The sequence below is a fragment of the Paraburkholderia phenazinium genome, from assembly GCF_900142845.1.
Taxonomy (GTDB): Bacteria; Pseudomonadota; Gammaproteobacteria; order Burkholderiales; family Burkholderiaceae; genus Paraburkholderia; species Paraburkholderia phenazinium_A.
Window position 1 is genome coordinate 1,200,753 of the sequence record NZ_FSRU01000002.1, and the last position, 461,373, is coordinate 1,662,125.

Annotated in this window: 378 protein-coding genes, 8 tRNA genes and 2 pseudogenes (2 of these 388 running past the window's edge); 139 read left to right on the plus strand and 249 right to left on the minus strand. The window is 63.0% G+C overall.

Going from position 1 to position 461,373, the window contains the following annotated elements; genetic code table 11:
- Positions 1-172, minus strand: partial view of a sugar phosphate isomerase/epimerase family protein gene (locus BUS12_RS22480; protein ID WP_074299417.1) — the start only. It extends 599 nt beyond the left edge of the window; the window shows 172 of its 771 coding nt (coding positions 1-172); it begins with the start codon at positions 170-172; its stop codon lies beyond the left edge, outside the window.
- A gap of 160 nt (positions 173-332) precedes the next feature.
- A complete protein-coding gene (locus BUS12_RS22485) occupies positions 333-1,235 on the minus strand; it encodes a LysR family transcriptional regulator (protein WP_074299419.1) in 903 nt (300 codons plus the stop codon).
- A gap of 115 nt (positions 1,236-1,350) precedes the next feature.
- Here BUS12_RS22485 and BUS12_RS22490 point away from each other — a divergent pair, with 115 nt between their 5' ends.
- From BUS12_RS22490 to BUS12_RS22515, 6 genes are all read left to right on the plus strand, one after another.
- Positions 1,351-2,448, plus strand: a complete 1,098-nt coding sequence (locus BUS12_RS22490; RefSeq protein ID WP_074301648.1) for a YeiH family protein — start codon at positions 1,351-1,353, stop codon at positions 2,446-2,448.
- A gap of 217 nt (positions 2,449-2,665) precedes the next feature.
- Entirely contained in the window at positions 2,666-3,403 is a 738-nt protein-coding gene (locus tag BUS12_RS22495; protein WP_074299421.1) for a glutathione S-transferase, read from the plus strand.
- A gap of 100 nt (positions 3,404-3,503) precedes the next feature.
- The gene (locus BUS12_RS22500) at positions 3,504-5,237 is read left to right on the plus strand and encodes a ClcB-like voltage-gated chloride channel protein (RefSeq protein ID WP_074299422.1); all 1,734 of its coding nucleotides are present in this window, start codon (positions 3,504-3,506) and stop codon (positions 5,235-5,237) included.
- A gap of 150 nt (positions 5,238-5,387) precedes the next feature.
- The gene (locus tag BUS12_RS22505) at positions 5,388-6,725 is read left to right on the plus strand and encodes a C45 family autoproteolytic acyltransferase/hydrolase (protein WP_074299424.1); all 1,338 of its coding nucleotides are present in this window, start codon (positions 5,388-5,390) and stop codon (positions 6,723-6,725) included.
- Positions 6,726-7,002: 277 nt separating this feature from the next.
- Positions 7,003-7,254, plus strand: a complete 252-nt coding sequence (locus BUS12_RS22510; RefSeq protein ID WP_074299426.1) for a hypothetical protein — start codon at positions 7,003-7,005, stop codon at positions 7,252-7,254.
- 112 nt (positions 7,255-7,366) lie between these two features.
- Positions 7,367-7,597: a DUF2795 domain-containing protein gene (locus BUS12_RS22515; RefSeq protein WP_074299428.1), complete on the plus strand. Its 231-nt coding sequence runs from the start codon at positions 7,367-7,369 to the stop codon at positions 7,595-7,597.
- A 31-nt stretch (positions 7,598-7,628) separates the two neighbouring features.
- Here BUS12_RS22515 and BUS12_RS22520 read toward each other — a convergent pair whose 3' ends face one another.
- Positions 7,629-8,261 carry a CGNR zinc finger domain-containing protein gene (locus BUS12_RS22520; RefSeq protein WP_074299430.1) on the minus strand — a complete coding sequence of 211 codons (633 nt, stop codon included), beginning with the start codon at positions 8,259-8,261 and terminating at the stop codon, positions 7,629-7,631.
- A 172-nt stretch (positions 8,262-8,433) separates the two neighbouring features.
- Between BUS12_RS22520 and BUS12_RS22525 the strand changes: the two genes are divergently transcribed.
- The 3 genes from BUS12_RS22525 (at position 8,434) to BUS12_RS22535 (ending at position 10,857) form a co-directional block, all read left to right on the plus strand.
- A complete protein-coding gene (locus BUS12_RS22525; protein WP_074299432.1) occupies positions 8,434-9,123 on the plus strand; it encodes an alpha/beta fold hydrolase in 690 nt (229 codons plus the stop codon).
- Positions 9,124-9,147: 24 nt separating this feature from the next.
- Positions 9,148-10,002, plus strand: coding sequence for an alpha/beta fold hydrolase (locus BUS12_RS22530; protein WP_074299434.1), 855 nt, complete (start codon positions 9,148-9,150; stop codon positions 10,000-10,002).
- A gap of 84 nt (positions 10,003-10,086) precedes the next feature.
- Positions 10,087-10,857, plus strand: coding sequence for an SDR family oxidoreductase (locus BUS12_RS22535; RefSeq protein ID WP_074299436.1), 771 nt, complete (start codon positions 10,087-10,089; stop codon positions 10,855-10,857).
- Between the two features lie 100 nt (positions 10,858-10,957).
- On the opposite strand, the gene BUS12_RS22540 is transcribed toward BUS12_RS22535, so the two are convergent.
- Positions 10,958-11,407: a GNAT family N-acetyltransferase gene (locus tag BUS12_RS22540; protein WP_074299438.1), complete on the minus strand. Its 450-nt coding sequence runs from the start codon at positions 11,405-11,407 to the stop codon at positions 10,958-10,960.
- 180 nt (positions 11,408-11,587) lie between these two features.
- Positions 11,588-12,694, minus strand: a complete 1,107-nt coding sequence (locus BUS12_RS22545; RefSeq protein ID WP_074299440.1) for a LysR family transcriptional regulator — start codon at positions 12,692-12,694, stop codon at positions 11,588-11,590.
- Between the two features lie 411 nt (positions 12,695-13,105).
- On the opposite strand from BUS12_RS22545, the gene BUS12_RS22550 reads away from it, so the two are divergent.
- On the plus strand, positions 13,106-13,318 hold the full coding sequence (locus BUS12_RS22550) for a hypothetical protein (RefSeq protein ID WP_074299442.1): 213 nt from the start codon (positions 13,106-13,108) through the stop codon (positions 13,316-13,318).
- Between the two features lie 99 nt (positions 13,319-13,417).
- On the opposite strand, the gene BUS12_RS22555 is transcribed toward BUS12_RS22550, so the two are convergent.
- A complete protein-coding gene (locus tag BUS12_RS22555) occupies positions 13,418-14,041 on the minus strand; it encodes a TetR/AcrR family transcriptional regulator (protein WP_074299444.1) in 624 nt (207 codons plus the stop codon).
- A 263-nt stretch (positions 14,042-14,304) separates the two neighbouring features.
- On the opposite strand from BUS12_RS22555, the gene BUS12_RS22560 reads away from it, so the two are divergent.
- From BUS12_RS22560 to BUS12_RS22595, 10 genes are all read left to right on the plus strand, one after another.
- On the plus strand, positions 14,305-15,402 hold the full coding sequence (locus tag BUS12_RS22560) for an efflux RND transporter periplasmic adaptor subunit (protein ID WP_367117649.1): 1,098 nt from the start codon (positions 14,305-14,307) through the stop codon (positions 15,400-15,402).
- Positions 15,399-18,533, plus strand: coding sequence for an efflux RND transporter permease subunit (locus BUS12_RS22565; protein ID WP_074299448.1), 3,135 nt, complete (start codon positions 15,399-15,401; stop codon positions 18,531-18,533). The genes BUS12_RS22560 and BUS12_RS22565 overlap by 4 nt, the downstream gene beginning before the upstream one ends.
- Positions 18,534-18,535: 2 nt before the next feature.
- A complete protein-coding gene (locus BUS12_RS22570) occupies positions 18,536-20,092 on the plus strand; it encodes an efflux transporter outer membrane subunit (RefSeq protein ID WP_083640572.1) in 1,557 nt (518 codons plus the stop codon).
- 481 nt (positions 20,093-20,573) lie between these two features.
- Complete coding sequence (locus BUS12_RS38320) at positions 20,574-20,915, plus strand: hypothetical protein (RefSeq protein WP_143788431.1); 342 nt, start codon at positions 20,574-20,576, stop codon at positions 20,913-20,915.
- A 90-nt stretch (positions 20,916-21,005) separates the two neighbouring features.
- On the plus strand, positions 21,006-21,305 hold the full coding sequence (locus BUS12_RS38325; RefSeq protein ID WP_143788432.1) for a hypothetical protein: 300 nt from the start codon (positions 21,006-21,008) through the stop codon (positions 21,303-21,305).
- Positions 21,306-21,390: 85 nt separating this feature from the next.
- Positions 21,391-22,146: a hypothetical protein gene (locus BUS12_RS22575; RefSeq protein ID WP_074299450.1), complete on the plus strand. Its 756-nt coding sequence runs from the start codon at positions 21,391-21,393 to the stop codon at positions 22,144-22,146.
- A 255-nt stretch (positions 22,147-22,401) separates the two neighbouring features.
- On the plus strand, positions 22,402-23,088 hold the full coding sequence (locus BUS12_RS22580; protein ID WP_143788433.1) for a hypothetical protein: 687 nt from the start codon (positions 22,402-22,404) through the stop codon (positions 23,086-23,088).
- Positions 23,089-23,180: 92 nt separating this feature from the next.
- Entirely contained in the window at positions 23,181-25,901 is a 2,721-nt protein-coding gene (locus tag BUS12_RS22585; RefSeq protein ID WP_083640574.1) for a calcium-binding protein, read from the plus strand.
- 165 nt (positions 25,902-26,066) lie between these two features.
- On the plus strand, positions 26,067-26,753 hold the full coding sequence (locus BUS12_RS22590) for a calcium-binding protein (protein WP_083640575.1): 687 nt from the start codon (positions 26,067-26,069) through the stop codon (positions 26,751-26,753).
- A 70-nt stretch (positions 26,754-26,823) separates the two neighbouring features.
- Positions 26,824-27,834, plus strand: a complete 1,011-nt coding sequence (locus tag BUS12_RS22595; RefSeq protein ID WP_253190190.1) for an ABC transporter transmembrane domain-containing protein — start codon at positions 26,824-26,826, stop codon at positions 27,832-27,834.
- On the opposite strand, the gene BUS12_RS22600 is transcribed toward BUS12_RS22595, so the two are convergent.
- On the minus strand, positions 27,777-28,655 hold the full coding sequence (locus BUS12_RS22600; protein WP_074299458.1) for a lipid A biosynthesis lauroyl acyltransferase: 879 nt from the start codon (positions 28,653-28,655) through the stop codon (positions 27,777-27,779). The two genes, BUS12_RS22595 and BUS12_RS22600, sit on opposite strands and share 58 nt — an antisense overlap.
- 367 nt (positions 28,656-29,022) lie before the next feature.
- Positions 29,023-31,500, minus strand: a complete 2,478-nt coding sequence (locus BUS12_RS22605; protein WP_074299460.1) for a penicillin-binding protein 1A — start codon at positions 31,498-31,500, stop codon at positions 29,023-29,025.
- Between the two features lie 436 nt (positions 31,501-31,936).
- Between BUS12_RS22605 and BUS12_RS22610 the strand changes: the two genes are divergently transcribed.
- The 3 genes from BUS12_RS22610 (at position 31,937) to BUS12_RS22620 (ending at position 35,035) form a co-directional block, all read left to right on the plus strand.
- Entirely contained in the window at positions 31,937-32,542 is a 606-nt protein-coding gene (locus BUS12_RS22610; RefSeq protein ID WP_074299462.1) for a plasmid mobilization protein, read from the plus strand.
- 522 nt (positions 32,543-33,064) lie between these two features.
- Positions 33,065-33,745: a PspA/IM30 family protein gene (locus BUS12_RS22615; RefSeq protein ID WP_074299464.1), complete on the plus strand. Its 681-nt coding sequence runs from the start codon at positions 33,065-33,067 to the stop codon at positions 33,743-33,745.
- A gap of 117 nt (positions 33,746-33,862) precedes the next feature.
- A complete protein-coding gene (locus BUS12_RS22620; RefSeq protein WP_074299467.1) occupies positions 33,863-35,035 on the plus strand; it encodes a tetratricopeptide repeat protein in 1,173 nt (390 codons plus the stop codon).
- 120 nt (positions 35,036-35,155) lie between these two features.
- On the opposite strand, the gene BUS12_RS22625 is transcribed toward BUS12_RS22620, so the two are convergent.
- Entirely contained in the window at positions 35,156-35,803 is a 648-nt protein-coding gene (locus BUS12_RS22625; protein ID WP_074299469.1) for a TetR family transcriptional regulator, read from the minus strand.
- A 165-nt stretch (positions 35,804-35,968) separates the two neighbouring features.
- Between BUS12_RS22625 and BUS12_RS22630 the strand changes: the two genes are divergently transcribed.
- From BUS12_RS22630 to BUS12_RS22645, 4 genes are all read left to right on the plus strand, one after another.
- On the plus strand, positions 35,969-37,480 hold the full coding sequence (locus BUS12_RS22630) for a flavin-containing monooxygenase (protein ID WP_074299471.1): 1,512 nt from the start codon (positions 35,969-35,971) through the stop codon (positions 37,478-37,480).
- 53 nt (positions 37,481-37,533) lie between these two features.
- Positions 37,534-38,547, plus strand: a complete 1,014-nt coding sequence (locus BUS12_RS22635) for an alpha/beta fold hydrolase (protein WP_074299473.1) — start codon at positions 37,534-37,536, stop codon at positions 38,545-38,547.
- 237 nt (positions 38,548-38,784) lie between these two features.
- Entirely contained in the window at positions 38,785-40,188 is a 1,404-nt protein-coding gene (locus tag BUS12_RS22640) for a methyl-accepting chemotaxis protein (RefSeq protein WP_074299475.1), read from the plus strand.
- Positions 40,189-40,899: 711 nt separating this feature from the next.
- On the plus strand, positions 40,900-42,039 hold the full coding sequence (locus BUS12_RS22645; protein WP_074299477.1) for an IS481 family transposase: 1,140 nt from the start codon (positions 40,900-40,902) through the stop codon (positions 42,037-42,039).
- A gap of 186 nt (positions 42,040-42,225) precedes the next feature.
- Here the strand turns inward: BUS12_RS22645 and BUS12_RS22650 are convergent, their stop codons facing one another.
- From BUS12_RS22650 to BUS12_RS22665, 4 genes are all read right to left on the minus strand, one after another.
- Positions 42,226-43,044 (minus strand): ABC transporter permease subunit, encoded by an 819-nt coding sequence (locus BUS12_RS22650; protein ID WP_074299480.1) that lies wholly within the window; start codon positions 43,042-43,044, stop codon positions 42,226-42,228.
- Complete coding sequence (locus tag BUS12_RS22655) at positions 43,044-43,973, minus strand: ABC transporter permease subunit (RefSeq protein WP_074299482.1); 930 nt, start codon at positions 43,971-43,973, stop codon at positions 43,044-43,046. Before BUS12_RS22655 ends, BUS12_RS22650 begins: the two co-directional genes overlap by 1 nt.
- Positions 43,970-45,136: an ABC transporter ATP-binding protein gene (locus BUS12_RS22660; protein ID WP_074299484.1), complete on the minus strand. Its 1,167-nt coding sequence runs from the start codon at positions 45,134-45,136 to the stop codon at positions 43,970-43,972. The genes BUS12_RS22655 and BUS12_RS22660 overlap by 4 nt, the downstream gene beginning before the upstream one ends.
- 99 nt (positions 45,137-45,235) lie before the next feature.
- Positions 45,236-46,336, minus strand: a complete 1,101-nt coding sequence (locus BUS12_RS22665) for a polyamine ABC transporter substrate-binding protein (protein WP_074299486.1) — start codon at positions 46,334-46,336, stop codon at positions 45,236-45,238.
- Positions 46,337-46,862: 526 nt separating this feature from the next.
- Here BUS12_RS22665 and BUS12_RS22670 point away from each other — a divergent pair.
- Positions 46,863-47,066, plus strand: coding sequence for a DUF1289 domain-containing protein (locus BUS12_RS22670; RefSeq protein ID WP_074299488.1), 204 nt, complete (start codon positions 46,863-46,865; stop codon positions 47,064-47,066).
- A 116-nt stretch (positions 47,067-47,182) separates the two neighbouring features.
- Here BUS12_RS22670 and BUS12_RS22675 read toward each other — a convergent pair whose 3' ends face one another.
- The 7 genes from BUS12_RS22675 to BUS12_RS22705 form a co-directional block, all read right to left on the minus strand.
- Positions 47,183-47,779 (minus strand): OmpW/AlkL family protein, encoded by a 597-nt coding sequence (locus BUS12_RS22675; protein ID WP_074299490.1) that lies wholly within the window; start codon positions 47,777-47,779, stop codon positions 47,183-47,185.
- A gap of 130 nt (positions 47,780-47,909) precedes the next feature.
- Positions 47,910-49,100, minus strand: coding sequence for an NAD(P)H-dependent flavin oxidoreductase (locus tag BUS12_RS22680; protein ID WP_074301650.1), 1,191 nt, complete (start codon positions 49,098-49,100; stop codon positions 47,910-47,912).
- 198 nt (positions 49,101-49,298) lie between these two features.
- The gene (gene cyoD / locus BUS12_RS22685) at positions 49,299-49,631 is read right to left on the minus strand and encodes a cytochrome o ubiquinol oxidase subunit IV (RefSeq protein ID WP_074299492.1); all 333 of its coding nucleotides are present in this window, start codon (positions 49,629-49,631) and stop codon (positions 49,299-49,301) included.
- Positions 49,632-50,240 (minus strand): cytochrome o ubiquinol oxidase subunit III, encoded by a 609-nt coding sequence (cyoC, locus tag BUS12_RS22690; RefSeq protein WP_074299494.1) that lies wholly within the window; start codon positions 50,238-50,240, stop codon positions 49,632-49,634.
- Entirely contained in the window at positions 50,240-52,249 is a 2,010-nt protein-coding gene (gene cyoB, locus BUS12_RS22695; protein WP_074299497.1) for a cytochrome o ubiquinol oxidase subunit I, read from the minus strand. Before cyoB ends, cyoC begins: the two co-directional genes overlap by 1 nt.
- A 3-nt stretch (positions 52,250-52,252) precedes the next feature.
- Positions 52,253-53,146, minus strand: coding sequence for a ubiquinol oxidase subunit II (gene cyoA / locus BUS12_RS22700; protein ID WP_437123888.1), 894 nt, complete (start codon positions 53,144-53,146; stop codon positions 52,253-52,255).
- 329 nt (positions 53,147-53,475) lie between these two features.
- On the minus strand, positions 53,476-55,068 hold the full coding sequence (locus BUS12_RS22705) for an ABC-F family ATPase (protein WP_074301651.1): 1,593 nt from the start codon (positions 55,066-55,068) through the stop codon (positions 53,476-53,478).
- 200 nt (positions 55,069-55,268) lie between these two features.
- On the opposite strand from BUS12_RS22705, the gene BUS12_RS22710 reads away from it, so the two are divergent.
- Entirely contained in the window at positions 55,269-55,475 is a 207-nt protein-coding gene (locus BUS12_RS22710; RefSeq protein ID WP_074301652.1) for a dodecin, read from the plus strand.
- Between the two features lie 94 nt (positions 55,476-55,569).
- Here the strand turns inward: BUS12_RS22710 and BUS12_RS22715 are convergent, their stop codons facing one another.
- The 4 genes from BUS12_RS22715 to BUS12_RS22730 form a co-directional block, all read right to left on the minus strand.
- Positions 55,570-56,664 (minus strand): BMP family ABC transporter substrate-binding protein, encoded by a 1,095-nt coding sequence (locus BUS12_RS22715; protein WP_074299500.1) that lies wholly within the window; start codon positions 56,662-56,664, stop codon positions 55,570-55,572.
- Positions 56,665-56,735: 71 nt separating this feature from the next.
- The gene (locus BUS12_RS22720) at positions 56,736-57,665 is read right to left on the minus strand and encodes an ABC transporter permease (protein WP_074299502.1); all 930 of its coding nucleotides are present in this window, start codon (positions 57,663-57,665) and stop codon (positions 56,736-56,738) included.
- An 18-nt stretch (positions 57,666-57,683) separates the two neighbouring features.
- Positions 57,684-58,802, minus strand: coding sequence for an ABC transporter permease (locus BUS12_RS22725; protein WP_074299504.1), 1,119 nt, complete (start codon positions 58,800-58,802; stop codon positions 57,684-57,686).
- A 101-nt stretch (positions 58,803-58,903) separates the two neighbouring features.
- A complete protein-coding gene (locus tag BUS12_RS22730; protein WP_074299506.1) occupies positions 58,904-60,517 on the minus strand; it encodes an ABC transporter ATP-binding protein in 1,614 nt (537 codons plus the stop codon).
- A gap of 254 nt (positions 60,518-60,771) precedes the next feature.
- On the opposite strand from BUS12_RS22730, the gene BUS12_RS22735 reads away from it, so the two are divergent.
- Entirely contained in the window at positions 60,772-61,704 is a 933-nt protein-coding gene (locus BUS12_RS22735; RefSeq protein ID WP_012433318.1) for a LysR substrate-binding domain-containing protein, read from the plus strand.
- A 57-nt stretch (positions 61,705-61,761) separates the two neighbouring features.
- Here the strand turns inward: BUS12_RS22735 and BUS12_RS22740 are convergent, their stop codons facing one another.
- Positions 61,762-63,180, minus strand: coding sequence for an 8-oxoguanine deaminase (locus BUS12_RS22740; RefSeq protein ID WP_074301653.1), 1,419 nt, complete (start codon positions 63,178-63,180; stop codon positions 61,762-61,764).
- 609 nt (positions 63,181-63,789) lie between these two features.
- Here BUS12_RS22740 and uraH point away from each other — a divergent pair.
- From uraH to BUS12_RS22760, 4 genes are all read left to right on the plus strand, one after another.
- Positions 63,790-64,143, plus strand: a complete 354-nt coding sequence (gene uraH, locus BUS12_RS22745) for a hydroxyisourate hydrolase (protein WP_074299508.1) — start codon at positions 63,790-63,792, stop codon at positions 64,141-64,143.
- 337 nt (positions 64,144-64,480) lie between these two features.
- Positions 64,481-65,674 (plus strand): urate hydroxylase PuuD, encoded by a 1,194-nt coding sequence (locus BUS12_RS22750; protein ID WP_074299510.1) that lies wholly within the window; start codon positions 64,481-64,483, stop codon positions 65,672-65,674.
- Positions 65,675-65,948: 274 nt separating this feature from the next.
- Positions 65,949-66,218, plus strand: a complete 270-nt coding sequence (locus tag BUS12_RS22755) for a helix-turn-helix domain-containing protein (protein WP_074299512.1) — start codon at positions 65,949-65,951, stop codon at positions 66,216-66,218.
- The gene (locus BUS12_RS22760; protein ID WP_074299514.1) at positions 66,215-67,579 is read left to right on the plus strand and encodes a type II toxin-antitoxin system HipA family toxin; all 1,365 of its coding nucleotides are present in this window, start codon (positions 66,215-66,217) and stop codon (positions 67,577-67,579) included. Before BUS12_RS22755 ends, BUS12_RS22760 begins: the two co-directional genes overlap by 4 nt.
- A 94-nt stretch (positions 67,580-67,673) precedes the next feature.
- Here the strand turns inward: BUS12_RS22760 and BUS12_RS22765 are convergent, their stop codons facing one another.
- From BUS12_RS22765 to BUS12_RS22810, 10 genes are all read right to left on the minus strand, one after another.
- Entirely contained in the window at positions 67,674-68,186 is a 513-nt protein-coding gene (locus BUS12_RS22765) for an ureidoglycolate lyase (RefSeq protein ID WP_074299517.1), read from the minus strand.
- Positions 68,186-69,196, minus strand: a complete 1,011-nt coding sequence (gene alc / locus BUS12_RS22770) for an allantoicase (RefSeq protein ID WP_074299519.1) — start codon at positions 69,194-69,196, stop codon at positions 68,186-68,188. Before alc ends, BUS12_RS22765 begins: the two co-directional genes overlap by 1 nt.
- Before the next feature lie 103 nt (positions 69,197-69,299).
- Positions 69,300-69,821 carry a 2-oxo-4-hydroxy-4-carboxy-5-ureidoimidazoline decarboxylase gene (uraD, locus tag BUS12_RS22775; RefSeq protein ID WP_074299521.1) on the minus strand — a complete coding sequence of 174 codons (522 nt, stop codon included), beginning with the start codon at positions 69,819-69,821 and terminating at the stop codon, positions 69,300-69,302.
- On the minus strand, positions 69,818-70,768 hold the full coding sequence (gene puuE, locus BUS12_RS22780) for an allantoinase PuuE (RefSeq protein WP_074299523.1): 951 nt from the start codon (positions 70,766-70,768) through the stop codon (positions 69,818-69,820). The genes uraD and puuE overlap by 4 nt, the downstream gene beginning before the upstream one ends.
- 233 nt (positions 70,769-71,001) lie before the next feature.
- On the minus strand, positions 71,002-71,787 hold the full coding sequence (locus BUS12_RS22785; RefSeq protein ID WP_074299525.1) for an aspartate/glutamate racemase family protein: 786 nt from the start codon (positions 71,785-71,787) through the stop codon (positions 71,002-71,004).
- Positions 71,788-71,810: 23 nt separating this feature from the next.
- A complete protein-coding gene (locus tag BUS12_RS22790) occupies positions 71,811-73,295 on the minus strand; it encodes an NCS1 family nucleobase:cation symporter-1 (RefSeq protein ID WP_074299527.1) in 1,485 nt (494 codons plus the stop codon).
- 346 nt (positions 73,296-73,641) lie between these two features.
- Positions 73,642-74,358 carry a GntR family transcriptional regulator gene (locus BUS12_RS22795; RefSeq protein WP_074299529.1) on the minus strand — a complete coding sequence of 239 codons (717 nt, stop codon included), beginning with the start codon at positions 74,356-74,358 and terminating at the stop codon, positions 73,642-73,644.
- Between the two features lie 312 nt (positions 74,359-74,670).
- Complete coding sequence (gene ldcA / locus BUS12_RS22800) at positions 74,671-75,597, minus strand: muramoyltetrapeptide carboxypeptidase (protein WP_074299531.1); 927 nt, start codon at positions 75,595-75,597, stop codon at positions 74,671-74,673.
- 27 nt (positions 75,598-75,624) lie between these two features.
- Positions 75,625-76,149, minus strand: a complete 525-nt coding sequence (gene tadA, locus BUS12_RS22805) for a tRNA adenosine(34) deaminase TadA (RefSeq protein WP_253190269.1) — start codon at positions 76,147-76,149, stop codon at positions 75,625-75,627.
- 173 nt (positions 76,150-76,322) lie between these two features.
- Entirely contained in the window at positions 76,323-76,736 is a 414-nt protein-coding gene (locus BUS12_RS22810; RefSeq protein WP_074299536.1) for a DnaJ family domain-containing protein, read from the minus strand.
- A gap of 264 nt (positions 76,737-77,000) precedes the next feature.
- On the opposite strand from BUS12_RS22810, the gene BUS12_RS38330 reads away from it, so the two are divergent.
- From BUS12_RS38330 to BUS12_RS22820, 3 genes are all read left to right on the plus strand, one after another.
- Positions 77,001-77,225 carry a hypothetical protein gene (locus tag BUS12_RS38330; RefSeq protein WP_143788434.1) on the plus strand — a complete coding sequence of 75 codons (225 nt, stop codon included), beginning with the start codon at positions 77,001-77,003 and terminating at the stop codon, positions 77,223-77,225.
- Positions 77,226-77,343: 118 nt separating this feature from the next.
- Positions 77,344-78,708: an ATP-grasp domain-containing protein gene (locus tag BUS12_RS22815; RefSeq protein WP_074299538.1), complete on the plus strand. Its 1,365-nt coding sequence runs from the start codon at positions 77,344-77,346 to the stop codon at positions 78,706-78,708.
- On the plus strand, positions 78,709-79,800 hold the full coding sequence (locus BUS12_RS22820) for a phosphoserine transaminase (protein ID WP_074299540.1): 1,092 nt from the start codon (positions 78,709-78,711) through the stop codon (positions 79,798-79,800).
- 13 nt (positions 79,801-79,813) lie between these two features.
- Here BUS12_RS22820 and BUS12_RS22825 read toward each other — a convergent pair whose 3' ends face one another.
- Together BUS12_RS22825 and BUS12_RS22830 are read right to left on the minus strand one after the other, a co-directional pair.
- Positions 79,814-80,272 carry a hypothetical protein gene (locus tag BUS12_RS22825; protein ID WP_074299542.1) on the minus strand — a complete coding sequence of 153 codons (459 nt, stop codon included), beginning with the start codon at positions 80,270-80,272 and terminating at the stop codon, positions 79,814-79,816.
- A gap of 111 nt (positions 80,273-80,383) precedes the next feature.
- Positions 80,384-81,469 (minus strand): nitrilase-related carbon-nitrogen hydrolase, encoded by a 1,086-nt coding sequence (locus BUS12_RS22830; RefSeq protein WP_367117651.1) that lies wholly within the window; start codon positions 81,467-81,469, stop codon positions 80,384-80,386.
- Positions 81,470-81,582: 113 nt separating this feature from the next.
- Between BUS12_RS22830 and BUS12_RS22835 the strand changes: the two genes are divergently transcribed.
- On the plus strand, positions 81,583-82,461 hold the full coding sequence (locus BUS12_RS22835; protein ID WP_074299546.1) for a LysR family transcriptional regulator: 879 nt from the start codon (positions 81,583-81,585) through the stop codon (positions 82,459-82,461).
- A 108-nt stretch (positions 82,462-82,569) separates the two neighbouring features.
- On the opposite strand, the gene BUS12_RS22840 is transcribed toward BUS12_RS22835, so the two are convergent.
- Positions 82,570-83,787: a PepSY-associated TM helix domain-containing protein gene (locus tag BUS12_RS22840; RefSeq protein ID WP_074299548.1), complete on the minus strand. Its 1,218-nt coding sequence runs from the start codon at positions 83,785-83,787 to the stop codon at positions 82,570-82,572.
- 89 nt (positions 83,788-83,876) lie between these two features.
- Positions 83,877-86,054 carry a TonB-dependent siderophore receptor gene (locus BUS12_RS22845; RefSeq protein WP_074301654.1) on the minus strand — a complete coding sequence of 726 codons (2,178 nt, stop codon included), beginning with the start codon at positions 86,052-86,054 and terminating at the stop codon, positions 83,877-83,879.
- 532 nt (positions 86,055-86,586) lie between these two features.
- Between BUS12_RS22845 and BUS12_RS22850 the strand changes: the two genes are divergently transcribed.
- A complete protein-coding gene (locus BUS12_RS22850; protein ID WP_074299550.1) occupies positions 86,587-87,780 on the plus strand; it encodes a GGDEF domain-containing protein in 1,194 nt (397 codons plus the stop codon).
- Between the two features lie 321 nt (positions 87,781-88,101).
- Here the strand turns inward: BUS12_RS22850 and BUS12_RS22855 are convergent, their stop codons facing one another.
- A complete protein-coding gene (locus BUS12_RS22855; protein WP_074299552.1) occupies positions 88,102-89,349 on the minus strand; it encodes a type II toxin-antitoxin system HipA family toxin in 1,248 nt (415 codons plus the stop codon).
- Positions 89,342-89,677 carry a helix-turn-helix domain-containing protein gene (locus BUS12_RS22860; protein ID WP_074299554.1) on the minus strand — a complete coding sequence of 112 codons (336 nt, stop codon included), beginning with the start codon at positions 89,675-89,677 and terminating at the stop codon, positions 89,342-89,344. Before BUS12_RS22860 ends, BUS12_RS22855 begins: the two co-directional genes overlap by 8 nt.
- A 446-nt stretch (positions 89,678-90,123) precedes the next feature.
- On the opposite strand from BUS12_RS22860, the gene BUS12_RS22865 reads away from it, so the two are divergent.
- Positions 90,124-90,441: a hypothetical protein gene (locus BUS12_RS22865; protein WP_074299556.1), complete on the plus strand. Its 318-nt coding sequence runs from the start codon at positions 90,124-90,126 to the stop codon at positions 90,439-90,441.
- Between the two features lie 478 nt (positions 90,442-90,919).
- Here BUS12_RS22865 and BUS12_RS22870 read toward each other — a convergent pair whose 3' ends face one another.
- The 3 genes from BUS12_RS22870 to BUS12_RS22880 form a co-directional block, all read right to left on the minus strand.
- Entirely contained in the window at positions 90,920-92,287 is a 1,368-nt protein-coding gene (locus BUS12_RS22870; RefSeq protein ID WP_074299558.1) for an AbiJ-related protein, read from the minus strand.
- 676 nt (positions 92,288-92,963) lie between these two features.
- The gene (locus BUS12_RS22875) at positions 92,964-96,989 is read right to left on the minus strand and encodes a hypothetical protein (RefSeq protein WP_074299559.1); all 4,026 of its coding nucleotides are present in this window, start codon (positions 96,987-96,989) and stop codon (positions 92,964-92,966) included.
- 685 nt (positions 96,990-97,674) lie between these two features.
- The gene (locus BUS12_RS22880; RefSeq protein WP_074299561.1) at positions 97,675-101,901 is read right to left on the minus strand and encodes an nSTAND3 domain-containing NTPase; all 4,227 of its coding nucleotides are present in this window, start codon (positions 101,899-101,901) and stop codon (positions 97,675-97,677) included.
- Between the two features lie 248 nt (positions 101,902-102,149).
- On the opposite strand from BUS12_RS22880, the gene BUS12_RS22885 reads away from it, so the two are divergent.
- The 8 genes from BUS12_RS22885 (at position 102,150) to BUS12_RS22920 (ending at position 113,018) form a co-directional block, all read left to right on the plus strand.
- Positions 102,150-102,506, plus strand: coding sequence for a sigma factor-like helix-turn-helix DNA-binding protein (locus tag BUS12_RS22885; protein WP_074299563.1), 357 nt, complete (start codon positions 102,150-102,152; stop codon positions 102,504-102,506).
- 48 nt (positions 102,507-102,554) lie between these two features.
- Positions 102,555-102,881, plus strand: a complete 327-nt coding sequence (locus BUS12_RS22890; RefSeq protein WP_074299565.1) for a hypothetical protein — start codon at positions 102,555-102,557, stop codon at positions 102,879-102,881.
- A gap of 313 nt (positions 102,882-103,194) precedes the next feature.
- Positions 103,195-104,391, plus strand: a complete 1,197-nt coding sequence (locus BUS12_RS22895) for an AlbA family DNA-binding domain-containing protein (protein ID WP_074299567.1) — start codon at positions 103,195-103,197, stop codon at positions 104,389-104,391.
- 34 nt (positions 104,392-104,425) lie between these two features.
- A complete protein-coding gene (locus BUS12_RS22900; RefSeq protein WP_216352732.1) occupies positions 104,426-107,587 on the plus strand; it encodes a P-loop NTPase family protein in 3,162 nt (1,053 codons plus the stop codon).
- The gene (locus BUS12_RS38335) at positions 107,544-108,329 is read left to right on the plus strand and encodes a hypothetical protein (RefSeq protein WP_143788436.1); all 786 of its coding nucleotides are present in this window, start codon (positions 107,544-107,546) and stop codon (positions 108,327-108,329) included. The genes BUS12_RS22900 and BUS12_RS38335 overlap by 44 nt, the downstream gene beginning before the upstream one ends.
- A gap of 239 nt (positions 108,330-108,568) precedes the next feature.
- Positions 108,569-110,710 carry an ATP-dependent nuclease gene (locus tag BUS12_RS22910; RefSeq protein WP_074299571.1) on the plus strand — a complete coding sequence of 714 codons (2,142 nt, stop codon included), beginning with the start codon at positions 108,569-108,571 and terminating at the stop codon, positions 110,708-110,710.
- Between the two features lie 2 nt (positions 110,711-110,712).
- Positions 110,713-112,509: a UvrD-helicase domain-containing protein gene (locus tag BUS12_RS22915; protein WP_074299573.1), complete on the plus strand. Its 1,797-nt coding sequence runs from the start codon at positions 110,713-110,715 to the stop codon at positions 112,507-112,509.
- A gap of 140 nt (positions 112,510-112,649) precedes the next feature.
- Positions 112,650-113,018, plus strand: a complete 369-nt coding sequence (locus tag BUS12_RS22920) for a helix-turn-helix transcriptional regulator (RefSeq protein ID WP_253190191.1) — start codon at positions 112,650-112,652, stop codon at positions 113,016-113,018.
- A 19-nt stretch (positions 113,019-113,037) separates the two neighbouring features.
- Here BUS12_RS22920 and BUS12_RS39130 read toward each other — a convergent pair.
- From BUS12_RS39130 to guaB, 7 genes and pseudogenes are all read right to left on the minus strand, one after another.
- A pseudogene (locus BUS12_RS39130) lies at positions 113,038-113,183 on the minus strand (helix-turn-helix transcriptional regulator); the annotation flags it as partial.
- 7 nt (positions 113,184-113,190) lie between these two features.
- Positions 113,191-113,607 (minus strand): helix-turn-helix domain-containing protein, encoded by a 417-nt coding sequence (locus BUS12_RS22925; protein ID WP_074299579.1) that lies wholly within the window; start codon positions 113,605-113,607, stop codon positions 113,191-113,193.
- Position 113,608: 1 nt separating this feature from the next.
- A complete protein-coding gene (locus tag BUS12_RS22930) occupies positions 113,609-113,980 on the minus strand; it encodes a type II toxin-antitoxin system HigB family toxin (RefSeq protein ID WP_253190192.1) in 372 nt (123 codons plus the stop codon).
- Between the two features lie 18 nt (positions 113,981-113,998).
- A complete protein-coding gene (locus tag BUS12_RS22935) occupies positions 113,999-115,255 on the minus strand; it encodes a tyrosine-type recombinase/integrase (protein ID WP_074299581.1) in 1,257 nt (418 codons plus the stop codon).
- A 310-nt stretch (positions 115,256-115,565) separates the two neighbouring features.
- A complete protein-coding gene (gene guaA, locus BUS12_RS22940) occupies positions 115,566-117,149 on the minus strand; it encodes a glutamine-hydrolyzing GMP synthase (protein WP_074299583.1) in 1,584 nt (527 codons plus the stop codon).
- A 200-nt stretch (positions 117,150-117,349) separates the two neighbouring features.
- A complete protein-coding gene (locus tag BUS12_RS22945) occupies positions 117,350-118,051 on the minus strand; it encodes a hypothetical protein (protein ID WP_074299585.1) in 702 nt (233 codons plus the stop codon).
- A gap of 6 nt (positions 118,052-118,057) precedes the next feature.
- Positions 118,058-119,518: an IMP dehydrogenase gene (gene guaB, locus BUS12_RS22950; protein ID WP_074299587.1), complete on the minus strand. Its 1,461-nt coding sequence runs from the start codon at positions 119,516-119,518 to the stop codon at positions 118,058-118,060.
- A gap of 243 nt (positions 119,519-119,761) precedes the next feature.
- Here guaB and BUS12_RS22955 point away from each other — a divergent pair, with 243 nt between their 5' ends.
- Positions 119,762-120,745, plus strand: coding sequence for a DMT family transporter (locus BUS12_RS22955; RefSeq protein WP_074299589.1), 984 nt, complete (start codon positions 119,762-119,764; stop codon positions 120,743-120,745).
- A gap of 10 nt (positions 120,746-120,755) precedes the next feature.
- Here the strand turns inward: BUS12_RS22955 and BUS12_RS22960 are convergent, their stop codons facing one another.
- Together BUS12_RS22960 and BUS12_RS22965 are read right to left on the minus strand one after the other, a co-directional pair.
- Positions 120,756-121,088, minus strand: coding sequence for an RnfH family protein (locus BUS12_RS22960; protein ID WP_074299591.1), 333 nt, complete (start codon positions 121,086-121,088; stop codon positions 120,756-120,758).
- Positions 121,085-121,522, minus strand: a complete 438-nt coding sequence (locus tag BUS12_RS22965) for a type II toxin-antitoxin system RatA family toxin (protein ID WP_074299593.1) — start codon at positions 121,520-121,522, stop codon at positions 121,085-121,087. Before BUS12_RS22965 ends, BUS12_RS22960 begins: the two co-directional genes overlap by 4 nt.
- Before the next feature lie 100 nt (positions 121,523-121,622).
- On the opposite strand from BUS12_RS22965, the gene smpB reads away from it, so the two are divergent.
- On the plus strand, positions 121,623-122,069 hold the full coding sequence (smpB, locus tag BUS12_RS22970; RefSeq protein WP_074299595.1) for an SsrA-binding protein SmpB: 447 nt from the start codon (positions 121,623-121,625) through the stop codon (positions 122,067-122,069).
- Positions 122,070-122,100: 31 nt separating this feature from the next.
- Here smpB and BUS12_RS22975 read toward each other — a convergent pair whose 3' ends face one another.
- The 3 genes from BUS12_RS22975 to ppsA form a co-directional block, all read right to left on the minus strand.
- Positions 122,101-123,033, minus strand: coding sequence for an SPFH domain-containing protein (locus tag BUS12_RS22975; protein WP_074299598.1), 933 nt, complete (start codon positions 123,031-123,033; stop codon positions 122,101-122,103).
- 64 nt (positions 123,034-123,097) lie between these two features.
- Positions 123,098-123,541 carry an NfeD family protein gene (locus BUS12_RS22980; protein ID WP_074299600.1) on the minus strand — a complete coding sequence of 148 codons (444 nt, stop codon included), beginning with the start codon at positions 123,539-123,541 and terminating at the stop codon, positions 123,098-123,100.
- Between the two features lie 221 nt (positions 123,542-123,762).
- A complete protein-coding gene (gene ppsA, locus BUS12_RS22985; protein ID WP_074299602.1) occupies positions 123,763-126,168 on the minus strand; it encodes a phosphoenolpyruvate synthase in 2,406 nt (801 codons plus the stop codon).
- 582 nt (positions 126,169-126,750) lie between these two features.
- Between ppsA and ppsR the strand changes: the two genes are divergently transcribed.
- Positions 126,751-127,566: a posphoenolpyruvate synthetase regulatory kinase/phosphorylase PpsR gene (ppsR, locus tag BUS12_RS22990; protein ID WP_074299603.1), complete on the plus strand. Its 816-nt coding sequence runs from the start codon at positions 126,751-126,753 to the stop codon at positions 127,564-127,566.
- A 60-nt stretch (positions 127,567-127,626) separates the two neighbouring features.
- On the opposite strand, the gene BUS12_RS22995 is transcribed toward ppsR, so the two are convergent.
- The 16 genes from BUS12_RS22995 to rpsB form a co-directional block, all read right to left on the minus strand.
- Positions 127,627-128,412, minus strand: coding sequence for a TrmH family RNA methyltransferase (locus BUS12_RS22995; protein WP_074299605.1), 786 nt, complete (start codon positions 128,410-128,412; stop codon positions 127,627-127,629).
- Positions 128,413-128,467: 55 nt separating this feature from the next.
- Positions 128,468-129,223 (minus strand): ribonuclease HII, encoded by a 756-nt coding sequence (gene rnhB / locus BUS12_RS23000; RefSeq protein ID WP_074299607.1) that lies wholly within the window; start codon positions 129,221-129,223, stop codon positions 128,468-128,470.
- The gene (lpxB, locus tag BUS12_RS23005; RefSeq protein ID WP_074299610.1) at positions 129,220-130,389 is read right to left on the minus strand and encodes a lipid-A-disaccharide synthase; all 1,170 of its coding nucleotides are present in this window, start codon (positions 130,387-130,389) and stop codon (positions 129,220-129,222) included. Before lpxB ends, rnhB begins: the two co-directional genes overlap by 4 nt.
- Before the next feature lie 3 nt (positions 130,390-130,392).
- Complete coding sequence (gene lpxA, locus BUS12_RS23010) at positions 130,393-131,181, minus strand: acyl-ACP--UDP-N-acetylglucosamine O-acyltransferase (protein WP_074299613.1); 789 nt, start codon at positions 131,179-131,181, stop codon at positions 130,393-130,395.
- 142 nt (positions 131,182-131,323) lie between these two features.
- Positions 131,324-131,791, minus strand: a complete 468-nt coding sequence (gene fabZ, locus BUS12_RS23015; protein WP_074299615.1) for a 3-hydroxyacyl-ACP dehydratase FabZ — start codon at positions 131,789-131,791, stop codon at positions 131,324-131,326.
- A gap of 165 nt (positions 131,792-131,956) precedes the next feature.
- Positions 131,957-133,036 carry a UDP-3-O-(3-hydroxymyristoyl)glucosamine N-acyltransferase gene (gene lpxD / locus BUS12_RS23020; protein ID WP_074299617.1) on the minus strand — a complete coding sequence of 360 codons (1,080 nt, stop codon included), beginning with the start codon at positions 133,034-133,036 and terminating at the stop codon, positions 131,957-131,959.
- Between the two features lie 20 nt (positions 133,037-133,056).
- The gene (locus BUS12_RS23025) at positions 133,057-133,641 is read right to left on the minus strand and encodes an OmpH/Skp family outer membrane protein (protein ID WP_429304828.1); all 585 of its coding nucleotides are present in this window, start codon (positions 133,639-133,641) and stop codon (positions 133,057-133,059) included.
- 46 nt (positions 133,642-133,687) lie between these two features.
- On the minus strand, positions 133,688-135,991 hold the full coding sequence (gene bamA / locus BUS12_RS23030) for an outer membrane protein assembly factor BamA (RefSeq protein ID WP_074299621.1): 2,304 nt from the start codon (positions 135,989-135,991) through the stop codon (positions 133,688-133,690).
- Positions 135,992-136,057: 66 nt separating this feature from the next.
- On the minus strand, positions 136,058-137,446 hold the full coding sequence (gene rseP, locus BUS12_RS23035; RefSeq protein ID WP_074299623.1) for an RIP metalloprotease RseP: 1,389 nt from the start codon (positions 137,444-137,446) through the stop codon (positions 136,058-136,060).
- 7 nt (positions 137,447-137,453) lie between these two features.
- A complete protein-coding gene (locus tag BUS12_RS23040) occupies positions 137,454-138,659 on the minus strand; it encodes a 1-deoxy-D-xylulose-5-phosphate reductoisomerase (RefSeq protein WP_074299624.1) in 1,206 nt (401 codons plus the stop codon).
- 10 nt (positions 138,660-138,669) lie between these two features.
- A complete protein-coding gene (locus BUS12_RS23045; RefSeq protein WP_074299626.1) occupies positions 138,670-139,491 on the minus strand; it encodes a phosphatidate cytidylyltransferase in 822 nt (273 codons plus the stop codon).
- Complete coding sequence (locus tag BUS12_RS23050; RefSeq protein ID WP_074299628.1) at positions 139,485-140,267, minus strand: isoprenyl transferase; 783 nt, start codon at positions 140,265-140,267, stop codon at positions 139,485-139,487. Before BUS12_RS23050 ends, BUS12_RS23045 begins: the two co-directional genes overlap by 7 nt.
- A 64-nt stretch (positions 140,268-140,331) precedes the next feature.
- A complete protein-coding gene (gene frr, locus BUS12_RS23055) occupies positions 140,332-140,892 on the minus strand; it encodes a ribosome recycling factor (RefSeq protein ID WP_074299630.1) in 561 nt (186 codons plus the stop codon).
- A gap of 98 nt (positions 140,893-140,990) precedes the next feature.
- A complete protein-coding gene (pyrH, locus tag BUS12_RS23060) occupies positions 140,991-141,704 on the minus strand; it encodes a UMP kinase (protein WP_074264280.1) in 714 nt (237 codons plus the stop codon).
- A 211-nt stretch (positions 141,705-141,915) separates the two neighbouring features.
- Complete coding sequence (tsf, locus tag BUS12_RS23065) at positions 141,916-142,797, minus strand: translation elongation factor Ts (RefSeq protein ID WP_074299632.1); 882 nt, start codon at positions 142,795-142,797, stop codon at positions 141,916-141,918.
- 166 nt (positions 142,798-142,963) lie between these two features.
- Complete coding sequence (rpsB, locus tag BUS12_RS23070) at positions 142,964-143,716, minus strand: 30S ribosomal protein S2 (RefSeq protein ID WP_074299634.1); 753 nt, start codon at positions 143,714-143,716, stop codon at positions 142,964-142,966.
- A 463-nt stretch (positions 143,717-144,179) separates the two neighbouring features.
- Here rpsB and map point away from each other — a divergent pair, with 463 nt between their 5' ends.
- The 4 genes from map to BUS12_RS39820 all read left to right on the plus strand — a co-directional run bounded on the left by map (position 144,180) and on the right by BUS12_RS39820 (position 149,677).
- A complete protein-coding gene (map, locus tag BUS12_RS23075) occupies positions 144,180-144,995 on the plus strand; it encodes a type I methionyl aminopeptidase (protein WP_074299636.1) in 816 nt (271 codons plus the stop codon).
- 29 nt (positions 144,996-145,024) lie between these two features.
- Positions 145,025-147,604 (plus strand): [protein-PII] uridylyltransferase, encoded by a 2,580-nt coding sequence (locus tag BUS12_RS23080; protein ID WP_074299638.1) that lies wholly within the window; start codon positions 145,025-145,027, stop codon positions 147,602-147,604.
- A 136-nt stretch (positions 147,605-147,740) separates the two neighbouring features.
- A complete protein-coding gene (locus BUS12_RS39815) occupies positions 147,741-148,667 on the plus strand; it encodes a hypothetical protein (protein ID WP_367117654.1) in 927 nt (308 codons plus the stop codon).
- Positions 148,664-149,677 carry a pseudouridine synthase gene (locus BUS12_RS39820; protein ID WP_367117655.1) on the plus strand — a complete coding sequence of 338 codons (1,014 nt, stop codon included), beginning with the start codon at positions 148,664-148,666 and terminating at the stop codon, positions 149,675-149,677. The genes BUS12_RS39815 and BUS12_RS39820 overlap by 4 nt, the downstream gene beginning before the upstream one ends.
- Positions 149,678-149,829: 152 nt before the next feature.
- On the opposite strand, the gene def is transcribed toward BUS12_RS39820, so the two are convergent.
- Both def and ligA read right to left on the minus strand, forming a co-directional pair.
- Entirely contained in the window at positions 149,830-150,363 is a 534-nt protein-coding gene (def, locus tag BUS12_RS23090) for a peptide deformylase (RefSeq protein WP_074299642.1), read from the minus strand.
- The gene (gene ligA / locus BUS12_RS23095) at positions 150,360-152,411 is read right to left on the minus strand and encodes an NAD-dependent DNA ligase LigA (protein WP_074299644.1); all 2,052 of its coding nucleotides are present in this window, start codon (positions 152,409-152,411) and stop codon (positions 150,360-150,362) included. Before ligA ends, def begins: the two co-directional genes overlap by 4 nt.
- Positions 152,412-152,639: 228 nt before the next feature.
- Between ligA and BUS12_RS23100 the strand changes: the two genes are divergently transcribed.
- On the plus strand, positions 152,640-153,488 hold the full coding sequence (locus tag BUS12_RS23100) for a hypothetical protein (RefSeq protein ID WP_253190193.1): 849 nt from the start codon (positions 152,640-152,642) through the stop codon (positions 153,486-153,488).
- Positions 153,489-153,665: 177 nt separating this feature from the next.
- On the opposite strand, the gene BUS12_RS23105 is transcribed toward BUS12_RS23100, so the two are convergent.
- From BUS12_RS23105 to BUS12_RS23115, 3 genes are all read right to left on the minus strand, one after another.
- On the minus strand, positions 153,666-154,895 hold the full coding sequence (locus BUS12_RS23105) for a cell division protein ZipA C-terminal FtsZ-binding domain-containing protein (RefSeq protein ID WP_074299646.1): 1,230 nt from the start codon (positions 154,893-154,895) through the stop codon (positions 153,666-153,668).
- A gap of 100 nt (positions 154,896-154,995) precedes the next feature.
- Entirely contained in the window at positions 154,996-158,514 is a 3,519-nt protein-coding gene (gene smc, locus BUS12_RS23110; protein ID WP_074299648.1) for a chromosome segregation protein SMC, read from the minus strand.
- 179 nt (positions 158,515-158,693) lie between these two features.
- Positions 158,694-159,623 (minus strand): DMT family transporter, encoded by a 930-nt coding sequence (locus BUS12_RS23115; protein ID WP_083640729.1) that lies wholly within the window; start codon positions 159,621-159,623, stop codon positions 158,694-158,696.
- 343 nt (positions 159,624-159,966) lie between these two features.
- Here BUS12_RS23115 and dapC point away from each other — a divergent pair, with 343 nt between their 5' ends.
- The 6 genes from dapC to cls all read left to right on the plus strand — a co-directional run bounded on the left by dapC (position 159,967) and on the right by cls (position 166,345).
- A complete protein-coding gene (dapC, locus tag BUS12_RS23120; protein WP_074299650.1) occupies positions 159,967-161,184 on the plus strand; it encodes a succinyldiaminopimelate transaminase in 1,218 nt (405 codons plus the stop codon).
- A 75-nt stretch (positions 161,185-161,259) separates the two neighbouring features.
- The gene (dapD, locus tag BUS12_RS23125) at positions 161,260-162,087 is read left to right on the plus strand and encodes a 2,3,4,5-tetrahydropyridine-2,6-dicarboxylate N-succinyltransferase (RefSeq protein ID WP_074299652.1); all 828 of its coding nucleotides are present in this window, start codon (positions 161,260-161,262) and stop codon (positions 162,085-162,087) included.
- A complete protein-coding gene (locus tag BUS12_RS23130) occupies positions 162,087-162,452 on the plus strand; it encodes an ArsC family reductase (protein WP_074299654.1) in 366 nt (121 codons plus the stop codon). Before dapD (BUS12_RS23125) ends, BUS12_RS23130 begins: the two co-directional genes overlap by 1 nt.
- A gap of 195 nt (positions 162,453-162,647) precedes the next feature.
- The gene (gene dapE, locus BUS12_RS23135) at positions 162,648-163,787 is read left to right on the plus strand and encodes a succinyl-diaminopimelate desuccinylase (protein ID WP_074301657.1); all 1,140 of its coding nucleotides are present in this window, start codon (positions 162,648-162,650) and stop codon (positions 163,785-163,787) included.
- A gap of 27 nt (positions 163,788-163,814) precedes the next feature.
- Positions 163,815-164,699: a 50S ribosomal protein L3 N(5)-glutamine methyltransferase gene (prmB, locus tag BUS12_RS23140; RefSeq protein ID WP_074299655.1), complete on the plus strand. Its 885-nt coding sequence runs from the start codon at positions 163,815-163,817 to the stop codon at positions 164,697-164,699.
- A gap of 206 nt (positions 164,700-164,905) precedes the next feature.
- Positions 164,906-166,345 (plus strand): cardiolipin synthase, encoded by a 1,440-nt coding sequence (gene cls / locus BUS12_RS23145; protein WP_074301658.1) that lies wholly within the window; start codon positions 164,906-164,908, stop codon positions 166,343-166,345.
- Between the two features lie 9 nt (positions 166,346-166,354).
- Here cls and BUS12_RS23150 read toward each other — a convergent pair whose 3' ends face one another.
- Positions 166,355-166,834 (minus strand): glutathione peroxidase, encoded by a 480-nt coding sequence (locus BUS12_RS23150; protein ID WP_074299657.1) that lies wholly within the window; start codon positions 166,832-166,834, stop codon positions 166,355-166,357.
- A 147-nt stretch (positions 166,835-166,981) separates the two neighbouring features.
- Here BUS12_RS23150 and BUS12_RS23155 point away from each other — a divergent pair, with 147 nt between their 5' ends.
- Positions 166,982-168,946 (plus strand): ATP-binding cassette domain-containing protein, encoded by a 1,965-nt coding sequence (locus tag BUS12_RS23155; protein WP_074299659.1) that lies wholly within the window; start codon positions 166,982-166,984, stop codon positions 168,944-168,946.
- A gap of 73 nt (positions 168,947-169,019) precedes the next feature.
- On the plus strand, positions 169,020-170,093 hold the full coding sequence (locus tag BUS12_RS23160; RefSeq protein WP_074299661.1) for a CaiB/BaiF CoA transferase family protein: 1,074 nt from the start codon (positions 169,020-169,022) through the stop codon (positions 170,091-170,093).
- Between the two features lie 9 nt (positions 170,094-170,102).
- On the opposite strand, the gene BUS12_RS23165 is transcribed toward BUS12_RS23160, so the two are convergent.
- The 3 genes from BUS12_RS23165 to alr form a co-directional block, all read right to left on the minus strand.
- On the minus strand, positions 170,103-170,366 hold the full coding sequence (locus BUS12_RS23165; protein ID WP_074299662.1) for a DUF2866 domain-containing protein: 264 nt from the start codon (positions 170,364-170,366) through the stop codon (positions 170,103-170,105).
- 139 nt (positions 170,367-170,505) lie between these two features.
- Positions 170,506-171,882: a DNA repair protein RadA gene (gene radA / locus BUS12_RS23170; protein WP_074299664.1), complete on the minus strand. Its 1,377-nt coding sequence runs from the start codon at positions 171,880-171,882 to the stop codon at positions 170,506-170,508.
- A gap of 98 nt (positions 171,883-171,980) precedes the next feature.
- Positions 171,981-173,051: an alanine racemase gene (alr, locus tag BUS12_RS23175; RefSeq protein WP_074299666.1), complete on the minus strand. Its 1,071-nt coding sequence runs from the start codon at positions 173,049-173,051 to the stop codon at positions 171,981-171,983.
- A 218-nt stretch (positions 173,052-173,269) separates the two neighbouring features.
- Here alr and lplT (BUS12_RS23180) point away from each other — a divergent pair, with 218 nt between their 5' ends.
- The gene (gene lplT / locus BUS12_RS23180; protein WP_074299667.1) at positions 173,270-174,577 is read left to right on the plus strand and encodes a lysophospholipid transporter LplT; all 1,308 of its coding nucleotides are present in this window, start codon (positions 173,270-173,272) and stop codon (positions 174,575-174,577) included.
- 102 nt (positions 174,578-174,679) lie between these two features.
- The gene (thiD, locus tag BUS12_RS23185; RefSeq protein WP_074299669.1) at positions 174,680-175,486 is read left to right on the plus strand and encodes a bifunctional hydroxymethylpyrimidine kinase/phosphomethylpyrimidine kinase; all 807 of its coding nucleotides are present in this window, start codon (positions 174,680-174,682) and stop codon (positions 175,484-175,486) included.
- A gap of 66 nt (positions 175,487-175,552) precedes the next feature.
- Here the strand turns inward: thiD and BUS12_RS23190 are convergent, their stop codons facing one another.
- From BUS12_RS23190 to tsaB, 4 genes are read right to left on the minus strand one after another with little or no spacing between them, the layout of a single operon-like run.
- Positions 175,553-176,530, minus strand: coding sequence for a DUF1853 family protein (locus tag BUS12_RS23190; RefSeq protein ID WP_074299670.1), 978 nt, complete (start codon positions 176,528-176,530; stop codon positions 175,553-175,555).
- Positions 176,530-177,585 carry a uracil-DNA glycosylase gene (locus BUS12_RS23195; RefSeq protein ID WP_074299672.1) on the minus strand — a complete coding sequence of 352 codons (1,056 nt, stop codon included), beginning with the start codon at positions 177,583-177,585 and terminating at the stop codon, positions 176,530-176,532. The genes BUS12_RS23190 and BUS12_RS23195 overlap by 1 nt, the downstream gene beginning before the upstream one ends.
- Positions 177,572-178,066 (minus strand): ribosomal protein S18-alanine N-acetyltransferase, encoded by a 495-nt coding sequence (rimI, locus tag BUS12_RS23200; RefSeq protein WP_074299674.1) that lies wholly within the window; start codon positions 178,064-178,066, stop codon positions 177,572-177,574. The genes BUS12_RS23195 and rimI overlap by 14 nt, the downstream gene beginning before the upstream one ends.
- On the minus strand, positions 178,063-178,932 hold the full coding sequence (gene tsaB, locus BUS12_RS23205) for a tRNA (adenosine(37)-N6)-threonylcarbamoyltransferase complex dimerization subunit type 1 TsaB (RefSeq protein WP_074299677.1): 870 nt from the start codon (positions 178,930-178,932) through the stop codon (positions 178,063-178,065). Before tsaB ends, rimI begins: the two co-directional genes overlap by 4 nt.
- Positions 178,933-179,180: 248 nt before the next feature.
- On the opposite strand from tsaB, the gene BUS12_RS23210 reads away from it, so the two are divergent.
- Complete coding sequence (locus BUS12_RS23210) at positions 179,181-179,450, plus strand: acyl-CoA-binding protein (RefSeq protein WP_074299679.1); 270 nt, start codon at positions 179,181-179,183, stop codon at positions 179,448-179,450.
- A gap of 37 nt (positions 179,451-179,487) precedes the next feature.
- Here the strand turns inward: BUS12_RS23210 and BUS12_RS23215 are convergent, their stop codons facing one another.
- Entirely contained in the window at positions 179,488-179,868 is a 381-nt protein-coding gene (locus tag BUS12_RS23215) for a hypothetical protein (protein WP_074299681.1), read from the minus strand.
- Between BUS12_RS23215 and BUS12_RS23220 the strand changes: the two genes are divergently transcribed.
- Positions 179,867-181,495 carry a DEAD/DEAH box helicase gene (locus BUS12_RS23220; RefSeq protein WP_074299683.1) on the plus strand — a complete coding sequence of 543 codons (1,629 nt, stop codon included), beginning with the start codon at positions 179,867-179,869 and terminating at the stop codon, positions 181,493-181,495. The two genes, BUS12_RS23215 and BUS12_RS23220, sit on opposite strands and share 2 nt — an antisense overlap.
- A 463-nt stretch (positions 181,496-181,958) precedes the next feature.
- Positions 181,959-183,266 carry an isocitrate lyase gene (aceA, locus tag BUS12_RS23225; RefSeq protein WP_074299686.1) on the plus strand — a complete coding sequence of 436 codons (1,308 nt, stop codon included), beginning with the start codon at positions 181,959-181,961 and terminating at the stop codon, positions 183,264-183,266.
- A 364-nt stretch (positions 183,267-183,630) separates the two neighbouring features.
- On the opposite strand, the gene BUS12_RS23230 is transcribed toward aceA, so the two are convergent.
- The gene (locus tag BUS12_RS23230) at positions 183,631-184,065 is read right to left on the minus strand and encodes a universal stress protein (protein ID WP_074301659.1); all 435 of its coding nucleotides are present in this window, start codon (positions 184,063-184,065) and stop codon (positions 183,631-183,633) included.
- Positions 184,066-184,236: 171 nt separating this feature from the next.
- Positions 184,237-185,139: a LysR family transcriptional regulator gene (locus tag BUS12_RS23235; protein WP_074299688.1), complete on the minus strand. Its 903-nt coding sequence runs from the start codon at positions 185,137-185,139 to the stop codon at positions 184,237-184,239.
- A 189-nt stretch (positions 185,140-185,328) separates the two neighbouring features.
- On the opposite strand from BUS12_RS23235, the gene BUS12_RS23240 reads away from it, so the two are divergent.
- Positions 185,329-186,096 (plus strand): haloacid dehalogenase type II, encoded by a 768-nt coding sequence (locus BUS12_RS23240; protein ID WP_074299690.1) that lies wholly within the window; start codon positions 185,329-185,331, stop codon positions 186,094-186,096.
- A 111-nt stretch (positions 186,097-186,207) separates the two neighbouring features.
- Positions 186,208-187,809 carry a malate synthase A gene (gene aceB / locus BUS12_RS23245; protein ID WP_074299692.1) on the plus strand — a complete coding sequence of 534 codons (1,602 nt, stop codon included), beginning with the start codon at positions 186,208-186,210 and terminating at the stop codon, positions 187,807-187,809.
- A gap of 146 nt (positions 187,810-187,955) precedes the next feature.
- On the opposite strand, the gene BUS12_RS23250 is transcribed toward aceB, so the two are convergent.
- Positions 187,956-188,375 (minus strand): gamma-glutamylcyclotransferase family protein, encoded by a 420-nt coding sequence (locus BUS12_RS23250; RefSeq protein WP_074299694.1) that lies wholly within the window; start codon positions 188,373-188,375, stop codon positions 187,956-187,958.
- A 248-nt stretch (positions 188,376-188,623) separates the two neighbouring features.
- Here BUS12_RS23250 and BUS12_RS23255 point away from each other — a divergent pair, with 248 nt between their 5' ends.
- Entirely contained in the window at positions 188,624-189,529 is a 906-nt protein-coding gene (locus BUS12_RS23255; protein ID WP_074299696.1) for an AraC family transcriptional regulator, read from the plus strand.
- A gap of 76 nt (positions 189,530-189,605) precedes the next feature.
- Here the strand turns inward: BUS12_RS23255 and BUS12_RS23260 are convergent, their stop codons facing one another.
- The 6 genes from BUS12_RS23260 to xylA all read right to left on the minus strand — a co-directional run bounded on the left by BUS12_RS23260 (position 189,606) and on the right by xylA (position 197,375).
- Positions 189,606-190,070: a GNAT family N-acetyltransferase gene (locus BUS12_RS23260; RefSeq protein WP_074299698.1), complete on the minus strand. Its 465-nt coding sequence runs from the start codon at positions 190,068-190,070 to the stop codon at positions 189,606-189,608.
- 246 nt (positions 190,071-190,316) lie between these two features.
- A complete protein-coding gene (locus tag BUS12_RS23265) occupies positions 190,317-191,516 on the minus strand; it encodes a sugar ABC transporter permease (RefSeq protein WP_074299700.1) in 1,200 nt (399 codons plus the stop codon).
- Positions 191,513-193,072: a D-xylose ABC transporter ATP-binding protein gene (gene xylG, locus BUS12_RS23270; RefSeq protein WP_074299703.1), complete on the minus strand. Its 1,560-nt coding sequence runs from the start codon at positions 193,070-193,072 to the stop codon at positions 191,513-191,515. The genes BUS12_RS23265 and xylG overlap by 4 nt, the downstream gene beginning before the upstream one ends.
- 78 nt (positions 193,073-193,150) lie before the next feature.
- Positions 193,151-194,179 carry a D-xylose ABC transporter substrate-binding protein gene (xylF, locus tag BUS12_RS23275; protein ID WP_074299705.1) on the minus strand — a complete coding sequence of 343 codons (1,029 nt, stop codon included), beginning with the start codon at positions 194,177-194,179 and terminating at the stop codon, positions 193,151-193,153.
- A 227-nt stretch (positions 194,180-194,406) separates the two neighbouring features.
- Positions 194,407-195,885: a xylulokinase gene (gene xylB, locus BUS12_RS23280; protein WP_074299707.1), complete on the minus strand. Its 1,479-nt coding sequence runs from the start codon at positions 195,883-195,885 to the stop codon at positions 194,407-194,409.
- Between the two features lie 167 nt (positions 195,886-196,052).
- On the minus strand, positions 196,053-197,375 hold the full coding sequence (xylA, locus tag BUS12_RS23285) for a xylose isomerase (protein ID WP_074301660.1): 1,323 nt from the start codon (positions 197,373-197,375) through the stop codon (positions 196,053-196,055).
- Between the two features lie 288 nt (positions 197,376-197,663).
- Here xylA and BUS12_RS23290 point away from each other — a divergent pair, with 288 nt between their 5' ends.
- The 4 genes from BUS12_RS23290 (at position 197,664) to BUS12_RS23305 (ending at position 202,635) form a co-directional block, all read left to right on the plus strand.
- The gene (locus BUS12_RS23290; protein ID WP_074299709.1) at positions 197,664-198,887 is read left to right on the plus strand and encodes a XylR family transcriptional regulator; all 1,224 of its coding nucleotides are present in this window, start codon (positions 197,664-197,666) and stop codon (positions 198,885-198,887) included.
- 64 nt (positions 198,888-198,951) lie between these two features.
- Positions 198,952-200,031 carry an aldose epimerase family protein gene (locus BUS12_RS23295; RefSeq protein WP_074299711.1) on the plus strand — a complete coding sequence of 360 codons (1,080 nt, stop codon included), beginning with the start codon at positions 198,952-198,954 and terminating at the stop codon, positions 200,029-200,031.
- Positions 200,032-200,242: 211 nt separating this feature from the next.
- Positions 200,243-200,698 carry a hypothetical protein gene (locus tag BUS12_RS23300; protein ID WP_074299714.1) on the plus strand — a complete coding sequence of 152 codons (456 nt, stop codon included), beginning with the start codon at positions 200,243-200,245 and terminating at the stop codon, positions 200,696-200,698.
- Positions 200,699-200,913: 215 nt separating this feature from the next.
- Positions 200,914-202,635, plus strand: coding sequence for a fibronectin type III domain-containing protein (locus tag BUS12_RS23305; RefSeq protein ID WP_074301661.1), 1,722 nt, complete (start codon positions 200,914-200,916; stop codon positions 202,633-202,635).
- A 119-nt stretch (positions 202,636-202,754) separates the two neighbouring features.
- Here the strand turns inward: BUS12_RS23305 and BUS12_RS23310 are convergent, their stop codons facing one another.
- From BUS12_RS23310 to gltX, 11 genes are all read right to left on the minus strand, one after another.
- Complete coding sequence (locus tag BUS12_RS23310; protein ID WP_074299716.1) at positions 202,755-203,699, minus strand: AEC family transporter; 945 nt, start codon at positions 203,697-203,699, stop codon at positions 202,755-202,757.
- 128 nt (positions 203,700-203,827) lie between these two features.
- Complete coding sequence (locus tag BUS12_RS23315) at positions 203,828-205,546, minus strand: NAD-dependent malic enzyme (RefSeq protein ID WP_074299718.1); 1,719 nt, start codon at positions 205,544-205,546, stop codon at positions 203,828-203,830.
- Between the two features lie 282 nt (positions 205,547-205,828).
- Positions 205,829-206,983, minus strand: a complete 1,155-nt coding sequence (locus tag BUS12_RS23320; RefSeq protein ID WP_143788437.1) for a GGDEF domain-containing protein — start codon at positions 206,981-206,983, stop codon at positions 205,829-205,831.
- Entirely contained in the window at positions 206,949-207,659 is a 711-nt protein-coding gene (locus BUS12_RS23325) for a hypothetical protein (RefSeq protein ID WP_143788438.1), read from the minus strand. Before BUS12_RS23325 ends, BUS12_RS23320 begins: the two co-directional genes overlap by 35 nt.
- A gap of 235 nt (positions 207,660-207,894) precedes the next feature.
- Positions 207,895-208,620 carry a methyltransferase domain-containing protein gene (locus BUS12_RS23330; protein ID WP_074299723.1) on the minus strand — a complete coding sequence of 242 codons (726 nt, stop codon included), beginning with the start codon at positions 208,618-208,620 and terminating at the stop codon, positions 207,895-207,897.
- A 294-nt stretch (positions 208,621-208,914) separates the two neighbouring features.
- A tRNA-Asp gene (locus BUS12_RS23335) sits at positions 208,915-208,991 on the minus strand.
- Between the two features lie 87 nt (positions 208,992-209,078).
- Positions 209,079-209,154 (minus strand) — tRNA-Glu (locus BUS12_RS23340).
- A gap of 60 nt (positions 209,155-209,214) precedes the next feature.
- Positions 209,215-209,291: transfer RNA gene (locus tag BUS12_RS23345), tRNA-Asp, on the minus strand.
- Positions 209,292-209,381: 90 nt separating this feature from the next.
- Positions 209,382-209,457, minus strand: a tRNA-Glu gene (locus BUS12_RS23350).
- 166 nt (positions 209,458-209,623) lie between these two features.
- A tRNA-Ala gene (locus BUS12_RS23355) sits at positions 209,624-209,699 on the minus strand.
- A 110-nt stretch (positions 209,700-209,809) separates the two neighbouring features.
- A complete protein-coding gene (gene gltX / locus BUS12_RS23360) occupies positions 209,810-211,219 on the minus strand; it encodes a glutamate--tRNA ligase (RefSeq protein WP_074299725.1) in 1,410 nt (469 codons plus the stop codon).
- Between the two features lie 111 nt (positions 211,220-211,330).
- Between gltX and BUS12_RS38900 the strand changes: the two genes are divergently transcribed.
- Both BUS12_RS38900 and BUS12_RS23365 read left to right on the plus strand, forming a co-directional pair.
- Entirely contained in the window at positions 211,331-211,528 is a 198-nt protein-coding gene (locus tag BUS12_RS38900; protein ID WP_171991703.1) for a hypothetical protein, read from the plus strand.
- A gap of 192 nt (positions 211,529-211,720) precedes the next feature.
- The gene (locus BUS12_RS23365) at positions 211,721-212,689 is read left to right on the plus strand and encodes a patatin-like phospholipase family protein (protein ID WP_074301663.1); all 969 of its coding nucleotides are present in this window, start codon (positions 211,721-211,723) and stop codon (positions 212,687-212,689) included.
- Positions 212,690-212,805: 116 nt separating this feature from the next.
- Here the strand turns inward: BUS12_RS23365 and BUS12_RS23370 are convergent, their stop codons facing one another.
- The 5 genes from BUS12_RS23370 to BUS12_RS23390 form a co-directional block, all read right to left on the minus strand.
- A complete protein-coding gene (locus BUS12_RS23370) occupies positions 212,806-213,480 on the minus strand; it encodes a C40 family peptidase (protein ID WP_074299727.1) in 675 nt (224 codons plus the stop codon).
- Between the two features lie 128 nt (positions 213,481-213,608).
- On the minus strand, positions 213,609-215,231 hold the full coding sequence (locus BUS12_RS23375; RefSeq protein WP_074299729.1) for an ABC transporter ATP-binding protein: 1,623 nt from the start codon (positions 215,229-215,231) through the stop codon (positions 213,609-213,611).
- Complete coding sequence (locus BUS12_RS23380) at positions 215,228-216,334, minus strand: ABC transporter permease (protein WP_074299731.1); 1,107 nt, start codon at positions 216,332-216,334, stop codon at positions 215,228-215,230. The genes BUS12_RS23375 and BUS12_RS23380 overlap by 4 nt, the downstream gene beginning before the upstream one ends.
- 1 nt (position 216,335) lies before the next feature.
- Positions 216,336-217,373 (minus strand): microcin C ABC transporter permease YejB, encoded by a 1,038-nt coding sequence (locus BUS12_RS23385; RefSeq protein WP_074299733.1) that lies wholly within the window; start codon positions 217,371-217,373, stop codon positions 216,336-216,338.
- Between the two features lie 73 nt (positions 217,374-217,446).
- Positions 217,447-219,381, minus strand: a complete 1,935-nt coding sequence (locus BUS12_RS23390; protein WP_074299735.1) for an extracellular solute-binding protein — start codon at positions 219,379-219,381, stop codon at positions 217,447-217,449.
- A gap of 111 nt (positions 219,382-219,492) precedes the next feature.
- On the opposite strand from BUS12_RS23390, the gene fabI reads away from it, so the two are divergent.
- On the plus strand, positions 219,493-220,284 hold the full coding sequence (gene fabI, locus BUS12_RS23395) for an enoyl-ACP reductase FabI (RefSeq protein ID WP_074299737.1): 792 nt from the start codon (positions 219,493-219,495) through the stop codon (positions 220,282-220,284).
- A 118-nt stretch (positions 220,285-220,402) separates the two neighbouring features.
- On the opposite strand, the gene BUS12_RS23400 is transcribed toward fabI, so the two are convergent.
- From BUS12_RS23400 to cysS, 7 genes are all read right to left on the minus strand, one after another.
- Entirely contained in the window at positions 220,403-220,747 is a 345-nt protein-coding gene (locus BUS12_RS23400; protein ID WP_074299739.1) for a hypothetical protein, read from the minus strand.
- Between the two features lie 444 nt (positions 220,748-221,191).
- Positions 221,192-221,285 (minus strand) — tRNA-Ser (locus BUS12_RS23405).
- 227 nt (positions 221,286-221,512) lie between these two features.
- Positions 221,513-222,763: an aspartate kinase gene (locus tag BUS12_RS23410; RefSeq protein ID WP_074299741.1), complete on the minus strand. Its 1,251-nt coding sequence runs from the start codon at positions 222,761-222,763 to the stop codon at positions 221,513-221,515.
- Between the two features lie 433 nt (positions 222,764-223,196).
- The gene (tilS, locus tag BUS12_RS23415) at positions 223,197-224,669 is read right to left on the minus strand and encodes a tRNA lysidine(34) synthetase TilS (protein ID WP_074299743.1); all 1,473 of its coding nucleotides are present in this window, start codon (positions 224,667-224,669) and stop codon (positions 223,197-223,199) included.
- Positions 224,670-224,713: 44 nt separating this feature from the next.
- Complete coding sequence (locus BUS12_RS23420; RefSeq protein WP_074299745.1) at positions 224,714-225,685, minus strand: acetyl-CoA carboxylase carboxyltransferase subunit alpha; 972 nt, start codon at positions 225,683-225,685, stop codon at positions 224,714-224,716.
- Positions 225,686-225,892: 207 nt separating this feature from the next.
- The gene (locus BUS12_RS23425) at positions 225,893-226,927 is read right to left on the minus strand and encodes a DNA-3-methyladenine glycosylase family protein (RefSeq protein ID WP_074299747.1); all 1,035 of its coding nucleotides are present in this window, start codon (positions 226,925-226,927) and stop codon (positions 225,893-225,895) included.
- Between the two features lie 47 nt (positions 226,928-226,974).
- On the minus strand, positions 226,975-228,372 hold the full coding sequence (cysS, locus tag BUS12_RS23430) for a cysteine--tRNA ligase (protein ID WP_074299749.1): 1,398 nt from the start codon (positions 228,370-228,372) through the stop codon (positions 226,975-226,977).
- 244 nt (positions 228,373-228,616) lie between these two features.
- On the opposite strand from cysS, the gene BUS12_RS23435 reads away from it, so the two are divergent.
- The 4 genes from BUS12_RS23435 to BUS12_RS23450 all read left to right on the plus strand — a co-directional run bounded on the left by BUS12_RS23435 (position 228,617) and on the right by BUS12_RS23450 (position 231,578).
- Positions 228,617-229,345, plus strand: coding sequence for a tetratricopeptide repeat protein (locus BUS12_RS23435; RefSeq protein WP_074299751.1), 729 nt, complete (start codon positions 228,617-228,619; stop codon positions 229,343-229,345).
- A gap of 42 nt (positions 229,346-229,387) precedes the next feature.
- Positions 229,388-229,969 carry a peptidylprolyl isomerase gene (locus BUS12_RS23440; protein ID WP_074299753.1) on the plus strand — a complete coding sequence of 194 codons (582 nt, stop codon included), beginning with the start codon at positions 229,388-229,390 and terminating at the stop codon, positions 229,967-229,969.
- A gap of 130 nt (positions 229,970-230,099) precedes the next feature.
- Positions 230,100-230,594: a peptidylprolyl isomerase gene (locus BUS12_RS23445; RefSeq protein WP_074264214.1), complete on the plus strand. Its 495-nt coding sequence runs from the start codon at positions 230,100-230,102 to the stop codon at positions 230,592-230,594.
- A 186-nt stretch (positions 230,595-230,780) separates the two neighbouring features.
- On the plus strand, positions 230,781-231,578 hold the full coding sequence (locus BUS12_RS23450) for a UDP-2,3-diacylglucosamine diphosphatase (RefSeq protein WP_074299755.1): 798 nt from the start codon (positions 230,781-230,783) through the stop codon (positions 231,576-231,578).
- 58 nt (positions 231,579-231,636) lie between these two features.
- Here BUS12_RS23450 and cysE read toward each other — a convergent pair whose 3' ends face one another.
- Both cysE and BUS12_RS23460 read right to left on the minus strand, forming a co-directional pair.
- Positions 231,637-232,446, minus strand: coding sequence for a serine O-acetyltransferase (cysE, locus tag BUS12_RS23455; RefSeq protein WP_074299757.1), 810 nt, complete (start codon positions 232,444-232,446; stop codon positions 231,637-231,639).
- Between the two features lie 191 nt (positions 232,447-232,637).
- Entirely contained in the window at positions 232,638-233,504 is an 867-nt protein-coding gene (locus tag BUS12_RS23460) for an RNA methyltransferase (RefSeq protein ID WP_437123889.1), read from the minus strand.
- Between the two features lie 284 nt (positions 233,505-233,788).
- On the opposite strand from BUS12_RS23460, the gene BUS12_RS23465 reads away from it, so the two are divergent.
- Both BUS12_RS23465 and lplT (BUS12_RS23470) read left to right on the plus strand, forming a co-directional pair.
- Positions 233,789-234,592 (plus strand): inositol monophosphatase family protein, encoded by an 804-nt coding sequence (locus BUS12_RS23465; protein ID WP_074299761.1) that lies wholly within the window; start codon positions 233,789-233,791, stop codon positions 234,590-234,592.
- 268 nt (positions 234,593-234,860) lie between these two features.
- Complete coding sequence (lplT, locus tag BUS12_RS23470; RefSeq protein WP_074299763.1) at positions 234,861-236,159, plus strand: lysophospholipid transporter LplT; 1,299 nt, start codon at positions 234,861-234,863, stop codon at positions 236,157-236,159.
- A gap of 123 nt (positions 236,160-236,282) precedes the next feature.
- On the opposite strand, the gene BUS12_RS23475 is transcribed toward lplT (BUS12_RS23470), so the two are convergent.
- A complete protein-coding gene (locus BUS12_RS23475; RefSeq protein ID WP_074299765.1) occupies positions 236,283-237,134 on the minus strand; it encodes a ketopantoate reductase family protein in 852 nt (283 codons plus the stop codon).
- A 65-nt stretch (positions 237,135-237,199) separates the two neighbouring features.
- On the opposite strand from BUS12_RS23475, the gene BUS12_RS23480 reads away from it, so the two are divergent.
- Positions 237,200-238,066: a LysR family transcriptional regulator gene (locus BUS12_RS23480; protein WP_074299768.1), complete on the plus strand. Its 867-nt coding sequence runs from the start codon at positions 237,200-237,202 to the stop codon at positions 238,064-238,066.
- Positions 238,067-238,269: 203 nt separating this feature from the next.
- Here the strand turns inward: BUS12_RS23480 and BUS12_RS23485 are convergent, their stop codons facing one another.
- The 4 genes from BUS12_RS23485 to BUS12_RS23500 form a co-directional block, all read right to left on the minus strand.
- Complete coding sequence (locus BUS12_RS23485; protein WP_074299770.1) at positions 238,270-239,661, minus strand: FAD-binding oxidoreductase; 1,392 nt, start codon at positions 239,659-239,661, stop codon at positions 238,270-238,272.
- Between the two features lie 95 nt (positions 239,662-239,756).
- On the minus strand, positions 239,757-239,969 hold the full coding sequence (locus BUS12_RS23490) for a DUF1059 domain-containing protein (RefSeq protein WP_074299772.1): 213 nt from the start codon (positions 239,967-239,969) through the stop codon (positions 239,757-239,759).
- A gap of 126 nt (positions 239,970-240,095) precedes the next feature.
- Positions 240,096-240,446, minus strand: coding sequence for a transposase (locus BUS12_RS23495; RefSeq protein ID WP_074299774.1), 351 nt, complete (start codon positions 240,444-240,446; stop codon positions 240,096-240,098).
- 140 nt (positions 240,447-240,586) lie between these two features.
- Positions 240,587-240,925: a YciI family protein gene (locus tag BUS12_RS23500; protein WP_074299776.1), complete on the minus strand. Its 339-nt coding sequence runs from the start codon at positions 240,923-240,925 to the stop codon at positions 240,587-240,589.
- A gap of 248 nt (positions 240,926-241,173) precedes the next feature.
- On the opposite strand from BUS12_RS23500, the gene mutS reads away from it, so the two are divergent.
- Positions 241,174-243,858, plus strand: a complete 2,685-nt coding sequence (mutS, locus tag BUS12_RS23505; protein WP_074299778.1) for a DNA mismatch repair protein MutS — start codon at positions 241,174-241,176, stop codon at positions 243,856-243,858.
- A complete protein-coding gene (locus BUS12_RS23510; RefSeq protein ID WP_074301664.1) occupies positions 243,845-245,182 on the plus strand; it encodes a hypothetical protein in 1,338 nt (445 codons plus the stop codon). The genes mutS and BUS12_RS23510 overlap by 14 nt, the downstream gene beginning before the upstream one ends.
- Here the strand turns inward: BUS12_RS23510 and BUS12_RS23515 are convergent.
- A complete protein-coding gene (locus BUS12_RS23515; RefSeq protein ID WP_074299780.1) occupies positions 245,162-245,704 on the minus strand; it encodes an FKBP-type peptidyl-prolyl cis-trans isomerase in 543 nt (180 codons plus the stop codon). The two genes, BUS12_RS23510 and BUS12_RS23515, sit on opposite strands and share 21 nt — an antisense overlap.
- A 32-nt stretch (positions 245,705-245,736) precedes the next feature.
- Here BUS12_RS23515 and BUS12_RS23520 point away from each other — a divergent pair, with 32 nt between their 5' ends.
- Positions 245,737-246,975 (plus strand): cupin domain-containing protein, encoded by a 1,239-nt coding sequence (locus tag BUS12_RS23520; protein WP_074299782.1) that lies wholly within the window; start codon positions 245,737-245,739, stop codon positions 246,973-246,975.
- Positions 246,976-247,207: 232 nt separating this feature from the next.
- Positions 247,208-247,477 carry a hypothetical protein gene (locus BUS12_RS38905; protein WP_074299784.1) on the plus strand — a complete coding sequence of 90 codons (270 nt, stop codon included), beginning with the start codon at positions 247,208-247,210 and terminating at the stop codon, positions 247,475-247,477.
- Positions 247,478-247,748: 271 nt separating this feature from the next.
- On the opposite strand, the gene BUS12_RS23535 is transcribed toward BUS12_RS38905, so the two are convergent.
- The 3 genes from BUS12_RS23535 to BUS12_RS23545 form a co-directional block, all read right to left on the minus strand.
- The gene (locus tag BUS12_RS23535; protein WP_074301665.1) at positions 247,749-250,007 is read right to left on the minus strand and encodes a DNA repair helicase YoaA; all 2,259 of its coding nucleotides are present in this window, start codon (positions 250,005-250,007) and stop codon (positions 247,749-247,751) included.
- A gap of 63 nt (positions 250,008-250,070) precedes the next feature.
- A complete protein-coding gene (locus tag BUS12_RS23540; protein WP_074264202.1) occupies positions 250,071-250,289 on the minus strand; it encodes a DUF465 domain-containing protein in 219 nt (72 codons plus the stop codon).
- Positions 250,290-250,368: 79 nt separating this feature from the next.
- Complete coding sequence (locus BUS12_RS23545) at positions 250,369-251,415, minus strand: hypothetical protein (RefSeq protein WP_074299786.1); 1,047 nt, start codon at positions 251,413-251,415, stop codon at positions 250,369-250,371.
- A gap of 145 nt (positions 251,416-251,560) precedes the next feature.
- Here BUS12_RS23545 and BUS12_RS23550 point away from each other — a divergent pair, with 145 nt between their 5' ends.
- Complete coding sequence (locus BUS12_RS23550) at positions 251,561-253,909, plus strand: Tex family protein (RefSeq protein ID WP_074299787.1); 2,349 nt, start codon at positions 251,561-251,563, stop codon at positions 253,907-253,909.
- A gap of 155 nt (positions 253,910-254,064) precedes the next feature.
- On the opposite strand, the gene BUS12_RS23555 is transcribed toward BUS12_RS23550, so the two are convergent.
- The 17 genes from BUS12_RS23555 to ndk form a co-directional block, all read right to left on the minus strand.
- On the minus strand, positions 254,065-255,951 hold the full coding sequence (locus BUS12_RS23555; RefSeq protein ID WP_074299790.1) for a potassium transporter Kup: 1,887 nt from the start codon (positions 255,949-255,951) through the stop codon (positions 254,065-254,067).
- A 192-nt stretch (positions 255,952-256,143) separates the two neighbouring features.
- Positions 256,144-256,728 (minus strand): phosphoribosyltransferase, encoded by a 585-nt coding sequence (locus BUS12_RS23560; protein WP_074299792.1) that lies wholly within the window; start codon positions 256,726-256,728, stop codon positions 256,144-256,146.
- A gap of 3 nt (positions 256,729-256,731) precedes the next feature.
- On the minus strand, positions 256,732-258,078 hold the full coding sequence (locus BUS12_RS23565; protein WP_074299794.1) for an adenylosuccinate synthase: 1,347 nt from the start codon (positions 258,076-258,078) through the stop codon (positions 256,732-256,734).
- Between the two features lie 166 nt (positions 258,079-258,244).
- Positions 258,245-259,396, minus strand: coding sequence for an ATP phosphoribosyltransferase regulatory subunit (locus BUS12_RS23570; protein WP_074299795.1), 1,152 nt, complete (start codon positions 259,394-259,396; stop codon positions 258,245-258,247).
- A 250-nt stretch (positions 259,397-259,646) separates the two neighbouring features.
- On the minus strand, positions 259,647-259,838 hold the full coding sequence (locus tag BUS12_RS23575) for a DUF2065 domain-containing protein (RefSeq protein WP_074301666.1): 192 nt from the start codon (positions 259,836-259,838) through the stop codon (positions 259,647-259,649).
- Between the two features lie 44 nt (positions 259,839-259,882).
- The gene (gene hflC, locus BUS12_RS23580) at positions 259,883-260,785 is read right to left on the minus strand and encodes a protease modulator HflC (protein ID WP_074299797.1); all 903 of its coding nucleotides are present in this window, start codon (positions 260,783-260,785) and stop codon (positions 259,883-259,885) included.
- Positions 260,786-260,796: 11 nt separating this feature from the next.
- Entirely contained in the window at positions 260,797-262,179 is a 1,383-nt protein-coding gene (hflK, locus tag BUS12_RS23585) for an FtsH protease activity modulator HflK (RefSeq protein ID WP_074299798.1), read from the minus strand.
- 55 nt (positions 262,180-262,234) lie between these two features.
- Positions 262,235-263,440 (minus strand): GTPase HflX, encoded by a 1,206-nt coding sequence (hflX, locus tag BUS12_RS23590; RefSeq protein ID WP_083640584.1) that lies wholly within the window; start codon positions 263,438-263,440, stop codon positions 262,235-262,237.
- 31 nt (positions 263,441-263,471) lie between these two features.
- Entirely contained in the window at positions 263,472-263,708 is a 237-nt protein-coding gene (gene hfq, locus BUS12_RS23595) for an RNA chaperone Hfq (RefSeq protein ID WP_006051315.1), read from the minus strand.
- Positions 263,709-263,850: 142 nt separating this feature from the next.
- Positions 263,851-265,188, minus strand: a complete 1,338-nt coding sequence (gene der, locus BUS12_RS23600) for a ribosome biogenesis GTPase Der (RefSeq protein WP_074301667.1) — start codon at positions 265,186-265,188, stop codon at positions 263,851-263,853.
- 464 nt (positions 265,189-265,652) lie between these two features.
- Positions 265,653-266,798 carry an outer membrane protein assembly factor BamB gene (gene bamB / locus BUS12_RS23605; RefSeq protein WP_074299802.1) on the minus strand — a complete coding sequence of 382 codons (1,146 nt, stop codon included), beginning with the start codon at positions 266,796-266,798 and terminating at the stop codon, positions 265,653-265,655.
- 60 nt (positions 266,799-266,858) lie between these two features.
- On the minus strand, positions 266,859-267,488 hold the full coding sequence (locus BUS12_RS23610) for a tetratricopeptide repeat protein (RefSeq protein WP_074299804.1): 630 nt from the start codon (positions 267,486-267,488) through the stop codon (positions 266,859-266,861).
- A gap of 66 nt (positions 267,489-267,554) precedes the next feature.
- Positions 267,555-268,895, minus strand: a complete 1,341-nt coding sequence (hisS, locus tag BUS12_RS23615; protein WP_074299805.1) for a histidine--tRNA ligase — start codon at positions 268,893-268,895, stop codon at positions 267,555-267,557.
- Between the two features lie 20 nt (positions 268,896-268,915).
- Positions 268,916-270,244, minus strand: a complete 1,329-nt coding sequence (gene ispG / locus BUS12_RS23620) for a flavodoxin-dependent (E)-4-hydroxy-3-methylbut-2-enyl-diphosphate synthase (protein ID WP_074299807.1) — start codon at positions 270,242-270,244, stop codon at positions 268,916-268,918.
- Positions 270,245-270,328: 84 nt separating this feature from the next.
- On the minus strand, positions 270,329-271,483 hold the full coding sequence (locus BUS12_RS23625; RefSeq protein WP_074299809.1) for a helix-turn-helix domain-containing protein: 1,155 nt from the start codon (positions 271,481-271,483) through the stop codon (positions 270,329-270,331).
- Positions 271,484-271,690: 207 nt separating this feature from the next.
- On the minus strand, positions 271,691-272,842 hold the full coding sequence (gene rlmN, locus BUS12_RS23630; RefSeq protein WP_074301668.1) for a dual-specificity RNA methyltransferase RlmN: 1,152 nt from the start codon (positions 272,840-272,842) through the stop codon (positions 271,691-271,693).
- A 111-nt stretch (positions 272,843-272,953) separates the two neighbouring features.
- Positions 272,954-273,379 (minus strand): nucleoside-diphosphate kinase, encoded by a 426-nt coding sequence (ndk, locus tag BUS12_RS23635; RefSeq protein WP_074299811.1) that lies wholly within the window; start codon positions 273,377-273,379, stop codon positions 272,954-272,956.
- Between the two features lie 273 nt (positions 273,380-273,652).
- On the opposite strand from ndk, the gene BUS12_RS23640 reads away from it, so the two are divergent.
- A complete protein-coding gene (locus BUS12_RS23640) occupies positions 273,653-274,351 on the plus strand; it encodes a Bax inhibitor-1/YccA family protein (protein ID WP_074299813.1) in 699 nt (232 codons plus the stop codon).
- Positions 274,352-274,540: 189 nt separating this feature from the next.
- Here BUS12_RS23640 and BUS12_RS23645 read toward each other — a convergent pair whose 3' ends face one another.
- From BUS12_RS23645 to BUS12_RS23690, 10 genes are all read right to left on the minus strand, one after another.
- Positions 274,541-275,314, minus strand: a complete 774-nt coding sequence (locus tag BUS12_RS23645) for an MBL fold metallo-hydrolase (RefSeq protein ID WP_074299815.1) — start codon at positions 275,312-275,314, stop codon at positions 274,541-274,543.
- Positions 275,315-275,322: 8 nt separating this feature from the next.
- Positions 275,323-276,459, minus strand: a complete 1,137-nt coding sequence (gene bamC, locus BUS12_RS23650; protein WP_074299817.1) for an outer membrane protein assembly factor BamC — start codon at positions 276,457-276,459, stop codon at positions 275,323-275,325.
- Between the two features lie 111 nt (positions 276,460-276,570).
- A complete protein-coding gene (gene dapA, locus BUS12_RS23655; protein ID WP_074299819.1) occupies positions 276,571-277,491 on the minus strand; it encodes a 4-hydroxy-tetrahydrodipicolinate synthase in 921 nt (306 codons plus the stop codon).
- A 42-nt stretch (positions 277,492-277,533) separates the two neighbouring features.
- On the minus strand, positions 277,534-278,163 hold the full coding sequence (locus BUS12_RS23660) for a class I SAM-dependent methyltransferase (protein ID WP_074299821.1): 630 nt from the start codon (positions 278,161-278,163) through the stop codon (positions 277,534-277,536).
- A gap of 58 nt (positions 278,164-278,221) precedes the next feature.
- On the minus strand, positions 278,222-279,424 hold the full coding sequence (locus tag BUS12_RS23665; RefSeq protein ID WP_074299823.1) for a tryptophan--tRNA ligase: 1,203 nt from the start codon (positions 279,422-279,424) through the stop codon (positions 278,222-278,224).
- Positions 279,425-279,428: 4 nt separating this feature from the next.
- Entirely contained in the window at positions 279,429-280,094 is a 666-nt protein-coding gene (locus BUS12_RS23670; protein WP_074299825.1) for a site-2 protease family protein, read from the minus strand.
- Positions 280,095-280,180: 86 nt separating this feature from the next.
- Positions 280,181-280,816: an L-threonylcarbamoyladenylate synthase gene (locus tag BUS12_RS23675; protein ID WP_074299827.1), complete on the minus strand. Its 636-nt coding sequence runs from the start codon at positions 280,814-280,816 to the stop codon at positions 280,181-280,183.
- Between the two features lie 118 nt (positions 280,817-280,934).
- Positions 280,935-281,765: a 3',5'-nucleoside bisphosphate phosphatase gene (locus BUS12_RS23680; protein ID WP_074299829.1), complete on the minus strand. Its 831-nt coding sequence runs from the start codon at positions 281,763-281,765 to the stop codon at positions 280,935-280,937.
- A 106-nt stretch (positions 281,766-281,871) separates the two neighbouring features.
- Complete coding sequence (locus BUS12_RS23685; protein WP_074299831.1) at positions 281,872-282,756, minus strand: alpha/beta fold hydrolase; 885 nt, start codon at positions 282,754-282,756, stop codon at positions 281,872-281,874.
- A gap of 153 nt (positions 282,757-282,909) precedes the next feature.
- Positions 282,910-283,806 carry a ferritin-like domain-containing protein gene (locus BUS12_RS23690; RefSeq protein ID WP_083640585.1) on the minus strand — a complete coding sequence of 299 codons (897 nt, stop codon included), beginning with the start codon at positions 283,804-283,806 and terminating at the stop codon, positions 282,910-282,912.
- 205 nt (positions 283,807-284,011) lie between these two features.
- On the opposite strand from BUS12_RS23690, the gene BUS12_RS23695 reads away from it, so the two are divergent.
- The 3 genes from BUS12_RS23695 (at position 284,012) to BUS12_RS23705 (ending at position 286,037) form a co-directional block, all read left to right on the plus strand.
- The gene (locus BUS12_RS23695; RefSeq protein ID WP_074299835.1) at positions 284,012-284,536 is read left to right on the plus strand and encodes a gamma carbonic anhydrase family protein; all 525 of its coding nucleotides are present in this window, start codon (positions 284,012-284,014) and stop codon (positions 284,534-284,536) included.
- A 50-nt stretch (positions 284,537-284,586) separates the two neighbouring features.
- Entirely contained in the window at positions 284,587-285,537 is a 951-nt protein-coding gene (gene hslO / locus BUS12_RS23700; protein WP_074299837.1) for an Hsp33 family molecular chaperone HslO, read from the plus strand.
- Positions 285,538-285,650: 113 nt separating this feature from the next.
- On the plus strand, positions 285,651-286,037 hold the full coding sequence (locus tag BUS12_RS23705; protein WP_074299840.1) for a hypothetical protein: 387 nt from the start codon (positions 285,651-285,653) through the stop codon (positions 286,035-286,037).
- A 41-nt stretch (positions 286,038-286,078) separates the two neighbouring features.
- On the opposite strand, the gene ftsB is transcribed toward BUS12_RS23705, so the two are convergent.
- The 11 genes from ftsB to BUS12_RS23760 form a co-directional block, all read right to left on the minus strand.
- Positions 286,079-286,525, minus strand: coding sequence for a cell division protein FtsB (gene ftsB, locus BUS12_RS23710; protein WP_074299842.1), 447 nt, complete (start codon positions 286,523-286,525; stop codon positions 286,079-286,081).
- 126 nt (positions 286,526-286,651) lie between these two features.
- Positions 286,652-287,935 carry a phosphopyruvate hydratase gene (gene eno, locus BUS12_RS23715; RefSeq protein ID WP_074299844.1) on the minus strand — a complete coding sequence of 428 codons (1,284 nt, stop codon included), beginning with the start codon at positions 287,933-287,935 and terminating at the stop codon, positions 286,652-286,654.
- Between the two features lie 168 nt (positions 287,936-288,103).
- Positions 288,104-288,958: a 3-deoxy-8-phosphooctulonate synthase gene (gene kdsA / locus BUS12_RS23720; RefSeq protein WP_074299846.1), complete on the minus strand. Its 855-nt coding sequence runs from the start codon at positions 288,956-288,958 to the stop codon at positions 288,104-288,106.
- Positions 288,955-290,616, minus strand: coding sequence for a CTP synthase (locus BUS12_RS23725; protein ID WP_074299848.1), 1,662 nt, complete (start codon positions 290,614-290,616; stop codon positions 288,955-288,957). The genes kdsA and BUS12_RS23725 overlap by 4 nt, the downstream gene beginning before the upstream one ends.
- Positions 290,617-291,023: 407 nt before the next feature.
- Positions 291,024-291,827 carry an alpha/beta fold hydrolase gene (locus BUS12_RS23730; RefSeq protein ID WP_074299850.1) on the minus strand — a complete coding sequence of 268 codons (804 nt, stop codon included), beginning with the start codon at positions 291,825-291,827 and terminating at the stop codon, positions 291,024-291,026.
- A gap of 66 nt (positions 291,828-291,893) precedes the next feature.
- Complete coding sequence (locus tag BUS12_RS23735) at positions 291,894-294,665, minus strand: ComEC/Rec2 family competence protein (protein ID WP_074299852.1); 2,772 nt, start codon at positions 294,663-294,665, stop codon at positions 291,894-291,896.
- Between the two features lie 130 nt (positions 294,666-294,795).
- Positions 294,796-295,584, minus strand: coding sequence for a TatD family hydrolase (locus BUS12_RS23740; protein WP_074299854.1), 789 nt, complete (start codon positions 295,582-295,584; stop codon positions 294,796-294,798).
- Between the two features lie 26 nt (positions 295,585-295,610).
- Positions 295,611-296,351: a lipoprotein-releasing ABC transporter ATP-binding protein LolD gene (gene lolD, locus BUS12_RS23745; RefSeq protein ID WP_074299856.1), complete on the minus strand. Its 741-nt coding sequence runs from the start codon at positions 296,349-296,351 to the stop codon at positions 295,611-295,613.
- Positions 296,344-297,600, minus strand: a complete 1,257-nt coding sequence (locus BUS12_RS23750; RefSeq protein WP_074299858.1) for a lipoprotein-releasing ABC transporter permease subunit — start codon at positions 297,598-297,600, stop codon at positions 296,344-296,346. Before BUS12_RS23750 ends, lolD begins: the two co-directional genes overlap by 8 nt.
- 271 nt (positions 297,601-297,871) lie before the next feature.
- A complete protein-coding gene (locus BUS12_RS23755) occupies positions 297,872-298,171 on the minus strand; it encodes an addiction module antidote protein (RefSeq protein ID WP_074299861.1) in 300 nt (99 codons plus the stop codon).
- Positions 298,172-298,174: 3 nt separating this feature from the next.
- Complete coding sequence (locus BUS12_RS23760) at positions 298,175-298,474, minus strand: type II toxin-antitoxin system RelE/ParE family toxin (RefSeq protein ID WP_074301669.1); 300 nt, start codon at positions 298,472-298,474, stop codon at positions 298,175-298,177.
- A 324-nt stretch (positions 298,475-298,798) separates the two neighbouring features.
- On the opposite strand from BUS12_RS23760, the gene BUS12_RS23765 reads away from it, so the two are divergent.
- From BUS12_RS23765 to BUS12_RS23785, 5 genes are all read left to right on the plus strand, one after another.
- Entirely contained in the window at positions 298,799-299,956 is a 1,158-nt protein-coding gene (locus tag BUS12_RS23765; RefSeq protein ID WP_074299862.1) for a regulator, read from the plus strand.
- Positions 299,957-300,031: 75 nt separating this feature from the next.
- Positions 300,032-301,738 (plus strand): single-stranded-DNA-specific exonuclease RecJ, encoded by a 1,707-nt coding sequence (recJ, locus tag BUS12_RS23770; RefSeq protein WP_074299864.1) that lies wholly within the window; start codon positions 300,032-300,034, stop codon positions 301,736-301,738.
- A gap of 149 nt (positions 301,739-301,887) precedes the next feature.
- A protein-coding gene (gene prfB, locus BUS12_RS23775; RefSeq protein ID WP_143788440.1) for a peptide chain release factor 2 occupies positions 301,888-302,992 on the plus strand; the annotation gives its coding sequence in 2 pieces (ribosomal slippage) (positions 301,888-301,968 and positions 301,970-302,992; 1,104 coding nt in all).
- Between the two features lie 140 nt (positions 302,993-303,132).
- A complete protein-coding gene (gene lysS, locus BUS12_RS23780; protein ID WP_074299866.1) occupies positions 303,133-304,659 on the plus strand; it encodes a lysine--tRNA ligase in 1,527 nt (508 codons plus the stop codon).
- Between the two features lie 368 nt (positions 304,660-305,027).
- Positions 305,028-305,771: an outer membrane lipoprotein gene (locus tag BUS12_RS23785; protein WP_074299868.1), complete on the plus strand. Its 744-nt coding sequence runs from the start codon at positions 305,028-305,030 to the stop codon at positions 305,769-305,771.
- A 192-nt stretch (positions 305,772-305,963) separates the two neighbouring features.
- Here the strand turns inward: BUS12_RS23785 and iscX are convergent, their stop codons facing one another.
- From iscX to BUS12_RS23845, 12 genes are all read right to left on the minus strand, one after another.
- Complete coding sequence (gene iscX, locus BUS12_RS23790) at positions 305,964-306,161, minus strand: Fe-S cluster assembly protein IscX (RefSeq protein WP_074299870.1); 198 nt, start codon at positions 306,159-306,161, stop codon at positions 305,964-305,966.
- 15 nt (positions 306,162-306,176) lie between these two features.
- On the minus strand, positions 306,177-306,518 hold the full coding sequence (fdx, locus tag BUS12_RS23795; RefSeq protein WP_074299872.1) for an ISC system 2Fe-2S type ferredoxin: 342 nt from the start codon (positions 306,516-306,518) through the stop codon (positions 306,177-306,179).
- Between the two features lie 182 nt (positions 306,519-306,700).
- A complete protein-coding gene (gene hscA / locus BUS12_RS23800) occupies positions 306,701-308,563 on the minus strand; it encodes a Fe-S protein assembly chaperone HscA (RefSeq protein ID WP_074299874.1) in 1,863 nt (620 codons plus the stop codon).
- Between the two features lie 87 nt (positions 308,564-308,650).
- Entirely contained in the window at positions 308,651-309,178 is a 528-nt protein-coding gene (gene hscB, locus BUS12_RS23805) for a Fe-S protein assembly co-chaperone HscB (protein ID WP_074299876.1), read from the minus strand.
- Between the two features lie 113 nt (positions 309,179-309,291).
- Positions 309,292-309,615 (minus strand): iron-sulfur cluster assembly protein IscA, encoded by a 324-nt coding sequence (gene iscA / locus BUS12_RS23810; RefSeq protein ID WP_074299878.1) that lies wholly within the window; start codon positions 309,613-309,615, stop codon positions 309,292-309,294.
- Positions 309,616-309,634: 19 nt separating this feature from the next.
- Positions 309,635-310,051, minus strand: coding sequence for a Fe-S cluster assembly scaffold IscU (gene iscU, locus BUS12_RS23815; protein WP_074299881.1), 417 nt, complete (start codon positions 310,049-310,051; stop codon positions 309,635-309,637).
- A 74-nt stretch (positions 310,052-310,125) separates the two neighbouring features.
- Positions 310,126-311,349, minus strand: a complete 1,224-nt coding sequence (locus BUS12_RS23820; protein ID WP_074299884.1) for an IscS subfamily cysteine desulfurase — start codon at positions 311,347-311,349, stop codon at positions 310,126-310,128.
- A gap of 64 nt (positions 311,350-311,413) precedes the next feature.
- Positions 311,414-311,944 carry a Fe-S cluster assembly transcriptional regulator IscR gene (gene iscR / locus BUS12_RS23825; protein WP_074299886.1) on the minus strand — a complete coding sequence of 177 codons (531 nt, stop codon included), beginning with the start codon at positions 311,942-311,944 and terminating at the stop codon, positions 311,414-311,416.
- 182 nt (positions 311,945-312,126) lie between these two features.
- Complete coding sequence (locus BUS12_RS23830) at positions 312,127-312,621, minus strand: low molecular weight protein-tyrosine-phosphatase (protein ID WP_074299888.1); 495 nt, start codon at positions 312,619-312,621, stop codon at positions 312,127-312,129.
- Positions 312,622-312,805: 184 nt separating this feature from the next.
- Positions 312,806-313,045 (minus strand): hypothetical protein, encoded by a 240-nt coding sequence (locus BUS12_RS23835; protein WP_074299890.1) that lies wholly within the window; start codon positions 313,043-313,045, stop codon positions 312,806-312,808.
- A 161-nt stretch (positions 313,046-313,206) separates the two neighbouring features.
- Positions 313,207-314,619 carry a lactate utilization protein B gene (locus BUS12_RS23840; protein ID WP_074299892.1) on the minus strand — a complete coding sequence of 471 codons (1,413 nt, stop codon included), beginning with the start codon at positions 314,617-314,619 and terminating at the stop codon, positions 313,207-313,209.
- 103 nt (positions 314,620-314,722) lie between these two features.
- Positions 314,723-315,445, minus strand: coding sequence for a (Fe-S)-binding protein (locus BUS12_RS23845; protein ID WP_074299894.1), 723 nt, complete (start codon positions 315,443-315,445; stop codon positions 314,723-314,725).
- 192 nt (positions 315,446-315,637) lie between these two features.
- On the opposite strand from BUS12_RS23845, the gene BUS12_RS23850 reads away from it, so the two are divergent.
- Positions 315,638-316,444 (plus strand): IclR family transcriptional regulator, encoded by an 807-nt coding sequence (locus BUS12_RS23850; protein ID WP_171991705.1) that lies wholly within the window; start codon positions 315,638-315,640, stop codon positions 316,442-316,444.
- 147 nt (positions 316,445-316,591) lie between these two features.
- On the opposite strand, the gene pbpG is transcribed toward BUS12_RS23850, so the two are convergent.
- Entirely contained in the window at positions 316,592-317,773 is a 1,182-nt protein-coding gene (gene pbpG / locus BUS12_RS23855; RefSeq protein ID WP_074299898.1) for a D-alanyl-D-alanine endopeptidase, read from the minus strand.
- Between the two features lie 793 nt (positions 317,774-318,566).
- Here pbpG and BUS12_RS23860 point away from each other — a divergent pair.
- Positions 318,567-319,139, plus strand: coding sequence for a phasin family protein (locus BUS12_RS23860; protein WP_074299900.1), 573 nt, complete (start codon positions 318,567-318,569; stop codon positions 319,137-319,139).
- Between the two features lie 224 nt (positions 319,140-319,363).
- Here BUS12_RS23860 and lpdA read toward each other — a convergent pair whose 3' ends face one another.
- From lpdA to aceE, 3 genes are all read right to left on the minus strand, one after another.
- Positions 319,364-321,163, minus strand: a complete 1,800-nt coding sequence (gene lpdA, locus BUS12_RS23865) for a dihydrolipoyl dehydrogenase (RefSeq protein ID WP_074299902.1) — start codon at positions 321,161-321,163, stop codon at positions 319,364-319,366.
- Between the two features lie 276 nt (positions 321,164-321,439).
- Positions 321,440-323,116, minus strand: a complete 1,677-nt coding sequence (gene aceF, locus BUS12_RS23870; protein WP_074299904.1) for a dihydrolipoyllysine-residue acetyltransferase — start codon at positions 323,114-323,116, stop codon at positions 321,440-321,442.
- Positions 323,117-323,202: 86 nt separating this feature from the next.
- A complete protein-coding gene (gene aceE, locus BUS12_RS23875; protein ID WP_074299906.1) occupies positions 323,203-325,899 on the minus strand; it encodes a pyruvate dehydrogenase (acetyl-transferring), homodimeric type in 2,697 nt (898 codons plus the stop codon).
- Between the two features lie 275 nt (positions 325,900-326,174).
- On the opposite strand from aceE, the gene fixL reads away from it, so the two are divergent.
- The 3 genes from fixL (at position 326,175) to folD (ending at position 330,678) form a co-directional block, all read left to right on the plus strand.
- On the plus strand, positions 326,175-328,688 hold the full coding sequence (gene fixL / locus BUS12_RS23880; protein ID WP_074299908.1) for an oxygen sensor histidine kinase FixL: 2,514 nt from the start codon (positions 326,175-326,177) through the stop codon (positions 328,686-328,688).
- The gene (gene fixJ / locus BUS12_RS23885) at positions 328,685-329,329 is read left to right on the plus strand and encodes an oxygen response regulator transcription factor FixJ (RefSeq protein WP_074299910.1); all 645 of its coding nucleotides are present in this window, start codon (positions 328,685-328,687) and stop codon (positions 329,327-329,329) included. Before fixL ends, fixJ begins: the two co-directional genes overlap by 4 nt.
- A gap of 491 nt (positions 329,330-329,820) precedes the next feature.
- On the plus strand, positions 329,821-330,678 hold the full coding sequence (folD, locus tag BUS12_RS23890; RefSeq protein WP_074301670.1) for a bifunctional methylenetetrahydrofolate dehydrogenase/methenyltetrahydrofolate cyclohydrolase FolD: 858 nt from the start codon (positions 329,821-329,823) through the stop codon (positions 330,676-330,678).
- Between the two features lie 131 nt (positions 330,679-330,809).
- Here the strand turns inward: folD and BUS12_RS23895 are convergent, their stop codons facing one another.
- Positions 330,810-331,910 carry an acyltransferase family protein gene (locus BUS12_RS23895; protein WP_074299912.1) on the minus strand — a complete coding sequence of 367 codons (1,101 nt, stop codon included), beginning with the start codon at positions 331,908-331,910 and terminating at the stop codon, positions 330,810-330,812.
- Between the two features lie 408 nt (positions 331,911-332,318).
- Between BUS12_RS23895 and BUS12_RS23900 the strand changes: the two genes are divergently transcribed.
- Entirely contained in the window at positions 332,319-334,421 is a 2,103-nt protein-coding gene (locus BUS12_RS23900; RefSeq protein ID WP_074299914.1) for a M3 family metallopeptidase, read from the plus strand.
- A gap of 105 nt (positions 334,422-334,526) precedes the next feature.
- Here BUS12_RS23900 and BUS12_RS23905 read toward each other — a convergent pair whose 3' ends face one another.
- Both BUS12_RS23905 and dinB read right to left on the minus strand, forming a co-directional pair.
- Positions 334,527-335,816, minus strand: a complete 1,290-nt coding sequence (locus BUS12_RS23905) for an amidohydrolase family protein (protein ID WP_074299916.1) — start codon at positions 335,814-335,816, stop codon at positions 334,527-334,529.
- 130 nt (positions 335,817-335,946) lie between these two features.
- Entirely contained in the window at positions 335,947-337,119 is a 1,173-nt protein-coding gene (gene dinB / locus BUS12_RS23910; RefSeq protein WP_253190195.1) for a DNA polymerase IV, read from the minus strand.
- Positions 337,120-337,179: 60 nt separating this feature from the next.
- On the opposite strand from dinB, the gene BUS12_RS23915 reads away from it, so the two are divergent.
- Entirely contained in the window at positions 337,180-337,563 is a 384-nt protein-coding gene (locus BUS12_RS23915) for a hypothetical protein (protein ID WP_074299918.1), read from the plus strand.
- Between the two features lie 209 nt (positions 337,564-337,772).
- Positions 337,773-338,492 carry an aspartate/glutamate racemase family protein gene (locus BUS12_RS23920; protein ID WP_074301672.1) on the plus strand — a complete coding sequence of 240 codons (720 nt, stop codon included), beginning with the start codon at positions 337,773-337,775 and terminating at the stop codon, positions 338,490-338,492.
- Between the two features lie 62 nt (positions 338,493-338,554).
- Here BUS12_RS23920 and BUS12_RS23925 read toward each other — a convergent pair whose 3' ends face one another.
- The 7 genes from BUS12_RS23925 to BUS12_RS37890 form a co-directional block, all read right to left on the minus strand.
- The gene (locus tag BUS12_RS23925) at positions 338,555-339,910 is read right to left on the minus strand and encodes an ABC transporter ATP-binding protein (protein WP_074299920.1); all 1,356 of its coding nucleotides are present in this window, start codon (positions 339,908-339,910) and stop codon (positions 338,555-338,557) included.
- A gap of 12 nt (positions 339,911-339,922) precedes the next feature.
- On the minus strand, positions 339,923-341,677 hold the full coding sequence (locus tag BUS12_RS23930; protein WP_074299922.1) for an ABC transporter permease: 1,755 nt from the start codon (positions 341,675-341,677) through the stop codon (positions 339,923-339,925).
- 209 nt (positions 341,678-341,886) lie between these two features.
- Positions 341,887-342,027 carry a hypothetical protein gene (locus BUS12_RS38910; protein WP_171991707.1) on the minus strand — a complete coding sequence of 47 codons (141 nt, stop codon included), beginning with the start codon at positions 342,025-342,027 and terminating at the stop codon, positions 341,887-341,889.
- Between the two features lie 656 nt (positions 342,028-342,683).
- Positions 342,684-344,582, minus strand: coding sequence for a potassium transporter Kup (locus BUS12_RS23935; protein ID WP_074299924.1), 1,899 nt, complete (start codon positions 344,580-344,582; stop codon positions 342,684-342,686).
- 518 nt (positions 344,583-345,100) lie between these two features.
- Positions 345,101-345,177 (minus strand) — tRNA-Met (locus BUS12_RS23940).
- Positions 345,178-345,246: 69 nt separating this feature from the next.
- Positions 345,247-345,534, minus strand: coding sequence for a hypothetical protein (locus tag BUS12_RS23945; protein ID WP_074299926.1), 288 nt, complete (start codon positions 345,532-345,534; stop codon positions 345,247-345,249).
- Between the two features lie 111 nt (positions 345,535-345,645).
- Complete coding sequence (locus BUS12_RS37890) at positions 345,646-347,487, minus strand: bifunctional diguanylate cyclase/phosphodiesterase (protein ID WP_171991708.1); 1,842 nt, start codon at positions 347,485-347,487, stop codon at positions 345,646-345,648.
- 608 nt (positions 347,488-348,095) lie between these two features.
- On the opposite strand from BUS12_RS37890, the gene BUS12_RS23960 reads away from it, so the two are divergent.
- Positions 348,096-349,811, plus strand: a complete 1,716-nt coding sequence (locus BUS12_RS23960; RefSeq protein WP_074299929.1) for a methyl-accepting chemotaxis protein — start codon at positions 348,096-348,098, stop codon at positions 349,809-349,811.
- A gap of 86 nt (positions 349,812-349,897) precedes the next feature.
- On the plus strand, positions 349,898-351,100 hold the full coding sequence (locus BUS12_RS23965; protein ID WP_074299931.1) for a sensor domain-containing phosphodiesterase: 1,203 nt from the start codon (positions 349,898-349,900) through the stop codon (positions 351,098-351,100).
- A gap of 1,016 nt (positions 351,101-352,116) precedes the next feature.
- Here the strand turns inward: BUS12_RS23965 and BUS12_RS38360 are convergent.
- Positions 352,117-352,395, minus strand: coding sequence for a hypothetical protein (locus BUS12_RS38360; protein ID WP_143788442.1), 279 nt, complete (start codon positions 352,393-352,395; stop codon positions 352,117-352,119).
- A gap of 193 nt (positions 352,396-352,588) precedes the next feature.
- On the opposite strand from BUS12_RS38360, the pseudogene BUS12_RS23975 reads away from it, so the two are divergent.
- Positions 352,589-352,807, plus strand: a pseudogene (locus BUS12_RS23975) (ATP-binding protein); the annotation flags it as partial.
- A 144-nt stretch (positions 352,808-352,951) separates the two neighbouring features.
- The gene (locus tag BUS12_RS23980) at positions 352,952-353,872 is read left to right on the plus strand and encodes a class I SAM-dependent methyltransferase (protein WP_074299935.1); all 921 of its coding nucleotides are present in this window, start codon (positions 352,952-352,954) and stop codon (positions 353,870-353,872) included.
- Positions 353,873-353,900: 28 nt separating this feature from the next.
- On the opposite strand, the gene BUS12_RS23985 is transcribed toward BUS12_RS23980, so the two are convergent.
- Both BUS12_RS23985 and BUS12_RS23990 read right to left on the minus strand, forming a co-directional pair.
- On the minus strand, positions 353,901-354,584 hold the full coding sequence (locus BUS12_RS23985) for a class I SAM-dependent methyltransferase (protein WP_074299937.1): 684 nt from the start codon (positions 354,582-354,584) through the stop codon (positions 353,901-353,903).
- A 111-nt stretch (positions 354,585-354,695) separates the two neighbouring features.
- Positions 354,696-355,670 (minus strand): LysR family transcriptional regulator, encoded by a 975-nt coding sequence (locus BUS12_RS23990; RefSeq protein ID WP_074299939.1) that lies wholly within the window; start codon positions 355,668-355,670, stop codon positions 354,696-354,698.
- Between the two features lie 1,426 nt (positions 355,671-357,096).
- Between BUS12_RS23990 and istA the strand changes: the two genes are divergently transcribed.
- The 9 genes from istA (at position 357,097) to BUS12_RS39825 (ending at position 366,453) form a co-directional block, all read left to right on the plus strand.
- Entirely contained in the window at positions 357,097-358,623 is a 1,527-nt protein-coding gene (gene istA, locus BUS12_RS24005) for an IS21 family transposase (protein WP_074299945.1), read from the plus strand.
- Positions 358,613-359,389, plus strand: a complete 777-nt coding sequence (istB, locus tag BUS12_RS24010; RefSeq protein ID WP_074299947.1) for an IS21-like element helper ATPase IstB — start codon at positions 358,613-358,615, stop codon at positions 359,387-359,389. Before istA ends, istB begins: the two co-directional genes overlap by 11 nt.
- Positions 359,390-359,484: 95 nt before the next feature.
- Positions 359,485-360,177 carry an IS4 family transposase gene (locus BUS12_RS24015; RefSeq protein WP_290439583.1) on the plus strand — a complete coding sequence of 231 codons (693 nt, stop codon included), beginning with the start codon at positions 359,485-359,487 and terminating at the stop codon, positions 360,175-360,177.
- A gap of 206 nt (positions 360,178-360,383) precedes the next feature.
- Positions 360,384-360,593, plus strand: coding sequence for a hypothetical protein (locus BUS12_RS38365; RefSeq protein WP_143788443.1), 210 nt, complete (start codon positions 360,384-360,386; stop codon positions 360,591-360,593).
- A gap of 48 nt (positions 360,594-360,641) precedes the next feature.
- Positions 360,642-363,413: a type VI secretion system Vgr family protein gene (locus tag BUS12_RS24020; protein WP_074299951.1), complete on the plus strand. Its 2,772-nt coding sequence runs from the start codon at positions 360,642-360,644 to the stop codon at positions 363,411-363,413.
- On the plus strand, positions 363,410-364,699 hold the full coding sequence (locus BUS12_RS24025; protein ID WP_253190196.1) for a hypothetical protein: 1,290 nt from the start codon (positions 363,410-363,412) through the stop codon (positions 364,697-364,699). Before BUS12_RS24020 ends, BUS12_RS24025 begins: the two co-directional genes overlap by 4 nt.
- A gap of 26 nt (positions 364,700-364,725) precedes the next feature.
- The gene (locus BUS12_RS39445) at positions 364,726-364,866 is read left to right on the plus strand and encodes a hypothetical protein (RefSeq protein WP_253190197.1); all 141 of its coding nucleotides are present in this window, start codon (positions 364,726-364,728) and stop codon (positions 364,864-364,866) included.
- Positions 364,863-365,933, plus strand: a complete 1,071-nt coding sequence (locus BUS12_RS24030) for an Imm71 family immunity protein (protein WP_083640590.1) — start codon at positions 364,863-364,865, stop codon at positions 365,931-365,933. The genes BUS12_RS39445 and BUS12_RS24030 overlap by 4 nt, the downstream gene beginning before the upstream one ends.
- 253 nt (positions 365,934-366,186) lie before the next feature.
- Positions 366,187-366,453 carry a PAAR domain-containing protein gene (locus tag BUS12_RS39825; RefSeq protein ID WP_074299953.1) on the plus strand — a complete coding sequence of 89 codons (267 nt, stop codon included), beginning with the start codon at positions 366,187-366,189 and terminating at the stop codon, positions 366,451-366,453.
- 52 nt (positions 366,454-366,505) lie between these two features.
- Here the strand turns inward: BUS12_RS39825 and BUS12_RS38915 are convergent.
- From BUS12_RS38915 to BUS12_RS24055, 4 genes are all read right to left on the minus strand, one after another.
- Positions 366,506-366,584: transfer RNA gene (locus BUS12_RS38915), tRNA-OTHER, on the minus strand.
- Positions 366,585-367,429: 845 nt separating this feature from the next.
- Entirely contained in the window at positions 367,430-368,599 is a 1,170-nt protein-coding gene (locus BUS12_RS39450; RefSeq protein ID WP_074299954.1) for an alpha/beta fold hydrolase, read from the minus strand.
- A 71-nt stretch (positions 368,600-368,670) separates the two neighbouring features.
- Positions 368,671-369,276, minus strand: a complete 606-nt coding sequence (locus BUS12_RS24050; protein ID WP_074299955.1) for a hypothetical protein — start codon at positions 369,274-369,276, stop codon at positions 368,671-368,673.
- A 70-nt stretch (positions 369,277-369,346) separates the two neighbouring features.
- Positions 369,347-370,441 carry an NmrA family NAD(P)-binding protein gene (locus tag BUS12_RS24055; protein ID WP_074299956.1) on the minus strand — a complete coding sequence of 365 codons (1,095 nt, stop codon included), beginning with the start codon at positions 370,439-370,441 and terminating at the stop codon, positions 369,347-369,349.
- A 230-nt stretch (positions 370,442-370,671) separates the two neighbouring features.
- Here BUS12_RS24055 and BUS12_RS24060 point away from each other — a divergent pair, with 230 nt between their 5' ends.
- Together BUS12_RS24060 and xth are read left to right on the plus strand one after the other, a co-directional pair.
- Positions 370,672-371,178 (plus strand): winged helix-turn-helix transcriptional regulator, encoded by a 507-nt coding sequence (locus BUS12_RS24060; protein WP_074299957.1) that lies wholly within the window; start codon positions 370,672-370,674, stop codon positions 371,176-371,178.
- Between the two features lie 161 nt (positions 371,179-371,339).
- Entirely contained in the window at positions 371,340-372,116 is a 777-nt protein-coding gene (gene xth, locus BUS12_RS24065) for an exodeoxyribonuclease III (protein ID WP_074299958.1), read from the plus strand.
- A 23-nt stretch (positions 372,117-372,139) separates the two neighbouring features.
- Here the strand turns inward: xth and BUS12_RS24070 are convergent, their stop codons facing one another.
- The 4 genes from BUS12_RS24070 to glnA form a co-directional block, all read right to left on the minus strand.
- Positions 372,140-374,272: a prolyl oligopeptidase family serine peptidase gene (locus BUS12_RS24070; protein WP_074299959.1), complete on the minus strand. Its 2,133-nt coding sequence runs from the start codon at positions 374,270-374,272 to the stop codon at positions 372,140-372,142.
- A 99-nt stretch (positions 374,273-374,371) separates the two neighbouring features.
- Positions 374,372-375,883 (minus strand): nitrogen regulation protein NR(I), encoded by a 1,512-nt coding sequence (ntrC, locus tag BUS12_RS24075; RefSeq protein WP_074299960.1) that lies wholly within the window; start codon positions 375,881-375,883, stop codon positions 374,372-374,374.
- A gap of 34 nt (positions 375,884-375,917) precedes the next feature.
- Positions 375,918-377,060, minus strand: a complete 1,143-nt coding sequence (gene glnL, locus BUS12_RS24080) for a nitrogen regulation protein NR(II) (RefSeq protein ID WP_074299961.1) — start codon at positions 377,058-377,060, stop codon at positions 375,918-375,920.
- 193 nt (positions 377,061-377,253) lie between these two features.
- Positions 377,254-378,669, minus strand: coding sequence for a type I glutamate--ammonia ligase (gene glnA / locus BUS12_RS24085; protein WP_074299962.1), 1,416 nt, complete (start codon positions 378,667-378,669; stop codon positions 377,254-377,256).
- Between the two features lie 457 nt (positions 378,670-379,126).
- Between glnA and BUS12_RS24090 the strand changes: the two genes are divergently transcribed.
- Positions 379,127-379,591 carry a rhodanese-like domain-containing protein gene (locus BUS12_RS24090; RefSeq protein ID WP_074299963.1) on the plus strand — a complete coding sequence of 155 codons (465 nt, stop codon included), beginning with the start codon at positions 379,127-379,129 and terminating at the stop codon, positions 379,589-379,591.
- A gap of 181 nt (positions 379,592-379,772) precedes the next feature.
- Here the strand turns inward: BUS12_RS24090 and BUS12_RS24095 are convergent, their stop codons facing one another.
- The 4 genes from BUS12_RS24095 to BUS12_RS24110 form a co-directional block, all read right to left on the minus strand.
- Positions 379,773-382,724: a GH92 family glycosyl hydrolase gene (locus BUS12_RS24095; RefSeq protein ID WP_074299964.1), complete on the minus strand. Its 2,952-nt coding sequence runs from the start codon at positions 382,722-382,724 to the stop codon at positions 379,773-379,775.
- Between the two features lie 327 nt (positions 382,725-383,051).
- Positions 383,052-383,897 carry a competence/damage-inducible protein A gene (locus tag BUS12_RS24100; RefSeq protein WP_074299965.1) on the minus strand — a complete coding sequence of 282 codons (846 nt, stop codon included), beginning with the start codon at positions 383,895-383,897 and terminating at the stop codon, positions 383,052-383,054.
- Between the two features lie 19 nt (positions 383,898-383,916).
- Entirely contained in the window at positions 383,917-384,750 is an 834-nt protein-coding gene (locus BUS12_RS24105) for an EI24 domain-containing protein (RefSeq protein ID WP_074299966.1), read from the minus strand.
- A gap of 249 nt (positions 384,751-384,999) precedes the next feature.
- Positions 385,000-386,013: a YVTN family beta-propeller repeat protein gene (locus BUS12_RS24110; protein ID WP_074299967.1), complete on the minus strand. Its 1,014-nt coding sequence runs from the start codon at positions 386,011-386,013 to the stop codon at positions 385,000-385,002.
- A 574-nt stretch (positions 386,014-386,587) separates the two neighbouring features.
- Here BUS12_RS24110 and BUS12_RS24115 point away from each other — a divergent pair.
- Entirely contained in the window at positions 386,588-389,287 is a 2,700-nt protein-coding gene (locus BUS12_RS24115; RefSeq protein WP_074299968.1) for a YadA-like family protein, read from the plus strand.
- 129 nt (positions 389,288-389,416) lie between these two features.
- Here BUS12_RS24115 and hrpA read toward each other — a convergent pair whose 3' ends face one another.
- Positions 389,417-393,802 (minus strand): ATP-dependent RNA helicase HrpA, encoded by a 4,386-nt coding sequence (gene hrpA, locus BUS12_RS24120; RefSeq protein ID WP_074299969.1) that lies wholly within the window; start codon positions 393,800-393,802, stop codon positions 389,417-389,419.
- A 23-nt stretch (positions 393,803-393,825) separates the two neighbouring features.
- On the opposite strand from hrpA, the gene argA reads away from it, so the two are divergent.
- The 3 genes from argA to proP all read left to right on the plus strand — a co-directional run bounded on the left by argA (position 393,826) and on the right by proP (position 397,783).
- A complete protein-coding gene (gene argA, locus BUS12_RS24125; protein ID WP_074299970.1) occupies positions 393,826-395,214 on the plus strand; it encodes an amino-acid N-acetyltransferase in 1,389 nt (462 codons plus the stop codon).
- Between the two features lie 100 nt (positions 395,215-395,314).
- Complete coding sequence (locus BUS12_RS24130; protein WP_074299971.1) at positions 395,315-395,590, plus strand: oxidative damage protection protein; 276 nt, start codon at positions 395,315-395,317, stop codon at positions 395,588-395,590.
- A 690-nt stretch (positions 395,591-396,280) separates the two neighbouring features.
- Entirely contained in the window at positions 396,281-397,783 is a 1,503-nt protein-coding gene (proP, locus tag BUS12_RS24135; RefSeq protein ID WP_253190198.1) for a glycine betaine/L-proline transporter ProP, read from the plus strand.
- Positions 397,784-397,867: 84 nt separating this feature from the next.
- Here proP and BUS12_RS24140 read toward each other — a convergent pair whose 3' ends face one another.
- From BUS12_RS24140 to BUS12_RS24175, 8 genes are all read right to left on the minus strand, one after another.
- Complete coding sequence (locus tag BUS12_RS24140; RefSeq protein WP_074299972.1) at positions 397,868-398,365, minus strand: metallophosphoesterase family protein; 498 nt, start codon at positions 398,363-398,365, stop codon at positions 397,868-397,870.
- Positions 398,362-398,697, minus strand: a complete 336-nt coding sequence (locus BUS12_RS24145; protein ID WP_074301676.1) for a cupin domain-containing protein — start codon at positions 398,695-398,697, stop codon at positions 398,362-398,364. The genes BUS12_RS24140 and BUS12_RS24145 overlap by 4 nt, the downstream gene beginning before the upstream one ends.
- A gap of 66 nt (positions 398,698-398,763) precedes the next feature.
- A complete protein-coding gene (locus tag BUS12_RS24150; protein ID WP_074299973.1) occupies positions 398,764-400,158 on the minus strand; it encodes an FAD-containing oxidoreductase in 1,395 nt (464 codons plus the stop codon).
- 77 nt (positions 400,159-400,235) lie between these two features.
- Positions 400,236-400,424, minus strand: a complete 189-nt coding sequence (locus BUS12_RS24155; RefSeq protein ID WP_074299974.1) for a hypothetical protein — start codon at positions 400,422-400,424, stop codon at positions 400,236-400,238.
- 204 nt (positions 400,425-400,628) lie between these two features.
- Positions 400,629-401,243 (minus strand): glutathione S-transferase family protein, encoded by a 615-nt coding sequence (locus tag BUS12_RS24160; RefSeq protein ID WP_074299975.1) that lies wholly within the window; start codon positions 401,241-401,243, stop codon positions 400,629-400,631.
- A gap of 87 nt (positions 401,244-401,330) precedes the next feature.
- Positions 401,331-403,652, minus strand: coding sequence for a putative bifunctional diguanylate cyclase/phosphodiesterase (locus tag BUS12_RS24165; RefSeq protein ID WP_074299976.1), 2,322 nt, complete (start codon positions 403,650-403,652; stop codon positions 401,331-401,333).
- 109 nt (positions 403,653-403,761) lie between these two features.
- Complete coding sequence (gene dapD / locus BUS12_RS24170) at positions 403,762-404,748, minus strand: 2,3,4,5-tetrahydropyridine-2,6-dicarboxylate N-succinyltransferase (protein ID WP_074299977.1); 987 nt, start codon at positions 404,746-404,748, stop codon at positions 403,762-403,764.
- A 35-nt stretch (positions 404,749-404,783) separates the two neighbouring features.
- The gene (locus tag BUS12_RS24175) at positions 404,784-405,494 is read right to left on the minus strand and encodes an SH3 domain-containing protein (protein ID WP_074299978.1); all 711 of its coding nucleotides are present in this window, start codon (positions 405,492-405,494) and stop codon (positions 404,784-404,786) included.
- 234 nt (positions 405,495-405,728) lie between these two features.
- Between BUS12_RS24175 and BUS12_RS24180 the strand changes: the two genes are divergently transcribed.
- On the plus strand, positions 405,729-406,412 hold the full coding sequence (locus BUS12_RS24180) for a lysozyme inhibitor LprI family protein (protein ID WP_074299979.1): 684 nt from the start codon (positions 405,729-405,731) through the stop codon (positions 406,410-406,412).
- A 36-nt stretch (positions 406,413-406,448) separates the two neighbouring features.
- On the opposite strand, the gene BUS12_RS24185 is transcribed toward BUS12_RS24180, so the two are convergent.
- The 11 genes from BUS12_RS24185 to BUS12_RS24235 all read right to left on the minus strand — a co-directional run bounded on the left by BUS12_RS24185 (position 406,449) and on the right by BUS12_RS24235 (position 420,003).
- Positions 406,449-407,942, minus strand: coding sequence for a chemotaxis protein CheW (locus BUS12_RS24185; protein WP_074299980.1), 1,494 nt, complete (start codon positions 407,940-407,942; stop codon positions 406,449-406,451).
- Positions 407,943-407,956: 14 nt separating this feature from the next.
- A complete protein-coding gene (locus BUS12_RS24190) occupies positions 407,957-408,436 on the minus strand; it encodes a chemotaxis protein CheD (RefSeq protein WP_216352733.1) in 480 nt (159 codons plus the stop codon).
- Entirely contained in the window at positions 408,433-409,260 is an 828-nt protein-coding gene (locus BUS12_RS24195; protein ID WP_074299981.1) for a CheR family methyltransferase, read from the minus strand. Before BUS12_RS24195 ends, BUS12_RS24190 begins: the two co-directional genes overlap by 4 nt.
- Positions 409,261-409,273: 13 nt before the next feature.
- On the minus strand, positions 409,274-410,971 hold the full coding sequence (locus tag BUS12_RS24200) for a methyl-accepting chemotaxis protein (protein WP_253190199.1): 1,698 nt from the start codon (positions 410,969-410,971) through the stop codon (positions 409,274-409,276).
- Between the two features lie 355 nt (positions 410,972-411,326).
- Positions 411,327-412,427, minus strand: a complete 1,101-nt coding sequence (locus tag BUS12_RS24205; RefSeq protein WP_074299983.1) for an aminotransferase class I/II-fold pyridoxal phosphate-dependent enzyme — start codon at positions 412,425-412,427, stop codon at positions 411,327-411,329.
- An 83-nt stretch (positions 412,428-412,510) separates the two neighbouring features.
- Entirely contained in the window at positions 412,511-413,275 is a 765-nt protein-coding gene (locus BUS12_RS24210; protein WP_171991709.1) for a helix-turn-helix transcriptional regulator, read from the minus strand.
- A 71-nt stretch (positions 413,276-413,346) separates the two neighbouring features.
- Positions 413,347-414,849, minus strand: a complete 1,503-nt coding sequence (locus tag BUS12_RS24215) for a serine hydrolase domain-containing protein (protein WP_253190200.1) — start codon at positions 414,847-414,849, stop codon at positions 413,347-413,349.
- Between the two features lie 96 nt (positions 414,850-414,945).
- The gene (locus tag BUS12_RS39680) at positions 414,946-416,502 is read right to left on the minus strand and encodes a methyl-accepting chemotaxis protein (RefSeq protein WP_290439577.1); all 1,557 of its coding nucleotides are present in this window, start codon (positions 416,500-416,502) and stop codon (positions 414,946-414,948) included.
- 61 nt (positions 416,503-416,563) lie between these two features.
- On the minus strand, positions 416,564-417,667 hold the full coding sequence (locus BUS12_RS24225) for an ornithine cyclodeaminase (RefSeq protein ID WP_074299987.1): 1,104 nt from the start codon (positions 417,665-417,667) through the stop codon (positions 416,564-416,566).
- Between the two features lie 33 nt (positions 417,668-417,700).
- Entirely contained in the window at positions 417,701-418,819 is a 1,119-nt protein-coding gene (locus BUS12_RS24230) for a succinylglutamate desuccinylase/aspartoacylase family protein (protein WP_074299988.1), read from the minus strand.
- Positions 418,820-419,079: 260 nt separating this feature from the next.
- Complete coding sequence (locus BUS12_RS24235; RefSeq protein WP_074299989.1) at positions 419,080-420,003, minus strand: LysR family transcriptional regulator; 924 nt, start codon at positions 420,001-420,003, stop codon at positions 419,080-419,082.
- Positions 420,004-420,240: 237 nt separating this feature from the next.
- Here BUS12_RS24235 and BUS12_RS24240 point away from each other — a divergent pair, with 237 nt between their 5' ends.
- Positions 420,241-421,440 carry a porin gene (locus BUS12_RS24240; protein ID WP_074299990.1) on the plus strand — a complete coding sequence of 400 codons (1,200 nt, stop codon included), beginning with the start codon at positions 420,241-420,243 and terminating at the stop codon, positions 421,438-421,440.
- Between the two features lie 102 nt (positions 421,441-421,542).
- Here the strand turns inward: BUS12_RS24240 and BUS12_RS24245 are convergent, their stop codons facing one another.
- From BUS12_RS24245 to acnA, 7 genes are all read right to left on the minus strand, one after another.
- A complete protein-coding gene (locus BUS12_RS24245) occupies positions 421,543-423,459 on the minus strand; it encodes a dipeptide ABC transporter ATP-binding protein (RefSeq protein WP_253190201.1) in 1,917 nt (638 codons plus the stop codon).
- Positions 423,456-424,286, minus strand: coding sequence for an ABC transporter permease (locus tag BUS12_RS24250; RefSeq protein ID WP_074299991.1), 831 nt, complete (start codon positions 424,284-424,286; stop codon positions 423,456-423,458). The genes BUS12_RS24245 and BUS12_RS24250 overlap by 4 nt, the downstream gene beginning before the upstream one ends.
- Entirely contained in the window at positions 424,287-425,228 is a 942-nt protein-coding gene (locus BUS12_RS24255) for an ABC transporter permease (RefSeq protein ID WP_074299992.1), read from the minus strand.
- Between the two features lie 8 nt (positions 425,229-425,236).
- Positions 425,237-426,835, minus strand: a complete 1,599-nt coding sequence (locus BUS12_RS24260; RefSeq protein WP_083640593.1) for an ABC transporter substrate-binding protein — start codon at positions 426,833-426,835, stop codon at positions 425,237-425,239.
- A gap of 259 nt (positions 426,836-427,094) precedes the next feature.
- Positions 427,095-427,829 carry an ABC transporter substrate-binding protein gene (locus BUS12_RS24265; RefSeq protein ID WP_074299994.1) on the minus strand — a complete coding sequence of 245 codons (735 nt, stop codon included), beginning with the start codon at positions 427,827-427,829 and terminating at the stop codon, positions 427,095-427,097.
- Positions 427,830-427,879: 50 nt separating this feature from the next.
- Positions 427,880-428,776, minus strand: coding sequence for a GntR family transcriptional regulator (locus BUS12_RS24270; RefSeq protein WP_074299995.1), 897 nt, complete (start codon positions 428,774-428,776; stop codon positions 427,880-427,882).
- A gap of 29 nt (positions 428,777-428,805) precedes the next feature.
- Complete coding sequence (gene acnA, locus BUS12_RS24275) at positions 428,806-431,439, minus strand: aconitate hydratase AcnA (RefSeq protein WP_074299996.1); 2,634 nt, start codon at positions 431,437-431,439, stop codon at positions 428,806-428,808.
- A gap of 393 nt (positions 431,440-431,832) precedes the next feature.
- Here acnA and BUS12_RS24280 point away from each other — a divergent pair, with 393 nt between their 5' ends.
- From BUS12_RS24280 to BUS12_RS24300, 5 genes are all read left to right on the plus strand, one after another.
- The gene (locus BUS12_RS24280) at positions 431,833-432,978 is read left to right on the plus strand and encodes a porin (RefSeq protein WP_074299997.1); all 1,146 of its coding nucleotides are present in this window, start codon (positions 431,833-431,835) and stop codon (positions 432,976-432,978) included.
- 706 nt (positions 432,979-433,684) lie between these two features.
- On the plus strand, positions 433,685-436,876 hold the full coding sequence (locus tag BUS12_RS24285; RefSeq protein ID WP_074299998.1) for an efflux RND transporter permease subunit: 3,192 nt from the start codon (positions 433,685-433,687) through the stop codon (positions 436,874-436,876).
- Positions 436,866-438,053, plus strand: coding sequence for an efflux RND transporter periplasmic adaptor subunit (locus tag BUS12_RS24290; protein ID WP_074299999.1), 1,188 nt, complete (start codon positions 436,866-436,868; stop codon positions 438,051-438,053). Before BUS12_RS24285 ends, BUS12_RS24290 begins: the two co-directional genes overlap by 11 nt.
- Positions 438,046-439,515, plus strand: coding sequence for an efflux transporter outer membrane subunit (locus tag BUS12_RS24295; protein WP_074300000.1), 1,470 nt, complete (start codon positions 438,046-438,048; stop codon positions 439,513-439,515). The genes BUS12_RS24290 and BUS12_RS24295 overlap by 8 nt, the downstream gene beginning before the upstream one ends.
- Positions 439,516-439,877: 362 nt before the next feature.
- A complete protein-coding gene (locus tag BUS12_RS24300; protein ID WP_074300001.1) occupies positions 439,878-442,145 on the plus strand; it encodes a TonB-dependent receptor in 2,268 nt (755 codons plus the stop codon).
- A gap of 114 nt (positions 442,146-442,259) precedes the next feature.
- Here BUS12_RS24300 and BUS12_RS24305 read toward each other — a convergent pair whose 3' ends face one another.
- From BUS12_RS24305 to BUS12_RS24315, 3 genes are all read right to left on the minus strand, one after another.
- Positions 442,260-442,421: a hypothetical protein gene (locus BUS12_RS24305; RefSeq protein ID WP_253190202.1), complete on the minus strand. Its 162-nt coding sequence runs from the start codon at positions 442,419-442,421 to the stop codon at positions 442,260-442,262.
- 214 nt (positions 442,422-442,635) lie between these two features.
- Positions 442,636-443,610, minus strand: coding sequence for a 2-dehydropantoate 2-reductase (locus BUS12_RS24310; RefSeq protein ID WP_074300003.1), 975 nt, complete (start codon positions 443,608-443,610; stop codon positions 442,636-442,638).
- 28 nt (positions 443,611-443,638) lie between these two features.
- Positions 443,639-444,607, minus strand: coding sequence for an AraC family transcriptional regulator (locus BUS12_RS24315; protein ID WP_074300004.1), 969 nt, complete (start codon positions 444,605-444,607; stop codon positions 443,639-443,641).
- Positions 444,608-444,930: 323 nt separating this feature from the next.
- On the opposite strand from BUS12_RS24315, the gene BUS12_RS24320 reads away from it, so the two are divergent.
- Positions 444,931-445,755 carry an alpha/beta fold hydrolase gene (locus BUS12_RS24320; protein ID WP_074300005.1) on the plus strand — a complete coding sequence of 275 codons (825 nt, stop codon included), beginning with the start codon at positions 444,931-444,933 and terminating at the stop codon, positions 445,753-445,755.
- 204 nt (positions 445,756-445,959) lie between these two features.
- On the opposite strand, the gene BUS12_RS24325 is transcribed toward BUS12_RS24320, so the two are convergent.
- The 9 genes from BUS12_RS24325 to BUS12_RS24365 form a co-directional block, all read right to left on the minus strand.
- A complete protein-coding gene (locus tag BUS12_RS24325; RefSeq protein WP_074300006.1) occupies positions 445,960-446,994 on the minus strand; it encodes a class 1 fructose-bisphosphatase in 1,035 nt (344 codons plus the stop codon).
- Positions 446,995-447,136: 142 nt separating this feature from the next.
- Positions 447,137-448,189, minus strand: coding sequence for a class II fructose-bisphosphate aldolase (gene fba, locus BUS12_RS24330; RefSeq protein ID WP_074300007.1), 1,053 nt, complete (start codon positions 448,187-448,189; stop codon positions 447,137-447,139).
- Positions 448,180-450,213: a transketolase gene (gene tkt / locus BUS12_RS24335; protein ID WP_074300008.1), complete on the minus strand. Its 2,034-nt coding sequence runs from the start codon at positions 450,211-450,213 to the stop codon at positions 448,180-448,182. Before tkt ends, fba begins: the two co-directional genes overlap by 10 nt.
- 98 nt (positions 450,214-450,311) lie before the next feature.
- Entirely contained in the window at positions 450,312-450,983 is a 672-nt protein-coding gene (dhaL, locus tag BUS12_RS24340) for a dihydroxyacetone kinase subunit DhaL (RefSeq protein ID WP_074300009.1), read from the minus strand.
- Positions 450,980-451,987 (minus strand): dihydroxyacetone kinase subunit DhaK, encoded by a 1,008-nt coding sequence (locus BUS12_RS24345; protein ID WP_074300010.1) that lies wholly within the window; start codon positions 451,985-451,987, stop codon positions 450,980-450,982. Before BUS12_RS24345 ends, dhaL begins: the two co-directional genes overlap by 4 nt.
- A 26-nt stretch (positions 451,988-452,013) precedes the next feature.
- Positions 452,014-452,784: a GolD/DthD family dehydrogenase gene (locus BUS12_RS24350; protein WP_074300011.1), complete on the minus strand. Its 771-nt coding sequence runs from the start codon at positions 452,782-452,784 to the stop codon at positions 452,014-452,016.
- Between the two features lie 15 nt (positions 452,785-452,799).
- On the minus strand, positions 452,800-453,801 hold the full coding sequence (locus BUS12_RS24355) for a substrate-binding domain-containing protein (protein WP_074300012.1): 1,002 nt from the start codon (positions 453,799-453,801) through the stop codon (positions 452,800-452,802).
- A 44-nt stretch (positions 453,802-453,845) separates the two neighbouring features.
- A complete protein-coding gene (locus BUS12_RS24360) occupies positions 453,846-454,832 on the minus strand; it encodes an ABC transporter permease (protein ID WP_074300013.1) in 987 nt (328 codons plus the stop codon).
- Positions 454,829-456,340: a sugar ABC transporter ATP-binding protein gene (locus tag BUS12_RS24365; protein WP_253190203.1), complete on the minus strand. Its 1,512-nt coding sequence runs from the start codon at positions 456,338-456,340 to the stop codon at positions 454,829-454,831. The genes BUS12_RS24360 and BUS12_RS24365 overlap by 4 nt, the downstream gene beginning before the upstream one ends.
- A 253-nt stretch (positions 456,341-456,593) precedes the next feature.
- Here BUS12_RS24365 and rpiB point away from each other — a divergent pair, with 253 nt between their 5' ends.
- Positions 456,594-457,064, plus strand: coding sequence for a ribose 5-phosphate isomerase B (gene rpiB, locus BUS12_RS24370; protein ID WP_074300014.1), 471 nt, complete (start codon positions 456,594-456,596; stop codon positions 457,062-457,064).
- Positions 457,065-457,151: 87 nt separating this feature from the next.
- Positions 457,152-458,138, plus strand: a complete 987-nt coding sequence (locus tag BUS12_RS24375; protein WP_074300015.1) for a sugar-binding transcriptional regulator — start codon at positions 457,152-457,154, stop codon at positions 458,136-458,138.
- 42 nt (positions 458,139-458,180) lie between these two features.
- Here the strand turns inward: BUS12_RS24375 and BUS12_RS24380 are convergent, their stop codons facing one another.
- Both BUS12_RS24380 and BUS12_RS24385 read right to left on the minus strand, forming a co-directional pair.
- On the minus strand, positions 458,181-459,200 hold the full coding sequence (locus tag BUS12_RS24380) for a zinc-dependent alcohol dehydrogenase family protein (RefSeq protein ID WP_074300016.1): 1,020 nt from the start codon (positions 459,198-459,200) through the stop codon (positions 458,181-458,183).
- Complete coding sequence (locus BUS12_RS24385) at positions 459,200-460,345, minus strand: serine hydrolase domain-containing protein (protein WP_074301680.1); 1,146 nt, start codon at positions 460,343-460,345, stop codon at positions 459,200-459,202. Before BUS12_RS24385 ends, BUS12_RS24380 begins: the two co-directional genes overlap by 1 nt.
- Before the next feature lie 256 nt (positions 460,346-460,601).
- Here BUS12_RS24385 and BUS12_RS24390 point away from each other — a divergent pair, with 256 nt between their 5' ends.
- Positions 460,602-461,373 carry the 5' portion of a LysR family transcriptional regulator gene (locus tag BUS12_RS24390; protein ID WP_074300017.1) on the plus strand. 143 nt of this gene lie beyond the right edge of the window, so only the first 772 of its 915 coding nucleotides appear in the window; its start codon is at positions 460,602-460,604; its stop codon lies beyond the right edge, outside the window.

Below are 461,373 nucleotides of genomic sequence, written 5' to 3' on the forward strand. Positions count from 1 at the left end.
CCAGCGTGCGCAAGGCCGGCAAACCAGCCTGCGCCTCAGACGCAAACAGCTCACGCCGCACCTCGAACGCCGTCGCGCCCGAGCGCGCCACCACCTCCAGCCACGCCTCATGGCCGTCGCGCCGGATGGCGTCCGCACCGAAAGCACTCGCGACGATCACTACTTCGGACATGTCGAAATCACCTTTCGTTGTCCCGCTTCCCGACCAATGGAACCGGTTCCATTTAATTGTTTAAAAAAAGCGCCGACGCGCTTCGATGGCTGGATAATGCGCTTCGAGTAGCCCGCCGCGCCATAGTGGAAATCCCTGAAGCAGCTTTGGCTGCGAGACATCAGTCCGCGTCGCCCGCCGTCAATGCCAGAAACCGCTCGACCACCCGCGACGGCGCGCTCGCATGCGGAATCAGGATCGAGAAACGCCGCGTCAACGGCTCCGGGCTGAGCGAGAACAGGCACAGCGCGCCGCTCTCGTGGCGCATCGACATCGCCGACACGAAGCCGATCCCCATGCCCGCGCGCACCGCCTCCTTCACCCCTTCGACCCCGGCAATCTCGAGCGCGACGCGCATTGGCACGCCGGCGCGCGCGAACGCCCGCTCGACCATCTGACGCACGCCCGACCCGGCCTCGCGCAGCACCAAAGGATGGTCGCCGAGCGCCGCCAGTTCGACCCGGCCGGCCGCCGCGCCCGCCTCCACCGTCTGCGCAAGCGGATGGCTGCGCGGCATGATCGCCACGATCTCATCCTCCCGCCACGGCTGCACGGCCGTATCCGGCGGCAGATCCACGCCCACCGGCCCTTCGACCATCGCGATATCGAGCGAAGCCAGCGCGCCGACGATATCGGCCGTATTGCCGTCCGTCGTATGCAGCGTCACGTCCGGATAGCGACGGTGAAACCCCGCAATCAGGTACGGCAGCAGGTAGCTGGCGGGCGTGGTGCTCGCGCCGACCCGCAGCGTGCCGCTCTCGAGTCCGCGCAGCGCATCGCGGTAGGCGTGGGCCTGCCGCCAGGTGTCGCGCAGTCGCGTCGCATAGCTGGCGAGCTGCTCGCCCGCGGGGGTCAGCCGCACGCCGCGGCCGTCGCGCTGATACAGCGGCTCGCCGAACTCGTCCTGCAACTGGCGCAATTGCCCCGACACCGCCGGTTGCGACAGGTGCAAGGCGACCGCGGCCCGGCTGATGTTGCGATGCTCGGCGACGGCGGCGAAGGTTATAAGCTGATCGGGGGTCATGGGGCACAAATATCGGTTCAGCAGATAGTTTAGGTCATAAATGACGATTTTTCATATCGATATATCTAAATTAGGATTAGCCCATCCCATCAGAACCGCCTTGCAGGCGAAGATCATGTCCACCGCTCAACTTCACGCCGCGCCCCAGCACGCCGTCTCCACCACCCGCGGACAGCTCAACGGCATCCTGTTCGTCGCCCTGTTCGCCGCCGCCGTGACCCGCATCGCAGCCGTGCCCGCTATCGCCGGCCTCGGCCTCAGCCCGTTGATCGTCGGCATCGTCGCCGGTGCGCTGTATGGCAACGCGCTGCGCGACGGCATGCCCGCGAGCTGGGCGGCCGGCGTCAACTTCTCGGCGCGCAAGCTGTTGCGCATCGCCGTGGCGTTCTTCGGCCTGCGCGTCAGCCTGCAGGAAATCGCCCAGGTCGGCTTGCCGGGACTGGCCGAATCGGTGCTGGTGGTGGTCAGCACGCTCGTCATCGGCACCTGGGCCGGCATGAAGCTGATGAAGCTCGATCGCGATACGGCCTTGCTCACCGCCGCCGGCAGTGCGATCTGCGGCGCGGCAGCCGTCCTCGCCTTCGAATCGACGCTGCAATCGAAGCCGCACAAGAGCGCCATGGCGGTCGGCAGCGTGGTGCTGTTCGGCACCCTGTCGATGTTCCTCTACCCGATTCTGTTCAAGGCCGGCTGGCTGCATCTGGATACGATCGGCGCGGGCCTGTTTTTCGGCGGCACGATCCACGAAGTGGCTCAGGTGGTCGGCGCGGCCAGCAACGTCAGCCCGGAGGCGGAGCACATCGCCACCATCGTCAAGATGACGCGCGTGATGCTGCTGGTGCCGGTGCTGCTCGTGATCGGCGTGTGGATCAACCGGCCGGCGCGCGGCGGTGCCGCGGGCTCGCAAAACGGCACGCCAGGCGCCGCCCCGCATACGCCGCGCAAGCTGGCGATTCCCTGGTTCGCGCTCGGCTTCCTCGGTTTCGTGGTGGTGAATTCGCTGCACGTGTTGCCCGAAGCGGCCACGCAAACGCTCAACACGCTCGACACCTTCGCACTGACCATGGCCATGACCGCGCTCGGTATCGAAACCCGCATTTCGCAGATTCGCGAGGCCGGTCCGCGGGCGCTGACCACCGGGCTGATCCTGTATGTGTGGCTGATCGGCGGTGGCTTGGGCATCACCTGGGCGGTGCAGCGCTTGCTGGGTTGATGCGTCCGGGTTGATGCGTCCGGGTTGATGCATGCCGGTTGATCCGCCCGGGCTCACCCGCCCAGCCAGGGACCGCCCCTTGCTGCGAGCCCCGCCGTGTGCGGGGCTTTGCGCATGTCTGTGCACAACGCGACGCGCCCGCACGGCATACTGACCGTGCAGGCAGTCGGGATGGGTCAGCCGGAAGCAGCGAAATCAACCGAAAAAGGATCGATCGATGAGCTATGAACTCTACTATTGGGACGGTTTGCAGGGCCGCGGCGAATTCGTGCGGCTCGCCCTCGAGGAAGCGCGCGCCGACTACATCGAAGTGGCGCGCGGCAATGAAGCCCAGGGCCTCGGCACCGGCGCCATGCTGGCCCTGCTGAACAGCAAGCGCGAAGCCTGCCCGCCGTTCGCGCCACCGTTCCTGCGCGACGGCAATCTGCTGATCTCGCAGACCGCCAACATCCTGTTCTACCTCGGCCCAAAGCTCGGCCTCGCACCCGCCGACGAAGGCCTGCGCTACGTCGCCAACGGTCTGCAACTGACGATCGCCGACGTCGTCACCGAGGTTCACGACACCCATCACCCGCTCGCCTCGGGCCTCTACTACGAGGACCAGAAGGACGCCGCGAAGATCCGCGCCCACGATTTCATCGACAACCGGATCCCCAAATTCATGCACTACTTCGAGCGCGTGATCACGCAGAACTACCAGAGCGACGCGCATCTGGTCGGCGACAAGCTGACCTACGTCGACCTGTCGATGTTCCAGTTGATCGACGGCCTGCACTATGCGTTTCCGCGTGCAACCAGGCACTTCGGCGAGCACTACCCGCTGCTTGCCGCGTTGCACGACGCCGTGGCCGCACGTCCGAACATCGCCGCGTATCTGACTTCAGAGCGGCGCCTGGCCTACAACGAATCAGGGATCTTCCGACACTACCCGGAACTCGACAAGGCTGCCCGGTGAAAACGCCCGCGCTGCGCCTTGCTTGTCTGTCCCACGGGCGCGGCGCAATGCTATTCTTGCGCGCGGTTGCTCTCCATTCCTTACCTACCCTGCTGCCGTCGTGCTTTCATTCCTGCTGAAGCTGCGCACCCGTGCGCAAAAACTGTTTCGACTGTCGGAAGCCCATACGATGCTGGTCTGGTCGGTGGTGGTCGGGGTCGCGGGCGCGCTCGCGACCATCGCCTTCCGCGCGGCCATCTCGCTGCTGCAACTGGCGATCTCCGGCGACTCGGGCAGCTTCGTCGAAATGGCGCGGCGCATGCCGTGGATGGAGCGCATCTGGCTGCCGGCGGCCGGCGGGCTGATCGCCGGCTTCCTGTTGCTGATCGCGCGGCGCCATGCCGACAAGAACACCCACACCGACTACATGGAAGCCGTCGCGATCGGCGACGGCGTCGTGCCGGTGCGGCTGAGTTTCTGGCGCAGCGTGTCGTCGCTGTTCACGATTGCGAGCGGCGGCTCGATCGGCCGCGAAGGTCCGATGGTGCAACTGGCGGCGCTCGCCGCATCGCTGATCGGCCGCTGGGTCCACTTCGACCCGGCGCGCCTGCGTCTGCTGGTGGCGTGCGGCGCGGCCGCCGGGATCACCTCGGCGTATAGCGCGCCGATCGCCGGCGCGTTCTTCGTGACCGAGATCGTGCTCGGCTCGATTGCGATGGAAAGCTTCGGTCCCGTCGTGGTCGCCGCGGTGGTCGCCAACATCACCATGCGCGAATTCACCAGCTACCGGCCGCCTTACGAGATGCCGGCGTTTCCGCCGGTGGCGGGCCTCGAAGTGCTGCTGTTCGTCGCGCTGGGCGTGCTGTGCGGCGCGGCGGCTCCGCAGTTTCTGCGCATGCTGGATGTATCGAAGGCGGGCTTTCGCAAGCTGCCCTTGCCGCTGCCGGTGAGGCTCGCGCTGGGTGGGCTCGTGGTCGGCATTCTGTCGGTGTGGTCGCCCGAGGTGTGGGGCAACGGCTATAGCGTCGTCAACTCCATCCTTCACTCGCCGTGGACGTGGACCGCGCTCGTCTTCGTGCTGGTGTTCAAGCTGGTCGCGACCGCCGCCACTGCCGGCTCGGGCGCCGTGGGCGGGATTTTCACGCCGACGCTATTCGTCGGCGCGGTGGTCGGCTCGCTGTTCGGCCAGGGCATGCATGCGCTGTGGCCGCATGCCACCTCGGCGCCCTACGCGTACGCGATGGTCGGCATGGGCGCCTTCCTTGCCGGCGCCACCCAGGCGCCGTTGATGGCGATCCTGATGATCTTCGAAATGACGCTCAGCTATCAGGTCGTGTTGCCGCTGATGCTGTCGTGCGTGGTGGCGTATTTCGTGGCGCGCGCCATCGGCAAGACCTCGATGTACGAGATCACCCTGCACCGCAATCGCGAGGAACAGGAACGCGTGCGCCTGCGCGCCACCCAGATGCGCGAGCTGATTCGCCCTGCCGAGACCGTGGTGCAGCCGCACGCCACCGTCCAGGAGATGACGCGGGTGTTCCTCGAGTATCCGGTGAAGTACCTCTATGTCGCAGACGAAGCCGGCGCGTTCCTCGGCGTCGTCGCGCTGAAGGACATCACCTCCGACCTGCTGGAAAAGCGCGACACCGCCAGCAAAACCGCCGCCGATTACCTGCAGCCGCACTTCGACGTGCTGACGCCCGACATGTCGCTCGGCGTGGCGCTGCAGCACTTCATGGCTTTCCAGGGCGAGCGGCTGCCGGTGATCGAGAGCGTCGCGCATCCCACCCTCGCCGGGGTCGTCTACAAGACCTCGCTGCTCGACGCCTATTTCCGCATGAACCCCACGCGCTGAGCGGGCTGGGCGCGCTGGGTGCGCCGTACGCGCCGTGGCAAAGCGCGGCACACCTTCTACAATGAATCAGGCAGCAGGCCGCCTTGCGCGGCGCGGTTGAAACGCCGCGACGGGCGCCCCCGACGCCCGCGCCTTCGACCGGGAGCGACGATGAGCGACCCCTCCTTCGATGCGATGCGCCGCGATCAGGCGGGCTGGATTTTCGTGCATATCGAGGGCGAGCCGTACGATCGCGGAGAACAGCACGGCCAGTTGCTCGCGAGCGAAATCCAGAACGCCATCCACACCGCGCGCTACCTCGCCAAATGGGACACCGGCGAAGACTTCGACACCTTCGTCAACGCCGCCGTCAGCCAGTTCGCGCCGCAGCTCGACAGTGAATTCGCCGACGAAATCCAGGGTATCGCCGACGGCGCCAAGCTGCCGTTTGCCGAGGTGCTGGCATGGAACGGTTACATGGATCTGCTGCAAAGCTGGTGGCCGAGCCACGTGGCCGCCCAGCAGCCGCGGCTTGGCGTCAAACCGTGGCGCGGCCGGCGCGGCCACCATTGCAGCGCCTTCATCGCCACGGGCCACGCGACCTGCGACGGCCGCATCGTCATGGCACACAACTCATGGGACCGCTATGCGGCGGGCGATGCGTTCAACGTCGTGTTCGACATCGTGCCGGAATCCGGTCATCGCATCCTGATGCAGGGTCTGCCCGGCTGCATCTCCAGCCTCACCGATTTCTGGCTCACCGCCGCCGGCCTGATGGTGACCGAAACCACCATTTCGAACTTCGCCGGCTACAACCCGGCCGGCGCGCCGGAGTTCTACCGCTCCCGGCGCGCGACGCAGTACGCGAACAGCATCGGCGAATGGTGCGAGATGTTTGCGATGGACAACAACGGCGGCTATGCGAATAGCTGGCTGCTCGGCGACGCGAAAACCGGCGAGATTGCCCGCTACGAACTCGGGCTGCACTATTCCGGCTTCGAGAGCACGAAAGACGGTTTCTACAGCGGCTACAACACCGCGACCGATCTGAAGATCCGCAACCAGGAGTGCGTCGGCGAAGGCGAGGATTACACGGACGTGCGCAAGAACGGCGCACGACGGCTGCGCTTCATGCAGCTCGCGGAGCTGCATCGCGGCAAGATCGACGTCGAGCTGGCGAAAGAGATGATTGCCGACCATCACGACGTCTATCTGAACCGCCGCGACAATCCCTGTTCGCGCACAATCTGCGGCCACCTGGAACTGGACGATGCGCGCTTCGGCGGCTCGGATCAGGGGCCGTTCAACCCGTGGGGCGCCAACGACGGCAAGGTGGCGGACAGCGAGATGGCGCGCGAGATGGCCTTCAGCGCGCGCTGGGGCCATCCGTGCGGCCGGCCGTTCGATGCGCAGGCGTTCATGAAACGTCATCCACAGTGGAACTGGCTCAACGGCTACATGCGCGACCGGCCGTCGTGGCCATGGACGCGCTTTGCGGCGCTGCGTTGAAGTCCGCGCGGTTCGCCCGGCCCCGCCGTCCACGTGGTCGTCCGTGTAGTGGTTCGCAACGCGAAAACTTTTTTTCTGCCATGATGGACCGCAGACGGATTCCCTCTCGCGGCCCCGCTCGGTTTTGTACAGCGGTTGCAAGATTTGCCGTCTAAGATGGAAGAAGTGCAGCGCGCCGCGAGCGCGGCTGCGCGAAGCGCGCGCCTCCCCTGCGGCCGCAGGAATGGCACGGCGCTTGCTGCAGCCTCTGCGCTGCATCAGGAAAGGAGGTCGGGCGATGAAAACCTCGACACTGTTGGCCATGGTGACGCTGTCGGCTTCGTGCTTCGCAGCGCCGGTTCATACCGCACTCGACAGCACCGCCAATCCCGTCGCCGAACGCGCCAACGCCGCGCCGGTTGCACCGGCGGCGCCCGGCGTCGATGTCACGGACGAGAACCGTCCGCAGCAGTGGGAACATATCGCGCTGCCCAAATCGCGGCATCTGGAACGCGGACTCACAGCGCAAAACGAACACCTGCAAACCTGATCCCGGTTGACTCCTGCGGCTTGACTCCCGCAGTTTTACTCCCGCCTCACCCCCGCATGAGCGCATCCGGCCACGCAACCGCATCATCTTCCCCCCATCAAGGAGCGCGTGCATGGCCGGCTCGGCTATCCCTGGCGAAGCAATCAATCTGCAGATCGCCGATCTACTGCAGGAAGTGAAGTTTCCGATCAACAAGGACGGCCTCGTCGACCTCGCCCGCGAGGCCGGCGCCAGCAATGAAGTCCTGGCGATGTTCGACGGCTTGCCCGAGCAGGATTACGCGGACATCGCCGCCATCACGCCGCTGCTCGCCGGCAATTTCGGACCCGGCCTCGGTATCTGAGCGTCGATGCCGGGCTCCCGCCCACGTCGCCTCAGTGCGCTTCCTGTTCCTTGAGCCGTTTGCGGTGCGCCGCGACCTTCGCGCGGTTGCCGCAAATCGCCATGCTGCACCAGCGGCGCGCGTGGCCCCGCGTGTGATCGGCAAACAGCAAGGTGCAGCGGGGACCTTCACAGGCCTTCACCTGGGTGAAATCTTCGTCGCAGACCAGTCTCGCCAGCGCCTCGGCGATGGGCAACAGCAATGACTCCGCCGACTTCCAGCGCCGCTGCGCGCGCAATTCGAATCGCGACACCCCAGCCGTGACATCGGCGACGATTTCTTCATAGCGATCGTCGCGCGCAAGGAGTTCATTCAAGGGCGCGAGCTCACCCACATCCACGGCGGCCAGCGGCCGTCCCTTCCTCGTCCGCACAAATCCCCTGAACCACTCGCGCAGCGCGCGCGCCTGTTGCGCTACGGCGTCGAGCTCAGCCGGCGTGGACTGCGCGCGCAGTGCTGCAAGCGCCGCCGGCGGCACCATGCCGGCCTGCTCCAGCCAGGACAGCAGGCCTTCTCCATCGCCGATCCAGTCGACTTCTTCGTCCACCGGTGTCGCAATCGAGTTGAGGAAATCGAGGCCCGGCGCATCGGCCACGAATATCGCGGGAATCTGACGGTAGTCCATTTTCTTGTGATCAATCTGCCATATCGATGAAGACATCGTAACCACTAAAAATGCTCTTGACAAGTTACACATGGAGTTAGTAACCTTTAAAACATCAACAAAGAGGTTACTTAGTGCGATGCAGTAGATGGCACATGACAGGCAGCAGCCACTATCTTGAAAGGAGCGGGACATGTCGTTTGGCAAGGTGAGCGCCGTGCTGGTCCACGGTGCATGGGCGGACGGATCGAGCTGGAGCAAGGTGATCGAGCGTCTGCAGGAACAAGGGATCAATGCGGTTGCGGCTCCGTTGCCGCTCACCTCGTTGAGCGACGACGTGGCCGCGCTCGACCGCGTACTCGAGCGGATCGAAGGTCCGGTGGTGCTGGCCGGTCATGCCTATGCCGGCGGCGTGATCGGCGCGACCCGGTCGGAACAGGTCGCGGCATTGGTGTACGTCGCCGCGCTCGCTCCCGACGAGGGTGAAACGGTGGGCGAGGTGTTCTACCGCGGCGAAGCGCATCCGCAGGCGCCGCAACTCGCACCGGATGGACATGGCTTCATCTGGCTGCCGCAAGAAGCGTTCGGCCGGGCGTTTGCGCAGGAGGCGACGTCGCAGGAGCTGGCCGTGCTCGCCGCGGTGCAGCGTCCGATTGCGGTGGCGTGCATCGGCGAGGCGGTCGGGCGTCCGCTGTGGAAGGACCGTCCGAGCTGGTACCTCGTCGCGGAGCAGGACCGCATGATCAACCCCGTCACCCAGCATTTCATGGCGGATCGCATGAAGGCGCACGTGCGCTCGCACCCGGTCGACCACACACCGCTCGTGACGGCGCCTGACGTGGTGACGCAGGTCATTGTCGAAGCGCTGCAGTCGGTTGCCTGACCCTATTCCTCTGTGGAGAAAATCATGACTTCGATTACGTATCGCCATGCCGACGTCGACGGCTTCAAGGTGTTCTATCGCGAAGCCGGCCGCCCGGGTGCCCCCAAGCTGCTGCTTCTGCACGGCTTCCCGAGTTCGAGCCATATGTTTCGGGACCTGATTCCAGAGCTGGCCGAGCGTTTCCACATCGTCGCACCGGACCTGCCCGGATTCGGCCAGTCCGACATGCCGAGCCGCGACAGTTTTGCGTACACGTTCGACAACATCGCTCATGTCATCGAGCGTTTCACCGAGGTAATCGGCTTCGATCGCTTTGCGGTCTACGTCTTCGACTACGGTGCGCCAACCGGTTTCCGGCTTGCCGTCAGCCATCCCGAGCGGATCACGGCGATCGTTTCGCAGAACGGCAACGCCTATGAAGAAGGCCTGAGCGACGGCTGGAATCCGATCCGCGCGTACTGGCAAGACGCGTCGCCCGCCAATCGCGAGGCGCTGCGTGCGCTGCTCACGCATGAGACGACCGTGTGGCAGTACACGCACGGTGTGCCCGACGCGGCGTCGGTTTCGCCGGACGGCTACTCGCTCGACGACTTCTATCTGAGCCGCCCGGGTGCGGACGAGGTACAGCTCGACCTGTTCCGCGACTATCGAAACAACGTCGCGCTATACCCCACGTTCCAGCAGTACTTCCGCACCCATCAACCGCCGTTGCTTGCCGTATGGGGGCAGCACGATCCGTTCTTTCTGCCCGCGGGCGCCGAAGCGTTCAAGCGCGACATCCCGGGTGCCGTCGTGCGCTTCTTCGATACCGGTCACTTCGCGCTGGAGACGCACGCTACGGAGATCGCGGCGGCGATTTCGGAGTTTCTTGTTCGCTGAGGTTTCTGCCGGTCGGCATCCACTGGCGGAAGACCGTCATGGTTCATCGAACCACGCTTGATTCACTCATCCAGGAGCAGCAACATGTCCAGCAAAGTCGCAATCGTCACGGGCGCGAGCCAGGGTATCGGTCGGTCGACCGCTATCCGGCTGGCGCGGGATTTTGACTCGATCGTGCTCGTCGCACGTAACCGCGCGAATCTCGAAGAGACGGCCGTCGAAGTGAAAAAGGCCGGCGCACAGACGCTTGTTCTCGACCTCGATCTCTCCGAACCCGAGGCCGCGCAGCAAGTGGTGGACGAGACGCTTGCAACGTTCGGGCGTATCGACGCGTTGCTCAACATTGCAGGCGCCGTGCCGCAGATCGACGTGCTCGAGATGACCGACGAGCAATGGGATCGCGGTCTCGCGCTCAAGCTGCATGGCGCGCGCCGGCTGACGATCGCGGCATGGCCGTCGCTGAAGGAAAGTTCGGGATCGGTGGTGCTGATGTCCGGCAATTCCGCACTGTTTCCAAAGGCGCCGTACGCGGCCGTGGGCACGATCAACGCAGCGATCGTGGCACTCGCCAAAGCCTTCTCGGATCGCGGCATCGCCGACGGCGTGCAGGTCAACAGCGTGCTGCCAGGCCCCGTGATGACCGGCCGGCGACGCTCCTACCTGGAACATTGGGCGCCGCTGCACAACATGAGCGTTGAAGAGGCGACGGCAAAGTTTCCGGTTGAAGCGGGAATCGCGCGTTACGGCACGCCGGAAGAGATTGCCGAGTTGATGGCGTTCGTGGTGTCGCCTGTAGCGCGCTGGATGACGGGCTCGACGTTGCGAATGGATGGCGGCGAAGTGAAATCGGTTTGAGTGGCGAGCGGTTGCGCGGTGCGCAAATCACGGCGCTGGCGTGTCGCCGCGTTGATGGCAGCGGGTTTTGCGCGAGCGCGCGCGCGGGTGGCAACAACGCTCAGGCAGCCCGCGCCCGAGGCTCACGCGTGTAGTAAATGTCCCACTCGCCCTCGCCGGTTTTCACGAAGCCATGGCGCTGATAAAAGCGATTCGAGTCGCTATCGCGCAGCGCCCCCAATCGGACCGGCAATGCCTGCGCGTCGGCATCGGCGAGCACGGCGTCGAGCACCGCGGCGCCTACGCCCTTTCCCTGGTAAGCCGGAACGATATACAGATGATCGAGCTGCAGATGATCCGTCTCGGGCCTGATCAGCACAAAACCGGCCTTTGCGCCGTCGACGAGGATGAAGCGGCAATACGCTGCGTCGAACGACGCGAGGAAACGCTCGCGGGCACGCGTCGGATCGAAGCGGCCAATCCGTTCGAGGCTCTCGCGCATCGCTTCAATACGAATCTGCACCAGCGTTTCGACGTCGTCGCCGGTGGTGTGGGCAAAGGTCACGTTCAACTCGTCATGCTCCCCGGATAGCGTGTGCGGGCGTGCCGCGGAGAGGCGGGATGCGCCTGTACGCACCCCGCCGATCCGCCAGTATCGCCTGACTGCTGCCACACGCTCAAGGTCGTTGAGTCGACCCCGCGAGCCTTCATCTCTCCCTGACGCCGTGATCGCGTTTCGCCACCGCCGGGCTTAAACCGGCGACGCCTGCTCGGTCATGCGCGTCGGCCGGGACGGCTTGCGCGAGGCCGCCGCAGCCGTCGTGCCGCGCGGCAGCGAGGCTTCTTCTTCGCGCTCGTCGAAGTCCAGCGCCGCTGCCTGGGCGTCCGCCACGGCGCGCCTTGCTTGCGCCGTGAGCGACACCGCATCCTGCGAGCCTGCGAACTCGTCCGGCACGTTGCTCGACATCTGGCTGAAATGCTCGACCAGATGATCGATAAAGGTCCGCACCTTGGCCGGCAGATGATGACGGCTCGGATACGCAATGGTCACCTCGACCTGCGGCAGGCGATAACCGCCCAACAGACGCACCAGCCGGCCACGCTCGAGGTCGCGGCCAATCAGGTAGCTCGGCAGGATGGCAACGCCCATGCCGAGCAGCGCGAACTGGCGCAGCATTTCGGTGTTGTTCGCCACGATCGCGTTGGTGGGCCGCATCCGCACGTCGCCGCTGCCGTCGAGGCTCGTGAAGACGCGTTCGTCGCCGCCGTATTCGGACGGCAGCGACAGGCTCGGGTGATCCTGCAACTGTTCGGGCCGGGTCGGCACGCCGTGCTTCTGCAAATAGGCGGGCGTCGCGCACACGGTCATGTGACCGGTGGTCAGGCGCCGCGTGACGATGCTCGCGCTGCGCATCTGCCGCGCGATCAGCACGCCCACATCGAAGCCTTCTTCGACCAGATCGACATGGCGATCCACCAGCGTGACATCGGGGATGACGTTCGGATAACGCTCGGCGTACGACTGCAGCACCGGCGCGAAATTATGCAGGCCGAACACCACAGGCGCGACGATGCGCAAGGTGCCGACGGGTTCGTGATTGCGCGCCACCACCATCTGCTCGACCCCTTCGAGATCGTCGAGGATCGGCCGCACGCGTTCGAGATAAACCCGGCCCGACTCGGTCAGCGACTGGCTGCGGGTCGTCCGGTTGAGCAGACGGGTGCCGAGACGCTCTTCGAGGTCGGCCACGTGACGGGTCACGACGGCGGTAGAGATACCCATCGTGCCGGCAGTACGGGCGAAGCTCCCGAGTTCGGCCACTTTGACGAAAACTCGCATCGACTGCAAATGATTCATGAGGCCACTCCTGCCGCTATTAAAGCCAAGCCAACGAACGCCGACGCAGCGCGTAAACGGAGCGTCGGCGACTACGCAAGCCGATGACTACAAGCGGGTGACATCGCACCTCGACGACGGACCATGTGCGTGAGAACCACGCTGCGAGTCGCTCGCACCAAGGCTTGCCCAACGCGTTCGATTGTATCGATCACTCATGGCCCAACCCTGACCTGAAGATGGCAAAACGGTCAGGTAGGCGATGCAGGTGGAATTAAACGGAGTTGCGCGCTGTTCGGGGCGCGAAGCCAACATGGCGGATTGTTCGTGCAGGACAAAAAATACGCGCCCGGCGGGTGCGATTCGATGCCCAGGCGACTAGGTGAAAACCCTAATCTCCGGTATCATGGAGGGCGAAAGGAAGATATCGCCATGCCACATCGTTTTCAGGTTATTGAAAGAATCGCGTTTTCACTGGTCGTGTTGTCTGCAGTCGCCTGCTCCGCCTTCATCGCCTACGAAACCAGCCCCGACGTCCGCCAGGTCCTGCACGCCGGCAAGACCGCCCTGCAATGGAGCGGCGAGTATTCGCTCATCTGCGCGTCGCCCGTGACGGACGCCTGTGCGAATCTGCCGGTTGATTGAGCGCGAGTTGAGCCGGGGTTGAGCGCGGGCTGAATCGCCCTGATTTGCGCACCGCGCAAGCCTCATTGCTCTGCTTCACTGCCCGCTGCACAACCAGCCTCACAGCCCCGGGTCGCGCCCGAACACCACCCGCGCGAAGAATCCCGCCAGCACCGCCTCCGCGGTATCGCTCGAGACGTTTTGCGGGTCGACCGTGTAGAAGTACTGCACGCCGTCGCACAGTCCCATCAGCCCCAACGCCAGCGTTTCGGCCGGCAGCGGCAACGGCGTGCCTGCGCGCGCTGAAAACTCGCGAATATATTCGCTCAGTTGCTGCAGCTTCTCGTGCATGAACGCGTTGAATTTCAGCCTGAAACGGCCGTCGCGCGCGGCCAGCAGCTTCGCCTCCGCCCACAGCAGGAAGCATTTGTTCTCGCGATGCATATTGCTGTAGTACGTCAGCACGCGCGCCTCCATGGATTCGCGCGTCGCGCCTTCTTCGAAGATGCTATCCAGATCCGCCTGCATTTCCTCATGGTCGCGCCTGAGCAGTTCGAGGAACAGCTCGGGCTTGCTGCGGAAGTTCGAATAGAACGCCCCGCGCGTATAACCGGCCGCCTCGGCGATGTCTTCGACACTCGTGGCGACGAACCCTTTCTTCATAAAAATAGCTTGCGCGGCGTCGAGCAGGCGCAGGCGCGTCTGGTCTTTGCTCTGTTCGCGTGTGAGTCGTTGGCGTTTCATGCAGGCGAGTTTACCACCGGAAAGAATTCAAATACGACTATACACTCAGATACAGGTGTGTATTAGAATGCACAGCATCATTTGAAGCAACAGGGTATTGCTCGCGTCGTTTCAAACGTGCCTTCGCTGGCTAGCCGCTGTGGCTTGCCGTGTTCGTTCGCTGTCTCCTGATTGGGGTAATTGTGAATCGTCCCGGTTGTAGCGCATCATCTGCGATGCGCACGCACTCTCATCCGCATCGCCGTTCCACCCCCACACGCCGCATGGCCTACGCCCTCGCGCTGGCCGGCCTCGTCATGCTGGGCGCATGCCATCAGCAACAGGCGTCAGCGCCTGCGCCGCGTCCGGTGGTCGTCGCCGCCGCACATGCCGACGGCAGCCCGCTGTCGGCCTCGTTGCCGGGCGAAGTAGAAGCGCGTTACTCGACGCCGCTGTCGTTCCGGATTGCCGGCAAGATCATCGAGCGGCACGTCCGGCTCGGCGACACGGTGAAGCTCGGCGAAGTCGTGGCCCGCCTCGACCCGGCGGATGCGCAGAAGAGCGCCGCCAGCGCGCAGGCGCAACTCGACGCCGCGCAGCACAGCCTCGTGTATGCCAGGCAGCAGCTGGATCGCGACCAGGCGCAGGCGCATGAAAACCTGATTTCGGCGGCGCAGCTCGAACAGACCACCAATGCGTATGCCTCGGCACTGGCCCAGCGCGATCAGGCGGCACAACAAGCCGCACTACAGAAGAACCAGTTGCAGTACACCGACCTGCCCGCGGATCACGCCGGCGTGATCACGGCCGAACAGGCGCAGACCGGGCAAAACGTCTCGGCCGGACAAGCGGTCTACAACCTCGCGTGGAGCGGTGACGTCGACGTCGTGGTGGACGTGCCGGAAAGCACGCTCGCCGCGCTCGCTGTCGGTCAGACCGCCAAGGTCACGATGTCGGCGCTGCCCGGCCGCACCTTCAACGCCCGCGTGCGCGAGCTCTCGCCCGCCGCCGATCCGCAAAGCCGCACCTATCGCGCGAACCTCACACTGCTCGAGCCCGGCCCGGATGTACGGCTCGGCATGACGGCGGACGTGGCGCTCACCGCAGGCAACAGCGCTGCGCAGCCCGCCGCGTCGTTCACGCTGCCCGCCACCGCGCTGTTCCACGACGGCACCAACCCGGCCGTATGGGTCGTACACGACGGCGACGACGTACTGGAACTGCGCCGCGTGCAGGTCACACGGTATGACGAACGCACCGTCGCCATCTCCGGCGGCCTGAAGGACGGCGAGCGCGTCGTGCTGCAAGGCGTGCACACGGTGACCGCCGGCGAGAAAGTCCACCCGATCGCCCCCCTGCATCCCGAGGACTTTGCTTCATGAGTACAACTACGCATGAACATGAAGAGGGACGCTTCAACCTGTCCGCGTGGGCGCTGCGTCACCAGGCGCTGGTGGTGTTCCTGATTGCGCTGGCCACGGCCTTCGGGATCCTCGCTTACACGAAGCTCGCCCAATCGGAAGATCCGCCGTTCACGTTCCGCGTGATGGTGATCCGCACCTTCTGGCCCGGCGCCACCGCCCGCCAGGTGCAGGAACAGGTCACCGACCGCATCGGCCGCAAGCTGCAGGAAACGCCGTATATCGACTTCGTGCGCAGCTATTCGCGCCCCGGCGAATCGCTGATGTTCTTCTCGATGAAGGACTCCGCGCCCGTCAAGGACGTGCCGGAAACCTGGTACCAGGTGCGCAAGAAGGTGGGCGACATCGCCACCTCCCTGCCGCAAGGCATCCAGGGACCGTTCTTCAACGACGAGTTCGGCGACGTCTACACCAATATCTACACGCTCGAAGGCGACGGCTTTTCCGCCGCGCAACTGCACGACTACGCGGACGAATTGCGCACGGTGCTGCTGCGCGTGCCGGGCGTCGCCAAGGTCGATTACTTCGGCGACCCCGACCAGCACATCTACATCGAGATCGCCAATACGCAGCTCACGCGTCTGAACGTGTCGCCGCAACAGATTGCGCAGGCCATCAATTCGCAGAACGACGTCTCGCCGGCCGGCACCCTGACTACGCTGGACGACCGCGTGTTCGTGCGCCCGACCGGCCAGTTCAAGGACGTCAACGCGCTCGCCGATACGCTGATCCGCATCAACAACCGTTCGTTTCGCCTTGGCGACATCGCCACCATCAAACGCGGCTATGACGATCCGGTCTCCACGCAGATGCGCTACGGCGGCAAGGCCGTGCTCGGCATCGGCGTGACCATGCAGCCCGGCGGCGACGTGATCCAGCTCGGCAAGGCGCTCGACAAGCAGTCGGCCGTGCTGCGCTCGTATCTGCCGGCCGGCCTCAAGCTCGTCGAAGTCTCGAGCATGCCGGATGCCGTCGCGAAGTCGGTCGACGACTTTCTGGAGGCGGTGGCCGAAGCGATTGCGATCGTACTGGTGGTGAGTCTCGTGTCGCTGGGTGTGCGCACCGGGATGGTGGTCGTGATCTCCATTCCGATCGTGCTCGCGGTCACGGCGCTGTGCATGTACCTGTTCGATATCGGCTTGCACAAGGTCTCGCTCGGCACGCTCGTGCTCGCGCTCGGGCTGCTGGTGGACGATGCGATCATCGCCGTCGAGATGATGTCGGTGAAGCTCGAACAGGGCTGGAACCGCACCCGCGCCGCCGCGTTCGCGTACACCAGCACCGCGTTTCCGATGCTGACCGGCACACTCGTCACCGTATCGGGCTTCCTGCCGATCGCGCTGGCGAAGTCGAGTACCGGCGAATACACCCGCTCCATCTTCGAGGTGTCGGCCATCGCGTTGATCGCGTCGTGGCTCGCCGCCGTGGTGCTGATTCCGCTGCTCGGCTATCACCTGTTGCCGGAACGCAAGCGCCAGGATCATGAAGCGCACGACTACGAACACGACATCTACGACACCCGCTTCTACAAGCGGCTGCGCGGCTGGATCACCTGGTGCATCGAGCGGCGCTTCGTCGTACTGACGATCACCGTCGTGCTGTTCGTGGTCGCGCTGATGGGCTTCACGCTGGTCCCGCAGCAGTTCTTCCCGAGTTCGGACCGTCCGGAGTTGCTGGTCGACGTCAGGTTGCCGGAAGGCGCCTCGTTCGAAGCCACGCTGCGCGAGTCCCAGCGGCTCGAAAAAGCGCTGGTGGGCCGCCCGGAAATCGATCATACGGTGGACTTCGTGGGCCAGGGTGCGCCCCGTTTCTATCTGCCGCTGGACCAGCAATTGCAGCAGCCGAATTTCGCGCAGTTCGTGATCACCGCGAAATCGGTCAAGGACCGCGAGAAGCTCGCGCAATGGCTCGAACCGGAATTGCGCAACCAGTTCCCGGCGATCCGCACGCGCCTGTCGCGCCTCGAAAACGGGCCGCCGGTCGGCTTTCCGGTGCAGTTCCGCGTGAGCGGCGACGACATCGCCACGGTGCGCTCGATCGCCGAACGCGTCGCGGCGACGATGCGTGCCGACCATCGTACGGACAATGTCCAGTTCGACTGGGACGAGCCGGCCGAGCGCTCGGTGCGCTTCGAGATCGACCAGAAGAAGGCGCGCGAGTTGGGCGTCACCTCGGACGACGTGTCGAGCTTCCTCGCCATGACGCTGTCCGGCTACACGGTCACGCAATACCGCGAACGCGACAAGCTGATCAGCGTCGACCTGCGCGCGCCGAAGACGGAACGCGTCGATCCCGGCCAACTCCTCACGCTGGCCATGCCCACGCCGAATGGTCCGGTGCCGCTCGGCACGCTCGGCCATATGCACTACGACCTCGAATACGGCGTGATCTGGGAACGCGACCGCCAACCGACCATCACGGTGCAATCGGACGTGATCGGCAACGCGCAAGGCATCGACGTCACGAATAGCGTCGACAAGGCGCTTGCCCAGATTCGCGCGACGCTGCCGGTGGGCTACCGCATCGAAGTGGGCGGTTCGGTGGAGGAAAGCGGCAAAGGTCAGACGTCGATCAACGCGCAGATGCCGATCATGGTCATTGCCGTGCTGGTACTGCTGATGGTCCAGTTGCAGAGCTTCGCACGCGTGCTGATGGTGGTGCTGACCGCCCCGCTCGGCCTGATCGGGGTGGTGGCCACGCTGCTGCTGTTCGGCCAGCCGTTCGGCTTCGTGGCGATGCTCGGCGTGATTGCGATGTTCGGCATCATCATGCGCAACTCGGTGATTCTGGTCGATCAGATCGAGCAGGACATCGCCGCGGGACACAAACGCTTCGATGCCATCGTCGGCGCCACGGTCCGGCGTTTCCGGCCGATTACGCTAACCGCGGCGGCGGCCGTGCTGGCGCTGATTCCGCTGTTGCGCTCGAACTTCTTCGGGCCGATGGCCACCGCGCTGATGGGCGGCATCACAAGCGCCACGGTGCTCACGCTGTTCTATCTGCCCGCGCTGTACGCGGCCTCGTTCAGGGTGCGCGGCGACGAACGCGAGCCGCCGGCTTCATCGACGCAAGCGTCGCATTCGGGAAATTGATCATGGCTACTTCTGTCTTCAAACGTATCGGACAGGCCCGAGCCCTCGTCGTGGGCAGCGGCGCGCTCGCGCTCGCGGCCTGCTCGTTCGGCCCGAACGGCAATGCGCCGGCGATGCCCCAGCCGGCGCACTACGGCGCCGAGCCGCAGCCCACCGAAACGGTGCCCGCGCAAGGCGTCACCCAGCAGTTCGTGGCGGGCGCCAAACCGGTGCCGGCATGGTGGCGTCTTTACCAGTCCGACGATCTGAATGCGCTCGTCGACGAAGGCCTGCGCAACAGTCCGACGCTGGCGGCAACCGACAAGAGTCTCACCGCCGCGCGCGAGCAGTTGCGCGGACAGATTGGCAGTTCGATGCTACCCACCGTCGATGCCGTAGCCCAACCGGCCCGGCAGCGCGCGCTGGCGGTTCCAGAGCTCGGGCCGAATACGTTCCTGTACAACACGTTCGTCGGCCAGTTGCAGGCGCACTACACGATCGACCTGTTCGGCGCCTCGCGGCTCGCCAATGCCGCGCTCGCTTCGCGCGTCAATGTGCAGGTTTATCAGCTGGAATCGGCGCGGCGCGCGCTGGCGGCGAACATCGTCACCGCGGCGATCACCGCGGCCTCGATGCATGCGCAGATCGACACCACCGAGCGGCTCGTGACGCTGGCGAACGAAGACGCGCGCGATGCGGCCCGGCGTTACGCACTCGGCGCGATCTCGCATGCGGATTTGTTGAACGCGCAACAAAGTGCGGCGTCGGTGTCGGCGAGTTTGCCGGGTCTGAAGCAACAGTGGGCGACGACGCGGCATGCGCTTGCGGTCCTGATCGGGCGCACGCCTGACGCCGCGCCGCCGGATATCGATCTGGCGCAGTTGCAGGTGCCGCAGCGGGTGCCGGTGGTCGTGCCGTCGGAGTTGCTGCGGGCGCGTCCGGATGTTCAGGCCGCCGACGCGGCGCTCAAGGCGGCCGCGGCGGATGTGGGCGTGGCCACGGCGCAGATGTACCCGAGCCTGTCGCTGACGGCGTCGATGGGACAAGGCGGTTTTAGCTGGCCGGTGGCGCTCTCCGGTGCGGGCGCGATCTGGGCGGTGGCGGGTTCGCTGTCACAGCCGATCTTTCATGGCGGCGCGCTGCTCGCGCAACGGCGCGCGGCGCAGGCGACGTATGACGCCACGACCGAGCAGTACAAGCAGACGGTGCTCGCCGCGTTCCAGAACGTCGCCGATACGCTGGCGGCGCTCGAACACGATGCGCAGGCGCTCGATGCTGCGAATGTCGCCGCGCGTGCTGCGCAGGGTATTTCGGATGAGACGGCGGCGCGTTATCGGCTGGGGGCGGTGCCGGTATCGGCGGCGCGCTCGAGCGAGCAACAGTTTCGGAATGCGAAGCTCGATGAGATACGGTATACCGGTGCGCGGTTGACCGATACGGCGGCGTTGTTTCAGGCGATGGGGACGCCGCCGGTTGAGGAGGCAGGCACGGCGGGTGGCAAGGGGGCGGGGGCTCCGGCTGGGGAAGGTGCGCAGCCGCCGGTTTCGAGTTCGCAGTCCCAGGGGGGATCGGCGGGCTGAAGGCTCCGAGTGGTTCATGGGCGCCGCGCGACCTCTACGTGATGGATCACCCGGCGTCCCCTCTAACGACTGTCCCGCGAATCGCGACGAAGACGCCACTCCGAATTTCGAACACCCCTCCCACCAGTCCCATCCCCGCAGGAAAAGTCGTGCCTCGACCAGGCACACGTCCGTAGTCCATCCTCACCTACAGCTTGTTGATCACACGCAATCACCATGATTGGCGCTGTGTCGCAGTCCGCTCATCGACGCCCCCTCCTCCCTTGCCTGCCTAACAAGCGCTGGTACCAATTGACAGCCGCTTTATTCAGCGCTTCTGACCGTTCTCGGTGTCAGTGCAGAAATTTCCGATAGCGCGGCCTCCCATTTTTCCTCGATGATTGCGTATTGAGTTAAAAATAGCCTGAATGAGTGAAATACGCTGCTCCGGCACGTGTTCACCGTTCTGAGACGCGGCCAGTACAGCATCGGAATGACATAAATGAGTTACACAGCGAGATATCTACTCAGCGCTGCTTTGATCTTTTGTTCGTCGTACGTATTTTTTCACGGATGGCATCTGCCAAAGCGTGATGTTGAGAAGGCCACGGCCAGTGATGTCAAGGTATGGACAAATCCATATCCCGTGTCATCGCCTGCTCATAAAGAAGCAAGAGAATTTAATGAGTGGATTCAATCGAATAGCGAGCTGGATCAGCTTTCCAACGGGGCTGACGAACTCGCCAAGCTCGAACTGGCTAGTCAACTCGAAGCAAAGGGTCTAGATCGATTGCCCACTGAGATGTTGGAAAGATATCTCCAGCTCATCAATAAAGTTTTGTGATCTCTGGATAACAAGACTTGCAGTGACGTAGCGAAGGGGGAGATTTCCGGCTCGCAGTTGGCGACGCATACCGCTCGGATCATCGAGACAATGAGTGCCGCCGAAGCAAAAACATGGTTTACGACAAGTCAATCCGCCATCGATGCTCAACTCCGCAATCTACCCATTATTTCTGTCGCGAAGGAAGATGTGCAACTGGCTATTTTAAAACTTGCGGCATCGCTTCCTGACTATCGATCAAAAATTTTTCTCTCCAATCTGGAGAATATCCGAACCGCAAACGACGAGAACAGATGCGCAACAGTGCGAACGGTTTTTTCTCAAACACTTTTATTGCCTGAACCTTATCAAGGTTATTTGGCAAGATCGCTATTTTCATTAAAAATATAAATTATGCCAGAATGACAAAGATCTGCCGCACCTGTACCACCGCTCCGCTATGAAACGTGAGCGCACGACGTAGGAATCGCACAAAATGAAGTTAGCGATAAAATTTTTACTCGGTTCAATTTTTATTTTTATTTTATCTTTCATAATAATATTTTTTCCTGGACGTCATCCGAATCCGAAGAACGCCGTCCAAGACGAAATTGCAAATGATCCCGTATTATCGATGAATCCATACTCGGCATCATCGCCGATATACCGAGAGTTTAATCAATACCGCCAATGGATATTGAATAACAAGAAACTGGCTGCTGCCAGCGATACCGCACGTCCATCAGATCTACTGATGTTATCAGGCCAACTGGCGGCAAAAGGAATGCCCCGTCTATCGACCGACCTGCTGGAACAGCGTTTTTCTTCTGTAAATAAGATATTGCCGTCGCTGAACATCCACACGTGTAGCACGCTTATAAAAGGAGGATTTAGCGCTACGGAATTTACAGCGCAATCTGCTCCGAGGATGAATTCATTCGATGCCGATGAAGCTAAAGCTTGGTTCTCTGTCGGCAAAGCGGCTATCGAGGCACAACTGAATGGGGCACCGATTATCGTGCTATCAACGGAAGATGCAGCACGAGGCGTACTGAAAATTTCCAGATCAATGTACGAACCGCAATCCAAATCTTTCCTTTCCGTGATGGCCAACTTAAAAACGGCGAGCGATGAAGATGCGTGCGAAACGGTACAGATTCTCTATTCCAGAGGGAATTCCCTGCCTGAGCCTTATCGAGGCTATGTGGCGCGGATGCTCCTTACAGGAGACGAAGGGAATGAAAAAATTTAACGAGGAACATTTCGAATCGGGGAACAAGAGTAGGCGACATGAACGGCACGACCAGTTCGACAATTGAAACAATTAATCAATTCACCGATTAGACAAGCAAAAATCTCTGACATGATACGTGGTTACGAGATTATCGAAATAACGAAAATGAATAAATATTTCAATTTTCTATGCATATCTACTTTATTTGCCACTTCCATATTCATATGCTCCCGTGGCTTCCATTTTATATCGAATAATAATATAGAAAATAATATGACCGGCACCGCCAAGGTCAACAAGACCGCAGCCGTGGATATTACGGTCAATGATGCTACAGTTTGGCTAAATCCATTTTCAAAATCTTCCCCTATATACCACGAAGCGGAGCTATTTCATCTTTGGTTATTGGATAACAAAAAATTGGCCAACGAACTTGGTGCGATCGCACCAGGTGATAAATTGCGCTTATCTGGTCAAATGATAAACAAAGGGATGGCCCGGTTACCCACTGTCCTGCTGGAGCAACGACTGGTTTCTGTCAATAAAATACTGGCATCGCTGGATCCACATATGTGCGGCAAGTACATAAAAGGAGAAATGCCAGATTCGGAATTCCAAAGCTACGCCTACCCAGTAATGGAATCGTTCGACTCCACGGAAGCGAAGGCGTGGTTTTTCGTCAACAAATCTGCTCTCGAAGCAGAGCTAGAAAAATCAGCACCGATCGTGCTTTCAACTGAAGAAATGCTGCAAGGTATCAAAAAAATTGCACAATCGATCGATCAGCCGCAATCCCGGGAATTTGTTTCCGGCTTATCCAATTTGAACACGGAGAGTGACGAAGTTGCATGCGCGACGGCTCGCACTCTCTATGTAAAAGGCAGCTCTCTGCCCGAACCTTATCGTGGATACATAGCAAGATTGCTTCTTACCATGGACAACGGACATCAGAAAATCTGAACAACCTTTAGTCCTGGTTTCATGCCAATAAATGCAGATCTTCCTCACGATATTTGAACGCAACCATCATTTTTAAATAAGATAACGATACAATGAAATCCGATTTCATCACCGAACTTCTCGCACCGTTGTTTGATACCAGCGCATCGGTTATTGGCGTGATGGGGACTGCGGCAAGTGGGGATATAAGAGAGACGGTTGTTAATGCTGGGTCGGTAATGGTTAGCGGTGCTGCAACCATCACCGGCAGTAAAACTCTGGGAGCGCTGGGCACAGTCCTTGGTACCAGTAGCGCGGTAGTGAGCGCCGCCAATAATCTTCCCGAACAGATACGTGCAGTGTCCGGTACGCTAGCCGAATACGAAAACGCGACGCGGTCCGGCGACCAGGGGTCAATAAGCTATGCCGGGCTGAAAGTGGCGGAGAGTGTCGCTACCGCGCTAAATACCATTGGATCAGTAATCTCCGGGGTCGCAGATGCCTTGGCCATGTCCGGTGCGATCACATCGGCAGCAGCGGCCCCTGTCGTAAGTCTTGGCATCGCGCTTTCAACTGCGGCGGGACTGCTCGCTCTAGCCGGCACCAATGCGGTCGTGGATGCAGTAAGGAGCGCCGCGAATAGTATCAGCGATCTACTTAACGACATCGCTTCCCAGTCGGGCACTGGATCGCCGGGCACCATCTCCCCCCCTTCCGCCCAAACCGGAGCACCCGGCTCCGGCGGGAAAAGCCCCGAATCAGGCGCAGGCGGCGCCGCGATGGGCAAATACCCAGATGACGGATTGGACTTCACCAGCCCGCTCGTCCTCGACTTGACCGGTTCGGGAATCAACCTGACACCGCTGAACACAAGCGCCCCCTACTTCGACCTCGCCAACGACGGCTTCGCCCGTCAAACAGGCTGGGTCGGTGCCGGCATGGGCTTGCTCTGTTTCGATCCGAACGATCAGAACATCACAAACATTACCCAGCTATTCGGCAATGAAACGACCGATGGCTTCGATATCCTGCGTAAGCTCGACGCCAACCACGACAACGTGATCAACGCATCAGATCCTGCCTTTGCAAGCCTGCGGGTCTGGGTCGATGCCAACGAAAACGGCGCCTCCGATTCGGGCGAACTCCACACCCTTAATCAGCTTGGCATTGTCTCGATCAACCTGAACGCCACTGCGGTGACTGAGACCATCGCGGGCAACAAGATCAGTTCGATCAGCAGTTATACGCTGGCGGACGGCACGACCCGCGAAATCGTCGATGCATGGTTCGCCAATAGCACGATGAACACCAAACCGCTGACGCCTGTCGACGTGACGGCAACTGCAGCGACGCTCCCTCAACTGGCAGGTGCAGGGAAACTGCGTGACCTGCGTTCGGCCATGTCGCTCGATCAAAGTCTGCAGAGTCTGGTGCAGGCCTTCGTTGTGCAACCGGCCGGCACAAGTCCCTCCGCTATCGAATCGGCTGCACAGGCCATTCTCTTCCAGTGGGCAGAGGTGAGTTCAGCGGCCCCCACCTCACGCGGCGGCTCGATTGACGCACGGCAACTCAGCTTCGTAGAACAGTATCTAGGTCGGCCATTCAATTCGACTGGCGATGGCTTGAACCCTGGAATCAGGGCTGCGGCCTACCTGCAACAATGCTGGAACGATCTCTACGACGCGGCGTTGGCGCGCCTCGTCCTGCAGTCCCCTCTTGCCGCTAGCGTCGCCCCCGAATTCAGGTACGACGCCTCCACGGATACCGTCCAGGCGCCCGCGACATTCGCACCAGCCCTGGCCGCAGCCTTCCAGCGCCTCGGCACAATCAGCGCCACAAACCTTGCTTCGTGGGATCTGCTGTTACGCGTCGCGGACGCAGCGCGATTCGACATGGGCATGTCCGACTCCCTGTTCGAGAAATTCGTTGCGGCTGCAACGAACGACACGGTCGCGTCGATTGCGAACGCCATCGTCTCAGGACTGCAGATCAACATGGACGGATTCGGGCACATCCAGGAAACCGGCACCACCATATATCACGACCTCTATGCCGGCCCGGGAGTCAGTGTGCTGATCGGCAGCCACGCTGGCAACGACCCAAGCGTGCAATTGCCGGGTAACGATGTCTTCCATTTCTCTGCCGGCGACGGTGTTGTAGAGATTCGTGAAAGCGATCCGAACTCCAGCGCTCCTGCGAACACACTGAGCTTCGGTCTCGGGATCGCCCCGTCATCGATCAAAGCAAAGGTGCTCAGCAACGGCGACATGGTGCTGACTGATGGCGTCACTGGCGACCAGATTACGCTGACGGGTGAATTGCGTGACAGCGGCGGTGGCGTTCAGTTGGTGCAATTTGCCGATGGCACGACATGGACCAGGCAGCAATTAATCCAGGTCGCCGCGCTATGTGGAACAGCGGGTAATGACACGCTCTATGGGACTGCCGGTGCGGAAGTATTCGATGGCAAAGGCGGCAACGACTATGTCCAGGGTGGGGGTGGTGGCGACACCTTCATCTTCAATGCGGGCTACGGCAAACTGGAAATTTACGAGTCGGACAAGACCAGCAGCCCCTACAACGTGCTTCAGCTTGGCCCTGGAATCAAGAAGGCATCGGTCACAGTGCGGGGGACGAGCAGCGGCAACCTGATACTGACGGACGGTATCGCGGGCGATCAGATCACCCTGGACTCGGCCATGCTCTTTGGCTCAATGGGTGTGCAAGCCGTCCGGTTTTCCGACAACACGGTCTGGACGCGTCAGCAACTGATCCAGATGGCCACTACGGGCACCACGGGCAACGACACGCTCTATGGCACGTCGGCGGCTTAAGTATTCGATGGCAAAGGCGGTAACGATTATGTCTCGGGCGGCGGCGGTGGCGATACGTTCATCTTCAATGCGGGCTACGGCAAACTGGAAATTGCAGAAACAGATTCAGGCACGACACCCCACAACGTGCTGCAACTAGGCGCGGAAATCAGCACATCATCAGTCATGGTAAGGAGTACCAGCAATTCCGGCCTGGTGCTGACGGATGGCATCGCCGGCGACCAGATTACGCTGGACTCGTTTATGAGCGGCAGCAACTGGGGCGTGCAAGCGGTGCAGTTTGCCGACGGCACCATCTGGAACAGGCAGCAACTGCTCCAGATGGCAACCACCGGCACTGCGGGCGACGACAAATTGTATGGAACACCCGGCGCGGACGTATTCGACGGCAAGGGTGGCAACGATTACGTCCAGGGTGGCGGTGGCGGCGATACGTTCATCTTCAATGCGGGCTACGGGAAACTCGAGATTGCTGAGTACGATTCCAGCAGTGCGGCTCATAACCTGCTGCAACTGGGCGCGGGAATCAGCGCGTCATCGGTCACGGTGAAGAGTACAAGCAATTCCGGTCTTGTGCTAACAGACGGCATCGCGGGCGACCAGATCACGCTCGATTCCTTCATGAACGGCAGCGGCTTCGGCGTGCAGACCGTGCAGTTCGCAGATGGCACGGCATGGAACAGGCAGCAAATGCTTCAGATGGCGACCGGCACCGCAGGCCTTGCTGATCGGCAAGTCAACAATCTGATTGCGGGCATGGCATCTTACGGCGCGCAACCGGCGGCCAGTTCGCAGACGTTGGATACGATCCAGCAGCAGCCGAAAGTAACGCTCTCGGCCAGCCTGTACTGACGCGCCCTTCATCCTCTGTTCAGGCATCCGCGGACTTTTAAAGTCGCGGATGCCAAAAACCCAGAATCCCTTGAACACTCCTGAACTCAACCAACCGGCGCCACCGGCACTGGGCCACGCTTCTGATCCAACTTCGCAAGACAACCCTGGGCACGATCCGGCGTTAGCGTGCCTTGTCGTGATCGCGCGGTTTCATGGCATTGCCATCGACGCGGCGCAGTTACGTCATACCGCTGCGCGCGGCAACAAGCGCTTCGACAGTGATGCGCTCGTTCTGAGCGCTCGATCGATCGGTTTGAAGGCGTCGTCCGTACCGCTGCGAATCGACCGGCTTGATCGCACGCCTTTACCCGCGCTTGCATTTGACAGGGATGGTAAACATTTCATTATCGCTCGCTGCGACGGTGAGACAGTCTTCGTTCTCGAAGCGGAGGCCGCCTCTCCTATTGTGATGCCGCTCGACGCGCTGGCCGTCCGCACTACCGGCCGCATGCTGCTATTCACGTCGCGAGCTTCACTGGCAGGCGAACTCGCGAAGTTCGATTTTTCGTGGTTCATTCCTGCGATCATCAAATACCGGCGACTACTGCTCGAAGTGCTGGGCGTGTCGCTGGTCCTGCAGATTTTCGGGTTGATTTCGCCGCTGATGTTTCAGGTGGTGATGGACAAGGTGCTCGTGAACCGCGCCTATAACACGCTTGTTGTTGTAGGCATTGCGCTTTTCGTTAGTTCTACCTTCGAAGTGCTACTCACGGGTCTGCGCAATTTCACGTTCTCGCACACCACCAACCGGATCGACGTGGAACTGGGCGCACGTCTGTTCCGCCATCTGGTGGCGCTGCCGTTGCCCTATTTCGCGGCGCGACGCGTAGGCGATACCGTCGCGCGCGTGCGAGAACTGGAAAACATCCGTAACTTCCTGACGGGTCAGGCGCTAACCGCTGTCATCGATCTCGTGTGGGTCTGCCACAAGCGCAGCGCAGCTTGCTCACACCCATCCAGGCCGCAGCCCCCTCAACTCCCTCAATACACCGCCGGCTCCCCCACCGGCCGGTGCTTGAACCGCTTATGCACCCAGTAGTACTGAGCTGGAATCCGCCGCACCTGCGTCTCCAGAAACTCCGTAATCCGGCGCGCATCCACCGTCGCGTCGTCCGACGGAAAATTGCTTAGTTCTTCGAAGATCGTCAGTTTGTAGCCGCGATAATCCGGCAGCACCTCGGTAACAAACGGCACGACCCGTGCGTTGCCCGCCTTGGCAAGACGCGACACCGAAGTCAGCGTACAGGCCGGCACACCGAAGAACGGCACGAACACCGAGTCGCGCAAGCCGAAATCCATATCCGCCGCCAGCATCACCGGCTTGCCGTCGCGCAGCACGCGCAACGCGCGGCGCACGCTGTCGCTGCGCGGAATCATCTCGGTGCCGAAACGGCCACGCTGACGCTTGGCCATCGCGTCGAACAGCACGTTCGACATCGGTGTGTACAACGAAGCCACCGGGTGGCGCGTCGAATACATCATGCAACCGGCCTCGATCCCCACGAAGTGAAAGCCGACGAAAATCGTCGGCCGCGAGTGGGCCTCCGCCAGGTCGATGGCGCTTTCCACTTCCACGAGGCGCGAGATCGCCCGCGCATTGCCGAACCACTGCGGCCCGCGCTCGACGTAACTGCGAATCACATGGCCGAAGTGCGCGCGTGCGAGGCGTTCGCGCTCCTCGTCGCTCATGTCCGGGAAGCAGAGTTTCAGATTGGTATGGACGACACGGCGGCGCGTGCTGGGAATGCGATAGAGCAGCGCACCGATGCCGATGCCGATGCGCGCGACCACGCCATACGGCAGGCACGCGAAGGCGCGTAGGAGTCCTGTCATGAGGACGATGAGAATTCGGCTTTTCACGAGAAGATCCCGGTTGAGAGCGGTGTGGCAAACACTTCCCCCAAGCAAGCCTGAGCGGCCGGGAAAAGTGACATGCGCGCGCGTCGAAACCGGGTACCGCGCTGCGCCTAGGTAAGAAAGCGGGAGATCTCGCGTTTCAGCAAGACAGGAGTTTACAAATTAGGCTCGAATGGTAAACCGGATTTGCCTTGTCCGGCACACCATCAGGTAGGAGTTACATTACGTCTTATTCACTTGACGCCGGGCCGACGGGCAATTTGTACCGCGCCGCCCTGCATGGCCGCCGCAAACCCCCGTGGCGTATGACGCCGCGAAGCGCGGCGCAGCGTATCCGGGGATCCCGCGGCCCGGATACGCTCGTACGGCATCAGTGCTTGCTGAACATGTCCATGATCTGCTGCTTCTCGCTCGACGACACGTCCGGCGGCGTCATGCCCGCAGGACCCACGCCGCCCACTGCATCGCTCGCACCGGCGAGCGGATTGGCCGAATCGAGGCCGATGCTGGCGACAAAGCCGTTACCCGGCGTCATATCCGTGTAGAACAGCTCGCCGTCGACGCTGGTGACCGTATCGGGCATGGCCGGCTCGGCCTGCGGCACGCCGCGCAGCGCGTGGCCCATGTAGTCCACCCAGATCGGCAGCGCGAGCTGCGCACCGAACTCGCGGCTGCCGAGGCTCTTCGGCTGGTCGTAACCCATCCAGGCCACCGCCACCAGCGACTGCTGGTAGCCGGCGAACCAGCCGTCCTTGGCATCATTCGTCGTACCGGTCTTGCCCTGCAGGTCCGAACGCTTCAGCACGTTGGTGCCCGCGCCCGTCCCCGCCGTTGCCACCGAGTGCAGCAGGCTGTTCATGATGTACGCGTTGCGCGGATCGATCGTGCGCGGCGCATCGCGGCCCGCCGTCAACGGCTGCGCCTTCGAAATCGCGTTGCCGTGCGCGTCGCTCACTTCGGCGATCAGGTAAGGATTGATCCGGTAGCCACCGTTCGCAAACACCGAGTACGCCCCCGCCGATTGCAACGGCGTGACGAGCCCGGCGCCGAGCGCCATTGGCAGATACGGCGGCGTCTTGTCGGCGTCGAAACCGAAACGCTGTGTCACGAAGTCCTGCGCGTACTTCGTGCCGATGAACGACAGGATACGGATCGACACCAGGTTCTTCGACTTCTCCAACGCGAGGCGCATCGGCATCGGACCTTCCGGCTGGTCGTCGTCCTTCGGCTCCCAGGCGTCGCCACCAGGCGAGCTAGGCGGGAAATACAGCGGCGCGTCGTTGATGATCGTCGCCGGTCCGAGGCCCTTGTCGAGCGACGCCGAATAGATAAACGGCTTGAAGCTCGAACCCGGCTGACGCCATGCCTGGGTCACGTGGTTGAACTTGTTCTTGTTGAAGTCGAAGCCGCCGATCAGCGCGCGAATCGCCCCGTCCTGCGGCGTCAGCGACACCAGTGCGCCTTCCACCTGCGGCAATTGCGTGATCTGCCAGTTGCCCTTGTCGTCCGCCACGAGACGCACGATCGAGCCCGGCTTGATGCGCTGCGCCGCCGTGGCGCGCGCGCTCAGGGCGTTGGCCACGAACTTCAGGCCATCGCCGTTGATGGTCGCCTCGGTGCCGTCGAGGAACTGCGCCTGCACTTCCTTCGGGCTTGCCGCGGTGACCACGGCTGCGACGATCTCGCCGTTATCCGGGTGATCGGTCAAGGCGTCGTCGATCGCCTGGTCGCGATCGTCGCCCGGCGGCGGCAGGTCGACATTGCCTTCCGGACCGCGATAGCCGTGGCGGCGCTCGTAGTCCATCACGCCCTTGCGCACCGCGTGGTACGCAGCGTCCTGATCCGCGGAATCGATCGTGGTGATCACGTTCAGACCGCGCGTGTAGGTTTCGTCCTTGTACTGCGCGTACATCATCTGGCGGACCATTTCCGCTACGTACTCGGCATGGACGCTGTATTCGTTGCCGGGGTTCTTGGTGTGAATCTCTTCCTTGACCGCCGCGTCGTACTGGTCCTGCGTGATGTACTTCAGATCGAGCATGCGCTTCAGGATGTATTCCTGACGGATCTTCGCGCGCTTCGGATTGACCACCGGGTTATACGCCGACGGCGCCTTCGGCAGCCCGGCGAGCATCGCACACTCGGCGAGCGAGAGATCTTTCAGATCCTTGCCGAAATACACGCGCGCCGCCGCCGAAAAACCGTACGCGCGCTCGCCCAGATAAATCTGGTTCATGTACAGCTCGAGAATCTGGTCCTTGGTCAGGGCCCGCTCGATCTTGTATGCGAGCAGCATTTCGTAGATCTTGCGCGTGTAGGTCTTCTCGCTGGAAAGGAAGAAGTTGCGCGCCACCTGCATGGTGATCGTACTCGCGCCCTGCGACGCGCCGCCGTGCATCAGGTCGGTCGTGCCGGCGCGCAGGATGCCGACGAAGTCGACCCCGCCGTGCTCGTAGAAGCGGTAGTCCTCGATCGCGAGCACCGCTTTCTTCATCTGGTCCGGAATATCCTGGAAGCGCACCAGGTTGCGCCGCTCTTCGCCGAACTCGCCGATCAGCACGTGATCCGCGGTATAGACGCGCAGCGGCACCTTTGGCCGGTAATCGGTGAGCGCGTCGAGCGACGGCAGTTGCGGCCCCATCACGACGAGCGCATAGCCGAGGATCAGCGCACCGACGACCGCAATGGTCGCCAGCAGGCCGACGAAACTCAGCGCGATGCGCGCGCCGAGCGAACGGCGGCGCGGCTCGTCGCGCGAAGCGTCGTTGCGTCCTGAGTTGCGGTGATAGGGATCCCGGTCTTCACCACCCGGAGAATTTGCGGATTGCGGTCGTTTGATGATTGGCATGACTCGAATAATTGGCGCTTGACTCCACGCCTCTCTGCGGGCGGCTGATACCACCGCGTGGCCTGACGCCCCCGGCTGGCCCCGCGGCGCGCCCGGATAGGGTTCGGCCCAGACCGGTCCCGGCGCAACGTAACAGCGCATTTTAAAGAAATCGCGCCGAGCCCAAGGTGCTTTTTTTGTAAGAATTCCTTGGGAAGACCTCGCCGGCACCCGCCGCCCCCTTGCTGCACCGGCCGCCGCGGGTTATCAACAGAAAATGTTCATAGGCCTGTGGACAAGTCCGCCGGAAACGGTCCAAGCCTTTGATGTCACGGGATTTTCATGCACCGCCCGTTTCGCATCTCGGCAACTCGCCTTATGATGGACTCGTCGCGCGGGGAAAGCGCGGCCGCGCGCAAACTCAGCCGTTCGAAGCCAACAAGTACGCGAGCAGACTATGAACAAGCCCAGCGAACGCATCGTCGTATTCGTGACACCCGCCCAGAAGCGCGCGATTGCCGCCAGCGCAGAAGAACTCGGCATCAGCGTCAGCGAGCTGATGCGGCGCGCGGTGCTGAGTTTCGGCGCGACCAGCGAACAGGTGAAGGCGGCGAGCCTCGTCGACCGGCTGCGCGCGCCGCGCGAACCGGATGCCCTCAATGCGGCGCTGGAACGGGTCGCGCACGGTACGCGCAACGCTCAGGCAGCCCTGCCTGCCGCGCTGAAGAAGGTGCCGCCCAGCACCGTCACGGACGAGGCGGAAGCGGCACACGAATCCCTGCTGCCCGCCGACGTGCTCGCCGCACTGGTGCGCACGCCGGAAGAAGAACAGGCCGTCGCCGACGAACAGGCGGTGGCGCGCGTGGCGGCCGCCAAAGCGGCCACGATCGCGCCTCAAGCGCATGTCCAGCCGCAGGCAGGAAAGCCGCCCGTTGCCGTGCCTGTGGCGCCTGTGGCATCCGTGGCACCCGTTGCTTCGCGCCGCCGGGCACGCATCGAAACCACGCCCGACGAAGACGACCCGCGCAACGATCCGACGGCGGAAGACGGCCGCTTCGCCTGAGCCCCTGCCGATCTCTCACTGATATCTCGCGTCGCGCGTATGCCTCACGGATGCCTTGCTCACGTAGCAACGTGCGCTAGAGACCAGGCTCGTCAGCGAATACTTTCGCGGCTGTAAGGTCACGTCCATTGAGCTCCCCGCGCGCGATGTGGACACACCACTTTGCCCAACCCGCATCCACTTCGACGCATTTCGCTCCGCACGTCGCCAACATTGAAATATTCCGCTGGCGTAGACCCGGAATCGACGTTTGAAACTCGCAGGAAGTGACGCTTTAAGACGGTTTTAAGACATGCCGTGGTGTAATATCCGCCAGCTGCTGAGCCTGCCCGGCTTGCGTTCGACACACCCGCGCCATGCGCTGGCCGAACAATTTGCGAGGCTGCTATTGCAATTGGCGCGCAAGCCCCGACTTCCGCACCGGTTGCCCGCGCAATACCGCGCGTGGCAGCGTAAACTAGTGGTCACCAGTGGTTGAACGCGCCAGGCACTCAGCGCCGATTTCATTCTACGGAGGGTTTCATGTCGCTATTTGACAGCATCTCGCGCACGCTTAAAGGTCTCCTGAACGACGCTGCCGATTCCGTGCAAGATCCGTCGCGCGATTCGCGCCAGATCGTGCGCGAGCTCGATGAAAGCATCGCCAAAGCAGAGAACTCGCTGATCGAGATTCAGGCGCAAGTCGCCACTCAGCAAAGCAAGCGCGACGTTGCCGCCGACAAGGCGAAGAAGTACGAAGACGGCGCGAAGCGCGCGCTGCAATCGGGCGACGAAGCGCTCGCCCGTGAAGCGCTCGGTGCGCAAGCCACCGCGGAAGCGGAGCGCGACGCGCTCGCGAAAGAACTCGCCACACTCGAGCCGTCGGTCGATCAGTTGAAGAGCCAGATCGAAGACATGCGCGGCCGTCGCAACGACCTCAACGCACGGTCGAACATCCTGCAGGCCAAGCAGCAGATCGCCCAGGCCAAAGACGTCGCAGCGACTGCGCTGGGCGGTATCGGCGGGCGCAATCTCTCCGAGGATTTCCAGAAGCTCGAAGACAAGGTGGCATTGTCGAATGCACGCTCGGACGCGCGCCTGAATTCCGCCGACGTGAAAAGCGGCAAGGCGCTCGAAGACAAGCTCGCCGACCTGAATCGCGGCCCGTCGGTCGAAGACCGCCTCGAGGCGCTGAAGAAGCAGTTGAACACGCCGGCGCAGTAAGCCGTCGCGAGGTAGTACACCGGAGGTGACGCAGCGCCGGCGATCCGTGCGGCGCTGCGTGTCACACCGGAGCATCGATTGACATGGAGACGGGCATCAAGCCGCCCGGTCCGACACATGAAAAAATTTCTAGCAGCGCTGTTCGCATCGCTGATGCTGGTGTCCGGCGCGGCCTTCGCCGTGCCGAGCGCCCAGCAGATCGAATCGGCCATGGCTCAGGGCAACTGGCAACAGGCCGACGCCGGCCTGAGCCAGGTGCTGCAGGCGCATCCGGACAACGCACGGGCTCACTACCTGTACGCCCAGGTGCTCGATCGCGAAGGCCGCTCCGGCGACGCCCTGGCGCAGATCCAGCAGGCGAAGACGCTCGACCCGCAAATCCGCTTCACCGACCCGACACGCTTCGCGCAGACCGAAGCGCGCATCCGCCGCGACGCGGAGCGTGGCGGCGTGGCGACGGGCCACACCAGCAATCCGTTCGCGCAACAGAACAGCGGTTCCGTGCAGCAGCAGGCGGCGATGGCGCCGCAAGTCCCCGAGCGGCACGGTCCGTCCGTGGGCATGTGGATCGGCATCATCGTGCTGATCGGCGCGATTGCGCTGGTGCTGCGCTGGACGCTGCGCCGTGCCCGCACGCAGGACGATTCGCGTGCCGACGACGACCGTCGCGTGCAACTCAAGCGCGCCACGGATCTGCTGAACGCAGTGCGCTCGCTGAAGCTCGACGTGAAGCTTTCCACCGCCGTGGGACATGAGGCGTTGGAGAAGGAAGTCGAAGGCACCGAGGACCAGTTGCGCGGCCTTGTCGAAGCCCTGTCGAACAGCAAGAATCCCGTGCCGCCGTATCAGCTCGACGAACTGGAGCAGCGTGTCGCCAGCCTCAAGGCACGTGCCGAGGGCCGCCCCGATCCGTATGCTGCGGGACCGGCCGGCACGGGCGATTCCGCTTACGCACGCGAAGCGGAGCGTTTCGGCAATCCGCCGCAAGCGCCCTACCCGTATCCTCCGCAACAGCAGCCGCAGGTTATCGTGCAGCAAGGCGGTGGCGGTTTTGGCGGCGGCATGGGTGGCCTCCTGACGGGCGTGCTGCTCGGCGAGGCGCTCAATTCGGGCCGCGAGCGCGAAGTGATCGTCGAGGACGACGAAACGCGCCGTCGTGGCGGCAACAATGACAACAACAATGGCGGCGGCCTCGATTTCGGCCAGGGTTCGAATAACTGGGACGACGGCAGCGGCGGTGGCGGTGTCGATATGGGCAACGACGACTCGGGCGGCTGGAGCGATACCTGATCGACCGGGACGCGCTGCGCCGCCCGGCGCCACGCGCTGACGCACCGGATGCACCGTGTGCGAAACACCCTTAAAAACAGGCTCCGTTCCTCACGGAGCCTGTTTGCTTATGAGCGATGCTCACGCGCTCGCGGAAAGCGGCGACTGATGCTGCTCGAGCACCGCCGCCCCGGCGAACAGCCTGACGATAAAGCGCTCGGAGTAATCGATCAGCGCCTCGCGCCGGGCGGCATTGCTGATGTACTCATGCGACAGATGAAACAGTTGCAGCACGATCTGCGTGCAGATTTCATCCACCGTCGCCCGCGCGAGGCCCGGCACCAGACTCAGTTGCATGACGTCGTCGGCCATCTCCGCTGACACTTCGTTCAGATTCGCTCGCACCGCGTCGCGCAGCGCCGGTGAGGTGCCGTGATACTCGGCGAGCGCGCTCAAAAACGCTTCCCGGTTATCCAGCGCAAATGCGAAAAACGCCGCACAGGCACGACGCGGCACGCTATGCGGCTCGTCGTGCGCGGCGAGCCAACGCTCGCGTCGCAGCATCGGCCGCAAGCGCCGGCTCAGCCATTCGACCGCTTCGCGCGCCAGATCGTCGAGCGTGTCGAAATGCCGGTAAAACGTGTTGGGGTTCAGACCGGCTTCGCGCGCCAGTTCGCGCAGACCCAGCGTCGCAAAGCTGCGCCCGCTGGCCGTCAGGCGCAAGGCCGCTTCAATCAGGCGGCGTTTGCCCGGCGCGAGGTCAAGATCGGGATCGGGAGTGGCTTCCATAGGGCTCAAAAACAAGGCGCGCAACGCGCGTGCAACGCCTGCACTGTAAACCATCTTGACGCCAAGTGCACAGTTGTCTACTCTGCGGGTTATGGGAGTAGACAACTGTAGACATCGGTTGATCGCTCATGCCTTTCCCCTTCTTTGACGCGGAGTACCGTACCCATGCCATCGCCCTCGCCTGCTACGCCACGCATTGCCATCGTCGGGAGCGGCTTCGCCGGCATTGGCATGGCGATCCGGCTGAGGCAAATGGGACTGGAGTCGTTTACGATCTACGAGGCCGCGGGCGAGATCGGCGGGACGTGGCGCGACAACACTTATCCCGGTGCCGCCTGCGACGTGCCCTCGCATCTGTATTCGTTTTCCTTCGAACCCAATCCCGGCTGGTCGCGCGCGTACGGGCAACAGGCCGAGATTCTCGCGTACATGAAGCACTGCGTGCGCAAGTACGGGCTCGAGCCGTTCGTGCGCTGCCATACACGCGTGGTGGCGGCCCGCTTCGACGAGGCCCGTCAGGTGTGGCGGCTCGAACTCGAGCATGGCGCAAACGCGGCAGCGGCTTCGTCGACCACGCACGAGAACGAGACGATCGAAGCCGACATCGTGATTGCGGCAAGCGGCCCCTTGTCGCAGCCGGCCATGCCGCAGATCGCCGGTCTCGAACGCTTCACCGGCAAGCTGTTCCACTCGGCGCGCTGGGACCATGACTATCCGCTCGAGGGCAAGCGCGTCGCGGTGATCGGCACCGGCGCCAGCGCCATCCAGTTCGTGCCGCGGATCCAGCCGCGCGTCGCGCAGCTCGATCTGTTCCAGCGTACTGCGCCGTGGATCATGCCGAAACCCGACAAGCCGGTCAGCAAGCGGGCGCAATGGTGGTTCCGGTACCTGCCGTTCACGCAGCGCTTCGTTCGCAGTACGATCTACTGGCAGCTCGAATCGCGTGCCATCGCCTTCGTCGTCAATCCGAAGCTGATGAAGTATCCAATGAAGTTCGGCCTGAGCTATCTGGAACGGCGGGTCAAAGACCCTGAACTGCGCGCCAAACTGACGCCCAACTACCGGCTCGGCTGCAAGCGCGTGCTGCTATCGAGCGAATACTATCCGGCGCTCAGCCAGCCGAACGTGGAGGTGGTCACCACCGCCATCCGCGAAGTCGTCGCCGACGGCGTCGTCACGGAAGATGGCGTGCATCACCCCGCCGACGCGATCATCTGCGGCACCGGCTTTCAGGTCAACGACATCGGCGCGCCGTTCGACGTCACCGGCGTAGGCGGCGCGGATCTCGACGCGCGCTGGCTGCGCGACGGACCCGAGGCGTATCTCGGCACCAGCATTGCCGACTTTCCGAATTTCTTCCTGATGGTGGGTCCGAACACAGGGCTCGGCCACAACTCGATGATCTACATGATCGAGTCGCAGGTGCAATACATCGCCGACTGTTTGCGCGTGCTGCGCCGGCGCGGCGCCCGCACCATGAACCTGCGGCCCGACGTGCAGCACGCCTTCAACGCGCGCCTGCAAGAAGACATGCGGCGCTCGGTGTGGGTGAGCGGCTGCCAGAGCTGGTACCAGACGAAGAGCGGCAAGGTCACCGCCATCTGGCCGGGCTTCACGTTCAGCTTCCGCAAGCGCACCCGCCGGGTGCGTGCGCGCGAGTACCGCTTCGCGCGCTGAGGTTGGCCGCGAGGCAGCGCTGCTTTCGAACTCAAACAACCAGGGAGACAAACATGGCAAGCCTCGAAACCGTTCCATCTGCGCCGGGCGCACCGCTGCCGCCCCGCTCGCTCGCCGCGCGCCTCGGCATCACCAGCGTACCGCGCGAGGCGCTGCGGCAGCGCTATACGCAGCCAGGCTCGAAGTTCGTCAACATCATGGGCAGCGACGTTCACTACGTCGACGAAGGCAGCGGCGAGCTGCTGGTGATGATTCACGGCTTCGCATCGTCGCTGCATACCTGGGACGGCGTCGCGGAAGAACTGGCGCGCAGCTATCGCGTGATCCGCCTCGACCTGCCGCCGTTCGGCGTGACCGGGCCGCTGCACACGCCGTCCGGCGCGATCGAGACCATGAATATGCCTACGTACCGGCGCTTCATCGATACCTTCATGCAGGCGCTCGGCATCCAACGCGCGACGCTGATCGGCAACTCGCTCGGCGGGTTGATCTCATGGGACTACGCGGTACGCCATCGCGATGCGGTCGAGCGGCTGGTGCTGATCGACTCGGCGGGCTTTCCGATGAAGCTGCCGATTTACATTGGCCTCTTCAACAGCGCGATGGTACGCATGAGCGCACCGTGGTGGCTGCCCGAGCCGATCATCCGCAGTGCGGTACGCAATGTCTACGGCGATCCGCGCCGGCTTGCGGCGCCCGTGCTGCGACGCTATATCGAGTTCTTCCACGGCGCGGGTACACGCGCGGCAATCGGCAAGATGGTGCCGACGCTTGATTTCGCCGACCTCGACACCGACGTGCTGAAAACCGTCGACGTGCCATCGCTCGTGTTGTGGGGAGCCAAGGACCGCTGGATTCCGCCCGCGCATGCGGCGGAGTTCGCGCGGCGCATTCCGGGGGCACAGTCCGTCATGTACGAAGGGCTGGGCCACATCCCGATGGAGGAGGATCCCGGGCGCGTGCTGGAGGATTTGCGCGCCTTTCTGTTTCAGCCGCCGCCTCCGAGCAGGCGCAACACATCCCAGAGGAACTTGCAGGCCAGCACGATCAGTTCCCACAACTGGTAGAGCTGCTGCCAGCCGGCAAGGCACGCAAAAGCTTCGATCATAGTCAGTCAGGCGATGGACGGTAGCGGCTTCCCGGCACGCCGGGGGCGGGATCGACGACCCGGTGCCAAGACCCACATCATATCGACCTCGGGATACCCCGTATCAAGTCGCGCGCCGGAATGCCGTCAATACAGCGAGAAGACGCGGCATCCGTCCCGGATGACCGTGCCGAACGGCGCCATCCAGGAGAGACACATGACGCGCTTTAGCTTCCGCCGGGCGTCCCGGACGCCGTCGATCGTCGGCGATATTGCCGCGCAGGCGGGCAAACTGGGCATTGAGATCTGCGATGTGTCGGGCCACGTCGAGGAAGTGGCGGCGCGGGTACAGCGCCAGGCCCAGGTGTGCCGCTCGCTGCGCGACGCCGCGGCGCAGACGATGGCCGGCAACCGCCGGATTGCGACGGCCGCGCGCGAGATGCGCGACGTGACGACCGAAGTGGCGAGCGGAGTCCAGGAGTCGCAGCAGACGCTGGAGGCCTCGCTCGAGGACATCCACGGCCTCGTCGAAGGCGTGACGGTCATCGAGAGCCACATCGGCGCACTGCGGGCGGCGCTGGCGCATGTGAGCCGGGTGTCCGAGGAGATTTCGCTGATTGCGCGCCAGACTCACCTGCTGGCGCTCAATGCGGCGATCGAAGCCGCGCGGGCCGGCGACTCCGGGAAGAGTTTCGCGGTGGTTGCGGCGGAGGTGAAGAACCTGTCGGCGAAGACGGCGCAGGCGACGGGCCAGATCGAGACCACCCTTGCGCAATTGACCCAGCAGACGGAGCAACTCACCAACGAGGGGTCGGTGAATACGGCGCGGGCGCATCGGGTGCGGGAAGGCACGCGCAGGATTGGCGAGGTGGTGCATTCGACGGGGGAAGCGATTACGCAACTCAACGCGGAGGCGGGACAGATTGCGACGTTGACGGGCGAGATCGAGAGCCAGTGCACGGGGTTGGAGGCGCAGGTGCTGGAGATGGCGAGCGGCGTGGAGGATTCGAGCCAGAACTTTGTGCAGGCGAAGGACCGGCTGGGGAATTTGCTGGGGGTATCGGAGACGCTGATCGAGCTGACGGCCGCGACGGGCGTGGAGACGACGGACACGCGGTTTATTGAGGCGGTGCAGCAGACGGCGGCGAAGATCGGCAAGTTGTTTGAGCGGGCGGTCGCGAGTGGCGAGTTGAGTTTGGCGGATCTGTTCGACCAGACGTATGTGCCGATTGGTGGGACGAATCCGCCGCAGTTCATGACGCGGTTTACGGCGTTTACGGATCGGGTGTTGCCTGGGGTGCAGGAGCCTTTGCTGGGGCTTGATCCACGGGTGGCGTTTTGTGCCGCGGTCGATGCGCGGGGGTATTTGCCGACGCATAACAAGAAATTTTCTCAGCCGCAGCGCGATGATCCTGTCTGGAATGCGGCTAATTGCCGGAATCGGCGGGTGTTTGATGATCGGACTGGGCTTGCTGCCGCGACTCATACCAAGCGGTTTTTGTTGCAGACGTATCGGCGCGATATGGGAGGTGGGGAGTTTGTGCTGATGAAGGATGCTTCCGCGCCTGTTTTTGTTGGTGGCAGGCATTGGGGTGGGGTTAGGATGGGGTATAGGGCTTAGCTCGCTTTTTTTTGCCTGCGCGGCGCTTTGGTTGTTCTCTTGGGGTGTTGGCCTTTCCTTGATTTCTTAGTGGTCTATTAGCTTCGCCCCTGTGCGGGGCGGCACTTACTTTCTTTGCCGCCGCAAAGAAAGTAAGCAAAGAAAGCGGGCTCACACCGCCAGCGTTTAGTGAGCCATCTAGGTCTGCTAACGGAAACGGCCCAAGACCAGACCCGCCCTCGCACTTCCCCCGCTCGTGACACAGCGCTCATCCACCCCACTCCGCACTCCGTGCGTCGCGGTCGGGTCTGCCTGGGAAACCCGGCTCACCATGGCACTCGAGATGTGTTCCAAGCCCGCCCACCAAGGAAGCACTAGCCAACGCGGCCTCGATAACGCCCAGCGGACGAGAATCGGCTCACGGGCAGCGGCAAAGAAAAATAGTTAGAATACCTACAGAATTTGCAGAAGGGGGGGGTGTACCCGACGGCGGGGCGCGCAGCGCGACGCTGGAACGGATGATGGCCTTGTCACTAACGTGGGTGGTGCGAGGGCGGGTCTCGTCTTGGGCCGTTTCCGTTAGCAGACCTAGATGGCTCACTACGAGCTAGCGGTGTGAGCCCGCTTTCTTTGCTTACTTTCTTTGCGGCGGTGTACAGACTGGAGACATAGCTGACAGGTGTACGGGGACATGGTTGACACTTTCGGGCAATCGAACGCCCGGACCCATCCATGCCCTGGAACGTAAAAGACACCATGAGTCTCAGACAGGAATTCGTTTGTCTGGCCGCTGTGCAGACAGTGCCTTTCAGCGAGTTGTGCCGGCGCTTCAACATCAGCCGCCAGACCGGCTACAAATGGCTTGAACGCCACAAGACGCAAGGCGAGGACGGTCTGGCCGACCGTTCCCGTCGCCCGCATTGCAGCCCCTCCCGCTCATCGGATCAGGTCGCCCAGGCCGTGATCGCCTTGCGTCAGGCGCACGGCTGGGGTGGGCGCAAGATCGCCCGACGGCTGCAGGACATGGGCTTTGCCGACGTTCCAGCGCCCGCCACGGTAACGGAAATCCTCCGGCGTCATGGTTTGATCGATCCGCGCGAATCCGCGCAGCGCGAGCCCTGGCAGCGCTTCGAGCACGAGCATCCGAATTCACTCTGGCAGATGGACTTCAAGGGCGATTTCCCGACGCTCGAAGGAGGCCGCTGCTATCCGCTCACGGTGCTGGACGATCATTCGCGCTTTAACATCGTGCTGGCCGCCTGCGCACGCACCACCACGCAGGTCGTGCAGGCCGAACTGGACAGGGCATTCCGGTGCTATGGACTACCCGCACGCATCAATGTCGACAACGGTGCGCCGTGGGGCTCTCCCAGCGCGCCGGGACAGGTGACCGAGCTCGCTGTATGGATGATCAGGCTGGGCATACGGGTGAGTTACAGCCGTCCCTATCATCCGCAGACCAACGGCAAGGACGAACGGTTTCACCGCTCGCTGAAGGCCGAGGTGCTGCAGCGCTACACGTTCACCACCCACGCACACGTGCAGCAGGAACTGGAGCGCTGGCGCAGTGTGTACAACACCGAGCGCCCGCATGAAGCCCTTGACCTGGCGACGCCGCTCACGCGTTACCGGCCCAGCCCACGGACGATGCCTGATCATTTGCCGGAGCCGCAATACGGTCCACACGACGAGGTCCTGCGGGTCAACTCAAACGGTCTGGTCCGCTTCCGCGGGGAGGCTGTGCGCCTGTCAATCGCGCTTAAAGGCCTGCCGGTCGCCGCACGTCCGAAACCCGACGAAGACGGCGTTATCGAGTTCTGGTTTGCCCATCATCGCGTTGCAAAACTTGACCTCGGAGGAGCAAAACGCTGACCATGATGTGTCAACGATGTCCTCGTACATGTGTCAACCATGTCTCCAGTCTGTACACGGCGGCAAAGAAAGTAAGTGCTGCCCCGCACAGGGGCGAACCTAATAGACCACTAAGAAATCAAGGAAAGGCCAACACCCCAAGAGAACAACCAAAGCACCGCGCAGGCAAAAAGCCGCAAAAAAAAATCACCCGGCCATAGCCATCTTCTTCCTCTCACTCCGCTGCATAAAATGGTTCCCAACAATGACCCCAACAGTAACAACCCCAATAAACAGCGTAGCCAAAGCATTCATCTCAGGATTCAACCCCAAGCGAACGCGAGAGAACACAACAAGCGGCAAAGTAGTCGACCCAGGCCCAGACAAAAATGCAGAGAGAACGAGATCGTCGATAGACAGAGTAAAGGACAAAAGCCACCCCGCCACAAGAGCCTGCGAAATCAACGGCAACGTAATAAAGAAGAAGACCCGCAACGGAGTAGCCCCAAGATCCAGAGCCGCCTCTTCGAGCGAAGGATGCAGCTCCCGCACCCGCGACTGCACAATAATAGCCACATAAGAAATACACAGCATCACATGCCCGATCCAGATCGTGAACACCCCACGCCCAGCCGGCCATCCAAGCCACTTCGCCATTTCGATAAACAGCAGCAGCAGCGAAATCCCCTGAATCACCTCGGGTATCACCAACGGTGCATTGATCATCCCCGTGTACAAGGTAAACCCGCGAAACCGCCCCATCCGCGCCAGCACAAACCCCGCCCACGTGCCAATAAACACCGACGCAAACGCCGTCATCAAACCAATCCGCAACGACAGCCACGCCGCCGCAATCAACTCGTCATCGTCCAGCAGCGCAGCGTACCAACGCGTCGAGAAATGCGTCCACACCGTCACCAGTTGCGATTCGTTAAACGAATACACCACCAGGCTGACAATCGGAATGTACAAAAACAAAAACCCAATACCCAAGGCAATGATCTGCAACATGCGATTCGGCTTCATCAGCGTCGCTCCTCCAACGCCTTCGCCTGCGCGTACTGGAAGAACGCCATCGGCACCAGCAGCAGCAACACCATCGCACACGTCACAGCAGAAGCCATCGGCCAGTCTGCGTTGTCGAAGAACTCATTCCACATCACCCGGCCAATCATCAGCGTGTTCGCCCCACCCAGCAATTCCGGAATCACATACTCCCCCACCGCCGGAATGAACACCAGCAGACACCCCGCAATAATGCCGTTCCTGGACAGCGGCAAGGTGATCTGCCAGAACGCCTTCCACGGCTTCGCGCCAAGGTCGTAAGCTGCTTCCAGCAACGTGATGTCCATCTTCACAAGGTGCGCATACAGCGGCATCACCAGAAACGGCAGGTACGAATACACCATGCCGATATAAACCGCCGTGTTCGTGTGATACAGCTCGATCGGCGTATGAATCAGCCCAATCGACATCAGAAAATTATTCAGCAATCCGTTATTCTTCAGGATGCCGATCCACGCATACACGCGAATCAGGAACGACGTCCAGAACGGCAGCATCACGGCCATCATCAGAACGTTGCGGGTGGCCGGGTTCGAGCGCGCGATGTAATACGCCATCGGATAACCGAGCAGCAGACATAGCAGCGTCGATACCGCCGCCACCACCACCGAGTTCACATACGTCGCGAAGTACAGGCTGTCGGTCAGCAGGAACGCATAGTGCGACAGGTCGAGCGCGATATGCACCACGCCGTCCTGGAAGCTCGTCAGTTCCGTGTATGGCGGAATGCCGAGCTGCAGGTCCGCAAAGCTGATCTTCACGACCAGCAGGAACGGCACCAGGAAAAACAGCAGCAGCCAGATGAACGGTCCGGCCACCACGGCGGTACGGCCCGTCAGCCCAAAGCGCCGCACGGGCCAGGTCGCGAATGAACTCAGCGCGCTTTTCATGACGTCAGCACCACGCCCGCAGATGCGCTCCAGCGCACATAGACCTCGTCGCCCCAAGTCGGCGGGTCGATCTCCGAAAGCGCCAGACTCGTGACGTTCGCCACCACCGTCTTGCCGCCGTCGAGCTTCACGTGATACAGCGAATAGCCACCCATGTATGCGATATTCGTGACGACGCCCTTGCCCCAGTTGTACGCGCCTTCGGGCGGCTTACGGGTGAGCGCGATGCGCTCGGGCCGCACTGAGATCGTCAACGGCATGCCGAGCGGTCCGGTAATGCCGTGGTTCACGTACAGACGCACCGGCAGATCCGGCGTCTCGACGAAGATGTGATCGGGTTCGTCCTCGACCACGTTGCCGTCGAACAGATTGGTCGACCCGATGAACTCTGCCGAAAACCGGCTATTCGGATACTCGTACACTTCATGCGGCGTGCCGAGCTGGATGATCTCGCCTTCGCTCATCACCGCGAGCCGGCCGGCCATCGTCATCGCCTCTTCCTGATCGTGCGTCACCATGATGCAGGTGACGCCGACCTTGTCGAGAATGTTGACCAGCTCGATCTGCGTGCGCTGACGAATCTGCTTGTCGAGCGCGGACATCGGCTCGTCGAGCAGCAGCAGCTTGGGCCGCTTGATCAGGCTGCGCGCCAGCGCCACGCGCTGCTGCTGGCCGCCCGAAAGCTGATGCGGCTTGCGCCTGGCAAAGCGGCCCATCTGCACGAGGTCCAGCACCGACTGCACGCGGTCTTTCAGTTCGGCCTTCGGCACGCCTTCCTGCTTCAGGCCGAAGGCGACGTTGCCTTCAACCGTCATGTGCGGAAACAGCGCATACGACTGGAACATCATGTTGACGGGCCGGCGATACGGCGGCATCTGCGCAAGGTCCTCGCCGTCGATCAGGATCTTGCCCGAAGTCACACTTTCGAGGCCCGCCAGCATCCGCAAAAGCGTCGACTTGCCGCAGCCCGAACTGCCGAGCAGAGCGAACAGTTCGCCCTTCCTGACCGACAGGTTGACCTGCTTGACCGCGAACGTCTCGCCGAACTTCTTGACGACGTCGACGATCTGCACGAAGTTTTCCGCTGCATCGTTCGCAACGGCATAGCTGCCCTGGGGCGGCGTGCCGGCCCCTGCCAGCGCACCCGACTGGTCACTGCTCATGATTTGCTACTTCACTCCCGCGTTTGACGAACAAAGCCCCCGGTGACCACCGGGGGCTTCATGATGAGGCTTAGCTATGGATCATTGCGGCCGCAGGCTTCAGCGGCCGGACTTGAACTCGGTCCACAGCCGGGTCTGCAGACGCTGGATTTCCGGCGGCAGCGGCTTCAGCAGGAACAGCGTCTTGATGACTTCAGGCGGCGGATAAACCGCCGGATCGTTCGCCACGTCCTTGTCCACATACTTGCGCGCTTCGAGATTCGCGCTCGGGTAGTAGACCTCGTTCGTGATCGCGGCGTGGACCTGCGGCGTCTCGATGTAGTTGATCCACTCGAGCGCGGCTTCCTTGTTCTTGGCGTCCTTCGGAATCGCCATCACGTCGAACCATACCGGCGCGCCGCCCTTCGGCACGTAGTACTCGATCTGGTACGGCTTCTTCGCTTCGACCGCACGATGCTTCGCGATCACCACGTCGCCCGACCAGCCGTACGCGAAGCAGACGTCGCCGCCGACCAGGTCGTTGATGTAACCCGACGAGTTGAACTGCGTGATGTACGGACGGATCTTCTTCATCATCTCGAGCGCGGCGCGGTAGTCGGCCGGGTTCGTGCTCATCGGATCCTTGCCGATGTAGTGCAGCGCAGCCGCAAACATCTGGTCAGGCGCATCGAGCACCGAGACGCCGCACGTCTTCAGCTTCGAAATGTATTCGGGCTTGAACAGAATGTCCCAGTTGTCGAGCGGGACATTCTTGCCGAGGATCTGCTGGACCTTGGTGACGTTGTAACCCAGCCCGGTCGTGCCGTAAGCCCAGGGTACCGTGTACTTGTTGCCCGGATCGGCGCCGGCGACGAGCGCCATCAGCGAGGGGTCGAGGTATTTCAGATTCGGCAGCTTCGATTTGTCGAGCGGGGCGAAAATGCCCGCGGCAATCTGCTTGCCGGCGTAATTGCTGGTCGGCACCACGATGTCATAGCCCGAATTGCCGGTGAGCAATTTAGCCTGCAGCGTGTCGTCGCTGTCGTAGTTGTCGTATTTGACCTGAACACCGGTCTGCTTGGTGAAGTTCGGGATGGTGTCCTTGGCGATGTAGTCGGACCAGTTATACACGTTCAACTGCGTATCTTTTGCGGCCGCCGTCAGCCACGGCGTGGCGCACAGCATAAGCGTCGCCAGTTGGCGCACTACCAGTTTTTTCATCCCGTTCTCCGATCCTGTCGGCCATAGCCGACCGTCCACTCCACGCGCCGCGGCGCATCGCCCGCGACTCCCCTGAAAAACCCGAAAACTACCACTAATTATTGCGCGCTTCAAAAAAAATGCCAGGCTGTCGCACAAAGGGTACAGCGCAATGGCCTTGCTCGACCGCACCAGCTTGACGCGCGGCTACAAAATTGCGCGCAATTTTAGCGGGTTATGGCCGCGTGTCCACCCAGAAAAAAACACCGGGGCTGACGGAAATCGGATTGGCGGTTTTCATTGCGGTTTCGCCGAGTCGTCGCGCATACGCAATCGAAAGCGAGCGGGTGGAAGGTGACGCAACAGCCTTCGAATGGCTTTCAGATTCACGCCGAGTGATTGGCGCGGAGTCGCTTCAGCGGCGGGTCGCACTGAAGCCAATTTGTAAGCAAGCTTTTACAATGCCATCCGTCCGTCTCGTCCGAGGCGAATGCGCCGCATCGGTTAACATAGCGGCACTTTCCTGCGTTCCGTCCCAAGGTTTTGAATGGCTTCGAATCTCCACGCTCTTCCGGACAGCCCGTGCATCGGCGTCTGCTCCACGCTTTTCGATGAAGTCTGCAAGGGCTGCGGACGCACCGCCACCGAGGTCTCGAACTGGGTCTTCCTCACCGACGAGGAAAAGCGCGCGGTGTGGGTACGCATCGAACAGGAAGGCACGGCGATGCGTTTCAAGAACGACAAGCTTTGATTGTCGGACCGGCCGTGCGGTTGCGACTGCGGCCACGACAGCGACAGCGCGAATCGAACGTCGAATAAAAAACGCCGGGTCACCCCGGCGTTCTGCCCTCGCCCCGCGCCCCATTCTCAGAAGCGCATTCCGACGCCGAGTCCCACCACGACCGGATCGATATCCAGCCGGCCCAGCGCCGCGCCACCGAGCGACGCATCCGTTCTCATCCAGATCTTCTTGATGTCCGCGTTGACGAACAGTGACTTCGTCACCTGGACGTCGACGCCCGCCTGCAAGGCCGGCCCGAAGCTGTGGTTGGTAATGGAAATCGGCTGGCCACCGACGTTCAGGCCGTTGTTGTAGAAGTACGTGTAGTTCACGCCCGCGCCGAGGTACGGCCGGATGCGGCCCTGATGGTTGAAGTGATACTGCAGCAACAGCGTGGGCGGCAACACGTTCACGCCGCCGAGGTTGCCGAGGCTCGAGGTCAACTGATGGCGCGACGTGCCAAGAATCAGTTCGACGCCGAGATAGTCGCGAATCATGTAGGTCAGATCCAGCTCCGGCACGATCGCATTGTTGACGCCCACATTGAGCGCCGACAAGGTGTTGCTGGTGGACACATTCGGAATGATGCTGATGGCCCGCAAGCGCACGAGGACGTCGCCCGCGTGGATGCCGCTCATCTCGTCATCGCCCGCCGCACGCGCCTGCGACATGGCGAGACCCATACCCAGCAGGCACGATGCGATCACTGCGGCCTTGAGGCCGTTTCTTGTCTTGTTCTTCACGTGGTTCCCCGGTCGTTGAAAGGTTCCCGTGGATTGTCGAAGGTCCGTGCACTCGCCGGCTTGACCCGCGTCAATCTAGCGAAAACGCCCATCGCCCTGCGACAGGAGGTCGCGTCACCCCGGTCAGCAACAGCTCGATCAGGTCGTGCACGCTGCGAATCGCACTGCCGAACGGCAAGGTCTCGCGGCCGCGGAAAAACAGCCCATTGGCGACATCGCCACGCAGCGCCGCGGCGAGCCGTGTGTCAATGCAGAAATGGCCAAACTTTTCGATGCCGTCGCGCAAGCCGCACACGCTCAGGCATTCGAGCGCGGTGGGACACACGTTCTTTAGCGTGCCGATCTTGTCGCGGATGCGGGTTTCGTTGCGCAGATAGCGCGTGAGCCATGGCGTCTTGACAGCGCGCGCCGGCAGTCCGGTGACGCTGACGAACTCGACGATGTCATCCGGGGTCGCGTCGGCCAGTACACGCTTGAAGTTCGGATGCGCGTCGCCTTCCTCCGTGACGGCGAAAGGCGTGCCGATCTGCACGCCGTTAGCGCCCGCTGTGAGCCAGCCCCGCACGGCGTCGTGGCTATTGATGCCGCCCGCGACGATCAGCGGCACATCCTGACGACTCAGGCCGAGCGAGGCAAAGACCGGCGCCAGTTCCTCGAGGACACGCGCAAAGTCGAAGCGGCCGTCGTTCATATCCGCGAGGTTCGTCACACCGAGGTGGCCGCCGGCATGAGCCGGATGTTCGATGACGATCGCGTCGGGCAAGCGCCCCTTCTTCATCCACTTCTTCAGCACGAGTGCGACGCCGCGGCTGTCGGAGAGAATCGGAATCAAGGCGATATCGTGGCCCTGAGTCATGTCGGGCAAGTCGAGCGGCAAGCCCGCACCCATCACGATCGCATCGGCACCGGTCTCGCAGGCCACGCGCACATAGTCCGCGTGCGCATTGACCGCCTTCATCACGTTGACGGCCAGCATGCCACGGCCTTCGCTCAAGGCGCGGGCCGACTGAATTTCGCGGGCCAGCGCGGTGAGATTGGCGCTTTCGAGCGTCGCGCGGTCCGGATGCGCCCGGCACCGTTCGACCAGATCGGCATGATGGTGACGCAGGTCGATACTGGCGATCGTGCCCAGTGCGCCCTCACGCGCCACGCTGCCGGCCAGCCGGTGCGCCGAAATGCCAACGCCCATGCCGCCCTGAACGATCGGCAACAGTGCGCGGCCGCGAATGATCAGCGGTGCAAAGGAATGAGATGAGAACATGAGGCCCCGGGTCGACGAGATAAAACTGCCATACTCGCCAATGGGGCGGCGCGCGCATTGCGGCAGATCAAACAAAAGGAGCGTGTGCCGGTTCGGGCACACGCTCCTTTGTCCGGGGTCATGGGCGACGCACTATCAGCGGCCGGCGAAGAAGACGCGTGGCGTCCTGTGGTCGCCTCAACCCAACGAGCAGGACGCTTACCGCGACATCATGTTCATGCTGACGTTATGCATGACCCACATCGTGCCGCCGATCAGAACGATCGCGGCCACCGCCGTATAACATAGCGCCATCACGTTCCAGCGCTGACCGGACGACGTATTCAGGTGCAGGAAGAACACCAGATGCACGACGATCTGCACGAACGCCAGCACAGCCAGCACCGCCATGGCTGACTGCGCGGGCAGCATGCCGCCCATCACCAGCCCAAACGCCGCGGCCGTCAGCAACACAGCGAGGACAAAACCGGCGACATAGCCGAACGCGCTGCCGTGCGCCTCTTCTTCATGAAGCGATTGCGTATGAGCCATTTAGAGCACGCTCCCAAGATAGACAAACGTAAACACGCAGATCCACACGATATCCAGAAAGTGCCAGAAGAGACTCAGGCACGCGAGGCGTGTAATCTCGCGCTCCGACATTTCGGGCTTGATCACGATCTGCACGGCCAGTACGACCATCCAGATGAGTCCCACCGTTACATGCAAGCCGTGCGTGCCGACCAGCGTGAAGAACGACGAGAGGAACGCGCTGCGGCTCGGCCCGGCGCCTTCGGCGATCAGGTGCGAAAACTCCTGCATTTCGAACCAGAGAAACGCGAGGCCCAGCACGAACGTAATGGCCAGCCAGCTCAGCACGACGCCCGACTTGCGCTTATGCGCGCCGAGCATGGCAAAGCCGTAGGTGATACTGCTCAGCAGCAGCACGGCCGTCTCCAGCGCGACACCGGGAATGTCGAACAGGTCCTTGCCCGACGGGCCGCCCGCGAACTGATGCGCCATCACGGCGAACACCGCGAATAGCGACGCAAACAGCACGCAGTCGGTCATCAGATAAAGCCAGAAGCCGAACACCGAGTGAGACGGTACGTGTTCGCTGTGCCGCTCGCCTAATGCGGCGATATGAGTGCTGTTTGACATCAGTTGACCTCCGCAGCGGCGAACACGTCGCCCCGTTTCGCTTGACTTGCCCGGCCGTTGTTCTCTTCGATCCGGCGCACCGTTTCGGCGGGGATGAAATAGCCGCTGTTGTCGCCGAAGCTGCGGCCGATCACCGTCGCCATGATGGCGACGAGCGCCGCCACTGCGAGCCATGTGATATGCCAGACCCCGGCAAAACCCACCAACAGGCTAAAGATGCCGATAAAGAAACCTGCGCTGGTGTTCGACGGCATATGAATGTCGCTGTACACCGTCTCCTTGCCGAGGCCTTGCGCCGTTTCCTTCATGTGCGTGAACGCGTCGAGCTCATGCACCACCGGGATGGTCGCGAAGTTGTAGACCGGTGGCGGCGACGACGTGGCCCATTCGAGCGTCCGACCGTCCCACGGGTCGCCGTTGACGTCGCGATACTCGGGCAGTTGACGATTGCGCACGCTGACAATCACCTGCAGCACCTGGCAGACCACGCCAAGCGCGATGAACACCACGCCGCATGCAGCGAAGATCAGCCACGGATGCCATGCCGGGTTGTCATAGTGGTTCAGGCGTCGCGTCATGCCCATGAAGCCGAGCACATAGAGCGGCATGAACGACACGTAAAAGCCGACGAACCAGAGCCAGAATGCGGCCTTGCCGAGTTTCTCGTTCAGCTTGATGCCGAAGACCTTTGGGAACCAGTAGTGAACGCCGGCCAGATACCCGAACACCACACCGCCGATGATGGCGTTATGGAAGTGGGCGATCAGGAACAGGCTGTTATGCAGCACGAAGTCCGCGCCGGGAATCGCCATCATCACGCCGGTCATGCCGCCGATCGTGAACGTGATCATGAAGCCGATCGTCCACAGTACCGGAGTGGTGAATTCGACGCGCCCACGATAGATCGTGAACAGCCAGTTGAATATCTTTACGCCGGTCGGAATGGCGATGACCATGGTCATAATGCCGAAGAACGCATTGACGTCCGCGCCGGAACCCATCGTGAAGAAGTGATGCAGCCAGACGAGGAACGCCAGCACTGTGATCACGCAGGTTGCGTACACCATTGTGCGGTAGCCGAACAGCGGCTTCTTCGCGAACGTGGCGATCACTTCCGAATAGATGCCGAACGCAGGCAGAACCAGAATGTAGACCTCGGGGTGACCCCATGCCCAGATCAGGTTCAGGTACATCATGGCGTTGCCGCCGCCGTCGTTCGTAAAGAAGTGCATGCCGAGGTAGCGGTCGAGGCCGAGCAGCGCGAGCGTCACCGTGAGAATCGGAAACGTCGCCATGATCAGGATGTTCGAGCACAGCGCCGTCCACGTGAACACCGGCATCTTCATCAGCGACATGCCCGGTGCGCGCATCCGGATAATGGTGACGAAGAAGTTGATGGCGGTGATCAGCGTGCCGACGCCCGACAACTGCAGGCTCCAGATGTAGTAGTCGACTCCCACGCCCGGACTGAACTGCAGCTCCGACAGCGGCGGATACGCAAGCCAGCCAACCTGCGCAAATTCACCGATCACGAGCGACAGGTTGATCAGGATCGCGCTGATCGCGGTCATCCAGAACGAGAGCGAGTTCAGGAACGGGAACGCCACGTCGCGTGCGCCGATCTGCAGCGGCACGACGAGGTTGAACAGGCCGACCATCAACGCCATCGCCATGAAGAAGATCATGATGACGCCGTGCGCCGTAAAGATCTGGTCGTAGTGATGCGGCGGCAGATAGCCCGGCGAATGAAAGGCCAGCGCCAGTTGCAGACGCATCATGACCGCATCGGCAAAGCCGCGCAGCAGCATCAGGACGGCCACCACGATGTACATCACGCCGATCTTCTTGTGATCGACGCTGGTGAGCCATTCGCTCCACAGCCATTTCCACTTGCCGAACCAGGTCAGCGCGCCCAGCGCAGCGAGGACGAGCACAGCCATCAAGGCGGCCGCGCCCATGATGATGGGCTGATCGAACGGAATCGCCGAAAGTGTCAGTTTTCCGAACATGTGTTACCCCTTCGTACCGCAATTGCTGTTCTGCAAATCGAGAACATTGCCGTTGTTGTACTTTGCAATGATGTTGTGGAACAGCTTCGGATCGACCGACGAGAAGTAGCGCACCGGCTCCTTCTCGCTCGGCTGCGCCACGGTGTTGTATGCGTTCATGTCGAGCCGGCCGGACGACGCCTTGACCTTGTCCACCCACGCGTTGAACTGCTCGGGGTTGGTGGCGAGCGCGCGGAACTTCATGTCCGAAAAACCCTTGCCGCTGAAGTTGGCCGAGACGCCGGCGTAGTCGCCTGCTTCGTCCGCCACGAGGTGCAACTGCGTTTGCATGCCCGCCATGGCGTAGATCTGGCTACCCAGTTGCGGGATGAAAAACGAGTTCATGACCGAGTCCGACGTGATCAGGAAATTAACAGGCGTCCCCACCGGGAAAGCCAGTTGATTGACCGACGCGATGCCGAGATCCGGGTAAATGAAGAGCCACTTCCAGTCGAGCGCCACCACTTCCACATTGATGGGCTTGACGGCCGACTGGATGGGCTTGTACGGATCGAGCTCGTGCGTGGTCTTCCATGTCAGCACCCCGAGACACAGGATGATGATGGACGGGACCGTCCAGATCACCACTTCGATCGCCGTGGAGTGCGCCCATTTCGGCGCGTACGTCGCGTGACGGTTGCTGGCGCGATAGCGCCAGGCAAACCACAGCGTCATCAGAATGACCGGGACGACGACGATGAGCATCGTGAACGTCGCGGTGCCGATCAGCGACTTCTCGGCTACGCCGATGCTCCCTTTCGGGTCGAGCACGTCGAGCTTGCTACACCCTGAGAGACACGCAGCCAGCACGGCCGCGGCGGGTATCCATACCCTGTTGTTGAGGACTCCCTCGTTCATCATATTTGCCTGCTTTTCATTGAGCTACCCCCGAATCAGCTGCACCTTTGCAACACGCAACCCACGCAGTTAATGCGTACGCCGCCGGATTCTACGAGTGAAGCCTCAGGTGAAATTTGATCCTGGCCAAGGAAAGCGCAGACGATGCGTCATATTTTGTGGACGCGGGAAGACGTCGTGCCAGGCGTTGGAGGGAGGCACTACGGGAAGAAAAGACGAGAGGGAGTTGAAGCGCGATCGAGAATCGCGTTGCTGCAAGATCCGCGTTGCACCCATCGGACAATCCGACGGATACAACGCGGCTACATCATCAAACGGACAACTGCGGCTTACTGCACACCCTGGCTCGCCAGGAAGTCCTCGTAGTTACCGCCGAAGTCATACAGCGTACCATCCGTGCGCACTTCAATAATCCGGTTCGCCAACCCGCTCACAAACTCCCGGTCGTGCGACACGAAGATCAGTGTGCCCTCGTACTTGTCGAGCGCGATCTGCAGCGACTCGATCGATTCCATGTCCATGTGGTTGGTCGGCTCGTCCATCAGCAGCACGTTGTGGCGGCCCAGCATCAGCTTGCCCCAGATCATGCGGCCCTTCTCGCCGCCGGAGAGCACCTTCACCGACTTGCGGATATCGTCCGCATTGAACAGCAGACGGCCCAGCGTGCCGCGCACCATCTGCTCGTCGTCGCCTTCCTGACGGTAGCCGTCAATCCAGTCCATCAACGTGACGTCGTCCGGAAACTCTTCGTACGTGTCCTGCGGCATGTAGCCGACATTCGCGTTCTCCGCCCACTTGACCGTGCCGTGGTCCGTCTTCACGCCGCCTTGCAGCGAACGCAGCAGCGTGGTCTTGCCGGCGCCGTTCTGGCCGATGATGGCGATGCGCTCGCCCGGCTGCACGCTGATGCTGAAGTTGCTGAAAATCGTGCGCTCGTACTTCTTCGTGATGGTGTCGGCCACCACCGCGATGTTGTGCAGCTTCTTCTCGTACTCGAAGCGGATGAACGGGTTCTGCCGCGACGAAGGCTTGAATTCCTCGATCTTGATCTTGTCGATCATCTTCAGACGGCTGGTAGCCTGACGCGCCTTCGACTTGTTGGCCGAGAAGCGGCGCACGAAGTCCTGCAGGTCGGCGACGCGTTCCTTCGCCTTGGCGTTGGCGTTCTGCTGGCGCTCACGCGCTTGCGTGCTGGCCAGCATGTAGTCGTCGTAGTTGCCCGGATAGACCTTCAGCGTGCCGTAGTCCATGTCCGCCATGTGCGTGCAGACCTGGTTCAGGAAGTGTCGATCGTGCGAAATGATGATCATCGTCGAGTTGTACTGGTTGAGCATGTCTTCCAGCCAACGGATCGAGTTGATGTCCAGGTTGTTGGTCGGCTCGTCCAGCAGCAGCACGTCCGGCTTCGAGAACAGCGCCTGCGCAAGCAGCACGCGCAGCTTCCAGCCCGGCGCCACGTTGCTCATCGGGCCGTTGTGGTCTTCGATGGCAATGCCGATGCCGAGCAGCAGTTCGCCGGCACGCGCTTCGGCCGTGTAGCCGTCGTACTCGGCGAACTTCGCTTCGAGTTCGGCGGCGTGCATGTAGTCGTCGTCGGTCGCGTCCGGGTTCGCGTAGATCGCATCGCGCTCGGTCATGGCGTTCCACATTTCAGTGTGACCCATCATCACGACGTCGAGCACGCGCACGTCTTCATACGCGAACTGGTCCTGGCGCAACTTGCCCAGGCGCACGTTCGGTTCGAGCATCACGTTGCCGGAGCTCGGTTCCAGATCGCTGCCCAGAATCTTCATGAAAGTGGATTTGCCGCAGCCATTCGCACCAATCAGGCCATAGCGGTTCCCTCCCCCGAATTTGACCGAGATGTTCTCGAAGAGGGGCTTGGGCCCGAATTGCATGGTGATATTTGCGGTAGACAGCACGGCGCGTCCTTTGAATGAATTTGCGGCGAACAACCTATCATTTTAGCAGGTTATCAAGATGGTAGTCCGCACCTAGGCCGCACCTAGTCGTTTCCTCATCCCGCCATACCAGGCACGCGATGTGCGCCATGACCCGGCAGTGCGCATCGGGCGCGATTGCCTGTACTTTTTTCACTAACCTGAAGAAGAAGGAGGAGAAGATGAAAGACCACGTCTACAAGCAGATCGAGTTGACCGGCTCATCGGCCAAGTCGAGCGACGATGCGATCCGCACCGCGATCGAAAAGGCGTCCAAGACGCTGCGCAATCTGCATTGGTTCGAAGTGACGGAAACGCGGGGCCAGATCGAAGACGACAAGGTCGTGCATTGGCAGGTGACCATCAAGGTCGGTCTGCGGATCGAGTAAGAAAAAAAGCTGCGCCCGCGAGGACGCAGCCCTTAAAAGCAGCGGCTGCTACGCCGCCGCCTGGTCGATCGTTCGGGTTATCCGGCGTCGGCCATCACTTCGGCAATGCGCCGTCCACCCCCTCCACATACCAGTTGATACGCTGCAGTTCCGGATCGGTCAGCGACTTGCCGGCCGGCACCTTCACCTCACCCGCCTGATCCTTGATCGGACCGGTGAACACGTCCCACTTGCCGCCCGCGATCTGCTCGCGCTTCGCCTCGACATCCTTCAGCGCATTGGCCGGAATCGCCGATGTATTCAGGTCGTCCAGGCCGACGGCCTTCTGCGGAATGCCCCACCACACCGGGTCGTTCTTCCACTTGCCGTCCAGCACCTGCTGGATCACCGCGGTGTAATAGACGCCCCAGTTGCCCACCACCGAGCCCAGATGCGCATCAGGACCGAACTTCTTCATGTCCGAATCCCAGCCGAACGCATGCACGTGCTTTTCCGAAGCCGTCGCCAGGGTCGCGCTTGAATCGGTGTTCTGCAGCAGCACGTCGGCGCCCTGGCCGATCAGCGTTTCGGCCGCCTGCTTTTCCTTGCCCGGATCGAACCAGCTGTTGATCCAGATGACCTTGGTGTGGATCTTCGGATTCACCGAGCGCGCGCCGAGCGTGTACGCGTTGATGTTGCGGATCACTTCGGGAATCGGCACCGAAGCGACAAAGCCCAGCGTGTTGGTCTTCGTCACGTAGCCTGCGGCGACGCCGGCGAGATACGCGCCCTGATACATCCGCACGTCATAGGTGCCGAAGTTCGGCGCCTTCTTGTAGCCGGTTGCGTGCAGGAATACCGTGTCCGGGAAGTCCTTCGCGACCTTCAGTTCGAAATCCTGGTAGCCGAAGCTCGAGCCGATGATGATCTTGTTGCCCTTGTTGGCGAGATCGCGGAAGACGCGTTCCGAGTCGGCCGACTCCGGCACGTTCTCGATCCGCGTGATCTTGATCTTGCTGCCGAACTTCGCTTCGGCTTCCTTCGAACCCTGGTCGTGCGCGTAGGTCCAGCCGGCGTCCCCCGGGTTGCCGAGGTAGACAAACGCCACGCCCGGCACATCTGCAGCCTGCGCGGTTTGCGACAGCGTTACGCCAAGGCCGAGCGAAACGGCTCCCAGCGCCGCAGCGGTCAGCAGATTTCTTCTCTTCATGTTTTCTCCTGTCGTGTAATTGATTCGTTCAAACCGTGCGTTGAAACCGTTTAATTAGCGGGCCGAAGCGGCTAACCCGCCGCAAAGAAAGGCTTGCCGAGCGACGCCGGCGCGTTCAGGCGGATCGTATTCGGATTGCGCGAGATCAGCACCAGCACCACGATCGTCGCGACGTACGGCAGCATCGCGAGGAACTGCGTGGGCACCGGCACGCCGATCGCCTGCGCATAGAACTGCAGGCCGGTCACGGCGCCGAACAGCAGCGCGCCGATCAGCAAACGCCCCGGACGCCACGTGGAAAACACCACCAGCGCCAGCGCGATCCAGCCACGGCCCGAGGTGAGCTGTTCCTGCCACAGGTGCAGATTGACGATCGAGTAGTAGCCGCCGGCCAGACCCGCCATGCCGCCGCCGAACGCGACCGCGCCGTAGCGCACGCCGATCACCGGGAAGCCTACCGAGTGCGCCACCTGCGGCGACTCGCCGACCGAGCGCAGCACGAGGCCAGCGCGCGTGCGGTACAGAAACCAGCCCACTACGGCGAACATGATGAACGCGAGGTAGTCGAGCGGCGTCAGACTGAAAAACGCCGGCCCCAGCACGGGGATCTTCGAGAGCAACGGAATAGTCCACACGTCGATCGATGCGCGCACGGCCGCCGACGTATACGGCTTGCCGACATAAGCCGACAAGCCGATGCCGAAGATCGTCAGCGAAAGACCCGTGGCAACCTGATTGGCCAGCATGGTCAACGTGAGGAAGCCGAACAGCAGCGACATGGCGAGCCCGGCCACAATCGATGCCAGCACGCCGAGCCACGGGTCGCCGGTGACCGACGTGACCGCGTAACCGCTGACGGCGCCCATCAGCATCATGCCTTCCACGCCGAGGTTTAGGACCCCCGATTTTTCGGTGACGAGTTCGCCCACGCCTGCAAACATCAGCGGAATGGCGGCGGTGACGGCGCTCGAGGTGAGCGCGCTAGCTTGTTGAATATCCATAAGACCGGTCGGGGAAAATCAGTGGGCTTCATTAGCCACATGAGCGGCCGTGGTACGGCGGCGCACGCGGTAGTTCACAAACAGGTCGGCGCCCAGCAGGCAGAACAGCAACAGCCCCTGGAACACGCCGGAGAGCGCCTGCGGCAACTGCATCGAGGTCTGCACCGCTTCGCCGCCCAGGTACAGCAGCGCCATCAGGAGGCTCGCCAGCACGATACCGAGCGGATGCAGCCGGCCCACGAACACCACGATGATCGCCGTGAAGCCATAACCCGGCGACCAGGTCGCCTGCAACTGGCCGATCGGCCCCGAGATTTCCCCCATGCCGGCCAGACCCGCGAGACCGCCGCTGATCAGCAGCGAAGTCCAGATGGTCTTCTTGTCCGAGAAACCGGCGTAGCGTGCGGCGAGCGGCGCGAGACCACCCACGTTCATGCGAAAGCCCGCAAAGCTCTTGCGCATGAACAGCCAGACGAGCGGAATCGCCACCAGCGTGACGAAGATCGACGCATTCAGACGCGTGCCGCGCAGGAATTTCCAGTGCCAGTCGCCGGAAAACGTGGGGTAAAGCGCGTCGCCGCTGAACATCTCGGAGAGCGGGAAATTCATGCCCTGCGGATCGCGCCACGGACCGCTGACCAGATAGATCAGCAACTGCGCGGCGACGTAGGTGAGCATCAGGCTCGTCAGGATTTCATTGGTGTTGTAGCGGCTCTTCAGAAACGCAGGAATCGCCGCCCACACCATGCCACCGGCGACGCCGGCCAGCATCATGGCAGGCAGAATCCACCAGCCGCTTGCCTGGTCGAAATAGATCGCCACACCGCTCGCGGCAATGCCGCCGAGCAGCATCTGTCCTTCGGCGCCGATGTTCCAGACGTTAGCCCGATAGCCGATGGCGAGGCCAAGTCCGATCAGGCACAACGGCGACGCCTTGAGCAGCAGTTCGGACCAGCCGTTCACATCGGACAGCGGTTCGATAAAGAAGGCATGCATCGCCTCCAGCGGGTCGCGGCCAACCAGGCCGAAAATCAGGAAACCGAGCGCGAGCGTGAGCAGCGCGGCGATCAGCGGGACGGCGAGCTGCATCGTGCGCGAGGGCGCGGTGCGGGCTTCGAGTCGGTACGGAAAGATCATGAGTCTGCGTGGTGCCGTAGGGTTATGCGTGAGCGTGAGATTTCAGGTGTTCCATGGGGGCGATAACAGTGCGTCGTGAGCCATTCGCGGCGTAGGCACGCTCAGACATGCGCCGGTTCTTCAGGCGAAGGCGCCGCGCCCTCTTCCCGGCCGCCGAACAGGCCCGCCATCCATCGGCCGATCTCCTCGGCATTGGTGTCGCCCGTGACGCGCACCGGCGACAGCCGGCCGCGCGCGAGCACCGCGATGCGGTCGCAGATATCGAACAGTTCTTCGAGCTCTTCGGAGATCACCAGAATCGCGACGCCGCGCGCCGACAGATCCAGCAACTGCTGACGAATGAACGCGGCGGCGCCGACGTCGACGCCCCACGTGGGCTGCGCGACCACCAGCACCTTCGGCGCCTGCAGAATCTCGCGTCCGACGATGTACTTCTGCAGATTGCCGCCCGACAGGCTTTGCGCGAGCGCTTCGGTGCCGCCGCAGCGCACGTCGAACGCATCGATGCATTGCTTCGCGAAAGCGCGCATCACGCCGGCCTTGATCCAGCCAGTGTTCACCATCTTCTGCCGATACCCCGTCAGCAGCGCGTTTTCCGCGAGCGTCATGGCGGGCACCGCACCGCGCCCGAGGCGCTCCTCCGGCACGAAGCCGAAGCCGAGCGAGCGGCGTCCACCAGCACTGAGCCGGCCTGCGGGCTTGCCGCAGATCGCGATCGCATCGGCACGCGCGCCGCGCTGCTCGCCGGACAGCGCCGACAGCAGTTCGGCCTGGCCGTTGCCCGACACGCCCGCGATGCCGAATATCTCGCCGGCGTGAACGCTGAACGAGACGTCGTCGAGCGAGGTGCCGAACGGATCGTCGCTGGCCGCCGACAGATGCTTCACATCGAGCAGCACGTCACCCGGCGTATGTTTGCGGCGCGTGTAATCGGGCAGCGAATGGCCGACCATCAATTGCGCGAGCGACGCGTGGGTTTCCTCGCGCGGCTTCACGTGACCGGTCACGCGGCCGCCGCGCATCACCGTGGCGGTGTCGCACAGCTCCTGGATTTCATCGAGCTTATGGCTGATGTAGAGAATGCTGCAGCCTTCGGCAGCGAGGCGCCGCAGCGTTTCGAACAGCTTGCGGACCGCTTGCGGCGTGAGCACCGACGTCGGTTCGTCCATGATCAACAGACGCGGGTTCTGCAGCAGACAGCGCACGATCTCGACGCGCTGCCGCTCGCCCACCGTCAGGCTGTGCACGTGGCGCTGCGGGTCGATGTCGAGGCCGTAATCCGCCGACACCTCGCGGATGCGTTTGGCCAGCGCCTTCAGGTCGAACGGTTCGTCGAGCGCAAGGGCGATGTTCTCGCCCACCGTCAGCGTCTCGAACAGCGAGAAATGCTGGAACACCATGCCGATGCCGAGCTTGCGCGCGGCCGCCGGACTCGCGATCTCCACCGCTTGCCCTTCCCAACGGATCTCGCCGGCGTCCGGGCGCACCGCGCCGTAGATGATCTTCATCAGCGTGCTTTTGCCCGCGCCGTTTTCGCCGAGTACCGCATGGATTTCGCCGGGTGCGACGACCAGCGTCACGTCGTCGTTGGCCCGCACGGCCGGATATTGCTTGGTGATGCCCGCCAGCACGAGGCGCGGCACAGCAGCCGGGATAGCCGGACCGCCCGCAGGCTGCGCGGCGGCATCGCCGTTATAAGAAGAAGAATCGCCCATGAGTTTCCGTAATACGCGTGTGACGGTCTGTTGCAACGAGGCGGCGCGCCCCGGACGAATGCGCCGTTCCTGCCTGTTGGTGAAATGACAATACCTAATTCGACCCTGTCAGTCGAGCCGCCAAAATTCCCCGCAAACCCGCGCCAGAGCGTGCTGTGCGGGTATCCCTCTCTTGACGCATCTTTGTGTTCATATTAAAAGTCATATACCCCAAGGTCCGTTCGATCAGCCAGAACATATATTTCGGAGAAGTCATGAGCCAGCAACGCGAGGCGATCGACACATATTTATTGCGCGTCTTGCACACCCTGTTGATGGAGCGCAGCGTGACGCGCGCGGCCGTCAAACTCAATCAGTCCCAGCCCGCCATTAGCGCGGCGCTGCGGCGTCTGCGCGACATCACCGGCGACCCGCTGCTGGTGCGCGGCAAGTCCGGCATGGTCCCGACCGAATACGGGCTGCGTCTGCTCGAACCGGTGCAAAACGCCCTGCGCGAAATCGAGCGCATCAAGTTTCAGCAGCACAATTTCGACCCGGCCACTTCGATCCGCTGCTACCGGATCGGCTGTCCCGACTATCTGAACGTGCTGTTCGTGCCAACTGTGGTCGAACGCTTCCGTCAGGCGGCGCCCAATGCGACGCTGGAATTTCATTCGCTCGGACCGGCGTTCGACTATGAACTGGCGCTCGAGGACGGCAAGCTCGATATCGTGGTCGGCAACTGGCCGGAGCCGCCCGAGCAGTTGCATCTGTCGAACCTGTTTGTCGACCAGATCGTCTGCCTGATGAGCAACGCGCATCCGTTCGCCAAGCGCGGCGGGTTGACGCTCGACCAGTATCTGAATGCTCCGCATCTTGCGCCTACTCCCTATTCGGTGGGCCAACGCGGCGCGATCGACGTGCACCTCGCGCGCGAGCGCCTGAAGCGTCATGTCGTCGTAACTCTGCCGTACTTCAACCTTGCGCCGTATGTGCTGATCAAGTCGGACCTGATCTTCACGACGACGCGGCTTTTTGCGGACTACTACGCGAAGTTCCTGCCCCTCACCGTGGTGCCCGCGCCGCTGGATTTCCCGCCGATGCAGTACTACCAGCTGTGGCACGAACGGGTTCACTACTCCGATGAAGTGCGGTGGTTGAGAAGCCTGGTCGCCGAGGCGACCAAGACCCTGATCGACAAGCCTTAACGTTCTGCAGGCCCGCGCCACAGGACGCGGGCGTCAGGTTCTGCCCGGCTACGCCTGTCAGGCAGCAGCCTGATACAGCGCTTTCGCCAGACGGTTGTGCTGCTCGATCACCGGGCCCAGTTCAAGCGTCGCCAACTGCCCGTCCTTCACCACCACCTTCCCGCCAATCACGCTATACGACACCTGCGACGGTGCGCAGAACACCAGCGCGGCCACCGGATCGTGCAAGGCGCCGGCAAACAACGGCTGACGCAAGTCGAACGATACGAAATCCGCCGCCATGCCCGGCGCCAGCGCGCCGATATCGTCGCGGTTGAGCACCTTCGCGCCGCCCAGCGTCGCGATCTCCAGCGCCTCGCGGGCGGTCATCGCGTCGGGGCCGAAACCGACCCGCTGCAGCAACAGCGCCTGGCGCACTTCCGCGACCATCTGCGCGCCGTCGTTCGACGCCGAGCCGTCCACGCCGAGTCCCACCGGCACTCCCGCGAGCCGCATCCGCTTCACCGGCGCAATGCCTGAGGCGAGGCGCATGTTCGAACACGGGCAATGCGCGACGCCCGTGCCGGTCCGTGCGAACAACGCGATCCCGGCGTCGTCCAGTTGCACGCAGTGGGCATGCCATACGTCGTGCCCCACCCAGCCCAGGTCCTCCGCATACTCTGCCGGCGTCATGCCGAACTTCTCGCGGCTATAAGCAATATCGTTGACGTTCTCCGCCAGGTGCGTGTGCAGCGATACGCCATATTGACGCGCCAGCACCGCCGATTCGCGCATCAGATCGCGACTCACCGAAAACGGCGAACACGGTGCGACCACCACGCGCAGCATCGCGTAACGTCCCTCGTCGTGATACGTCTCGATCAGGCGCTGCGTGTCCTTCAGAATCTCCGGTTCACGCTCCACCACCGAGTCGGGCGGCAAGCCGCCGTCCTTCTGCCCCACGCTCATGCTGCCGCGGGCGGCATGAAAGCGCATGCCGATCCGGCGCGCGGCCGCAATGCTGTCGTCGAGCCGGCTACCGTTCGGGTAGATATACAGATGGTCGCTCGAGGTCGTGCAGCCCGAGAGCAACAGCTCGGCCATCGCAGTCAGCGTCGAGACTTCGATCATCTCCGGCGTGAGATTCGCCCACACCTTATAAAGGTTCGTCAGCCAGCCGAACAACTCGGCGTCCTGCGCGGCGGGAATTGCCCGCGTCAGGCTTTGATACATGTGATGATGCGTGTTGATCAGGCCCGGTATCACCAGGTGCCCGCGCATGTCCAGCACTTCGTCGGCCGTTTGCGGCAGCTCCGCCGTCGGTCCGACTGCGACGATGCGGTTGTCCTCGATATACAGGCCGCCGTCGCGCAACTCGCGCCGGGCGCCGTCCATCGTGACCAGCACGTCTGCGTGCTTCACCAGCATCGTTTTGCCGCGCTTCCCTGCGCTTGCGCCTGTGTCTGCGCGTGTACCTGCCTGCTGTTCCATCGTCATTCGTTTTTCTCCGCTTTGATTGCCGCCGTTGCGGCGCGCCATCGTGCAGGCTGGCCGCAGCGGCGAGGCTGATGCCGGCTGTGCCGGTACGCCCTACCGTGTGCAAAGTCGTTCGAACGCGATGCGACGGACACGCCACCGCGCCGCCGCGTCCGTTCGAACGCCGTTGGCCCGGTTACCCAGCGTGCTACGCCGTCTTCGGGGTGCGCGGCATTGCTGCTGCGCACAGGCGTAACCTTCGACGGCCAAAATAACGCTGACAACTCACGCCGTTGCGATACCCAACCTCACACAGCCGATATAGTGGGCTTTTTTGGCACCGGTAGGATCGAGACAACCGGTCATAGGGCGCTCACGACCGCGTGACAAGGGTTTGCGCGGAGTGTGCGAAGCATGGCGACGAGTCTTACAGCGGGCTGTCATGTGTCAGCGATTATCTTTCCTATCGCTCGTGCGCGGACGGGAACATCCTTTTTACAATGGCTGCCACGGCGCTCGCTTCAATTCGCCGACGGGTATGTAGCCACTGACGTGGAGCCTCGATCCGCCGCAACGTATTCCGGATCGGGCCGCCGCCGAAACCTCGCATTCACATAAGGAAAATTGCGAATGGGAAAGCTCACTACCCACGTGCTCGACACCGCCAACGGCCGTCCCGGCGCGGGCATCAAGGTCGAACTCTTCGCGCTCTCGGGCGACACGCGCCGCGCGCTGAAAACCACCCTCACCAATGACGACGGCCGCTGCGACCAGCCGCTGCTCGAAGGCGACGCGCTGGTCGCGGGCGAATACGAACTCGTGTTCGGCGCCGGCGACTACTTTGCTTCGATCGGCACCAAGGTCCCCGAGCCGCGCTTCGTCGATCGTGTCGTGCTGCGCTTTGGCGTGGCCGACGCCGGTTCGCACTACCACGTGCCGCTGCTGGTGTCGCCGTGGTCGTACAGCACCTATCGGGGCAGCTAAGGCGTCACTGAGAGGCGACAGAGACGCCACGGCGTACAGGATGGACACCGGGCCGGGCTCACGCCTGACCGACTTCGCCACCGCTGCATTTCGCAGATGCCTGGAGACACCTGCGAAGCGCAGTACAAGGCGAACTGCCCTGCATGAGGCCTATCGCTTTGACCCATCGGGGCGAATCAGGAACCGCAATACGGCGCTGTGCGAACTGAGCGCACCGCGTCCCTTAACAGCAGTTTGTGCGCATGGCGCATGACGGGCCGGATGACCGGATCGTCATTGAACCGGCATCGAGCCGCCGCCCGCCGCGCAAACAACGAATCAGAAGTGGAGGAGTGTCATGGAAGGCTTTATCACTGACTGGCTGAACCTGGCCTTGCGCTGGTTTCACGTCATCGCCGCGATCGCCTGGATCGGCGAATCGTTTTATTTCGTCGCGCTCGACAACAGCCTGAAACCGCCGACGGACCCGAACCAGCGCAGGCGCGGCGTGTTCGGCGAACTGTGGCACGTCCACGGCGGCGGCTTCTACAACATGCAGAAGTACACCGTCGCGCCGCCGGAAATGCCGGATGACCTGCACTGGTCGAAGTGGCCGTCGTACACCACGTGGCTGTCGGGCGCGAGTCTCTTCACGGTGCTGTATCTGTTCTCGCCGAGCACCTACCTGATCGACAAGAACGTGCTGGACATGGGCCCGGTGGTGGCGGTGTTCTCCGCACTTGGCTTTCTCGCCGCCGGCTGGATCGTCTACGACTCGCTGTGCCGCGTGCTGGGCAACAAGGACAAGGTGCTGGGCATCTGCGTGGGCGCTTACGTGCTGATCGCGGCATGGCTCGCGTGCCATATCTTCGCGGGCCGTGCGGCATACCTGATCGTCGGCGCGATGCTTGCAACGATCATGTCGGCCAACGTGTTCTTCGTGATCATTCCGGGCCAGCGCAAGATGGTCGACGCCATGCTGAAGGGCGACACGCCGAACCCGATCTACGGCAAGCGCGGCAAGCAACGCTCGGTGCACAACACGTATTTCACGCTGCCGGTGGTGTTCGCGATGCTGTCGAACCACTACGCGATGACGTACACGAACCAGTACAACTGGCTCGTGCTGGCGATGATCATGATGGCTGGTGCGCTGATCCGTCAGTTCTTCGTGATGCGTCACCGTGGCCAGGTACTGTGGTATCTGCCGCTGGTCGGGATTGCGCTGATGTTCGGCGCCCTCTTCTGGACGATGCCGAAGCCGGTCGTGCCGCAAGCCGAAGCCGCCAATGCGCCGACGCTGAAAATCGGCGACATCGCACCGATCCTGCAGCAACGCTGTGCCGCGTGCCACTCTGCGCATCCTACGTTGATGGGCAGCGCACCGTCGGGGGTGATGTTCGACACACCGGATGAGATCTCGCAGAACGCGCAGCGCCTCTATCAGCAGGCGGTGACGCTGAAGGCGATGCCGCTGGGGAACGTGACGCATATGACGGATGATGAGCGTCAGAAGATTGCGGCATGGTTCCAGGGCGGGGCGTTGAAGTAAGTTACTGGGGTTGGTAGTAGGTGAGTAGCGGGCTTTTCGTGTGAGCGGAAGGCCCGTTTTTCTTTGGGTGCAGCGAGCGTATCAAGCGTCATGTCGAGCGGCGTCCGGGCTCACAGACGATATGCGCTCACTCATAATTGTATCCCTCAGGCTACAAAATTCGCCATTTTACCGAAAAATGTAGCCCGAAGGGCACAATCGTTATATTGTTATTTGTGCCTTCTGGGCTACAATATTGCTTGGTTACCGCAAATATGATGCCCTGGGGCTACAAATGACTACACTCGCCGATGTCTCGGACATGCTAAAGGAAGTGCGTCGCGAAACCAGTCTGTCACAGTATGAACTGGCGCGGCGCGCCGGTGTTGCGCGAACTACCGTCGCACGCATGGAAACACTCGCGAAAAATGACATGAGCGTATCGGTACTCGTGCGTCTGCTCGAAGCGGCAGGCTACGATCTCAAGGTCGTCGCGCATGGTCATGGCCGCACGCTCGAGGATATCCTCGCCGAGCAACGCGCTACGTCGGGTCCCAACCAATGAGGCTCGATGTCCAGGTGCAAGGCAGAAAAGTTGCGACGCTCTTTCGCGAGCGCGACGAATATGTCCTTCAATATGAAGCCGACGCTGCTCCGGGCGATTTCGTCAGCCTGACCATGCCTGTACGCCAGGAAGCATGGCGTTGGCCACGCGACCTGCATCCGTTCTTTCGCCAGAATCTGCCCGAAGGCTATTTGCTGAACCTGATCCGGGAACAATTTGGGCCCTTGCTCGACGGGACCGACTTGTCGCTACTCGCGGTGGTGGGTGCAATGGGAATCGGACGTGTCACCGTGACACCCGAGGGCGTCGCGCCCGGCACCGAGTTGCAGGCCCTGGATATCAAAGATGTCCTTCATGGCGACAACACCGCGGAGCATTTTGCCGCGCTGGTTCGCGATTACGCGCGCGCCGCCATCTCGGGTGCCGTACCGAAGTTCATCGCGCCGCAAAGAAGCTCGACGGAGCGCCCTGCCTTTGATGGTCCGCTTGGCAAACCCACGATTCGGACCAGCCGATACATCGTCAAAGGTTCGGACGAGAATACGCCGTTCCTTGGCTTCAACGAGTTCTATTCGATGCGCGTGCTCGAACGTCTCGGCGTGGCGCCCGTAGCGCGTACACAGATGTCGGACGATGGCCGGGCACTCGTCGTCGAACGCTTCGACGTCAATGCAGAAGGGTTCCCCGTTCATGGGGTCGAAGACATGTGCGGGTTGCTCGGTCTGCCGCCGCATGAAAAATACAACTCGACCACGGAGAAAGTACTCAATGTCGCGAAAGCTTATTTGCTGGATCGGATCAGCATGCGGCAGCAGTTGGAACAATTAGGCTGGCATCTGCTTAGCAACTATGTGGTGCGTAACGCGGATTGCCATACCAAGAACATTGCTCTTTTCTATACGTCCGTCGATGACGTCGCATTCACACCTGTCTACGACATTGTGACCACGCAGGCCTATCCGCGCTTTGCAGTGAATCCTCCTGGACTGGCAGTCGATGGCCGTAAGACATGGGCGGCCGGCAAAGCGCTTGAACGCTTTTTCAATTCCCGCGCCGGCATCGCACCACCCAAATATGCGGCAATGGTGGAGGCCTTATGCGACTCTGCGGTGACGGTCGGCCATGAAGTGATCGAGGCAGCAAAGAACGAGCCGCAATGGCGCGGCGTAGCCAAACAGATGCTGCACGCGTGGAACGATGGCATGGAGTCGCTGCGCACTCCGAAGAAAAGCGTTCAGTTCAAGAACCTCAAACCTGTCATCGCAGCAGCCGGCTTTTCGGCACCGGAGCCCCCGGAGCGTTCACGCGAAATCATCGGACAGTCGCCGTTACTTGCCAAACGCGGCCGCACGAAAAACTGACACTCAATACAAAAACGCCCGAGGCGATTGCCCCAGGCGTTCTGTTCTTCCTGCGACCAACCCAGCCGCATCTCACACGTCATCCGCTACGCCATCAAACCGTCACCGCGCTCAATGCGTCCTCGGTCAACCACAGCGACTCGGCAAGATCCTGCTCGTTAAGATTGAGCCCGTCACCGCCACGATCCACCACGACGAAATCGCTCACATCGCCAAGCGCGATCAGTGGGTGATGCCACACGCCCTTCGCGTAGTTCACGCCCTGCCAGCCGCTCGTCACGAACGCGCGAATCTGCGCAGCATCGAGCTCGCCGGCCGGCGCCACGACGACGAGATACGGCTTGTCGTTCAGCGGCACAAACGCCTGACTGCCGAGCGGATGTCGCTCGAGCATCTTCACCTCGAACGGCAGCACGCGCGGCTGGCCGCGAAACAGGTTCACCAGCGCACGACCGCCCTCGTCCGTCACGTCCACCTTCGCGAGATCGTGATAGCGGATCGTGGTGCCGAGGTTGATCGGAATCTGCTTCGCGCCTTCGAGTTCGATCACGTCGCCGAACAGGGCGAACGCATCCTTCGTCAACGGTTCGATGGCGAGCGTTTTCATTATGCGAGCGTACCCCACAGACGCAGACGCGAGACACCGCCGTCCGGAATGATGTTAAAGCGCACGTGCGTCACCGGCCCGAGCGACGCGAGTTCGCTTTCGAAATAGTGCTGGTTGTCCATCTTCAGTTTCTGTTCACCCAGCAGCACCGGCCAGAACATGGCTTGCGTGATCAGCGAGCTGTCCGTACCGCCCGTCACGTACGCCGCCTGGATCGAGCAACGGTCCGGATAGTTGCCCTTGAAGTGCGCCGTATCCACTTCGATCTTGCGGATCACGCCCGGTTGCGCCAGCGCGACGATCGCCCAGTCGTTACCCGGTTCGCGACGACGGCGCGTTTCCCAGCCGTCGCCCATATTGACACCACGACCCGGCATCAGGATCGTCGACGCAGCGCCGAAGTGCTGGTTGTTCGCGGCGACCAGATACGCGCCGTTTTCCATCGCGGCCAGATCGAACTGCTCGGTGCGGCTCGCGCCGGCCCAGTCCACTTGCGGCTGGCCGTAGACGCGCAGACGCGCAATCCCGCCGTCCGGGTAGATGTTCACGCGCAGGTGCGTGTACGCATTGGCGTCGCTGACTTCGTGATAGTGGTGGCTATTGCCTTGCAGCGTGGTCGACGGAACGATTTCGGTCCACTGGGTCGACTGGTTCGGCACACCGTCCACCACGCGTGCCGCCTCCACCGACGCCGCCGGCGGGAAATTGCCCGTGAAGTGGCTCGTATCGAGGTCGAGACCCTTGATCACGCCCGGACGCGCCAGCTTCACCACGCACCAGTCGTAACCGGTGGTGCGCTTGCGGCGCGTTTCCCAGCCGTCCATCCACTTGCCGTGATCGTCGTATTTGCCCGGAATGAAGACAGCAGGTTCCGGATTCAGCATCCGGTCCTTCGGCGCGAAGAAATCGTCGCTCGCCTCGAGCGCCTGCGCGCCGAGACGCGGGTCCGCCAGGTTCACATAGCGGCGCGTGAAGTCCGGGGCGTTAGGGTCGAGAATCGGGAGTGCCATCGTTGTCTTCCTTCCTGTCTAATAGTGCTAAAAAACGCTTCGGTTCGAGAGTCGCAACGCCGCATGACAAAGCTCGCGCGTGCATGCTGATCCTGACGCGCGGTTACGCGTCGATCAGGTCGTCGAGTCTGAAGCGCGCGATACGGTAGATCTGGTCGAGGCTCGCGCGCAGTTCGTCGGCGCGGCTATTGTTCACGCGCGCTTCGAAGTTGGCGATGATGCCGTGGCGGTCATAGCCACGCACCGCGAGAATGAACGGGAAACCGAATTTCTCGCGATACGCCGCGTTCAGCCCCACCAGCTTGTCGAATTCTTCCTGCGTGCATTGGGACAGGCCCGCACCGCTCTGTTCGCGGGTCGACTCGGCCGTCAGTTCGCCGCGCACGGCAGCCTTGCCCGCGAGCTCCGGGTGGGCATTGATAAGCGCGAGCTGCTTCGTTTCGCCGGCCGTTTCGACTGCGTTCGACATTGTGTGATGCAAGGCGTCGATGCTGGCAAAAGGCCGTTGCCCGGCCGCGAGTTCCGCGACCCACGGCGAATGCTCGAAGATGCCCGACAGCGCTGCGACGAATGCGTCGGTCGAGATGCGGTTCAGTTGGTCCAGAGTGTATTGCATCGCCTTCATGCCGCAGCCCCGCGGTAGTTTTGTTGGTAAGGATGGTGTTCGCGCCAGTGCCGCGCAATGTCGACGCGCCGCGTGACCCACACGCGATCGTGCTGTTCGAGATGGTCGAGGAAGCGCTGCAGCGCGCGGAACCGGCCCGGGCGGCCCAGCAGCCGGCAGTGCATGCCGATTGAAAGCATCTTCGGCGCTTCGTCGCCCTCTTCATAGAGCACGTCGAACGCATCGCGCAGGTATGTGAAGAAGTGATCGGCGGTGTTGAAGCCTTGCGGGCTCGCAAAGCGCATGTCATTGGTATCGAGCGTGTACGGCACGATCAGTTGCGGCGTCTTCGCGCCGCCGCTGACCTCGACATCCATCCAGAACGGCAGGTCGTCGCCGTAGTAATCCGAGTCGTACAGGAAGCCGCCGTATTCGGCGACCAGACGGTGCGTATTGGGACTGTCGCGGCCGGTGTACCAGCCGAGCGGCCGCTCGCCCGTCACGCGTTCGATCGCTTCCATGCCGAGGCGCATGTGCTCGGCCTCTTTCTCCGGCGACACATCCTGATAGTGAATCCAGCGGTACCCGTGGCACGCAATCTCATGCCCCAATTCGACAAAGGCGCGCCCGAGATCGGGATGACGCTCGATCGCCATGCCGACGCCGAATACGGTCAACGGCAAGCCACGTTTTTCGAATTCGCGCAGGATGCGCCAGACACCCGCCCGCGAGCCGTATTCGTAGATCGACTCCATGCTCATGTGGCGCGCCGGATAGGCGGCCGCGCCGACGATCTCGGACAGGAACTGCTCCGAGCCCGGATCGCCATGCAGCACGCAGTTTTCACCGCCCTCTTCGTAATTCAGCACGAATTGCACCGCGACGCGCGCCCGTCCGGGCCAGTTTGCCTGCACCGGGTGGCGGCCGTAGCCGATCAGATCGCGTGGATAGTTCGAGTCGAGTGGCATGGTTTAACGAATGCGTGGTGACAAAACGGGGTGACGGAACTTGAGGAACCAGTGTAGCGAAAACACCCGGGTGCGCCCATACACCCGGGCAGATAGTGCGTGTCAGACGCAATGTATGTGCGCGGCCGGCCCGCACGGGCGTTCGGCCCCGCTCGCGCTAGCGTTTACCCGTCCTTGAGAGGCGTTTTCCGCATTCTCGCTGCTTAGCGAAGGTGCTGCCCGGTGTCCGCGTTTCACATCCGGCCGGCGCGGGAAACGCGGGGCGGCATCGGGTTTGGATTAGCCTCCGTCGGGCTGAAGGCTTCCAGCGCGCCGTCGTAGCGTTTCGCCAGCGGCCGCGCATAGTCGCCGCGCTTGGCGGTGGCAAGGCGCAACGTCACCAGCGCCTCCACCCACTTCACCGCGGCCGTCACTCCTTCGACAACCGGCGCCCCCAGCGCGTCCTCGATCTCCGCACAGAGTTCGGCCATCCCCGCGCAACCGAGCACGATGGCGTCCGACCCGTCCTCTTCCAGCGCGCGGCGGCATTCGTCGAGAATGATGCGGCGCGCGGCGGACCCTGGCTGGTCCAGCTCGAGCACCGCGACATCGGTAGCGCGCACGTTGCGGCAAAAGCGCGTCATGCCGTAGCGCTCGGCAAGGTGCCAGGCCATGCCGCAGGTGCGTGAGAGCGTCGTCACGACCGAAAAGCCTGGCGCCAGCACACTGGCCGCGTGCATCGCCGCTTCGGCAATCCCGATCACGGGCCCACGCGCCAGTTCACGTGCCGCATACAGGCCGGGGTCGCCGAAACACGCAATCACGTAACCGTCGCAGCCTTCGCGCTCGCCCGCTGCGATCTCGGCCAGCAGGCCGGGCGTGGCGAGCGCCTCGTCGTAATAGCCCTCGATCGACGGCGGCCCCATGGACGGACTCACCGCGATCAGTTCGGTCCCAGGTGCGACGACTTCCCGTGCGCAGCGCCCCATCGCCTCCGTCATGCGCACGGTGGTGTTCGGGTTGATCAGTTTGATACGCATCTCGAACTCCTGTTGCAATCGGCTTACCGGATGGTCAAAGCGCGGTAGAACACGGCGCCGAGCGCCGCACCGATGAACCACGAGAAATTGGCCATGCCGTCGAGCGACGGCACCATCACGCAGATCACCGCAATCACCGCAGCGGGCAGCAAGGCGGCGACGGCCTTGTAATTCACACCGTTGCGATACCAGTACGCGCCCGTTTCGGACACGGTGTAGAGATCGTTCAGTACGATCTTCTGACGCTTCACCAGATAAAAATCAACAATCAGGACACCATACAAAGGACCGATGAAACTGCCCAGCACATCGAGCGTGTAGTGAATCACTGCCGGGTTGTTGAACAGGTTCCACGGCGTAATGAAAATCGACGCGACCGCTGCCAGCATCCCGCCCATGCGCCAACTGATGAACCGCGGTGCAACGTTGGAGAAATCGAAGGCCGGCGAAACGAAGTTAGCCACGATATTGATCCCGATCGTCGCAATCGTAAAGGTCAACGCACCGAGAATCACCGCGCTCGGATAGTCGATGCGGCCGACCGTTTCCACCGGGTCGGTGATCAACTGGCCGAACACCGGCAGCGTCGCGGCGGTCGTGACCACGGTCACCAGCGAGAAAGCGAGGAAGTTGACCGGCAAGCCCCAGAAATTGCCTTTCTTCACGCTGCGGAAGCTCTTGCCGTAGCGGGAGAAATCGCCGAAATTCAGCATCGGTCCCGAGAAATACGACACCACCAGCGAGATTGCCGTGATCATCACCGGCACCACTTCGAGCCCGTGATATTTGACGCCGCCCAGGTTGATGCCAATGTTCTGCCAGCCCGCGCGCCACACCATATAGCCCGCAAGGACGAACATCACCACGTACACGGCCGGCCCGGCGAAATCGATAAACTTCTTGATCGTCTCCATGCCGTGCCAGAACACCAGGGCCTGCAGCACCCATAGCAACATGAAGCCGCACCAGCCGACTGTGGAAAGTCCCATGAACCCATGACGATGCACGTCCGCGTAGGGCAGCAGTTGCGGGAAAAATTTCAGCAGCACGATCACCAGTGCACTCGACGCGAGATACGTCTGAATGCCGTACCACGCGACGGCGATCAGGCCGCGAATCACTGCGGGAATGTTCGCACCGAGCACGCCGAACGTCGCACGACACGCGACTGGATACGGCACGCCGTTCTGCTGGCTCGGCTTGGCAATCAGGTTGCACAACAGGTTGACGATGGTAATGCCGACCAGCAACGCAATCAGCACCTGCCAACTGGTGAGACCGAGTGCGAACAGACTGCCGGCGAACACGTAACCGCCCACGCTGTGTACGTCTGACATCCAGAACGCGAAGATGTTGTACGCACTCCAGGTCTGGTGACGCAGCGGCGCGAGGTCTTCGTTATAGAGGCGCTCGCTGTAGCCGGTAGGTATGCCGGGGTCGGTAGCGGGACCTTCATCGTCGAAGGCGGGAATAGCGGGATTACGCGGTGCTGCACTGAACTGAGCCATGGTTCCTCCTTGAGTATGGGGACCGTCGATTGCAAAACGACGGGCAATGCATCCGACACGCACGGCGCCCTTCCCGGCCGGGTTGGACTGCGCGCATCGCGGCTCCGCGGTTGTCTCCGTACTTATATGGACAACTAAGCACTTGTTGTTATCGCTTCGCCACCAGCCGCGGGCTCGCGCCGAAACGTTCTCGCGCTTACGCAGCCCCTTGCAGGCAGCCACGCGCAGATCGTATGGACGAGCTTCGCCACACCGTCTGTTCGCGATGATTCATCAGTTCCTGTTTAGTGCAGCGCGTAGCCGCGCTCTTTTTTGCGCGCGCCATCCAACGCGCGGGCGACTCACATCAGGCTGCCGCGGTCTTTCCCGGCCGTAAGCCGAACACTTCGTGCAGATCCGCTGCGCCGCGGGCCGGCCTGTCGAGCATCTTCAGTTCGACGCTTTGCAAATGGCGCGACATCAGGGCCGCCGCCTCTTTGGCATCGCCGGCGTCGAGCGCGGCGAGAATCGCTTCGTGGTCTTCGAACGAACACGGGCTGCGCCCGAGCGATTCGTACAAAGCCGAAATCAAGGTTGAACGCGCAACCAGTCCATTCAGGCAGTCGCACAACACCGTATTGCCCGTGAGCGAGGCCAGTGCCGTGTGGAACTCGCCGGAGAGGCGGATCCACGCAGAAAAATCGCGCGTTTCGAACGCCTTGCGTTCGCGGCCAATCATGCTGCCCATATTCTTCAGACGACGCGGACCATGTCCAGCGCAGATCCGCTCCACCACCGCCAGCTCGATGATGCGACGCATCTCGAACACTTCGTGCACTTCCTGCAGCGACGGACTCGCGACGAAGGCGCCGCGGTTCGGCTCGAGATCGACGAGCCGGTCGGTCGCGAGAAGCGCGAGCGCCTGGCGGATCGGTCCGCGCTTGACGCCGAATACTTCGCACAACTGTGCTTCCGTGAGCTTGGCCCCAGGCGCGAGCCGATGCTCGAGGATCGCGGCGCGGATGCGCTCGGCGATCGCTTCGGGTTTCGAACCATTTGAGCCGGCTAGGGATGGGGTCGACATGATATGCGTTCCGTTATGATGCCCATCATAGGATGGACACAATGATTGTCAACAATTTCAATATTGAATTTTCGACAATCGTAGACCAAGGCGATAGGTTGAGCCCATCGGGCCCGGCAGATGGCTTGTCCAGCTTGGCCTGGCGTCTGATTCGCGGAAATCGGCCAGCTTTCTGGCGGCGGATTTTGTCAACAAAATCTGCATTTTCCACTTGACGGGATGTCCGTGGGCGCCCCGAAAAATTGACCGTTAGTTGCGTTTTATGCCTGCAAAAAAGCGGGCCATGCCCGCTTCGCCCTGCCCCGTTCCCTGTCAGCCGAGGTGCGGATAACCGGACGCAGTCAGCCTGAAGCCATGCGCATCCGAGACGAGATGCGCGTCCGCGCCGACCGGCAGCGTCACCAGGTTCGGGATGTGCCCGAACTGCAACCCCGTGATCACCGGAATGCGGATCACCGAGCGCACGTGCTCGATCATCGCGTTCAGGTCGTAGCCGTTGTCGTACTCGAAGGGCTTGCCTCCCGAGAAGTCGCCGAGCACCAGCGCCTGCTGCCGCTCGAGAATCCCCGCCAGATGCAGTTGATAGAGCGCCCGTTCGAGGCGGAACGGCTGTTCGTTGACGTCCTCGACAAACAGGATGCCGCCCTCCACCGGCGGCATATAAGGCGTGCCGACCAGCGAGCTCAGCACGGCCAGATTACCGCCCCACAGCATGCCGCTCACGTCCACCGCCTGCGCTTGCGGCACCGTGCCCGTCACCGTCACGCTCGGCGCGGTCAGTGCCGACCAGAAATGCTGCGTCATGGGTTCGCTGAGATTCTCCGCGCCGAAGTCGCCCATCAGCATCGGGCCGGCGAAGGTTTTCAGGCCGGCACGCGCCAGTAGCGCCAACTGGATCGCCGTGAAATCGCTATGGCCGACGAACGCGACCGGCTGGTCCGTCAGCCGCCGTTGCAAGCCTTCATAGTCGAGGCCGTGCAGGATGCGCACCGCGCCATAGCCGCCGCGCACGGCGAGCACGATGTCCGGCAGCTTGCGCGACGGATCGGCCAGCCGGTTCAACTCGGCGGCACGCTCTCCGTCGGTCCCGGCGAAGCGCTGATAGCGACGCTCCGTGGCATTGACGCCCTCGACGCGATGCCCTTGCGCATGCAAGCGATGCAGCGCCCGGTGAATCGCTTCCGCGTCATGCGGGTAACCCGAAGGCGCGACCAGTTCGAAAGTGCGATGGGCGGTCATGATCGGCAGTGGTGGAGGGAATAGCTTTTAGAGTAGCTCAGCAGGCCCAGGTTCGCCCCTGGCAGCATCCCGCGCTTCGCGCACGGCACGCCGCCGGTCTGCGAAGAAAGATTTGAGCGCGGCGGCGCATTCGCTTTCCAGCGCGCCGCCCACCACCGTCGTGTGATGATTGAGTTGCGGATTGGCAAACGCGTCGACCACGCTGCCGCACGCGCCGGTCTTCGGATCGCGGGCGCCGAACACCACCCGGGCGATGCGCGCATGCATGATCGCACCGGCGCACATCAGACAGGGCTCGAGCGTCACGTACAGCTCGCAGCCGGGTAACCGGTAATTTTCGAGGGCCTGTGCCGCCGCGCGCAGCGCGACCATCTCGGCATGGGCAGACGGGTCGTGTGCCCCGATGGGATGATTGAAGCCCTTCGCGATGACCTCGTCGCCGCGAACCAGCACGGCCCCGACCGGCACTTCGCCCGCCGCGCGCGCTTCCTCGGCGGCCGCCTGGGCCAGCTTCATGAAGTGAAGATCGCGCTCCGAGAAGGAGACGGGAATAACCGGGGGGGCGTCAACCGTTACAGCATGGCCAGACGCAGAAGATTCGCCGCCCTCGGCACAGGCGGGAACAGCGTGGGTGGTGTGTGAAGTGACTTCGCTAGCGGCAGGCTCGGGCGCATCGGATGAGGCCTTCGAACCTGCAAGCGCTGCGGGGTTCGCGAGCGGCTCGCTCACTGTGGCCCCGGCTCACCGGCAGATGCGCCGCCGACGCTGCCCGCGGCGCGTTCGGAGAGCCGCTCGGCAATCCGCCGGCAATACTCGCGCGGCAGGACCAGCGGGCCGCCGCGTAGCGATTCGAGCGCCATGTGAAGCGCGAGCATGCTTGCCTGCAGACGGCAACGGGTGGCGCGGTCGCTGACCGCGTTCAGTTCGTCCTGCAGGTCGCGCAGCGCCCGCAGTTGTTCGACGGCGGGTGGCACGAACCCGGCATTCTTCAGGATGCGGTTCGCGACGTGCACTTCCTGAGGAACCTGGACATCGTCCTCCAGTGCAAGCGCGGCGCGCCCTTCCGGCAAATCGTCGAACTCGCCGCGCGCTGCCGCGGCGGCTATACGTTGTTCAACTAACGCATCAAGCAATCTCATCTGCAGTCCACTACGTTGCGGCTCACGCATTCTATCAGGGAGCCAACCGTAAGACTCGGTCAGCAAGCTGACAATCCCCTCTGATTTTCGGATTCTGCGTATTTGAGGGGCGTAAGGTGCTGCGTTAGGGTCGTGTCTCCCGCGGTCGCCTCGCAGGTCGAAACTTGCGATTTGCTTTCGATCGCGACGACCACCCCACCCTTGCTACTCCGTTGAGCCTTCTTTCTTATGCGAGTTAACCTTCTGCCAGAACCATCTGAACCGATGTCCTCATCCGACGCCCCGCTCGCCCTTGCGCGAGCAAGCCAACGCGCCGTCGCGGCCGTCGTACCGGCTTTTCGCGCTCGAAGCGGGTCGTCACTTGTACGCGCGGTACTGGCGGGCGTCGTGCTGTGCGCCGCGCTCTCGGGATGCGGCGTGTTCTGCGGCGGCGCCGGCGGCAGCGGCGGCGCGCTCGCGGCAGGCTGCTCGACGGGCATGCGCTTCTAGCGCCGCCGCGTAAATTTCTGTAACGGGCGCACGAACGGTTGTAATCTGGATCTCGCGCGCGCCCACTATTCTTCGGACGCGCGCTGGCGCATCGCCATGACGCCCATCCCGCAGGAATATGACTCGAGATCCCGATCATTCAGCCGCGCCACCGGCAGAGGCAACGCAAGCTTTTCCGCTCGACCCGGCGCAACATCGCGCGCTCGCCGACGCAAGGCGTGCCGCCAGCGACGAACTCGGCGCCGTCGCTCACCTGATTGCCGCCCACACGCTCGACGCATACGCGAGCTGCTCCGCCGAAGCCAGCGTAGCGAACCTCTGCGACGTCGCCACCGGTTACTTCATGAAAGGCGATCACGACATCGCCGCCAGCTGGTATCAGCTCGTCCTTACGCTCGACCCGAACGTCGCGATTGCCTGCCAGAACCTGGCCGCGATCCACGCAGACGCAGGACGTACTGCAAAAGCGGACGCGTATCGGGAGCGCGCCTATCGCATCCAGCGCGTGTTCGTCGAGCAGGCGCCGGGCCATCTGCGCCGGGTGCTGGTGCTGTGTGCGGCGCGCGCCTCCGGCAACGTGCCGTTCGACGCGCTGCTGCCCGGCGCGATCAACTGCCGGATCAAATACGCCATCGACTACGCCGCCGACTCGGAAGACGCGCAGCTTCCGCCATTCGACCTGGTGTTCAATGCGATCGGCGAGCCGGATGTCGCGGCGCCGCTCGCGCGGCGGCTCGCCCGCTTCGTGGCGCACCTGGGTAGCCACGCCCCTCGCCCGCTGCTCAATCCGCCTGTCGCGATCGAGCGAACCGCGCGCGACCGGATCCCTCAGTTGCTCGGCGATCTGCACGACGTGCAAGTTGCGCACTGCATCCGTGTCGACACCCCGCTTGCCTCGCCCGCCACGCTTGCCGGCTTGCTGGCCGACCGCGGGCTGACCTTGCCGTTATTGGCTCGCCCTGCCGCCACGCACGGCGGCGAAGGACTGGCTCTCTGCGAGAGCGTCGCCGCGCTGGAGACAAGACTGCGCGAGAGCCACGGCCCGCAATACCTGACCGCGTTTCGCGACTACCGCTCGGCGGACGGCCACTACCGCAAGTACCGGATGATTTTCGTCGACCGCGAGCCGTTTCCGTATCATCTGGCCATCTCGCGGCACTGGATGGTCCACTACTTCTCCGCTGAGATGGAAGACCATGCGTGGAAGCTCGATGAAGAGCGGCGCTTCCTGCAGGATCCCGCCGCTGCGTTGGGCGAACGGGCGCTGCGGGCGATCGCCGCTATCGGCCGCCGGCTCGATCTCGATTACGGCGGTATCGACTTCACGGTGCTGCCCGACGGCCAGGTTTTCGTCTTCGAGGCCAACGCGACGATGCTCGCCCATTACGAGCGGCGCTCGGGCGCATTGGCCCACAAGAATCCTTTTGTCCAACATATCGTCGACGCGTTCGAACGGTTGATGAAGCGTCGCACGGCGGCTTGAATGAACGAACCCATGAATTTTTCCGGCGGCCCAGGCGCGTTGCCGGCCTCCGTGTTGCGCGAAACGCGCGACGCCATCGAAGCGCTGCCGGAGACCGGTCTCTCGGTGCTGGGCATGAGCCATCGCTCGGAGTGGTTTCGTAGCGTACTCGATGAAGCCGAGCGCAATCTGCGCGCACTGCTGGGCATCCCCGAGCACTATCACGTGCTGTTCATGCAGGGCGGCAGCAGCCTGCAGTTCTCCATGTTGCCGATGAATTTCCTGCGCGCGAGCCGCCGTCACGCCGAGTACATCGTGTCGGGCTACTGGAGCGCCAAGGCGCCGGTCGAGGCGCGCCTCGAAGGCGACACCCGCGTGATATGGGACGGCCGCGCCGATGGGTATCGACGGTTGCCGGCAGCCGGCGAACTGCCGCTCTCGCCGGAGGCCGCCTACCTGCATTACGTGTCCAACGAAACCGTCGAAGGACTCGAATTCGCCGATACGCCTGGCCTGCCCGGTGTGCCGCTGGTCTGCGACATGTCGTCCAATCTGCTCGCCGCCCCGCTCGACGTGGAACGCTACGCCATGATCTACGCGCACGCGCAGAAGAACCTCGGGCCCGCCGGCGTCACGGTGGTGATCCTGCGCGACGAGTTCGCGCGACGGGCAACGACGGGCTTGCCTACCCTGCTCGACTACCGCACGCATATCGACGCGCGCTCGGTCTACAACACGCCGCCCGTGTTCGCTATCTATGTGCTGATGCTGGTGACGCGCTGGCTGCGTGACGAGATCGGCGGCGTGCAGGCGATGGCTGCGATCAACCAGGCCAAATCCGACGTGCTGTACCGTGCGCTCGATGCCGATCCCGGCTTTTATCGCGTACACGGCGCCACGTCTTGCCGCTCGACGATGAACGTCGCGTTCCGCCTGCCCGATCCGCAAATGGAAACGCGCCTGATGGAGAGCGCCCGGCGGGAAGGTTTTCATGGCCTCGAAGGCCACCGTTCGATCGGCGGCCTGCGCGCTTCGCTGTACAACGCGGTGACGCTGGAGGCCGTCACCGCGCTCGCCGAATGGCTCGGCGAGTTTCGCCGCCGGGAAGCTTAAGCGAGGCGAGTCGTCAATTGGCGTTCACGTGCTGCAGGAACAAGGCGAAGCCGTTCTGCGTCGTCGTGATCTTCTTGACGCACTCGTCGTAGTCCGAGGCCATCGAATGGTCCGGGCCGTACATGCCCTTGCATTGCGCGTACAGGGTGATCGTCGCGCCGCTGCCCTTCGCCACCCGCGCGGCCGAATAGACGGCGTGGCCCGAGCTGCCCGGCACGTCGGATTCGATCGCGAGCGCGTCCGCGCGGATCACCGGCTCTTCCGAATGCTGGGCCACGTAGGTCTTCGTCAGTTGCCAGGCCTGATCGCATTGGGCCTCGTCGCGGCAGCTCACCGTAGCGTTGGTTTGGGCCGCATCGAGACGGCGTTCGGAGTGGGCAAAGTCGTTGTCCTGTTGCGCCTGTTTGTCGGCGGACGACCCACAGGCCGTGAGAGCGAGCGTAGCGAGCGCGACGGCAATAATCGTTTTCACTGGTTGAATGTCCCAAGTCGAATTCGAGGGAGATTATAGACGGGTGCCGGAGCCGGTTGCAGTTGTCCGGACGACGCCGGAGACAGCGCCTCGCATTCGCTCGAGGTGACGCTAGCGTGCCAGCCGGTTGCGCGCGACCTGCGCGAAACTGACGGCGATCGCGCCGCGTGCCGAAATGCCGCGCGGTTCGAAGCTGGCAGCATGGTGCTCCGCCTGACCGAGCGGCGCATACAGATCCGGGCGACGGGCCTTGAGCCATTGATGCCCCGCGCTGCTATCGATCAGGCGTGGGTCGATTCTCGCCGAAACGATGGCGCATGCTTCATCTTTCACGCCGGCACTCTCGGCCACGATACGGCCAGATGGGTCGACGATCATGCCAGTGCCCGAAGCGGGCTCGGCGTTGGCGTTGGCGGTTTCGTTGGCGTTGTCCAGCCCGTCGCTCAGTACGACGAACATACCGTTGTCGGCGGCGCGTGCGGGCAGCGACGCACGCAACCAGCGCGTTGCGCTGTCACCGGGGCGTCCGGCGCGCCCTGTCACGGTACGCGCGCCGTCCGCCGCCGCATCACCATCACCCGCAAATCCGGCCACCACGCCGGCCGCACTATCGCGCTTGTGCCACTGTTCGGCCGACACCGGCTGCATCGCCCGAGCGCCGCCGCGCTGGGTGGCGTAACTGCGATGCGGAGCGACAAGCAGCGTCGCCCCCATGAGCGCCGTCATACGCACGTTCTCAACCAGATAGGCATCGCCACCAATCAGGACTCCAATACGAATGCCCCACACGGTATCGAAAACGGTGAAGCGGTCCCCGCTCACAATACGCCGATGCTCGAATGCATGCAGCTTACGGTGGCAATGCCGGATTCCGCCCGGCATGCATACCACGTAGCTATTGAAGAGTCTTCCATCCGGCGCACGCTCGATCAGGCCCACGCCGGCCGCCACACCCGTGCGCTCGACAGCATCCGCCACCGCGCCGAGCGAAGGCCCATCGAGCGGTTCAGCGAGCGCCTCGAGTTCATCGCGATGCAGCCTCGCGAAGCTGCCATAACCGGCCAGACAGGTCTCCGGAAAAACGACCAGGCCGATCGCCTCGCGAGCGGCCAGCGCCAGCGACTGCGCAACCCGCGCGACGTTTTGCGCGGCCTCGCCGCGACAGGACCGCAGCGGGACGGATGCAACGCGAAGCATGGGAACGGACAAGGATGACATCTCACGGCGTGGTAGACAGGAATGGCTCCATTGGACCGCTCGTCATTCGATAAGTAAAATGAATCTTCCGATACATTCGATTACCTTCTGGAATGGAACTCAAACTCCTGCGCGCCTTTCTCGCTGTCGCTGACCTGCGCCACTTCGGCCACGCGGCCGAGGTGCTGAACGTGAGCCAGCCTGCTCTCAGCAAGCAGATCGTCGCACTGGAAGACAGCCTGGGCGCGCGGCTCTTCGAGCGCGGCCGGCATGGCGCGGAGCTCACCACCTTCGGCTCGGGATTTCTTGCCGACGCACAGGCGCTGGTACGCGATGCGGACGAGATCCATGCGCGGGCACGCGAGGCGAGCAGCGGCAAGCGCGGTTTTTTGCGAGTCGGACTTGGACTGTCGACGCTGACGCTCGCGCCGCAACTGATCGCCGAGTTCCGCCGACGCCATCCGAACGTCAGCGTCACGCTGAACGACCTGTCGTCGGCGGAGCAAAGCAGGCGCTTGCTCGCCGGCAAGCTGGATATCGGGTTCCTGCGTTTGCCGGCGGATGCCGGGCTGGACGCCTTTCCGGTGCTGGACGAAGCACTGGCGCTGGCCGTGCCGCAACACGCGCGCTGGAAACGCGTCCCCGCCAATCTGGACGAATTGAACGAACTGGGGTTTATCGGTCTCGCGCGCGGCCGCGGGCCGGGACTCGCGGCGCAGATAGACCGCTGGTGCAGCGAGCGCGGCTTTATGCCGCGCGTGATCCAGCAGGTCGACGACATCCAGTCGGTCCTCGCTGCCGTCGCGGCAGGGGTCGGCTCGGCGTTTCTCCCCTCGCGCACGCAATATCTGCTGCGCGATGCCCGCGTGCTGCCGTTACGCAATCCCGCCGCGCAATGGCAAGTCGGACTCACATGGCAGCACGGGCGGGATGATGCGGTAGTGATGCGCTTCGTTGAATTCGTGCGGGCAACGGTCAAATACCCGGCATGAGGAAACGCGGCGGGTAACTAACCCGATACGTCAGATGAGTCAGGGCACTCAGGCAAGCGAGATTCACCAAGCAAAACGAACACGCCACGCACACCGGCAAACAAAGGACTACTGAAGCAATGCCGATTTGCCGGTCTTCTGCCGTCGCGCAGCACTGCGCCGCGCCTTTAGCTTCTTGAACCAGATGACAAGACCGGTCGCGCTCAACAGCGCCACCATCACGCCCATGAAGCTGACGAGGATGCGGCCCGGCAGTCCGAAAAGACGTCCCGAATGCAACGGGAATTGCGCCTGCAGGAAAATATCGCCCGCGGTGCCCTGGCCGGGTACCGTGCCGCCGACCTCGCGCCCGGTCCGTTCGTCCCAGTAGGTCCATGCATTGCCAAGACGGCCGTCGGCGTAAAGGCCGCCCGGTTCGAAATAGCCCACCCCATAAAGATGGAGCGAGGCGATTTCGAACGTCGCGCCGGGCTCGGCATTCAGCTTCATCCGGTGTCCCGCAGCGGTTGCCAACTCGACGATACGCTCGCGGCTCAACGTGGCAGTGCCGGCCGGCACAGGCGTCTGCAACTCGGAATTGCTCTCGGGGCCGGGCGTCAGGCGCGAAAACAGCGATACGATGGGACGCACCACGGGGCGCTCCAGGTTCATTGAAATCGACGTCAGCGCAATCACGCACAGCAGGCCCCACACCCACACGCCGCCGGAGCGATGCAGGTCGAACACCACCGTGTAGCCGCCGCGGCGCACGCGAAACGCGAACGACTTGCGCCACGTTTTGAAGCTCGGAAACGCCAGAATCAACGCGATAGCGCTATCGAACAACCAGACGATGGCGACGATACCCAGCAGCCACACACCGGTCGCGATACCGCTACCGGTCGCGGGCAAATAAAGCGTGTAGTGGAATTGATAAAGGAACGGCATCAGGTTGAGCCGCCTGAGCGACAACGCGCCCCAGTCGCGGCGCCCCTGAACGACCCCGGTGCAGGGATCGACTGCGATCTGATTGAAGTCCAGTGCGTAAGGCTTGCCGGTGGCCGGATTGGTTCGGCCCTGCACACGCATTTGCAAGGTTCGGCCCGGCACGACGCCCAGCGGCAGAAAGGTCACCCGCACGCGTGGGTCTGCCGCTTCGATCCGGTTGGCGAGTTCGAGCGGCGAAAGTGCGGGTTCTTTTGAATTCGCGTAGTAGAACTCAGGATTCAACAGCGCGTCCAGTTCCTGATTCCACGCGATGATCGCACCCGTGAGACCGGAGACGAACAGAAAGAGCGCCGTGCCGATACCGAACCAGCGATGCAGTCGAACAAGGATCGATCTCATAGGCATCGCGTCGAATGCATGCGGGCCCCTCGCAGCGGCTGCGATGGGGCCCTCGGGCCCGCGCGTTGCAGAACGCTGGCGGCCCGCATTCAGAACTGCATCGTCGCGCTCGCCACGGCGGTGCGCGTCGGTGAAGGCGAGACGTAATAGCCCCACGCGGTGGTCCAGTAGCGGCGGTTGAACAGATTGTTGATCCCCGCGCGCAGCGTCACGTCCTTGCCGGCGATGCGCGTTTCGTACCTGCCGCTCAGGTCATAGGTCACGTACGACGGCACGAACTGGGTATTGGTCGCGTCCACCGCTTCGTTGCCGACATACTTGCCGCCGAAGGCCAGTGTGAGCGGACGCAGATACGACGGGTTGTACTCGACACGGCCCGTCACTGTGAAGCGCGGCGCGCCGTAGATGCGCTTGCCTTCGATGCTCGGGTCGTCGATATCCACCGCCTTCGTATCGAGCCACATCACGCCGCCTAGCACGCGCCACTCGTTGGTGAGCGCGAGCCAGCCGCTCGCATCGACGCCGGTGTAGCGCCTGGTGCCGTCCTGCACGAACACGTTTTCGGTGTTGGTGTAGTTGTAACCCTGGTCGACTCGGAACAGCGCCAGATTGGCGCCCCACTTCCGGTGATCCGTCTTGAAGCCGACTTCGTACTGCTTGCTGCGCAGCGGCCCGAAGGTGGCGGGGTAATTCAGGTTGGTGTTCGATGCCGAACCGCCCTGCTCCAGCGACTCGACATAGCTCGCATATGCCGTGGAATACGGATCGGTTTTGTACATCAGCGCCACAGTCGGCGTAACCGGATTCGCGCTGTACTGCGAGGACACGGCGCTGCTCGGATCGTAGACGTCCTGGCGGAACTGCGTGTAGCGCAGGCCGAGCAACGCCGAGAAGCGCGAGGTGAACTGCACCGTATCGCTCGCGTACAAAGCGGCCTGGGTGGTGCGCGACTGCCGGTACAGATTCTCGCCAATGCCTACTTCGGCATTCGTGAGCAGGCTGCTGCCATACAGGTTGCCGGTGCCGAGGCTGTAGCCCTCGTTCCAGCCTTCGCTGTTGTCGTACTCGCTGGTCTGCGACTGGAAACCCGCCCCGATCACCACGTCGTGCCTGATGCTGCCGGTATTGAACTGGCCCTGCACCATTGCATCGACGTTCTGATAGAAGTAGCGCGTCAACGCGGCGTACAGCGTGTTCGAATAGTCGCCGGCACTGTCGTTCACGAAGATGAGGCTATCCGAGTTGGTGCGATTTTCCTTGGCGAAGCGGTACTTCAGGCTCACGTGCCAGTTCTTGGAGAGACGATAGTCGAGGCCCGTGCCGAACGATGCCATCTCCGTCTCGTAGTAATTCTGCGGCTGCGTGAGGTCGCGGTTGATCGAGTTCGCGTCGGGGATGCCCAGCCCCGAACCGAACATCAGGCCGAACAGCGTGCCGTTGGTTTTGCGCTTCTGATAGAACGCGTCGGCGCTCCAGGTCAGATCCGGTGTGATGCGGAAGTCGAATGCCAGCGACGCCACCTGGCGGCGCACATGACCGTTGGGCTCCGCGGTATTGCCGTCTTCGTTCACCAGGTTCAGGCGGTAGCCGAAGCGCTCGTCGTTGCCGAAGCGGCCTCCCAGATCGATCTTCTCGCTGAACACGCCAGCCGACTCGTAGCCGACCGAAATGCTCCGGTACGGATCGTCGGTGGGCCGCTTCAGGACGTAGTTGACGATGCCGCCCGGCGAGCCGAAGCCATACATGAAGCCCGACAGCCCTTTGAGCAATTGCACCTGCTCGAACGGCTCGAGCGGAAGATCCGTGTCCCACGAGGGAAAGCTCTGGCCGTCGACCTTGATGCCGTTCAGCGTGTCGACCGGCATGCCGCGCACGGTGAACATCGAGTTTTCGCTGACCCGGTTGCTGCTGCTGACGGAGGCCGCCGGATCGTACTTGAACAGATCGTTGGCCGTCGACGCCATCAGATCTTCCGCTTCTTCGCTCGACACCACGTGGGTCGAAAAAGGCGTGTCGACCTGCTTGCGCGAGCCGAGCGCGCCGGCGCTGACCTTATCGGTTTGCGTGGCCGCGTCGGAGGCCGAGGCGGTCACGCTCACCGCGGGCAACGTGAGCGCATCCGACGCGACGGCTTGCGCCCAGACGGGTGTCGACAACGTGGAGAGCGAGAGACCGGCGCTCGTCAGAAGCGCCGCACTGAGAAGCGAGGGGGCACGGTTCGCGCCACGGACAAACGCCAATCGGCGCACGGTAGACGGGTTCTGCATGTAGTTCTGGTTGAGCGCAGGCGCAAGCAAACGCCCGTGCAGCAAGGTCTGCGCGGGACATGAGCGCTCGTGGCGCGCGGCTGTCAAGTGGTAAGGTCAGTACAGAACGCGAATGATAATGCGAGTAATTCGCATCTGCAACATAATTCTTGCGAAAGGCTTTCTGGGATGGTGATGGACGTCACGCCCTCGCGCGCAAACGCGATGGCCAGATCGCGCTAACTGCCGGTGCGTTGAACCGGCTGTGTGTTGAAAGCATTCCTCATTTGCGTGCAAGCTTTACCAGATTTAATCACTCCGCTTCACAAAATAGAGACGCAAAGTGTTGTCGAGTTACAATGCGCTACTATTTTGCGGACGGCCGGACGCGCTCCAGTGGGTCCACCCAGGGGGATGGCGAAGTCTCTCCACTGCTTTCAAAGCACGGCCTGCACCGCCTTGAACGCCGGGCATCCACCAGATCAGACGCGAGTCTGGCACGCGAACCGTCGGTGCGCTCAATTCGCTGATCGCTTGCCGGAATCGAAAGGAAATGGAAATCCCGCTGACACCCAATCAGATTTTCCAGCTGATTGTGCCTGGTGTTTCTGTCGTCTTCGCGTTCAGCTTCCTTAGCGTCTGGATATACGATAAGACACGGCAGTATCTCGTCCTGCTGTTTGCCTCTTTTATCGCTTACGCGGTCGGTTCGACAATGGAGATTTTTCATTGGCCAGCCGACTGGAAGCTGGGTGCTGTGACAACGGCGTTGCTCTTTGTACTGAGTGCCCTTTCCCTGAACGAGGGCGTCTTACGGCGGCGGGGTCTTCGTTTCCGATGGACGACGCACCTGCTCGTCCTCGCGACCGTCACCGCTGCGATGTATTTCTTCTCCTACGTCAAGCGGGATCTTCTGGTTCGCGTGTACATCCTGAATTTCTGTATTGGTTTTGTCGTGCTGGCTACGGCATTCCGTATCCGCTCGTCGCTCAAGCGTCGGGCGGTTGATCAGGCGCTGTTCTGGGTTCTTCTCGTTTTCGGTCTTAGCTTCTTTGTCAGGACGGTATTGACGGTCGGGCAATCACTGCCCCACAGCCCCACGCAGTTCGGACAGACCGCGTTTTGGGTTGCACTGCAAATGTCGCTTACCCTCTTTGGCGTCGTGCTCGCACTGGTATTGCTGGCCGCAACGGTGTCGGACGTCATTGAACACGTTGTCGCCGAACGGGATCTTGATGCGCTCACCCAAATCCTGAACCGCCGGGCTTTTGAGCTACGGGCGACCCGCCTCGCCGCCGACCGCAAGCACCGCCCACTTTCGATGGTGATATGCGATATAGACCATTTCAAGTCGGTCAACGACCGCTTCGGGCACGCCGCGGGCGATGAGGTCTTGCGCGAATTTAGCCGGATTCTGCGTGCAGTGGTTCGGGCCGACGACATCGTTGGCCGTATTGGTGGCGAGGAATTCGTGATCCTCCTTCCCGGCGCGGACCGCACATTGGCAAAGGGCATTGCCGAACGCTTACGTACCGTTTTGATGTCCACGCGTTTTGCGCAGATATCCTCCACGCTTCACGTCACAGTTAGCGCGGGCGTCGCTCAATGTCAGGACGACGAAACAGTGACCACGTTATTGGCCCGAGCGGATCGACTGCTGTACGCCGCGAAACGCACGGGAAGAAATTGTACGGTGGCCGACGAGGCCGCCGTAGCGCCCGAAGCGTCGACCAGATACCTTGCGTGAGCGCCATAGCCCGGGTCGAACGGGCCATGGCGCGCCATTTCTACCGTCGCCAATACCGTCGAGTGCTCTCACTCCCACTCGATCGTCAACCAACCATTGGAGCCTTGGCTGGACAGCTTTTCCGCTCGATCAAAGGTCGTGAATACCGTTAGCAATACCGAAAAACCTGTCCGGCACTTAACGGCTTTCGCCGGGCCGCATCGGAGAATCCAAGCCCGCTTTGCTTGAAAATTGCGAACACGGAGCGCCGTGGGGCAACTTGTAAACGCGATACCGTCACTGATACCGTCAGGCTCTTTCGAACGCGGTTCTCGATATCGGTCACAACCGCAATGCAGCGGAAAGATCGTCGTGCTCGAAGGCGCTCGCCATGCGTCCGATCTCCGCTCGCCGGCAACCGACTTCCTGAGCAACTGCCTGCCATGTCCGGGTCACATCGGCCACCTCCCGGATCGTGGCCCGAGCCTGTTTCACCGACAAGCCGAAAAACTCCGCCGCATTTTCAAGGAGGCCGACCGAGCACGTTCCCTCGTCGAGATCAATGTTAGTCGTCAGGATACGTGCCTTGATGTCGGTTGGCGTGGGATTGAGGTCATAGGCCGGTGACAATATCCAGCCATCGCGCCCCGTCCACAGAAAACCGTGGTTGCGCAGATGGTCATCCACATTGGAGACCAGGACATTGAAGACCACGCGGCGATACAACTGCGCGGCATCGGCCCGCGCCTTCGCACCGTGCTGTGTCAGCGCGTCAACCAGTTCGGGATAGCTGCCACGTTGGCCGTCTCGCGATCCTGTCATCGACATTGCCGAGAGAAAGGGAATGCGAATGATCCCCGCGCGATCGAAGCGACGCGACAGCAGTACAGCCTTGCCCGCTACCTCGAGCAGTTCGTGATACGGGGTGGGGATACCGGCGCGTTCGGCCAATCGCAGGGCGATTTCCTCCCAGGTCTCGATGCTGTATTCGTCGGTCTCCTTCGGAAATTTCGCAATCGACAAATGGCCGTACTGGTCGATGACCGAGGCCTTGGGACGTGCGCCACCGAGTGACGACCCAGGCGCGAAGATCAGTTGCAAATCCTCATCGGTTTCCTCGTCCCGCAGGATGCGCTCGGTGATTTGAAGCAACCGACCCAATTCGATCAGTGCGGGCACACCAGTAGGCGCGGATGCCTGGAATTCGTCTTCTCCGCTCCAGCGGAATCGCAGCGCGCCGAGGCGCGTTTCATCAGCTACGCCCAGCAGATAATCCAGTTCACCGAGCGTGCGAACGCGCCGTCCTTCCCGTTCGGCTTGTCGACGCTCCGCACGCTGCATGAGGCGGCGTCCCCAGGTATCCGGCGCCGAATCGCCAATCGAACCAAAGATGGGTTGATCAGGCGGCGGCGGGAAGACGCCGCGCGTCAACGCCAGCGCCGGTTCAATCGAAAAGCGCTCGTCGTCGGCCAGCCAGGTCTCGTCATATTCGAACGTAACCGTTTCTTCCCGGCGCGATGCATGGCGTCTGAGCAACCCCACTGGTCGCGGCGTGCCGTCGAGATCGATATACACCTCGACATCAGCCATGATCACTCTTCCCCCTGATACGGGGCAGCCGGACGCGCTGAGGCAACGCCGCGGTTGCCAGTGACTGCCCCACTGTATCCCGAGCGGGGTCAGCAACCTCCAGTAGGCCATCCAGAAGCCCAAGCGCCTGCAGAACTGCCGCATAGATGCCCATGCTCACGCTGGGATCGCCCGCCTCGACGCGCTGCAAGGTCGCTCTCGACGTGAAGGCCCGCTCGGCAATCACAGCCATGGTCAACCGGCGGCGGCGACGCGCGTCGTGAATATCGACGCCCAATTTGCGCAGCGCCCGCCGGACGCCGGCAGAAGGAGCATGAGGGGTTGGCATGTTGCAACCTTCCTGAGTCTCTAATTCCTTTAATGTATCACGAAGATTACATATCGATCAACGATCTTATCTGACTTGATCGCACGACTCGACGCCGTGCTGGTATGGATCGCAGACCACTCCGCTGGTAAATTTCTTTATGACGATGAGCCTCGTACAGTCAACCGGCAGCCTCCCCCCACTGCGATGACGCAGCTACCATAGAAAATCACCATGCCCTCACGCGACCCAATACGGCACAGCATCAACCAACGCCTGAAAGACAGTTCATGGCGCAAATATGCGTTCAACGCATTAGAAATTCTGGACAGCGAGCCTAAACTTTTCATCAACCTTGAGAACGGCAAAAAATCCTGAATGGCAAAACCATATACCGGTTCATCGAGGTGCGAGAGCCGCCTCATAGCGACAAAGACATATCATCCAATCAAGCCGTTCTCGCAGATATGATTAAACACTATGGCGACCGCGGTCTCTACAACATCAAGAACGCCGATTTCTGGGGAGGAAATCAGGGCGCTGACGGTTTCATTGAATTTTTTGAGCCATTTATTGGAAACTTTTCCGGTTGCGCAACTGATTCGACCGAGGAGGTGAAGCAATTCGCTATGACAAACCCCATTCACGGGCGATGCGTGCACTTCCCGTTAGAAATTGGCTATTGCATGCCCGATCAGATCGAGACGCATTTGTCTACCGCCCGCTGCATTGCACGCTTTCCATATGGCTCGCGTTTTATAATATTTATGGAGAATGTGAGTTAACACAGCACATCCTGACCGCATGACGCTCCCGGCGCACCGATCGACACTCCTTTATCCGAAACAGATACGACTTCGGTCACTGTTGACGTATAGCCAGTTTGCGACGCCCCTAAGACCGGAGCGAGACCTCGCCCCCCCCTGGATTAATAACGACCCTCGCCAGTTTTGAATGGCGCGAGTCGTTTGTCACTTACGAAAACTTTTGATTTAAAAAGGGAGAATCCCTATTCCCACTCGATCATCAACGAGACTTGCAAGTCCGCATGGTTAAAGGGATTTGCAGTGATCGACGTGGGCCCTTACCGTCGCTTTTACCGTCAGGAAAACACGCCCTTTTCTGGCGCGGGATTCGGGACGATTTGCGGAGCGCCGACCTATCATCAATCAGCTTCAATCATACCGAATAGGCAGTAAGACTTCAGGCTCTTCTGCACTGTGCTCTCCAAAGAATTGCCGGCGTTAGCGCGAGGCTGGGTTGTCAGCTCGTTGAAACACCATAGCGCTTGAACAGAGCCTCGAAGAAGGCCTTTAAGTCCGCCTTGGCTGCTGGCGCCTGCAGCTCCACGGCCCCAAAGCGAAAGACTTCATATCCCGCTAGCTTGAGTTCGCGATCACCCCGGACCATCTGCGCATAGCGTTGCACGTCGGCACTCCCTGCGCCGTCCGCGTAGTGGTGCTTTCCGTCCACTTCGATGACGACCCGCACACCCTGCGGTAGCAGCAACAGGAAATCCATGCGAAAGCGTAGAAGCGCATCCGGCCCTCGCTCCTTGACCGTGCGTGGATCCCAGTGAAGCCATACTTCCGGCAGCAGTGCGGGCAAGTTCGGTACGGCACTGCGGAACCCCTCGAAGAAGGCGTCGAACAACAAGGCCTGCGGCGGAGAGTTGCGGGGCAAGCTGGCCTTGAGACGCGCGTACAGCGAACGCTTGGCTTGCGTGGCATCAGCGATCTGCTCGGTATCACCCCACCACTGCTGCAGCTCGCTCCAGCGCAGCCCATCGTTACCGATGGGACGGTCATAGACGAGCACCTTGTCGGCATTGGTGACGATCTCGACGTCGTTGTCTAGCGCGTCGCAGAAACGCAGATCGGGCTTGTCGGGTGAGGCGAAGATAAGATTCTTCGGCCGACCTTTGGTCGTCGCGTGCAACAAAACCATCGAGAAGACCGGGTAGCCTCCCTCCGAATCCGTCTCGCGCAGCTCGACGCCGCAATTGCGCAGCGACTCGTTGACGCAAGCGACGAATTGGCGTTGCGCTGCCTCGTCGGGTCGCACGTCGGCCGAGGCCAGCCCCTCAAGAAACAGCGCAAAGCGCCGATCGGAAGCGTCATAGGCGCCCAACTGGTCGAACAGCGTTTCGGCCGGCCAATCCTCTGGATTGCGATGGACGTGCTGCTGGATCTCCGCGCGCAATCCCTCGGGCTTGCCACCCAGCCAGTTCATCCAGTCATCGGCATCCAAGATCCACAACCGCTCCAGAAGGTCGTCGAACCTGTGAGCATCTCCATACAGCTCTTCGCTGTTGAGTCTTCGAGCAACTTCGCGCCGATACCGCTTCGGGATCGGCGGACATCCGCTGTCGCTCCAGAGAATGTCCTGAATCTGGTTGCGTATAGTGGCATTGGGTGGGTGGCGCACCAGCAGCTTGCGGGCCACCGCAGGCAGATCGGCGTCAGTTGTCGCATCGAAGCTGGCGGTTATGCGCTCACGCTTGGAGCCGTCCGTGGCGGGCACGGGCAACCCCAATTCTTCGCAAAGCATTGGCAACATGGTATGCGTGCCGGCGTCTTTTAACCCCGTGATGAGCGGCTCCAACAGCGAGCGAAGTTGCGCGTAGTCCATCGGGTAAGACTCAACCTCGCAGCGTCATGGCGCGCATCAGCGCGTCGATCTTATCGAACGCATCCTGCTGCCTCTGTTCAGGCGTGCGATTGCCCAGCGCGCGTATCTTCGACGGAACGCTCCACACAGGAGAGCCCGTATGCAACGCGGCATTCGCTCAGGGAAGCGCACGATTCATGTGTGCGCACATGACTAGGCTCAGGAACAACGCAACGTGTTTAATTGCACGGATTGCCGAACGGAACGAGCTTTTCTTGTGGTCGTCATGAGTCTTCATAGGCACCTCCTCGGTGAAATCAAGGTTGAAATCCAAACCAGCCTGAACGGTCTTACGAGCCTGGTTTGTGCCCAACACATGAACCGCGAAGTGGGTGCTCCCCAAAGACAGCCTGTCTTCCCTGAGCGAACGCCTGCAATGCAGGCGTTCGCTGCGAAACGCTTTATTCTACATCGCCGCTGGTCGCTACGAAAGCCATACAAGAAGTGCCGGGATGCACCGCCGACGGCGACAGTCCGAGGCTCCCCACCATCCGTAGGCTCAAGTGCCACATATAGTCCGGTTCGCTATAGTCCGACGTCGGCGCGGCCATCGCCAGACGTTGCAAACAACCGCGGTCTTGGATCGACGGAAAAGCTCATGGTCCTTCTTCCTGGCAGTCGTCTTGGCCTGTCCTGCTTACGTCCGCGATAGCTGTCGAGACAGGTCAATAACGAGACCCACGATGTTCGGCACATACGCTGCCGGGATCAGGGCGTCGAGATTCTCGGCCATCTCCCGTGCACTCTGGGGCTTCTGGCCGCCTGGTCCTCTTTTTGTTCTATGGCCAAACCAGAGTACCAGGTACATGCCGACATCTCCGGCCGCCGGACTGCGCATATATCGAGGTTCGAGCTGGTCGCGCCAGGCTGACCAGACCTCCGGATGGCTATCCTTCTTGATTTCGACCGGGGAAATCCTGCGCTCGCTCTGGACGATCACGGTGGTCTGCATATCCGCCCGACGCTCCGCGGCAGAGACGCTTTCCTTTTCAAGCTGCACGTCGCGCAATGCGATGCGATCCCGCAGCAACCCTAACAGGATGTCTCGGCAGGTATTCTCATCCTTCGGTTTCTCCCCCCCGTTTCCATCGGCTTCGTAGAAAAGGTCGAGCCAGTTTGTCTCCTCGAACTGAATCCTGCGTGCGAAATAGATCAGATGGTCGCGCAGGAGCTCCGCCATATCGCGTGAATTCGCGGGCGCTCGGTTTGCCAGCATCAGCGCGACTGCGGCCGGCGATGGCGCGACGAACAGGGCGTTACGGGCGAGCCGCCTCTGCTCAAACATCAACCCGTCAAGACGAATCTGCCACGCGTCCATCGTCGAAAGACCGCGCAGTCGCACAAGTTCGGCACCCGCGACAGGAGCCGGCGACGCCGACAGCAGATTTAGAAGCCGATCGATGGTACCGCTCAGCTGACTGGGAGGTGAACCATTCCACAGTGTCGATGGAGACGAGGGCTGAGTAACGAGCAACGAAATGACTCGCGCGTTGATCGCCGGCCGCGCCCGCAACATGTCAAAAAAGTCACCTTCCTGTCGCTGCACAGACTCTGCGAGAACAAACGGGCCTCTCGGGCTTGCCAGTATGCTCCGCTCCAGCCGCCGAATCTCTTTCTCGGGATCAAGGCCAACGAGCGCGACCCGCACAGATGTTTCTACCTCCAGACTTAGACCGGTACGCTCAAGTATTGACTTCAACAGCGCCGATCGTGCTTCTAGCGAAAGATGTCTCGCTGCTGCCGTTAGCAACACGTTCGTAAAAAAATGGAGTTGCCGCTCATCCGGTGCTGGCCCCATGGCCTCGACAAGCTGAGGCAGCAGATGCCGGACGAACTCAGTTGGCGCCTCGTTCTCGCGGAGAAAATACAGTGGATCAGTCCGTGGCACCGCGCTCGCCTGAGCTCGCCAGCACCGTGAAACGAGATTCGCGATCACGACAGGTTGCAACGCTGCGATAGCCAGGAACCAAACGGGTTTGGGGCCAATCGATTCCAGCATGTGAAAGCCGACCAGACTCTCCATGAGTTCCGTGCTCCACGCCAGATACGCAGACAGGTCGTCCTGAATCGCGAGCTCGGCCGCAAGCAGCGCCGCAGAGCTGACGGTGTAGACCTTGCGCGCCGCAAAGAGATGAAGGATATCGTCAATGCGAGGCAAGCCGAAGTTCGATAGCACCAGCTTCAGGCCACTTACTGCCCGAGCCGCATCCGACTCCGACACAACGAGAAAGTCACGGACGCGCTCGGTGCCCGTGTCGCCCTTGATGTCGTAGAAGAGCCCCCGATAGGCCAGTCCAATGTCCCGCAGTAGACCAGGGTTGCCCTTGCCCTGATAGGCGTCCAGCAGTTGGGGGGCAATGCGCAGTTGCCGCTCTGCACGTTCTCCCGCTTTTCTCTTTTGCTCGTCCCGTTTGCGATGATATTCGCGTCTTTGATATGAATCGAGAGCCCACGCGGTCTGCTCGATTTTCCAGTCGTTCGCCGATGGCCATCGCAAGTCGTTTGCCTTAATCCATTTCTCTAGAGCTTCGAGATCAATGTCGAAATGGCTGGCCATGTTGACAGCAGCATACGTCGCGCTTTGCAGGCAGTATCGTGCGAAGTCCTCTTCATCGGCATCTATCGCTTCGGCCAGAAGCCAAGTGAACCAGTCACGTGGTTTGGGGGCGCGAAAAAAGCATTCGTCAACGTTTCCATAGTGGTACCGCCCGTCCCGTGGATCGGCACGGATTCGCGAGACTTCCTCAAGGAATACCGACCTCAGTACCTCTGGCTGGCGACCAAACCACCCTGCCACCTTCCCGCCAGCGTCGGTTGAGAGCACTGCGCTTCCGTACTTGTCCAGACCGATTGCAAGCCACCTTAGCAGGCGTGTAGAGTCAACGGCGTCGCCGTACTCTAGCACCGCGCGGACCAGGACTTTCTCGGCAAGCTCACGAATGCCCTCATAACGTTGTTGGGGTACGTCCTCATCATCACGCGCCTCTTGCGTGCAGAGTGTGCCCGCAAAAAAGTCGGCGGCCCCGGGGACGTCCTCGCCCGGCAGTCGTCGCATGAAGTGGACGGCCCAGAACATCCTGTACTGACCGATCAGTGATGGCTGTTTCGGAGGCTGACAAAACTCAAGTACCTCCGCGGTCGACATGTGATCTGGATAAAGCCGGTCAAGCAATACACCAATCAGCTCGTCGTAGTTGTCGACGACCCGACCTTGAAGAATGTCCTGGCACAGGGTCTTTGCGGCCGCTGCGCTGAACGTGTTGTCCTTCAGCCACGCGCTCAGGGCGCCAATTCTGACCTTGTCCGGATGCGTATCGTCCCGTCCGACGCGCTCCAGCGTTTCGCCCAGATCCGGGAATGGTTCGCCGTAAAGAATCGCATCCAGGATGCAGTCGAGCAATGCCTCATGGCCAGTGTCTCGCGCATCGCTTTGGAGATATCGAGCAAAAATATCTGACATGTCGTGGGTCCCGAGCGCCGCAAACGGGTGCGCCTCCCAGTTTTCGTTACGAAGCCAGGGAAGTCTTGCCCCCTCGTCGCGCAAGGCGGTCAGGAGCTTCGTTTTTTCACCAATGGAGAAGGAGTAGACATCCCCGTACAGGACGAGCCCCAGAGGATCGCGGGCGATCAGCAGCTCGCGGTCCTGGCGACACCCAAGCGTCATCCAAGCATATAGCCCCCGCAACGGGTCTACTGTCTGGAAATCCGCACCGGATATGACGGCGAGGACGCGCTGAACCGGAAGTCCTTTCTGACTGACCAGCTCGCCAATTGTCTTCCCCGCTAGGTACTCGCCAATTGTCCGGTGGACCGGTCGCCGTAGATCGCCATCGGACACAAACAGTTTCGAATCAAGGGCCATCAGCGCCGTCTGCCGGTCCAGTGGAAACTCTTCGGGGAGGTCATCGATATGAAAGCTGTCTTGCGGAGCAACCCCCTCCGTTCCGATGTAGATAGCCGTGCAATTGGCTACCAGCATCACCGCGAAAAGCTTGCCGGCGCTCGATGCTATCCGGTTGGGCGGAGTGTTGCGCCGGGTTAAGCGCATCTCGAGATGGGTTGCGTTGTGCTCGCGCGCCAGCATCGCGCACGCGGCCGCGTACGTCGCACTCCGGCTGTCGGGCCATTTTCCGTCCCTCACAGCATCCACGAGCAGATTGAGCAGCAAGGGATTGCCGAGAAGCGGAGCGAGTCGTCGTTGCTCAGCCTCCATCAGGAAGGTGGCCGGATTCGCCAGTCGCGTGGGCGTCCATTTCGTCAGCAGCTCTGTGATTTCGAACTCGCTCAGCGGCTCGAGCCAAAGCGTCTCGACCGACCCCGACGGCGACACCCGTACAAGATCTGAAGCACCACCCCGTATCCAGTCGGCTTCACGGCAGGAAAGTCTAAATCTCGGACAACCCGCGCTTTGCAGCACTGCCCTGACTTCGTCCAGAGACGCGAGTGGCGACGTAGAATCCGATCTTCGCTCGTCAAGAGCGTCAATGAAGAGCGTCTTGCCTGCTGCAGACGGTGGCAGACCCAGCGTCACGAAGTCCCGGACCGTAACGTAAAGGGCGTCCTCCCCGTTGGCCAGTGCTTCCGTCTGGAACGCCACCGTTTTTCCAGATCCGGGCTCACCGAGCAGAACGTACGCGTCCAAATCGCGCCAGTCTGACAACATGCGTGTGCCTGCCAGTTGACTGTCTCCCTTAAGGCTCGCAGCCCGCGGGATATGATATTCAGGATGCATTCGGGACTCTCAATATTTTCGGTATTGCAGAATAGTAGTCGCAGCAGCATCTCTGAATCTCACGCGTTGACCACACACGCTCGCTTTCGCGGATGGATTCGGTCTTGTGACAACGTGCAGTGATTTCCCGTTGCCGCTACTGGCTGGGCTCGCAGCGACGGTTTGCAGATGATCCGGTCGATGTCTGCGAACTTCGCACCGACAAGACAACATGCGACTATCCCTGATGTGTTGCCTATAGGAGCCGCATATCTAGACGCATTCATGAGGCGAATCACTGTACGCGTCAAACCACGTTTCTCACTTGGCGAATGCCGTCTCAAAGTGAACGGTGAGAGCGGCGGCGCCATCGATGTTCCCGTACCGTCAGGAGAACCGCGGTTCAATCTGCTATCCAGAAAACGGATACTTCAGAAATTCATCTCGCTGGCACAGCCGGTCTTCGGTGAGGGCCATGCGATGCAATCGCACGCGACGTCTTCAAACTGCGCAATGCCCGCTCGGCCAACGATGTGATCACCGGGTTTCGACTCATCAACTGAGCGTTCCCCCTAGTAGCGGCGGTCTTATGTCGCGCTGCCGATCTGCCTTGGCCGCTCGGGCTTTGGTGTGGTTTTCACTCCATCCCGAACATCTCTGCGAAGGTCATGATCGGCATGGCCTCCTTTCGCTGGAGTTGCCATGGATGGAATTCGTCATTAATTAGGGGGAGGCCGGTTCGCCCAGCCATCATCCACAACAGGGTCGACTCGACATCGTCGCCATCCTGCAGGGACGAAAGCCAGGTGCGACCGCGCGATGAGAGCGGCCAACGGGCGAATTGAGCGTCGTTCGTGGAGACATCGTCGCTGTCGTCGAGGAAGGGATGGTCTGTTGCCAAGAGACCATGTCTGATCGCCAACGCCCGCGCGGCCTCGTGGTCGTCGATCATTGACAGCGCGACTGCCACGCGGGCGTCGGACGTGTTGGCACTACGAAGGGCCTCTAGGGTTCCGGCGTCGCAGTCGGTCGCCAAGTGCGTGCCGAGCGCTAGCAGCAGTGGCGCGGCAAACTGCGGATCGATGTGGTCCGACGCCGCATTGATCACCGTCCACGGCACGAGGTCGTGCTCTAAGGGATGCCGGCTGATCCGATGTACGACGGCCCATCCTGCCGCGTAGCGCACCGGATAAAGGTTCTCCTCCTTGCCCCCAACGACGTGGTAGTCGTGAAGACCGTGTTCGATCGCATCCCATGCGGACGGATGGTCTGGATAAGTTAAGAGATCAAGTAGGTCCGCGTGCAAAACAACATCAATCGCTTCGTCTTTCGCTCTGTTGAGGAAGGCGATGATGTGATCGAGAACTGCCGCCGGCAAGGTGCCGAATCTGCCGAGAGCCTCTGCGGCGGCGCGGGCGACGTGATACTCGGGTTCTTCCCGGTGTTGATGTTCGGGATGCCGGGCGTAGTTTCGACGGTCGTCGAGGAGCGTTAAGAGAGCGTCGACCCCCTCGCTCCAGCCATGTTGACCGATAATCACGGCCAAGGCTGCTCTGACCGGTGCGCTCTTGTCCGTGGTCAGCTTTAGAAGCTCCACCTTTTCAGCCTCATTCGCCTTTGGGGCCAAGGCAGTCGCGGCTATACGGCGGACTTTGTAGTGCGGATGGCTGAGCGCCGTGACGATCGCACTCCGAGCCTCAGGACAGCCGAGTTCAGCCAAGGCTCGGACGGCCGCCTGCGCATCGTCCTCGTCCTCAGATTCTGCCCACTGTTTTGCCAAGGATAGGACATCTTGACCTTCGGCCGCGGAGATCAGAAGCAAAAGACGGGTCAGGCTGCGTGGGCCCTCCACCAGCAGGTCCTGGGCTTGCCTTGGCGGGAGGTCTCGGAAGCACTGCAGAAGAGTGATGTCGTCAGCTCCGAGCGTGCGCGAAAGCGCGAGATGCACTGCAGCCGCGCCATCGGGTGGACTCGCGGCAAGGATGCGCTGCGCGAGCGCGACCTTTTTCTTCCCAAATTCGAGATTGGCAATCTCGGGCGCAAGCAGGGCTGCGCGGACAGGAGACAGCGTCGACAAAAGTTCCAGCAGAATGGTTTGGGCCGACGGCTTGCCAGATTTTTCCTCCCCGTCGCCTTCAAGGAATGACAGAGCCCGGACGGCGGCGTCGATCGCCTTGGGACCACCGCTGGTCAGGGCGTGCGAAACGCGGTCTCGTCCGAACTCCAAGCGCCGGTCTGCTATAACTCCCAACCCTGCGGCCTGAAGACGGTCATCCTCCTCCGCAGCCTCGAAGAACGCATCAAGCTCGGCGGCTGTGACCTTCGGCCAGTTGTAGCGCATTGCCTCGGCCCAGAGAGGCAAGATGATATCCGGCCTAGGATGCTCCACGATCCAACCATGGCCTTGCTGGCTACGTCTTGCCTTGACGTAGCCCTTGGCAAAGTGATTGGCTGAAGGCCCCTCCTCCTCGACGCGCTCCTGGATATGGAGACTCTCGGCGAAATCGAGTTCGCCCTGCCAAGCTCGGTGGCGGTCCACACTCGACTGAGTAAGGGCGGCGTCGACGCTCGCCTGCATTTTTTCGATCTGATCCCACACAGCCTCATACGGCGGCTCAAGGCCCGCCAGAGCGCATTCCGAGATCGCATCGGCGCTCATTACATAGTCGGCCGCTTCGGCCACTGCTTGGCCGGCGGCCAAAAATGCCTCGGTGAAATCCTCTCCGAACGACTTCAGCCAAGGCAGCAGATCATCGCCGTCGTAGTTGGTGGCAGTCCGGGGCAACTGGTGAGCGATGAACCCCTTGAGTATGTGCAGACGGGGATCTGCGGCGATGACGGCCTCGCGGTCGGCCTTGGAGACCTTGGGCGGTCGCCAACCGATAGCGGCAAAGCCATCTTTCTCTTTGGGCGCGCCGTGTTCGAGCCAGTTAACAAGCCAGCCAATCGGCGACTTCGGACTGAGCCGACGATCGGCCGCGCGCCAAGCCCTGCGGAAGGCATTGGCATGGCCGACGGCTTTGGTCAGGCCGTCGCTCAAAAAGCGATCGAAGTTAGTTTCAACGGCCTCGTCGAGTTCGACACCGTCGTTCTCGAGTGCCCTAGCCCCAGTCACCAGGCGCTCAACCACATTTAACCAGTTCAAATCCTGCGCGGCGAGTATGAGGGCTGCCCGTGCGGTAGCGTTCAGTGCGTCCTCGGCCGCCCGAGGCTGCTCACGAGCCAACTGCTCCATAGCTTCGATGACCTTGGCATGAGCGACGTAAGCCCCGTCGCCGTCCTTGGTCAGTTGGGTCTGAGCCAAATGCTCTGCCAAGTCGTCGAGTCCGATCTCGACGCTATCTTCACGATCTACTTCACGACGGAGCCTCACGAGCTCGCTAGGCGGCAGACTACGGGAATAGCGCAGCAATGCCCAGAGTACAACCGCGCCGCGGACACCTCGGTCGCCGAAGCCGCGGATCTGGTCGCGGACCACCTGCTGCCGGCTGTCGCTGAGCGCCCGATCTACCAGTCTATTAATGTCCGCCTCGGCGGGTTTCTGGACGGCAATTAGTTCACGCGCGAAGGCGTTCAGCTCGAACGGAGACCTCAACGTGCGAAGCAGACGCGCTTCGTGCTGGAGCGCGAGATCTTGGCGCCATGCGCCGGCTACGGCCAGAGAGCCATGCAAGATCGCCTGGCGTGCGGCGTCATCATAGGCGTCGTCGTCAATGACCACAGCGCGGTCGGCCCAGACCGGAGGCGGCGATGCGCTGAGGGCCGCGCGATAGATCTCACTTCGAGAGGTGATGACGAACTGCTTGTCGGAAACCCGCTGGTGAATGAGAGCGCTGATCCGTTTGGACCATTCCTCAGCTTCTCTCCTCTTGAGAGCGGACTGGCCCCAAGGGTCCTCCAAGTGGAAGAGCACTCGGCCAGGGGCAGCGAATGCCTCCTCGATCGCCGGCAATCCCGCGCTCTCGCGGACCACTTTGTAAGGTGGAGCGGCGTGACGGCGGTCGAAGGCTAGTTTGTCAGCAGTCAGACTCTTGCCATAGCCCGATGGACCAATCAACAGAACTGCGCCGAACCGAGTCAAGCGCGCCTCTGCGACCGGCAAGTTAGCAGGCGCGACGTAGCGGGCGAGCTGTGGGTTTGCATGTGGCACACCGCCGAAGCCCTCGGCGACCTTCTCGATGTCCGCCTTGCGCAGTGGATCGGGGACCGCGAGAAAGCGATCTTCGACCGCTCGTTTAAGACGATCGACGCAGGCGTCGAGTCCTTGGCTGGGAACGTGCAGTCTTTCCGTAAGAATTTCGTCGATTTGCCGCCGCGTCTCCGAATGCGTCATACCCTCGATCAGGGCGAAACGGCCGGCGAGACTTTGCCGCTGCGGCGCCTTGAGATTGAGGTTCGAGGGAGTGAAGTCGGCATCTGGAATCTGTTCGGGGTACTTGACCCGACCTTTGGCCAGAACGCCGTCGACGCTGGAGTTCGTGATAAAGACGTAGCGTCGGTTGCCGTCAGCTAGCAGCATAGCCTTGGCCCGAGGCCGAGGCTTAGGACCCTTGATCCCTTTGGCTATTTTGTCATTGACCACGCCTGCAAATTCCTTGCTGCTCCAGGCGCCCGCGCCCTTGAACTTGATCTGGACATGCAGTTCGCCGCTGGCGATGATCTTGAGGCTGGAGTCGGCCGTTTCTTGCGACACGGCCAAAAGCGCCTTGATGTCGTCGTGCGAAGCCGGTTCGACCACGACCTGATCCGTGACGGCGCCCCGCGAGAACATCAGCCGCAACGCCACCCAGACCGTTACCAACTTCTGATAGTCATAGCCTTGGTAAGACGGATTGGCCCCGCCTCCGTCATTTTCTATCGTCATAGAAATTTTGGTTCACTCATGAAGATACAACCGGCTGGTCCCGGAGTGTCTTAAATTGGGGCGGAGGTCAGTGGAAATTAGCACTTTCACGCCACGCCCCTCGGCAAGCCGCCCTTCTCCGATCATCTCGCTCCTTCAAGTCTCGGCCCGGCACAAATCCAAGTCACTAGGCCATTGACGTGCGGCAGCGTTTCTACTATATTTTATATTAGAAATAGAACTTCTTGAAAGCGAACATGGCACGACCAATGAAGCCTGTACCGAGTCCTGTGTTGCAAGCCGACGAGGTTCGCCAACAGCTTACGGAACTCGCGCGGCAACTGACCACCGATCCTGAAATCGCTAGGTTCTCTCTGGCGGTCGACAACCGCACGGGAATGGTCTCGGCAAATGTGCAGCACTGGAGCGGACGGATTCAGCACGACGAATGGATTGCGAGAGATCTGCGCCAAAGTCAGCAATCTGACCCTGCCTCGTTGACGATCTGCGAGCGGAACCGTTCGGTTCTGTCGTTGCTGAATCAAGGGATCACTCAGGTGGAAGTGGCAAAACGCATCGGAATCTCTCAGTCTCGAGTTGCGCAAATCAAGAAGTCGTCGATGTAGATCTCATAACGCTACGCTTGTTCAGCGGGCTTATAAAAGGCTCTGAAAATGTCCAAAATCATCAAAGTTGCGAATGCTATCGTTGATGGTGGCTCCGATCTCATCGAAAAAGTTGCCACCCCTGCATCGCGTGCGGGATCAGCAGTTGAGCGAGCCGGCCGGCTGCTGGAGGAAGGTGTCGATGCGGAAGTCGTCGCCTTGCTGATGACAAAAAATAGTGCAACGGGCAAGCAGTACACCGAAGCCAAAGTCCTGGCCTATGGTGACCTCTATCAGGACTCAAAGACCAAGACCCCGTTGACTGCCAAGCAAACCCGCGCACTGATCAAAGATCAGCGCGCCCAAACGGGCGCCGATGCCCCCTTGCCTGCCTGATAGTCGACTTGTGCTTTCAGCAGCGCGACCTGCCAACATGGACGTTGCGCTTGCTCAGGATACTTGTGCGTACCGAGGCAGCCTATTCAGATTGTGCTCCGGGATCACTTCCATTAATAGCCTCGTCCAGATAGCACGGCGGCCGATCCCCCAGTCCCTCAATTTTCTCGGAACAGCCTGCAGCCTGACCAGAAATACGCGCGGATGAATTTCTCCGTCAGCGCCGGAAAAACGAAGGTTAGAATATCAAACGTGCTACCGAAAGTGACGCTTGTACTCTGTCATCGTTACCTCTTATAGGCTAGGACATTCCATGCCACCGCTGGATATTCCGCTCGATAATATAACCGAAGCCGATCTCAGAAACCTTCTCACGATGAAGGTAGGTGAATCGTCCTACCTCGATTACAAGCAGCAAACCTATGGCGATAGCGGCGACAACCGTTCAGAATTCCTTGCAGACGTTTCGTCCTTTGCTAATACCCTAGGTGGCGATATCGTTATCGGCATCGAAGAACAAGACGGAACACCGACAAAGCTTATGCCCTTCGAGGGGGACGCTGACCAAGAAACGAGGCGCCTCGAGCAAATCGCTTTGACTGGCCTCGAACCTCGGATTAATCATTTACGCATTCGCGCAATTCCCATCGCCTCCGGTGGCCATGTTCTAGTTGTTCGGATACCGAGAAGTTTCCTTCCGCCCCACCGAGTCATCGCCCGTGATAGCAACAAATTTTGGGCGCGTGCAGGAACCACCAAATATCAGCCTAACGTCCATCAGCTTCGCCAACTGTTCAATGACGCGCCGCATATGGCCGAGCGAATCCGATCGTTTCAGGCCGACCGGCTGGTCAAGATTGCCGCCGGCGATACGCCGATTCCACTCAACCAGTTAGGCAAGGTGGTAGTTCATGTTATTCCTGTCCCATCATTCGCGGATGGACGGCTAGCCGACATCGTCCAAGCGATCGCAACCGGAACACACGTCCCCTTACCTCCCGACGAAATCGGTGGATCGAACCAGACCGGCGTCAATCTCGATGGGTTCTATAACTATACGAATAGGCACGAGGAAGGCACCCGTCTCGCTTATGCCCAGTTCTTTCGAAACGGCGCGATGGAAGGTGTCGGCGAACTTCGTCATGAACCAGATGGCCAATCGCGCTTCGTCGGTCTCGACTTCACAACTCTCGTCATCAAAGCAGTCCGGCAATATCTCGGGGTATTGAAATCCTACGATACTGGCTTACCAGTCTACGTCTTCCTCTCCTTGTGCAATGCAACTCGAACTGTCTATCGATATTCGCCGGAAGGACTGGGCTGGAGCGAGACCTCCCCAATCGGGCGTGAAATCGTTGCGCTCCCAGAGATCTATCTTGACAACTATGACGTTGATGTCCCTGCAGTTCTACGACCAGTCTTCAATGTACTTTGGAACGCTGTGGGCCTTCACCGATGCGACATGTACGACAGCCAAGGAGAATGGCGCGGAAGCAACGTGAGAAACTGAACGCAGATATATCGCTAATGGCACCAAGAACTCAATGTCAAACACAAATTTGGTTCGCCCCAGCCGCGACGGCGATCAGTTTCATTACCTTTGGGCTGCTCGACGCTGTCTGAAGCTACTCACCACAGATGGAGGTCTGGTCGCGGTGAGCATCGAAGGTCCGTCGCTGGGCGAGCAGCCAGAAGCGGAACCAATCGAAGCTGGTGAGGAACTGATTGACATCGCGGAGTATTTTGACAGCGAGGATATCGACCAAGCGCGGTTGGTGCGTTACATGCAGCTCAAGCACTCGACCCTGCATGCAAATGCCCCCTGGACGGCAAGTGGGTTGGAAAAAACCATTAAGGGTTTCGCGAAGCGGTTTGCCGAACTACAAAAAGCTCACGCTCAGGCCGAATTGGTGAAGAAGCTGGAGTTTTGGTTTGTCACGAATAGACCGATCAGCTCGAATTTTGTCGAAGCCGTGGCCGATGCTGCAGCAAACACAACTCCACGTCATCCAGATGAACTAGCGAAGCTTGAGAAATTTACCGAGCTGGCGGGCGGTAAGCTTGCAGTATTCTGTAAGCTGCTCCACTTCGAAGATCGCCAAGATGGGTACTGGGATCAACGCAACGTCCTGTTCCAGGAAGTTAGCGGCTATTTACCTGATGCGGACGTTGATGCGCCAACGCAACTGAAAGAGCTTGTTACCCGACGGGCTCTTTCCGAAGGTGAACAGAATCCTACGATAACCAAGATCGACGTACTGCGGGCGTTGAAGACTGACGAAAGTCTGCTGTTCCCCGCCAACTGCCTTGTCGGCGATATTAGTAATGCCGTGTCGCGCGAGCAGGGGACCGAAATTATCAATCAAATCGTCGGCGCGACGAGCCCCGTCATCGTCCACGCTTCCGGTGGGGTTGGCAAATCGGTCTTCGCGACACGAATCGGCAAGGGTCTTCCAGATGGTTCAGTCTGTATTCTCTACGACTGCTTTGGCAACGGACAGTACCGAGGCGCGACTGGCTATCGTCATAGACATAAAGATGCACTCGTTCAGATTGCAAACGAATTGGCCGCAAGAGGCCTCTGCCACCCTTTAATCCCTACGATACACGCCGATGCATCAGCGTATGTTCGCGCGTTTGTTTACCGCTTGAACCAAGCAGTGCAAGTCTTGCGTTCATTCGAACCGAACGCGCTTTTATGCGTAGTCGTGGATGCAGCAGATAACGCGCAGATGGCCGCTGAGGAGATAGGTGAGGCGCGTTCGTTCGCACGTGACCTCATTCGCGCAAGCATCCCTAATGGTGTCCGTCTAGTTTTTCTGTGCCGCACACATCGTCAATATCTTCTTGATCCGCCCATTGCGGCACAATCGATCGAGCTGCGCTCGTTTAGTCGCAACGAGACGGCAGCTTTCTTGCGCAAAATATTTCCCGACGCCAACGAGCACGACGTCGATGAATTTCATCTACTAAGCTCGCACAATCCACGAGTGCAGGCACTGGCTTTATCGCAGAAGTTGCCGCTGCAAGAAGTGTTACGACTACTCGGACCCAATCCTACGAGCGTAGAAGACACAATTGCGAATCTGTTGAGTAACGCTATTGCGAAGCTCAAGGATGCCTCAGGTTCGATTGAAAAGGAACGTGTCGAAAAAATCTGTGCAGGCATGGCAGCATTACGCCCATTGATTCCGATACCTATCCTCTCGGCGATATCAGGAGTCGAGCCAGAGGCGATTAAGAGCTTCGCTTACGATATTGGCCGACCGCTCCTCGTGACTGGAGAGACTATTCAGTTCCTAGATGAGCCTGCCGAAACGTGGTTCCGTGACAAATTCAAACCCACGGCGCAAGGATTAGCTGGCTTCATAACCAGCATGAAACCGCTGGCAAGCGGAAGCGCGTATGTCGCCTCCATACTGCCTCAACTGATGCTGGAGGCCGGCCAATTCTCCGATCTGGTTGACTTGGCACTGTCTTCGTCTGCACTCCCAGAAGCAAATGCGCTTGAAAGACGCGATGTCGAATTGCAGCGCCTGCAATTTGCGTTGAAAGCGGGCCTCCGATCGCAGCGCTACCTTGAAGCGACGAAGCTTGCCCTGAAAGCTGGTGGCGAGACGGCGGGTGACGATCGGCAGCGAAAATTGCTCCAAGAAAATACCGACCTTGTATCAGATTTCATCGAGCTTGATCTCATTCAAGACATCATTTCCCGTCGCACTTTTGGTGCCGGGTGGATCGGCTCTCATCACGCATACGAAGCTGCGCTTCTTTCCGGTCGAAAAGAGTTGATGGGCGAGGCACGTAGTCGTTTGCGTATGGCCCACGAATGGCTGCAAAACTGGTCGCGGCTAACACCTGACGAACGTGAAAAAGAGAGCGTCTCTGATCAGGATATCGTTGAACTGACCTTTGCACACTTAAATATTCATGGGCCAGCAAGTGCGATAGAGAATCTAGGACGCTGGAAACCACGTGAAATCTCGTATCGAGTCGGGCGATTGGTAATCCGGCGCCTGATTGATCATGGACGTTGGTCAGATATCGATGAAATCGCGGGTATCGCCGAGAACAATCTTTGCTTGACGCTTGCCATCGTTGTCGAATTACGAGAGGTGCATAAGACCCCTCCTGACCAAGCAACGCAACGAATACTCCGTCAACTCTCGAAAGTCCGTATCAAAGTTAACAGTCGCGGTGGCTGGGACAATGGGGAGGCGGCGCTCGATGCAGTGACAGCTGTTGTTGAAGCTGCATTGAAAAGGGGTTTATGCACGCATAGCGACGCGGCTGCGATACTCGCGCGCTATTTACCCGCCGAGCCACCGCGAGGGCTTGCGTCAAGATTTTCAAAAACTCGCTTTCCGCTGCTACGCGCCTATTGCCTACAGGCCGCGCTCGAAGGAAAGCCGATCGAGCTGATCGATATAGCTCACGCCGAGCTTAAACAAGAGATCGAGAAGAATAACGAGCATGCAACCTCTCGCGATCTTCGAGAGTTTGAGGAAGATATCGGTGCACTGCTTCCATGGCATAAGCTTTGGGCATCAGTCCTACTTGGGCAGGTCAAGAAGAAGGACGTTAAAGATGAGATCGAGAAGACGCATGATGCCTCTGTGAAAGCCGAGCGGAATCGATATCGCGAAGCACCTCACGGACTCGATGGTCGATCTGACCACCCGCGAGGCGCTCAAGAAGCTGGTTGACGAGCTTTCTCAAGGGCTTTGCATCACGTCCTTCCATGACCGTACCGGCTTCGAGTTGCAGATGCTGCGCACAAACCGGCTGGTTGAAGCTGAGGGGCTGGAAGATTTCTTGTGCAGCCCTGTCGAAATGATAGGAATACCGACCATCTCGCTGCCAAGCTTCATCAAGGAACAGGTGGACGAAACCACGTTCAACAAGGCTTTTTTTGATGCGCTGTACGAGCTTCCCTTTTCCATCCAGTTGGATGTGGCCGGCGATGAACCGGGTGAGAAATGGGACAATTCGCGCGGCATTGCCGATCTCAACGATGGCAAGGCACAGCATCAGGCCGAGGTTGTGAATCTCAACACAGGGATTTTCTTGGAGCTGAAGGGTGGCATCGAAGCCTGGTTCATCAATGAAGGCATGGCACTCAATCATCAGGAAATCACCCTGGATGCTTTGAACGCAATGACCCACTGGAAGCAAGCCCCTTCCTCACGCGCATTGCCGACCATGCGCATCCTCAGCTCGCTGTATGGATTGATGCGGTTTGATCCGAATCGTCGGTACAAGAACGGAGATCCTAACGACTTCCTGATAGCGGCATCCGCCCTCCCCGTCGCCCATGCGCTTTTCACGGACAGAAAATTTGCGAATCTCTTGTCCGACAAGAGAATCGGACTGGACAAGTTTTTGGACTGTACCGTGGTGAGCGGCTTCGAGGAAATGGCCCAATACCTCGAAGAACAGGTGCAATGAACGAAGGGGGCCGAAGCCCCTTCGTTCACACGACAATCTGCCCAGCCAGCCGCGCATCGCGCGCGTAGCCCGCGAGCCCGACGGCGGAACGCCAAGACGCGCAAAACGACACAACAGCGCGCTCCTCTCTCACGCCCGATAGTTCCTGCACCAAGAACGAGCGACACCTTGTAACATGATCGGAATTTAAGGAGGCAATCCAGCATTGCACTTGCCTCGTCCAAACCGGGGCCCTATATATGCACATTTCCAAACTCAGCCTGATCAATTACAGAAATTTCGCGAACACCAAGCTCCTATTCAACAAGGGCGTCAACACCATCATTGGCGAGAATGGGTCAGGGAAAACCAACCTATTCCGCGCAATCAGGCTATTGCTCGATGACAACATGATCCGGTCTGCCTACCGCTTGGATTCGACTGACTTCCATCGTGGCCTGGACAAATGGCAAGGACATTGGATCATCATCAGCCTGGAATTTGAGGAAATCTCGGCTGACGAGGCTGTTCAAGCACTGTTCCGTCATGGGGCCGGAATCGTCGATGACGAGGATGTCGGACGAGCAACTTACAACCTGATTTTCCGCCCCAAGAAGGAAATTCGCCTCAGTCTGTCCCAACTGGATGATGGCGATCATGCCGGTCTTGCTGCAATTCAAGGCTCAATATCCATCGATGACTACGAGACGATATTTACAGGTCGGAGCGAAGCGGACTTCAATGACGATAAATTTTATAAGGAAGTCGTTGGCGATTTCGAAAACGCCAGATTCAGTAAGGAGACCGAGTTCCCTGTCATCGGCGCTAAAATTCCGAGCGTGCTGTCCGTTTCCAAGGAAATATCTTTCACGTTTGTTCAAGCACTGCGAGACGTAGTATCTGAATTCCACAACAACCGGACGAACCCTCTTCTATCGCTTCTGAAGGCTAAGAGCGGCGACATCGATCCCGTGGCCTTTCAAGCCATCACCGATGGGGTGAAAGCTCTGAATGACTCGATAGAGTCCTTACAGGATGTCCAGGTTGTTCGCACCGACATACGAGACACCATCAAGGACGCTGCCGGCGAGGCGTACTCGCCCGCCTCTCTATCGATCAAATCCGATCTTCCCGATGAAGCCGACAGACTATTCCAGTCGCTCAAGCTGTTTGTTGGGGAGTCAACAGAGGGCTATGAAGGGCCAATCCACGAGCTGAGTCTGGGTGGGGCCAATCTGATATTTCTTACCTTGAAGCTACTGGAATTCAAGTACCAGAAGGCCAAACAATCGATAGCAAACTTTCTGTTGATTGAGGAACCGGAAGCCCACATTCACACACACATTCAAAAGACGCTATTTGATCGCATCCAGTACGACGAGACGCAGATCATCTATTCGACCCACTCGTCGCATATCTCAGAGGTCAGCAATGTTCAGAATATGAACATCCTTGGTAGAGAGCCTGATCGATGCGAAGCCTATCAGCCGACAGCAGGTCTTACGAATGAAGAGATCGGTAACGTCCAACGCTACTTGGATGCGGTGCGCAGCAACCTGCTTTTCGCGAAAAGCGTAGTCTTGGTCGAAGGCGACGCCGAAGAGATTTTGATCCCGATACTCATCAAAAAGGTACTTGGAGTAAGCCTGGATGAACTTGGCATCAGCCTCATTAATATACGAAGCACCGGCTTCCAGAACGTCGCGGTCCTTTTCCATAGCGATCGAATTCGGAAGCGATGCAGTATCGTCACAGACCTTGATAAGGCCATCATCGACACGACCCTCGTAGCCGGTGAGCCCGAAGCGGCGCAGCAGCGCAAGAAGAAGTACCAGGCATCTCAGGAGAAGGGAATCGCGAGGAAAGCTGCGTTGGAAGCGGCATTCAATGGAAACCCGTGGATTGCGTCATTCTTCGCTTCACACACATTTGAGGTCGATTTCGTCTCAGCAGGTAACGCAAGAAAGGTAGTCGGCATTCTTCCCGAGGTATACAAGGACAAGGCAACCATCGCTACAGCCAAGACGGACCTCGAATCCGCAGATGCGGCGCTCTACGGGCAGCGGGCGTTGACGATTGCCGATAACTACGGCAAAGGCTGGCTCGCCATCCTGCTTGGCAAGAAAATCGATTCAGACGCAGCCATCCCGGAATATATTCTCCGTGCCATCGCCTTCGCGCACCCCGTAATCAAGAAGGAAGTCTGGTTCAACATCCTGAGCTATCGGCTAAAGCTCCAAGAAGATGATATTTTTTCCGCCGCAACCACGGAACAATGCAATGCGTTCCGGCAAAAGCTAACGGCCTTCTTGAACGGGGAAATCGACTTCGTGGGCATCCGGAACGAGGTGCTTGCTGCATTTCCCGATGATCGCATCAATGACGTGCTCAAGGTGTTTTGATCATGTTCACGTGGGATAACGACGACCTGAACCCTGAGCAGGAAGCGGCAATCCTGCATCCCGGCAGTGTATTTCTTGTCGCCTGCCCAGGGAGCGGCAAAACTCGGACCCTGACCTACAAGATTGCGTATGAGCTATCTCGGCTGGAGTCAAAAAAACAATTTGTCATCGCCATTACCTATACGCATCGTGCGGCTGACGAGATTCACGAACGGATCGAGGATTTGGGTGTAGACACGTCCCAGCTTTGGATTGGCACCATCCACTCCTTTTGCCTCGAATGGATATTGAAACCATATGGCATCTATCACGGTGCTCTGAAACATGGCTTTCGCGTCATCGACCAACATGAACGCGAGAAGATATTAGAGAGGCTTTGCGAACCGTACAAAAAACCCAAAATTACCTTCTGGGACTGCGATTTCTATTTTACCGAAACTGGTTACATCCTTTCATGCCAGCAGGACTGGAAGCATGATGGCTTACATAAGATACTGGAAGGGTATTTCAACATCCTAAGCAAGAACAGGGAAATAGATTTCGAGCTGATTCTGTTCTACGCCTATCAGCTAATTTCCAGCCACCCAGCCATTAGTGCCATTTTGAGCAAATTGTTTGCCTTCGTTCTGGTGGATGAGTATCAAGATACTAAACGAATCCAGTATTCAATCATCACTTCAATTCTGAAAGCCGGCCAAGGCACAACGAAAACTCTGATTGTTGGAGACCCCAATCAGGCGATTTACGAGACACTCGGCGGCTACCCGATGGCTCATGAGGATTTCAAGGCTATGGCGGGAATCGACATTGACGAACTCGAACTTTCAAAAAACTATCGTTCTTCCGATCGCATCATCGAATACTTTGGAAACTTCAACGTCCATGCAACCAACATCGAATCTGAGTCTAAGGACAAGAACTATCAAAGTCTGATCTCCTTTAACACGACAGTCAGCAAGGAAGATCTGGAAGATGAGTTGATTCGACTGATTCGTTTCAACATCCAGACGAAGGGAATTGCTCCTCACGAGGTCTGCATACTCGCGCCGCAGTGGGTGCATCTGGCAAGCATGACGCGCCGCTTGGTTGCCAGCATGCCCGAGTATTCATTCGATGGTCCAGGCATGGTTCCCTTCGCTCGGGACACAGAGAATTTTTGGTACAAACTTGCGAAGATTGCTTTGACGCAAGCGTCACCGAGCATGTATGTGCGCAGACTACGATGGGCCGGGGAAATCCTAAATGACCTGGATACCGTCGGCGTGAGCACTTCCGGCCTCACTAGAAAATCGCTACTCAAAGAATGTAATAAAATCCAGATCGATGAGAGTGACGGACTCACCTATCTTCATAAATTCTTTGAAACTCTGTTCTCCAACCTGACTATAGATTTTCGGATTTTTCCACTACTTCAAGAACACCACAAAGCATTCTTTGAAAGCTCTCAAGCCAGAATTGATCGCTTGAAAAAAGAAGGGACTGAATTTATCGGGAACATCGAAACGTTCAGAAAAGTCTTTCAAAGCCGTACGGGGATAACCATTTCAACGATCCACGGCGTGAAAGGAGCGGAGTTCGATACTGTGATCGCCTACGCTCTTCTTGAAGATATGGTGCCCCACTTCAACGATCCAAACGGCCAAGAAAGCGCGATGAAGTTGCTCTACGTCATCGGATCTCGTGCCCGGAAAAATCTGCACCTTATTTCGGAACGCGGTCGCACCCAATATTCCGGAAATGAATACAAAGCGACTCGAAAACTGGCAGCGTGCAAGTTCGACTACGATCAAGTCCCATAGAGTGCGACGTTGAGATCGGATGGCGGAGACTGGCGGACATCGACCTTCCCCTCGGGTTGGCCGCACTACGCCGCAGCAAGTTGTCCCGATAGATACTGAACTTCACCATGTCTCCATGCAGCGTGCTCATGGAGTCCGAGATGGAACAGATATCGAAAGCATCCAGTGCAGCCGACATCGAGGCCAGCCAGTCCCTCCCTTTGCCGGGGACGGAAGCCTACGAGGCGATACCGCAATTTCCGAAGGGCAGCCCCCTTCCCTTCCGGCGCACCATCCGCCGCCAGGAACTGCGGCAGATCGTCCCCCTAGCCGAAACGACGATCTACGAAATGGAGCGCCGCGGCGAGTTCCCGCGCCGCTTCAATCTGACACCGCGCTGCGTCGTGTGGGACTTGGCCGAAGTGGAAGCGTGGATCGAGCAGCGCAAGCAAGCCCCGCGCGGCGGTGTCTCGAAGCCGGATGTCCGCCTACGAAAAGCCCGCCCTGTTCGGGCGGGTTTGAGTGAATGAGGCTGGGCAGCGACTCGTATCCAAACAAGGCTCCCAGCTCCTTGGACGCCGAGCGCGGCAACCGCCAGCCTTCCTTTTCACATTGACCTGCAAACCCGCCCGCGCCACGTCCAACACGTCCGCCAATTGCCAGATCGACGCGCTGCCCTCATGCACCGGCGCAGGAATCAACTCAACCGAAGAAAACAGCCGGGCTGACTGAGAATCGCTTGCTCAATGCCGCGATGTGGTCGCGAGTCAGGTTACGGCCTCGGCCATTGAGAATCTTCGACACCAACGACTTGCTGCCGATCTCCGGCAGGTCGGCCACACCCAACCCATGCTGCTCCATCAGCAACCGGAGCACGTCGACGCCACCCAACTTCGCCACGCGCGCGTTGAATGCCGCAAACTCGTCGGATTCGTTTTCCCAAGTCTCGATGGAACGGGCCAGAATCTCAATCAGTGGACGGTTGGCCTCGTAGTCCTCGACCAGCTCGTCCATCAACGCCAGCGCCTGGGCGTAATCGTCCTCACTGGCGATGTGGCCAATGAAACTTGCCTCGTCGAACAAGGCATGGGCTCGCTCCCTGATGGCGGCAAATCCCATCTCAGTCACCCTCCTTCCGGTAGCGTTTGCAAAGCTTGTCGTACTCGGCATGCGTTGCGATGTGCTTGACGTACATGCGGTTGTCTCGGAATTCGATGAAGGCAATCAGTCGAAGATTGTTGCCACCGATGTCCAACACCCACCACTTGTCCTTGTACTTGAAGTTGTCCAGCGACGGAAAAACCTGTCGCAGTGCCTGCGGCGTATCGAAATCGCCGGATCGCAGCACCCGATACGTGCGGTCGATCGCTTCGGCGTCGTTCGGATAAGCCTTTGCTGCATCGCTGAACGGCTTTCTGGATATGACGTGCATCGATCCATGCTCACAGATAAAAGGATAGGTGGAAGTTGACTTTTTGTCAACTTCCACCATTGAGGCAAGTCAGCCAGCTCAAACCGTCGTGCTCAACGCCGGCACGACCACGTTCTCCGGCATCAGCTTCGGCACGTAGGTCTGCCCGCCGCCCCAGGCATCGACCAGGTTGGCCCACTCTTGCAGCATGTGGCGCCGTTGCTCCGCGTATTCGGCCTTGTTGTAGACCGAGCGCGAGGAACGCCCGTCCTCGTGCGCCAGGCATTTCTCGATCCAGTCACGGTTGAAGCCGATTTCGTTCAACAGCGTCGAGCCTGTGCGGCGCAGGTCATGGACGGTGAACGGTTGTAGCGGCAGCCCTTTGGTTTTTGCAGCCTCGGCCACGAGTTGCGTGACCCGATTCAAGGTCGCATTGGACATGAAACGCTGTGCATCGTAACGGGAAGGAAAAACGAATCTTGAGCCGGCTGCGCAGGCGTGCAGCGTGACGAAGATGTCGAGTGTCTGGCGAGACAGATAGACCACATGCGGATTTCGCCCTTTCATCCGCTGCTTCGGAATCGTCCAGGTCGCACGCTCGAAATCGACCTCATCCCAGGTGGCCTGGATCAATTCGCTCTTGCGCACCAGCGTCAGCAGGATCAGGCGCAGCGCCAGCTTGATGGTCGGATAGGTCGCCACCGATTCCATCTGCTGCACCATCAGGCGGATTTCCAGCGGCGACAAAGCGCGATCCTTTGGTACGAAGGTCGCAATCGAGGCCGCCCCCACGCTGTTAGCGGGGTTGTCCACCTTTTCACCGTGAGCGATGGCGTAGACATAAACCTGCTTCACAATGTCCCGAATCTGCACCGCCGTGGCTGGCGCCCCACGTTCCTTGACCTTGTTGCACAAGGCCCGCAGATCTTCAGGCTGGATTTCGGTCAGCAGGCGGCTCCGGAAAACCGGCAGGATGTCCCGGTCAATGATGTGCTTGCGCACGGCGCGGGGGCTGTCAGCCAACCTTGCATTGGCCAGCCATGTCTCCATCGCCGTGCCGAAGGTCTTGATGGCCACCACACGACGTTTCTCGCGTTGCTTTTCAAGCGCGGGCGATAGGCCCTTGAGAACGGTTTTCCGCGCGTCCAGGAGCAGTTCGCGCGCCATAGCCAGTGAGATACCGTCAGGGCCATAGCGCCCGAGGGTCAGCGTTTCCCGGCGTCCGTTAAAACGGTAATCGTAGCGGAACGTGACGGTACCGCTGGGCGATACCGTCACGTACATCCCATCACGATCAGAAGCCTTATAAATCTTGGACTTAGGCTTCAAGTTACGCAGTGCAGCGTCGGTAAGCATCGAGGGTTCCTCCGGCTTTTTGACGGCTTTACCGTCAGGTTTTACCGTCAGGGACCAGGAGACCTGTTGATGCCCGGAAAGCCGCATAAAACAAGCTTTCCTGAGAAGCCTTTTACCGTCAAAGACGGTAAAAGTCTGAATAGTGAACGGGAGGGTCTTAATTCGGCCTCGATTCTTACCGTCAGCTTTACCGTCAACCTTTTTTGCTGGCCGACGATAGCCACCGATAGTTGTCGCGACGTATTTTTTATAAATCAACACGTTACAACGATTTTTCGATAGCTGGCGATAGTCCTCGAAGGACGTCAATTCACTCCCACTCGATTGTCGCCGGCGGCTTCCCCGAGATGTCATAAACCACCCGGTTAATCCCCCGCACTTCATTGATGATCCGGTTCGACACATGGCCGAGTAGCTCATGCGGCAGATGCGCCCAATGCGCGGTCATGAAATCCTGCGTCTGCACGGCGCGCAATGCCACGACATACTCATACGTGCGCCCATCACCCATCACGCCCACGCTCTTCACCGGCAGAAACACCGCGAACGCCTGGCTCGTCAGGTCGTACCAGGACTTGCCGGTTTCCTTATCGATAGTCGTACGCAGCGTCTCAATGAAGATGGCATCCGCGCGGCGCAGCAAATCCGCAAAGTCGCGCTTCACTTCGCCGAGAATCCGCACGCCCAAACCCGGGCCCGGGAACGGATGGCGATACACCATTGCCGGCGGCAAGCCGAGCTTCACGCCCAGTTCGCGCACTTCGTCCTTGAACAGCTCGCGCAGCGGCTCGAGCAGTTTCAGATTCAGCGTCTCCGGCAGGCCGCCCACGTTGTGGTGGCTCTTGATGGTCTGCGTGGCCTTCTTGCCCTTGCCAGCCGATTCGATCACGTCCGGATAAATCGTGCCCTGCGCGAGCCACTTCGCATCCGTCAGCTTGCCGGCTTCGGTCTGGAACACTTCGACGAATTCCGCGCCGATGATCTTGCGCTTCGCTTCCGGATCGGTCACGCCAGCGAGCTTCGAGAGAAACACCTCGCTTGCGTCGACATGGATCACCTTCACGCCGAGGTGGTCCGCAAATGTCGCCATCACCTGCTCGGCTTCGTTCAGACGCAGCAGGCCATGGTCGACGAACACGCAGGTCAGTTGATCGCCAATCGCGCGATGCAGCAGCGCCGCCGCCACCGACGAATCCACGCCGCCCGACAGACCCAGGATGACATGCTCCTTGCCCACCTGCTCGCGAATCTTCGCAACCGCTTCGTCGACGTAGTGGCCCATTTCCCAATCAGGCTGCGCGCCGCAAATCTTCAGCACGAAGCGCTCGAGCATCGCGCGCCCCTTCACCGTGTGCGTCACTTCCGGGTGCCATTGCAGACCGTAGAAATGGCGTGCCTCGTCGGCCATCGCCGCGACCGGGCACGATTCGGTGGAAGCCATCAACTGGAAGCCCGCCGGCATTTCCAGCACCTTGTCGCCGTGGCTCATCCACACCTTCAGCATGCCGTGACCTTCCGGCGTGGTGAAGTCGCTGATGCCGTCGAGCAGGCTCGTATGATTGCGCGCACGCACCTCCGCGTAACCGAACTCGCGCACATGGCCGTTTTCGACCTTGCCGCCGAGTTGCTCGGCCATTGCCTGCATGCCGTAGCAGATGCCCAGCACCGGCACGCCAAGCTCGAACACCACTTGCGGCACGCGCGGCGTATCGGTCTCCGTGACCGAGCTCGGGCCGCCCGACAGGATCACGCCCTTCGGCGCGAAGTCGCGAATGAACGACGCATCGACGTCGTACGGATGGATTTCCGAGTACACGTTCGCCTCGCGGACGCGACGTGCAATCAGTTGGGTGACTTGCGAACCGAAGTCGAGAATCAGGATCTTGTCATGCATGGCAGCGGACGGAATCTAAAGTGAACGGATAAGGAAAGCCGCGCACGAGGCGCGGCGTTGAATTCAAAACGGCCCTGGCCACGGCAAGCCATGTTGGGCAACGCGGTATCTGACATCGCGCAGACGCACCGTGCAGCACGCGTGCAGACGGAATCCGGAAGCTTCGGCAGATGGCGTGGCGGGACGCCCGCGTCAGCCGTTCAGCCATGGAACGGCGGCCTTGGCGCGCCCGGCGCATCCGCTGCAGAGCTACGCGCTTCGACGTCACTCGCCGAAAGCGTTCCCGGCCGGTTGGCAGCAGCAAAGTCCGGCTCGACCGGATGGCCGGTTGCAGGGCTGATCGGATTGGCTGGACGCGTGGCCGGCGGCACCACGGGCTCCACGACAACGGGCTGCACCACCGGTTCGGCCCGATAGCCCACCGCGTCGCGCCCTCGCGCAGCGTCTTTCGCGGCCTGCTTTTCGGCCCGCTCCGCAGCGGCCGCCTCGGCCACACGCAAGCGTTCGCGGCGGCGGACCGCACCCGAAAGCCGCACACCGCCGAGACCGATCACGACCAGCACCACACCCGCCAGCACCGCGACCAACTGACCGAAGCCGGTCAACTCAGGCCGATGCATGCCGATCAGCCAGACCAGCATCAGCAGACCCGTCAGCCAGTTCACATGCCCGACGACCTTGGCGACCGTCGAGGTCAGCGCACCGTCGATCGACGCATGAAAAGCCAGCCACGCGAGTCCGATCAGCGTGATGCCCAGCCCCTGTCCAACCAGCGTGGGTTGCGTCTGCACCAGTTGCAGCGCGTTGTACAGCGAGGTCCAGGGCGTCAGCAGGAACAGCAGGCCGAACGCCAGCAACAGCAAGGCATCGATGATCAGTACCGCGCGCAGCAAGGGCTTCATGGGCGATTAGTCCACGTGGTAGTTAGGCGCTTCCTTGGTGATCTGCACGTCGTGGACGTGCGACTCGCGCAAGCCCGCGCCGGTGATCTGCACGAACTCCGCCTTGTCGTTCATCTCGGCGATGGTGCGGCAGCCGCAGTAGCCCATGCTGGCGCGCACGCCGCCGATCAGCTGGAACAGGATCGCCGTGACCGAGCCCTTGTAGGCGACGCGGCCCTCGATGCCTTCCGGCACCAGCTTGTCGATGTTCGCGGAGTTGTCCTGGAAGTAACGGTCTGCTGCGCCGTCCTTCATCGCGCCGACCGAACCCATGCCACGGTATGACTTGTACTGGCGGCCTTGATACAGGAACACGTCGCCCGGCGCTTCTTCGGTGCCGGCGAACATGCTGCCCATCATCACGGCGCTCGCGCCGGCTGCCAGCGCCTTGCTGACGTCGCCCGAGAAACGCACGCCGCCGTCGCCGATGACCGGCACGCCCGTGCCCTTCAGCGCTTCCGAGACGTTCGAGATCGCCGTGACTTGCGGTACGCCGACACCGGCCACGATACGCGTGGTGCAGATCGAGCCCGGGCCGATACCGACCTTGACGCCGTCTGCACCGTATTCGACCAGCGCCTTGGCGGCGGCTGCAGTTGCGATATTGCCGCCGATCACTTCCACGTGCGGGAAGTTCTTCTTGACCCAGCGCACGCGCTCGAGCACGCCCTTGCTGTGACCGTGCGCGGTATCGACGACGATCACGTCGACGCCCGCCTGCACCAGCAGTTCCACGCGCTCTTCGTTGTCTTCGCCTACGCCGACCGCCGCGCCCGCGCGCAGCTTGCCGTGTTCGTCTTTACAGGCGTCCGGGTGTTCGGTCTGCTTGGTGATGTCTTTCACCGTCATCAGGCCGCGCAGTTCGAACGCGTCGTTGATGACCAGCACGCGCTCGAGGCGGTGGCTGTGCATCAGCGCCTTGGCTTCCGCGAGCGGCGTGCCTTCCTTGACCGTGACGAGACGCTCGCGCGGCGTCATGATGTTGCGCACCGGTTCGTCCAGGCGCTCTTCGAAACGCAGGTCGCGGTTGGTGACGATGCCGATCAGTTGCGCACCTTCCACCACCGGGAAACCCGAAATGCCATGCTGCTGCGACAGCGCAATGACGTCGCGCACCTTCATTTGCGGCGGCACGGTGATCGGATCGCGCACCACACCCGATTCAAAACGCTTCACCTTGGCCACTTCACGCGCCTGCTCAGCCGGCGTGAGATTCTTGTGGATGATGCCGACGCCACCCATTTGCGCCATGGCAATGGCGAGGCGAGCTTCGGTGACCGTATCCATGGCGGCGGACACGAGCGGCATGTTCAGGGAAATGTTGCGGGTCAGCCTGGTCTTGAGGCTGGTGTCGCGCGGCAGAACATCGGAAAAGGCCGGGACGAGGAGCACGTCATCGAACGTGAGTGCTGTTTGGATCAGACGCATGGCAAATCCTATAGGCGCAAAAGCGAATTATACGCGATACCTTCCTCTTTTTCACTGCACGAACAGCAGGTTAGCGAATTTCCGGTGATTTTCCAGGGTCTTTCGGCAGGGGAATTTCGCTTCGCCGTTCGGGTCGGGTTCGAACCGGTTTCGTTTCGCGAGACCTGTGCAGGATCGAACAAGACAGCGCCCGGGCGACCGGGTAACCTGCGCACCTGTTCAGGTTTTATGTCGGAGTAGTCGATGCAGCGTGGTGTAGCGTACGGCGTTATGGCCGGGGCCTTGTGGGGCATGGTGTTTCTGGTGCCGCGGATGTTGCCCGATTTTTCCCCGCTGCTTCTGAGCGCCGGCCGCTACACGATGTACGGCGCCGTCTCGCTCGCCGCCGCCCTGCCCATGGCGCGCTCGCTCGTCACGAGACTGACCCGCGACGACCTGAACGCGCTCGTCAAGCTGGCGCTGGCCGGCAACCTGCTCTACTACATTCTTCTGACCAGCGCCGTCCACCTGATCGGGATTGCGCCGTCGTCGCTGATCGTCGGCGTGCTGCCGGTCACCGTCACGCTGCTGGGACGGCGCGACCGCGGCGCCGTACCGCTCGCCCGCCTCGCCTGGCCGCTGGCCATGGTGGTGGCCGGGATCGCCTGCATCAACGTCGATGTGTTCACCGCGGCCGACGCGGCGTCGGGCACGTCTACCAGCCTCCTCACCAAGCTCGCCGGGCTCGCCTGTGCGGTGGGCGCGCTGGTCTGCTGGACGTGGTTTGCGGTCGAAAACACCCGCTACCTGCAGCGCCAGACCCATTTCAGCGGCAACGAATGGTCGGTATTGTGGGGTGTCGTGACCGGCGCGCTCGGCGCGGCCTTGTGGCTTGCGATCGCCGTGCTGCCTTCCGGCAGCCTGCAGACGACGCTCGGCAGCGAGCGCTGGCATACTTTCTGGATGCTCAATCTGGGGCTGGCAATCGGCGCGTCGTGGCTCGGCAATGGTTTGTGGAACGCCGCCTCCAAGCGCCTGCCCCTGACGCTCTCAGGTCAGATGATCGTGTTTGAAACGCTGTTCGCGCTGCTCTATGCGTTCATCTACGATCACCGGCTGCCGCGCCCGCTCGAAATGGCGGCCATCGCGCTGCTGGTGGCGGGCGTGAGCTGGTCGGTGCGGCAACACGGGGATGACGGCGCGCAGACGCTGTCGATCGAGGAGAAGGCGCAGGCGTCGGCGCATTGACTGACCCGCTCTAGCGCGAATCCCGATTGGTCCACTTGCGCCCTTCGATCGAGCCTTCCTTGCGGGTCTTTTCGACGCGCCGCTGGCGCGCCGCCTTCGGGTCGACGATCAGCGGCCGGTAGATTTCCACGCGGTCGTGGTCGGCAAGCGGCGTATCGAGCGGCTTGAGCTTGCCGAACACGCCCACCTTCTGCCTCTCCAGATCGATCTGCGGATAGCGCTTCAGGATGCCGCTGGCGTCGAGCGCCTGCTGCAGGGTAGCCCCTTGCGGCAGCTCAACAGGGATCAGCGCCTGCTCATCGGGCAGCGCATAGCAGACTTCGATCGACAGCATCGCGCTCATGCCTTACCGTAGCGCTGGTCGGCGCGCTTCACGAACGATTCGACGAAGGTGTTGGCGATATGGCTGAACACCGGGCCAATGATCTTCTCGAGGATGATGTTGGTGAATTCGTAGTGCAGCGCGAATTCGATCTTGCAGGCGTCCTCGCGCAGCGGCGTGAAGCGCCAGTAGCCGGTGAACTTGCGAAACGGGCCGTCCGCGAACTCCATGTCGATGCGCGTAGGTCGCTGCATGCTGTTGCGGGTGGCGAAGTGCTGCTTGATGCCCTTGAAGTTGATGTCGATCCGCGCCTCCATGCCGCTTTCGTCCTGGCGACGAATCTCGACCCCGCCGCACCAGGGAAGGAAATTCGGGTAATCGGCGACGTCGGTAACGAGGTCGAACATCTGTTCCGCCGAATGGCGTATCAACACGGTTTTCTGGACATCTGCCATAAATTGGACAGCACGTGGCAAGGGTGGACAAGCGCCGCGGGCTTTCCTTGCCCCGCTTTGCTAAAATCGTGATTTTAAACGAGTTGGGCACTTTCCATTCATGAGCATCATAGACAACAGAAAAGCCTTCTACGACTACTCGGTCGAAGAACGCTACGAAGCAGGGCTCGTGCTCGAAGGATGGGAGGTCAAGGCGTTGCGGGCCGGCCGCGGGCAGATCAAGGAAGGCTACGTGGTCATCAAGAACAACGAGCTGTTTTTGATCGGCACGCACATCAGCCCCTTGCCCGAGGCCTCGACCCATATCACGCCGGACCCTGTACGCACCCGCAAGCTGCTCCTGCATAGCGAGGAAATCAGCAAGCTGATCGGCAAGGTCGAGCAGCGTGGTTATACGCTCGTGCCGCTAAACTTTCATTACAAGGGCGGTCGCGTCAAATGCGAGATCGGCCTCGCGAAGGGCAAGAAGCAGCACGACAAGCGCGAAACCGAGAAGAAACGGGACTGGGAACGGGAGAAAGCCCGCTTGATGCGCAATCCGGCCTGAACGCCGTGCGGCAGCGCGGCGGTGCGGCCCTTTACCGCACCTCGGTTGCGCCCTTCCCCTTGTTCACGATGGTCAGCGCCGAGGCGATCATCGCGCTCATATTCGACAGATCGCCGGGCACGATTAGCGTGGTGCCCTGCTTCGCCAGGTTGGCGAACGCGGTCACATACTGCTCGGCTACCTTCAGGTTCACCGCTTCCATGCCGCCGGCAGACTGGATCGCCGCCGCGATCTTCTGAATCGCCTGCGAGTTCGCTTCGGCCACCGCCAGGATCGCCGCAGCCTGACCCTGCGCCTGATTGATCGCCGCCTGGCGCTCGCCTTCGGACTTCTGGATCGACGCCTCGCGCCCGCCCGAGGCAATGTTGATCTGCTCCTGCTTGCGCCCTTCGGACGCGGCGATCAGCGCGCGTTTTTCGCGCTCTGCGGTGATCTGCGCCTGCATGGCGTGGAGAATTTCCTTCGGCGGCGTCAGATCCTTGATCTCGTAGCGCAGCACCTTCACGCCCCAGTTCGAAGCGGCTTCATCGAGCGACGACACAATGCTGTGATTGATGAAATCGCGCTCTTCGAAAGTCTTGTCGAGTTCGAGCTTGCCGATCACCGAACGCAGCGTGGTCTGCGACAACTGCGTAATCGCGAACACGAAGTTGCTCGAACCGTACGACGCCTTCATCGGGTCGGTGACCTGAAAGTACAGCACGCCGTCCACCTGCAACTGGGTGTTGTCGCGCGTGATACAGACCTGGCTCGGCACCTCCAGCGGAATTTCCTTGAGGACGTGCTTATACGCAATCCGGTCGATGAACGGCACCACGAAGGTCAAACCCGGCGTGAGCGTGGCGTGATAACGGCCGAGCCGCTCCATCACCCACGCATGCTGCTGCGGCACGATCTTGATGGTCTTCGCCGCGATCACGAACACGATGATGAGAAGGACTGCCCCGACGATAGTCGAATCCATGGTTGCTCCAATTTCCGGTCTGCGTTGTTATGTTGTGCGCGGGTAGCCGCCTCAGATGGCCGCCTCAGGCGTCTGCCGCCCGTTTGCTGGCCACGACGATCAGACGGCTGCCGTCCAGCGCGCTGATCTCATAGACTCCTGCATCCTCAGGCTCACCCGGCGCGAGTTCGACATCCCATGCCGCCCCGCGATAGTTGGCGCGTGCGCGCCGGTCACGCCAGCCCGTCACGGCGAGTGTCTGGCCGATATCCAGATTGACGTCGGGATTGCGCGCCGCCGCCTTGCGCGGCCGGCGGCCAAAGCGCGAGCGCCGCAGCAGGAGTACTGCGGCCAGCGCTACCAGCGCCGCCAACCCGAACTGCACATCGGCGTTGGCGCCCGAGATGCGCGCCACGGCCGCCGCCATGAATCCCAACGCGATCATCAACAGATAGAAGGTGCCGCTCATCAACTCCAGCACGATAAGCACGCCCGCCCCGATCCACCAGAACAGTCCACCTGGCGCCACGTCGACCTCCACTGCGCTACATGGGACCGGAGTAAGTGCTAAAGCGCCCACTCCGGCCGACAAAGCAAAACACCCCGGATCTACCGGGGTGTTTATAGCACGAAGCGGGTGCCAATTACCGTGCGCTACGGTCCACTTTGGTGAACCGCACCGGCGCCGCAGCCCGCAACGATGCGCATTGATTATTTGCGCTGCTTGTTTGCGCTGCTTGTTTGCGTTGCTTACTTCTTCGACGATTTAGCCAGCGCCTGCCACGTCTCGATGATCGTGTCCGGGTTCAGCGAGATCGACGCAATGCCTTCGTCCGTCAGCCACTGCGCGAAATCCGGATGATCCGACGGGCCCTGGCCGCAAATCCCGACGTACTTGTTCAGCCGCAGACACGTTTCAATCGCGCGCTTCAACATGAACTTGACCGCCGGGTCGCGTTCGTCGAAATCCACCGCCAGCAATTCCATGCCGGAGTCGCGATCGAGACCGAGCGTCAATTGCGTCAGGTCGTTCGAGCCAATCGAGAAGCCGTCGAAGAACTGCAGGAATTCTTCGGCGAGGATCGCGTTGGACGGCACTTCGCACATCATGATCAGGCGCAGACCCTTCTCGCCGCGCTTCAGGCCGAACTTGCCAAGCAGGCCAACCACCTTTTCAGCCTGCTTGAGCGTACGCACGAACGGCACCATGATCTCGACGTTGTCGAGACCCATCTCCTCGCGCACCTTCTTCAACGCGATACATTCCATCTGGAACGCTTCGGCGAAGTCTTCCGCGATGTAACGCGAGGCGCCGCGGAAACCCAGCATCGGGTTTTCTTCGTCCGGCTCGTAGCGCGAACCGCCGATCAGCTTCTTGTACTCGTTCGACTTGAAGTCCGACAGACGCACGATGACGGGCTTCGGATAGAACGCCGCGGCGATCGTCGCGATGCCTTCGGTCAGCTTGTCGACATAGAACGCGCGCGGCGATGCATGACCGCGAGCGACACTTTCGACCGCTTTCTTCAGGTCCTGATCGACATTCGGGTACTCGAGAATCGCCTTCGGGTGCACGCCGATGTTGTTGTTGATGATGAACTCGAGCCGCGCCAGACCCACGCCTGCGTTCGGCAATTGCGAGAAGTCGAAGGCGAGTTGCGGGTTGCCGACGTTCATCATGATTTTCACCGGAATCGGCGGCAGTTCGCCGCGCTGGACTTCGGTGATTTCGGTTTCGAGCAGGCCGTCGTAGATCTTGCCTTCGTCGCCTTCCGCGCACGACACGGTCACCAGCGCGCCTTCCTTCAGCAGGTCGGTTGCGTCGCCGCAGCCCACCACCGCCGGCACGCCCAGCTCACGCGCGATGATAGCCGCATGGCAGGTCCGGCCGCCGCGGTTCGTCACGATGGCGGACGCGCGCTTCATCACCGGCTCCCAGTTCGGGTCGGTCATGTCGGCGACCAGCACGTCGCCCGGCTGCACACGGTCCATTTCCGACGGGTCGTGAATTACCCGCACCGGACCCGCGCCGATCTTCTGACCGATTGCGCGGCCCGTGACGATGACCTGCGACTGGCCCTTCAGCTTGAAGCGCTGCTCGGCCTTGCCGGACGCCTGGCTCTTCACCGTTTCCGGACGCGCCTGGAGGATGAAGATCTTGCCGTCGCGGCCGTCTTTGCCCCACTCGATGTCCATCGGACGCTCGTAGTGCTTCTCGATGATCACGGCGTACTTCGCCAGTTCGATCACGTCTTCGTCGGTGATCGAGAAACGGTTGCGCTGCTCGTGCGGCACGTCGACGGTCTTCACGCGGCCAGGCTCGCCCGGCTTGGTGAATTCCATCTTGATCAGCTTGGAGCCGATGGAACGGCGGATGATCGGGTACTTGCCCTGGGCGAGCGTGGTCTTGAAGACGTAGAACTCGTCCGGATTCACGGCGCCCTGCACGACGGTTTCGCCCAGACCGTAGCTCGAGGTGATGAACACCGCATCCTTGAAGCCGGACTCGGTGTCGAGCGTGAACATCACGCCGGCGGCGCCGACGTCCGAGCGCACCATGCGCTGCACACCCGCCGACAGCGCGACTTCAGCGTGAGTGAAGCCCTTGTGGACACGGTAGGAGATCGCGCGGTCGTTATACAGCGACGCGAACACGTGCTTCATGCGATCGAGCACGTCCTCGACGCCGACCACGTTCAGGTAGCTTTCCTGCTGACCCGCGAACGACGCATCCGGCAGATCTTCTGCGGTGGCCGACGAGCGGACCGCGAACGACAGCTCTTCAGGCGAGCTGTTCTGGAGCGTGTCGAAGCCCGCGCGGATGTCGGCCTCGAGCTTCGGCTGCAGCGGTGCGTCGACGATCCATTGACGGATTTCCTTGCCCGCTTCGGCGAGCGCCTTCACGTCGTCGACGTCGAGCGTCTCGAGACGTTTGGCAATGCGTTCGGTGAGGGAGTTGTGATGGAGGAAGTCACGGAATGCCAGCGCCGTCGTAGCGAAGCCGGTCGGCACCCGAACGCCTGCCTGAGCGAGTTGACTGATCATCTCGCCCAGGGACGCGTTCTTGCCGCCCACAATCTCCACATCGGTCATCCGCAACTGCTCGAACGGAACTACATACGCCTGATCCTTTGCGACGTTAACTGCGTTAGTCATACAAGCCCCTAAGTGTGGAAGAAATACACGACTGTGCAAGTGGGCTTGGACGCGAGCGGTCATAGGAACCGTGTACAAAAGAGGCTCTCGCGTCTTGCACAACCTGTTAGATAAACAATCGCTCGGCCGATGACCGGGCTGCGTCATCAGCAAGCGCTTAATCCAATAACCGCCGTTGAGGCACCGCCTTGCCGCGAAGCGCGCAAAAAGCGCGACGAAGCTCACGGTTGGACGAAATTATTCAAATTCGCCACAAGTTACCGGTAAAAAGCAGGGCGTTGACCGGGCGATAAATGCGAGTTAAGCGCGGTTCGCCTGCAATTGCTTATCCAACAGGTTGCCGCTATTCTACCGTGCCGACTCTCAAAATGTGACTGTCGGACGAGAATTGCGCCTCGAACCGCGCCCCGGACCTGCCGTCGGGCTCATTACGAGGCCACGGCTGTCGGGAGCGCGCGAGCGGCGCCCACGGCGCGCCGCGCCGACGCCTCTGTAGTCTCCGGTTAGCCACCGGACAGAGGGCATCGGCGCGACGATGTTAGATTCGAGCGTAATTTCCAGCTCACGTTCCCTGCCCCACTGATGCCGCCCACCGTATTCATCGTCTCCGACGGTACCGGGATCACTGCCGAAACCTTCGCGCATTCGATCCTCTCCCAGTTCGACCAGAAATTCCGCCTGGTTCGGGTTCCCTTCGTGGACTCAACCGAGAAGGCCTACGCGACGCTCGAAAAGATCAACGAAGCGGTCAGGCAGGATGGCCGCCGCCCGATCGTCTTCACGACGCTCGTCGACAGTGCGTCGAACAAGATCGTCAAGGGCTCGAATGCGCTGGTGCTGGACATGTTCCAGACCTTCGTCGAGCCGCTCGAACAGGAACTGGAGCTGAAGTCGAGCCACGCGATGGGCCGTGGGCACCAGAACGCGGACACCGAGGAGTACAAGAACCGCATCGAGGCGATCAACTTCTCGCTCGCCCATGACGACGGTCAATCGAACCGCAATCTGGCCGATGCCGACGTGATCCTGGTGGGCGTATCGCGCAGCGGCAAGACGCCGACCAGCCTCTATCTGGCGATGCAGTACGGCGTGAAGGCGGCCAACTATCCGCTGATTCCGGAAGACTTCGAACGCGGCAAGCTGCCCACGCCGCTGCTTGAGCACCGCACGAAGATGTTCGGGCTGTCGATCGATCCGCAGCGGCTCTCGGAGATCCGCAATGAGCGCCGTCCGGGCAGCAAGTACGCGGCGCCGGAAAATTGCCGTTACGAGATCAACGAAGCGGAAGCGATGATGCGGCGCGAGGGGATCAAGTGGCTGTCGTCGACGCACAAGTCGATCGAAGAGATCGCGACGACCATCCTGCAGGAAATCAAGCTGGACCGGCCGGCGTATTGAGGAAGGCGAAGCGGCTGCTGGCTTCAGGTCTGCGGCGGCTATGCCCGGTTGTGGCGAAGATTACCGCGTGCCGCGCTGCTGGCGGCACTGTTCGAACAGGCACACGGCGGCCGCCGCCGCCACATTCAACGACTCCATCCCGCCCGGTTGCGGGATCGTCACACGCAGCGTGACCGCATCGCGCCACGTCTGCGAGACGCCCGCGCCTTCGTTACCCATCACCCAGGCGAGCGGCCCCGACAGATCGCAGTCGTAGATCGCCTCGGCGCCGTGCGAGTCCGTAATCACCACCGGCACGGCGAGGCGCTCGATCAAGGTCTGCGGCTCGACGTCTTCGTGAATCTCCAGCAGAAAATGCGCGCCCATGCCTGAGCGCAGCACTTTCGAAGACCACGCGTAAGCCGTACCCGGCGCGCAAAACACCTGCTGGATACCCGCAGCGGCCGCGCTGCGCAGAATCGAGCCCACATTGCCCGCATCCTGCACGCCATCGAGCACCACACAGGTTTGCGCGACCCGCTCCGGCAGCGCCGGCGCGAGTTTATCGACCACCAGCAGAATGCCCACGCCGTTGACCACATTCGACAACTGACCGAACAGCGCATCCGGCAACGTCACGATACGGTGCTCGTCGATCCGCGAGACGATGGTCTGCGCCTCGTCGTGACGCAGCGCGCCCTCGGTGACGAGACAGGTTTCGGGTTGCCCGGCGACATCCAGATACGCGCTCGCAAGGTGAAACCCTTCGAGCAGCGCGTGACCGCTGCGACGCTGTTGATGCGTCGAGCCGGCCAATGCCTTGAGGCGTTTGTAGAGCGGATTGTCCCGCGAGGTGATGGCTTTCACAGGCAGCGAAGACAGTGAGAATGTGAGAAAGGCGCAGGATACCCGCGCGGGTGTGTCAGGAACGCGCAGCGTTGCCGAACGGCTCGTCCCACGCCGCGTCCACGACCTCGGCCGCGATCAGCGTGCCGGCGCCCGACGTGCCCGGCACGCTCACGTTCAGCCCCGCGATACGCAGATGCGCCTCGCGCACCGGCGCAAACGAGCGCCGGTGATGCTCGCACGGCCCGTGTTCGCGCAACGCCGCCAGATGCTGCGGCGTGCCGTAGCCCGAGTGCGCATCGAAGCCGTACACCGGAAAGGTCTGATGCAATTGCAGCAGCATGCGGTCGCGCGTGACCTTGGCGAGAATCGACGCCGCGGAAATGGATTTGACCAGCGCATCGCCGCCGACAATTGCCTCGCTGCGGATAGCCAGCACCGGACAGCGATTACCGTCGATCTTCACCAGCGTCGGCACAACCGCGAGGCCTTCGACGGCGCGCTTCATCGCCAGCATCGTGGCATGCAGGATATTGAGCGTATCGATCTCTTCGACCGACGCCGAGGCAACGCAATACGCCAACGCCCGCTCGACGATCTTGTCATACAGTTCGTCGCGTTTTTTGGCGGTGAGCGCCTTCGAATCGTCGAGGCCGCGGATCATCGGCTTCGACGGATCGAAAATCACCGCCGCCGCCACGACCGGCCCGGCCAGCGGCCCGCGCCCGGCTTCGTCGACGCCGCAGACAATCTCGTCCGGGGCGTTGAAGTTGAAGCCGGGTTGCTCCGCCGCCGCAGCGGACTTGCGCCGGGGCACGCGTGCACCCGTCATCTGCGCCCCTTGCGCGTTTCGACCACGTTCGCCACGACTTCCGCGGCGCGCTGGGCCGTGTTCTGCTTCAGCACGTGATGCATCTCCGTGAAAATTTCCGTCAGCGTGCGCCGGTTGGCTTCGTCGCGCAACTGTTTCAAGGTGGCATCGGCGAGCGCCTCGGGCGTCGCGAAATGCTGCAGGATCTCCGGCACGACGAAGCGCCCGGCCAGGATGTTCGGCAGGCCCACGTAGGGCAGATAGCCCTGCCGCCGCATGATCTGACCGGTCAGCCAGGGCACCTTGTAGGAGATCACCATGGGCTTCTTCAGCAGCGCGGCTTCCAGCGTCACCGTGCCGCTCTTGACGAGAATCGCGTCGGCGGCGGTCATCGCCACCTGCGACTGCCCTTCTATCAGCGTCAGCGCGAGGCCCGGACTGGCATCCACCAGAGGCTGCAGCAATTCGCGCAGCGCCGGCGTCGCCACCGGCATCACGAAACGCACCCCCGGCTCGCGGTGCTGCATCAACTCCATAGCGGCAAAGAACGTCGGGCCGATCAGATTGATTTCCGAGCGCCGGCTGCCCGGCAGCACGGCGATCACCGGCCCGTTTTCCGGCAGCCCGAGCGTGCGGCGCGCGCCCAGCGTGTCCGGCACGAGCGGAATCTCGTCGGCGAGCGGATGACCCACGTACGACGCCGCCACGCCGGCCTTTTCCAGCAACGCGGTTTCGAACGGAAACACGCACATCATGTGGTCGACCGCCTTGGCGATCTTCTTGATGCGGCCGCCGCGCCATGCCCAGATGGATGGGCAGACGAAGTGGATCGTAGGAATGCCGGCCTCGCGCAGCGCATGTTCGAGGCCGAAGTTGAAATCGGGCGCGTCGACGCCGACGAATGCGGCCGGCGGCTCGGCCAGCAACTGGCGCTTCAACTCGTTGCGGATACCGAGAATCCCGGGAATGTGCCGCAGCGCTTCGACATAGCCGCGCACCGACAGCTTTTCCATCGGCCAGTGGGCATCGAAGCCGGTGGCGATCATGCGCGGGCCACCGATGCCGTAGTACTGCGTGCCGGCCGGCAAGCGACTGCCGAGGCCATCGAGCAGGGATGCGGCCAGCAGGTCGCCGGACGGCTCGCCGGCCACCATTGCGAGCCGTAGCGGACTGGGTTGCAAAGTCATCGGTTAGCGGATGATGCCGCGTTGCGAGGCGACCACGAAGTCGACCAGCGCCTTCACCGGCGCATCGCCTTCGCCGCCCGCGGAGGCGAGCTCGGTCAGCTGCACCTTGGCCTCTTCCAGCGACAGACCGTTCTTGTACAGCAAACGGTATGCGGCACGCAGCGCCGAGATGGCATCCGGCGAAAAACCGCGCCGGCGCAGACCCTCGACGTTGATGCCGTGCGGCTCCGCCTTGTTGCCGGCGGCAATCACGAACGGCGGGATGTCCTGCACGAGTGCCGACGCGCCGCCCAGCATCGAATGCGCGCCGATGCGCACGTACTGGTGCACGCCCGACATGCCACCGACAATGGCGTAATCGCCGATCGTCACGTGGCCGGCCATCTGCGCGTTGCTCGACAGGATCACGTTGCTGCCCACATGGCAGTCGTGGCCGATGTGCACGTAGGCCATGATCCAGTTGTCGTCGCCGAGCGTGGTGACGCCCGCGTCCTGAACCGTGCCGGTGTGGATCGTGGTGAACTCACGAACGGTGTTGCGGTTGCCGATGACAAGCCGGGTCGGCTCGTCCCGGTACTTCATGTCCTGCGGCCGGCCACCGACCGATGCATAGTGGCCAATGCGGTTTTCTTCGCCAATGGTCGTGTGACCTTCGATCACGCTGTGCGAACCGACCGTCGTGCCCGCGCCAATGGTGACGTGTGGGCCGACAATGGCATACGGTCCGATTTCAACCGTTTCGTCGAGCTGCGCGCCCGGCTCGACGATTGCAGTGGGATGAATCCTGCTCATGCGCCCTCGCTTCTGATTCCGTTGCGTTATCTGGATGCCGCGCCGGCGTGTGCCGCCTGACCGGCATTCCATTGCTGGCCGCCCCCCAGACGGAGATCCATGACAGGACGTCCGCCGGCGGCCCAGCGTTACCGGCCTACGACTACTGGCCGTCCGTGTCTGTATGGCGGACTGCGCACATCAGGTCGGCTTCCGCCGCAACCGCGCCATCTACCTCAGCGCGTGCCTTGAACTTCCAGATGCCGCGCATATGCCGTTCGAACGTTGCGTTCAGAATGAGCTGATCGCCCGGCTCCACGACGCGCTTGAAGCGCGCATTGTCGATGCCGACGAACAGGTATAGCGTGTTGCCCGGATCATGCGGTTCTTCCGAGAACGTCAGCAGCGCGGCGGTTTGCGCCAGCGCTTCGAGGATCAGCACACCCGGCATCACCGGACGGCTCGGGAAGTGACCCATGAAGTACGGCTCGTTGATCGACACGTTCTTCAGCGCTTTGATGCTCTTGTGCGGCTCGAGTTCGAGCACCCGGTCAACGAGCAGGATCGGATAGCGATGCGGCAGCAGCTTGAGAATCTTATGAATGTCGAGATTGATTTTTTCGGTGCTCATGGTGTTTCTGCTCACGCATTGACTGCGCGATGATGACTGCGGATACGGGTTCGGTGGATTGGTGACGCTTGCTGCCGCCGCTTGACGTGACCCGGCAGCCCATGCTGCCCGGTCACCGCAACCGACGCTTCCTGCTTGATGCCCTGGCGCCTGCCTAAGCGGCGCTCACGCCTTGTTGCCTTGCGCGCTGGTTGCCGCGGCCGCTTCCAGCGCCTTGATACGGTCGCGCAGCTTGTCGATGTTGCGCAGCAAAGCCGCGCTCTTGTTCCAGTTGGCGTGATCGACGGCCGGGAACGCGCTCGTGTACATGCCGGGCTTCAACAGCGACTTCGACACACCCGACTTCGCCGTGACGATCACATAATCGGCCAGTGTAACGTGTCCGGCAATACCGACCGCGCCGCCAATCATGCAATGCCGGCCAATCGTCGTACTACCGGCGATGCCCGCGCAACCGGCAATCACCGTATAGGCGCCGACCTTGCAGTTATGGCCGATCTGCACCAGATTGTCGATCTTCACGCATTCTTCGATGACGGTATCGGCCATCGCGCCGCGGTCGATCGTGGTGTTGGCGCCGATCTCGACGTCCGGCCCGATCGACACGCCACCGACCTGGGGGATCTTCACCCAGCTACCGGTGCGAGCCTCGCCGTCGCCGACAAAGTCCGGCGCGAAACCGAAACCGTCTGAACCGATCACCGCGCCCGCATGAATGATCACGCGCTCGCCGATCTTGCAGCCGTAGTACACGCTGACGTTCGGATACAGGTGCGAGCCGGCGCCGATCTGCGTGCCGCGGCCAATCACCACGTTCGCGTCCAGCCGCACCTGCTCGCCGATCACCGCGCCGGCTTCGACCGTGACATGCGGCCCGATCACGGCGCTCGGCGCAATCTGCGCCGACGGATCGATCGTCGCGCTGGCGTGCACGCCCGGCAGCGCCTTCGGCGCGGCCAGATCGATGAAGGCCTGCGCAACACGCGCGAAGTAAGCGTAAGGGTTGGGTGTGACGATGAAATTGCGAGCGCCCTGCTCGCCGAGCTTCGCGAGATCGTCGGCGCTGATCAACACGGCGCCCGCGCGGGTGGTCTCGACCTGCGACAGATACTTCGGATTGGCGAGGAACGCCAGCTGGTTCGGGCCAGCCTGGTCGAGCGGCGCCAGACTGCCCACGCGCTGCGACCGGTCTCCGACTACTTCACCGCCGAACCGCTGGACGATGTCCTCGAGCGTAAAAGCCATGCGTGTACTGCTCCTGCTGTTCAGTTGCCGTTGTTCGTGGACGACCCGCCCGTGCCGCCCGAGGTGCCCGAAGTGCCATTGCTCGGCGCGGCCGCCAGGGCCTTCAGCACCTGGTCCGTAATGTCGATACGCGGGCTGACATACACCGCTTCCTGAACGATCAGGTCGTAGTGCTGCTGCTCGGCGATCTGCTTGATCACCTTGTTCGCGCGGTCGAGGACGGCGGCCAGCTCCTCGTTGCGGCGTTGGTTCAGGTCTTCACGGAACTCGCGCTGCTTGCGCTGGAAATCGGTATCCAGTTGCGACAGGTCGCGCTGCTTCTCGGCGCGGTCGGCCGGCGCCATCGACGCCCCGTTCTTGTCCAGCGCGTCCGACATCGACTTCAGCTTCTGCGCCATATCCTGCAGATCCTTGTCGCGTTTCGCAAACTCGGCCTCCAGCTTGGTCTGGGCAGCCTTCGCAGCAGCCGACTCGCGCAGGATACGATCCGAGTTGACGGCCGCAATCCTGGCTTCCTGCGCGTGCGCTACCCCAACGCCCAAAGTCATTGCCAGCGCAAGCGCGCACGCCACACGTTTCGAAAACATACCGGTTCGCAAAGTCATCCTCTCGATACTGTAAAGAGGTCCGGGGATAGCCCGGACCGTCCAATCAGAATGCCGTTCCGATCTGGAACTGGAATTTCTGGTACTGGTCGCCATCGTGCTTCGTCAGCGGGAAACCCAGGCTCAGCTTGAGCGGCCCGATCGGCGAGATCCACGCAAGCCCCACGCCGTAACCGTACCGCAAGCCGTTCGCACCGACGCTGTTGCCCTCGTCGCCCCACACATTACCCGCGTCGAGGAACGAAAAGACCCGCAGCGTGCGATCGTAACCCGTGCCCGGCAACGGGAACGTCAATTCGATACTGCCCGCCAGCAGCTTCGAACCGCCGATCGGGTCGCCCGTCGAAACGTCGCGCGGGCCCAGCGAACTTGGCTCGTAGCCACGCACGGAGCCGATCCCGCCCGCATAGTAATTCTTGAAGATCGGGTAAGGCTTGCCGCCTAGGCCGTTGCCATAGCCGCCCTGCAAGTTGAAACCGAGCACGAAACCACGCGCAAACGAATAATAGTACTGCGCGTTGATATCAGCCTTGTAATACTGCGTACCGCCCAGCGGCGTGCCATATTCCGCGTTCGCCTGGGTGAAGTAACCGCGGCTCGGCACCAGCGCGCTGTCGCGCGCGTCGCGCGACCAGCCCACCGTGATCGGCACGTTGTCCGACACCCGGCCGAACTCGTTGACGTAGTCCAGATAGCTTTGCGGCGTCGCCGAGTCGACGTCGAGCCGGTTCTGCTCGAGGCCCGCGCCGAAATATACCGTATCGACTTCGGAAAACGGAATGCCGAACTTCAGGTCGCCGCCAATGGTGACGATCTTGAAGCTCGAATCCGTAGAGTAATAGAGCGGCTGCTGGGTGCGGTAGTACACGTCCGTAATGCGCTTGATGCCGTCCACCGTGAAGTACGGGTCGATCTGCGTGACGGTCAGCGTGCGGTACGTCTTCGCGGTGTTGATGTTGACCCCGAGGCTGGTACCCGAGCCGAACACGTTGTCCTGCGAGACGCCCGCCGAAATGATCGGACCTTCGCCCGAACCGTAGCCCAGACCCAGCGTGATCGAGCCGGTCGGCTTTTCCTTGACCTTGACGTTCACATCCACCTGGTCCGGCGTGTCTTCCACGGGCACGGTCGTCACGTCGACATCGGAGAAGTAGCCGAGGCGATTCACGCGATCCTTCGACAGCGCGAGACGGTTCGAATCGAACCACGAGCTTTCGAGCTGGCGCATTTCGCGGCGCACCACTTCGTCGCGCGTGCGGGTGTTGCCCACCACGTTGATGCGGCGTACATACACCCGGCGGCTCGGATCGATCTGCAGCGTGAGGTCGACCTGATGGTGCAGCGGGTCGATCTGCGGCGAGGCATTCACCGTGGCGAAGGCATAGCCGTACTCGCCGAGCTTGTCGACGAGCGCCTTGGTGGTGGCCTGCAGCTTCTCGGCCGAAAAACGCTCGCCGGTCTTGATCTTGACGAGCTTGTCCAGTTCGGCCTCACGGTCCAGCAGATTGCCGGCCAGATGAATGCCGGAAATCGTGTACGGCTCGCCCTCATGCAGCGAGACCGTCAGGTACATGTCTTTCCTGTCCGGCGAGATCGACACCTGGGTCGAATCGATCGTGAACTCGAGATAACCGCGGTTCAGGTAGTACGAGCGAACGTTCTCCAGATCGCCGGTCAGCTTGTCTTTCGCGTACAGGTCGTTCTTCGTGTACCACGAGAACCAGTTCGGCGTGGACAGCTGCATTTCGTCGAGCAAGGTACCGCTGCTGAACACCTTGTTGCCGATGAAGTTGATCTGGCGGATCTTCGCGCTCGGACCTTCTTCCACCGAAAACAGCAAGGCGACGCGATCGCGGTCGATAGGCGTAACCGTGGTCTTGACTTCGGCTGCGTAGTAGCCGTGCGTCAGATACTGACGCTTGAGTTCCTGTTCGGCCTTGTCGGCCAGGGACTTGTCGTAATAGCGGCCTTGCGACAGCCCGACCGAGTGCAGTGCCTTGATCAGGTTGTCCTTGTCGAACTCGTGCAGACCGGTGAAGTCGATTGTGCCGATAGCCGGACGCTCCACCACCTGGACGATCACGATGTCGCCTTCGACGACGACCCTCACATCATTGAAGAAGCCGGTGGCGTACAGCGCGCGAATCGCTTCGGAGGCCTTGTCGTCGGAGAACGTATCGCCTTCCCGGATGGGCAGGTAGGCGAACACGGTGCTGGGCTCGATGCGTTGCAAACCCTCAATGCGGATGTCCCGCACCACGAAAGGCGAAGTTGCGTGAGCCACCAGTCCATGCGCCGCTAACGCAGCGGCTGCTACCGTCTTAGGAACCGAGCGATGAGGTTTCAACAACGTACTTCCCCAATGTATAGCTAAATCAGGCCAGACGGCCGCCTTTCGTGAGCGCCGACAGACACTTTAAAAATGGATCAGACGAGCCAGATCATTGAAAAGCGCGATCGCCGACAAGGCGACGATACAGGCCAGCCCGGCTCTCTGGAGAACGAGCTGCCAGCGGTCGGAGACCGCTTTGCCGGTTGCAGCTTCAACCAAATAATATAACAGATGCCCCCCGTCCAATACCGGAATCGGGAGTAGGTTAAGTACGCCCAGACTGATGCTGACAAGGGCCAGGAACGACAGGAATGCTGACGGACCGAGCCTTGCACTCTTGCCTGCGTAGTCGGCAATCGTCACCGGGCCTGACAGGTTTTTCAGCGACGCCTCGCCGGTAATCATCCTGCCAAACATGCGTACCGAGTACGCGGCCAGATCCCACGTACGGTGTGCGCCCAGTTGCAGGCTCTCGAGCGGGCCGTAGCGCACCTCGATGGACGGCACCTGGGTCGCCAGTTCCGCGCCGATCCGGCCGATCGACTCGCCGGTGGTGTCGTCGCGCTGCGCGAGCGGGACGACGTGGATTGCTTCGGTCTTGCCGGCCTGCTGCGCGTCGCCGTCACGCTCGACCTGCAGCGTGATGGCCGTACCCGCGTGCGTCTTGACATAGGCGATGAAGGCGGTGGCATTGTCGGTCGGCTTACCATCGATCGACACGAGGCGGTCGCCCGCCGCGAGACCCGCGTGTTGCGCGGCGCTGCCGGGCTGGACGCCCGCCACGATCAGCTTGCCGCCACCCGGCTCGAAACCCAGATGCGACATGAAGTCGTCGTCGACATCCTTCTCCGCGACGTCGCGCAAATCCAGTGGGAAGTCAGAGGTCCCATGGCTGTCTTTGGCGCTCAGAATCACGCGGCGATGATCGAACGCGGCGCCCAGCAGCTTCCAGCGCAGGTCGGACCATGAACGGACCGGCTCGCTCGAACCGCCGTCCGGATTGCGCACCCCGACCACCGTCTCGCCGCCGTCGAAGCCGGCGAGCGCGGCAGCCGTATTCGGCGTCGGCGCGGCGACGATCGCAGCCGGCTCGCTCACGCCGGTGGCAAATACAACGGCGAACAGCGCGATGGCCAGGATGAAATTGGCGACCGGGCCGGCCGCGACGATCGCAAAACGTTTCGCGACGTGTTGGCGGTTGAAGGCGTGCGGCAAGGCTTCAGGGGGAATCGGCGCGCCCGCTTCGCGCTCGTCGAGCATCTTCACGTAACCGCCCAGCGGCAACGCGGCAATGGTCCATTCGGTGCCTGTCTTCGGACTCACCCACTGAACCAGCGGTTTGCCGAAGCCGATCGAAAAGCGCAGCACTTTCACACCGCACAAACGCGCGACACTGTAGTGGCCATACTCGTGAACCACCACCAGCACGCCGATCGCGACCGCGAAGGCGAGCAGTTCGATCAGCAGGTTCATAATCGCCTCACTGGACGGCACGTTCCGCGCGAAGAGCGTCTTGCGGCAAACGCTGGATAAAGTCGGCAGCCGCCCGGCGCGCGGCCGCGTCGGCTTCGATCACGTCGTCGAGCGCCTGGGCGCTGCGGTTGGGCAGCGCGTTCAGCACCGCGTCGACCACCTGGGCAATCGCCATGAAGCCGATCTTGCGGGCAAGGAACGCTTCGACGGCGATCTCGTTGGCGGCATTCAACGCCGCACTCGCAATGCCGCCCTCGGCAAGCGCTTTCATGGCCAGCGCGAGACACGGGAAGCGCGCGTAATCGGGCTTTTCGAACGACAGCGACGCGACCTGCACGAGATCGAGCTGGGCCACGCCGGAATCGACACGCTCGGGGAACGCAAGCGCATGAGCGATCGGCGTGCGCATGTCGGGATTGCCGAGCTGCGCGAGCACCGAGCCGTCGGCGTACGACACCATGGAATGAATCACGCTCTGCGGATGAATCAGCACTTCGATGCGCTCGCCCGGCAGCGCGAACAGCCAGTGCGCCTCGATGACTTCGAGGCCCTTGTTCATCATCGTCGCCGAATCGACCGAAATCTTGCGGCCCATGACCCAGTTCGGATGCTTGCAGGCTTCGTCAGGCGTGACGTTGACGAGACTCGCCGGCTCGCGCGTGCGGAACGGGCCGCCCGACGCGGTCAGGATGATCTTCGACACGCCACCGTGCAACGCGGCCTCGCGCGGCAGGCACTGGAAGATGGCGTTGTGTTCGCTGTCGACCGGCAGCAGCACGGCGCCGTGATCGCGTACCGCGTCCATGAAGATCGCGCCGGACATCACCAGCGCTTCCTTGTTGGCGAGCAGAATGCGCTTGCCGGCGCGCGCGGCGGCCAGGGTCGGGGCGAGCCCCGCTGCGCCGACGATCGCCGCCACGACCGTATCGCAAGCGTCGCTCTTCGAGACGTCGACGAGCGCCTGCGGACCGTAGCTCACCTCGGTCTTGCAGCCGGCCTCGCGCAGCTTCGCGGCGACCTGCGCCGCGGTAGCGGCATCGCCGACCACCGCCACTTCGGGATGAAAGCGCAGGCATTGTTCGACGAGCTTGTCGCCGTTGCGATGCGCGGTCAGCGCGTAGACCGAAAAGCGCTCGGGATGACGCGCGACGACGTCGAGCGTGCTGTCTCCAATCGAGCCCGTGGAACCGAGCAGTGTCAGACGTTTTTGCATATCTCTTTCTCTAGCCGAGCAGCAGCATTGCGAGCGGCAGCACCGGCAATAGTGCATCGATGCGGTCAAGGACGCCACCGTGTCCCGGCAGCAGGCCGCTGGAATCTTTGACGCCGGCCTGACGTTTTAACAGCGATTCGAACAGATCGCCGACGACGCTGAACACCACCAGAACCGTCAGGACGACCAGCGTGCGGACAGCGCCGAGGCGCCCCAGCAATGCGGAATACAGGGTCGGTTCGAACGCATGCAGCACTATAGCCGCTGACGCGACGATCACGACAGCCAGCCAGCCGCCGACGGCGCCTTCCCAGGTCTTACCGGGGCTGATGGCGGGCGCCAGCTTGTGCCGACCGAACGCCTTACCCGCAAAGTATGCGCCGATATCGGCCAGCCAGACCACCAGCAGCAGGGACAGAACGAACGGGACACCCTTGGCGCGTGCCGCCACGAGCGCATGCCAGCAGGCGACGAACACCACAATTCCGGCAAGAAACAGGAACAGGCGCCAGGCGCCCTGCGCGAGCGCCGGTTTGCGCAACAGGACGTACGGTCCGGCCAGCACCCAGAAGACCGCGGCGGCCTGCAGCAGGGAACGCGGCGGATGCACCTCGGTGCCGAGCCGCGTGCTCGCCACCAACGCCACCGCCGCAACGAGAGCGTAGACGACCGGGCCGACGCCGCCCACTTTCAGCAGGCGCGCCCATTCCCACGCGGCAAAGACGAGCACGAACGCGATCAACGCGCCGAACGCGCCCACCGGCGCGAACAGCGTGACCGGCAAGAACACAGCCAGCAGGACGATCGCCGTGATAACACGGGTTTTTAGCATGGAAGCGAATCGACGTTTTGCGATTGCGGCTCGAGCTGAGCACTGGTGCGGCCGAAGCGGCGTTCGCGCTCCGCATACGAATCGATCGCGTGGCGCAGCGCCTCGGCGTCGAAATCCGGCCAGAAGGTATCGGTGAAGTAGAACTCGGTGTAGGCCAGTTGCCACAGCAGGAAGTTGCTGATGCGCTGCTCGCCGCCGGTCCGGATGAAGAGATCGGGCTCCGGCGCGTACGCCATGGCGAGGTGCTCGGCGAACGATTCCTCGTTGATCTCGACGGCCTCGCCGGCCTGCGCCGATTGCTCGGCCAGCTTGCGGGTGGCCTGCATGATGTCCCAGCGGCCGCCGTAGTTGGCGGCGATGGTCAGCGTAAGACGGGTATTGCGGGCGGTTTTGGTCTCGGCGCGGCGGATCAGATCCTGGATGCGCTTGTCGAACATCGCCAGGTCGCCGACCACGCGCAGGCGAATGCCGTTGGCGTGCAGCTTGCCGATCTCGCGCTCCAGCGCGGTCACGAACAGGCGCATCAGGAACGACACTTCGTCGTTCGGACGGCGCCAGTTCTCGGAGCTGAAGGCGAACAGCGTCAGATATTCGACGCCGGACCGTGCGCACGCCTCGACGGCGGCACGCACCGCGTCGACGCCGCGCGTATGGCCTGCCACGCGCGGCAGGCGGCGCTGCGTTGCCCAACGGCCGTTGCCGTCCATGATGATCGCGATATGTCGCGGCACCGCCGCGACATCAGGCACGCGAACGGTTGAGCTGGTATAGGTCATGGCCGTCGGGACAGTGACTGCAAAAAAAGAAGTAAAGACCTGAAGATGCTGGAGCCTGACGGCCTCAGACCGTCATGATCTCGGCTTCTTTGGTCGTCACGAGCTTGTCGATTTCCGACACGAACTTGTCCGTCAGCTTCTGGACGTCGTCGCCGGCACGACGCTCGTCGTCTTCGGAGATTTCCTTGTCTTTCACGAGCTTCTTCAATTGCTCGTTGGCGTCGCGGCGCAGGTTGCGCACCGCAATCTTGGCCGTTTCCGCTTCGCTGCGCGCGACCTTGGTCAGTTCGCGGCGGCGCTCTTCGGTCAGCGCGGGCATTGGCACGCGGATCACGTCGCCTTGCGTAGCCGGGTTCAGGCCCAGATCGGATTCGCGGATCGCCTTTTCGACGACCGGCACCATCTTCTTTTCCCACGGCTGCACGCCGATCGTACGGGCGTCGATCAGCGTCAGGTTCGCGACCTGCGAGATCGGCACCGGCGAGCCGTAATAGTCGACCTGGATGTGATCGAGCAGGCCCGTGTGCGCACGGCCCGTGCGGATCTTCGACAGATCGTTCTTGAACGCGTCGATCGAGCGCTGCATCTTCTGCTCGACGCCCTTCCTGATATCAGCCACAGACATTTTTAAACCTCCGAACCTTCAAAACGGTGCGAGCCGGCCAGCGCGCGTACAGCGGCGGCCCGGGCCCGCGTTAAAGCCCACGTTATGTGAACGAGAGTTTACACGTGGACGAGGGTACCCTCGTCCTCGCCTTGCACAATGCGCTTCAGCGCACCTGGCTTGACGATAGAAAACACGCGGATCGGCAGCTTCTGGTCGCGGCACAGCGCGAAAGCCGTGGCGTCCATCACCTGCAGATTGCGGCCAATCGCCTCGTCGAAGCTGATCGTTGTGTAGCGCGTGGCCGTCGGGTCCTTCTTGGGGTCGGCCGAATACACGCCGTCCACCTTGGTGGCCTTCAGCACGACTTCCGCGCCGACTTCCGAGCCGCGCAGCGCAGCCGCGGTGTCCGTCGTGAAGAACGGGTTACCCGTGCCGGCCGCGAAAATCACGACCTTGCCTTCTTCAAGCTGGCGGATCGCCCGGGGGCGGATATACGGCTCGACCACCTGGTCCATGCGCAGCGCCGACTGCACGCGCGCCTCGATACCGGCGTGGCGCATCGCGTCCTGCAGCGCCAGCGCGTTCATCATGGTGGCGAGCATCCCCATGTAGTCGGCCGTTGCGCGGTCCATGCCCGCCGCACCGCCTGCCACACCACGGAAAATATTGCCGCCGCCGATCACGACAGCCAGTTGCGTACCGAGCCGCACGACCTCGGCCACGTCCGCCACCATTCTTTCGATCGTCGCGCGATTGATGCCGAAGGCATCATCGCCCATCAGAGCTTCACCGGAGAGTTTGAGCAGGACGCGTTTATAGGCAGTGGGCATAGGGGTATCCAGATCGCGCAGAACAGGGCAACAACAAGGAACTAACTGTAGGGGTGAAATGCTGATTCGGGCAAGCGTCGCCAAATTGACGAACCCCAGGGTTCGCCAGAGGCGGCTGCACGGCGAGGGTCAACCCGCAGGCAGCCTTGCGGCGCCGCCGACCGCGGCAGGGTCTTGCCCCGCCGCGGGTCCAACGGTATTGCGGTGAAGCTTATTGTTGCTTTGCAGCAGCCACTTGGGCGGCCACTTCGGCTGCGAAGTCGTCCTGCTTCTTCTCGATGCCTTCGCCGACCACGAACAGCGCGAACTTCTGCACGCTCGAACCTGCTGCCTTCAGCATCTGCTCGATCGTCTGCTTGTCGTTCTTAACGAACGTCTGGTTCAGCAGCGACACTTCCTTCAGATACTTCTGCACGCTGCCGTCGACCATCTTCGCGACGATTTCAGCCGGCTTGCCCGATTCAGCGGCCTTCTGTTCCGCGATGCTGCGTTCCTTGGCGATCAGATCGGCCGGCACTTCGTCCGACGACAGCGAGACCGGCTTCATGGCCGCGATGTGCATGGCGACGTCCTTGCCGACCTGCTCGTCCGCGCCGGTGTACTCGACCAGCACGCCGATACGCGTGCCGTGCAGGTACGCAGCCAGCTGGTTGGCGGTCTCGAAGCGCACGAAACGGCGGATGGACAGGTTTTCGCCGATCTTGCCGACCAGCGCGAGGCGCACTGCGTCGACCGTCGAGCCTTCCAGCGGCAGCGCTGCCAGCGCAGCGACGTCAGCCGGGTTTTGCTTGGCGACCAGTTCGGCGATCTGCTTGGAGAAAGCCAGGAAGTCGTCGTTCTTCGAAACGAAGTCGGTTTCGCAGTTCAGTTCGACGATTGCACCGACGTTGCCGCCGATGAACGACGAGATCACGCCTTCAGCCGTCACGCGCGAAGCGGCCTTGCTGGCCTTGTTGCCGAGCTTCACACGCAGCAGCTCTTCAGCACGCTCCATGTCGCCTTCGGCTTCCGTCAGCGCCTTCTTGCATTCCATCATCGGCGCATCGGTCTTCGCGCGCAGTTCTGCAACCATGCTTGCGGTAATTGCCGCCATCATTCGCTCCTTGAGTCTGTCTTTCACACACCGCCCGCACTTCGATGCCGGCGGCAAGAATTCGTTTCCGCATGGCGCGAATTTTTCTCGCGCCCTGGCCAGGTGTCATGACTTAAAAAAAGGGGGCCTGTAGAAAGCCCCCTTTTTTGCCGGACACAGGGCAGCTTTACGCTTCCGCGTTGACCTCGACGAACTCGTCGCCGTCACCACCACGTGCAGCCTGCACCACTTCGTTGACCGCGTTTGCACGGCCTTCGAGGATCGCGTCAGCCACGCCTTGCGTGTACAGGGCGACGGCCTTGCTGGCGTCGTCGTTACCCGGGATCACGTAGTCGATGCCTTCCGGCGAGTGGTTCGTGTCGACCACAGCGATAACCGGCACGCCGAGCTTGTTCGCTTCCGTCACAGCAATCTTGTGGTAACCGACGTCGACCACGAAAATTGCGTCCGGAATGCCGCCCATGTCCTTCACGCCGCCGATCGACTTTTGCAGCTTGGCGATTTCGCGTTCGAACAGGAGCGCTTCCTTCTTGCTCATGCGTTCCGTTTCACCGGCTTCCAGCGCTGCTTCCATGTCCTTCAGGCGCTTGATCGAAACCTTCAGCGTCTTGAAGTTGGTCAGCATGCCGCCGAGCCAGCGTGCGTTGACGAACGGCATGCCAGCGCGTTGTGCCTCTTCGGCGATCGTGTCGCGCGATTGACGCTTCGTGCCGACGAACAGGATCGTGCCGCGGTTTGCTGCCAGCTGACGCACATACTTCAGTGCGTCGTTGTACATCGGCAGCGTCTTTTCGAGGTTGATGATGTGAATCTTGTTGCGATGGCCGAAAATGAAGGGGGCCATCTTCGGGTTCCAGAAGCGCGTTTGGTGACCGAAGTGGACACCTGCTTCCAGCATTTGACGCATGGTAACTGCCATGAAAATCTCCGCTAGGGTTGGGTCTTAAGCCGGCGGCCGTATCTGCCGCGCCGTCTTCGCCATCTGCGAGGACCTGACGCGGCGGACACCCTGGGTGCTGCCGGCTTGCGAGTCTGCTGCCTTGGGTTGTGCCGCTGCATTTGCCACGGCGCCCACCACCAAAGGAGAGCACCGCCCCAGCACAACCTGAAAACGCCTCATAGCGCAGGCAACTATCGCTATGAGCCAGTCTTTTCCACAAAATCAAATAATGTGGAGCGACTTAGCCAGAGATTATAGCACGTGACTATCGGCAGACTCAACCTGCCCGGTAGCCCCTAATCCGGTGAGCGGGTTGCACCTGCCCGAAGGGGGAGAACCGGGGGAGTACCCCTTGTCCAATCGGCCAACGCTCTCTCAAAACCCTGCGAACGCAGGAATATGGTGCGATAATCTTCAAATAATCGCATTTCAGGCCCGACTCATGGCTATTACGCTCAAAAACGAACACGATATCGCGCAGATGCGCGTCGCCTGCCGCCTCGCAAGCGAAGTGCTCGACTACATTACCCCGTTCGTCGCCGCCGGCATCACTACCGGCGAGCTCGACCGCCTGTGTCACGAATACATGCTGAAGGAACAGGGCACGGTGCCGGCGCCGCTCAATTATCAGCCGCCCGGCTACCCGCCGTATCCAAAGGCCACCTGCATTTCGGTCAACGACGTGATCTGCCATGGCATCCCGGGCGACAAGACGCTCAAGAACGGCGATGCGCTGAATATCGACGTCACGGTGATCAAGGAAGGCTACTTCGGCGATACGAGCCGCATGTTCATCGTCGGCGAAGGCTCGATTCTCGCGAAGCGGCTCGTGCAGACCACCTTCGAGTGCATGTGGCTCGGTATCGACCAGGTCCGGCCCGGCGCGCATCTCGGCGACATCGGCCATGCGATCCAGCGCCACGCCGAGGGGCAAGGCTACAGCGTGGTGCGCGAATATTGCGGCCACGGCATCAGCACGGTGTTTCACGAAGACCCGCAAGTCCTGCACTACGGCCGTCCGGGCACGGGCATCGAACTGCAGCAGGGCATGATTTTCACGATCGAGCCGATGATCAACGCCGGCCGTCGCGATATCCGCACCATGCCGGATCAATGGACCGTGAAGACCAAGGACCGCAGCCTGTCCGCGCAGTGGGAGCACACGGTGCTCGTCACCGCGAGCGGCTATGAGGTGCTGACGGTCTCGGCCGGCACGCCGGCGCGGCCGCCGGTCGTCGCTTCGGCCACCACGGCCTGACGGTCCTGAGTTCCCACTCGCGCGCGCCCATGAGCAGTGTTCCAGCCGTCGCCCATTCCGATGCCACGTCGCTCAAGGCGGACTACAAGGTGGCCAAAGCCAAGTCGCTGGAACGCTTCAAGCTGGCTACCAACGTCGAATCGTTGATGGGTGCGCTCGCACGCACGACCGACGAGTCGCTGCGCGGCGCATGGAACGCCTGCGACATGCCGCCCTCGCTCGCGCTGCTGGCGGTCGGCGGGTACGGGCGCGGCGAGCTCGCGCCGCATTCGGACATCGACATCCTGGTGCTGCTGCCCGATCAGCCGGTCGCTCATCTGGAAGCGCGCATCGAACGCTTTATCAGCCTCGCGTGGGATCTGGGACTGGAACTCGGCAGCAGCGTGCGCTCCGTCTCGCAGTGCCTCGAAGAGGCGGCCAACGACGTCACCGTGCGCACCTCCTTGCTGGAAGCGCGCCGCATTACGGGCAGTGCGCCGCTGTTCGACGACTTCGCGCAGCGCTATCGCGCCGCGCTGGATCCGCGAGCGTTCTTCCAGGCAAAAGTGCTGGAAATGCGCCAGCGGCACGCCAAGTTCCAGGACACGCCCTACGCGCTCGAGCCGAACATCAAGGAAAGCCCCGGCGGCCTGCGCGACCTGCAGCTGATCCTGTGGGTCACCCAGGCGGCCGGTTTCGGCAGCAGTTGGCAAGAGCTGGAAACGCGCGGCCTGATTACCGAGCGCGAAGCGCGCGAGCTGGAGCGTAACGAAGGCTTTCTGAAAGCGCTGCGCGCCCGGCTGCACGTGATTGCAGGGCGCCGCCAGGACATCCTCGTATTCGACCTGCAGACGGCCGTGGCCGAAAGCTTCGGCTACAAGCCGACCGCCACCAAGCGCGCCAGCGAACAGCTGATGCGTCGTTATTACTGGGCCGCCAAGGCGGTCACCCAGTTGGCGACGATTCTGATCCAGAACATCGAGGCGCAACTGTTCCCGAACACGAGCGGCATCACGCGCGTGTTGTCGGACCGCTTCGTCGAGAAACAGGGCATGCTGGAAATCGCCCGCGACGACGTGTTCGAGCGCGAACCGAACGCCATCCTCGAAGCCTTCCTGCTATACGAGCAGACGCCCGGCGTGAAGGGCCTGTCGGCGCGCACGCTGCGGGCAATCTACAACGCGCGCGACCTGATGGATCAGCACTGGCGCCGCGACCCGGAAAACCGGCGCCTGTTCATGGAAATCCTCAAGCAGCCCGCCGGGATCACCCACGCGCTGCGCCTGATGAACCAGACCAGCGTGCTGGGACGTTACCTGCTGAACTTCCGCCGCATTGTCGGGCAGATGCAGCACGACCTGTATCACGTCTACACGGTCGACCAGCACATCCTGATGGTGCTGCGCAACCTGCGCCGTTTTGCGGTCGCGGAGCACGCCCACGAATACCCGTTCTGCAGCCAGTTGATCGCCAACTTCGAGCGCCCATGGGTGCTGTACGTGGCCGCGCTGTTCCATGACATCGCCAAGGGCCGCGGCGGCGATCATTCGACGCTCGGCATGGCCGACACCCGCCGTTTCTGCCGCGAACACGGCATGGACAACGGCGACGGCGAACTGGCGGTGTGGCTGGTCCAGCACCATCTGACCATGAGCCAGGTCGCGCAGAAACAGGACACGAGCGATCCGGAGGTCGTCAAACGGTTTGCGGAACTGGTCGGCAACGAGCGGCACCTGACGGCGCTCTACCTGCTGACCGTCGCCGACATTCGCGGCACCAGCCCAAAGGTCTGGAACGGCTGGAAGGGCAAGCTCCTCGAAGACCTGTATCGGGCTACGCTGGCCGTGCTGGGAGGCGCGCGTCCCGACGCCCACTCCGAACTGAAGTCGCGCCAGGAAGAAGCGCTCGCGCTGCTGCGGCTCGAAACGGTGCCCGACAGCGCCCATGAGGCGCTGTGGGAGAAGCTCGACGTCGGCTACTTCCTGCGTCACGACGCGGCGGACATCGCGTGGCAAACGCGCGTGCTGTACCGCCATGTCGAAACGCCCACACCGATAGTCCGGGCTCGCCCGTCGCCGGTCGGCGAAGCGCTGCAGGTGCTGGTCTACGTCAAGGACCGCCCTGACCTGTTTGCCGGCATTTGCGCGTATTTCGACAAGAACGCGCTGTCGGTTCTCGATGCCCGCGTGAGCACGACTCGTCACGGTTACGCGCTGGACAACTTCATCGTCCAGCACACCGAAGAAGACGTGCATTATCGCGACATCGCCAATCTGGTCGAACAGGAACTGACCGCACGCCTCACGGCGGACGGCACCCTGTTGCCGGAGCCGTCGAAGGGGCGCTTGTCGCGCCTGTCGCGGACCTTCCCTGTTACGCCGCGCGTCGACCTTCGGGCTGACGACCGTGGCCAGTACTACATCCTGTCCGTGTCGGCGAACGACCGGCCAGGCCTTCTTTATTCGATCGCGCGCGTGCTGGCCGAGCACCAGGTCGGCGTCCAATCGGCGCGGATCAATACGCTCGGCGAACGCGTAGAGGACGTGTTCCTGCTGGACGGACGCGGCCTCTCGGACAACCGCCTGCAAATTCAGGTCGAAACCGAACTGCTGCGCGCGATCGCAGTGTGAGATTCCATGCGAGTCAAATTGACAGCCAAGCATCCGCGGTCGGCTTCGTCCGAACGCGCCCCTGTTCGCTCGGGCAGTACGACCGCGCGTAAGCCGACGCGCCCTGCCGGGCCGCGGCCCGCCACACCGGCCGCCGGTGAACGAGAAAGGGCACCGGCCGGCGCCGGCAAACGGCCGGCGGGCAAGCCCGCGGGCGCTGCGGGCGGCGCAAGCCGCGCGCCAAGCGGTGCGCGGCCGGCCCGCGCTGAAGGCTCGTTTTCGCGCGAACGCGATGCGGGCAGCGGCGGCGCTGCACGGCGTGCGCCGTCGGATCGGCCGCCGCGCCGCGACGAGGCAGGCGGCGCGCCGCGAAGGTTTGAGGGTGAACGTGGTGAACGTGGTGAACGTGGTGAACGTGGTGAACGTGGTGAGCGTGCGCCGCGCCGTGAAGGCTTTGCTGGTGCGCCGCGTCGCGCCGAGGGCGATCGGACTGAGCGCGCACCGCGCAGATTTGAAGGTGATCGGACCGAGCGCCCACCCCGACGCGAGGGTTTTGCGGGCGCGCCGCGCCGCGCCGAGGGCGATCGGACTGAGCGCGCACCGCGCAAATTTGAAGGCGAGCGCACCGAGCGCCCACCCCGGCGCGAAGGTTTCGCCGGCGCACCGCGCCGCGCCGAGGGCGAACGTACTGAACGCCCGCCGCGCCGCGAAGGTTTTGCGGGTGCACCTCGCCGTACCGAAGGCGATCGGACCGAACGCCCGCCGCGCCGTGAAGGCCCCGGCGGCGCGCCACGCCGCGCTGAAGGCGACCGTGGCGAGCGGCCGGCACGCTTCGCGCGCGATGACAGCTCGCGTCGTCCGGCCGCCGGTGGCCCCCGGGGCCCGCGCGGAGCAGACGACACACGCCGTCCCGGCAGCACATCCGAGCGGCCCCGCTTTGGCGCTGACCGCGCAGGCGCCGAGCCGCGCCGCACGTTCGACCGGGCGCCGCGCGACGAAAGCGCGCGGCGGGGTCCGGCCGGCGGCCGCGACGAGCGTCCGACTTCGAAGGAACGCGGCGAGCGCCCGTTCGCGTCACCCGTGAAGCGTGCCTACGGTGATCGCCCGGAGCGTGCTCCGCGCGACGATCGCGGCACGCGCGCACCTGCCGCACGCGGCTTCGGCGACCGGCCGGCGCGTGCAGAGCATGCGGAGCGCCCGGAGCGCGGCGTACGCAGCGAGCGTCCGGCCCGCGCCGACAAGGCCCCGCGCGGCGCAGCACCGGGAGCGAGACCCACCCGTTCGGAAGAATCCGCGCCGCGCCCGGCCGCCCATCGCCGCGACCACGACGACGCACCCGGCACCTTGCGCCTCTCCAAGCTGATGTCGGAGCTCGGCCTCTGCTCGCGTCGCGAAGCCGACGAATGGATCGAAAACGGCTGGGTAAAGGTCGACGGTCAAACCATCGACACCCTCGGCTCCAAGGTCCGCCCCGATCAGCGCATCGAGATCGATCCAGCAGCTCAGGCGATCCAGGCGCGCCTCGTCACGATCCTCATCAACAAACCGGTGGGCTACGTCTCGGGACAGGCTGAAGACGGCTATCAGCCCGCCGTCACGCTCGTCACGCCGGACAACCGCTGGGAAGGCGACCACTCGGACATCCGCTTCTCGGTGTCGCATCTGCGTCAGCTCGCCCCGGCGGGCCGGCTCGACATCGACTCCACCGGGCTGCTGGTACTGACCCAGGACGGCCGGATTGCCAAGCGGCTGATCGGCGGTCATTCGGAAGTCGAGAAGGAGTATCTGGTCCGCGTGACTTACGGCGAGATGACGGCCGGGATCGACCAGCACTTCCCGCTCGAAAGTCTCGAGCTGCTGCGTCACGGCCTCGAACTCGACGACGTGCCGCTCAAGCCCGCCAAAGTAAGCTGGCAGAACAGCGAGCAATTGCGCTTCGTGTTGCGCGAGGGCAAGAAGCGGCAGATTCGCCGCATGTGCGAACTGGTCGGCCTGGAAGTGGTTGGCTTGAAGCGCGTGCGGATGGGCAGCGTACCGCTTGGCGCGTTGCCGCCGGGTCAGTGGCGTTATCTGTCGGCGGATGAGTCGTTCTGATCGTGCGCACGCGTTGAGCGCCGAGGCGTAAAGCGCGGCAAGGAAGAGCCAGCCAACGTGAAAAAGCCCATGCAGATGCATGGGCTTTTTTTCTGCGGAGCACCGAGGTCGCTACTAACGCCGGCGCACACGGTCATACAACCCCTACCCGCTCAATCGTCGCTATTCGGATCCAGGTCCGGGAACAGCACTTCGGTGAAGCCGAACTTCGCAAAGTCGTTGATCCGCATCGGATACAGCTTGCCGATCAGGTGATCGCACTCGTGCTGCACGACGCGTGCGTGGAAGCCTTCGGCGACGCGATCGATCGGTTTGCCGTACTGATCGAAGCCGTGATAGCGGATCATCGAGAAACGGCTGACGGCGCCACGCAATCCCGGCACCGACAGGCAGCCTTCCCAGCCCTCTTCCATGTCCTGCGACACCGGCGTAATGGTCGGATTGATCAGGACCGTTTCCGGCACCGGCGGCGCATCCGGATAGCGTTCGTTGTGGCCGAAGCCGAAAATCACCACCTGCAGGTCGACGCCGATCTGCGGCGCAGCGAGCCCCGCGCCGTTCGCGTCGTGCATGGTTTCGAACATGTCCTGCACGAGGGCATGCAACTCGGGGGTGTCGAAATGGTCGACCGGGGCGGCGATACGCAAAAGGCGCGGATCACCCATCTTGAGAATTTCGCGGATCATGTTATCTGCCCCTCCAGGAGCTTACGCATACCATCTTCGTCGAGTACGGGGACGCCGAGTTCCTCAGCTTTGGCAAGTTTGCTGCCCGCGTCTGCCCCCGCGACCACGTAATCGGTTTTCTTCGACACCGAACCGGCCACCTTCGCGCCCGCCGCTTCGAGCATTTCCTTCGCCTCTTCACGCGCCAGAGTCGGCAAGGTGCCGGTCAGCACGACCGTCTTGCCGGCCAGCACCCCTTGCGGCGCCTTCGGCGCGGGCGGACCCTCCGTCCACGTCACCCTGCCCGGCGCCCGTAACTGCTCGATCACCGTGCGGTTGTGCTCTTCGGCGAAAAACTGATGAATCGACTCGGCCACCACCGGCCCCACGTCGTTGACTTCCAGCAGTTCTTCGAGCGTGGCGTTCATGATCGGATCAAGCGAGCCGAAGTGCCTGGCCAGGTCCTTCGCCGTCGATTCTCCAACCTGACGAATCCCGAGTGCGTAAAGGAAGCGGGCCAGCGTGGTGTGCTTGGCCTTCTCGAGCGAGTCCAGCAGGTTCTGCGCGGACTTTTCAGCGAAGCGGTCGAGTTCGGCGAGCGTCCCAAAGCCAAGGTTGAACAGGTCGGCCGGCGTGCGCACCAGGTTCAGTTCGACCAGTTGGTCGATGATCTTTTCGCCGAGCCCGTCGATGTCGAGCGCGCGGCGCTGCGCGAAGTGCCACAGTGCCTGCTTGCGCTGGGCCGGACAGAACAGGCCGCCGGTGCAACGGGCAATGGCTTCATCAGGCAGGCGTTCGATGGCCGAGCCGCACACCGGGCACTGCGTGGGCATCACGAACTCGCTGGCATCCGCCGGGCGGCGTTCCATGAGCGCGCTCACCACCTCGGGGATCACGTCGCCGGCCCGCCGCACGATCACCGTATCGCCAATGCGGATGTCCTTGCGCCGCACCTCGTCCTCGTTGTGCAGCGTGGCATTCGTCACAGTTGCACCGCCGACGAACACCGGCTCGAGACGCGCCACAGGTGTGATCGCACCGGTGCGGCCAACCTGCACGTCGATCGCCAGCAGCTTCGTCAGCGCTTCCTGCGCCGGGAATTTATGCGCCAGCGCGAAGCGCGGCGCGCGCGACACGAAGCCGAGCGCGTCCTGCTCTTCGCGGGCGTTGACCTTGTACACCACGCCGTCGATGTCATACGGCAGCGCGTCGCGCTTCTCACCCACCGCGCGGAAGAACCCCAGCAGCCCTTCAGCGCCCTCTACCACCGCCCGCTCGCCATTGACCGGCAAGCCCAACTCGGCATACCAGTCGAGCAACGCGCTGTGGGTTGCCGGCATCGGCTCGCCATCGAGCACGCCAATGCCGTAAGCGAAGAACGACAACGGACGCTGCGCCGTGATCTTCGGATCGAGCTGGCGCAAGCTGCCGGCCGCCGCGTTGCGCGGGTTCGCAAATTCCTTGAGCCCTGCCGTGCGCTGCCGTTCGTTCATGCGGTCGAAATCGCGCTTGAACATCAGGACTTCGCCGCGCACGTCCAGTTGCTTCGGCACGCGCTTGCCCTTGAGCGTGAGCGGAATGGAGCGGATCGTGCGGACATTCTCCGTGACGTCTTCGCCCGTGGCGCCGTCGCCGCGCGTGGAGGCCTGCACGAAGCGGCCGTCCACATAGCGCAGCGAAATAGCCAGTCCGTCGAACTTGAGTTCGCACGCGTAGCTGACCGGCGTTTTGCCGAGCGCGTCGGCCACGCGCTTGTCGAACGCGGCGATATCTTCGTCGGCAAAACCGTTGTTCAACGACAGCATGGGCTGGTCGTGCACCACCGGATTGAAGCCGCTCGCGACCTCGCCGCCGACGCGCTGGGTAGGCGAGTCCGGTGTGATCAGATCCGGGTGTTCCGTTTCGATCTGTTGCAGCTCCTTGAAGAGCTTGTCGTATTCCGCGTCCGGCAGGTCCGGCTGGTCGAGTACGTAGTACGCGTGGTTCGCGCGTTCGAGTTCCGCGCGCAACCACACGGCACGTTCCGCCGGGGCGCTGCTTGCAGGGTTGGGGACACTAGTTCGAGCCATGCTATCGGAAGATTCGCCGGTGAAATTCAGACCTCAGATTATCGCAGGAACCGCCTGCCGTGGACATTGGCCGGATGGCCAGTTTCGTGCGCCTTCTCACCCACCCATGCCGTCGATCCTGGCCGAACGGCTAACGTCCCCCGCGCCGCATTGACACGCCTGCGGCGCGATGCGACCGTAAGCGGGTAAGCAAGACGCCGCACCGGCCCACTCAACACAGGAACGAGCATGCGCAATCTGACAACGGCAATCAGACATAGCCTCAACCGGCTGGCTTCGCTCGCCATGACGTTCTGCGCTCTGCTGAGCCTCCTGCACGCAGCGCCCGCCTGCGCGCTGGAACAGGTGGTCAGCGTGGCCGTGGCCGACAACGCGTCGATCGCCTATCTGCTGACGCAAAAGGACGGCAGTCACCCCGACTGGATCCTCGTGATGTTCGCCGGTGGCGACGGCGACCTGCAACTTGCGCAGGCTAGCGACGGCGCCATCAGCCTGCGTCTGAAGAACAATTTTCTCGTACGGGCACGCACGCTGATCGTCGACGACCGCTTTGCGACTGCACTCGTCGACGCCCCGTCCGACCAGCCCAGCGGCTACTCGGACGCGTTTCGCGCGTCGCCGCGGCATGCTCAGGATGTGGCCCGCGTCGCGGCCGACCTGCGCACCCGCTTCCCGGCGGCCAGGCTGGTGCTCGTCGGCACGAGCCGCGGCACGATTTCCTCGGCGTTCCTTGGACGGGCGCTGCCCGATACCTGGGACGCCGTGATCCACACGTCGACGCTAAGCACGCCGTCACGAGGTCAGGCGCTGCCGCTGGCCGGCTTCAACTACGGCGAGATCCATGCGCGGCAGCTCTTCGTTCATCACGTCGACGACGGCTGTTTTCTCTGTTCGTTCAGCGCGGCGAAGCGTATCGCGGAGGACGGCCACGATCTGATCGCGGTCAGCGGAGGAAGCGCGCGCGGCAACCCATGCGAGGCGATGGGGCATCACGGTTTTTATGGTCAGGATGAAGCGGTGGTGGCCGCGCTGAAGGCGTGGATCAGCGGTGCGGACTGGCCGAAGGAGGTGAGTTGATTGAGGCGCAGTTGCTGTGCAACGACGCCTCCTGGGGGAATATCCGCCACACACGCGGCGCCGCTGCTGCATCAGACGGCGAGGCACGCGTCGCGCGGCAGTGGCAGTGGCAGTGGCAGTGGCAGTGGCAGTGGCAGTGGCAGTGGCAGTGGCAACAGTAGCCCCAGTGGCCGCAGCCTACTGGCTAAACAACCGCCGCGTAGCCGGCGAGCCGGCCGGAATCCCCGCCTGCTCGAGTTTCGCGTACAAGGTCATCAGTTGCTTCTCGATCGCCAGCAGCGCGGTCTCCGGCAACGGACGACGGCCATCGTCCACCACCCGGCCGCCAATCCGCTCGGACAGCGACTTCGCGTAGTCGCACATCAAACGGAACGGCAGGATGTCTTCGTCGGCCACCGGCACGTCGAGCACCAGCGTGATCATCTGGCCGCCCTTATACGTGAGGTCGTCGCGCAGGAAATTGGTATCGCCGAACTGCAGCATGAACACCGGGCTCTGCTTCGCGTCGAGCTTCACGAAGCGGGTGCCGTCGCGCGAGAGCAGCAGGCCGTCCTGCGAGGCCACGGCCTGCACGTAGTTGGCCGACCACGGCGCGCCATCGGACAAGACGTTGATCGACAGTTGCGCGTCGCACTGGGCGGCGAAACCGTCCAGTTCACGCGCCATCGCCACCGTCTCCATCATGTCGGGGAATTCGGGCGCTGCGTCGATCGCATCGGCGAACTGCTGCACGCCGGTGACGAACTCGGAGAACTCCAGTTCGTTGAGCGGTCCGCTGCGGTTGGCCAGTTGCGCCGCGGCGCGCAGTTCTTCGTAGCGCACGCCGTTCTGCAGCAGTTCCCAGGCGCCGCCGCCTTCCGGCTTGCCTTCGATGTGCACCGGCTTGCTGCCTGCACGGCGCAGACGCTGCGCCAGCGGAATCACCTTGTCGCCCGCCAGCGGGCCGGCGAGGCGAATCGGCACGATGCAATCGATGCGCCGGTCCACAATGGCCGGCGGTGCCGAGGAGATCGTGGTCGCAGCGGGCAGGATCGGCTCGACCGGGTCGTCGACGCCGCCTGCAGCAGCCTCGCCCCCCGCCTCGGGGAAACCGTTCGGCGTCGTCGTCTCGGCCTGGATATCCGCCGGCGTATCGAGCGGCGCTGCCGTGCCGAAGGTGGGTTCGACGCGCGATCCGCTATCGCCCGCATCGTCGGACACAGGCTCGCGCCGCTGAGTGGGTCTGGCCGGTTCGATGAACGGGCTTTGTTCTTCCTGATCGTCCCGTGCAAAGGCTTCGGCGGTGTCGGCCGGCATTGGCCGCGGCATGCGGCGGCGCACTTTCGCGCCCTGCCATGCGTTGTACACCACCACGCCCCCGACCACCACGGCACCCGCGCCGATCAAACCGAGTGTCAACTCGTCCATGCATGCTCCATCAGCAATTCTTCTGTTTGCGCGGCGCCACGAGGTCTGCGCCGCGCGGCAACGAAGCCGCAGCGGGGGCGCAGACCGGCGCCGTCCGAACTCAAACGATATTCTGGGCGAAACCCGCGGCCGTTTCCATGTCGACCGCGACGATCCGCGACACGCCCTGCTCCTGCATCGTCACGCCGATCAGTTGCTGGGCCATTTCCATCGCGATCTTGTTGTGCGAAATGAACAGGAACTGGGTCTTGTCCGACATCGCACGCACGAGATTGGCAAAGCGCTCCGTGTTGGCGTCGTCGAGCGGCGCGTCCACTTCGTCGAGCAGACAGAACGGCGCAGGATTCAGCTGGAACATCGCGAACACCAGCGCGGTCGCGGTCAGCGCTTTCTCGCCGCCCGACAGCAGGTGAATCGTCGAATTCTTCTTGCCCGGCGGTTGGGCCATCACCTGCACGCCGGCATCGAGAATTTCGTCGCCGGTCATGATCAGCTTTGCCTGACCGCCGCCGAAGAGACGCGGGAACAGTTCGCCGAAGTGCTGGTTCACCTGATCGAAGGTCCCCTGCAGCAGCGTGCGGGTTTCCTGGTCGATCTTGTGGATCGCGTCTTCGAGCGTTTCGATCGCGCTGTTCAGATCGGCCGACTGCGCATCGAGGAAACTCTTGCGCTCGGTGGCGGCCTTCAGTTCGTCCAGCGCGGCCATGTTGACCGGACCGAGCGCGGCGATGGCGTTGTTCAACCGCGTTACTTCGCCTTGCAGGTAAGACGGCTTCATATCGGGCGTCAGTCGGGCCTGCAATTCGGCCTCGTCGACACCCGCTGCGGCGAGCTGTTCGATGAACTGTTCCGCGTTCAGGCGCGCGGCCTGTTCCTTCAGCTGCAGTTCGGTGATGCGGTCGCGCAGCGGCTGCAGCGCGCGCTCGGCAGTGAGACGCGTCTCGTCGAGAGCGCGCAGCTTGACGGTCAGGTCGTCGAGTTCGAGACGTGCGGCATGCAGCGCCTCTTCCTTGACCGCGCGAATTTCGAGCGCGCCCTGCAGACCCGTATGCGCCGTCTGCTCGTTGATCGTTTCGAGCTCGGCGCGCGCGTCTTCCAGCGAGGCCGCCACGCGCTCGCTCTGCTCGTGTGCGACCTGGATGCTGCGTTTCAGCTCGTCGATGCGGTTCGCCATGTTGCGCGCGGCAAAGCGCGCGTCGGTGGCGCCCCGGTCGAGATCGCGCGACTGTGCGCGCGCGGCGGTCAGTTCTTCGTCGAAGGCTTCGAAAGCCAACTGGTTGTCTTCGAAACGCGCCTGCAACTCGGCCAGCTCCGCGTCGTGACGTTCGAAGTTCGCCTCCGAGTCGCCGCGCAGCGCGCGCTGCTCGTCGATCTGGCCGGTGATTTCCTCGAGTTCCTCGCGGATCTGCGTGCTGCGCTGCATGTAGCGCTCATGCGCCTGGGTGAGCTTGAGCACATCCATCTGCAACGCGTGCACGCGCTGGGTTGCACGCTCGGCTTGCTGGCGCACGTCCGTCAAGGTCTGCGAGGCCTGCGTATGAGCGGCCTCGGCGCGAATCGCCGCGGACTTGGCTTCATCCGCGAGCAGCGCCTGGGCGCGCACCTGGCGCGTCAGGTTCTCGATTTCCTGCTGACGCGCCAGCATGCCGGCCTGCTCCGAATCGGCGGCGTACAACTGCACGCCGACCCGCGTCACCACGTGGCCGGCCTTGACGACAAACGAACCGCCCTCGGGCAGTTGCGAGCGCATCGCCAGCGCCTGGGCCAGATCGTCGGCCACGAAGGCGAGGCCGAGCCAATCGTTCAGGACTGCGCGCAAACCGGCGTCGTCGATGCGCACCAGCGACAGCAGCGGGCGCAGCGTAGAAGCATTCGCCACCGGCGCAGCCGCCAGCGGCGGTGCATAAAACGCGAGCTTGGCGGGCGGCGCATCGGTAGCGAACGCCTTGACCCAGTCGAGATTCGACACTTCGAGCGCCGCGAGCCGCTCGCGCAGCACGGCTTCGAGGGCGGTTTCCCAACCGGCTTCGACATGCAGCTTCTTCCACAGACGCGGCAGGCTGTTCAGCTCGTGCTTCTCGAGCCAGGGCTGGATCTTGCCTTCGGTCTGGACGTTTTCCTGCAACTGCTTGAGGGCCGCGAGCCGCGCGTCAAGCTGATGAATCTGCGCGGTTTCCGCCTGCACGCGTTCCTGCGCGCTGCGCCGTTCGCCATCGAGACGCGGCAGCGTCTCCTGGGCATCGGCGAGGCGCGTTTGCGCGTCGTGCAGAATCTCTTCGTTTTCGGCCAGCTGCATGCGCAGCTCTTCGAGCTGGGCTTCATTGGGCGCGTCGAGACCGCCCGCTTCCGACTTCAACCGCTCATGACGCTGCTGCAACTGCTGCAGTTGCTGGTCGGCGTTGCGCTGGTGGGCCGCTTCGAGCTTGAGCGCCTGCTCGGTCTGGGCAATGCCGCCGCGCTCTTCGTTCAGTTGCGTCTGCGCATCGCGCCAGCGCGCTTCGAGCGCCGGCATGGCGTCGTGCTTCGCCGCGGCTTCGTCTTCGGCAAGGGCGGCTTTCTCTTCCGCTACGGCCAGTTGTTCTTCGGCGTCTTCGAGATCGCCTTGCGCCTTCTGCGCCTGCGAGAGCCACTGCTCGCGCTGCGCGGTCAGCGCGGCAATCTGCGCCTGCACGCGGTTGCGCGACTCGACGATGAACTTGATCTCGGCTTCGAGGCGGCTGACTTCGGCGTTCGCTTCATAGAGCGCGCCTTGCGCGCCCTGCATGGCGTCGCTCGCCGAGTAGTGCGCGACCCGCAGCGTCTCCAGTTGCGCTTCGACTTCGCGCAGCTTCGCGGTGTGCGCTTCGAGGTCGATCTGCGCCTGTTCGATGGCGCGTTGCTGGCGTTCCTGCTCGCCGCCGGCTTCGTTCTTGCGCAGCAGCCACAACAGGCGCTGCTTCATTTCGCCGTCGGCCTGCAGCTCCTTGAATCTGGTCGCGACGACGGCCTGGCCTTCGAGCTTTTCCAGGTTCGTCGAGAGTTCGCGGACGATGTCTTCCACCCGCGTCAGATTCTCGCGCGTGTCGTGCAGGCGGCTCTCGGTTTCGCGGCGGCGTTCCTTGTACTTCGACACCCCGGCGGCTTCTTCGAGAAACACCCGCAGCTCTTCCGGCTTCGCCTCGATCAGGCGGGCGATCATGCCCTGTCCGATGATGGCGTAGGCGCGCGGCCCGAGGCCGGTGCCGAGGAAGATGTCCTGAATGTCGCGGCGGCGCGCCGGCAGGTTGTTGATGTAGTAGCTCGAAGTGCCGTCGCGCGTCAGCACGCGCTTGACGGCGATTTCGGCATACTGCCCCCACTGGCCGGCGGCGCGGCCGTCGGCGTTGTCGAACACGAGTTCGACGCTGGCGCGGCTACCCGGCTTGCGCGCGGTGGAGCCGTTGAAGATCACGTCCTGCATCGACTCGCCGCGCAGCTCGGAGGCGCGCGATTCGCCGAGCACCCAGCGCACGGCGTCGATGATGTTGGACTTGCCGCAACCATTGGGACCGACCACGCCGACAAGCTGGCCCGGAACCTGGAAATGCGTGGGATCGACGAATGACTTGAAGCCAGCGAGTTTGATCGAGGTCAGACGCACGGCGATATCGCTGATTGAAAAGGGAAAATAAAGGTGGACCGCAAGGGCCGCGCGAGCCGTTCGCCGCTACGGCGAAACGACCCCTGCCAGCCCCGCGATACGGACGCCGCACACGCCCCGCAAGGCGCGCATCGGCAAGCAGGGGCAATCATACCATCGCCCGTGAGCCATTCTGGCGCTCAGGCGGCCGATTGATGCGCCGCCCCGCTTCCGGACTGGCTGCGCGTGCGATGCACCCAGCTCGACAGCGCGGACGCCAGCACGATGCACGCGCCGCCCGTCCATTCGCGCGGGCCGGGCATCTCGCCGGCAAAAAGCCACGCGGAGAGCGCCGTCACCACGATCTCGAACAGCATGATGATCGACGCCCGGTTGGCCGGAATGCGCGCCACGCCGTATTGCACCAGCATATTGTTCGACGCCAGCAGGAAACCGAGGCCCATGACCAGTAGCGCCGCCGTGCCGAGATGCGCGCCGGTGGGCGGGTTGGGCATTGCTTCGAATAGCGACGCACAGGCGCCGAAGATCGCCGCGCCGCCGAAAATCGTCGCCGTGCGCATTTCCGCCTTCATCTCGGGCAGATCCCGGCTCGTCTTCAGGATCAACACGTTGCTCATGGCGAAGCCCATGCCACCCACCAGCCCGCCCCACTCGGCCAGACTGGCCGGCACCGGCAAGCCGATCTGCGGCGACCAGAGCATCGCCATGGCGCCCGCCAGCGACAGCGCCGCGAGCGCGGCGCCCGTCCACGTCAGGCGTTCATGCAGAATGAAATGCGCGAACAGCGCGGTCCATGCCGGGGTGAGATAGAAGAGCAGCAGGACGCGCATCACCTGGCCGTGGATCGAGCCCCACACGAAGCCGAGATTGGTGACCCCGGCCGCCAGCGCCAGGGCGGGCAGCAGCCAGTGCCAGCGCACCGTGCGGATGGCGCGGTGGCGCACCAGCAGCACGAACAGGCAGCCGGCGCCGCTCGTCAGCGCGCTCGCGGCCGTGCCGGTCACGCCGAGCGCGGCCAGCATGCGCAACGGATACCAGATCATGCCCCACACCGACGCGCCCAGCATGATGGCGAGCGTCGGCCAGCTCGTGCGGATCCAGTTGTTCATCGAGCCGTTCATGACCGGGCGCTCCTGTTCCTGCGCGCGCCGGCCCGCCGTGCTGCAAGACCCGTTTTGCCCTCAACTCCCCACTGCATTGCCTCTCCTGTTCTATTTGCGCCGGCCTTTTCACCCCGGCCGCTTCCCGCTTGCGACACCGGCCACGGCCAGGCCGCCGCGGCCATCCTGACCTGCGCCGCGCTGCAAGGGCCCGGCCCGCGCGGCCTTGCGCCACGCTATAATCGTCGGTCCGCTGCTGGTGCCCGTTCTTTCACCGTACCACCGTGATTGTCGCCACCGCGCGTGTCCGTCACCTGTCTCCGCCCGTCTTCGATCAGGCCCGATCCGCCAAGTGAACCCGCTACTCGACTCCCTCCAGACCTATCCCTTCGAAAAGCTACGCGCGCTTTTCAAGGATGTCACGCCGCCCGCCGCCCTGCCGCACATCAGCTTCGGCATTGGCGAGCCGAAACACCCTACGCCGGCGCTGATCCGCGACGCGGTGATCGCTTCGCTCGGCGGCCTGGCAACGTATCCCGCCACGCTGGGCTCGGCGGCGCTGCGCGAGTCGATTGCAAGCTGGGTCACGAAGCGCTACCACCTGCCGCCGGTCGATCCGGCCACCGAGGTGTTGCCGGTCGCCGGCTCGCGCGAGGCGCTGTTCGCGCTCGCGCAGACCGTGATCGACCCCAAACGTAACGCTGCGGGCGAGCCCGCGATCGTACTCTGCCCGAACCCGTTCTACCAGATCTACGAAGGTGCGGCCCTGCTGGCCGGCGCCGAGCCGTACTTCGCCAATAGCGATCCGGCGCGCAATTTCGCCTGCGATTACGCGGCGATTCCCACCGACATCTGGGCGCGCACGCAACTGCTGTATGTCTGCTCGCCGGGCAATCCGACCGGCGCCGTGCTGACGCTGGAAGACTGGCGCGAACTGTTCGCGCTGTCCGACCGCTATGGTTTCGTGATCGCCTCCGACGAGTGCTACTCGGAAATCTATTTCGACGAGACGAAGCCGCCGCTCGGCGCGCTCGAAGCGGCTCACCGGCTCGGCCGCAACTTCGAGCGGCTGGTGATGCTCTCGAGCCTGTCGAAGCGCTCGAACGTACCCGGCATGCGCTCGGGCTTCGTGGCGGGCGACCCGGCCATCCTCAAGCAGTTCCTGCTGTACCGGACCTACCACGGCGCCGCCTTGTCGACGGTGTATCAGGCTGCGAGCATCGCGGCCTGGAACGACGAGACGCATGTGCTCGAAAACCGCGCCAAGTACGTGCAGAAGTTTGCCACCGTCACGCCGATGCTCGCCGAGGTACTCGACGTGCGTCTGCCCGATGCCGCCTTTTATCTCTGGGCCGACGTGTCGCGCACGGGCCTGTCGGATACCGAGTTCGCCCAGCGCCTCTACGCCGACTATAATGTGACGGTTCTGCCGGGCTCGTATCTCGCGCGCACTGCGCACGACACGAACCCCGGTCGCAATTTCGTGCGCCTCGCGCTCGTCGCCGATGTCGACGAGTGTACCGAGGGCGCCCAGCGGATCGTCGACTTTTGCCGGGGCCTCAAGCGCTGAGCGCGTCCGGCGCGCCGTCGCGCTGCTTCCAGCCGCAATTCCATTTCTCATCCATTCTCGCCACTACTTACGAATATGTCGCAACAACTTCAGCAGATCATCGATAACGCCTGGGAAAACCGCGCAGAGCTGTCGCCGAAGGCCGCTCCGGCCGACGTGCGTGAGGCCGTCGCACACGCCATCGAACAGCTCGACAAGGGTGTTTTGCGCGTCGCCGAAAAGAAGGACGGCGACTGGGTTGTCAATCAATGGCTGAAGAAAGCGGTGCTGCTGTCGTTCCGCCTCGAAGACAACGCGCCGATGCCGGCCGGCGGCTACTCGCAGTTCTACGACAAGGTGCCGTCGAAGTTCGCCAACTACACCGCTGCAGACTTCGCCGCCGGCGGCTTCCGCGTGGTACCGCCCGCCATCGCGCGCCGCGGTTCGTTCATCGCGAAGAACGTCGTGCTGATGCCGTCGTACACCAACATCGGCGCATACGTCGACGAAGGCACGATGGTCGACACGTGGGCCACCGTCGGCTCGTGCGCGCAGATCGGCAAGAACGTCCACCTGTCGGGCGGCGTGGGCATCGGCGGCGTGCTGGAGCCGCTGCAGGCCAACCCGGTCATCATTGAAGACAACTGCTTCATCGGGGCGCGCTCGGAAGTCGTGGAAGGTGTGATCGTCGAAGAGAACTCGGTGATCTCGATGGGCGTGTATCTCGGCCAGAGCACCAAGATTTACGACCGCGAAACCGGCGAAGTGACGTATGGCCGCATCCCGGCGGGTTCGGTGGTGGTGGCCGGCAACCTGCCGTCGAAGGACGGCTCGCATAGCCTCTACTGCGCGGTGATCGTCAAGAAGGTCGACGCGAAAACGCGCGCCAAGGTCGGGCTCAACGAGCTGCTGCGAGGCGACTGATGGCACGCGCCAACAAGACCGTCGTCTACGGCATCCCGAACTGCGACACCGTGAAGAAGGCCCGTGTGTGGCTGGAAGAACACGGCGTCGAGTTCGAGTTTCACGATTTCAAGAAGGCCGGCGTCACGGCGCCGCTCGTGCAGGACTGGCTCAAGGACGTCAAGCTCGACGCCTTGCTGAACCGCCGCGGCACGACCTGGCGCGGCCTGTCCGACGACATGAAAGCCGCCGCGGATACCGAGTCGGGTGCGATCGCGCTGATGATCCACAAGCCTTCGGTGATCAAGCGGCCCGTCGTGGTGGTCAATGGGCGCGTCAAGACGCTCGGCTTTTCGGTTGAAGAGTACGAGACGTTGTTCGCCTGAACGTCGCTCCTGACCGCGTTGCCCGCTTCGCCGGGCATGTGCCGGGATCGGGCGGTCGAGGAACGCGTTGAACGCGGCGCCGGTGCCGGGTGGTAACAATGGCCCCGGCGCCGTGTGCGCAAGAAGCTGTTGCCGGCTGCGGCGATTCACCTGCAGCCGGCATTTTTTCATTTCAAAGTGGCTTGTACTGAATCCATGTCCGGCACCCTTGCCCTTACCGAACAACTGATCGCGCGCGCGTCCGTCACGCCTGACGACCAGCATTGCCAGCGCATCCTGATCGAACGCCTCGCAGCGCTCGGCTTCGAGTGCGAGACCATCGAATCGCACGGCGTCACCAACCTGTGGGCCGTCAAGCGCGGCGTCGACGGCACGCGCGGCAAGCTGCTCGTGTTCGCCGGCCACACCGACGTGGTGCCGACCGGCCCGCTCGAGCAATGGAGTTCGCCGCCGTTCGAGCCCACCCATCGCGACGGCATGCTGTACGGACGCGGCGCAGCCGACATGAAGACCTCGATTGCGGGCTTCGTGGTGGCGAGCGAAGAGTTCGTCGCGGCCCATCCGGCCCATCGCGGCTCGATCGCCTTCCTGATCACGAGCGACGAAGAAGGTCCCGCCACCGACGGCACCGTGAAGGTGGTCGAAGCGCTGAAGGCGCGCGGCGAGCGGCTCGACTACTGCATCGTCGGCGAACCGACTTCGAGCGCGCAGTTCGGCGACATGGTGAAAAACGGCCGGCGCGGCTCGATGTCCGGCAAGCTCACCGTCAAAGGCGTGCAAGGCCACATCGCCTATCCGCATCTGGCGAAGAACCCGGTGCATCTGCTGGCGCCCGCGTTGGCCGAACTCGTGGCCGAACGCTGGGACGACGGCAACGAATACTTCCCGCCCACCACCTGGCAGGTGTCGAACATGCACAGCGGCACCGGCGCGAGCAACGTGATTCCGGGCCACGCGGACGTCATGTTCAATTTCCGCTTTTCGACAGCGAGCACGGTCGAAGGTCTGCAAAGCCGCGTGCATGCGATTCTCGACAGGCACGGCCTCGAATACGATCTGCAGTGGTCGGTGAGCGGCCTGCCGTTTCTCACGCCGCGCGGCGACCTGTCGAACGCGCTTGCCCAGGCGATCAAGGACGAAACCGGCGTGACGACCGAACTGTCGACCACCGGCGGCACCTCCGACGGCCGCTTCATTGCGCGCATCTGCGAACAGGTGGTCGAATTCGGCCCGCTGAACGCCACCATTCACAAGATCGACGAGCATATCGACGTCACCCATATCGAGCCGCTCAAGAACGTGTACCGCCGCGTGCTCGAACAACTGGTCGCATAACCCAAGCCCGCCAAGGACACCCCCGCGATGACGCTCCCGTTTTCCACCGTCCGCGACCTGCTGCGTTTCGCAGTGACGCGCTTTAACCAGGCCGAACTGTCGTTCGGCCATGTCTCGGCCAACGCTTACGACGAAGCCGCTTACCTGGTGCTGCATACGCTGCATCTGCCGCTGGACCTGCTCGAGCCGTTTCTCGATGCGAAGCTGACCGCGGCGGAAGTCGACGCGGTGCTGAGCGTGATCGAGCGCCGCGCCACCGAGCGCGTGCCGGCGGCCTACATCACGCAGGAAGCGTGGATGCACGGCTTCCACTTTTACGTCGACGAACGCGTGATCGTGCCGCGCTCGTTCATTGGCGAACTGCTGCAGGACGGTCTGCAGCCGTACGTCGAAGATCCCGAGCAGGTCGGTGCGGTGCTCGAACTGTGCACCGGTTCCGGCTGCCTCGCGATCCTCGCGGCGCATGCGTTTCCGAATGCGGATATCGATGCGGTCGACCTCTCGAAGCCGGCGCTCGAAGTCGCGACGCGCAACGTCGACGAGTACAAGCTCGACGAGCGCATTGCGCTGTTCGAAGGCGACCTGTTCACGCCGCTGCCCGAACGCCGCTACGACGTGATCATCACCAATCCGCCGTACGTCAATGCGGACTCGATGGCCTCGCTGCCCGCCGAGTACCGGCACGAGCCGGAGATGGCGCTGGCGGGCGGCGCGGACGGCATGGACATCGTGCGCCGGATCATTTCGCAGGCGCGCAACTGGCTGACCGACGACGGCGTGCTGGTGGTCGAAATCGGCAACGAGCGCGCGAATGTCGAAGCCGCGTTTGGCGGTCTCGATCTCGTGTGGCTGTCCACCAGCGCGGGTGACGACAATGTGTTCCTGATTCAGGCGGCTGATCTGCCGAGCTGATCCGGCGGTCTGATTCGCCGGACTGAAGTATCCGAGGCGCCGCTGGCTGCCGGTACGCCTTTTCCCCCGTTGCCCCTGCAACGAAATGCAAAGAATCTGCCGAACCCGACCGCAACGCGAACGGGTTCGGTAAGATGAGCGCGATTGACTTCTTTGCCGTCACACCGGGCGGTGGGGAAGCGCATCAAAAAATCCTTCGCGCGCCTATGCAATTCGACTTGCTTCATATCGCCCCGCTCGTTGCTCTCGCCCATCTGCTCGGCGTGATCGCGGCGTGCCATGCCATTCTGAATACGCGCACCTCCCAGGGCGCGGTCGCATGGGCGGTATCGTTAGTGGCTATGCCTTATCTGACGCTGGTGCCGTATCTGTTCCTCGGCCGCAGCAAGTTCCAGGGTTACGCCGACGCGCGCCGTCTCGAGAACGAATCGCTGCGCACGCAAGCGCATCCTCACGCATGGGACGAGCACGACTCTTCGGCCGGCTACCCTACCGACGCGCTTGGCCACCAGCTCGTGCGCTCCCTCACGCATCTGGGCGGCATGCCGTTCCTGCCGGGTAATTCGGTGCGCACGCTGGTGAACGGCGAAGCCACCTTCGCCGCGATCCTCGAAGCGATCGACCAGGCACGCAGCTACATCATCGTGCAGTTCTTTATCGTGCGCGACGACGCGCTCGGCGAGATGCTCAAGGACGCGCTGCTTGCCAAAGCCGCGCAAGGCGTGCGCATCTATTTCCTCTACGACAGCATCGGCAGCTTCGATCTGCCGCATCGTTACGTGACGACCTTGCGGGCAGCCGGCGTGGAGGTGCATCCGTTCGCCACCCATCGCCGCTTCGTCAACCGCTTCCAGCTCAACTTCCGCAATCACCGCAAGATTGTTTCGGTGGATGGCGAGCGGGCGTTTGTCGGCGGCCATAACGTCGGCGTGGAGTATCTCGGCGCCAAGCCACCGCTCTCGCCGTGGCGCGATACGCATATCGAAGTGCGCGGGCCGGTGATCGCCAGCATCCAGTTCGTGTTCACCGAGGACTGGTACTGGGCCACCCAGACCCTGCCGTCGTTCGAGATGCCCGCCTACGAACCGAACGGCGAGGGCATGCATTGCATCGTCATGCCGACGGGCCCGGCCGACAAGCAGGAAACCTGTTCGCTGTTCTTCGTCGAAGCGATCAACGCGGCGCGCGAACGCATCTGGATCACCACGCCGTATCTCGTCCCCGACGAAGCGGTGTTTGCCGCGCTGCGTCTTGCGGTGCTGCGCGGCGTGGACGTGCGCATCCTGATTCCGAGCCGGCGCGACCATTACGTGGTGTTCGAAGCATCGAAGCTCTACGCCTACGACTCCGTGCGCGCGGGCATCCGGATCTTCCGCTACCGGCCGGGTTTCCTGCATCAGAAGGTTGTGCTGATCGACAACGTGGCCGCCGCCGTGGGCAGCGCCAATCTCGACAACCGTTCGTTCCGCCTGAACTTCGAGATCATGGTGCTGACCGTGGACCGCGGCTTTGCCGCCGAGGTCGAAGCGATGCTGTTAAGCGACTTCGCGCAAGCGTACGAGATCGACCGCAGCGAGTATCGTCAGGCACCGGCGTTCCGGCGCGTGACCATGCATGTGGCCAGGTTGTTTGCGCCGATTCTCTAGGCGCGCGGCTCAGAGCAGCTTCTCGATCTCGCCGGTAATCGCATCAGGCTTCGTCACCGGCGCGTAGCGCTTGACCACCGTGCCGTCGCGCGCCACCAGAAACTTGGTGAAGTTCCACTTGATGCCCTCGAGCCCCAGCAGCCCCGGTGCTTCGCCGGTCAGATAGCGGTACAGCGGATGCGCATTCGCACCGTTCACATCGATCTTCTCGAACATCGGAAAGCTCACGCCGAAGTTCTTCTCGCAGAAGCTGCCGATCTGCGTCGCGTCGCCCGGTTCCTGCTTGCCGAACTGGTTGCACGGAAACCCGAGCACGACGAAGTCACGCCCCGCATAGGCTTCGTACAGCTTCTGCAGGCCGGCGTATTGCGGAGTGAAGCCACATTCGCTCGCCGTGTTGACAATCAGCAGCACCTTGCCCCGATACTGTTCCAGGCTGACTTCCTCACCGCCGAGCGTGCGCGCCGAGAACGAATAGATCGATGTCATAGGTTGTCTCCGGTCCCATGCAACATGTTTGACGAAAGGCGTCAGTCTAAGCGAAAAGCTCCCGCGGCACAGTTGGCCGAACGGCCAATCCCGCGCGCACCGCTCCCCGGTCTAAAATAGCGTTTTTTCCAAGCCGGCCTCCTCTTTGTGATCCGCTTTAACCAGTTCAGTCTCGCGCGCGGCACCAAGCCGCTCTTCGAACACACCACCTTCACCCTGAACCCCGGCGAGAAAGCCGGGCTGGTCGGGGCGAACGGCGCGGGCAAGTCGACCCTGTTTGCCGTGCTGCTCGGCGAACTGCACGCGGACGCCGGCGATTTCTCAATGCCGCCGTCCTGGCAGATCGCCCACGTGGCACAGGAAACCCCCGCCGTCGACAAAACGGCGCTCGCCTACACGCTCGACGGCGACGCCGCGTTGCGCGCCATCGAGGCAGCCATTGCAGCGGCCTCGGCCGCGCACGACGGCGCCGCGGAGGGCGAAGCCCACGCCGCCTTTGCCGACGCCGACGGCTACACCGCCCCCGCGCGCGCCGAAGCGCTGCTGCTGGGTCTCGGCTTCACGCTCGAACAGACCCGCCTGCCCGTGGCCAGCTTCTCCGGCGGCTGGCGCATGCGCCTGAATCTCGCCCAGGCGCTGATGTGCCGCTCCGACCTGCTGCTGCTCGACGAGCCGACCAACCACCTGGACCTCGACGCCATCGTCTGGCTCGAAGACTGGCTGCACCGCTATCCGGGCACGCTGATCGTGATCTCGCACGACCGCGAATTTCTCGATTCGATCTGCAACGTCACGCTGCATCTGGAGCACCAGCAGATCAAACGTTACGGCGGCAATTATTCGCAGTTCGAAATCCTGCGTGCGCAGCAGATCGCGCTGCAGCAGAGCGCCTATGAAAAGCAGCAGCGCACGGTCGAACATCTGCAAAGCTACATCAACCGTTTCAAGGCGCAGGCCACCAAGGCACGCCAGGCGCAGAGCCGGGTGAAGGCGCTCGAAAAGATGGAGCTGATCGCGCCCGCGCATGCGTCGTCGCCCTTCACGTTCGAGTTCCGCACGCCGGATTCCGCACCGAACCCGATGATGGTGATGGAAAGCGTGCGCTGCGGCTATCGCAACGAAGGCGGCGAAATCCCGATCGTCGAGCACGTCAACCTGTCGATCCAGAACGGTCAGCGCATCGGTCTGCTCGGTGCGAACGGCCAGGGCAAATCCACCCTCATCAAGACGCTCGCCGGCACGCTCGAGGCGCTCGGCGGCGATGTCCGCGAAGGCAAGGGGCTGCGCATCGGCTACTTCGCGCAGCATCAACTCGAAACATTGCGCCCGCAAGACTCGGCGCTGCAGCATCTGGCGCGGCTCGCGCCCGACACGCGCGAGCAGGAATTGCGCGACTTCCTCGGCGGCTTCAACTTCTCCGGGGAGATGGCAACGGCGGCGATCGCACCGTTTTCGGGCGGCGAAAAAGCGCGCCTCGCGCTTGCGCTGGTGATCTGGCAAAAGCCGAACCTGCTGCTGCTCGACGAGCCGACCAACCACCTGGATCTGGAAACCCGGCACGCGTTGACCATGGCGCTCGCCCAGTTCGAAGGCACGCTGATTCTCGTCTCGCACGACCGCCATCTGTTGCGCGCCACCACCGATCAATTCATGCTGGTGGCCAAACACAGGCTGCAACCGTTCGACGGCGACCTCGACGACTATCGCGACTGGCTGCTGCAGCACGCCGCCGAACAGCGTGCGGCGCTGAAGGCGGCGAGCGCAGGCAACGCGGCCGGCAACGCAACGAACGGCGGCAATAACGGCAACGTCGAAGACAGCGCGGCAAGTCGCAAGGAACAGCGCCGTCAGGACGCCGAAACACGCCAGAAACTGTCGCACCTGAAGAAGCCGCTGCAAAGCCGCATCAGCAAGATCGAAAAGGAAATGGACGCGTTGAACGCGGAAAAGGCGACGCTCGATACGTTCGTCGCCGATCCGGCCAGTTACGATCCGGAACAGAAGACCCGCCTCACGGAGGCGATCCGCCGTCAGGCGGACGTGAATGCGCGTCTCGAAGCACTCGAGGCCGAATGGCTCGACACGCACGAGGAGCTTGAGCAAATCGGTTAGCGTCGCCGGGTGAAGGCCGGCCCCGCGTTTTCTACCTACGAGAGAGAGGTTGGCTTTGACGTCTCCCGCTGCATTGCAAGGCCTGCGCGTACTCGATCTGACGCGCCTGTTGCCCGGCCCCGTCGCGGCCCTGCGCCTCGCGGAACTGGGCGCGGACGTGCTGAAGATCGAAGCGCCCGGCGCCGGCGACCCCACGCGCACGATGCTGCAGGCATCGAGCGATCGGGTTGCCGGCCGCCCCGGCGCCTTCTACCGGATGGTCAACCGCGGCAAGCGCGAGACGCGGCTCGATCTCAAGTCAGAAGCGGGACGCACCGTGCTGCGTGCGCTCGCACGGGAAGCCGACGTGCTGATCGAGAGCTTCCGGCCGGGCGTGATGGAGCGGCTCGGCATCGGCTACGAAACGCTGAGCGCGCTCAATCCGAAACTCGTCTACTGCGCGATCAGCGGCTATGGTTCGACCGGTCCCTTCGCCGGTCACGCCGGACACGACCTGAACTACATCGCCTACGCGGGCGTGCTCGAACAACTGGCGAGCCGCGACGGCACGCCGGTCCTGCCGAACTTCCAGATTGCCGACCTGCTGGGCGGCGCCGCGAGCGCGGTTTCGCAGATTCTCGCCGCGCTGTGGTGCGTGGCGCGCGGCGGCAACGGCCGCTTCGTCGACGTCTCGATGACGCACAGCAGCCACGCGAACAACTTCCTCGCCCAGGTCTCGCTCGCCAACGACGGCGCCGCGCCGCAGGCCGGCGCCGGCCTGCTGAACGGCGGCGTCGCCTGCTACAACCTGTACCGCACGAAAGACGGGCGCTGGCTCGCGGTCGCGGCGCTCGAACTCAAGTTCTGGGAAACGCTGTGCCACGCGCTCGACCGCCCGGAGTGGGCGTTCCGCCACTGGAGCGTCGGCCAGGCCATCGGCGGTCCGGACGCGCTCGCGCTGATCCAGGACCTCGCCGGCCTGATCGCAAGCCGGTCGCTGGAAGATTGGGTACGTTTGCTGGAGCCGCTCGATTGCTGTGTTTCGCCGGTGCTGACGGCCGCCGAAGCGGCACAGCATCCGCTTTTCAATCCGGAGACGGAGACAGATAGCGAGGCGCAGACCAGCGCGAGCGAATCACCGGATGAGGCCGGCGGGCTGCCGCAGTAGAAGCCTCCTCTACCGCCGCGGCAAAGTCTGCCGCGGCGCGCGTTCGTCGTCGTACAGCATATATTTGCGGCCTTCCACATGCCGGTCGATGGTGGCACGCACTTCATCGGGCGTCACGTTCTCAGCCACGACGCGCCGCGAGATCTGGCCGGTGGTGTCGATCCACTCGACGATCCGGCACGCTCCGCCCCAAGGCTGGCGGATGGGCGCAGAGACGCGGCAGCCGCGCACCTGCATCGGACGCTCGGTCACGGTTTCATGAGACTGTTTCAAGGCGCGATCCTTTTCCGCTTGAGGGATGGCAGACCCGCCCAGCTTAGGGAATACGCGCGTTGCGTTGGTTACAGGCTCAAGGGAGTTATTTACGGAGCATTACTTGGCAAAGGCGGCTTCAATGCACCGCGAACGCGCCCTACTCAAGGGTCCTGATCCGGTCGATCGCCTGTTCGAGCCGGTCGACAGCAATAACCTGTAAGCCGTCGATGGGCTGCTTGGGTGCGTTTGCCTTCGGAATCAGCGCAATCGAAAAACCCAGCTTGGCGGCTTCCTTGAGCCGGTCCTGGCCACGCGGCGACGGTCGGATTTCGCCCGCCAGCCCCACTTCGCCGAACACGATCAAGCCCTTCGGCAGCGCCTTGTTGCGCATCGACGAATGGATCGCCAGCAGCACCGCGAGGTCGGCGGCCGGCTCGGTGATCTTGACGCCGCCCACCGCATTCAGGAACACGTCCTGATCGAAGCAGGCAATGCCGGCATGCCGGTGCAGCACGGCGAGCAGCATCGCCAGCCGGTTCTGTTCCAGACCCACCGCGAGACGGCGGGGATTGGGCACATTGGCGGCGTCCACCAGCGCCTGGATTTCGACCAGCAGCGGCCGCGAGCCTTCCTGCGTCACCAGCACGCACGAACCCGGCACGACCTGTTCATGCTGCGACAAGAACAGCGCCGACGGATTCGCCACGCCGCGCAGGCCGCGCTCGGTCATCGCGAACACGCCCAGTTCGTTGACCGCACCGAAGCGGTTCTTGAACGCGCGCACGAGACGGAACGACGAGTGCGTGTCGCCCTCGAAATACAGCACGGTGTCGACGATGTGTTCGAGTACGCGCGGACCAGCCAGATTGCCTTCCTTGGTCACGTGGCCGACCATGATGATCGCGGTGCCCGACTGCTTGGCAATCCGCGTCAGTTGCGCCGCGCACTCGCGCACCTGGGCGACCGAGCCCGGCGCCGAAGTCAGGGCCTCGGAATAGACCGTCTGGATCGAATCGATCACGGCCACGTCGGGCCGTTCGCTTTCGATCGTCGCCTGGATTTTTTCGAGCTGGATTTCGGCGAGGAGCCGCAGTTCGCTCGCCTTGGAGCCCGGATCGAGCAGTGACAGCCGCTGCGCCCGCAAGGCAATCTGCGCAGCCGATTCTTCGCCGCTGATATAGAGCGCGCGCCGGTCGTGGGCAATTTCCGCGAGCGACTGGAGCAGCAGCGTCGATTTGCCGATGCCCGGATCGCCGCCGATCAGCACCACACCGCCCGGCACCAGGCCTCCGCCCAATACGCGGTCGAATTCGCTGACGCCGGTGGAAAAGCGCGGCACGTCCGACGCTTCGATATCCGCGAGGCGCTGCACCGGCGCGCTCTTCGCCAGCGACTGAAAGCGGTGCGCGGACGGCGATTCGGCCACCGTCTCCACCAGCGTGTTCCATGCATGACATGCCGGGCACTGGCCCTGCCACTTGGGCGCCTGCCCGCCACATTCGGTGCAGGTGTACATCGTCTTCTGTTTAGCCACGCGCCCTTGCCTGTGAGGTTGATCTATCTGCTGCGACGTCTGTTGTGAGGTCTGTTTCCGGCGCTGCCTGCAACGCCGGATCAGCGCTGCATGCAGCGTTATTCCGCCCGCACCGGCACCCGCGGCGCCACCGCGCACATCAGCTCGTAGCCGATCGTGCCGCACGCCTGGGCGACGTCGTCGATCGGCAGCGTATTGCCCCACAACTCGACGCGCGAGCCGACGCCCGCCGTCGGACACGGCGTCAGATCGACGGTCAGCATATCCATCGACACCCGTCCGACAATCCGCGTGCGCACCCCATCGACGATCACCGGCGTGCCTTCCGGCGCAACACGCGGATAGCCGTCCGCGTAGCCGCATGCCACCACGCCAATGCGCATCGGCGCACGCGCCTTGAAGATCGAGCCGTAGCCCACGGTCTGGCCCGCGGCGATGCTCTGCACCGCGATCAATTCCGACGCGAGCGTCATGGCCGGCTGCAGGCCCGTGCCTTCGATGGCCTTCGTCACGCCCGAGGGCGACGCGCCGTACAAGATGATGCCCGGCCGCACCCAGTCGAAATGCGACGCCGGGTGCCACAGCGTGGCCGCCGAATTGGCCAGGCTGCGCGCCCCCGCGATGCCCTGCGCGCCGCGTTCGAACGCTTCCATCTGCGAGGCGACGCCGCGTTCGCCGTCCGCGTCCGCGAAATGCGTCATCAGCGTGATCTGCCCCACGCCCTGACACGCGCGCGCCCGTTCCCACGCCGCCCGGAAACGCTCCGGCGTATAGCCGAGACGGTTCATGCCGCTATTCATTTTCAACTGAATATTGACGGGCTTCGACAGGCGCGCCATTTCCAGCATGCGCAACTGCTCGTCCGAATGCAGCGCCGTGCTCAGGCTGTAGCGGTCGATCACGTCGATATCGGTGGGGCGGAAAAAGCCTTCCAGCAACAAAATTGGCCCAGCCCAGCCCAATTCACGCAACTTCACCGCTTCTTCGAGGTCGAGCAATCCAAAGCCGTCGGTTGCGCGCAGACCGGGAAAGGCTCTGGCGAGGCCGTGCCCGTAGGCGTTGGCCTTGACTACCGCCCAGATTTTCGAAGTTGGGGCGTAACGGCGGACGACGGCGAGGTTATTGGCGAGTGCAGCGGTGTGGATCGTGGCTGAGAGGGGGCGCGGCATGGGAAATTTTCGTAAAGACGCTTGCGAATCAGGAGCTTACAGTGCGTTTTCAGTGCTCAGGAGCCCGCTGGGCGGTGCGATCAAGGATTCTGCTAGTCCGAATCCAGCTATTTTCATGATATAAAGCCGTGCGCACAACCCATTTCGAACGGAATAAGCCCGGACGCCTTGCACACGGCCGGGGCGGACGGACCGCAGCGAGGACAGCATCGCATCAGATGAAAAAAGGTTTTTACACCATCATGGCCGCGCAGTTTTTTTCGTCGCTGGCCGACAATGCGCTTCTGATTGCTGCTATTGCACTGCTGAAAGACCTGCATGCCCCGAACTGGATGACGCCGCTGCTCAAGCTGTTCTTTGTGCTGTCGTACGTCGTTCTTGCTGCTTTCGTCGGCGCCTTCGCCGATTCGCGTCCGAAGGGACGCGTGATGTTCGTCACCAATACCATCAAGGTAGTCGGCTGCTTCACGATGCTGGTCGGCGCGCATCCGCTAATCGCGTACGGCATTGTCGGATTCGGCGCTGCAGCGTATTCGCCGGCCAAGTACGGCATCCTCACCGAACTGCTGCCGCCTGACCGCCTCGTCGCCGCGAACGGCTGGATCGAAGGCACCACGGTCGGCTCGATTATTCTCGGCACGGTATTGGGCGGCGCGCTGATCAGTCCGCATATCGCGTCGCACATCCTCAAGCACCACATTCCCACCGTCAACACGCCAGCCGAAGCGGCAATGCTCGTGATCATGGCGATCTACGTGATTGCCGCGCTTTTCAATCTGCGCATTCCCGACACCGGCGCACGCTATCCGCAGCAGGAACGCGGCCCGATCAAGCTCGTCACCGATTTCGCCGACTGCTTCCAGATTCTCTGGCACGACAAGCTCGGCCAGATCTCGCTCGCCGTCACCACCCTCTTCTGGGGCGCCGGTGCGACCTTGCAGTTCATCGTGCTGAAGTGGGCGGAAGTGTCGCTCGGCATGTCGCTCTCGGAAGGCGCGATCCTGCAGGCTGTCGTCGCGGTCGGCGTGGCCGCGGGGGCGATCATCGCCGCCTCGCGCGTGCCGCTCAAGAAGTCGCTCTCGGTGCTGCCGGTCGGCATCATGATGGGTATCGCGGTGATGATGATGGCCTTCTACACCCGCGATCTGTTCCCGGCGCATTGGGGCATTTACTTCGGCCGCATGCACGTGCCGGGCTATCTGATCCTCGCTTATATCTTCCTGATGATCGTCGGCGGCCTGTCCGGTTTTTTCGTGGTGCCGATGAATGCGCTGCTGCAGCATCGCGGCCACGTGCTGCTTTCAGCCGGCCACTCGATCGCCGTGCAGAACTTCAACGAGAACCTCTCGGTCCTCGTGATGCTGTGCCTCTATGCCGTACTGGTGTGGCTCGACGTGCCGGTGTCGGCGGTGATCGTGCTGTTCGGCACCTTCGTCTGCGTGATGATGTGGTTCGTGATGCGGCGCCACCAGGCCAACCAGCGCGCGTTCGATTCGGTCGCCCTGATCGGCGAAGTGAAACACTGACGCGCGCCTTTGAGACGCCATTCTGACGCGCTACGCTAAAGCGCCGGAATGCACGCATGCGGGATGCGCGCCGCGCCCGCGCTTCTTTCTTTCCAGCCTCCCATGACTCAACCGATTCCCAACGTCCTGACGATCGCCGGTTCCGACTCCGGCGGCGGCGCCGGCATTCAGGCCGACCTCAAGGCTTTCTCGGCGCTGGGCGCGTATGGCGCGAGCGTCATCACGGCGCTGACTGCGCAGAACACGCGCGGCGTCACGGCGATTCATACGCCCGATCCGGCGTTTATCGCGGCGCAACTCGACGCGGTGTTCGACGATATCCGCATCGACGCGGTGAAGATCGGCATGCTGGCCAACGCCCAGGTCGCACGGGCCGTCGCCGAGGCGCTGCGGCGTTATCGGCCGAAGCACGTCGTACTCGATACCGTGATGATTTCCAAGAGCAATCACGCGCTGCTCGCACCCGACGCGGTGGCCGTGGTGCGCGACGAGTTGCTGCCGCTCGCCGACCTGCTGACGCCGAATCTGCCGGAAGCGGCCGCGTTGCTGGGACGCTCGCCCGCCACCGACGAAGCCGGCATGATCGAGCAAGGCGAAGCGCTGCGGGCGCTCGGGGCACGCGCCGTGCTGATGAAAGGCGGCCACCTTAGCGCCGCCGACAGCCCCGACTGGCTGGTGCAGGACAGCGGCACGCTGCGCCTTTACGCTGCGCGTGTGCCGGTGAAGAACACGCATGGCACGGGCTGTACGTTGTCGTCGGCGATTGCAGCGCTGATTCCGCAGCGCGCGGATCTCGCGAGTGCGGTCGCCGATGCAAAGACTTATCTGACCGGCGCGCTGCAGGCGAGCGATCAACTCGACGTCGGTCAGGGCGTCGGTCCGGTGCATCATTTTTATCGGTGGTGGTGAGGCGCGTGGCGGCGTGAGTGGTAGCGCGCGGGGTGGCGCGCCTCGTCACCGCAGCGCCGGTTGCGCTCACTGACGCGCAAATGCCCGCGCCTTTTGCGGCCAGTCGTCCGGCACGATAAAGCCGCGCGAACGCTCGACCCAGCGGCCCGCATCGTCGAGATGGAAAGCCGCCACCATCGTCGGGCCGTTCTGATGGGCGACACGTTCGCTCAAAGCACTGGCTTCGACGAATGCGATGCCCGCCGCTTCCGCCGTCCCTGGCTCATGCCGGCGCGGCGCCAGCCACTCGAGCCGCGGCAACACCCGCCATGCTTGGGCATGGTCGGCCGCAAAAGCCGGCCAATCCGTGCGAGTGGCCCACCAGCCGCGCGCATGCGCCGGATCGAGTTCGATGGGATCGCTTGTCGTCTCGCCGTGCGGGTAAAACAGCCAGCCCTTGATGAACATCTGCGGTTCCCACGGCCCCACATGTCCGAGCGAGGCGAACTCCTCGCGCGCGCTGAGCGGCAACTGATGATCGAGCACGTGAGTGAGCTTCAGATCGAAGCGGTCCTGCAGATTGGGCCCGACGTAATCGGCCAGTTGCGCCCGTCCATCCCCGGCGTGCAGATAGCACTTGACCGCCAATTCCCAGTGCAACCGTCGCCCCGCCTGCGTCTGCACCAGAAAATCGCACTCGCCCAAGGTCAGACCGGCGCGCCGCAGCGGCACGTTCGCGGCAACCAGGCGGGCCGTCGGCCCATGCTGCAGAAACCACCCGAGCAGGCATTCCGCGTATCGGCCAAGACGCGTCACGCGCGCCGCCGCGAGGTCGCTGTGCAGCGCGCCCGGGTCGGCGTCGAGCGCGTGCAGCCACTCGAGCGTGGCGGCTACCTCGTCCGCCGTTTCGAACGCACTCGCCAGCATCCCGACCGGTGGTTGCGCACGCAACAGGTCGGCACTGAACAGCAACCACGCGAGATCGCGCACCGCGGGCTCGCGCAGCGCATCCCAGTGTGCCGTGGGCACAGCGGCCGGAAGCGCTGCGGCCCCAGGCGTATCCATCAGCCGGCCGCCGCTTCGGTCCCGGCCGCCTTCAGCCAGGTATCGCGGGCGAGGCACAGATCGGTCCACGCCTTCGCCTTGTCGGGCAAGCTGCGCAGCAGATAGGCCGGGTGATACGTGACGATGACGGGCACGCCCTCATACGCGTGGACGCGGCCGCGCAGCGACGAAATGCTTGCGTCGGTCTTCAGCAGGCTCTGCGCGGCGAAACGGCCCAGCGCGACGATCAGCTTCGGCTTGACGAGCGCGACCTGGCGCTGCAAATACGGCTCGCAGCGCGCGACTTCGTCCGGTTCGGGATTGCGATTGCCGGGCGGACGGCACTTGATCACGTTGGCGATGTAGACGTTGGTGTCGCGCGCGAGCGTGAGCGAACGCAGCATGTTGTCGAGCAGCTTGCCGGCCTGGCCGACGAACGGTTCGCCCAGGCGGTCTTCGTTTTCGCCGGGGGCTTCGCCGATCAGCATCCAGTCGGCGTTGCGGTCGCCCACGCCGAACACCGTGTTGGTGCGCTTCTCGCACAGGCGGCAGCGCTCGCAGGCGGCCACGCGTTCGGCGAGGGCATCCCAGTCGAGGGTCTGCAGCGCGGGTTCGGTGCGTTCCGCGCGTTCGGCCGGAACGATGCTCGCTTCCGACGGCGGCTGGGACGGGAGGTCGTCGAACCACGCGAAATCGTCGTCGGGTGGCGGCGAGGAAGCGGAGGGTTCAGCAGGGGCTGGGCGGGTTGGCTGCGTGGGCCGTGCGGCAGCCCGATCGACCGGCGCGGCGAACTCGCGCGCTTCCTCGGCGCGTGCAGCGGGCGCGCGGGCGCCCTGCTCGAAGGCGTCTTCGCGCCGCCCCGTTGCGGGGCGAGCTTGACCCGCGTCATGTGCAGATCCCTGCCCCAAGCCCTGCACAGGCGCCGTGCCCTCGGCACGCACCGCAGCGCCATCAGGAACAGCCTCGAGCGCCACGGCCGCTTCCTCAGCGGCGCCGGCGTTCGCCTGCCCCATGCCGCGCCTCACCCACATCGGCGCGAGGCCGAGTTCTTCCAATGCAGATTCATGCAGCGCCATCTGCGCCCTCCCTGACAAACGAAAAACGCATCACGATGGCGTCCTCCCGGCTGCGATGTCGCGCCGGATAGTAGTTCTTGCGACGGCCGATCGAAGCAAAGCCGAAGCGTTCATAAAGCCGGATGGCCCGTTGGTTCGACGGCCGCACTTCGAGCAGCAGTCCGTCGAGTTTCTCGTTGCGCGTGATGCGCACCGCTTCGCGCAGCAGCGACAGGCCAGCGCCCGCGCCCTGCGCGGCGGGCGCCACGCACAGATTCAGCAGATGCATCTCGTCGACCACCGGCATCAGCACGCAGTAGCCGATCAAGGTGCCGGTGACATGGCGCAGGCAGATGCCGAAATAGCCGTTACGCAGCGAGTCTTCGAAATTGCCGCGGCTCCACGGAAACTCATAGGCCGCTTTTTCGATGATGGCGACCTCGTCGAGGTCACCTTCGGTCATTGGCGACATGTAGCGGTCCGCCAGCAACACTCCGCTCATCGTCCGCCCTCGCCTTGAGGTCCGGAGTGAGCCGCCGGCGCGGAGGCAGAGGCCGCTTCGCGGCCGGATGCGGGTTGCGCCGCCTGCTGCGCGCCCGGCACCTGTTCTGCCTTGGCGGCCTTCTCCGCCTTCCCGGCCATCCGTTCCGCCGTCGTCTGCGCCACCTTGTTGCGCACGTATTCGGGCGCCGCGAGCTCGGCCGGCACAGTACGCCCGGCGCGCAACGCGCGCAACGCCGCAAACGCGAGCGGCAGCGCATGCGGCAACGCTTCGCCGTCGATGGCCTGCGCCACCGCCCCGGCGGCGAGACGCGCGCCGAACGCGGCAGCGGCATTGCCCGCCAGCGTGAAGGGCGTGTCGGGCAAGGAGAGCTTGTCCGGCGCATCGAGCGAGGCCGGCTGGATCGTGCGCCATTCGCCTTCGGCTTCGTCCCACGCAAAGTCGGCCCAATAGACTTCGTCCATGCGGGCATCGAGCGCCGCCACGACGCGCTTGACCGACGGATCGCGCAGACGCGCGCTCTCGGCACAGGCGAGCAGCGTGCCGATCGGCACGACAGGACAGTTCAGGCCGAAGGCAAGCCCTTGCGCCACGCCCGTTGCAGTCCGCAGGCCGGTGAACGAGCCGGGACCCGCGCCGAACGCAATCGCGTCGCAATCGGCCAGCGCGAGGCCGGCTTCGTCGAACAGTTCGCGGATCGCGGGCAACAGGCGCGTGCTGGACACGGCGCCGGTCGCTTCGTGGCGTACCCAGACGCGCGGTTCTTCGGAGCCGGAGGCGCCCGCAGCGGCGGACGCAGCGGACAGGAGCGCGACCGAGCAGAATTCGGTCGACGTATCGAGAGCAAGCAGCACAGTTCGGGTCATGGCCGCTATTGTAATGCGACGCCCCGCCTTGCCGGACACGTGCGGCGCGACTGGAGGTGGGGGGTGCTGCTCAAAGCCCATTAAAGTCTCCCCAAAACCCTTCGAAGCCCTTCAAAGCCACCTCAAACCGCCCCGCACCGCCCCGCTCCCCGCGCCGTTTGGAAGAATCGTTCGAGCCTGGTTCGACCCGTCCGTCGATCGCGCTTGATATGATCGACAACCCATCTTGAATTCGCCACGGAGAAAACATGAGCGACGTCGACGCGCAATTCGCGAAAGCCCACGAAGAGGTCCAACAACTGCCGGAACGCCCGGGCAACCTGACGCTGCTACGCCTGTACGCGCTCTACAAGCAGGCCACCAAGGGCGACGTGCACGGCGACAAGCCCGGCTTCACCGACATCGTCGGCAAGTACAAGTACGATGCCTGGGCAGCGCTGAAAGGCACCGCGCAGGACGCCGCCAAGCAGCAATACGTCGAATTGGTCGAATCGCTGAAAAGCGGCGCTTCGGCCTAAGTCCGGCGCACAAACAAGCGGACATCAGCCCTTTCCTTCACGGAAATGTCTTAATTGTGGCGCGGTGCAGCAAAACCCTATACAATGCTGCCTGCGCTTCACTGCTTTGCCCGGCTTTCTTCCAGCGGCCTTTGCGGCGCAGCGCCTCGTAGCGTTTTGCTCCAATCCAGTTTAGAACCTGTCCCCTCCTGCCTAGCCCCCTACGGGCGATCATGTACCAGGCTGGCGGCACGCCGTGTTGGCATGTCGCAACCGATACAGCTTCTAACGAAAAGCTCGCCTTGATTGTCGCGAGCTGCCCCCGTTTTTCGATTTGCTCGCTGCTTCTTTGCTCGCTGAATCCGACGACTTGGGTATGCCGATTGGCGCCGACGTATTTATTCCGTGCATCACCCAGGATCGTTTCAAGGATTCTCATGACTTCGAGCAATACCCCCAGCAGCCCGTTGAACGCCATCGCCGACCAGGCACTCGGTCTCATCGACACCGACGCAGCACCCGCGCAAGCCGCAGCCGTTGCTGCAGCGCCGGAAACCGTCGCAGTTGTCGCCGAGGCACCGGCCGGTCCGTCGTTCGCGTCGCTCGGTCTGTCACCGGATGTCGTCTCCGCGCTGACCGCCGCTGGCTACCAGACTCCGACTCCGGTTCAGCAACGCGCCATCCCCGCCGGCATCGCCGGTCGCGATCTGATGGTCTCCAGCCCGACCGGTTCGGGCAAGACCGCCGCGTTCATGCTGCCCGCCATCGAGCGTTTCTCGCAACTGCAAAAGGCGCAAGCCAGCCAGCCGCGCGAGCCGCGTCCGGCTGATGGCGCCCGCACGCGCCGTCCGCAACCGGTTGCCCGTCCGACCATGCTGGTTCTGACGCCGACCCGCGAACTCGCCATGCAGGTCACCACCGCCGCCGCCACGTACGGCAAGCACCTCAAGCGCCTGCGCACCGTCAGCATTCTCGGTGGCGTCGCTTACGGTCAACAGCTGATGCTGCTGGCCAAGAACCCGGAAATCCTGGTGGCAACGCCGGGCCGTCTGATCGACCATCTGGAACGCGGCCGTATCGACCTGTCGCAATTGCAGATCCTCGTGCTCGACGAAGCCGACCGCATGCTGGACATGGGCTTCATCGAAGACATCGAAACGATCGTCGCCGCTACGCCGGCCACGCGTCAAACGATGCTGTTCTCGGCCACGCTCGACGGCAAGATCAGCTCGCTGACCGGCCGTCTGCTGAAGGATCCGGAACGTATCGAGATCGTCCAGCGCATGGAGCAGCGCACCAACATCGCGCAAACCGTCCACTACGTCGACGACCGCGATCACAAGGACCGTCTGCTCGACCATCTGCTGCGCGACTCCGGCCTCGACCAGGCTATCGTGTTCACCGCAACCAAGATGGACGCCGACCAACTGGCTGGCCGTCTGGCCGACGCCGGTTTCGAATCGGCCGCCCTGCACGGCGACCTGCCGCAAGGTGCGCGTAACCGCACCATCAAGGCCCTGCGCGAGCGCCGTGTGCGCGTGCTGGTCGCCACGGACGTCGCCGCTCGCGGTATCGACATCCCGGGCATCACGCACGTGTTCAACTATGACCTGCCGAAGTTCGCGGAAGACTACGTGCACCGTATCGGCCGTACCGGCCGTGCTGGCCGCTCGGGTATCGCCGTGAGCCTCGTGCATCACGCCGAACAAGGCGCGCTCAAGCGCATCGAGCGTTTCGTGCGTACGCCCCTGCCGGTCAATGTCGTCGAAGGTTTTGAGCCGCGCAAGTCGGCTCCGTCGGGCAATGGCCGTCCTGGCTTTGGCGGCCGTGGCCGTCCGGGCGGTGGCAATGGCGGCGCTGGCCGTCGCTTCGGCAGCGGCAGCGGTGCCGGCAAGCCGGCCGGTAACGGCGGCGGCGCTCGCAGCGGTAGCGGCGGCGGCAATGGCGGCAGCTGGGCCGGCAAGTCGGCTGGCGGCGGTTCGCGTGAAGGCTACGGCGGCTCGCGTGACGGCGGCTACGGCGCACGCCGCAGCGACGGTCCGCGTACGGCGCGTCGCGGCAGCTAAGCGGCCAGGGTTGGGGTGGCACAACGCCCTGCGCGGCGGTCCTCAGGACCCTGTGCAGGACCTGTTGCCAGACCCGCTGAAAACGGCCACGGGCGGCCCTCGCCACCCGAACGTCAGAAGAAACCGGTGCTCATGCGCCGGTTTTTTTTCGTCCGCACGGTGGTCGCCTACGATATTTCACGATGTGGAAAATTTTTTTGCCTCGTAAAAAATCGTGCTGCGTGGCACAACAAGGGCTATTGCAGCAGGGGAAACAGCATTTCTCAATGCGAAACAACGTCATTAAACCACTGATTTATAACAACTAAAAATCTCACACAAAGCGTGACACGCGTCTATTGCACGCGCTTCGATTTGCCTAGACTCTTATATAAGACTTCACGAAACGAAACGCCCCCACGGCACAGCGCTTCGCGAAGACAGGATTCACCGATCCACTATCCAGGCAATCAAGGAGCACACCATGACGTCACGCCAACAGCAAGCACAAGAACTCCAGCAACAGTGGGAAACCGATCCGCGCTGGAAAGGCATCAAGCGCACCTACTCCGCCGACGACGTGGTGCGTCTGCGCGGTTCCGTGCAGGTCGAGCACACGCTCGCCAAGCGCGGCGCGCAAAAGCTGTGGGACAGCGTCAATAACGAGCCGTTCGTGAACTCGCTCGGCGCGCTGACCGGCAACCAGGCCATGCAGCAGGTCAAGGCCGGCCTGAAGGCGATCTATCTGTCGGGCTGGCAGGTGGCGGGCGACGCCAACGTCGCCGGCGAAATGTACCCGGACCAGTCGCTGTATCCGGCCAATTCGGTGCCGCTGGTGGTCAAGCGCATCAACAACACACTGACGCGCGCCGACCAGATCCAGTGGTCGGAAGGCAAGAATCCGGGCGACGAAGGCTACATCGACTACTTCGCGCCGATCGTGGCCGACGCTGAAGCCGGTTTCGGCGGCGTGCTGAACGCCTTCGAACTGATGAAGGCGATGATCGAAGCCGGCGCCTCGGGCGTGCACTTCGAAGACCAGCTCGCCTCTGTGAAGAAGTGCGGCCACATGGGCGGCAAGGTGCTCGTGCCGACCCGCGAAAACATCGCCAAGCTGACCGCCGCGCGTCTGGCCGCCGATGTCTCCGGCACGCCGACCGTCCTGCTCGCCCGCACCGACGCGGAAGCGGCCGACCTCGTCACCTCGGACATCGACGATAACGACAAGCCGTTCCTGACCGGCGAGCGCACCGTCGAAGGTTTCTACCGCACGAGGCCGGGTATCGAACAGGCCATCTCGCGCGGCCTCGCCTACGCGCCGTACGCCGACATGATCTGGTGCGAAACCGGCAAGCCGGACCTCGAATTCGCGAAGCGGTTCGCTGAGGCGATCCACAAGGAGTTCCCGGGCAAGCTGCTGTCGTACAACTGCTCGCCGTCGTTCAACTGGAAGAAGAACCTCGACGACGCGACGATCGCCAAGTTCCAGAAAGAACTCGGGGCGATGGGCTACAAGTTCCAGTTCATCACGCTGGCCGGCTTCCACGCGCTGAACTACTCGATGTTCAACCTCGCGCACGGCTATGCCCGCACGCAGATGAGCGCGTTCGTCGAAATGCAGCAGGCCGAATTCGCGGCCGCCGAAAAGGGCTTCACCGCCGTGAAGCACCAGCGCGAAGTCGGCACCGGCTACTTCGACGCCGTGACGCAAACGGTCGAACGCGAAGCCTCGACCACCGCGCTGCACGGGTCGACGGAAGACGAGCAGTTCTTCGACAAGAAGGTGGCCTGAGAGGCGTTGCCGCGGCGTCGAAGCGACGTTGCGGCGCCCTCGAAGGCAGGTTGAGATACCTCGCAGCAGCCTGAAAGAACGCGCAAGCGGATCGATGGAAGGACAGACGGGAAGCGGCCCCGCCAGAGGGCCGCGATCAGGGAGGAGACAGTCAAGCCGGAGAAGGTCTGCAAAGTGGGCTCACAAGGTCCCAGGACAGACCCAAGCGGACTGGAATCTGAGAGAGAAGCAAGCGGCACAGGGCACGTGCCGGGATGGGTCAATACGTGCCCACACACGCCTTTACGTGTCGTTAAGTGTCGTTAGGCAGGACCCGCGCCGGCTTCACCGCCGGCGCGTTTTATTGCGCCGTCGTACACCCGTCTCAGCGGTACACGATCACCGGAATCTTCGTATGCGTGAGCACCCGCTGCGTCTCGCTGCCGATCAGCAGGCTGCCGAGTCCGCGGCGTCCGTGCGAGGCCATGAAGATCACATCGCACGCGCCCTTCTCGGCCGCCTCGATGATGCCGAGGTACGGCGAAGGATGCACGCTGGTGCGGCTCGTGACGATTACGCCGACGTGGCGTCCGGCCCGCTCGACCTCCTGCAGATGCACGCGCGCCTCGCGCTCGCTGCGCTCCAGAAAGTCGCCCGGCGGCTCGATCACCACTTCGGAGAACGGCGAGTAGGGATATTGCGGCAGGCACGCGTAAGCCGTGACGCGCGCGCCTACGGCCTGGGCGAGATCGATTGCGCCTTCGATCGCTTTGCGTGACAGATCTGAACCATCGGTCGGAACCAGGATGTGCTTGAACACGGTGCCTCCGTCGTCGTCTGCTGCGGCCGGACCCGGCAAGGCGAAGAGCGCTGCCACGGCAGGCGCCAGGCGGGTCCCTCAATCGATTGTAGTGCGCCTGAACGGACGCAGCGCCCGCGTGCGGGTCTGTCCGCATATCGGAAACCCGCGCGGCGGCGCCGTGCGCCGCCCTCACCCCCAATAACCGGGATGACCGTAGGTATGCTTAAGAAAGTCCAGAAAGAGCCGCACGCGCAGCGGCAAATGTCGGCGCTGCGGGAACACCGCATGAATCCCGATGGGCGGCGCGGCGAACTCGTCGAGCACGCTGACGAGCCGGCCGGCGGCGATATCCGTGCCCACTTCCCACCAGGAACGCCACGCGAGGCCGTAGCCGTCGAGACACCACTCATGCAGCACCGCGCCGTCCGAGCATTCCATGGTGCCGGAGACCTTGATGGACACCACCTTGTCGCCCTGCTGGAACATCCAGCCGCGCTGCTGGTTGGCGCTCGCGCCCAGCGCCAGACAGTTGTGATGGGCCAGATCGGCGAGGCTTTGCGGCGCGCCGCGGCGCGTCAGATAGGCGGGCGACGCCACGCAGACGCGGCGGTTTTCGCCCAGCCGCAGCGACACCAGCGACGAATCCGGCAATTCGCCCAACCGCACCGCGCAGTCGAAACCTTCGTTGACCAGATCCACCAGCCGGTCGGACAAGTCGAGCGTGATCGAGACGTCGGGATGCGCGACGGTGAAGGCCGGCACCAGCGGCGCGACATGCCGGCGGCCGAAGCCGGCCGGCGCCGACAGGCGCAGATGGCCGCTCGCCTTCACGCCGCCCGCCGAGACGCTCGCCTCGGCGTTCTGCATGTCGTGAATCACGCGCTGGCAGTCCTCGAGAAACGCCGAGCCTTCGAAGGTCAAGGTGATCTTGCGGGTGGTGCGCACCAGCAGCTTGACGCCCAGCCGCTCTTCGAGCGCGTCGATGCGGCGGCCGATGATGGCCGGCGCCACGCCCTCCGCCTGCGCGGCCGCCGACAGGCTGCCTTTGGCCGCAACGGCGACGAAAGTTTCGATCTGCTTGAAACGGTCCATGGAGGAGTCGGAGCCCTGCGTACACGGCCGGCTAGAGGCCTTGGCCATGCACGAAAGCGCGCGTATCGGAGTGGCAATGCGCGTCAGATTAGGTGGGTGAAAGTAAAAGATCAAGTGATGTTTAGCCTCTTTTTGAGCGCAGAGCATCACTAATACAATTTGTCTGACCTCGAATTGGAGCGCACGGCAATGTCGGCCACAACGGCAATCTTCCCCAAAGCAGTGATTTTCGACGCCTACGGCACGTTGTTCGACGTGCATTCGGTCGTCGCTGCGGCGGAGCAGATGTTCCCAGGCCACGGCGATGCGCTCTCGCAGTTGTGGCGCCAAAAGCAGATCGAATACACCCAGTTGCGCACGCTGGCCGACCCGGCGGGCGCGCGCTATCAGCCGTTCTGGAACATCACGCTCGACGCGCTGCGCTTCGCGGCCCACAAGCTCGGCCTCACGCTGAATCGCGCGGTGGAAAAGCGTCTGATGGACGAATACGCGTGCCTGTCGGCTTTCCCGGATGCGGTGCCCGCGTTGCGCCGCTTGCATGAGCAGCGCGGTCAGCACGCCCCGCTCGGCCTCGCCATCCTGTCCAACGGCAATCCGCAGATGCTCGACATCGCCGTGAAGAGCGCCGGCATGAGCGGCCTGTTCGACCACGTGCTCTCCGTCGACGCGGTACGCGCCTACAAACCCGCCCCCGCCGCCTACACGCTCGGCACCCAGGCGTTCGGCGCGCAGCCGCGCGAGATCGTCTTCGTGTCGTCGAACGGCTGGGACGCGGCCGGCGCGAACTGGTTCGGCTACACGACTTTCTGGCTCAACCGGCAAGGCGCGCCCTCTGAAGAGCTGGGCGTCACGCCACATGGCACGGGCGGGAGCATGAACGACCTGCTCGATTTTTTAACAACCCTCGCAGCGCCCGAGAGGAGCACAAGCCGTCCGCGCCACAGCCCTGGCGCATGACGGCACGAGCCTACCTCATGGACGCATGCAACGCAGTCCGAAGCAACCCCGCGCATTTCAGGCGCATTTGAACATTTGCATCTTTGCAATCTGACCGACCAAGGAGAAAACATGGCGAACCCGCTTTCATCGTCGCAGTTGCCGCAGGGCGTGGAAATCACGGCTGATCTCAAGCCGGGCTACGAAACCATCCTGACCCGCGAGGCGCTCGAACTCGTCGCGGCGTTGCATCGCACGTTCGAACCGCGCCGCCAGGCGCTGCTGAAAGCGCGTGCCGAACGCACGAAGCGTCTCGACGCCGGCGAGCGTCCCGACTTCCTCGTCGAGACGAAAAGCATCCGCGACGGCGACTGGAAAATCGCCCCGCTGCCGCAGGATCTGCAATGCCGCCGCGTGGAAATCACCGGCCCGGTCGAGCGCAAGATGATCGTCAACGCGCTGAACTCCGGCGCGGATTCGTACATGACGGACTTCGAAGATTCGAACGCGCCGAGCTGGGACAACCAGATCACCGGCCATATCAATCTGAAGGACGCGGTGCGCCGTACGATCTCGCTCGAACAGAACGGCAAGTCGTACCAGCTGAACGACAGGATCGCCACGCTGATCGTGCGTCCGCGCGGCTGGCACCTCGACGAGAAGCACGTGAAAGTGGACGGGCAACGCGTCTCCGGCGGCATTTTCGATTTCGCGCTGTTCCTGTTCCACAACGCGAAGGAACTGGTCGCGCGCGGCTCGGGCCCCTACTTCTATCTGCCGAAGATGGAGAGCCATCTGGAAGCGCGTCTGTGGAACGACATCTTCGTCGCCGCGCAGGAAGCGGTCGGCGTGCCGCGCGGCACGATCCGCGCCACGGTGCTGATCGAAACGATCCTCGCCGCGTTCGAAATGGACGAGATCCTGTACGAGCTGCGCGAACATAGCTCGGGCCTGAACGCCGGCCGTTGGGACTACATCTTCTCGGCGATCAAGAAGTTCAAGACGGACAAGGACTTCTGCCTCGCCGACCGCTCGCAGATCACCATGACCTCGCCGTTCATGCGCGCCTATGCGCTGCTGTTGCTGAAGACCTGCCACCGCCGCAACGCGCCGGCAATCGGCGGCATGAGCGCGCTGATTCCGATCAAGAACGACCCGGCCGCCAACGACCGCGCCATGGGCGGCGTGCGCTCGGACAAGGCGCGCGATGCGGGCGACGGCTACGACGGCGGCTGGGTGGCGCACCCGGGTCTGGTGCCGATCGCGATGGAAGAATTCGTCAAGGTGCTGGGCGAGCAGCCGAACCAGATCGGCAAGCAACGCGCCGACGTTGAAGTGAGCGCGAAGGACCTGATGGATTTCCGTCCTGAAGCGCCGATCACCGAAGCGGGTCTGCGCAACAACATCAACGTGGGGATTCACTACCTCGGTTCGTGGCTGGCGGGCAATGGCTGCGTGCCGATCCACAACCTGATGGAAGACGCCGCGACCGCGGAAATCTCGCGCTCGCAGGTGTGGCAGTGGATCCGCTCGCCGAAGGGCGCGCTCGACGACGGCCGCAAGGTCACCGCGGAACTGGTGCGCGAACTGTCGAAGCAGGAACTCGCCAAGGTGAAGCAGGCGGTGGGCGGCGATACCCAGCCGTATGACCGCGCGGCTGAGATCTTCGAAGCGATGTCCACGTCGGAGCAGTTCACCGACTTCCTGACGCTGCCGCTGTATGAGGAAATCTGAGGCACGGCGCTAGCCGGGTCCCGAGCTCTGGTGGTACACGAGTGCGCGGACGCGCGGCATGCGTCCTCGCCTCACGATCTGGCGGCGCCGCTTCGCAATGAAGCGGCGCAGGCCGCAAGGCTGACCGACCGGACGGCCCAGCAGGCTCAGGCTTGCCGGGCCGTTTTTTTGGCGCGGCGATGCGCCACCCAGTCGCCCGAGCGGATCTCCGGCAAGCCCTTCACCGCATGTTTCGTCACCGGATAGAAGCGGCACGCCAGCGCGGCGCCGTCGACTTCCACCGTGACCTCACGGGCCACGAACAGCCCCTCGACACCCGGATAGATTTCCTCGATTTCATCGAGCACCGCAATCAGATCCGGGTCGATTTCGTAGACGTCGCCGCACACCGGCGGCCCCGCCTCGTCGAGCACCAGGCCCGGATACGCGCCGAAATCGAACAGATACCCGCGCACGGTGGCCGTGCCTAGCAGGGTCGGCTCGGCGATGTCGTGGCGCGCGGCGGCCTGGCTGATGTCGTTGATCTCGCCGGCCCGCAGGGTGCCGTACACGAAAACCTTCTGCATCGGATGGGGTCCTCTCTATTGCGTGGGCGTGGCTGGCACGACCCGGTGGGTGTCGGTCGAGCCGGGCGAAGCGCGCGGCGGCGCTCATGGGTCTCGTTTGGCGACGATTCCAGATTCCGGTCGGAGGCATTATGCCCTCCGCGATCGAGGCAAGCGATCTGCAAAAAAACCCGCTGCGGCCAGACCCGGCACAACACCCTACAATGGGAACCACCTCACCGTTCAAGGTTCCGTCAGGTGTCCATGTCATGAACCGGTCCGCCGCTGCCGCCCCTTTCACCCGAGTCGAGTTCTCCGACCTCCCGCCGGCCTTCGCACCCACCCGTACGCATCCAATCCGCGTGCGCTCGCGGCCCATGCCCGCCGGCGTGCGCATCGCCCGTCACACCCACGCGTGGGCTCAGGTCGCGTACGCGTCGCGCGGCGTGCTGCGCATCGGCACGCTCGGCACTACCTGGATGGTGCCGCCGTCGCGGGCCATCTGGGTGCCGCCGCATGTGACGCATGAAGTGGTGATCGTCGAGGATGCCTTTCTGCGCACGCTGTATATCGACGAAAACGCCGTGCCGCCCGGACTCGATACATGCCGCGTCGTCGAAGTGTCGAACCTGTTGCGCGAGGTGATCGCGGCGCTCGATATGCCGGGCCTCTCCGACACCCGCGAACAGGTGCTCGGCGCCCTCGCACTCGACGAGCTGACCCGCTCGCAGCCGTTGCCTTTATCCGTGCCCATGCCCAACGAAAAGCGCCTGCGCGCGCTGTGCGAAGCGGTGATTGCCGATCCCGCCAATTCCGATTCGCTCGAGCAGTGGGCCGCGAGTGTCGGCGCCAGTACCCGCACGATTGCGCGCCTGTTTCGTCAGGAACTCGGCGTCAGTTTTTCGCAATGGCGCCAGCAGGCGCTGCTTGCCCGCGCGATTCCGCTACTCAGCCAGGGGCGGCCGCTCGCCCACGTGGCGCTGGAGTTGGGCTATCAGAGCCAGAGCGCTTTTTCGGCCATGTTCCGGCGCGCGTTCGGCAGGAGTCCGCGGGCGTTTATCGAACGCGGCTCGGAGCGTCATATGGCTGAGGGGGATGCGGAAAGCGCGGCTCAGAGCGGGCTGGACGTGCCGGACGGCGCGCAGTTGGCGGATGCGCCGGAGTTCGATCGCTGAGCCCGAACGATGCAGCGGCGCGGCGGCATTGCGGCGTTGCGTGGTGTCATGTCGCTGCGCGGCTCACCCCCGCGCGCTAAACGCGGCGCGACAAATGCCGGATCGCCCCGAGTTGCGCGAGGCGCGGACCGGCGAGCTTGTAGCCCTTGCGCAGATACAGCCGCGCGGCGGGATTGTCGACGAACACCCGCAGTTGCAGTTCGCGCAGGCCCCGCTCGCGCGCCCAATGATGCGACATGTCGAGCAGATAGGTGCCGGCGCCGCGCCGCCGATAACCGTCGGCGATCTGCACGTCGCGAATGTGCAGCGAATCGCCCTCTTCGGTGAGGCGCAACACGCCGGCCGGCGTGCCGTCGATTTCGAGGATGTAGTTCTCCGACTCGCGCCAGCTACCGAGAAACAGATCGCTGCGCCAGACGAGATGATGCCGCCGATAGTAACCCTCCATGTTGTTGCGGGTCAGCGCTTCGGCAAAAGCGAAGTCGTCCATGCTGGCTTTGCGCAACTGGAACGGCGACGGAACATCGGTAGGGACGAACATGACGCGGCGGGCAAATGGTGGTCCGCACAACGTTAAAACAGGCCGCGCGCGCTGGCAATGGCTGTTTGTCCCGAGATGGGCGATGAAGCGCGAAACGGGGCAAAAAACCCTCGCGCGCCGCGAGGTGGTGGCCCGCCTACGGGGCCACGGGATGTGTTCCAGCAGAAGATAACGTTCTCCTTACAGGTGGCCCGTGGGCTCCAAGGCTCTCACACACCCAGCCCGTGCCGCTCAACATTCGCCTGTTCAACGCCGGTTAGACCCCGACACCACATCGATCCACACCGCCAGCACGAGGATGCTGCCTTTGACGATCATCTGCCAGTACGCGTCCACGTCGAGCATCGACATGCCGTTGTCGAGGCTCGCCATCACCAGTGCGCCGATCAACGCCCCATACACCGTGCCCGAGCCGCCGCGCATCGAGGTGCCGCCGATAAAGCACGCCGCGATCGCATCGAGTTCGCCCATCGATCCTGCCGAGGGCGAACCCGCTGCCAGCCGCGCCGTGTTGACGATGCCGCCGAACGCGCACATCAGCCCCATCAGCGCGAAAATCGCCAGCTTCACGCGGTTCGTATTCACACCCGACAGACGCGTCGCCTCGAGGTTCGAGCCGACCGCATAGATGCGCCGGCCGAACACGGTCTGCGTAGCGATCCACGTGAAGATGCCAAGCAGCGCGAGCAGCAACAGCACCGGCACCGGAATGCCGCCGTAACGGTCGAGCGTCGCGACGAAGCCGAACAGGATCACGCCCGCGCCGATAATCTTCGCCACGTCCTGCCAGACCGGCACCACCGCCAGTTGATAGCGCTGCCGGTTGCGGCGCTGCCGCACCGTGAGCAGCGCCAGCAGCACGAACAGCACCACGGCGAGCGTATCGCCGGCGAAGCGCGGCAAATAGCCCTGGCCGACGAACACGAAACTATCGGACACCGGTGCGATAGTCGAGCCGCCGGTCACGCCGAGCAGAATGCCCCGATAAGCCAGCATGCCGCCGAGCCCAACGATGAACGACGGCACCCGCCGGTAAGTCGACCACCAGCCGTTGAAGAGGCCCACCAGCACGCCGAGTACCATCACCACCGGCACGGTGACGCCGATCGGCCAATGACGGTTGACGTCGAGAATCGCCGCCACGCCGCCGAGCAGCCCGAGCAGCGACCCCACCGACAGATCGATCTCGCCCGCGATGATGACGAACACCATCCCGCAGGCGAGCATGCCGGTGATCGACATCTGCCGCAGCAGGTTCGACAGATTGCGCGGCGTGATGAACGCCCCGCTGGTGAGAAACGAGAAGAAGATCCAGATAGCCGCGACCGCAATCAGCAGCGCGAGAATCTTGTAGCGCGCGAACAGTTGCTGCAGCCGCTGCGCACCGCCGAACGAGCCGTGCGGCACGGCATCCTTGGCGTTTTGGGAAGTGACGTCGGGAGTCATGCTGCGCTCGCTCCGGTTGGGTTCGTGGATCGCTGCGCGGGGCGGATGGCGGCCGTCAGGATGTCCTCCTGGGTGAGGCCGTCGTTGATGAAGTCGCCGCGCAATTCGCCTTCGCCGATCACCAGCACGCGATCGCTGATGCCGAGCACCTCGGGCATTTCGGACGACACCATCACGATCGACATGCCGCGCTGCGCGAGCTGAACGATCAGTTTGTAGATTTCGTATTTGGCGCCGACATCGACGCCGCGCGTGGGTTCATCGAGAATCAGCACCTTCGGGTCGGTCAACAGCATGCGCGTCAGCACGGCCTTCTGCTGATTACCGCCCGAGAGACTCGCAATCGACAGCATCGGATGCGCCGCGCGCACCGAAAGCCGCTTCATCTCCGTGTGAATCGTATCGAGCTCGGCCGCGGAATCGATGCGCGCGCCTTTGGCAAAGCGCTGCAGCACCGACAACGTGATGTTATGGCCGACGCTCAGATGCGGCACGATGCCGTGGCGCTTGCGATCCTCCGGCACCATGCCGATGCCGGCGCGAATCGCATCGGCCGGCTCGCGGATCTTCAGCGGCTTACCCTCGAGCCATACCGTCGCTTCGCTCACCCCCGGATAGGCGCCGAAAATCGCCTGCATCAACTCCGTGCGCCCCGCGCCCACCAGACCGGCGACGCCGAGGATCTCGCCGCGCCGCAAGCTGAACGACACGTCGTCGACGCGCTTGCGGCGCGGATTGGTGACGTCGAAACAGGTGACGTGGCGCGCCTCGAAGATCACGTCGCCCAGCGGCCGCGGCTCGCGCGGAAACAGGTTGGTGATCTCGCGGCCCACCATCAACGAGATGATGCGGTCGGTGGTCAGCGCGCGCATCGGCTCGGTCGCCACATGCCGGCCGTCGCGAATCACGGTGATCGTGTCGCAAACCGCTTCGACTTCGTCGAGCTTGTGCGAGATATACACGCACGCCACGCCGCGCCGCTTCAGATCGCGCACGATATTGAGCAGAATCTGCGTCTCCGAACTCGTGAGCGACGACGACGGTTCATCGAGAATCAGCAGCCTCGCGCGCTTGTTCAACGCCTTGGCGATCTCGATCAGCTGTTGATGGCCGCCGCCGTAATTCATCACCGGCTGCGCCACATTGATGCCTTCGATACCCAGTTCGCGCAGCAGTTCGTCGGCGCGCTGGAACATCGCGGCGTAGTTCATGCGGCCGCCGGACAGCGTGATTTCGTTGCCGAGAAAGATGTTCTCGGCCACCGACAGCTCCGGCACGAGCATCAGTTCCTGGTGGATGATCACGATCCCGGCGCGCTCGGTGTCGCGCACGTTCGCCGCCTTCAGGGGCGCGCCTTCCCACAGGATGTCGCCGTCCCACGTGCCATACGGATAGACCCCGGACAGCACTTTCATCAGCGTCGATTTGCCGGCGCCGTTCTCGCCGCACAAACCCACGCATTCGCCGGGCGACACCGCGAGATCGATGCCGTCGAGGGCCTTCACGCCGGAAAACGCCTTGACGATGTTGTGCATCGCCAGTAAAGGTTGCGTCATTCGCTTTTGCCTCGCTGCAAGAAACACGGCGGCGCGGCGGCGCGCAACACGCCGCCCGCCACCGCGTGGAACTTCCGCTTATTGGCTCGCGAGCTGGGCCTGGGTGTAGAACCCGTCCTTCACCACGATATCCACGTTGCTCCTGGTCAGCAGCGTCGGCTGCAACAGCACGGTGTCGACCTTCTTCTTGCCGTTGTCGTATTGCGCGTTAAAGGAAGGCTTCTCGCCCTTCGCCAGTTGCACGGCGAGCTTCGCCGCTTCGCCCGCAATCAGCTTGAGCGGCTTGTAGACCGTCATGGTCTGCGTGCCGTCGATCACCCGCTTGACGGCGGCAAGGTCGGCATCCTGACCGGAGATCGGTACCTTGCCCGCCATATGCTGCGCCGCCAGCGCCTGAATCGCGCCGCCCGCCGTACCGTCGTTCGACGCCACCACCGCATCGATCTTGTTGTTGTTCGCGGTCAACGCATCTTCCATGATGCGCAGCGCCGTCGATGCGCTCCACTCCGGCACCCACTGCTGACCGACCACCTTGATGTCGCCCTTGTCGATGGCCGGCTGCAGCACCTTCAACTGGCCTTCGCGCAGCATCTTCGCGTTGTTGTCGGTCGGCGCGCCGCCGAGCAGGAAGTAGTTGCCCTTCGGTTGCGCGTTGTAGACGCCTTGGGCCTGCAATTCACCGACCTTCTCGTTGTCGAACGAGATGTAGGCGTCGATATCGGCATCGAGAATCAGGCGGTCATACGACACGACCTTGATGCCCGCCTTGTGCGCTTCGGCCACGACATTGCCGAGCGTCTTCGAATTGAACGGCACGATCACGATCACATCGACGCCGCGCGAAATCAGGTTTTCGATCTGCGAGATCTGCCGCTCTTCACTGGCATCGGCCGATTGCACGGACACCTTGGCGCCGAGTTTTTCCGCTGCGGCCACAAAATAGTCGCGATCGCGCGACCAGCGTTCGACGCGCAGGTCGTCGATACAGAAACCGATTTCCGGATGATCCTTGCTCGCGTGCGCCAGCGGCGCGGCGAGCGACAGGCTGGCGAGCACCGCTCCACACACGAGCGAACTCAGAACGGAACGACGCGTTGCGAATTTCATGTCTCACTCCTTTTCTCTTATAGCCGGCAATACCGGATTAGCGGCCGTTCGCGGCGAACCGCGCGGCCGGATTCACGACGACGATGGACTACCCCTGTTGCGGCACAGCCAGGACGGCCGTGCGATGCCAATTTCTCTGCATTCCTATGCAGTTGCTTCACTGCTTCAGCACGATCACCACGTACTTTCCATGCGCTGGTGGAGCACGTTGCGCCGTTGTCTTAACGCTAGGCGTGCCCGGCAAACACCGGCTCAAGCGCTCGATACAGCGCCTGGAAGGTCGGACGCCGCTCATTGCTGTACCAGGCGTGCCGCACTCTGTCCGGCTCGCGCACGGCGAGAATCTCCGGCGTCGGACAGATGGCGTCGAGCGGCGCATCCGGTTCCAGCGCAAGATGCGCGAGGCGCGCCGCGCCCAACGCCGGTCCGACTTCGCCGCCGGCCCGCAAGGTCAACGGACGCCCGGCGATATCCGCCAGCATTTGTGTCCAGTAAGCGCTGCGCGAGCCGCCGCCGATCACGGAAATCTCATCGGGCACAAGCCCGGCTGCATGCAGCGCATCCATGCCGTCGAGCAGGCAGAAGCCCACGCCTTCGAGCGTCGCGTTGGCGAGATCGGCACGGCCGGTTTGCGGCGTCAGGCCGTAAAACACGCCCTTCGCATTAACGTTGTTGTGCGGCGTGCGCTCGCCCGACAGGTACGGCAGGAACCATGGCCGACGATCGCGCGCCTCGGCTTGTGCATCGGCGAGCAGCGCGGCGACGTCCGCGTAGCCGGTCAACTGTGCCGTGAAATCGAGGCAACCCGCCGCGTTGAGCATCACCGACATCAGATGCCACGTCTGCGGCAAGGCATGGCAAAAGCTGTGCACCGCCGAAGCGGGGTTCGCGAGGAAGCCGTCCGACACCGCGAAGTACACGCCCGAGGTGCCGAGCGACAGCATCGCCTGTTTCGGCTTGACGATGCCCACACCCACGGCACCCGCCGCGTTATCGCCGCCGCCTGCCACCACCGGGATCTCGCGCAGGCCCCACTCGCGGGCCAGTTCGGGTTTGAGCGTGCCCGTTACGCGATTGCCTTCGAACACCGCCGGCATCTGCTCGCGCGACAGCCCGCAGGCCGACAGCAAGGTCGCGCTGTAGTCGCGCTGCGCGACGTCGAGCCAGAGCGTGCCGGCCGCGTCCGAGGGATCGGTGGCGAAATCGCCGGTCAGCAGATAGCGCAGATAGTCCTTCGGCAACAGCACGTGAGCGATGCGCGCAAAGATCTCCGGTTCATGCTTGCGCACCCACAGCAGCTTGGGCGCCGTAAATCCCGGCATGGCCATGTTGCCCGCGATCTCGCGCAGTTGCGGCACAGCCGTTTCCAGTTCGCGGCATTCGATGTCCGAGCGTCCGTCGTTCCAGAGAATCGCCGGACGCAAGACCTCGCCTTGCGCGTCGAGCAGCGTCGCACCATGCATCTGGCCCGTCAGGCCCAGCGCTTCGATCTGCGTCGCGCCGATGCCTGCCGCGCGTGCTTCGTCCAGCAGATCGGCAAGCGCCGCCCGGGTTGCCAGCCACCAGTCGTGCGGCGCCTGCTCGGACCAGCGCGGCTGCGGCCGGCTGACCGAGAGCGCGTGCGTGGCCGTGCCGCGCACGCGACCATCCCGGTCGAGTAACACGGCCTTCACGCCCGACGTGCCGAGGTCGATACCGATGAACATGTCTCCATCCTCGTTTTGCGCAAGTGTGCGCTTCGCCCGCCCGGATGCAATTGCGAAACTGGCGAGTCGTACTAATGTTTTTCAGCTCTTTTTTTCGACGCTTGCCGTCATGACCGCGATGGCGCCGCTATCGACGCCATCGCGGCATTCGCCGCCACCATTACGGCTCAGCGCAGACCGTAGATCGCCTGATTCACCACGCTTTCCAGCCGTTCCTGCTGGCCGCTGACATGCTGCGGATTCAGGCCGCGGTCGAGTGCGTCGCCGGCGAGCGTCGACAGCGAATAGCCACCGGAGAGAATCTTGCGGCCGAATTCCGTCTCCCAGCCGGCGTAACGCTGACGCTTGAACTGTTCGAGCCGGTCGTTTTCGACCAGCACGGCGGCGCGCTCCACCGCCAGCGCGAGGTTATCGATCGCGCCGATGTGGCCGTAGAACAGATCTTCCGCATCGACGCTCTGGCGCCGCACCTTCGAGTCGAAGTTCATGCCGCCCGTCGTAAAGCCGCCATGCTTGAGGATTTCATAGAAGGCGAGCGTCAGTTCCTCGACGCTATTCGGAAACTGGTCGGTATCCCAGCCGTTTTGCGGATCGCCGCGATTCGCGTCGACGCTGCCGAAGATGCCGAGCGCAAACGCCGTAGCAATCTCGTGATGGAACGAGTGCCCCGCCAGCGTCGCGTGATTGGCTTCGATGTTGACGCGGATGTCGTTCTGCAAGCCGTATTGGGTAAGGAAACCGTGGACGGCGGCGACGTCGTAATCGTATTGGTGCTTGGTCGGCTCCTGCGGCTTCGGCTCGATCAGCAGCGTGCCCTTGAAGCCGATCTTGTGCGAATGCTCGACCACCATGCTGAGAAAGCGCGCGAACTGTTCGCGTTCGCGCACGAGGTCGGTGTTGAGCAGCGTGTCGTAGCCTTCGCGACCGCCCCACAGCACATAGTTGTCGCCGCCCAGCCGGTGCGTCGCATCGAGCGCGTGGCGTACCTGGGTGGCGGCAAAGGCGAACACTTCAGGGTCCGGACTGGTCGCCGCGCCGCCCGCGTAACGCGGGTGCGAGAACAGGTTGGCCGTGCCCCACAACAGCTTGACGCCGGTGTCCTGCTGCTTGCGCGCCAGATAATCGCTGATGCGCGCGAAGTTCTCGCTGTAGGCCTTCAGGCTGTCGCCTTCGGGGGCGACGTCGGTGTCGTGGAACGTATAGTAAGGGGTGCCTAGCTTCGAGAAAAATTCGAACGCCGCGTCGGCTTTCTGGTGCGCCCGTTCCATCGCGTCACCCGGTTGCTGCCACGGGCGGTGGAAGGTGCCCTGTCCGAAGATGTCGATGCCAGGCCAGACGAAGGTGTGCCAGTAGCACACGGCAATGCGCAGATGCTCTTCGAGCGTCTTGCCGAGTACGCGCTTCGTACGGTCGTAGTGGTGGAAGGCCAACGGATTGTCCGATTGCGGACCTTCATAGCCAATCTTTGGGATGTGTTCGAAGTAGGACATCTGCGTCTCCGTTTTATGTTGCAATGCAACCCGTGCAGCGTCGTGCAGCATGGCCGCGCCGGGTTCGACAAGGTGACGCCATGCTGCCAGCGCGTGGCCTATGCCCGCAATTGCGAAATTGCACAGCCCAACTAATGTTTCTCACCGCTTGCGCCGTTCTTGCAAGCGCGCGGCGCAATCCCAGCCTAAAATAACCGGACGCTTAAAAAACCGGTGCGACGTTGCTGGCCGCGCCCTATATGGAGACAATGGTCCGCCGCCCCACCAGGCCGCGCGCCATCCAACGCAATGACCCGACCCCAGAGTCCGCAGACGCCGCATCGCATCGCGCTGCTGTTCAACGCGAACAAGGTGTATGACCGCGAGATCATCACCGGCATCGGTAATTACCTGCTCTCGACCCGCGTCGCGTGGGATCTGTTTCTCGAAGAGGATTTTCGTTGCCGGCTGACGGGCATCGAGCGTTTCGACGGCGACGGCATCATCGCGGACTTCGACGACCCCGCGGTCAGCGAAGCCTTGCGCGGTTGTCCGCTGCCGGTGGTGGCGGTGGGTTCGTCGTACGAGGACGAGACGCACTACCCGCCCGATCTGCCGTATATCGCCACGGATAACGCCAAGCTCGTCTCGCTCGCCTATACCCATCTGATTGGCGCCGGTCTGCCGCATTTCGCGCTGTACAGCCTGCCGCAGGCGCCGGAGAACCGCTGGGCCCAGCAACGCGAGCTGGCCTTCGCCGGCCTGCGCGCCGCCGAGGGCCGCAGCGCCGAGGACATCGACACCGAGATCTACCGCGGTCTCTCGACCAGCGCACCGGCCTGGAATCAGGCCACCGAGCAACTCACCGGCTGGCTCGAAAAGCTGCCCAAACCGGTCGGCATCATTGCGGTCACCGATGCCCGCGCGCGGCACCTGCTGCAAGCCTGCCTGATCGCCGGCATCGCGGTGCCCGAGCAGGTCTCCATCATCGGTATCGACAACGATCCGTTGACGCGCACGCTCACCCGCATTCCGATCTCATCGGTGATTCAGGGCACCGAGGAAATGGGCCGCACCGCCGCGCACCTGCTGCATCAGATGCTGCACGGCGCGCGTTTTCCAGGCCGGCGCATTCGCGTGCCGCCGGTCGGCATCAACGTGCTCGAATCGACCCGGCATCAGCCGCTCGCCAGCCCCTATGTGATGCGCGCGCGGCACTTCATCCGCCAGTACGCCTGCCAGGGCATCCGCACCGAACAGGTGGCCGATTACGTCGGCGTGTCGCGCTCGTCGCTGGAAGAATATTTTCGGCGCGAATTGCAATGTACAGTGCATCAGGAGATCCTGCGTCACAAGCTCGATGCGGCCAAAGCGCTGCTCGCGAAACGCGATGCATCGAGTGCGGAGGTCGCCATCCGTTGCGGCTTCACGTCCTTGCAGTACATGTATGCGGTGTTTCGCCGTGAACTCGGCTGCACGCCGCGCGAATATCAGGAACGCACGAAGTCCACGGCCGCACCCGGCCAGGCATGACCGGGCACGGCACAATCCGGCGTATCCCCGGTGCGCTTTGGGAATCCTTTACTCTCCTGCCGATATGATCAGTCACGCGCAATTTTCTTCCGAGCCCTGGGGCGTCGCACCCGGTGGCGACCCGGTCCAGCTTTTCACGTTGCGCAACGCGCATGGCATGAAGGTCGGCATCAGCGATCTGGGCGCCACGCTGGTGTCGTGGCATGCGCCGGATCGCGCCGGCCGGCTCGGCGACATCCTGCTCGGCCACGACACGCCGGCCGACTACCTCGCCGCGACCACCTACATGGGCGGCCTGATCGGGCGCTGGGCCAACCGCATTGCCGGCGCGCGCTTCACGCTCGACGGCATCGAGTACACGCTCGATCGCAACGAGGGCAACAATCTGCTGCACGGCGGCAGCATCGGCTTCAACCGCCTGCAGTGGGACGCCGCGGAGGACAACGGCGCACTCGTGATGCGGCTGGAATCGCCCGAAGGCGACGCGGGCTTTCCCGGCCACGTGTCCGTGCAGGTGCGCTACACGCTCGACGACGACGGCACCTTGACGATCGCCTATGAGGCCATCACCGACGCGCCGACGCCGCTCAACCTCACGAGTCATCCGTACTTCAACCTGAGCGGACAGGCGGCGAGCGATGTGCGCGGACACGTGGTCTCCATCGACGCGGAGTCGTTCTTCGAAGTCGACGCGGGCATGATTCCCTGCCGGCGCGCGGAGGTCGCGGGCAACGCGTTCGATTTCCGCCAGAGCGCCCCGCTCGGCGCGCGGCTCGACTGGCCGAATGCGCAGCTCGCACTCGCGCAAGGATTCGATCATTGCTATGTGCTGCCCGAGGCGGCGGATGCGGCGGCGGGCGCGCGGCCGGTACGCGAAGTGGCGCGCGTCTACGAACCCGGCAGCGGCCGCGAGCTGAGCGTGCTGACCGATCAATGGGGCCTGCAGTTCTACACGGGCAATCATCTGGAAGGCGAGAAGGGTCGCGGTGGGCTCACGTATGCGAAATACGCCGGGCTGTGCCTCGAGGCAGGCGGCTTTCCCGACCAGATCAATATGGCCGATCACACGCAAGTGGTGCTTCGACCCGGTGAAGAATACAGGCAGGTCACGCAGTATCGCGTCGGGGTAAGAACCGGTGTCTGAGTTCGATCACACGCTTAACGTTTGTCAAGTCTGTCAAAGGAGACATCTCGTCAGCGGCACCTGATTTCAGGCGTAAATCGGCGTGATAGAGTCCTGCGGTGCCGCTCACGAGGCGGCAACCGATCAACGGCCTAACTCACCCTGCCGCGTAAGCCAAAGGAGAAACAAAATTAACAAGACCCTAACCGCCATTGTTGCCGCGACGCTTTCGTTGTCCTCGATCCACGCATTCGCCGGCAACGTCGGGAATGCCGATACCGCCTTGCAATCCGCCAACACCGTGAACGTCACCGGCGCGTCGAATTCGAACAACGGCGGCGCCAGGAAGGACCGTGAGACCCTGGCGATTGCCGTGGTCGATAGCAACGGCCCGGTCGCCGATGCGAAATGCGTATTGACTAACTCCAAGGGCGACTGGTCGCTCACGGCGCCCGATAGCGTCGAAGTGCGCCGCTCGGACTCGGACCTGCAGATCAAATGCGAGAAGGCCGGCTATGACCCGGTGACGACGACGATCAAGGCGTCGAAGACCGAAATTCCGCGTCCGCAATTCCACTTTGCCGCAGGCGGCAGCGATGACGACGATCAGGACGCCATGATCACGGTGCCGCAATATGCGCCGTCCATCACGGTGACCTTCGGCAGCAAGCAAGCCAACGCCAATTAAGTCGTGATTCGCCGGGCATAAGTCTCAGCGGAAGGCGGCCTGGATCGCGTGCGCCAGCGCGCGAATCTGCCGGTCGTCGGTGTTGTCACAACACGGAAAGACAGTTGTGCGAATAATGCAGGCGCGGTTGCGCGCGTCGGGCGGCAGATCGTGCCGGCCCGCCGAGGCAGCCAGCCGTGCGCCTTCTTCCCAACCTTCCGGCCGAGAACACCGATATGTCGAACGAGAACACGCCCGCGTCCGCCTCCGATTCTGCCTCCGCATCTGCGTCCCCTTCCCGCCCCACCGATGTCCTCGCCGCCGTCTCGCGCCGCGGCTTTCTGAAGCTCGCCGGCGTGTCCGGACTGGCCACCGCCGCCGGCAGCCTCGCGGCCGTGAGCAAGGCGGCCACCACCAGCCCCGACGGCACGCCCGAACAGATCCATCTGACATGGGGCGGCGATCCCACCGCCGAGGTGGTGATCTCGTGGGCATCGCTCGCAACCGCCGTCAATCCGCGCGTGCAGTTCAGCACCACGGGCGAACAGCAGCACACGGTGCATGGCGTGCAACGCATCTATACCGACGGCATCAACGGCGCCACGTTGTTCACCTATCACGCGCGCCTGCGCGGCCTGAAGCCGGCGAACACGTATCAGTACACCGTCACGGCCGACAACGACAGCAACGCCGCCCAGCCCTTCAGCTCGAGCTTCCAGACCGCGCCGCGCGGCCGCGCGCCGTTTCGCTGGACCACCTACGGCGATCTGGCCACGCCGAATACCGAGTGGGTACTCTCGTATCCGCAAAGCCGTTTTGCCGTGCAGGCGGTCGAGCGCTTCGAGCCGTTGTTTCATTTGCTGAACGGCGACCTCTGCTACGCGAACCTGAACCCGACGCATCAGCCGGATGTATGGCGCGACTTCGGCAACAACGTGCAGAACTCGGCGGCCAATCGTCCGTGGATGCCGTGTCCCGGCAACCACGAAATCGAATTCAACAACGGGCCGCAAGGTCTCGCGTCCTATCTGACGCGCTACACGCTGCCGGAGAACGGCACGCACTTCTCCGGGCTCTGGTATAGCTTCCGCGTGAGCTCGGTGCTGTTCATTTCGCTCGATGCCGACGACGTGGTCTACCAGGATGCGGCGGCTTTCGTGGCCGGCCCGAGCCCACTGGTCCCGGCGAACAGCACCGGCAATCCGCCGATCGAGCCGGGTACCTCGTTCTATGTGCGCGGCTACAGCGCAGGCCTGCAGACCCGCTGGCTCGAACAGACGCTGCGCCATGCCGCCGACGACCGTGAGATCGACTGGATCGTGGTGCAGATGCACCAGGACGCGCTGACCTCGTCGAAGACCGGCAACGGCTCGGACAAGGGGATTCGCGAGGCGTGGTTGCCGCTCTTCGACCGCTACGGCGTCGACCTCGTGGTGTGCGGGCACGACCACGACTACGAGCGCAGCCATCCGGTGCGCGGCTGCAATCATCATGCGGGCGTGGATGCCGCCACCGGCGCCGTCGTGGATACGCTGCAACCGCGCCCCGTGCTCCCCACCGATCCGGACAGCACCACCTTCGACACCAGCCACGGCACCATCCATCTGATCCTCGGCGGCGGCGGCACGAGCGCACCGCTCGACGTCTACGGCGAAGATCAGAGCACCGGCTTGCCGCAGGCGAAGGTGTTCACCAGACCGAATCGGCCGGTGCCCGGCACGGCGGCGAACACCTTCGTGCGCAATCCTGCCGACGCGCTCGAAGATGCGATCTGGTCGGCGAAGCGCGATACCGGCACCGGCTACGGCATCGCGGTGTTCGATCACGATCCGGGCGAGCATGGCGGCACCACCACCATCACGATGAACTACTATCACGCGCCGGGCGCGGATCAGACGCCCACGTCCAACTACGAGCTGTTCGAAACCATCGTGTTGAGCAAGAAGCGCCGGAGTTAGGCACGTCGCTACGCCGCGCATTCGTTATGCGCCGGCGCAGTTGATGGATGACGGGCGCGCCTGGCCGGAAATCACGGCCGGGCGCCTTGATGAGCGCAAGCTCCAGACTACCCGCGTGATCAGAAGAAATAAGCGATCAGCAGTCCTTCGGTTATCACGCCCAGAATCGTACTGATCAGGATCGTCGCGGTCGCATCGGCCGTGTACGTTTTCGTCTTGAGCGCGAACATCGCCGCCGCGGTCGCCGTCGGCACGGCGCCGGTAATCACGGCCTGGTGCGCGGGCGCCCCCACCACCCCGAACAGAACGGCGCCCAGCGCCATGATCGCCGGCTGCAGGAAGTTCTTGATGGCCAGGTTGGTCAGCACGTTGCTGTTGATCATGAAGCGCTCGCCGTAGAGCATCAGTCCGAGCGCGAACAGCGAAGTGCCGCCCGCGGCTTTGGCGATCAGATCCACGGAGGTGAGCACCGGCTCGGGCAGCGTGACGTGGGCGAAGCTCAGCACCATGCCGGAGATCGGCAGCCAGACGATCGGATTGATCACCGCGCGTGCGACGCTCTGCCCGAAGATGCGCAGGATGTCAGGCCGATCGCTTCCCGGCTGGTCCGTGCCGCCGAGATTGGTCAGCACAATGGTCAGCGGCAACATGAAGATGCTGGTGATGAGATTGCCGACCAGCACCGCCAGAAACCCTTCCGGTCCGAACACCGAGGCGAGGATGGGGGCGCCGAAGTACGCCATATCGGGAAAAGCACACACCAGTGCCTGCATGGTGGCCGTGCGCAGGTCGTGCCGGAATACGAAGCGGCCTACGATAAGCGCAAGCACGTAAGTGCCCATCAGCCCGAGCGTCAGGCACAGCGCGAAACCCACATTGTGCAGCTTGTCCGGCGAGGTCTTGACCGCGCCTTCGAACAGCGCGAAGGGCAGCGCAAAACGGATCACCAGGGTCGCCAGCACGCCGGCATCGTCGTGCTTCAGCAGGCCGATGCGCCCCGAGAGCCAGCCAAGGATGATGACAAACGCGACCGGCAGCAGCCCGTTCAGGATGGTGTTGAGCACAGGAAATCTCCCGTTTTTTTATCGGTCAGCGTGGTGGGCCCGGCTCACGGGCCCACCCGGTCGGTCGGTTTGAACAGCCCGCTTCGGCGGTGCTGCGTCGGTCTGCTTCGTCAATCTGTCTGGCCGGCTTATGAGGTGCTGGCCTCGACCCGTTCGTAGGGTACGTAGTGCGGCGTCCACACCTTGCTGCGAATCAGGCCTTCGATCTGGTCGGTGTCGATCCCCTGGGTCAGACCTTCCTTGTGTGCCTGCAGCGCCACCGCGAGAGCGACCGTGATCGACACCTCGCGCAGGGCCGTGACCGGCGGCAGCAGGTTGCGCGTCACGTCGCCGCGCGCCGGCGACGCCGCGGCAAGCGCTTTCGCGGCCGCCATGAACATCGTGTCGGTCACGCGGGACGCCTTGACCGCGATCGCACCGAGACCCACGCCCGGGAAGATGTAGGAGTTGTTGGTCTGATCGACCTTGAACTTCGCGCCGTTGCGCTCGAGCGCTGGAAACGGACTGCCTGTGCCGATCACCGCCCTGCCCTCGCTCCATGCTTCCAGGTCCGTAGGCGTAGCTTCCGCGCGCGAGGTCGGATTGGAGAGCGGGAAGATCACGGGACGCTTGTTATGCTCGGCCATCGCGCGCACCACCGGTTCGGAGAAAGCACCGGCCTGCCCCGACACGCCGATCAGCACCGTGGGCTTCGCATTGCGGACCACGTCGAGCAGCGCGACCCGGTCCGGATGATCGAGCGTCCAGCCGGCGATCGCCGCCTTGTCCTGCAGGAACGGCTGCTGAAACGACGCGATGCCGTCCATGCCGTCCACCAGCAGCCCGTCGCGATCGACCATGAAAAAGCGTTTGCCCGCCTCGCTATCCGCCAGGCCCGCGTCGGTCATCGCCTTGCGGATCAGGCTCGCGATGCCGCAACCGGCCGAGCCCGCGCCCATCACGGCAATGCGCTGCTCCGTGAGCGGCACGCCCGTCACGTTGATGGCCGACAACAGCGTGCCGGTCGCCACCGCAGCCGTGCCTTGCACGTCGTCGTTGAAGGTACAGAGACGGTCGCGATACCGTTCGAGCATGCGCGTCGCATTGTTCTTGGCGAAGTCCTCCCACTGCAGCAGCACGTGCGGCCAACGCTTCGCGACGGCGCTCACGAAGGCTTCGATGAAGTCGTCGTATTCCTCGCCGCGCACGCGCTCATGACGCCAGCCGATGTACAGCGGATCGCTCAGGCAATCGGGATTGTCGGTACCGACATCGAGCATGATGGGCAGCGTCGTCGCCGGATGCAGGCCGCCACAGCCTGTGTAGAGCGCCAGCTTGCCGATCGGGATGCCCATGCCGCCGGCACCTTGATCGCCCAGCCCGAGGATGCGCTCGCCGTCCGTCACGACGATGGCCTCGACCTTGTCGAAGCGCGGGTGCGCCAGGATCGACTCGATGCGGTTCTTGTGCGGCAGGCTCAGAAACAGGCCGCGCGGCTTGCGGAACAGACGGCTGAACTGCTGGCAGCCGGCGCCGACCGTCGGCGTGTAGACAACCGGCAGCAGCTCTTCGAGATTCTGCACCAGCAAGGCGAAAAACAGCGTCTCGTTGGTGTCCTGCAGATCGCGCAGAAAGGCGTAGCGCTCGATGTCGGTTGCGAAGCTGCGCAGCACCTGAAGACGGCGCGACACCTGTTCCTCGAGGGTGCCGATGTTAGGCGGCAAGAGCCCATGCAGATCGAACGCGTCGCGCTCCGACTCGGCGAACGCGGTTCCCTTGTTCAGCAGCGGGTCGGCGAGCAGTTCATAACCGGACCGCGACGTTTCGATGCACGTCGTGGTCGCCTCGGTCGTCGATACCTGGGACATGGGGACTCTCCTCAAAAGCGAATGGGGGTGATGAGCGACGATCCATCTGCGGTGCATGCCACGTTGCATAGCCAGATGTCGTCTAAGCACGAGGTCGCGATGGGACAGACTCGCCCCTCGCAAGCTTGGCGACCGTAATCAGTCTAGGTGGCAAATTCGCCGGCGTCTGTCAATTTCATGCGGAAATTGTGATTCCGCACGGCCGTCTCGCCGGGCGGCGTTGTCATCGTCTGTACACATTCGCGATGTGGCCGTGCGGTGCGGTCTGCGTCTGCGTCTGCGTCAAGACACGCCCGCTCGCTGAACCGCCGTCGCGAACGCGTAGCCGTTCTTGCCGCTTCGCTTGACCTGGTACATCGTCTCGTCCGCGGCGGCGAGCAAGTGCCGGTAGTCCTCGATGGGGTGCGGAAAGCTGGCGATACCAATGCTGGCGCCGACAAAGCCGACACGCATCTGTTCGCCTGTCTCGACAACACACGCGATCAGACGCTCCGCTATCGTACGGAGTTCGGTATCCATGGAAAATCCGCGCACCAGCACGGCGAACTCGTCCCCGCCGATGCGCGCCACCACATCGACCAGACGCACCGACTCGCGAAAGCGCCGCGCGACGGCGATCAGGAATTCATCGCCGATGCGATGACCGAGCGAATCGTTGACCTGTTTGAAGCCGTCCAGATCGATATACAGAACGGCCAGCGTGTGAGCCAGCGGATCGCCTCGCGCGCCAGGCGGGGTTTGCGCCAGCATGGCAAACAGTTGCCGCCGGTTTGGCAGCCCCGTCAGCGCATCGTGCAACGCGGCGAACTCGAAGCGGTGCGACTCGCGCGCCAGTTGGCGGGTGCGCTTCGCGTACATGCCGAGCGCGGTGACCAGGGCGGTGAAGATCAGCGCCGACAACACCATCAGCGTTTTCGCGACACGCGCGATGCGACTGCGCAGATCCGCACTGACGAGATCGCGCCGCGTGCGCCAATAGGTCGACTCCGAGCGCAGCAACGCATCCGTCTCCTCGAAATCGACCGCGGGCGACAGCGCGCGCTGAGCGATATGGGGTGCTGCTGCGGGATCCGCGTTCACCAGCGCGGCGACGGATGCAAGACGGGCCGCGAGCGCGATGCGCGCACTCCGATAGTCCTGCGGCTCGGCGTCGTTATCTCCGGTTAGAGGCTGGCGGGCGCTGGCCAGATCGCGGGCGCTTTCGGCACGACCGATCGCGTCGAGAACGAGGCCCGTGTATTCCTGCTTCAACTGGTCCGAGAAGATCGCCTTGATCTGCAACGCGAAGACGAGGAGTCCCGCCAGCAGACAGAGCAAGCCCGCTCCAGCCAGCGCGGCCGGTCCCCAGCCGAAGCGCACCGTAAAGGCCGGCTTGCGCGCGGCGTGTGCGGGCCGATGCCGCTCATGAGTGAGCGTAGAGGTCTCGCTGGCTTCCATTGCCATGCTGCCGATAGCTGACGCGATGAAAGAACGATTGCATGCGCGCAAACAGCCCGTTATCGGGCTTGAGGCGCGGTGGCGGATGGTGGCGAGCCTGCTTCGCACTGCCACTCAGCGGCGCGGATTGCGCCGCGCTCGAATGGGCCGCGAATGCATCCGGCGGAGCACCATCCGTCGACTCGGGCTGGGCAAACGAAGCCGAGGTGGTCAGATCCGCATCGGCGAGCGTGGCAGGAGAGGCGGGAGAAGCTGAAGCTGCTGGAGGTGTCTGAGGCGGCGCGGCCGCCGCCACATGACCCGACCACGCTGTCTGTTGCGCCGGCACGGTGGCGACGCCGACCGCCGGCGACGGTTGCTCCGGCACGACGGCAACACCCGCCGAGAGCGTCTGTTGCGCCACGGTCATGGCTTTCGCGTAGGCCCGCTGATCCTGGTCGAACCAGACGCCATACGCGAGCGTGGCCGCGACGCCGACGGTCAGCGCACTCGCCGACGCAACCCAAAGCGCGAGGCGCCCAAACCGCGCAGGCGGTGCGACAGACGCCGGATCGACGTCAGCATCGAAGCCTTGACTGAAATCTTGAGCCGAATCGCTGTGGGGACGATCCGCGGAATGACCCGCAGACGCAGAGTGATCCACCTGCGATTCCGGCGGTCCGGTGTGCTTGGCCATGGCGATATACTCCGAACCCGTCTTATGACATCGCGACAGATTGTGTTCCGACGATCGCGCAACATGGGTACTGTAGACCTTCAGCGCATGAATTTCATCCACTGAGCGGCGGCTGCGTCGGCGATATTCTGTCACGCAGCAGTTTGTGTGCCCGCCAGCGCAGTCCGCGCGGACTCGAACTGGACCCTGGCGTGCGAACCGGGCAACAGCTCGCGGCCCGTTCAACGCGCGCGCCTTATTGCGCCTCGCGCTTCCGGCAAAGCACGATGCGGCGGGAATTGAACCAGCGGGGCAGATGCGGCCGCGGCTGATTCACCGATTGTTCGATCTCAAAGCTTTCAGCCAGCAAGCGGCGAAACGGCTTGAATCTGAAGCGCGCGCCCGTCGCCTCGCGGGACAACTTCGCGACTCTCCCCGAATCCGCCACGCCCTGCTCCACGGCGCGGCTGCGGGCCGGCTCACGCTCACGCTTGCGCGAAACGGTCGCGCGCCCATAGCCAACCGGGACTCGCACGATGAAATGCCCACCCGGCTTCAGCACCCGGTTCGCTTCGGCGAACAGATCGGCGATCTCCCGTTCGGTGAGGTGATCGCAGGTGTCGATCACGGTCAACGTATCGAGCGAGGCGTCCTCGAGCAACTGGCTGGAGCGAACATATCGGCGCCCCGCAAACTCCGGCGAACCATACAGGTCGCGACCGAAGGCGCGCAGGTCCGGCCGCCGCTGCGGGGAGTCGTCCGTATAGCCGAGCTGCTGACCGCAGCCCACCATCATTGCATCGTGACAGTCGAGAAAGCTGGTGATCCGGAGTGCGAAATCGATTCCCCGAAAGACGTAGCCTTCTTCAGTCAACCAGTCATGAAACGTTGCCCGCTCACGATCCACGGAGGCCTGCTCGGCCAGATCGATCGACAGCGGTTCCGCCATTGCGTCTTTGAGCACCGTTTGCACTTCCGACATATCGCACGCTCCCTTTCCGGACACAGTCCATACTCGTTCGGGCGCCCGGCTAATGCAACCGTGTACACCAGGCCGTAGCCGTCAAGACGCAGCGCATCTCGACGTAACGGTAATGTGTTCCTGCAATCGCGCAGGGAGGGTAAAAAACGTCGCGCCAATCGGGTGCATGGTTGCGCAAAACACCAGGGCCGGATGGCCCCGGCAAGGCAACGAAGAAATGACTGTGCAGTGGATAGGCCAGAAAAACAAAAAGCCGTTGAATCCCGATAGATTCAACGGCTGATCGTGCATTTCTGGCGGAGCGGACGGGACTCGAACCCGCGACCCCCGGCGTGACAGGCCGGTATTCTAACCAACTGAACTACCGCTCCAGATTTTTGCACCGCTCACTTGCGAGCGTTGGTCACGCTCACAAGCTGCATCGCCTCATACTGCGTTACCGAGCGATGCCGATGTCTTGGCGTCCCCTAGGGGATTCGAACCCCTGTACTCACCGTGAAAGGGTGATGTCCTAGGCCTCTAGACGAAGGGGACAACGTACGCTTACACCTTTAATGAAAAAGCCCGTTCAAGTTCATATGAACGGGCTTTGTCTGGCGGAGTGGACGGGACTCGAACCCGCGACCCCCGGCGTGACAGGCCGGTATTCTAACCGACTGAACTACCACTCCAGTCTTTACACCCTAGCTTGCGAGCGTCGGTTTTTTCTCTGCAAGCTGCACCGCTTTACTTCTTTCGAAAACTAAAGCGACGCTGATGTTTGGCGTCCCCTAGGGGATTCGAACCCCTGTACTCACCGTGAAAGGGTGATGTCCTAGGCCTCTAGACGAAGGGGACATAATCTTTTCAGATCTGTCTTTATCTTGCTGCTAATTCACGCTAACTTTGACATTAATTCGTTTCGTCAGCAGCGAAGACCAGTATTCTAACTACATTGTTACTGCTTGTGAAGTCTTTTTTGCTACAGGATCCAGACATCGGAAAAGACTTCGTTCTGCTCTGATGGTGGAGGTAAGCGGGATCGAACCGCTGACCTCTTGCATGCCATGCAAGCGCTCTCCCAGCTGAGCTATACCCCCCTTGCAGAACAGAAACGAGATTTTAGAGAGCAAACCGCGCTTTGTAAATACCCTTTGAGTGATTACATGCGACTTTTTTTGAGAGCCGCATGCAATCCCTCTCAGAGGTCTCAGGCGAGCCCTTTTTCAAGGCGGCTCACTACGACGTCGCGGCCGAACAGCATCAACACCGCATCGATCGACGGCGTGTGGGTCGTGCCCGCCACCAGCAGACGCACCGGCATCGCGAGCTGCGGCATCTTCAGCTTGTGCGCGCCGAGCGTCGCCTTCAACGCGGCGGAGATGCTTTCCCTGGTCCACTCCGCGCTCTTCAGCGCGCTCGCGAGATCGGCGATGGCCGGGCGCACCGCATCGGTCACGTGTTGCGCGAGCGCGTCTGCTTCCGGCGCCGGCGTGCGGTAGAACATCGCGGCGTTCTCCGCGATCTCCTTGACCGTCGAGGCGCGGTCCTTCAACAGCCCCACCACGGCGACGAGGTCCGCGCCCTGGGCCAGCGTAGCGTCTTCGATGCCCAGCTCCGCGAAGAACGGCCGCGTCAGTTCGGCCAGGCGCGCGTTGTCCGCTTCCTTGATGTAGTGCGCGTTGAGCCACGTGAGCTTGTCGTGATCGTACTGAGCCGGCGACTTGCCGAGATGCTCGAGGTCGAACCATTCGACAAACTGCTCGCGCGAGAAAATTTCCGCGTCGCCATGCGACCAGCCCAGACGCGCGAGGTAGTTAAGCACCGCTTCCGGCAGAAAGCCCACGTCGCGATAGCCGGTCACGCTCATCGCGCCATGACGCTTGCTCATCTTTTCTCCCTGCTCGTTGAGCACGGTCGGCAAGTGCGCGTACACCGGCGGCTCGCCACCCAGCGCGCGCAGGATGTTGATCTGACGCGGCGTGTTGTTGACGTGGTCGTCGCCACGGATCACGTGGGTGATCTGCATGTCGAGATCGTCGACCACGACACAGAAGTTGTAGGTCGGCGTGCCGTCCGGACGCGCGATCACAAGATCGTCCAGCTCTTCGTTCGAGATCTCGATACGGCCCTTCACGGCATCGTCCCACGCCACCACGCCGGAGAGCGGATTGCGAAAGCGCGTGACGGGCTGCACGCCGGCCGGCGGCGTCGGCAGCACCTTGCCGGGTTCCGGGCGCCACGTGCCGTCGTAGCGCGGCTTTTCGCCCGCTTCGCGTTGACGTTCGCGCAGTGCGTCGAGCTCTTCCGTCGACATGTAGCACGGGTACACCAGCCCCTGCTCCTGCATCTGCTTGAGCACTTCGCGATAACGGTCCATGCGCTGCATCTGGTAGAACGGACCCTCGTCGTAATCGAGACCGAGCCACGCCATGCCTTCGAGAATCGCGTCGACGGATTGCGAGGTCGAGCGTTCCACGTCGGTGTCCTCGATCCGCAGCACGAAGGTGCCCTTCATCTTGCGCGCGAACGCCCACGGATACAGCGCAGAACGGATGTTGCCGAGGTGGATGAAGCCGGTGGGACTCGGTGCGAAACGGGTGCGAACGGAGGTGGTCATAAACGGTTACTCGGAAGACAGGCGCCGGCGCGCGGCAATGAAACGCCAGCAAGCGCGGCAGCGGACCGCGTCCATGCGGCAACAGGCGCCGGGCATGGAAGCGAATGGAAAATGCGAGAGTCGAATTATACCTGCCGGCAGCCGCTTGGCTGGACGCTTGGCTGGACGCTTGGCTTGCCGCTTGCCTTGCCGCTTGCGTGCCGCTTGCCCAACCGCTTACGTCACCGCGTCATGCAGCGCTTCGGGGCCTCGCACGTCCGCTACGCACATCCGCCACGCACGCGACTGACAGGACTGCTGCCCACCTGAGCGACGGATCTGTAACGTTTCCTCACTCGCACGACGCCCCGGCCAGGCTTTGATTTATGATGTGCGCGCGCCGCCATTCCGCTCGACCGCGGCGCCGTTAGATCGCCGCCGGCGATCCTGTTTGCCTGCTCGCGGCAGCAAGGTCATCCTCGGTCACGCTCGCAGGAACCCGCGCCGTTGTTGGAGAAATCGTTGACACAGTCCACCTCACGTCTGAGCCGCCGCGCCTTCTCGCTGGCTGCGGCGTCCGCTGTTCTCACCGCCTGCACGACCACCGGCAGCCAGCCGGAGAACGCCTCGCGGCCCGCCACCAGCACCGCGACCACCACGCCGCCACCTGCCGTCACGCCGCCGCTCGACAAGCCGCAGCGCCCCATTCGCGTCGCCCTCGCACTGGGCGGCGGCGCCGCGCGCGGCTTCGCGCATATCGGCGTGATCAAGGCGCTCGAGGCGCGCAACATCCAGATCGACCTGGTCGCCGGCACCAGCGCGGGCTCCGTCGTCGGTGCACTGTATGCCTCGGGCATGAACGGTTTCGCGCTCAACAAGCTTGCGCTGAACATGGACGAAGCATCGATCAGCGACTGGGCCATGCCGTTTCGCGCGCGCGGTTTCCTGCAGGGCGTCGCGCTGCAGAACTACCTGAATGCGACGCTGAACAATCGTCCGATCGAAAAGATGGTCAAGCCGCTAGGCGTGGTGGCCACCGATCTGAACAGCGGCCAGCCGATCCTGTTCCAGCGCGGCAACACGGGGATCGCCGTGCGCGCGTCGTGCAGCGTGCCGTCGATTTTCGAGCCGGTGAAAATTGGCGGTCACGAGTATGTGGACGGCGGCCTGGTGAGTCCGGTGCCGGCCTCGTTCGCGCGCAAGATGGGCGCGGATTTCGTGATTGCGGTCGACATCTCGCAGCGCCCGGAAGCGGGTGTCACGTCGAGCTCGTTCGACGTGCTGCTGCAGACCTTCACGATCATGGGCCAGACCATCAAGGCCTACGAACTGGACAAGTACGCGGATATCGTGATCCGCCCGAATCTGGCGGCCATGAGCGGCAGCGACTTCTCCCAGCGCAACGCGGCGATCCTTGCCGGCGAGGAAGCGGCGGCCAGGATCATGCCGGAGTTGCAACGCAAGCTGGCGGCGAGCCGCGTCGCGGTGTAACCCGGTTCCACCTGGGTCTTAAACGGTTCCACCTGAGCCGCAAAAAGGCCAGGACGAAAAAAAGCCTGCTTCGTATGAAGCAGGCTTTTTTACATCGCGGGCAAAGACCTTGGGGCTTAGTTGTTACCGCCACCGATCGCAGCATTGACGCGCTGCTTCAGATCTTCCGAACCCTGATACGACGTTTCGACCCGGCGTGCACCCGTGAAGCGCTTTTCCCAGTAGCCGTCGTCCAGATCGTCGACGCGGATCGTGCTGCCGGTAGAAGGCGAGTGCACAAACTTGTTGTCGCCGATATAGATGCCAACGTGCGAGAACGTACGGCGCATGGTATTGAAAAAGACCAGATCGCCCGGCTTCAGGTTGCTCATGCTGACCTTTTCGCCGACCCGGCTCATTTCCTCAGCGCGGCGCGGCAGGGCCATGCCCAGCGTGTCCTGGAACACGTAACGGACGAAACCGCTGCAATCGAGGCCCGAGTCCGGCGTATTGCCGCCCCAGCGGTAACGCACGCCGATCATATTGAGCGCGCCGACCACCACGTCGCCCGCTTTGCCGGCCATGCCGGACAAAAACGACCGGGCGCTGCTGCCGTTATCGGCTGCAGTACTGGGTGTTTGCGAAGTGGGAGCGGACAGGGGATTCGACCCGTCCTGGGTCGAAAATGAAGCATTCTGATTCAAACTGCTTACTTCGTCGGCGAACGCGCCGGGAGCTGCTGCCATCAGTACGCCAATGAACATCCCGGCGACGACGCGCGTGCAAGCCTGGGTTAAGTTTCGGTGCTGCATTGGTCGGTAGTTTTTGCCTAAAAATCAGTGGGATACGGAAAAAAGTTTGGTCGATACTAGCTAGTAAGTATTCGTGTGTCAAAACAAATAGAAAAATACAATCGGGACACGCACCCAATTGGTGAAAATCAGTCCACGAGCGCGGCTTTCAGAAGCTTTCGAGTGTAAGGATGGGCCGGCGTCGCAAAAATCTTCTCCACCTCGCCGGTTTCCACGATCGAACCGTTCTGCATGACCGCCACCCGGTGCGCCATCGCGCCGATCACGGCCAGGTCGTGACTGATGAAGACGAAGCCGAGGTTGTACTTATGTTGCAACCCGGCCAGCAGTTTGAGCACTTGCTGCTGGATCGACACGTCGAGTGCGCTGGTCGGCTCGTCGAGAATCAGGATCCGCGGTTCGAGCACCAGAGCCCGGGCAATCGCGATCCGCTGCCGCTGCCCGCCGGAAAATTCGTGCGGATAGCGGTACAGCACCGTGCGGTCGAGTCCCACCTCGCGCAGCACGGCAATCACCTTGTCGCGCCGGGCTGCGGCATCGAGTTGCGGACGATGCAGCGCGAGTCCCTCGCCGACGATCCGCTCGATGGTCTGGCGCGGAGACAGCGAGCTGAACGGATCCTGGAAGACCACCTGCATATTCGAGCGCAGCACGGTCTGTTCGCGGCCGCGATAGCTCGCGAGCGCCCTGCCCTGAAATTCGATCTCGCCGTGCGCGGTGCCCTGCAGGCCGAGCAGCGCCATGGCGAGCGTCGATTTACCCGAGCCCGATTCGCCGACGATGCCAAGCGTCTCCCCTTGCCGCACCGACACGCTCGCATCGGCGACGGCGCGAAACCGTCCCGAGCGGAACCAGCCGGCGAAACCCGGCAATTTCGTTTTGAATTCGACCGAGACGTCGCGCGCTTCGAGCAGCACCGGTGAGATCGGCAGCACTGGCACCACGGCGCGCTCAGGCCGGCTTTGCAGCAGACGTTGCGTGTAGGGATGCTGCGGCGATGCGAAGACCTGCTCGACGGGTCCGCTTTCGACCAGCACGCCGCGCTCCATCACCGCCACGCGCTGCGCAAAGTGACGCACGAGATTCAGGTCATGCGTAATCAGCAGCACGGCCATACCGCGCTTTTCCGCTTCGTCGCGTTGCAGTTCGAGCAGCAGCTCGACGATCTGCGCGCGGATCGTCACGTCGAGCGCGGTGGTCGGTTCGTCGGCGAGCAACAGACGCGGCCGGCAGGCCAGCGCCATGGCGATCATCGCGCGCTGCCGTTGACCGCCGGAGAGCTGATGCGGATAGCTATTGACGCGTTTGCCCGGCTCCGCGATGCCCGTGCGCGCAAGCAGCGCAACGGCACGCTTGCGCGCTTCCTTGGCGGGCACGCCATCATGCACGACGATCGTTTCGGCAATCTGCTCGCCCACTGTGTAGAGCGGGTTGAGCGCCGACATCGGCTCCTGGAAGATCATCGCGATGGCCGAGCCGCGCAGGCCGCGCATCTCGCGCTCGCTCTTCGCCAGCAGGTCCTCGCCGTTGAAGCGGATCGTGCCGCTCACGTCGGCATCGCTTAACAGGCGCAGGATCGATAACGCGGTCACGCTCTTGCCCGAACCCGATTCGCCCACCAGCGCCACGCGCTCGCCGCGTTGAATCGCGAGCGTGACGTCTTGCACCGCGACGGTCTCGCCGAACGTGACGCGCAGACGATCGAGTTCCAGCAGCGGTCCTGCCGGCGTGTGTTGCATCGGCTCGCTCATTGATTGCCTCCGGCGCGCATGGCATCGGAGATGCGGGTGTCGAGCGCGTTACGCAGCGCATCGCCCATGAAGGTCAGCAGCAACAGCAAGGAGACCAGCACGCCGAACGTGAAGAGCGAGATCCACCAGGCGTCGAGATTGTCCTTGCCCTGCGAGAGCAGCTCGCCGAGGCTCGGCGTCGGCGACGGCACCCCCAGGCCGAGGAAGTCGAGGCTCGTCAGCGCCAGGATCGCCCCGCTCATGCGAAACGGCAGAAACGTGATGACCGGTGTCAGACTGTTCGGCAGGACATGGCGCCACATGATCTGCCAGTTCGACAGCCCCATGGCCCGCGCCGCACGTACGTAGTCCTGCGTACGATTGCGCAGGAACTCCGCGCGCACATAATCGGACAGGCCGATCCAGCCGAACAGCGAGAGCAGCACAATCAAAAGAATGAAACCCGGTTCGAAGATCGAGGCGAAGATGATCAGCAGATACAGCTCCGGCATTGCACTCCAGATTTCGATCAGCCTCTGGCCGATGATGTCGGTCCTGCCGCCGAAGAAGCCCTGCACCGCACCCGCGAAGATGCCGAGCACCGTGCCGATCAGCGTCAACACCAGGGCAAACTCAACCGACACGCGAAAGCCGTAGACCAGCCGCGCAAACAGATCGCGGCCGCGGTCATCGGTGCCGAGCCAGTTGTCGCGCGAAGGCGGTGCGGGATTGGGCACTTTCGAGAAGTAGTTGAGCGTGTCGTAGTAGTACGGATTCGGCGGATAGAGCGCGAAATTGCCCGGCTTGCTGAAACGGTCGCGCACGTAGGGGTCGAGGTAATCGGCCGGCGTTGGAAAATCGCCGCCGAAGGTCGTCTCCGCATACGTCTTGAACAGCGGGAAATACAGTTGCCCGTCGTAGCGGACCACCACCGGCTTGTCGTTCGACCAGAGCGGCGCAGCCACGCTCGCAGCAAACGCGACGATAAAGACGATCAGACTCCAGTAGCCGAGGCGTTGCTTGCGAAAGCGCTGCCAGACGCGGCGGGCTGGCGACGGCGACACAAACGCGCGGACGGGCTCGGTGCTCGGCGTCAGATCGGCTCGGGTGCGGGCTCGACTCAAGTCAGCGCTCCAGTTGTTCGAATTGAATGCGGGGATCGACCCAGACGTAGCACAGGTCGGAGATCAGCTTGGTGGCGAGGCCGATCAGCGTGAACAGATATAGCGTGCCGAGCACTACCGGGTAATCGCGCTGCATGACGGACTGATACGAGAGCAAGCCGAGGCCGTCGAGCGAGAACAGTGTTTCGATCAGCAGACTGCCCGTAAAAAACGCGCCAATGAACGCGCCCGGAAAACCGACGACCAGCGGCAGCGAAGCATTGCGAAACACATGCTTCCAGAGCACGCGCCGCTCGGAGAGTCCCTTGGCCCGCGCAGTCAGCACATATTGCTTGCGGATCTCATCGAGGAAGGCGTTCTTCGTCAGCATCGTGATGACCGCGAAACTGCCCACCACCGACGCCACGATCGGCAAGGTGATGTGCCACAGGTAATCGAGGACCTTGGCGCCGAAACTTAGCTGGGCCCAGTTATCCGAAGTGAGGCCGCGCAGCGGAAACAGTTGCAGGAACGAGCCGCCGCCGAACAGCACAAGCAGCAGCACCCCGAGCACGAAGCCCGGAATGGCATAGCCGATCAGCACGATCAGACTGGTGACGAGATCGAAGTGCGAGCCGTTGCGTATCGCCTTGGCGATGCCGAGCGGCACCGATATCAGATACGTCAGGAAGAAGGTCCACAGGCCGATACTGATCGACACCGGCAATTTGGATAACACCAGCGACCAGACGCTCTGGTGACGGAAATAGCTCTGCCCCAGGTCGAAGGTCGCAAAGCGCTTGAGCATCAGCCCGTAGCGCACCAGCGGCGGCTTGTCGAAGCCATACAGCACCTTGAGCTGCGCAATCTGCTGCGCGTCGACACCGCTATGCGCGCGCAGCCCGAACGGCACACCGCCTTCGGAGCCTCGGCGCAATTCATGCGCCGCCTGCTCGACCGGGCCGCCGGGCACGAACTGGATCACCGCAAAGGTCAGCGTCAATACGCCGAGCACAGTCGGGATCATCAACAGCAGGCGTTTGAGGATGTAGCTCCACATGGCGGCGTTTCCAATGCACGAGTGCAAAACATTGAGATGACGGACGGGACGGGCAACGAACCGCCACGCGACGTCAGGACTTCCCCGCCTGCGGCGTGAACCACCAGCTCGACGGGATCCAGTCACCCGGGTCATAGTACAGCGGCAAGGTCTTGGGCCAGGCCATGCCGCGCTTGAACGCCACCCGCCACACCGAGCTATACCATTGCGGGACCACATAATAGCCATGCATCAGCACACGGTCGAGCGCGTGGGTCGCATCGGTCAGTTGCTCGAGCGTTTGTGCGCCAACCAGCGCGTGCAAAATGGCGTCGACGGCCGGCGACCTGATTCCCCCCAGATTGCCTGAGCCGGAGATATCCGCTGACTTGCTGCCGAACTGTTCCAGCACGTCGGTGCCAGGCACCTGTGAATCGGGCACCTTGATGATCGTTGCGTCGAACTCAAATGCATCGAGGCGCTTCTGATACACCGCGAAATCCGTGGTGCGGTAGTTCAAGGTAATCCCGAGCTTCGCGAGATTGCGCTGGTAGGTTGCCATCACGGGCGGCCACACCGCGGCACCCGAAGAGTCGTCCAGCATTTCGAACTCGAACTTCTCTCCCTTCGCATTGCGCAGCGCGCCGTCGCGATACACCCAGCCGGCCTCGGCGAGCAGCGCCCGCGCTTGCAGCAGGTTCGCGCGCAGCGAGTTGGGGGGATCGGTGTCGGGCTGTTTCGGCAGCGGACCGAACACCGCCGGGTCAAGCTGTTGGCGCCACGGGTTCAACAAGGCCAGCTCGCCCGCGCTGGGCATGCCGGTGGCCTGCCACTGGGTATTCACGAAATAACTGTCGATCCGCGTGTACTGGTTGTAAAACAGTTGCCGGTCGAGCCACTGGAAGTCCAGCGCGAGATCGAGCGCCTTGCGCACGCGCACATCCTGGAACATCGGCCGGCGCAGGTTCAGCACGAAACCCTGCATGCCGTTGCCATTGTGCTGCGGAAACTCGCGCTTGATCAGCTCGCCATTGTCGAACGGCTTGCCGACGTCGCGCCGTACCCAGTTGCGCGCGACCATTTCCGTCATGGCGTCGTACTCCCCCGCCTTGAAGGCCTCGCGACGCGCGGTGTCGTCGGAGTACAGCTTGTAGGTAATGCGATCGAAGTTGTTCATGCCGACCCGCACCGGCAACGCCGCGCCCCAGTAATTCGGATTGCGCCGGTAAGTGATCGTGCGGCCGTTGCTATAGCTGTCGATCAGATAGGGGCCGCTGCCGATCGGCGGTTCGAACGTGAGTTGATCGAACGGAATACGCGTGCCATCGGGCTTCACACCCCACTTGTGCGAGAACACGGGAATGCCACCCGCCAGCAACGGCAACTCGCGGTTGCGTTGACGAAACTCGAAGCGGATGGTCTGCGCGTCGACCACCACGGCGCGCGTGATATCGGCGAAATACGAGGCGTAGGCCGGCGCGGCCTGCGGACTCTTGAGCGTGTCGAAGGAGAACTTGACGTCGCCGGCGGTCACCGGATCGCCGTTCGAAAAATGCGCGAGCGGATTGATATGAAAGGTGGTCGAGAGGCCATCCGGCGCGATGCGGATGTCGTCGGCCAACAGGCCGTACTCGGTGGCGACTTCGTCGGAACTCCCGGTTGCGAGACTCTCGAACAGAAAGTCCATACCCGGCGCCGCGTTGCCGCGCAGCGTGAACGGATTGAATTTGTCGAAGCTCGTTTGCCGGTTTGGATTGGCCAGCACCAGCGTACCGCCCTTCGGTGCATCCGGATTGACGTAATCGAAGTGCTTGAAACCTGGGGGATACTTCGGTTCGCCGTACTGTGCAATGGCATAGCTGGCATTGGCGGATTGCGTCGCCAGCAAGCCCACGCCGGCCCCGAAGAAGACAAGCAGCGTTGCCGCCAGCGAACCCGGCACACCCGGCGAACGGACTCGCGAGATCCTTTCCATCATGATGCGCCAGCCTGCCTGAAGCGCTTGAACCCGTCGCGAGCCAGTTGTCATAGAGGCCTTGTTGGTCAGTGGGCGGTTGCAATGTGAGAGAATTCTACCCAATAATCCCGCGCGATCCCGCACATCTGAGCTCGCGGCGCGTTGACTTCATTAGGAGAATTCATGGGCTTCCTCGCTGGTAAACGAATCTTGCTGACCGGCCTGCTGTCGAACCGTTCGATCGCATACGGCATTGCGCAGGCTTGCAAGCGCGAAGGCGCAGAACTGGCGTTCACGTATGTCGGCGACCGTTTCAAGGACCGCATCACCGAGTTTGCAACGGAATTCGGCAGCGATCTGGTCTTCCCGTGCGACGTCGCTGACGACGCGCAAATCGAAGCACTGTTTGCTTCGTTGAAGGAACGCTGGGACAGCCTCGACGGCCTCGTCCACTCCATCGGCTTTGCACCGCGTGAAGCGATTGCCGGCGACTTCCTCGACGGCATGACGCGCGAAAATTTCCGCATCGCGCACGACATCTCCGCCTACAGCTTCCCCGCGCTCGCTAAAGCCGCCCTGCCGATGCTGTCGCCGGACGCAGCGCTCCTGACCTTGAGCTACCTCGGCGCCGAACGGGCGATTCCGAACTACAACACCATGGGTCTCGCCAAAGCCTCGCTCGAAGCCAGCGTGCGTTATCTGGCCGTGTCGCTCGGCGCGAAAGGCGTGCGCGTGAATGGCATCTCGGCGGGTCCGATCAAGACGCTGGCGGCAAGCGGCATCAAGGGCTTCGGCAAGATTCTCGATTTCGTCGAAGGCAATGCGCCGCTCAAGCGCAATGTGACAATCGAACAGGTCGGCAATTCGGCAGCGTTCCTGCTGTCCGATCTCGCGGCCGGCGTGACGGCGGAAATTCTGCACGTCGATAGCGGCTTTAACGCGGTGGTCGGCGGCATGGCTGCGGTTGCGGAGTAACGTAACCGCTTTTCGCTGCGCGCCTCCGTGCGTGCGTGTTCAACCTGACGCACGACAACAAAAAACCGCCCTTCAGGCGGTTTTTTGCTTTGCGCGCTAGAAACAGGCGCTGTACAGCTTAATTCCAGTGACCATGGTCGTGATAACCGCCGCCGCCATGGTAACCGCCACCATAGCCACCATGATGACGATTCCAGTCGTCACGTGCCCAGTAGCGACGACCGTCCCAGTAACGGTCACCGTGCCAGCCGATCACGATCGACGGGCCGCCGTAATACACGGGAGCCGGTTGATAGACGACGGGCGGCGGCGGGGGCGGCGGTGCGTAGTACGGAGCAGGCGCGACATACACCGGCGCCGGAATGCCGATATTGACACCCACGCTCACGCCGGCCATTGCTGCACCTGACGCACCCAGCGCGAGGACCCCGATCAGAAGCGGAACAAGACGAGCGGACTTCATGGAATTCACCTTTTAACAAGTGTGTGTTGTTGGCTGAAATATAGCGCAAGGCGAAGGTCTGCGTATTTCAAACTTGTAAGAACTGATGCATAACGTCGTACTCTGAAGCGCTACGTAACGTCTGGTTACAAGGGACCATGTTTCGGTGAAAAGCGCCCTCGCCGGTAACACCTGGGGTGAGGATTTTAGGCGCCGGATCGTGCGCAGCCCCTATGCGACAAGGTTTGCGTCCTCACGGCTGGATGCGTTGCGCAGACCTCCAACCGTTGCTCGCGATGCATTGCTTCGGCATCCGAAACATATTCGCGCTTGCCCTATGCGAAGACATTTCGTCCGCGCCTCAACCTGAATTTAAAGCTGACGCGACTCACCCGAATCAAAAACGGTCGCGGAAAAAACAAAACCCCAAGAGACCGCGATCTCTTGGGGTTCCGCCGCCATTGCTGGCGGAGACGGAGGGATTCGAACCCTCGATCCAGGTTTTGGCCCAGATGCTCCCTTAGCAGGGGAGTGCCTTCGACCTCTCGGCCACGTCTCCCAAACTTTCGGTCGCGCAGGGAGTCAGCGCGACGAAGCCAAGATAATAGCGGCCCGAACCGCGAAGGTCAATGTCTGCGGCACATTTTTTGTGCCAGATTCGTCATCGTCGACGCAATTTGTTCACATACGCCGCAACGAAGGCATGAAGCAGCGCCTGAAGCGCAAACGGGACGGTGTCGTGCACACCGTTGACACCCCGTTATGCGCCCCGCTTTTCAAGGCAAATTACGCGTGATCCAGTTCGAACGCCTTGTGAAGCGCGCGCACGGCGAGCTCCATATACTTCTCGTCGATCAGCACCGAGATCTTGATTTCGGAGGTGGAGATCATCTGGATGTTGATGCCCTCTTCCGACAGCGTGCGGAACATCGTGCTCGCGATGCCCACGTGCGAACGCATGCCGACGCCGACCACCGAGACCTTCGACACCTTCGGGTCGCCCAGCACCTGCTCGGCCTTCACATGGTCCTTCACCTGGCCCGAGAGGATATCCATGGCGCGCTGATAGTCGCCGCGGCCCACCGTGAACGTGAAGGCCGTCTTGCCCTCGACGCTCTGGTTCTGGATGATCATGTCGACGTCGATATTCGCATCCGCCACCGGCCCGAGGATCTGGTAGGCGATGCCCGGCTTGTCGGGTACACCCATCACGGCGATACGTGCTTCGTCGCGCTGAAACGCGATGCCCGAGATGACTGCTTTTTCCATGGTCTCGTCTTCTTCAAAAGTAATCAGGGTGCCCGAAGTCATTTCGGCTTCGAGCGGGATCAGCGGATCGGTCAGGCTCGACAGGACACGCGTCTTCACCTGATATTTGCCGGCGAATTCCACCGAGCGGATCTGCAACACCTTCGACCCCAGGCTGGCCATCTCCAGCATTTCTTCGAACGTCACGCGGTCGAGCCGACGCGCTTCTTCAACCACGCGCGGGTCGGTGGTGTAGACACCGTCCACGTCCGTATAGATCAGGCACTCGTCCGCTTTCAGCGCGGCCGCGACGGCCACTGCCGAAGTGTCCGAACCGCCGCGGCCGAGCGTGGTGATATGGCCTTCCGGGTCGATACCCTGGAAGCCGGTAATCACCACCACCTTGCCCGCTTCGAGATCGCGCAGTACGCGCTCGCCGTCGATTTCGCTAATGCGTGCCTTGGTGAAGGCGCTGTCGGTTTTGACCGGCACTTGCCAGCCGGCGTAGCTGACCGCGTCGACGCCCGCTTCCTGCAGCGCGATGGCGAGCAGGCCCGAGCTGACCTGCTCGCCGGTGGCGGCAATCATGTCGAGCTCGCGTGGGCTCGGCTGGGCCGAAATGTCTTTCGCGAGGCCGAGCAAGCGGTTGGTTTCGCCGGACATCGCCGAGGGCACGACGACCATCTTGTGACCGGCCTTGTGCCATTTCGCGACCCGCTTCGCGACGTTCTTGATGCGCTCGACCGAGCCCATCGAAGTACCGCCGTATTTATGTACGATGAGTGCCATTGTCGTTCTGAACTGGAGAAGTAACCGCGCTGCCGCGCTGGAGACGACCGCACCAAGGCACAAGAGCTCAACGTTTCAGGAACGACGGCGAAGTGTGAAGGATAGCGGCGTAGATGCAGCGCACGTGCAGCACGCGCGGATTTGCCCGCGAGGAATCGCCAAAGGCCGCTGGCTGGCGGCTCCCCGGTGGCTTATGGTCGCCGGGAAACACAGAAAACGGCCGGAAAACAGCAAAAGCGCATCAAAATGACGGCAATAGCGGCTTCGGGCAAACAAGTTAACGTACCCGATCGGGCGCAAAAAGACAAGCCAAAAACCCGGCAATGAGCGTTGCAAAGGCTTGTGCGCCAAGGGGTTGCGCCCTGCTCCGAGGCACCGTAGATCGTCTTGCGACGCGATTTCGGAGCTTCGCCGCAAGTGCCCGACCGGTCGGTCAGGCGATCAGCAGATCGTCGCGCCAGTCGATCCGCACGTAGCGTGCTTTCGCATCGGGAGTGCCGGTGCCGGCGTCTGCGCCGGCGGCGTCCGGCGTAGGCCAGGCCGCGCGGTTCACGCCGAGCAGCGGCACGAACAGCAGCGTGTCGCCCGCGAACAGCAGCGGCACGTCGCGCTTCCACGCCGGCACGCCGCGCTCCTGAAACAGGTTCTTGAGCGTGCGGCCCGGGCCTTGCGCACTGCTGCGCATGCGCTCGCCACCGCTGCGCGAGCGCGCCGTGAGCGGCGCCGTGCTGAGGAGCGCAACTGGCACGGCGTCAGGGTCGTCAGCAGCGGACTCGGCAAACACGAAGGTGCCGCGCCATTGCGGCAAACGCCAGATTGTTTCGCCCTGCCAGGCAAGCTCGCTCACAGCACGCGCAACGAATGCGGTCTCGTCGGCGGGCTCGGCGCTGTCGCCCGCTTCCCAGTAAATCTGCCCGCGATAGCTGCGCAACGCCTGCCCCGCATGATCGACGCGCAGGCTGTGGCCCTCGCCGGCTTCGCGCAGTTGCCGCAAGGCATCCGTGAGACGCGCGGTGGATGGCGCCGGCAACCCTACTGAGCGCATCCAGAAACGCAGGAGGTTCAGCGCGCGATCGTCGTCGAGTGCGAGCAGTGCGTCGCGTGAAAGCGCGTGGCTCACGTCGTCCGCGACGGTCTGCATGTCGAGACGCGCCAGTTCGTCGAGCAGACGTTGCGCGGACGCCGCATGGCCCGCCGTCCGCGCCAGCGCATCGCGAAAGCCCGGAAAATGGACGGACAGCGTGGGCAGCACGTCATGGCGCAAGGCATTGCGTGCATAGCGGGTATCCGCATTCGATTCGTCGTCGACCCACTTCAGCCCTCGCCCCGCCGCGTACTGCTCTAGTTGCGCGCGCAACAATCGCAGCAGCGGCCGCACGCGCGTCACCGTAGCGCCGGCGGGCAAGTACTCGTGGGCCATCGCGGCAAGACCGGCCAGCCCGGCTCCGCGCAGCAACTGCAGCAGCACCGTTTCGGCCTGATCGTCGGCATGCTGCGCGAGCCACAGCGTGCTCGCGCCGTGCTGCGCACACAACGCGTCGAGCGCACGATAACGCGCCTCGCGCGCAGCCGCCTCGACGCTCACGCCCGCCTCGCACACAACCTCGACACGCTCTGCCGCAAACGCGATGCCACGCTCGCGCGCGAACGCCTCGCAGTGCGCGAGCCAGTGATCGGCGTGAGGACTGAGACCGTGATGAACATGCAGCGCGATGCAACGCGACGGGCCGGCGACGCGCACCGCGGCGTCGAGCAATACGCTGGAGTCGATACCGCCGCTGAATGCGATCGCCACGCGTGCGTCTGCCGCATGCCCGGAGCGAGCAGACGGAGACAGCGCAGAAAGCGCTGCGCCGACCGCCTCGAGAACGAGGCGGTCGGCGGGAGAGTCAGCGGGGTGGGTCACGGCGCGGCGGCGCTAAGCGCCCTGGAGTGTGGAGTACGGCCGGCTTATACGCCCGGCGTCGTTTCCTTGAACTTGCCGTACGACATCAGCCGGTCGAAGCGGCGTTGACGCAGGTCCGGAACGCTCATGCCCTGGAACTGACGCAGCGAATCGGCCAGCGCGCGGCGCAACATGGCGGCCATGCCCTTCGGATCGCGATGCGCGCCGCCGAGCGGCTCGTTGACGATCTTGTCGATCAGGCCGAGCGCCTTCAGACGATGCGCGGTGAGGCCCAGCGCTTCGGCCGCTTCCGGCGCCTTCGCCGCGCTCTTCCACAGAATCGACGCGCAGCCTTCCGGCGAGATCACCGAGTAGGTCGAGAATTGCAGCATCAGCACACTGTCGCCCACGGCGATAGCCAGCGCGCCGCCCGAACCGCCTTCACCGATGATCGTCGAGATGATCGGCGTTTTCAGTTCGGCCATCACGTACAGATTGCGGCCAATGGCTTCCGACTGGCCGCGCTCTTCCGCGCCGATGCCGGGATAAGCGCCCGGCGTGTCGATAAACGTGAAGAGCGGCAAGCCGAATTTTTCGGCGAGACGCATCAACCGTTCGGCCTTGCGATAGCCTTCCGGACGCGGCATGCCGAAGTTGCGCAGCGAGCGCTCCTTGGTGTCGCGCCCCTTCTGGTGGCCGATCACCATGCATGCCTGACCGTTGAAACGCGCAAAGCCGCCGACAATCGCCAGATCGTCCGCGAACGCACGGTCGCCGTGCAGTTCGTGGAAATCGGTGAACAGTTCGGCCACGTAATCGAACGTGTATGGGCGCTGCGGATGACGGGCAATTTGCGAAACCTGCCACGGGGACAGGTTGGCGTAGAGATCCTTGGTGAGCTGCTGACTCTTCTTGGACAGCCGCTCGATTTCTTCCGAAATATCGACGGCCGAATCGTCCTGCACGAAGCGCAATTCTTCGATCTTCGCTTCGAGTTCCGCGATCGGCTGCTCGAAATCCAGAAAAGTGGTCTTCATTGGTTTTAATCCTTGGACTTACCAGGCAGCGCGTATTCTAACCGCGACCGCCGCTGTCAAAACTACCTCGAAACTATCGACTCATAAAAATCGATAGCATAGAGGCAGCATCACATCAAACTAGATTCCGCAAGAAAACGCCGGGCCGCCCCAAGTTCGCTTACCGCCCCCTTGTGGGGCCTGGCGCGAAGCGTCAGGCTTGGGCGCTCAATAATCCACCGGCAACGGATCCAGACTACGCCACATATACCAGGTTGCGACCGTACGCCACGGTTCCCAGTTCGCGGCCACCTCGCGCGCTTCGCTGCGCGTCACCGGTTCGCCGCTGAAATAGTTGAGGCTGATTGCGCGGATCAGGCCGAGGTCGTCGAGCGGCAGAACGTCCGGGCGCGACAGATTGAAGATCAGAAACATCTCCGCGGTCCAGCGGCCGATGCCGCGGATCTGCGTGAGCTCGGCGATCACCGCCTCGTCTTCCATCGAGGTCCACTTGCCCACGTGCAACGCACCGGAAACGAAGTGCTCGGCCAGATCGAGAATGTATTCCGCCTTGCGCTTCGACAGGCCGCATGCCATCAGCTTGTCCTGGCCGAGCTTGATGAACTGCTGCGGCACGAGCTTCGGACAGGCGCTTTCGACACGCTGCCACGCAGCCTGCGCCGAGGCCACCGAGATTTGCTGTCCCACGACGGAACGCGCGAGCGTGACGAACGGATCGCCGCGGCTCAGCAGATGCACCGGACCGAATTTCGGAATCAGTTTCTTGAGGATGCGGTCGCGCTTGACGAGATCGGCGCAGGCCTTGTCCCAGTACGCAGGGCGCGTGACTTCCGGCGTCAGGCCGCCCACCTGCACCGCCACGGCGACATCCGCATCGTCGAGGACACGCGTCTTGCGGACAACTTCGCCCTCATGCAGATCATCGCGCGCGAGTTCCTGCGCGTCGTCGACGCGTTCGGCCGGCACGGCGCCGTTACCGCCATGATGTTTCGCACGCGACACGCGCGGCGCTTTCGCCCCCTTGGCGAGCTTCGGCGCATGCGCAGACGCACCGTTGAGCGCGCGCTTCACGGCGGTCTTTTTTGCGGTACTGCCTGTCTTGCCGGCGACCTTAGCCAATGCCGGCGATGCCGACGCTGCTTTCGCCGCGCTGCCGCTGCGCGTGCGCGTCGATTTCACTGCGGCTGCCGCGCCTGTTTGAGACGCAGCCCGTTTAGCCAGCGTCTTCGTGGCCGTTGCCATCCTGCCTCCTGCCTGGCGAGTCGATCAAAGGGAAGTACGAGGTGCGCTCACACGCGCCGCCACTCGGTCAACCCGCCGGGTTTGTCTTCAAGTGCAACGCCGGCTTCGAGCAATTCGGCCCGAATCCGGTCTGCTGCCGCATAGTCCTTCGCCTGCTTGGCGGCCACGCGCGCGGCGATCTTTGCTTCGATCGCGGCGGCGCCGAGCGCGCCTTCACTCGCGCTGCCCGCAGCCTGCTGCAGGAACGCACGCGGCTCACGGCCGAGCAGTCCGACGATGCGCGCAAGCGCACGCAGTTGTCGGGCCAGCGCGGCATCGCGCGTGCGATTGACCTCACTTGCCAACTCGAACAGCACCGACACTGCCACCGGCGTGTTGAAGTCGTCGTTCATCGCCGCGCGAAAACGCTGCGCGTGCGCTTCGTTCCAGTCGAGTTCGGCCTCGTCCGGCGTCACATCCTTCAACGACGTGTACAGGCGCGTGAGAGCGTTGCGCGCGTCGTCGATATGCGTGTCGCTATAGTTCAGCGGCGAACGGTAGTGCGCTCGCGCAATGAAAAAGCGCACGACTTCGGCATCGTACTGCGCCAGCACTTCGCGGATCGTAAAGAAGTTGCCGAGCGACTTCGACATCTTCTCATTGTCGATCTGAACGTAGCCGTTGTGCATCCAGTAATTGACAAACGTTTGACCTGTCGCGCCTTCGCTTTGCGCGATTTCGTTTTCGTGGTGCGGAAACTGCAGGTCCTGCCCGCCGCCATGAATGTCGAAATGGTCGCCGAGCAACGTGCAGCCCATCGCCGAGCATTCAATGTGCCAACCTGGACGGCCGCGCCCGTATTTCGAATCCCAACCCGTGTCCGCCGGCTCCTCGGGCTTGGCCTGTTTCCACAGGACAAAATCCAGCGGATCCAGCTTCGCGTCGTTAGCCGCGACACGCTCGCCGGCCCGCAGGTCTTCGAGCGATTTGCCCGATAGCTTGCCGTAACCAGAAAATTTGCGCACGGCGTAATTCACGTCGCCGTCACCGGCCTGATACGCGTAGCCGTTGGCCTCGAGCTTTTCAATCATGCCGAGCATCTGCGGAATATAGTCCGTGGCGCGCGGTTCGCGGTCGGGCCGCTCGATGCCGAGTGCGTCCGCATCTTCATGCAGCGCCGCGATGAAGCGATCGGTCAGCGACTTGATCGTCTCGCCGTTCTCGACCGCGCGGCGGATGATCTTGTCGTCGATATCGGTAATATTGCGCACGTAGGTCACGTTGTAGCCGAGCGTACGCAGCCAACGCTGCACGATGTCGAACACAACCATCACGCGTGCGTGACCGATATGACAGTAGTCATACACCGTCATCCCGCAGACGTACATCCGTACGACGCCCTCTTGCAGCGGCACGAAAGTTTGCTTGTCACGCGCGAGCGTGTTGTAGATGCGCAGTGATTCCATAGAGACGATGCGTGGGCCGAAAGAAATCCGCAATGTGTTTCGTGCGCGCCGTGCCCGCTCCAGACAAAACAGGCATGGCGGGTATGGCACATACAACAGCAGCAAACCGGTGCACCTAATGCGGCGGTCAGGCTGCGATCAAGGCGGAGACGACCACGAGTGGCGAAAAGACAGTCTGTGGTTCGACGGAACGCGCAGACCTTTTGTTAGAATGGGTCGGAGTATAACATCCAGACCTGAGCCTATGAAACCTTCCAGCGGCCGCGCGCGAAGCGCCGCGACCCTCGCCGCGACGGCCCTGTGCGGCCTCGCTGTCATGCTATTGCCGGGCGCCTCCGCGTATGCGCAGAAGACGCCCGTCACGGCGCAAGGCCCGGCCGTGCGCGACGGCACACCGGAAATCGACACCTCGATCGAGCAAAAAAACTGGAACGCCGCGCTCACGCAACTCGACGCACGCATTGCCTCGAATCCGCGCGACGCACAGGCGCAGTTCAAGCGCGCCACCATCCTGGCTCACCTGAACCGCGACGACGAAGCGATCAACGCTTTCATCGCGCTGACGCAGACTTACCCGGAATTGCCTGAGCCGTACAACAACCTGGCTGCGCTGTACGCGAAGCACGGCCGCTATACGGAAGCCCGCGAAGCACTCGAAACCGCGACCAAGGCAAACCCCAACTACGGTCTCGCCTACGAAAATCTCGGCGACCTGTATCTGCGCCTCGCCGACTCGGCCTACCAGCGCGCGCACGACCTCGGCCAGGCCACCGGTCCGACGCAGCAGCGCCTCGCGGATATCCAGAAGATCATCTCGCCGCCGAAGAGCAGCGAGAAGCCGGTCAAGAAGGTTGCCGCGCCGGACGACTACACGAACCGCGCCACCTCGAACATTACGGAATCGCCGAGCTTCCAGTTCGGCGGCCCGAACGGTTCGCTCGCCCAGCCGCCGTATATGGCGCCGTCGCAATAAGCCCACTGATCGCCAACGTTTTTTTCCACCCTGAGGATCTTCATGAAATGGTTGATGCTGGCGCTCGGTAGCGCCGCCCTGATCGCGAACGCACCCGCTTTTGCCCAGTCCGCTACGCCGGCTGCGCATCCGTCCGTCCTCTTCAAGACCACGGACGGCGACATCCGCGTCGAGCTGTACCCCGAGAAGGCGCCGAAGACGGTCGCGAACTTCCTCGACTACGTGAAGGCCGGCCAGTACAGCGGCACGATTTTCCACCGCGTGATTCCCGGCTTCATGATCCAGGGCGGTGGCTTCACGCAGAGCTACGCGGAAAAGCCGACGCGCGCGCCGATCCCGCTTGAGAGCCGCAACGGCCTGAAGAACGCAGTCGGCACGATCGCGATGGCGCGCACCAGCGACCCGGATTCGGCCACGGCGCAATTCTTCATCAACACCGCGGATAACGCCGGCCTCGACTATCCGGGCCAGGACGGCAATGGTTACGCCGTGTTCGGCAAGGTGACCGCCGGCATGGATGTCGTGAAGAAGATCGAAGGCACGCCCACCACCACGCGCGGCCCGATGGCCGACGTGCCGCAAACGCCGATCGTGATCGAATCGGCGACCGTCGTCAGCAAGTAAACTAGCAGGTGCACGCCCCGGCGATCCTGGCGATCGCCGCCCCCTGCGCCATGCATGCCCCGGCGCGGCCCCATCCACTCCATGCGATGCGCCGCGCCTTCCACCCACCTGTTCATCAAAGGATTCCATCATGGTCGAACTGCACACGAATCACGGCGTCATCAAACTCGAACTGGACGCCGAGAAAGCACCGAAGTCGGTTGAGAACTTCCTCAACTACGTGAAGGCCGGTCACTACGACAACACGGTGTTCCACCGCGTGATCGACGGCTTCATGATCCAGGGCGGCGGTTTCGAACCCGGCATGAAGCAAAAGCCGACCGAAGCGCCGATCACCAACGAAGCGAACAACGGCCTGAAGAACGTCAACGGCTCGATCGCGATGGCACGCACCAACGACCCGCATTCGGCGACGGCGCAATTCTTCATCAACGTCAACGACAACGACTTCCTGAACCACTCGTCGCCGACGCCGCAAGGCTGGGGTTACGCGGTGTTCGGCAAGGTGGTGGACGGTCTCGACATCGTCGAAAAGATCAAGAAGGTGAAGACCGGTTCGAAGGGCTTCCATCAGGACGTGCCGGCCGACGACGTGATCATCGAGAAAGCGGTTATCGTCGAGTAAGTCGCGTAGGCATTGGGCTGTGCGCCGGCCGTGCTGTCGGCGCTAAGGCACAGCATGACTCGCTGGGTTGGGTCCGGCGCGAGCCGGGCCAACCTGCGCGTGGTACGGTCTTTTGATCCGGCCGGCGCTTGCCTCGCCGGATCAAAAGACCGCGCACTCACAGCAATTCAAATCAGGCACCCTTCAATGCTGCAAGAAACGCCGCTGCGAAGCGTCGCCGCGGGCGTGCCTGGCGAGGGCAAACGCCCGCATGGCGCACGCCCGCTGTTCTTCATTTCGGATCTGCATCTGAGCGAGACGATCCCGCACACGGTCGCCGCGTTCGAACACTTCGTGCGCGTCACCGCGGAAGAAGCCGATTCCGTTTTCATTCTCGGCGACCTGTTCGAGTACTGGATCGGCGACGACATGCTGAGCGAGCCGTTCGTCGCGCGCATGGCGGCATTGATGCACACGCTGTCCGAGCGCGGCATCGCGCTCTACATCATGCACGGCAATCGCGATTTCCTGCTCGGCAAGCGCTTCATGAAAGCGGCCGGTGCAATCTGGTTGCCCGATCCGTTCGTGATCACCGCGTTCGGCACGCGCATCACGCTCGCGCACGGCGACGCACTCTGCACGGCGGATCGCGCCTATCTGCGGTTTCGCCGTTTCGCGCGCTGCCGTTTCGCCCAGATGCTGTTTCTCGCCTCGCCGTTCAGATGGCGCCGGGCGCTCGCGGAACGGATGCGTTCGGCGAGCCAGGAAGGCCGCTCGCGGCCGGTGTCGCCCAAGTATGACGTGACGCCCGAAGGCGTGGCCGCGCTGTTCAAGGAGAGCGGGACAACAACCCTCGTGCATGGCCACACGCACCGGCCGGCTCGCCATCGCGAGCCCGGCGGCACGCGCTGGGTGCTGCCCGACTGGGATTTCGACCACGGCGAGCACCGTGGCGGCTATCTGCGCATCGACGCCGACGGACTCCGGGCATTGCCGCTCGATTGACGGCGGCGGCGCGCGTTGACCTGTTCATTGCGCTAACGGACGGGTACCGCCCACGCCCTCAGCGTTCGAGCGCCACACCCTCTGCTTTCCCTGCAATCGCCGCGGACAAACGCCGCAAATCGAGCAGCGCCGCGTCCGCGCCTTGCAGCGCCTCGAGGCGGGTGCCGAGCCGCTCCAGCGCGGCGACGATCTCGTCGATGCGTTGCGACTGGTTCGCTGCCTGATCGATCAGGCCGTGGATGGCGAGCGACACCGGATCGTCCGCGTTCGGCGTGATGCCATACGCGCAGAATGCGGCACGCTCCGGCGCGGGCTTTGCATCACAGCCGGCCGTGGCCGTCACCGGCACCGCCGCCGGCACGATCACGCGCGCCGGATTGCCCACCGCCGTGCCGCCTGCCGGCACCGGCTTGACGACCACCGCGTTCGAACCGATTTTTGCCTCCGCGCCGATCGTAAAGCCGCCGAGCACCTTGGCGCCCGCACCGACAATCACGCCGCGCTCGAGCGTCGGATGCCGCTTGGCCCCGCGCGTCAGCGAAGTGCCGCCGAGCGTCACACCCTGATAGATCGTGCAGTCGTCGCCGATTTCCGCCGTCTCGCCGACCACCACGCCCATACCGTGATCGATAAACACGCGGCGGCCGACTGTCGCGCCCGGGTGGATCTCGATGCCCGTCAGAAAACGCGCCGTCTGCGACACGCAGCGCGCCAGCCAGCGGCGTTTGCCCCGCCACAAGGCGTGCGCCAGCCGGTGCAGCACGAGCGCATGCAGGCCCGGATAACACGTGAGCACTTCCCAGGCGCTGCGGGCGGCGGGATCGCGCTCGCGGATCGTGGCAATGTCTTCGCGAAGTCTCGTGAACATGGCAGTGACGCTTTCGTAGGGACGGGAAACCGTCGCCGCCTGACGGCGCACGACGGAACACTGCCGGTTAGCAGACCGGCAGCTTTGCTTATAGGATTTCGAGGATTGTAGGGCGATTGTGCGAAAGCTGCCGGATGCCCCCGTTGCCGGCAAGGTCGGCAACGGGGCATCCGCACGAACCCAAGCCGGCTTCAGGGCGTGCCGTCGTCCGGCTGCTTCACCTTCAGCAGGATGTGCTTGGCGATCCCGCGCACGATGTTGACCTCTTCGCGTTCGAGCCCGGAGCGGGCGAACAGGCGCCGCAGACGCGACATCAGCTTCTTCGGATTGGCCGGATCGAGAAACTCGAGCGCGACGAGTGCGTCTTCCAGGTGCGCGTACATGCCTTCGATGTCGTCGCTCTGCGCGAGCGAAGCGGCCGCCGCGCCCTGCCCTTCGACGCCGCGGCCGTTGCCTGCAGGCGCGCCAGTACCACCGCCCAGACCGAGATACGCGAGGCGCAACTCGTACGCCAGCACCTGCACGGCCTGCGCCAGATTGAGCGAGCTGTAGGCCGGATTGGCCGGAATATGCGCGAGCGCGCTGCACCGCTCGACGTCCTCGTTCGACAAACCGGTCCGCTCATTGCCGAACACCAGCGCAATCTCGCCATGCACCGCGTGCTCGCGCGCGTGCGCGGCGGCCGCGCGCGGCACAAGCTGGGGCGGCCCGTATTCGCGCGAGCGCGCCGTCAGCGCCACCGACCAGGAGACGCCATTGAGCGCATCCGCCAGCGTCGGCACGATGTGTGCGCCGGCCAGCACGTCGTCCGCACCGCTGGCCATGGCGATCGCCTCGGGATCGGACTGCACATGCGGCACGCGCGGCGCGACCAGCACGAGGCGTGAAAAACCCATTGTTTTCAGCGCCCGCGCCGCCGCCCCTACGTTGCCGGGATGGCTGGGCTCGACGAGCACGAAGCGGGTCGAGGTAAAACCGCCGCGCACGGGCGCGGCGCTGTCCGGCGCGCAGAGTTCGGACGAAGGCGGAGTGTGGGGCGTGTGGGTGTTGGCCACGATGAAAATGGGGAGCTAAAGACCGTATGGTAGCGCCAACCGGCTCGCGAACCTACCGGCATCGCGCGGCGTGCTGCCGGAGAACCCCGGAGTCGGGTAAAATCACGGCTATTCGCGCCAGTTTCGTACCAGCGCCTCGTTCTTATCCAATTCGTCTCCGTCGACGGAACGCCTGTCCAGCGGTCGTTCCGTGTTGTTTCAGCTGCGCTGTTTCAACTGATATCCAGTTCATTTTCAGCTCATTACCGGTAAGCAGCCGCGCTGCCCCGGCACAAGGATCCAGGCTCATGCATCCCATGCTCAACATCGCCGTCAAGGCCGCCCGCCGCGCCGCGCAGATCATCAACCGGGCCTCGCTCGATCTCGACCTGGTCCAGGTCAGCAAGAAACAACACAACGATTTCGTCACGGAGGTCGACAAGGCATCGGAAGCGGCAATCATCGACACGCTGAAGACCGCCTACCCCGATCACGCCATCCTCGCCGAAGAATCCGGCAAGTCGGACAACGAGTCCGAGTACCAGTGGATCATCGACCCGCTCGACGGCACCACGAACTTCATCCACGGCTTCCAGTACTACTGCGTGTCGATCGCTCTGGCGCATAAGGGCATCGTGACGCAAGCCGTCGTCTACGATCCGAACCGCAACGACCTGTTCACCGCCTCGCGCGGCCGCGGCGCGTTCCTGAACGACCGCCGCATCCGTGTGGGCCGTCGCGACCGTCTGGCCGACGGCCTGATCGGCACGGGCTTCCCGTTCCGCGAAACCGACGGCCTCGACGCCTACGGCCGCCTCTTCAAGGAAATGACCGAAGCCTGCGCCGGCCTGCGCCGCCCGGGCGCGGCTGCGCTGGATCTGGCGAACGTCGCCGCGGGCCGCCTGGACGGCTTCTTCGAACAGGGCCTGCACGCATGGGACATGGCTGCCGGCAGCCTGCTGATCACCGAAGCGGGCGGTCTGGTGGGTAACTACACGGGCGACTCGGACTTCCTGCACATCGGCGAAATCGTCGCGGGCAATCCGAAGCTGTACGCCCAGATGGTGCCGATCCTCTCGCGCTACAGCCGTACCAGGCAGCAAGCGGCGTAAGGCTGCAACGGGTGCAAAGCGGCTTCGGCCGCTTTTTTGTTGGCACCTGGCACCTGGCACCGGCGGCCGGTAGCCGATGGCCGATAGCGCTTGGCAACGGTACCGGCCCAAATGCTTGCATGCCGGAGTGCCTGCGCGGCGCCCCTGCATGCAACGCCGCTTCATGCTACAAAGCCACAGGCCGCGCCGGACTCGATTTTCGTCGCACCGTCGTACACGCTGTCATCCAATCCGGCGCGAGATCCCGCGCAGCATCCCGAACTGCTTAATGAAAAAAGGCTTCTATACGATCATCGCGGCGCAGTTCGTGTCATCGCTCGCCGACAATGCGCTGCTGATCGCGGCGATTGCACTGCTCTCGGTGATCCGCTCGTCGGCCTGGGTCACGCCCATGCTGCAGATTTTCTTCACAGTGTCGTACGTGCTGCTGGCGCCGTTCGTCGGTGCGTTCGCCGATGCGCTGCAAAAACGCCATGTGATGTTCGTCTCGAACGCGCTCAAGGCGAGCGGCTGCCTGATGATGATCGCCGGCGTGCATCCGATGATCGCCTATGGCGTGGTCGGCTTCGGCGCGGCGGCCTACTCCCCCGCCAAATACGGCATCCTGACTGAATTGCTGCCCGCCGACCGGCTGGTCGCGGCGAACGCGTGGCTCGAGTCCGCCACCGTGCTGTCGACGATCGTCGGCACCATGCTCGGCGGCGCGCTGATCAGCACCTATGCGACTCACTTTGTCGCGCACGCGCACCTGCCGCTGATCCGTTCCGCGGCCGACCTGGCGATGCTCGCCGTCATGCTGACCTATGCGATCGCCGCCGTCATCAACGTGGGCATCCCCGATACGGGCGCGCGCTATCCGAACCGCCTCAAGGAACCGAAGAAGCTGGTCGGCGATTTCACGCATTGCTTCAACGTGCTGTGGGCCGACAAGCTCGCGCAGATCGCGCTGTGGGTGACCACGCTGATGTGGGGCGGCGCGGTGACGCTGCAGTTGCTGGTGCTGAAGTGGGCCGACGTGAACCTTGGGTTGTCGCTCTCGAAGGCGGCCGTCATGCAGGGCATCACGGGGCTCGGCATCGCCGTCGGCGCGGCCGCCGCCGCGACGCTGGTGCCGCTGCGCAGTTCGCTGAAGGTGCTGCCGGTCGGCATCATTACCGGCGCGGTCGCAATCGCCATGGCGTTCTACAGCAAGGGACTGTTTCCACCGGGCATGGGCATTCGCGTCGGTCCGTTTGTGGCGCCGATCTATATCGTGCTCGCCTATCCGCTGATGATCCTGCTCGGCGCGCTGTCGGGATTTTTCATTGTGCCGATGAATGCCCTGCTGCAGCATCGCGGCGCGACGTTGCTGTCCGCGGGGCATTCCATCGCCGTGCAGAATTTCAACCAGAATCTGGCGGTGCTGCTGATGCTGGGTCTCTATGCGATTCTGCTCACGGCGAAGCTGCCGGTGCCCTGGATCATCGTGGTGTTCGGCAGCTTCATCACCTTCATGATGTGGATGGCGAAACGCCGTAGCAACACGAATGCGCGCACCGTCGATATGCGGGCGATGCTCGAGGAATGAGGATGCATCGGAGTACGCGCTAAAGCCTCGACCTGAACAGCTAACGCGAGAAGACCCTCAAGGGACATTCGCCCACTCCGTTCATCGATGGCGCGTTGAGAATGGCTAGCCGCCCTTCGCAAGCTAAGGTCGAAGCGCCAGCAAGCGCGGGGTTTTGCCGGGCCCGGCTGCCGCCATCGCATCGATCAGCGCGCGCGTCTCCGTTGGGCCGAACTCACCGAGATCCTTGACGGGCCGCGAGCGACTCAGAAGCCACAACACACCCGTGCGCGCGAACGACGGCATATGCAAAAGCGTCGCGAGCACGCGAGGCTTCGGCGTGTGGCCCAGACCGCGGACCAGTTCGAAACCTTCCGTCCATGCAACCTCAAGCTGTCTTGCCTCGGACCATGTGAGCTGGGTAGCTCGCCGCCACGTGAGCAATGCCGCGAGAAAAAGCGGCACCACAAGCGCGACGTGACTTCGGAGGAATGCGTCCATGTCGTCCTCCACCTCGCACGGCATCCCGGCCTCCTTGAAGCGTTTCGCCAGCACGGCGTTTGACATCGTCGTTACCATGCCGGGGCCATCCACCCGAAAGCGTAGCCGCTGGTCCACCAGATAAGCCGACATATTCGGGAACCCGAAGGCGAAGCGTTCGGCGCCTACGAGGGTCCGATAGGGTTCGGTGCCTTGAAACGTATTGAACATCAGCAGGATGGTGTTCGCGCGGCTCGCCGATAACGCCGGCAGAAGCGGGGCGAGCTGGTGTTCGGGGACGGTGACGATCGCCAGATCGTAGGGGATGGCCGGATCGAACGCCGCCTCGACCTTGACCGGCATGCGTTGCCCGTCAACGGCGACGATTGCGCCGTCGCGACTCAGCGCGGCGAGACGCGCACCTCGCGCCACGACTGCGACGTCATGGCCGGCTTTGGCTAGGCAGAAGGCCACGGCGCTGCCGATCCGCCCCGCACCAATCAGAATGATTTTCATGGGTCAAGTTTGCGCATCCCGGATGTTCCTGTATACGGAATATCACGGTAAGCTGATGCCCATATATGGAAACACTTTCCTGGGACGATCTGCGTATTCTTCTGGCGGTGCATCGAGCCGGGAGCCTGCTCGCCGCGGGCAAGGCGCTAGGCCTTTCGACCTCGACAACCGCACGCCGGCTGGATGCGCTGGAAGCTGCGATGGGCTGCCAGTTGGTGTATCGCAGCCAGTCGGGCACGGAGTTGAAGCCGGAGGCGTTGCGGATGGTGCGGCTCGCCGAAGGGCTGGCGCACGGACTCGATGCGCTGCGCCGCGATCAAACCATGCTGGCCGGGACGCTGCGGATCAGCGTGCCGGATGGCATGGCCCACACGCTCGCCCGCTCGCTGCTCGCGTTCCGCGAGGCGTATCCCCTGGTCGATCTGGAACTGGTGGGAGAGAACCGGATGGCCGATGTGGCCGCGCGTGAGGCCGACATCGCCGTTCGCCTCACGCGCTCCACGTCGAATGTGCTGGTGGAAAAGCACCTGGCCAGTTTCCGGTTCGCGCTGTTCGCGTCCTCAGACTATGTGCGGCGCCATCTGCCTACGCGTCGGCTCGGCAAGGGTGAGGCGTCGGTGCATCCGTTTGTCGGACTCGACGAGCGCTGGAAAGGACTGCCGCACGAGCAATGGATGCGCACGCTTGGCGCGACGCGGTTCGCGTTCCGCTCAAGTTCGATGGAAGCCATCGTGGAAGCGGTTCGTCAAGGCGCGGGCCTTGCTGCATTCCTCGAGAAAGACCCACGAAACACCGACCTCATTCGCGTCGAAACGGATATCGTGGGCCCCACTCAGCCGTTCTATCTGGTCTATCACCGCGATCTGCGCAAGCAGCCGCACGTTCGCGCGGCCGTGACGGCAATCGAGGCCTACATGCGCGCGCATCGCTAATCGGGTTCGCGCAGGCCCGGCGCCCCACGCCCTGGCGCGTGCTGCGATCCCGTTCTGCATCAATAGACGCATTCAATGCGATTTTTCGTTTTCATGGGTAGGCGCACCTTTCCCCGTAACGCCGGCAGGAAACGCGCGCGTTTCGGTGACGACGCGCGCCTGGCATGCCGGATCGTGGACGACGGGTGCGCACCAGGCGCCCGCTATGACGCAGAAGGCTTGATGTTCTGGTTATGCCGGAACAGGTTGTGCGGGTCGTATCGGGTCTTCACCGCGACCAGACGGTCGTAGTTCGGACCATAGGCCGCACCGATCCGCTCGCTCTCGTCCTGCGTCAGGAAGTTGACGTACACGCTGCCCAGCGCAAAAGGCGCAGCCGCCTCGAAGAAATCGCGCGCCCAGCCGACACACCGCTCGTCTTCCCTCGCGTCGCTCCAGCGTCCGTGCACGTTCATGACGTATTTCGTGTTACGACTCGGATAGGCCGTGGCCTCAACCGGAACAGAGGCTGTTTGCCCCCCGATCAGACCGAAGAAGATTTCGCATTGCGGCGACGGCAGCTTGCCAATGGCGTCAATCAGCACGTCCACCAAGCCGTCCGGCAACTCCGCCAGATTGTGCGATTTCCAGTAGTTGCGTGCACCGGGTGTCAGCAGTGGGTCGAATGCCTGCTGCCACATCGCATACGGCATCGGGCCGAGATGCTCGCCGTACGGGGTGCCGAAGCGCCGCACGACCTCGAGCGCGCCAGGGCCGTCGGCAACTGCGCCGACGTAGCAGCTTGCAAAAGCGATGATCGGTTTGCCATGGACCTCCGGCGGCAGGAACGGCAGCGGTGGCGCGAGGCGCAGCACCGCCCATACGGAGAGTTCGTCCGGCATATCGGCGGTTGCCGCGCGATATTTCCTGAGCGCCTCTTTCGCCTGTTCCAACGGCAATACGACGAGACCGCCGTACACCTCCGGCCCGACCGGATGCAGTCCGAATTCGAACATCGTGACGACGCCGAAATTGCCGCCGCCGCCGCGAATCGCCCAGAACAGGTCCTCATGCGCATCGGCAGCGGCACGGACCCGTTCCCCGTCCGCCGTGACGACATCCGCCGAGACGAGATTGTCGACCGTCATCCCGTATTTGCGGCTGAGCCAACCGAATCCACCGCCGAGCGTCAAGCCCGAGACGCCAGTCGTCGAATTGATCCCGAGCGGTGTCGCCAGACCGAAAGCCTGCGCTTCGTGGTCGAAATCGGCCAGCGTGGCGCCCGGTTCGACATAGGCGCGACGCGCAAGGGGATCGATCCGGACTGATTTCATCGGCGACAGGTCGATCACCAGCCCGTCGTCGCAGACGGCGCTGCCCGCGATGTTATGCGCGCCGCCGCGCACCGCCAGCAGCAGGTCGTTATCGCGCGCGAAGGCCACCGCGCGTCGGACATCGGCCACGCCCGCACAGCGCACGATCATTGCCGGGCAACGATCGATCATCGCATTCCAGATATGACGTGCTTCGTCGAAACCGGCATCGGCAGGCAGCAGCACCTGCCCTCTCGTCGCAACTTTCAGTTCTTCAATCGCATTGCTGGACAACTTGGCCATGAAACACCTCCTGGTACGCCGCCAATATTTGCTCCAATTCTCAGGGGAATTTCGACATCCTGAAGACTTCGTCTTCGTCCAGGGGGCCGACAAAATTACGCTTGACGGGGTGCGTCCACGGGCGCCGTGCCGTCATGAAATAGCGTCTTCAGTTGTGAACGCAGTTCCGGCGAATCGGCATGCTTGTGAACCGTAACCGCATGCTGTACGGCCGCCTCCAGCAACTCGCTTTCGGAATCCGCGGATAGCGCGATAGAACAGTTCATTTCGCTCGGGAATTCCCGGCAATCGATGTACTTGCGCGTCATGATGTTCTCCTCATACGAAAGTAATCAGGGGTCCTGCGATTGCGCCTCCTTGTCGCTAACGAAATGACTGTGAAAGTATAGGTCGCGTGGCGTGAATGTGAGGTCGCGCAGCGAAATTCGTGACGCTCAGGGGCGAGCGCCCGCGCGGGTGGAAGCGATAGCCGAACAGCCGCTATCGCCTCGGTCGAACCCTTCGGACGAAGCCGGCGATGCATCCTGTTCCGCCGCATCGAGTAAAGCGGCGACCTGAAGCAGGATGCCCAGCTTTTTCCATAAGATGTAACGCTGATAACAGGTTTGTTGAGGCGGAAAGGTGCCGGGCAATCGATGCCATTTTTCGCCGGTCTGCTGCAACCATAGAATTGCATTGAGAATGTCGCGCTCATTACGCCTCGGCCGACCACGACCAGCCGATACGTCGGGGAACAGATGTTCGACGCGACTCCATGCGGAGTCGGAAAGCGGAAGAGAGATCATGTTGATTGCGTGGCGGATTCGAACCGGGCGAAGACCAGCGCAATTGTTTCAGGCTTTGCTCGATGCGCTTGACCGTCCGTCTCAGTTTGGCCGTCACTTTCGATGCGGACAGGTGCCGTCTGTCCACAAGCCGCTCTCCGTCAGTGAAACGGGCGTACCTCGACCGACGCCCGACAGGCGACGGCGGCCTTGCGCCCCCAGGCCAGCGCCTCGTCCAGGTCCGCGGCTTCCAGAACCCAAAAACCGCCCACGAGTTCCTTGGTCTCCAGGTACGGGCCGTCGGTGATGCGCAGCTTGCCATCGGGCTGTACGCGCAGCGACCTCGCGCTGCCCGGCGGGCGCAGGCCGCCCACGAAGGTCCTGACACCGGCAGCCTTCATCTCGTCGTTGAGCGCGTCGATCTCGCGGGACATCGCTTCGTCCTCGACGGACGGGTCGTAGTCGTCGGGACGGTAAATCGCAACCAGATACCGTGTCATGACTTCTCTCCTGTAAGGGTCGTTGGGCGGGCCAGCTGGTTGCCCGGTTTTCACCATGTCGACGAACGGTCAAAGCGGAATTCGACAAAGCGTCCCAAAAGTTTTGGTTGGGTGGACGCTGAAGTACACAGACGTGCCGAACCGACGGGCGACCGCTCCGCGCCGATTGGCCATCCGGCCAGGGTTCATTCGGCGCGGCAACGGGTTAAACTCACGCCCTGAACAGCTAACGCAAGAAGACACTCAGGATGGGCATTCAAACCGCAGCGGCCAATGACGTCGCACAACATACGCCGATGATGCAGCAATACCTGCGCATCAAGGCGGATCATCCGGGCACGCTCGTGTTCTACCGGATGGGCGATTTCTACGAGCTGTTTTTCGACGATGCGGAGAAAGCCGCACGTCTGCTCGATCTCACGCTGACGCAGCGTGGCGCGTCGGCGGGTAACCCGATCAAGATGGCCGGCGTGCCGCATCACGCCGTCGAACAGTATCTGGCCAAGCTGGTGAAGCTTGGCGAATCGGTCGCCATCTGCGAACAGATCGGCGATCCGGCCACCTCGAAAGGGCCGGTCGAACGTAAAGTCGTGCGCGTCGTCACGCCCGGCACGCTGACCGACGCCGCGCTGCTGTCCGACAAGAACGACGTCTATCTGCTCGCCGTCTGCGTCGGCCACAACCGGCGCGGCGTGGCCACCAACGTGGGCCTCGCGTGGCTGAACCTGGCAAGCGGTGCATTGCGCCTCGCGGAAGTGGCGCCCGACCAGGCCGCCGCCGCGCTCGAACGGATTCGCCCCGCGGAAATTCTGATCGCCGACGTGACGTCCGAAGCCAGCACGTGGTCGCCGCCCACCGGTTCCGGCGCGCTGACTCGCGTACCCGTGTGGCACTTCGACGTCGCCTCGGGTACGCAGCGCCTGTGCGATCAGATGGACGTGGCGAGCCTCGACGGCTTCGGCGCGCACTCGCTGTCGAGCGCCTGCGGCGCCGCCGGCGCCTTGCTGCTCTACGCGGCCGCGACCCAGGGCCAGCAACTGCGCCATGTGCGCAGCCTCAAGGTCGAATACGAGTCCGAATATATTGGGCTCGACCCCGCCACGCGCCGCAACCTCGAACTGACCGAAACGCTGCGCGGCACCGAAAGCCCCACGCTGTGCTCGCTGCTCGACACCTGCTGCACGACAATGGGCAGCCGCCTGCTGCGTCACTGGCTGCATCATCCGCCACGCCAGGCCGCGCTTGCCCAGGCGCGCCAGCAAGCCATCGGCGCGCTGCTCGATGCACCGCCGGCGGCGAGCGTCGACACCTTGCGCGGCGCCCTGCGGCAGATCTCCGATATCGAACGGATCACCGGACGTCTCGCCTTGCTGTCCGCCCGTCCGCGCGACCTGTCGAGCCTGCGCGATACCTTCATCGCCCTGCCCGAGTTGCGCACGCTGCTGGCCGCCGTGACGGGCGCCGCGGACTCGCTCGCGCGCATCGATGCCGCGCTCGAACCGCCGGCGCCTTGCGTCGACCTGCTGAAGCTGGCGGTCGCGCCGGAACCGGCTGCGATGGTGCGCGACGGCGGCGTGATCGCGCGCGGCTACGATGCCGAACTGGACGAACTGCGCGACATCTCCGAGAACTGCGGGCAGTTCCTGATCGACCTCGAGACGCGCGAGCGGGCCCGCACCGGCATCGGCAATCTGCGCGTCGAATACAACAAGGTGCATGGCTTCTACATCGAAGTCACGCGCGGCCAGACCGACAAGGTGCCGGACGACTATCGCCGGCGCCAGACGCTGAAGAACGCCGAACGCTACATCACGCCGGAACTGAAGACCTTCGAGGACAAAGCCCTGTCGGCCCAGGAACGCGCGCTCGCACGCGAACGCTCGCTCTACGACGGCTTGCTGCAGGCCCTGCTGCCCTTCATCGCGGATTGCCAGCGGGTCGCCTCGGCGCTCGCGGAGCTGGACCTGCTGGCGGCGTTCGCCGAGCGGGCCCGCGCGCTCGACTGGGTCGCACCGTCGTTTTCGGCGAATGGCGGCATCGAGATCGAACAGGGGCGGCACCCGGTCGTCGAGGCACAGGTCGAGCAGTTCATCGCCAACGACTGCACGCTGAACCCCGAACGCAAGCTGCTGCTGATCACCGGTCCGAACATGGGCGGTAAGTCGACCTTCATGCGCCAGACCGCGCTGATCGCGTTGATGGCTTACGTGGGCAGTTACGTGCCGGCGCGGCGCGCTTCGTTCGGCCCGATCGATCGCATCTTCACGCGTATCGGCGCCGCCGACGACCTGGCCGGCGGCCGCTCCACGTTCATGGTCGAAATGACGGAGGCCGCCGCTATCCTCAACGACGCGACGCCGCAAAGCCTCGTGCTGATGGACGAAATCGGCCGCGGCACCTCGACCTTCGACGGTCTCGCCCTTGCGTGGGCCATCGCCCGGCATCTGCTGGCGCACAACGGCTGCCACACGCTATTCGCCACGCATTACTTTGAGCTGACGCAACTGCCCGCGGAATTTCCGCAAGCGGCCAACGTCCATCTCTCGGCGGTCGAGCATGGCCACGGCATCGTGTTCCTGCATGCGGTAAGCGATGGTCCGGCGAATCAGAGCTACGGTCTGCAGGTGGCCCAACTCGCCGGCGTGCCGGCCGCGGTGATCCGCGCGGCACGCAAGCATCTGGCATACCTCGAGCAGCAATCGGCGGCACAACCGGCGCCGCAACTGGATCTGTTCTCAGCGCCCCTGATGCTCCAGGACGCCGATGACGATCGCGAAGATGCCGCCCCGCCCGCCCCCGCGCTCACCGCCGCGGAGCAAGCGCTGCTCGCGCGTTTGCGGGCCATCGATCCGAACGAGTTGCGCCCGCGCGACGCGTTGGACCTGCTCTATGAACTGTACGACCTGGCCGCTGCGCCGGATGCCGATCATTGATCGGCGCCGCGACCGGCAGCCGCCGCGCACCCTGTGCGCGGCGCTGGCTGTCGCCCTGATCCTGGCGGGCGGCATGTCGCCGCGGGTGCGGGCGGCGCCGGTTCGCTATACCTTCGCCGTCATCGCCGGCACGCTGCAAAGCCCGGCGGACGAAGCGCCGACCCAGCGGCTAATCGACGCAATCGGCCGCGACCGCGACATGTCGTTCATCGTCTACGACGGCAATCTGAAGGGCGCGAAGGAAGCCTGCCGCGACTCGCTATACGAGCGGCGCCAGACCCTGCTGGAAGCGTCACGTCCGGCGCTGATCTTTATTCCGGGCCAGCACGACTGGACCGATTGCGGCACGACTGAGGCGGGTGGGTTCGATCCGGTCGAACGGCTCGACCAGTTGCGCCAGACAGTGTTCGCGGACGCCTCCTCGATGGGGCAGAACCCGCTCGCGCTCACACGCGAGAGCGAAGTCTCGCGCTTTCGGCCCTATCGCGAGAACGTGCGCTGGCAACTCGGCGACACGGTATTCATCGGCCTGAACGCGCCCGATCCGAACAATCACTATCTGACCGCCGGCGGGCGCAATGGCGAGTTCGAAGATCGTGTAGTCGCCAATGCATTCTGGCTGGAGCACGCGGCCGAATATGCGAAACGGCGTGATGCGCGTGCGATCGTGGTGTTCATTCAAGGTGATCTGGACCCCGAACGATATGAGCGGCCGGACCGTTTCGCCTGGTTGCGCTTCGCCCGCAACTCGCATCGCGACGGCTTTCTGGAACTCAAGCGCAGCCTCGTCAAGGCGGCCGAGATTTTCCGCGGGCCTGTCCTGCTGATCCATTGCGACGACCAGCGCGCAGCCGGCGGCTTTGTGATCGACCAGCCGTTACGCAACGACAAAGGGGAGGTGGTGACGAATCTCACGCGCATCGCCATTGCGCCGCGTAACCGTCTTGACCAGTGGATTCAGATTGAAGCCGATATGGCGCGCCGACCGCCGTTCCGCGTGAGTGTGCGCGACGTGCCGAAAAACCTGCCGCTGCTGCCGGTTCAGTCCACACAGGTGGCACCGGCGGTGCAGCCCGCGCCGCCGGCCGACGAGACCGCGCCCGTCTTGCCCACACCGCCCGCGCTGAATCAGTCGTTGAACCCGGCGTCGAATCTGCCGCCGCTGCTGCCCAGTTCGCCGCCATCGGAGCAGCCTGGTCCGCCGCTTCAAGGCGGCGAGGCGCCGGCCATGAATGGCGCACCCGGCATGCCCGGCACACCCAGCGCGCCCACCAGTCCGGGCGCCCCAGGCATGGCCGCCAGCTCAGTGCAGCGTGGGCCCTGACGGCTCTTCGTCGCCTTCGTCGTCATCCTCGTCGAGTACTTCCAGGCCATCCGCGCCGTGGGCGTGCTCGTGCTGGATTTCGTCTTCGGTTGCAGGGCGCACGTCCTTGACCGTCAGCGCAAAACGCAGCGCCATGCCGGCGAGCGGATGGTTGCCGTCGAGCACCACCTTGTCTTCCGCGACGTCGGTCACGACGTAGACCAGCGAGTCGATATCCTCGTCACCTTCTTCCGGCGTGCCTTCGAATTGCATACCGACTTCGAGCGGTTCGGGGAAGCGATTGCGCGGCTCGATCTTCACCAGATCGGGATCGTATTCGCCAAACGCGTCTTGCGGCTCCAGCTGGATCTGGGTCTCGAAACCAGCCTCATGGCCGTCGAGCTCTTCCTCGATCTTGGGGAACGTGCCATCATAGCCGCCGTGCAGATAGACCATCGGCTCGTCGCTTTCTTCAATCAGGTTGCCCTGCGCATCCGACAGCTTGTAAGCGACCGACACGACGGTGTTCTTTGCAATTTTCATTCGATTCTCCAGAATACAACTCACATTATACGATGCCCAAGCGGCCCCTTGACCACCCGGCGCACGCAGCTTCTACGCGGATTTCTTCGCCGGTTCTGCCGCCCTCGCCCGACGTGCCGACGCCGCTGCTCGGCAATCTCACTCCGTCGCAATTCATGCGCCGGTACTGGCAAAAGAAGCCGCTGCTGATCCGTCAGGCGATCCCGAACGTCGCCGCGCCGCTCTCGCGCGACGAGCTATTCGAGCTGGCCGATCAGGACGAAGTGGAAGCCCGTCTGATCACGCACTTTCGCAACAAATGGCAACTGGAACACGGCCCGTTTGCGGCTGACGAATTGCCTTCGCTCAAGCAGCGCGCATGGACCCTGCTGGTCCAGGGTGTCGACCTGCATGACGACCGCGCCCGCGCCCTGCTCGACCGCTTCCGCTTCGTGCCGGACGCGCGCCTCGACGACCTGATGATTTCGTATGCAAGCGACGGCGGCGGGGTCGGCCCGCACTTCGATTCGTACGACGTATTCCTGCTGCAGGTGCACGGCAAGCGTCGCTGGCGAATCAGCGCGCAGCGCGATCTGTCGTTGCGTCCCGGCGTGCCCTTGAAAGTTTTACAAAACTTCGAGCCGGAAGAGGAATGGGTGCTCGAACCGGGCGACATGCTGTATCTGCCGCCACACATCGCCCATGACGGCGTGGCCGAGGGCGAGTGCATGACCTGCTCGATCGGCTTTCGTGCGCCCTCCTCGAGCGAGCTTACCGCGCAGTTTCTGTATCATCTCGCCGAGCGCGGAGAAAGCGACGACCGCGAGGAGCGCGCGCCGAAGCTGTACCGCGACCCGCAGCAGCCCGCCGTGGCCCATCCGGCCGAGCTTCCTGCCGCGCTGGTCGAACGGGTGGGCGCGATCCTTGCTCAGGTCAGATGGAACGAGAAGGACATCGCGTCCTTCCTCGGCGCCTATCTGAGCGAACCGAAGCCGAGCGTCGTCTTCGATCCGCCCGAACAGCCGCTTAACGAAGCGCGTTTTATTCAACGCGCTTCAAACTTCGGTCTTCGACTCGACCGGAAGTCGGTTTTGCTGTACAACAGCCGCTTTTTCTTCTTGAATGGAGAAGAAAATCGGCTCGCAGGTCTGAAAAAGTGGTTGATTGAATTCGCTGATAGCCGGTGTCTGAGTGCGAAACGCTTTGTAACACTCTCAGACGATTCATCGGTGACAGCATTGCTGCACGAGTGGTATCGTGCGGGCTGGATACAAGTGGACGAGCCTGTCTAAGCTTCGTCTGCCTGTTATGAAGTACTGTGAAATTTTGTATGAGAAAGACAACGTATTGACCCCGGATTTGTCGACGGTCGATACGAAAGTGCATATAATTTCCGCCCAAGCCGTAGGGAAGATTCACGCTCTTGTGAAGTGCGTCTCCACCAGCGGCCCAGGTCGGTGTTGGAGCACATTACCGGTATTATTTTGCGCTGTTGCTTACCTTTAACCATAAAAGGACGTGATCATGAAGAAATCCCTCCTCGTAGCATCCCTGTTGGCAGCTGTGGCACTGGCTGCATGCAACAAGAGCAGCGACCAAGCAGCTGCCCCGGCTAGCGATGCATCGGCTGCTTCGGCACCTGCTGCTGCTTCGGATGCAGGCGCTGCTGCTTCGAGCGCTGCTGCTGCGAGCGACGCTGCTGCTTCGGCTACTACCGCTGCTTCGGACGCAGGCGCTGCAGCTTCGGATGCTGCTGCTTCGGCTGCTGCTCCGGCTTCGGGCGCAAGCCAGTAAGCTGTCGTACAGGGTTCGCCTCTGGGCGAAAACTGCACCGGCGGATCAACCCGATCTGCTGGTGCAGTAAAGCAAAACGCCACGGATTCACATCCGTGGCGTTTTGCCTTTCTGAGGCCCTTTCTGAAGCCGGTTCTTTCTAAGTCCGATTCTGTCTGAGGCCGATTATTACAGACTGATTATTGCAAGCCAGCTCTTTCAGTTCAGTTGATTCAGGTCAGCGTTTTCGCGCCGACCTTCTTAACCTGACACATTCCCTTCAATCTGATTTTCAATCCGCAGACGGCGCCGTCCGCTCTTCGAAGAACTCGCGCACCACGTCGATCTCCCGGGTCCGCTTGAAAGGCGGCAGGCTCTGCCATATACGGCGCCCATAGGGTTTGTCGACAAGGCGCGTGTCGCAGATCATCAGCACACCGCGATCGGTCTCTGCGCGAATCAGACGCCCTGCGCCCTGCTTGAGCGTAATCACCGCCTGCGGCAACTGGTGAACCGCAAAAGGGCTCAAGCCCTTCTTGGTCAATGCATCGAGCCGGGCGGCCAGCACCGGGTCGTCGGGCGGCGCAAACGGCAGCTTGTCGATCACCACGAGCGACAGCGCGTCGCCACGCACGTCCACGCCTTCCCAGAAGCTCTGGCTGCCCACCAGGATAGCGTTGCCATAGGAGCGGAAACGATCCAGCAATTCCGTGCGGCTCGCGTCGCCCTGCACCAGCAGCGGGTAATTCCAGCCGCGCTTCTCGATCGTATCGCGTAGCTTCGTCGCGATCTTGTCGACGGCGCGCAAGGTCGTGCAGAGCATGAACACGCCGCCGCCCGACGCCTCGATAGCCGGCAACGCGGCTTCGAACACCGCGTCGGTGAACATCGGCGAGGACGGCTGCGGCAGATTGCGCGGCACGTACAGCAGACCCTGAGTCGGATAGTCGAAGGGGCTCGGCAGCGTCATCGAGCGGCGCGCGTTCAGGCCCATCTGCGCCGCATAGTGCGTGAAATCGCCGCGCACCGAGAGCGTCGCCGACGTGAAGATCCACGCGCGCGGCACGCCGGCGCGCTGCTTGGCGAAGATCGGCGCCACCGACAGCGGCGTTTCGTGCAACTGCACGGTATGCGCGAACACTTCGATCCAGCGCACCTTTTCGTTCGGATCGGCTGCGGCGGCCTTGGCGTCTGTGGCACCCGCAGCGGCGTCGCGTTCGGTTTCCGTAGGCGGCGTGGTCCAGCCCGCCAGGATGCCCTGCAACTCGCGGGCGCGCCGCAGACAGGCGCCAATCGACTCGGCGCGCTCCGCCTGGCTCGACAGCGCATCGGCGAGCGCGGTCAGTTCCGTCTCAAGCGTTTCGAGCGCGGGGAACAGCGGATGATCGTCGGGCAACTGGCCGATCGAGAGCCGCACCGAGTCCTCCCTGAAAGCCAGGCGCACGTCGCGCGCCGAGCGTTCGAGCGCCGCGCCGAGCTTCACCCAGTCGACCACCTCACGCGCATGGCCGAGACCCTCGGCTACCGAATCGCGGGCGAGTTCGAGAAACTGCGCGGTGGAGAGCGTCTCGCCGAAGAACAGCGTGGCGGTTTCCGGCAATTGATGCGCTTCGTCGAAGACGATGGTATTGGCGGTGGGCAGCAGTTCGGCCATGCCCGTGTCGCGCAACATGATGTCCGCGAAAAACAGGTGGTGGTTGACCACCACGATGTCAGCCTGCTGCGCCTCGCGACGCGCCTGCATCACGAAGCACTCCTTGTAGTGCGGGCACTCCTGGCCGAGGCAGTTTTCACGGGTCGAGGTCACCATCGACCAGACCGCGGCCGTCTCCGGCACGCTCGCGAGCTCGGCCTTGTCGCCGGTGCGCGTGATCTTCGCGAAGCGGATGATGTCCTGCAGATACGAGGTTTCCTGGCGCGACGGCAAGCGGCCGTTGTCCGCCGTACGCTGCAGATAGTAGTGGCACAGATAGTTCGCGCGACCCTTGAGCATCGCCACCGTGACCGGCACGGCCAGCGCATCGCGCACAGTCGGGATATCGCGCTGGAACAACTGGTCCTGCAAGTGCTTGGTGCCGGTCGAGACGATCACCTTGCCGCCCCACAGCATGGCCGGCACGAGGTACGCGTAGGTCTTGCCGGTGCCCGTCCCTGCCTCCACGATCAATGTGTTCTCGCTGCCGTCGAGGCCGCCTTCTGCGTCGCTCGTTGCGGTGTCCGAAGCGGCGGCCGCCTGTGCGTCTCCCGTAGGCGCCTGCAGACGCCGCGCGGGCCGCTTCTGCGCCTCGAACATCGCCGGCTCGGGCATGGCGCGGCCCGACGCTTCCATGGCGGCGGCGACCGCGCGCGCCATCTCGATCTGCGAGGCCCGCGAGCGGTAACCGTCGATCTGGCGCGCAAGCAGGCCGTCGGCGGCGAAAATGTCGTCGAGCTCGGTCTTGCGGCGGGGGTTCAGCGAGGACGCGAGCGCGTTCCCGGCGGCGCGTGGCTCGCGTGCGGGCGCTTCGTCGTCCGACGAGCTGCGCGAAGAAGTAACAAGCGGTGAATTCAAGGCAAGCGTTTCCTGCAAAATCCGGTGCGCGCGGGGCGACCCGGCGCCTGCCAGGTCGCGCGCCTAAGCGCGCGTGTCCGGTTCGAGCTGCAACTGCAGCAAGATAATGGTGTCCTTGACCTTGAGCTTGCGCTTTTTAAGGCGCTGCAACTCGAGGTCGTCGAAGCCGGGCTCATCCGACATTTTGTCGATCAGACGATCCAGTCCACTATGTTCCGATTCCAGTTGCAGAATGCGGTCCTGAAGTGCGTTCGCGTCGATGACGTGATGATGGTCGCGCATGCTCGCCTCCTCTTGCTATGCGGCGCCGACTGCCTCGTGCAGCCCAGACGCCTGAGGTTGCTGTCCGGCTAAAAACGCGTTACTGCTGCTGTTGCTGCAGCTTTTGCTGCTCCTGCTGTTGCTGCTGTTCCTGCAACTGCTCCTGCTGTTTTTGCGCCGCCTTGTCGGCAGCCTGCTTCTGGCGGGTCTCGACGTCCTGCCTGTGCTGCGCGGCCGTCTCCTGCTTGCGCTGGTAGCTCTCCTGCTTCTCGACGCGCTCCTGCGCCTTCTGCGCGCCCTGCTGACGGGCCTGCTCGAGTTGGGTCTGGAAGTTCGCCTGCTTCTGGTCGTACGCCTGCTGGTTCGCGGCCGCCTGCGGCACGCTCACGCCACGCTGAGCCTGATCCAGCGCATGCTGCTGCACCTTCTGCTGATAAGACTGCTCGTTGGCCGCGCGCTGCGGCGCCTCGGCCGCACGCTGCGCCTGATCCAGCTGATGCTGGCGCTGCTTGTCCTCGTACGCTGCGGCATTGCGCGCGTCGTCCGCGGCGCGCTGCGGGGCATTGGCCTCGTCCTGCGCGCGCTGCAACGCCGCCTTCTCGTCGCGCTGCTGCGCGCGCGACGTACGCTCTTCCGCATCCAGCGCGAGCTGCTCCTTGCGGATATCGGCCTGCACGGTGCGCATCCGGTCACGCGCCTTGTCGATACAGTAGTTCACAAAGAACTTGCTGTAGCAGTCATGCTCGGCAACCGCGAAGTTATAGTTGTTTTCCGCGCTGCGGTGGTTCAGCACCGTTTGCCGCGCGTCGAAATCGTTGCCGGGCGCCGCACCCGATGCGGCGTCCGCGCTCGCCGCCCTGGCATCCGAGGCGCCGGCCGGGCCGCCCAGCTGGCCGTCGTCGGCGCGCAGTGCCGTACCCGAGGCTGCGGAGCCGTTCATCCCCGCCGACCCCGCGGACGCGGCGGACGGCATGGCCGAACCTGCTAACGCCGGCTGGTCTTGCGCAAACGCCGGTGCGGACACGGCGAAAGAGGCGGCGGCAACGCCAAGTGCTGCGCAGGTGAAAAGCGGCGCGGCACGTGTGGCGAGAAGCGAAGCAAGTGGAAAACGGGAGATCGGCAACGTCGTAGATGGGCAACGGAACATGCCCGAAATTCTATCACCCCGCGGTTGAGCCCTTTGGCATTTATGGCAAAATGCCCCGCTTCAGCAACCCGGTCGCAGCGTGCACGCGTCCCGCGTGCCGCCATGCGCGGCCTTAGATTGAGTCCGGCAGGAACACCTAGACCCTATGACGGAAACCGTAGCACTCAAGATCGTACAGCGCATCGCCAGCGAACTCTCCGTGCAGCCGCGCCAGGTCGCAGCGGCGGTGCAACTCCTCGACGAAGGCGCGACTGTTCCGTTTATCGCGCGTTACCGCAAGGAAGTGACCGACAATCTCGACGACACGCAGTTGCGTAACCTCGAGGAACGGCTCCTGTATCTGCGCGAACTGGAAGACCGCCGCGCGTCGATCGTCGCGAGCATCGACGAACAGGGCAAGATGACCGACGAGTTGCGCGCCGCGATTGAAGGGGCGGACAGCAAGCAGGTGCTGGAAGACCTGTATCTGCCTTACAAACCGAAACGCCGCACGCGCGCGCAGATCGCCCGCGAAGCGGGGCTCCAGCCGCTGGCCGACGCGTTGCTCGGCAATGCCCTGCTCGATCCGCAGACCGAAGCCGCTCAGTACGTGGACGCCGAAAAGGGCGTGGCCGACGTGAAGGCGGCGCTGGACGGCGCGCGCGACATCCTGTCGGAGCAATTCGGCGAAACCGCCGAATTGCTCGGCAAGCTGCGCGAGTACCTGTTCAACCAGGGCGTGGTGTCGTCGAAAGTGGTGGAAGGCAAGGAAAGCGCGGAAGAAGAGAAATTCCGCGATTACTACGACTATTCGGAAACCATCAGGACGGTGCCGTCGCATCGCGCACTCGCCCTGTTCCGCGGCCGCAATGCCGGCGTGCTGCTGGTCAAGCTCGGGCTCGGCGAAGAACTGGACGCGCAGGTGCCGCATCCGGGCGAAGCGCTCATCGCGCGCCACTTCGGCATCGCCAACCAGAACCGTCCGGCCGACAAGTGGCTCGCCGACGTGTGCCGCTGGTGCTGGCGCGTGAAGGTGCAGCCGCACATCGAAAACGAACTGCTCACCAATCTGCGCGAAGAAGCCGAACATGAGGCGATCCGCGTGTTTGCGCGCAACCTGAAGGATCTGCTGCTGGCCGCGCCGGCGGGACCGAAGGCTGTGATCGGCCTCGATCCGGGGATGCGCACCGGCGTGAAGGTGGCCGTGGTCGATCGGACCGGCAAGGTGCTCACCACCGACGTGATCTACCCGCACGAGCCGCGCCGCGACTGGGACGGCTCGATCGCCAAGCTCGCACGGATCTGCGCGCAGACCCAGGCCGAGCTGATCAGCATTGGCAACGGCACGGCGTCGCGCGAGACCGACAAGCTGGCGAGCGAGCTGATCGCGCGCCATCCGGAGTTCAAGCTGCAGAAGATCGTCGTGTCCGAAGCGGGCGCGTCGGTGTATTCGGCTTCAGAGCTGGCGGCGAAGGAATTCCCCGACATGGACGTGTCGCTGCGCGGCGCGGTGTCGATTGCGCGTCGTCTGCAGGATCCGCTCGCCGAGCTCGTGAAGATCGAGCCGAAGGCGATTGGCGTCGGCCAGTACCAGCACGACGTGAACCAGCGTGAACTGGCGCGTTCGCTCGATGCGGTGGTCGAAGACTGCGTGAACGCCGTGGGCGTGGATGCGAATACGGCGTCCGTGGCGCTGCTCGCGCGCGTCTCCGGACTGAACGCGACGCTCGCGCGCAATATCGTCGACTTCCGCGATGCGAACGGTCCGTTCCCCTCGCGCGAACATCTGCGCAAGGTGCCGCGTCTGGGCGACAAGACTTTCGAACAGGCCGCCGGCTTCCTGCGCATCAACAACGGCGAGAATCCGCTCGACCGCTCGTCGGTGCACCCGGAAGCGTATCCGGTGGTCGAACGCATGCTGGCGAAGATCAACAAGCATGTGGGCGATGTGCTGGGCAATCGGGAGGCGCTGTCGGGCCTGTCGCCGGCTGAGTTCGTCGACGATCGCTTCGGTCTGCCGACCGTGCGCGACATCCTGTCCGAACTCGAAAAGCCGGGCCGCGACCCGCGCCCCGAGTTCAAGACCGCCACCTTCCGCGAAGGCGTCGAGAAGATCTCCGACCTGTCGCCGGGCATGGTGCTCGAAGGCGTCGTGACCAACGTGGCGGCCTTCGGTGCGTTCATCGATATCGGCGTGCATCAGGACGGTCTGGTCCACGTGTCGGCGCTGTCGACGAAGTTCATCAAGGACCCGCACGAAGTCGTCAAGGCCGGTCAGATCGTCAAGGTCAAGGTGCTCGAAGTGGACGTGAAGCGTCAGCGCATTTCGCTGACCATGCGTCTCGCGGATGACTTCGGCGCAGCCGGCGCGGCAAGCTCGGCGCCGCGCAGCGGCGGCCAGCAGGACCGTGGCGGCGCCCGTCCGGGCGGCGCTGGACGTGGCGCACCGCAGCGCTCGCGTGAGCCGGAACCGGCCGGTGCCATGGCGGCGGCGTTCGCCAAGCTCAAGCGTTAAGTTGATTAAGGCGGTACGTCGGCCAGCCCGGCGCGCCGCACACGCCGCACGACAAAAAGCCCACGCAGTTCACAAGACTGCGTGGGCTTTTTTATTGCCCGCTCCCCGCTCCACTCCGCCGCCCGCTCAAACCGGCTGAGGCGCAGCAGCCAACCTCAAATCTCGATCTTCGTCCCCAACTCCACAACGCGATTCGCCGGGATGCTGAAAAAATCGGTCGGCTTGGCCGCGTTCTGATGCATCCACGCAAACACCCGCTCGCGCCACACGGACATGCCGGGCAACTGCGTCGGCACCACCGTTTCGCGCGCGAGGAAGAACGACGTGTCCATCAATTCGAAGATCATGTCGTGCATGCGGCCCACATCGGTCAGCACCGCCTTCACATCGGGCGTCTCGTTGAAGCCGTAGGCCGCTTTCACCAAAAACAGCCCGCCGCCGATCTCCTTGACCGTGACGCGGTCCGCGTCGTTCACATACGGAATATCGAGCGTCGAGAAGGTCAGGAAAATGGTGCGCTCGTGCAGCACCTTGTTGTGCTTCAGATTGTGCAGCAGGCTCACCGGCACGAGCGTATCGCTGCCGGTCAGATAGATCGCCGTCCCCGAGACGCGATGCGGCGGATGAGCGAGCAGCCCTTGCAGGAACGGCATCAGCGGAATACCGTCGGCCGCCGTGCGCTCCTTGACGATCATCCTGCCCTTGAACCAGGTCATCAGCAGGAAGAACAGCAGCGCGCCGATCCCGAGCGGCAGCCAGCCGCCCTCCGCGACCTTCAGCAGGTTGGCGCCGAAGAAGCCCAGATCGACCACCATCAAACCGCCGATGATCAGCGCAACCAGCAGCTTGTTCCACTTCCACACGTTCACCATCACCACGCAGGCGAGGATCGTGGTGATCACCATGGTGGCCGTCACCGCGATACCGTAGGCCGCGGCGAGGTTGTCCGAACTCTTGAAGGCCACCACGATGCACAGGATGATGAACAGCAGCAGCCAGTTCACCACCGGCACGTAGATCTGCCCGATCGCCAGATCCGAGGTATGCAGGATCTTCATGCGCGGCACGTAGCCGAGCTGGATGGCCTGGCTCGTCAGCGAGTAAGCGCCGGAAATCACCGCTTGCGACGCGATCACAGTGGCCACCGTCGACAGTACGACGAGCGGCAGCAGCGCCCAGTCAGGCGCGAGCAGGAAGAATGGGTTTTCGATGGCCTTCGGGTCGTGCATCAGCAAGGCGCCCTGCCCGAAGTAGTTCATCACCAGCGACGGCATCACGAGCGCGTACCAGGCCACCCGGATCGGCTTGGCGCCGAAGTGGCCCATGTCGGCATACAAGGCTTCCGCGCCGGTCAGCACCAGCACCACCGAGCCGAGCACGACATACGCCTGCAGCACGTGCGCCGCCATGAACGAATAAGCGTAGTAGGGATTGAGCGCGCGAATCACATTGGGCGACTGCACGATATGGGCGAGGCCGAGCAGCCCGATCACCACGAACCAGATCACCATGATCGGTCCGAACAGACGCCCCACCAGCGCGGTGCCGTGCCGCTGGATCCAGAACAGCACGATGAGAATGACGATGGTCAGCGGCAGCACCAGATGCGACAGATTGGGCGCCGCGATCTCCAGCCCTTCGACGGCGGAGATCACCGAGATGGCCGGCGTAATCACCGCGTCGCCGTAGAACATGCAGGCGCCGAAGATGCCCAGCATCATCAGCAAACCGGCCAGCCTCTTCTTCGGATCCACCGAGCGCAGCGCCAGCGCCATCAGCGCGAGCACGCCGCCTTCGCCGTTGTTGTCCGCGCGCATGACGAACATCACATACTTGACCCCGACCACGATCACGATGGCCCAGAACAGCAGCGAGATCACACCCAGGATGGACTGGTCGGTCAGCGGGATACCATGCGCCGGGCTGAACGCCTCTTTCAGCGAATACAACGGGCTCGTGCCGATGTCGCCGAACACCACTCCGATCGCAGCCAGTGCGAGCGTGGGCAGAGGCTGTTTGTGCAAGTGATGGGTATCTGTCATAAACGCAAAGTATCCGTTCCTGATCGGAAAAACGAGCGCTATTCTAAACTGCCTGTAAGGTAGCACTCCGGCCTGTTGTGCTGACACCACTGGTTACGCCACGGCTTGCTTCACCTCAGCAAAAAAAAACGGAGCCCCAAAGGGCCCCGTCCTGGCGGATTCGATGCGACACGCGGAACGTGTCCATTCGCATCACTGATCCGATCGTTCCTGCGCGGTACCGCGCTTGATCCAGGCACCGAGGTTATGCGGACGCACTGTGTCCCACTCCTCGAACGGCTGGTGAATCCACGGATTGGTGGGCAGGAACTGCACGTGATAGTCGGGCTTCACTTTCGAGCAACCCTTGTACCAGAGCACCGCTGAGCGCACCGCCGTGATGGCCGGATAGCGCTCCTTCAGATGCTGCTGCACGCGCGCCAGCGTCACGCCCGAGTCGACCAGGTCGTCGACCAGCAGCACGTTGCCGGACAGTTCGCCGCGCGTCATCGTGATGTATTGTGCGATGTCGAGTTCGCCCTGCTCCGTGCCGGCCGCTTCGCGATACGAACTGGTGGCCAGAATCGCCAGCGGCAGATCGTAGATGCGCGAGAGCTGATCGCCCACGCGCAAGCCGCCGCGCGCGAGGCACAGGATCTTGTCGAACTTCCAGCCCGACTCGTGGACAGCCAGCGCCAGCAGTTCGATCAGGCGGTGATACTCGTCCCAACCGACCCACAGGTTCTTGTCGTCGTTGCGCGGGTCCTTCATCGCAATCATCGGTACACCCTGCGTCATGAGTTAAACCTTGAACGGGTGGCGAAGAAGAATGGTTTCGTCACGATCCGGACCGGTCGAAACCATGTCGATCGGCACGCCGGCCACTTCCTGCACGCGTGTCAGGTAGGCGCGGGCGTTCGCCGGCAGCTTGTCCCATTCCTTGATGCCGACGGTGCTTTCCTTCCAGCCGCCGAACGTCTCGTACACCGGTACGCAACGCTCCACTTCCGTCGCACCGCGCGGCAGAATATCGCAGTCCTTGCCATCCACCGTGTAGCCGACGCACAGCTTCACTTCGTCGAGACCGTCGAGCACGTCGAGCTTGGTCATGCACAGGCCCGAGATGCCGTTGATCTGGATCGAACGGCGCAGTGCCGCCGCATCGAGCCAGCCGGTGCGGCGCGGACGGCCGGTGACCGAACCGAATTCCTTGCCGACGGTAGCCAGGTTAAGGCCGACCTGGTCCTGACGATTGGCGTTGTCCGCATCGTACAGTTCGCTCGGGAACGGGCCCGAACCGACGCGCGTGCAGTACGCCTTGGTGATGCCGAGAATGTAGTTCAGCTTTTGCGGACCGACGCCCGCGCCTGCAGCAGCCGCACCGGCCACGCAGTTGCTCGACGTGACATACGGATAGGTACCGTGGTCGATGTCGAGCAGCGTGCCTTGCGCGCCTTCGAACAGCAGGTTGACGCCCCTGGCGTTTTCGTCATACAAGCGGCGCGACACGTCCGTGACCATCGGCTTCAGACGGTCGGCGTAGCTGAGCATCAAGTCGAGCGTCTGCTGGAAGTCGACAGCGTCGACGCCCAGGTATTGCGTCAACACGAAGTTATGGTAGTCGAGGTTTTCACGCAGACGTTCGGCAAAGCTTTCCGGCTCGAACAGGTCCTGCACGCGCAAACCGCGGCGCGCCACCTTGTCTTCGTAAGCTGGCCCGATGCCGCGTCCGGTGGTGCCGATCTTGGCCGCGCCACGGCGCTTTTCGCGGCCCTGGTCGATGGCGATGTGATACGGCAGGATCAGGGTGGTAGCTTCGGAAATGAAGAGGCGATTCTGGACATTCACCCCGGCGGCTTCGAGCTCGCCAATTTCCTTGAACAGCGCTTCCGGCGACAACACGACGCCATTGCCGATGTAGCACGCGACGCCGGGATGCATGATGCCCGACGGAATCAGGCGCAAGATGGTTTTCTTGCCGCCGATGATAAGCGTGTGACCGGCATTGTGACCGCCCTGGAAGCGAACGACGCCTTGAGCGTGGTCCGTCAGCCAGTCGACGATCTTGCCCTTGCCTTCATCACCCCACTGGGTCCCCACGACGACGACGTTACGCCCGGGGTTCACATTCACTGCGCTGGCAGACATGTTGTTTCGTAAGCTGGTTAAAAACGTATTCTACCTATCTTCGCGGAACCTTCCGAATTTTTCCGTTTCCGCTCAACGGTATGGACGTTATCTTGGGTATATCGGAATAGCGCGGCTCAGCACCGCGCCGGTCTTTGCAACGCTCGTTGCAACGTGACTGCAACGCTCAGGAAAGGGGTTCGACAACCCACGCGCCGTTGCGCTCGACCAGCACGCGGTCGCAAGCAAATTCGTCGAGCGCGTGGTCGTGACCGGGCAACGCCTGGATCACCACTTCGCCCGCATCGCGCAACGCGGCCACGCTGGCACGCAGGGCGTCATCGTGCTGCCACGGTGCGAGAATCGCGCTGCTGCGCGCTTCCACAGGGGAAATGCGCGCCACTTCGCGCAGATCCAGCGAGAAGCCCGTGGCGGCGCGTGCCCGCCCGTAGGCCTGGCCCACGTGGTCGTAACGGCCGCCGCGCGCCACCGCGTTCGGCACGCCGTCCACATAGGCCGAGAACATCACGCCGCTGTGGTACGCATAGCCGCGCAAATCGGCCAGGTCGATCATCACTTCCGCGCCGTCCACCTGGTTCGCGAGGAAGGTCAGGTCGTCGAGCGCGCGGGCAATTTCCGGCGTGTCCGGCAAACGGGCACGGGCCTCCGCGAGGACCGAGGCGTCGCCGTACAGCGACGGCAAGGCGCGCAGCGCGTCGCGGGTCGCCGGCGTGAGATTCGCGGTCAGTTCGGCGAGGCGCGGCACGTCCTTGCCAGCAAGCGCTTCATACAGCGATTCGCCGAGCGCCGCCGCAGCGGGTTCGGCGTCGATCAGGGCCGCCAGCACGCCTGCATGGCACAGGTCCAGACGCACCTTGGCGAGACCGGCCAGACGCAGCGCGTCGAGCATCAACTGCTGGATCTCGAGGTCCGCTTCGAGCCCGGCGTGGCCGTAGATTTCGGCGCCGATCTGGATCTGCTCGCGGGTCGCATGCAGGCCGCGCGGACGCGTATGCAGCACGTTGCCGGCGTAGCACAGGCGCGTCACGCCCTGCCGGTTGAGCAAGTGCGCGTCGATGCGCGCCACCTGCGGGGTGATGTCGGCGCGCAGGCCGAGCGTACGGCCCGACAGCTGATCGACCAGCTTGAAGGTGCGCAGATTCAGGTCGTGGCCCCCGCCCGTCAGCAGCGACTCGAGGTATTCGAGCAGCGGCGGCATGACCATCTCGTAGCCGTAGACGCGAAAGCGGTCCAGCAGATGGCGCCGCAACTCTTCGATCTTGCGGGCTTCCGACGGCAGCACGTCGGCAATATTCTCGGGAAGTAACCAGGTCGACATCGATACAGTCCTACGATGGTGAACACGGCGCCTGGGCGCGCCGGTAAATGAGAGTGATGGACAGCGTGGGCACGCGCCGGGCCGCTTTGGCCCCGGCTGGGTCCGCTGCGGCCTTGTGAGCCGGATGGGACCGGGTGAATCGCGCCGCGTCGCGGCGTGTATGCCCATGCCTCTCGCAGGCGACGACGCCAGGCGAGACGCCCTACGCTGTGCCCCAGCGCGGCAATCGCGCCTGGGCCCGCTCGCGCCCTTAGGTCGCGATAAACAGCAGCAGCAGCCCGAGCGCCATCACGATCAGCCCGCCAATGCGGATCTGATGAGGCGGCCGTTCCGCTATTTTACGAAACGTATCGCTCCAGGCGCTCGGAAAAACGAAGGGGAACATCCCCTCGATGATCAGCATCAGTGCGATCGCGAGCAACAACGAACCGGCTATATCCATGCGAGTGAGGGTGCCGCGATACATATGCCGCGGCGCTCCGGTAATCAGTGTTTGCGCGGTGCCGCGACGGCGTCCGGTGACGCGTCACCGTTCGGGCTACGCATGAAGCGGAAAAACTCGCTGCTCGAATCGACCACAATCACGTCGTTCGGCTTGAAGGTGTTCCGGTAAGCCAGCATGCTCTGGTAGAACTGGTAGAACTGCGGGTCGCGACCGTACGCGTCGGCGGCGATGGAGGCAGCCTTGCCGTCGCCCTCGCCCTTGATCGTCTGCGCCTGCATGTACGCGTCCGCCAGCAGCGCCTGTTGCTGGGTGGCCGCGTCCGCCTTGATCTGGTCGGCTTCGGCCACGCCCTTGGCGCGCTCGACACTGGCCGCCTGTTCACGCGCCGCGCTCATGCGCTTGTAGACGGAGTCGGCCATCGCGGCCGGGAAATCGACCCGGGCCAGCTGGATGTCGATCACCTCGACACCGAGCGAAGCCGCCGCGGCCGACATCGCGTCACGCGCCTCATCCGCGAGCGCCTGCTGCTTGCCCAACGCATCGGCCAGCGTGACCTTGGCAAACGCATCGCCCAGCGCACTGCGCGACAGCAAGGCGAGCCGGTCCGGCAGGCTCTGGTCGTCGCCCTTGGTCTGCGCGTACAGCTTGAGCGGATCGGTCACGCGAAACTTGATGACCGGGTCGACCAGCAGGTCGGTTTTGTCGGACGTCACGTAGCGGTCTTCATCCGGCGTATCCAGTGTCTGGATGCGGCTGTCGACCAGCAGCAGATTTTGCAGCGGCGGCGGCAGCTTGGCATGCAGGCCGGGGCCGAGCAGCTCGGGGGCGGCATCGCCGCGACCGGACAGGACCGCCATATGACGTTGGTCCACCACGAACACGGTCGACGACGCCGCAAACAGCAGCAGCACCACAACCACGACGAGCGCAATGATTCGATTCATGTTCGCGCTCCTCATTGAATGTCGTCTTCGCGGCCGCGGCTGCGGAACGCATCGCGCGAACGCAGCGGGTCGCTGGCAGCGTCGGCGTCGCTCGCCGGGCTGGCGGCCGTGGCGGCGGACGCCGCAGCCGATGCCGCGGCACCGCTCGCCGCCGGCGGCACGACACTAGCAGGCGCCGACACCACCGCGCCGCCCGAAGCCGCGCTCGCCGCGGCGGCATCAGCGGCATGCTGGCGGGTCGCCTCGACCAGCTTGTCGAGCGGCAGGTACATCACGTTATTACCGGCCTTGCTGTCGACAAACACCTTCGTCGTATTCGAATAGATATGCTGCATAGTGTCCAGGTACAAGCGCTCGCGGATCACCGCCGGCGCTTTGGAGTACTGCTCGTAGACCTGCTTGAAGCGCTCGGCATCGCCTTGCGCCTGCGCCACCACCTGGTCGCTATAGGTCCTGGCCTCGTCGACGAGGCGCGCCGCGTCGGCCTGGGCGTGCGGCAACAGGTCGTTGGCATACGCCTGGGCGTCGGCCTTGGCGCGTTCGCGATCCTGATGCGCTTTCGCGGCATCGTCGAAGGCGGTTTGCACCTGCTCGGGGGCCTGCACGCCCTGCATCGTCACACCCGTGACGACGAGACCGGTCTGCGATTCGTCCAGGGAATGCTGGATCGCATCGGACAGTTGCTGACGGATTGCTTCGCGATCCTGATAGAGGATGTCGTCGGTGCTGCGCGCGCCGACGATATTGCGCACCGCCGCCTGCGCGGCCAGCATCACGCTCTGGTCGGGGTCGACGCTGCGGAACAGATAGTCCGTGGCGCTGCGCACCTGGTACTGCACGGCAAAGCGCACGTCGACGATATCCGCGTCGTGTGTGAGCAGCGAGGAATCCTTGACGTTCGCCAGACGCACGACATTGTTACGCCCGACTTCCACCTGGCGAACGTCGCCGATATTGACCAGCTCGTGCGCTTCGAACGGATACGGCAGACGCCAATGCACACCCTGCGTCGCGGTATAGCGATACTTGCCGAACTGCGTGACGACGCCGGCCTGGCCGTCCTGCACGACGAACACACCGCTGCCGAGATAGATGGCGATCAGCACGCCGATCACGATGCCCACGCCGATGCGCGCACCGCGCCCGTTGTCCGGGCGGCCTGCGCCGCCCCCCGTGCCCTTGCGGCCGAACACGCTGCTCAGGCGGCGATTGAAGTCACGCCACATCTCGTCGAGATCGGGTGGTCCGTCGCCGTCCTTGCCGTTCTGGGGACGCTTGGGTTCGTTCGGCCGTTGTCTGGCGCCATTGCCGTCACCCCGGCCCCAGCGCGGATCGTTCATCGAAAGAATGGCGCGCAGGCGCAGCCAGATACTCCGCTCGTTGTAATCGTTCACCTGTGTTCGTTCACCAGAGTAGACAGCGGGTCAGTGCAATTTGGAACGGGTCAGTTCAATGCCCGAGTTCTGGGACCTTGCGGTCGTCGCGTGATTCGGCCAACCGGAGATCTTCTTCCGGCGCGTCGTCAAGAGGATCGGCAGCCGCGATTTCGGCGATGGCAGCGCGCAGCGTATCCAGCCCTTGCCCGGTGCGCGCGCTCAAAAAGACGCGCGAAATATTACCATACTCATCCCGCTCGACCGCGTCGCCACGGGCCGCCAGCTCAGGCACGGCGTCGATCTTGTTGAACACCAGCACCTGACGGATCGTGTCGGCCCCGATGCCGTGCAACACCTCGTTGACCTGATCGATCTGGTCGAGGCGCACGGCGCTCGACGCATCCACGACGTGCAGCAGCAGGTCGGCGTGAATGGTTTCTTCGAGCGTGGCGCGGAACGCGGCCACCAGTTGGTGAGGCAACTCGCGGATAAAGCCGACCGTGTCGGACACCACCACCTGCCCCACCTCGTCGCCGAGGTAGACGCGCCGCGAGGTCGTGTCGAGCGTCGCGAAGAGCTGGTCGGCGGCATACGCCTGGGCTTTGGTCAGCGCATTGAAGAGCGTCGACTTGCCCGCGTTCGTATAGCCGACCAGCGACACCGACATGGTGCGGTTGCGCTCGCGCGCACGCCGCTGCGTACCATGCTGGCGCCGCAGTTTTTCGAGCCGCGCCTTGAGCGCCTTGATGCGCTCGCCGATCAGCCGGCGGTCGGTTTCAAGCTGGGTTTCACCCGGACCGCGCAGGCCGATACCGCCTTTTTGCCGTTCCAGGTGGGTCCATGCGCGGATCAGCCGCGTGGACAGGTACTGCAGTTGCGCGAGCTCGACCTGCAGCTTGCCTTCATGGCTGCGGGCGCGTTGCGCAAAGATATCGAGAATCAGACTCGTACGGTCGATCACGCGCCTGTTAAGCGCTTGCTCCAGATTGCGCTGCTGGGCAGGCGCGAGAGCGTGATTGAAGATGACGAGTTCAATGTCGTTGGCCTCGCACGCAAGACGCAGTTCTTCGGCCTTGCCGCTGCCGACGAACATCTTGGCATCGGGACTGGAGCGGCGTCCGGTGAGGGTAACGATGGGATTAGCGCCCGCGCTTTGCGCGAGCAGGCTGAGTTCTTCGAGACTGGCTTCGAAATCGATCTTACCGAAGTCGATGCCGACAAGCGCTGCGTTGGTCAAATTGGAGGGTATCAAAGTGAAGCGGCCGGGAGAGATCGCCAACGGGCGACGCTACGCCGGCCGCGACGAGAGGTTAGGACTGTTCGGAATCCGGGTGGAAATTCACCGGACGGGCAGGCACCACAGTCGAAATGGCGTGCTTGTAGACCATCTGGGTAACCGTATTCCGGAGCAACACGACGTACTGGTCGAACGATTCGATGTTCCCTTGAAGCTTGATGCCGTTGACCAGGTAGATCGACACCGGCACATGCTCTTTACGCAGTGCGTTCAAAAACGGGTCTTGTAACAATTGCCCTTTGTTGCTCATAGCAAACTCCGTATTTTTTTGCAGGTTGACTAAATTGACGACGAAGAAAAAGAAATCCGCCGTCAACCGCTACACTATAGCCGATTTTCGTTTTTGCGCGAGCGGGCCGGCCATCCGGCCAAACCCAACACACACGCGGGTTTCAGCCTTTGTCCGCGTAAGGGTTCGTCGACGATCTGAACTCTATGCGCAATGGAGTCCCGGTCAGGCCGAAAGTTTCCCTAAAGCGGTTTTCGAGGTAGCGTTTGTACGTTTCCGTGATCGCGTCGAGCGCGTTGCCGTGGATCACAATGATCGGTGGGTTCTGCCCCCCCTGGTGGGCGTAACGCAGTTTCGGACGCACCGGACCGCGGCGGCGCGGCTGCTGGAATTCGACCGCCTCGATCAGTGCGCGCGTGAGCTTCGGCGTCGGCAGCTTGGACATCGCAGCCGCATACGCCTCGTCCACCGAGCGCATCAGTGGGCCAATCCCCGTCTTTTCGGCCGCCGAAATAAAGTGAGATTTGGCGAAGTCGAGAAATTTTAGTTTGCGCTCGATATCCGCCTTGGTGCGCTCGCGCACATGCGAGTCGAGCCCGTCCCATTTGTTTACGCCAACCACTAGCGCGCGGCCCTGTTCGACCACGAAACCGGCGATGTGGGCGTCCTGATCGGAAATGTCCTGACGGGCATCGAGCAGCAGGATCACGACGTTCGCATCCGAGATGGACTGCAGCGTTTTCACGACCGAGAACTTCTCGATCGCCTCGAACACTTTGCCGCGACGGCGCAGGCCGGCCGTGTCGATCAGCGTGTAGGGCTTGCCCTGGCGCTCGAAGTCGACATAGATCGAGTCGCGCGTGGTGCCCGGCATATCGAACGCGATCACGCGCTCCTCGCCGACCAGCGCGTTGATCAGCGTCGACTTGCCGACGTTCGGACGCCCCACGATGGCGATCTTGATGCCGTGCGCGGCCTTCTCTTCGTCGCTCTCTTCCGGCTGACCGGCATACGCGACTTCCAGCGCCTCGTTGATCATGTCCGTCACGCCGTCGCCGTGCGCCGCCGAAATGGCGCGCGGGTCGCCGAGACCGAGTTCGTAGAAGTCCGCGGCGACCGCGCTGTACTTCATCCCCTCGGCCTTGTTGACGACGAGGAAAATCGGCCGGCCGGTCTTGCGCAGATAATCGGCGATCGACTTGTCTTGCGGTGCGAGACCGTTACGGCCGTCGACGATGAACACGACAATGTCCGACTCCTCGACCGCCTGGCGGGTCTGGCGCGCCATCTCGTGGAGGATGCCGTCTTTGGCGACCGGCTCGAAACCGCCGGTGTCCACGACGAGGTAAGGACGTTCGCCGGCCCGGCCCTCGCCGTAGTGACGATCGCGCGTCAGGCCCGGCAGGTCGGCAACGAGCGCATCACGCGAGCGCGTGAGGCGGTTGAATAGCGTGGATTTCCCCACATTGGGGCGCCCCACAAGGGCAATTACGGGTTTCATCAGATGTTGTTCACGGTGAAACGCGAGGTCGAAATCGACCACCCCGCGCACGACGCCATGCGGCCGCGTCGCGGCTGCGTTTGACGCAAATTATCACGAATTCGGCCGGCCCCGGATGTGCGGCATCTATGCTCATCCAGGCGGACGTTGGGTTGGCTGTATGGGTGGCGCAACGATGCGCCGCCGGGTTGCAGGTTGCGGACGCGCTTCGCTCCCGCCTCTGCGGCAAGCGTGTGCCGCCGCAACGAACCAGGCAGACGGTGACGCGGACCGTCGTGGGTTCAACTGCCGGACCAGCCAGGCCGGCAATCCATGTTGTGTTTCTTCTACTTGACGATGGCCCGGCACCCGGTGGATCGGGCCGCTCGGGCACTGCAACACCCCCTGCGGAGCGCTGCGGCAAAAACGCGCGCGGCCGGCTAAGCCGGCCTGCGCGTCCTGCAGCGTAAGCCTCTGCGCCGCGCTTAGCGCGGACGGAAGCCGTACAGATCGCCGTCGTGCGTCTGCACCACCAGCGTTTCACCCGCCAGTACCGGCGCCGCGGTAATCGCGCTGCCGTCGGTCGGCATCCGCGCGACGAACGTGCCGTCGTCACGCGACAGGAAATGCACAAAGCCCTGGTAATCGCCCAACACAGCAGCGTGACCCAGCAGGAACGGCACGCTGACTTCGCGATTCTTCAGCTTGTCGTTGGTCCACAGCGCGTTGCCGTTGGTCGCGTCGAACGCGTTCACCACCGACCAGTCGTCGCCGCCCACCACCGTGTTTTCATCCTGAGCCAGACCCGTCGTGCTCGAGAACGCCTTCTCCCACAGCGGACGGCCCGAGTTCGCATCGAAGCAGCCAAGCTGCCCCTGGAAGGTCACCGCGCAGGTCTCGGCGCCGACCAGCGTCGGCGGGCCGGTCACGTCATTGATCCGCTCGACTTCGGTCACGCCCTTCGGATACGACACAGGGGTTTCCCAGAAGCTGTCGCCGGTCTGCACGTTGATCGCCGCGAAGCTGCCGCCCGGGAAGCCGGCCAGCACCGCCGCCGCGCCCGCGAACGTCATGCCCGACGACACGCGCAGATTCAGCGGCACCGCGCGATTGCGGTACACCCACTTCTGCTCGCCGGTTTGCGCGTTGAAGGCGGTAATCTGACCGTCGACCGTGCGCACGATCACGTAGCCGTTACCCACCAGCGGCGGCGAAATGATTTCGCCAGGCGCCGTGTTCTTCCACAGCACCTTGCCGTCCTCACCGAGTACGTAGACCTCGCCCTTGAGGCCGCCGACCGCGGTCAGCGTGCCGTCGCTACCGACGCCGGCGGACAGGTCGCTGCCGACCTTGATGCGCCAGATGTCCTTGCCGGTCTGCGCGTCGATCTTCGCGACCGAGCCGTTCGCGCCCGCGGCGTACACCACATTGCCCACCGCCACCGGCGAGAACAGGTAACGCCCTGCCTTACCGACGCTGGACTTCCAGGCCTGCTGCACGTTCAGCACGGGTTTGAACTCGGTGAGCGGCGTCGGCACGCGGCGCTCGTCCTTCGTGGATGAGCAAGCCGTCAGCACCAGGACGGTCATCGCACAGGCAACGGGCACAGCGTAGCGTTTCAGCAGATTCATCGGTTGACGTTGCATTTAGGGAGATTAATCAAATGGGACGGGTCGGGCGTCGTGCGACGCTCAACCGCCCAGCGCGTCCAGCTTGAACTGGATCAACTGGCGCGTGGATGTATCGGTCTTCGACAGCGAATCGAGCGCGAGCTGATAGGCCGCACGTGCATCGGCACGCTTGCCTTCGGCTGCGAGCAGATCGCCGCGGCCGTTTGCCACTACGCCCTTGAAAGCATCGGATTGCGGCTCGGCCAGCAGCGCGAGACCCTGGTCGTAAGCCTTGTCGTCGAGCAGCAGCGAGGCAAGACGCACCTTCGCGATCTGCTTGAATTCGTCGTCCTTGGCGTGATCGATCGCCCATTGCAACTGGGTCTTCGCACCGGCTTCGTCGCCGGCCGCGTAGAGCGCCTTCGCTGCAAGCAACGCCGTCATCTGCGCATACGCGGTGCCGCCGAACTTGTCTTCCATGTCGCCGGCGACGCGGGCCACCATGGCCTTGTCGTTGCCGTTCACCGACTGCTGCACCTGGTCGAACAGCACGGCGGCTTCTGCCGCCTGGTGCCGCTGCCAGTAATTCCAGCCGTTCCAGCCCGCGGACGCGAGCAGCGCCACCAGCACGATCCACGTCGTGGAATTGCCCCACTGGGCCCACCAGGCCTTCAGACCTTCAATTGATTCTTGTTCGTCGTGGTAACTCATCGCCAGGCGATTCCTTCTCTTTTATTACCTTGTATGGGTCGAACCGCATGGTCGACGCCCGTGCAATCAGTCGTCGCCGTCTTCGGCGGATGCAACCATCGCATTGATTAGAAATTCGGTCAAGTCTTCGGCCGGCACGTTCTGTTGCTCGTTCTTACCACCGTTCTGGCTGGTGTCGCGCAGCGGCTTCACGCCGACCGTACCGTTGGCGATCTCGTCTTCGCCGAGGATCACCGCAAAGGCCGCGCCGCTTGCATCGGCCCGCTTCATCTGCGACTTGAAGCTCGCCGTCTGGCCGTCGGCGCTGCAATGCAGGATCACGTCAAGACCGGTATCGCGCAGACGCTCGCCAATGATGAAGGCCTGCTCGCGCGCCGCGTCGCCCTGGTGAACCAGGTAGACGTCGCAACCTTCCTCTTCCGGCACGAGGTTCTCTTCCTTCAGCAGTTCGAGGATGCGCTCGACACCCATCGCCCAGCCGCACGCCGCCGTCGGCTTGCCGCCCAGTTGCTCGATCAGCGGGTCGTAACGGCCGCCGGCCGCCACCGTGCCTTGCGCGCCAAGCTTGTCCGTCACCCATTCGAACACAGTCTGATTGTAATAATCGAGACCGCGCACGAGACGCGGATTGATCTTGAACGGCAGGTTGTTCGCCTTCAACAGACGCTGCAATCCCTCGAAATGCGCACGCGATGCCTCGCCCAGGAAATCGATCAGCTTCGGCGCGTTCTGCGCGATCTCCTGCAGTGCCGGGTTCTTCGTATCCAGCACGCGCAGCGGGTTCGTGTAGAGACGGCGCTTCGCGTCTTCGTCGAGCACGTCCATGTGCTTTTCCAGATACGCGATCAGTTCGACCCGGTGCGCCGCGCGTTCTTCCACGAGACCCAGCGAATTGATCTCGAGGCGAATTCCGGTCAAGCCGAGGTCGTCCCACAAACGCTGACACATCATGATGATTTCAGCGTCGGCGTCCGGCCCGGCAAAACCCAGCGCCTCGACACCTACCTGATGGAACTGGCGATAACGGCCGCGCTGCGGGCGCTCGTGACGGAACATCGGACCGATGTACCACAGGCGCTTTGGACCGTCGTACAGCATGTTGTGTTCAATCGAAGCGCGCACCACGGCAGCGGTGTTCTCCGGACGCATGGTCAGGTTTTCGCCGTTCAGCGCGTCGGTAAAGCTGTACATCTCCTTCTCGACGATGTCCGTTACTTCGCCGATACCGCGCGTGAACAGTTGCGTATGCTCGACGATCGGCGTGCGAATGTTCTGGTATCCGTAAGAACGGAGCATCGACTTGACGGTCGCTTCGAAAAACTCCCACAGCCCTGCTTCCTGCGGGAGGATGTCGTTCATGCCCTTCACACCGGACAATTTCTCGAGCTTTTTCTTCTGTTCAGTCATCTGTGTTCGCTTGATACTTCTCAGTTGAGCGCGCTCGCGCGGCCATAAGTGCGCTCGACGTAGTCGCTCACGATTTGCTGGAATTCTTCGGCGATATGCTCACCGCGCAGCGTCTTGACCTTCTCGCCGTCGATGAACACCGGCGCGGCCGGATTCTCGCCGGAACCCGGCAGGCTGATGCCGATGTTGGCCTGCTTCGATTCGCCCGGACCGTTGACGATGCAGCCCATCACGGCGACGTGCATTTTCTCGACGCCGGGATACTGGTCGCGCCACACCGGCATCTGCGTGCGCAGATAGGTCTGGATCTGCGATGCGAGTTCCTGGAACAGCGTGCTGGTGGTGCGGCCGCAACCCGGACAGGCGATCACCATCGGGGTGAACGAACGCAGACCCATGGTCTGCAGGATTTCCTGACCGACGATCACTTCGCCGGTACGCGGGCCACCCGGCTCCGGCGTGAGCGAGATGCGAATCGTGTCGCCGATGCCCTGTTGCAGCAACACCGAGAGCGCCGCCGTCGACGCCACGATGCCCTTCGAACCCATGCCCGCCTCGGTCAGCCCGAGGTGCAGCGCGAATTCGCAGCGGCGCGCGAGTTCGCGGTACACGGCGATCAGGTCCTGCACGCCGCTCACCTTGCACGACAGGATGATCTTGTCGCGGCCGAGGCCCAGTTCCACCGCCCGTTCGGCCGAGCCGATCGCCGACTGGATCAGCGCTTCGTACATCACGCTCTGCGCTTCCCACGGCGTGGAACGTGCGGCGTTTTCGTCCATCATCTTCGCGAGCAGATCCTGGTCGAGACTGCCCCAGTTGACGCCGATACGCACCGGCTTGTCGTACTGGATCGCGGCTTCGATCATCTGGGCGAACTGCGTATCGCGCTTGGCGCCATGGCCGACGTTGCCCGGGTTGATCCGGTACTTCGACAGCGCTTCCGCGCACGCGGGGTAGTCGCGCAGCAGCAGGTGGCCGTTGTAGTGAAAATCGCCCACGAGCGGCACCGACACGCCCATGCGGTCGAGCTGGTCGCGCACCGCCGGCACGGCCGCCGCGGCCTCCGGCGTGTTGACGGTGATACGCACCAGTTCCGAACCCGCCTGGGCGAGTTCCTTGACCTGGATGGCCGTACCGATCGCATCCGCGGTATCGGTGTTGGTCATCGACTGCACGCGCACCGGCGCGTCGCCGCCGATCGTCACCAGGTTGCCTCCCCAACGGACGTCCACGGCGTGCGAAACACGACGCGGGGCCTGGCCGCCGAAAACCGGCTCGTTCGAACAAATCTGACTGGCAGACTGAATGCTGGATTGGGATTGAGCTTCGGAGTGCATCGAAAAACCCATTTACGCCGCATGCGCCGCGCTACGCGCATGCCGCACGAATTGAAAAAGCGCCGCGCCCCGCCTGGGGCCGCGACGCATACCGTATCAAGGCAGCGTCAAACGCGCCACATTGCCCTTGGCGGACGAATACTTCGCCGGGTCGACCGGTTGGCCGTCGAGCGTCATCGATTCGAGTCCAGCCTTGTTGCCCACCGTGACCTTGAAAGGACCGACGCCGGACACTTCCTTGCTGTCGCCTGCATGCACGAGGCCGGAGAACACTTCCTTGCCGTCGCTCTGGCGCACGCTGAACCAGCTATCCTGCGTGACGCGCACCGCCACGATCGACTCGCCCGCCGCAGCCTCGGTTGCGGCCGACGCACCGTTGGCCGTCGTCGCCACGATCGGCGCACTGGCAGCCTTCATCGCGGCTGTCTGCGCCGTTGTTTGCGCATTTGCTTGCGCAGTTGCCTGAGACGCTGCCTTCGGCGCAGCCACGACCGGCGCTGCCGAACTCGCCACATCGGCCGTCGGCAACGGAGCCGGCAGTTGTGCAGCCGATGCGGCGTTATCCGTCGCCGCCTGCCCTTCATCCGGCGCCGATGCGGCAGGTGCCGCTTCATCCGCCACGGCTTCGGAGCCGCCCGTCTGTCCCTGCGCCACCGCGCCCGACGCGCCGCTCGCGTTGCCCGCAGCGCCATTGGCGCTTGCCCGCAAACGCGCCAGCCACGCCGACGAATCGCCGCCGTTGGTATGCCACATGCCCAACGCGATCACCGCGACGATCACCGCAGCGATCCCCCACAGCCACGACCGATGCTTCTGACCACCGCTGCCGCCCAGCGACAACGACACACGTCCGCGCGGCAGGTCCTTGCCCGACGAAGCCGGCATCGACAGATCCGGTTCCGGCACGCCTTTTTCGCGACGCATGGCCTGGGTAAACGGCGCCGGATCGGCGCCGAGCATCTTGGCATAGCTGCGCACCACGCCGAGCGCAAAGGTCGTGTCCGGCAACTGGCTGATGTCGCCCGCCTCGAGCGCACGCAGCTTGGCCGACGACACCTTCAGCCGGGCCGACACGTCGTCGATCGACCAGTTTTTCGATTCGCGGAGTTGCGTCAGTCGCGCCCCCACCGCCATCAGCGAGTCCAACCCCGCCTGCACAGCAGGCTGCACCACAGCCCGTGCGGCTGCCGGCGCCGGATGGCCTGCGTGGGTCCCTGTGTCCTGCGGGTGCGGGTGCTGCGGCTCACTCATCCCAAATCCTTTCGCGTCGATTCTTTTTCACGTGCGAACCACTGAGGCGACATGCCTCGAGTCGGTTACGCAGACCGTTTATAACAAAATGTGCGGCCTCGTGTGCCGCTTCCGATCGCTTCTGCAAACTTTCTTTTCAATACCGTGCTGCACGGCAGGTTTTTTTGCGCTTCGCCACTTCGCGACCCACACTCCCCGCCACCGTGCTCACACTGCGCGGACCTCGATGACCTTGGCCGCCTTACCCGTGCGCTCAGCCAGACGGGTGCGGTCCTTGACCGCCCCGGCGAGCTGACCGCAAGCCGCGTCGATGTCGTCGCCGCGCGTCTTGCGCACGGTAGTGACGACGCCCGCGTCCATCAACACCTGCGCAAACCGCTTGATCTGCTCGTTCTTCGAGCGGATCAGCCCCGATTCCGGGAACGGATTGAACGGAATCAGGTTGAATTTGCACGGCACGTCGCGCGTCACGGCGAGCAGTTCGCGCGCCTGCGCCTCGCTGTCGTTGACGCCGTCGAGCATGCAGTATTCAAACGTAATGAAATCGCGCGGCGCGACTTTCAGATAGCGCTGGCACGCCGCCATCAATTCGCGCAGCGGATACTTCTTGTTGAGCGGCACCAGCATGTCGCGCAACGGATCCGTCGGCGCATGCAGCGACACCGCGAGCGCCACCGGCAGATCCGCGCCGAGCCGGTCCATCATCGGCACTACGCCCGAGGTGGAGAGCGTGACGCGCCGGCGCGACAGGCCGTACGCGTTGTCGTCGAGCATCAGGCGCATGGCCGGCACGACTGCGTCGTAATTCAGGAGCGGCTCGCCCATGCCCATCATCACGACGTTCGTGACGACCCGCTCGCCCTTGCCTTCGCCTCCCACTGCCCGGCCGCCCGCCACGCCAAGCGAGGCGCGCAGCGCAAATTCGGCCATGCGCAGCTGGCCGATGATTTCGCCGGTGGTGAGATTGCGTGAGAAACCTTGTTTGCCGGTGGAACAGAACCGGCAGTTGACCGCGCACCCCGCCTGCGACGACACGCACAGCGTGCCCCGCGTTTCTTCCGGGATAAAGACGGTTTCAACCGCGTTGCTGTTGCCGACGTCGATCAGCCACTTGCGTGTGCCGTCGGTAGAGATGTGATCGCTGACGATGCCGGGCATCGTCATGGTTGCACGACCCTTCAACTTTTCGCGCAACGACTTCGCCAGATCGGTCATGCCGTCGAAGTCTGCAGCGTTGTACTGGTGAATCCAGCGCTGCAATTGCTTGGCGCGAAACGGCTTCTCGCCCAGGCTGTCGCAATAGGCGACGAGCCCCTGGGCGTCGAGATCGAGAAGGTTGACGGTTGGACTGCTCGTCATATCGAATCCTGCCATTTCAGTGCGAGACTTTCGTTCATGCAACAAGCTGCATGAACGCTTGTGCCGTTCGCGCCCGTTCCTGCTGCTTTACCTTACTACTTCGCCGAGCGATTAGCGCGAGTAAACGTTGACTTCCGGGAAGAAGAACGCGATCTCGACCTTGGCGGTTTCCGGCGCGTCCGAACCGTGCACGGCGTTCGCGTCGATGCTGTCTGCGAAGTCAGCGCGGATCGTGCCCTTTTCGGCCTTCTTCGGATCCGTTGCGCCCATCAGGTCGCGATGCTTCAGGATAGCGTTTTCGCCTTCGAGCGCTTGCACGATCACCGGACCGGAAATCATGAAGTCGACGAGGTCCTTGAAGAACGGACGTGCGGCGTGCACAGCGTAGAACTTCTCTGCGTCAGCGCGCGACAGATGGACCATGCGAGCTGCGATGATCTTCAGGCCAGCGTTTTCGAAACGGCTGTAGATCTGACCGATCACGTTCTTGGCCACTGCGTCCGGCTTGATAATCGACAGGGTGCGTTCGATCGCCATAAAAACTCCAGAAAATTAAGAGGTTACAGATTCAAATGAATCCGCTATTGTAGCATGTTCCCATGTATGATTGCGATTGAACCCTTACGGCATTGAAAGACTCCAACGATGGGTCTGTATTTGTCTGTAACAGGGCGCCGCCAGGGATTGAAACTCCTTAAGCTAGCTCTAATCTTAGGGTTGTACGGTACAGATCAAGCGACTGGCGGCGAACTTGCTGGCCGGCGCTGCATAAACCACGGCGAGTGACTGCGCCTGACGCAAGGAGAAACCATGAACGACCATCCCTATAGCTTCGGCCGCAACGGTGCGGTCAGCACGGCCGAAACCCGCAACCGCGTGCTACGCAACGTCTACTGGCTGCTGGCGCTGTCCATGGTGCCGACGGTGCTGGGCGCCTGGGTAGGCGTCGCGACGGGCTTCTCGCTGTTCGCGGCCACCAGCCCGGCCATGAGCATGCTGGCGTTCTTCGCCATCGCCTTCGGCTTCATGTTCGCCATCCAGCGCACCAAAGACAGCGCGGTCGGCGTGTTCGTGCTGCTCGGCTTCACGTTCTTCATGGGCCTGATGCTCTCGCGCATGCTGAGCTTCATCCTCGGCTTTTCGAACGGTCCGTCGCTGATCATGATGGCGTTCGGTGGCACGGGTGTGATCTTCGCCGCGATGGCGACCATCGCGACGGTCAGCAAGCGTGACTTCTCGGGCCTCGGCAAGTGGCTGTTCATGGGCGTGATCGTGCTGATCCTCGCCTCGGTCGCCAACATCTTCCTGCATCTGCCCGCGCTGATGCTGACGGTGTCGGTGCTGGCCATCGTGATCTTCTCGGCCTACATGCTGTTCGACGTGCAGCGCGTCGTGAACGGCGGCGAGACGAACTACATCACCGCCACGCTGGCCATCTATCTCGACCTGTATAACGTGTTCGTGAACCTGCTGGCGATCCTCGGCATCTTCGGCGGCAACCGCAACTAAGATTGCCCGCTGACGGCGCGGGCCCGCGTGTACAACGGCCCGCAGATCCGAAGCGGTATTGGCGGTAACAAGCGGTAATCGCTTCACCGCAAGCATTAAAAAACGCCCATGACAGCTTTGTTGTCGTGGGCGTTTTCTTTTGCTCTCGCGGCGGACGCCGCGCGCTCCGGTCAGAAGACGGCAGCTTCCTCAGAGGCTCAGCCAGTCGAAGCCCTCATCCTGCGAAGCCACCACAACCTCGGTGGCCGCTGTCCCCAGCACGCCGGCCATCGCCGCCCGCGCGAGTTCCGGCGAATTGTTCTGCTGGCTCAGATGCGCCGCAACCAGATGACGCAAGCGCGAGCGATCGAGCGAGGCGAGGATTTCCGCGGCCGCTTCGTTGTTCAGGTGACCATGATTGCCGCCGATACGCGCCTTCAGCGATTGCGGGTAACGGCTCGCCGCCAGCATCCGCACGTCGTGATTGCATTCGAGCACCAGCGCGTCGCAGCCGCTCAGCACGGCGCTGATGTGCGGCGTGGAGGTGCCGACGTCGGTCAGCACGCCGAGGCGCCCTGCACCATCCGACAGCACATACTGCAAGGGCTCGCGTGCATCGTGAGGAACGGTGTAGGGCAACACGCTGACGTCGCCAATGGCGACCGCCTCGTCACCCCAAAGCACATGCAGGTCGACATCGGCCTCGTCGGCGCCCACCGCGCGCGCGGTGCCCCAACTCATGTACAGAGGAATCGACCACTTGCGCGCCAGCGTCAAGGCGCTGCCGATGTGGTCGCTGTGTTCGTGGGTGATGAGAATGGCGTCGAGAGCCTCGACGCCCGAGCCGAGACGCGCCAGACGGCGCTCGACTTCCTTCGCCGAGAAGCCGCAGTCGAGCAATACGCGCGTGGCGGTCGCGCCGCTTTGCACTTCAACGAGCAAAGCATTGCCTTCACTGCCGCTTCCCAGGCTGGCGAACCTCACGGTCCGCCTTAGTTCAGTTGCGCGTGCAACAGCGAAACGATGTGCTGCGCATCCGACGAGGTATCCACCTGTCCGTTGGCGTCGACCACCGCCACCTGGGTCAGCGTGTCACCCTTCGGACGCACGTTCACGAGGAACTCCTGCGCCGGCTTCTTCGAGTTGCCGCTGTAGAACAGCTTGCCCAACAGGCCTTCCTTCTTCAGCTCCTGCATCGAATCCGCGTAACGCACGTAGTAGATGCCCTTCTCGCGATCGCGGTTGTCGACGGCGAAGTTGGTGCGGTCGAGCGCGAGGCCCACACGCAGCCAGGCGCGGTCGAACGACTCCTGCAGGTCGAGCGTGGCGGCGCCGCCGGCCACATCGACCGTGACCGGTGCCGTTGCCGGACGGGCGTCGGTGATCAGTTGCTTCGACTGCGCGTCGGTCAGGCCGAACTTCTGCATCAGCTTGTCAAGGAACAGGGCTTCCAGCGCCGGATCGCGCGGACGCTCCACCCAGCGCGACGAGGTCTTGTCCTGACCGGTCAGCATTTCTTCCATCGCGCTATGCGTGATGGAAATGTCGGTGGCCTCGTTCGGGCCGCGCGAGACCAAGGTGCGGAAACTGTCGCGGGTGCCCGACGAATAGGCGAAATCGACTACCTTGCCGATGGTGCGGCGGAACCAGTCGTCCGGAATATTGGCGCGGTTCTCGGCCCAGTCGGTCGTCATGATGCCGGTGGCCGGCGCATCGGTCTTCAGGGCAAAGCCGTTTTCCTGCCAGAATTCCTGCAACTGCGGCCACAACTGTTCGGGCGTGCGGCCGTCGACCACCAGCCAGCGATGATCGCCGTCGCGTTCGATGTGCATGCCGAGCGGATCTTGCGCATTCGGCACGCCTTCGGTCGCGTTGCCGGCAGCCGTCACCGCGCGCGTCGGCGCGCCGCCAAGGGCCAGGTTGGCCGGCGGCGCCACGTATTTCTCCTGGGTCTGCGTGGTCTGCAGGTCGCTAGGGACGTTCAGTGGCGGCGCAATGCTCGTGGCCTTGTAATTGACGCGATCGGAGGCAAACCAGTCGTTCAGCGTGTCACAGCCGGCGAGCGTCACCAGGGCAAGCGCCAGCGCCGCCATGCGGGTTGCGTGGAGGGGAAGTGCGGAACGTTTCATGAGGTCCTTCGTGAAGCTGGAACGCGGTGCCTGGTTCAATGCCGGGAACGCGGGCGATATCGACGTCGGTTAAGGAAATGCCGGTGACGGGCTGCTCAGTGCCGAAACCACTCAGCCAAGCAGACCCGCTTCGCGCAGCGCCGCACGCACCACTTCGTGGTAGCGCGCATCGAGCGGGGTGAGCGGCAGGCGAATACCGCCTTGCACGCGCCCCAGTTGCTGCAATGCCCACTTCGCGGGAATCGGGTTCGATTCGATGAAGAGGTTTTTATGCAGCGACAGGAGTTTCAGGTGAATCTCACGCGCGGTTTTCGCGTCGGCCGCCAACGCGGCCTTGCACAACTCGCTCATATCGCGCGGCGCAACGTTCGCGGTCACCGAAATATTGCCGTGGCCACCCAGCAGCATCAAGGCGATTGCAGTCGGATCGTCGCCGCTGTAAATGCCGAAGTGCGCCGGTGCCGATTTGATCAGGTGCGCCGCGCGATCAATATTGCCCGTCGCTTCCTTCACGCCCACGATGCCCGGCACCTGCGCGCAACGCAGGATCGTTTCGTTGGACATATCCGCGACCGTACGGCCAGGGACGTTATACAGGATCACCGGCAGGTCGACCGTTTCCGCGATCTTGGCGAAATGGCGGTAGATGCCTTCCTGGGTCGGCTTGTTGTAGTACGGCACCACTTGCAGGGTCGCATCCGCGCCCACGGCCTTGGCCTGCTGGGTCAGCTCGATCGCCTCGGTGGTGGAGTTGCCGCCCGAACCGGCGATCACCGGAATCCGGCCCGCCGTGTGTTCGACGGCGGTCTTGACCATCAGCACATGTTCTTCCACCGACAGCGTAGCCGATTCGCCGCTCGTGCCGACCACGACGAGTGCGTTCGTGCCCTCTTCGATATGCCAGTCGATCAGTTTGCGGAACGCCGGCAGGTCGAGGCTGCCGTCTTCGAGCATCGGGGTGATGATGGCAGGAATGCTGCCGCGAATCTGAGGACCGTCGCCGAGGTTGCCGCTGTGAGTGCCGTTAGCCATGAAACGCCATGAATTTAATCAGTAAACCGCGATTGTAGCGGATTAGCCAGCCAGTTCGTAACAAGGCGGGGGTAGGCCCTGGGTGTCGCCCTGCCTGTCAGCCTGTGTGCCGTCGAAGGCTGGCTCCGCCTCCAGAACTGCGCAGATCCGCTGGACGTAAGCCGGACGCGGCTGCGCGAGAAAACCATCTTGAAACGCGACCACCCGCAAGCGCGGACGGACAACGTCGAGCAACTCGCCCGGCCTCAACAGGAAGGCCGGATTGGACGGCTTGCCGACGCTCTGGTTGCCGTGCGCGAAGGTCTCGTAAATCAGCGCACCGCCGGGCGCAAGCGCCGCAAGCAGGTGTGGAAACAACGGGCGATGCAGGTAGTTCGTCACCACCACCGCAGCGAATTTCGCGCTGTCAGGCAGCGGCCAGGACGCGCCTTCGAGGTCGGCTGCGAGCGTCGTAATCAGCGGCTCGTCGCGCATGGCGGCGAGCGCTGCCGCATCGCGATCGAGCGCGCTGACCGGATGACCGCGGCCAGCGAACCAGCGCGCGTGCCGCCCTGCCCCCGACGCGACATCGAGCACGGCGCCGCCGGGCGCCACGAGGTGCGTCCAGTGACGCACCCAGCGCGACGGCTCGCCGAGCGGCGCGTGAGAAACGGTGATAGCGGGTTCGCTCATGACCTGCAAAAAGCGCTGCGCGCAGTAGGTGCCAGACGCCTCGAGGACGTCAACAACCTCAATTGTACGAGAGGCCCATTGCCTCACGCACATCGCGCATCGTTTCGGTGGCGAACTTGCGAGCCTTGTCGCAGCCGTCGGCGGCGATGGCGCGCAGCAGCGACGGGTCGTCCATGTACTTCTGGGCGCGCTCGAGCATCGGCTGCTGCTCGCGCAGGATGCCTTCGATCACCGGCTGCTTGCAGTCCAGACAGCCAATCCCGGCTGAACGGCAGCCCTTTTGCACCCACTCGTGGGTGGTTTCGTCCGTGTAGACCTGGTGCAGTTGCCACACCGGGCACTTGTCCGGATCGCCCGGGTCGGTGCGGCGCACGCGCGCCGGGTCGGTGGGCATGGTGCGGACTTTCTTCGCGATGGTCTCGGCGTCTTCGCGCAGACCGATCGTGTTGCCGTAAGACTTCGACATTTTCTGCCCGTCGAGGCCCGGCATGCGCGACGCTTCCGTCAGCATGGCTTGCGGTTCGACGAGAATGATCTTGCGCGAGCCTTCGAGGTAGCCGAAAAGACGCTCACGATCGTTCAGCGACAGGCTTTGCGACTCCTGCAGCATCGCACGCGCCTGTTCGAGGGCTTCGTCGTCGCCTTCCTGCTGATAGGCGTTACGCAGCTCGTGATAGAGCTTCGAGCGCTTGCCGCCCAGCTTCTTCGCCGCTTCGTTGGCCTTCTCTTCGAAGCCCGGTTCGCGGCCGTACAGGTAGTTGAAGCGGCGCGCGATTTCACGCGTCATTTCGACGTGCGGCACCTGGTCTTCGCCGACCGGCACGAGCGAGCCGCGATACAGCAGAATGTCCGCCGCCATCAGCACCGGGTAGCCGAGGAAGCCGTAGGTGGACAGGTCCTTGTCCTTCAGCTTTTCCATCTGCTCCTTGTAGGTCGGCACGCGTTCGAGCCAGCCGAGCGGCGTGCTCATGCCGAGCAGCAAGGCCAGTTCGGCATGCTCGGGCACCTTGCTCTGGATGAACAGCGTGGCCTGGGCCGGATCGATACCCGAGGCGAGCCAGTCGATCAGCACTTCCCAGACGTTCTTTTCGATGACTTCGGGCGTTTCGTAGTGCGTCGTGAGCGCGTGCCAGTCGACCACGCAGAAAAAGCACGGATATTCGGACTGCAGCCGGACCCAGTTTTTCAGCACACCGTGATAGTGGCCGAGGTGCAGGGAGCCGGTAGGCCGCATGCCGGAGAAAATACGGTCAGGGAACATGGTTTTATTGAAAGAGCGAAGCGATAGGGGTCAGGATGGCGGTCACGGCGTCGTAGCCCAGGCTGACCAGCGGTCTCAGCCAGAAGCGGGTCAGGAGGCCGCTCACCACCAGCGCCATCACGATGAAGAAACCATACGGCTCGAGGCGCGCCAGCGCAATGGCCGGGCGCGGCGGCAGCAGCGCGGTCAGGACACGACCGCCGTCGAGCGGTGGCAGCGGAAACAGGTTGATCACGCCCAGCACCAGATTGACGCCGACACCGGCCGCCGCCATGCGCGTGAAAAACGGTTCGTCGACGCCGGCCACGCCGAGCGCCACGGCGAACACGCCCCACACCAGCGCCTGCACGAAATTGCACAGCGGCCCGGCCAGCGCGACCCACAGGCTGCCCCAGCGCGGATTGCGCAGATTGCCGAACGCCACCGGCACCGGCTTGGCGTAACCGAACATGAACGCCCCGCTGGTGGCGAAGTACAGCAGGAGCGGAATCGCGATGGTCCCGAGCGGGTCGATGTGACGCATCGGGTTGAATGAAACGCGGCCGAGTGCGTAAGCGGTGTTGTCGCCCAACAGGCGCGCGACGTAGCCGTGGGCGGCTTCGTGCAGCGTAATGGCGAAAATCACCGGCAAGGCGTAGACCGCGACGGTCTGTATCAGGGAGGAGTCCATAGCCGGCTATTGTAACAACGCCATGGCGTGCGTCTGTCCGCTTTCGCTCATGCAGGCAATCGTGCGGCAGGCGACGGTGCGATCGCTCATGCCGGCTGTTCGAGGCCAAAGGGCGCCAGGCTGCCGCGCCCTGCCCGCACCAGCACCGGTTCCGCCCCGGTCAGATCGACGATGGTGGACGGCTCGCATGGGCACGGGCCACCGTCGATCACCAGATCGAGCTGTTTCTCGAGGCGCGCGCGGATCTCCTCGGCATCGTTCAGCGGCTGGGTCTCGCCCGGCATGATCAGGGTCGTGCCGAGCAGCGGCTGGCCGAGTTCTTCAAGAATCGCCAGCGTGATCGCGTGATCCGGCACCCGCAGCCCGATGGTCTTGCGCGACGGATGCGACAGCCGCCGCGGCACTTCTTTGGTGGCTTCGAGCACGAACACGTATGGCCCCGGCGTGACCGATCTGATCAAGCGGTATTGGCGGTTATCCACCATCGCGAAATTGGCGAGCTCCGACAGGTCGCGGACCAGCAGCGACAGCAACTGACGCTCGTCGAGACCGCGAATCCGCCGTAGGCGCTCCACGGCGGTCTTGTCGTCGAGGTGGCAGGCGAGCGCGTAGCTCGAATCGGTCGGCAAGGCAACCACGCCGCCGTCGTTGATGATCTGCACTGCCTGTTTGATCAGGCGCGGCTGCGGATTGTCGGGATGGAGCCGAAAGAATTGGGACATGGTAGCTATCGTGAGAATCGGACCGGCCAAAGGCGCTCTGACAGCGCGCTCATCAAAGCCGACACCTCCTGCTTGCGCGGCGCACGCGCAAGGCGTGCCGCCGCAGTACCGCGCACAGTTAAAGCCAGCGTTGCCAGACGGGTGTCAGGTCGGACGGCAACTGCGGCAGACTGCCCAGTTCGACCCGGCCCTCGCCCGCCGCGTGGAAATCGGAGCCGCGCGAGGCTTCGAAACCGAAGCGGCGCGCGACCTCTGCATATTCGCGATATTGGTCCGGCGTATGACTGCCGGTCACGACTTCGATCGCCTTACCGCCGAGATCGATAAACTCGCCGAACAGCGCATCGAATTCGAGCTGGGTGTACTCGTAGCGACCCGGATGCGCGATCACGGCCTCACCGCCGGCCGTCTGGATCCAGCGAACCGCATCGGCCAGTTTCGACCAGCGGTGGGCGATATAGCCCGGCTTGCCGTCGCCGAGGAAGCGCGTGAACGCGTCCTGGGTCGATTTCGCGTAACCGCTGTCCACCATGAAGCGCGCGAAGTGAGTGCGCGACATCATGTCGGGATTGGAGACGTACTTCAGCGCGCCCTCGTAGGCGTTCGGGACGCCCAGCGTGGCGAGTTGCTCGCCGATCGCCTCGGCACGTGCGGCGCGGCCGTTACGGGTGCGCGCAAGGCCGTCTATCAGCGTCTGGTTGGTCGGATCGACATGCAGGCCGACAATGTGCACCGTGCGCGAAGCCCACGTCACCGAAATCTCCACCCCGCTCAGATAGCGCATGCCGAGTTCCTCGGCGACTGCGCGCGCTTCCAGCTGGCCGCCCACTTCGTCGTGGTCGGTGAGCGCCCACAAGGTGACGCCGCCGGCGTGCGCGCGGCGCGCGACGTCGGCGGGGGCAAACTGGCCGTCGGAAACGGTGGAGTGACAGTGGAGGTCGGCGTTCATCTGTGTCTTAAGAAGGTTCTGCGTTCATTTTACTGCAACGCAGTAAGCCCAGCAGACGATTCGATGACGCGCAATCCTTTGCGGGATATTCGGTCAGGTAAAAATATTATGCGCAAAATCCCTCGATCAGCGCAGCAACCTGCTCCGGCTGATCGTGGTGGACCATGTGACCCGCGCCCTCGATGATCTTTTCGCGCCAGTTGGGAAACGCGCTGAAACGCGCCTTGAACTCGTCGAGCGGCACGTCGCCGGCAATCTGTGCGAGGGTCGGCGAGCCGGCGGCCTCGACGTGCAGCACCTTGGCGCGAACGTTAGCCCAGACCGCCATGATTTCGTCGAGGCGATACAGGAGCGGGCTGCGCAGCTTGTGCGCCGGATCCGCCTGCAACATGAAGCCGCCCGCGCCGTCCGGTTTCGACCAGTGCTCGGCCAGAAAGCGTGCGCGCTGCGGCGCGAGGCGCGGGTTGGTCTTCGTCAGACGCGCCGCGACCTCGTCGAGCGAGGCGTACCGCTTCAATTGCGGCGGCTCGCGCAATTCGTCGAGCCAGCTACGCAAACGCTTTGGCGACTGGCTGGCCTTCGCCGCCGCGAGGCCGAAGCCTTCCAGGTCCACCACCCGCCGGACCCGCTCCGGGCGCGCCCCGGCATAGAGGCAAACCACGTTCGCGCCCATGCTGTGCCCCACCAGGTTCACTTCGCCGGACGGCGCGTAGTGGTCGAGCAGCGCGTCGAGATCCGCCACGTAGTCCTGAAACCAGTAGCTGCCGCCGCCGCGCTCCGCCACCGGCCAGTCGGACAGGCCAAAGCCCCGGGCGTCCGGTGCGATCACCTGCCAGTCGCCGCCGAGCGCGTCCACCACGAACTGGAACGACGCCGCGACGTCCATCCAGCCGTGCAGCATGAACAGCGTCGGGGCGCCGGGATTGCCCCAGCGGCGCACGTGCAGACGCACGCCGCGCACGGAGATGAAGTCGGATTCGGGAGTGTTCATGAGCGGGCTGCGCCAGAAAAAAGAATGATCGTTCGATTATAACGAGATAGACGGCGAACGGAAGACGCGGCGCAAGTCAGCGGGAAAGCGCCGGGTGGTCGCCGGGTGGTCAAAAGTAGGTACGGGGGAAGGTACGGCCCGTCGGCGGACCGCTTACTCCGCGGCCGGCGGCCGCTCCTCGAGCCCCGCCAGGGCGGCCAGTTCCGCCTCGTCGAAACCGGCGTCGCGGCGCGCCTCAAAATTGAACGGGCCGCGTAATTTCGGTGCGTGATACTGGTCGGCAAGCTGAACGTAGGTGCTGTGCGGATCGAGACTGCCCTGTTCGCACAGGTGGCGAAACCAGCGGTTGCCGATCAGCACGTGGCCGATCTCGTCGCGCAGGATGACGTCGAGAATCGCCGCCGATTCGTGATCGCCCGCCTGCTGCAGCCGCGCGCGAATCGGCGGCGAGGCATCGAGGCCGCGCGCTTCGAGCGTGCGCGGCACCAGCGCCATGCGCGCCAGAACGTCGCCGCGTGTGCGCTCGCACATATCCCACAGGCCATCGTGGGCGGGAAAATCGCCGTAGGCATGACCGAATTCGGCAAGCCGGGCGACCAGCAGCGAGAAATGGTGGGCCTCTTCGGCCGCCACCTTGAGCCAGTCGGTGTAGAAGGCGGCCGGCATGCCGCCGAAGCGCCAGACGGCGTCAAGGGCGAGATTGATGGCGTTGAACTCGATGTGCGCCAGCGCGTGCAGCAGCACGGCGCGCCCCTCGGGCGATTGCATGCTGCGCCGGCCGAGCTTGCGCGGCTCGACCAGTTCGGGGCGTTCCGGCCGTCCGGGCAGGCCGGGCGGCTCATCGAGCGGCGAGGATGGCGAGCAGGCCGCGTCGCCCTGCAGCACGCTGGCGTACAGCGCCCGCACGGCGTCGGCCTTGGCGAGCGGATCGCACTGACGCAGCGCGCGCAGCGCCTCGGTGCGGGCACAGAAGGGTTCAGACGAAGGTTCAGACAAAGGTTCAGACGATGTGCGAGGCATGTCGGAAGCAGCAGAAACGGCGGAATTCATCGTGGCGGACTGGCAGCGTGGCGAGACAGGAAAGCGGCTGGGAAAGGAGCGGAAACCGGCCGGAGAACGCCCGGCGACTCGCCGAGCGCCGCGGCCCAACCGGCAGCATCAGGCGGGCCCATCCGCACAACCGTTTACAATACGCCATTCGAGCTTACGGCGCGGCCTTTGCACGGCCGTCACGCCCGCACCGACAGGACACACTATGGCAATTTACAAGCTGGGCGATGCAGCCCCTACCATCCACGAGAGCGTGTTCGTCGCGGATACCGCAACCATCATCGGCAAGGTCTCGCTCGAGGAAAATTCGAGCATCTGGTTCGGCGCGGCGATCCGCGGCGACAACGAACTGATTTCGGTCGGCCAGGGCAGCAACGTCCAGGAAGGCGCCGTGCTGCATACCGATCCCGGCTACCCGCTCACCATCGAAGCCAACGTGACGATCGGCCATCAGGCCATGCTGCACGGCTGCACCATCAAGGAAGGCGCGCTCGTCGGAATTCAGGCGGTGGTCTTGAATGGTGCGGTGATCGGCCGCAACTGTCTGGTCGGAGCAGGCGCCGTCGTCACCGAGGGCAAGGTATTTCCTGACAATTCGCTGATTCTGGGCGCGCCGGCCAAGGTTGTGCGCGAACTGACGGAAGCCGACATCGCCGGCATGCGCCGTAACGCGGCCAATTACGCCGAACGGCGCGCATTTTTCAAGGCGCAGCTCGTGCGTATCGGCTAGGCATGCCGCACGCGCAGCACTGAGCTGTGCCATTCGACCGAGGAAAAGTTGTGAACGACCAGTTGCAAAAATTCATGTTCAGCGCAGCGCCGGTGCGCGGCGAGATCGTTTCGCTGCGCAATACGTGGCAAGAAGTGCTGACCCGCCGCGACTATCCGGCGCCGGTGCGCACGATACTCGGCGAAATGATGGCCGCGTGCGCGCTGCTGTCGGCGAACCTGAAGTTCGACGGTACGCTCATCATGCAGATTTTCGGCGACGGTCCGGTCAAGATGCTGGTGGTGCAATGCAGCTCGGATCTCTCGATGCGCGCCACCGCCAAGTTTTCCGGCGAAGCGGACAGCACCATCGGCGACGACACGACGCTCATCGAACTGGTCAACGCCAGCGGCCACGGCCGCTGCGTGATCACGCTCGACCCGCGCGTCAAGCAGCCGGGCCAGCAGCCCTATCAGGGCATCGTGCCGCTGTCGGGCCTCGACGGTCCGCTCAAGTCGATGTCGGAGGTGCTCGAGCATTACATGCACCACTCCGAGCAGCTCGACACGCGCCTGTGGCTCGCGGCCAATACCGAACGCGCCGTCGGCATGCTGCTGCAGAAGCTGCCCGGCGACGGCGGCATCGTCCCGCACCCGGGCGAGCTCGACGTCGACACCTGGGAGCGCGTCTGCACGCTCGGCGGCACGTTGTCGCAGGACGAACTGCTCAAGGAAGAGCCGGAGACCGTCTTCCGGCGCCTGTTCTGGCAAGAAAACGTTCAGCATTTCGAACCGGCGCCGGCGCGCTTCGAATGTAGCTGCTCGCGTGAGAAGGTCGGAGCGATGCTGAAAATGCTCGGCCGCGAAGAGGTGGACAGCGTGATCGAAGAGCGCGGCCACGTCGAGATTCACTGCGAGTTCTGCAACCAGCGCTATGAGTTCGATCCGGTCGATGTGGCGCAACTTTTTGTCGCCAGCGAGCTCTCACAAGGTGTCTCTCCCGCTGCGGACCAGCGGCATTAAGACGGGTCGATCGCGCCGCCTGACAACTGCAAGGCGGCGCGATATCGTGGAACATGGGTGGCGCCCTCTGCTCGCGGTTTGCTTAGGGGTGCGACCGATGGAGGTCAAAAACAATGAACAACCCTACTCCGTTACTGCAAACCCTTCGTGCGTGCGTCGCGCTATCTCTGGTGTCCGGTACGGCGCTGCTGACCGGTTGCGTGATGGACCCGCCGGGTCCGTCGCCGATCTACAGCCGTCTGCCGGCCGACCAGTCCGGCTTGCCCAACGGCACGCGTCCGCTGACTGAAGAAGAACGCCAGCGCTACGACGCCATCGACAAGCAGGTCATGGCCGACCAGAACCAGGCCATCGCGGCCGATAACGCCGCCCAGGCCTGGGCGCGCTACTACACGCCTCCGGTGACGGTCTATGGCGGGTACTACGGCGGCGGCTGGGGCCCCGGCTGGGGTGGTGGCGTGGGCTACGGCTATGCGCCGGGCTGGGGATGGGGCTGGTGATGTGCCACTAAGTGGCGTCGGCGTCATTGAGGCTTGCCGCCTCAATGCGCCGGCTTCTTCTCTTTCGAACTCTTGTCCTTCGCGTCCTTGCCGGCGTGCTTGCGATCCGGCTTCGCCCGCGATTCCGGATTCGGCACCACGCGCACCGGCGCGGCCGAGACCTCGCCACGCGTCGAGGTCGTCACCGAGGCGTTATTCGGCGTCGGCAACGGTGCGTTGGGCGAGACGAACTGCACGAACACCTCGCCGTCCTTCACCATCCCCATCTCGTAGCGCGCGCGCTCTTCCACCGCCGCAGTACCGTTCTGCAGATCCTGCACTTCGCCCGCGATGCGTTCGTTGCGCAGCTTCTCGTCGGCGTTCTTCTGCACCTGCTGCGCCAGTTCGCCTTGCAGTTCATGGACGCGCAGCCAGCCGCCATGCCCCCACCAGAGCGGGTACTGGATCAGCGCCAGCAGTACGATCAGGACAGCAGTGACAAGCCGCATGAAGTAAGCACAATAAATACACGCCGCCCTGCGCTATACGCAGGGCGGCGTGCTGAATCAGAAACGAAAGAGAACCGGCTCAACGGTCAAAACCCGCGCTCAAGCCTGGATGGCTGAGCTTGGCGTTCAACGCAGATTGTAGAACGCCGACTTGCCCGGGTAGCTGGCGATATCGCCCAGGTCCTCTTCAATACGCAGCAACTGGTTGTACTTCGAGATCCGGTCGCTACGCGACAGCGAACCCGTCTTGATCTGGCCGGCGTTCAGGCCCACGGCGATATCGGCAATCGTCGAATCTTCCGTTTCGCCCGAGCGGTGCGAGATCACGGCGGTGTAGCCGGCGCGCTTGGCCATTTCGATCGCGGCGAAGGTCTCCGTCAGCGTACCGATCTGGTTGATCTTGATCAGGATCGAGTTGGCGATGCCCTTGTCGATGCCTTCCTTCAGGATGCGCGTGTTGGTGACGAACAGGTCGTCGCCCACCAGTTGGATCTTCTTGCCGAGCTTGTCGGTCAGGATCTTCCAGCCGGCCCAGTCGCTTTCGTGCATGCCGTCTTCGATCGAGACGATCGGGAACTTGTCGGCCAGATTCGCCAGATAGTCCGCGAATTCCGTCGACGACAGTTGCAGGCCTTCGCCCGCCAACTGGTACTTGCCGTCGTGGTAGAACTCGCTCGCGGCGCAGTCCAGTGCCAGCAGCACGTCTTCACCGGCGCGGTAGCCGGCTTTCTCGATGGCTTGCAGAATCGTGGACAGGCATTCGTCGTTGCTGCCGAAGTTCGGTGCGAAACCGCCTTCGTCGCCCACCGCCGTGCTCATGCCGCGGTCGCTCAGGATCTTCTTCAGCGCGTGGAACACTTCGGCGCCGCAGCGCAGTGCTTCGCGGAAGGTCGGCTGGCTGACCGGCACGATCATGAATTCCTGGATGTCCAGGCTGTTGTTGGCGTGCGCGCCGCCGTTGACGATGTTCATCATCGGCACCGGCAGTTGCATCGCGCCCGAGCCGCCGAAGTAGCGGTACAGCGGCAGGCCGGCTTCTTCGGCGGCAGCCTTGGCGACCGCCATCGACACAGCCAGCATCGCATTGGCGCCGAGGCGCGACTTGTTGTCGGTGCCGTCGAGTTCGAGCAGGGTCTTGTCGAGGAAAGCTTGCTCGGAAGCGTCGAGGCCCATGATCGCTTCGGAGATTTCGGTGTTGATGTGCTCAACAGCCTTCAGCACGCCCTTGCCGCCGTAACGGCCGGCTTCGCCGTCGCGCAGTTCGATCGCTTCGCGCGAACCCGTCGATGCACCCGACGGAACCGCAGCGCGGCCCATCGTGCCCGACTCGAGCAGCACGTCGCATTCGACGGTGGGGTTGCCTCGCGAATCGAGAATCTCTCGACCGATGATATCTACGATAGCACTCATGGTTTCCTCAAGAAATGACGTTGGATTCTTACGGTGAAACGGCGTCTGACGTACGAGGCGCAGCCTCTAAGCAGACACGTTGGACGACCATTGGGTTCAACTCGGGGTGTAAAGCGGATTCAGACGCGCCGCGTCGGCTTAGGGGTCGACACCGCGCGCGGACCTGCATCAGTTGAAATCGCTTTCGAGGAACGGCGTGCGCTTCACGGCCTGATCGAGCGTCAGCAAGGTCTCGAGCAGATCGGCCATGCGATGTAGCGGCACGGCGTTCGGACCGTCCGACATGGCCTTCGCCGGATTCGGATGGGTTTCCATGAAAAGCCCGGCGACGCCGACCGCCACTGCGGCACGCGCCAGCACCGGCACGAACTCGCGCTGACCGCCCGAGCTGGTGCCCTGCCCGCCCGGCAACTGCACCGAGTGGGTGGCGTCGAACACGACCGGCGCGTGGGTTTCGCGCATGATCGCAAGCGAGCGCATATCCGACACCAGGTTGTTATACCCGAACGACACGCCGCGCTCGCAAGCCATGAAGCGGTCTTCCGACAGACCGGCTTCACGTGCGGCGTCACGCGCCTTGTCGATCACGTTCTTCATGTCGTGCGGCGCGAGAAACTGGCCCTTCTTGATGTTGACCGGTTTGCCCGAACGCGCGCAGGCGTGAATGAAGTCCGTCTGGCGGCACAGGAACGCCGGCGTCTGCAGCACGTCGACCACCGAGGCGACCTGCTCGATCTCGTGTTCCGCATGCACGTCGGTCAGCACCGGCAGGCCGAGCTGACGCTTCACTTCCGACAGGATGCGCAGGCCCTCGTCCATGCCCAGACCGCGGAACGACTTGCCGCTGCTGCGATTGGCCTTGTCGTACGACGATTTGTAGATGAACGGGATGTTCAGCTTCGCGCAGATTTCCTTCAGCCGGCCGGCCGTGTCGATCGTCATCTGTTCGGATTCGACGACACAGGTGCCCGCGATCAGGAAAAACGGCTTGTCCAGTCCGATTTCGAAATCGCCCAGTTTCATGCTTTCTCCTCGACGAGCGACTGCTGGTGCGCCAGCGCCGCTTCGACGAACGATTTGAACAGCGGATGCCCATCGCGCGGCGTGGACGTGAATTCCGGGTGGAACTGCACACCGACAAACCACGGGTGCATGCTGCGCGGCAATTCCATCATTTCCGGCAGATCTTCGCTCGGAGTACGGGCGCTGATGATAAGGCCGCCGCCTTCGAGCTGGGGCACGAAGCGGTTATTGACTTCATAACGGTGACGGTGACGTTCGTTCACGTCCTTGCCGTAGATCTCTTCGGCCATCGTGCCGGGCTTGATCGGGCAGCGTTGCGAGCCGAGGCGCATCGTGCCGCCGAGGTCCGACTCTTCGGTGCGCTTTTCGACGCGGCCGTCACGGTCATACCATTCGGTGATCAGCGCGACCACGCGGTTCGGCGTGCCCGGATCGAACTCAGTGCTGTTCGCGTCCTTCAGGCCGACCACGTCGCGCGCGAATTCGATCACCGCCAGTTGCATGCCGAGGCAGATGCCGAGGTACGGCACCTTGGCTTCACGCGCATAGCGGATGGCTGCAATCTTGCCTTCGGTACCGCGCCGGCCGAAGCCGCCCGGCACCAGCACGGCGTCCAGATGCTTGAGGCTCTCGACGCCTTGCGTTTCGATCTCTTCCGAGTCGATGTATTCGATGTTGACCTTGGTCGACGTGTGGATCGACGCATGGCGCAGCGCTTCGATCAGCGACTTGTACGACTCCGTCAGGTCCACATACTTGCCGACCATGCCGATCGTGACTTCGTGCTTCGGCTGTTCGAGCTTCTCGACCATGGCCGACCACATGGACAGGTCAGCGGGCTTCGGCGTGAGCTTGAGCTCGTCGCAGACGATCGCGTCCATGCCCTGGTCGTGCAGCATTTGCGGAATCTTGTAGATGCTGTCCGCGTCCCACACGGAGATCACCGCGTCTTCCGGCACGTTGGAGAACATGGAGATCTTCGCGCGCTCGTCGTCCGGGATGGGACGGTCGGCACGGCACAGCAGCACGTGCGGCGAGATACCGATTTCGCGCAGTTTCTGCACGCTATGCTGGGTAGGCTTGGTCTTCAGCTCGCCGGCCGTCGCGACCCACGGCACCAGCGTCAGGTGCACGAAGCACGCGCTGTTGCGGCCGAGGCGCAGGCTCATCTGACGCGCGGCTTCGAGGAACGGCAGCGATTCGATATCGCCCACCGTACCGCCGACTTCAACGATGGCGACATCCGGCTCGCCGCACGTCGCAGACGCTGCGCCGCGCTCGATGAAAGCCTGGATTTCGTTCGTGATGTGCGGGATCACCTGGACGGTCTTGCCCAGATAGTCGCCGCGGCGCTCCTTGCGGATCACCGATTCGTAAATCTGGCCCGTGGTGAAGTTATTGGCCTTGCGCATCTTCGTGCTGATGAAGCGCTCATAGTGGCCGAGGTCGAGGTCAGTCTCCGCCCCATCTTCCGTCACGAACACTTCGCCGTGTTGAAACGGACTCATCGTGCCGGGGTCGACATTGATGTAGGGATCGAGCTTGAGGAGGGTGACTTTCAGACCGCGCGATTCGAGGATCGCGGCGAGGGAAGCGGCGGCAATACCCTTGCCGAGGGAAGATACTACGCCGCCGGTGACGAAAACATATTTGGTCATCGCTGGATGCTCGCGGGAAAAACGGATTATACCGTAAAGCAGGGTACCAACCCAGCAAAATGCGCGGCGTCCGCACCGATCCTGCACCGTTTTATGCGCCGCCTGCTCCTGCCTGACGACTCGCGTGCTGCTCGTGCGCTGCTCGCTTGCTGCTCATGGATTGCCCATCCTGCTTCGGCGCGGCATGCATGAATCCATTCGCGCATGTTACCGCCGGTTTCGCGCCATGTGCAGCTTCACACCGTATTTAACACATGGCCGTGACGGGCCTGCGTATCGGTCTCCCGATGGGGCGGCTCGCGCCACCCTCCCCGTCGATTCACGCGCTCGCCGTCGTTGAGAGAGCGGCGGCGTTGGACCCCGCGCGTCTTGAGAGGGCAGCGGCCTCGGAACCGGCCCGGCTCACCTCAGGCGCGCCGCTCCAGTTCACGCAACATGCGCTGCACGGCCCGCGCCGTTTCCAGCGGCTTTTCCATGGGATACAGATGACTGCCCTCGATCCACTCGAGGTGACCGCCGGTTGCACGGCGCGTGGCGTCCAGTCCGGCCTGACGGATTTCCTTCGAATGCGTCCCGGCGATGAACCCGACCGGCACCGGCGCGCCGCGGGCGAGCCGCGAGCCGAGCGTGTGCGGCAAGGTCTTGTAGATCCGGTACTCGGTGCGGCGATCGAACGCGAGCGTGCGCGTGCCGTCCGGCGAACTCTGCGGAATGCCGAAGTCGATATAGTCGGACAGCATCCGCTCGTCCCAGCGTGCAAAGGCGGCCTTCGAATGAAAGTGCCGCCAGGCTTCGTCGCGGCTCGCCCACTGGGTGCGCCGCGCGCGCGTGGCGGCCGCCGGCGAGAGGCGCTCGTCGAGCCCGGTCCATTGCGACACGCGCAGCATGCTGCTGCGCCAGCCGGCGATCACCGGCGAATCGAGCATCACGACACCCTTCACCCACTGCGGTTTCTTCAGCGCGGCCATCAGCGACAGATAACCACCCAGCGAATGGCCGACCAGCCACACCGGCTGCTCATAGGAACGGCTGATGTCGTCGAGCAACTGTTCGACCAGATGCGGCCAGTCCTGCGTCACCGGAAAGCGTGTGTCGTGGCCGATGCGCTCGATGAAACGCACGTCGTAGTCGTCGGCGAGCTCGGCGAAGATGGTCCGGTAGGTCGACGCGGGAAAACCGTTCGCGTGCGAGAAATGGATGATGTTTTTCAAGTGCTGCTGTCTCCGTTCCTGATTCTGTGAGCCTGGGGGCACGGCCGGCTGCGGCGCATGCGGCTTTCATCGATCCATCCAGTACCGGCGATGCGCGCTGCGATAGCGTTCGAGCCAGAGCGTCGCGCGCGGCGCCGGGCCGCCCTGCGCGGGCGGGTCCTGGGCGGAGTCGCTGCCGGCCAGGATCTGCACCGCGCCGTCCTCGTCGCTGCGCGTCAGTTCGATATGCCGCGCCAGATAGCGCTCGAAGACGCCCGGGTTGGGATGGTGAAAACGGTTGCGATAGCCTACCTGAAATACCGCGACCAGCGGCTCGATAGAGTCGAGGAACGGCTCGGTCGAGGAGGTCTTGCTGCCGTGATGCGGCACGAGGAGGATCTGCGCGGACAAGGCTGCACGGTCGCGCGCGAGCAGGATGCGCTCGACCGGGGCTTCGATATCCGCGGCCAGCAGGGCGGCGAGATGAGGCGTGGGGACGGCGTTGTCCGCGCTGGCTGCCGTGTTGGCCGTGTTGGCTGCGGACATCGCGGGGCCACTGGTAGCAAGCGCACCCGCGGTACTGACGCGCAACACGCAGCAATGCGCATTCGGCTTGCCCTCCAACGGCCCCGGATCCGGCCAGAGCATGCTGAACTCGACGCCATCCCACTGCCAGTGCTGACCCGCCGCGCAGCGCACGGTATCGGCGCCAACCGCGCGCGCCTTGTCCCACAGCCCATTCGAAGGCGCGAGCCCAGCCAGCAACTGACGCACCTCAACACCTTCGAGTACGGCCGGCGCGCCGCCCGAGTGATCGGAATCGGCGTGGCTGATCACCATCGTGTCCAACGTGTACACACCGTTGGCCTGCAGGTACGGCACGACGACCCGCTCGCCCGCATGCGTCGATTCCGGTCCGGGCCCGGCATCGAATAGCAACGCGTGATGCTCGGTTTCCACGAGGATCGACGAGCCCTGGCCGATGTCGAGCGCAGTCAGCCTGAACGCACCGGGCGGCGGACCGGGCGGAGGCGGCAACAGGAGCGGCAACCAGGTCAGCGGTGCCGCCCAGCGCAACGGCCAGCCGCGCGGCGCGAGGCACCACGCGACGCCGATTGCGGCCGCGGCCAGCGCCCAGCCGTTTGGCTGCGGCACACGCCAGAGCGCCCAACTGACGCCCGAGAGCGTCTGCAGACCGGCGGCCAGCAGTTCGAGCAGTGCGTGAGCGGCGTGAAATGCGTAGGCATCGAACGGCATGGGCAAAGCGACCCCCGCCAGTACGGCGGGCGTCACGAAGAGACTCACCCAGGGAATCGCAAACGCGTTGGCGAGCGGCCCAATCAGGGGAATCTGCGAGAACCAGTAAACGGTCAGCGGTGCCAGCGCGACGGTCACCGCGAACTGCACCTGTGCGGCACTGCGCAAGCGTGCCGCAAACGCCCGGGCGCGAACGCGCAATGCGGCGAGCATGCGCGCGGCGAAGCGCCGAAAGGGCACGCGGCTTGATAGCGTAGTCGGAAGCGCGCTCAGGGGTCCGCTCACCTCCGCGCCAGGGTGTGCAATGGAGTCTACGTTGGGTTGTGCCGTCACTTGCGCGCAGGCAGGTGCATTGAAGCGAGCGCCTGAGTCCGCGCCCGTACCGCCGTGCGCCTCCAACCCAGCCTCAGCATCCTGCTCGTCATGCCCTTCATCATCCCGCACACGCGGCCGCCCCGACATCGCATACACGATCGCCGCCACCGCGCAAAACGACAGCCAGAACCCCGCCGACACCACCGCCCACGGATCGAGCAACAGCACCAGACCCAACGCCCAGCCCAGCACCCACGACGGCGCCACGCTACGCCCGCTGACAAACGCCAGCGCCACGGCACCCGCCATCCACAGCGCGCGCTGCGCCGGCACATTGAACCCGGCGAGCGCGGCGTGCATCGCAGCAAACAGCACCCCCGCACACACCGCGACCTTCTGCGCCGGGATCTTCAGCGGCCAGTTGCGCCCCACGAAACAGGAGCGACGCCACAGCGCGCCGGCGAGCCATCCGGCGAGTCCCGCGACGAAGCCGATATGCAGCCCGGAGATCGCCACCAGATGACTCGTGCCGGTGGCGCGCATCAGCGTCCAGTCGGCGGCACTGACTTCGTCCTGCGCGCCGACCGCCAGCGCCACCACGATGCCGCGATGCGGCGCGTCGGCCAGTACGGTGTCAATGCGCGCACGCAGCGCGGCACGCCAACGGTCCACGCCGACACCCCACCCGTGTGCGAATCCGGCGAGCCTTCGTGCCGTCTCCGGCTGGCTCACGTAACCCATGGCGCGGACATTGCGCGCCAGCAGGCCCGCTTCGGCATCGCGCACGCCGTAATTCGCGTTGCCATGAGGACGCTTGAGCCGCACCGTCAGCCGCCAGCGCGCGCCAGGTTCCAGCACCGGCGGCGGAGGGCCTTGTTCGTCGATCCACGACAGTTGGATCGTGCGGGGAAAATGCGCAATCGGCGCAGCGGCAGAGTCGACGTCGAACAGGAAACGTACGCCCTTGTCGTCGCGATTCGGCAGACCATGAACGGCGCCCTGAACTTCGATGTCACGACCTTCCCACGCACCCGGCAAGCTCACCGCAAGACGCAGTTCGGCGCGCCACGCCGCATAGCCGAAACCGGCGCAAGCGGCAGCTACCCAAACCGCGCACCAACCGCTGCGCATCCGCCAGCGCACTCGACCACGCATTGCCCAAACGGCCCACACAAACGCGGTGCTCATCACAAGCAACAGCACCAGCCACCCACGCCACTCAGGCAACGCCGCTTGCTGCTGCAAAGCGATCACGCCTAACGCAAACCCACCCCACACTGCCCGCATTCGCCCTCCACCTGCTGACCGTCAACTGCCAAACCGCCACAGCCGGGCGTCACCATCAGACTCAGGTCAGAAAGCTATTTCGGACGAACTGCCGGGCGCGGGTTCCGCCCGGCGTGAACCACTGGAGAGATTATGCAGACGAAAGCGCGAGCCGCGGCAGCGCGGCGTGAGCGTTAGCCGTTGTGCCTATGGCAAGCTCATCTACACCGATGCCGCGCAGTTGCGCGAGCCCCGCGCCGATGGCGGGAATCTGGTCCGGCGTATTGCGTTGGCGGTATAGCCAGGAGGGGGAAATATCGGGGGCGTCGGTTTCGACGACGAGGGCATCGAGCGGCAATTGCGCCGCGAGACGCCGGATCTGCAACGCACGCTCGAAGGTCAGGTTGCCGCCGAAGCCAAGGTGCATGCCCTGATCGATAAACGCCTGCGCCTGCTGAAAGCTACCGTTGAACGCATGGGCGATGCCGCCATGCACGCGATGCTTGCGCAGTCCCTTGAGCACCTGATCCTGCGACTTGCGCACATGGCAAATCACCGGCAGAGCGAATTCGTGCGCGAGCTTCAGTTGCTCGTTGTAGAAGAATTGCTGGCGCGCATCGTCGAGGCCCGGCACGAAGTAATCGAGGCCAATCTCGCCGAGACCGACAAACAGCGGATCGTCGAGACTTGCTTCGATCTCCATGCGCAACACGTCAAGATCCGCGTCCTGCGCGCCCGGCGTAAACAGCGGATGAATCCCGAGCGCATAGGCGCCGCCTGCCACGCGATGCGCCAGTTCGCGCACCGTCGCGAAGTTCTCGCGCGCCACGCCCGGAATGACGATACGCCCCACCCCGGACTCGCGGGCAGCCGCGGCCACCGCGTCGCGATCCGCGTCAAATTCCGACGCGTCGAGGTGGCAGTGCGTATCGATCCACATGCTCGCGGCCCCGCGGTGAAAAAGCGTTACGCGGGCACCGGCGGCTCTTCGTGCAGCACGCCGTCGCGCAGACGCATGATGCGGTCGCAGCGCGCCGCCAGATCCGGATCGTGAGTGACGATCACGAAACTGGTGTCGAAGGTTTGCGACAGTTCGAGCATCAGGTTGAACACGGTGTCGGCGGTGCCGCCGTCGAGGTTGCCGGTGGGCTCGTCGGCCAGCACGCAGGCCGGATTGGTAACCAGCGCCCGCGCAATCGCCACGCGCTGGCGCTCGCCGCCCGACAGTTCGCCGGGACGGTGTTTCGCGCGCTGCGAGAGGCCCACCCGCTCGAGCGTCTGCAGCGCGATGCGGCGTGCTTCCTCGGTCGGCATGCGGCGGATGCGCAGCGGCATCGCGACGTTGTCGAGCGCGGTGAACTCCGCGAGCAAATGGTGGAACTGATAGACGAAACCAAGCGAGCGATTGCGCAGGTCGTTGCGCTCGCGCTCCGAGAGTTTCGTGAACGGCTTGCCGAGTACCGACACCTCGCCGGTGCTCGGATCGTCGAGGCCGCCCAGCACATGCAGCAAGGTGCTCTTGCCCGAACCCGACGCGCCGACGATCGCCAGCTTCTCGCCGCGCCGCACCGACAGTTGCGTGTTGTTCAGCACCTGCACGTTCAGGCCGCCCTGCACGAACGACTTGGAGATGCCGGTGGCTTCGAGGACGTACGGATGCAACGCGCTGTCTGAGGACATAGGGTGAGGAATCGAACGGTCATTCATAGCGCAGCGCCTCCGCAGGACGGACCTTGGCACCACGCCAGCTCGGATACAGCGTGGCCAGCGCGGCCAGCACGAAAGCGATCACGCCGATCCGGGCCACGTCGCCCGGTACCAGCTCCGACGGCAGCTCGCTGATGAAGTACACCGACGGCGGCAGGAACTGCACGCCGAGCAGATGCTCGATCATCGGCACGAGCCATGGAATGCTCCACGCAATCAGGCAGCCCAGCGCCACCCCCGTGGCCGTGCCGATAAAGCCGATCGTCACGCCCTGCACGACGAAGATCTTCATGATCGAGCCCGGCTGCGCGCCGAGCGTGCGCAGAATGGCGATGTCCGCCTGCTTGTTGGTCACCGTCATCACCAGCGACGACACCAGATTGAACGCCGCCACCGCGATGATCAGCGTCAGGATAATGAACATCATGCGCTTCTCAATCTGCACGGCCGAGAACCAGGTCTTGTTCTGCTGGGTCCAGTCGCGGATATAGAGGTCGCCCGAGAGGGTGCGCGCCAACTGGTGCGCGACCTCCGGCGCGCGCTGCATGTCTTTCAGGCGCAAGCGCACGCCGGTCGGCGCGGGCACGCGGAACAGCACCTGCGCATCCTGAATGTTGATCAGCGCGAGCGTGCTGTCGTATTCGTAATGCCCCGACTCGAAGATGCCCACCACCGTGAACTGCTTGAGACGCGGCAGCATGCCTGCGGGCGTGATGGTGCCTTCGGGCGCCACCAGCGTGATCTTGTCGCCGATCATCACGCCCAGATTGGCCGCCAGATCGGTGCCGAGCACGATGCCGAAATCGCCCGCCTTCAGGTCCGACAGCTTGCCGCCGCCTTTCATTTCCTTGTAGATATCGGAGACCTGCGGTTCGAGCGTGGGATCGACGCCGCGCAGCGCCACGCCGCTCACCGAGTCCTGACGCGTGAGCAACGCCTGCGCGTCGACATACGGCGCCGCGCCGATCACTTCCTTGTTCTGACGCGCTTCCTTGGCCGTCAGTTGCCAGTCCGGCATGGAGCCGGTCGGCGAAAAGATTTCGACGTGCGCAAGCACTGACAACATGCGGTCGCGCACCTCTTTCTGGAAGCCGTTCATCACCGACAGCACGACGATCAGCGCCGCGACGCCGAGCGCGATGCCCGACATCGAAACGAGCGCGATGAACGAAATAAAGCCGTTACCGGTCGTGCGTTTGCCGGCGCGGGTGTAGCGCCAGCCAATCTGCCATTCGTAGGGAAATTTCAAGCGAATCCTTTTCTGCGTTCTTCGGCCTCTTGCTGCGGGCTAGTCGCGGCTTTGGGCTTTGCCATGGCGCTGCCGTTGCCTGCGGCGGCGCACGACGGCGGCAATCCCGCGCCCCATGCGGCCCGAGGGTTGTGACCGTTGGTGTCGGATCGGAGCGGATGGTTCCGGCGGGGTATCTGCCGCCGCTTCATCTGCTGCCAGTCATCTGCCGCTGATCAAGCGCGAAGTTTGCCATACAACGGGTAGAGCCTTCGCGAACCGGTTCCGGCGCTTACGCGTGCGCCGGGCTGGCGTGCAGTTCGAGACCCAGCGCCCGGATCACCTTGATGATCGTTGCGAAACTCGGGTTGCCGTCTTCGGAAAGCGCCTTGTAGAGCCCCTCGCGAGAGATTCCGGTGTCACGGGCGAGCTTCGCCATGCCGCGCGCGCGGGCAATCACTCCAAGCGCATGCGCGAGATAGGCCGGGTCGTCACCCCCTTCCAGCAGGCAGGCTTCGAAATATTCGGCCATGTCCGCCTCGGTCTTCAGGTGTTCGGCCGAATCCCACAGGCGGGTTTTGATCTTTTCCATCAGTTACTCCATATCGAGATTACCGAGCATCTTGTGCGCGGTCCTGATATCCGCCGCCTGGGTCGACTTGTCGCCGCCACACAGCAAAATCGCCAGCATCACCCCACGCTGCACGTAATAGACGCGATAGCCGGGTCCATGGTCAATGCGCATTTCACTAATGGGTACGCCGACGCAACGGGCATCCCCCAGATTGCCCAAGGCCAGCCGGTCGATGCGCGCCTGTATCCGGCGCTTCGCGAGCCGGTCACGAAGGCTGCGGAACCAGTTGTCGAAAACCTCAGATGTTCGGATAGTCAGTATTGGCAAGTGTAATCCATGGTTCACATATCATCAACCATGATTCACGGCCAACGATCGGTTAAGGGTCTGCCTGCGCAACAGTCCTCATTCGCATCCGGACGATGCGCGGTGAGGCGGTGCGTTGGAGGCGCGCAGTGGTAACTCCCGAGATTCGGGAATCCAATTTACCGTCGAAGCCGGAGCGCATGAAGTCGTCCAATCGGCCGATGTGCGACCCCGGACAAAGCTGCTAACCCGGTACCGTCCAGTCGATCCCCGGCCGCGGGCCCTTTCCTCTCGGCGTCCTGCGTCAGGAATCGAAACGCCGGCATCGTTTGCCATACAATGCGCAGCATCATGCACGCCAACCGTCTTCACCTTCTCCTGCCCTTCGCGCTGCCCGCCGCAGCCGATGCCTCCACCGCGCTGTACAACATCCAGAGCCCCGCCCTCGACAAGCTGCTTGCCCGGGCCACGCTGGTCGAGCGGGTGATCGGCGAGGACTTCCAGCGCACGCTGCCGCACGAACGCTGGGTGGCCCGCCGGTTCGGCACGGTCGCGAGCGGCGCGGGAGCCGCGGACGAGGCGCCGCTCGCGCCCTACATGCTGCGCGCCGACGGCGGCGAGCCCGGCACGTCGACCTGGGCCTGCGTGCAACCGGTGCACGTGCGCATCGCGCACGATCATCTGGTGCTGATCGACCCGGCGTCGCTCGCACTGACCGACGCCGAAGCCAGCACGCTGCTCGACGTGGCCCGGCCGCTGATCGAAGAACTGGGCGTGCGCATCGAGGCGCCGAAACCTACCCGCTGGTATCTCGCGAGCGACGCCTTCGGCACGCTCGCCGGCGCTTCGCCGCTGCGCGCCAGCGGCCGCAACATCGAAATCTGGCTGCCGCACGAGGCCCACACGGGCGAACGCTCGCGGGCGTGGATGAAGCTGCAGAACGAAGTGCAGATGGCGTGGTTCGAGCATCCGGTGAACGAGGCGCGCGAAGCGCGCGGGCTGCCCTCGGTCAACTCCATCTGGTTTCACGCGCAAGGCGCGGCGCAGCCGGTGACCAGCCCGTTTGCGCGCGTCCTGTCGGATGCGGCCGCCACGCGTGGCCTTGCGCTGACAGCAGGGGTCGAGACCGGGGCGCCGCCGGCTTCGTTTGCGGCCCTCGCTGCGGCTGCGAACGGCGCGACTGATGCGACTGGTGCGGGCCGCGACGCAGGTAGCCGTGCCCATGGCAGCAACGGCGCCGCAGCCACCACGCTGGTCGAGCTCGATCCGTTTTCCGCCCCCTACATCGAGCAGGACTGGGGCCGCTGGAACGAGGCATTCGCCGCACTCGAGACCGAGTGGTTCGCCCCCGCGCTCGCCGCCTTGCAGGCGGGACAACTCGGCGAACTGGGCCTCACGCTGTGCGGCGATACCGGCTCGGTGACGCTCACCATCACGCGCGGCGATCTGCGCAAATTCTGGCGGCGTCGCGTGCTTGCGTCGCTCTTTATCGAATGATGGCGCGATGATCCAGCGAATCATCCCGCCCATCACCCCGCGAATATTTCATCGCATGTTTTCCGGCCTTTCCGCATGACTCGAATCGTTACACGCGCCTGCTCTCCCGTCGACGCCGAAGTATTGACCCGCCACGGCCTGCATCCGGTGCTGGCCCGTCTGTATGCGTCGCGCGGCGTGTGCCAGCCGGATGAAATCGAAACCGGCCTCGCGCGGCTCGTGCCGCCCGCGGGTCTCAAGGGCTGCGAAGAGGCGGCCGCGCTGCTCGCCGATGCAATTCAGGGCAAGCGCCGCATGCTGGTGGTGGCCGACTACGACTGCGACGGCGCCACGGCATGCGCCGTCGCCGTACGCGGCCTGCGGATGTTCGGTGGACACATCGAATATCTGGTGCCGAACCGCTTCGAATACGGCTATGGCCTCACGCCCGAGATCGTCGCGCTGGCCGCGCGTAGCGCCTCAGGCAAGCCGGATCTGCTGATCACGGTGGACAACGGCATCGCCAGCGTCGACGGCGTCGAAGCGGCCAACGCGCTCGGCATCGACGTGCTCGTCACGGACCATCACCTGCCGGGCGACGAACTGCCCGCCGCCCGCGCGATCGTCAATCCGAACCAGCCGGGCTGCACCTTCCCGAGCAAGTGCATCGCCGGAGTCGGCGTGATGTTCTACGTGCTGCTCGCGCTGCGCGCCGAGCTGCGCAAGCGCGGCGCGTTCAACGACGCGCTCCCCGAACCGCGTCTGGACGGCCTGCTCGATCTGGTCGCGCTGGGCACCGTGGCGGACGTCGTCAAGCTCGACGGCAACAATCGCGTGCTGGTCGCCCAGGGTCTGCAACGCATCCGCAAAGGCAAGATGCAGCCGGGCATCGCCGCGCTCTTTCGCGCCGCCGCCCGCGATGCCCGCAACGCCTCCGGCTTCGACCTCGGCTTTGCGCTCGGTCCCCGTCTGAACGCGGCGGGGCGGCTCTCGGACATGTCGCTCGGGATCGAATGCCTGACCACCGACGACATCGGTCGCGCGTGGGAACTCGGGCAGCAGCTCGACGCGATCAACCGCGAGCGGCGCGAGATCGAAGCCGGCATGCAGCAGCAGGCGCTCGAAGATCTGTCGACGGTCGATCCGGCCGACTCCGCGACCATCGTGCTCTTCAACCCGGGTTGGCATCAGGGCGTGATCGGCATTGTCGCGGGACGGCTCAAGGAAAAATTCCACCGGCCCGCGTTCACCTTCGCGCCGGCTGATGAGACCGGCGTGCTCGTCAAAGGCTCGGGCCGCTCGATCGCGGGTTTCCATCTGCGCGATGCGCTCGACCTGATCTCGAAACGCGAACCCGGCATGATCGTCAAGTTCGGCGGCCACGCCATGGCCGCGGGCATGACGCTCGCCGCGGCGGACGTGCCGCGTTTCACGGCGGCCTTCGAAGCGGTCGGCCGCGAGTGGCTTTCCGCTGACGCACTGGCGCGCGTCGTCGAAACCGACGGCGATCTCGAAGAGGCCTATTTCACGCCGCAATTTGTCGAGATGCTCGACGCCGCGGTCTGGGGCCAAGGTTTTCCGGCGCCGGTGTTCTCGGGCGAATTCGAAGTCGCCTCGCAGGCGCTCGTGAAGGACAAGCATCTGAAGCTGCAACTGCTGCGCGGCAGGCAGCGTTTCAACGCCATCTGGTTCAATCACACTGACTCGCTGCCCGCCCGCACCACCATCGCTTACCGGCTCGCAAGCGATACGTGGAACGGCGTCTCGCGCGTGCAGCTGATCGTCGAGCATGCGGTGAGCTAGGGGCGGTTCGCCGCCAGCCGGAACCGCCAAAACCACCCCAAATCCCCCGCAAAACCGCCCCAAAACCCGCCGGAAACGTGCATTAGCCTCCGGCGGGCAGCCTCGATCGGCTATAATTTCCCCTTTTTACGAAGCCACAAAAGATCGACATGGAAGCGGAACGTCTCAACGCGATCGAAGCCTCTCTGGCCGACCTGCGCCGTCGCGCGGGCGAGCTACGGGGGTATCTTTGACTACGACGACAAAGCACTGCGTCTAATCGAAGTCAACCGGGAACTCGAAGACCCGAACGTCTGGAACGACTCGAAGCATGCCCAGGCCCTCGGCCGGGAAAAGAAGCTGCTCGACGACGTCGTCGGCAAACTCACCTCGCTCGACAACGACCTGCGCGACGCGCAGGACCTGTTCGGCATGGCGCGCGAAGAAGCCGACGAGGAAACCCTCCTCGCCTGCGAAAGCGACGCAGCCGGCCTGGAGTCGCGCGTGGGCGATATGGAATTCCGCCGCATGTTCTCGAACGCCGCGGACCCGAACAACGCGTTCCTCGACATCCAGGCAGGCGCCGGCGGCACCGAAGCGTGCGACTGGGCCTCGATGCTGCTGCGCCAGTACCTGCGCTACTGCGAGCGCAAGGGCTTCAAGACCGAAGTGCTGGAACAGACCGACGGCGACGTCGCCGGCATCAAGAACGCCACCATCAAGATCGAAGGCGAATACGCCTATGGCTTCCTGCGTACCGAAACCGGCGTGCACCGCCTCGTGCGCAAGTCGCCGTTCGACTCGTCGGGCGGTCGCCATACGTCGTTCTCGTCGGTGTTCGTGTACCCGGAAATCGACGACTCGATCGAAGTGGACATCAACCCGGCCGATCTGCGCATCGACACGTACCGCGCGTCCGGCGCGGGCGGTCAGCACATCAACAAGACCGACTCCGCGGTGCGGATTACGCACATGCCGTCGGGCATCGTCGTGCAGTGCCAGAACGACCGTTCGCAGCACCGCAACCGCGCCGAAGCCATGGCCATGCTGAAATCGCGCCTGTACGAAGCGGAAATCCGCAAACGTCAGGCCGAGCAGGACAAGCTCGAAGCCGGCAAGACCGATGTGGGCTGGGGTCACCAGATCCGTTCGTACGTGCTGGACAACAGCCGCATCAAGGATCTGCGTACCAACGTCGAAATCAGCAATACCAAGAGCGTGCTCGATGGCGACCTCGACCCGTTCATCAGCGCCAGCCTGAAACAGGGCATCTAAAGGCGACGCAACCTAGCGCATCCGGCGCGACGAACTTTGCCGCGCCGCATCTTTTGACCGCCTGTTGCAGTCCGATTTACGGCCGGCAGGCAACCTCGTGCGGCCCACCCACACGCAGGCTACTCGAATACCGACCCATCATGACCGAACCGATCCAGACGAACGCCGCGCCCGAGGGGGACGAAAACAAGATCATCGCCGAGCGCCGCGAAAAGCTGCGCGAGCTGCGTGAACACGGCGTCGCTTACCCGAACGATTTCCGCCCCACGCATCACGCCGAAGATCTGCAGGTGCAATACGCCGAGACCGACAAGGAAGCACTCGAAGCGAATCCGCTCGAAGTCGCCGTGGCCGGCCGCATGATGTTGAAGCGCGTGATGGGCAAGGCAAGTTTCGCCACCGTGCGCGACGGTTCGGGTCAGATCCAGTTCTTCATCACACCGGCCGACGTCGGCCAGGAAACCTACGACGCGTTCAAGAAGTGGGACATGGGCGACATCGTCGCCGCGCGCGGCGTGCTGTTCCGTACCAACAAGGGCGAGCTGTCGGTGCGTTGTACCGAACTGCGCCTGCTGTCGAAGTCGCTGCGTCCGCTGCCGGACAAGTTCCACGGCCTCGCCGACCAGGAAATGAAGTACCGTCAGCGTTATGTCGACCTCATCGTCACGCCGGAAACGCGCAAGACTTTCGTGGCGCGCACCAGGGCGATGTCGTCGATCCGCAAGTTCATGGCCGAAGCCGACTTCATGGAAGTCGAAACGCCGATGCTGCACCCGATCCCGGGCGGCGCGGCGGCCAAGCCCTTCGTCACGCATCACAACGCGCTCGACATGCAGATGTTCCTGCGCATCGCACCGGAGCTGTACCTCAAGCGTCTGGTGGTAGGCGGCTTCGAGCGCGTGTTCGAGATCAACCGGAATTTCCGTAACGAGGGCGTCTCGGTGCGCCACAATCCGGAATTCACGATGATCGAGTTCTACGCCGCGTACACCGATTACCAGTGGCTGATGGACTTCACCGAACAACTGATCCGTCAGGCCGCCATCGACGCGCTCGGCACGGCGACGATCAGCTATCAGGGCCGCGAGCTGGATCTGGCGAAGCCGTTCCATCGCCTGACGATCACCCAGGCCATCCAGAAGTACGCCCCGCACTACACCGACGCGCAACTGGCCGACGCCGCATTCCTGCGCCCTGAACTGAAGAAGTTCGGCGTCGATGCCTCGCAGCCGCAGTTCCTGAACGCCGGCGTCGGCGCGCTGCAACTGGCGCTCTTCGAAGAGACGGCCGAATCGCAGCTGTGGGAGCCCACCTACATCATCGACTACCCGGTCGAAGTATCGCCGTTGGCGCGCGCGTCGGACACCATGGCGGGCATCACCGAGCGTTTCGAGCTGTTCATCACCGGCCGCGAAATCGCCAACGGTTTCTCGGAGCTGAACGATCCGGAAGACCAGGCCGCGCGTTTCAAGAAGCAGGTGGACCAGAAGGACGCCGGCGACGAAGAAGCCATGTTCTACGACTCCGACTACATCCGCGCGCTGGAGTACGGCATGCCGCCGGCCGGCGGTTGCGGCATCGGTATCGACCGTCTGATCATGCTGCTGACCGACAGCCCGAGCATCCGCGACGTGATCCTGTTCCCGCATCTGCGCCGCGAAGACTGAGCGCGCTGATCGATCGTAGTGGCCGCAGTGGTACTGGTACACAACGGCTCGACGAGTAAGACCCAACGCCCGGCACATCCTGCCGGGCGTTTTGCATTTCGAGGGCCGCGCTACGGCCTGATGGTCCCGGCGACCTTGATGGTTTGTAACTATCGGTAAAAGCTGCGTGATGCGTTCCGACTCGCGGCGCCGCACCCTCCCCGCCTTCTCCTGAGGAATCAAGCTTTGCCCCCGCTCTGCGGCTGTCTGCGCCCCACACAGCCGCACGCCGGACGCAGATTTGGTTACAACTTGAAACCTTGGCCCGGACGAACTGTCGGACACTGTGTCTCAATAAAAGTCGACTCTGCTTGAGACGGAGGTCCAACATGAACAACCCAAACACCACGCAAACACGTCGTATCCATCCGCTTGTCGCGACCGCGGCCGGCGCAGTCATCATCGCCAGCCTCGCTGCCACGGCGGCCGTAACGGGCCTGTTCCCGAAGGCGTCGAGCAGCGGCGCGCAAAACGATCAGACCCAGGCGGCCCAGGTCTCCGCGCAGGCCGCTTCGCAACCAGTGGTCGATTCGTCGCAGCCGGCCAATCCGGCGACCTACGCGCAGCAGCAACAGGCTCAGCCGCAACAGCCGGCACAGACCGAAGCCCAGGCCGCGCCGGCCCCGGCGCCAGTACCTGCGCCGAACCAACAGCAGTACGCTGCGCAACCGCAGGTACAACCAGCGCCGCAACCGGCACCAGGCCAATACGCGCAACAACCGGCACCGCAGCCGGCCTATTGCGCTAGCTGCGGCACGGTCGTCGCGATCTCGGAAGTGCGTCAGGAAGGTCACGGCACCGGTATCGGCGCGGTAGGCGGCGCCGTGGTCGGCGGTCTGGTGGGCAACCAGTTCGGCGGCGGCGTAGGCCGTGGCGCGATGACGGTGCTGGGCGCAGTCGGCGGCGGCTTCGCCGGCAACTCGGTGGAAAAACATATCCGCAGCACGACCGCTTACTCGGTCCACGTACGCATGGAAAGCGGCAAGAACCGCTACTTCACATACCACGAAGCGCCGCCGTTCCAGCAAGGCGAGCGCGTGCATCTCGAGAACGGTACGCTCGCCGCGGGTTAAGCGACGACGGACGAGCCGCGCTAACGGACTGGCCGGCCACGCGCCGCTACAGCCAGCCGGGGACACATGGACCGCCGGCAACAGGCGGCCCTCGTTCCTGCTCCTCCTCGCCGCAAACGCAAAAAGGCGATTCCAATGGAATCGCCTTTTTGTTTGTTCAAGCCGGACAAGCCGCAGCCGGCTCAACTCCGCTCAATAATCCGCGTCCTCGATCCATGCCGCCTGGATCGCTTCGAGGATCTTCTCGTTCGAACGGTTCGGATCGTCGTCGAAGCCTTCTAGCTCCGTCACCCAGCGGTGCAGGTCGGTGAACCGTATCTGCTGCGGGTCCACTTCCGGGTGCTTGTCGGTGAGGGCCATCGCGATGTCTTGCGTGTCGGTCCACTTCATGGCTGCGCGCTCCTGTTAGTGATTTTCCTTCGCGTGGTTGATCGAGTAACGCGGGATTTCAACAACGAGATCCTGGTCGGCCGGCACCATGGCCTGGCACGACAGACGCGACTCGGGTTCGAGACCCCACGCCTTGTCGAGCAGATCGTCTTCGTCCTCTTCCGACGGCGTGAGCGCATTGAAGCCCTCACGCACGACGACGTGACAGGTCGTGCACGCACACGACTTCTCGCAAGCGTGCTCGATTTCAATGCCGTGTTCCAGCAGATTGTCGCAGATGCTCTTGCCCGGTACAGCATCGATCACCGCGCCTTCCGGGCACAGTTCGACGTGGGGCAGCACAACGATTTGAGGCATACGATTTCCGTTTGGTCTGGGGCACGGACGCCGGCGAACTGGCTCCGCACCATTTTACTGGTGACGCGTGCTTTTTTGACACGCGTCACGTGATTCGTCGAGAGGCAAGCGGGGCTGGCGGAGACCGCTCGCCGCATCGTGCGCGGGGCCGCCGGCTCCGACTGGCACCCGCTAACGTTCGTTCAGATGTCGTCGAGCTTGCGGCCCGCCAGCGCGCGGCGAATGCCCTTGTTCATGCGGCGGGCAGCGAACTCGTCGGTGCCTTCGGCCACCGTCTTCGTCGCCGCTTCGATCGCGTCGACGTCGTCGCTTTGCGCCACGTTGCGCAAGGCGGTGAGCAGAGCGTCGAGTTCGGCCCGTTCAGCCTCGTCGAGCAATTCGGCATCCGCTGCCAGCGCCGCGTCCGTCGCTTCGATCAGGCGCTGCGCTTCCACCTGCGCCTCGCGCAACGCGCGGGCGCGCATGTCGACTTCGGCGGTGTTGAAGCTGTCTTCGAGCATCTTCGCGATGTCGTCGTCGGCGAGACCGTACGACGGCTTCACGACCACCGACGCCTCCACGCCCGAATGCTGCTCGCGCGCGAACACGGACAGCAGGCCGTCCGCATCGACCTGGTAGGTCACACGAATGCGGGCCGCGCCGGCTGCCATCGGCGGAATGCCGCGCAGCTCGAAACGCGCGAGCGAGCGGCAGTCCGACACCAGCTCACGTTCGCCCTGCACGACGTGAATCGCCATCGCGGTCTGGCCGTCCTTGAAGGTGGTGAAATCCTGCGCACGCGCGACCGGAATCGTCGAATTGCGCGGGATGATCTTCTCGGTCAGGCCACCCATCGTCTCAACGCCAAGCGACAGCGGGATGACGTCGAGCAGCAGCCAGTCGGCGCCGCGGTTGCCGGCCAGCAGATCCGCCTGGATCGCCGCGCCGAGCGCGACCACCTGGTCGGGGTTCAGATTGGTCAAAGGCGGCTGGCCGAAGAACGCCTCCACCGCGCGGCGGATCACCGGCATGCGGGTCGCGCCGCCCACCAGCACCACACCCTTGATTTCTTTGGTCGTGACCTTGGCGTCGCGCAGCGCTTTCCTGGTCGGCCCAAGCGTGCGCTGCACCAGCGCCTGCGTGACGGCCTCGAAAGCGGCCTCGTCGATCGTCAGATCGAGCTGGGTGCCGTTCGAGAGCGTCGCCCGCAAGCTTGCCAGGGGCGCGTCCGACAACGCCTCCTTGGCCACGCGTACGCTGTCCAGCAGCATCCGCACGTCTTCGGCGGCGAGCGTCTGCGGCGCGATGCCGGCCTGCTCGAGCACATGACGGTACAGCGCGTGATCGAAATCGTCGCCGCCGAGGGCGGAATCGCCGCCCGCCGCGAGGACTTCGAAGACGCCCTTGGTGAGCTTGAGGATCGACAGGTCGAAGGTGCCGCCGCCGAGGTCATAGACGGCGTAGAGGCCTTCGGAACCGTTGTCGAGGCCGTAGGCGATGGCCGCCGCGGTCGGCTCGTTGAGCAGGCGCAGGACGTTCAGGCCGGCCAGCCGCGCAGCGTCCTTGGTGGCCTGGCGCTGCGCTTCGTCGAAATAGGCCGGCACGGTGATCACGGCGCCCACCAGGTCGTCGCCGAGCGAGTCTTCCGCGAGTTGACGCAGCGTCGCCAGAATTTCCGCCGAGACTTCGACGGGGCTCTTCACGCCGTCGACGGTACGGATCTGCACCATGCCCGGTGCGTCGACGAAATCGTAGGGTGCGTTTTCGGCTCCTTCCACTTCCGCCTTGCCGCGCCCCATGAAACGCTTGACCGAGACGATCGTGTTACGCGGATCGCTCGCCGCTTCCGCCTTGGCGGTGCGGCCAATGCGGCGGCCGCCCTTCTCCAGATAGCGGACCACCGACGGCAGCAGCACATGGCCGTCCGCGTCGGGCAACACTTCGGGCATGCCGCTGCGCACCGCTGCGACGAGGGAGTTGGTCGTGCCGAGATCGATACCGACCGCGAGACGCCGCTGATGCGGCGCAGGCGCCATGCCGGGTTCGGAGATTTGCAGTAAAGCCATCTGAGATCTTCTTCGCGGAGCGTTGTGCCCCGTCCTGAATGGTTCGCGTTGCTGGGTTGCTCGGGCCGTGCGCGCGACGATCGCGCGTCAGGTGTCGAGCCGTTCGATCTGCGTGCCGATTTCCGCCGCGACCCGCTCGATAAACATCAACTGCCGCACTGCCTCGCCTGCGCCCTGATTCGCCCCGCTATCGAGCAAGGCGCCGAGTTTCGTGAAACGCACCCGCTCCTCGTCGCGCAGTTCGGCGAGCAAGGCATCGAGCGCGTCGACGTTCTTCGCCGCCGCGGCGTCTTCAATGCCTTCGCGCCACTCCATCTGCTGCATCAGGAACGCCGGCTCCATGGCCGTGTTGTTCTCGGCGCCGACATCGATGCCGCGCAGCGACAGCAGATACGTGGCGCGCTTTAGCGGATCGCGCAGGGTCTGGTACGCCTCGTTGGTGCGCGTCGCCCATTGCATCGCGATCCGTTTTTGCGCTTCGCCGGCTGCGGCGAAGCGGTCGGGATGCACCTGCGACTGCACCGTGCGATACGCATGGTCGAGCGCGTTGGCGTCGAGCGTGTATTGCTCCGGCAGGTCGAACAGGGCGAAGTGGCTATCGTTCAGCGAGGCCATCGAATCAGATGTGGTCCGTTCAAAGCGCGCACGTGGCGTGCAAAACAAGGGGGCAACAAATTAAAAAGGCGGCACGCGCCGCCTTTTTTCCGCTTCACGCGGACTCGTTCCGCTCAGACGCGGAACGATTCGCCGCAGCCGCACTCGTCCTTCACGTTCGGGTTGTTGAACTTGAAGCCTTCGTTCAGCCCTTCGCGTGCGAAGTCGAGTTCCGTGCCGTCGATATAGGCGAGGCTCTTCGGGTCGACAATGATCTTCACGCCATTGCAGTCGAATACCTGATCTTCCGGCGCGAGTTCATCCACGTATTCGAGCTTGTAGGCCAAACCCGAGCATCCGGTCGTGCGCACGCCGAGCCGCAGCCCGACACCTTTGCCGCGTCGGACCAGATACTTCTGGACGTGCTGTGCTGCCTTTTCGGTCAACGTAATTGCCATAGCGTTTCTCGTTGCGGCCTTAAGCAGCCTGCTGCTTTTCGCCCGCTTCTGCGGTTTCGCCGTGACGCTGCTTGTAATCGGCAACCGCGGCCTTGATCGCGTCTTCCGCGAGGATCGAGCAGTGGATCTTGACCGGCGGCAGCGCGAGTTCTTCGGCGATCTGCGTGTTCTTGATCGACATGGCCTGATCGAGCGTCTTGCCCTTCACCCATTCGGTGACGAGCGAGCTCGAGGCGATCGCCGAGCCGCAGCCGTACGTCTTGAACTTCGCGTCTTCGATGATGCCGTCCGCACCTACGCGGATCTGCAGCTTCATCACGTCGCCGCAAGCCGGCGCGCCGACCATGCCGGTACCCACTGCATCGTCGTCCTTGGCGAAGGAACCCACGTTGCGCGGATTTTCGTAGTGGTCCAGAACCTTGTCGCTATAAGCCATGATTACACTCCTTGATTCGTTTCAACCTGCATTCGGTGCGATGTTTCGCCCAGCGGGTACAGCCATGCGGCAACTTAGTGCGCAGCCCACTGGATCGTCGAAATATCGATCCCGTCCTTATACATTTCCCACAGCGGCGACAGATCGCGCAGCTTCGAAATCTTGGTCTTCAGCAGGTTGATGACGTAATCGACGTCCTGCTCCGTCGTAAAGCGACCCACCGTGAAGCGGATCGAGCTATGCGCCAGTTCGTCGTTGCGGCCAAGCGCGCGCAGCACGTACGACGGTTCCAGCGACGCCGAGGTGCATGCCGAACCCGACGACACGGCCACATCCTTCACGGCCATGATCAGCGATTCGCCTTCGACGAAATTGAAGCTGATGTTCAGATTGTGCGGCACACGCTTTTCCATGTCGCCGTTCACATAGGTTTCTTCCATGTCCTGCAGGCCGCGCAGCAGACGGTCGCGCAGCATGCGAATGCGCTCGTTTTCCGTGGCCATTTCTTCACGGGCGATACGAAACGCTTCGCCCATGCCGACGATCTGGTGCGTAGCCAGCGTGCCCGAACGCATGCCGCGCTCGTGACCGCCGCCGTGCATCTGCGCTTCGATACGGATACGCGGCTTGCGGCGCACGTACAGCGCGCCGATGCCCTTCGGACCATACGTCTTGTGGGCCGAGAACGACATCAGGTCGACCTTCAGCTTTTGCAGGTCGATCGCGATCTTGCCGGTGGCCTGAGCGGCGTCGACGTGGAAAATGATGCCTTTTTCACGGGTGATCTCACCGATTGCCTCGATGTCCTGGATCACCCCGATCTCGTTGTTCACCGACATCACCGAAACCAGAATCGTGTCCGGACGCAGCGCGGCCTTGAACACCTCGAGATCGATCAGGCCGTCGTCCTTGACATCCAGATACGTGACTTCGAAGCCTTCGCGCTCGAGCTCGCGGCAGGTGTCGAGCACGGCCTTGTGCTCGGTCTTCACCGTGATGATGTGCTTGCCCTTGCTCTTGTAGAAGTGCGCGGCGCCCTTGATGGCCAGGTTGTCCGACTCCGTGGCGCCCGAGGTCCAGATGATTTCACGCGGATCGGCATTCACCAGCGCAGCGACGTTTTCGCGCGCTTCTTCGACCGCACGTTCCGCATCCCAGCCATACGAGTGGCTGCGCGATGCCGGGTTGCCGAACTGCTCGCGCAGGTACGGAATCATCTTGTCCACCACGCGCGGGTCGACCGGGGTCGTGGCGCTGTAGTCCATGTAAATGGGCAGGTGGGGAATGTCGTTATTCATGAATCGCTCCGGGGACATCATTGCTCTGGCTTTTGGGTTCTGAGTTCGCTGGCTTCGCGGCGCTCTATGACCCGGCCATGTTGAAAACGGAATTCGGTCCGCGCGGCGCGACGCGGGCGGGTTCGACCGCCGGCGCCTCGCTGCGGCGGTCGCGCAGCACGGCCGGCGCGCCTTCGCGCGAGCGTTGCTGATCGACCAGATCTTTCAGGGAGACCGAATCCAGGTACTCGACCATTTTCTGGTTCAGCGTGGACCACAGTTCGTGCGTCATGCAATGGCCGTCGTGCTGCTTGGTGCCTTCGCAGGTGCCCTTGCCGCCGCATTGGGTGGCGTCGAGCGGCTCGTCGACGGCAATGATGATGTCCGCGACGGTCACGTCTTCTGCGCGGCGAGCCAGATTGTAGCCACCACCGGGCCCGCGCACGGACTCGACGATCTCATGGCGACGCAGCTTGCCAAACAGCTGCTCGAGGTAGGACAGGGAAATGTGCTGGCGCTGGCTGATACCCGCAAGCGTCACCGGGCCCTGCTCCTGGCGCAGTGCCAGGTCAATCATCGCCGTGACGGCGAAACGGCCTTTTGTGGTGAGTCTCATGATGTTGGGGATCGCAATTCTCGACAAGTTTGGTCAAGTATAAATACATGAGCAAATTAGTCAAGTATCCCTACCGGGATTTGGGTCATTTGCTTAATAGACGCGGCATGAAACGACGCGTGCGGAAGCCCTTGGGGCGTATGCCGTTTGTTGCTCAGTGCGCCGCTCAGTTCGCCGCGCATTCAGGCCAACTGCGGGTGCAGCGCGGCGATCAGTCCCCGGCAAGCGGCCTCGCACTGGTCAAGCACCTGTTCGAAGCCTGCCGCGCCGCCGAAATACGGATCGGCCACTTCCCGTTCGCCCGCCCAGCGGCCATCGGTTGACGGCACGAATTCCATCAGCAGACGAATCTTGTCGCGCTGCGCCGGCGGGCAGATCCGCTGCAAGGCGGCGACATTGGCGTCGTCCATTGCGATCAGCAGATCGAAGCGCTCGAAGTCCGGCGCGCCAATCTGGCGGCCGCGCAGCCCCGACAGATCGTAGCCGCGCTGGGCCGCCGCGTGCTGCGCGCGCTCGTCGGGCGCCGCCCCGATGTGCCAGTTGCCGGTGCCGGCCGAATCGATGCTGATGCGCTCCGCCAGCTTCGCCTCGCCGATCTGATGCCGCATCACCCCTTCCGCGGTCGGGGAACGGCAGATGTTCCCGAGACAGACAAAGCAGATGGCGATGGTTTTCATCAGGGCGCTGGATGCGATGCATCCGGATCAGGTTAGCGAACGGTGCCGCGATTATACAAACACGGGGAAAATCGCGCCGGGCGCGTGTCCGGCGCTGGGCGCTGCGCCGCGGGACGTTGCCGGGCCGGGCGCGCCGGCCTGTTTGCTTGCGTTGGCGAGCTTGGCGCCCGCGCAACGCAGGCAATCAGGACGCGTCGGACGCCTGCAGCGAAACGACCGCACGGATGGGTTTGACCGGCGAGCCGGTATCGTTGCCCACGAGGCCGTAGGACACGGTGCGTGCCAGTTCCGCCGTGAGCTGATCGGCGCCGAGCGGAGGCTGCGCGATCCGCGAAGCGGTCTCGCCACTTACGTACAGGCAGGCGGCCGCTGCGAGCGGCACAAACATGGCCAACGGCCAGTACATCGATATTGTCTTTTTCATGATGTTCTTCTCTTCCGATTGAGGCACTCGGAGCTTGTGACCCACGATGCCCAGTCGAAATGGTATAGAAGAAATCAATCGGGATAAATCAGCTATAGCGACATACAGCGTTGCGCTGGGAAGAACAATCGACCGTGTGGGCGGCGCCGGGAAGGCTCGCCTTATCCAAGATGACTGCGCTGCGCCGCGTACAGCTCCCGGAACGTGCGCCCGACCGGCGCCGGCAGATCCCGGGTGTTGGTCCAGCCCGCCGCGAGCGGCAGACGCGCAATCGCGCGCCGACGGCCGCCCATTCGCTCGAGCACCCGCACCGCCAGCCTGGTGAACAGCGCGTAGGCGTCCGGATGCAGCGCGAGAAAGCCCCACACCGCCAGCCCCGCGCGCTCGCGCCAAGGCCGCAGATGCCGCTCCACCTGCTTTTCGCGCAGCTTGCGCAGCAGGTCGGAGAGCGGAATGCCGACCGGACAGACGCTGTTGCATTCGCCGCACAGCGTGGCGGCCTGCGGCAGATCGAGCGCCTTGTCGAGCCCCACGTAGCTCGGCGTCAGCACCGACCCCATGGGACCGGGATACACCCAGCCGTAAGCGTGACCGCCGACCTTCTGATACACCGGACAGTGATTCATGCAGGCGCCGCACCGGATACAGCGCAGCATCTCCTGAAAGTCCCCGCCGATCAGCCCGGTGCGCCCGCCATCGACGAGTACCACATACATATGCTCCGGGCCGTCCTGATCGCCCGGCCCACGCGGGCCGGTCAGCACCGAAAAGTAGTTCGAAGTCGCCTGGCCGGTCGCCGAGCGCGGCAGCAGCCGCATCGCGGTGGCGAGATCTTCGAGCGTCGGCAGGATTTTCTCGATACCGGTGACCGCCACATGCACGCGCGGCATCACCGTGCACATGCCTTCGTTGCCCTCGTTGGTCACGAGCGCCACCGAGCCGGTCTGCGCCACCAGAAAATTGCCGCCCGTCACGCCCATGTCCGCGGTCATGAAGTGCGGGCGCAGGATTTCGCGGGCCTCGCGCGTCATGTCCGTGATCTCGGTCAGGCGCGGCCGCTGGTGGGTCCTCGCGAACAGGTCGGCGATCTCGTCCTTATCCTTGTGGACCACCGGCGCGATGATGTGGCTCGGCGGCTCGTTGTCGTTGATCTGCAGGATGTACTCGCCGAGATCGGTCTCGATCGACTGCACGCCCATCTGGCCGAGCACTTCGTTCAGGCGCATTTCCTCGGTGACCATCGATTTGGTCTTGATCACCTTTTTCACGTCGTGCCGGCGCGCGATATCCGCGACGAGCCTGGCCGCTTCCTGTGTCGTCTCCGCATACAGGACCGTGACGCCGCGCCGGGTCGCCTCGCGCTCGAAGGTTTCCAGCCAGACATCGAGGTTCTCGAGCGCGCGATTGCGGCGCTCCTTGAGCGCGGCGCGGGTCGCGGCGAAATCGATCGCGGTGATCGCGGCCGCCCGCGCCGAGACGAACTTGGTCGACAGCTTGGTGAGGTTCTGCTGCAGGCGCTGATCGGCGAGCTTCTGGCCCGCGCGGGCCTTGAACTGCATCGTTTGAACTTGCATGGCGGCCTTTGGGATTCGCTTCCCGGTTCAATGAGTGAGGGCGCTGCGTGCGGCGGCGCGGCCCTGCTGCCCGATACCTTCCGTACTGCCTGGCAATGACGCCTTATACGTCGCCGGCCAGCACCTGGGCGATGTGCAGCACGCGCGTCGCGGTATCGCCCGTGCGCCGCAGGCGGCCTTCTATATTGAGCATGCAGCCGAGGTCGCCGAGCACCACCGCGCCCGCGCCGCTCGCGCCGATGTTGGCGCATTTCTCGTCGACGATGGCCGTCGAGATATCGCCGTACTTCACCGCGAAGGTGCCGCCGAAGCCGCAGCAGTGTTCGCAATCCTTCATTTCGGTGAGCGCCACGCCGGCTTGCGCGAGCAGCGCACGCGGCTGCGTTTTGACACCCAGCTCACGCAGCCCCGAACAGGAATCGTGGTACGTGACAGGGCCGCTGAACTCGCCCGGCGCCAGTTCCACCCTGGCGACGTTCACGAGAAAATCGGTCAGCTCGAACACCTTGGGACGCAGCCGGCCGAAGCGGCTCATCATGTCCGGATCGTCGCCGAACAGATCGCCGTAGTGCACGCGGATCATGCCGCCGCACGACCCCGACGGCACGACGATGTAATCGAACTGCTCGAATTCGCGCAGGGTCTTCTCGGCCAGATCGCGCGCCAGGCCGCGTTCGCCGGAGTTGTACGCCGGCTGCCCGCAGCAGGTTTGCGCTGGCGGCACGATGACCTCGAAACCGGCCCGCTCGATCAGCTTGATAACCGAGAAGCCTATTTCGGGACGCATCAGGTCAATCAGGCAGGTGACGAACAATCCGACTCGCATGGGCGCTCCTCCGGGAAAACGTCCCTGATTATCCGCTGTTTGGCGAACAATACCAACGCCGAAGCCACACGGCACGCCCGACGCCGGGCGCGGCGGCGAATTCGAATGCCGCCTCGAACGACGTTCGCTTTTTTCACAATACGATATACAATCAATTCTCCGCTGTTTGACGCGTCAACCGATTTCTCCCCCATGAGCGATACGAACCCGGATCCCAAGACTTCGATCCAGGTGATCGAGCGCATGATGCGGCTGCTCGACGCCCTGGCCGCGCATACCGACCCGGTCAGCCTGAAGGAACTCGCGCTAGGCACTGAGCTGCACCCCTCCACCGCGCACCGCATCCTGAACGACATGGTGACCTGTCGCCTCGTCGACCGTTCGGATCCGGGCACCTATCGTCTCGGCATGCGCCTGCTCGAGCTCGGCAATCTGGTCAAGGCACGCCTGTCGGTACGCGACGCCGCCTTGACGCCGATGCGCGAGTTGCACCGCTCGACCGGCCAGACCGTAAATCTGTCGGTGCGCCAGGGCGACGAGATCGTCTATATCGAACGGGCTTACTCGGAGCGCTCCGGCATGCAGGTGGTGCGGGCCATCGGCGGACGGGCGCCCTTGCATCTGACCTCGGTGGGCAAACTCTTCCTCGCCGCCGATGAATCCACCCGCGTGCGCGCCTATGCGACCCGCACGGGCCTGTCGGGACATACCCAGAACAGCATCACGGATCTCGCCAAGCTCGAGCGCGAACTGTCGATCGTGCGCCAGCAGTCCTGTGCGCGCGATAACGAAGAACTGGAACTCGGCGTGCGCTGCATCGCTGCCGGCATCTACGACGATACCGGCAAGCTGGTCGCGGGTCTGTCGTTGTCGGCGCCGGCCGACCGTCTGCAGGATTCGTGGCTAGGGCAACTCAGCAAGACGGCGCTGGTGATCTCCGCCTCGCTCGGCTATCAGCCCGAAACGCCGCCCGCCAGCGCGCATCATCAACATGCCTGATTGAGCCGCGAGCCGTGCGTCGCGGGCTGCTGCGAAGCGCGCAAGCCGGACCGGCCTTCAGATGCAAAAAGCCCCGCAACCGCGGGGCTTTTCGTTGGTGCCGCCGACAGAACCTGAAGGCAGGTCCTGCAATGCGTTGTACCGTGCTCAGGTGCCCGGACCGCCGGCGTCGGCGCTGGTGATGTGCGTATCGCCACCGTTGTCGAGCCAGGTGCGCAGACGCGTCGCATCCGCGAAGCGCGAGTACTTGCCCGACGAATCGAGCAGCACCACGATCATCGGACGGCCGTGAATGGTCGCCTGCATCACGAGGCACTCACCCGCTTCGTTGATGAAGCCGGTCTTCTGCAGACCGATGTCCCACGTCGGGTTACGCACCAGCGCGTTCGTGCTGTTGTACGCGATCGAACGCTTGCCGGTGTACACCTCGTAGCTATGATCGGTCGAGAACTGACGGATCATCGGGTACTGGTAAGCGGCGTTGACCATCTTCACCAGATCGCGCGCGGTCGACACGTTCTCGCTCGTCAGACCCGACGGGCTTTCGAAGTGCGTGTCGGTCATGCCGAGCTGTCTCGCCTTGGCGTTCATCGCTGCGATGAACGCCGGACGGCCGCCCGGGAAATAACGCGACAGCGCGGCGGCGGCACGGTTTTCCGATGCCATCAGCGCGATATGCAGCATGTCTTCACGCGAGAGCACCGAGCCGACAGACAGGCGCGAACCGGTGTTCTTGATGTAGTCGCGGTCTTCGTCCGTGACTTCGATCTGCTCCGTCAGCGGCGCCTTCGAGTCCAGCACCACCATCGCCGTCATCAGCTTGGAGATGGAAGCAATCGGCACCACGGCGCGCGAGTTCTTGTCGAACAGCGACTCGCCGGTGTTCTGGTCGATCACGTAGGCCACGCTCGAGCGCAAGGCGAGCGCGTCCGGCGTGTCGTGCAGGCCGAACGCCTGGCCGACCGTCGGCTGACGCGGTTCGTATGCGACCTGGCGCACCACCGTGTGGCGGCGACCGTTCAACGTATACGACACCCGGCGCCGGCGGGTCTCCACGCGCGGCGCGTCGTCAGTCGCGGCCGCGGTCTTGGCGACCTTGGACGACTTCTTCGCAGCAACGGTAGCGCCCGGCTTTTTGGCCGATTTCGCGGTTTTGAGGGTCTTCTTACTGGTTTTGGCGGGGGCGGCAGCGGCCGTCGCCGTGGCCGCAAAAGCGTCGACAGGCGCGGCAAACGCGGCTGCGATGACCACCGAGGCGGCCACCGACACAGCGGTGCTGAGGGCCACGCCGTGGATCACTTTGAGCGACGAAAACATGTCGGTTTTCATTGGTGTTCTGTCAGGGGCGGCGAGGATTTTACGCAAGTGTAGTAAAACCACGAAAAATTAGCAATATTAAGCACTTATCAGCGCTCCTTAAACCGGCTTGTAAGATCCGATTGCAAGGAGCCTATAGGTTTCGCGAACCAATCGAAAAAAACGATCGGCTTCGCAGACGTTCGTTGGGGCTGTTATGCGCCGGATTTTGGCGATCCTATCAGCATAACGGCAAATTAAAGACAACCTTGATCAGGGGAAATACGGTCGTTCCGAGGGACGCAAAACGCCGCTCACCGTTGCCCAGCGGACGTTCCTCGAGGGCTCCGGCCAATGTGCCGACCGGCAGACAGTTAAGCATCTGCTGCGGATCGAACCATCGCGCATTCGACCGATATGCGAGATTAACGTTCCGTGACAGATTTCGGTTTACACCGACTGTCGCTTAGGCACATCTGACTGTCGGATTTCCCTCCTGCCCTCCTCCCTCGGCAGACCGTCAAAGCGGCGTCCATTCCTTCGCTCGCGCAGCAAAAACTACCGCTCCAGCACGCACCAGCACTGTGCAGCGGTCAATCCGACATGCTTCATGGCTATGTCATAAGCATTTCATAACGTCTTGTTTTATCGAGAATTTATCGATATGGTGCGGCGCACAAAAAGGCCTTGACATTCATCGCCATCATCCTAAAATAGGTGTCATTGCTGCGATGCACAATACATCGCGGCCTGGTGTGAGATTCAACGTTTAGCCATTAACCCAACACGGTCCGCGCCAGACGGATCGTTATCCAGGAGCGTAAATATGTCCCTGCTGACCCCTGAGCAAATCGCCGCAGCACAGAAAGCCAACCTCGAAACGCTGTTTGGTCTGACGACCAAAGCGTTCGAAGGCGTCGAAAAGCTGGTTGAGCTGAACCTGCAAGTCGTGAAGTCGACCCTTGCGGAAAGCCAGGAAAACGCACAACGCGCGCTGTCCGTGAAGGACGCACAGGAATTTTTCGCGCTGCAGGCTGGCCTCACGCAGCCGATCTCGGAAAAGGCGCTGTCGTATGGCCGTCACGTGTATGAAATCGTGTCCGCTACGCAAGCTGAATTCGCCCGTGTGGCGGAAGCTCAGTATGAAGAGCAAAACCGCAAGGTGCAGTCGCTGGTCGAGAACGTCGCCAAGAATGCACCGGCTGGTTCGGAAACCGCTGTCGCCGTGATCAAGTCGGCCATCACCGCCGCCAACACCACGTACGAAACGGTTCACAAGGCAACCAAGCAAGCCGTCGAAATCGCTGAAAGCAACTTCAACGCAGCCGCTACGGCCGCGTCGAAGGCCGCTTCGCAAGCTGCAGCTCAAGCTTCGCGCTCGGCCAAGAAGGCTGTCTAAGTCGTCATCTCGGGTTTTAACCGAGGTTTCGATTCAGGCTAGTAGGCGAAACGCGTGATCTGAGTATGAGAAGCCGGTGGGGCGAATGCCCTGCCCGGCTGAAACAAAAACGGCGCGCCCCGCAAAGGGCGCGCCGTTTTGTTTTGGCGGCCCTGACTTCCAGAGCGGCCTTGCGGCACTTGTTCGCCCGCGCTGTCGAAGCAGCGCGGGCGTTCCCTACTGCCTTACTTCTTTTTCTGCGGCGGCAGGTCGGTACAGACGCCTTCGTACAGCTCGGCGGCCATGCCGACCGATTCGCCGAGCGTCGGATGCGGATGGATGGTCTTGCCGATATCGGTTGCGTCCGCACCCATTTCGACGGCGAGACAGACTTCGCTGATGAGGTCGCCGGCATTCAGACCGACGATACCGCCGCCGATCACGCGATGGGTTTCTTCGTCGAACAGCAGCTTGGTGAAGCCTTCATCGCGGCCATTGGCGATGGCGCGACCCGAGGCGGCCCATGGGAACACTGCCTTGCCGTACTTGACGCCTTCGGCCTTCAACTGGTCTTCCGTCTTGCCGGCCCAGGCCACTTCCGGATCGGTGTAGGCCACGGACGGAATCTGCAGTGCGTCGAAGTAGGCCTTCTCGCCGTGTGCAGCTTCGGCGGCGACGTGGCCTTCGTGGACGGCCTTGTGCGCGAGCATCGGCTGACCGACGATATCGCCGATCGCGAAGATGTGCGGCACGTTGGTGCGCATCTGCTTGTCGACTTCGATGAAGCCGCGCTCCGTCACGGCGACGCCGGCCTTGTCGGCGCCGATCTTCTTGCCGTTCGGGCTGCGGCCCACGGCGACGAGCACGAGATCGTAGCGTTGCGGTTCGGCCGGAGCCTTTTCGCCTTCGAACGTCACGTAGATGCCGTCGTCCTTTGCTTCTGCGGCGGTGGTCTTAGTCTTCAGCATGACGTTGGCGAAACGCTTGCTGTTGTACTTTTCCCAGACCTTGACGAGATCGCGATCGGCGCCGGCCATCAGACCGTCGAGCATTTCGACGACGTCGATTTGCGCGCCGAGGGTCGAGTAGACGGTGGCCATTTCAAGACCGATGATGCCGCCGCCGATCACCAGCATGCGTTGCGGAATCTGACGCAGTTCGAGGGCGCCGGTGGAATCGACGACACGCGGATCTTCCGGGATGAACGGCAGCTTGACCGCTTGCGAGCCGGCCGCAATGATGGCCTGCTTGAACTTGACGACCTTCTTGCCGCTGTCCGTGACGACTTCGAGGTGATTGGGGTCGACGAACGTGCCGGTGCCGGTAACGACTTCGACCTTACGGGCCTTGGCCATGCCGGCGAGACCGCCGGTGAGCTTCTTGACGACGCCGGACTTGAAGTCGCGCAGCTTGTCGAGATCGACCTGCGGCTTACCGAACGTGATGCCGTGATGGCTGAGCGCGGCGGCTTCGTCGATGACGAGTGCGGTATGCAACAGCGCCTTGGACGGAATACAGCCCACATTGAGACAGACCCCACCGAGCGTCGCATAACGTTCGACGAGCACGGTCTTCATACCCAGATCGGCCGAGCGGAACGCGGCGGAGTAGCCACCGGGGCCTGAGCCGAGCACGAGCATTTCGCATTCGATATCGGCGCTGCCGGAGAAGCTACCGGCCTGGGGCGCGGGAGTCGCAGCCTTGGGCGCCGCGGCAGCGGCTTGCGGCTTGGCTTCCGCTTGAGCGGGAGCTTTTTCGGGCTCTTTAGCGGGAGCCTTGGGTGCATCTTTAGCGGGAGCGGCGTCGGCCGATGCTTCGACGAGGGCGATGACGGTCCCTTGGGAGACCTTATCACCTGGTTTGACGCGAACTTCCTTGACGGTGCCGGCGGTATCGCTGGGCACCTCGATGGAGGCCTTATCGGACTCGAGCGTCATGAGCGCTTGCTCGTTCTCGATGACGTCGCCCGGCTTGATATTGACTTCGATGACGTCGACATCCTTGAAATCACCGATGTCCGGCACCTTCACTTCGACGAGACTCATAGTGTCCCCTTCTCTTATTGATCGTTGACGAGGAAGCGCAAAAAGAACAGCTCCAACCGGGCCTAAAAGCTGGCAGCACGCCGGACAGAAACATCCTTTGCAGTCCGCCCAAGGACGCGCCTTTCTTTTGCCTACTTTTCTTTGGAAGACAAAGAAAAGTAGGTGCCGCCCCGCACAGGGGCGACGCTAATAGACCGACGTGAAAACAAGTTCAGCGAGAGACGCGGATCACAGACATAAAACCCACGCCCCTGGCGCTCATACGGCATCAACGAATCAAAGAATCACACGCCGAAAATCGGCAAGAATCGCACCCAGATACGCATTGAAGCGCGCCGCTTCAGCCCCATCGATGACGCGATGGTCATACGACAAAGACAGTGGCATGGTAAGACGCGGAACAAACTGCTTCCCATCCCAAACCGGCTTCATAGCGCTACGCGACAGCCCAAGAATGGCGACTTCAGGCGCATTGATGATCGGCGTGAAATGCGTCCCACCAATCCCACCCAAAGAAGAAATCGAGAAGCACCCACCCTGCATCTGATCCGGCTTCAACTTGCCTTCACGAGCCGCCTTGGACAGATCCGCCATTTCCTTGGCGATATCGACGAGCCCCTTCTTATCCGCATCGCGAATCACAGGCACAACCAACCCGTTAGGCGTATCCGCCGCAAACCCGACGTTGTAATACTGCTTGAAAACAAGCGTATCGCCGTCGAGGCTGGCATTGAACGTCGGGAACTTCTTCAGGGCGGAGACAACGGCCTTGATCACAAAAGCCAGCATGGTGAACTTCACACCCGCCTTCTCGTGTTCCTTGTTCAGTTGCACGCGCAGTGCTTCGAGTTCGGTGATATCCGCTTCGTCGTTGTTGGTGACGTGCGGAATCATGACCCAGTTGCGATGCAGGTTCGCGCCCGAGATCTTCTTGATGCGCGAGAGCGGCTTCGGATCGACCGGACCGAATTTGGTGAAATCGACCTTCGGCCACGGCAGCAGGTTCAGCTCGCCACCACCGCCGGCCGCTGCAGGAGCCGCCACCGGAGCCGCACGCTGACCGGTCATCACGCCCTTGACGAACGCGGTGACGTCGTCCTGGGTAATGCGGCCCTTCGGACCGGTACCCTGCACACGCGACACCTCGACGCCCAGTTCGCGCGCGAACTTGCGCACGGACGGCGACGCGTGGCTCGACTTGCGCTCGCCGCCTTCGCCTGCCGGAATGACCGGCGCCTGGGCCAGCGCGGACGGTGCAGCCGGAGCCGGGCTCGGCGTGGCCGGCGCATCGGACGGCTTTTCCGCAGGCGGCTTCGCTGCCGGTGCGGGCGCCGGAGCCGCCGCGCCGCCGTCCGCTTCGATCACCACGATCACCGTGCCTTCCGACACGTTATCGCCGACCTTGACCTTCAGTTCCTTGACGACGCCGGCGGCCGTGCTCGGCACGTCCATGGTCGCCTTGTCGGATTCGAGCGTCACCAGCGACTGCTCTTTCTCGACGCGATCGCCGACCTTCACCGCGATCTCGATCACGGGAATATCTTTGTAGTCGCCGATATCCGGCACCTTCACTTCCTGCACGCCACCACCGCCAGCGGCGGGAGCGGGTGCCGGCGCGGGCGCAGCAGCCGGAGCCGGTGCAGGCGCCGCCGCACCGGCAGCCCCATTAGCCTGCGCAGCAGCAGCCGGCTTAGCCGCAGCCGCACCGCCTTCAGCGCCTTCCAGCACGACGATCAACGAGCCTTCCGACACGTTGTCGCCCACCTTGACCTTCACTTCCTTGACGACGCCGGCAGCCGAGCTCGGCACATCCATGGTCGCCTTGTCGGATTCCAGCGTGACGAGCGACTGCTCTTTCTCGACGGTATCACCCGCCTTCACCAGCACCTCGATCACAGGGATGTCCTTGTAATCGCCGATGTCCGGCACCTTCACTTCGATCGCTTGACTCATTGTGGGTGTCTCCTGGGCCGCGCACGCCGCCTGCCCCTGGTGATCAGGAGCAGGCGCGCACGCCGTGGCACACGGGGAATGATGCCTTAGACGGTCATCGGGTTGGGTTTGGCGGGATCAAGGTTGTACTTCTTGAGCGCCTCGGCGACGACCTTGCGTTCGATCGTGCCTTCATCTGCCAGGGCATTCAACGCGGCAACCGTGACCCAGTAGCGGTCCACTTCGAAGAAGTGACGCAGCTTTTCACGCGTGTCCGAACGGCCGTAGCCATCCGTGCCCAGCACGACGAACTTCTGCGGCACGAACGCGCGGATCTGCTCGGTCAAGGCGCGCACGTAGTCGGTCGATGCGATGACCGGACCTTGTGCGTCCTTCAGGAGCTTCTCGACGTGCGAGACCTTCTTCTCTTCGGTCGGATGCAGCAGGTTCCAGCGCTGCACTTCGTGGCCTTCGCGGGCCAGTTCCGTGAAGCTCGGCACGCTCCAGAGGTCGGCAGCGACGCCCCAGTCGTTCTTCAGCAGGTCGGCCGCGGCGATCACTTCATTGAAGATCGTACCCGCACCCATCAGTTGAACGCGCGGCGCCTTCTTGTCGGCTTCAGCCTTGCGGAACGCGTACATGCCCTTGATGATGTCGGCCGCTACAGCATCGCCCTGCGGAATCGCCGGGTGCTCGTAGTTCTCGTTCATCACCGTGATGTAGTAGTACACGTCTTCCTGCTCCGCCACCATGCGGCGCAGACCGTCCTGCATGATGACGGCGAGTTCGTAACCGAAGGTCGGGTCATAGCTGATGCAGTTCGGCACCGAAGCCGCCCACAGCAGCGAGTGGCCGTCTTCGTGCTGCAGGCCTTCGCCGTTCAGCGTCGTACGTCCTGCCGTACCGCCGAGCAGGAAGCCGCGCGAACGCATGTCGCCCGCGGCCCACGCCAGATCGCCGATGCGCTGGAAGCCGAACATCGAATAGAAGATGTAGAACGGGATCATGATCTCGCCGTGCGTCGAGTACGACGTCGCGGCAGCGATCCAGTCCGACATACCGCCGGCTTCGTTGATCCCTTCCTGCAGGATCTGGCCGGTTTCCGATTCGCGGTAGAACATCAGCTGGTCGGAATCTTCCGGCACGTACTTCTGGCCTTGCTGATTCCAGATACCGATCTGACGGAACAGGCCTTCCATACCGAAGGTACGCGACTCGTCCGGCACGATCGGCACAACGCGCTTGCCGAGCGCCTTGTCCTTCAGCAGGATGTTGAGAATCCGCACGAACGCCATCGTCGTGGAGATCTCACGGCCTTCGCCCGTGCCCTTCAGCAGCGGCTCGAACGCGCTCAGGTCCGGCACCGGCAGCGACTCGGCCTTCTGACGACGCGCCGGCAGATAACCGCCGAGGTCCTGGCGGCGAGCGCGCATGTACTCGAGTTCCTTCGAACCTTCTTCGAACTTGATGTACGGCACGTTGACGATATCTTCGTCGGAGATCGGCAGACGGAACTGGTCGCGGAATTTCTTCAGCTGATCCACGTGCAGCTTCTTCTGCTGGTGGGTGATGTTCATCGCCTGACCGGCTTCGCCCATGCCATAGCCCTTGATCGTCTTCGCGAGGATGACGGTCGGCTGGCCCTGCGAATTCGACGCTTCCTGGAACGCTGCGTAGATCTTGTGCGGATCGTGACCGCCGCGATTCAGGTTCCACACATCTTCATCGGACCAGTCGGCGACCAGCGCCTTCAGTTCCGGCGTATTGAAGAAGTGCTCGCGCACGTACGCGCCGGATTCCGACTTGTACGTCTGATATTCGCCGTCCACGACTTCCATCATCCGGCGCATCAGCGCGCCCGACCTGTCGCGTTGGAACAGCGCATCCCAGCGGCTGCCCCAGATCACCTTGATGACGTTCCAGCCCGCGCCGCGGAATTCGCTTTCGAGTTCCTGGATGATCTTGCCGTTACCGCGCACCGGTCCATCGAGGCGCTGCAGGTTGCAGTTGATCACGAACACGAGGTTGTCGAGACGTTCGCGGCCGGCCATACCGATTGCGCCGAGCGATTCCGGCTCATCCGTTTCGCCGTCGCCGAGGAAGGCCCAGACCTTGCGGCCTTCGGTCTTCGTAATGCCGCGCGCCTGCAGGTACTTCATGAAGCGGGCCTGATAGATCGCCATGATCGGGCCGAGGCCCATCGAGACGGTCGGGAACTGCCAGAAGTCCGGCATCAGCCACGGATGCGGATACGAGGAGATGCCCTCGCCGCCCACTTCCTGACGGAAGTTGTCGAGCTGGTTTTCGGAGAGACGGCCGAGCAGGAACGCGCGCGAGTAGACACCCGGCGACGAGTGGCCCTGCACGAACACGAGGTCGCCGCCGTGCTTGTCCGATGCCGCATGCCAGAAATGGTTATAGCCGACGTCGTACAGCGTGGCCGCCGAAGCGAACGACGCAATGTGGCCGCCGACGTTGGTGTCCTTGCCCGCCCGCAGCACCATCGCGATGGCGTTCCAGCGCGTGTACGAGCGAATGCGGTGTTCGATATCCTGGTCACCGGGAATCGGCGCCTGACGCGAGACAGGAATCGTGTTGATGTAGGGAGTGTTGGCGGAGAACGGCAGGTGTTCGCCGTGTACGCGAGCAAATTCGATTTGCTTTTCGATCAGATAGTGGGCGCGATCGGGGCCCACAGCAGAAATCACGCCATCCAGCGCTTCCAGCCATTCGCCGGTTTCCTGGGGATCGTCGTCTTTCTCGGCGGCGACATATTTCATGACTTCGTCGGGTACAGCGGACATGCTCGTCTCCTGAGGATAAGGAACGCTCTTTGAACAGACGACGCGGACGAGGTCCGGCCGCGGCAGCTTCGGGCCGATTGTAATAAGGCGCTCGCCGTCTGCGCAACAAAATTTTCGAATTACGAGATCGTTTCTCATAATGCGGAAAATTGTTGCGGCGCACCCTGGTTTCGCTGCGGATCAACGGATACGTCGGCTAGTTTGCTCCGATTAGCGGCACTTTCAGCGCTTTTTTGCGCCATTTGCTAGCGACACGCTGCGCTACAATGCCAGCCATGTTGACCGAACGGCTTTTCGCACGCTCGGCGCGGCCCGCCCGTACCACGGCGGATTCGTCGCCGTCCCGCTGGCACCATGGACCATGGTGGTCGAATTCCTATTTGCTGACGCCGCTCCTGTCGATCCTCGTGTTCCTGGTCGTCATGAGCCTGATTCTGTGGAGCCTGAACCGGCGCGAACAGCAGCAGCAGGAAGACACGCTCTACCGCAACGTCGCATGGGCCCAGCAGCAGATTCGCCTGTCCATGACGGGCGCGCAGGAACAGATCCAGGCACTCGGGCGCGACCTCGCCGCCGGCCACGCCGATCCGCATTCGTTCCAGGTGTCTACCACGGACATCATGCAGGGGCATCCCGAAATCCTCTACATGAACTGGTTCACGCCGCAGCAGCAGCCGCGCTGGCCCAATACGGCGCTGCCGGTGTTCGGCCAGCGCCTCGCCAAACCCAGCGACGAACAGATGGACGAAGCCGTGAAGGCCGCGTTCAACGACGCGCGCACCTCGCGCCGCCAGGTGTACTCGCCGCTCATCTATGACGACCTCGGCAACGGCTATCTGACGCTGCAGACTCCGGTGTATCGCGACCGCGAGTTTCTCGGCTCGATCGCCGCGGTGTTCTCGATCGAAGGGGTGCTGAAGCACGACATTCCGCCCGAGCTGTCGGCGAAGTACAAGATCTCGATCATCGACCTGAACAACCGCGAGCTCGCCACCACGTCGACGCGTCCGCGCCTGCCGCGCGACATGTTCTACGACCTGCCGCTCGATCCGCCGGGCCAGGGCATCTCGGTGCGGGTCTACGCGTTCCCGCAGATGACCAACTTCACGAACAACACGCTCGTGTGGCTGGTCGCCGGCCTGTCGTGCTTCGTGCTGTGGAGTCTGTGGAGCCTGTGGAAACACACGCGCCAGCGCTTCGAAGCGCAACAGGCGCTGTATGCCGAAGCGTTCTTCCGCCGCGCCATGGAAAACTCCGTGCTGATCGGGATGCGCGTGCTCGACATGCACGGCCGCATCACCCACGTCAATCCGGCCTTTTGTCGCATGACGGGCTGGGACGAGAGCGACCTGGTCGGCAAGAACGCCCCCTTCCCCTACTGGCCGCGCGACGCGTATCCGGAGATGCAGCGCCAGCTCGACATGACGCTGCGCGGCAAGGCGCCCTCGTCCGGTTTTGAACTGCGCGTGCGCCGTAAAGACGGTTCGCTGTTCCACGCGCGGCTTTACGTGTCGCCGCTGATCGACAGCTCGGGCCGCCAGACCGGCTGGATGTCGTCGATGACCGACATCACCGAACCGAAACGCGCGCGCGAAGAACTCGCCGCCGCGCACGAGCGCTTCACGACCGTGCTCGAAAGCCTCGACGCCGCCGTGTCCGTGCTGGCCGCCGACGAAGCCGAACTGCTGTTTGCCAATCGCTATTACCGCCACCTGTTCGGCATCCGTCCGGACGGCCATCTGGAACTGGCGGGCGGCGGCTTCGACAGCGCGCAGGCGTCGTCGGATTCGATCGACATGGTCGACGCCTATGCCGGCCTGCCGGCCGCCGCGCTGACCGAAAGCACCGCCGATGCCCAGGAAGTGTATGTACAGGGCATACAGAAATGGTTCGAAGTGCGCCGCCAGTACATTCAGTGGGTGGACGGCCATCTGGCGCAGATGCAGATCGCAACCGACATCACCACCCGCAAGCAGGCGCAGGAACTGGCGCGCCAGCAGGACGAAAAGCTGCAGTTCACCAGCCGCCTGATGACGATGGGCGAAATGGCCTCGTCGCTCGCTCATGAACTGAACCAGCCGCTCGCCGCTATCAATAACTATTGCTCCGGAACCGTAGCACTGGTTAAATCGGGGCGGACAACGCCTGACAATCTGCTGCCCGTGCTCGAAAAGACCGCACAGCAGGCGGTGCGGGCTGGCATGATCATCAAGCGGATCCGCGAGTTCGTGAAGCGTAGCGAGCCGAAGCGCCAGGCCACCCGTGTCGCCGATATCGTGGCGGACGCAGTGGGCCTGGCCGAGATCGAGGCGAGGAAGCGCCGCATCCGGATCGTCACCGACCTGCGCTCGCGCCTGCCGGTGATCTACGTGGACCCGGTGCTGATCGAGCAGGTGCTGGTGAACCTCTTGAAGAACGCCGCCGAAGCCATGCACGATGCACGGCCCAATGCGGTCGATCCGGTGATCCGCGTGGTCGTGCGGCTGGAGAGCGGCTTCGTGTGCATCAGCGTGGTCGACCAGGGTCCGGGTGTCGACGAAGCCACGGCCGAGCGTCTGTTTGAACCGTTTTACAGCACCAAGTCCGACGGTATGGGCATGGGGCTGAACATCTGCCGTTCGATTATCGAATCGCATCGCGGTCGCCTGTGGGTGGTCAACAACGTCGAGTCCGACGGTCACATCACAGGCGCCACGTTCCATTGCAGTCTGCCTATTGGAGAGCCTGATGGCCCGAGCAACGGCGGGTCAGAGGCGCCGACACCACAAACCGTTACGGGAGAGCTATGAACAGCCCAGTCACCACACAGGAAACAGTCTTTGTCGTCGATGACGACGAGGCCGTGCGAGATTCGCTGCGCTGGCTGCTGGAGGCGAACGGCTACCGCGTGCAGTGCTTCTCCAGCGCCGAGCAGTTCATCGACGCCTGGCAGCCGCACACGCACCCGGGCCAGATCGCCTGTCTGATTCTCGACGTGCGGATGTCCGGCATGAGCGGACTCGAACTGCAGGAACGCCTGATCGCCGACAACGCCTCGCTGCCGATCATCTTCGTGACGGGCCATGGCGACGTGCCGATGGCGGTGTCGACAATGAAAAAAGGCGCGATGGACTTCATCGAAAAGCCGTTTGACGAAGCCGAACTGCGCAAGCTCGTCGAGCGCATGCTCGACAAGGCGCGCAGCGAAAGCACCAACGTGCAGCAGCAGCGCGCCGCGGCCGAGCGTCTCGGCAAGCTGACCGCGCGTGAGCATCAGGTGCTCGAGCGCATCATCGCCGGCCGCCTGAACAAGCAGATCGCCGACGACCTCGGCATCAGCATCAAGACGGTCGAAGCGCACCGCGCGAACATCATGGAAAAGTTGAACGTCAACACGGTCGCCGATCTGCTGCGACTGGCGTTGTCGAACAAGCCGCAACAGGCTCAATAAGGCCTGTCGTTTCAGGGCTTGCTGCAGCGATGCTGGGCAAGCCTCGCAGCCCCCCGCCTGACCGCCGTGCCGGTTGGACCGTTTGGAGTCCCGTCGGCGCGCGCTTTGTACAGTGCTTTGTGCCGCACCGCCCGCTGCGCTTCCCTTCGTCCTGCGTGTCTCGCCGCTTTATGTGTCGGCTTCGCGCGCCTGCTTTACGCTCGCCGCATCGATCCTGATCCTGGGTTAGTACGTTCATCCGGCGCGCGAGCCCGCGACGGTATAATGCTGTACTTCGCAGCGACGCCTTTTCGGCATCGCGCGCTTTTCGCGATCCGACCGGTTCGTGACGAAAAGTGCCATTGCACGTCGCGAACCCGCGCATCGCTTACGCGCATGTCGCCTACGCGCATGTCGCAAACGCGCATGTCGCCCAAGTGCCGAGTGTGCCGAACGCGCGATCGCGCGCGCCGCCGTGCCCCGCATTCCGAACTGCCCAACCTCGACCGACCATGACAGCCAAACTGATCGACGGCAACGCCCTCTCCAAGACCTTGCGCGCCGACGTCGCCACGCGCGCCGCCGCCCTCACCTCCCGTGGCCACCAGCCGGGCCTCGCCGTCGTGCTGGTCGGCGACAACCCCGCCAGCGAAGTGTATGTGCGCAACAAGATCAAGGCCTGTGAAGACAACGGCCTGTTCTCGTCGTATGACCGCTACCCCGCTACGCTGTCGGAAGCCGACCTGCTTGCGCGCATCGACGCGTTGAACCGCGATGAGAAGATCCACGGCATCCTGGTGCAATTGCCGCTGCCGGCGCATATCGACAGCCATAAGGTGATCGAGGCAATCGCCCCGGAGAAGGACGTGGACGGTTTCCACGTAGCCAACGCCGGCGCGCTGATGACCGGCAAGCCGTTGTTCCGCCCGTGCACGCCGTACGGCGTGATGAAAATGTTCGAGGCCTACGGCATCGATCTGAAGGGCGCGAATGCGGTGGTGATCGGCCGCTCGAATATCGTCGGCAAGCCGATGGCCCTGCTGCTGCTCGAAGCCGGCGCGACCGTCACGATCTGCCATAGCAAAACCCGCGACCTGGCCGCGCATACGCGCCACGCCGATGTGGTGGTGGCCGCTACCGGCCTGCGCAATATCCTGACCGCGGAGATGGTGAAGCCGGGCGCGGCCGTGATCGATGTCGGCATGAATCGCGACGAGGCCGGCAAGCTGTGCGGCGACGTCGATTTCGCGGGCGTGAAGGAAGTAGCCGGCTTTATCACGCCGGTGCCGGGCGGCGTCGGCCCGATGACGATCACGATGCTGCTCGTCAACACCCTCGAAGCCGCCGAACGCGCAGCCGGCAACGCGTAACGAAGCATGCGTCCGCGCTTCCGGTGAAACACACAAGGTTTCACCGGACAGCGCAGTCAGGCTACCTTGTCCACCGGCTCAAACTCCCCATCCGTAGCCAAGGCGCAACGACAAATACCGGCGTCGACGCCCTAACCGGCCACCGCCGCACCGAGCGAATCCGGCCTGCGCGCAAGACGCCGCCGGCACCACACCAGCACCGGCCGCTCCACGTAGCGCCACGACAGCGCCGCGCACAGCAGGATGAACGGAGCGCCAATCAGCACCGCCGCCTGATGCCCGAGATGCGGCGCGATACTCGCCACGCATTGCTGCACCATGAAGCCGTAAAGATAGATGCCGTACGAGTAATCGTTGCGCGGTACGAAGCGGCGCAACAGCGGCGTCGTGCCGATCCACAGCACACCGTACACAAAGGCGAGATAGAACAGCGGCTGCGCGCCGGCCGTATCGCGGAACACCAGAAACACCATCACCAGACCCAGCGCGGCGAGGCCGTAGACTTCGAAGCGCTCGCGCCAGCCGTACAGCAGCATGCCGACAAAGAAGAACGGTTCCGGCCAGAACGAATAGCCGCCGGGCTTTTCGGCGAAGTCGCGCAAGCCGGCCTGCAGGTGCGGCGTCAGATGAACACGCAGCACGAACGCGGCAAGCGCCAGCGCGACGGCAAGCAGCACGCCCCAGCGGTTCGATAGCAATCCCATCATGCCGGTGAGCAGGACGATCAGATAGCAGCGTACTTCGAGCGGCAAGGTCCACAGCGGCGCGCACACATCGTTCACGAAGCGGTTATGTTCGAACACACCAGGCAAGACCCAACCCGCCTTGAGCACGATGGTCGAAAAGTTGTCGAGATTGGCCCAGGTCGCGCCGGAGGCAAAGTACTCGCGCAGCGGCAAGGTCGTGAAGAGCGGGCCGATCAGGAAGATCGCGACGAGCGAGGCGCCCGCCACCGCCGGCCAGATTCGCGCAATACGCAAGGCGACGAAGCGCGACGCCGAGCGCTGCCGGTCGAAACTGGCGGTCACCAGCATCCCGCTCATCAGGAAGAAGGCGTAGACCCCGAGGGCGCCGAAGCCGTCGAAACCGAGCGCGGCCTCGACCCAGTCGGTACTGCCGTCCGGCAACTGCACCATGTACGAGTGGCCGTAGACGACGGCGATGGCTGCGAACAGACGCACCAGGTCGAAGTTATTCCCGTTGCGCGATAACGCGTGCGAAAGCGGATTCATCGAGAACTCTCCACGGTAGACAGCGCCGCCGGCCGGACCTGCCCCACCCGCTCGACGACGAAGTATCACCATGCCGCAAGGCAACAAACCTGACCGTTCGCTTTCGCACAAACCTGCGGAGCGCGTGCGCGCGCGTGCCTGTGTCCGTGCCGGGTTGCACAAGCACCGGTGTAAGCCGCGGCACAACTCCCCGCACCCCTCCCAGCGCCCCACGGCAGCGCGAACTGAACCCCCTTCGGTCTGGCACAAATATCGAGGCCAATACGCGTCAGCCGAACTTCTGATAATTTGTGCCGTAGCCCGATTGGAATCGCGGCACTCCGCCCCAATAATGTCGTTATCGGGCGCCGCCACGAGCCACGTCCGCCGATTCACGTCTATTCACTGCGTCAGACAGGAAGCCGCCTCATGTCCACTACTCAATCGACACACGACAACCCGCTCCTCGATTTCTCCGATCTGCCGCGCTTTGGCGACATCCGCCCCGAACACGTGACCCCTGCGCTCGACGTGCTGCTCGCCAACGCGACGGCCGCAGTCGAGCGCGCCGCGGCGCCGATCACCCCCGCCTCCTGGACCGACGTCGTCGAGCCCGTCGAGCGTGTGACGGAACCGCTCTCGCGCGCCTGGGGCGTCATCGGTCACCTGAACGCGGTGGCCGACACGCCCGAGTTGCGTGCCGCCTACGGCGAGAATCTGCCGCGCGTGACCGAATTCTGGTCGAGCGTCGGGCAAAATCTCGCGCTCTACGAAAAGTACAAGGCGCTCGCGGCCAGCAGCGACTTCGGCTCGCTCACGGGCGAACGCAAGAAGATCCTCAGCAATGCCCTGCGCGATTTCCGCCTGTCTGGCGCGGAATTGCCGGAAGACCAGAAGCCGCACTTCGCCGAATTGCAGGAACGTCAGGCGAACCTCTCGAAGGCGTTTTCCGATCACGTGCTGGATGCGACCAACGCCTACACCTACCTCGTCGACGACAAGGCGCAACTGGCCGGCTTGCCGGAAGACGTGATCGAAGCCGCGCAGGAAGCCGCCGAGCGCGACGGCAAGAGCGGCTGGAAATTCACGCTGCATTTCCCGTCGTACTTCCCGGTCATGCAGTACTCGGAAAACCGCGCCATGCGCGAAACGCTGTACCGCGCCTATGTCACGCGGGCGTCGGAACTGGGCGGCACGTACGGCGGCGGCAAGGCCGAGTGGGACAACACCGGCAACATCGCCGAGCAGTTGAAGCTGCGCGCCGAAGAAGCGCACATGCTCGGCTACCAGAACTTCGCCGAAGTCTCGCTTGCGCCGAAGATGGCCGAGTCGCCCGCACAAGTGATGGCCTTCCTCGAAGATCTCGCCACGCGCGCCCGTCCGCACGCCGAGCAGGACTGGAAGGAACTGCGCGAATTCGCCGCCAACGAACTCGGCATGACCGAGCTGCAGCCGTGGGACATGACGTACGCGGCCGAACGTCTGCGCCAGAAGCGCTATTCGTTCTCGGAAAACGAGGTCAAGCAATACTTCCCGGAAGACGTCGTGTTCAAGGGCCTCTTCAAGGTCACGGAAACGCTGTTCGACGTGAAGATCCGCCGCGACGAAGCGGCCGTGTGGCATCCGGACGCGCGCTTTTTCCGCGTCGAGAATCAGGACGGCGGCCTCGTCGCGCAGTTCTACCTCGACCTGTATGCGCGCGAAGGCAAGCGTGGCGGCGCATGGATGGACGACGCGCGGGCTCGTCACAGGCATGCCAACGGCGGCGTGCAAACGCCGGTCGCGTATCTGACCTGCAACTTCTCGGCGCCGGTCGGCGGCAAGCCGGCCTGCTTCACGCACGACGAAGTGATCACGCTGTTCCACGAGTTCGGCCATGGCCTGCATCACATGCTCACACGCGTCGATGAACTCGCGGTGTCGGGCATCAACGGCGTCGAATGGGATGCGGTCGAACTGCCGTCGCAGTTCATGGAAAACTTCTGCTGGGAGTGGGACGTGCTGAGCGACATGACTTCGCATGTCGAAACCGCCAAACCGCTGCCGCGCGACCTGTTCGACAAGATGCTGGCCGCAAAGAACTTCCAGAGCGGCCTGGGCACGCTGCGGCAGATCGTGTTCTCGATGTTCGACATGAAGCTGCACACCGACTTCGACGCGAGCGGCGCAACGAGCGCCAACGACCTCGCCCGCGAGATCAACGAGCGCTTCCATGTGGTGCCGCAAGCGGCATTCTCGCGCTGGCCGAACACCTTCAGCCATATCTTCGCGGGCGGTTACGCGGCGGGCTACTACAGCTACAAGTGGGCCGAAGTGCTGTCCGCCGACGCTTATGCCGCTTTCGAAGAAGCGGCTCAGGCGGCCAGCGGCAGCGTGCTCGATGCGGCCACCGGCACGCGTTATCGCAAGGAGATTCTCGAGGTGGGCGGCAGCCGTCCGGCGATGGAATCGTTCAAGGCGTTCCGCGGCCGTGAGCCGAATATCGACGCGCTGCTGCGTCATAACGGCATGACGCCGGCTTCGACGCATTGAGCTGAGGTCTGGCGGCAAGCGCTGTGCGCTTGCACGCCGCCGGGTAAAAAACCGGTGTCTTGCTCACGCAAGCACCGGTTTTTTTGTGCCTGGATATCCCGGCACCTAACCCCGCTGCAATTTGAAATCCACCTCTGCAGGCCGCCCTTCGAGCGAAAGCGTCGCCCGTGCCGCCGGCGAGCGCGCCACCACCTTGCCGCGCCGGATCACCGCCAACCGCGCGGCGCGCAAGCGGATCGCTTCGACCGGATCGCGGGCGTCCAGCAGCACGCAATTCGCTGCACAGCCCGGCGCGATGCCATACCCCTCAAGCCCGAGGATGTGCGCGGCGTTCACAGTCACCGCGTCGAAGCAGGCATGCATCGCGTCGATGCCGGTCATCTGCGCAACGTGCAACCCCATGTGCGCCACTTCGAGCATGTCGCCCGAGCCGAGGCTGTACCACGGGTCCATCACGCAATCGTGGCCGAACGCGACGTTGATGCCCGCGGCCATCATCTCCGGCACGCGCGTCATGCCGCGCCGCTTCGGGTAGGTGTCGCTGCGGCCCTGCAGCGTGATGTTGATGAGCGGATTCGCAATCGCCGCCACCCCCGACTCGCGCATCAGCGGCAGCAGCTTGCTGACGTAGTAGTTGTCCATCGAATGCATCGAGGTCAGATGCGAGCCGGTGACGCGTCCATGCAAGCCCAGCCGGTGGGTCTGCGCCGCCAGCGTTTCGATGTGGCGCGAGAGCGGGTCGTCCGATTCGTCACAATGCATGTCGACACGCAAGCCCTGCTCCGCAGCGTACTCGCAGAGGATGCGCACCGACTCCGCGCCATCGGCCATGGTCCGTTCGAAATGCGGAATGCCGCCGACCACGTCGACGCCGAGCGCGATCGCCCGCTTCAGGTTGTCGAAGGCGCCGGGGCTGCGCAGCACGCCGTCTTGCGGGAACGCCACCAGTTGCAGGTCGAGGTAAGGCGCCACGCGCCGCTTCACTTCGAGCAGCGCTTCGACGGCCAGCAGGCGCGGGTCGCACACGTCGACGTGGCTGCGAATCGCCAGCAGGCCGCGCGCGACCGCCCAGTCGCAGTACTGCAGTGCGCGCTCGATCAAGGCTTCCTGAGTCAGTTGCGGCTTCAGTTCGCCCCACAGCGCAATGCCTTCCAGCAGCGTGCCGGATGCATTGACGCGCGGCAGACCATAGGACAGCGTCGCGTCCATATGGAAGTGCGGGTCCACGAAGGGCGGTGTGACGAGCGAACCGGCGGCGTCGATTTCTTCGTGGGCGCTTGCCGCCAGATGCGGCTCGACGGCGACGATGCGCCCCGCTTCGATGCCGATATCGACGGGCTCCCGATGCGCGGCGACGCTACGCGGCAGGCTGGCACGGCGGATGATCAGGTCCATGTCTCGCTCCTTTGACTGCCATCGATTCTATCGGCGCCAGAAAGCGTTTGGGGCGACGTGTTGCCGGGTGCTTCTTGCGAGCGCTGTCCGCGACCGCTTCTCATAGCACCCTTGGCGAGCTCGCCAAGGCCTACGCGTCGGGGTCTTCCGTGGAAGCTTGCGGCGGCGCCTCGATCACTTCATCCGCGGGATCGTCGTCGAACAGCGTGAACTGCCCGGGCTGCGCAAGATGCTCCTCTTCGAGCCGCACACCTACGCCCAGCAGCCGCACCGCTTGATTGCGACGCGCGAAGCCCTTCTCCAGCAATGCCAGCAGCGTGGGCAGATGCGGCACCTCGCCCACGCATTCGACCGTGGTGCGCTGAAAATCGGCGAAACGGATCTTCACGAACAGCTTGCGCACCGCCGCGCCCGCTTCGGCGCGCGCAATGCGCCCGTCCAGTTGTTCGGCGAGCCGCCGCAGTTCCGCCGCACATTCTTCGAGCGTGCGCAGATCCGTGACGTAGGTGGTCTCCACGCTCACCGACTTGCGCTCGCGGTCGGCCCGCACGGGCCGCTCGTCGATGCCGCGCGACAACTCGTAGAGCCGCTTGCCGAACACCCCGAACTGACGGTGCAGTTCGACCAGCGGCCAGTCGCGCAACTGTGCGCAGGTGGTAAGGCCGAGCTTTTCGAGCTTCGCCGCCGTCACCTTGCCCACGCCGAAAATCTTGCGCACCGGCAAAGCCGCGACGAACGCATCGACCTCGTGCGGCCGCACGACATGGAGACCGTCCGGCTTGTTCCAGTCCGAAGCGATCTTGGCGACGAACTTGTTGGGCGCCACGCCCGCCGACACGGTTACACCAACCGTCTCGCGCACCCGCTCGCGAATCTCGTTGGCCATCAGCGTCGCGCTGCCTTTGCAGCGGTCGGTGCAGGTGACGTCGAGATAGGCTTCGTCGAGCGACAGCGGCTCGACTTCGGCGGTGTAATCGCCGTAGATCGCCATGATCTGCCGCGAGGCGATGCGGTACTTCTCCATGGACGGCGGAATGATCAGCAGTTCGGGGCACTTGCGCAACGCCAGTGCCGACGACATGGCCGAATGCACGCCGAAGCGCCGCGCCTCGTAATTGCAGGTGGCCACCACGCCGCGGTGATCGGGCCGGCCACCCACGGCCAGCGGCCGCCCGCGCAGCGTTGGATCGTCACGCATTTCGACCGACGCGTAGAAACAGTCGCAGTCGCAATGAATGATCTTGCGCAAGGAAGGCACGGGCCGCGAAGACGATACGGCGGGAGAGGTGTCGAGCAGATTCACGATACACTACTGTACAAAAATACAGTGGTATTATCAAGAAGCCCACCGATCTTCACGCTCATGCCCTCTTCCATCCGCAACTCGCTCGCCTGGATCTTCGACGTCTTCGAGCGCGAATCCACCTTCCTCAGCAAGCGGATGTTCGGCTCCGACGCGGCCTATCTCGACGGCCTGCTGTGTCTGGTTGCCGCCGATCGCGATCCGCCGTGGAATGGTTTGCTGATCTGCACGTCGCAGGAGCGCCACGCCGCGCTCATCGCCGACGTGCCCGCCTTGCGGCCGCATCCGGTGCTCGGGAAATGGCTGTATGTCCCGCAAGCGGATCCGGCGTTTGAAGACAGTGTCGAACAGGTGACGGCGCTCGTGCTCGCGCGCGATCCGCGCGTGGGTGTCGAGCCGAAGCCGCGCGGGCCGCGTGGGAAATCCAAGCTGCCGAAGGCCTAGGGGCGCCGTTGCTGCCTTCAGGCGTGGCTTGCCTGCAGGCGGCGCACGCTTGACCCATACGGCGCTGATCGCCGCGCACAGTCCACCACCTTGAGCGAAGCCGTACCGGCGCAATCCCGCCCATCCGTACCGCTTCCCACCGCCCTGCCCGGCCTATACTCGGCAATCGGCAATCGGCCATGGGCCATCAGCATCGGCGGGACAGCGCAATGAAAACGATCGGCATTATTGGCGGCATGAGTTGGGAATCGTCCACTGAGTACTATCAGATCCTCAACCGCCACGCGAAGGCGCGCCTCGGCGGCCATCACAACGCCAGCAGCCTGCTGCTGACGGTGGATTTCGCCACCGTCGAAGCGCACCAGCGCGCGGGCGACTGGGACGCACTCGGCACGCTGATGGCCGGCGCCGCGCGCCAGCTCGAACGCGGCGGCGCGGACCTCGTGATCCTCGCCACCAACACGATGCACCGGGTGTGCGAGTCGATCGAACAGGCCATCGCGATTCCCTTCCTGCACATCGCCGATCCGACCGGCCACGCGCTGCGCGCCGCGGGCATCGAGCGGGTCGGCTTGCTCGGCACACGCTACACCATGGAGCAGACCTTCTACACAGGACGGCTGCGCGAGCGCTACGCGCTCGACACGCTGGTCGCAAACGAAAGCGATCGCGCCGACGTGCATCGCATCATTTACGACGAGTTGTGCCATGGCGCGATCCGCGACGACTCACGGCGCGTCTATCAGCGCGTGATCTCGGATCTTGCGGCGCGCGGGGCGCAGGCGGTAATTCTCGGCTGCACGGAGATCACGCTCCTGATCAAGCCGGAGCATGCCGCGTTGCCGGTGTTCGACACCACAGCGCTGCATGCGCAGGCTGCGGTCGACTGGGCGATCGAGGCGGATCAGCAAGGCGCAGCGGCAGGCTAATGCCGCTGCTCCCGTAACGGCTTAAGCCCAACGAGCCCAAGCCTGGGGCAGGCGCAGGACCGTCAGGCCTCCACGTCCGCCAGGCTGAACAGTTCCGTCTGATCGTTGTACGAGAATATCTCGCCGTAGCGGCCCCAGTTGATCACCGCGTCGAGCGTGTCTTCCGCGGCGCTGTCGGTCAAAAAGTCTTCCAGTTCCTGCTCGAAACGCACGCGCGGCGCGCGATGACCCGGACGCTCGTTGAGCACCGTCTTGATCCGCTTGGCAAGCGGCACATGCCGCAGCAGATGCTCGGCGAACATCATCTTGCGCTCCTGAGTGCCGAACTCGGCAAACACGCGTGCCGGCGGCGTCAGCAGAATGTCGCCTTCGCGCACTTCCGCGAAACCCAGATGCTGGAGCACTTCGGCGACCGGAAACAGATCGTCCACCTCGAGATGCAGCGAACGGGCGATTTCCGGCATGTCCGCACGGCCGTGGTACGGCGCCGCCGCCAGCATTTCGATCAGACCGGCCATCAGGTTGGTCGAAACATGCGGCAGCCAGCTGCCCAGCTCCAGCCCCTTCTTCGCCGATTCGTCGTGCTGGCGCGCGGTCATCTTGGCGTAGATCTCGTCCACCAGTTTGCGGAACGCCGGATCGAGACGGTTGCGCGGGTGATTGAACGGCACCTTGATCTCGGCGATCACGCGGCCCGGGTTCGACGACAGCACCAGAATCCGGTCGCACATGAACACCGCTTCTTCGATGTTGTGCGTGACGATCAGCACCGACTTGATCGGCATGCGGCCCTGCGTCCACAGATCCAGCAGGTCGGTACGCAGCGTTTCGGCGGTCAGCACGTCGAGCGCGGAGAACGGCTCGTCCATCAGCAGCAGCGTCGGGTCGACCACCAGCGCGCGGGCGAAGCCCACACGCTGACGCATTCCGCCCGAGAGCTCGCGCGGATAGGCGTTTTCAAAACCGTCCAGACCGATCAGGTCGATGGCCGCGAGCGCGCGTTCGCGGCGCTCGCGCGCGCCCACACCCTGCGCTTCGAGGCCCGCTTCCACGTTCTGCAGAACGGTCAGCCACGGGAACAATGCGAAGGTCTGGAACACCATCGCCACGCCCTTGGCGGGACCGTCGAGCGGCTTGCCGAGGTACGAGACCTCGCCGCCGGTCGGCCCGATCAAACCGGCGATGATCCGCAGCAGGGTCGACTTGCCCGAACCCGAACGGCCCAGCATGCCGACGATCTCCCCTTCGCGCAGCGACAGGTTCACGCCGTCGAGTACCAGCAGTTCGTCCTGGTTCTTGTCGAAGCCCCGGCTCACATCCGTCACGCGCAGCACTTCTTCCCCGAGGCGCGAACTCGTCGACGGCGTCTGGGACGTCGTCTGGAACAGATCGGCAGAGACAGTTTTTGGATTTAGCATCGTGTTTTACTCTCAATCGAGCCGAAGCTTGGATTCGGCGTAGGCGTACATCGGACGCCACAACGTGCGGTTAAACAACGTGACGAACAGGGACATCACGGCAATGCCGAGAATGATCTTCGGGAAGTCACCCGCGGCGGTGGTCTGCGCGATATAGGAACCCAGACCGTGGGCGACCACCTTGGTATCGCCCCACTGCACGAACTCGGCCACGATGCTCGCGTTCCACGCGCCGCCCGAGGCGGTGATGGCACCTGTCACGTAGTACGGAAAAATGCCCGGCAGCATCACCTTGCGCCACCACTGCCAGCCGCGGATGCGGAAGTTGGTGGCGACTTCGCGATAGTCGTTCGGATAGGCGCTGGCGCCCGCGATCACGTTGAAGAGGATGTACCACTGCGTGCCGAGCACGATCAGCGGCGAGAGCCAGATGTCCGGATTCAGATGGAAGCGCACGATCACGATGACGAACACCGGGAACAGCAGGTTGGCCGGAAACGCCGCGAGGAACTGCGCGAGCGGCTGGATCTTTTCGGCCAACGCCGGACGCAGCCCGATCAATACGCCGAGCGGCACCCAGATCAGCGACGAGATCGCAATCAGCAATGCCACGCGCAGCAGCGTGATCAGGCCCAGCACCAGCACGTGCTCCACTTCGGCCAGATCGACGCCGGTCCGGACATAGCTCACCACGCGATAGACGACATAGACCGTCAGGAGGATCACGAGCGTCCCCCAGATGACGTCGCCCACCAGCGACGACTTCTTTTGCCGGCGCGGCAGACTGAAACTGATGCGGCTCACGCCCGGCAGACGCATCGGCAAGCGCGCCGCGTTGGCGAACAGCTTGCCCATCGGCACGAGACCACGGTGAATCAGCCGCGTGCGACGCACGAGATCGAGCAGCCAGGATTCCGGCGCATCGCCCGAGCTGGTGTTCTCCATGCGGAACTTGTCGGCCCACGCCACCAGCGGACGGAACAGAAGCTGGTCGTACGCAATGATCACGATCGTCATCGCGAGAATCACCCAACCGATGGCGTGCAGGTTCTTGTCGGAGATGGCCTGGGCCAGATACGCGCCGATGCCCGGCAGCGTGATCGTGTTGTTGCCCACCGTGATCGCCTCCGAGGCCACCACGAAGAACCAGCCGCCCGACATCGACATCATCATGTTCCAGATGAGGCCCGGCATCGAGAACGGCACCTCGAGCTTCCAGAAACGCTGCCAGCCGGTCAGGTGAAAACCGCGCGAGACCTCATCCAGATCGCGCGGCACCGTGCGCAACGACTGGTAGAAGCTGAAGGTCATGTTCCACGCCTGGCTCGTGAAGATGGCGAAGATCGCCGCCAGCTCCGCGCCGAGTACGCGCCCCGGAAACAGCGCGAGGAAGAACGTAACCGTAAACGAAATGTAGCCCAGCACCGGCACCGACTGCAGGATGTCGAGAATCGGCACCAGCACGAGGCTCGCGCGACGGCTCTTCGCGGCGAGCGTGCCGTAGGTCAGCGTGAACACCAGCGACGCCACCATTGCCGCGAGCATGCGCAGCGTCGTGCGCAGCGCATATTCGGGCAGGCTCGTTGGGTCGAGCGAGATGACCTGGGTCTTCAACGTCGACATCGGCGCGAGCGTCTGGTGAAAACCGATCGCTGCGGAAGCGATCACGCAGATGATCAGCGGAAAGGCGACGAAGTCCCAGCCGTTGGGCAGCAGGCGCCACGCGGAAGCATTGGCGGTGCGGTTCAGATTGAAATTGAAATTCATCAGGCGTCTCCCCGGTCACGGGTTTTTGAAGCATACGGAGCGACGCTGAGGCAACGCGTGGCAGCGGGGTCAAACACTCGCGGCGAAAAGCTGAAATGACTCATGGCTCAACATGGGCGAACAAGGGAACAGCACACGCCTGCGTCGTCCGCTCACGCATTTCATCGTCAGCGACGATGGCGTGTGCAGACGACACAAGACCAAAGAATTCAGGAGATAAACGACTTGAAGCTGTGCCAGAGGGCGGCCAGCTTGTGCGGTTCACGGGCTTGCAGCGACAGCAAGGCGTCGTAATGGACGCGCGATTCCTGGACGTGCGGCAGTTGCGACAGAAGGAGACCGAAGTTCATGGTGTTTCTCCGAGCGTTTGGCTTAACGCGATTCAATGGAAGCCAGCAGACTCGGAGGGCAACGCGGCATGCGCGCGACGGCGGCGATCTACTCGCTTCCTTCAGGCAAAGGGAAGGTACAGCGGCATAAAGGACACGGTGTGGGGTAACTGTCAGGGTCCGGCATGGGACACTCCTTATCGGCGTCGACCGCGCGCACTGCACATGCGCGCCGCGTGTGTTTGTCTACACGCCCGGCGCGCGCCGGAGCATTCCAGCGCGCGCGCAAGCGCAGCCACGAGCGAAGCTCGCGACACGAAGCCACGCGAACACGCTTTCGCTGGGTTCAGGTGGCGCTGATAAAGGTGCACGGAGGAGATTGACTACGGCGCGCACCGTCTGCCTGCTGGCAAGACGGCGGCGTAAAGAATACTGCGCGGGCGTCTTGCCGGTCAGGCGGCGAATCCGATCGAAGATCGACTACTGCTACTGTCCAAGGCATTAGCCCCATTTGTGACGACGCGGAATTCTAGACATTTTGAGAACCAAAAGTCAACTTGATTCGCCGTGCAGAGCCAATTCAATCGGCTTCTGTTGCGTAGTGGCCTGAGCGGCTTACGTCGCGCCTACGGTGGCGGGGGAAGCGGCCGGGCGAGCACCCAGCCGCGAGGCGGAAGCTACAGATTGATCTGGCCGCCCAGTTCGACGACACGGTTGGCCGGCAAACTATAGTATTCGGCCGCCTGGGCCGCGTTGCGTCCGAGGAACGCGAACAGCTTCTCGCGCCACAGCGCCATGGCCTTGCTCTCTCCCGTGGCCAGCACGGTATCGCGCGCGAGGAAGAAGGACGTGTCCGCCGGCTCGTATTGCCAGTCAGGGATCTTCTTCGCGACCAGCAGCAGGATGGCCGGCACGTTGGGAATCTCCATGAAGCCATTGCGCACGGTGACCGAATAGCAGCCGTAGCCCATGTCTTCCACGGTGACTTTCTGCTCGTCGTGCACGTGCGGCACGTTGTCGGTCATGCCGGCCATGAAGATGTTGATGCCGTGCATCACCCGGTTGTGCTTGAGGTTGTGCATGAACGCGGACGGTGTCATGCCGGCCACGCCGCCCGGAAACACCGCCGTGCCATCGACGCGCGGCGGCGGATGCGAACCGCCGCACAGCGACTTGATCAGTCCCGCGAGCGGAATGTTGTCGGTCTTCATGCGCTCCACGACGACTTCGCGGCCGCGATGCCATGTGGTCATGATCGTGAACAGCACGCCGCCGGCCAGCAGCGGAAACCAGCCGCCGTCGAGCACCTTGCTGACATTGCTCGAGACGAACACCGCGTCGACCAGCGCGAGCGGGCCGATGACCACGAAGGTGGCGAGCGGCTTCCAGTTCCACAGCGAGTGCGTGATGAAATACATCAGCAGCGTGGTGAGCAGCATCGTCGAGGCGACGGCAATGCCATAGGCCGCAGCCAGATTGTCGGAAGACTTGAAGAACACCACCAGAAACACGACCGCCGCGTACAGCGAAACATTGATGAACGGTACGTAGACCTGACCCACCTCATGCGTCGACGTATGGACCACCGGAATGCGCGGCAGAAAGCCGAGCTGGACCGCCTGCTTGGTCATCGAGAACGCGCCGGAAATCACTGCCTGTGAGGCGATGATGGTGGCGGCTGTGGCCAGCAGAACCAGCGGCACCAGGGCCCAGCCGGGCGCCGACTCGAAGAACGGCTGCTCCACCGTGGCGGGCCGCGCCAGCACCAGCGCGCCCTGGCCGAAGTAGTTCAGCACGAGGCTCGGCAGCACCAGCAGCAGCCAGGCGAGACGGATCGGCTTCTTGCCGAAGTGCCCCATGTCCGCGTAAAGCGCTTCGCCCCCCGTCAACGCGAGGAACACCGAACCCAGCACCACGAAGGCCGTACCGGGTGCGTGCGCCACAAAGCGCACCGCATAGAGCGGCGAGACGGCCTCGATGATGGCCGGCCCGGCGACGATATGCAGCAGGCCCAGCGCCGCCAGCGTAATGAACCAGACGATCATCACCGGCCCGAAAACCTTGCCGACCGTCCCCGTGCCGCGCTTCTGCAGCTTGAAGAGGCCAGTGAGAATCACCAGCGAGATGGGGACGATCCACGCCGTCAGTTTCGGGTCGACCAGCGTGACGCCCTCCACCGCCGAGATGACCGAGATGGCCGGCGTGATCATCGAATCGCCGTAGAACATCGCCGCGCCGAATACACCCAGCGTGAGCAGCACCTGGGAGAGACGCGCCGGCGCCACCCGCGAGGCCAGTGCAGTGAGCGCGAGGATGCCGCCTTCGCCGTCGTTGTCCGCGCGCATCACGAAGCTCACGTACTTGAGCGTGACCACCACGATGATCGACCAGAGAATCAGCGACACGATACCGAACACGTTGGGCTGGCTGATGCCGCCCGCCGCCTTCAGACATTCGCGCAACGTGTAGAGCGGGCTCGTGCCGATGTCGCCGAACACCACGCCGATCGCCCCCAGCACGAGGCTGGGCGCGGTGTTGGCGGTCTGGCTCGAGGGGCTGGTGACAGATGAGGACATAGGGTGTCGTAAGTTAAATGAAATTAACGGCATGCCTGACCGTATTGGCGCCTGACGCACATACGGCCCTCGCACCAGCGGGATAACTAGCTTGTAGCAGGTTCTTGATACAACGCGATGAAAATGTGTTGCAGCGGTGGGATTGCTTCGTCCGCGCGTGCATGCATGCGGGGCCCGCCCTATCTGAGCTTCCAGATGCCCCAGATGGCGATGGCCAGCGCTATTCCGAAACCACCGCCCAACAGGATGTAGGTGTCCATTTCAACGTCCTTCAAACCAGGATTGCGTCGCGGGTCGTGCACCGTTAGCGGGCGCAGCACCCTCTAGCGCCGAATACTACCTTTGCTTTCTTTCAGATGCCATTGGAGGTTGGCCTGGCATGCAGGCCGCTGATCCCGGCGCACTCATATCCCTCAGTACACCATAATGATTGCAAGGTACGCGGCGATGCCTGAAATATGGCCTGCCCACAAATGAAAAAGCCCGCGTGGCGATCGCCAGCGGGCTTTCCATATGCTTGGTTGCGGGGATAGGATTTGAACCTATGACCTTCGGGTTATGAGCCCGACGAGCTGCCAGACTGCTCCACCCCGCGTCAGAGAAAACGGATTGTATAGAGATGTCGGCAAATCGTCAAACAATCAGACGGATTATTTTTTTGGCCTCAAAGATCGGCAACCGATGCGCCTTCCACCTTGCCGTCGATGATGTCCGCGCCGTACTGGCTGGCGCTGCGCTTGGCGATGCCGAAATCGGAAAACGTGGCGGGCCGCACGAGTCGAAACACGCGGCTCGCCTTCGAGCCGCTGATTGCACCTGGACGGCAAACGCGCACGGCGACGTCATAACCCTCGGCGTGCCGCTTGTGGCCGTCGAACTTGTCGAACTCCCGCGAGAACACCAGCGGATGCACTTCGAAGTCCTTATAGATAGCCGGATAGAGTTCAGCCATGGCGATTCCCCGATACGTGAGTATTGGACCCACTATACGCCGGGCGATGAGGCCGCCGACGATTTATTTTGTGCAGACCATTCACGCTGTGAAGCGCGAAGCGCGGTCGCATCACGGAGCGCCCTGATCGGCGCAATCGGTATCCGCTGTGCAGGTCCGGTTCCGCCCCTGTTGTTTGGCGGCATAGAGCGCCCTGTCTGCAGCCGCGACCAGACCGTTGCCGTCGCCGTCTTCACCCGCTCGCTGCACTGCCACGCCGGCGCTGACGGTCACGATCCCGGCACGGGAAGCCGGATGTGGCAGCCGCAGGCTTTCAATGGCGGTCCGGATGCCCTCGGCAACTTTCATCGCGCCCTGCTCATCGGTATCGCGCAAGATCAGCGCGAACTCTTCGCCGCCATACCGCGCCACCATGTCCGTTGGACGCCGGGCGACAGAAGCAATCGCCTGTGCGACCGTACGCAGGCACTCGTCGCCACCCTGATGCCCAAAGTGATCGTTGTAGTCCTTGTAGGCGTCGATATCGATCATGATCACGGCCACATGGCTCAGGCTGAGCGCCCGTGCTTCCTTGCGCCATTGGCGCTCGAGTTCGCGGTCGAAATATCGCCGGTTAAACAGGCCTGTCAGGCCATCGCGGAAAGCGAGCGCCTGCAGTTCCTTTCGCTCGTCTGCGAGACGCTGCTCGGCGACCTTGCTTTCCGTAATGTCGCGAACTGTCGCCATCAGCGCCTCCGGCTTGCTGGAGAACGGGTCGATGAGCAGTCGCAGACTCGTTTTCATCCACACGACCTGCCCGTCCGGTCGCCGCCAGCGACTGTCCTGGAACGCCTCGATCGCTCCCCTCATCACGCTTTCAATGGCCATTGTCAGCGCAGCGCGGTCGTCCGGTAGAACGAGCTCCGGGTAATACATGCCGATCAGGTCGTCCGGGGCATAGCCCAGCGCCGGCGTCACCCTGGGTGAAACGTAGGTAAGCCGGCCCTCCAACCCCATGCTCATGACGATGTCGCTCGCGTTCTCGGCGAGCACCCGGTAGCGGCGCTCGCCGTCACCTAGCCGTGCGATGAGACGGTTGCGCTGTGCCTGAGAGGCGCTGATGGGCAGCGCGATAAGTAGCACCGCCATGTAGTAAAGCTGCAAGGCGAAGATGCGGTCCTGCATGCGCACAAAAGGTTCGATCCAGAAAGGGCCCAAACCGTGCACCGTGAACCACATCGCAATGGCCTGGCACAGCAGGACGCCAAGCAGCACGGCGGCTAGTTCTGCCCGAAATGCCAGTAACGCGATGGGCGGAAGCACCCAGTAGAGCAGATGGAACTGGCGTTGTCCGAATACGCCGATCGTGACGACGCAGACCAGCAGCAACAGAACGCCGTTTTTCCCGCGCTGGTCCACGCGCGCGAGATTGGCAAGCTCGCCGGTCCAGAAGGCCACGGCGGCAGGTGTGAAGATCGCACAACCCAGCGCATGCGCGATGAACCAGGTCGTCATGGACGGCAACCGGGAACTCCCTTCCGGCGCCCCCTGCAAGGTCACCGCAACGAGTCCGGACACGAAGGTTGAAAACACGACGCCACCCACGAGAAACCTGATGAGCGGTTTCGGGCGGATCAGTTCGGCAACCGTTGAGATACGCGGAGCGAACCTCAACGCAATCACAACGCCGACAAGGTCGGCGAACGAAAAGCAGAGCGCTCCCACCAGGTCGTGACTGACAAACAGCCGCGTCGAAAAATTGCCGAGTACGCCGCCAACGAACACCCCGTATCGTTGGTGGGGCCGCGCAACCATCATCTGCGCGAGCAGAACGGCGTCGACGAGCCAGATCGGCGAGATTTCCTGATCCATGCTCTTGAGTGCCAGGCTGACAACGCAAGCGAGCGTTGTTGCGGCAAAGGCGAGCAGTACTGATAGTAGTGGGTTGCTCCAGCGACCTGATGCGATGTCCATCGTTACGTGTTCGGGAAACTTGTATGAATTTAAATGCATGTTGACTCAACACCTGATCATGCTTTGTTCGCACACGTATTCCACGTTCGAACCCGCTGAACCCTGTCTTCGGAGTCTGCTCTTCAGTACGCTGCGACAGGTCCCGGTTGCACGCCGCGATCTGCTGATGGTCGCCATGAAGACAAATTTCATCCCATGAATGCATCACACAAAATATCGGCCCGAACGCGCCGCGCTTGAGTGAAAAGCGGCATTTGCGGCGGTTTGCCGCAGATGGGCCCGCCTCGCCGCCGCATGCTCTCATACAGCGCGGCTGCGGATACCTCCGGGATGCGGTCCCGCTCAATGTTGCCACTCTTCGGAAATCCATTAGGAATCCGTATTTTTACAATTCAGACAGGTTGACCCGCGCACCTCGGTGGTCGATCCGCGCGCTCCTGCAAGCGTTTTGCGCCATGGGTTTCAGTAACACCGCGGCAAACCGCCGCAGTTTTCGCTTTCGGCTCAAGTGGTGTGAACCTTGGCCGATATTTGTGTGAAGCATTATTTATGTCTATCGAGTGCAATTCGCCTGCTCATGGCGTGTTCAACGCAAGGAATCCATACGTATGAAACTGTCCTTTGTACAGAAGCTCTGGTTGCCGCTCATCCTGAGCCTTTTGTGTCTCGCCGGAATATCGGTCTACCACGCTTACCAGACTCGAGAAATGCAAATGGATGAGCGCAAGGCCGATCTGAAACACGCATCTGAGATCGCCCTGACGGTGGTCAAGACTTTCGGTGACCAGGCAGCCACCGGCGCCGTGCCCGTCGCGGAAGCTCAAAAGCGGGCCATGGACAGCATCAGGAACATGCGATACGGCATGGACGGCTATTTTCAGATCGTCAATTCTCATCCGACCGTCCTGATGCACGGAACACGACCGGAGTGGACCGACAAGGACGTCAGCGACTACCAGGATTCGAACGGCGTTTACGTCTTTAAGGATATCGTTGCGCTCATCAAGCGTGACGGCGAAGGCTTTACCGCATATGCCGCTGCGAAGCCGGGTGAAACCGAGGCATCGCCCAAGATTGCTTACAACGTGAGGTACCAGCCATGGGACTGGATTCTCACGACAGGGCTCTATGTGGACGACATCGACGCCGCCTTCCGCTCGACGCTGTACCGGAGCCTCGGAATCCTGCTGGTACTGGCCGGCGCCCTTTCGGCCGGCGTGGCACTGCTCAATCGCGGCATCCTCCGCGCATTAGGCGGTGAGCCTTCCTATGCTGCCGAAATCGCCAACCAGATTGCCGGCAACGATCTGACTGCCGTGGTGAAGACGGCGCCAAACGATCGTTCGAGCCTGCTCTTTTCGATGAAGCGCATGCAGGAGCAGCTCACACAGACCATCGGCACCATCAGGGTTTCGGCTGAGTCGATCGCCACCGCCACGCACCAGATCGCGGCGGGCAACCAGGACCTGTCGCAGCGTACTGAAGAGCAGGCCGCTTCGCTCGAGGAGACTGCGTCGAGCATGGAGCAACTGACCTCGGCCGTGACCCAGAATGCCGAGAACGCCAGTCAGGCCAACCAGCTTGCTGCGCAGGCCGCCCACGTCGCGGAACAGGGCGGCGCCGTGGTGTCGCGCGTCGTGGACACCATGGAAGGCATCAACGCCAGTTCGGACAGGATCGCCAATATTGTCGGCATCATCGAGGGTATCGCCTTCCAGACCAATATCCTTGCGCTGAATGCGGCCGTCGAAGCGGCGCGTGCAGGTGAACAAGGGCGGGGGTTCGCGGTGGTGGCCTCGGAAGTGCGGTCGCTGGCCCAGCGCTCCTCGGCGGCAGCCAAGGAGATCAAGGAGCTGATCCACGATTCCGTGGAGCGGGTCCGGGCAGGCGCGGAGCATGTGCAGGAAGCCGGCACGAAGATGCGCGAGATCACGCACGAGATCAGGCGTGTGACCGACATCATGGGTGAAATTACCGCCGCCTCGCACGAACAAAGCAAGGGCATCGGCCAGGTCAATCAGGCCGTTACGCAGATGGACGAAGTCACGCAGCAGAATGCGGCCCTTGTCGAACAGGCGGCGGCCGCCGCCAGCTCGCTCGAGTCGCAGGCGGCCGATCTGAAAGCCGCCGCCTCGATATTCAGGCTGAACGCCTCACGCGGCGCCGAGGGCAGCCGCCCTGTCGCGCAAACGCAAACGCCCACGCCCACGCCGGCGATTCCGGCGCGCGCTTCTGCACCCGCTGCAGCAGCCCTGAAGCGGCCGCCGGCGCAGCCCGTTCGGATCGCGCAAGCCGCCGCGGCTGGAGAGTGGGACAGCTTCTAGAAGAGGGTGTCCACATCGCGGTCGCCCGTCGGCGCTAGAATCAACGTCGTTGCCCTTTACCGAATTCATCCTGGTGGCGCCATCCTATGAGCGAAGAGACTCCTCGTTGCTTACCGAGCGTGAACAGTGCGTTTCAGCCCATCTTGTCTCTTGCTCATCAAACGCCGGTTGGACACGAGGCATTGCTCCGCTCATCGCTAGACGGCAAGCCTTGTTCGCCTTTGGATGCCTTCAGGCATGCAAGGCTCGCTGGGCGTACCGGCGAATTCGAGCGGGAGTGTGTCCGATGTCATACCGGCCACTTCGTGCGCTTCGCGGACGACAAAAGCATCCTGTTTATCAACGCGCAGCCTGAAGTCCTCACGCATCCGATTCACGGGCTGGGGCTCGTTGCCGATATCCTGGCTTGCGGCATATCGCCGGCGCGGGTCGCGATCGAAATTCTGGAAACGCCTCAGCCGCGAAATGGCGTGCTCGCCGATGCGGTCGCCCAGTTGCGGCTGCACGGTTTCCTGATCGCTCTTGATGACTTTGGCGCGGGCGAAACAAATCTAAGCCGTGTCTGGGATCTGCAGCCCGACGTGGTAAAACTCGATCGCGAGCTTATCCGGCAAGCGGCTACGAGTCATCTGAAGGCACGCAGCCTGCTACGCCTGGTAGGACTCCTGCACGAAATTGGCACGCTCGTCGCCGTCGAAGGGGTGGAGACGGAAGCAGAGGCGCTCCTATGCCTCGATTGCGATGCCGATTTCGCACAGGGCTACTACTTTGGCCGCCCATTGGCGCTTGCGGACAAAAGCGACTTGCAGGTTTACAGCGCCGGATTCCCCCTGCCCCCCCTTCAAAGTGGCAATCGAATCAAACCCATTGCAGACCTGGCCGGTTTGCAACCGTACCGGCAGGCGTTTGAAGACGTCACGCATGCGTTCAAGCCGGGACGGAACTTTCCCGAATGCGCGATGCGCTTTCTCGGCCTCCCCCTCTCGCTTCGCATGTTCCTGCTGGATGAGAGCGGCGCACAGATCGGCGCACCCGTGGAATCGAAAAGTCATCCGATGCGCAGGCAAGCGCGGTTCCCCATGCTAACCAGGAAGGCAGATGCCAACTGGTCGAAACGGCCATACTTCAGAAACGCGGCAAGTCATCCCGGTGCGACCGTCGTCAGCGAACCTTACGTGACATCGGGGTCAATGAATCTATGTGTGACGCTCGCAGTCTGTGTTGAAACCGAGGAGGCCAGGTACGTCATTTGCGGCGACGTACTCTTTGAGGAATTGGGACGATATTGATGCGTATCCCAACGTCACCGAGTCGAGGCTCTCGCGATTGCTTCTGCAAATAGCAGCGTGGAACTGGTGCGCAGCAGAGCGATGAGCACAGCCGTCGAAAAGTATTGGTTCATGGTAGTAGCTCCGGTCATGCGACCCAACGTATAAGTTGCTACAGTAAAACGATTCTTCGTTCGATGGGTTACAACCGCAGCGCAATCGCATGAAATATTATTCACGCGCAGCGAGTTGAAAAAGCGCTGGGCGTCGACTTCTGCGAAGGCCTTGCAATTTCCCGGCTCCTTGATTTTTATTTAATCAGTATTCCTTCTCTATTGGATGAAGCAGAAATAGTTGCACTGGAATCAACGGCGACCCGTAGTCGAACAGCGATGAGTTGAAGGTCAATGCGGACGATACATCGACGCTTAAGGGTCCCTTCAGGTCCGACCGCTACTATCGTGTCAGGTCACCGCGATAGTGGTGCTATGGGAAAGCGGATATGAACGAACCCGTTGACAACTCCACTTCGTCGATGCGAGGCTCGACATCGGACAGGCTCAGGGAGGGCTGCTGCAGCGAGGATCGCCAAGGAGACGCTATCGAAGGCGGCGCACAACTCTGCGATTGCACGATTGCGACGTCCGAGCCCCTGCGGCGACTGCAAACCGTTATTGAGGTCATGACATCGATTCATGCAGGGGCGGAGGTGGTGCAGATCGGCCTTGATCACTACTGGGTGACGGCACCGCTTGAGGTCATCCCCCGTCTGGTCAGGGCACGAGACTGCACACTTCACCCCCCGTGCAAAGTCGAGTTTTTCGAGCAAGCGCCCTTGAAACGTTCTCTTCTTCGCAGGTAGCGGCGCTTGAGACTCGCGTCCGGCCTGTTTTTTTTGACAGACCTGCGTAGGGTGCGTGAGCGCACGACGTTTGGTGCGACGCAGAACGCACGCGGCGGGATGCTGCGAAAACTGCAGGACGAGCGCGGCAGTTTTCGCAGGGACCTTAGCCTCCGGTTAGGTGCGCTCGCACGGATTAGCCTGCTTTTGCCGCTTGCTCCTTTGCCAGAAGCCGCTGTGCCTGGCGATCGCCATGGCCGGCCTCTTGCGCGGTTTGAACAGATGTTTCGGTCGCCTCAGCCAGCGCCGCATGCGCGGCATTGCTAATGCTCACCGTGTACGATGCCTGAGTGGAAGCGCTCGAAGATGATGCGTTGCCGGATGATGAGACTCCGGTTGCAGATTGCGCACCCTGAGGTGTCGTGTTCGACGCCACTGGCTGCGCCGAATGTTGCCCTACTGCCTGTATTGACATAGTGATCTCCAAAGAAATTACGCCGCATTACGGCATCTTTTCTAACGGCAGGCGCATGTGGTTGCTTGAGCACTATATTTTTTGTAACTTGCGTTATCGTTAAGCAATATTTAAGGGACGTTCTGGATAACCTACTTCACTCAATAGTTTGGATAACTAGCCATTATGGAACGACTCCTGTCACGCAAACCATCTCGGCTTCGAAGTGTTGGACAACGGACCGGGTATTCCCGCGGAAGAGCTTGACCGGGTACTCGACCGTTTCTATCGTGGCGAACATACCAAGGGAACGGGTAGCGGGTTGGGGCTCGCGATTGCCGCCCGCATCGCGCAGCGGCAACACCTGACACTTTCATTGCGTGGTAACGCGGATGCGCAGTTAGCGGCGCATGGTCCCTTCAGGTTGTCCTAAGGTCTGTCTGCTAGATTCAAGTCTAGCCAAACGACGCTCGCTCAGGCAACGGCGCGCAGCCTCTCCGCACAGAGGCTCAGCCCTTCCGCGCTAGACAGCCTCTCGTGACCTGGCTGCCCACGCTTACCAGTGGACCTGCGATAGATGAACAACGATCAACCCCAGTCACAATCCGATGTGTGGGCGAATTGGCTTCTGCACGAACGATTCGCCGATGACCCGTCGCACGAACGAACATTGCGCGCTGAAATCGCGCAATATGCCGATCGCGTTCTCGACGCTGCACAACTCGCCCCGGGAATGACGCTGGTTGACGTTGGCACAGGCGACGGCCTCGTCGCGTTTCGCGCGATTGATCGCATCGGCCCTTCGCTACGCGTGGTTCTAACCGATATCTCAGCGTCCCTGCTTCAACACTCCGAGTCCATCGCCATTCAACGCGGGGTGCGGGATCAATGCACCTTTCTCCAATGTTCCGCAGAAGCGCTCAACGACATTCCAGGCGAGTCGGTCGATGTCGTCACGACCCGCGCGGTGCTGGCCTATCTTCCCGACAAGATCGCAGTTCTGCGCGAGTTTCGCCGGATCCTCAAGCCTGGCGGACGGGTTTCCATTGCGGAACCTATACGGCGCGACGAAGCGTTTGAGGCGAATTCCTTAAAGAAATTTGTCGACGCTCATCCGACGGGATCGGATGACCGCTTTTTCCGGCTTTTGCATCGCTGGAGAGCCACGCAATTTCCCGACACAGAGGAAAGCATTTCGAGCAATCCGATGACCAATTTCAGCGAACGCGACCTGGTCCGTTACGCCCTGGATACCGGCTTCACCGATATTCACATGGAATTCCACATTGACGTAGGGCGCTCCCAATTGGCCACGTGGAATCTCGTGTTGAAATCGTCGCCCTTTCCTTGGGCCCCATCGCTCGAAAAATTGCTGTCGGAACAGTTCACACCAGAAGAAAGACAATTCTTCGAACAGGTGTTCCGTCCACGCGTCGATTCGGGTCAGCTCTTCGGTGCCGAGCGCATCGCGTACCTGAGCGCGAGGAAACCGCTCTAGTCCGCGGCTTCCGTTCAGTCCGGCTCCATTACCTCCTGACAAGATACATAGGACGGACACTCGACGAGAGATGACTCGGGAAGTCGCCCAGGTGTTGAATCTGAGCGTGACCGCACCCGGAGAATATTTCCAGGGAATCCTCTGGAAGACACGCTCGCCAGACGAAGTTGACCGCTTCGTCGCGATGCGCGAGCTCAACAATCAGAATGGGAATGCGGGCGAGTAGTTCAGCAACCAGCTGCTTGACATAGTCCATACCACGTCGCAACGTGATGTGATGAAGTACGCTGAGAGCGAGAGCCACGTCATATTCGCCAGGCGAGATTGTGCGGACCTTCGTCAAGTCGAGAGGCGCAGTTTCGAACGTGGCGCTCAGCCCGTTGACCCGTTGAGTGGCGCGCGCAACCGCGGTGTTTTCGGGGTTGATGTCGATACCCGTCGTCCGGGCACCGCGGTCGGCAAAGAAAAATGGAAAATATCCGAGCGACGAGCCGAAGTCGACAAGGCTAAAGCACGGTCCCAACGAATCGAGCGCCGCCTCGATGACAACGGCTCTATCCCTGCACGAGCGTAGCGGTCCTTCGATGCCGGTGACGCCGTAAAGCGGCTGATAATATTCAACCCGGTTGAAGCATTGTTCAATCAGTTCCGGCGGAGCCTGAACGGGCGACTCTTCTACCAGGATCGGTCCGCGAGAAGCGCTATGACTCATAGGTGACACCCTAATGGGGTTAGAGAGATTATGGGTATGGTCGGCCCTGAAATATCGGCAACGATACTTCGGCCGTTTACATGTCGGGCTTGTCGTGTCGAACTGTAAAATCTAGCCCCACAGCAATTCAGTATTGTTCGCTGGATGTTGTGCGGCAGACACGCGCAAGTCGTCTTGTGCCTTGCTTTCCGGCGGCTTCTGACGATAACGCTCCACGACGAACTCAATGAAGCTGCGCAATGCAACCGCCATGTGCGGCTGCTTCGAATACAGAAGCCACACGGTGCGTTCTTCGTCAGATAGCGGCGCGTCGCCTAGCAATGCACGCAAGCTGCCGTTGGCGAGCTCGTCTCGCACGAGCGACCATGACAAGCGCGCGATACCGAGTCCCGCCTGCACCGCACGCTTGACGACCTGAGGGCTTTGTATGTTCATGATCGGCTGCACGACGACACGTTGTGTGCCGTGAGCGTCGCGAAACTCCCAGTGACGGCTCGGTGCATCCGACGCGACGAGAACGTCGTGCGAGGCCAGTTCATCCGGTGTGCAGGGTGCCGGGTAACGCGCCAGATAGTCAGGGTTCGCAACAATGACGTCGCGTGTTTTCATGAGCGGCCGGCAAACCAACGACGAGTCTCGTAAGCGCCGCTCCGCGCCGAAACAGACGTCGAACTCGTTAACCGCGACGTCGCTCATCGTGTCGAACACGGTCAGCTCGAATTTCATGCGGGGTTCCTGAGCGCGGTAGGCGGCCAGCACTTCCGGGAGATCCGTGGTCGCGTAAAGCGACGACGCGGCAATCCGCAGCATGCCGGATGGCTGTTCCAATGCCGATGCAATGCACTCGTCCATCTCATCGAGATGATGCAGCAGGTCGACGGCACGCTCGCGGTACGATTGACCGACGCGCGTCAGTGTTACCCGTCGCGTCGTGCGGTTGATCAGACGGACGCCAAGGCGCTCTTCGAGCGACGCGACACCGCGCGTAACGACCGAGCTCGAAACACCCAACTGCCTCGCGGCCTCAGCGAAGTTCAGGTACTCGGCAACCTTGACGAAGATGCGGATCGATGAAAGCTGGTTCATGGGAAACTCCGGCATCGAGCGAGTCGCGTCGCGACCGCAAGAGGCGGCGAATTGGGATCGCGCGAAAACATCCGAACGCGCTCCATTGCCGACAAGACTTACATCCAGCCATTCGTTCGCTGAATGCCCTGCGATGAGCTTAGACACTGCCTGCTTACGCGATCTGGTCCATCGCATTACGGTCTTGCAATATTTGATGGCGGTTGATGGCCGTTGTGTTCGAGGTGACGATCATCTTGTCGGCAGTCCGCTTGCACAGAAATCCGTAAAACTGCCGGGGCTGCCTGGCGGATCTTCAATCCTGTTTCCATCGCGGAACACAAATGAAGAGTAGGTCTGCTTCCCACGTGCTCCGCAGGGGAAATGAAAACGTATCGATATTGACCTCCGACATGTCCCTGTCCCGTGCCCGGCAATACGCTCGTGCGCCATCTCGGCTCGTATCCATCACGGTGCTCCACGACGCGAACGGATTCCTGCTCGTAGCGGTTAAAAGGAATTTCCCATTTTGTGACCGGTCCACCACGGAGACGCTTGTGCAAGCACCGAGCAGTGCAACCCAGGACCATAACAAAAACGTCTTCATCGACTAACCAGGCGTTCGCATGTGTTGATCAATCCGCGTTCAGGGTGGAGTCCCGCTACGATACCGTGAGAGTTTCGGAGCTTGTGAATGCTGTGCTTCGTCACGACCGCTCACTCACGGAGCTGACGATGACACGCTCACCTTCCGCAAGGCTTCCTCGAGTGGATTCGATACTAACGGCAAAATCTGATGGCAACCTTAAGCAGACTGCTGAAGGTCGCTGTAGCGAATGATGGCGGCATCGAAAACGACTGCCGCAGTCAACCCGACCTGGATTGCCTCATGTTTCAGCGCAGAAGATAAGCATAGCTAATCAGTCGGCAGAGGCGCCCAACCCGTTACACTATCCCCTTGATATCAGGAGCTAGCTCGCGACGGCAGGCTGGCGTGGCATGTGGGACCTGCCAAACGAACCGCCCCACGCGAAATCGCGTACCAATACGTACATTGCCATTCGAATAAAATAACGTATTCTTCCAAGATCAACATCTTATTTCATTCATGAAAATCGCCACCTGCTATCTTCATAGATGACCGAGGAGATCCGCCGAGTTCTGGCGAAGCGGCTGGAAGGCCAGTATTTAAAGGGATTTCAGTCCGTAGACATCCAAAGAAAATCCAGGCTATCCGGGCTAAAACTGTATATCCTTCTGTATATCGCCCACCCGATATACGGCTATGCATTCCTACCCAACCAAGCTGTCGGACGCCATATGCAAGAACGCGAAGCCGCGTGAGTGTTGATTTGCACGGAATCCTGACCCACCCCGCGCAGTAATTTGCATCGAATATCGACCCACGTAGAACACTGACCTGCTCGGCAACGGGCAGGGGAACGGAGTGATCGACGTGGCTATATTGAGCATCATCCGACGCTGGCACTTTCGCGATCATGTCTCGTTGCGCGAGATTGCCAAACGGCTGGGCGTGTCCAGAAACACGGTCAGGCGTTACATACGGGCCGACACTGTGCTGCCGGCATATCCCGAGCGCCACAGCCCCAGTAAGCTCGACGGGTTTGCTGCAAAGCTCGCTGGTTGGCTGAAGACCGAGGCGAATCGGCCCCGCAAACAGCGCAGAACCCTCAAGCAGATTCACGTGGACCTCTGCGCGCTGGGCTTCACCGGCTCTTATGACCGTGTGGCAGCGTTTGCCCGACGCTGGCGACAGGAACAGCACGAGCAGGCAAAGACGACCGGACGCGGGACGTTTGTTCCGCTCCGGTTTGCGGCCGGCGAAGCGTTCCAGTTCGACTGGAGTGAGGACTGGGCCGTCATCAACGGCGAGCGCACCAAGCTGCAGGTCGCGCAGCTCAAGCTCAGTCACAGCCGTGCCTTCTTCCTGAGGGCCTATCTGCTGCAAACCCACGAGATGCTGTTCGACGCGCATCACCATGCGTTCGTGGCGTGGGGCGGCATTCCACGTCGCGGCATCTACGACAACATGAAGACCTCCGTCGACAGGGTGCGTCCCGGCAAGGTCCGCGAGGTCAACGCACGGTTCAGCGCGATGGTGAGCCATTACCTGTTTGACGCCGAGTTCTGCAACGTCGCCTCCGGCTGGGAGAAGGGGCAGATCGAGAAGAACGTCCAGGACAGCCGGCACCGGCTCTGGCAGAAGGTGCCGACGTTCGGCTCGCTGGCGGCGCTCAACGACTGGCTGGCCGACCAGTGCGTGCTGCTCTGGCAGCAGACGCGGCACCCCGAACAGGACATGACGATCTGGGACGCGTGGTCTGCCGAGCGGCCACACCTGATGCCGGTTGGGCAACCGTTCGACGGCTTCGTTGAACACACCAAACGCGTCTCGCCAACCTGTCTCGTGACCTTCGAGCGCAACCGCTACAGCGTGCCGGCGTCGTTTGCCAACCGCCCCATCAGCCTGCGGGTCTACGCCGCGAAGCTAGTGTTCGTGGCTAAAGGTCAGGTGATTGCGGAGCACGGCCGACGGATCAACCGCAGCCATGACAACGGCGAGACCATCTACGACTGGCGTCACTATCTGGCAGTCCTGCAGCGCAAACCTGGAGCGCTTCGTAATGGTGCACCCTTCGCAGAATTTCCAGCTGGATTCCGCAAGCTGCAGGGCGTGCTGCTGAAGCGTCCCGGCGGTGACCGGGAGATGGTCGAGATTCTGGCGCTGGTTCTGCTGCACGACGAACAGATGGTGCTCGCAGCCGTCGAGCTGGCATTCGAAGCCGGCGCACCAAACAAGCAGACGGTGCTGAACATCCTGAGCCGGCTGCTCGACAGCCCGCCTGTGCCGCCGCTGCAAACACCGCAGGCCTTCGCACTGACCGTCGAGCCGCAGGCCAACGTCAGCCGCTACGATCGACTAAGGGGCCGGGAGGATAACCATGCAGCCTGACGTCATGATGCAGATGCTCAAGTCACTCAAGCTGCACGGTATGGCGCAGGCGTTGGGCGAGCTTGCAGCACAGGACTCGCCAGCCTACAAGTCAGCTTCACTCGTGCTCGCCGGGATGCTGAAGGCTGAACTCGCAGAACGAGAAGTGCGTTCACTTGCCTACCAGATGAAGGTGGCGCGCTTCCCGGCCTATCGCGATATCGGTGGCTTCGACTTCAGTTGCAGCGATGCCAACGAAGCGCTGGTACGGCAGTTGTACCAGTGCGAGTTCATCGACTCGGCGCATAACATCGTTCTGGTGGGCGGACCCGGCACCGGAAAGACGCATCTGGCAACCGCGATCGGTGTGCAGGCTCTCGAACACCATCGCCGTCGCGTGCGCTTCTTCTCCACCATGGAGCTGGTCAATGCGCTCGAACAGGAGAAGCTGGTCGGCAAGCCTGGGCAGCTCGCAACAAGGCTTGTCTATGCCGATCTTGTGGTGCTGGACGAGCTCGGCTATCTGCCCTTCAGCCAGACCGGCGGTGCGCTGCTGTTCCACCTGCTCAGCAAGCTCTACGAACGAACCAGCATCATCATCACCACCAATCTGAGCTTCGCCGAATGGGCTAGTGTGTTTGGCGATGCAAAGATGACGACGGCGCTGCTCGACCGGCTTACGCACCACTGCCACATTGTAGAAACAGGCAACGATAGCTATCGTTTCAGAAACAGCACGACGCAGCCAAAGAAGGAGAGAAAGAAGACCCAGACACCCACCGCATAACCCGCAAAGCTGGTCCAACGGGTGGGTCAGAATTCAATGCAAATCCCGGGTCAGGATTCCGTGCAAATCAACACGCAGGGGACGGACAGCACACGATCGCGAACGCGATGCAGCAGGTCAAAGTCAAGGGGCTGCATCGCGTTGAGCTTCGCGACGCGAAAGGGCACCCTATGATCGTCACACTTGAGCTTCGCTACCAGCGAATGACGGTATTGCCGCCCGTTGGCAAACAAGGCAGCTGTGTTGCGTTACAGCTGACTGTCCTTCACGCACAGGAGCGTGACCCACCGCCGGGGCGCCCCCGCATTGAATGGAAGCTGATCACCGATCTGCCAGTGAGATCACGTGCCGAGGCAATCGAAAAACTCGACTGGTACGCCATGCGCTGGAAGATCGAAACCTTCCACAAGATCTTGAAATCGGGCTGCAAGGCAGAGGAGTCGAGGCTTCGCACAGCGGACCGACTCACGAACCTGATTGCGGTATTCTGCGTTCTGAGCTGGCGCATATTCTGGCTTACGATGATTTCCCGGTCCGCGCCACAGGCAGCAGCCGAGCTTGCTTTTTCGCAAACCGAAATCGAACTGCTTGAACACGTGGTCCGCGAACCGGATCACAACGCACAGGCACCACCACTTCTACGCAACGTTATGAGGCTCGCGCAGCTCGGCGGTTACCTTGCGCGCGCCAACGATCCTCCGCCCGGGAATACCGTCATGTGGCGCGGGATGCGACGTCTAACTGACATCCAGCTTGGCTACGAACTTGCGCTAAAAAGAAGTGGGTAATAACAAGATTTGCTAGGCGCTTACGGCTATACGATCAATCTTATAAATTGGCTGGACGCGTCGGACGCCGCGAGCACAGTCGTGCGGAGCGACACTGTGCGGTGGCCCCATGCTGTCCGATACGCCAATATTACTGATCGGTTGGACACGACCCGGCAAAACTCGCGACAGTACAACTCGCGGTTGTGAAAATCGGGATGCCGGATGTGAACTGGGCAACCCGCAGTTTTCAACAATCCGATGCCTTTATTCAGGTTGGCGCCAACGGAAAATCGACACAGTTCGTTCGATCCAGACAGCACAGTGACTCAATAGAATTTACCGATATTCCAACAGCATATTTATATTTTGGCAATAAATACCACTTCACGTTTGTTGATATTGTCTATCTGGCTGATTCGTCTGAAGTTTTGTAGAATCGCGCGATGCCGAGACGGCTTAGTCAGCTAACAAGAAGAGGCAGTATGGGTGCGCAGGACATAATCGGGGCAATAACTGGCGGACTAGTCCAGAGTGATCGCCTGCTGAAGCTGGATACTTCGCTGGGAACCAATGTTTTGGTGCCCCAGCGGGTCGTCGGCCATTCACGGATCGGTCGCCAATACGAGTTCACGGTAGACGTTGTTTCAACATCCGCCACGGTTGAACTCAAGACGCTAATTGCCCAGCCCGTCACATTGTGGATTCAGCAGACCAACCAGTCTTATCTGCCTCATCACGGTTACGTGCATACGGCCCGCCGCCTTGGGTCCGATAGCGGCCTCACAAGTTTGCAGATCGCGTTTGCATCCTGGATGCACTTCCTGCGTTTTCGCAAAGATGCACGAATCTGGCAGGACAAGCCGGCCGACGAAATCCTGGCTGATGTATTCAACATGCATCCGCAAGCTCAGGGAGCATTTCGCTTCGCGTTAAGCAAACAGCTTCCGTCGCGTTCGTTCTGCATGCAATACGAGGACGACTGGAATTTCGCTCATCGCATCATGGAAAGCGAAGGACTGTTCGGCTACTTCGAGCAAGCAAGCGACGGCAAGTCGCATACGCTCATCGTCACGGACAGCCTGGACACGTTCCCGGCGCTCTCGCCGCAGACTGTTGAGTTCTACCGAGCTGGCACGAACAGCGAAACCAATGCGCTAGTGCAGTGGTCAGGAAGCCGAACACTGCAAAGCACGACGCTGACCACCCGCACATTCGATTACAAGGCACCCACTTCCTCAGCCAATGCGAAGGGCACAAACATCCCCACGCTTCCCACGCAGGGGAACCTGCCGCAGCAAGCTGAAGTATATGAATACACCGGGGCATACACCTACGCCGACCAAGACCGAGGCGACCATCTGTCGAAAATCCGCATGGAAGAATGGGAATCGCGAGCCAAGCGTTTCTTTGGCTCAGGTGGCGTGCGAGGTGTGGATGCCGGTCGATGGTTTGAGCTGGACGACCACCCCGAGCATGCGACGGATAGCACCCAGAACCGGCAGTTTGCGATTATTGAGACCACATGGTTCATTGAAAGCAACCTGCCGGTGTCCAGCCACGCCGCCGACTTCCCGCATAGCCTGAAGGGCGACCTTGCAACGGTCAGAGCGAATCACGTCTCTGAAGACGGGTCGAAGGTCAAACACGAGGACGGTAGTGAAGGTTTCTTCCTTGTCGAAATTGAGGCTCAACGCAAAGTTATTCCGTTTCGCAGCCCGTTTGAACATCACAAGCCGGATATGCACTTGCAGTCCGCGATTGTCGTTGGTCCGGCAAACGAAGAGGTTTATACAGATTCGCTTAACCGTATCAAGGTGCGCTTCCACTGGGACCGGCTCAATAACGGTGACGAAAAAGCGTCCTGCTGGGTCCGTGTCGTCATGTCCGATACGGGCGGTGGATACGGAGGCGTACATGTTCCAAGAATCGGTGAAGAAGTCTTGATTAGCTGGGTAGATGGTGATTGCGATAGGCCGCTCGTAACGGGCCGGGTTTACAACGGCGCAACGCAACCTCACTGGCATTCCAACGGCCTGCTATCTGGCTACAAATCCAAGGAATATCAGGGCAGCGGCTACAACCAGATGGTAATGGATGACTCGACGGGGCAGAACCGCGTTCAATTGTATTCCACGAACGCGAATGCCCAACTGCACTTGGGTTACCTGATTGACCAGTCGGCGAATACCAGAGGAGGTTACCTCGGTACCGGTTTCGACCTGAAGTCTGACGCCTACGGTGCTGTGCGAGCGGGACAAGGCCTGTATGTCACTACCTATCCGGCAACCAGCCAGCCGCTGGATGCACGGCAAGCAACCTCGCAACTGGTGAATTCCGAAAGCGTGCTGGAATCGATGTCCGATGCCAGCACCGCGCATCAGGCTGAAAGTCTTAAGGATGGCTCCGACTCGCTGAAGGCATTCACCGACGCGACACAGAACAGCGTGTCGGGTTCATCATCGGGCGGAAACACCGCTGGCGGTGGAACAGGAAGCGCGAATGCGTTCAAGGAGCCTGTCATGCTCCTTGGCAGCCCTTCAGGTATCGCCATGTCCACGCAGAAGTCCGTTCACATCGCTAGCGATGCACAGACCAATCTCGTGAGCGGACAGAGCACCCACATCGCAACCGGCAAATCACTGATCGCAAGCGTTGCCGAAAAGCTTAGTCTGTTTGTGCAGAACGCCGGGATGAAGCTGTTTGCGGCCAAGGGGAAGGTAGAAATTCAGGCACAGTCGGACAACATCGAACTCACGGCACAGAAGACGTTGATGTTGCTTTCTGCAACCGAAACGATTGAGGCGGCGGCGAAGCAGGAGATTCTGCTGACGTCGGGCGGTGCCTATATCCGCCTTTCCGGGGGGAACATTGAGATTCATGCGCCGGGGAAGATCGATATCAAAGGTAGTCAGCATAGTTTTGCTGGACCAACGCAGCTTGACTATTCACCACCGCAGTTTCTAACGTCTAACATCCCCGCCAAGATGCAATATCTGTATCACGACGGCACGCCGGTGCAGAACGCCAAGTTCACCATACACTACGACAACGGTACGACGTTCTCTGGCGTCGTTAACAGCCAGGGCGTCGCCGACCTGACGGATGCGCCGAAAGGGGCGGGGCGCGTCGAATTGGGTGAGGACGCTCGCACCTACGAAGTCAAGGCCACCGAGAACAATCCCAGCTATAAAGCTGATTGGGACGATTCTGACATGCAAGCTTCCTTGAACAGAATGCAAGGAGGTCAGTCGTGAGCAGCAGTTCTATCAGTCAGGCTGCGTCTGAGGTCGGTGACTATCTATGGCGCGGGGCCACTGCGGTCGGCGATACCGTTGTGGGTGCTGTAGCCGGGGAGTTCTCACAGAAACGCAATACCGGCGCTATCGTTATTGATGCCGTTGTCAGTATGTTTCCTGTAGCGGGTGAAGTCACGGCCGCGCGCGACGCCATCGCCATCACCATTCGAATGTGTGATGACCCGAAGGATCGGGAGGACAAATGGGAGTGGGTGGCACTGGTGCTCTGCCTTCTGGCGGTCGTTCCAGTGGCCGGCGGCCTGCTTAAGGGCGTTGGCAAGCTACTGATGCGCGCGGTCGAGAAATCCGAAGACCTGGCCAAGCTCTGCAAGGAAATCCTGGCGGTAATCCGCAAGGCTGGCCTGGGCGATGCGGTGCAGTGGCTGAGAAAACTGGATTTCGCCCAGTATCAGGGGGTAGTGGTCAAGGCATTTGGGACGATGCTGGACCGCATCGGCAACGCACTGAATTTCATTTTGAATAAGCTCGGCTCCGCCATTCCGAAGCAGGTGGAGGGATACATCCGGAAGCTCCTGCCCACGCTGGAGGAACTGCGCAAGGTGGGGGACACCAGAATCGCGCAGGGCATCAAAGATTTGATGCGATTACTGGAAGAGGTCCGAGGCCATCTGGTTGAGGGTACCTGGTCGGAGGTGTACGTGGGGGCTGGCACAACTCGGACGATGACCGAGGAGGCCCGTTTAGCTCATCTGGCCGAGGATACGAAGAGCCTAGGACACAAGGCAGCGACGGAAGCAAACTACGAGCCGAAGGATGGTTGGCCTGATTTGCGGAATTTCCCCGTGGAACAGGCCATCGGAACCTTCAGCGTAAAAGCACCCATCGCAGCTGTAACTCGGGCACCGGGTCAGACAATGATTCGTGTTGTTGACAGCCGCTATCTTGATAAGCCTTGGACAATCCCGGGTAAGTTCTGGGCCGATGTTCTTCCCCCTAACGGAACCGTGTGGCGCACCCAAAGCGCAATCAAGCACGCCTGGAGCATGAATGGTAGTTATGCCACCATGCAGGTGCCTACACGCGAAGCTATGGAAGCTCTTGGCATAGTGGTGCCGGCCAACTGGGATGGAATGCGTCTGTGGGAAGGCAAAATTGCTGAGCAGTTGGACGACGCAGCACCAGGCGCCACCATGCGCCTATTGGTAGGGGGGACCTTCAGTTCTTTGTGGACTTCGAGCACCCTTTCAATGCACCGGTGCGGGAGTGGATACAGAAGCAGGTAAAGGCACAGGCGACGCATTGGACCGATGTGAAGTTGCCCGATCAGGCGGAGGCGCGAGCTTTGTTTTTGAAAGAGCGTGAACAATCGGCCAAAATCAGGCAGGAAGGCTATGCGCTGCGAGCAGGAGCCGACGTTGGCAAACAATCGACGGACGAACAGAACCAATGATGCTGAATACTCTGACCATGAGCCGCGAGCAGGAGCAGGATGCGCGGGCCAAGGCGTTTTACCTGCTCAAAAAGTGGACCAGCCTCACCTTCCTGGATCATGCCGTCAAGTTGTACCAGGATTTCCTCGCTGCCTATGCAAAGCAGTTGAATGCACCGAGTCCGAACCAAAAGGATCTGGAGACCTGGTATGTCCACAGCTTCCTTAGGCGGGCCGGCCAGATGGAAGACGGCCTTAATTTGTTGCGACAGGGGCGAGACAAGCTCGCTGCCTACCGTGAGCTCGTTGCAGGCGGAGAGTTTTCCGACTATCTGTTCGGACGAGCAGCTAGTGAATGGATGATCGAGCATGACCCTTTTTTTCAGAAGCTTGGTGCACGTGTCGTCAGATTCGATCGGCCCGTTATTGCTGAAGATTATGTGCTCGGAACCGTAATTACCCATCTGAGCCTGGAGGCACTCAAATGCACGGGGAATTTTGATTTTTCATACAGGCTTGCAGGGAAAAATGAAAATGGGGGCGGACGTATTTTTAGGCATTGGACGTACGAATCGCTATTCCAGGAGTCTCCTAAACCAGGGTGGCCGAATTGGCCTCCCGGCCGCACCTACCCCGCAGAACTGCCTCCCTGCCCACCGAAAAACGAATCCCGGGAAGGCGAGGTCCACAGCGGCCAGGAGATTCCTGTTGAAGGTATCTGGGAACCATGGTTCCCGGCTGGCAAAGTCGGCTGCCCGAATTACTTCCTCAAAGGCAGCGCCGCCCACACGTACTTGCTGGAAGGGACGAATGACGAGCATGCGGTGCGCTGGCGGTTGTTATGGGAAGACAAACGTTACCAGGACGGCAGTATCCCTGTGGAAGAAGAGACGTACTTTCCCAAGCCCGCCGCGCAACCGAGGCTGCGTGCTTTGCCGGGAGAACCTTGCCCGCGTGCCGGCTACTGGCAAAACCCGGCGATGAAGGATCCTGTCTATGTCAAGGCAGGCGACTCCATGCCGGGACCCCAACATACTTCATGGGGAATGGTCATCTGGCAATATTGCGATCCGCAGCCGGACAACTGAAATGCGGAATTGCTGATGTACGGTCCTGTGACGTCAGGTCCGACGAAAAAAGCCCACCGCCAGCGCGGGCGAAACTGCGTCCAAGGCAAGGCACCAGGGGTCACTGGCGGCTATAACGAAGCCACATCTCTCGCGGACCGAGCCAACACGCATTGTTGGCTATTGTGGGAAGACGCGCGTTATAGCGATGACATGTGACAACTTATCAAGCGGGACTGGTTCCGGGATCGCCGTTGGGATGGCAAGAGGCACTATGAAGCGATATCTGATTTTGAATGGCGACAAGACGACGGCTAACGGGACCGTCGAGGCTACGCCAACCACGATTCAACTGAGCGGTCGAGACGTCGCACATGAAGGCGACAGTGTGTCATGCCCAGCCTTTAACACGACAGGCAAAATCCAGTGTGATAGCCCTCGCCAGATGATGACCGCGCCGGATGGAAGGCATGCCGCCCTCAGCAGGAAAATGAGCCGCAGCCAAGGCGACGTGACGGATTGCGCCGTAGCCTATATGTAGCCTAATCCACTTTTTGACTCAGGAAGAAAACTTCAAAAACTGATGAAATCTTTGGTGGGCCGGGTGGGAGTCGAACCCACGGTGTCCTTTCAGAGGCGGATTATGAGTCGCCGCATGGAAACGAGCGGCCCCCGGTACAGAAAGGCAAAATCCATGCGTCGAACAGCGCATATCCACTAGATCACGACTGGTTATCTCTCCACGCTCGCCGCCTCATTAAAGACGACTGTGCGGCATCCGTAGTCTGGGCCGAGGGCAAATTCGGCGACGATTCGATGATCACTGCATCGGATTCCTAATCATATAGGTTAAATCTCGTCCGGCCGGCCTGTATTCGATCGGCTAGTCCCCTCCTTCGACGCCGTCAGAAATGACCGTGAGTTACCTCTATAGCTGGGTTACTGCGGCATAGCGCACGCACCGGCGTATGAGCGGCCTGTGACTTGCCCTGAACTCTCGAGAAACATGCGCAAACTGCCCCTTCTCCTCCGCCTGGAATTCCACTCCGTTCCCGCAAGAGCCATCTGTCGTGTAGGGGCAAACGTGGGGGCAAAATCCACCCCAAACGAAAAAGGCCCTCAAAGCCGAAGCCGTGAGAGCCTTATATCTGTTGGTCGGGGCGAGAGGATTTGAACCTCCGACCACCTGCACCCCATGCAGACATTAGCGCCTGCGACAACCTGCACCTTCGGGACTGTGACCGACACGATGATTCCGAATCGTTCCGCGATATGCTATGAGCGACTACCTCCCAAATATGTAGCTAGATGTGTAGCCAGAAGGGTTTCTCGTTCAAGAAGCAGCCACGAAACCCTTATCTGACTGGGATCATGGCATCTAAAACTGAACAGTACGACATCGTACAAAACTTCCAGACATAGAGACCAAGGAGCTTGACCACATCCGTAAAATCATGACGGGCTACGGGCGTGGTCCATGCATGACCTCGGTGATTGCAGTGTTATGCCTAGCGTCGCTACTCGCCTGCCTGCGACGGCATATCGCCCAGCCACTGCATGAATTCGCTCACATGCTGCGCCCAGAGATCGGGACGCATCATGGTGAAATGGCCCGGCGACGATGACGTGCCCTGCTGCACCATGTACCTGCCTTGCTGAAGCGTCGGAACAAGTCTCTCGAGGACCTGCAGCGAGTCGGGATTGAACTCGTCGTCGGAGAAGTTCAAGGCGAAGAGTTTGGTCTTGATCCTGGGAAGCGCTGGCTCGGGATCGTAGCTGAATGACGACTTGAGTGAATACAGGATGTCGTTCGCATCGACGTGTTCGGCCTGAAAGCGAGTGGTCGCGAGGAACTTGTCCGCCGCCGCGCCGTCGGGAATTTCCTGCTGCAGCGCGGGCGCGCTGTCGATCATCATCCGCAGTACCCTGAAACCGCCGATCCAGCCGCGCGGCGTTTGCGTGTAGTCCCCGTTCTTCCAGTCAGGATCGGAGCGGATCGCGTCGATCACCATACGCCGCCAGAGCAAATTGCGGCCCGAGACTGTAATCGGCAGCGAGACCACCGGCATCACGCCGTCCATCATCTCGGGATACATCTCGGCCCATTGCCATGCGTTCATGCCGCCCATCGACATACCCAGAATCGCATGCAGATGCCCGATGCCCAACGTTTCGGTCACCAGCTTGTGCTGGAGATCGACGATATCGCCGTAATCATAGTTCGGAAATTTCGCCTTCAGTCCGTCGCTAGGTTTGCTCGACTGGCCGTGGCCTACGTTGTCGGGAAAGATCAGATAGTAGCGGTTCGCGTCGAGCGGACGACCCGGGTCGAACAGCGCCTTCGTGTAAGTGGGACTCAGCAGCGTGCGGCTGTCCGCGCCCGTCCAGTGCAAGACCAGGACGGCGTTGTCGACGGCCCCCTGGGCATTGCGATGCGGCGTGCCGAGCGTTGCGTAGTGAAGCTTCAACCGCGCCAGCGTCTCGCCGTCCCGGAATTTGTAATTGTCGAGCCAGGCATCGGCCTGAACGGCCGCCGGATTCACGCGCTGGTCCCACGGCGCAGCTCCATTGGCGGAAGTGGCGGACGGTGCATTGGACTGGGCCGATGCGATATCCGCGAACATGGGGCCGAACACCAGCAAGCCAAACAGCGCGCTGGCTGCGGCACGGGTACGACGAGACTTCATTATGATTTCCTTGCTTGGTTGGGAAAGGCGTGTACGCCTCGATTCGGCTCATGCCATTACAGCGGCATGCTTTACGTGGCGTTAGACAGGCCTGGGCAGCGACGCAGCAGGTCGAACGCCATGATGTGGCTCGCCCCCGAAATTCCGACGCCATAGAACGGGATCAAGGCCATCGGCAGCGTTTGGATGCCGGACATGCGAGGATCGTTGAGCAGGAAGTAGGTCAACCCGGTACCAACCGCCACGACAAAATCGGCAAACCCGAACAGGTGGAAGACCAGATACCGGTTGCGCGTCTTCGGCAGCAGCGTGACGCCGAGGGCCAGCAATCCTGCAATGAGATCGCCCCACCCCGCGTTGCGCACGAACGCCTCCGGCAGGAGGTCATGCGCCCCGTACCAGAAGAAGACCAGCGCGGCCGCGATGCGCCAGATGTGGAATGCTGTCAGCGTCCGCAACCCGATGGTCTCGATGTATGCGCGAAACCTTCTGGACAGTGCGTATACAACGACCGGCGCCACGATTCCCAAAGCGATGAGGCCCGCGAGCGACAGCGGGTAGACGGCACGATAGACGCCCGCTTCGGCGGCGGCGGCAACAGCCAGTCCCCAGATGATCAGTACTCCCAGCAAAACGCGCGGCCCGCTGCTCTTTCCGATTTCAACTATCTGATTCATCGTAAATATCCATTAGTTAAACTAAATTGTTGATCCACTTCCAGCTCCTTCTGGAGGCGATGCCGGAGAGTTACAGTTCGCCCTTTCTACCGTCTTCGGATAGCTTCAGAAGCGGCATCGACTTGAACAGGCTTTCCGGTTGCACACGCTCCCAGAGGTTTCCTTTCCCTTGCTGCCGGCCGCGCTCGTCTTCACGACGGAGCCACTGTTCGACGGTCCGGATGCGGCCCGGATGGATTTCATCGAGCAGCGCGTAGTCACGCTGGATCACGCCGTGCTTCCAGATGTTCCAGAACCCGGTGAAATTGTCGCGGAAGCTCATCGTGCTCTTGTCGTTCGGATCCGCGTTGTATCCGGCAGGCAGGCTCGCGGCCATCTTGAGCGGGCCGTTCCAGTACGTGTCCAGATCCGTGTCGATATAGCGCGCCGGATGCCCGGTCACCTGCTCGAACGCCTCGGCTAGTTTGTGGTACTCGACCTGCTCGATCGCGACTTCGAGATCCATGCCGTTCGAGCGCTCGGGATGGTCGAACAGCCAGCGTGCGTAATAGCCGCAATCGTCCAATGCGACGTGGGGCACCGAGCCGTTGCCGAGTGGCACGCGCCAGGTCAGCACGCCGTCCTCCACGATCGGCATCATTGGCGTCATGGCCGAAATCGCCATCTCCATGTACGGCCCTGTGGTGAACACGGCCGCGCCCATGCGGTCCCGGTTCGTCTGGTTCTGGAACAGGATCCATTCGCCTACGCGGCCTTTGCCATCATAGTGGCCGGCGCGGAAGCGGGAGTCGTAGCCGGCCTTCTTGAGTGCGTAGTCGAGGTTGCCGTACACGAAGAACTTGATGCCTTCTTCCAGCGCGATTTCGTAGCAACGGATCGCCCAATAGATCTCCGTTTTCTCGCCGGTGTTGAATCCGTCGAGATTGATGTATGCCCCGTCGCAACCACGGAAGCCTTCCCGAAGGACGGCTTCGTCGGCGAACGTGCCTTTCAGGATTGATACGTTGCCGAGTGCGAGCAACGCCTTGGCCCGCCGGGAATCTGGATCCCGGCTCAAAGCCCGGACAGAATATTTGCCATCGGCGACGAGCGCGCTGATGACGGGCAGGCCCTGCGCGCCAGTGCCGCCAACGACGAAAATCCTGGAAGTGGCGTGGGAGGTCATGATCGATTCCTCAAGTTTGATTGAACGGGCATCGGAACCGCCAACACTCATCACCGGGGCGGGCCACTAACTCTTATAATAAGAGTTAGTGGCCCGCCCGGCAAGTACTTTCCAGTTCTTTGGTCCATGACGAGGCCGCGGTGCCTCGTGGAATCGTTCTGCCTGATCACGGCCACTCTTATAATGAGACTTACCCGGCGACGATCGTCGGGCTACTAGGGACACAGTGCATGCGCTCGAAAGGTTTCGACGGAATGGTGTGCTCGATCGCTGGCGTGATGGCGGTGATCGGCGACCGATGGGGTTTACTGATCCTGCGCGATCTCGTCTTTGGCCTCAGCCGATATGACGAGTTTCGCCAGTCGTCGGGCATAACCAATGCGACGCTCAGCGATCGACTCAAGCACCTGGAGACCAACGGTCTCGTCGAGCGCAGACGCTATCAGGTAAATCCGGATCGATTTGAATATCTGTTGACCCGCAAGGGTTGGCAGATCGCCCCAGTGATGCCGGTACTCGCCGAGATAGGGGATAGGCTGGGGGTCTCCGGGGCGCAGGCGCCGCCGATGAAGTTTGTGAATCGGAAGACTGGGGCAGAGGTACGATGGAGCTTTATTGATCAGGAGACGGGCGAGCAACTGAGCGCCGCAGATCTGGCCATCAAGGAAGGGCCGGGGGCGGACGACCTAGTCCGGTGGCGCTTGTCCCAAGGCGAACAACGCCGCCAGAAAGGATAATCAGAACGGGGGTTATCGCGAGACGCTTAGCCTACGACGCAGGGCTGGCGTGGCATGTGAGCCCTGCGTATTCGCACCGTATGTGAAATCGTATATCAATATGTATGTCATTAGCGAAGCCAAGTGATATATCTATTTACAATCAATATCTTAGACATTTGATGAAAATCGCCACCTGGAACGTCAATTCGCTGAAAGTCCGCCAGCAGCACGTCATCGACTGGCTCGAAACGAGCCAGACCGACGTCCTGTGCCTGCAGGAACTCAAACTGACCGACGACAAATTCCCGCGCGCCGAGCTCGCGGAAAAGGGCTATCGGAGCTGGTACGCCGGCCAGAAGACCTATAACGGTGTGGGCATTCTGGTGCGCGAAGGCCTGAACGTCGACGAAAGCACCATCGTGCGCAATATCCCCGGCTTCGAGGATCCGCAGCAACGCGTGATCGCCGCGACGATCGACGGCGTGCGCATCATCTCCGCCTACTTCCCCAACGGCCAGGCACCGGGCACCGACAAGTTCGCCTACAAGCTGCGCTGGCTCGAAGCGCTGCACGATTGGCTGGTGAGCGAACTCGCGCAGTATCCGAAGCTCGCGCTGCTCGGCGACTACAACATCGCCCCGGAAGATCGCGACGTGCACGATCCGAAAGCGTGGGAAGGACAGAACCTCGTGTCGCCCGAAGAGCGCGCCGAATTCGTCCGCCTCGTCGGACTGGGGCTGACCGACGCGTTCCGCAAGTTCGAGCACCCGGAGAAAATCTACTCGTGGTGGGACTACCGGATGATGGCGTTCCGCCGCAATGCGGGTCTGCGCATCGACCACATCCTGTTGTCCGGGCCGCTGGCGGCGGCCTGTACGTCCTGCGACGTCGACAAGGTACCGCGCAAATGGGAGCAGCCGTCGGACCACGCACCGGTGGTCGCGCAGCTTAGCTAGTCCCTGAACCGCTCATGAGCCGCTCATGAGCCGTTCAGACAGCGCCACAGAAACTCATACTCCATCGCGTCGTGAACGGCCTGCTCCAGCTCATCGGAGCCGCCGCCATGGCCGCCCTCCGTATTCTCGCGATACCACACGCCCTCAGCCCCCAGCGACTGCATGCGCGCCACCATCTTGCGCGCGTGGCCGGGATGGACGCGATCGTCGCTCGTCGAAGTCGTGAACAGCACCGGGGGATACGCCACGCCGGCCCGTACCTGATGGTAAGGCGAGTAAGCCGCGAGCACGCGTGCCTCCTCCGGCTCGTCCGGGTCGCCGTACTCGTCGATCCACGACGCGCCGGCATGCAGCAGGTGATAGCGGCTCATATCGAGTAACGGCACCTGGCACACCACCGCGCCGAACAGCTCAGGGCGCTGCACCATGCACGCGGCCACCAGCAGGCCGCCGTTGCTGCCGCCCCTGATGCCCAGTTGCGCGGCGGTGGTCACGCCGTCGTCGATCAGCGCCTGGGCGACCGCGATGAAATCGTCGAAGGAACGCTGACGGTTTTCGCCTTGTGCCGCGAGATGCCACTCGGTGCCGAATTCGCCGCCGCCGCGGATATGCGCGACCGCGAACACGCCGCCCTGCGCAAGCCAGCCGATCCCGGGCCCGGTCAGATAGCTCGGCGTGAGCGGAATCGCGAAACCGCCGTAGCCGGTCAGAAGACACGGGCGCGTGGCCACCGCCCCGCCCGCCTCGTTCGCCTCGCGCCCGGCCTCAAGCAGCGAACGCGGACCGATCACCGTGTACGGCACGCGCGTGCCGTCGGCGGAGCGCGCATGACCGCGCTTCACCGCATAAGGCGTCGCGTCGAACTGGGTCGGCCAGCGATCGAGCAATTCCCATTCGGCCAGATCGTCATGCGCCAGATCGGCGAGCCAGTACTCGGGCGGCAGCAGGTAATCGTCGACGTCGACAAACACCTCGTCGTTGAGCGTCGGCTCGATGGGCGAGACGTCGACCTGCGAGCTCGCGCGCGCCGGAAAGTCGCGCGACGACCACTGCCACTCGCCGCTCTCGGACTGCTGCGGCTGCCATAGCACCGTCTTGCTCTGCACGTCGTCCAGATACGAGACGATCAGGTGATGGCGCGTGTGGGTCCAGTCGCATGCCGAGGTCTGCGGGTTCGGCGTAAAGAGCGCGACGAAGCGGCGCTCGCCCGCCAGAAACTCGCGCTCGCGGATCGCCAGCAGCGCGCCGCCCGGATAGAGCGCGTCCCCGCATGACCAGTCGAGACGCGGCTCGAACAGCAGCCAGCCTTCCCAGCCGCCTACCGCGACATGCTCGGGCACGTCATAGCGCTGCCACGCGCCGGCGGCCTCCAGGTAGAACGTTTCGGAGTCGAAAAAATCGACGCTGCGCACCACGGTATGACGCAGATCGATCGGATCGTAGTTCGCATCGACGCTGATGTCGTCGAACTCGCCACGGAACACGACCGGGGCATCGGCGAGCGCGGTGCCGCGCGTCCAGCGCCGCACTTCGCGCGGATAGCCCGAGCGCGTCAGCGTCTTGCCACCCTTGTCCCAACCGACGTAAAGCGTATCGCGATCGATCCACGACACCGCATGCTTGCCCGCCTTGGGCACGCTAAAGCCGCCGTCGACGAAGCGTTGCGCGTCGAGGTCGAACTCCCGCACCACCACCGCGTCCGAGCCGCCCGGCGAGAGCGTCACGAGCGCGCGATCGCCGTCCGGATAGAGGATGTCGAGTTCGACGCACACCCACGCCGTGCCCTCCGCCGCGCCGAGCGCATCGAAGTCGAGGAGAGTCTGCCAGACCGGCGTGCCGTTGCGCCAGCTCGCCCATGGGGTGCGGCGCCAGATGCCTTTGGGGTTGTGCTCGTCCTGCCACAGGTCGTAGGCCCAGTCTTGCCAGCGATCGGGAATCACGGGCCGCTCGCGCGGCAGATAGGCCTCGGCGAGGCGTTGCGTCAACGTCTCGAAGCGCGCGCCGCTGCACCATGCGGCGCGCGTGCGGGCGTTCTGCTGTTCGACCCAGGCCATGGCGGCCGGGTCGTCGAGCAACTCGAGCGACAGGAAGGGATCGGGAGAGTGCGGCCAGTGCGGCCCGGAAGACGAAATCGAACGCGAAGCGGAAGCAGGCATGGTAGGCGCCGTAATGGAACAACGACGATTATGCCTTGTGATCCGCCTCGCGCTTGCGATGGGGTGGCGACGCACACCACTCCATCGCTCAAATACCCATCAGGGCTCCAGATTGAGCTCCTGAATCTTGCGCGTGATCGTATTGCGGCCAATGCCCAGCCGCTCGGCGGCCTCGACCTTGCGTCCGCGGGTGAAATCGAGCGCTTCGCGAATCACCGCGGCCTCGAAACGCCGGGCGAGCTCGTCCATCACATCGGGGGCGTTCTCGCGCAACATCCTTGCGACTTCGGTGCGCAGCCCGCTCTCCCACACGGCGGCCGCGGCAAGCGGCATCCCCGGTATGGCCGGCAGATGCGACGACACGGCGGCGCCGTTCGCAGCCGACTGCGCCACGCCACCGCCGCCCGCATCGCCCGTCAGCACGCCACCCGCCGCGATCTCGACCGAACCTGCCTGCGCCGGCACCAGATCGGGCGGCAGATCCTTGATCTCGATGGTCTGCGCCGGCGCCATCACCGTCAGCCAGTTGGCGAGATTCTCGAGCTGCCGCACGTTGCCCTGAAACGGCAGCGACGCCAGATACGCCAGCGCCTCCTCGGACACGCGCTTCGGCTCGACGCCCAGATCGCGGGCGCTCTTCTGCAAAAAGTGGCGCGTCAGCAGCGGAATGTCTTCGCTGCGCTCGCGCAGCGCCGGCAAGCGCAGCCGGATCACATTGAGGCGGTGATACAAGTCCTCGCGGAACAGCCCCTGACGGACACGCGATTCGAGATTCTGGTGCGTCGCGGCAATCACCCGCACATTGGCGCGCAACGGATTGTGGCCGCCGACCCGATAGAACTGGCCATCCGAGAGCACGCGCAGCAAACGCGTTTGCAGATCGAACGGCATGTCGCCGATTTCGTCGAGAAACAGCGTGCCGTTCTCGGCCTGTTCGAAGCGCCCCTGGCGCATGGCCTGCGCGCCGGTGAAGGCGCCGCGCTCATGGCCGAATAGTTCGGACTCCAGCAGATCTTTCGGAATCGCCGCGGTGTTCAGCGCGATGAACGGTCCGTTCGCGCGTGGGCTATGTCGGTGCAAGGCGCGCGCCACCAGTTCCTTACCGGTGCCTGATTCGCCGGTAATGAGCACGGTTGCCGCGGAATGGGACAAGCGCCCGATGGCGCGAAACATGTCCTGCATCGCCGGCGCCTGACCGAGCATTTCCGGTGCATCGGCGACGCGCTCGTCCCACGTCTGCTCGCCGCGCATGCTTTCGTCGACGGCGCGGCGAATCAGTTCGACGGCCTTGTCGACGTCGAACGGCTTGGCGAGGTATTCGAAGGCGCCGCCCTGAAACGCGGCCACGGCGCTGTCGAGATCCGAGAACGCGGTCATGATGATGACGGGCAAGCCCGGCACCTTGTCGCGCACCGTCTGCAGCAATTCGAGGCCCGAACCGCCGGGCATGCGGATGTCCGACACCAGCACCTGCGGGCTGTCGTGATCGAGCGCGACTGCTGCGTCGCGCACGTTCGCGAAACTGCGCGTCGCGAAGTTCTCACGGGCAAGGGCCTTTTCGAGCACCCAGCGTATCGATTGATCGTCGTCTACTATCCAGATCGGCTTCATATGGTCGGTCAGAAGTCTTTAGGTGCGTGTGGTATTAGCAGTCGAGCGGCAGCAGAATCTGAAACTCGGTGTGACCCGGACGGCTTTCCACTTCGATCAGCCCATCGTGCTGCTGCACGAAGGTCTGCGCGAGCGTGAGACCGAGACCGCTGCCATCGTCGCGCCCCGAAACGAGCGGATAAAAAATGCGGTCGCGGATGTCCTCCGGAATGCCAGGTCCGTTGTCGATGATATGCAAGTCCAATGCCAGCTTACATAGACGTTTCGCAATGGTGATCTTGCGCGCCACACGCGTGCGCAATTCAATTCGTGCGTCGCCCTGCGAAATCCGTTCGCGCAGCGCTTCCGCTGCATTACGAACGATATTGAGGACGGCCTGAATCAGTTGTTCCTTGTCGCCGCGCAGATCGGGCACGCTCACGTCATAGTCGCGCTCGATGGTGAGGCCGCGCGGAAATTCCGCCAGAATCACGGCCCGCACGCGCTCGCACACTTCGTGAATATTCACGTCGCCCACGATATGCGGATGACGGTGCGGTTCGAGCAGGCGGTCGACCAGCGTCTGCAGCCGGTCCGATTCCTTGATGATGACCTGGGTGTACTCGCGCAATTCGTCGCGTTCGCGCACGCCCAGTTCGAACTCCAGCAATTGCGCCGCGCCGCGAATGCCGCCGAGCGGATTCTTGATTTCGTGCGCGAGATTGCGGATCAGTTGCTTGTTGACCGCGGTCAGATCGTTGATGCGCTCTTCGCGGTCGGTGCGCATGTGGCGTTCGTTTTCGAACAGCTCGAGCAGCACATAGTCCGGCGCGCCTTCCAGATACCCCACGATCGCATGCACATGCAGCGGCTCGTGGCCCTGACGCTCCAGCACCGCGTCGAGGTGCGTCGCGTGAAAGCGCTGTTCGGCAATCGAGGCGATCGTCGCGATCAGTTCGTCCGAATTCGCGAAGATGTCCGGCCACGCCATCTGCGTCAGTTGCCGGCGCGAGAGATCGAGCATCGCCTCCGCCGAGGGATTCGCAAACGCAACGCGCAGCGTGCGCTTGTCGAGCACGAGCACGACCGTCGGCAAGGCCTCGAACCCCGTCAACAGACCGGAGTCCACCAGCTGTGCGTTTTCCGACAGCGGCTCGGTATGCCCTTTTCTTGCTTTGATCAGATTCTTCAGAACCATCTTGCAGTCTGGCCGATGAGAGATGGTGATACGACAGACGACGCGCACGTTGGTCTCGTGAACCGCAGCGCAAACGTTGCCTCGTGCTCAACAAAAAAGGGACGGCGCCGCCGTCCCTTTGTGACCCGCATTCGATCAGTCACGAGCGTCGGGCGCGCGCTTCGCCACTTGCGCGGCGAAGCGCCATCGCCGCTTACAGCGAGTAGTACAGTTCGAACTCGACCGGGTGCGTGGTCATACGCACACGTTGCAGTTCCGCTTCCTTCAGGCCCAGGTACGCGTCGATCATGGCGTCCGTGAACACACCGCCGCGCGTCAGGAACTCGCGGTCGCTGTTCAGTGCTTCCAGAGCCTGGTCGAGGCCAGCGCACACGGTCGGGATCTTTGCATCCTCTTCCGGCGGCAGGTCGTACAGGTTCTTGTCAGCCGCTTCGCCCGGGTGGATCTTGTTCTGCACGCCGTCCAGACCTGCCATCATCAGTGCCGAGAAGCACAGGTACGGGTTAGCCATCGGATCCGGGAAGCGCGTTTCGATACGGCGGCCCTTCGGGTTCGACACGTGCGGAATGCGGATCGATGCCGAACGGTTGCGCGCCGAGTAAGCGAGCTTGACCGGTGCTTCGAAGTGCGGCACGAGACGCTTGTACGAGTTCGTCGTCGGGTTCGTGATGGCGTTCAGCGCGCGAGCGTGCTTGATGATGCCGCCAATGTAGAACAGCGCGAATTCCGACAGGCCAGCGTAGCCGTTGCCTGCGAACAGGTTCTGGCCGTCCTTCCAGATCGACTGGTGAACGTGCATGCCCGAACCGTTGTCGCCCACCACCGGCTTCGGCATGAACGTAGCCGTCTTGCCGTACGTGTGCGCAACGTTGTGCACGATGTACTTCAGTTGCTGCGTCCAGTCGGCGCGCTGAACCAGCGTCGAGAACTTCGTGCCGATTTCGTTCTGGCCCTGGCCTGCGACTTCGTGGTGATGCACTTCGACCGGAATGCCGATCTGTTCGAGCAGCAGACACATTTCCGAACGGATGTCCTGGAACGAGTCGACCGGCGCGACCGGGAAGTAGCCGCCCTTGATGCCCGGACGGTGGCCCGTGTTGCCGCCTTCGAATTCCTTGCCTGCCGACCACGGTGCTTCTTCCGAACCGATCTTCACGAAGCAGCCCGACATGTCCGTGTTCCACTGGACCGAGTCGAAAATAAAGAATTCCGGTTCCGGACCGAAGTAGGCCGTGTCGCCGAGACCCGTGCTCTTCAGATAGGCTTCAGCGCGCTTTGCCAGCGAGCGCGGATCGCGTTCGTAGCCCTTGCCGTCGGCCGGTTCGACCACGTCGCAAGTCAGTACGAGGGTCGACTCTTCATAGAACGGGTCGATGAAGGCCGTGTCGGCGTCCGGCACGAGCAGCATGTCCGACGCTTCGATGCCCTTCCAGCCGGCAATCGACGAACCGTCAAACGCATGGCCGCTCTCGAACTTGTCTTCGTCGAATGCCGACACCGGCACCGAAACGTGTTGCTCTTTGCCGCGCGTGTCGGTGAAACGGAAGTCGACAAACTTGACGTCCTCGTCCTTGACGATTTGCATGACGTCGGCCACGGATTTACTCATAACCTATCTCCTGATTAACGAATTCGGCGGATTTAGCCGCCGCCCAAATCTAGCTGACCCGTCCCGGCACGTCTACCTCGCATTGCTGCCACGCTGCCTGCAAGCGCGACGCGGACGCCGAAAGCCGGTGATCGAATCGATCGGCACCAAATAAGCAGCTTCTGTGCCATGTGTGCGCCAAGCCGGCGCAGAGGCCTATCGCCACGCGCGTTTGCAGGGAATCGCCGCACCCTCGCCGGCGTGAACGAGCCCTCTTTCCTGAAACGTCGGCACCATCATAGGGCAATCCGGAAATGCTCACCGGATCGAATCCCTGTTTTGGGGCGTAGATGCCATTTTGCACTGTTTTGGCGCATTCAGTCTGGCGCCGGCCGCCACGTTGCGGTGTAGCGGCGCCGCACGCATGGCGAACCCGCCGCGCTAGAATGGTCATTTGGTCCGAAGGAGACTTGCTGTCATGAGTACGCTCGAACAGTTGTATGCCCAGGCCGAAAAGCGCCGCCTCGACAACCAGTTGCCCTATGCGGGCGCGTTGTCGCCCGCCGAGGCCTTCGAGCTTCTGCAACTCGATCCGCGTACCCGTCTCGTCGACGTGCGCACGCGCGCCGAACTGGACTGGGTCGGCCGGCCGGTGATCGGCGACGGTCAGTACGCGCATGTCGAGTGGACCCGCTATCCGGGCGCCGTGCCGAATCAGGAATTCATCCAGCAACTGGGCCAGAGCGCCGGCGCCGACACGCCCGTACTGTTTCTGTGCCGCAGCGCCGCGCGCTCGAAGCTCGCCGCCATTGCCGCAACCCAGGCTGGCTTCACCAAAGCGTTCGATCTGCTGGAAGGCTTTGAAGGCGACAAGGACGGCCAGGGTCATCGGAAGACGGTCTCGGGCTGGTGTTTTCGGGGCTTGCCGTGGATTGGGGCGTAAGGGCGGGTTGAGGTCGGCTTAAGGCTGGCGCCCCCTTCCTGAAGCACAACGCGCCGGCGACACATTGACTGCATCGTCGGCGCGGCATGTGACACTGCGATGATGCGGCATCGGGCCCGCTCGACTGACGGACGACGACCGCTTCGATCGTCGTCCACCGCCCGAACAGCACCCGACCCGCTTAAGGCGCGGCGGAGATACCGAAGACGTGCAACTTGCCGGCGCTCACCTGTCTCGGCAAGGTGACGCTCGCCACCAGCTTGCCGGGCGTCAGCGGCACCGTGTCCGCAAACAGATAGGTCTTGACGGCGTTGTTGGTGCCGTCGCCGGCATTGCGATACGTGGTTGTCAACGCGATCGGGTCGACCGGCGCCGCACTCCCGCCATTGAGGGTCCAGTCGTCGAAGGCGAGCGTGAACGGCATGGTCGTGCCGTCGGCGTAGGTCACGAGCGCGGCGCCCGAGCCGGGCCCGTTATTGGCCGAACCCAGCAGAACCAGCGAACGACCCGTCGTGCCAGGCGGCATGGCGATGGTCTGCCCCACTGCCACGGCGTTATCCAGCGGGCCGGCGGACAGGATAAAGCTGGCGCCGTTGAAGACGAACGGTTTGCCCGGCGCCGCGCCGGCCGCCGTCAATGCCTGCGACGAGTAGCTGTAGAGCGAGCCGTCGAAGTCCGCACCCAGGCCGTCCGTATCAGTGCTGCCGTCCGCGCCGATGCCGTGGTTGTTGAAGGCATCCGCCACGTTGCGCGCCAGCGGCACGCCATAGGACGGCGGCGCGTCGGCAGGGTCCGTGCCCCACTGCGAAGGCGACGACCCCATCGCGAAGTTCAGCGTCGCGCCGTTCGCCAGCGCGTCGACGTCGAGCCACGCACTATTGTGGACAGCGCCGTTGACGGTCAGGCTTTGCACATAATTCGCGGTGGGCGCGCCGGGTGCCCTGATGCGCAGCGTCTTGCCATTACCCAGATGAACGGTGATGGACGAAAACTGCGGACTGCCGATCGCAAAGCCGCCGACACCCGGAATCTCCGGATAGAGGCCAAGCGCCCCCCACACATACCATCCCGACACCGCGCCCAGGTCGTCATTGCCGGGCAAACCGTTCGCCCCGGTGCCGAAGGCGCTCGCCATGATCTGCTGGACGACGTTCTGCGTGCCCGACGGCGAACCGGCCCAGTTGTACAGCCAGGGCACCTCGAAGGTCGGCTCGTTGCCCATATAGAAATTGGGCAGGCTCGTCCCCGCGTTCAACACCGTGAAGAACGTGTTCAGCCGCGACACCACCGTCGTATTCCCACCCAGTTGGGCAAACAGTCCGGCCGGGTTGAACGGCACCATCCACGTGTACTGCTCGGCATTGCCTTCCACGTAGTTGTCGGTGCTGCTCGGGGTCTCCGGAATCCAGCTGCCGTCCGAGTTGCGCCCGGCGATCAACGGCGGCGTCAACGAGGTATTGAGCAGGTTCTGCCAGTAGGCCGAGCGGCTACGCAGCATTTTCTGGATGGTGGTATTGCCCAGCTCGCCGGCAAACTGCGAAATGGCGAAATCGCTGCTGCCGTATTCCAGCGTGGACGATGCCTGCCCCCACTCACCGCTCGTGATGTAGCCGAACTGCAGGTAACTGGCGCGCCCGCCGTTGGTCGTCACGCCATTGCACGCGGTGCCGGGAATGTTGGCCATCTGGATCATATGGCTCAGGGCGCCCGCGGTATCGAACGAGCGCGCGCCGAATCCATATGCGCCCGCCAGGATCAGCGAGCCGGCGTCGCCCGGCATCACGCCGTCTTCGACGTTGTCGTTGACCCAGTGGGGAATCGCGCCGCACTGATCCGCATCGTTCACGAGCGACTGCGCCATGTCGCTGGTCTCTTGCGGAAACAGCGTGGCCTTGAGCGGAATCAGCGAGCGGTAGATGTCCCAGCCCGAGAAGCTGGTGTACTGCGCCGCATGGCCGGCGCTGACCGTGTGGACCTTCTGGTCGAAGCCGATATATTGGCCGTTGACGTCGCTGAACACGCTCGGCGCCCACGACGCATGGTAGAACGCCGTATAAAACTTCGTCAGCGCGGTGGTATCGCGGCTACTCACCTGGATGGTATTCAGGCGCTGATTCCATATTGCATCGGCCACCGCCTTTACACCGTCAAAATCCCAGGACGGATTTTCCCGCTCGAGATTAACTTTGGCATTGGCGACGCTCACGTATGAAATACCGATTTTCATCATGACCGTGCCGGCTTTACCGAAATTCATGACAGCACGGCCATTGGTAAAGGAAGAAGTGGATGCCAATGGCTGATTAAACTCGGCATAAAAGTACACTGGGACATTCGTTGCATTGCCGCAAAAATGGCCGCCGGTGGTACTGCCCGAAATAGTCCGGGCGTCCACCTGGGCGACCGAGCCGGCCACGCTCGTTTCGGTATTGGTATAGGTCGTGTCGAGCACGAGCGTCGACGGCTGCCGGTCCGGATACGTGAAGCGGCCAAAGCCCGTGCGCAGGGTCGCCGTCAGTTCGACCTTGACCTGGTTGTCGAGCAGCACGGAATAGGCGCCCGCTACCGATTTCTCGTTGGCATGGCTAAAGGTTTGGGCCAGTGGCCTGGTGGCATCCAGTGTCGGCATGACGGGGAATTCGCCGTCGTTGCCGGAACATCCCGCGCCGCTCATATGCGTGAGACTGAAGCTCTGGATCGACCCGATGTCGTAGTAGTAACCGGCCGGGGAGCCCGGCTCCGCGCTGTTCGACGGCGCCGGCGTGGTGTTCGTGTCGGGCGCCCATTGCACCATGCCGTTCGGCAAGCCGGCGGCCGGCACCACGCTGCCGGCCTGGCCGGCGGGCACCGGATTCGGCGAGTTGCTGGCCAAGGTGCCGATCAGCGGGTTGACGTATTGCGTCAAGCGCATGGCGAAGCGATCGTCGGCGGGGGTTTGCGCGTCGTCATTGGCAACGCTCAGGGCTGAATTGCTGGAACTGGAACTACCGCCTGCGCCGGTCTGCCCTGTGGCATGAAGCTGGTCCGCCGCCACGACGGCAGAGCCGGACTGACTGCCCGGACTATCTCCTCCACACCCTGTCAAAGAACCAATGATGATCAAAGCGGCCGTCAAACGGCGTAAATCTATCATGGCTGTCTCCTGAATTTTGTTTAGTCATCCGAATCATCCATTTAACAATGAAACCAATGACTGAAGCCATGCTATACGAGGCGCTCAAATCGCGTCAACTGATTATCTAATGCCGATTTATGTTTATTGGAATTTACTAAACAGACTAAAATCCCGCCGAAATACTCAATCATTCTCAAGCGGAGATGCCGGATCGGCAGGCGCCATCCGGTTATGCATAATGCATTTGATTTAACGAATTACCGGAATGGCGAGAATGCCGCGGCTGAAGGTGGATGATGGAAAGCCGCATGGATCAGCGGCTATTCCTATGGTGGCTGCGGCCTCTCAACCGCGCGGTTTGCCCGCGGCCGCGGCCACTGCCGCCGCTTCCGGCTCGACGATGTCGCCGCCCAGCAGATGCACGCCCTCGCGCAGTTTCACGAACGCCGCCGCAACGGCTTCCGGCTCGCCCTTCACACCCAGATCGATATGGCGCCGCGCATAGACGCCGCCCCGCTCCGCATCGCCGACGCTCGGCAAGCTGAACACTCGCACGCTGGGGAAATCGTGCTCGATCTTTTCCATCAGCGGCGTCAGCGTCGACTCGGGCAGTTCGAACACCAGCAAGGACTTTTCCGCGTGCGGCATGGCGTGATGCAGATGCGCGTACTTCGTGTCCAGCACCCACTCGATCATCGGCCACGCCATCACGGGAAAGCCCGGCACGAAGTGATGGTCGCCCACCGAAAAGCCCGGAATCTTGTTGTAGCCGTTCGGAATGATCGACGCGCCTTGCGGGTAGGTCCCCATGTTGAGGCGGTGACGGTTTTCCGGCGAATCGAGATCCACGGGATGGGGCGAATTGGCCGGATGGGTGTCGCGAATCCGCTCGCGGATCAGTTCCGCCGCTTCCGGATGCAAGGCAAGCGGCACGCCGAGCGCGGCGGCCGCGCACTGACGCGTGTGATCGTCCGGCGTCGCGCCGATGCCGCCCGTCGAGAACACGATGTCGCCCGACGCCAGCGTGCGGCGCAGCGTGGCGGTGATGCGCTCCGGCTCGTCGCCGATGTACTCGGCCCAGCCGAGCGACAGACCGCGCGCGGTCAGCAATTCGATGACCTTCGGCAGGTGCTTGTCGACACGCCTGCCCGACAGGATTTCGTCGCCGATGATGATGACGCCAAATGCCATTGCGGCCTCGCAGATAAATTCAGTAGGGAACCACGGGCGCCACCTGACGCGCGCCCTGCTCTTCCGCGCGCATGCGCTGCAGCGCGCGCAGACAGTAATAGCCGAACCATAGCGCCGAGAAGACGAGGATGAACGCATAAATCCAGATCGTCACGGCCGTGATCACGGGGAACAGCACAATCAGCCAGACCGACGTGGCCCAGATCAGCGTCGGCAGCGAACCCAGCAAGCCGCTCGCGACGCCGATCAGCAGCAGCGGCAAGCGGTAGCGCCGCACCAGCGCGCGCCGTTCGTCGCGGCTCGCATGCAAGGCAAGCGCGTCGTAGGTCATCACGCGGTAGGTCAGCCAACCCCACAGCAGCGGCGGAATCAACGCAAAAAACGGCGGAATCAGCCACAGCGGCAACGTAAGGACCAGCAGCACCAGGCAGACGAGCGTGGTCCACAGCGCTTGCACGAGACTACCGTACCACGTTCCGCCGCGGCGCATTTCGAGGCCGGCGAACTGCCGCGCGGACAGATGGCGGATCACGCCCGGCATGGAGAGCGTAGCGATCAGCAGCAGGATCGTCACGACGATCAGCGGAATCGCCATGGCGATCACGATAAAAGGCGCGAGCGCGGTGTGCAGTGCGGAAAAACCGAGCCAGTCGAACAGGTGGTAAAGCGTGGTGGTGAACGACCAGCTTTCGAGCCACGCGCGCGTCGTGCCGATCAGCGTTTGCCAGGAAAACCAGAGAATCACGCCCCATACGACCGTTGCCGCGAGAAACGGCAGGAAGGTCAACCAGAGCATCCGCGGATGGAGCGCGCTTGCGAGCGCGCGCCCAAACGAGCGCAACAGATCATTCATGCGAGCCAGTGCGAGTGAGCGAAACGATAGGACAGCGGGAAGCCGCAAAAAATCCGTCGCGAGCCGCGACGTGCGAAGTCTGCACAGGATAAACCACCGGACGGGGCGCCGGTAGGGGCGCCCGGCGAGCCGCCGGCATGGGCGGCGGCACGGGCGGCGTGGGCGGCGAGCCAAAGATCAGAGTGAAGCCGCGCCGTTGTCAGCTCTTTTCTCAGCAGCATTGCGCTGCTTGCAGCCAGATGACCCCGCTCATGCACCGTTCGGCGCCGTCACCGGCGCGCGGTCGTAGAAATAGATGCCGTGCGGCGAGCGGCCCACCGCGATGGTCTGGATCAGCTTGCGTGTGGTCAGGTCGATGATGCCGACGTGCTTCGCAAACCGGAACGTGACCCACAGATAACGCTTGTCTGCCGACAGCTCCATGTCGTCCGGCCCGGGCATCAGGCCGGTGATATCGCCGACGTTGGCGAGCGTGTCTTCGTCGATGATGCTGATGGTGCTCGCGACGCGATTGGACACCGCGACGTGCTTGCCGTCGGCAAGCGAGCGGAAGTTGTGCGCGCCGTTGCCGGTCTGGATGGTCTTGACGATCTTCTGGTTACGCCAGTCGACCACCGCGACGTAGTCCGCGCCGGTCATGCCGATCAGCAGATATTTGTCGCCGGGGGTCATCCACAGGCCGGCCGGCACCTTGCCCACCTTCATCTTCCACTTGACCTGCTGGGTGGCGAGATCGATCGCCGCGAGTTCGCCCGACACCTGCAGCGTGACGAACACGGTTTTGCTGTCGTTCGTGAACGCCATATGGCTCGGCATCACGGCCAGCGGCAGACGTTTGGCGAGCGTCATGTCGTGGCCGTCGTAGTGATAGACGTCGAGACGGTCGAGGCGCAAGCCCGTCGTCACGACCCACTTGTTGTCCGGCGAGAAGCCGATCTGATACGGATCTTCAATGTTCTCGACCCAGCGCTGCACCTTGCCGGTTTTCGGATCGACGAACATCAGGTTGTTGGAGACCGAATTGGCGACGATCAGCGAACTGTTGTCCGGCGTCGCCATCAGGTGATGCGGCTCCTTGCCGGTGGGCACCGTGCCGACCACCTGGTGCGTGGCCTCATCGATCAGACTAAGCGTGGCCTCGCCGGAATTGAGCACGATCACGTTGTTGGCGTGGGCGGACGGGGAAAAGAGGCTGCTGGCCAGGACCGTGCCGGCCGCGAAGGCGGCGCCGACGGTGAGGCTGCGAAGAGAAAATTTGCGCATGAAAACTCGCTTCAGAGAACAGCGCGCATTGTAGACCGTTTGTAAGGACGTGCGGTTGATGCAGGTCGGGGTCGGGACGGGGCGAAACGAATGGACGAGGCGAGGTGGAGGCTAAACAACACCTCATCCATTCACCCTGAACAATCAGATAATTTCCATGTCGCACACACATTAACTACAAATCAATCTCCGACCGCATTCTTATTTTCACGCAATATCAATAAGAATTTATACGAATTATCCCTACCAATCCTATTTTAAAACATAAATTGACACATCAGAAATCAAAAACCGTCCCGGCCGAATAATTTAAGAATTCACTGATATCGACTTTGCCCCGCCCAGCCTGACAATCGCGCCGATCATCGCCCGTGCACTTAATTTAGGTGGATAGAAGCGCGCGATGCATTCGAACTGGATGCACGGAAAAATCAATGGGACATGGACAAACGGATAAACCGCGGTCGATATGTCGAATTTCTATGCGAAGCATATAAGGGCGATGACGCCTCTTTCAGATCGACATGCATTGGCTCGCGGTCCACGATCGCAATTCCGCGGAGTTTCTTAAAGCATGAACAAGATTTATAAATCGGTCTGGAATGAAACGACGGGCGCGTGGGTCGCCACGTCGGAAACGGCTCGTTCGAAGACCAGGCGCGGCGTGTCACGCAAGCTGGCGATGGCTCAGGCAGTGCTGGCGGCGGTGGTGATGGTTTCCGGAGACGCCGCCTATGCGGCCGGTAACGCGGCGACTAACTTTTTCGATGCCAGTAATGGCAGCAATCCGTCAACGGACCACACCGCGGCGGCAGTAGGTGCTGCATCGGTTGCCGCAGGAGCCAGTGCGGCGGCGGCAGGCAACAATGCCACCGCCATCGGCGCCGCGTCGTGGGTATTGACCGATTTCGGCACGGCCATCGGCGACCTTTCCACGGTATATGGCCTCAACGGGACGGCTATCGGCACAGGTGCAACAGCAAACAGCCTCAATTCGGTTGCGATCGGCTATGCCGCGACGGCCACCAGCGCCAACAGCGTCGCACTCGGCGCGAACTCGACCGCGAAGGCCGATCTGACGACCACGGCTTACGCCCCGAACGGCCCCGGCGCTACGCCCATCGCAGCCGGTACGGCGGCAGGCGAAGTCTCCGTCGGCGCATCCGGCAGCGAACGGCGCATCACCAACGTCGCCGCGGGCTCCGCCCCCACCGACGCCGTCAACGTCAGCCAGTTGAGCGCAGTCGACGCCGAAGTCAGCAACGTCAACGGCCAGGTCAGCAATCTCAATAGCCAGGTCAGCACGATCAACGGCCAGGTCAACAACCTCGGCAGCCAGGTCACCACGATCGGCGGCGAGGTGAACAACATCAGCACCGAAGTCGACACCATCGCCCAAAGCGGCACCCTGCACTACTTCAAGGCCAATGGTCCGGCCGACGGCTCGGACGACGCCGTCGCCAGCGGCACGAAAGCCGTCGCGGCAGGCGCGAGCGCCGTCGCCAGCGGCAACTACGCGTCGGCGTTGGGCTACGGCGCGTCGGCCAGCGCTGCGGACGGGGTCGCGCTCGGCAAGCTGGCAAATGCGTCCAGCAACATGGCCGTGGCCGTTGGCGCAGGGACCGAGGCCAGCGGCGGCGCGTCGCTCGCGGTGGGCGGCTATGCACTCGCCAGCGACGACGGCTCAACCGCTCTCGGCTCCTACTCGACCGCGAGCGCCGCCAACGCCACCGCAATCGGCAGCCTCGCCACGGCCAGCGGCGCCAACTCGGTCGCCCTGGGCCAAGGTTCGATCGCCGACCAGGCCAACACCGTGTCGGTCGGCGCGCCGGGCAGCGAACGCCGGATCACCAACGTCGCAGCGGGCATAGACCCCACCGACGCCGTCAACGTGAGCCAGTTGCAAGCCGCTACGGCCGGCAGCGCGGCGGCATCGCACTACTTCAAGGCAAGCGGCCCCGCGGACGGCTCGGACGACGCCAGCGCCACCGGCGAGCACTCCGCCGCGATCGGCAGCGACGCCGGAGCGTCGGGCGACAAGTCGCTGGCAGCCGGCACGTCGTCGTGGGCAGCGGGTACGCAAAGCACCGCGGTGGGCACGCTCTCCACCGCAGCAGGGAACCAGTCGACAGCGCTGGGCGCCACCGCCCTTGCCGGTGAAACCGGCGATACGGCGGTCGGCTTCGGCGCGTCGGCGACGGGTACGGTTTCTACCGCGATTGGCACCAACGCCTCGGCAACGGGCTTTGGCAGTGCGGCACTCGGCAACATGGCCACCGCCAGCGCCGACGGTTCCGTCGCCCTGGGCCAAGGCTCCGTAGCCGACCGCGCCAACAGCGTTTCCGTGGGCGCCGCGGGCAACGAACGCCAGATCACCAACGTCGCCGCCGGCACCGCCGACACCGACGCCGTCAACGTCTCGCAACTGAACGCGGTCGCGAGCCAGGCCGCCAAGGTCGACGGCGCGGTGATGTACGACACCAACAGCGACGGTTCGGTCAACAAGAACGACGTCACGCTAGGCGGCGACAGCGGCACGGTCATCCACAACGTCGCGGACGGCGTGCTCGACACCGACGCGGTCAACCTCGGCCAGTTGAACGCCGCCATCAACGGCGCGGTGCAAAACATCTCCGGCAACACCGGCAGCGCGTTCTTCAGCGCCGACGGCGACACCAATACCGAAGCCGCGCAATCGTCCGGCAGCCACTCGGTCGCCGCCGGTGCGAACGCCCGGGCAAGCGGCACGAACGCGGTCGCGGTGGGTGCGAACTCGGTGGCCGCCGGCAACAACGCCACGGCACTCGGCGCCGGAGCGAATGCCGGCGCGGACAATTCGGTGGCGTTGGGCCAAGGCTCGGTGGCGGATCGCGCCAACACGGTCTCGGTCGGCGCGGCCGGCAGCGAACGTCAGATCACCAACGTCGCCGCGGGCGTGCAAGGCACGGACGCCGTCAACGTCAATCAGTTGAATTCGGGCATGAGCAGCGCCGTCGGCCAGGCCAACAACTACACCGACGACAAGATCCGTTCGGCCCGTCGCGATTCGTACGGCGGCACGGCGTCCGCTCTGGCCGCCGCCGGTCTGCCGCAAGCCGTCCTGCCGGGTCACGGCATGGTAGCGGTCGCCGGCGGCACCTACGCGGGTCAGTCGGCCGTCGCGCTCGGTGTGTCGCAACTGTCCGAGACCGGCAAGTGGGTCTACAAGGTGCAAGGCACCAGCGACTCGCGCGGCCAGTTCGGCGCGTCGATCGGCGCCGGGATGCACTGGTAAAAGGAGGTCTCGCCTGAACCGATAGAGGAAGCAGCGAGTGGATGCGGGTCCTGGGCGGACCTGCATCTTTTGCGCGACACCGATGCCTCCAGTCGGTGTCGCGCCTTTTTTTTTGCGCCGGTTGCGCGCTCAGCGCTGCATCGACTCCCACACCTTGTAAAGACGCTTCACCGACACCGGCATCGGCGTGCGCAACTCCTGCGCGAATAGCGAAATCCGCAGTTCTTCCAGCATCCAGCGGAATTCGGACAAGCACGCATCCATCACGCCGCCCCGCTGCGCAAGCGCACGCTGGTAGTTCTGCAGCAAGGGATGAAACTCGGCAAACTGCCGCGCGTCGCGCGCCGAGTCGGCCTTCAGCTTGTCGATGCGTAGCGCGATGCCCTTCAGATAGCGCGGAAAATGCGCGAGCTGCGCATACGGTGTGTCGATCACGAAGCGTTTGCCGACCAGTGCATCGAGCTGGTTCTGCATGTCCGCATAAGCCGCCGCAAACGGCTTCGCCTGCACCAGCTTCTTGTTGACCGTCGCGTACTCGCTGAGGATCTGCCCCACCAGACGCGCAATCTCCTGGGCGAGCAGCGTCAAGCGGCTACGGCCCTCGTCGCGGCGCGTGTGGAACGTGAGGTCGTCGGCCGGCAGCGGATCCTGCAGGCAGGCGCGATCCAGCGCGGTATCGACCAACTGGTCGCGCAACTCTTCCTGGGTGCCGCGCGGCATGAACTGCATCGCCATCTCGCGCAGCCCCGGCAGGTTCTTCTCCAGATACTTGATCGGCTCCTTCAACTGCAGCGCAAACAGCCGCCGCAGTCCCGCACGATGAATGCGCGCGGCTTCGTCCGGCGAGTCGAATACCTCGACATCGCAATGCGTGCCGCGATCGACCAGCGCCGGATAACCAAACAGCGTCTGGCCGCCGCGACGGATTTCCAGCAACTCGGGGAGCTTGCCGAAATTCCACGTCGTCAGTTTCTCGTAGAGCGCGGTTGACGCAGGGGCATCCGGCGACGCAGTCTGCGGCACGGCTACGCCACCCGGCCCGCGCGCGCCACGGCCCGCTCCGCCTGCGCGCGACCCTGCACCCGCAGCGCCCGCCGCAGCGGCCTCGCCACGCAGATCGCCGCCCTGTCCGCGTCCGTCACCAGCCGCACCGTCAGCGCCCGCGCCGCTCACACCTGCCAACGCCACACCCGCCGCGCCTGACGCAATCTTCTGAAAATGCTGCTGCGCCTGGCCGCCCAGTTCCGCTCGCAATTGCGCCAGATTGCGCCCCATCGCGAGTTGCCGCCCATGCTCGTCCACGACCTTGAAGTTCATGAACAGGTGCGCGGCCAGGGTCTCGAGCTTGAAGTCCGACTGCTTCATCGCGACCTGAGTCTGCTCGCGGACATCGGCAATCAGCGACTCGAGCAAACCGCCCGCACCGAAGCGCGGCGCGGCATGGCGGTCCGCAAAACCCGCGGCATATTCCGGCAGCGGCACGCAATGACGCCGCAATTTCTGCGGCAAGGACTTGAGCAGCAGTTGGGTCTTTTCCTTCAGCATGCCGGGTACAAGCCATTCGCAGCGCCGCGCATCCACCTGGTTCAACGCATAGAGCGGCACAGCCAACGTCACGCCGTCGCGCGGCGAACCCGGCTCGAAATGATAGGTCAGCGCCATCTCAACGCCGGCCATCGTCATCCGCTTCGGGAACAGGTCTGTGGTAACGCCGGCCGCCTCGTGACGCATCAGATCGTCGCGCGACAGATACAGCAGACGCAGCTTGTCTTCCGGCTGACCGCTCTTCTTCACTTCGTCGCGATACCAGCGCTCGAACGACGCGCCCGTATAGATGCCTTGCGGCAACGCCTGATCGTAGAAGCCGTAAATCAGTTCGTCGTCGACCAGCACGTCCTGGCGGCGCGATTTGTGTTCGAGCTGCTCGATGTCCGCGAGCAGCTTGCGGTTGTGCGCGAAGAACGCCAGCTTCGTGTCGAACTCGCCCTCCACCAGCGCACCGCGGATGAACAGCTCGCGTGCCCGCGCCGGATCCTGCTTGCCGAAGCTCACACGGCGCCGGTGATAAATCGGCAGACCGTACAGCACCGCCCGTTCGAAAGCCGACACCTGCGCCGCGCGCTTTTCCCAATGCGGCTCGGAGAGCGACTTCTTCAACAGATGCGCGCCGATCTGTTCGATCCACTCCGGCTCGATCTTCGCGATACAGCGCGCGTACAGGCGGCTCGTCTCGACCAGCTCCGCGGCCATCACCCAGCGGCCCGCTTTCTTCACCAGCGCCGAACCCGGCCACAGATAAAACTTGATGGTGCGCGCGCCGAGGTAGTAAGGCTCGTCGTCGGCTTTCAGGCCGATATTGCCGAGCAAGCCGGTCAACAGCGCCAGGTGGATCTGCTCGAAGGTCGCCTCGGCCTCGTTGATGCGCCAGCCGTGCTCGCGCACCACCGTCAGCAATTGCGAATGCACGTCGCGCCATTCGCGCAGGCGCAGTTGCGAGAGGAAATTGGCGCGGCACTCGTCGTGCAACTGGCGGTTCGACTTCTTGTGCGCGATCGCCTCGTCGAACCAGTTCCAGATCTTGAGCCATTGCAGGAATTCGGAGCGCTCGTCGGCGAAGCGCCGATGCGCCTGATCAGCCTGCTCCTGCGCTTCGATCGGCCGGTCGCGCGGATCCTGCACCGACAGCGCACTCGCGATGATCAACACTTCGCGCAGCGCCTGCTGGTCGCGCGCGGCGAGAATCATGCGGCCGACGCGCGGATCGAGCGGCAGGCGCGCCAGCTCGCGGCCGAGCGGCGTGAGTTCGTTGTCGTCGTCGACGGCGCCGAGCTCGTTCAGCAACTGATAACCGTCGGCAATCGCGCGGCCGGGCGGCGGCTCGATGAACGGGAAGGTTTCGATTGCGGTCAGATGCAGTGACTTCATCCGCAGAATCACGGAAGCCAGCGACGAGCGCAGGATCTCCGGATCGGTGAAGCGCACGCGCGACTGGAAGTCGCTTTCCTCGTACAGGCGGATGCACACGCCGTCCGCGACCCGGCCGCAGCGTCCGGCGCGCTGGTTGGCCGCCGCCTGCGAGATGGACTCGACCTGCAACTGCTCGACCTTGTTGCGATACGAGTAGCGCTTCACGCGCGCCAAACCCGTATCGACGACGTAGCGGATCCCCGGCACCGTCAGCGAGGTTTCCGCAACGTTGGTGGCCAGCACGATGCGTCGCGCGTTGGAAGAACGGAACACGCGCTCCTGCTCCGCCGCCGACAGCCGCGCGAACAGCGGCAGAATTTCCGTATGCGGCGGATGGTGCTTGCGCAGCGCCTCGGCGGCATCGCGAATCTCGCGCTCGCCCGGCAGGAACACCAGTACGTCGCCGGGGCCTACGCGGCACAGTTCGTCCACGGCGTCGATGATCGCGTCCATCAGGTCGCGATCGGTCTCGCGCTGGGTTTTGGGCCGCTCGCGCGAGGACGACGAAGACGACCCCTCGGCGGACTTCACCGCCGGACTGTCTTCCGCCACCGGGCGATAGCGCACCTCGACCGGGTACAGGCGGCCGCTCACCTCGATCACCGGCGCAGGCTTCTCTTCCGTGCCGAAGTGGCGCGCGAAACGATCCGCGTCGATGGTCGCCGAGGTCACGATCAGTTTCAGATCGGGACGTTTGGGCAAAACCTCGCGCAGATAGCCGAGCAGGAAATCGATGTTCAGGCTGCGCTCGTGCGCTTCGTCGATGATCAGCGTGTCGTAGGCCTTGAGCAGCGGATCGGTCTGCGTTTCGGCGAGCAGGATGCCGTCCGTCATCAATTTGACCGAGGCGCCCGGCGACAGATTGTCGGTAAAGCGCACCTTGTAGCCGACCACTTCGCCGAACGGTGTGCCGAGTTCTTCGGCGATACGCCGGCCCGTCGCCGATGCCGCGATCCGCCGTGGCTGCGTGTGGCCGATCAGTCCCGAGCCGCCCGCGCCGAGCCCGCGCCCGAGTGCGAGGCAGATTTTCGGCAACTGGGTGGTTTTGCCCGAACCCGTTTCGCCGCAGACGATCACCACCTGATTCTCTGCAATCGCCCGGGCGATTTCGTCGCGACGCCCGGAGACCGGCAGCGCTTCGGGGAAGGAGATCGGTGGAATCGGATTGGGTTCGACCGTGCGCACGGGGCGTGGTGCGCGAGGCGCGCGCCCAGCGTCGGCGCCGCGCGTCGGGCCGGCCGTGTTGTGCGCGTCGCGAGGCGCATTCCGCTCCCGTTGATCCGTCCCCTGACCTGCATCCGCCTGACGGCGCGCGTCGTCACGCGCGCGCTGCGGTTGCGCCTGGCTTGTTTTTCCTGGCTGCGCCGGACGCGGCTGCGGCCCCTTCTGAGGAGCCTTCTGTGGAGCCTTCTGCGGCCGCTGTTGCGCGCCGCCGGCCGGCGACGCACGCCGCTGCGCCTCGCCGTGCGACTCGCGCGATGGGTCTGATGCGGCGCCTCGCGCCGTTTTCTCGTTCGCCGGAGCGGGACTTTTGGGTACATTCGACATGGGGGCGCATTATAATCCCGGGCATGAATTCCCAAACCGACCTCGTCCCCACGCCCGCGAGCGCTCCGGCCACGTCCGGCGCTACGGAATCCGACTCGCAACACGCGCAATTCGTCGACTGGATGCGCTCGGTTGCCCCCTATATCCACGCGTTCCGCAACAAGACGTTCGTCGTCGGGTTCGGCGGCGAGGTGGTGCATCAGGGGCTGCTGAATGCGCTCGTCTCCGACATCGCGCTGTTGCAGGCCATGGGCATCCAGATCGTGCTCGTCCACGGCTCGCGACCGCAGGTCGAAGAGCAGATGAGCCTGCACGGCGTGGAGTCCGAGTTTTCGCACGGCATGCGCATCACGGATGCGCGCGCGCTCGAATCCGCGAAAGAAGCGGCGGGCGAAGTGCGTCTCGACATCGAAGCCGCCATCAGCCAGGGCTTGCCGAACACGCCGATGGCGCACGCGCACATCAGCGTGGTGTCCGGCAACTTCGTGACGGCGCGGCCGGTCGGCATTCTGGACGGCGTCGACTTCGCCCACACCGGCGTGGTGCGCAAGATCGACGCGGACTCGATCCGCCATTCGCTCGCGAGCCGCAAGCTCGTGCTGCTGTCGCCGCTCGGTTTCTCGCCTACCGGCGAGGCCTTCAATCTGTCCATGGAAGACGTCGCCTCGGCGGCGGCCATCGCGCTGCGCGCCGACAAGATCGTGTTCCTGACCGAAACGCCCGGCCTGATGCAGGACGGCGAGGACGGTCCCGAACTGATGCGCGAACTGTCGCTGGACGACGCGTACAAGCTGCACGAAAGCGGCGAAGTCACCGGCGACGCCGGCTTCTATCTGAAGCATTCGATCCGCGCCTGCCGCGGCGGCGTGGCACGGGCCCACATCATTCCCTACGCGCTCGACGGCAGCCTGCTGCTCGAACTGTTCCTGCACGATGGCGTCGGCACGATGATCTCGTACGAGAACCTCGAGAGCCTGCGCGAAGCGACGCCGGACGACGTCGGCGGCATTCTGGCGCTGATCGAGCCGCTCGAATCGGACGGCACCCTCGTGCGGCGCGGCCGTCACCAGATCGAACGCGACATCGACCATTTCTCGGTGATCGAGCACGATGGCGTGCTGTTCGGCTGCGCGGCGCTCTATCCGTACACGCAGGAACGCATCGGCGAAATGGCGTGCCTCACGGTCGCCCCCGAAGCGCAAGGCACCGGCGACGGCGAGCGGCTGCTCAAGCGCATCGAGCAACGCGCCCGCGCGCGCGGCCTCACGCGCATTTTCGTGCTGACGACGCGCACCGAACACTGGTTCCTGAAACGCGGCTTTGTGAAGGCAACGGTCGACGACCTGCCGGAAGATCGCCGCCGCCTCTATAACTGGCAGCGCAAGTCGCTCGTGCTGATGAAACAGCTCTGAGCGGCCTCATAAAGCGACTGCCCGAGATATAACGCAACCACGCGCAACCGTGCGCACCAGCACGCAACAGCGCCCCCACCGATTACAGGAGAAGCACAGCATGGCTCGTATGGTTCAATGCGCGAAGCTCGGCAAGGAAGCCGAAGGCCTCGATTTCCCGCCGCTGCCGGGCGAACTCGGCAAGCGGATCTACGAAAGCATTTCGAAGGAAGCCTGGCAGGCGTGGCTCAAGCAGCAAACCATGCTGATCAACGAAAACCGCCTGAATATGGCCGATCCGCGCGCGCGCCAGTATCTGATGAAGCAGACCGAGAAGTTCTTCTTCGGCGAAGGCGCCGACCAGGCGTCGGGGTTCGTGCCGCCGTCGGAGAGTTGATCCGATAGGCGCCCGTGAGGGCCACGCATCGCCGGGTGCATTCGATGCCCGTCCGACGAAAAATCCGCGCCGCGTGCGCGGATTTTTTTCGCCTGTCCGGTTGGGCCTGGACCTCCTGGCGGGTCGTTGCACAGGCCACTTTTAAGCCCCCGTTTCAAATTTTCTCACTCTCCCGGATCCCCCGCCCCGCAAGGGATTCCGCCGCCTCGACCCGCTCCGCCGGGCCGCTGCGTTTGCGCGATCCTCCGTCATCGTGCTATCATGTTCTTCGTTCCAACAGCAATTCACCATCATTCGCGTTCAATTCACTGTGCGGCGCCGTGCGCGACTCATAGCGGTTTGAACAGTTTTTATACAAGAAGGCTTGTCGGTTACGTCGCGAGATTCTCGCGCTCATCACCGGCCTTTTTCGTGCCAAGCCTTTCAGCGGCGCCCGGGCGGTTTCAGGCTTCCCCAGCGTCCTCATGCAACTGCCCCCCTTCCACGGCCACGCAGTTGCAAACAATCAGCAGCACCTAGAGCAGTGCAATTTTTCGCGACATGCGCGTAGGCGACATGGCGCGGGCATCGGCGTTTCTTTTTTTCGCGCCGCCGCCCCGTCAGGTCCATCGAAGCCCGGCATTCGCCCTCGCCCGGTTCGCGAAACTGCACTTTCCCAGCACCCGTGGCGGAACGTTCATGTGCGTTTTCATGAGTTTCGTCGCAGTCATTGGAGTTTTCACCTTGACCGCTTCCAGCAACGGCTTCTGGCGACACAAAAAGCAGGAACAACGCCTCACCCTCGACGACATCACGGTCGTCGACAAATCCCTCCTCAAACGTGCAGTCGGCGCCATGGCGCTCGGCAACGCCATGGAATGGTTCGACTTCGGCGTGTACAGCTACATCGCCGTGACGCTCGGCCGGGTGTTCTTCCCCTCGAGCAGCCCCTCCGCGCAGTTGATCGCCACCTTCGGCACCTTCGCGGCGGCGTTCCTCGTGCGGCCTGTCGGCGGCATGGTGTTCGGGCCGCTCGGCGACCGCATCGGCCGCCAGCGCGTACTCGCCATGACCATGATCATGATGGCCGCCGGCACCTTCGCGATCGGCCTGATTCCGAGCTATGCGTCGATCGGCATCCTCGCCCCGGCACTGCTGCTCGTCGCGCGTCTGGTGCAGGGCTTTTCGACCGGCGGCGAATACGGCGGCGCGGCGACCTTCATCGCCGAATTCTCGACCGACAAGCGCCGCGGCTTCATGGGCAGCTTCCTCGAATTCGGCACGCTGATCGGCTATGTGCTCGGCGCCGGCACCGTCGCCGTGCTGACGGCCACGCTGTCGCACGAAGCGCTGCTGTCGTGGGGCTGGCGCGTGCCGTTCCTGATCGCCGGGCCGCTGGGTCTGGTGGGTCTCTACATCCGCATGAAACTCGAAGAAACGCCGGCGTTCAAGAAGCAGGCGGAGGAGCGCGAAGCGGAAGACAAGGCGCTGCCCACGCAATCGTTGCGCGATTTGCTGGCGAAGCAATGGAAACCCTTGCTGCTGTGCGTCGGCCTCGTCCTGATCTTCAACGTGACCGACTACATGGCGCTGTCGTATCTGCCGAGCTATCTGTCGTCGACGCTGCACTTCGACGAAACGCACGGCCTCTTTCTGGTGCTGCTGGTGATGGTGCTGATGATGCCGATGACGCTGTTCGCCGGCCGCCTGTCCGACACGATCGGCCGCAAGCCGGTGATGCTGCTGGGCTGCGTGGGCCTGTTCGCGCTGTCGATTCCGGCCCTCCTGCTGATCCGCACGGGCGCGATGCTGCCGGTGTTCGGCGGCCTGCTGATTCTCGGCGTGCTGCTGTCGTGCTTCACGGGCGTGATGCCGTCGGCATTGCCGGCGCTCTTCCCCACGCGGATCCGTTATGGCGCGCTGGCGATCGGCTTCAATATCTCCGTCTCGCTGTTCGGCGGCACCACGCCGCTCGTGGCCGCATGGCTCGTCGATCGCACCGGCAATCTGATGATGCCCGCGTACTATCTGATGGGCGCCTCGCTGATCGGTATCGTGTCGGTGCTTGCCTTGCGCGAAACCGCGCGCCAGCCATTGCTCGGCTCGGGTCCCTGCGTCGCCACGCGTGCTGAAGCGCACGCCGTGCTGCGCGGCGAGCGCGAGGCCGAAGAGATGGATGAGGAGTATGCGTCGGGCGCGACGGCACGGGCTTAAGCGCGCGGCCTGATCCAACGGCCAGGGCCAACGGCCTCGTGCAGACAAACGGGTCGCCCATGCCTCGGCATGGGCGACCCGTTTTTACGTCAGCAGCGTATGCAGCGTGGCCGTCGCACGCGCGCCGTCGACGATCAACAGTCCCGCCGACACCGGCAGCCTGAAGCGCCGCGGCCCCGCGCTACCCGGGTTCACGAACAGCACGCCGTCGCGCTCGTCGATCAGCGGCTTGTGCGAGTGCCCGGTGACGACGACGCCGATCCCCTTGCTGCGCGGATCGGCCTCCACCTCGGCGATGTCGTGCACCACCAGAATCGTCACCTGCTGCGCCGTGAGCATCGCCTGCGTGGGGAGTGCGCGGGCCCAGTCGCCGGTGTCGTTGTTGCCGCGCACTGCGGTGACGGGCGCAATCCGTTCGAGCGCATCGAGCACTGCCTGCTCGCAGATATCGCCCGCATGGATAATGGCATCGCAGCCCGCGAGATGCTGCAACGCTTCCGGTCGCACGAGATTGTGCGTGTCGGAAATCAGGCCTATCCGGGCGATCGTTGGATTGAGGTTGGCGCGTGTCGTCAGGGTCATACGCCCGCCTCATGGTGAACCGCCAGCCACACCGTCGGCTCCGTCTCATGCGTCCACGCTACCCGATGCCGGCAATGCGCCTCGATCAGCACATGATCGCCCGCCTGCAGCGCGTGCAGTTGCGGGTCGCCTTCGAACTCGAGGCTCGCCGCGCCCGTCAGCAGCACGACCCATTCGTCGCGCGGACTGTCGTACCAGAAGCCCGGTGGACTCGCCTGTCCAGTTGAGACGATGCGCTCGATCGTCATGCCGCCCTGCTCGACGAGCGTATCGAAGCGCTCGTCGGCGCCTTGCGTTGAACCGATATCAAACAGATTGCCGGTCACCGGCATGGCGACTCCCAAGGTCAGCAGTTGCAAAGCGTCTCATGCACGTGCGCCGGACCGCGGCGCGAAGTTTTACTTCATTGGCTTCAGGCCGTCGAGCAAGGTCGGCACCAGTTCGCTGATGGTCGGATGGACATGCATCGCGTACTGCAGCGTCGGATACGGCGCGCCGGCCGTCATGATGTCGATGAAGGTGTGAATCGCTTCATCGCCCTCAATGCCGAGAATCGCCGCGCCGAGAATCTGCTTGGTTTCCGCGTCGACCAGCACCTTCATGAAGCCGTCGGTCTCGCCGCGTTCGCGCGCACGGCCGACGCGCGACATCGGCATGGTCGAGATCAGCGCGGCGCGGCCGGAGGCGCGCACCTCGGTCTCGGACAGACCCACGCGGGCCAGCGGCGGATCGACAAAAACCGCGTACGCCATGATGCGGTTATCGGCGCTGCGCGTGCCGCTGTCGACGAGATTCGCCGCCACGATCTGGTAGTCGTCGTAGGACGTATGGGTGAACGCACCACGGCCGTTGACATCGCCGATCGCCCAGATGCCGGGCACGCGCGTGCGCAAGAAACCGTCGACCGGAATCGTGCCGTGCCGGTCCGTTTCAAGGCCGGCGGCGGCCAGGCCCAGGTCGTCGGTATTCGGCCTGCGGCCGGTGGCGAACAGAAGATGCGACGCGTCGACGGCGGGCTGCGCGCCTTCGAACGCGATCCGCACGCCCTCGCCGTCAAGCGGCTCGACGCGCTGCGGTTGCACGCCAAAACGAAATTCGATGCCTTCGCGCGTCAGCACCTTCTGCACAGCCAGCGCGAAGTCGGCGTCCTCGCGGGCGAGCACGCGCTCGCCGCGCACGATCACCGTCACCCGGCTGCCGAAGCGGCGGAAGATCTGCGCGAATTCGAGCGCGATATAGCTGCCGCCGACGATCGCCAGATGCTCGGGTAACGCGGTCAGTTCAAGCAGCGTGGAATTGGTGTAGTAGCGGATGCGCTCGATGCCGTCGAGCGGCGGCACGACCGCACGCGTGCCGGTGTTGATGAAGATCTCGTCCGCTTCGAGTGCGTCGACGATCCGGCCGTCGGCTCCGCTGACGCTCAGCGCATGCGGACCGGTAAAACGCGCATGACCCTGCAACACGGTGACATTGGCCGCGCCGCGCAGCCACTTTTCGACGCCGCTGCGCGACTCGCCGATGATCCTGTCCTTGCGCGCCTTGACCTGCGCCAGATCGACGCTCACCGCGCCCGCCACCTGCACGCCGTAGCCGGCCGCATGACGCGCCACGTGCGCGACGCGCGCGCTCGCGACATAACTCTTGGTGGGGGTGCAACCGACGTTCACGCAGGTGCCGCCGAACGCGGCCCGCTCGATCACGGCTGTCTTGCGGCCGCTTGCGCCGAGGCGCACCGTGAGCGGCGAGCCGCCTTGTCCGGTGCCGATCACGACTGCATCGAAATGCTGGGGCATGACATGTCTCCCGAGGGCTGATGGCAGCGTTGTGCCATCTTACGCTAGCGCTCGCGGAGGAGATTGGTACGGCGCGTTCAGCCGTGGCAGTGTGCCGCGCAGATCAGTTCGCGCGAGCGTTGCAGCGCCGCCCGGGCGCCCTTCGTGGCCACCATCAGGCCCACCTGGCTCAGGTTGAAATCCTGCGCCACCATCATTTGCATCAAGGCCACCATCGGCAGGACCACCGATGGGTGATAAAGCTGTCTTTCGATTAATGCTCGCATTTCCCTCTCCCGACCGCGTCGGGCCGCTTCGGCGAGACGCTACTTTCGTTTCGATGGTGGGATTCTAGGCATCCGCCGCGCGCGGATAAATAGCCGGAAAGCGAAGGGACTTGTCGAGGAATGTGAACAATCCGCCACCGCGCGCCGAACGGCCCGCTCAGGGCCGGCCGGCGGGACGCGGCGCGGTTCGGGCAAGAACCCGGGTTACTCGAGCGGCGCGCCGATAAACGCCGGCAGCGCCTCGGCGCGTGCGGAAAACGCCGCCAGCGCCGGATAACGCGCGTCATCGAGCACGCCCGGCAGCATGAACTGCGTGAAGCGCCAGGCGACGGCCACCGTGATATCCGGCTGCATCAGGCGCTCGCCGAACAGCCAGCCCTCGCGGCCCGCCAGACGCGTCTCGAGTTCGCCGAACGCGGCGTGCATCTGCTTCTGGATCCGCTCGACCCACGGCTCGAATTGAAACTCCTGCGGCCGCAGATTGCGCTCGTAGGCCGTCTGCATGGCCTTTTCGGTGGCTGCGAGCGCGAAGCCGATCAGGCTCAGCGCCTGCAGCCGCGCCGCGGGCTCCTCGGGCAGCAGACGGCGGGCAGGCTCGACCTTATGGTCGAGATGATCGAGGATCAGGCTCGAATCGATCAGCAGGGTGCCGTCGTCCTCGATAAAGGTCGGCGCCTTGACCACCGGATGGATCTTCGCGAATTCGTCGAACTGGCGAAACACCGACACGCTGCGATGCTCGAAAGGCAGGTCGAGCACGGCCAGCGAAATCGCTACGCGACGCACATAGGGGGAGTCCAGCATGCCGATCAGTTGCATTCGTGACCTCGTTGGTCGAGAGGGGGAGGAATGCATGACTTTAGACGAAGCGGCGGCGCTTGGCGATGCGACGCCGCTCCCGGCACCTTACTCCATCTGCCGCAACACCCCCGCCTCGCCGGCCGGCTGGCCGGTTTCCGCCAGGCTGCGCGCATAGGCGCTCGCCGCCACCGGGCGGCTGAACAGATAGCCCTGCTGCTTGTCACACTCGATCGAGCGCAGAAACGACGCCTGCGCCGCCGTCTCCACCCCTTCGGCCGTGACGTTCATGCCGAGCGAATGCGCCATCGCCACCACGGCCTGGGTGATCGCGATGGAGTCGCGATGGTCCGGCAGACCGGCCACGAACGAGCGGTCGATTTTCAGGTTATGCAGCGGAAAACGCTTCAGATACGACAGCGACGAATAGCCGGTGCCGAAATCGTCGACGGAGATCCGCACGCCCATGTTGCTGAGCGCGCTCAGGATCGGCAGCACGGTTTCGCTGTCGCTCATCAGCAGGCGCTCGGTAATCTCGAGCTCCAGCGCATCGGGTCCGAGTCCGCAGCGTGCAAGACAGCGCTCGATGCGCTCGACCAGCCCCTCGCTCACCTGGCGCGGCGAGAGATTGACCGCAATCACAAGGTCCGGCGCGAGGGTGCGCCGCCATTCGGCCAGTTGCTCGCAGGCGCGCTCCAGCACCCAGGTGCCGATTGCGACGATCAGCCCCGTGTCCTCCGCGACCGGGATGAACTCCACCGGCGACACGTCGCCCAGTTCGCTGTTGTACCAGCGCAGCAGCGCTTCCGCGCCCACCGTGCGGCCGAGCCGGCTGTCGATGATCGGCTGGTAGACGAGACTCAGCTCGCCCGCCGCCAGCGCGCGGCGCAGGAACTGCTCGATGGCAAAACGTCGTTGCAGATGCTGGTTCAGCTCCGCCGTAAAGAACTGGAAGTTGTTGCGGCCGCGCTGCTTGGCCGAGTACATCGCCGAGTCGGCATTGCGCATCAGGGTGGGCACATCGAGGCCGTCTTCCGGAAACAGGCTGATGCCGATCGACGCGCCCAGGTAGTACTCGTTGTCGGCCACGGCGAACGGCACGCCCACCGTCTCGAGAATCTGCCGCGCCAGCGCGATCAGATCGCCGGTGTCGTTGTAGCCGCTCACGACGATCACGAACTCGTCGCCGCCTACCCGCGCAAGCGTGTCCTCCGGCGCGACGCACGACGCCAGCCGGCGCGCCACGCTGCACAGGAGCGCGTCGCCCGCTTCGTGGCCGGCCGTGTCGTTGACCTTCTTGAAGCCGTCCAGATCGACGAACAGCACGGCGACACGCGCCAGCTCGGTCTCCAGCCCCGACGGCTCGAACAGGTCGCGCATCCGCTCGGTCAGGTAGGCGCGGTTATAGAGGCCGGTGAGCGAATCGCGGGTGGCGAGGTATTTGAGTTGCTGCTGGGCCTGGCGCACCGGGCCGATATCGGTGAACGAGACCAGTACCGAACCCGGCTCGCGCTCGCCGGGCTTCAGGATCGGCACCACGTTCAGGGTGATCCAGATGATCTCGCCGTCGGTGAGTTCGAGCCCGAGCGTCAGGCCGAGCTGCGCTTTGCCGGTGGCGAGCGCGCGCACCGTCGGGCGGTCGGCGTGAGCGATCGGCGTGCCGTCTTCATGATAGGCGCGCACCATCACGGTCAGGATATCGCGGCCGATCAGGTCCGCCCCCGCATGCAGCATGCGCTGCGCACTCGGATTGCAGGCCAGCACGATGCCGCCGCGCGCCTGCACGACGATGCCCTCATTCAGGTGATCGACCACCAGACGGTGATGTTCTTCGCTTTGCGCGAGGCGTTGCGCGATGGCGTCCTGGTGGACCGCGAGGCCGACACTGCGGCCGATATTGCGCAGCATCGCTTCTTCTTCGAGACCGGGGCGCCGCCGCGTGCGATGGTAGACCGCGAAGGCGCCGAGTACCCTGCCTTCTTCGTTCTCGAACGGAACCGACCAGCAGGCGCGCAGGCCGATCGGCAAGGCGAGCTGCCGGTAGTCCGCCCACAGCGGATCCGTTTCGATGTCCTCGACCACCACCATGCGCCGCAGGTACATCGCCGTGCCGCACGAGCCGACCTGAGGACCGATGACGGCGCCGTCGAGCGCGGCCGTATAGGACTTCGGCAGCGAGGGCGCACCGCCGGCGCGCACATGGACGCCGTCCTCGTCGAGCAGCAGGATTGAACAACTCGCGGCCTCGCCGAGCAGGGCCTCCGCGTAGCGGCACACTTCGTCCAGCAGTTCCGGCAGCGGCGTATTGCGCGTGATCAGCCGCAGTACGCTGCGCTCGGAGGCCAGCAATTGCTCAGCCAGCCCCGATGGATAGCGGGTGCTGTCAGACGCTGCTCCAACCGTGTCACCTGGTGTCACCTGGCAAGTCATATCTGAGCCCCCTATCGCAACATCGGCAGGTTTGGGCCTACGGCACACTGGGGTTTACGCCTGGACGCATCAATTGATCCATCGGGCATGGCGAGGCCATGCCGGCCACCTAGTTGTGCTTGTGCAAATCCGGATTCAGTTGCCCCCATGCTTTGTTGCGCGGAATCGCTTCGACCGCGCCGCTTTGCGAATTGCGCCGGAACAGCCAGTCGGGCTGCCCCGACAGCGTCGCGGCCTTGACCACCGAACCGTCCGGCAAGCTCACCCGTGTGCCCGCCGTGACATAGCAACCGGCTTCGACGACGCAGTCGTCGCCGAGCGAAATGCCGATACCCGCATTCGCGCCCAGCAGGCAGCGCTTGCCTACCGAAACCACCTGCTTGCCGCCGCCCGAGAGCATGCCCATGATCGACGCGCCGCCGCCGATATCGCTGTGGTCGTCGACCACCACGCCTGAACTGATGCGCCCTTCGACCATCGAAACGCCGAGCGTGCCCGCGTTGAAATTGCAGAAGCCCTCGTGCATCACCGTGGTGCCGGGCGCAAGATAGGCGCCGAGGCGCACCCGGTCCACATTGGCGATGCGCACGCCCGACGGTACGACGTAATCGGTCATGCGCGGGAATTTGTCGATGCTGGTGACTTCGAACGAGGTGCGCGCGGCGCGCGCCTTCATCCGGATCTGGGCCACCGCCTCCACGGCGCAGGGGCCGAACGAGGTCCATGCGACGTTGGCAAGCAATCCGAACAATCCGTTCAGATTCGCTTCGTGCGGTTTGATCAGCCGGTGACTGAGCAGATGCAGGCGCAGGTAGACGTCATGCGCATCGAGCGGCGGCTCGGCAAGCGACGCGATCGCGGTCCGCACGCCGACCACCTCGACGCCGCGACGCTCGTCGGGGCCGAGGCAGTTCGCGGCCGCGTCGCCGATCGCCCGCGACACGTCGTCGTGCGACAGACGCACCGTGCCCCCGGCGAGCGGCTCGTCGGCCAGCTCGGGCTCGGGAAACCAGCTATCGAGGATCGTGCCGTCGGCGGCCACGGTCGCGAGACCGACCGCCATCGCGCCGCCCGTCTTGTGTTCACCCAATGCCATTACTCCTGTCTCCAATGAGATGCGGTGAGATCCGCCTAGTTGCCCTGCGGCGGCCTGCCCTGCTTGCCACCCCCGCCACCTCCGCCCGGCCGGCCTCCGCCTCCCGGTGGCCGGCCACCGGAGCCGCCTGAACCGCCCGGGCGCTGCCCGCCTGCGCCGGGACGCTGGCCGCCTGGGGGCTGGCCGCCCGGCGGCCTGCCGCCCGCATTACCCGGCGGCCGTCCACCCGCATTCCCCGGTGGGCGCCCGCCTGGCGGCTTGCCGCCTGGACCACCCGGCGGCGGACCGGGCGGACGTCCGGGCGGGCGTCCCGCGCCGGAATGCGGCGGGCGCGGCGGCGGGCGATGCGCCCAACGCGATTGATCGCGATACCACGGCCGCCCACGGTAATAGTTGCCCCAATACGTGCCGATCGAGAACGTGACGATAGGCAAACCGATCACCGTGCCGTAGTTCAGCACCGGCACCGGGTTACCTTGATAAGGGTAGCTGATACGGCCTGCATATACCCAGCCGCGCAGGTTCGGCAGTGCGACATCGCACCAGCTATAACCGGCCACGCAGCCCATCACCGTGACGGGTGCGCCGCCCGGCAATTGCGACACCACCGGATAGTCTCGTGCGGGCCCGGCACGAAGGTTCACCGGACCATTGGTGACGGCCTGGGTCTGCGCAAAGGCGGCAGCGGGCACGAGCAACAGACTGGTCAACCCTGCATAACAGCACTGCACGAACTGTCTTCGCATTGCGGCCTCCTGAGGTCGGGGCGGTTTTCTGATTGTCGCGGTTTGCTGGTCGCTGCGAAAGCTAGCGTACCGCATCCCGATGAACGCCGCAGGTCATTCGTGGCCGCGCAGGAAACCGTATGGGAAACATTTGGTAAGCAGATCGCAAACTCGTCCTTTTTTTGAGGTCTGCGCGATTCCAGTTCAGCCGATCATTCATCGCACACCCCGAACCCCTGTTTCGCCGGTACCGCCATGAAGATATTCCGCACTGCCACTCTCGCGAGCTTGCTGCTCATCCACCTGCCGGCCCATGCGACCAGCTTCGATTGCAACAAGGGCCGCTCGGTCCCGGAGCAATTGATCTGCCATCGAGCCGATCTGTCCACCCTCGACGACCTGCTCGGCAAGCTGTACCGTCAGGCGCGCCGCGCCGTCGCCAACCCCAAGGCGTTCCGCGCCGACAGCGACAGCAAATGGGCCTGGCGCGAAGCGAACTGCAGCGACGAAGCCTGCCTGAAAACCTGGTACACCGGGCGCATCGAAGAGTTGCAGCGCCTGCTGGCGAGCCTCCCGCAAGGCGGCCCGGCGGCTCAGCCGGACAAGCCCGACCAGCCGGCACCGGGTTCGCATGAGTTATCCCGCGACCCGGACCGGCGCGCCATCGCGCATGCGCAACCTGACGCGGGCAAGGCGGACACGGCCGACGCCGCGAACGCAGCCAGGGCGGCCACCGCAGCCAACGCAGCCACCGCAACGGTGGCCCTGCAATGCACTTCCGCCGATCCGGGCATCACCTTGCATGACCAGTGCGCGACGGTCCTGAAGCAGGACACGCGCTGGCAATATCCGCCTCACAGCGGCGACTGGTTCTGCGGACTCGCGAACGTGGCGCAGTCGCCGGCGGAACCGGTCGCCGAACCGGTCGCCGAACAGTAGGCGCGGAGCCGCGGCGCAAAAAAAGCGCGGCGGCCGTCAGGCCACCGACTCCACCGCGACGCGTTCGCACAGCGTGGCCAGGTCGATCAGCATCAAGGTGCCGCGTCCCGGCAACTCGACGGCTTCCGTCATGCCGTTGCCCCAGCCGTTGCCGAGCTGGCGCGTCAGCATGGCCGGGACCGGAATCCGGCTGCCGGACTCGATGGTCACGATGTTGTCGACCGCGTCGACCACGAGTCCGTACTTCTCGCCGCGATGTTCGACGATCAGGATCTTCGCGTGCGTCGGGTCTTCGTAGGGCGGCATGCCGTACATGGCGCGCACGTCGATCACCGTGAGGAGTTCGCGGCGCAGATGCAGCACGCCGCGCACGAAAGCGGGCGCGCCCGGCGTCGCGACGATCTCGTCCGAGTAGTCGATCACCTCGCGCAACTGGCCGATGCGCACGCCGAGCAGATGTCCGAGGCGGAACGTCACATAGGTCTCGCGCGTGCCGCCGCGCCGGTTCGAAGCCTCCGTCTGGGTTCTGTCGCGGTACAGGTCGCGATGACCCTGAGCCACGGCGGCAATCTGCGGATGCGTGCAGAGCGCATCCGGACTCAGCAGGATGATGCTGTCGCGTCCTTCGTTGCCGAGGCAACCCGCGAACAAGGCAACGTGCCGGCGGCTATAGGCGGGCATCACCATCAGTTCGTCGTCGCGGTAGCCGACGATGCTGCGCACCTCGTCGACCATCAGGCCGACATGCACGTCGTACTGGTTGAGCACCACAATGCGCCGTTCATCGGAAGCCGCGGCGTGGCCGGACGCTGTCGCGTCGTCACGTGCAAGGCCCATGAAGCGGGCAAAGTCGATCACCGGCACCGTCGTGCCGCGCAGGTTCAGCATGCCGATGCAGACCTCGTCGGCGAGCGGCGACGGATGCATGGCCGGCACGCGGATGATCTCCTGAATCGCGGCCATCGGCAGCGCGAGATGCGCCCCGGCGACGCGAAACGACACAGTCTGGCGACGCTGTGCCTGCTGCACGCGCCGCTCCGTCGCCGCGGCGCGATGATGCAACTGCGGCACGTCGGGCAAGCCAAGTAGCGCGGCTGCCGAGAGGATCTGCAGGATCCGCTCGCCGCCGTCGAGTTTCAGCGCACCGCAGATGATCGGCGGAGCGTGGTCCGTACGCTCGAACGTAGTCTTCTGCGCAGCCGGCACGCGCAGGATTTCGCCGGTCGTATCGAACTGCAGCCCCACGCGCACGTCGCCCAGTTCGACGATGGCGATCTTGCTGGCGGCGCGCGCGGTGTCGTCCGGCAAATGCAGCAACTGGCGCAGGTCGACAATGGGAATCAGCGTGCCGCGCAGATTGAAGAGTCCGAGCAGATGAGTGGGCGCAAGCGGCACCGGCGTGACGGCCGACGGATAGTTGACCACCTCCTGCAAGGCCGCGACCGGCAGCGCGAGTTCGGTCTCGCCGAGATGGAATGAGCCGAACAGTTCGACGGCAGAACTGCTCGCGGACGTAGCGTTGATATCCATGCTGAGGCCCCCGTTCAGAGCGTGCGGGTAAATTTTTTCACGGCGAACGCATGCTGATGGCAATCGATCAGCAGTTGCCTGCCGCATTCGCCACCCACATCCACATGCACCACGCGCACGCCGAGCGCTGCGAGCAACTGCTGCGCGGTGCGGACATTCTGTTCGCCGATCGGCGCGTGCGCCGGCCGGCGTTCGTAATGGACCATATTCGCGCCGCCTGCCAGCACGGCCTCCAGCGCATCGTGCGAAGCCCGTTCGACCTGCATCAAGCGGAGCAGCGAGGGAATGGCCTGAGTCACATATTTGGCGCCGTTGCCCTCGGGCCGGGTGGGTGCGTCGGGCAGCAGGCAATGCGCGAGGCCATAAATTGCGCGCTCGCGCCACAGCAGGCCAATGCCGACGCACGAGCCGAGCGTGGCGCGCAACACGTCGCGCCCCTGGCCGATGCCGATCGCGCACATATGCACCTGAATCTCGCGGACGTCGTCGGTCACGGGCGCCTCCCGTTGCGGTAGATGAGCGGCTGCTCGAACGCGAAACCCATCTCGAAGCGGCTCAACGATTCGGATTCCCCAACGATCAACACGCCCTCGGGGGCCATCGCGCGACGCACGTTTTCGAGTACCGCCTGCTGGCCGTCGGTATCGAAGTAGATCAGCACGTTGCGCAGCAGCGTGACATCCATGGCGCCGATGTCGCGCGGCGGCTCGTGCAGGTTGTACCTGCGAAAGCTCACATTCGCGCGCAACGCCGGCCCTGCGCTAAAGCCGCCGTCCGCCGCGACGAAGTATTTCGCCAGCAACTCGGGATGCGACTGCTGCAACCCGTCGATGCTGCGGCCCTGGTAGTGCGCAGCCGCTGCCTTGCGCAGGATCGCGTCGCCGATGTCCGTGGCGAGAATGCGGTAGCGGAACGCCGGATGGCGGCTGCGAAACTCCTCGCACAGCATCGCCACCGTATACGCCTCCTCCCCGCTCGACGCCGCCGCCGACCACACCCGCAAGGGCGTGTCGGCATGTGCGTCGAACCAGCGCGGCAGGAATTGCCCGGCGAAGTACTCCCAGATGCGCGGCGTGCGAAAGAACGAGGTCTCGTTGGTGGTGACCAGATCGATGAAATCGCGCACCTCGTCCGGCTTCGCCTCCAGCACGTGCAAGTAGTCCCGGTAGCCGGTGAGCGCCAGCTCGCGCAGACGCCGGCGCAAGCGGCCCTCCAGCAAGGTCCACTTGCGCTCGCTCATGGCGATGCCGGTGTGGCGCCGCACCTGGTCGAAAAACGCCCGGCGGGTCGCCTGATCGACCTCACGCTCCGTATCCACGGCGCCTCCCGCGTTAGACGACAAAGCGCGTGACCGTCTGATCGAGCGTTTCCGCGCCCTGCATCAGCGTGGCGCTGGCGCGCGCAATCGTGTCGCAGGCGCCGGCGGATTTCTCGGTCTCCTCGGCGACCTGCTGGATCGCCGCGCTGACCTCGCGAGCCGCGATGAGCTGCTCGTCCGCGCCGCAGGAAATCTCCGAGATCGCGTGCGTCGTGCGGCTCACGCCGTTGACGATCTTGTCGAACGCCTCGCCCGCCTGCTTCGAAATCTCGCTGCCCTGGGTCACCCGCTTGACCGATTCGTTGATCAGCTTCGAGATTTCCTTGGTCGCCTGCGACGAACGCTCGGCGAGCTTGCGCACTTCGTCGGCCACCACCGAGAAGCCGAGCCCGTGTTCGCCCGCACGCGCCGCCTCGATCGCCGCATTGAACGCCAGCAGGTTGGTCTGGCTGGCAATCTCGCCGATCACCTTGATGATCTCGCTGATATCTTCGGAGGACTTATTGATCAGCTCCATCGCCTCGATCGAACGGGCAATCGCCTTGGCGCCGCGCTCGGCTTCCTGCTGGGTGTCTTTGGCGAGGTTGTCGGCGCTGCGCGAATTGTCGGCAATCGAATTGATCGAAGCGGTCAGTTCCTCGATCGACGCGTTCATTTCTTCGACCGTCGCGCCGAGCAACTGCGCGCCGCTTGCCACCGTGTTGGCGCGCCCGGCGATATCCTGCGACGACGCCGTGAAACCGCCCGCCGACTCCACCACCTTGCCGATCACGCCGCGCAGATCGTCCATCATCCGCTTGATGCCGGCGGCGAGCTGATCGATCGGCTCGTTGCCGGACACGTTGACCGAGCCGGTCAGATCGCCCGCCGCGGCCTTGCTGACCACGTTCAACAGCGCCGCGACCTTGCGCTGATCGTCGTCCGCGCGGCGGCGCACGCGCTCTTCCAGTTCGACCTGGGCGGTGACGTCGGTGGCGAACTTGATCACCTTATGAAGCCGGCCGCCGACGTCGAAGATCGGGTTGTAGGTGGCCTGAATCCACACGGCGCGGCCGCCTTTGGCGATGCGCTTGTAGCGCCCCGCATCGAATTCGCCGCGATTGAGCTTGGCCCAGAAATCGCGGTATTCCGCGCTGGCCGTATACGCCTCGTCGCAAAACTGGCGGTGATGCTTGCCCTGGATCTCGTCGAGCCGGTAACCGAGCGTGTCGAGGAAGTTCTGGTTGGCGAACAGCACCATGCCGGACAGATCGAATTCGATCACGGCCTGGGCGCGGTCGAGCGCGCGCACCTTGCCCTCGTATTCGGCGTTCTGCTGGCGCGTCGCGGTGATGTCGGTGGCGAACTTGATGACCTTGTAAGGCTTGCCGTCCGCGTCGAACACCGGGTTATACGAGGCGTTGATCCAGATCTCGCGGCCGCCCCGGCCGACGCGCTGGTACTCGCCATGATCGAACTCGCCGCGCGCAAGCTTCTCCCAGAACTGGCGATACGCGGCGCTATCGGCGTAAGCGGGTTCGCAAAACATGCGGTGATGCTGGCCGCGGACCTCGTCGAGCGTGTAGCCGAGGGTCTTCAGGAAGTTGTCGTTGGCATGCAGGACGATACCGTGCAGATCGAATTCGATCACGGCCTGAACACGATTTAGCGCAGCGCTGACCGCGCTGAGCTCGGTCATTTCCAGGTGCCGCTCGGGCGTTGAATGTTCCACTTCGTTCTCCTCGTTGAACGCGCGTGAAGAAAACCAAAACACGCCGGCACCTCACTCGCTACGAGGGGGCCGGATCGTGCTTTCTCTCAGGTTATGTAGTTTGTTTGCCGTGCCGGAGAAGTGCCTCCCTGCGACGATCTTCGCGTCGACGCCCTTGCACTTCACTAGCACTGCATGAGGTATATCGGCGGACAAAGATGCAATCTTTATACCGGATTAACCCTGAATTTTCGTCATGCCGATTTTTTCTTTCTATTCCTCAGCAATCGTTTGCCAACGATTGTTTATCGAGTGCTGATTCGGCGATTATTATTTCTTGAGGGATGGCTTTTAAACAGGCGATCTGGTATTTGACTCAACCGCGCAGCGCCATAGATATCCCCTTCAACCCCGCCTCCAGTTCAGTACGCGTCGGCCAGCCGTAGCCCAGCCGGAAATAGGCATCTGACATCTCAAACCAATGACCCGGGCCGACGTAGGTTCCCTGCACGTCGATCAGCCGCCGATAGAACGCGTCGGTGCCGCCGGCCGGCTCCACGCGCATGCGCGGAAAGCAGACCACGCCGCCTGAGGGCGCCACCCACTCCAGGCAGGCCTCATTGGCGATCCACTCCGTGACCAGCGCAAGACGGCTGCGCATTTCCGCGAGGGTCGGCTCCAGAATGGCCGCGCGTCGCGCGAGGATCTGCTCGCCCACCCATTCGTCGATCACGCTGCCGCAGATGCTGACCTGCTCTTTTGCCGCGAGGAAGAGCTGCTGCAAATGCGCGTCTTTCGTCACGATCCATCCCAGCCGGATGCCCGGCACGCCATACGCTTTCGATAACGACGACACGCTGATGACATGCGAGCCCAGCGATGCCGCCAACGGCAATGTCCGGCCGAACGACAGATCGCGATAGGTTTCGTCGACCAGCAGATAGCAGCCGTGCCTGCGCGCGAGTTCGACGAGCCCGTGCAGTTCGCCCTCGGAATACATGACGCCGGTGGGATTGTGCGGACACGTCACGCTGATGACTTTCGTGGATGGCGTGATCGCGGCGGCAAGCTTGTCGAAGTCGATCGCAAAGCCTTCTTCGAACAGCAGATCGACACAGGTGACCCGGCAGCCAATGGCTTTCGGCGTCTCCAGATTGGTGGCGTAGTTCGGGCGCACGACGACCAGATGGTCGTACGAACTGAGCAGCGCGGTGGCGATGATAAAGAGCGCTCCGGCCGCGCCGGTCGTGACCAGCACATCGTCGACGCTCACGCCGGTGTTGTCGCCGGCGATCAATGCGCGTAGCGACGCGCCGCCACGGTGTTCGCCGTACAGCAGCTTGAGGTCGGGAATCTGCAGATTCAGGCCGGCGAGCGTCTGGTCGGCCACCGAGCTTTCCGACAGGTTGTAGCGAATCCGCCCATAACCGTACTCCTCGGGCGATTCGGTTTCGATGGGCATGCGGACGTATTTCATAGGCCTCTCCATAAGATGAAGGGCTTATCGTGCCCGTGCCTGAAATTTGCCACCATCCCTCTCGAGAGGGGGCATGGGCAAACTCAGTGACGCTCGCGATACAGCGCAAACAACTCGGCAAGCGTGCCGATGCCGAGCTTGCGAAAGATCTGTTTGCGATGATCCTTGACGGTGTGGCCGCTGATGCCGAGACGAAGCGCAATCGCTTCGGAACCGCAACCGCTTAGAAGCAGTTCGGTCACTTCAAGCTCGCGGCGTGACAAGCGCGCCCTGGATACCGCCGTGCCGCGTAGCGGCAAGCGGTCGAGGAGAACGGACTGGCGCTCGAACGCGGCTGCAATCGGCCCACGCAATGCGGAGAGTTCATGCAGCCTGCCGGCCGACAATCCACGTGCTGCGCGTTCACGGTAGATGCCGAACTCCACCACACCCTGGCATGCCTCGAAATACAGGCCGATTTCTTCGAGCCTTTCCGGCCAGCCGATGGTGCGGTAGCCGAGTTCCTCATCCGGGTTCTCGATCAGATACCGCCGCAGACTTGCACCGATGTTCTGCGTCCCGATGCGAAAATCGCAGGCGCGAAACACACCGGGCCCATGGGAGAACTGCAGGACCGGATTCAGACGGTACGTCATGGCGACGTAGTTTTGCACGCCCTCTTTGCCGCCTGCCGCGGCAAAATTATCGAACATCAGTACAGGGCCGTTGTCGCGCCGGTGGATCACGACGGTCGCCAGATCGAAGTCCAGCCAGGCGAGCACCGCGCCTGCCGCGCGCGCGGCAAAGTCCGGTTCGCCGATCGCCCCGATGACATGCTCGAGGACAGCCTCCTGCGTGTGCCGTGACATCTGCATACGGCCTCCTGCCCAAGTTGATTTTCACGCCCGACGCGTTCGTGCAACAGGCCAACGCCTTCGATTTATTCCTGCAACGTTCCGACCACCTCGTCGTAGCGCAGCGCCCCGCTGTTGATATTGACTTCGCGCCTGAAGACAATCTGCTGTCCGGCGAACTCGCATACGACGGTGTCGCGGAAGGCGGTCTCGGCGAATATCCAAGTCATCTGCAGACGCGAAGTATCCAGCCAGCACGCTCGCGCAAGCACGGGACTGCCGCGCAGATGATAGCCGTGATGGAGGTCGCTACCCGGCATCTCATTCGGACTCTCGATCCAGCGGTCGAAACCCGCGACGATGACATGCTGCCCGTCCGCATCGTCGAGACGCAGTGTGCAGTCGCCGTCTGTGAATGCAAGCTGCAGTGCCCGAATACCCTGCGCGTTCGGCTGCATGACAAAGCGCCTTGTACTCGCGCCTGAACGCGCGGCGCCGCCGTTCGTGTCCGACGCTTGCGTCGCCCGCAGATACGGCGCTTTCCACGCAACCGGCGCGTCCTCTTTTTGCCATTCGACAATCCGGGCGCCGAGTCTCGCATCGGCAGCGGGCCCATCCGTCAGCACCGCATCGAACGCCGCTGGAAAGTACCGATCGATGAAGGGCCTGAGCTTCGCACTGCCCTTGATCGCGCCGGTCACGGCCAGCGTCGCACCGTGCGCGGGAAACACCACGGCCATCTGCACAAACTTGCCGATCGCGCTATACGATCCGCCGTCCGGACTCGTCCACCAGTGATATCCGTAGCGTCCCGACTCCACATGCGCGCGGGTCGCCTCCGCCACCCACGCCTCGGAAAGCACGCGCTTGCCCTCCCAGACGCCGTTTTGCGCATGCAGGATGCCGAGCTTGAGCATGTCCGCTGTTTTCGCTATCAGCCCATTGCCGCCCGGATTGATGCCATCGGGACCGATGTCCCACGACTCGCCTTTGATGCCCAAAGGCTCGAGCAGTCGCGGCTTGAGGTAATCGTGCAGGGTCTCTCCCGTCGCGCGGCTCAGGATCGCCGACAACATATAGCTGGCCGCGCTCGTGTACAGAAAGGCGCCTCCCGGTTTATCGACAATAGGAATCCTGAAGAACGCCTCTGTCCAGCTCGTGCCCAGCGCGCGCCATTGCGCACCGGATGTCTCGCCGGCGTGACCCACACGCATCGTAAGCAGATCCTCGATCGTCATGGCCGCGAGCCAGTCGCTCACGCCTGCCGGCAGCGCCTCGGGGAAGAACGACACCACCTTGTCGTCGAGGCGAAAGCGTCCTTCCTCGAGCGCGAGGCCGATCGCGCAAGCCGTAAAGCTTTTCGCCACGGAATGCAGATTGCGCGGACGGTCCGCGCGGTACGGCCAACGCCATGCCTCCGTCACCACGTGAGCGTTGCGGTGAATCATCAGCGCATGCAGGTCGAGGTCCGCCGCTTCGACCGCATCCAGGAAGGCGACGATCGCGTCAGCGTCCACACCCATGGAAGACGGGGTCGCACGCGCCAGGCCATCCAGCGCCGTGCCACTTAAACCGGCTGATGCCTTCACACCACGATCAAGAAAAGAATCTGACATTTTGTCTGGAGATTGAATAACGTTGGACAGCGGCACCCATGCGCGAACCCGCCATGCGACGGCACGTCCCTATGCAAAGGCCTCACCTAACCTGAACACGGAGACCGCCTCTCTTAGCGAGTGTGCCTGATCCGCCATGGCCTGCGCCGCCGCGGCGGCCTCTTCCACCAGCGCGGCGTTACGCTGGGTCACCTCGTCCATCTGCCTCACAGCCTGGTTGACCTGCTCGATACCGCGGCTCTGCTCCACCGAGGCCGAGGAGATCTCGCCCATGATATCGGTCACGCGCCGCACCGAAACGACGATCTCGTCGATCGTCCCGCCGGCCTGGCCCACCAGCGTCGAGCCCACCTTGACGCGCCGGACCGACTCGCCGATCAACGCGCCGATCTCTCTCGCGGCAGCCGCGCTACGTTGTGCAAGCGTGCGCACTTCGCCGGCCACCACCGCAAAACCGCGGCCCTGTTCGCCCGCGCGCGCCGCCTCGACGGCGGCGTTCAGCGCCAGAATGTTGGTCTGAAACGCGATGCTCTGGATCACGTCGACGATCGCCGCCACTTGGCCCGAGCTCTCGGAGATACCCTGCATCGTTTCCACGACCTGCACGACAAACTGTCCGCCGCGCGCGGCAGCTTCCGATGCGACCTCGGCCAGCATCACCGCCTGCTTCGCGCTCTCGGCGTTGTGACGCACTGTCGACGTGAGTTCTTCCATGCTGCTGGCGGTTTCTTCAAGCGACGCCGCCTGTTCTTCGGTGCGTCGCGAGAGATCGGTATTGCCTTGCGAGATCTCGTCGGCCGCCACCGAGATCGACTCTCCCGAGGTCTTGATGCCGACGACCGTGTCGCAAAGTTGCCGGTCCATTTTACGCAGCGCGTCGAGAAGCTGGCCGAACTCGTCGCGCGATTCCACATGGATCCGGTTATCGAGCCGACCATCCGCAATGTGATTGGCGACGCTGACCGCGTGCCTTAACGGCGTCGAAATCGCTCTGACCAGGTAGATCGACACGCCGATCGCCGCCGCGACGCCGGCCACGACCAGCGAAATGGCAATCAGGATCTGCGTGCGAAACGTCGCGGCGCTGTCGCTCGCGATCTGTTTCGTCTGCGTCAGGTTCAAGGCGGCGTCTTCATCCAGCGCCTTTTGCAAGGTGTGGGAGATCGGCACCATCCCGTTGATCGATGCCGTCACGTCAGTGAAGTTTTCAGCCTTCGCCGCGTTCAGCGCCGCATCGGTGAGGTGGTTGAACGGTGGTAGCGCGTCGTTGATGCGGTTTGCGATGGCGCGTTCCTTGTCATTGAACGCGCCATGCAGGAAGTACTCGCTCCACGCCGCGGCCATGCGCGCCTGATCGGTACGGATCTTCGCCATCATCTCCGCTGCGTGCGCGGCGCTGCCGGCGCCCTGCATGGCTCTGAGCTGCAAGCGGATATCGAGTTGCGCGACCCGCACGTCGCACAACTCGGCAATCGGCGTGACCTTGCCGTCATACAGACCGCTCATGTCCGAAGTCAACCGCCACAAGCTCACGACACCGAACGCCCCAATGCCGACCATCAGCGACACGGAGACGCCGAACGCAAGGATGATCCGGAAGCGGATCGTGTGAAAGAACGGATTCACCAGGGTCCTGTCAGGAGGCATTGGGCAGTGGGCAAAGCGCTCGCAGCGCGGCGCGATCCTCTCATGCCGTCAATGCGACCGGCTGCTGCGCCGTAGACGTTGCCACGGACGCTGCGGTCGCGGTTGTGGTCGCGGTTGCCGCAGCCGTTGCGGGCACAACGAACTGATACAGGTTCTTCGGATCCAGCGGCGCCGGAATCAGTTCGATATGCTCACCGATGTTGCGCGCGTCGGTCACGTCGCGCAGATAGCGCAGCGCCGAGAAATCCTCCAGCGCGAAACCGACCGAATCGAACACGGTCACCTGGGCCGCATCCTGCCGCCCCGCCACTTCACCCGACAACACGCGCCACAACTCCACCACCGGAAAATCCGCCGGCAGTTGCTGGATATCGCCCTCGATGCGCGTCTGCGGCTCGAACTCCACAATCACGCGCGCGCCTCTCAACACATCCGCGTGCAGTTCGGTCTTGCCCGGGCAGTCGCCGCCCACGGCGTTGATATGCATGCCCGGTTCGATCATGTCGGGCGTCAGGATGGTCGCGTTGGTCTTGTCGGCGGTGGCCGTCGTGACGATGTCCGCGCCGCGTACGGCCTCGGCCGCACTGGCGGCCCGAACGATCTTCAGGTCCTTGAAGCCGGCCAGGTTGCGGATCAGCTTGTCGGTTGCCGCGGGATCGATATCGAACACGCGCACTTCGTTCACGCCGAGTATCGCCTTGAACGCGAGCACCTGGAATTCGCTTTGCGCGCCGTTGCCGATCAGGGCCATCGAGCGTGCATCCGGCCGCGCCAGCGCTTTCGCTACCAATGCCGAAGTCGCGGCAGTGCGCAATGCCGTCATGATGGTGAATTCGCTGAACAGCACCGGGAAACCGGACTCGACTTCCGCCAGCACGCCGAACGCCATCACGGTCAGCATATTGACGTGGGTGTTTTTCGGGTGGCCGTTCACGTACTTGAAGCCATAGAGCGTGCTATCGGACGTGGGCATGAGTTCGATCACACCGCCGGGCACATGATTGGCCACCCGCGCCGACTTCTCGAATTCGTTCCAGCGCAGATAGTCCGCGCGAATGTAATCCGCCATCGTGGTGATGAACGTTTCCGCGCCGATCGACGTCACCAGTTTGCGGACGTCGCTTACATCGATATATCTCGTCATTTTATATTCAACCTTGTCAACATTCGAAGTCCGTCACGCGCTGAGCAGGTTGCCCGAGCGGATGACTTCGTGGCCCGACACCCGCCCAAGCGGATCGCCCTGCCGCACATATCTCACGTCTCTGCGCATATAGAAGACCCCCGCGGTATGCGAATGCAGCGCGCGCCGCGTCCCGTCCGTCGTATCGACGATCACGAACATCTGCTGCCCGACACTGACGTGGGCACCGGGCTCCACGCAATGCAGCAGGATGCCCGCAGCCGGGGCATAAAACTGTTCGCTGCCGGCGAGCGGCGTCGCCGGAAAGCTCAAGGGCGGCAACGGCGGCGCCGCTGCATCGATGGCGCCGCAATAGCTCAGGTAATCGACGATGGCCGTCGCATCCTTGTGCGCCAGCTCGTCGCTGACGTCGCGCTGGCCGCGATGTTCGACCGTGACCGCGGTGCTGCCGTACGGAATCGGGAAGCGCTCGCCGAGGCGTTGCCGCAGTTGCCACCATGTAAAGCTGTGCGCTTCGTCGAACGACTGGCCGCCCGAATCCACCGCCAGCAACGACGAACGCGCGCCGAGGTAGCGTGCGAGCGGCTCCACCTCCGGCCAGATCGCTTCGCCCGTATACACATGCATGGCCGCTTCGCGCGAGCAATGCAGGTCGAGAATGATGTCCGCGTCGACCGAGAGCAGCATCAAGGTGCGCTGCAGATCGTCGAATGCCTGGCGGGGTTGTTGCGCGAGCAACAGGTTGCGCCAGGCCGCGTGAATCGCCTTGCGGTTTGCTTCGGCGTCGGCGGTGAGTGTTCCTTCCACGGCGTCGGCAATCTGCGACGCCAGCAGCGGGAAACCCCGGTTGAAATTCCGCCCGCTCGCCAGTTCGAAGCGTCCAATCGCATAGCCGAGCACGTACTGGCTCAGGCCGATCGGATTAGCCGCGCTCACCAGCACCACTTCGCAGCGCAAGCGTCCCTGTTCTTCGAGCTGTCGCAGCTTGTCCGCCACACTCAGCGCGACCAGCATGCCGGGAATTTCGTCCGCGTGCAGGCCGGCCTGGATATAGATCTTCCTGCCGTAATGCCCGGCGCCGAAGTGATGCGAGATCAACTGATGCGCAGTGCCATCGGAAGCGGCAAGCAGGCGGTGTGTAACGCTGTGCATGAAAAGAAGGGTCCTGTGGTTCGTCAACTGGCCGCGACGGTTGTGGCCGGCGCGCCGGGTCGGTTCACCTCGCGCGCCCTGCGGATTCCAGCCTTGCCCTATGAACGCCAGAAACGTCGAAGCACTGATGGCATGCTAAGCGCCCGCAGGAACGGGCGGAAGCGTGCTCCGGGTTATCGTGATCGGCAATTTAGATCACCCGCGGGGGTCCGCGATAGCACGCGGCGGCCCGATCCGTGACGCGCGATCCGCGCCTGACCTTAGCCGTTGCGGGCCACGCCGCGCGTCAGTCGCGCATAGGACACCAGCATGCTCGCCAGTTCCTGGGCGATCGATGTCAACGGCGAATTGCTGCGCCGGATCAGGGATACGTCGCGCGGCTGGAAGGTCTCGCGGATCGGCACCCTGACGAGCGAACCCGAAAACAGTTTGAAGTCGGCGAGCACGCCGGGGTCCATCGTCAGGTAGTCCGTTTCGCAGACGAGAAACAGCGACTCCAGCAGCGTCTCGGCGGTAATGACGATTTTCGGCATGCCCAGCCCGTGGGTCGCGAACATCCCCACCAGCCGGTTCGCCGCAATGCCGACCACACCCTCGCGTTTGAAGCCCACCCATTCGGAATCGGCCAGTTCGGCAATCGACGTGGCGTGGGCCCTCGGGTGGCCGGCGCGCGCGAGGATGGCGGGAGAGGAACGGTAGAGCCGGTCGATGTGCAGATCCACGTCGTCCAGTTCCGGCGCGAGCGGACACAGCGCGAAATCGAGCCGTCCGTCGCGAATCCGCTCGATCAGCGTTTGCGCCGAACCGTTCGACAGATGCACGAGTACCCGCGGGAAGCTCGACATGAAGCGCTTCAACACCGGCACCAGCAGCTCGGCCAGCGGCTCGGAGGTCAGGCCGAGCGCAATGCGCCCGGTCGGCTCCCCTTCCAGTTCGCGCATATCCTGGTCGATGCGTTCGCAGTCCTTGAGGATAGACGAGGCCCGCGCCAGCAGCTTCTCCCCGAACGGCGTGAGGCTGATGCCGAGATGCGAGCGCGTCAGCAACGGCACGGCGAGCTCCGCCTCGAGACTCTGGATAGCGTGGGTCAACGCGCTTTGCGCGATGTCCAGCGAGCGCGAAGCCGCGCGAAAACTGCCCTGTTCGACGACCGCGCAAAACACTCTGAGCTGGCTCAACGTCATGTGATCACCTTAAGCGAATCCGATTCCTAAAAAGTCCTAACAGGTCTTGAGCGCGCTGCAAATACGGGTCTTCATTGTGATCGTGCGATTAGATCGCGATGCCAAGGATCGGTCTTCCGAGACAAAAAATGACCACATAGGATTTGACGCAACCCGTGCCTCACGCGCAGGTCCTGCTTCACTGCAGCTCGCTTCAATTCATATCAATTGCATCCGGCTCTGCCGAGGATAACTACGATGAAAAAGACCATACCCATGATTGCCGCGCTCTGCGCCTTCTCGAGCGTCGCGCACGCGCAGAGCAGCGTGACGCTTTACGGCCTGCTCGATACGGGTTTAGCGTTCAACTCGAACTCCAAAGGTGCCTCGCAGTACTCGCTTGCTTCCGGCAACCTGCAGGGCGATCGCTGGGGCTTTCGCGGCGTGGAGGACCTCGGCGGCGGCCTCAGTGCCATCTTCCGGCTCGAAGGCGGCTTTGCCATCAACAACGGCACGCTGGGCCAGGGCGGCGACCTGTTCGGACGTAAGGCCTATGTGGGCCTCGCGAGTCCCTATGGTACCGTCACCCTCGGCCGTCAATACGACACCCTCGGCGACTACGTGGGCAGCTTCGAATCGGCCAACGCCGAAGAACTCGTGACCGCCACGGAATGGGGCAGCATTTACGGCGCGCACCCCGGCGACATGGACAACCTCGACAACTCCGACCGCATCAACAATTCGATCAAGTACGCGAGCCAGAACTACGGCGGCTTTACCTTCGGCGGCATCTACAGCCTCGGCGGCAAAGCCGGCGACTTCACCGAAGACCAGTTGTACGGCCTGGGCGCCGGTTACCACAACGGCACGCTGAGTCTCGGCGTAGCCTATGAAAAAGCCAAAGACCCGAACTACTCGGTGTTCGGCACCAACCCGAACGCCAATACGTCGACTTCGACCAGCGCCCTCAACATGTCGAGCCCGGTGTACAGCGGCTTCGCCTCGGCCGGCGCGTGGCAGGTGATCTCGGCGGGCGCCGCTTACCGGATCGGCAATGCGACGATCGGCGGCGTCTATAGCAACGTGGCCTTCCAGAACCTCGGCAGCGAAGCCGGCGCCGGCCTGAACCCGAAACATCTGACCGGCACCGCGTCCTTCAATATCGGCGAACTGAACTTCGCGTACCTGGTCACGCCGGCACTGCAGCTTGGCGTGGCTTATACGTACACGCGCGGCGACTCGGTCGGCAGCATCTCCGGTGCGACGTACAACCAGGTCAACCTCGGCGCCAACTACTTCCTCTCGAAACGCACCGACCTGTATCTGGTCGGCATCTACGAACACGCAAGCGGCGAAGACTCGACCGGCAAGCCGGCGGTGGCGGCGATCGCCAATCTGTCGAACTCGTCGACCGATGTGCAGACCGCAGTCGTGGTCGGGATCCGGCATAGGTTCTGATCGTTTCTCTGTTCAGACGATGTCAAAAAGGTGCCGCGCGGCACCTTTTTTATTGCTTCTGCCTACTGCCGGTACACAGAAACGTAAACTGAAACGCCGCCCTCAGGCTCCGGCCTGCAAGGCAACGCGATGCCCCGCCGCACCTTGAACGACCTCGGCCAGATGCGGCACCGCCGGTTGCCCGCCTTGCTGCGCATCCTGCTGGGCATGGTCCGGATTGAAATACGCCGCATCGCCCAATCGTTGCGCAGGCACTTCGCGCGACAGCACCTTGAAGCCGTCCACACGATTGCCGCGCAACTCCGGGACCGCCTGCAGCAAACGACGTGTATACGGGTGGCACGGATCGTCGAAGACGGCGTCACGTGTGCCCTCCTCCACCACATGTCCGCGCAGCATCACCAGCACCCGGTCCGCGATCTGCTCGACCACGCCGAGGTCATGCGAAATCAGCAGACAGGCGAAACCGTAGCGCGCCTGCAACGACACCAGCATGTCGAGCACCTGCTTCTGGACCGTCACGTCGAGCGCCGAAACGGGTTCGTCGGCGATGATCACGGCCGGGCGGCTTGCCAACGCTCTCGCAATGGCCACGCGCTGGCGCTGACCGCCGGACAACTCGTGGACGAAGCGCCGCGCGTGATCGGCCAGCCCGACGTCGGCCAGTGCGGTGCTCACCCGCTCGGTACGTTGCGCGGCACTCAGCGCGCGGTCCGCGCGCAGTCCTTCGGCCACCAGCGCGCCGACCCGCATGCGCGGATCGAGCGAGGAATACGGATCCTGGAAGACGATCTGGATCGCACGGCGCGCAGCCTGCAACTGCTTCGCACCGGTACCGAGAAAGCGCTCGCCGTTGAGCAGCACATCGCCCTCGGCGGGCTCGACGAGGCCGAGCACGACCTTCGTCAGACTCGTCTTGCCGCTACCCGACTCGCCGACAATCGCCAGCGTCTCGCCGGCCCGCAAGCTGAACGAGGTGCGATGCACCGCGCGCACGCTGCGCTTGCCGCCAAACCAGGCCGCCATGCCGCTGCGCGCGGCCTGATAGTCGATGACGACGTCACGCACTTCGAGAACAGGTGCAGGAAGCGGCGCAGCGGATGCAGCCGATGCGTCGGACGCTTCAGGCGCTTCAGGCGAGACGGCAGGCAAGCGCCGCGGCAAGGCGTCGAGCAACGCCAGCGTGTAGTCATGCGACGGCCGCGACAGCACCTGCGCGGCGGGACCAGTTTCGACGGCCACACCCGCACGCATCACCAGCACCTGCTCGGTGTACGCGGCCACCAGCGCCAGATTGTGGCTAATAAAGATCAGCGCGGTGCCCTCTTCGCGAGTGAGCTCCGTCATCAGATCGAGCACTTCCTTCTGGACCACGCAGTCGAGCGCAGTAGTCGGTTCGTCGGCGATCAACAGTTTGGGCCGCAACAGCATCACGGCCGCGAGCATGATACGTTGACGCATCCCGCCCGAAAACTCATGCGGATAGCGCTTCATGCAGCCCTGCGGATCGCGCACGCGCACCCGTTCGAGCATCGCAACGGCCTGCGCCCAGGCTTGCGCGCGCGGCACGCCGCGGCGGCGCACGAGCGCTTCGGTCAACTGCTCGCCGATCCGGAACGCCGGATTCAGCGACACCATCGGTTCCTGAAACACCATGCCGATGCCGATACCCCGCGTGGTTCGCCACTGGGCCGGCGTCTGTTCGAGCAACGGCTGGCCCGCAAACCTCACGCTGCCGCCCATGATCTGCGCCGCATCCGGCAACAAGCCGAGCAGCGTTTTGCCGATCAGGGTCTTGCCGCTGCCCGATTCGCCGACCACCGCCAGCGACTGTCCCGCATCGAGGTCGAAGCTGACCCGTTGCACGACCGGCTTTGCGCCGCCGTCGGGCGTGCGGAATCCGAGCGTCAGGTCGCGTACGCTCAGCAGTGGTTGTTTAGTTTGACTAACGGCTGGACCAGACGTATGCGCCTGAGCACTCGCAGAGGAAGTCATAATCACAGAGTGACGCGTCATCATTTGGCCCCTCCGTTCATGCGCGGATCGAGCAGATCGCGCACCGCATCGCCGAGCATGTTGATGCCGAGCAGCGCGAGGGAAATCGACATGCCGGGGAAAATCGCCAGCCAGATGGCGCGGTCGATGGCGTTGCGGCTATCGGCGAGCATGCCGCCCCAGGTCGGCGCGGGCGGCGGCACGCCGAGCCCGAGAAAGCTCAGCGCGCTTTCGGCGAGCAGTGCGGAGCCGAACAGCGAGGTCGAGAAAATCAGCAGCGGCGCGAGACTGTTCGGCAGCACATGCCGGAACAGCGTCCACACGCCGCCATTGCCCATCGCCTGCGAGGCGACGACAAAATCGCGGCTGCGCAGCGACAGCGTGCCGCCGCGCGCGAGCCGCGTCACCGACGGCGTGTACGCGAGACCCAGCGCCAGCACCACGGACCACTTCGACGGGCCGAGCACGGTCATGATGCCCAGCGCCAGCAGCAAACCCGGAAAGGCCATCAGGGCATCGACCAGCACGAGCACCACACGGTCCAGCCAGCCGCCGATATAACCCGACACCGTACCCAGTGCAGTACCGAGCGCAAGCGCAAAAAACACCGAGCCGATGCTTACGGTCAGACTCACCGACGCGCCGGCCATGATGCGCGACAGCACATCGCGTCCGAACTCGTCGGTGCCGAGCCAATGCTGGAGGCTCGGCGCCGCGTAGCGCGTCACCAGATCGACGTCGGTCGGGTCATAGGGCGTATAGACGAGGCCGATCAGGGCCGTCGCCACCAGCAAGCCGACCAGCACGATGCCGAGCTTCAGATTGAGCCGTTTGAAGGAAAGCAGTTTCATCTAGAGTTTCATGCGCGGATCGAAGACCGGATACAGCAGGTCGACGACGAGATTGACGAGGACGTACAGCAGCGCAATCACCAGCAGGCAGGCCTGCACCACCGGATAGTCGCGCGCATAGATGCTCTCGACCAGCAGGCGCCCCATGCCGGGCAGCGTAAACACCGTTTCGATGACAGCGCCGCCGGCCAGCAGGTGCCCGAGGATCAGGCCGACCACGGTCAACGCCGGACCGAAGGCATTCGGCAGCGCATGGCGCAGCAACACGCGCGGCTCCGAGAGTCCTTTCGCGCGGGCGTGCGAAATGTATTCGAGCCGCAGCACCTCGAGACTGCTCGCGCGCATCATGCGCGTGAGCACGGCGATCTCACCGAGCGCGACCGCAAGCACCGGCAGCACCAGATAGCGCACGGTGCCCCATCCGGCCTCGCTGAAGGTTTCGAAGCCGAAGGTCGGCAACCATTGCAGCTTCACGCCGAAGACCCACATCAGCAGAATGCCGACCCAGAAGCTCGGCAGCGAGACCAGCAGGATGCTGGTAAACACAATCGCCGGATCGGCGCGACGATTCTGCGACCACGCCGCAAACAGACCCGCCGGAATCGCGATCAGGCTTGCGAACAGCGTCGCCGACAGCACGATTTCGGCGGTGACCGGGAACGTAGTGCGGATCAGCTCCGCCACCGGCTGATGACGCGCGATCGACATGCCGAGGTCGCCATGCGCCAGGTGCGTCACCCACAGCACGAACTGTTCGGGTACCGAACGATCGAGCCCGAACTGATGACGCAGTTGCGCGAGCAGCGCCGGATCGTTAACGTCGCCGAGCATCAACGAGGCCGGGTCGCCCGGAATCGCGCGCATCATGCCGAAGACGAGCAGGGTCACGATCAGCACAGTCGGCACCGCCATCGCGATGCGTTTGATCATGTAGGAAAGCATCGCGTTCTCTAGTCCTTGCTCACGTTAAACAGGCGGATGCGGCGCATCGGCCACGACGTCAAACCGTGCAGCCGGCTGCTGACCAGAAGCAGATCGGGCGTGTAGTACATGCCGAGCAGCGGCGTGTCGGCGAGCATCATCTGATGCAGGCGCTCGAAGGTGTGCTTGCGGGTCGCGTCGTCGGTCACGCCCTGCAGGCTGTGCAGCAGGTCGAGTGCAGCCGGGTTCTCCCACTGCGCCATCGGCGTTTTCGACTTGTCGCCGAGGACGTCGCCGAACATCAGCGCAGGGTCGATCCGCGCCGAATAGCCGAACGACATCATCTGAAAGCGCCCCGCGCGGAAATCGCTCACCTGCTTGCCCCATTCGACGATGTCCAGTTCCGTGCGAATGCCGGCCTTCGTCAGGAGCGATTGCACGTAGACCGCCAGCGTGTACATATGCTCGAAGCGGCGGCTGGTTTCGAGCTTCAGCGTCTGACCGTGATAACCGGCCTGCGCGAGCAGACGCTTCACCTCGGGCAGGTTCTGCGTATAGCCGCTTGCGTCGACGGGCGAGAACAGTTCGTTGGCATCGGGCACGAGCGACGGGTTGTAGCGCGCGTGACCATCCGTCACCGCGTTGACGATGCCGGGCAGATCGAGCGCGAGAGCAATCGCGCGGCGCATGTGCACGTCCGAGAGCAACGGGTCGCGGGTTTGCATCAGCAGCACGGCCGGATCGGCGCTCGGACCGTCGACCAGATGCCAGCGCGGATCGGGCGGCAGCAGACTGTTTTCGCTGATCGTCATGGCGTCGATCTGGCCGGCCGCCAGCGCGGATTTCTGCGCGGCTTCGTCGGGGATCACCACGAAGCGCACGTCCGCGTGCGCCACCTTGGCGCCGGCGAGGCCGCTCGGCGGCTCGGTACGCGGGCAGTATTGCGGGAACGGCTTGAGCAGCACGTACTGGCCGCGCTTCCAGTCGGCGAATACAAACGGACCGGTAGCCACCGGCTTCAGCCATTGGCCCGCGCTGTCCACGCTGGACGGATGCAGCACCGCCAGCGGGCAGCGCGGATCGACCATCTGTTTGAGAAAGAGCGCGTACGGACGGTCCAGTTCGAATACGACCGTGTACGGATCGGGCGTGCGCACGGCCAGCACCTTCACGCCGCGATTGCCGTCGAACACGCTGCGGCACTCGAAGCCCGAACTGCGCTTCATCAGATACTGGAAGCTCCATTTGACTTCGGCGGAGGTCACGGGCGCGCCGTTATGAAACAGCACGCCATGGCGCAGATGAAACGTGTAGGTCTTGCCGTCCGGCGTAATGTCCCAACTGTCCGCGAGCATCGGTCCCACGCTCAGATCGGCGCGCAGCGCGACCAGCGATTCGACGACATTGCCGAGAATGTTGTCCGTGGCGGTGTTGCGCGCCACGTTGCCGGGCATCGAGGTGGGCGTGTCCTCGCCCTCGGCCACGCGGATCTCGCGTGCCGCCGCCTGGCCCGACGCAGGTTCAATGGACGACGCAGACGCAAAGGCGGCAGACGCCGCGGCACACGCCATCCCTAACGCGGCGCTCTGGAGCAGACAACGGCAGAAACGCATCCCGCGATCGATCACAAACGGTACTCCGCGAAGATCCGCCCTGAGTGGACTGGCATGAGGTCGAGGCTGAGCGGCGGCGTATTCGGCACGCACGTTCGCGTTAAAGGCTGGGGCGGGAACATCGGGTCTCCGTGCTTGGGGTATCGATCTGTTGGAGTTTCGGAATATCGACCTCTCGGAGCGATCCTAAGCAAGCCACGCCGGCCAAGGAAGTCACGACAAAATATCGTGATCTGCTTTTTAGATCGCCCACCGCTCGCCTGCCCCCTGGCGCTCACCCCGCAGGCGCCACCAGCGCCCCTTGAATGGCGTGGCGAGCCAGCGCCGCCGCGACGAACCCCGACGACTTCCTCTCCTCGACAAACTCCCGCAAATACTGCGCGGCGGCCTCGCCCCGGCTGCGGGGCGTCCCCATGGCCTGCTGAATCACCATGAAGCGCTCGTCCAGCAGACGCAAACCGGGGTGAAGCGCGGCGTCCGCCTCAAGCTGCTGCTTCACGCCGGCCGCCACCTCCAGCCCCTCTGCGAGGAAGGTCTGCACGACGGCGGGCGAACTGGGCGCACGCACGATGTGCGCGTGGCGCAGTTCGCGCGTGAGAAACAGGTCGTAGGCGCTGCCCTTGCCCACCGCGACGCGGTGAGCCGCCGTGTCGACCTCCGCGTTGCGGCGAATCGCGGAGGCGTTGCGCACCAGGTAGTAGCCTTCGATCAGCACATAGGGCGCGGTGAACGCAATGCTCGCGCCGCGCGCGGGGTCGATGGCGAAGAAGCCGATGTCGGCCCGCTCGTCCGCGACCGCCTCCACCGATTTACCCGCGGTGTCGAACACGACCAGTTCCACGTCGGCGCCCAGTTGCCGGCCGAATTCGTTGGCGAGGTCGATCGAGACGCCGAACGGCTGCCCCGTGGCGGCGTCCTTGTTCGCGAGGATCGGATTGCCGAGGTTGATCGACGCCCTGAGCTTGCCGGTGGGCGTAAAGGCAGCGCGAATGGAAGGCGTGAGGGTCATCGTCGAGTCTCCAGGCCGCGCCATGGGATGCGCCGCCGTTGTGGTTCAAGCTAGGGTTTAAGGATGCCGGCGATCCGCGAAAGCGCATCGAGCGTATGTTTCAGGTGGGCGCGCAAGGCTTCGGCGGCCTCTTCGTTGCGCTCTTTCTCAAGCAGGTTCAGTATCTGGAGATGCTGCTTGCAATGCTTCGTATAGCGTTGCCGATCCTGCATGGAGCGGTACGAGAGTAAACGGCGGACGCGGTTCACCCGTTTGATCGTGTCGATAAAAAACGGGTTGCCGGAGGCTTCGACCAGCGACTCGTGAAACCGCACGCCGCGCTCGTGCAACTGATCGGCCGTATCGGTCTGAATGCCGCCATCGAGCAGGTGCTGCTCCGCCGCGCGGCAGCGCGCGAGCACGCTGGGCTCGAGGCGAAAGCCCGGTTCCAGCAACGCCGCCGGCTCCAGCGCGAGCCGCAGGCGATACGATTGCAGCAGACTGTCGGGCGTGGTCAGCATGGTCGAGAATTCCCAGCCATAGCCCGGCTTGCGTTCGGCCCAGCCCTCCTGGGCAATGCGGCCGAGTACGGCGGCCAGTTGCGCGTTGGTCAGGCCGTAGCGCGTGCGGATCATCTGCTCTGAAAATGCCTGCGGCAGAGCGCCTTTGAGCAGATCGTCCGCGATCCGGAAGTAGACGCTCGTCACTACGTCGGCTTGCGCGAGGCCCAATGCGTCGACCACATCCGAAAGCGGGGCTTCGACCGGCCGGGCCAGAAAAAAGCCGCGGTTGCGCTCGCGGCTCAGTACGCCCTTTTCGTGCAGAAGCGAAAGCGCTTCGTTGACCGGCGAGCGCGACACGCGCAGCCGGTCGGCCAGCATCTGGGCGGGCAGATGACTGCCCACCTCCATGCCGTCCGCCTGGATCAATTCGACAATCTTGCTCGCAATGGATCTATCGTGGTTCATGAGCGTGAGGTCGTTAGGAGACCGTGGCATCAACGGGCTTGCCTGGCGATCGTGTTGCGCAGGATGGAAGGAATCACGCCGCCGGCGCGCAGCAACTGCACCTCCAGTTGCGTTTCGATGGCGGCGCTGGCTTCGAATGCTTCGATTCTGCCACTGCTGCGCCGAACGCGAATCGCCACTGCACAGCGCGGTGCGAGCGCGTCGGCTTGCGCATCCACTTCAACCGTATCGCCCGGCTGGATCATCAGGGTCGCGGGATTCACGCCCGACGGCAGGCGCAGCGGCAGAATCCCCATCCCGATCAGGTTGGAGCGGTGAATGCGTTCGAAGCTGACCGCCAGCACCGCGCGAATGCCAAGCAGACGTTGTCCTTTGGCCGCCCAGTCGCGCGAGGACCCCGTGCCGTAGCGTTCGCCCGCGATCAGCACAAGGGCCTCGCCCTGCTGCCGGTAGCGTTCGGCCGCTGCAAAAATCGGCAGCACGTCCCCACTCGGCACGTGCAGCGTGTGGGCGACCGGCACGTCGGGCTTCAGCAGATTGACCAGCGTTTTGCTGTGGAACGCTGCTCGTACCATCACTTCCCAGTTGCCGCGCCGGGACGCAAACACATTCAGGTCGTTGCGGTCGTCGCCGCGCTCCACCAGATAATCGGCCACCAGGCTGTCTCGCGGAATCGCACTCGCGGGCGAGATATGGTCCGTGGTGATGTCGTCTCCCAGCACCAGCAGCGGGTAGGCCCGGTAACAGCCAAGCTGGCTCGCCTCCGTGACGGCAGCGAACGGCGGCCGGCGCAAGGCAGTCGACTTCGGGTCCCACGGAAAGCGCTGGCTATCCGGTGCAATCAAACCATGCCAGACCGGATTCCGACTGGCGAGCGCGAATGCACGCGGATAGTCGTCCGGCTCCGCTGCGATGGTGAGGACTGCTGCAATCTCCGCGCGGCTCGGCCACAAATCCCGCAGATGGACCGGCGTGCCGTCCGCCGCAATTTGCACCGGTTCGCGGCTCAGGTCCACTTGCGCGTTACCCGCGAGCGCGAAGGCGATCACCAGCGGCGGTGACATGATGAAGCCGAGATCGAGGTCGGGATGAATGCGTCCGGCAAAATTGCGGTTGCCGGACAACACGGCGACCGGATGAATCGAGCCTGCGGCAAGCGCATTCCGAATGGGTTCGGTCAGCGGACCCGAGTTACCGATGCACGTCGTGCACCCGTAACCGACGATGTCGAAACCAAGCGCCGCCAGATCTTCGATCAGCCCGGCCCGCTCCAGATACGCAGCTGCAGCGGGCGAACCGGGCGCGAGCGAGGTCTTGACCCAGGCCGGCGTCTTCAGCCCAAGGCGGTGCGCCTTGCGCGCCACGAGACCCGCTGCGATCAGGAGCGCGGGATCCGACGTATTCGTGCAACTCGTGATGGCCGCAATTGCGACCGGATGCTTCGGCATCGCAGCGGGCCCATGTGCCGGCGTGAAAGCGAGCGCGGCGAGTGCCGTTGCGGTGTCGGCATAGCTCAGCAGGTCTTGCGGCCGGCGCGGCCCGGCGACGTGCATGCCGATCGCAGCCAGATCGATGTCGAGCACGCGTGTGTAGCGCGGCTCTGCCTCCGGGTCGAACCATAGGCCGGTGCTTTTCGTGTACGTCTCGACAAGCTTGATCGCGGCCGCCTCGCGATGCGTCGCGTGAAGATAGGCCAGGGTGTGTTCGTCGACCGGGAAGTAGCCCGTTGTTGCGCCGTATTCCGGCGCCATGTTGGCGACCACCGCTCGCTCGCCCGCACTCAGGCTCGCGACGCCGGGTCCGAAGAACTCGACGAACTCTCCCGAGACGCCGATCTGACGCAGGCGTTGCGTCACCGTCAAGGCCAGATCGGTGGCGCATGTTCCCGCCGGAAGGGCGCTGGTCAAGCGCACGCCCACTACGTCGGGTATGCGCTGCATGACGGGCAGGCCGAACATCACCGTCTGCGCTTCGAGTCCGCCCACGCCCCAACCGAGTACGCCGATGCCGTTGATCATGGGCGTATGGCTGTCGGTTCCAATCAGCGTATCGGGCACCGCCCACCTGTCGCCGTCCCGGCTTTCGGTCGACACGACGCTCGCGAGTTGTTCGAGGTTGATGGTGTGCATGATGCCCGTGCCGGGCGGATGAATCCGCACGCCCGTGAGCGCTCGCGACGCCCAGCGCAGAAAGCGGTAGCGCTCCTCGTTGCGGCGCAGTTCGAGCTGCAGGTTGTGCGTTGCCGCATCCGCGCGGGCGAAGTGCTCGACTGCGAGCGAATGGTCGACGGATACGTCCACCGGCAGGACCGGATTCAGCGCAGCCGGATCGACACCCGCTTCCGCCAGCGCGTCGCGCATGGCGGCCACGTCGACGAGCGCCGGCGTACTGGTGGTGTCGTGCATCAGCACCCGGCCCGGATGAAAGGCGATCTCCGCCTCGCTCGTGCCGTGCGCGAGCCACGCAAAGATGGCCTGCACGGCACTGTCCCGCTCGCTCCCCTCGGCGTTGCGGATCACGTTCTCGAGCAGCAGCCGCAACACGACGGGCAGAGACCGCAGTTGCGCGCCGAACAGCGCCGGCAGATCCACAAACCGGTAGGACGCGCCACCGATACTCAAGCGGGCCTCGGGAGCCAGGGGAAAGGTCGAGAGATTTTCCATCGTATTACTTTGCACTTTTAATCGTAAAAATGCAATATACACGAAATCCCCGAAGCAGGCCGTGCACGACGAATCGTCAGAAGAACGCACGCATGGTTGCGTATGGCTTCGCGTTGTTTTTGCGCATCATTCGACGTCACAATCCGGCCACACGCAGCGGTCAAGGACCTCGTCCGCATGTTCACGCGCGCCCTGCGCATGCCACCGCTTGCTTCTCCATCAAGGCTTTGCCGTGTGCTCCGCACGCATCGTTTCTGACCCACAAAATCAGTATTGCGAAAAATCGCGGATTCGCTTCGCAGGCGTCTATTTACACTGCACGTGCCCTGAAAACCGTTGTTCCAACGAGGGCTCTACCTATAAACAATGCACCATTGTTCCCGGAGCAAAGACATGAAAAAGACCGTAATGTTAGCTGCCCTGACGGGCGCTTTTGCTACTGCTGCGCACGCTCAAAGCAGCGTGACGCTGTATGGCTTGATCGACGCGGGCATTACCTACACCAGCAACCAGGCGGGCCACAGCAACTGGCAGGAAACCGACGGCGCGATCAATACGAGCCGCTGGGGTCTGCGTGGATCGGAGGACCTGGGCGGTGGTCTGAACGCCATCTTCACCCTGGAAAACGGCTTTAACGTCACCAACGGCGCACTGCGTCAGGACAGCCGTCTGTTCGGCCGCCAGGCGTTTGTCGGCCTGTCCGGCGACCAGTATGGCGCGGTGACGTTGGGCCGCCAGTACGACAGCGTGGTCGATTATCTCGGTCCGCTGGCGCTGACCGGTACGCAATACGGCGGCACGTTCTTCGCGCATCCGTTCGACAACGACAACCTCGACAACGATTTCCGCGTCGACAACTCGGTCAAGTTCCAGAGCGCCAACTACAACGGCTTCAAGTTCGGCGCGTTGTATGGCTTCTCGAACGAAGCGGGCGCCTTCGCGAACAACCGCGCGTATAGCTTCGGCGCCTCGTATAACTACAGCGGCCTGACCGTTGCGGCCGGCTACCTGCAACTGAACAGCGACGTCACTTCGGTGGCCGTCACGAACACCAACGGCGCACTCGACGGCGACGCCACCTTCTTCGCGGGACGCCAGCGCACCTGGGGCGCCGGCGTCAAATATGTGTTCGGCCCGGCCACGGCAGGCTTCGTGTTTACGCAGACCCTGCTGAACCAGGCCTTCGGGATTTCCGCGAGTCAGGCCGGCGTCAGCGGCGGTATTGCGCTGGATGGCGGCAGCGCCCGCTTCAACAACTATGAAGTGAACGGGCATTACTTCATCACTCCGGCCATCAGCCTGGCCGGCGCCTATACGTACACCGACGCCAGTCTCGATGGCGCCAACCCGAAGTGGAATCAGGTCAATCTTCAGGCCGCGTATCTGCTGTCCAAGCGCACTGAAGTCTATCTGCAAGGCGAATATCAGCACGTGACCGAAGATGGCGCTTCGATCGGCGCGATGATCAACGGCCTGTCGGCGGCATCGGCCACTAACAGCCAGGTCGCCGTGACCGCCGGTATCCGTCACACGTTCTAAGCGCATCCCTGCAGCGCAGCGTTATCGAATGCTGCGAGCAAGGACATGCCGTCCGGTCAAAAGCCGAACGGCATTTTTCATGGAGCTTGCAAACACCTGGTTCTGCCAAGAAAAACGCCCGCCTCGATGGGCGGGCAAAAAATGCTTCTCGGAGACATCTGCCTTGCGGCAGCACCGCATCGCACACCCTGGACCTCTCGCGTCCGGGGCGCACTGCATGCAGTGTCATGTCGTCGCGACCAGGGGCGGCCGTCCATTGGCGGCCAATGAATTCCTGAAGAGCGACGCGCTGATTCTAGATACTTAAGCGCTCTGCGATAACCCTCGTTTCGCGGTAGATTGTCATGCGTAAAGCGAAACGAATGTCCGCACCATGACAAGCGTTTCGCAAGCCAATCCGCTTTTATCGCGCTCATCCGGTTGCCGTTTTAAATCCCCCTGTTTTTCACACAACAGTATTGTGCGAAAGGTCTCTTTTAAGGCGCGGTATGGCCCGTTACGCTGCGTCGCCGTGATCTCGCCGCTAATCGGCGCTGACCATCTGCATGCTTTGAAAGCCTGGTGAAGACCTTGCCGTACGCGGGACTTTATTTTCCCGTCAGCAGCAATTCCAGGCTTTGTGTACATTTTGCCTTGGCTCAGGCTACGGACGCGCTCCACGCCTGCACCAGCGCAACGACGTCTTCCTCCAAGCCCTGGAAACCACATGCTCGGCCTAGTCCGTATCGCCCTCCGGCGTCCCTATACTTTCGTCGTGCTGGCGATCTTCATCCTCATCATCGGGCCGTTGTCCGCGATGAAGACGCCTACCGACATTTTCCCGGATATCAGGATTCCGGTGATCAGCGTGGTGTGGCAATACACCGGCCTGCCGCCGGACCAGATGGTCGGCCGCATCACCTCGCCGTTCGAACGCACGCTCACCACCACGGTCAACGACGTCGAGCATATCGAGGCGGAATCGGTCGCGGGCTTCGGGATCATCAAGATCTTCTTCCAGCCTGGCGTGAACATCAGCACGGCGAACGCCCAGGTGACGGCAGTTGCGCAAACCCAGTTGCGGCAGTTGCCGCCCGGCACGACCCCGCCGCTGATCCTGAACTACAACGCGTCGACGGTGCCGATCATCCAGTTGGCGCTATCCGGCAAGGGGCTGACCGAACAGAATCTCGGCGACCTGGGCTTGAATGCGGTCCGTCCGGTTCTGGTAACCGTCGCCGGCGCGGCGATTCCCTACCCGTTCGGCGGCAAGACACGCCAGGTGCAGATCGACGTGGACCCGGTCGCCATGCAGGCGCGCGGCCTGTCCGCCCAGGACGTCGCCAACGCGCTCGCCGGCCAGAACCTGATCACGCCGGTGGGCACGGAAAAGATCGGCGACTACGAATACACGCTGCAACTGAACGACGCCCCGTCGCAGATCAAGGCGCTCGGCGATCTGCCGATCAAGGCGGCCAACGGCACCACCGTCTATATCCGCGACATTGCCAACGTGCGCGACGGCAGTCCGCCGCAGACCAATATCGTGCACGTAAACGGCAAGCGTTCGGTGCTGATGTCGGTGCTGAAGAACGGTTCGGTCTCCACGCTCGGGATCATCTCCGGCATCAAGGATCAGATCGCCGCGGCGAAAGCCTCGTGGCCCGACAATCTGCAGATCGATCCGATTGGCGACCAGTCGCTGTTCGTGCGCGCGGCCATCACCGGCGTGGCGCGTGAAGGCGTGATCGCAGCCGTGCTGACGAGCCTGATGATCCTGCTGTTCCTCGGTAGCTGGCGCTCGACCATCATCATCGCCACCTCGATCCCGCTCGCCATTCTCGGCTCCATTGCCACGCTGTCCGCGCTCGGCGAGACGCTGAACATCATGACGCTCGGCGGCCTCGCGCTGGCGGTGGGGATTCTGGTTGACGACGCAACGGTCACGATCGAAAACATCAACTGGCACCTCGAGCACGGCAAGGAGGTGGAGACGGCAATTCTCGACGGCGCCGCGCAGATCGTCACACCGGCCTTCGTTTCGCTGCTGTGTATCTGCATCGTGTTCGTGCCGATGTTCTTCCTGAACGGCGTCGCGCGCTTCCTGTTCGTGCCGATGGCCGAAGCGGTGATCTTCGCGATGATCTCGTCGTTCATCCTGTCGAGAACCCTCGTGCCGACCATGGCCAAGTACCTGCTGAAACAGCACGTACCCGGCGATCATGAGCACGAGTCGAAAAGCCCGGGCCCGCTTGGGCGTTTCCAGCGCGGCTTCGAAGCGCGCTTCGAAAAAGTGCGCGCGGGATACCACGGTTTGCTCGAACTGGCGCTGACGCACCGGCGGCCGTTCGTGATCGGCTTCCTCAGCTTCGTCCTCATTTCGTTCGCGCTGGTGCCGTTCCTGGGCCGCAACTTCTTTCCTGCGGTCGATGCCGGCCAGATCCTGATGCACGTGCGCGCGCCGGTTGGGGTTCGGGTCGAGAAGACCGCGCAGATCTTTGCGAATGTGGAAGGGGCGATCCGCGAAATCATTCCGCCGGACGAACTGGGTACCGTGGTCGACAACATGGGCCTGCCGGTGAGCGGCATCAACACCGCGTACAACAACACCGGCACGGTCGGCTCGCAGGACGGCGACATCCAGATTGCGCTGAACGAGGGCCATCATCCGACCGCCGAGTATGTGCGCGAGATGCGTGAACGCCTGCCGCGCGAATTCCCCGGCGTGACGTTCTCGTTCCCGCCCGCCGACATCATCAGCCAGATCCTGAACTTCGGTTCGCCCGCGCCGATCGATCTGCAGATCCGCGGCAACAACCTCGACGCCAACTACACCTACGCCGACCGTATCCTGCGCGAGGTGCGCGATGTGCCGGGCGTGGTCGATGCGCGGATCGCGCAGTCGCATGCCAATCCCACCTTCAATGTCGACGTCGACCGGACCCGCGCGCAACTGGTGGGCATCACCGAGCGCGACGTCACCAACAGCATGGTGGTCAACCTCGCGGGCTCGAGCCAGGTGGCGCCCACGTTCTGGCTGAACAACGCGAACGGCGTGTCGTATCCGATCGTGATGCAGACGCCGCAATACAGCCTCGATTCGCTCCCGGCGCTGCAAAACCTGCCGATCACCGCAAGCGGCGGCGGCGCCGCGCAGATCCTCGGCGGCCTTGCGACGGTGGAGCGCACCAGCACCAACGAGGTGGTCAGCCAGTACAACATCCAGCCGATGGTCGAGATCTTCGCGACCACCCAGGACCGCGATCTCGGCGCGGTGGCCTCCGATATCCAGCGCATCGTCCACGAGAACGCCCACGCGTTGCCCAAGGGCTCGACCGTCGCGCTGCTGGGTCAGGTACAGACCATGAACAGCGCCTTCTCCGGCATGTTGTTCGGACTGCTTGGCGCCGTGGTGCTGATCTATCTTTTGATCGTGGTCAACTTCCAGTCGTGGGCCGATCCGTTCGTGATCGTGACGGCCTTGCCGGCGGCGTTGGCGGGCATTGTCTGGATGCTGTTCGCCACTCACACCACCCTCTCGGTGCCCGCGCTGACCGGCGCGATCATGTGCATGGGGGTGGCCACGGCCAACTCGATTCTGGTGGTCAGCTTCTGCCGCGAGCGTCTCGCCGTACACGGCGACCCGTTCAAGGCTGCGCTCGAAGCGGGCTTTACGCGCTTCCGTCCGGTTCTGATGACCGCGCTGTCGATGATCATCGGCATGGCGCCGATGGCGCTCGCGCTCGGCGAAGGCGGTGAGCAGAACGCGCCGCTCGGCCGTGCCGTGATCGGCGGCCTGCTGTTCGCCACCACCGCTTCGCTGTTCCTCGTCCCCGTCATTTTCTGTATCGTCCACGCGCGCCCCGGGCGCGCGGCTACCCCGGCAGCCGTCTCGGGAGGTCCTGCACATGTCGTCTGAATCCACTTTCCCCGCTAACCCGCCATCGCGCCGTCCGCTCAGGATCGCGGGCATTGTCGGCCTGCTGGTCGTGCTCGGCATCGTCGCCGCGGGCCTCACGCTGCGCGCGGAAGACGCCCGCAAGCTGAAGACCTGGACCGATGCCCAGGCGGTGCAGACCGTCAATCTGATCCAGCCCATCCACGATGCCAACGGTCCGTCGCTGCAACTGCCGGGACGCCTCGAAGCCTATACGCGGGCGCCGATTTTCGCGCAGGTCAGCGGCTATCTGAAGACGTGGAACGTCGATATCGGCGCGCGCGTCAAGGCAGGCCAGGTGCTCGCCGAAATCGACACGCCCGAGCTCGACCAGCAACTGGTGCAGGCCCGCGCCGATCAGCAAAGTGCAGAGGCCAATGCGCTGGTGGCGGGGACCACCGCAAAACGTTGGGAAGCGTTGCGCGGCAGCGATTCCGTCGCCCAGCAGGATGTCGACCAACGCACCGCCGACTACACCGCGCGCGCCGCGACTGCGGCAGCGGCGAAGGCCAATGTCGAGCGTCTGGTGGCCACCAAGGCCTTCGCACACATCGTGGCGCCCTTCGATGGCGTGGTGACGGCCCGCGATACCGACGTCGGCGCGCTGGTGAACGCGGGCAGCGGCGGCGTCGGCCAGGAGCTGTTCGAAGTGTCCGAGGTCAAGCAGTTGCGCGTCTACGTGCAGGTGCCGCAGAACTACTCGCCGGCGATCCACGACGGCACCACCGCCACGCTCAGCGTGCCCGAGTATCCCGATCAGCAATTCACCGCGCGCGTGGTGGCCGCGGCGGATTCGGTCAATTCGAGCTCGGGTACGACGCTCGTGCAATTGCTGGTCGACAATGCCGACGGCAAGCTGCTGCCCGGCGGCTTTGCCAGCCTGAAGTTCACCCTGCCCGTCGCGGCCAATGCGATCCGGGTGCCGGCCAGCGCGCTCGTGTTCGATAGCCGCGGCGTCCAGGTCGCCACATTGGATGCGAACGACCTGGTGCATTTCAAGCATGTGAAGATCGACCGCGACCTCGGCGACTCGGTAGAGATCGGCGCGGGGCTGGCCGCCACCGATCGCGTGATCGATACCCCGCCCGACGGGCTCGTCGACGGCGACCGCGTGCAGGTTGCGACGGCGACCGACAAGAAGGCAGCGGCACATGGTTAAGTACGGACTTCCGGCGCTGCTCGCGGGCGTCGCCGCACTCTCCGCCTGCTCGCTCGCACCGGACTATCGGGTGCCGGCGACGCCGGTCGCCGCGCAATACAAAACGCTGGGCCCGTGGACCAGCGCGCAGCCCGCCGACCAGATCGACCGCAACGGCTGGTGGAAAATGTACGGCGACACCCAGCTCGACGATCTCGAGACGCAACTGCTCGCCCACAACACCGATCTGCGCGCGGCCTACGCGCATTATCAGGAGGCCCAGGCATTCGTCGCGCAGGTGGAGTCGGGACTGTATCCGACCATCAGCGCGAGCGCCGTACCGCTGCGCGAGCGCCAGTCCAATACCGCGCCGTTGCGCGGCAACGGACCGGCCGACTACAACTCCATCACGCTCGGCGCCTCCGTCAAATACGACCTCGACCTCTGGGGCCGCGTGCGCGACTCCGTGGTGGCCGGCAAGGACGAGGCGCAGGCGACCAAGGCCGATCTGGCTTCCGTGCAGTTGAGCCTGCAGGTGGAACTCGCGGACAGCTATATCCAGTTGCGCGGCCTCGACCAGCAGACGGCGCTGTTGAGCGAGACGGAAGTGGCCTACGCAAAAGCGCTGCAGCTCACGCAGACGCTGCACAACAGCGGCATCGTGTCCGGCCTCGATGTCTCGCGCGCGCAAACGCAGCTCTCCTCGGCGAAATCGCAACTGTCGCAGAACCTTGCGCAGCGGGCGCTGCTCGAACATGCGATCGCCGTTCTGGTGGGTGCGTCGGCCTCGGAATTCAGTCTGCCGCAACAGACTGCCGCCATCGCGTTGCCGGCGATTCCCACCGGGGTGCCCTCCACGCTCTTGCAGCGCCGTCCCGATGTCGCCGCAGCCGAGCGCCGCGTCGCGGAGGCCAACGCGCAGATCGGCGTGGCGCGTGCGGCTTACTTCCCGGACATCACGCTAGGTCTGCAAGGGGGCGTGCAGAGCGCCGCGTACGCCGGCCTGGTAAGCGCGCCTAACGCGTTCTGGGCAATCGGTCCGCAACTCGTGCAGTACGTCTTCGACGGCGGCTACCGTCGCGCGAAACTCGACGCCGCCAAGGCGGCCACCGAGGAAGCCGGCGAGCGCTATCGCGGCGTGGTGTTGTCCGCGTTCCAGCAGGTCGAAGACAACCTCGCCCTGCTGTCGTACCTCGGCACCGCGCTCGGCGAGCAACGCGATGCGGCCACCTCGGCGCAGTACACGGTCGATCTCGCCCTGCGCCAATACAAGCAAGGCACCGTGGGCTACCTCGACGTGGTGCAGGCGCAGACCGTGGAACTCGACGCCCAGCGCGGCGTGCTCGACATCCAGACACGCCAGTTGAGCGCGAACGTGCAGCTTCTGCATGCGCTAGGCGGCGGCTGGTCGAGCGACGAACTCGCTCTGGTGGCGGCCACGCCGGCGCTGGTTGCGAACAACGGCGCACACAGCGCGAATTGAAGCCGGGCGCAATGCGCCGCGTGGCTGGCTGGCGACGCGGCGTCGCCCCATCGTGCGCCGGCTGGCCGCGCTACGACGACGGCACCTCCCTGACCTGCAACGCGGTCAAGCGGAACGGTTTCTGCGTCCGGCTCGATCGGGTTGCCGGCCACACACTGCCAGCCGCAGCAGCCGGTTGTAATAATTGAAAATTTATTTTCAAACGCAAACAATTCTCATTTACAGGTATGATTCACGTCCGGGCAAACGGGCGTTAGCTGTCATCAGTTCACGGGGTTGATTAGCGAGGATGCGCCCGAAGGCCGCTTTTGCACGGCGCTTCACGCGTTTTTCAGACCTCCTTGACCGATTTCATAACTACGATGACCAGCTCACGCCTGGCGCGCTTTCCCAGACAGCGCGTCGCTCCTCTTGCCGCCGCCGTGCGGCGTGCCTTTCCTCTCATCGCCCTGCCGCTCGCCAGCCTCGCCGTCAACGCCTACGCCGACGGCTCGCCAACGGCCGCCGGCGCCGCCACCGGCACCAGTACCAACACCAGCACGGCCAGTGGCACGGCCGCGGCGGCTAAAGAAGGCGCATTGCCTACGATTGCCGTCAACGCCAGTGCAACTGCCCTGCCCGGCGATCTCTCGCCGGCCTACGCCGGCGGCCAGGTTGCAACGGGTGCGCAGGTGGGTGTGCTGGGCAAGCAAAAGATCATCGACCTGCCGTTCTCCATGACGAGCTACACGTCCAGACTGATCGAAGACCAGCAGGCGCATACGCTTGCCGACGTGGTCGCCAACGATCCGGCGGTCCGCAGCGCATACGGTTTCGGCAACTTTTCGGAGAACTATATTATTCGCGGCTTCGAGGTCGACGCGAACGACGTGGCGCTCAACGGTCTTTACGGCGTGACGCCGCGCCAGCTCGTCGACACCGGCGCACTCGAGCGGGTCGACATCTTCAAGGGCGCCAACGCCTTCGAAAACGGCGCGGCGCCAGGCGGCACCGGGATCGGCGGCAACATCAATCTGGAAACCAAGACCGCCGACGACAAGCCGCTCACGCGCGTGACGGTGGAAGGCAGCGCGTCCGGCCAGCTCGGCACGCACATCGACGTGGGCCGCCGCTTCGGCGACAACGACCAGTTCGGCATCCGCGTCAATCAGACCGTGGAAGGCGGCAGCACCAGCATTCAGGACGAAGATCGCAGCACACAGCAAACCGCGCTGTCGCTCGATTATCGTGGCAGCAAACTGCGCCTGTACGGCGACTTCATCTATCAGAAGCAGCACGTCACCGATGGCCGGCCGGTGGTCTACGACACCAGCAGCATCATTCCGCCGCTGCCGTCCGCCTCGTATAACTACGGCCAGTCGTGGTCGTATTCCGACATGGAAGACACCATCGGCATGGTGCGCGCCGAATACGACTTCGCGCCCAACTGGACCGTATACGCATCGGGCGGCGTGCGTCACACCGACGAACACGGCGACTACGCCTCACCCACCTACGGCCCCGACGGCGCAACCACTTCGTACCGGATGGGCGTGCCGTACAAGGAAGACGCGCAATCCGCGGAAGTCGGCGTACGTGGGCAGTTGTGGACCGGCCCCGTCAGCCATGCGATCAATCTCGCTGCGCTGGTCAACAGGATCCAGGCCGACGCGGCCTACGACCTGGGCAGCTCGTTCTCGACCAGCCTCTACAACACGGTCCAGGTTCCGCGTCCCGCCACCTATTTCACGAGCGGCGACTTCGCGGCGCCGGGCATCGTGAGCAGCACGCTGATGCGCAGCGTGGCGCTCTCCGACACGCTCGGCTTCTTCGACAACCGCTTCCTGTTCACCGTGGGCGTGCGTCATCAGAACATCCTCGAGAACGGCTACGCGTATGGCACCGGCGTTCAGGACAGCAGCTACAACGAGTCCGCGACGACACCGGTGTTCGGCGCCGTCTACAAGATCCTGCCTAACCTTTCGGTCTACGCCAATCGCAGCGAAAGCCTGACCGAGGGCGGCACGGCGCCGAGCGATGCGCTCAACGCCGGCGCCGTACTGGCGCCCTACCGCGCCAAGCAGATCGAAGCGGGGATCAAGTACGACGCCACGAATTACGGCGCGGCGCTGGCGGTCTACGAAATCAAGCAGCCGGTGGCCTACACCGACGCCACGACGATGATCTACGCCACCGACGGCACCCAGCGGCACCGTGGCGTCGAACTATCGGCATATGGCGAGCCCATCAAGGGATTGCGTGTACTCGGCGGCGTCTCGTACATCGACGCGCAGCTCCAGAACACCGATGGCGGCACCTACAACGGCAACCGGCCGATCGGCGTGCCGGCGTGGACCTTCAACGCGAACCTCGAATACGACTTGCCCCAGGTGCCGGGCGTGACCTTGATGGCGCGCGCAATCTATACCGGCAAGCAGTATCTCGACGAGGCCAACACCTTGCCGCTTGCCTCGTGGACCCGCTTCGACCTTGGCGCGCGCTACAAGACCCAGGTGTTCCGGCACGACACCACGCTGCGCCTGATGGTGACGAACGTCGCCAATCGTGCGTACTGGTCGTCGGCGCTCGGCGGGTATCTGACCGAAGGCGCGCCGCGCACGGCATGGTTCTCGGTGAGTACGGACTTCTAAGCAAAGCTGGAGCGTTCGCTGCTGGTCGCGGACGCCAGCAGCGAAGCCACGGCAAGACGCCCGCGACACGGCGCCGGCCGTGCCGCGTTGCAGCCCGCTATGCCGGCATGCGGTTCAATGGCAAGCCAGCATGCAGACGGCGCCGCCCGCTACACCGAGAGCCCCGAGGCCCACGCCGAGCCCAAGGGTTTCGAGCGAGGTGGCGCATCCTTGCAGACCGCATACGACGGTCAGGAGCGCAACCAGCAAGAGTTGCCGCACCGCCTTGGACGACATTGCACCGCATCGACTGAGACGCATCACGTTGGTTTCCTTCCGGGTGGGTCGCTACTGCAGGTAGCGGATTGATCTGCAGCGAGTGTAGCCAGCGCGACCCGGCGCGGAAGGGACGAATATGCGGTTCAAGCGCCGACTGCTTACCAGAAATTCCGGACGGCCGAGCGCCGGCCGGCTCTGGCGTCATGGCGGCGCGGCACGGCCCAGCCCAGCCTCAATAGAGACCCAGGGTGCGCGCGTGCAAGCGGCTCAAACCCAGCAACGCGTCGATGAACGGCGTGGGCACCTGCGTCATCTGTCCCAGCTCGCGCACGGCGCCCACCAGCGCGTCGATTTCAACCGCCTTGCCGGCCTGTACGTCCTGCAGCATGGAGGTTTTCATCGCGCCTAATTTCAGCGTCACCTGATGCCGGTCGCTCGGCGCCTGATCGATGGTGATGCCGAAGCGCGCACCGATCTCCTTCGCTTCCAGCATCGCGCTGGTCACGAAGCCGCGCACCAGGTCGTCGCCGAGAATCTTGTCGGTGGTGGCGCCCGTGATCGCGCTGATCGGGTTCATCGTCATGTTGCCCCACAGCTTGTACCAGACGTCGCGCTGGATCTGCTCCGAAGCGGTTGCGTTGAAGCCGGCTGCCGCCAACGTCTGAACCAGGCGATTGACGCGTTCGCTCGGCTGGCCCGATGCCTCGCCGAGGATGAGCCCGTTGCCGAAGTGATGCCGGATCACACCCGGCGCGTCTTGCAGGCAGCTTGCGTGAACCACGCAGCCGACCGTCTGCGCACTGGGAATCGCCGCGGCGATGGCGCCGTCCGGGTCCACCGAGGTCAGGCGCTTGCCGGCAAAGCCGGCACCGAGGCCGTCGCAGAACCACCACGGGATGCCGTTCATCGCCGTGATCACCGTGGTGTCCTGCGTCAGCAACGGGGCGATGCCGGCCGCCACCGAGGTCATGGCCGGCGCCTTCACAGCGACGATCACGATGTCCTGAGGGCCCAGTTCCGCACTGTTCTCGCTGGCCGCGACCTGCGCCGCGAGGGTCTTGCCGCCCTCCACGAGTTGCAGGCCGTTTGCCCTGAGCGCGGACAGCGTCGCGCCTCGCGCCACCACGCTGATGTCGTGGCCTGCCTGGGCAAGCCGCGCCCCCATCCAACCGCCGATGGAACCGGCGCCATAAATGCAGATCTTCATGCTTCAATCCTTATAAGCGATGGCCGTTTCATACCGCTTCGAGTTGACCGCCGAGGGTTCGGTAGCGTGACGGCGTCACGCCGATCAGCCGCTTGAAAATACGCTGGAATGCCGCGTTGGACTGGTAGCCCACCGTTTCGCCAATCTCGGCGACGCCCAGCTTCGACTCGACCAGTTTGCGACCGGCGAGCGTCATGCGAATATCGGTGAGCATGTCGGCTGCGGAGCGTCCAATCACGTCCTGGAACTGTCGCACGAAGGTCGCGCGCGACATATTGCAGAGCCTCGCGAACTGGTCAAGGGTCCACGGTTTCTCCGGCGCATCGAACATGGCCGTGACCGCGGGCTGCAGCCGTGGCCGTGCAGCGAGCGCCAGCAAGCCGTGCGGCGGTTGCGCGCCGCCGCTGGCAAAGCGCAACGTCAAGGCGAACAATGCGGCCGACAGATGGCTGACCAGCGCCTCGCTGCCTGGCCCTTCATCGACCGACTCCTCGCGCATCAACGCCACCAGCCGCGCGAGCCGCGTGCCGGCCGGCGCGTCCGCAGCTTCGCTGGTGCCGTTCAAGGTGTCGCCGGTGCTCCCGGTGCTGCGCACGACGAGGCGTCCGGGCAAATGCTCGCGCAGCAGCCTGTCAGGCACCGCGCCGATCAGAAACCGGCCGCACAGGATGTCGGCATGCTCGCCCGAGCCTTCGTTCTCCGCGATCGTCAGCGCGAGCTCTTGCCGTTCGACCGGCGGTACCGGCAAGCGGCCGCTGCCGTCGTGAATCCGGTGTGCGCCTCCGGCTGGAAACAGGACGATGTCGCCTGCCGTCAGTGGCTCGGCCGGCGCGTCGCCATACTCCAGCACGGCCTGGCCCGATAGCAGCACATGGTAGGGAATCTCGCGCACGGCCGCGTTGTCGTGGACGATCGCCCACGGCGCGCCGAAATGACAACGCACGTCCAGACGGCCGCTGACGGGGATGAGGGAAAGGACTCGACTGAGCAGATCCATATGAGCCGCCGGAGCAGATTCTTGCGTCGTGTGAGGATGCGAGCCGGGACCGCACACGGTTGCAGGCACAACCACTGCGGCGCCGATCGCCAAAGCAGCTTGATTCTAACCGAGCGGCCGTCGCCACCATGGGCGCGGCCTCGGAATTGGACGAGGCGATACGCTCATGGCAAGATGCGCCACTTCAGCCATGCCGTCGCACGGTATGAGGTGCGGGAACGAAGCAGAGGAAACACTGCGGCAGCGAACGAAATGCCCGGCGCATCGGCGCTCAACATTTCGAAGCGAAATTTTCACGGTTTCGCGAACACTTGGGATGAACCATGAGCACCCCGTTTCGGATTCATTCGGGCCGCGCCGTGCTGGCGGCGGAAGTGGCCGGTAGCGGCGACCCGGTCGTCTTCCTGCATGCGCGCGTTGCGGATCGCCGCATGTGGCGCGCGCAACTGGATGGCATCGGTGCCAATCATAAGGCGATCGCCTACGACCGGCGCGGCTTTGGCGAGACCCACGCCGAAGCGGAGGATTTTTCCGCCGTAGAGGATCTGATGGCGGTGATCGACGCCACCGCGGACGGTATCCCCGCGATCCTCGTTGGATGCTCACAGGGCGGGGGAATCGTGCTCGACGCGGCTCTTCGCTATCCGTCGCGTGTGCGTGCCCTCGTCCTCATCGCGCCCAACGTGACCGGCGCGCCCGAGGCGATCTACCCGCCGGAAGTCGAGCGCCTGCGGCTGCAGTTGATGGAAGCCGAAAAGACCGGTGATGTCGATCGAGCGCTCGCGATCAGAACCCGTCTGTCTCTGGACGGCCCGCTGGAACCGGAAGGTCGCGTCGTGGGCGAGGCTCGCGAGACGTTCGTCGACATGAACCGGGTGGCGCTCAGGTCGCCGCCGGCCGGGGCGAATCTCGATGCCGAATCCGCCTACCCTCGTTTAGGGGAGATCGCGGTGCCCACGCTGGTGATGTGTGGCGACCTCGATATTCCCAACACCCAGGACCGAAGCCGTTATCTTGCGGCTGCGGTCCAGAATGGGTCGTACCACGAAATATCCGGCGTCGCTCATCTGCCGAGCCTGGAAAGGCCGGCGGAGGTTACGCGGGTGATCGCAGCGTTCATCGAACGCTGCTCTGGCCGCGAGGCATAGCGGTTCGCCGGAGTTCGTCGGGCAGGGCGGTCCGGACTATCTCGGCGAGAAATTCGGCGCCGCGCCGTTGATCTCATCCACAATCTCCGGCGGAACAGGCGGAGGACGAAGATATTTTCATAGAGATCGATAGTGCCAAAAGGCGTCGATATCAGCAGCGTCACTCAAACCGCGGCGAAATTGAGTCCTGCCGGGACAGCAAACTCAAGCAGCCGCGGCCTCGTCGTGGTATCGAAGCAGCCGCTCCACTTCCAGCTTCGACCCGAGGATAACGGGCACGCGCTGATGCACATGCTCCGGCTGGACTTCCATGATCGGGATCTGGCCTGTCGTGCTCATCCCGCCAGCCTGTTCGACGATGAACGACATTGGATTGGCCTCATAGGTCAACCGCAACCGCCCGGCAAGCTGGGGATGCTTGTTGTCCCGCGGATAGAGGAAAACGCCCCCGCGCATCAGGATGCGATGCACCTCCGCGACCATGGAGGCGATCCATCGCATGTTGAAATTGGTCTGCCGTGGCCCCGACTCGCCCGCGACACATTCACGGACATAGCGGCGCACCGGTTCTTCCCAGTAGCGCTCGTTGGACATGTTGATCGCGAATTCGCGGGTATCTTCGGGAATCTGGAGCTGCGGATGGGTCAGCACGAACGATGCCGATTCGCTGTCGAACGTAAACCCATCGACGCCGTGCCCCGTGGTCAGGACGAACATCGTCGTCGCACCGTAGATCGCATACCCGGCGCAAACCTGCTTCACGCCCGGCTGCAGAAAATGGCGCTCGTCGACGACGGCGCCGGACGCCGGAGTGGCCAGCACGGAAAAGATACTTCCGACCACGCCATTGATCTCAAGATTGGAAGACCCGTCGAGCGGATCGAAAAGCAGCAGATATTCGGCGGCACCCCCGGAATGCTCATGCCCGGTCACCTGAACCGAATCGAGTTCTTCCGACGCTAGTCCGCGCAAACACCTAACCGACCCGACCGCGCCGATCATGATGTCGTTCGAGACGACGTCGAGCTTCTTTTGCGCCTCGCCGTGCACGTTCTCGGAATGGGCGTTACCGGATGCGCCGTCGAAGGCACCTCGTTCGACCGCCGTTGCAATGGACGAGCACGCGTCGGCAACGGCGTCGATGAGCGCGATCAGTCCCGCCGGGACTCGCTCCTCGCGTGCTGCGCCCGCGAGAAACGAGGACAGCGTGATGTGCTCAGTGGTAGCGATGTGGGTCATGTTCGGTGTGCCTGGCAAAAACGGTAGGGTGATCGGTTAAGATCGGCACGCTCGGGGAGCCTTCGTCGATCTGCATCCAGCACGATTCCTGAGGCCGCTGGACGCAGTTAGACGCATCGCGCGTGCGTGCCGGTGCAATCCATTACACGGCATACGCGAGGTCATAGCGCCCTGCCATCGCCGGCAGCGCGATCGGCTTGATCTTGTGCGCCTGTCCGGCGCTGCCGAATGCCTCGAAGCGGGAACGGCACAGATCCCGCGCCGCGCCGAGTGCGTCCGCGAAGAAGCGTCGAACGTCGAACTCGGAAGGACGCTGTGCGATTGAGCGCCGTATTGCACCCGTCATCGCGAGGCGGATATCCGTATCGATGTTGATCTTGCGTACACCATGGCGAATGCCCTCGCAGATCTCTTCCACGGGGACGCCATACGTTTCGCGGATTTCACCGCCGAACTCGCGGATGATCTCCAGCCACTCCTGAGGTACCGAACTCGATCCGTGCATGACCAGGTGGGTATTGGGCAGGCGGCGATGAATTTCCCGGATCCGGTCGATCGCGAGAATATCGCCCGACGGCTTGCGGGAGAATTTATAGGCGCCGTGCGACGTGCCAATCGCAATGGCCAACGCGTCGACTCCCGTACGCTGCACAAAATCGGCGGCCTGCTCGGGGTCGGTCAGCAGCATGTCATGGGTCAGCACACCTTCGGCGCCGGAGCCGTCCTCCTCCCCCGCCATGCCCGATTCGAGCGAACCGAGACATCCGAGCTCGCCCTCGACCGACACGCCAACGGCATGCGCCATCTCCACCACCGTCCGCGTCACTTCAACGTTGTAGTCGTAGGACGCTACGGTTTTCATATCCGGCATGAGCGAGCCGTCCATCATCACGCTGCTGAATCCGCTGCGGATCGCTGCCTGGCACACTGCCGGCGACGCCCCATGGTCCTGATGCATCACGACCGGGATGTCGGGATAAGTCTCGATCGCGGCAACGACCAGGTGCCTCAGAAACGCTTCGCCCGCGTATTTCCGCGCACCGGCGGAGGCCTGCATGATGACCGGACTATCGCAGTCGGCGGCCGCCTGCATGATCGCCTGAATCTGCTCGAGGTTATTGACGTTGAAGGCCGGTACGCCATACGCGTGCTCCGCCGCATGGTCCAGCAACTGCCGCAATGAAATCAGTGCCATGTCGTTTCCATCTCTAGTGTGCGGCTCACCGCGTCCACGATCGCGTCCACCGTAATGCCGAACTCTTCGTACAACGTCTCGGCCGGAGCCGACTCGCCAAAGTGCGACAAGCCGATCACGGCGCCGCTCAAGCCGACGTACTTGCGCCAGAAATCGCCGGCGGCCGCTTCAATCGCCACGCGCCGGAGCTTGGGCGGCAGAACCGCATGCTGGTACTCGAGCGATTGTCTGTCGAAGGTCGTGGTCGACGGCATCGATACGACCCGCGCGGCAATGTCCTGCCCGGCGAGCACCGATTGCGCCTTCAGGGCGAGTTCCACTTCCGAACCCGTCGCGATCAGAACGATGTCCGGCTTTCCGCCAGCCGCCTCCGACAACACATAACCGCCTTGCCGGATGTGCGCCTTCGTCTGCGCGCTGCGGGAAAGCGGCGGCAGATTCTGGCGCGAAAGCAGCAGTGCGGTCGGCGCGTCAATGGTCTCCAGTGCCGACGCCCATGCAAACGCTGTTTCGACCGCATCCGCCGGCCGCCATACGCTCATTCCCGGAATCTGGCGCAGCATGGCCGCGTGCTCGACCGGCTGATGGGTAGGCCCGTCCTCGCCGAGACCAATCGAATCGTGGGTGAAGACGTAGACACATTGCAGGTGCATCAGCGCCGCCATGCGCAGCGCGTTCTTCGCGTAGTCGGAAAACACCAGGAAAGTCCCGCCATACGGCAGAAATCCGCCGTGGAGCGCAACGCCGTTCATGATCGCGGTCATGCCGAATTCGCGAACGCCGTAGTGGATATAGTTTCCTGTTGCGTTCGTGCGATCGCGTATGACTGCACGGGAAGCCGGCACCATGGTGAGATTCGACGGCGCCAGGTCTGCCGAGCCGCCCAGCAGTTCAGGGAGTCGACCCACGAGCAGCTCCAGGCACTTCTGCGACGCCTTGCGGGTCGCCATCTTTTGCTCGAACCAGTCGCCGCCCTCCAGCAGGCGTTTGATCACGTCGGCGGAGCGCTCGAGGCGACTGCCGTGCATGCGCGATTCGAAGTAGCCGGCCTTGTCCGGGAAATGGGTACGATAGGCTTCGAACAGCGTGCGCCATGCGATGTTGCGTTCACGGCCCTCTGCTCGCGCATCCCATGCGGCGCGAATCGGTTTGGGAATCTCGAACGGCGCGTAAGGCCAGCGCAAATGCTCGCGCGTGGCCGCGATTTCGGCGTCGCCAAGCGGCGCGCCGTGCACGTCGTGCGTACCCGCGCGATTGGGCGAGCCGTTGCCGATCACCGTCTTGCAGCAGATCAAGGTCGGCCGGTCGCGTTCCGCGCGTGCGGCCTCGATCGCCTGCTCGATCGAGAGCGGATCATGTCCGTCCACCCCTTCCACGACATGCCAGCCATAGGCACGGAAACGCATCGGAGTATCGTCGGTGAACCAGCCCTCGACGTGGCCGTCGATCGAAATGCCGTTGTCGTCGTAAAACGCGATCAGCTTGCCGAGACGCCATGTGCCGGCGAGCGAGCAGGCTTCATGGGACACCCCTTCCATGAGGCAACCGTCGCCGAGAAACACATAGGTATGGTGATCGACGATGTCGAAGCCCGGCTCGTTGAATTCGGCAGCCAGCAATCGTTCAGCCAGCGCCATACCTACTGCGTTGGCAAGACCCTGCCCTAACGGGCCGGTGGTCGTTTCGACGCCAGGCGTCAGACCGCGTTCCGGGTGCCCGGGCGTGACCGACTGCCATTTCCGGAAGGCCTTCAGATCGTCGATCGACAGGCCGTAGCCGCTCAGATGCAGCACGGCATAAAGCAGCATCGAACCGTGACCGTTCGACAGCACAAAGCGATCCCGGTTAACCCAGTCCGGAACCGCAGGATCATGCTTCAGGTACTTGCGCCACAGTACTTCGGCGATATCCGCCATGCCCATCGGCATGCCGGGATGTCCGGAGTTCGCAGCCTGGACGGCGTCAATCGCCAGAAACCGCACCGCATTGGCAAGTTCTGTCCGGCTCGGATTAGCATGATCCATGAGTCACCACTATTTCGTATAACTAAATTAATATAGGAAAGCCCCGCGCGTTTTCACGACGAGGCGCCAGCATCCGGTCTTCAGGTACGGTTACGGTTTCAGGCTGCGGAAACCGCCGTACGGTCCAGCAGATGCGTGATCGATTCGCCCATGCTGCGCAGGATCAGGAAGCAGGAACACGCACCGGCGTCCAGCACGCCGATCGAACGGTCGCCGAGCCGCGCGGCCCGTCCGATCCGGGCGCGCAACTCGCGGGTCGAATTCATGCCGGCTTCCGCTGCCGCCACCATCGCATCGATGCACTCCCGGAAGCTCTTGCCCTCTTCCAGCGCCACCCCATACGCCGCACGCGCAGGAGCCAGCGTGTCGATCAGCGTCTTGTCGCCGACCTTCGCATCGCCGATCTCCTGGACAGAAACGATGCCGGCAACGAGCGCCTCGTAGAACAGCGATTTGTCGAGTTCGGCGTGGTCCGCGAACGTGTCGCTCATGCTGAGGAAGAAAGTGCCGTAGAGCGGCCCCATCGAACCGCCGATACCGTCCATGAGCGCCGAAGACAGATCGCCCAGGGCCACCGCGAGCGACGGTAGCGTTGCGCGCGACGCGAGGTGTTCTCCACACTGGGTGAAGCCCTTGCTCATGTTGATGCCGTGATCGCCGTCGCCGATCGCGCCGTCGACTTCGCTCAGATACTGGCGATTCGCGTTGATGGTACGAACCAGATCGACGACCACCCCGCCGGCGTCGGCCAATTTAACGATTTCAGTCATCGTGCGTCTCCCACATTGAGTCCGATGCTTTGACATGGATGGGCGAGGCAGGCGCTCAGTTCGTCGTCGAGTTTCGTCAACGTCAGCGTGACCCCCATCATTTCCAGCGACGTAAAAAGATTGCCGACAAACGAGAACTGGACCTCGATTCCCGCTTCGCGCAGATAATCGGCAACCTCGCCATACAGGATGTATTGCTCCATCAGCGGCGTCGCGCCGAGACCGGACAGCAGCACCGACACCTTGTCGCCTCTGGAAAAAGGCAGATCCGGCAACAGCTTGTCGAGCATCAGCCGCGCCATGTCCCGTGCGGGAACGGTGGGCTGGACCAGGATACCGGGTTCGCCATGATGGCCGATGCCGACTTCCATTTCGCCGTCCTTGATGACGAAGTTGGCCTTGCCGACTGCCGGGATCGTACAGGCGGACAGGCCGACACCGATCGAGCGGGTCGAATCCACCGCTTTGCGGGCGGTGGCGATCACTTCATCGAGCGTGGCGCCCTGGGCGGCCCGGGCGCCGCCAACCTTCCACATCACGATTTCGCCGGCCACGCCGCGGCGCTTTTCGATTTCGTCTTGCGGCGCCGACGCGGCATCGTCGTTGGCGACGACCGTGCGCACACGAATGCCTTCGCGCTCGGCCAGCTTGATTGCCATCTTCACATTCATGTTGTCGCCGGCGTAATTGCCATAGAGGCACGCAACGCCGGCGCCGCTATCGGCCGCCTTGAACGCTTCGAAGAACGATTTGGCAGTGGGCGACGAGAAGATTTCTCCGATCGCCACGGCATCCACCAGGTTACGCCCGACATAGCCGATGAACGCCGGTTCGTGCCCTGATCCCCCACCGGTCACAATACCCACACGGTCCTTCTGGCGGGCATGCGCATGCGCTACCACGCGAGGATTTTCCGGCGCGGCGCGCAACTCCGGGTGCGCCGCGAGGATGCCGCGCAGCATGTCCTCGACAACAAGATCAGGATTGTTAATGACGCGATTCATACCGTTCCTTTACATCTTGAGTATTGTTACTGGGCGGTGTAGCCGCCATCAATCACGATATTCTCGCCGTTGACCATGGCGGCCGCGTCGCTGACCAGATACAGGATCAACGCCGCGATTTCGTCGGGGCGAGCGAATCGCCCTGCAGGAATTCTGGCCTTCATCGCCTCGCCCACCGCACCGGCCCAGGCCTTCCTGCCGAGCTCGGTGTCCACCACCGTGGGCGAAACCGCGTTGACCGTAATGCCGTGCTTTGCCCATTCGAGCGCGAGTACCTTCGTCATCCCGACGATTGCCGCCTTGCTCGCGCAATACGCCACGTGGCGCTCCAGCGCCACGACGCTCGCCTGCGAAGCCAGATTCACGATCCTGCCGCCCGTGCCGCGGCTCAGCATCTGCTTGCCGACGGCCTGCGCAAGCAGAAACGGAGCCTTGAGGTTGATCGTCATCGTCCGGTCCCAGGCGTCCTCGGACAAGGCTTCCGCGTTCTCCAGCAGAGCGACGCCGGCATTGTTGACCAGGATGTCGACAGGGCCCAGTGCTTCTGTCACGCGCCGCACCAGAGCATCCGAGATCGCTGTGGCGGTAATGTCCGCTGCGATACCCACATGCCGCCCGGGGCCACCCGGAAGCGTCGCGGCCACCGCCTCGACGGCCGGGTTGATATCGAGCAGTGCGACACGCGCACCCGCGGCAGCGAGGCATTCGGCAACAGCAAAGCCGATACCGCTAGCCGCACCGGTCACGACCGCAACGCGGTCCGTGATCTGAAAAGGGCTCGTTGAATTGACCGACATCGCTCCACTCCTTGATTAATTGCTCTTGGGAATCTTGTTGAGAATCTCCTGGGCGTTGGCCGGCGTGACCTGCGTCCAAGGCACCGCGTAGGACTTCGCGGTCCCGTCGTCCCACGGCATCTTCGCGCCGTACCCGGCCCAGATATCCGAGCGTGGCTTGTAAGACGGGCCCATCACCGTGCGCAGCGCAACATCCAGCGCACCTTGCGCCTGGGCCTGCGAGTCCTGGAAGAAGGTCGTCATTTCGCCGCGCTTGACGGCGGCAATTCCATCGACAATTCCGTCGATGCCGGCGACCGGCACCTTCTTCGGATCGAGGCCTTTCGATTTCAGGGCCTGGATGGCGCCGAGCGCCATGTCGTCGTTCTCCGCAATGATGCCGGCAATCTGCCCGGGGTGCGCGGTCAGCCAGTTCTCGACCAGCGCCAGCGACTCGGCACGCGACCAGTTTGCCGTCTTGTGCTCAAGCACCTTCACATCCGGATTTTTTGCCAGCACGTCCTGAATGCCCTTCGAACGGTCGATCTGGGCGGACTGGCCGATCGGCCCCTCGATGATCACCACATTACCCTTGCCGCCGATCTCCTTGACGATCGCATCCGCTTCCATCTGTCCCGCCACCACGTCGTTGCTGCCAACATACGACGTCAGCTTGTCGCCGGACACCTGGGTATTCGATCCGATGACCGGAATGTGAGCGGCAGCGGCCTTCGCAACGGCAGCCGCACCGGCCGCCTTGTCGATCGGCACGAAAATGATCGCGTCGTATTTCTGCGTGATCATCGTATCGAACTGGTTGCTCTGGGTCAGCGCGTCGTAATTGCCGTCGAATACCGTGATCTCCACCGTACCGTCCTTGACAGAGGGATCCGCCTTCAGCGCATTGGTCCACATCTGCATGAACTCACCCTTGAGACCGTACACCGCCGCGCCGATACGAATGGGTTTAGCCTGCGCCGCGCTACAGAACAGGCCCATCACCGCGCAGGCCAGAGCCGCCTTCTTCCACGAATTCATTGAAGTCTCCTGAATTTTTTCAGTGTGTTGCTTTTGGGTTGACGTTATTGCTTCTTGCGCGAAGCATCGAGGAGGACGGCACCGACGATAATGACGCCCTTTACAACTTGCTGGTAATAAGACGACACGCCCAGCAGATTCAGTCCGTTATTGATGACGCCGATGAGCAGCGCGCCGACCACCGTGCCGCCGAGCGAGCCGGTGCCGCCCGACAGGCTCGTGCCGCCGATCACCACCGCCGCGATCGCATCGAGCTCGTAGGACACGCCGGCCTGCGGCAAAGCCGAGGTTGTACGGGCGGCCAGGATGATCCCGGCAAGACCCGCCAGCAGCCCGCCGATGACGTACACGGAGAAGATGATCTTGCTGGTGGAAATCCCGCTGGTCTTGGCGCTTTTTGCGTTGCCGCCGACCGCATAGACATAGCGGCCATAGGTCGTATAGCGCAGCACGAACCAGAACAGCAAAGCGACCGCGGCGAACACGATAATCGGCACGGGCACCCCCGCCATCGCCCCGGTTCCGATGTTCAGATATCCATCGGGCAGATCGGTGACGGGCATGCCGTCGTTGTAGATATAGGTGAGCCCGCGCGCCGCGCTCAACATGCCGAGCGTCGCGACGAACGGCGGAATCGACAGCCTTGCCACGAGCAGGCCGTTGATCGCGCCTGCCGCAGCGCCCACGAGCAGCCCCGCAAACAGGCCCAGCGCCGGGTTCAGTGGATGCGCACCGGTCACGAGGCTCGCGCTGACGATGCCGGCAAGCGCAAGCGTCGAACCCACCGACAGGTCGATGCCGGCCGTGAGTACCACGTAGGTCATGCCGATCGCGAGGATGCCGTTGATCGAGGTCTGCCTCAGGATGTCCGCGATATTGCCCAGCGTCAGGAAATACTGGTTTGCAAAGGACAGCACGATGCACAGAACAATTAGTACTGCGACGATGCCGTAGCGGCGGTAGATATCGCGCATGTGGGCGGAACGGCTTTGACTCGCCGGGACTTTCAGGGAGGGGGTATGAGTATTCATGATGCGAGGTGCAGGAGATCTTCCTGAGTGGTGGTATGGCCGTCGATCACGGTGACCAACTGTCCAGACTTGAAAATGGCGATGCGGTCGCTGACATCCAGAATTTCCTGCGCCTCGGATGACACCACCATGGCGGCGCCGCCTTTCGATACGAAGTCGTCGAGCAGCTTGTAGACCTCGCGCTTGGCGCCCTCGTCGATGCCCCGGGTCGGTTCGTCGCACAAGAGGCAGGTGGGCTCGGTCGAAAGGCAGCGTGCGAGCACGACCTTCTGCTGGTTTCCCCCGCTCATCGAGGAAACCGGCAACGAGACGGAACTCGTTTTGATCCGCATGCGCTCGACCATCCTGTCGACGAGGTTCTTCACCTTGCGATGGTTGATCAGCGACAGGCGCGACAGCCGGTTGTAGGCAGAGAACGAAATGTTGTCGCGCACGGACGCCGACAGCACAAGCCCGGTCTCCTTGCGGTCCTCGGTCACGAGCGACAGCCCTGCTTCGATGGCCTTGCGCGGGCGGCCAACCGGCAAGGCGCGGCCCTTGAGCCTGACCTGACCGCGATCGGGACGGGTCAGCCCATACATGCAATTGAGGTATTCGCTGCGGCCCGCGCCCATCAGCCCGTAGATGCCGAGGATTTCTCCCTGGTGAACCGTGAGCGAGATGTCGTTGAATTCCGCCTCGCGCGAAAGGCCCGTCGACTCCAGCACGGGCTCGCCCACCGGCCGGCGAATCTTCTCGGCGGAATGCAGCGTGCGGCCGACGATCGTGCTCACCAGATAGGAGCGGTCGATGTCGGCGATACGGCCGCTGTCGACATACCGTCCGTCGCGAAAGACCGTGTAGTCGTCCGCGATCTGGAATATTTCCGAGAGCCGGTGGCTGACGTAGATGATGCCGGTGCCCTGAGCGGTCAGGTTGCGGATCGCGTTGAACAGCACCTCGGTTTCGCGTTCGCCGATCGCGGAAGTCGGCTCGTCCATGATCATCACGTCGCAGTCGCGGCTGAACGCCTTGGCGATCTCGACCAACTGGATCTGCGCGAGGCTCAGCGACGACATCCGGGCGCGGGCGTCGACCGGGAAGGCGAGCCGGTCCAGGAGTTCCTGGGCCTGCCTCGCGAGCGCCCCAAACTTGACCAGCACACCAGCGCGGCGAGGTTCGCGGCCGAGATACAGGTTTTCGGCGACGCTCATGCCGGGAATCGGCGAAAGCTCCTGGGTAATGATCGCGATGCGATGCTCGAGCGCTTCGGCCGGCGTCTGAAAATCGACGCTTTGTCCCTTGAGCAGGATCTCTCCGGCATCGCGCTGGGTGATACCCATGACGATGCCAAGGAAGGTCGACTTCCCAGCTCCGTTCCCGCCGCATAGCGCATGGACACTCCCGCGCCGCAGCTTCAACCGGCCGTCCTCCAACGCCCTGACACCATTGAATGCCTTCTGCACACCGCTGGCATCCACAAGAAGGTCGTCCACTTTGTCTCCTAACATTTGCTCGTCGTTGAACATTTGAGCAGTTGAGTGACATCGTAGGTTCGCTCCAACCACCTGTCAATTATCCGAACCACGTGGTTTACCCCTAATGTCGCCTTGCCCTCGGATCTGCTGCATCGCAATGAATACAACCAACGGCGACCTGAACCCCTAACAGAAAACACTCAGCTACGGCCTTGACATTCATCTACGCACGATTGAGAATTTGATCATAGATGGACATTTGTTCATCCATACATTGGGCAATCCCGGACAACAGGAGTTAAATATGAAGCTGGCAATCGGATGCGATGAAGCCGCATTTGACCTGAAGGAACTGATCAAGCAACATTTGGCCGACAAGGGGCTGGACGTCACCGATTTCGGAACCTTCGAGGCGGAACCGGTCCACTATCCGAACATCGCGTTCGCCGTGGCGGAGAAGGTTGCGCAAGGCGAATTTGATCGTGCTGTCCTGATGTGCGGAACAGGCATCGGTATGGCGATCGCCGCCAACAAGGTACGCGGCATTCGCGCGGCGCAATGTCACGACACGTATTCGGCCGAACGGGCGAGCAAGAGCAACGACGCGCAAATCATTACAATTGGCGCGCGCGTGGTCGGACCCGAACTCGCGAAAGCAATCGTCGATACATGGCTCGGTGCGAGCTTCGATGGCGGACGCTCCGTGCCGAAGGTGAACCGCATCAAGGAATACGAGGATGATCACCTGCTACCCCACAACAACAAGACTGTGTGAACTGGCTGGCCAGGTCATCAGTCGATAGCCCACCGGCTCTGCGGTAAGCCAGGTAATATCCAGCCGAATGGGAATGAGACAAATCATATGACCACCGATGAACTGACTCGTCTGGCGACGCTCTACTACGTCGACGGACTGACACAGGAAGATCTGTCGAAGCAGTTCTCGCTTTCTCGAGCCAAAATAGGCCGTCTTCTGAAGCGTGCGCAGGAAGAAGGCATCGTTGAAATTCGCGTCAGGCACCATCCACGCGATACGCGCGACCTCGAACGTGAGCTGATCGACCGGTTCGGCATCGAAAAAGCGATCGTGTCCGTCAATCACAAAGACCAGGACAAGCAGCGCGAGCTACTTGCCGGATTGGTCGCCAGCCATCTGGATCGCATTCTCACGAATGACATGATTGTTGCCGTGGGTATCGGCCGCAATATCAACGCCATCTCGGAGCATGCGATCTCGTCGACGCAACGCTCCCCGACCTTCGTCTGCGCCATCGGCGGTTTCTACCGCGGCGGCGAGGTGATGAATGCCGACCACATCAGCCGCCGGCTGGCTGCCCGCTTTGGCGGCGGCAGCGAAACGCTTTATGCGCCGGCCCTCGTGGGCGACCCCGACGTGCGCGAGGCGCTGCTTCACAACGACGCGGTCAAACCCACGCTCGACAAGGCGCGCAGAGCACACATCGCGCTGGTTGGCGTCGGCGACATCAATGAAGACAGCATCATGGTCCGCAACGGCTGGTTTTCGCCGGACGAAATCGCCGAGCTGCGCAAGTGCGGCGCCGTCGGAGACCTGATGGGCTACCACTTCATCGATATTGCCGGCCGTCCCGTTGTCACTCCGGTTCGCGACCGGGTCATCGGCCTTGGCATGGACGACCTGAAACGCATTCCGAACGTGATTGCCGTCGCCAGCGAAAACACCAAGACAACCGCTGTCCTGGGTGCATTGCGCGCAGGCGTCATCACCACGCTCGCAACGACGGAAGCCATCGCTCAGTCGATCGTCAGCCTGGAAGACGCCACCCGCAATCCGCATTCTCCGCAGCAGCCGGAAGTGCTGACCCGGTAAAAGGCAACCGTCTGCGTCGATCGCAGCGCCCGCCGCACCGCGCTAGGCGCGCAGGTCCACCACGACTTTGCCGAAATGCCGCCCTCCGGCGAGATACTCATAGGCGGCCGGCGCCTCATCGAACGGGAAGACCTTGTCGACAGCAGGAGTGATTGTGTTGACGTCGACGAAACGCACAAGCTGTTCGAGCATCGCACGGCTACCGGCCGTAATGCCGGTGAGGCGCTTGGCTCCGCCGATGAGCGCGCCGGGCTCGATCGAGACCCCTCCGCCGCCGCTGACCCGGCCGATCACGACAATCGCCCCGCCGGGTCCCGCGGCCTTCAGTGAGCGCGCCAACGTGCCCTCGCCGCCGACCTCGACCACGACATCGACCCCGGCGCCCTCCGTGAGCCGCAAGACCTCGTCCTGCCACTCCGGGCTGGTCCGGTAGTTGATGGTCGCATTCGCACCCAGCGCGCGGGCACGTTCAAGCTTTTCGTCCTGCGACGATGTCACGATCGTGAAGACACCCGCCGCTCTCGCAAGCTGCAACCCCCACAGCGAGACACCGCCGGTTCCCAGCAGCAGCACGCTGCCGCCGGGTTTGACCGCGCCTGCGACGAACAACGCATTCCATGCCGTCACACCGGCGCAAGGCAACGTTGCCGCGGCAATGGCATCGAGACTGCGCGGTGCCAGCACGAAGGCGTCCTCGCTTGCCACCAGTTCTTCGGCGAGCGTGCCGTCGAACTGCGCGCCGAAGGACACGGCCGTCTTGCTGGGCGACAGTGCGCCGTCAATCCATCGCGGGTAATAACTTGTGATCACGCGATCGCCTACCTTGAAGCGGGTGACCGCCTCCCCGACGGCGATGACCTCCCCGCATCCATCGACGAGCGGAACGATCGGATGACTCGGCGGGTTATAAAACGCGCCCTTCGCGAAACTGAGGTCACGATGATTGAGCGCGGCAGCGTCCACGCGCACTGCGATTTCGTGAGCCGCGGGATCCCGGCTCGGGCGTTCGACACGTTCGAGTCCGGCAATGCCGGCACCGGACTGGATCTGATAAGCATTCATTAGCTATCCTGATAGACTGCTCGGCGCAGTGCGATTGGAAAATTGCCGGTCATCCCTGCTACGGCTGTGTTCGTCAACGCAACGACGGAAATGCCCGCAGCAGGGTCCACCCAGAAGTTCGTGCCGTACACGCCGGACCAGTTCCAGGCGCCGGCGTTCACCGGCGACTTCGCCGCCGCCGGATCCCTGAGTACGGCCACGCCGAGTCCCCAGCCGAAACCCGGGCCGGCGGCGCCGACCGGCAGGTCGCCGATCGCATTGGACGTCATCGCCACGACGGTTTGCGGGCGGATGATGCCCGCACCGCCGGTGCGGATCGCTTCGGCGAAGCGGAGGTAGTCTTCCGCCGTGCCGACCATGCCGACTCCGCCCGATGGAAAGGCCGTCGCATCGAATGCGCGGGCGGGCGAATACACAATGGCGCTTTGCCCGAATCGAAGCGAAAAGGGATCGGTCATCCGGGTTGGCTGAGGCGACGCATCGCCATACGGCGTCGCCAGCACGGTGTCGGCTGTCGCAACGAAGCGAACGCTGGACATGCCCAACGGGCCCGTCACGATTCGCTGGACCGCATCGGGCAAGGTCATGCCGCTCACGCGTTCGATCACGGCCCCAAGCACATCGATGGCGACGGAATAGTGCCAACCGGTGCCCGGCTCGAAAAGCAGCGGTGCCGAAGCGATTCGCCGCAGGTTCTCGTCAAGCGACAGGCCGGAATGATCGAGTCCGTCAGACACACCCAGCCGGTGATAGGGACCGTCCTCGGCCTCCAGAAATCCATAAGTCAGGCCCGCCGTGTGCGTCAGCAGATGGCGCACGGTGATGACGGGCTCGCGGCCATCGGGCAGCTTCGGCCGGAACTCGGGAAGCCACCGCGTAACGGGGTCCTCGAGACCAAGCCGGCCATCGTCGATGAGCGCCAGCGCCGTCACGCAGACGATCGGTTTGCTCATCGACGCCAGACGGCAGACTTCGTTTTCCGTCATAGGCCGGCGAGTCTCACGGTCGGCAAAGCCGGCCGCGCGCCGGTAGGCGATCTCGCCGTCTTTTGCAGCAATCACGGTCGCGCCGACGATGTATCCGCTGTTCACCGCGTCGAGCATGACGGCGTCCAGCGCCTTCGCCCGATTCCAGCGGGGCTCCATAGCCGGCGCGGACGGCGTCGCAGCGGAAGCCGGACGCGTCAGCGCCGCGGCCAGCCCGCCGATCGTGGCGGTGACGCAGAAGTCACGACGGGACACCGTTCGAACCGCAGCGGCCCGACGGGAAGTGGATGCTTTCATTGCTGTTCTTGCCGCTTGCGCGGCTTCTATCACGATACACAGCAATGTACAGTTTCACCTGCGAGGCGATAATATATGCAGCCGTCGATTCAGTTTTTAACCAGAGTGAGAAATCATAATGCTTGATCGCATCACGGGAATGCAGGTCTTCTCGCGTGCAGCAACGGCTGGAAGCCTCTCCGCGGCCGCCCGGCAGCTCGGCCTGTCGCCCGCGATGGCGACCAAGCACCTGGATGCCGTGGAGCAACGGCTGGGTGTGCGCCTGTTTCACCGCAGCACGCGCAAGCTCACCCTCACCGAAGCAGGCCAGCAATATCTGGAGACCTGCGTCCGGGTCCTTCCCGATCTGGAGGAGGCCGAAGCGATGATCGCGTCGCAGCGTGTCGAGGCGAGCGGACTGCTGCGGCTGAATTCGCCGCTTTCGTTTGGCGTCCGATACATCGCACCGCTGATTCCTGCCTTCAATAGCAAGCATCCCGGAGTCACGATCGATCTCGGACTGAACGATCGCGTCGTCGACCTGATGGAAGAGGGTTGGGATCTGACGATCCGGGTTGGGCGTCTGAAGGACAACCGTCTGGTGTCCCGCAGGCTCGCAGAAAGCGCGATGATCGTCTGCGCGGCGCCGGGCTACTGGGAACGGCACGGACGCCCCACGCTCTGGTCCGAACTCGGCGGTCACAATTGCCTGAGCGTCTCTTTTTCCAACATCTCGCGGCCCGACGAATGGCGCTTCGGCAAGGACGGGGACAAGCGCGTGGCCGTCAAGGGAACGCTGCGAACCAACAACGGCGACGCACTCGTCGCTGCGGCCGTTGCCGGTCTCGGCGTTCTTTACGAGCCCGAGTTCATCGTTGCCGATGCCATCCGGCAAGGCGCACTGGAGCAGA

Coding starts and splice junctions, on each gene's coding strand:
- BUS12_RS22620 (WP_074299467.1), top strand. CDS start 33,863: ATGAAAAAATTTCTAGCAGCGCTGTTCGCATCGCTGATGCTGGTGTCC.
- fabZ (WP_074299615.1), bottom strand. CDS start 131,791: ATGAGCACCGAAAAAATCAATCTCGACATTCATAAGATTCTCAAGCTG.
- lpxB (WP_074299610.1), bottom strand. CDS start 130,389: ATGACTTTGCAACCCAGTCCGCTACGGCTCGCAATGGTGGCCGGCGAG.
- BUS12_RS23660 (WP_074299821.1), bottom strand. CDS start 278,163: ATGAGCGAACCCGCTATCACCGTTTCTCACGCGCCGCTCGGCGAGCCG.
- iscA (WP_074299878.1), bottom strand. CDS start 309,615: ATGGCAATTACGTTGACCGAAAAGGCAGCACAGCACGTCCAGAAGTAT.
- BUS12_RS23545 (WP_074299786.1), bottom strand. CDS start 251,415: ATGTTCCGTTGCCCATCTACGACGTTGCCGATCTCCCGTTTTCCACTT.
- BUS12_RS24235 (WP_074299989.1), bottom strand. CDS start 420,003: ATGACGTTGAGCCAGCTCAGAGTGTTTTGCGCGGTCGTCGAACAGGGC.
- BUS12_RS24105 (WP_074299966.1), bottom strand. CDS start 384,750: ATGAATGATCTGTTGCGCTCGTTTGGGCGCGCGCTCGCAAGCGCGCTC.
- BUS12_RS23925 (WP_074299920.1), bottom strand. CDS start 339,910: ATGCTAAATCCAAAAACTGTCTCTGCCGATCTGTTCCAGACGACGTCC.
- proP (WP_253190198.1), top strand. CDS start 396,281: ATGAGTTTCGTCGCAGTCATTGGAGTTTTCACCTTGACCGCTTCCAGC.
- lplT (WP_074299763.1), top strand. CDS start 234,861: ATGAAAAAAGGCTTCTATACGATCATCGCGGCGCAGTTCGTGTCATCG.
- BUS12_RS22890 (WP_074299565.1), top strand. CDS start 102,555: ATGTCCAAAATCATCAAAGTTGCGAATGCTATCGTTGATGGTGGCTCC.
- BUS12_RS23115 (WP_083640729.1), bottom strand. CDS start 159,623: ATGAACAACTGGATCCGCACGAGCTGGCCGACGCTCGCCATCATGCTG.
- BUS12_RS22785 (WP_074299525.1), bottom strand. CDS start 71,787: ATGCGTATCAAACTGATCAACCCGAACACCACCGTGCGCATGACGGAG.
- BUS12_RS23695 (WP_074299835.1), top strand. CDS start 284,012: ATGGCAATTTACAAGCTGGGCGATGCAGCCCCTACCATCCACGAGAGC.
- BUS12_RS23980 (WP_074299935.1), top strand. CDS start 352,952: ATGAACAACGATCAACCCCAGTCACAATCCGATGTGTGGGCGAATTGG.
- BUS12_RS24355 (WP_074300012.1), bottom strand. CDS start 453,801: ATGAATTCGTGGAAGAAGGCGGCTCTGGCCTGCGCGGTGATGGGCCTG.
- BUS12_RS22835 (WP_074299546.1), top strand. CDS start 81,583: ATGGAACTCAAACTCCTGCGCGCCTTTCTCGCTGTCGCTGACCTGCGC.
- cyoC (WP_074299494.1), bottom strand. CDS start 50,240: ATGTCAAACAGCACTCATATCGCCGCATTAGGCGAGCGGCACAGCGAA.
- hfq (WP_006051315.1), bottom strand. CDS start 263,708: ATGAGCAACAAAGGGCAATTGTTACAAGACCCGTTTTTGAACGCACTG.
- BUS12_RS23480 (WP_074299768.1), top strand. CDS start 237,200: ATGGAAACACTTTCCTGGGACGATCTGCGTATTCTTCTGGCGGTGCAT.
- cls (WP_074301658.1), top strand. CDS start 164,906: ATGCAATTCGACTTGCTTCATATCGCCCCGCTCGTTGCTCTCGCCCAT.
- BUS12_RS22645 (WP_074299477.1), top strand. CDS start 40,900: ATGCCCTGGAACGTAAAAGACACCATGAGTCTCAGACAGGAATTCGTT.
- BUS12_RS23860 (WP_074299900.1), top strand. CDS start 318,567: ATGTCCCTGCTGACCCCTGAGCAAATCGCCGCAGCACAGAAAGCCAAC.
- BUS12_RS24295 (WP_074300000.1), top strand. CDS start 438,046: ATGGTTAAGTACGGACTTCCGGCGCTGCTCGCGGGCGTCGCCGCACTC.
- uraH (WP_074299508.1), top strand. CDS start 63,790: ATGGGAAAGCTCACTACCCACGTGCTCGACACCGCCAACGGCCGTCCC.
- BUS12_RS22615 (WP_074299464.1), top strand. CDS start 33,065: ATGTCGCTATTTGACAGCATCTCGCGCACGCTTAAAGGTCTCCTGAAC.
- BUS12_RS22735 (WP_012433318.1), top strand. CDS start 60,772: ATGAGCCAGCAACGCGAGGCGATCGACACATATTTATTGCGCGTCTTG.
- BUS12_RS23565 (WP_074299794.1), bottom strand. CDS start 258,078: ATGTCTGCCAGCGCAGTGAATGTGAACCCCGGGCGTAACGTCGTCGTC.
- BUS12_RS22865 (WP_074299556.1), top strand. CDS start 90,124: ATGATTAAACACTATGGCGACCGCGGTCTCTACAACATCAAGAACGCC.
- BUS12_RS22845 (WP_074301654.1), bottom strand. CDS start 86,054: ATGCAGAACCCGTCTACCGTGCGCCGATTGGCGTTTGTCCGTGGCGCG.
- BUS12_RS38360 (WP_143788442.1), bottom strand. CDS start 352,395: ATGTCAATACAGGCAGTAGGGCAACATTCGGCGCAGCCAGTGGCGTCG.
- BUS12_RS22915 (WP_074299573.1), top strand. CDS start 110,713: ATGTTCACGTGGGATAACGACGACCTGAACCCTGAGCAGGAAGCGGCA.
- BUS12_RS22920 (WP_253190191.1), top strand. CDS start 112,650: ATGGAACAGATATCGAAAGCATCCAGTGCAGCCGACATCGAGGCCAGC.
- BUS12_RS24030 (WP_083640590.1), top strand. CDS start 364,863: ATGATGCTGAATACTCTGACCATGAGCCGCGAGCAGGAGCAGGATGCG.
- BUS12_RS24175 (WP_074299978.1), bottom strand. CDS start 405,494: ATGCGAAGACAGTTCGTGCAGTGCTGTTATGCAGGGTTGACCAGTCTG.
- BUS12_RS23410 (WP_074299741.1), bottom strand. CDS start 222,763: ATGGCACTCATCGTACATAAATACGGCGGTACTTCGATGGGCTCGGTC.
- aceF (WP_074299904.1), bottom strand. CDS start 323,116: ATGAGTCAAGCGATCGAAGTGAAGGTGCCGGACATCGGCGATTACAAG.
- BUS12_RS23755 (WP_074299861.1), bottom strand. CDS start 298,171: ATGGAAAAGATCAAAACCCGCCTGTGGGATTCGGCCGAACACCTGAAG.
- BUS12_RS23045 (WP_074299626.1), bottom strand. CDS start 139,491: ATGCTAAAAACCCGTGTTATCACGGCGATCGTCCTGCTGGCTGTGTTC.
- bamB (WP_074299802.1), bottom strand. CDS start 266,798: ATGAATCTGCTGAAACGCTACGCTGTGCCCGTTGCCTGTGCGATGACC.
- BUS12_RS22900 (WP_216352732.1), top strand. CDS start 104,426: ATGTCAAACACAAATTTGGTTCGCCCCAGCCGCGACGGCGATCAGTTT.
- BUS12_RS24300 (WP_074300001.1), top strand. CDS start 439,878: ATGACCAGCTCACGCCTGGCGCGCTTTCCCAGACAGCGCGTCGCTCCT.
- BUS12_RS23295 (WP_074299711.1), top strand. CDS start 198,952: ATGATCAGTCACGCGCAATTTTCTTCCGAGCCCTGGGGCGTCGCACCC.
- BUS12_RS22810 (WP_074299536.1), bottom strand. CDS start 76,736: ATGAGATTGCTTGATGCGTTAGTTGAACAACGTATAGCCGCCGCGGCA.
- BUS12_RS23195 (WP_074299672.1), bottom strand. CDS start 177,585: ATGGCGCTGCATGAATCTGCATTGGAAGAACTCGGCCTCGCGCCGATG.
- guaB (WP_074299587.1), bottom strand. CDS start 119,518: ATGCGTCTGATCCAAACAGCACTCACGTTCGATGACGTGCTCCTCGTC.
- BUS12_RS24155 (WP_074299974.1), bottom strand. CDS start 400,424: ATGCGAGCATTAATCGAAAGACAGCTTTATCACCCATCGGTGGTCCTG.
- BUS12_RS22580 (WP_143788433.1), top strand. CDS start 22,402: ATGACCGGCACCGCCAAGGTCAACAAGACCGCAGCCGTGGATATTACG.
- BUS12_RS24325 (WP_074300006.1), bottom strand. CDS start 446,994: ATGACCCACATCGCTACCACTGAGCACATCACGCTGTCCTCGTTTCTC.
- BUS12_RS39825 (WP_074299953.1), top strand. CDS start 366,187: ATGAAGCGATATCTGATTTTGAATGGCGACAAGACGACGGCTAACGGG.
- BUS12_RS23905 (WP_074299916.1), bottom strand. CDS start 335,816: ATGGACCTGATCATCCGCCGTGCCAGCCTGCCGCGTAGCGTCGCCGCG.
- BUS12_RS23150 (WP_074299657.1), bottom strand. CDS start 166,834: ATGACATCGATCTATTCGTTCTCGGCGCGCACGCTCGGCGGTGAGGAA.
- BUS12_RS23495 (WP_074299774.1), bottom strand. CDS start 240,446: ATGATCTCTCTTCCGCTTTCCGACTCCGCATGGAGTCGCGTCGAACAT.
- guaA (WP_074299583.1), bottom strand. CDS start 117,149: ATGCATGACAAGATCCTGATTCTCGACTTCGGTTCGCAAGTCACCCAA.
- BUS12_RS22640 (WP_074299475.1), top strand. CDS start 38,785: ATGACGCGCTTTAGCTTCCGCCGGGCGTCCCGGACGCCGTCGATCGTC.
- iscR (WP_074299886.1), bottom strand. CDS start 311,944: ATGAGACTCACCACAAAAGGCCGTTTCGCCGTCACGGCGATGATTGAC.
- BUS12_RS24180 (WP_074299979.1), top strand. CDS start 405,729: ATGAAGATATTCCGCACTGCCACTCTCGCGAGCTTGCTGCTCATCCAC.
- lpxD (WP_074299617.1), bottom strand. CDS start 133,036: ATGGCTTTTACGCTCGAGGACATCGTCCAGCGGTTCGGCGGTGAAGTA.
- rnhB (WP_074299607.1), bottom strand. CDS start 129,223: ATGACGGGTGCACGCGTGCCCCGGCGCAAGTCCGCTGCGGCGGCGGAG.
- ndk (WP_074299811.1), bottom strand. CDS start 273,379: ATGGCGATCGAACGCACCCTGTCGATTATCAAGCCGGACGCAGTGGCC.
- BUS12_RS23435 (WP_074299751.1), top strand. CDS start 228,617: ATGAAACCTTCCAGCGGCCGCGCGCGAAGCGCCGCGACCCTCGCCGCG.
- BUS12_RS22515 (WP_074299428.1), top strand. CDS start 7,367: ATGGCCGGCTCGGCTATCCCTGGCGAAGCAATCAATCTGCAGATCGCC.
- BUS12_RS23255 (WP_074299696.1), top strand. CDS start 188,624: ATGAACCGGTCCGCCGCTGCCGCCCCTTTCACCCGAGTCGAGTTCTCC.
- BUS12_RS23845 (WP_074299894.1), bottom strand. CDS start 315,445: ATGCGAGTCGGATTGTTCGTCACCTGCCTGATTGACCTGATGCGTCCC.
- BUS12_RS22720 (WP_074299502.1), bottom strand. CDS start 57,665: ATGGATATTCAACAAGCTAGCGCGCTCACCTCGAGCGCCGTCACCGCC.
- BUS12_RS22870 (WP_074299558.1), bottom strand. CDS start 92,287: ATGGACTACGCGCAACTTCGCTCGCTGTTGGAGCCGCTCATCACGGGG.
- BUS12_RS22575 (WP_074299450.1), top strand. CDS start 21,391: ATGAAGTTAGCGATAAAATTTTTACTCGGTTCAATTTTTATTTTTATT.
- BUS12_RS22965 (WP_074299593.1), bottom strand. CDS start 121,522: ATGGCAGATGTCCAGAAAACCGTGTTGATACGCCATTCGGCGGAACAG.
- pbpG (WP_074299898.1), bottom strand. CDS start 317,773: ATGAAAACCGACATGTTTTCGTCGCTCAAAGTGATCCACGGCGTGGCC.
- BUS12_RS24100 (WP_074299965.1), bottom strand. CDS start 383,897: ATGGCATTTGGCGTCATCATCATCGGCGACGAAATCCTGTCGGGCAGG.
- BUS12_RS22830 (WP_367117651.1), bottom strand. CDS start 81,469: ATGCTTCGCGTTGCATCCGTCCCGCTGCGGTCCTGTCGCGGCGAGGCC.
- BUS12_RS24060 (WP_074299957.1), top strand. CDS start 370,672: ATGCGCTCGAAAGGTTTCGACGGAATGGTGTGCTCGATCGCTGGCGTG.
- xylF (WP_074299705.1), bottom strand. CDS start 194,179: ATGAAATTCGCAACGCGTCGTTCCGTTCTGAGTTCGCTCGTGTGTGGA.
- map (WP_074299636.1), top strand. CDS start 144,180: ATGGCTATTACGCTCAAAAACGAACACGATATCGCGCAGATGCGCGTC.
- tsaB (WP_074299677.1), bottom strand. CDS start 178,932: ATGACCCGAACTGTGCTGCTTGCTCTCGATACGTCGACCGAATTCTGC.
- BUS12_RS24280 (WP_074299997.1), top strand. CDS start 431,833: ATGAAAAAGACCGTAATGTTAGCTGCCCTGACGGGCGCTTTTGCTACT.
- BUS12_RS24270 (WP_074299995.1), bottom strand. CDS start 428,776: ATGAACCACGATAGATCCATTGCGAGCAAGATTGTCGAATTGATCCAG.
- BUS12_RS22565 (WP_074299448.1), top strand. CDS start 15,399: ATGAGTACAACTACGCATGAACATGAAGAGGGACGCTTCAACCTGTCC.
- BUS12_RS23915 (WP_074299918.1), top strand. CDS start 337,180: ATGCCCTCTTCCATCCGCAACTCGCTCGCCTGGATCTTCGACGTCTTC.
- lolD (WP_074299856.1), bottom strand. CDS start 296,351: ATGAATGACCGTTCGATTCCTCACCCTATGTCCTCAGACAGCGCGTTG.
- tsf (WP_074299632.1), bottom strand. CDS start 142,797: ATGGCGGCAATTACCGCAAGCATGGTTGCAGAACTGCGCGCGAAGACC.
- BUS12_RS24285 (WP_074299998.1), top strand. CDS start 433,685: ATGCTCGGCCTAGTCCGTATCGCCCTCCGGCGTCCCTATACTTTCGTC.
- BUS12_RS23290 (WP_074299709.1), top strand. CDS start 197,664: ATGACCCGACCCCAGAGTCCGCAGACGCCGCATCGCATCGCGCTGCTG.
- BUS12_RS24360 (WP_074300013.1), bottom strand. CDS start 454,832: ATGAATACTCATACCCCCTCCCTGAAAGTCCCGGCGAGTCAAAGCCGT.
- BUS12_RS22680 (WP_074301650.1), bottom strand. CDS start 49,100: ATGTTCTCATCTCATTCCTTTGCACCGCTGATCATTCGCGGCCGCGCA.
- BUS12_RS22520 (WP_074299430.1), bottom strand. CDS start 8,261: ATGGACTACCGTCAGATTCCCGCGATATTCGTGGCCGATGCGCCGGGC.
- BUS12_RS23315 (WP_074299718.1), bottom strand. CDS start 205,546: ATGTCCCAGGTATCGACGACCGAGGCGACCACGACGTGCATCGAAACG.
- BUS12_RS22930 (WP_253190192.1), bottom strand. CDS start 113,980: ATGGTGGAAGTTGACAAAAAGTCAACTTCCACCTATCCTTTTATCTGT.
- BUS12_RS23390 (WP_074299735.1), bottom strand. CDS start 219,381: ATGACAACTGGCTCGCGACGGGTTCAAGCGCTTCAGGCAGGCTGGCGC.
- BUS12_RS24375 (WP_074300015.1), top strand. CDS start 457,152: ATGACCACCGATGAACTGACTCGTCTGGCGACGCTCTACTACGTCGAC.
- def (WP_074299642.1), bottom strand. CDS start 150,363: ATGATCCGCGAAATTCTCAAGATGGGTGATCCGCGCCTTTTGCGTATC.
- BUS12_RS23840 (WP_074299892.1), bottom strand. CDS start 314,619: ATGCAAGTTCAAACGATGCAGTTCAAGGCCCGCGCGGGCCAGAAGCTC.
- BUS12_RS23515 (WP_074299780.1), bottom strand. CDS start 245,704: ATGAAAATTGCAAAGAACACCGTCGTGTCGGTCGCTTACAAGCTGTCG.
- BUS12_RS23025 (WP_429304828.1), bottom strand. CDS start 133,641: ATGACTTTGCGAACCGGTATGTTTTCGAAACGTGTGGCGTGCGCGCTT.
- BUS12_RS24160 (WP_074299975.1), bottom strand. CDS start 401,243: ATGCAACTGATCGGCATGCTGGACTCCCCCTATGTGCGTCGCGTAGCG.
- BUS12_RS38905 (WP_074299784.1), top strand. CDS start 247,208: ATGAAGAAATCCCTCCTCGTAGCATCCCTGTTGGCAGCTGTGGCACTG.
- BUS12_RS23500 (WP_074299776.1), bottom strand. CDS start 240,925: ATGACACGGTATCTGGTTGCGATTTACCGTCCCGACGACTACGACCCG.
- BUS12_RS23610 (WP_074299804.1), bottom strand. CDS start 267,488: ATGAGTTACCACGACGAACAAGAATCAATTGAAGGTCTGAAGGCCTGG.
- ppsA (WP_074299602.1), bottom strand. CDS start 126,168: ATGACTAACGCAGTTAACGTCGCAAAGGATCAGGCGTATGTAGTTCCG.
- BUS12_RS23900 (WP_074299914.1), top strand. CDS start 332,319: ATGTCCACTACTCAATCGACACACGACAACCCGCTCCTCGATTTCTCC.
- ntrC (WP_074299960.1), bottom strand. CDS start 375,883: ATGAAGCCGATCTGGATAGTAGACGACGATCAATCGATACGCTGGGTG.
- BUS12_RS24090 (WP_074299963.1), top strand. CDS start 379,127: ATGAGTACGCTCGAACAGTTGTATGCCCAGGCCGAAAAGCGCCGCCTC.
- BUS12_RS23465 (WP_074299761.1), top strand. CDS start 233,789: ATGCATCCCATGCTCAACATCGCCGTCAAGGCCGCCCGCCGCGCCGCG.
- BUS12_RS22525 (WP_074299432.1), top strand. CDS start 8,434: ATGTCGTTTGGCAAGGTGAGCGCCGTGCTGGTCCACGGTGCATGGGCG.
- BUS12_RS24055 (WP_074299956.1), bottom strand. CDS start 370,441: ATGACCTCCCACGCCACTTCCAGGATTTTCGTCGTTGGCGGCACTGGC.
- ispG (WP_074299807.1), bottom strand. CDS start 270,244: ATGGGTTTTTCGATGCACTCCGAAGCTCAATCCCAATCCAGCATTCAG.
- BUS12_RS24205 (WP_074299983.1), bottom strand. CDS start 412,427: ATGAAATACGTCCGCATGCCCATCGAAACCGAATCGCCCGAGGAGTAC.
- BUS12_RS22910 (WP_074299571.1), top strand. CDS start 108,569: ATGCACATTTCCAAACTCAGCCTGATCAATTACAGAAATTTCGCGAAC.
- BUS12_RS22545 (WP_074299440.1), bottom strand. CDS start 12,694: ATGAATCATTTGCAGTCGATGCGAGTTTTCGTCAAAGTGGCCGAACTC.
- BUS12_RS22945 (WP_074299585.1), bottom strand. CDS start 118,051: ATGAAGCCCTTGCTGCGCGCGGTACTGATCATCGATGCCTTGCTGTTG.
- istB (WP_074299947.1), top strand. CDS start 358,613: ATGCAGCCTGACGTCATGATGCAGATGCTCAAGTCACTCAAGCTGCAC.
- BUS12_RS23490 (WP_074299772.1), bottom strand. CDS start 239,969: ATGACGCGCAAGTACATCGATTGCCGGGAATTCCCGAGCGAAATGAAC.
- cysS (WP_074299749.1), bottom strand. CDS start 228,372: ATGGAATCACTGCGCATCTACAACACGCTCGCGCGTGACAAGCAAACT.
- BUS12_RS24385 (WP_074301680.1), bottom strand. CDS start 460,345: ATGGAGCCCCGCTGGAATCGGGCGAAGGCGCTGGACGCCGTCATGCTC.
- BUS12_RS38320 (WP_143788431.1), top strand. CDS start 20,574: ATGAGTTACACAGCGAGATATCTACTCAGCGCTGCTTTGATCTTTTGT.
- BUS12_RS22610 (WP_074299462.1), top strand. CDS start 31,937: ATGAACAAGCCCAGCGAACGCATCGTCGTATTCGTGACACCCGCCCAG.
- BUS12_RS22790 (WP_074299527.1), bottom strand. CDS start 73,295: ATGGCTCAGTTCAGTGCAGCACCGCGTAATCCCGCTATTCCCGCCTTC.
- BUS12_RS22555 (WP_074299444.1), bottom strand. CDS start 14,041: ATGAAACGCCAACGACTCACACGCGAACAGAGCAAAGACCAGACGCGC.
- BUS12_RS23100 (WP_253190193.1), top strand. CDS start 152,640: ATGCGCAATCTGACAACGGCAATCAGACATAGCCTCAACCGGCTGGCT.
- xylG (WP_074299703.1), bottom strand. CDS start 193,072: ATGACGCAACCTTTACTGGCGATGCACAACATCGTCAAGGCGTTTTCC.
- BUS12_RS38900 (WP_171991703.1), top strand. CDS start 211,331: ATGCGAGAGTCGAATTATACCTGCCGGCAGCCGCTTGGCTGGACGCTT.
- BUS12_RS23235 (WP_074299688.1), bottom strand. CDS start 185,139: ATGGACCGTTTCAAGCAGATCGAAACTTTCGTCGCCGTTGCGGCCAAA.
- BUS12_RS23965 (WP_074299931.1), top strand. CDS start 349,898: ATGAGCGAAGAGACTCCTCGTTGCTTACCGAGCGTGAACAGTGCGTTT.
- alr (WP_074299666.1), bottom strand. CDS start 173,051: ATGCCGCGCCCCCTCTCAGCCACGATCCACACCGCTGCACTCGCCAAT.
- lysS (WP_074299866.1), top strand. CDS start 303,133: ATGACCGAACCGATCCAGACGAACGCCGCGCCCGAGGGGGACGAAAAC.
- xylA (WP_074301660.1), bottom strand. CDS start 197,375: ATGTCCTACTTCGAACACATCCCAAAGATTGGCTATGAAGGTCCGCAA.
- xylB (WP_074299707.1), bottom strand. CDS start 195,885: ATGTTCATCGGTATCGACCTCGGCACGTCGGGCGTGAAGGCCGTGTTA.
- fixL (WP_074299908.1), top strand. CDS start 326,175: ATGTTGACCGAACGGCTTTTCGCACGCTCGGCGCGGCCCGCCCGTACC.
- BUS12_RS22820 (WP_074299540.1), top strand. CDS start 78,709: ATGAACGAACCCATGAATTTTTCCGGCGGCCCAGGCGCGTTGCCGGCC.
- BUS12_RS23375 (WP_074299729.1), bottom strand. CDS start 215,231: ATGAGCGAGCCGATGCAACACACGCCGGCAGGACCGCTGCTGGAACTC.
- rimI (WP_074299674.1), bottom strand. CDS start 178,066: ATGAGCGGAGTGTTGCTGGCGGACCGCTACATGTCGCCAATGACCGAA.
- BUS12_RS23420 (WP_074299745.1), bottom strand. CDS start 225,685: ATGAAGACCACTTTTCTGGATTTCGAGCAGCCGATCGCGGAACTCGAA.
- recJ (WP_074299864.1), top strand. CDS start 300,032: ATGACTCGAATCGTTACACGCGCCTGCTCTCCCGTCGACGCCGAAGTA.
- BUS12_RS22960 (WP_074299591.1), bottom strand. CDS start 121,088: ATGAGCGCGATGCTGTCGATCGAAGTCTGCTATGCGCTGCCCGATGAG.
- BUS12_RS22590 (WP_083640575.1), top strand. CDS start 26,067: ATGGTAAGGAGTACCAGCAATTCCGGCCTGGTGCTGACGGATGGCATC.
- ftsB (WP_074299842.1), bottom strand. CDS start 286,525: ATGCGGCTTGTCACTGCTGTCCTGATCGTACTGCTGGCGCTGATCCAG.
- BUS12_RS23305 (WP_074301661.1), top strand. CDS start 200,914: ATGTCGAACGAGAACACGCCCGCGTCCGCCTCCGATTCTGCCTCCGCA.
- BUS12_RS22755 (WP_074299512.1), top strand. CDS start 65,949: ATGACTACACTCGCCGATGTCTCGGACATGCTAAAGGAAGTGCGTCGC.
- BUS12_RS23665 (WP_074299823.1), bottom strand. CDS start 279,424: ATGTTCCCTGACCGTATTTTCTCCGGCATGCGGCCTACCGGCTCCCTG.
- BUS12_RS24185 (WP_074299980.1), bottom strand. CDS start 407,942: ATGGATATCAACGCTACGTCCGCGAGCAGTTCTGCCGTCGAACTGTTC.
- BUS12_RS22875 (WP_074299559.1), bottom strand. CDS start 96,989: ATGTTGTCAGACTGGCGCGATTTGGACGCGTACGTTCTGCTCGGTGAG.
- fabI (WP_074299737.1), top strand. CDS start 219,493: ATGGGCTTCCTCGCTGGTAAACGAATCTTGCTGACCGGCCTGCTGTCG.
- BUS12_RS24365 (WP_253190203.1), bottom strand. CDS start 456,340: ATGTTCAACGACGAGCAAATGTTAGGAGACAAAGTGGACGACCTTCTT.
- BUS12_RS23445 (WP_074264214.1), top strand. CDS start 230,100: ATGGTCGAACTGCACACGAATCACGGCGTCATCAAACTCGAACTGGAC.
- BUS12_RS22725 (WP_074299504.1), bottom strand. CDS start 58,802: ATGATCTTTCCGTACCGACTCGAAGCCCGCACCGCGCCCTCGCGCACG.
- BUS12_RS23685 (WP_074299831.1), bottom strand. CDS start 282,756: ATGAACACTCCCGAATCCGACTTCATCTCCGTGCGCGGCGTGCGTCTG.
- BUS12_RS23725 (WP_074299848.1), bottom strand. CDS start 290,616: ATGACCAAATATGTTTTCGTCACCGGCGGCGTAGTATCTTCCCTCGGC.
- BUS12_RS23550 (WP_074299787.1), top strand. CDS start 251,561: ATGACGGAAACCGTAGCACTCAAGATCGTACAGCGCATCGCCAGCGAA.
- BUS12_RS23920 (WP_074301672.1), top strand. CDS start 337,773: ATGAAAACGATCGGCATTATTGGCGGCATGAGTTGGGAATCGTCCACT.
- BUS12_RS23105 (WP_074299646.1), bottom strand. CDS start 154,895: ATGGACGAGTTGACACTCGGTTTGATCGGCGCGGGTGCCGTGGTGGTC.
- fixJ (WP_074299910.1), top strand. CDS start 328,685: ATGAACAGCCCAGTCACCACACAGGAAACAGTCTTTGTCGTCGATGAC.
- BUS12_RS22955 (WP_074299589.1), top strand. CDS start 119,762: ATGCAGCGTGGTGTAGCGTACGGCGTTATGGCCGGGGCCTTGTGGGGC.
- hrpA (WP_074299969.1), bottom strand. CDS start 393,802: ATGTCGAATGTACCCAAAAGTCCCGCTCCGGCGAACGAGAAAACGGCG.
- BUS12_RS22935 (WP_074299581.1), bottom strand. CDS start 115,255: ATGCTTACCGACGCTGCACTGCGTAACTTGAAGCCTAAGTCCAAGATT.
- BUS12_RS24350 (WP_074300011.1), bottom strand. CDS start 452,784: ATGTCGGTCAATTCAACGAGCCCTTTTCAGATCACGGACCGCGTTGCG.
- BUS12_RS23990 (WP_074299939.1), bottom strand. CDS start 355,670: ATGAACCAGCTTTCATCGATCCGCATCTTCGTCAAGGTTGCCGAGTAC.
- folD (WP_074301670.1), top strand. CDS start 329,821: ATGACAGCCAAACTGATCGACGGCAACGCCCTCTCCAAGACCTTGCGC.
- fba (WP_074300007.1), bottom strand. CDS start 448,189: ATGGCACTGATTTCATTGCGGCAGTTGCTGGACCATGCGGCGGAGCAC.
- BUS12_RS23240 (WP_074299690.1), top strand. CDS start 185,329: ATGTCGGCCACAACGGCAATCTTCCCCAAAGCAGTGATTTTCGACGCC.
- lpxA (WP_074299613.1), bottom strand. CDS start 131,181: ATGAGCAGGATTCATCCCACTGCAATCGTCGAGCCGGGCGCGCAGCTC.
- aceA (WP_074299686.1), top strand. CDS start 181,959: ATGACGTCACGCCAACAGCAAGCACAAGAACTCCAGCAACAGTGGGAA.
- BUS12_RS24130 (WP_074299971.1), top strand. CDS start 395,315: ATGGCTCGTATGGTTCAATGCGCGAAGCTCGGCAAGGAAGCCGAAGGC.
- BUS12_RS24140 (WP_074299972.1), bottom strand. CDS start 398,365: ATGACCCTGACGACACGCGCCAACCTCAATCCAACGATCGCCCGGATA.
- BUS12_RS24345 (WP_074300010.1), bottom strand. CDS start 451,987: ATGAATCGCGTCATTAACAATCCTGATCTTGTTGTCGAGGACATGCTG.
- dhaL (WP_074300009.1), bottom strand. CDS start 450,983: ATGACTGAAATCGTTAAATTGGCCGACGCCGGCGGGGTGGTCGTCGAT.
- BUS12_RS23945 (WP_074299926.1), bottom strand. CDS start 345,534: ATGGCTGAACTCTATCCGGCTATCTATAAGGACTTCGAAGTGCATCCG.
- BUS12_RS22850 (WP_074299550.1), top strand. CDS start 86,587: ATGGAAATCCCGCTGACACCCAATCAGATTTTCCAGCTGATTGTGCCT.
- BUS12_RS38330 (WP_143788434.1), top strand. CDS start 77,001: ATGTCCTCATCCGACGCCCCGCTCGCCCTTGCGCGAGCAAGCCAACGC.
- BUS12_RS23190 (WP_074299670.1), bottom strand. CDS start 176,530: ATGGATACGCCTGGGGCCGCAGCGCTTCCGGCCGCTGTGCCCACGGCA.
- BUS12_RS22710 (WP_074301652.1), top strand. CDS start 55,269: ATGAAAGACCACGTCTACAAGCAGATCGAGTTGACCGGCTCATCGGCC.
- BUS12_RS22795 (WP_074299529.1), bottom strand. CDS start 74,358: ATGTCGACCCCATCCCTAGCCGGCTCAAATGGTTCGAAACCCGAAGCG.
- BUS12_RS22715 (WP_074299500.1), bottom strand. CDS start 56,664: ATGAAGAGAAGAAATCTGCTGACCGCTGCGGCGCTGGGAGCCGTTTCG.
- BUS12_RS23370 (WP_074299727.1), bottom strand. CDS start 213,480: ATGCAGCACCGAAACTTAACCCAGGCTTGCACGCGCGTCGTCGCCGGG.
- tkt (WP_074300008.1), bottom strand. CDS start 450,213: ATGGATCATGCTAATCCGAGCCGGACAGAACTTGCCAATGCGGTGCGG.
- BUS12_RS23250 (WP_074299694.1), bottom strand. CDS start 188,375: ATGCAGAAGGTTTTCGTGTACGGCACCCTGCGGGCCGGCGAGATCAAC.
- cyoB (WP_074299497.1), bottom strand. CDS start 52,249: ATGTTCGGAAAACTGACACTTTCGGCGATTCCGTTCGATCAGCCCATC.
- BUS12_RS23440 (WP_074299753.1), top strand. CDS start 229,388: ATGAAATGGTTGATGCTGGCGCTCGGTAGCGCCGCCCTGATCGCGAAC.
- mutS (WP_074299778.1), top strand. CDS start 241,174: ATGGGCATTCAAACCGCAGCGGCCAATGACGTCGCACAACATACGCCG.
- BUS12_RS24320 (WP_074300005.1), top strand. CDS start 444,931: ATGAGCACCCCGTTTCGGATTCATTCGGGCCGCGCCGTGCTGGCGGCG.
- eno (WP_074299844.1), bottom strand. CDS start 287,935: ATGAGTGCTATCGTAGATATCATCGGTCGAGAGATTCTCGATTCGCGA.
- BUS12_RS22625 (WP_074299469.1), bottom strand. CDS start 35,803: ATGGAAGCCACTCCCGATCCCGATCTTGACCTCGCGCCGGGCAAACGC.
- BUS12_RS22885 (WP_074299563.1), top strand. CDS start 102,150: ATGAAGCCTGTACCGAGTCCTGTGTTGCAAGCCGACGAGGTTCGCCAA.
- ppsR (WP_074299603.1), top strand. CDS start 126,751: ATGCCGCCCACCGTATTCATCGTCTCCGACGGTACCGGGATCACTGCC.
- BUS12_RS23555 (WP_074299790.1), bottom strand. CDS start 255,951: ATGACAGATACCCATCACTTGCACAAACAGCCTCTGCCCACGCTCGCA.
- BUS12_RS23050 (WP_074299628.1), bottom strand. CDS start 140,267: ATGACCTATACCAGCTCAACCGTTCGCGTGCCTGATGTCGCGGCGGTG.
- BUS12_RS22560 (WP_367117649.1), top strand. CDS start 14,305: ATGGCCTACGCCCTCGCGCTGGCCGGCCTCGTCATGCTGGGCGCATGC.
- BUS12_RS23080 (WP_074299638.1), top strand. CDS start 145,025: ATGAGCAGTGTTCCAGCCGTCGCCCATTCCGATGCCACGTCGCTCAAG.
- BUS12_RS22860 (WP_074299554.1), bottom strand. CDS start 89,677: ATGCCAACCCCTCATGCTCCTTCTGCCGGCGTCCGGCGGGCGCTGCGC.
- ldcA (WP_074299531.1), bottom strand. CDS start 75,597: ATGACCGCCCATCGCACTTTCGAACTGGTCGCGCCTTCGGGTTACCCG.
- BUS12_RS22975 (WP_074299598.1), bottom strand. CDS start 123,033: ATGGATTCGACTATCGTCGGGGCAGTCCTTCTCATCATCGTGTTCGTG.
- rpsB (WP_074299634.1), bottom strand. CDS start 143,716: ATGGCAGTTACCATGCGTCAAATGCTGGAAGCAGGTGTCCACTTCGGT.
- thiD (WP_074299669.1), top strand. CDS start 174,680: ATGACTCAACCGATTCCCAACGTCCTGACGATCGCCGGTTCCGACTCC.
- hscA (WP_074299874.1), bottom strand. CDS start 308,563: ATGGCTTTACTGCAAATCTCCGAACCCGGCATGGCGCCTGCGCCGCAT.
- BUS12_RS22765 (WP_074299517.1), bottom strand. CDS start 68,186: ATGAAAACGCTCGCCATCGAACCGTTGACGAAGGATGCGTTCGCCCTG.
- BUS12_RS22760 (WP_074299514.1), top strand. CDS start 66,215: ATGAGGCTCGATGTCCAGGTGCAAGGCAGAAAAGTTGCGACGCTCTTT.
- BUS12_RS24230 (WP_074299988.1), bottom strand. CDS start 418,819: ATGCACAGCGTTACACACCGCCTGCTTGCCGCTTCCGATGGCACTGCG.
- hflC (WP_074299797.1), bottom strand. CDS start 260,785: ATGAATCGAATCATTGCGCTCGTCGTGGTTGTGGTGCTGCTGCTGTTT.
- BUS12_RS24250 (WP_074299991.1), bottom strand. CDS start 424,286: ATGAAACTGCTTTCCTTCAAACGGCTCAATCTGAAGCTCGGCATCGTG.
- BUS12_RS24310 (WP_074300003.1), bottom strand. CDS start 443,610: ATGAAGATCTGCATTTATGGCGCCGGTTCCATCGGCGGTTGGATGGGG.
- rseP (WP_074299623.1), bottom strand. CDS start 137,446: ATGAACCTGCTGATCGAACTGCTCGCCTTCGCGGTCGCGATCGGCGTG.
- rpiB (WP_074300014.1), top strand. CDS start 456,594: ATGAAGCTGGCAATCGGATGCGATGAAGCCGCATTTGACCTGAAGGAA.
- BUS12_RS24095 (WP_074299964.1), bottom strand. CDS start 382,724: ATGATAGATTTACGCCGTTTGACGGCCGCTTTGATCATCATTGGTTCT.
- BUS12_RS23690 (WP_083640585.1), bottom strand. CDS start 283,806: ATGAATTCCGCCGTTTCTGCTGCTTCCGACATGCCTCGCACATCGTCT.
- iscX (WP_074299870.1), bottom strand. CDS start 306,161: ATGAAGTGGACCGACACGCAAGACATCGCGATGGCCCTCACCGACAAG.
- BUS12_RS22815 (WP_074299538.1), top strand. CDS start 77,344: ATGACTCGAGATCCCGATCATTCAGCCGCGCCACCGGCAGAGGCAACG.
- BUS12_RS22655 (WP_074299482.1), bottom strand. CDS start 43,973: ATGAAAAGCGCGCTGAGTTCATTCGCGACCTGGCCCGTGCGGCGCTTT.
- BUS12_RS23570 (WP_074299795.1), bottom strand. CDS start 259,396: ATGTCGACCTGGTTACTTCCCGAGAATATTGCCGACGTGCTGCCGTCG.
- BUS12_RS24290 (WP_074299999.1), top strand. CDS start 436,866: ATGTCGTCTGAATCCACTTTCCCCGCTAACCCGCCATCGCGCCGTCCG.
- BUS12_RS23560 (WP_074299792.1), bottom strand. CDS start 256,728: ATGACGCAGGGTGTACCGATGATTGCGATGAAGGACCCGCGCAACGAC.
- aceB (WP_074299692.1), top strand. CDS start 186,208: ATGGCGAACCCGCTTTCATCGTCGCAGTTGCCGCAGGGCGTGGAAATC.
- BUS12_RS23040 (WP_074299624.1), bottom strand. CDS start 138,659: ATGCAAAAACGTCTGACACTGCTCGGTTCCACGGGCTCGATTGGAGAC.
- BUS12_RS23260 (WP_074299698.1), bottom strand. CDS start 190,070: ATGTTCGTCCCTACCGATGTTCCGTCGCCGTTCCAGTTGCGCAAAGCC.
- BUS12_RS39450 (WP_074299954.1), bottom strand. CDS start 368,599: ATGAAGTCTCGTCGTACCCGTGCCGCAGCCAGCGCGCTGTTTGGCTTG.
- BUS12_RS22855 (WP_074299552.1), bottom strand. CDS start 89,349: ATGGCTGATGTCGAGGTGTATATCGATCTCGACGGCACGCCGCGACCA.
- kdsA (WP_074299846.1), bottom strand. CDS start 288,958: ATGAAACTGGGCGATTTCGAAATCGGACTGGACAAGCCGTTTTTCCTG.
- BUS12_RS23670 (WP_074299825.1), bottom strand. CDS start 280,094: ATGGACTCCTCCCTGATACAGACCGTCGCGGTCTACGCCTTGCCGGTG.
- BUS12_RS24165 (WP_074299976.1), bottom strand. CDS start 403,652: ATGACTTGCCAGGTGACACCAGGTGACACGGTTGGAGCAGCGTCTGAC.
- BUS12_RS23215 (WP_074299681.1), bottom strand. CDS start 179,868: ATGAGAATCCTTGAAACGATCCTGGGTGATGCACGGAATAAATACGTC.
- lpdA (WP_074299902.1), bottom strand. CDS start 321,163: ATGAGTCTCGTCGAAGTGAAGGTGCCGGACATCGGTGATTTCAAGGAT.
- BUS12_RS22535 (WP_074299436.1), top strand. CDS start 10,087: ATGTCCAGCAAAGTCGCAATCGTCACGGGCGCGAGCCAGGGTATCGGT.
- BUS12_RS24240 (WP_074299990.1), top strand. CDS start 420,241: ATGAAAAAGACCATACCCATGATTGCCGCGCTCTGCGCCTTCTCGAGC.
- BUS12_RS22880 (WP_074299561.1), bottom strand. CDS start 101,901: ATGACGATAGAAAATGACGGAGGCGGGGCCAATCCGTCTTACCAAGGC.
- BUS12_RS22605 (WP_074299460.1), bottom strand. CDS start 31,500: ATGCCAATCATCAAACGACCGCAATCCGCAAATTCTCCGGGTGGTGAA.
- acnA (WP_074299996.1), bottom strand. CDS start 431,439: ATGGAAAATCTCTCGACCTTTCCCCTGGCTCCCGAGGCCCGCTTGAGT.
- BUS12_RS23765 (WP_074299862.1), top strand. CDS start 298,799: ATGCGCAGCATCATGCACGCCAACCGTCTTCACCTTCTCCTGCCCTTC.
- puuE (WP_074299523.1), bottom strand. CDS start 70,768: ATGCCACTCGACTCGAACTATCCACGCGATCTGATCGGCTACGGCCGC.
- BUS12_RS22530 (WP_074299434.1), top strand. CDS start 9,148: ATGACTTCGATTACGTATCGCCATGCCGACGTCGACGGCTTCAAGGTG.
- BUS12_RS23540 (WP_074264202.1), bottom strand. CDS start 250,289: ATGCGCGACCATCATCACGTCATCGACGCGAACGCACTTCAGGACCGC.
- BUS12_RS23640 (WP_074299813.1), top strand. CDS start 273,653: ATGAACGACCATCCCTATAGCTTCGGCCGCAACGGTGCGGTCAGCACG.
- BUS12_RS23930 (WP_074299922.1), bottom strand. CDS start 341,677: ATGAATTTCAATTTCAATCTGAACCGCACCGCCAATGCTTCCGCGTGG.
- BUS12_RS38335 (WP_143788436.1), top strand. CDS start 107,544: ATGGTCGATCTGACCACCCGCGAGGCGCTCAAGAAGCTGGTTGACGAG.
- BUS12_RS22585 (WP_083640574.1), top strand. CDS start 23,181: ATGAAATCCGATTTCATCACCGAACTTCTCGCACCGTTGTTTGATACC.
- BUS12_RS24265 (WP_074299994.1), bottom strand. CDS start 427,829: ATGACCCTCACGCCTTCCATTCGCGCTGCCTTTACGCCCACCGGCAAG.
- BUS12_RS22740 (WP_074301653.1), bottom strand. CDS start 63,180: ATGACGATGGAACAGCAGGCAGGTACACGCGCAGACACAGGCGCAAGC.
- iscU (WP_074299881.1), bottom strand. CDS start 310,051: ATGGCTTATAGCGACAAGGTTCTGGACCACTACGAAAATCCGCGCAAC.
- pyrH (WP_074264280.1), bottom strand. CDS start 141,704: ATGCCCACTGCCTATAAACGCGTCCTGCTCAAACTCTCCGGTGAAGCT.
- BUS12_RS23325 (WP_143788438.1), bottom strand. CDS start 207,659: ATGGCCAAGCACACCGGACCGCCGGAATCGCAGGTGGATCACTCTGCG.
- BUS12_RS22650 (WP_074299480.1), bottom strand. CDS start 43,044: ATGAAGCCGAATCGCATGTTGCAGATCATTGCCTTGGGTATTGGGTTT.
- BUS12_RS22750 (WP_074299510.1), top strand. CDS start 64,481: ATGGAAGGCTTTATCACTGACTGGCTGAACCTGGCCTTGCGCTGGTTT.
- BUS12_RS22660 (WP_074299484.1), bottom strand. CDS start 45,136: ATGAGCAGTGACCAGTCGGGTGCGCTGGCAGGGGCCGGCACGCCGCCC.
- BUS12_RS23575 (WP_074301666.1), bottom strand. CDS start 259,838: ATGGATATAGCCGGTTCGTTGTTGCTCGCGATCGCACTGATGCTGATC.
- BUS12_RS23625 (WP_074299809.1), bottom strand. CDS start 271,483: ATGAGTGAGCCGCAGCACCCGCACCCGCAGGACACAGGGACCCACGCA.
- BUS12_RS24210 (WP_171991709.1), bottom strand. CDS start 413,275: ATGTCACGGCACACGCAGGAGGCTGTCCTCGAGCATGTCATCGGGGCG.
- BUS12_RS23830 (WP_074299888.1), bottom strand. CDS start 312,621: ATGAAAACCATCGCCATCTGCTTTGTCTGTCTCGGGAACATCTGCCGT.
- BUS12_RS22840 (WP_074299548.1), bottom strand. CDS start 83,787: ATGAGATCGATCCTTGTTCGACTGCATCGCTGGTTCGGTATCGGCACG.
- BUS12_RS22895 (WP_074299567.1), top strand. CDS start 103,195: ATGCCACCGCTGGATATTCCGCTCGATAATATAACCGAAGCCGATCTC.
- BUS12_RS23210 (WP_074299679.1), top strand. CDS start 179,181: ATGAGCGACGTCGACGCGCAATTCGCGAAAGCCCACGAAGAGGTCCAA.
- BUS12_RS24380 (WP_074300016.1), bottom strand. CDS start 459,200: ATGAATGCTTATCAGATCCAGTCCGGTGCCGGCATTGCCGGACTCGAA.
- BUS12_RS23130 (WP_074299654.1), top strand. CDS start 162,087: ATGGCACGCGCCAACAAGACCGTCGTCTACGGCATCCCGAACTGCGAC.
- BUS12_RS24245 (WP_253190201.1), bottom strand. CDS start 423,459: ATGATGACGCGTCACTCTGTGATTATGACTTCCTCTGCGAGTGCTCAG.
- BUS12_RS23475 (WP_074299765.1), bottom strand. CDS start 237,134: ATGAAAATCATTCTGATTGGTGCGGGGCGGATCGGCAGCGCCGTGGCC.
- BUS12_RS22490 (WP_074301648.1), top strand. CDS start 1,351: ATGTCCACCGCTCAACTTCACGCCGCGCCCCAGCACGCCGTCTCCACC.
- BUS12_RS38910 (WP_171991707.1), bottom strand. CDS start 342,027: ATGAACTTCGGTCTCCTTCTGTCGCAACTGCCGCACGTCCAGGAATCG.
- BUS12_RS22925 (WP_074299579.1), bottom strand. CDS start 113,607: ATGGGATTTGCCGCCATCAGGGAGCGAGCCCATGCCTTGTTCGACGAG.
- BUS12_RS23330 (WP_074299723.1), bottom strand. CDS start 208,620: ATGTCGGAAGTGCAAACGGTGCTCAAAGACGCAATGGCGGAACCGCTG.
- fdx (WP_074299872.1), bottom strand. CDS start 306,518: ATGCCTCAAATCGTTGTGCTGCCCCACGTCGAACTGTGCCCGGAAGGC.
- smpB (WP_074299595.1), top strand. CDS start 121,623: ATGAGCATCATAGACAACAGAAAAGCCTTCTACGACTACTCGGTCGAA.
- BUS12_RS23520 (WP_074299782.1), top strand. CDS start 245,737: ATGCCCAAGCGGCCCCTTGACCACCCGGCGCACGCAGCTTCTACGCGG.
- BUS12_RS22635 (WP_074299473.1), top strand. CDS start 37,534: ATGGCAAGCCTCGAAACCGTTCCATCTGCGCCGGGCGCACCGCTGCCG.
- BUS12_RS23450 (WP_074299755.1), top strand. CDS start 230,781: ATGCTGCAAGAAACGCCGCTGCGAAGCGTCGCCGCGGGCGTGCCTGGC.
- cyoD (WP_074299492.1), bottom strand. CDS start 49,631: ATGGCTCATACGCAATCGCTTCATGAAGAAGAGGCGCACGGCAGCGCG.
- BUS12_RS23785 (WP_074299868.1), top strand. CDS start 305,028: ATGAACAACCCAAACACCACGCAAACACGTCGTATCCATCCGCTTGTC.
- dapD (WP_074299652.1), top strand. CDS start 161,260: ATGTCGCAACAACTTCAGCAGATCATCGATAACGCCTGGGAAAACCGC.
- dapD (WP_074299977.1), bottom strand. CDS start 404,748: ATGGCATTGGGTGAACACAAGACGGGCGGCGCGATGGCGGTCGGTCTC.
- BUS12_RS37890 (WP_171991708.1), bottom strand. CDS start 347,487: ATGGACATCGCATCAGGTCGCTGGAGCAACCCACTACTATCAGTACTG.
- uraD (WP_074299521.1), bottom strand. CDS start 69,821: ATGAAGGCGATGCAATACACTCTGGACCAACTGAACCGCATCTCGACC.
- BUS12_RS22665 (WP_074299486.1), bottom strand. CDS start 46,336: ATGAAAAAACTGGTAGTGCGCCAACTGGCGACGCTTATGCTGTGCGCC.
- BUS12_RS24145 (WP_074301676.1), bottom strand. CDS start 398,697: ATGCCGGTGACCGGCAATCTGTTTGATATCGGTTCAACGCAAGGCGCC.
- BUS12_RS23675 (WP_074299827.1), bottom strand. CDS start 280,816: ATGTCCCAATTCTTTCGGCTCCATCCCGACAATCCGCAGCCGCGCCTG.
- dapA (WP_074299819.1), bottom strand. CDS start 277,491: ATGGCTAACGGCACTCACAGCGGCAACCTCGGCGACGGTCCTCAGATT.
- BUS12_RS23265 (WP_074299700.1), bottom strand. CDS start 191,516: ATGACTCCCGACGTCACTTCCCAAAACGCCAAGGATGCCGTGCCGCAC.
- aceE (WP_074299906.1), bottom strand. CDS start 325,899: ATGTCCGCTGTACCCGACGAAGTCATGAAATATGTCGCCGCCGAGAAA.
- BUS12_RS24315 (WP_074300004.1), bottom strand. CDS start 444,607: ATGGATCTGCTCAGTCGAGTCCTTTCCCTCATCCCCGTCAGCGGCCGT.
- BUS12_RS24305 (WP_253190202.1), bottom strand. CDS start 442,421: ATGTCGTCCAAGGCGGTGCGGCAACTCTTGCTGGTTGCGCTCCTGACC.
- BUS12_RS22495 (WP_074299421.1), top strand. CDS start 2,666: ATGAGCTATGAACTCTACTATTGGGACGGTTTGCAGGGCCGCGGCGAA.
- BUS12_RS24070 (WP_074299959.1), bottom strand. CDS start 374,272: ATGCCTGCTTCCGCTTCGCGTTCGATTTCGTCTTCCGGGCCGCACTGG.
- alc (WP_074299519.1), bottom strand. CDS start 69,196: ATGGCACTCCCGATTCTCGACCCTAACGCCCCGGACTTCACGCGCCGC.
- frr (WP_074299630.1), bottom strand. CDS start 140,892: ATGTCTGTGGCTGATATCAGGAAGGGCGTCGAGCAGAAGATGCAGCGC.
- BUS12_RS24225 (WP_074299987.1), bottom strand. CDS start 417,667: ATGACGAGATATATCGATGTAAGCGACGTCCGCAAACTGGTGACGTCG.
- BUS12_RS23425 (WP_074299747.1), bottom strand. CDS start 226,927: ATGGCAACGGCCACGAAGACGCTGGCTAAACGGGCTGCGTCTCAAACA.
- BUS12_RS23740 (WP_074299854.1), bottom strand. CDS start 295,584: ATGTGGATCGATACGCACTGCCACCTCGACGCGTCGGAATTTGACGCG.
- BUS12_RS24110 (WP_074299967.1), bottom strand. CDS start 386,013: ATGCGCAAATTTTCTCTTCGCAGCCTCACCGTCGGCGCCGCCTTCGCG.
- BUS12_RS24050 (WP_074299955.1), bottom strand. CDS start 369,276: ATGAATCAGATAGTTGAAATCGGAAAGAGCAGCGGGCCGCGCGTTTTG.
- gltX (WP_074299725.1), bottom strand. CDS start 211,219: ATGACCACCTCCGTTCGCACCCGTTTCGCACCGAGTCCCACCGGCTTC.
- hscB (WP_074299876.1), bottom strand. CDS start 309,178: ATGGCCTCGCTGAACGATAGCCACTTCGCCCTGTTCGACCTGCCGGAG.
- BUS12_RS22510 (WP_074299426.1), top strand. CDS start 7,003: ATGAAAACCTCGACACTGTTGGCCATGGTGACGCTGTCGGCTTCGTGC.
- BUS12_RS38325 (WP_143788432.1), top strand. CDS start 21,006: ATGAGTGCCGCCGAAGCAAAAACATGGTTTACGACAAGTCAATCCGCC.
- BUS12_RS24255 (WP_074299992.1), bottom strand. CDS start 425,228: ATGCTTTCCTACATGATCAAACGCATCGCGATGGCGGTGCCGACTGTG.
- BUS12_RS22670 (WP_074299488.1), top strand. CDS start 46,863: ATGGCTTCGAATCTCCACGCTCTTCCGGACAGCCCGTGCATCGGCGTC.
- xth (WP_074299958.1), top strand. CDS start 371,340: ATGAAAATCGCCACCTGGAACGTCAATTCGCTGAAAGTCCGCCAGCAG.
- BUS12_RS23220 (WP_074299683.1), top strand. CDS start 179,867: ATGACTTCGAGCAATACCCCCAGCAGCCCGTTGAACGCCATCGCCGAC.
- glnA (WP_074299962.1), bottom strand. CDS start 378,669: ATGAGTAAATCCGTGGCCGACGTCATGCAAATCGTCAAGGACGAGGAC.
- BUS12_RS22630 (WP_074299471.1), top strand. CDS start 35,969: ATGCCATCGCCCTCGCCTGCTACGCCACGCATTGCCATCGTCGGGAGC.
- BUS12_RS23680 (WP_074299829.1), bottom strand. CDS start 281,765: ATGAACGCCGACCTCCACTGTCACTCCACCGTTTCCGACGGCCAGTTT.
- der (WP_074301667.1), bottom strand. CDS start 265,188: ATGAAACCCGTAATTGCCCTTGTGGGGCGCCCCAATGTGGGGAAATCC.
- BUS12_RS23985 (WP_074299937.1), bottom strand. CDS start 354,584: ATGAGTCATAGCGCTTCTCGCGGACCGATCCTGGTAGAAGAGTCGCCC.
- BUS12_RS23820 (WP_074299884.1), bottom strand. CDS start 311,349: ATGAATAACGACATTCCCCACCTGCCCATTTACATGGACTACAGCGCC.
- BUS12_RS23705 (WP_074299840.1), top strand. CDS start 285,651: ATGAACAACCCTACTCCGTTACTGCAAACCCTTCGTGCGTGCGTCGCG.
- BUS12_RS22550 (WP_074299442.1), top strand. CDS start 13,106: ATGCCACATCGTTTTCAGGTTATTGAAAGAATCGCGTTTTCACTGGTC.
- argA (WP_074299970.1), top strand. CDS start 393,826: ATGAATTCCCAAACCGACCTCGTCCCCACGCCCGCGAGCGCTCCGGCC.
- BUS12_RS24115 (WP_074299968.1), top strand. CDS start 386,588: ATGAACAAGATTTATAAATCGGTCTGGAATGAAACGACGGGCGCGTGG.
- ligA (WP_074299644.1), bottom strand. CDS start 152,411: ATGGCTCGAACTAGTGTCCCCAACCCTGCAAGCAGCGCCCCGGCGGAA.
- BUS12_RS23385 (WP_074299733.1), bottom strand. CDS start 217,373: ATGTGGAGCTACATCCTCAAACGCCTGCTGTTGATGATCCCGACTGTG.
- BUS12_RS23510 (WP_074301664.1), top strand. CDS start 243,845: ATGCCGATCATTGATCGGCGCCGCGACCGGCAGCCGCCGCGCACCCTG.
- BUS12_RS22730 (WP_074299506.1), bottom strand. CDS start 60,517: ATGGGCGATTCTTCTTCTTATAACGGCGATGCCGCCGCGCAGCCTGCG.
- rlmN (WP_074301668.1), bottom strand. CDS start 272,842: ATGACGAGCAGTCCAACCGTCAACCTTCTCGATCTCGACGCCCAGGGG.
- prmB (WP_074299655.1), top strand. CDS start 163,815: ATGACGCTCCCGTTTTCCACCGTCCGCGACCTGCTGCGTTTCGCAGTG.
- BUS12_RS23320 (WP_143788437.1), bottom strand. CDS start 206,983: ATGGAAGCCAGCGAGACCTCTACGCTCACTCATGAGCGGCATCGGCCC.
- glnL (WP_074299961.1), bottom strand. CDS start 377,060: ATGGTTCTGAAGAATCTGATCAAAGCAAGAAAAGGGCATACCGAGCCG.
- cysE (WP_074299757.1), bottom strand. CDS start 232,446: ATGTTCACGAGACTTCGCGAAGACATTGCCACGATCCGCGAGCGCGAT.
- cyoA (WP_437123888.1), bottom strand. CDS start 53,146: ATGAACGAGGGAGTCCTCAACAACAGGGTATGGATACCCGCCGCGGCC.
- bamC (WP_074299817.1), bottom strand. CDS start 276,459: ATGAAACGTTCCGCACTTCCCCTCCACGCAACCCGCATGGCGGCGCTG.
- BUS12_RS23895 (WP_074299912.1), bottom strand. CDS start 331,910: ATGAATCCGCTTTCGCACGCGTTATCGCGCAACGGGAATAACTTCGAC.
- BUS12_RS23400 (WP_074299739.1), bottom strand. CDS start 220,747: ATGAAGTCCGCTCGTCTTGTTCCGCTTCTGATCGGGGTCCTCGCGCTG.
- BUS12_RS23735 (WP_074299852.1), bottom strand. CDS start 294,665: ATGCGGGCAGTGTGGGGTGGGTTTGCGTTAGGCGTGATCGCTTTGCAG.
- BUS12_RS23850 (WP_171991705.1), top strand. CDS start 315,638: ATGAGCGATACGAACCCGGATCCCAAGACTTCGATCCAGGTGATCGAG.
- BUS12_RS22675 (WP_074299490.1), bottom strand. CDS start 47,779: ATGGGTCTCGCCATGTCGCAGGCGCGTGCGGCGGGCGATGACGAGATG.
- BUS12_RS23960 (WP_074299929.1), top strand. CDS start 348,096: ATGAAACTGTCCTTTGTACAGAAGCTCTGGTTGCCGCTCATCCTGAGC.
- BUS12_RS22505 (WP_074299424.1), top strand. CDS start 5,388: ATGAGCGACCCCTCCTTCGATGCGATGCGCCGCGATCAGGCGGGCTGG.
- BUS12_RS24150 (WP_074299973.1), bottom strand. CDS start 400,158: ATGCCCCAGCATTTCGATGCAGTCGTGATCGGCACCGGACAAGGCGGC.
- dapE (WP_074301657.1), top strand. CDS start 162,648: ATGTCCGGCACCCTTGCCCTTACCGAACAACTGATCGCGCGCGCGTCC.
- BUS12_RS23835 (WP_074299890.1), bottom strand. CDS start 313,045: ATGAAAAAGACAATATCGATGTACTGGCCGTTGGCCATGTTTGTGCCG.
- lplT (WP_074299667.1), top strand. CDS start 173,270: ATGAAAAAAGGTTTTTACACCATCATGGCCGCGCAGTTTTTTTCGTCG.
- BUS12_RS24020 (WP_074299951.1), top strand. CDS start 360,642: ATGGGTGCGCAGGACATAATCGGGGCAATAACTGGCGGACTAGTCCAG.
- BUS12_RS22485 (WP_074299419.1), bottom strand. CDS start 1,235: ATGACCCCCGATCAGCTTATAACCTTCGCCGCCGTCGCCGAGCATCGC.
- hisS (WP_074299805.1), bottom strand. CDS start 268,895: ATGACTGAACAGAAGAAAAAGCTCGAGAAATTGTCCGGTGTGAAGGGC.
- BUS12_RS23485 (WP_074299770.1), bottom strand. CDS start 239,661: ATGGCCAAGTTGTCCAGCAATGCGATTGAAGAACTGAAAGTTGCGACG.
- BUS12_RS23935 (WP_074299924.1), bottom strand. CDS start 344,582: ATGTCCTCATCTGTCACCAGCCCCTCGAGCCAGACCGCCAACACCGCG.
- BUS12_RS22570 (WP_083640572.1), top strand. CDS start 18,536: ATGGCTACTTCTGTCTTCAAACGTATCGGACAGGCCCGAGCCCTCGTC.